The organism is Psychromonas sp. psych-6C06 (assembly GCF_002835465.1).
In the GTDB taxonomy this organism is placed as follows: domain Bacteria; phylum Pseudomonadota; class Gammaproteobacteria; order Enterobacterales; family Psychromonadaceae; genus Psychromonas.
In genome coordinates this window covers 1-461373 of the sequence record NZ_PIZM01000001.1, presented here as the reverse complement: position 1 = coordinate 461373, position 461373 = coordinate 1, and the positions used below count along the sequence as shown (strand labels likewise).

At 39.3% G+C, this 461373-nt stretch carries 394 protein-coding genes, 11 tRNA genes, 1 rRNA gene, 1 other RNA gene, 1 pseudogene and 1 other annotated feature (1 of these 409 only partly in view); of the genes and pseudogenes, 167 read left to right on the top strand and 241 right to left on the bottom strand.

Going from position 1 to position 461373, the window contains the following annotated elements; translation table 11 throughout:
* Positions 1 to 519 carry the end of a heavy metal translocating P-type ATPase gene (locus CW745_RS02045; protein WP_101106780.1) on the top strand. Its footprint begins 1872 nt before the window's first position, so only the last 519 of its 2391 coding nucleotides appear in the window; its start codon lies beyond the left edge, outside the window; it ends in the stop codon at positions 517 to 519.
* A complete protein-coding gene (locus tag CW745_RS02040; RefSeq protein WP_101106778.1) occupies positions 519 to 911 on the top strand; it encodes a MerR family DNA-binding protein in 393 nt (130 codons plus the stop codon). The genes CW745_RS02045 and CW745_RS02040 overlap by 1 nt, the downstream gene beginning before the upstream one ends.
* Here the strand turns inward: CW745_RS02040 and CW745_RS02035 are convergent.
* From CW745_RS02035 to CW745_RS16645, 4 genes are all read right to left on the bottom strand, one after another.
* Complete coding sequence (locus CW745_RS02035; RefSeq protein ID WP_101106776.1) at positions 900 to 1982, bottom strand: DNA alkylation repair protein; 1083 nt, start codon at positions 1980 to 1982, stop codon at positions 900 to 902. The genes CW745_RS02040 and CW745_RS02035 overlap by 12 nt on opposite strands.
* A gap of 16 nt (positions 1983 to 1998) precedes the next feature.
* Positions 1999 to 2766, bottom strand: coding sequence for a class II glutamine amidotransferase (locus CW745_RS02030; protein ID WP_101106774.1), 768 nt, complete (start codon positions 2764 to 2766; stop codon positions 1999 to 2001).
* A gap of 12 nt (positions 2767 to 2778) precedes the next feature.
* Positions 2779 to 3354 (bottom strand): D-sedoheptulose 7-phosphate isomerase, encoded by a 576-nt coding sequence (gene lpcA, locus CW745_RS02025; protein ID WP_101106772.1) that lies wholly within the window; start codon positions 3352 to 3354, stop codon positions 2779 to 2781.
* Between the two features lie 196 nt (positions 3355 to 3550).
* The gene (locus CW745_RS16645) at positions 3551 to 3727 is read right to left on the bottom strand and encodes a hypothetical protein (RefSeq protein WP_193755518.1); all 177 of its coding nucleotides are present in this window, start codon (positions 3725 to 3727) and stop codon (positions 3551 to 3553) included.
* A gap of 172 nt (positions 3728 to 3899) precedes the next feature.
* On the opposite strand from CW745_RS16645, the gene CW745_RS02020 reads away from it, so the two are divergent.
* A complete protein-coding gene (locus tag CW745_RS02020) occupies positions 3900 to 4652 on the top strand; it encodes a hypothetical protein (RefSeq protein WP_101106770.1) in 753 nt (250 codons plus the stop codon).
* 43 nt (positions 4653 to 4695) lie between these two features.
* Here the strand turns inward: CW745_RS02020 and minE are convergent, their stop codons facing one another.
* The 3 genes from minE to minC are packed head-to-tail and all read right to left on the bottom strand — an operon-like array spanning position 4696 to position 6513.
* Entirely contained in the window at positions 4696 to 4962 is a 267-nt protein-coding gene (gene minE / locus CW745_RS02015) for a cell division topological specificity factor MinE (protein ID WP_101106768.1), read from the bottom strand.
* A 1-nt stretch (position 4963) separates the two neighbouring features.
* Complete coding sequence (minD, locus tag CW745_RS02010) at positions 4964 to 5776, bottom strand: septum site-determining protein MinD (RefSeq protein ID WP_101106767.1); 813 nt, start codon at positions 5774 to 5776, stop codon at positions 4964 to 4966.
* Entirely contained in the window at positions 5776 to 6513 is a 738-nt protein-coding gene (minC, locus tag CW745_RS02005; RefSeq protein ID WP_101106765.1) for a septum site-determining protein MinC, read from the bottom strand. Before minC ends, minD begins: the two co-directional genes overlap by 1 nt.
* A 126-nt stretch (positions 6514 to 6639) precedes the next feature.
* Here minC and CW745_RS02000 point away from each other — a divergent pair, with 126 nt between their 5' ends.
* Genes CW745_RS02000 through CW745_RS01980 form a run of 5 tightly spaced genes read left to right on the top strand, consistent with a single transcriptional unit; the run spans position 6640 to position 9156 of the window.
* Positions 6640 to 6939: a YcgL domain-containing protein gene (locus CW745_RS02000; RefSeq protein ID WP_101106764.1), complete on the top strand. Its 300-nt coding sequence runs from the start codon at positions 6640 to 6642 to the stop codon at positions 6937 to 6939.
* Complete coding sequence (locus tag CW745_RS01995; RefSeq protein WP_101106762.1) at positions 6926 to 7936, top strand: lytic murein transglycosylase; 1011 nt, start codon at positions 6926 to 6928, stop codon at positions 7934 to 7936. Before CW745_RS02000 ends, CW745_RS01995 begins: the two co-directional genes overlap by 14 nt.
* Positions 7937 to 7956: 20 nt before the next feature.
* The gene (locus CW745_RS01990) at positions 7957 to 8397 is read left to right on the top strand and encodes a YcgN family cysteine cluster protein (protein WP_101106760.1); all 441 of its coding nucleotides are present in this window, start codon (positions 7957 to 7959) and stop codon (positions 8395 to 8397) included.
* Between the two features lie 10 nt (positions 8398 to 8407).
* On the top strand, positions 8408 to 8758 hold the full coding sequence (gene arsC, locus CW745_RS01985) for an arsenate reductase (glutaredoxin) (RefSeq protein WP_101106759.1): 351 nt from the start codon (positions 8408 to 8410) through the stop codon (positions 8756 to 8758).
* 5 nt (positions 8759 to 8763) lie between these two features.
* The gene (locus tag CW745_RS01980) at positions 8764 to 9156 is read left to right on the top strand and encodes a DUF2069 domain-containing protein (protein ID WP_101106757.1); all 393 of its coding nucleotides are present in this window, start codon (positions 8764 to 8766) and stop codon (positions 9154 to 9156) included.
* A 69-nt stretch (positions 9157 to 9225) separates the two neighbouring features.
* Here the strand turns inward: CW745_RS01980 and CW745_RS01975 are convergent, their stop codons facing one another.
* The 7 genes from CW745_RS01975 to CW745_RS01940 form a co-directional block, all read right to left on the bottom strand.
* The gene (locus CW745_RS01975) at positions 9226 to 9786 is read right to left on the bottom strand and encodes a heme-binding beta-barrel domain-containing protein (RefSeq protein WP_101106755.1); all 561 of its coding nucleotides are present in this window, start codon (positions 9784 to 9786) and stop codon (positions 9226 to 9228) included.
* A 75-nt stretch (positions 9787 to 9861) separates the two neighbouring features.
* Entirely contained in the window at positions 9862 to 10467 is a 606-nt protein-coding gene (locus CW745_RS01970) for an OmpA family protein (RefSeq protein WP_101106753.1), read from the bottom strand.
* A 100-nt stretch (positions 10468 to 10567) separates the two neighbouring features.
* A complete protein-coding gene (locus CW745_RS01965; protein ID WP_193755517.1) occupies positions 10568 to 11167 on the bottom strand; it encodes a protein-disulfide isomerase in 600 nt (199 codons plus the stop codon).
* A 62-nt stretch (positions 11168 to 11229) separates the two neighbouring features.
* Complete coding sequence (locus CW745_RS01960; protein ID WP_101106751.1) at positions 11230 to 12273, bottom strand: lactonase family protein; 1044 nt, start codon at positions 12271 to 12273, stop codon at positions 11230 to 11232.
* Positions 12274 to 12303: 30 nt separating this feature from the next.
* Complete coding sequence (locus CW745_RS01955; protein WP_101106749.1) at positions 12304 to 13545, bottom strand: DUF711 family protein; 1242 nt, start codon at positions 13543 to 13545, stop codon at positions 12304 to 12306.
* Positions 13546 to 13559: 14 nt separating this feature from the next.
* A complete protein-coding gene (locus CW745_RS01950) occupies positions 13560 to 14054 on the bottom strand; it encodes a type II secretion system protein (RefSeq protein ID WP_343226074.1) in 495 nt (164 codons plus the stop codon).
* Positions 14055 to 14654: 600 nt separating this feature from the next.
* The gene (locus CW745_RS01940) at positions 14655 to 15602 is read right to left on the bottom strand and encodes an OmpA family protein (RefSeq protein WP_101106747.1); all 948 of its coding nucleotides are present in this window, start codon (positions 15600 to 15602) and stop codon (positions 14655 to 14657) included.
* A gap of 192 nt (positions 15603 to 15794) precedes the next feature.
* Here CW745_RS01940 and pdsR point away from each other — a divergent pair, with 192 nt between their 5' ends.
* The 4 genes from pdsR (at position 15795) to pyrC (ending at position 20921) form a co-directional block, all read left to right on the top strand.
* On the top strand, positions 15795 to 16502 hold the full coding sequence (pdsR, locus tag CW745_RS01935; protein WP_101106745.1) for a proteobacterial dedicated sortase system response regulator: 708 nt from the start codon (positions 15795 to 15797) through the stop codon (positions 16500 to 16502).
* Positions 16499 to 18697: a proteobacterial dedicated sortase system histidine kinase gene (gene pdsS, locus CW745_RS01930; RefSeq protein WP_101106743.1), complete on the top strand. Its 2199-nt coding sequence runs from the start codon at positions 16499 to 16501 to the stop codon at positions 18695 to 18697. Before pdsR ends, pdsS begins: the two co-directional genes overlap by 4 nt.
* 22 nt (positions 18698 to 18719) lie before the next feature.
* The gene (locus CW745_RS01925) at positions 18720 to 19715 is read left to right on the top strand and encodes a coproporphyrinogen III oxidase (protein WP_101106741.1); all 996 of its coding nucleotides are present in this window, start codon (positions 18720 to 18722) and stop codon (positions 19713 to 19715) included.
* Positions 19716 to 19889: 174 nt separating this feature from the next.
* Positions 19890 to 20921, top strand: coding sequence for a dihydroorotase (gene pyrC, locus CW745_RS01920; protein ID WP_101106739.1), 1032 nt, complete (start codon positions 19890 to 19892; stop codon positions 20919 to 20921).
* A gap of 66 nt (positions 20922 to 20987) precedes the next feature.
* On the opposite strand, the gene CW745_RS01915 is transcribed toward pyrC, so the two are convergent.
* The 5 genes from CW745_RS01915 to CW745_RS01895 all read right to left on the bottom strand — a co-directional run bounded on the left by CW745_RS01915 (position 20988) and on the right by CW745_RS01895 (position 25631).
* Entirely contained in the window at positions 20988 to 22205 is a 1218-nt protein-coding gene (locus tag CW745_RS01915) for a cation:proton antiporter (RefSeq protein ID WP_101106737.1), read from the bottom strand.
* 196 nt (positions 22206 to 22401) lie between these two features.
* Positions 22402 to 23361, bottom strand: coding sequence for a biotin/lipoyl-binding protein (locus CW745_RS01910; RefSeq protein WP_101106735.1), 960 nt, complete (start codon positions 23359 to 23361; stop codon positions 22402 to 22404).
* The gene (locus CW745_RS01905) at positions 23361 to 23798 is read right to left on the bottom strand and encodes a DUF3302 domain-containing protein (protein WP_101106733.1); all 438 of its coding nucleotides are present in this window, start codon (positions 23796 to 23798) and stop codon (positions 23361 to 23363) included. The genes CW745_RS01910 and CW745_RS01905 overlap by 1 nt, the downstream gene beginning before the upstream one ends.
* A gap of 128 nt (positions 23799 to 23926) precedes the next feature.
* Positions 23927 to 24520: an alkylphosphonate utilization protein gene (locus CW745_RS01900; RefSeq protein ID WP_101106731.1), complete on the bottom strand. Its 594-nt coding sequence runs from the start codon at positions 24518 to 24520 to the stop codon at positions 23927 to 23929.
* Between the two features lie 61 nt (positions 24521 to 24581).
* Complete coding sequence (locus CW745_RS01895; protein ID WP_193755516.1) at positions 24582 to 25631, bottom strand: glycosyl hydrolase family 18 protein; 1050 nt, start codon at positions 25629 to 25631, stop codon at positions 24582 to 24584.
* Positions 25632 to 25741: 110 nt separating this feature from the next.
* On the opposite strand from CW745_RS01895, the gene CW745_RS01890 reads away from it, so the two are divergent.
* Positions 25742 to 26890 (top strand): methyltransferase, encoded by a 1149-nt coding sequence (locus CW745_RS01890; RefSeq protein WP_101106727.1) that lies wholly within the window; start codon positions 25742 to 25744, stop codon positions 26888 to 26890.
* Positions 26891 to 27201: 311 nt separating this feature from the next.
* Here CW745_RS01890 and CW745_RS01885 read toward each other — a convergent pair whose 3' ends face one another.
* The 7 genes from CW745_RS01885 to CW745_RS01855 form a co-directional block, all read right to left on the bottom strand.
* The gene (locus tag CW745_RS01885) at positions 27202 to 28587 is read right to left on the bottom strand and encodes a sodium-dependent transporter (protein ID WP_101106725.1); all 1386 of its coding nucleotides are present in this window, start codon (positions 28585 to 28587) and stop codon (positions 27202 to 27204) included.
* A 227-nt stretch (positions 28588 to 28814) separates the two neighbouring features.
* Positions 28815 to 29369 carry a cell division protein ZapC domain-containing protein gene (locus CW745_RS01880; RefSeq protein WP_101106723.1) on the bottom strand — a complete coding sequence of 185 codons (555 nt, stop codon included), beginning with the start codon at positions 29367 to 29369 and terminating at the stop codon, positions 28815 to 28817.
* A gap of 55 nt (positions 29370 to 29424) precedes the next feature.
* On the bottom strand, positions 29425 to 30435 hold the full coding sequence (gene pyrD / locus CW745_RS01875; protein ID WP_101106721.1) for a quinone-dependent dihydroorotate dehydrogenase: 1011 nt from the start codon (positions 30433 to 30435) through the stop codon (positions 29425 to 29427).
* 93 nt (positions 30436 to 30528) lie between these two features.
* On the bottom strand, positions 30529 to 31332 hold the full coding sequence (locus CW745_RS01870) for a hypothetical protein (protein WP_193755515.1): 804 nt from the start codon (positions 31330 to 31332) through the stop codon (positions 30529 to 30531).
* A gap of 27 nt (positions 31333 to 31359) precedes the next feature.
* Positions 31360 to 31668 carry a hypothetical protein gene (locus tag CW745_RS01865; RefSeq protein WP_101106719.1) on the bottom strand — a complete coding sequence of 103 codons (309 nt, stop codon included), beginning with the start codon at positions 31666 to 31668 and terminating at the stop codon, positions 31360 to 31362.
* Positions 31669 to 31704: 36 nt separating this feature from the next.
* Positions 31705 to 32418 (bottom strand): tRNA (adenosine(37)-N6)-threonylcarbamoyltransferase complex dimerization subunit type 1 TsaB, encoded by a 714-nt coding sequence (tsaB, locus tag CW745_RS01860; protein ID WP_101106717.1) that lies wholly within the window; start codon positions 32416 to 32418, stop codon positions 31705 to 31707.
* 12 nt (positions 32419 to 32430) lie between these two features.
* Positions 32431 to 34353, bottom strand: a complete 1923-nt coding sequence (locus CW745_RS01855) for an ATP-dependent DNA helicase (RefSeq protein ID WP_101106715.1) — start codon at positions 34351 to 34353, stop codon at positions 32431 to 32433.
* 71 nt (positions 34354 to 34424) lie between these two features.
* On the opposite strand from CW745_RS01855, the gene CW745_RS01850 reads away from it, so the two are divergent.
* Positions 34425 to 34814, top strand: coding sequence for a nitrous oxide-stimulated promoter family protein (locus CW745_RS01850; RefSeq protein ID WP_101106713.1), 390 nt, complete (start codon positions 34425 to 34427; stop codon positions 34812 to 34814).
* Here CW745_RS01850 and CW745_RS01845 read toward each other — a convergent pair.
* Together CW745_RS01845 and add are read right to left on the bottom strand one after the other, a co-directional pair.
* Positions 34804 to 35034: a hypothetical protein gene (locus CW745_RS01845; RefSeq protein WP_101106711.1), complete on the bottom strand. Its 231-nt coding sequence runs from the start codon at positions 35032 to 35034 to the stop codon at positions 34804 to 34806. The genes CW745_RS01850 and CW745_RS01845 overlap by 11 nt on opposite strands.
* 265 nt (positions 35035 to 35299) lie before the next feature.
* Complete coding sequence (gene add, locus CW745_RS01840) at positions 35300 to 36301, bottom strand: adenosine deaminase (RefSeq protein WP_101106709.1); 1002 nt, start codon at positions 36299 to 36301, stop codon at positions 35300 to 35302.
* A 215-nt stretch (positions 36302 to 36516) separates the two neighbouring features.
* Between add and CW745_RS01835 the strand changes: the two genes are divergently transcribed.
* From CW745_RS01835 to hisIE, 9 genes are all read left to right on the top strand, one after another.
* Positions 36517 to 36687, top strand: coding sequence for a DUF2986 domain-containing protein (locus CW745_RS01835; protein WP_101106707.1), 171 nt, complete (start codon positions 36517 to 36519; stop codon positions 36685 to 36687).
* Positions 36688 to 36795: 108 nt separating this feature from the next.
* Positions 36796 to 36917: a sequence feature (His leader region), on the top strand.
* Positions 36918 to 36939: 22 nt separating this feature from the next.
* Complete coding sequence (gene hisG, locus CW745_RS01830) at positions 36940 to 37836, top strand: ATP phosphoribosyltransferase (RefSeq protein ID WP_101106705.1); 897 nt, start codon at positions 36940 to 36942, stop codon at positions 37834 to 37836.
* Between the two features lie 32 nt (positions 37837 to 37868).
* Positions 37869 to 39164, top strand: a complete 1296-nt coding sequence (gene hisD / locus CW745_RS01825) for a histidinol dehydrogenase (protein ID WP_101107071.1) — start codon at positions 37869 to 37871, stop codon at positions 39162 to 39164.
* A 72-nt stretch (positions 39165 to 39236) separates the two neighbouring features.
* Positions 39237 to 40337, top strand: coding sequence for a histidinol-phosphate transaminase (gene hisC, locus CW745_RS01820; RefSeq protein WP_101106703.1), 1101 nt, complete (start codon positions 39237 to 39239; stop codon positions 40335 to 40337).
* A gap of 9 nt (positions 40338 to 40346) precedes the next feature.
* Positions 40347 to 41420 (top strand): bifunctional histidinol-phosphatase/imidazoleglycerol-phosphate dehydratase HisB, encoded by a 1074-nt coding sequence (gene hisB, locus CW745_RS01815; RefSeq protein WP_101106701.1) that lies wholly within the window; start codon positions 40347 to 40349, stop codon positions 41418 to 41420.
* Positions 41417 to 42016, top strand: coding sequence for an imidazole glycerol phosphate synthase subunit HisH (gene hisH / locus CW745_RS01810; RefSeq protein ID WP_101106699.1), 600 nt, complete (start codon positions 41417 to 41419; stop codon positions 42014 to 42016). Before hisB ends, hisH begins: the two co-directional genes overlap by 4 nt.
* Position 42017: 1 nt before the next feature.
* Positions 42018 to 42755, top strand: a complete 738-nt coding sequence (hisA, locus tag CW745_RS01805) for a 1-(5-phosphoribosyl)-5-[(5-phosphoribosylamino)methylideneamino]imidazole-4-carboxamide isomerase (protein ID WP_101106697.1) — start codon at positions 42018 to 42020, stop codon at positions 42753 to 42755.
* Entirely contained in the window at positions 42737 to 43510 is a 774-nt protein-coding gene (gene hisF / locus CW745_RS01800) for an imidazole glycerol phosphate synthase subunit HisF (protein ID WP_101106695.1), read from the top strand. Before hisA ends, hisF begins: the two co-directional genes overlap by 19 nt.
* Positions 43507 to 44130 carry a bifunctional phosphoribosyl-AMP cyclohydrolase/phosphoribosyl-ATP diphosphatase HisIE gene (gene hisIE, locus CW745_RS01795; protein ID WP_101106693.1) on the top strand — a complete coding sequence of 208 codons (624 nt, stop codon included), beginning with the start codon at positions 43507 to 43509 and terminating at the stop codon, positions 44128 to 44130. The genes hisF and hisIE overlap by 4 nt, the downstream gene beginning before the upstream one ends.
* 72 nt (positions 44131 to 44202) lie before the next feature.
* On the opposite strand, the gene CW745_RS01790 is transcribed toward hisIE, so the two are convergent.
* Complete coding sequence (locus tag CW745_RS01790; RefSeq protein WP_193755514.1) at positions 44203 to 44622, bottom strand: isoprenylcysteine carboxylmethyltransferase family protein; 420 nt, start codon at positions 44620 to 44622, stop codon at positions 44203 to 44205.
* 381 nt (positions 44623 to 45003) lie between these two features.
* On the opposite strand from CW745_RS01790, the gene traF reads away from it, so the two are divergent.
* On the top strand, positions 45004 to 46203 hold the full coding sequence (gene traF, locus CW745_RS01785) for a conjugal transfer protein TraF (protein ID WP_101106689.1): 1200 nt from the start codon (positions 45004 to 45006) through the stop codon (positions 46201 to 46203).
* Positions 46204 to 46268: 65 nt separating this feature from the next.
* Here traF and sfsA read toward each other — a convergent pair whose 3' ends face one another.
* Positions 46269 to 46955, bottom strand: coding sequence for a DNA/RNA nuclease SfsA (gene sfsA / locus CW745_RS01780; protein WP_101106687.1), 687 nt, complete (start codon positions 46953 to 46955; stop codon positions 46269 to 46271).
* 12 nt (positions 46956 to 46967) lie between these two features.
* Positions 46968 to 47246 (bottom strand): peptidylprolyl isomerase, encoded by a 279-nt coding sequence (locus tag CW745_RS01775; protein WP_101106686.1) that lies wholly within the window; start codon positions 47244 to 47246, stop codon positions 46968 to 46970.
* Between the two features lie 84 nt (positions 47247 to 47330).
* On the opposite strand from CW745_RS01775, the gene CW745_RS01770 reads away from it, so the two are divergent.
* Positions 47331 to 47735, top strand: a complete 405-nt coding sequence (locus CW745_RS01770; RefSeq protein ID WP_101106684.1) for a hypothetical protein — start codon at positions 47331 to 47333, stop codon at positions 47733 to 47735.
* A gap of 714 nt (positions 47736 to 48449) precedes the next feature.
* Here the strand turns inward: CW745_RS01770 and ppiD are convergent.
* The 6 genes from ppiD to tig form a co-directional block, all read right to left on the bottom strand.
* On the bottom strand, positions 48450 to 50348 hold the full coding sequence (gene ppiD / locus CW745_RS01765; protein ID WP_101106682.1) for a peptidylprolyl isomerase: 1899 nt from the start codon (positions 50346 to 50348) through the stop codon (positions 48450 to 48452).
* A gap of 142 nt (positions 50349 to 50490) precedes the next feature.
* The gene (locus CW745_RS01760) at positions 50491 to 50766 is read right to left on the bottom strand and encodes an HU family DNA-binding protein (protein WP_101081394.1); all 276 of its coding nucleotides are present in this window, start codon (positions 50764 to 50766) and stop codon (positions 50491 to 50493) included.
* A gap of 166 nt (positions 50767 to 50932) precedes the next feature.
* Positions 50933 to 53296, bottom strand: coding sequence for an endopeptidase La (gene lon, locus CW745_RS01755; RefSeq protein ID WP_101106680.1), 2364 nt, complete (start codon positions 53294 to 53296; stop codon positions 50933 to 50935).
* Between the two features lie 149 nt (positions 53297 to 53445).
* Positions 53446 to 54732 (bottom strand): ATP-dependent protease ATP-binding subunit ClpX, encoded by a 1287-nt coding sequence (gene clpX, locus CW745_RS01750; RefSeq protein ID WP_101106678.1) that lies wholly within the window; start codon positions 54730 to 54732, stop codon positions 53446 to 53448.
* Positions 54733 to 54747: 15 nt separating this feature from the next.
* Positions 54748 to 55368: an ATP-dependent Clp endopeptidase proteolytic subunit ClpP gene (gene clpP, locus CW745_RS01745; RefSeq protein WP_101106676.1), complete on the bottom strand. Its 621-nt coding sequence runs from the start codon at positions 55366 to 55368 to the stop codon at positions 54748 to 54750.
* A 108-nt stretch (positions 55369 to 55476) separates the two neighbouring features.
* Positions 55477 to 56784: a trigger factor gene (tig, locus tag CW745_RS01740; protein WP_101106674.1), complete on the bottom strand. Its 1308-nt coding sequence runs from the start codon at positions 56782 to 56784 to the stop codon at positions 55477 to 55479.
* Between the two features lie 635 nt (positions 56785 to 57419).
* Between tig and CW745_RS01735 the strand changes: the two genes are divergently transcribed.
* Both CW745_RS01735 and CW745_RS01730 read left to right on the top strand, forming a co-directional pair.
* A complete protein-coding gene (locus tag CW745_RS01735; RefSeq protein WP_101106672.1) occupies positions 57420 to 58436 on the top strand; it encodes a histidine kinase in 1017 nt (338 codons plus the stop codon).
* 14 nt (positions 58437 to 58450) lie between these two features.
* Entirely contained in the window at positions 58451 to 58816 is a 366-nt protein-coding gene (locus tag CW745_RS01730; protein WP_101106670.1) for a VOC family protein, read from the top strand.
* 13 nt (positions 58817 to 58829) lie between these two features.
* Here CW745_RS01730 and CW745_RS16640 read toward each other — a convergent pair whose 3' ends face one another.
* The 22 genes from CW745_RS16640 to trmJ form a co-directional block, all read right to left on the bottom strand.
* Complete coding sequence (locus CW745_RS16640) at positions 58830 to 58997, bottom strand: hypothetical protein (protein WP_193755513.1); 168 nt, start codon at positions 58995 to 58997, stop codon at positions 58830 to 58832.
* A gap of 43 nt (positions 58998 to 59040) precedes the next feature.
* Entirely contained in the window at positions 59041 to 59658 is a 618-nt protein-coding gene (locus CW745_RS01725) for a MarC family protein (protein ID WP_101106668.1), read from the bottom strand.
* 83 nt (positions 59659 to 59741) lie between these two features.
* Complete coding sequence (ybaK, locus tag CW745_RS01720) at positions 59742 to 60209, bottom strand: Cys-tRNA(Pro) deacylase (RefSeq protein WP_101106666.1); 468 nt, start codon at positions 60207 to 60209, stop codon at positions 59742 to 59744.
* A gap of 28 nt (positions 60210 to 60237) precedes the next feature.
* Positions 60238 to 60849 carry an MSMEG_1061 family FMN-dependent PPOX-type flavoprotein gene (locus CW745_RS01715; RefSeq protein WP_101106664.1) on the bottom strand — a complete coding sequence of 204 codons (612 nt, stop codon included), beginning with the start codon at positions 60847 to 60849 and terminating at the stop codon, positions 60238 to 60240.
* 4 nt (positions 60850 to 60853) lie between these two features.
* Positions 60854 to 62959, bottom strand: a complete 2106-nt coding sequence (gene recD / locus CW745_RS01710) for an exodeoxyribonuclease V subunit alpha (protein ID WP_101106662.1) — start codon at positions 62957 to 62959, stop codon at positions 60854 to 60856.
* Entirely contained in the window at positions 62956 to 66579 is a 3624-nt protein-coding gene (gene recB / locus CW745_RS01705) for an exodeoxyribonuclease V subunit beta (protein WP_101106660.1), read from the bottom strand. Before recB ends, recD begins: the two co-directional genes overlap by 4 nt.
* Positions 66579 to 70034 (bottom strand): exodeoxyribonuclease V subunit gamma, encoded by a 3456-nt coding sequence (recC, locus tag CW745_RS01700; RefSeq protein ID WP_101106659.1) that lies wholly within the window; start codon positions 70032 to 70034, stop codon positions 66579 to 66581. Before recC ends, recB begins: the two co-directional genes overlap by 1 nt.
* A gap of 130 nt (positions 70035 to 70164) precedes the next feature.
* Positions 70165 to 71127, bottom strand: coding sequence for a phosphate ABC transporter substrate-binding protein PstS family protein (locus tag CW745_RS01695; protein ID WP_101106657.1), 963 nt, complete (start codon positions 71125 to 71127; stop codon positions 70165 to 70167).
* A 191-nt stretch (positions 71128 to 71318) separates the two neighbouring features.
* Positions 71319 to 73103, bottom strand: coding sequence for a DUF3466 family protein (locus CW745_RS01690; RefSeq protein ID WP_101106655.1), 1785 nt, complete (start codon positions 73101 to 73103; stop codon positions 71319 to 71321).
* A gap of 6 nt (positions 73104 to 73109) precedes the next feature.
* Entirely contained in the window at positions 73110 to 75023 is a 1914-nt protein-coding gene (locus CW745_RS01685; protein ID WP_101106653.1) for an ABC transporter ATP-binding protein, read from the bottom strand.
* On the bottom strand, positions 75023 to 75253 hold the full coding sequence (locus tag CW745_RS01680; RefSeq protein ID WP_101106651.1) for a glutaredoxin family protein: 231 nt from the start codon (positions 75251 to 75253) through the stop codon (positions 75023 to 75025). Before CW745_RS01680 ends, CW745_RS01685 begins: the two co-directional genes overlap by 1 nt.
* Positions 75246 to 77516 carry a bifunctional 23S rRNA (guanine(2069)-N(7))-methyltransferase RlmK/23S rRNA (guanine(2445)-N(2))-methyltransferase RlmL gene (rlmKL, locus tag CW745_RS01675; protein WP_238596648.1) on the bottom strand — a complete coding sequence of 757 codons (2271 nt, stop codon included), beginning with the start codon at positions 77514 to 77516 and terminating at the stop codon, positions 75246 to 75248. Before rlmKL ends, CW745_RS01680 begins: the two co-directional genes overlap by 8 nt.
* A gap of 556 nt (positions 77517 to 78072) precedes the next feature.
* Complete coding sequence (gene pepB / locus CW745_RS01670) at positions 78073 to 79365, bottom strand: aminopeptidase PepB (protein ID WP_101106649.1); 1293 nt, start codon at positions 79363 to 79365, stop codon at positions 78073 to 78075.
* Between the two features lie 61 nt (positions 79366 to 79426).
* The gene (gene iscX / locus CW745_RS01665; protein ID WP_101106647.1) at positions 79427 to 79624 is read right to left on the bottom strand and encodes a Fe-S cluster assembly protein IscX; all 198 of its coding nucleotides are present in this window, start codon (positions 79622 to 79624) and stop codon (positions 79427 to 79429) included.
* A gap of 421 nt (positions 79625 to 80045) precedes the next feature.
* On the bottom strand, positions 80046 to 80384 hold the full coding sequence (gene fdx, locus CW745_RS01660; RefSeq protein WP_101106645.1) for an ISC system 2Fe-2S type ferredoxin: 339 nt from the start codon (positions 80382 to 80384) through the stop codon (positions 80046 to 80048).
* Positions 80385 to 80438: 54 nt separating this feature from the next.
* Positions 80439 to 82295, bottom strand: coding sequence for a Fe-S protein assembly chaperone HscA (hscA, locus tag CW745_RS01655; protein ID WP_101106643.1), 1857 nt, complete (start codon positions 82293 to 82295; stop codon positions 80439 to 80441).
* A gap of 20 nt (positions 82296 to 82315) precedes the next feature.
* On the bottom strand, positions 82316 to 82825 hold the full coding sequence (gene hscB, locus CW745_RS01650) for a co-chaperone HscB (RefSeq protein ID WP_101106642.1): 510 nt from the start codon (positions 82823 to 82825) through the stop codon (positions 82316 to 82318).
* An 87-nt stretch (positions 82826 to 82912) separates the two neighbouring features.
* Positions 82913 to 83236, bottom strand: coding sequence for an iron-sulfur cluster assembly protein IscA (gene iscA / locus CW745_RS01645; RefSeq protein ID WP_101106641.1), 324 nt, complete (start codon positions 83234 to 83236; stop codon positions 82913 to 82915).
* A 24-nt stretch (positions 83237 to 83260) separates the two neighbouring features.
* Positions 83261 to 83641: a Fe-S cluster assembly scaffold IscU gene (iscU, locus tag CW745_RS01640; protein ID WP_101106640.1), complete on the bottom strand. Its 381-nt coding sequence runs from the start codon at positions 83639 to 83641 to the stop codon at positions 83261 to 83263.
* 148 nt (positions 83642 to 83789) lie between these two features.
* The gene (locus CW745_RS01635) at positions 83790 to 85004 is read right to left on the bottom strand and encodes an IscS subfamily cysteine desulfurase (protein WP_101106639.1); all 1215 of its coding nucleotides are present in this window, start codon (positions 85002 to 85004) and stop codon (positions 83790 to 83792) included.
* 16 nt (positions 85005 to 85020) lie between these two features.
* On the bottom strand, positions 85021 to 85500 hold the full coding sequence (iscR, locus tag CW745_RS01630) for a Fe-S cluster assembly transcriptional regulator IscR (RefSeq protein WP_101106638.1): 480 nt from the start codon (positions 85498 to 85500) through the stop codon (positions 85021 to 85023).
* 148 nt (positions 85501 to 85648) lie between these two features.
* Positions 85649 to 86395 (bottom strand): tRNA (cytosine(32)/uridine(32)-2'-O)-methyltransferase TrmJ, encoded by a 747-nt coding sequence (trmJ, locus tag CW745_RS01625; protein ID WP_101106637.1) that lies wholly within the window; start codon positions 86393 to 86395, stop codon positions 85649 to 85651.
* Positions 86396 to 86580: 185 nt separating this feature from the next.
* Here trmJ and suhB point away from each other — a divergent pair, with 185 nt between their 5' ends.
* From suhB to xthA, 3 genes are all read left to right on the top strand, one after another.
* Complete coding sequence (gene suhB / locus CW745_RS01620; protein WP_101106636.1) at positions 86581 to 87369, top strand: inositol-1-monophosphatase; 789 nt, start codon at positions 86581 to 86583, stop codon at positions 87367 to 87369.
* Between the two features lie 196 nt (positions 87370 to 87565).
* On the top strand, positions 87566 to 87802 hold the full coding sequence (locus CW745_RS01615; RefSeq protein WP_101106635.1) for a TIGR02647 family protein: 237 nt from the start codon (positions 87566 to 87568) through the stop codon (positions 87800 to 87802).
* 65 nt (positions 87803 to 87867) lie between these two features.
* Complete coding sequence (gene xthA, locus CW745_RS01610) at positions 87868 to 88674, top strand: exodeoxyribonuclease III (protein ID WP_101106634.1); 807 nt, start codon at positions 87868 to 87870, stop codon at positions 88672 to 88674.
* A gap of 74 nt (positions 88675 to 88748) precedes the next feature.
* Here the strand turns inward: xthA and CW745_RS01605 are convergent, their stop codons facing one another.
* From CW745_RS01605 to pfkA, 4 genes are all read right to left on the bottom strand, one after another.
* On the bottom strand, positions 88749 to 90971 hold the full coding sequence (locus CW745_RS01605) for an EAL domain-containing protein (protein WP_101107069.1): 2223 nt from the start codon (positions 90969 to 90971) through the stop codon (positions 88749 to 88751).
* A 370-nt stretch (positions 90972 to 91341) separates the two neighbouring features.
* Entirely contained in the window at positions 91342 to 92037 is a 696-nt protein-coding gene (locus CW745_RS01600; RefSeq protein ID WP_101106633.1) for a TIGR01621 family pseudouridine synthase, read from the bottom strand.
* Positions 92034 to 92588, bottom strand: coding sequence for a UPF0149 family protein (locus tag CW745_RS01595; RefSeq protein WP_193755512.1), 555 nt, complete (start codon positions 92586 to 92588; stop codon positions 92034 to 92036). The genes CW745_RS01600 and CW745_RS01595 overlap by 4 nt, the downstream gene beginning before the upstream one ends.
* A 66-nt stretch (positions 92589 to 92654) precedes the next feature.
* Entirely contained in the window at positions 92655 to 93617 is a 963-nt protein-coding gene (pfkA, locus tag CW745_RS01590; RefSeq protein WP_101106631.1) for a 6-phosphofructokinase, read from the bottom strand.
* Between the two features lie 301 nt (positions 93618 to 93918).
* On the opposite strand from pfkA, the gene CW745_RS16970 reads away from it, so the two are divergent.
* On the top strand, positions 93919 to 94044 hold the full coding sequence (locus tag CW745_RS16970; RefSeq protein WP_274521217.1) for a hypothetical protein: 126 nt from the start codon (positions 93919 to 93921) through the stop codon (positions 94042 to 94044).
* Positions 94045 to 94083: 39 nt separating this feature from the next.
* On the opposite strand, the gene CW745_RS01585 is transcribed toward CW745_RS16970, so the two are convergent.
* Complete coding sequence (locus CW745_RS01585; protein WP_202973135.1) at positions 94084 to 95652, bottom strand: SulP family inorganic anion transporter; 1569 nt, start codon at positions 95650 to 95652, stop codon at positions 94084 to 94086.
* Between the two features lie 277 nt (positions 95653 to 95929).
* Entirely contained in the window at positions 95930 to 96388 is a 459-nt protein-coding gene (locus tag CW745_RS01580; RefSeq protein ID WP_101106629.1) for a hypothetical protein, read from the bottom strand.
* A 278-nt stretch (positions 96389 to 96666) separates the two neighbouring features.
* On the opposite strand from CW745_RS01580, the gene CW745_RS01575 reads away from it, so the two are divergent.
* Positions 96667 to 98355 carry an ABC transporter substrate-binding protein gene (locus tag CW745_RS01575; protein WP_193755511.1) on the top strand — a complete coding sequence of 563 codons (1689 nt, stop codon included), beginning with the start codon at positions 96667 to 96669 and terminating at the stop codon, positions 98353 to 98355.
* A 198-nt stretch (positions 98356 to 98553) separates the two neighbouring features.
* Here the strand turns inward: CW745_RS01575 and CW745_RS01570 are convergent, their stop codons facing one another.
* Both CW745_RS01570 and CW745_RS01565 read right to left on the bottom strand, forming a co-directional pair.
* Positions 98554 to 99657, bottom strand: a complete 1104-nt coding sequence (locus CW745_RS01570) for an AI-2E family transporter (protein ID WP_101106628.1) — start codon at positions 99655 to 99657, stop codon at positions 98554 to 98556.
* Positions 99651 to 99893, bottom strand: a complete 243-nt coding sequence (locus tag CW745_RS01565) for a sulfurtransferase TusA family protein (protein WP_101106627.1) — start codon at positions 99891 to 99893, stop codon at positions 99651 to 99653. The genes CW745_RS01570 and CW745_RS01565 overlap by 7 nt, the downstream gene beginning before the upstream one ends.
* Before the next feature lie 194 nt (positions 99894 to 100087).
* On the opposite strand from CW745_RS01565, the gene CW745_RS01560 reads away from it, so the two are divergent.
* Entirely contained in the window at positions 100088 to 101533 is a 1446-nt protein-coding gene (locus CW745_RS01560; protein ID WP_238596647.1) for a M48 family metalloprotease, read from the top strand.
* A 102-nt stretch (positions 101534 to 101635) separates the two neighbouring features.
* Here the strand turns inward: CW745_RS01560 and CW745_RS01555 are convergent, their stop codons facing one another.
* Both CW745_RS01555 and CW745_RS01550 read right to left on the bottom strand, forming a co-directional pair.
* A complete protein-coding gene (locus tag CW745_RS01555) occupies positions 101636 to 102823 on the bottom strand; it encodes an HD-GYP domain-containing protein (RefSeq protein WP_101106625.1) in 1188 nt (395 codons plus the stop codon).
* 23 nt (positions 102824 to 102846) lie between these two features.
* Entirely contained in the window at positions 102847 to 103182 is a 336-nt protein-coding gene (locus CW745_RS01550) for a hypothetical protein (protein ID WP_238596646.1), read from the bottom strand.
* Positions 103183 to 103525: 343 nt separating this feature from the next.
* Between CW745_RS01550 and focA the strand changes: the two genes are divergently transcribed.
* Positions 103526 to 104947 (top strand): formate transporter FocA, encoded by a 1422-nt coding sequence (gene focA / locus CW745_RS01545; RefSeq protein WP_238596645.1) that lies wholly within the window; start codon positions 103526 to 103528, stop codon positions 104945 to 104947.
* A gap of 100 nt (positions 104948 to 105047) precedes the next feature.
* Here the strand turns inward: focA and CW745_RS01540 are convergent, their stop codons facing one another.
* The 6 genes from CW745_RS01540 to CW745_RS01515 form a co-directional block, all read right to left on the bottom strand.
* On the bottom strand, positions 105048 to 105959 hold the full coding sequence (locus CW745_RS01540; RefSeq protein WP_101106623.1) for a LysR substrate-binding domain-containing protein: 912 nt from the start codon (positions 105957 to 105959) through the stop codon (positions 105048 to 105050).
* A 475-nt stretch (positions 105960 to 106434) separates the two neighbouring features.
* Positions 106435 to 107346 carry a putative metalloprotease CJM1_0395 family protein gene (locus CW745_RS01535; RefSeq protein ID WP_101106622.1) on the bottom strand — a complete coding sequence of 304 codons (912 nt, stop codon included), beginning with the start codon at positions 107344 to 107346 and terminating at the stop codon, positions 106435 to 106437.
* Between the two features lie 11 nt (positions 107347 to 107357).
* Positions 107358 to 107630: a hypothetical protein gene (locus tag CW745_RS01530; RefSeq protein ID WP_101106621.1), complete on the bottom strand. Its 273-nt coding sequence runs from the start codon at positions 107628 to 107630 to the stop codon at positions 107358 to 107360.
* Between the two features lie 194 nt (positions 107631 to 107824).
* A complete protein-coding gene (locus CW745_RS01525) occupies positions 107825 to 109315 on the bottom strand; it encodes a carbon starvation protein A (protein ID WP_101106620.1) in 1491 nt (496 codons plus the stop codon).
* Between the two features lie 137 nt (positions 109316 to 109452).
* Complete coding sequence (gene btsR / locus CW745_RS01520) at positions 109453 to 110187, bottom strand: two-component system response regulator BtsR (protein WP_101106619.1); 735 nt, start codon at positions 110185 to 110187, stop codon at positions 109453 to 109455.
* Entirely contained in the window at positions 110187 to 111869 is a 1683-nt protein-coding gene (locus tag CW745_RS01515) for a sensor histidine kinase (protein WP_101106618.1), read from the bottom strand. Before CW745_RS01515 ends, btsR begins: the two co-directional genes overlap by 1 nt.
* Positions 111870 to 111975: 106 nt before the next feature.
* Between CW745_RS01515 and CW745_RS01510 the strand changes: the two genes are divergently transcribed.
* The 6 genes from CW745_RS01510 (at position 111976) to CW745_RS01485 (ending at position 114064) form a co-directional block, all read left to right on the top strand.
* Positions 111976 to 113274, top strand: coding sequence for a DEAD/DEAH box helicase (locus tag CW745_RS01510; RefSeq protein ID WP_101106617.1), 1299 nt, complete (start codon positions 111976 to 111978; stop codon positions 113272 to 113274).
* Positions 113275 to 113415: 141 nt separating this feature from the next.
* Positions 113416 to 113492, top strand: a tRNA-Pro gene (locus CW745_RS01505).
* Positions 113493 to 113535: 43 nt separating this feature from the next.
* Positions 113536 to 113612 (top strand) — tRNA-Arg (locus CW745_RS01500).
* 17 nt (positions 113613 to 113629) lie between these two features.
* Positions 113630 to 113705, top strand: a tRNA-His gene (locus tag CW745_RS01495).
* A gap of 38 nt (positions 113706 to 113743) precedes the next feature.
* Positions 113744 to 113828, top strand: a tRNA-Leu gene (locus tag CW745_RS01490).
* Between the two features lie 159 nt (positions 113829 to 113987).
* A tRNA-Pro gene (locus tag CW745_RS01485) sits at positions 113988 to 114064 on the top strand.
* Positions 114065 to 114793: 729 nt separating this feature from the next.
* On the opposite strand, the gene CW745_RS01480 is transcribed toward CW745_RS01485, so the two are convergent.
* The 3 genes from CW745_RS01480 to CW745_RS01465 form a co-directional block, all read right to left on the bottom strand.
* On the bottom strand, positions 114794 to 117385 hold the full coding sequence (locus CW745_RS01480) for an Ig-like domain-containing protein (RefSeq protein WP_101106616.1): 2592 nt from the start codon (positions 117383 to 117385) through the stop codon (positions 114794 to 114796).
* A gap of 422 nt (positions 117386 to 117807) precedes the next feature.
* A complete protein-coding gene (locus CW745_RS01470) occupies positions 117808 to 119298 on the bottom strand; it encodes a SulP family inorganic anion transporter (RefSeq protein ID WP_101106614.1) in 1491 nt (496 codons plus the stop codon).
* A gap of 803 nt (positions 119299 to 120101) precedes the next feature.
* Positions 120102 to 120326: a hypothetical protein gene (locus CW745_RS01465; protein ID WP_101106613.1), complete on the bottom strand. Its 225-nt coding sequence runs from the start codon at positions 120324 to 120326 to the stop codon at positions 120102 to 120104.
* A gap of 112 nt (positions 120327 to 120438) precedes the next feature.
* On the opposite strand from CW745_RS01465, the pseudogene CW745_RS16870 reads away from it, so the two are divergent.
* Positions 120439 to 120549: pseudogene (locus tag CW745_RS16870) on the top strand (IS30 family transposase); the annotation flags it as partial.
* Positions 120550 to 120809: 260 nt separating this feature from the next.
* On the opposite strand, the gene CW745_RS01455 reads toward CW745_RS16870, so the two are convergent.
* A complete protein-coding gene (locus CW745_RS01455) occupies positions 120810 to 122285 on the bottom strand; it encodes an FAD-dependent oxidoreductase (RefSeq protein WP_101106612.1) in 1476 nt (491 codons plus the stop codon).
* A gap of 655 nt (positions 122286 to 122940) precedes the next feature.
* On the opposite strand from CW745_RS01455, the gene CW745_RS01450 reads away from it, so the two are divergent.
* Positions 122941 to 123903, top strand: a complete 963-nt coding sequence (locus CW745_RS01450; RefSeq protein WP_101106611.1) for a TAXI family TRAP transporter solute-binding subunit — start codon at positions 122941 to 122943, stop codon at positions 123901 to 123903.
* Positions 123904 to 123985: 82 nt separating this feature from the next.
* Positions 123986 to 126607 (top strand): TRAP transporter permease, encoded by a 2622-nt coding sequence (locus tag CW745_RS01445; protein ID WP_101106610.1) that lies wholly within the window; start codon positions 123986 to 123988, stop codon positions 126605 to 126607.
* 111 nt (positions 126608 to 126718) lie between these two features.
* On the opposite strand, the gene CW745_RS01440 is transcribed toward CW745_RS01445, so the two are convergent.
* Positions 126719 to 127345: a heme-binding protein gene (locus CW745_RS01440; protein ID WP_101106609.1), complete on the bottom strand. Its 627-nt coding sequence runs from the start codon at positions 127343 to 127345 to the stop codon at positions 126719 to 126721.
* Positions 127346 to 127679: 334 nt separating this feature from the next.
* Between CW745_RS01440 and CW745_RS01435 the strand changes: the two genes are divergently transcribed.
* Entirely contained in the window at positions 127680 to 127937 is a 258-nt protein-coding gene (locus tag CW745_RS01435) for a hypothetical protein (RefSeq protein ID WP_101106608.1), read from the top strand.
* 97 nt (positions 127938 to 128034) lie between these two features.
* Here CW745_RS01435 and pbpC read toward each other — a convergent pair whose 3' ends face one another.
* The 7 genes from pbpC to CW745_RS01400 all read right to left on the bottom strand — a co-directional run bounded on the left by pbpC (position 128035) and on the right by CW745_RS01400 (position 138512).
* A complete protein-coding gene (gene pbpC, locus CW745_RS01430; RefSeq protein ID WP_101106607.1) occupies positions 128035 to 130395 on the bottom strand; it encodes a penicillin-binding protein 1C in 2361 nt (786 codons plus the stop codon).
* Positions 130382 to 135280, bottom strand: coding sequence for an alpha-2-macroglobulin (locus CW745_RS01425; protein WP_193755510.1), 4899 nt, complete (start codon positions 135278 to 135280; stop codon positions 130382 to 130384). Before CW745_RS01425 ends, pbpC begins: the two co-directional genes overlap by 14 nt.
* Before the next feature lie 157 nt (positions 135281 to 135437).
* A complete protein-coding gene (locus CW745_RS01420) occupies positions 135438 to 135656 on the bottom strand; it encodes a DUF6500 family protein (protein WP_101106605.1) in 219 nt (72 codons plus the stop codon).
* Positions 135657 to 135744: 88 nt separating this feature from the next.
* Positions 135745 to 136107 carry an MmcQ/YjbR family DNA-binding protein gene (locus CW745_RS01415; protein ID WP_101106604.1) on the bottom strand — a complete coding sequence of 121 codons (363 nt, stop codon included), beginning with the start codon at positions 136105 to 136107 and terminating at the stop codon, positions 135745 to 135747.
* Positions 136104 to 137321: a chromate efflux transporter gene (chrA, locus tag CW745_RS01410; RefSeq protein ID WP_101106603.1), complete on the bottom strand. Its 1218-nt coding sequence runs from the start codon at positions 137319 to 137321 to the stop codon at positions 136104 to 136106. The genes CW745_RS01415 and chrA overlap by 4 nt, the downstream gene beginning before the upstream one ends.
* A gap of 84 nt (positions 137322 to 137405) precedes the next feature.
* Positions 137406 to 137774 carry a hypothetical protein gene (locus tag CW745_RS01405; protein ID WP_101106602.1) on the bottom strand — a complete coding sequence of 123 codons (369 nt, stop codon included), beginning with the start codon at positions 137772 to 137774 and terminating at the stop codon, positions 137406 to 137408.
* A gap of 432 nt (positions 137775 to 138206) precedes the next feature.
* Entirely contained in the window at positions 138207 to 138512 is a 306-nt protein-coding gene (locus CW745_RS01400) for a DUF2007 domain-containing protein (RefSeq protein WP_101106601.1), read from the bottom strand.
* 207 nt (positions 138513 to 138719) lie between these two features.
* On the opposite strand from CW745_RS01400, the gene CW745_RS01395 reads away from it, so the two are divergent.
* The 4 genes from CW745_RS01395 (at position 138720) to CW745_RS01380 (ending at position 147043) form a co-directional block, all read left to right on the top strand.
* Positions 138720 to 140024 (top strand): inosine/guanosine kinase, encoded by a 1305-nt coding sequence (locus CW745_RS01395; protein WP_101106600.1) that lies wholly within the window; start codon positions 138720 to 138722, stop codon positions 140022 to 140024.
* A gap of 95 nt (positions 140025 to 140119) precedes the next feature.
* On the top strand, positions 140120 to 141712 hold the full coding sequence (locus CW745_RS01390) for a radical SAM protein (protein ID WP_101106599.1): 1593 nt from the start codon (positions 140120 to 140122) through the stop codon (positions 141710 to 141712).
* A 287-nt stretch (positions 141713 to 141999) separates the two neighbouring features.
* Positions 142000 to 145827: a bifunctional proline dehydrogenase/L-glutamate gamma-semialdehyde dehydrogenase PutA gene (gene putA, locus CW745_RS01385; RefSeq protein ID WP_101106598.1), complete on the top strand. Its 3828-nt coding sequence runs from the start codon at positions 142000 to 142002 to the stop codon at positions 145825 to 145827.
* A 451-nt stretch (positions 145828 to 146278) separates the two neighbouring features.
* Positions 146279 to 147043 carry a transporter substrate-binding domain-containing protein gene (locus tag CW745_RS01380; RefSeq protein WP_101106597.1) on the top strand — a complete coding sequence of 255 codons (765 nt, stop codon included), beginning with the start codon at positions 146279 to 146281 and terminating at the stop codon, positions 147041 to 147043.
* A gap of 301 nt (positions 147044 to 147344) precedes the next feature.
* Here the strand turns inward: CW745_RS01380 and CW745_RS01375 are convergent, their stop codons facing one another.
* From CW745_RS01375 to CW745_RS01360, 4 genes are all read right to left on the bottom strand, one after another.
* Positions 147345 to 148067, bottom strand: coding sequence for an amino acid ABC transporter ATP-binding protein (locus tag CW745_RS01375; protein ID WP_101106596.1), 723 nt, complete (start codon positions 148065 to 148067; stop codon positions 147345 to 147347).
* Positions 148064 to 148714: an amino acid ABC transporter permease gene (locus tag CW745_RS01370; protein ID WP_238596644.1), complete on the bottom strand. Its 651-nt coding sequence runs from the start codon at positions 148712 to 148714 to the stop codon at positions 148064 to 148066. The genes CW745_RS01375 and CW745_RS01370 overlap by 4 nt, the downstream gene beginning before the upstream one ends.
* Positions 148714 to 149385, bottom strand: a complete 672-nt coding sequence (locus CW745_RS01365; RefSeq protein WP_101106594.1) for an amino acid ABC transporter permease — start codon at positions 149383 to 149385, stop codon at positions 148714 to 148716. Before CW745_RS01365 ends, CW745_RS01370 begins: the two co-directional genes overlap by 1 nt.
* Before the next feature lie 289 nt (positions 149386 to 149674).
* The gene (locus CW745_RS01360; protein ID WP_101106593.1) at positions 149675 to 150502 is read right to left on the bottom strand and encodes a transporter substrate-binding domain-containing protein; all 828 of its coding nucleotides are present in this window, start codon (positions 150500 to 150502) and stop codon (positions 149675 to 149677) included.
* A 428-nt stretch (positions 150503 to 150930) separates the two neighbouring features.
* Between CW745_RS01360 and CW745_RS01355 the strand changes: the two genes are divergently transcribed.
* Positions 150931 to 152379 carry a DUF2867 domain-containing protein gene (locus tag CW745_RS01355; RefSeq protein ID WP_101106592.1) on the top strand — a complete coding sequence of 483 codons (1449 nt, stop codon included), beginning with the start codon at positions 150931 to 150933 and terminating at the stop codon, positions 152377 to 152379.
* A gap of 253 nt (positions 152380 to 152632) precedes the next feature.
* Here CW745_RS01355 and CW745_RS01345 read toward each other — a convergent pair whose 3' ends face one another.
* The gene (locus CW745_RS01345) at positions 152633 to 153166 is read right to left on the bottom strand and encodes a VC2046/SO_2500 family protein (RefSeq protein WP_101106590.1); all 534 of its coding nucleotides are present in this window, start codon (positions 153164 to 153166) and stop codon (positions 152633 to 152635) included.
* A 123-nt stretch (positions 153167 to 153289) separates the two neighbouring features.
* On the opposite strand from CW745_RS01345, the gene CW745_RS01340 reads away from it, so the two are divergent.
* The 3 genes from CW745_RS01340 to CW745_RS01330 all read left to right on the top strand — a co-directional run bounded on the left by CW745_RS01340 (position 153290) and on the right by CW745_RS01330 (position 155546).
* A tRNA-Tyr gene (locus tag CW745_RS01340) sits at positions 153290 to 153373 on the top strand.
* Positions 153374 to 153498: 125 nt separating this feature from the next.
* The gene (locus CW745_RS01335; protein WP_101106589.1) at positions 153499 to 155133 is read left to right on the top strand and encodes a response regulator; all 1635 of its coding nucleotides are present in this window, start codon (positions 153499 to 153501) and stop codon (positions 155131 to 155133) included.
* Between the two features lie 152 nt (positions 155134 to 155285).
* Positions 155286 to 155546 carry a pentapeptide repeat-containing protein gene (locus CW745_RS01330; RefSeq protein WP_101106588.1) on the top strand — a complete coding sequence of 87 codons (261 nt, stop codon included), beginning with the start codon at positions 155286 to 155288 and terminating at the stop codon, positions 155544 to 155546.
* A 222-nt stretch (positions 155547 to 155768) separates the two neighbouring features.
* On the opposite strand, the gene CW745_RS01325 is transcribed toward CW745_RS01330, so the two are convergent.
* The gene (locus CW745_RS01325; protein WP_101106587.1) at positions 155769 to 156227 is read right to left on the bottom strand and encodes a heavy metal-binding domain-containing protein; all 459 of its coding nucleotides are present in this window, start codon (positions 156225 to 156227) and stop codon (positions 155769 to 155771) included.
* Between the two features lie 3 nt (positions 156228 to 156230).
* Positions 156231 to 156545, bottom strand: coding sequence for a YbjQ family protein (locus CW745_RS01320; RefSeq protein WP_101106586.1), 315 nt, complete (start codon positions 156543 to 156545; stop codon positions 156231 to 156233).
* A gap of 308 nt (positions 156546 to 156853) precedes the next feature.
* On the opposite strand from CW745_RS01320, the gene CW745_RS01315 reads away from it, so the two are divergent.
* Positions 156854 to 158149 (top strand): sensor domain-containing diguanylate cyclase, encoded by a 1296-nt coding sequence (locus CW745_RS01315; protein ID WP_101106585.1) that lies wholly within the window; start codon positions 156854 to 156856, stop codon positions 158147 to 158149.
* Positions 158150 to 158200: 51 nt separating this feature from the next.
* Positions 158201 to 159499, top strand: a complete 1299-nt coding sequence (locus tag CW745_RS01310; RefSeq protein WP_101106584.1) for a hypothetical protein — start codon at positions 158201 to 158203, stop codon at positions 159497 to 159499.
* A gap of 579 nt (positions 159500 to 160078) precedes the next feature.
* Here CW745_RS01310 and CW745_RS01305 read toward each other — a convergent pair.
* From CW745_RS01305 to tagH, 28 genes are all read right to left on the bottom strand, one after another.
* A complete protein-coding gene (locus tag CW745_RS01305; RefSeq protein WP_101106583.1) occupies positions 160079 to 160432 on the bottom strand; it encodes a hypothetical protein in 354 nt (117 codons plus the stop codon).
* Complete coding sequence (locus tag CW745_RS01300) at positions 160422 to 160976, bottom strand: LemA family protein (RefSeq protein WP_101106582.1); 555 nt, start codon at positions 160974 to 160976, stop codon at positions 160422 to 160424. The genes CW745_RS01305 and CW745_RS01300 overlap by 11 nt, the downstream gene beginning before the upstream one ends.
* A gap of 3 nt (positions 160977 to 160979) precedes the next feature.
* A complete protein-coding gene (locus tag CW745_RS01295; protein ID WP_153069730.1) occupies positions 160980 to 161612 on the bottom strand; it encodes a hypothetical protein in 633 nt (210 codons plus the stop codon).
* A 370-nt stretch (positions 161613 to 161982) separates the two neighbouring features.
* Positions 161983 to 163185: a hypothetical protein gene (locus CW745_RS01290; protein WP_101106580.1), complete on the bottom strand. Its 1203-nt coding sequence runs from the start codon at positions 163183 to 163185 to the stop codon at positions 161983 to 161985.
* 84 nt (positions 163186 to 163269) lie between these two features.
* On the bottom strand, positions 163270 to 163830 hold the full coding sequence (locus CW745_RS01285) for a hypothetical protein (protein ID WP_153069729.1): 561 nt from the start codon (positions 163828 to 163830) through the stop codon (positions 163270 to 163272).
* A 115-nt stretch (positions 163831 to 163945) separates the two neighbouring features.
* Positions 163946 to 164971, bottom strand: a complete 1026-nt coding sequence (locus tag CW745_RS01280; RefSeq protein ID WP_101106578.1) for a hypothetical protein — start codon at positions 164969 to 164971, stop codon at positions 163946 to 163948.
* Positions 164952 to 165209 carry a hypothetical protein gene (locus CW745_RS01275; RefSeq protein ID WP_101106577.1) on the bottom strand — a complete coding sequence of 86 codons (258 nt, stop codon included), beginning with the start codon at positions 165207 to 165209 and terminating at the stop codon, positions 164952 to 164954. The genes CW745_RS01280 and CW745_RS01275 overlap by 20 nt, the downstream gene beginning before the upstream one ends.
* Before the next feature lie 262 nt (positions 165210 to 165471).
* Positions 165472 to 166464 carry a transposase gene (locus CW745_RS01270; protein WP_101106576.1) on the bottom strand — a complete coding sequence of 331 codons (993 nt, stop codon included), beginning with the start codon at positions 166462 to 166464 and terminating at the stop codon, positions 165472 to 165474.
* An 80-nt stretch (positions 166465 to 166544) separates the two neighbouring features.
* Positions 166545 to 166925 (bottom strand): hypothetical protein, encoded by a 381-nt coding sequence (locus tag CW745_RS01265; RefSeq protein WP_153069728.1) that lies wholly within the window; start codon positions 166923 to 166925, stop codon positions 166545 to 166547.
* Positions 166926 to 167075: 150 nt separating this feature from the next.
* Complete coding sequence (locus CW745_RS01260) at positions 167076 to 167429, bottom strand: hypothetical protein (protein WP_101106574.1); 354 nt, start codon at positions 167427 to 167429, stop codon at positions 167076 to 167078.
* A gap of 61 nt (positions 167430 to 167490) precedes the next feature.
* Positions 167491 to 168468 carry a hypothetical protein gene (locus CW745_RS01255; RefSeq protein WP_101106573.1) on the bottom strand — a complete coding sequence of 326 codons (978 nt, stop codon included), beginning with the start codon at positions 168466 to 168468 and terminating at the stop codon, positions 167491 to 167493.
* A 25-nt stretch (positions 168469 to 168493) separates the two neighbouring features.
* Positions 168494 to 171070, bottom strand: a complete 2577-nt coding sequence (locus CW745_RS01250; protein ID WP_101106572.1) for a hypothetical protein — start codon at positions 171068 to 171070, stop codon at positions 168494 to 168496.
* A 31-nt stretch (positions 171071 to 171101) separates the two neighbouring features.
* Positions 171102 to 172358 carry a DUF4123 domain-containing protein gene (locus CW745_RS01245; protein ID WP_101106571.1) on the bottom strand — a complete coding sequence of 419 codons (1257 nt, stop codon included), beginning with the start codon at positions 172356 to 172358 and terminating at the stop codon, positions 171102 to 171104.
* A 20-nt stretch (positions 172359 to 172378) separates the two neighbouring features.
* Positions 172379 to 173170: a hypothetical protein gene (locus CW745_RS01240; protein ID WP_101106570.1), complete on the bottom strand. Its 792-nt coding sequence runs from the start codon at positions 173168 to 173170 to the stop codon at positions 172379 to 172381.
* Between the two features lie 347 nt (positions 173171 to 173517).
* Positions 173518 to 174105, bottom strand: a complete 588-nt coding sequence (locus tag CW745_RS01235; protein ID WP_101106569.1) for a hypothetical protein — start codon at positions 174103 to 174105, stop codon at positions 173518 to 173520.
* 303 nt (positions 174106 to 174408) lie between these two features.
* The gene (locus CW745_RS01230) at positions 174409 to 175437 is read right to left on the bottom strand and encodes an AgmX/PglI C-terminal domain-containing protein (protein ID WP_101106568.1); all 1029 of its coding nucleotides are present in this window, start codon (positions 175435 to 175437) and stop codon (positions 174409 to 174411) included.
* 5 nt (positions 175438 to 175442) lie between these two features.
* Positions 175443 to 175955, bottom strand: coding sequence for a biopolymer transporter ExbD (locus CW745_RS01225; protein WP_101106567.1), 513 nt, complete (start codon positions 175953 to 175955; stop codon positions 175443 to 175445).
* A gap of 5 nt (positions 175956 to 175960) precedes the next feature.
* Positions 175961 to 176494: a biopolymer transporter ExbD gene (locus CW745_RS01220; RefSeq protein WP_101106566.1), complete on the bottom strand. Its 534-nt coding sequence runs from the start codon at positions 176492 to 176494 to the stop codon at positions 175961 to 175963.
* Positions 176495 to 176498: 4 nt separating this feature from the next.
* Positions 176499 to 177116, bottom strand: coding sequence for a MotA/TolQ/ExbB proton channel family protein (locus CW745_RS01215; RefSeq protein WP_101106565.1), 618 nt, complete (start codon positions 177114 to 177116; stop codon positions 176499 to 176501).
* Positions 177117 to 177166: 50 nt separating this feature from the next.
* On the bottom strand, positions 177167 to 177424 hold the full coding sequence (locus CW745_RS01210) for a hypothetical protein (protein WP_101106564.1): 258 nt from the start codon (positions 177422 to 177424) through the stop codon (positions 177167 to 177169).
* A 3-nt stretch (positions 177425 to 177427) separates the two neighbouring features.
* Positions 177428 to 180217, bottom strand: a complete 2790-nt coding sequence (locus tag CW745_RS01205; protein WP_101106563.1) for a bifunctional serine/threonine-protein kinase/formylglycine-generating enzyme family protein — start codon at positions 180215 to 180217, stop codon at positions 177428 to 177430.
* A gap of 24 nt (positions 180218 to 180241) precedes the next feature.
* Entirely contained in the window at positions 180242 to 180997 is a 756-nt protein-coding gene (locus tag CW745_RS01200) for a Stp1/IreP family PP2C-type Ser/Thr phosphatase (RefSeq protein WP_101106562.1), read from the bottom strand.
* 14 nt (positions 180998 to 181011) lie between these two features.
* Positions 181012 to 181737 (bottom strand): type VI secretion system-associated protein TagF, encoded by a 726-nt coding sequence (tagF, locus tag CW745_RS01195; RefSeq protein ID WP_193755509.1) that lies wholly within the window; start codon positions 181735 to 181737, stop codon positions 181012 to 181014.
* A complete protein-coding gene (tssM, locus tag CW745_RS01190; protein WP_101106560.1) occupies positions 181737 to 185273 on the bottom strand; it encodes a type VI secretion system membrane subunit TssM in 3537 nt (1178 codons plus the stop codon). Before tssM ends, tagF begins: the two co-directional genes overlap by 1 nt.
* 23 nt (positions 185274 to 185296) lie before the next feature.
* Positions 185297 to 186199 (bottom strand): type IVB secretion system protein IcmH/DotU, encoded by a 903-nt coding sequence (gene icmH / locus CW745_RS01185; RefSeq protein WP_101106559.1) that lies wholly within the window; start codon positions 186197 to 186199, stop codon positions 185297 to 185299.
* Positions 186200 to 186226: 27 nt separating this feature from the next.
* Positions 186227 to 187561, bottom strand: a complete 1335-nt coding sequence (tssK, locus tag CW745_RS01180; protein WP_101106558.1) for a type VI secretion system baseplate subunit TssK — start codon at positions 187559 to 187561, stop codon at positions 186227 to 186229.
* An 85-nt stretch (positions 187562 to 187646) separates the two neighbouring features.
* Positions 187647 to 188141 carry a type VI secretion system lipoprotein TssJ gene (gene tssJ / locus CW745_RS01175; protein ID WP_193755508.1) on the bottom strand — a complete coding sequence of 165 codons (495 nt, stop codon included), beginning with the start codon at positions 188139 to 188141 and terminating at the stop codon, positions 187647 to 187649.
* 14 nt (positions 188142 to 188155) lie between these two features.
* Positions 188156 to 190141, bottom strand: coding sequence for a type VI secretion system-associated FHA domain protein TagH (gene tagH / locus CW745_RS01170; protein ID WP_101106556.1), 1986 nt, complete (start codon positions 190139 to 190141; stop codon positions 188156 to 188158).
* 815 nt (positions 190142 to 190956) lie between these two features.
* Between tagH and tssA the strand changes: the two genes are divergently transcribed.
* From tssA to CW745_RS01100, 15 genes are all read left to right on the top strand, one after another.
* Positions 190957 to 192078, top strand: a complete 1122-nt coding sequence (gene tssA / locus CW745_RS01165) for a type VI secretion system protein TssA (RefSeq protein ID WP_101106555.1) — start codon at positions 190957 to 190959, stop codon at positions 192076 to 192078.
* A gap of 64 nt (positions 192079 to 192142) precedes the next feature.
* Positions 192143 to 192664: a type VI secretion system contractile sheath small subunit gene (gene tssB, locus CW745_RS01160; protein ID WP_101106554.1), complete on the top strand. Its 522-nt coding sequence runs from the start codon at positions 192143 to 192145 to the stop codon at positions 192662 to 192664.
* Positions 192664 to 194154, top strand: a complete 1491-nt coding sequence (gene tssC, locus CW745_RS01155; protein ID WP_101106553.1) for a type VI secretion system contractile sheath large subunit — start codon at positions 192664 to 192666, stop codon at positions 194152 to 194154. The genes tssB and tssC (CW745_RS01155) overlap by 1 nt, the downstream gene beginning before the upstream one ends.
* 33 nt (positions 194155 to 194187) lie before the next feature.
* Entirely contained in the window at positions 194188 to 194352 is a 165-nt protein-coding gene (locus tag CW745_RS16635; protein WP_193755507.1) for a hypothetical protein, read from the top strand.
* Between the two features lie 23 nt (positions 194353 to 194375).
* Positions 194376 to 195860, top strand: a complete 1485-nt coding sequence (tssC, locus tag CW745_RS01150) for a type VI secretion system contractile sheath large subunit (protein ID WP_202973134.1) — start codon at positions 194376 to 194378, stop codon at positions 195858 to 195860.
* A gap of 2 nt (positions 195861 to 195862) precedes the next feature.
* Positions 195863 to 196351, top strand: coding sequence for a type VI secretion system baseplate subunit TssE (tssE, locus tag CW745_RS01145; protein ID WP_101106551.1), 489 nt, complete (start codon positions 195863 to 195865; stop codon positions 196349 to 196351).
* A gap of 2 nt (positions 196352 to 196353) precedes the next feature.
* Positions 196354 to 198189, top strand: coding sequence for a type VI secretion system baseplate subunit TssF (gene tssF / locus CW745_RS01140; protein ID WP_101106550.1), 1836 nt, complete (start codon positions 196354 to 196356; stop codon positions 198187 to 198189).
* Entirely contained in the window at positions 198153 to 199241 is a 1089-nt protein-coding gene (tssG, locus tag CW745_RS01135) for a type VI secretion system baseplate subunit TssG (RefSeq protein WP_101106549.1), read from the top strand. The genes tssF and tssG overlap by 37 nt, the downstream gene beginning before the upstream one ends.
* A gap of 1 nt (position 199242) precedes the next feature.
* Positions 199243 to 199659 (top strand): hypothetical protein, encoded by a 417-nt coding sequence (locus CW745_RS01130; RefSeq protein WP_101106548.1) that lies wholly within the window; start codon positions 199243 to 199245, stop codon positions 199657 to 199659.
* Between the two features lie 42 nt (positions 199660 to 199701).
* On the top strand, positions 199702 to 202401 hold the full coding sequence (gene tssH / locus CW745_RS01125; RefSeq protein WP_101106547.1) for a type VI secretion system ATPase TssH: 2700 nt from the start codon (positions 199702 to 199704) through the stop codon (positions 202399 to 202401).
* A 109-nt stretch (positions 202402 to 202510) separates the two neighbouring features.
* The gene (locus CW745_RS01120) at positions 202511 to 203938 is read left to right on the top strand and encodes a hypothetical protein (RefSeq protein WP_153069727.1); all 1428 of its coding nucleotides are present in this window, start codon (positions 202511 to 202513) and stop codon (positions 203936 to 203938) included.
* Positions 203939 to 203969: 31 nt separating this feature from the next.
* The gene (locus tag CW745_RS01115; protein ID WP_101106545.1) at positions 203970 to 206789 is read left to right on the top strand and encodes a tetratricopeptide repeat protein; all 2820 of its coding nucleotides are present in this window, start codon (positions 203970 to 203972) and stop codon (positions 206787 to 206789) included.
* Positions 206776 to 207372 carry a tetratricopeptide repeat protein gene (locus tag CW745_RS01110; protein ID WP_101106544.1) on the top strand — a complete coding sequence of 199 codons (597 nt, stop codon included), beginning with the start codon at positions 206776 to 206778 and terminating at the stop codon, positions 207370 to 207372. The genes CW745_RS01115 and CW745_RS01110 overlap by 14 nt, the downstream gene beginning before the upstream one ends.
* 1 nt (position 207373) lies before the next feature.
* A complete protein-coding gene (locus CW745_RS01105; RefSeq protein ID WP_101106543.1) occupies positions 207374 to 207640 on the top strand; it encodes a hypothetical protein in 267 nt (88 codons plus the stop codon).
* A 190-nt stretch (positions 207641 to 207830) separates the two neighbouring features.
* Positions 207831 to 209222 (top strand): HD-GYP domain-containing protein, encoded by a 1392-nt coding sequence (locus CW745_RS01100; protein WP_101106542.1) that lies wholly within the window; start codon positions 207831 to 207833, stop codon positions 209220 to 209222.
* Positions 209223 to 209680: 458 nt separating this feature from the next.
* On the opposite strand, the gene CW745_RS01095 is transcribed toward CW745_RS01100, so the two are convergent.
* Both CW745_RS01095 and hrpA read right to left on the bottom strand, forming a co-directional pair.
* Positions 209681 to 211195, bottom strand: a complete 1515-nt coding sequence (locus CW745_RS01095) for a BspA family leucine-rich repeat surface protein (protein WP_101106541.1) — start codon at positions 211193 to 211195, stop codon at positions 209681 to 209683.
* 564 nt (positions 211196 to 211759) lie between these two features.
* On the bottom strand, positions 211760 to 215647 hold the full coding sequence (gene hrpA / locus CW745_RS01090) for an ATP-dependent RNA helicase HrpA (RefSeq protein ID WP_101106540.1): 3888 nt from the start codon (positions 215645 to 215647) through the stop codon (positions 211760 to 211762).
* Positions 215648 to 216088: 441 nt separating this feature from the next.
* Here hrpA and CW745_RS01085 point away from each other — a divergent pair, with 441 nt between their 5' ends.
* Positions 216089 to 216724 (top strand): hypothetical protein, encoded by a 636-nt coding sequence (locus CW745_RS01085; RefSeq protein ID WP_101106539.1) that lies wholly within the window; start codon positions 216089 to 216091, stop codon positions 216722 to 216724.
* Positions 216725 to 217141: 417 nt separating this feature from the next.
* Here the strand turns inward: CW745_RS01085 and CW745_RS01080 are convergent, their stop codons facing one another.
* The 12 genes from CW745_RS01080 to CW745_RS01025 form a co-directional block, all read right to left on the bottom strand.
* Positions 217142 to 217366 (bottom strand): zinc ribbon domain-containing protein, encoded by a 225-nt coding sequence (locus CW745_RS01080; protein ID WP_101106538.1) that lies wholly within the window; start codon positions 217364 to 217366, stop codon positions 217142 to 217144.
* Positions 217367 to 217374: 8 nt separating this feature from the next.
* On the bottom strand, positions 217375 to 218844 hold the full coding sequence (gene der / locus CW745_RS01075) for a ribosome biogenesis GTPase Der (RefSeq protein WP_101106537.1): 1470 nt from the start codon (positions 218842 to 218844) through the stop codon (positions 217375 to 217377).
* Positions 218845 to 218923: 79 nt separating this feature from the next.
* Positions 218924 to 220123, bottom strand: coding sequence for an outer membrane protein assembly factor BamB (gene bamB, locus CW745_RS01070; RefSeq protein ID WP_101106536.1), 1200 nt, complete (start codon positions 220121 to 220123; stop codon positions 218924 to 218926).
* A 14-nt stretch (positions 220124 to 220137) separates the two neighbouring features.
* A complete protein-coding gene (locus CW745_RS01065) occupies positions 220138 to 220815 on the bottom strand; it encodes a tetratricopeptide repeat protein (protein ID WP_101106535.1) in 678 nt (225 codons plus the stop codon).
* A gap of 27 nt (positions 220816 to 220842) precedes the next feature.
* Positions 220843 to 222114, bottom strand: coding sequence for a histidine--tRNA ligase (gene hisS, locus CW745_RS01060; protein WP_101106534.1), 1272 nt, complete (start codon positions 222112 to 222114; stop codon positions 220843 to 220845).
* A gap of 192 nt (positions 222115 to 222306) precedes the next feature.
* The gene (gene ispG, locus CW745_RS01055; protein WP_101106533.1) at positions 222307 to 223416 is read right to left on the bottom strand and encodes a flavodoxin-dependent (E)-4-hydroxy-3-methylbut-2-enyl-diphosphate synthase; all 1110 of its coding nucleotides are present in this window, start codon (positions 223414 to 223416) and stop codon (positions 222307 to 222309) included.
* Between the two features lie 24 nt (positions 223417 to 223440).
* On the bottom strand, positions 223441 to 224550 hold the full coding sequence (locus CW745_RS01050; protein WP_101106532.1) for a RodZ domain-containing protein: 1110 nt from the start codon (positions 224548 to 224550) through the stop codon (positions 223441 to 223443).
* Between the two features lie 2 nt (positions 224551 to 224552).
* Entirely contained in the window at positions 224553 to 225335 is a 783-nt protein-coding gene (gene pilW, locus CW745_RS01045; RefSeq protein ID WP_101106531.1) for a type IV pilus biogenesis/stability protein PilW, read from the bottom strand.
* Between the two features lie 119 nt (positions 225336 to 225454).
* Positions 225455 to 226573: a bifunctional tRNA (adenosine(37)-C2)-methyltransferase TrmG/ribosomal RNA large subunit methyltransferase RlmN gene (locus CW745_RS01040; protein ID WP_101106530.1), complete on the bottom strand. Its 1119-nt coding sequence runs from the start codon at positions 226571 to 226573 to the stop codon at positions 225455 to 225457.
* Between the two features lie 174 nt (positions 226574 to 226747).
* On the bottom strand, positions 226748 to 226978 hold the full coding sequence (locus CW745_RS01035; RefSeq protein ID WP_101106529.1) for a FeoC-like transcriptional regulator: 231 nt from the start codon (positions 226976 to 226978) through the stop codon (positions 226748 to 226750).
* Positions 226975 to 229263 carry a Fe(2+) transporter permease subunit FeoB gene (gene feoB / locus CW745_RS01030; protein ID WP_101106528.1) on the bottom strand — a complete coding sequence of 763 codons (2289 nt, stop codon included), beginning with the start codon at positions 229261 to 229263 and terminating at the stop codon, positions 226975 to 226977. The genes CW745_RS01035 and feoB overlap by 4 nt, the downstream gene beginning before the upstream one ends.
* Positions 229260 to 229490 (bottom strand): FeoA family protein, encoded by a 231-nt coding sequence (locus tag CW745_RS01025; RefSeq protein ID WP_101106527.1) that lies wholly within the window; start codon positions 229488 to 229490, stop codon positions 229260 to 229262. Before CW745_RS01025 ends, feoB begins: the two co-directional genes overlap by 4 nt.
* 179 nt (positions 229491 to 229669) lie before the next feature.
* Between CW745_RS01025 and yciH the strand changes: the two genes are divergently transcribed.
* Both yciH and CW745_RS01015 read left to right on the top strand, forming a co-directional pair.
* Positions 229670 to 229996, top strand: coding sequence for a stress response translation initiation inhibitor YciH (gene yciH, locus CW745_RS01020; RefSeq protein ID WP_101106526.1), 327 nt, complete (start codon positions 229670 to 229672; stop codon positions 229994 to 229996).
* Positions 229997 to 230008: 12 nt separating this feature from the next.
* Positions 230009 to 232090 (top strand): AsmA family protein, encoded by a 2082-nt coding sequence (locus CW745_RS01015; RefSeq protein WP_101106525.1) that lies wholly within the window; start codon positions 230009 to 230011, stop codon positions 232088 to 232090.
* A 269-nt stretch (positions 232091 to 232359) separates the two neighbouring features.
* Here CW745_RS01015 and CW745_RS01010 read toward each other — a convergent pair whose 3' ends face one another.
* The gene (locus CW745_RS01010; RefSeq protein WP_101106524.1) at positions 232360 to 233319 is read right to left on the bottom strand and encodes a TDT family transporter; all 960 of its coding nucleotides are present in this window, start codon (positions 233317 to 233319) and stop codon (positions 232360 to 232362) included.
* A 117-nt stretch (positions 233320 to 233436) separates the two neighbouring features.
* Between CW745_RS01010 and CW745_RS01005 the strand changes: the two genes are divergently transcribed.
* Positions 233437 to 234327 carry a LysR family transcriptional regulator gene (locus CW745_RS01005; protein WP_101106523.1) on the top strand — a complete coding sequence of 297 codons (891 nt, stop codon included), beginning with the start codon at positions 233437 to 233439 and terminating at the stop codon, positions 234325 to 234327.
* 277 nt (positions 234328 to 234604) lie between these two features.
* On the opposite strand, the gene aroC is transcribed toward CW745_RS01005, so the two are convergent.
* Positions 234605 to 235693 carry a chorismate synthase gene (gene aroC, locus CW745_RS01000; RefSeq protein WP_101106522.1) on the bottom strand — a complete coding sequence of 363 codons (1089 nt, stop codon included), beginning with the start codon at positions 235691 to 235693 and terminating at the stop codon, positions 234605 to 234607.
* A gap of 57 nt (positions 235694 to 235750) precedes the next feature.
* Positions 235751 to 236662 carry a 50S ribosomal protein L3 N(5)-glutamine methyltransferase gene (gene prmB, locus CW745_RS00995; protein WP_101106521.1) on the bottom strand — a complete coding sequence of 304 codons (912 nt, stop codon included), beginning with the start codon at positions 236660 to 236662 and terminating at the stop codon, positions 235751 to 235753.
* A gap of 54 nt (positions 236663 to 236716) precedes the next feature.
* On the opposite strand from prmB, the gene smrB reads away from it, so the two are divergent.
* The gene (smrB, locus tag CW745_RS00990) at positions 236717 to 237262 is read left to right on the top strand and encodes an endonuclease SmrB (protein WP_101106520.1); all 546 of its coding nucleotides are present in this window, start codon (positions 236717 to 236719) and stop codon (positions 237260 to 237262) included.
* 43 nt (positions 237263 to 237305) lie between these two features.
* Here smrB and CW745_RS00985 read toward each other — a convergent pair whose 3' ends face one another.
* Positions 237306 to 238250, bottom strand: coding sequence for a sterol desaturase family protein (locus CW745_RS00985; protein WP_101107066.1), 945 nt, complete (start codon positions 238248 to 238250; stop codon positions 237306 to 237308).
* A gap of 65 nt (positions 238251 to 238315) precedes the next feature.
* Here CW745_RS00985 and CW745_RS00980 point away from each other — a divergent pair, with 65 nt between their 5' ends.
* The 3 genes from CW745_RS00980 to CW745_RS00970 all read left to right on the top strand — a co-directional run bounded on the left by CW745_RS00980 (position 238316) and on the right by CW745_RS00970 (position 242266).
* A complete protein-coding gene (locus tag CW745_RS00980; protein WP_101106519.1) occupies positions 238316 to 239641 on the top strand; it encodes an imelysin family protein in 1326 nt (441 codons plus the stop codon).
* 67 nt (positions 239642 to 239708) lie between these two features.
* Entirely contained in the window at positions 239709 to 241175 is a 1467-nt protein-coding gene (locus tag CW745_RS00975) for a di-heme oxidoredictase family protein (RefSeq protein WP_101106518.1), read from the top strand.
* 38 nt (positions 241176 to 241213) lie between these two features.
* On the top strand, positions 241214 to 242266 hold the full coding sequence (locus CW745_RS00970; RefSeq protein ID WP_101106517.1) for an aldo/keto reductase: 1053 nt from the start codon (positions 241214 to 241216) through the stop codon (positions 242264 to 242266).
* Between the two features lie 150 nt (positions 242267 to 242416).
* On the opposite strand, the gene CW745_RS00965 is transcribed toward CW745_RS00970, so the two are convergent.
* The 3 genes from CW745_RS00965 to CW745_RS00955 all read right to left on the bottom strand — a co-directional run bounded on the left by CW745_RS00965 (position 242417) and on the right by CW745_RS00955 (position 244273).
* On the bottom strand, positions 242417 to 243070 hold the full coding sequence (locus CW745_RS00965) for a DUF480 domain-containing protein (RefSeq protein ID WP_101106516.1): 654 nt from the start codon (positions 243068 to 243070) through the stop codon (positions 242417 to 242419).
* 443 nt (positions 243071 to 243513) lie between these two features.
* Entirely contained in the window at positions 243514 to 243981 is a 468-nt protein-coding gene (sixA, locus tag CW745_RS00960; protein WP_101106515.1) for a phosphohistidine phosphatase SixA, read from the bottom strand.
* A 151-nt stretch (positions 243982 to 244132) separates the two neighbouring features.
* Positions 244133 to 244273 carry a TIGR02808 family protein gene (locus CW745_RS00955; RefSeq protein WP_101106514.1) on the bottom strand — a complete coding sequence of 47 codons (141 nt, stop codon included), beginning with the start codon at positions 244271 to 244273 and terminating at the stop codon, positions 244133 to 244135.
* 195 nt (positions 244274 to 244468) lie between these two features.
* Here CW745_RS00955 and CW745_RS00950 point away from each other — a divergent pair, with 195 nt between their 5' ends.
* The 13 genes from CW745_RS00950 (at position 244469) to CW745_RS00890 (ending at position 261211) form a co-directional block, all read left to right on the top strand.
* Entirely contained in the window at positions 244469 to 245428 is a 960-nt protein-coding gene (locus tag CW745_RS00950; RefSeq protein ID WP_101106513.1) for a MoxR family ATPase, read from the top strand.
* Positions 245429 to 245455: 27 nt separating this feature from the next.
* On the top strand, positions 245456 to 246388 hold the full coding sequence (locus tag CW745_RS00945) for a DUF58 domain-containing protein (protein WP_101106512.1): 933 nt from the start codon (positions 245456 to 245458) through the stop codon (positions 246386 to 246388).
* Positions 246372 to 246857, top strand: coding sequence for a DUF4381 domain-containing protein (locus CW745_RS00940; RefSeq protein WP_101106511.1), 486 nt, complete (start codon positions 246372 to 246374; stop codon positions 246855 to 246857). Before CW745_RS00945 ends, CW745_RS00940 begins: the two co-directional genes overlap by 17 nt.
* The gene (locus CW745_RS00935) at positions 246850 to 247833 is read left to right on the top strand and encodes a VWA domain-containing protein (protein WP_101106510.1); all 984 of its coding nucleotides are present in this window, start codon (positions 246850 to 246852) and stop codon (positions 247831 to 247833) included. The genes CW745_RS00940 and CW745_RS00935 overlap by 8 nt, the downstream gene beginning before the upstream one ends.
* Positions 247823 to 249733, top strand: coding sequence for a tetratricopeptide repeat protein (locus CW745_RS00930; RefSeq protein WP_101106509.1), 1911 nt, complete (start codon positions 247823 to 247825; stop codon positions 249731 to 249733). Before CW745_RS00935 ends, CW745_RS00930 begins: the two co-directional genes overlap by 11 nt.
* On the top strand, positions 249733 to 251412 hold the full coding sequence (locus CW745_RS00925; RefSeq protein WP_101106508.1) for a BatD family protein: 1680 nt from the start codon (positions 249733 to 249735) through the stop codon (positions 251410 to 251412). The genes CW745_RS00930 and CW745_RS00925 overlap by 1 nt, the downstream gene beginning before the upstream one ends.
* Before the next feature lie 300 nt (positions 251413 to 251712).
* The gene (locus CW745_RS00920; RefSeq protein WP_101106507.1) at positions 251713 to 252726 is read left to right on the top strand and encodes an amino acid ABC transporter substrate-binding protein; all 1014 of its coding nucleotides are present in this window, start codon (positions 251713 to 251715) and stop codon (positions 252724 to 252726) included.
* 64 nt (positions 252727 to 252790) lie between these two features.
* Positions 252791 to 253978, top strand: a complete 1188-nt coding sequence (locus CW745_RS00915) for an amino acid ABC transporter permease (RefSeq protein WP_193755506.1) — start codon at positions 252791 to 252793, stop codon at positions 253976 to 253978.
* A 2-nt stretch (positions 253979 to 253980) separates the two neighbouring features.
* A complete protein-coding gene (locus CW745_RS00910) occupies positions 253981 to 255060 on the top strand; it encodes an amino acid ABC transporter permease (protein WP_101106506.1) in 1080 nt (359 codons plus the stop codon).
* Between the two features lie 12 nt (positions 255061 to 255072).
* Positions 255073 to 255819, top strand: coding sequence for an amino acid ABC transporter ATP-binding protein (locus CW745_RS00905; RefSeq protein ID WP_101106505.1), 747 nt, complete (start codon positions 255073 to 255075; stop codon positions 255817 to 255819).
* A gap of 390 nt (positions 255820 to 256209) precedes the next feature.
* Positions 256210 to 258486, top strand: a complete 2277-nt coding sequence (locus tag CW745_RS00900) for a glycosyl hydrolase family 18 protein (RefSeq protein WP_101106504.1) — start codon at positions 256210 to 256212, stop codon at positions 258484 to 258486.
* Between the two features lie 128 nt (positions 258487 to 258614).
* Positions 258615 to 260492, top strand: coding sequence for a DUF294 nucleotidyltransferase-like domain-containing protein (locus CW745_RS00895; RefSeq protein WP_101106503.1), 1878 nt, complete (start codon positions 258615 to 258617; stop codon positions 260490 to 260492).
* A gap of 2 nt (positions 260493 to 260494) precedes the next feature.
* Positions 260495 to 261211 (top strand): 3'-5' exonuclease, encoded by a 717-nt coding sequence (locus tag CW745_RS00890; RefSeq protein ID WP_101106502.1) that lies wholly within the window; start codon positions 260495 to 260497, stop codon positions 261209 to 261211.
* Positions 261212 to 261473: 262 nt separating this feature from the next.
* Here CW745_RS00890 and CW745_RS00885 read toward each other — a convergent pair whose 3' ends face one another.
* Both CW745_RS00885 and CW745_RS00880 read right to left on the bottom strand, forming a co-directional pair.
* Positions 261474 to 263048, bottom strand: a complete 1575-nt coding sequence (locus CW745_RS00885; protein WP_101106501.1) for a BCCT family transporter — start codon at positions 263046 to 263048, stop codon at positions 261474 to 261476.
* A gap of 167 nt (positions 263049 to 263215) precedes the next feature.
* A complete protein-coding gene (locus CW745_RS00880; protein WP_101106500.1) occupies positions 263216 to 264376 on the bottom strand; it encodes a twin-arginine translocation pathway signal protein in 1161 nt (386 codons plus the stop codon).
* A 96-nt stretch (positions 264377 to 264472) separates the two neighbouring features.
* Here CW745_RS00880 and CW745_RS00875 point away from each other — a divergent pair, with 96 nt between their 5' ends.
* Positions 264473 to 264925 carry a MarR family winged helix-turn-helix transcriptional regulator gene (locus CW745_RS00875; protein WP_101106499.1) on the top strand — a complete coding sequence of 151 codons (453 nt, stop codon included), beginning with the start codon at positions 264473 to 264475 and terminating at the stop codon, positions 264923 to 264925.
* A 25-nt stretch (positions 264926 to 264950) separates the two neighbouring features.
* On the opposite strand, the gene CW745_RS00870 is transcribed toward CW745_RS00875, so the two are convergent.
* Positions 264951 to 265832 (bottom strand): LysR family transcriptional regulator, encoded by an 882-nt coding sequence (locus tag CW745_RS00870; RefSeq protein ID WP_101106498.1) that lies wholly within the window; start codon positions 265830 to 265832, stop codon positions 264951 to 264953.
* A gap of 253 nt (positions 265833 to 266085) precedes the next feature.
* Here CW745_RS00870 and CW745_RS00865 point away from each other — a divergent pair, with 253 nt between their 5' ends.
* The 3 genes from CW745_RS00865 (at position 266086) to CW745_RS00855 (ending at position 268404) form a co-directional block, all read left to right on the top strand.
* Positions 266086 to 266844: an amino acid ABC transporter substrate-binding protein gene (locus CW745_RS00865; protein ID WP_101106497.1), complete on the top strand. Its 759-nt coding sequence runs from the start codon at positions 266086 to 266088 to the stop codon at positions 266842 to 266844.
* Between the two features lie 149 nt (positions 266845 to 266993).
* Positions 266994 to 267665 carry an amino acid ABC transporter permease gene (locus tag CW745_RS00860; protein WP_101106496.1) on the top strand — a complete coding sequence of 224 codons (672 nt, stop codon included), beginning with the start codon at positions 266994 to 266996 and terminating at the stop codon, positions 267663 to 267665.
* A 1-nt stretch (position 267666) separates the two neighbouring features.
* Positions 267667 to 268404, top strand: coding sequence for an amino acid ABC transporter ATP-binding protein (locus CW745_RS00855; RefSeq protein ID WP_101106495.1), 738 nt, complete (start codon positions 267667 to 267669; stop codon positions 268402 to 268404).
* Positions 268405 to 268461: 57 nt separating this feature from the next.
* On the opposite strand, the gene CW745_RS00850 is transcribed toward CW745_RS00855, so the two are convergent.
* The 4 genes from CW745_RS00850 to CW745_RS00835 all read right to left on the bottom strand — a co-directional run bounded on the left by CW745_RS00850 (position 268462) and on the right by CW745_RS00835 (position 274393).
* Positions 268462 to 269625, bottom strand: coding sequence for an aromatic amino acid transport family protein (locus CW745_RS00850; RefSeq protein ID WP_101106494.1), 1164 nt, complete (start codon positions 269623 to 269625; stop codon positions 268462 to 268464).
* Between the two features lie 41 nt (positions 269626 to 269666).
* Positions 269667 to 270989 carry a branched-chain amino acid transport system II carrier protein gene (gene brnQ, locus CW745_RS00845; protein WP_101106493.1) on the bottom strand — a complete coding sequence of 441 codons (1323 nt, stop codon included), beginning with the start codon at positions 270987 to 270989 and terminating at the stop codon, positions 269667 to 269669.
* A gap of 415 nt (positions 270990 to 271404) precedes the next feature.
* Positions 271405 to 273180, bottom strand: a complete 1776-nt coding sequence (locus CW745_RS00840; RefSeq protein ID WP_101106492.1) for an EAL domain-containing protein — start codon at positions 273178 to 273180, stop codon at positions 271405 to 271407.
* Positions 273181 to 273601: 421 nt separating this feature from the next.
* Positions 273602 to 274393, bottom strand: a complete 792-nt coding sequence (locus tag CW745_RS00835) for a M48 family metallopeptidase (RefSeq protein ID WP_101106491.1) — start codon at positions 274391 to 274393, stop codon at positions 273602 to 273604.
* Between the two features lie 249 nt (positions 274394 to 274642).
* Here CW745_RS00835 and CW745_RS00830 point away from each other — a divergent pair, with 249 nt between their 5' ends.
* A complete protein-coding gene (locus CW745_RS00830) occupies positions 274643 to 275602 on the top strand; it encodes a polysaccharide lyase family 7 protein (RefSeq protein WP_238596641.1) in 960 nt (319 codons plus the stop codon).
* A 121-nt stretch (positions 275603 to 275723) separates the two neighbouring features.
* On the opposite strand, the gene CW745_RS00825 is transcribed toward CW745_RS00830, so the two are convergent.
* Positions 275724 to 277142 (bottom strand): sensor domain-containing diguanylate cyclase, encoded by a 1419-nt coding sequence (locus CW745_RS00825; RefSeq protein WP_193755505.1) that lies wholly within the window; start codon positions 277140 to 277142, stop codon positions 275724 to 275726.
* Between the two features lie 360 nt (positions 277143 to 277502).
* Here CW745_RS00825 and CW745_RS00820 point away from each other — a divergent pair, with 360 nt between their 5' ends.
* Positions 277503 to 278420, top strand: a complete 918-nt coding sequence (locus CW745_RS00820) for a DUF368 domain-containing protein (RefSeq protein WP_101106489.1) — start codon at positions 277503 to 277505, stop codon at positions 278418 to 278420.
* Between the two features lie 453 nt (positions 278421 to 278873).
* Here CW745_RS00820 and CW745_RS00815 read toward each other — a convergent pair whose 3' ends face one another.
* Positions 278874 to 279542, bottom strand: a complete 669-nt coding sequence (locus tag CW745_RS00815) for a hypothetical protein (protein WP_101106488.1) — start codon at positions 279540 to 279542, stop codon at positions 278874 to 278876.
* Between the two features lie 746 nt (positions 279543 to 280288).
* On the opposite strand from CW745_RS00815, the gene epd reads away from it, so the two are divergent.
* On the top strand, positions 280289 to 281305 hold the full coding sequence (epd, locus tag CW745_RS00810; protein WP_101106487.1) for an erythrose-4-phosphate dehydrogenase: 1017 nt from the start codon (positions 280289 to 280291) through the stop codon (positions 281303 to 281305).
* 129 nt (positions 281306 to 281434) lie between these two features.
* Here epd and rnpB read toward each other — a convergent pair.
* Positions 281435 to 281793: RNase P RNA component class A (rnpB, locus tag CW745_RS00805), an RNA gene on the bottom strand.
* Between the two features lie 112 nt (positions 281794 to 281905).
* Positions 281906 to 282766, bottom strand: coding sequence for a 16S rRNA (cytidine(1402)-2'-O)-methyltransferase (gene rsmI, locus CW745_RS00800; protein ID WP_101106486.1), 861 nt, complete (start codon positions 282764 to 282766; stop codon positions 281906 to 281908).
* Between the two features lie 374 nt (positions 282767 to 283140).
* Here rsmI and CW745_RS00795 point away from each other — a divergent pair, with 374 nt between their 5' ends.
* The 4 genes from CW745_RS00795 to CW745_RS00780 are packed head-to-tail and all read left to right on the top strand — an operon-like array spanning position 283141 to position 286772.
* Positions 283141 to 285222 (top strand): penicillin-binding protein activator, encoded by a 2082-nt coding sequence (locus CW745_RS00795; RefSeq protein ID WP_101106485.1) that lies wholly within the window; start codon positions 283141 to 283143, stop codon positions 285220 to 285222.
* The gene (locus CW745_RS00790; protein WP_101106484.1) at positions 285191 to 285559 is read left to right on the top strand and encodes a YraN family protein; all 369 of its coding nucleotides are present in this window, start codon (positions 285191 to 285193) and stop codon (positions 285557 to 285559) included. The genes CW745_RS00795 and CW745_RS00790 overlap by 32 nt, the downstream gene beginning before the upstream one ends.
* A gap of 34 nt (positions 285560 to 285593) precedes the next feature.
* A complete protein-coding gene (locus CW745_RS00785) occupies positions 285594 to 286178 on the top strand; it encodes an SIS domain-containing protein (protein WP_193755525.1) in 585 nt (194 codons plus the stop codon).
* A gap of 9 nt (positions 286179 to 286187) precedes the next feature.
* A complete protein-coding gene (locus tag CW745_RS00780; RefSeq protein WP_101106482.1) occupies positions 286188 to 286772 on the top strand; it encodes a BON domain-containing protein in 585 nt (194 codons plus the stop codon).
* Between the two features lie 44 nt (positions 286773 to 286816).
* Here CW745_RS00780 and queE read toward each other — a convergent pair whose 3' ends face one another.
* Positions 286817 to 287494, bottom strand: coding sequence for a 7-carboxy-7-deazaguanine synthase QueE (queE, locus tag CW745_RS00775; RefSeq protein WP_101106481.1), 678 nt, complete (start codon positions 287492 to 287494; stop codon positions 286817 to 286819).
* An 84-nt stretch (positions 287495 to 287578) separates the two neighbouring features.
* On the opposite strand from queE, the gene queC reads away from it, so the two are divergent.
* Entirely contained in the window at positions 287579 to 288247 is a 669-nt protein-coding gene (gene queC / locus CW745_RS00770; protein ID WP_101106480.1) for a 7-cyano-7-deazaguanine synthase QueC, read from the top strand.
* A gap of 213 nt (positions 288248 to 288460) precedes the next feature.
* Here queC and clpA read toward each other — a convergent pair whose 3' ends face one another.
* The 6 genes from clpA to nrdD form a co-directional block, all read right to left on the bottom strand.
* A complete protein-coding gene (gene clpA / locus CW745_RS00765; RefSeq protein WP_101106479.1) occupies positions 288461 to 290722 on the bottom strand; it encodes an ATP-dependent Clp protease ATP-binding subunit ClpA in 2262 nt (753 codons plus the stop codon).
* Between the two features lie 28 nt (positions 290723 to 290750).
* Positions 290751 to 291077: an ATP-dependent Clp protease adapter ClpS gene (gene clpS, locus CW745_RS00760; protein ID WP_101106478.1), complete on the bottom strand. Its 327-nt coding sequence runs from the start codon at positions 291075 to 291077 to the stop codon at positions 290751 to 290753.
* A 130-nt stretch (positions 291078 to 291207) separates the two neighbouring features.
* Positions 291208 to 292158 carry a chemotaxis protein CheV gene (locus CW745_RS00755; RefSeq protein WP_101106477.1) on the bottom strand — a complete coding sequence of 317 codons (951 nt, stop codon included), beginning with the start codon at positions 292156 to 292158 and terminating at the stop codon, positions 291208 to 291210.
* A gap of 202 nt (positions 292159 to 292360) precedes the next feature.
* Complete coding sequence (locus tag CW745_RS00750; protein WP_101106476.1) at positions 292361 to 292654, bottom strand: 2Fe-2S iron-sulfur cluster-binding protein; 294 nt, start codon at positions 292652 to 292654, stop codon at positions 292361 to 292363.
* A gap of 96 nt (positions 292655 to 292750) precedes the next feature.
* The gene (gene nrdG, locus CW745_RS00745; RefSeq protein ID WP_101106475.1) at positions 292751 to 293215 is read right to left on the bottom strand and encodes an anaerobic ribonucleoside-triphosphate reductase-activating protein; all 465 of its coding nucleotides are present in this window, start codon (positions 293213 to 293215) and stop codon (positions 292751 to 292753) included.
* 30 nt (positions 293216 to 293245) lie between these two features.
* Positions 293246 to 295363 (bottom strand): anaerobic ribonucleoside-triphosphate reductase, encoded by a 2118-nt coding sequence (gene nrdD / locus CW745_RS00740; RefSeq protein WP_101106474.1) that lies wholly within the window; start codon positions 295361 to 295363, stop codon positions 293246 to 293248.
* A 379-nt stretch (positions 295364 to 295742) separates the two neighbouring features.
* On the opposite strand from nrdD, the gene rsxA reads away from it, so the two are divergent.
* The 8 genes from rsxA to CW745_RS16630 all read left to right on the top strand — a co-directional run bounded on the left by rsxA (position 295743) and on the right by CW745_RS16630 (position 303151).
* On the top strand, positions 295743 to 296321 hold the full coding sequence (gene rsxA, locus CW745_RS00735; RefSeq protein ID WP_101106473.1) for an electron transport complex subunit RsxA: 579 nt from the start codon (positions 295743 to 295745) through the stop codon (positions 296319 to 296321).
* On the top strand, positions 296318 to 296875 hold the full coding sequence (gene rsxB / locus CW745_RS00730; protein ID WP_101106472.1) for an electron transport complex subunit RsxB: 558 nt from the start codon (positions 296318 to 296320) through the stop codon (positions 296873 to 296875). The genes rsxA and rsxB overlap by 4 nt, the downstream gene beginning before the upstream one ends.
* A 1-nt stretch (position 296876) precedes the next feature.
* On the top strand, positions 296877 to 299411 hold the full coding sequence (gene rsxC / locus CW745_RS00725) for an electron transport complex subunit RsxC (protein WP_101106471.1): 2535 nt from the start codon (positions 296877 to 296879) through the stop codon (positions 299409 to 299411).
* The gene (gene rsxD, locus CW745_RS00720) at positions 299411 to 300463 is read left to right on the top strand and encodes an electron transport complex subunit RsxD (protein WP_101106470.1); all 1053 of its coding nucleotides are present in this window, start codon (positions 299411 to 299413) and stop codon (positions 300461 to 300463) included. The genes rsxC and rsxD overlap by 1 nt, the downstream gene beginning before the upstream one ends.
* Positions 300463 to 301095, top strand: a complete 633-nt coding sequence (gene rsxG / locus CW745_RS00715; RefSeq protein ID WP_101106469.1) for an electron transport complex subunit RsxG — start codon at positions 300463 to 300465, stop codon at positions 301093 to 301095. The genes rsxD and rsxG overlap by 1 nt, the downstream gene beginning before the upstream one ends.
* Complete coding sequence (locus tag CW745_RS00710) at positions 301095 to 301838, top strand: electron transport complex subunit E (RefSeq protein ID WP_101106468.1); 744 nt, start codon at positions 301095 to 301097, stop codon at positions 301836 to 301838. The genes rsxG and CW745_RS00710 overlap by 1 nt, the downstream gene beginning before the upstream one ends.
* Positions 301835 to 302470 carry an endonuclease III gene (gene nth, locus CW745_RS00705; protein WP_101106467.1) on the top strand — a complete coding sequence of 212 codons (636 nt, stop codon included), beginning with the start codon at positions 301835 to 301837 and terminating at the stop codon, positions 302468 to 302470. Before CW745_RS00710 ends, nth begins: the two co-directional genes overlap by 4 nt.
* Before the next feature lie 339 nt (positions 302471 to 302809).
* A complete protein-coding gene (locus tag CW745_RS16630) occupies positions 302810 to 303151 on the top strand; it encodes a hypothetical protein (RefSeq protein ID WP_193755504.1) in 342 nt (113 codons plus the stop codon).
* Positions 303152 to 303422: 271 nt separating this feature from the next.
* Here the strand turns inward: CW745_RS16630 and CW745_RS00695 are convergent, their stop codons facing one another.
* Positions 303423 to 304358 carry a LysR family transcriptional regulator gene (locus CW745_RS00695; protein ID WP_193755503.1) on the bottom strand — a complete coding sequence of 312 codons (936 nt, stop codon included), beginning with the start codon at positions 304356 to 304358 and terminating at the stop codon, positions 303423 to 303425.
* A 254-nt stretch (positions 304359 to 304612) separates the two neighbouring features.
* Between CW745_RS00695 and CW745_RS00690 the strand changes: the two genes are divergently transcribed.
* Positions 304613 to 305674 carry a DUF1254 domain-containing protein gene (locus CW745_RS00690; RefSeq protein WP_101106465.1) on the top strand — a complete coding sequence of 354 codons (1062 nt, stop codon included), beginning with the start codon at positions 304613 to 304615 and terminating at the stop codon, positions 305672 to 305674.
* A 566-nt stretch (positions 305675 to 306240) separates the two neighbouring features.
* Here CW745_RS00690 and CW745_RS00685 read toward each other — a convergent pair.
* Together CW745_RS00685 and CW745_RS00680 are read right to left on the bottom strand one after the other, a co-directional pair.
* Entirely contained in the window at positions 306241 to 307101 is an 861-nt protein-coding gene (locus CW745_RS00685; protein ID WP_101106464.1) for a mechanosensitive ion channel domain-containing protein, read from the bottom strand.
* Positions 307102 to 307212: 111 nt separating this feature from the next.
* On the bottom strand, positions 307213 to 308262 hold the full coding sequence (locus CW745_RS00680) for a CNNM domain-containing protein (RefSeq protein WP_101106463.1): 1050 nt from the start codon (positions 308260 to 308262) through the stop codon (positions 307213 to 307215).
* A gap of 167 nt (positions 308263 to 308429) precedes the next feature.
* Between CW745_RS00680 and CW745_RS00675 the strand changes: the two genes are divergently transcribed.
* Positions 308430 to 309389, top strand: coding sequence for a magnesium transporter CorA family protein (locus tag CW745_RS00675; protein WP_193755502.1), 960 nt, complete (start codon positions 308430 to 308432; stop codon positions 309387 to 309389).
* A 57-nt stretch (positions 309390 to 309446) separates the two neighbouring features.
* Here the strand turns inward: CW745_RS00675 and CW745_RS00670 are convergent, their stop codons facing one another.
* The 17 genes from CW745_RS00670 to CW745_RS16560 all read right to left on the bottom strand — a co-directional run bounded on the left by CW745_RS00670 (position 309447) and on the right by CW745_RS16560 (position 321563).
* Positions 309447 to 309929, bottom strand: a complete 483-nt coding sequence (locus CW745_RS00670; RefSeq protein WP_101106461.1) for a DUF1456 family protein — start codon at positions 309927 to 309929, stop codon at positions 309447 to 309449.
* Positions 309930 to 310002: 73 nt separating this feature from the next.
* Positions 310003 to 311160: a DNA (cytosine-5-)-methyltransferase gene (dcm, locus tag CW745_RS00665; RefSeq protein ID WP_101106460.1), complete on the bottom strand. Its 1158-nt coding sequence runs from the start codon at positions 311158 to 311160 to the stop codon at positions 310003 to 310005.
* Positions 311150 to 311926: a hypothetical protein gene (locus tag CW745_RS00660; RefSeq protein WP_101106459.1), complete on the bottom strand. Its 777-nt coding sequence runs from the start codon at positions 311924 to 311926 to the stop codon at positions 311150 to 311152. Before CW745_RS00660 ends, dcm begins: the two co-directional genes overlap by 11 nt.
* 15 nt (positions 311927 to 311941) lie before the next feature.
* A complete protein-coding gene (gene nadA / locus CW745_RS00655) occupies positions 311942 to 313000 on the bottom strand; it encodes a quinolinate synthase NadA (RefSeq protein ID WP_101106458.1) in 1059 nt (352 codons plus the stop codon).
* A 111-nt stretch (positions 313001 to 313111) separates the two neighbouring features.
* Positions 313112 to 313187: transfer RNA gene (locus tag CW745_RS00650), tRNA-Lys, on the bottom strand.
* Positions 313188 to 313405: 218 nt separating this feature from the next.
* Positions 313406 to 313481, bottom strand: a tRNA-Lys gene (locus tag CW745_RS00645).
* Positions 313482 to 313701: 220 nt separating this feature from the next.
* Positions 313702 to 313777, bottom strand: a tRNA-Lys gene (locus tag CW745_RS00640).
* A gap of 219 nt (positions 313778 to 313996) precedes the next feature.
* Positions 313997 to 314072, bottom strand: a tRNA-Lys gene (locus CW745_RS00635).
* A gap of 131 nt (positions 314073 to 314203) precedes the next feature.
* Positions 314204 to 314279 (bottom strand) — tRNA-Lys (locus tag CW745_RS00630).
* A 246-nt stretch (positions 314280 to 314525) separates the two neighbouring features.
* Positions 314526 to 315263: a tol-pal system protein YbgF gene (gene ybgF / locus CW745_RS00625; RefSeq protein WP_101106457.1), complete on the bottom strand. Its 738-nt coding sequence runs from the start codon at positions 315261 to 315263 to the stop codon at positions 314526 to 314528.
* 12 nt (positions 315264 to 315275) lie between these two features.
* Positions 315276 to 315830, bottom strand: coding sequence for a peptidoglycan-associated lipoprotein Pal (pal, locus tag CW745_RS00620; RefSeq protein ID WP_101106456.1), 555 nt, complete (start codon positions 315828 to 315830; stop codon positions 315276 to 315278).
* A gap of 32 nt (positions 315831 to 315862) precedes the next feature.
* Positions 315863 to 317176: a Tol-Pal system beta propeller repeat protein TolB gene (gene tolB, locus CW745_RS00615; protein ID WP_101106455.1), complete on the bottom strand. Its 1314-nt coding sequence runs from the start codon at positions 317174 to 317176 to the stop codon at positions 315863 to 315865.
* A gap of 10 nt (positions 317177 to 317186) precedes the next feature.
* A complete protein-coding gene (gene tolA, locus CW745_RS00610) occupies positions 317187 to 318200 on the bottom strand; it encodes a cell envelope integrity protein TolA (protein ID WP_101106454.1) in 1014 nt (337 codons plus the stop codon).
* Positions 318190 to 318627, bottom strand: a complete 438-nt coding sequence (gene tolR, locus CW745_RS00605; RefSeq protein ID WP_101106453.1) for a protein TolR — start codon at positions 318625 to 318627, stop codon at positions 318190 to 318192. The genes tolA and tolR overlap by 11 nt, the downstream gene beginning before the upstream one ends.
* Before the next feature lie 8 nt (positions 318628 to 318635).
* The gene (gene tolQ, locus CW745_RS00600; RefSeq protein ID WP_193755501.1) at positions 318636 to 319319 is read right to left on the bottom strand and encodes a protein TolQ; all 684 of its coding nucleotides are present in this window, start codon (positions 319317 to 319319) and stop codon (positions 318636 to 318638) included.
* Positions 319309 to 319713 carry a tol-pal system-associated acyl-CoA thioesterase gene (gene ybgC / locus CW745_RS00595; RefSeq protein WP_101106452.1) on the bottom strand — a complete coding sequence of 135 codons (405 nt, stop codon included), beginning with the start codon at positions 319711 to 319713 and terminating at the stop codon, positions 319309 to 319311. Before ybgC ends, tolQ begins: the two co-directional genes overlap by 11 nt.
* 113 nt (positions 319714 to 319826) lie before the next feature.
* Entirely contained in the window at positions 319827 to 321563 is a 1737-nt protein-coding gene (locus CW745_RS16560) for a flagellinolysin (RefSeq protein WP_153069726.1), read from the bottom strand.
* A gap of 309 nt (positions 321564 to 321872) precedes the next feature.
* Between CW745_RS16560 and CW745_RS00580 the strand changes: the two genes are divergently transcribed.
* Entirely contained in the window at positions 321873 to 322448 is a 576-nt protein-coding gene (locus tag CW745_RS00580; RefSeq protein WP_101106451.1) for a CoA pyrophosphatase, read from the top strand.
* On the opposite strand, the gene CW745_RS00575 is transcribed toward CW745_RS00580, so the two are convergent.
* On the bottom strand, positions 322445 to 323767 hold the full coding sequence (locus CW745_RS00575; protein WP_153069725.1) for a transglycosylase SLT domain-containing protein: 1323 nt from the start codon (positions 323765 to 323767) through the stop codon (positions 322445 to 322447). The genes CW745_RS00580 and CW745_RS00575 overlap by 4 nt on opposite strands.
* A 96-nt stretch (positions 323768 to 323863) precedes the next feature.
* Between CW745_RS00575 and CW745_RS00570 the strand changes: the two genes are divergently transcribed.
* Positions 323864 to 324742, top strand: a complete 879-nt coding sequence (locus CW745_RS00570) for a GGDEF domain-containing protein (RefSeq protein WP_193755500.1) — start codon at positions 323864 to 323866, stop codon at positions 324740 to 324742.
* A gap of 24 nt (positions 324743 to 324766) precedes the next feature.
* Here CW745_RS00570 and CW745_RS00565 read toward each other — a convergent pair whose 3' ends face one another.
* Entirely contained in the window at positions 324767 to 325792 is a 1026-nt protein-coding gene (locus CW745_RS00565) for an acyltransferase family protein (RefSeq protein ID WP_101106448.1), read from the bottom strand.
* A 333-nt stretch (positions 325793 to 326125) separates the two neighbouring features.
* On the opposite strand from CW745_RS00565, the gene CW745_RS00560 reads away from it, so the two are divergent.
* Positions 326126 to 328936 carry a hypothetical protein gene (locus tag CW745_RS00560; RefSeq protein ID WP_101106447.1) on the top strand — a complete coding sequence of 937 codons (2811 nt, stop codon included), beginning with the start codon at positions 326126 to 326128 and terminating at the stop codon, positions 328934 to 328936.
* Here the strand turns inward: CW745_RS00560 and CW745_RS00555 are convergent.
* Entirely contained in the window at positions 328930 to 329937 is a 1008-nt protein-coding gene (locus CW745_RS00555; protein ID WP_101106446.1) for an adenosine deaminase, read from the bottom strand. The two genes, CW745_RS00560 and CW745_RS00555, sit on opposite strands and share 7 nt — an antisense overlap.
* Before the next feature lie 245 nt (positions 329938 to 330182).
* Between CW745_RS00555 and CW745_RS00550 the strand changes: the two genes are divergently transcribed.
* From CW745_RS00550 to CW745_RS00540, 3 genes are all read left to right on the top strand, one after another.
* Positions 330183 to 332012: an ABC transporter ATP-binding protein gene (locus CW745_RS00550; protein ID WP_101107061.1), complete on the top strand. Its 1830-nt coding sequence runs from the start codon at positions 330183 to 330185 to the stop codon at positions 332010 to 332012.
* Between the two features lie 154 nt (positions 332013 to 332166).
* Positions 332167 to 333486, top strand: a complete 1320-nt coding sequence (locus tag CW745_RS00545; RefSeq protein WP_101106445.1) for a Na+/H+ antiporter NhaC family protein — start codon at positions 332167 to 332169, stop codon at positions 333484 to 333486.
* A gap of 120 nt (positions 333487 to 333606) precedes the next feature.
* Positions 333607 to 334881, top strand: a complete 1275-nt coding sequence (locus CW745_RS00540; protein ID WP_101106444.1) for an outer membrane protein transport protein — start codon at positions 333607 to 333609, stop codon at positions 334879 to 334881.
* Between the two features lie 325 nt (positions 334882 to 335206).
* Here CW745_RS00540 and CW745_RS00535 read toward each other — a convergent pair whose 3' ends face one another.
* From CW745_RS00535 to CW745_RS00495, 9 genes are all read right to left on the bottom strand, one after another.
* Complete coding sequence (locus tag CW745_RS00535; protein ID WP_101106443.1) at positions 335207 to 336139, bottom strand: diguanylate cyclase; 933 nt, start codon at positions 336137 to 336139, stop codon at positions 335207 to 335209.
* 9 nt (positions 336140 to 336148) lie between these two features.
* The gene (locus CW745_RS00530; RefSeq protein ID WP_193755498.1) at positions 336149 to 340939 is read right to left on the bottom strand and encodes a CHASE domain-containing protein; all 4791 of its coding nucleotides are present in this window, start codon (positions 340937 to 340939) and stop codon (positions 336149 to 336151) included.
* 2 nt (positions 340940 to 340941) lie between these two features.
* Positions 340942 to 343023: an EAL domain-containing protein gene (locus CW745_RS00525; protein WP_101106441.1), complete on the bottom strand. Its 2082-nt coding sequence runs from the start codon at positions 343021 to 343023 to the stop codon at positions 340942 to 340944.
* Between the two features lie 350 nt (positions 343024 to 343373).
* The gene (locus tag CW745_RS00520; RefSeq protein WP_101106440.1) at positions 343374 to 343625 is read right to left on the bottom strand and encodes a hypothetical protein; all 252 of its coding nucleotides are present in this window, start codon (positions 343623 to 343625) and stop codon (positions 343374 to 343376) included.
* Between the two features lie 79 nt (positions 343626 to 343704).
* Positions 343705 to 344370: a copper resistance protein CopA gene (locus CW745_RS16965; RefSeq protein ID WP_193755497.1), complete on the bottom strand. Its 666-nt coding sequence runs from the start codon at positions 344368 to 344370 to the stop codon at positions 343705 to 343707.
* Positions 344371 to 344400: 30 nt separating this feature from the next.
* The gene (locus CW745_RS00510) at positions 344401 to 347544 is read right to left on the bottom strand and encodes an efflux RND transporter permease subunit (protein ID WP_101106439.1); all 3144 of its coding nucleotides are present in this window, start codon (positions 347542 to 347544) and stop codon (positions 344401 to 344403) included.
* Positions 347541 to 348962 (bottom strand): efflux RND transporter periplasmic adaptor subunit, encoded by a 1422-nt coding sequence (locus CW745_RS00505; protein WP_101106438.1) that lies wholly within the window; start codon positions 348960 to 348962, stop codon positions 347541 to 347543. The genes CW745_RS00510 and CW745_RS00505 overlap by 4 nt, the downstream gene beginning before the upstream one ends.
* A gap of 10 nt (positions 348963 to 348972) precedes the next feature.
* Positions 348973 to 350232 carry a TolC family protein gene (locus CW745_RS00500; RefSeq protein ID WP_101106437.1) on the bottom strand — a complete coding sequence of 420 codons (1260 nt, stop codon included), beginning with the start codon at positions 350230 to 350232 and terminating at the stop codon, positions 348973 to 348975.
* Positions 350233 to 350430: 198 nt separating this feature from the next.
* Entirely contained in the window at positions 350431 to 350775 is a 345-nt protein-coding gene (locus tag CW745_RS00495; protein ID WP_153069724.1) for a hypothetical protein, read from the bottom strand.
* 195 nt (positions 350776 to 350970) lie between these two features.
* On the opposite strand from CW745_RS00495, the gene CW745_RS00490 reads away from it, so the two are divergent.
* A complete protein-coding gene (locus tag CW745_RS00490) occupies positions 350971 to 352290 on the top strand; it encodes a GGDEF domain-containing protein (RefSeq protein WP_101106435.1) in 1320 nt (439 codons plus the stop codon).
* Between the two features lie 52 nt (positions 352291 to 352342).
* Here the strand turns inward: CW745_RS00490 and CW745_RS00485 are convergent, their stop codons facing one another.
* Positions 352343 to 353515: a cystathionine beta-lyase gene (locus tag CW745_RS00485; protein WP_101106434.1), complete on the bottom strand. Its 1173-nt coding sequence runs from the start codon at positions 353513 to 353515 to the stop codon at positions 352343 to 352345.
* 110 nt (positions 353516 to 353625) lie between these two features.
* On the opposite strand from CW745_RS00485, the gene CW745_RS00480 reads away from it, so the two are divergent.
* Positions 353626 to 354114 carry a YcxB family protein gene (locus CW745_RS00480; protein ID WP_101106433.1) on the top strand — a complete coding sequence of 163 codons (489 nt, stop codon included), beginning with the start codon at positions 353626 to 353628 and terminating at the stop codon, positions 354112 to 354114.
* Here the strand turns inward: CW745_RS00480 and syd are convergent.
* Positions 354098 to 354658, bottom strand: coding sequence for a SecY-interacting protein (syd, locus tag CW745_RS00475; RefSeq protein ID WP_101106432.1), 561 nt, complete (start codon positions 354656 to 354658; stop codon positions 354098 to 354100). The genes CW745_RS00480 and syd overlap by 17 nt on opposite strands.
* Before the next feature lie 118 nt (positions 354659 to 354776).
* On the opposite strand from syd, the gene queF reads away from it, so the two are divergent.
* From queF to CW745_RS00445, 6 genes are all read left to right on the top strand, one after another.
* Positions 354777 to 355646 (top strand): NADPH-dependent 7-cyano-7-deazaguanine reductase QueF, encoded by an 870-nt coding sequence (gene queF / locus CW745_RS00470; RefSeq protein ID WP_101106431.1) that lies wholly within the window; start codon positions 354777 to 354779, stop codon positions 355644 to 355646.
* 19 nt (positions 355647 to 355665) lie between these two features.
* On the top strand, positions 355666 to 357873 hold the full coding sequence (locus CW745_RS00465) for a hypothetical protein (protein WP_101106430.1): 2208 nt from the start codon (positions 355666 to 355668) through the stop codon (positions 357871 to 357873).
* 195 nt (positions 357874 to 358068) lie between these two features.
* Positions 358069 to 359526, top strand: coding sequence for a GGDEF domain-containing protein (locus tag CW745_RS00460; RefSeq protein ID WP_101106429.1), 1458 nt, complete (start codon positions 358069 to 358071; stop codon positions 359524 to 359526).
* Between the two features lie 481 nt (positions 359527 to 360007).
* Positions 360008 to 361363 (top strand): nucleotide 5'-monophosphate nucleosidase PpnN, encoded by a 1356-nt coding sequence (gene ppnN / locus CW745_RS00455; RefSeq protein ID WP_101106428.1) that lies wholly within the window; start codon positions 360008 to 360010, stop codon positions 361361 to 361363.
* A complete protein-coding gene (xni, locus tag CW745_RS00450; protein WP_101106427.1) occupies positions 361360 to 362142 on the top strand; it encodes a flap endonuclease Xni in 783 nt (260 codons plus the stop codon). The genes ppnN and xni overlap by 4 nt, the downstream gene beginning before the upstream one ends.
* A 102-nt stretch (positions 362143 to 362244) precedes the next feature.
* Positions 362245 to 363966: a hypothetical protein gene (locus CW745_RS00445; protein ID WP_101106426.1), complete on the top strand. Its 1722-nt coding sequence runs from the start codon at positions 362245 to 362247 to the stop codon at positions 363964 to 363966.
* A 249-nt stretch (positions 363967 to 364215) separates the two neighbouring features.
* On the opposite strand, the gene cydX is transcribed toward CW745_RS00445, so the two are convergent.
* The 3 genes from cydX to CW745_RS00430 are packed head-to-tail and all read right to left on the bottom strand — an operon-like array spanning position 364216 to position 367076.
* Positions 364216 to 364344: a cytochrome bd-I oxidase subunit CydX gene (gene cydX, locus CW745_RS00440; protein ID WP_101106425.1), complete on the bottom strand. Its 129-nt coding sequence runs from the start codon at positions 364342 to 364344 to the stop codon at positions 364216 to 364218.
* A gap of 14 nt (positions 364345 to 364358) precedes the next feature.
* Positions 364359 to 365498: a cytochrome d ubiquinol oxidase subunit II gene (gene cydB / locus CW745_RS00435; protein ID WP_101106424.1), complete on the bottom strand. Its 1140-nt coding sequence runs from the start codon at positions 365496 to 365498 to the stop codon at positions 364359 to 364361.
* Between the two features lie 9 nt (positions 365499 to 365507).
* Positions 365508 to 367076, bottom strand: a complete 1569-nt coding sequence (locus CW745_RS00430) for a cytochrome ubiquinol oxidase subunit I (protein ID WP_193755523.1) — start codon at positions 367074 to 367076, stop codon at positions 365508 to 365510.
* Between the two features lie 599 nt (positions 367077 to 367675).
* Between CW745_RS00430 and CW745_RS00425 the strand changes: the two genes are divergently transcribed.
* The 12 genes from CW745_RS00425 (at position 367676) to CW745_RS00370 (ending at position 377914) form a co-directional block, all read left to right on the top strand.
* On the top strand, positions 367676 to 368290 hold the full coding sequence (locus CW745_RS00425) for a sigma-70 family RNA polymerase sigma factor (RefSeq protein WP_101106422.1): 615 nt from the start codon (positions 367676 to 367678) through the stop codon (positions 368288 to 368290).
* On the top strand, positions 368283 to 368933 hold the full coding sequence (locus tag CW745_RS00420) for a ChrR family anti-sigma-E factor (RefSeq protein WP_101106421.1): 651 nt from the start codon (positions 368283 to 368285) through the stop codon (positions 368931 to 368933). The genes CW745_RS00425 and CW745_RS00420 overlap by 8 nt, the downstream gene beginning before the upstream one ends.
* A 19-nt stretch (positions 368934 to 368952) precedes the next feature.
* The gene (locus CW745_RS00415; protein WP_101106420.1) at positions 368953 to 369924 is read left to right on the top strand and encodes a DUF523 and DUF1722 domain-containing protein; all 972 of its coding nucleotides are present in this window, start codon (positions 368953 to 368955) and stop codon (positions 369922 to 369924) included.
* A 184-nt stretch (positions 369925 to 370108) separates the two neighbouring features.
* Positions 370109 to 371491, top strand: a complete 1383-nt coding sequence (phrB, locus tag CW745_RS00410) for a deoxyribodipyrimidine photo-lyase (protein WP_101106419.1) — start codon at positions 370109 to 370111, stop codon at positions 371489 to 371491.
* Between the two features lie 17 nt (positions 371492 to 371508).
* Positions 371509 to 371931: a nuclear transport factor 2 family protein gene (locus CW745_RS00405; protein ID WP_101107060.1), complete on the top strand. Its 423-nt coding sequence runs from the start codon at positions 371509 to 371511 to the stop codon at positions 371929 to 371931.
* Complete coding sequence (locus CW745_RS00400; protein ID WP_101106418.1) at positions 371931 to 372653, top strand: SDR family NAD(P)-dependent oxidoreductase; 723 nt, start codon at positions 371931 to 371933, stop codon at positions 372651 to 372653. Before CW745_RS00405 ends, CW745_RS00400 begins: the two co-directional genes overlap by 1 nt.
* Positions 372650 to 373906 (top strand): FAD-dependent oxidoreductase, encoded by a 1257-nt coding sequence (locus CW745_RS00395; RefSeq protein WP_101106417.1) that lies wholly within the window; start codon positions 372650 to 372652, stop codon positions 373904 to 373906. Before CW745_RS00400 ends, CW745_RS00395 begins: the two co-directional genes overlap by 4 nt.
* Positions 373903 to 374685, top strand: a complete 783-nt coding sequence (locus tag CW745_RS00390) for a DUF1365 domain-containing protein (RefSeq protein WP_101106416.1) — start codon at positions 373903 to 373905, stop codon at positions 374683 to 374685. Before CW745_RS00395 ends, CW745_RS00390 begins: the two co-directional genes overlap by 4 nt.
* 37 nt (positions 374686 to 374722) lie before the next feature.
* Complete coding sequence (locus CW745_RS00385; RefSeq protein WP_202973142.1) at positions 374723 to 375934, top strand: cyclopropane-fatty-acyl-phospholipid synthase family protein; 1212 nt, start codon at positions 374723 to 374725, stop codon at positions 375932 to 375934.
* A gap of 311 nt (positions 375935 to 376245) precedes the next feature.
* The gene (locus CW745_RS00380) at positions 376246 to 376794 is read left to right on the top strand and encodes a DUF2878 domain-containing protein (RefSeq protein WP_101106414.1); all 549 of its coding nucleotides are present in this window, start codon (positions 376246 to 376248) and stop codon (positions 376792 to 376794) included.
* On the top strand, positions 376760 to 377290 hold the full coding sequence (locus tag CW745_RS00375) for a chalcone isomerase family protein (RefSeq protein ID WP_101106413.1): 531 nt from the start codon (positions 376760 to 376762) through the stop codon (positions 377288 to 377290). The genes CW745_RS00380 and CW745_RS00375 overlap by 35 nt, the downstream gene beginning before the upstream one ends.
* A gap of 105 nt (positions 377291 to 377395) precedes the next feature.
* On the top strand, positions 377396 to 377914 hold the full coding sequence (locus CW745_RS00370; RefSeq protein ID WP_101106412.1) for a DUF3833 domain-containing protein: 519 nt from the start codon (positions 377396 to 377398) through the stop codon (positions 377912 to 377914).
* A 41-nt stretch (positions 377915 to 377955) separates the two neighbouring features.
* On the opposite strand, the gene ruvB is transcribed toward CW745_RS00370, so the two are convergent.
* From ruvB to CW745_RS00340, 6 genes are all read right to left on the bottom strand, one after another.
* Entirely contained in the window at positions 377956 to 378960 is a 1005-nt protein-coding gene (gene ruvB / locus CW745_RS00365; protein WP_101106411.1) for a Holliday junction branch migration DNA helicase RuvB, read from the bottom strand.
* A 36-nt stretch (positions 378961 to 378996) separates the two neighbouring features.
* Complete coding sequence (gene ruvA / locus CW745_RS00360) at positions 378997 to 379620, bottom strand: Holliday junction branch migration protein RuvA (protein ID WP_101106410.1); 624 nt, start codon at positions 379618 to 379620, stop codon at positions 378997 to 378999.
* A gap of 73 nt (positions 379621 to 379693) precedes the next feature.
* Positions 379694 to 380581 carry an EamA family transporter RarD gene (rarD, locus tag CW745_RS00355; RefSeq protein WP_101106409.1) on the bottom strand — a complete coding sequence of 296 codons (888 nt, stop codon included), beginning with the start codon at positions 380579 to 380581 and terminating at the stop codon, positions 379694 to 379696.
* 47 nt (positions 380582 to 380628) lie between these two features.
* Entirely contained in the window at positions 380629 to 381150 is a 522-nt protein-coding gene (ruvC, locus tag CW745_RS00350) for a crossover junction endodeoxyribonuclease RuvC (RefSeq protein WP_101106408.1), read from the bottom strand.
* 119 nt (positions 381151 to 381269) lie between these two features.
* Positions 381270 to 382268, bottom strand: a complete 999-nt coding sequence (locus CW745_RS00345) for a Gfo/Idh/MocA family oxidoreductase (RefSeq protein WP_101106407.1) — start codon at positions 382266 to 382268, stop codon at positions 381270 to 381272.
* A 56-nt stretch (positions 382269 to 382324) separates the two neighbouring features.
* Complete coding sequence (locus CW745_RS00340) at positions 382325 to 383251, bottom strand: LysR family transcriptional regulator (protein ID WP_101106406.1); 927 nt, start codon at positions 383249 to 383251, stop codon at positions 382325 to 382327.
* Positions 383252 to 383358: 107 nt separating this feature from the next.
* Here CW745_RS00340 and CW745_RS00335 point away from each other — a divergent pair, with 107 nt between their 5' ends.
* Entirely contained in the window at positions 383359 to 383994 is a 636-nt protein-coding gene (locus CW745_RS00335; RefSeq protein WP_101106405.1) for a carbonic anhydrase, read from the top strand.
* A gap of 85 nt (positions 383995 to 384079) precedes the next feature.
* On the opposite strand, the gene aspS is transcribed toward CW745_RS00335, so the two are convergent.
* Positions 384080 to 385852 (bottom strand): aspartate--tRNA ligase, encoded by a 1773-nt coding sequence (gene aspS / locus CW745_RS00330; protein ID WP_101106404.1) that lies wholly within the window; start codon positions 385850 to 385852, stop codon positions 384080 to 384082.
* 225 nt (positions 385853 to 386077) lie between these two features.
* Here aspS and cmoA point away from each other — a divergent pair, with 225 nt between their 5' ends.
* Positions 386078 to 386809 carry a carboxy-S-adenosyl-L-methionine synthase CmoA gene (gene cmoA, locus CW745_RS00325; RefSeq protein WP_101106403.1) on the top strand — a complete coding sequence of 244 codons (732 nt, stop codon included), beginning with the start codon at positions 386078 to 386080 and terminating at the stop codon, positions 386807 to 386809.
* Between the two features lie 128 nt (positions 386810 to 386937).
* Positions 386938 to 387924, top strand: a complete 987-nt coding sequence (gene cmoB / locus CW745_RS00320) for a tRNA 5-methoxyuridine(34)/uridine 5-oxyacetic acid(34) synthase CmoB (protein WP_101106402.1) — start codon at positions 386938 to 386940, stop codon at positions 387922 to 387924.
* Positions 387925 to 387987: 63 nt separating this feature from the next.
* Here cmoB and CW745_RS00315 read toward each other — a convergent pair whose 3' ends face one another.
* The gene (locus CW745_RS00315; protein WP_101106401.1) at positions 387988 to 389103 is read right to left on the bottom strand and encodes a hypothetical protein; all 1116 of its coding nucleotides are present in this window, start codon (positions 389101 to 389103) and stop codon (positions 387988 to 387990) included.
* 268 nt (positions 389104 to 389371) lie between these two features.
* On the opposite strand from CW745_RS00315, the gene CW745_RS00310 reads away from it, so the two are divergent.
* Complete coding sequence (locus tag CW745_RS00310) at positions 389372 to 390667, top strand: NCS2 family permease (RefSeq protein ID WP_101107059.1); 1296 nt, start codon at positions 389372 to 389374, stop codon at positions 390665 to 390667.
* Positions 390668 to 390920: 253 nt separating this feature from the next.
* Here CW745_RS00310 and CW745_RS00305 read toward each other — a convergent pair whose 3' ends face one another.
* Together CW745_RS00305 and CW745_RS00300 are read right to left on the bottom strand one after the other, a co-directional pair.
* Positions 390921 to 391856, bottom strand: coding sequence for a D-2-hydroxyacid dehydrogenase (locus CW745_RS00305; protein ID WP_101106400.1), 936 nt, complete (start codon positions 391854 to 391856; stop codon positions 390921 to 390923).
* A 205-nt stretch (positions 391857 to 392061) separates the two neighbouring features.
* A complete protein-coding gene (locus tag CW745_RS00300) occupies positions 392062 to 393681 on the bottom strand; it encodes an FAD-dependent protein (protein WP_101106399.1) in 1620 nt (539 codons plus the stop codon).
* Positions 393682 to 393912: 231 nt separating this feature from the next.
* Here CW745_RS00300 and CW745_RS00295 point away from each other — a divergent pair, with 231 nt between their 5' ends.
* Entirely contained in the window at positions 393913 to 394758 is an 846-nt protein-coding gene (locus CW745_RS00295) for a C13 family peptidase (RefSeq protein ID WP_101106398.1), read from the top strand.
* 104 nt (positions 394759 to 394862) lie between these two features.
* On the opposite strand, the gene CW745_RS00290 is transcribed toward CW745_RS00295, so the two are convergent.
* From CW745_RS00290 to gltB, 5 genes are all read right to left on the bottom strand, one after another.
* Complete coding sequence (locus tag CW745_RS00290) at positions 394863 to 396425, bottom strand: Na+/H+ antiporter NhaC family protein (RefSeq protein ID WP_238596638.1); 1563 nt, start codon at positions 396423 to 396425, stop codon at positions 394863 to 394865.
* A gap of 191 nt (positions 396426 to 396616) precedes the next feature.
* Positions 396617 to 398113 (bottom strand): Ppx/GppA phosphatase family protein, encoded by a 1497-nt coding sequence (locus CW745_RS00285; protein ID WP_101106396.1) that lies wholly within the window; start codon positions 398111 to 398113, stop codon positions 396617 to 396619.
* Complete coding sequence (gene ppk1, locus CW745_RS00280; protein WP_101106395.1) at positions 398110 to 400209, bottom strand: polyphosphate kinase 1; 2100 nt, start codon at positions 400207 to 400209, stop codon at positions 398110 to 398112. The genes CW745_RS00285 and ppk1 overlap by 4 nt, the downstream gene beginning before the upstream one ends.
* Positions 400210 to 400687: 478 nt before the next feature.
* Positions 400688 to 402157 (bottom strand): glutamate synthase subunit beta, encoded by a 1470-nt coding sequence (locus CW745_RS00275; protein WP_101106394.1) that lies wholly within the window; start codon positions 402155 to 402157, stop codon positions 400688 to 400690.
* Complete coding sequence (gene gltB / locus CW745_RS00270) at positions 402157 to 406674, bottom strand: glutamate synthase large subunit (RefSeq protein ID WP_101106393.1); 4518 nt, start codon at positions 406672 to 406674, stop codon at positions 402157 to 402159. The genes CW745_RS00275 and gltB overlap by 1 nt, the downstream gene beginning before the upstream one ends.
* A gap of 938 nt (positions 406675 to 407612) precedes the next feature.
* Between gltB and CW745_RS00265 the strand changes: the two genes are divergently transcribed.
* The 3 genes from CW745_RS00265 to CW745_RS00255 all read left to right on the top strand — a co-directional run bounded on the left by CW745_RS00265 (position 407613) and on the right by CW745_RS00255 (position 410069).
* A complete protein-coding gene (locus CW745_RS00265; RefSeq protein ID WP_101106392.1) occupies positions 407613 to 408038 on the top strand; it encodes a hypothetical protein in 426 nt (141 codons plus the stop codon).
* 129 nt (positions 408039 to 408167) lie between these two features.
* Positions 408168 to 408851: a DUF3334 family protein gene (locus tag CW745_RS00260; RefSeq protein ID WP_101106391.1), complete on the top strand. Its 684-nt coding sequence runs from the start codon at positions 408168 to 408170 to the stop codon at positions 408849 to 408851.
* Positions 408852 to 409163: 312 nt separating this feature from the next.
* Positions 409164 to 410069 carry a DMT family transporter gene (locus CW745_RS00255; protein ID WP_101106390.1) on the top strand — a complete coding sequence of 302 codons (906 nt, stop codon included), beginning with the start codon at positions 409164 to 409166 and terminating at the stop codon, positions 410067 to 410069.
* Positions 410070 to 410415: 346 nt separating this feature from the next.
* Here the strand turns inward: CW745_RS00255 and CW745_RS00250 are convergent, their stop codons facing one another.
* The 12 genes from CW745_RS00250 to CW745_RS00195 all read right to left on the bottom strand — a co-directional run bounded on the left by CW745_RS00250 (position 410416) and on the right by CW745_RS00195 (position 423045).
* Positions 410416 to 411303: a zinc ABC transporter substrate-binding protein gene (locus tag CW745_RS00250; RefSeq protein WP_101106389.1), complete on the bottom strand. Its 888-nt coding sequence runs from the start codon at positions 411301 to 411303 to the stop codon at positions 410416 to 410418.
* Positions 411303 to 412178, bottom strand: coding sequence for a metal ABC transporter permease (locus tag CW745_RS00245; RefSeq protein WP_101106388.1), 876 nt, complete (start codon positions 412176 to 412178; stop codon positions 411303 to 411305). The genes CW745_RS00250 and CW745_RS00245 overlap by 1 nt, the downstream gene beginning before the upstream one ends.
* Positions 412178 to 412924 (bottom strand): metal ABC transporter ATP-binding protein, encoded by a 747-nt coding sequence (locus CW745_RS00240; protein ID WP_101106387.1) that lies wholly within the window; start codon positions 412922 to 412924, stop codon positions 412178 to 412180. The genes CW745_RS00245 and CW745_RS00240 overlap by 1 nt, the downstream gene beginning before the upstream one ends.
* Positions 412924 to 413826, bottom strand: a complete 903-nt coding sequence (locus CW745_RS00235) for a zinc ABC transporter substrate-binding protein (RefSeq protein WP_101106386.1) — start codon at positions 413824 to 413826, stop codon at positions 412924 to 412926. The genes CW745_RS00240 and CW745_RS00235 overlap by 1 nt, the downstream gene beginning before the upstream one ends.
* 21 nt (positions 413827 to 413847) lie before the next feature.
* Complete coding sequence (locus CW745_RS00230) at positions 413848 to 414420, bottom strand: hypothetical protein (protein WP_101106385.1); 573 nt, start codon at positions 414418 to 414420, stop codon at positions 413848 to 413850.
* 25 nt (positions 414421 to 414445) lie between these two features.
* The gene (locus CW745_RS00225) at positions 414446 to 414757 is read right to left on the bottom strand and encodes a hypothetical protein (RefSeq protein WP_101106384.1); all 312 of its coding nucleotides are present in this window, start codon (positions 414755 to 414757) and stop codon (positions 414446 to 414448) included.
* The gene (locus CW745_RS00220) at positions 414757 to 415590 is read right to left on the bottom strand and encodes a DUF4198 domain-containing protein (RefSeq protein ID WP_101106383.1); all 834 of its coding nucleotides are present in this window, start codon (positions 415588 to 415590) and stop codon (positions 414757 to 414759) included. The genes CW745_RS00225 and CW745_RS00220 overlap by 1 nt, the downstream gene beginning before the upstream one ends.
* 67 nt (positions 415591 to 415657) lie before the next feature.
* The gene (locus CW745_RS00215; protein ID WP_101106382.1) at positions 415658 to 416176 is read right to left on the bottom strand and encodes a DUF2271 domain-containing protein; all 519 of its coding nucleotides are present in this window, start codon (positions 416174 to 416176) and stop codon (positions 415658 to 415660) included.
* Between the two features lie 40 nt (positions 416177 to 416216).
* On the bottom strand, positions 416217 to 416864 hold the full coding sequence (locus CW745_RS00210) for a PepSY-associated TM helix domain-containing protein (RefSeq protein WP_101106381.1): 648 nt from the start codon (positions 416862 to 416864) through the stop codon (positions 416217 to 416219).
* A 139-nt stretch (positions 416865 to 417003) separates the two neighbouring features.
* Entirely contained in the window at positions 417004 to 419136 is a 2133-nt protein-coding gene (locus CW745_RS00205) for a TonB-dependent siderophore receptor (protein ID WP_101106380.1), read from the bottom strand.
* A gap of 485 nt (positions 419137 to 419621) precedes the next feature.
* Positions 419622 to 420284 (bottom strand): response regulator transcription factor, encoded by a 663-nt coding sequence (locus CW745_RS00200; RefSeq protein WP_101106379.1) that lies wholly within the window; start codon positions 420282 to 420284, stop codon positions 419622 to 419624.
* 532 nt (positions 420285 to 420816) lie between these two features.
* Positions 420817 to 423045: an NADP-dependent isocitrate dehydrogenase gene (locus CW745_RS00195; RefSeq protein ID WP_101106378.1), complete on the bottom strand. Its 2229-nt coding sequence runs from the start codon at positions 423043 to 423045 to the stop codon at positions 420817 to 420819.
* A gap of 214 nt (positions 423046 to 423259) precedes the next feature.
* Between CW745_RS00195 and CW745_RS00190 the strand changes: the two genes are divergently transcribed.
* Together CW745_RS00190 and CW745_RS00185 are read left to right on the top strand one after the other, a co-directional pair.
* Entirely contained in the window at positions 423260 to 423940 is a 681-nt protein-coding gene (locus CW745_RS00190; RefSeq protein WP_238596636.1) for a pseudouridine synthase, read from the top strand.
* Positions 423941 to 424204: 264 nt separating this feature from the next.
* On the top strand, positions 424205 to 425035 hold the full coding sequence (locus CW745_RS00185; protein ID WP_101106377.1) for an abortive infection family protein: 831 nt from the start codon (positions 424205 to 424207) through the stop codon (positions 425033 to 425035).
* 1391 nt (positions 425036 to 426426) lie between these two features.
* Here the strand turns inward: CW745_RS00185 and pstB are convergent.
* The 4 genes from pstB to CW745_RS00165 all read right to left on the bottom strand — a co-directional run bounded on the left by pstB (position 426427) and on the right by CW745_RS00165 (position 429833).
* The gene (gene pstB / locus CW745_RS00180) at positions 426427 to 427176 is read right to left on the bottom strand and encodes a phosphate ABC transporter ATP-binding protein PstB (RefSeq protein WP_101106376.1); all 750 of its coding nucleotides are present in this window, start codon (positions 427174 to 427176) and stop codon (positions 426427 to 426429) included.
* Positions 427177 to 427188: 12 nt separating this feature from the next.
* Entirely contained in the window at positions 427189 to 428034 is an 846-nt protein-coding gene (gene pstA, locus CW745_RS00175) for a phosphate ABC transporter permease PstA (protein WP_101106375.1), read from the bottom strand.
* Entirely contained in the window at positions 428034 to 428939 is a 906-nt protein-coding gene (gene pstC / locus CW745_RS00170) for a phosphate ABC transporter permease subunit PstC (RefSeq protein WP_101106374.1), read from the bottom strand. Before pstC ends, pstA begins: the two co-directional genes overlap by 1 nt.
* An 81-nt stretch (positions 428940 to 429020) precedes the next feature.
* Entirely contained in the window at positions 429021 to 429833 is an 813-nt protein-coding gene (locus CW745_RS00165) for a phosphate ABC transporter substrate-binding protein (protein ID WP_101106373.1), read from the bottom strand.
* Between the two features lie 833 nt (positions 429834 to 430666).
* Here CW745_RS00165 and CW745_RS00160 point away from each other — a divergent pair.
* The 5 genes from CW745_RS00160 to CW745_RS00140 all read left to right on the top strand — a co-directional run bounded on the left by CW745_RS00160 (position 430667) and on the right by CW745_RS00140 (position 434974).
* Positions 430667 to 431140: a hypothetical protein gene (locus tag CW745_RS00160; RefSeq protein ID WP_101106372.1), complete on the top strand. Its 474-nt coding sequence runs from the start codon at positions 430667 to 430669 to the stop codon at positions 431138 to 431140.
* Between the two features lie 24 nt (positions 431141 to 431164).
* Positions 431165 to 432091 carry a tripartite tricarboxylate transporter substrate binding protein gene (locus CW745_RS00155; RefSeq protein ID WP_101106371.1) on the top strand — a complete coding sequence of 309 codons (927 nt, stop codon included), beginning with the start codon at positions 431165 to 431167 and terminating at the stop codon, positions 432089 to 432091.
* 62 nt (positions 432092 to 432153) lie between these two features.
* Complete coding sequence (locus CW745_RS00150) at positions 432154 to 432600, top strand: tripartite tricarboxylate transporter TctB family protein (RefSeq protein WP_101106370.1); 447 nt, start codon at positions 432154 to 432156, stop codon at positions 432598 to 432600.
* A 9-nt stretch (positions 432601 to 432609) separates the two neighbouring features.
* Positions 432610 to 434103, top strand: coding sequence for a tripartite tricarboxylate transporter permease (locus CW745_RS00145; RefSeq protein WP_101106369.1), 1494 nt, complete (start codon positions 432610 to 432612; stop codon positions 434101 to 434103).
* Between the two features lie 163 nt (positions 434104 to 434266).
* The gene (locus tag CW745_RS00140) at positions 434267 to 434974 is read left to right on the top strand and encodes a FadR/GntR family transcriptional regulator (protein WP_101106368.1); all 708 of its coding nucleotides are present in this window, start codon (positions 434267 to 434269) and stop codon (positions 434972 to 434974) included.
* A 304-nt stretch (positions 434975 to 435278) separates the two neighbouring features.
* Here CW745_RS00140 and CW745_RS00135 read toward each other — a convergent pair whose 3' ends face one another.
* On the bottom strand, positions 435279 to 435848 hold the full coding sequence (locus CW745_RS00135) for a hypothetical protein (protein ID WP_101106367.1): 570 nt from the start codon (positions 435846 to 435848) through the stop codon (positions 435279 to 435281).
* Between the two features lie 13 nt (positions 435849 to 435861).
* On the bottom strand, positions 435862 to 436440 hold the full coding sequence (locus tag CW745_RS00130) for a GNAT family N-acetyltransferase (RefSeq protein ID WP_101106366.1): 579 nt from the start codon (positions 436438 to 436440) through the stop codon (positions 435862 to 435864).
* Between the two features lie 359 nt (positions 436441 to 436799).
* On the opposite strand from CW745_RS00130, the gene CW745_RS00125 reads away from it, so the two are divergent.
* A complete protein-coding gene (locus CW745_RS00125; protein WP_238596635.1) occupies positions 436800 to 437687 on the top strand; it encodes a DMT family transporter in 888 nt (295 codons plus the stop codon).
* Positions 437688 to 438219: 532 nt separating this feature from the next.
* Positions 438220 to 438654 carry a hypothetical protein gene (locus CW745_RS00120; RefSeq protein WP_101106365.1) on the top strand — a complete coding sequence of 145 codons (435 nt, stop codon included), beginning with the start codon at positions 438220 to 438222 and terminating at the stop codon, positions 438652 to 438654.
* A gap of 25 nt (positions 438655 to 438679) precedes the next feature.
* Here CW745_RS00120 and CW745_RS00115 read toward each other — a convergent pair whose 3' ends face one another.
* Positions 438680 to 439441 carry a transporter substrate-binding domain-containing protein gene (locus CW745_RS00115; RefSeq protein ID WP_193755496.1) on the bottom strand — a complete coding sequence of 254 codons (762 nt, stop codon included), beginning with the start codon at positions 439439 to 439441 and terminating at the stop codon, positions 438680 to 438682.
* Between the two features lie 416 nt (positions 439442 to 439857).
* On the opposite strand from CW745_RS00115, the gene CW745_RS00110 reads away from it, so the two are divergent.
* Positions 439858 to 441318 (top strand): acyltransferase, encoded by a 1461-nt coding sequence (locus tag CW745_RS00110; RefSeq protein ID WP_101106363.1) that lies wholly within the window; start codon positions 439858 to 439860, stop codon positions 441316 to 441318.
* Positions 441319 to 441759: 441 nt separating this feature from the next.
* Here CW745_RS00110 and CW745_RS00100 read toward each other — a convergent pair whose 3' ends face one another.
* Positions 441760 to 442389, bottom strand: a complete 630-nt coding sequence (locus CW745_RS00100; RefSeq protein ID WP_101106361.1) for a metalloregulator ArsR/SmtB family transcription factor — start codon at positions 442387 to 442389, stop codon at positions 441760 to 441762.
* A gap of 116 nt (positions 442390 to 442505) precedes the next feature.
* On the opposite strand from CW745_RS00100, the gene CW745_RS00095 reads away from it, so the two are divergent.
* From CW745_RS00095 to CW745_RS00085, 3 genes are all read left to right on the top strand, one after another.
* Complete coding sequence (locus tag CW745_RS00095) at positions 442506 to 443111, top strand: NAD(P)H-dependent oxidoreductase (RefSeq protein ID WP_101106360.1); 606 nt, start codon at positions 442506 to 442508, stop codon at positions 443109 to 443111.
* Between the two features lie 26 nt (positions 443112 to 443137).
* Entirely contained in the window at positions 443138 to 443557 is a 420-nt protein-coding gene (locus tag CW745_RS00090) for a VOC family protein (RefSeq protein WP_101106359.1), read from the top strand.
* A gap of 222 nt (positions 443558 to 443779) precedes the next feature.
* On the top strand, positions 443780 to 444313 hold the full coding sequence (locus CW745_RS00085) for a hypothetical protein (RefSeq protein WP_101106358.1): 534 nt from the start codon (positions 443780 to 443782) through the stop codon (positions 444311 to 444313).
* A 78-nt stretch (positions 444314 to 444391) separates the two neighbouring features.
* Here the strand turns inward: CW745_RS00085 and asnA are convergent, their stop codons facing one another.
* A complete protein-coding gene (gene asnA, locus CW745_RS00080; RefSeq protein ID WP_101106357.1) occupies positions 444392 to 445393 on the bottom strand; it encodes an aspartate--ammonia ligase in 1002 nt (333 codons plus the stop codon).
* A 159-nt stretch (positions 445394 to 445552) separates the two neighbouring features.
* Here asnA and asnC point away from each other — a divergent pair, with 159 nt between their 5' ends.
* Complete coding sequence (gene asnC, locus CW745_RS00075; RefSeq protein ID WP_101106356.1) at positions 445553 to 446014, top strand: transcriptional regulator AsnC; 462 nt, start codon at positions 445553 to 445555, stop codon at positions 446012 to 446014.
* 246 nt (positions 446015 to 446260) lie between these two features.
* On the opposite strand, the gene CW745_RS00070 is transcribed toward asnC, so the two are convergent.
* The gene (locus CW745_RS00070) at positions 446261 to 447109 is read right to left on the bottom strand and encodes an AraC family transcriptional regulator (protein ID WP_101106355.1); all 849 of its coding nucleotides are present in this window, start codon (positions 447107 to 447109) and stop codon (positions 446261 to 446263) included.
* A gap of 206 nt (positions 447110 to 447315) precedes the next feature.
* Here CW745_RS00070 and CW745_RS00065 point away from each other — a divergent pair, with 206 nt between their 5' ends.
* From CW745_RS00065 to purB, 4 genes are all read left to right on the top strand, one after another.
* Positions 447316 to 448683: an MATE family efflux transporter gene (locus CW745_RS00065; protein WP_101106354.1), complete on the top strand. Its 1368-nt coding sequence runs from the start codon at positions 447316 to 447318 to the stop codon at positions 448681 to 448683.
* A gap of 416 nt (positions 448684 to 449099) precedes the next feature.
* Positions 449100 to 450209, top strand: coding sequence for a tRNA 2-thiouridine(34) synthase MnmA (mnmA, locus tag CW745_RS00060; RefSeq protein ID WP_101106353.1), 1110 nt, complete (start codon positions 449100 to 449102; stop codon positions 450207 to 450209).
* A gap of 2 nt (positions 450210 to 450211) precedes the next feature.
* Positions 450212 to 450841: a high frequency lysogenization protein HflD gene (gene hflD / locus CW745_RS00055; RefSeq protein WP_101106352.1), complete on the top strand. Its 630-nt coding sequence runs from the start codon at positions 450212 to 450214 to the stop codon at positions 450839 to 450841.
* 140 nt (positions 450842 to 450981) lie between these two features.
* On the top strand, positions 450982 to 452352 hold the full coding sequence (gene purB / locus CW745_RS00050) for an adenylosuccinate lyase (protein ID WP_101106351.1): 1371 nt from the start codon (positions 450982 to 450984) through the stop codon (positions 452350 to 452352).
* Positions 452353 to 452465: 113 nt separating this feature from the next.
* Here the strand turns inward: purB and CW745_RS00045 are convergent, their stop codons facing one another.
* Positions 452466 to 453401, bottom strand: a complete 936-nt coding sequence (locus CW745_RS00045) for a DMT family transporter (protein ID WP_101106350.1) — start codon at positions 453399 to 453401, stop codon at positions 452466 to 452468.
* 150 nt (positions 453402 to 453551) lie between these two features.
* Here CW745_RS00045 and CW745_RS00040 point away from each other — a divergent pair, with 150 nt between their 5' ends.
* The 3 genes from CW745_RS00040 (at position 453552) to CW745_RS00030 (ending at position 456039) form a co-directional block, all read left to right on the top strand.
* A complete protein-coding gene (locus tag CW745_RS00040; protein ID WP_101106349.1) occupies positions 453552 to 454136 on the top strand; it encodes a GNAT family protein in 585 nt (194 codons plus the stop codon).
* A gap of 25 nt (positions 454137 to 454161) precedes the next feature.
* Positions 454162 to 454794 carry an FMN-binding negative transcriptional regulator gene (locus tag CW745_RS00035; RefSeq protein WP_101106348.1) on the top strand — a complete coding sequence of 211 codons (633 nt, stop codon included), beginning with the start codon at positions 454162 to 454164 and terminating at the stop codon, positions 454792 to 454794.
* Positions 454795 to 454908: 114 nt separating this feature from the next.
* Positions 454909 to 456039, top strand: a complete 1131-nt coding sequence (locus CW745_RS00030) for a cupin domain-containing protein (RefSeq protein WP_101106347.1) — start codon at positions 454909 to 454911, stop codon at positions 456037 to 456039.
* Between the two features lie 37 nt (positions 456040 to 456076).
* On the opposite strand, the gene CW745_RS00025 is transcribed toward CW745_RS00030, so the two are convergent.
* The 5 genes from CW745_RS00025 to rrf all read right to left on the bottom strand — a co-directional run bounded on the left by CW745_RS00025 (position 456077) and on the right by rrf (position 461124).
* Entirely contained in the window at positions 456077 to 456586 is a 510-nt protein-coding gene (locus CW745_RS00025) for an NlpC/P60 family protein (protein ID WP_101106346.1), read from the bottom strand.
* 282 nt (positions 456587 to 456868) lie between these two features.
* A complete protein-coding gene (gene adk, locus CW745_RS00020; protein WP_101106345.1) occupies positions 456869 to 457513 on the bottom strand; it encodes an adenylate kinase in 645 nt (214 codons plus the stop codon).
* 121 nt (positions 457514 to 457634) lie between these two features.
* Entirely contained in the window at positions 457635 to 459539 is a 1905-nt protein-coding gene (gene htpG, locus CW745_RS00015; RefSeq protein ID WP_101106344.1) for a molecular chaperone HtpG, read from the bottom strand.
* A gap of 524 nt (positions 459540 to 460063) precedes the next feature.
* Positions 460064 to 460729: a DUF642 domain-containing protein gene (locus tag CW745_RS00010; RefSeq protein ID WP_193755495.1), complete on the bottom strand. Its 666-nt coding sequence runs from the start codon at positions 460727 to 460729 to the stop codon at positions 460064 to 460066.
* A gap of 279 nt (positions 460730 to 461008) precedes the next feature.
* A 5S ribosomal RNA gene (gene rrf / locus CW745_RS00005) occupies positions 461009 to 461124 on the bottom strand.
* Positions 461125 to 461373: the final 249 nt, after the last annotated feature.

Sequence of the window (461373 nt, the reverse complement as noted above, 5' to 3'; positions counted from 1 at the left end):
GCAGCAATTAGTGAACTTAAACAGCGCGGACTTACCCCCTACTTACTCAGCGGTGATAAACAAAGCGTAGTTGCGAGCATCGCTAGGCAGTTGAAGATTGATGATTTCCAAGGCGAGTTAACACCTGAACAGAAACTTAGTTCATTAATTAAATTACAACAACAGAAACAGGTTGCAATGGTCGGAGATGGTGTCAATGATGCCCCTGCCCTTGCACAAGCCGATATCAGTATTGCTATGGGCACAGGCAGTGATGTCGCGAAAGAAAGTGCATCCATTACACTAATGAGAAATGATCCACGCTTAGTATCCGTTGCAATTGATATCTCTAAAGCAACTTGGCGTAAAATTCAGCAAAACCTATTTTGGGCATTCATTTTTAATACCGTTGCTATTCCCGTTGCTGCGATGGGATATTTATCCCCAGCGATTGCAGGGGCTGCGATGGCAGCATCAAGTATACTGGTGTTAACTAACTCACTACTTTTAAAACGCATGAATATAAAGGAGCTTTTCTAATGCTATCTATCAGCCAAGCAGCGAAAGCCACTGGATTATCAATCAAGTCTATACGCCACTATGAGGAGATTGGACTTATAAGTACACCACCACGTAGCGATAATGAATACCGCTATTATCCAGAAAGTATTATGAAACAGCTGCATTTTATTAAAAGTACCAAAGCAGCCGGGTTTAATTTAAAAGAGAGTCGGGCACTGCTTTCACTTTCAGAGGATAATCAACGTAGTAGCCATGATGTTAAGCAAATTGCATTACAAAAAATTGCAGAATTAGAAACGCGTATAAAACAGCAGCAAACGTTATTAAGAAGCTTAAAACAGCTTACTCACCAATGCAGTGGAGATAAAAAGTCTGAGTGTCCAATTATTAATGCTTTTTCAGGGGGTTAACTGAAATACCTGTTGTGCCATTTTTACACCATTAACGATGATATGTAATTGATGCTCGCCTTGGTAATATTGACGTGTAGAAATGGCCTTAAAACTAAACTGCTTACTAATATTTTTACATTTACCGCTGATATTAAATTCGGATATTTTAAAAATTTTATCTAATTGTTTACCATTGCTTTTCATAAAGCTAATAGCAAATTCAAGGCGACACTTTCCTAATGACTTCTCAGATATTAACGTAAAAGTAAAATCAAGCTTTTCACCCAAACGAACTGTTCCATTAAGCTTTAGATTCTGTACTTGTATATGCTTTGGTGAACTAAAACCAAACAATGTTAAAATATTAGGATCTGCTTTTTTTAATAAGCCTCGACAGGCATGTTTTACTAGCCACATCCTATTTTTACTGGGTTTCCCCTGTAACCACTTATGTGCAATATCAATCACTAATTGTGGGTGATCTTTACTAATATCATTTAAATTATTAGCGACACTTCGATAAACATAATCTTCATCATCGTCTTTTAATTGCTCTAAAATTGGTAAAATAGGCTCAGGATCTAGCTTAAAATCAGGCAATGCAGACGCCCAAGGTAATCTAGGCCGACACCCTTCACTCGCTAAGCGTCGTATATGGACGTTTTCAGAGTTAGCCCAGTCGCGCATCTGCGCCATCATCTTGTTAGGATAGCTAACAATAAAAGGACGAACAGCAAATTCAGCACTGGAAAACTGTGTTAACACCGCCAAAGTGTCAACGGAGGTTTGATAGTCATCTAAGCCATAAAGTTCAACAAATGCAGGAAAAAACATCGCTTCATAGCCACTAAAGTGCGGAGCGACTTGTTTTAATATTATACAGCTTTGCTTAAAATTACAGGGTAAAAAATAATGCAGTGTCTGTGCGATAAAGGTTAAGCGTGCTTTTAACTCTTTATCGGACCAATATTCATCGAAAATAGTAGTAACAAATTTCTGCTTTTCAAAAGCAGGATAAACAGCTTGAAAATGATCAGCAACTGAATTAATAAATGCTTGGTTATAAACCTCTTTTAATAATTCAGCCATGGTTTCCTGCCATTATTTATAAAACACGCTCACCAAAATGAAACACACAAAACTCACCTTCTTGCATTTTAGTCCACTGTTCATCACTGGTTAATGGACGAGTTGCGATGACAGTCACCACGTCAGTGTCAGAGGTTTCTTGGCAAAAATCAACAGTCATATCTTCATCGATTAATTGCGCTTTGCCAAAAGGTGCACGACGCGTGATCCAATGCAAATTATTAGTGCAGTAGCTCATCACGTACTCACCATTGCTAAGTAACATGTTAAATACACCTAGCTGACGCAGTTCATCTGCATAACTTGCAACATCTTTGAACATCGCTAACATATCTTTTGGGGCCGTTTTATGGCTTTTATGCAACTTATCAAGAATCCAACAAAATGCACGTTCGCTGTCAGTTTGCCCTACCGGATGCGCATAGCCTAAAGATAAATCTTCATAGCCGGTAAGCTGGCCATTATGAGCATAAGTCCAATTTTGCCCCCAGAGTTCTCGAATAAATGGATGCGTATTTTCGAGTGATACGCCCCCTCTGTTCGCTTGACGTATATGACTGATCACCGCTTTACTTTTGATTGGATAATCTTTAACTAAATCAGCAACACGAGATTGACAACTTGGTTTAGGGTCTTTAAAACTTCGGCAGCCTTTGCCTTCATAAAAAGTGATGCCCCACCCATCTTTATGAGGCCCAGTTTCTCCACCACGTTTAACCAAGCCACTAAAACTAAAGCAGATGTCTGTTGGAACATTGGCACTCATGCCTAATAACTCACACATAGTTAACTAACCTTAAGCCATTTTCTTTTCGATTAACATAATCAAAATATGAATTATTTTGATGTGTATCTCTTGGATACGATCCGCGAAACCAAAATGTGGAACACGAATTTCGACATCAGCAAGGCCAGCCATTTTTCCACCATCTTTACCGGTTAAAGCAATTACCTTAATGCCTTTATTTTTAGCCACTTCAATCGCTTTTAAAATATTAGCAGAGTTGCCACTGGTAGAAAGGCAAAATAGAACATCACCTTTGCGGCCAACCCCTTCAAGATAGCGTGCAAAAATTGAATCAAAACCGTAATCATTACCAACACAGGAGATATGGCTTGCATCAGAGATTGCAATTGCAGGGTATGAAGGACGGTGTTCACGGTAACGACCTGTTAACTCTTCAGCAAAATGCATTGCATCGCAGTGTGAACCACCATTACCGCAAGAGAGGACTTTACCTTCCTGTTTAAAGGCATCTGATAAAACGCAGGCAGCTTGTTCAATATTTTCTAAATTCGTTTGATCGCTAAAAAATGCCTGTAGCACTTTTTCTGCTTCTAATAATTCATCTTTAATAAGGGTAAGATTCATTGTATTCGACCTATTTTCATTGTCATGAGAAAAGCTATTTTTACATAGTTAGTTGCTAGAGAATAGTGCGAAGAAGAGAAAAGTGTTATCGGTGGATAATTTAAGTTGATTATACAAACAAAAAAGCAGAGACGACATCGCTGTCTTATCTCTGCTTTGTATTACCGCTCGTTAGCGCTAAGTAATTAGTAACTTATTAAGCTTTATCAAGCGTACAAGTTAGCTCTTCTTTAACTTGACCAGCTTCAATTGCATCGATAGCTTTTTGATCGTGTGCATTAGGTGGGCAACCACAAGCATGGTCGCTTGTTGCGTGTAAGCGAGCTTGTTCTAAATGCCACTGTGCTACTTTAATATGTTGATCAACGTTCATAGTAATATTCCTTTGGTTAGTTAAATTGATATAAATCAATGTCGGTCATTATAAACATTCCATTTTGACAAGCTAGTATTTAAGACGATATTTATTAATTTTTCATGACAATGGCACAATTTTTACACTTATTCACAGGGCAATCCTACAATTGTTTTAATGAGGAGAAACCATGCGATTGATCATCAAAGTATTTGTTATCTATATTCTCATCACTGGCGCAGTTTGTGATGCTTTAGAAGTTGGTAAGGTATGCCCTGTTTCAAATCAAAAGCAAACACAGCTAGGCCTGTTAATTTTGTCCGAGTTTTGGTTTCATAGCGGCCGCAGCAATGCATCGTATATACCACGTGACGATGCAACAGGTATTGGTGTAGAAATTCATTTCTTTAATAATCAAGCAGGTCAATTAAACACGCTCAACAAAGCAAACTGTGACAAATATCGAGTAATACAAGTACGCAAAACCAATAGCTTATTAAACATAGGTGAAGAGCCGGTGCAAGTTGATATCCCCGCTTTTTTTGAATCTCCATTTTACGATAACGCACCTTTAGAGTTTGGCTATCATTCACACCTGACCCCATTAGATAGTAGCGATAAACCTTGGGATAAACAAAGTAGTCGAGCTTCCACCTTAGCGATTTACGATACGCCATATGTTTCTGATGGTTATGGAATAGATGGTGAACATATAAGGGTTGAATTTGAAACTTGTATAGTGTGTCAACGAGAGATTGGTTTTGATGAGTTGTTATCTTGCGCTACTTGGGGCTATCAACGAGATTACTTAAATAAAGAAACGGGGTGGACGGAACCAGAAATTATCGCGCCAGAATGCCAAAGATCTGCTAGTGAACAGTTTATTGAAACACTGGCGGAAAGCGTCATTATCGATTATCAATATTGGCTAGATTGGCGTTAACATAGTGAATGCTAACGCCAATCTAGGAAATTAATATCTTCGGTTATTTGTTTTTAGGTAACGCAACGTTAACCTCTAACACCGACATATCATCTTCTGCTTTATCGCTGAACTCACAGGTAACATCTTGCACTGAAATATCCATATACTTACGAATAACAGCCACGATTTCACGTTGTAACTCAGGTAAATATGCAGGACTTGCCATACTTGAGTGTTCATGGGCAACAATGATCTGCAAACGATCTTTAGCCAGCTTTGCACTGCCTTTTTTAGGTGTCTCTTTTCTAAAATACTGTAACAAACCCATCTTAGACTCCAAATAAACGGCTTAAAAAACCTTTCTTTTCAAATGTAACAAATCGTAGTTCACGTTCGATGCCAAGTAAACGATCTACCGCATCTTGGTAAGCTTTACCTGCTTCGCTTTCTTTATTGAGAATAATTGGTTCGCCCAAGTTAGAAGCATTTAACACTTCCTGTGACTCAGGAATAACTCCTAATAAGTCAATACCTAACAGATCATCAATATCATCAATACTTAACATCTCTTCACGTTCAACCCGCTCAGGGCAGTAACGTGTAATCAATAGATGAACCTTCACAGGTGGAAGCTGTTGCTCTGAACGTTGTGATTTACTTGAAAGCATACCCGTTATTCTATCTGAATCACGTACCGATGAAACTTCTGGGTTAGTTGTCACTATGGCTTCATCAGCAAAATAGAGCGCCATCATCGCCCCCTGCTCAATACCAGCTGGTGAATCACAAATAATATACTCAAAACCATCAGCTTTGAGATCATTAATTACTTTTTCAACACCTTCTTTAGTTAATGCATCTTTATTGCGTGTTTGCGAAGCAGGTAAAATATAAAGATCAGGCGTTCGTTTATCTTTAACCAGCGCTTGCTGTAGGTTCGCTTCGCCGTTGATGACATTGATTAAGTCATATACAACACGGCGCTCACATCCCATGATTAAGTCGAGGTTACGCAAACCAATATCGAAATCGATAACAACAGTTTTAGCGCCTGTTAAGGCTAGCCCAGTACCTATCGCTGCGCTACTCGTTGTTTTACCAACACCGCCTTTACCCGATGTGACAACAATTACTTTTGCCATTATATTTCCTTAATTGTACTTAAATTTAAGTTATCTAATACAAGTTGTTCATTTTCTAATGAAACAATGCTGCTTTTATTAATAAATTCAGTAGGTAAGGCTTCACTTAATTTATAGACGCCTGCAATAGAGACTAACTCTGGTGCCAAAATATGGCAAAACACAGATGCGGTTTGATCACCCATCGCGCCGGCTAAAGCACGGCCACGAAGTGCGCCATAAATATGAATATTGCCATCAGCAATTACTTCAGCGCCAGCACTAACATCACCATTAATCACTAAGTCAGACTCTTTCGCATAAATTTGCTGACCTGAACGAACTCTACCTTTAATAATTTTTGTTTTTACTTCATTCACAACAAAAGTTGCAACCTCTTCCACTACCTTTTCTGTAACCACTTGCGCTGGTTTTTCTTCTATTTCAACCTGCTTATTCACTAAGCGTTTAGAGCTTCGTAAAAAGGCTATTTTTTCAGTGTGTAAAGATGCTTTTTGTGAATCTGATAACTCTCCCGTCAAGCCCGCTAAAATGAACCCTTGCTCGGTGACGATCTCTTTTATCCGTAAAAAATCTAAATTTGAAGTTCCCTCTTCAACTCGTACAACCACAGGGGCATTTTGAAAAAAATCTGGAGCCATTATACGTTTTTTATTTAACTCATCAGCTAACAGAGAAAGATCCTCATCTTCTACTGTAACCACTAACAAAGAAAAATTTAACGATTTTAGTGTCATACCACCTCTATCTCTTTAAAGAAAACAATTTTGATGTAAATTTCAGCCAATTTCTATAAAATTTAAAACAGATTGCATGTTATAGTCTGAATTCTTATTAGGCAAGCAAAGGGCTTCATTAGTATTATGTTATGTGCTGTATATAAAAGTATTCGAAAATCACAAACTTATCTTTACATTGCAAAAAGAGATGACTTTGCCCCAGTTCCTGATCCATTACTTACTCAATTTGGTCCACCGCAACTTGTTAGTCTATTAAATATCAAACCTGATACCGAGCTAGCAATCATCGATGCTAATTCCGTTCTTGATGCGATACAAAAAGATGGCTATTTTTTGCAACTTCCTCCACCTCCCGTTGACTACTTAAAAGAGCATAAAACGTGGCGCAAAAAACAATTAGAGGCATTTAATGAAACTGACTAAATTTTTTACCCTTTCGACCCTGTTACTCTCATCGTTAACCGTAAGTGCTAACGATACTGAAATTCAAAAAGAGAAAGTCTCTTTTGAACAATATGTAACCGCATTAAAAAGTGAGGCGATTGAAAAAGGCATCGACCCTAGTGTTGTTAATAGTGCTTTTGAAAACGTTGAGTTTTTACAACGCAGTGTCAAATCCGATAAAGAGCAACCAGAATTTAAGCTTACATTAGATACTTATATTCCACGTGCTGTGCCAGACTGGAAAATTAAGCAGGCACGCGAAGCCTATAAAAAACATTACCACTTATTACATAAAATTGGTAAAGAGTACGGCGTTCAACCTCGATTTATCGTCGCATTATGGGGCATCGAAACAAACTTTGGCAGGTTAACTGGTCGTCATTATATTATCTCTTCTTTAACCACCATGGCTTATGAGGGTCGTCGTGAAACGCTGTTTAAAAAGCAACTTTTTGCAGCCTTAACGATTTTAGACGAAGGTCATATTGAGCAAGATAAATTTATCGGTTCATGGGCCGGCGCGATGGGCCAAGTACAGTTTATGCCGACCTCGTACCTCAACTATGCCGTTGATTATGACGGTGATGGAAAAAAAGACATTTGGAATAACTATGCAGACGTATTTGCCTCTGCGGCTAACTACCTTAAAACAGAAGGTTGGGATGACAGTGAAACTTGGGGACGACAAGTATTAATTCCTGAAGATTTTGATACTGAACTTGCAGGCATCAAAAAGAAAAAAACGCTCGCAGAATGGCAAGCAATTGGTGTACGCCGTTTTGATGGTAGCGCATTACCTAAAGTAGATATGAATGCATCAATTGTTATTCCTGATGATGCCTCTGGCCGTGTTTACCTCGCTTACAACAACTACGAAGTATTAATGCATTGGAACCGTTCATACTATTTTGCAACGGCGGTAAGCTACCTTTCTGAGCGTATAAAATACCCACGTATTAGCCCAGAAAAAGACTAATTAATTAGAGTAACTAACACATGAGCAATTTTTGGGAAGAGAAAACCTTAGCACAAATGAATCAAACAGAGTGGGAATCACTCTGTGATGGCTGTGGTAAGTGTTGCCTGAATAAGATTATCGATGACGATACTGAAGAGTTACATTTCACTAATGTATCTTGCCACCTTTTACATACTAAAACTTGCCAATGCCGTAAATACGATAAGCGTTTTAAAATTGTAAAAGACTGTGTAAAAGTGTCACTGGATGATATTGATCAGTTTCACTGGCTACCGGCCAGCTGCGCTTACCGTTTACTCGTTGAAGATAAACCACTTCCAGTTTGGCATCCACTTATCACCGGCAGTAAATCAGCGATGCACAAAGGGGGCTTCTCAATTCGTGGCAAGATCATCTCTGAAAGCGCGATTGACCCAGATAATTTAGAAGACTACATCGTAACTTGGCCTGCAGAATAAAGGATTAAACATGACCGACATTACTATTTACCATAATAACCGTTGCTCAAAAAGTCGTGCGACATTAGCACTGATTGAAGATAAAACAGAACAACTAAACATTGTTAACTATTTACAAACGCCACCGACATTAGCAGAGCTTAACCATATCATCACGTTGTTGGGGTTCACTTCTGCACGTCAATTAATGCGTACCGGAGAGGCGGTTTATAAAGAGTTGCAACTAAAAACAGAAGAAGATGAAGCAAAACTTTTACAAGCGATGCTGGACAATCCAAAATTAATTGAGCGCCCTATCGTGTTAGCCAACGGGCAAGCAAGAATTGGTCGTCCGCCTGAATCTGTTTTAGAAATTATTTAACGGCCATGGAAACTCAGCATTATAAATTAATGGCGAGAGTGGGATATTTTTCACTCTTACTGCTTATCCCAATTTGGCACCTTTGGTTATCGCCACCACTATTAGGGGTTAGCCCCTGGTTAGTGGTCAGTATTTGGTTCATTCCATTACTTTTTCCATTAAAAGGTATTCTTCAAGGTAATCCTTATACCTTTGCGTGGTGTGGTTTTCTCGCATTGCTATATATGATGCATGCAATAGTTATCATCTATAGTGCTTACCTGGATGCGATAAGCATGGAGTTGGCGATGGGGATACTAGAGCTTATTTTTGCAAGCGTATTTTTAATGGGTAATATCTATTTTGCCAAATACCGTGGTCAGGAACTAGGCTTAAGTATTCGCAAAAAGAAGAAGTGATAAACCTAGAAAGAGATGGTAAAGGTATAAAAAAGGCGAATGTAGTTTCGCCTTTTTTATACCTGTTATTTAATCGGTGCGTGTTAACACGTTTTTATCGGTATGCTCAAAAGACTTACCGTAAATATCTAGTAACATCGTTTGTGTGTAACTCAGTTGATCTTTACTAATATTTACCTGCTGAGAATAGGCGCTTAGTTTAGCTTTTTTGACCATAAATGGGCTCTGTATAATCTGCCAATCTTGCTCATCAATACTTGCCTCTACATTCAACGTAGCGCTTGACGCTGTTTTCTCAAAACCGCCAGCGGCTAAAACACACATGCCACGCGGAATAGTTAAAGAGTGCATCACCGTATCACTGCCCTGCTCCCAAAGCCAATAACCCGTTTCATGATGGATCAGTTTCCCGGAACTATTACGTCGTACTTCTTGAGAGTAAACGATCACACTTAGCAGTTGTGATTCAGCATTTTCTGTTTCACCGAGTCCTTTAAATTCAATGGTCTCATAATAACTGTTAACCTCTGTACCCGACGGCTCAGGTGCAATATCTTCGCCTCTGTTACCTTCCCATGTTCCAATTAAATCACTTAGTGGGCCGTAATTTGTTTCATCAATTGCTTTCATTAACTTGCCTTAAAAAAAGGCGCTTAAAGCGCCTATATCGAATAAATACTTAATATATGGATGAACAAAATAATATTACTCTTGCGAGGGTTGTTCAACACTATAAATGGTCCACTTTTGATTTGGAATATGTTCTTCACTAGTAATTTCAGCAACAATGCGACGATTCCTAGCATGAATATACTCATCATCTCCCTCGAGTAATAGACTTGAGAATCCATAACCTATTGCACTAATGCGAGATTCATCAATTGCATACTGAGTCACTAATATCTCTTTAATCGCTTCAGCACGTTGCTGTGAAAGCCTATCATTATAAGACTTACTGCCACGAATACTGGTATGGCCTTCAATGGTGACATCTGCCTCATTATACTTTTTCATAAAATTTGCAAGCCCCTCAATATCAGGGAAATAATTGTGGCTAACGATGGATGAATTAGTTTCAAAATTAACAACCAATTCGTGCCTAACAGTATAAATGGTTTCACTGTGGCAACCACTATTATCTACTTGCCAACCTGTCTCTGTTTGCAAACAATCATCACGAGCGTTAATCACGCCATCACCTTCTGGGTCGGCGAGATCAAATTTTTGTGGTGTACTGCCATTGGTCATATCTACAACTTGTGGCGTACAGCCAACCACTAAGAAAATTAAGAGAAAGAACAACTTTTCCATGAAGCAATACTCCTTATTAGCAACCCAATCGATGTATTGAACGGTTATTACGATGGCACATTAAGCGCATCGATTGTTAATAATTGTTAATTATGTTTATTTATGCCAGTAATTTATGCACCTCTTTTACTAAATCCTGTGGCTTTTTCAAATAACGTGCATGCTCTAACAAAATTGCGTTGTCTCCGTAGGTCAGCAATAACGCAGGGAATGCACTGGTTTGCATAAATGCCTGAAGCTCTTGAATATCAGATTGTTGATACTGCGCTTCATTGCTTAATGTTTCATTAAACACTTTATTAGAGGGTGATAATTTAAATGTATCGATGAGGCCTTTAAAATCATTCTTGCAGCCAAATGGGTTTCCTTCAATAAAATGAGCATGTTGAAGTGCCTCTAAAACAGGTAAGACTTTTTCAGGCTGTTTACTCTGCAACCATGCCATAAAATTAGCGGTCATGGTGCTGTCTTTAGGACTATCCGCATAACGCATATGCTCCTGACCAAACTGTTGAGCACTTTGTTTTTCGACCTCTTTTATTTGCAGGAAGCCGGCACTATCAGTGCCGTTATAGTGAGCACAATGCCAATGATGTATCTCCATTTCAGTGAAAGACTCACTCAAGGCTTTCACTAATGGACTTGTGGCATAACTCCACGGACAGTGTGAATCATAAATAAAATAGAGTTCAGGGTGCATAATAAAACCTTATATTGAGAATAACAGCCCACCAGCTTGATGAGCGATAAATTTTGGTACTGCTATTTTTCATAAAAACAGACACAAACAGCATGATTAACCAACAGCTGGTTAGCTGTTTTGGTTAATGCTCCACTTGCTACATCACGCTTAAATACCACTAAATTTTCACTATTTTGATGCGCAACTAATAGCCAGCGCTGATCAGGCGATAAAGCGAAGTGTCGTGGAAAATTGCCACCTGTGTGCACATGTTCCAGACAAGATAACAGGCCACTTTGCGGCTCAACAGCATAAATTGTAATACTATCATGGCCACGATTACTCACATACAGGTAAAGTCCATCATTACTTAATGCCACTTCAGCAATATAGCTTTCTATTTCATCGCTGTTCGGAGTTGGTAAACTACTAACCCGTTGCACTTGTAATAATGCGCCTGTTTGTAAGTTAACATCAAAGACCACCACTGTTGAACTTAGTTCGTTTCCTAAGTACAACTTATCACCATTTGCATTAAAGGTGATGTGCCGAGGCCCATCCGCAGGGGGTAATGGCTGAGAAAAGACAAGGCTTAGCGCGTTAGCGCCAATCTTGTATACTTTTAATGCATCAATGCCTAAATCTGCCACGACTAAAAACTGCTCGTCAGGAGTTAATTGACTCGCATGCGCATGTGCACTTGCTTGCCTATCAAGATTCCCCCCCTGACCTTTATGTTGGACTTGATAATAAGCAGGCAACAACTTCGTTCCACTGAGTGAGAATGCAGCTACATTCCCTGTGCCATAGTTACTAATGAATGCATTTGTAGCACTCACACTTATGTGACAGGGAGAGCCCCCTAAACTGCTTTGCTGGTTAATAAAAATCGGCGCCTGTGGTGTTCGAATATCAAAGCATCCCAACTGGCCTTCATTTTCGTGTTCACTCACAGCTAACAGATAGTTTTTATCATCGCTGATCGCGAGAAAACTGCTGTCCGCTAAGTCATCAATCTGATTTATCTCATTAATAGAGCCCGTTTGGTTATCAAACTCCGCGACTACAATGCCACTGTTCCCATCTGGGGTATAACATCCTAAATATAAAATATCTTTACTCATTATTTGCTTTCATCCATTGTTAAATAAACGTTAAGGGACAGCCAGTACCGCACAGTTACAAAGATCATCACTTTCAAACTTTGTCAATTCTCCAGCTTTTAAATCAGGAATAGGAAATAGCCGAACAGTGAGGGGTTTGTTGAGACGAAATGCCATAGTGCCGGTATCCGACATCAGCGCCGCAATTTTACTTGCGGGCGTATCGCCAGGAATAGGGACCGTATCTAAACCGATGCCACAAACTGCACTATTGGTAAGTAGCGTGCGAATATCGTAATCACCATTTATTGTTCCCTTAGCAAGCCCGGTATCTTCAGTCACAGCTAACATCAACCCAGAGAATCCTACTAAAGGTAATTCGCTAATCGATTTAAATACACGGGTCAACAGTGCGGATGCCTCTACCGTCCCCGACGCACCAAAAAATGGCACACCAAGTTGCTGATAAAGGCTTACCATGCTTGCACAATCTTTAGAGGGGGCTGCAGAGCTATCTATTCCGGAAAATAAAAAGTGACCTTGATTGTCTGTACGGTCAAATTCTTTAATTACCTTTGCGATTTGAGAAACATGGTATTTCAAAGCTTGTTCCATTAAAGCTTGTTGACGGTGCAATTTTTGCGCCAGTGGCATCTCTGAGTGTTTTTCATTAAAGTCTGTTAATACCTTTAGAAGCAAGTCAGGCGTCTCCAAACCAATCACATAACGATTGCCTAGTTTACTATCATGGTAGCTAGCTGGAAAATAAGGAATTAAAGGCTGACAGTTAAAATTAACGGTAAAGTTAAAGTTACCTTCACCACGTTCGCTCATTGTTGCAATTTTTTTCACGGCTTGGACCGAGGCATCGATCAAAGTCTTATTAAGCACAGAATGCTCATCAATAGAAACATTGACACAGGCATTACATAAGTCGCCAAATTCTTTAATTAACGCTGGTAACAACGCAATTTCATGCAAGGTTTTCGCTTCACCAATAGCAAAACGAATACGTAATCCATCTGAATTAATACTAGTTAGAAGATCGCGAATAAATTGTAGGTCAGCTCTGGCCGTTTCGTGATTAGTAGTGTTTAGGTAATCTGCAAATGGATTGGTTACGATTCGAATAGATTGTACTTGATAATTTTGATTAGCGAATTTATTCGCCAATGTTAGACAAAACTCAGAGGCTTTCTGAATCTCTTTTTTCCAATTTTCGCGGTTTTTATCCAATACTAAAAAAGTGGTGATTGTGCGTAGTTTACAGAGTGCTTTATGATGAAAGTTCATTGATTCCCTTAAAATTAACAGCCCGTTTCAACAACTAGGTAGAGTGGTGGGGTTGTCGCTGAAGATGCTTGTGTATACTGAAAATAACAGCCATCATCGCTGACATTACCATCGTTATCAATATCATAACCAATAAACGTATCACTATATCCACGTTCTTGAAAAGTAAAATCATCAGAAAAATCGACCGCTTTGTCTAGGTCCGTATTATCAAGGTGCCCCCACTTTAAACGTGTGTCATACACCCCATCGCCATTAGTATCAACATCAATTAAGTCATCACGATTAGGTACATCACGGGCTGCATAACTTGGCATTTTGGATTTTAAAAACATAAAATCATTGGCGACTTTTATACTCGTTTGCACCTGTTTTAATACTGATATTTTGGCATCAGTTGAGAACGAGAGGAACTTTGGAATGGCAACAGCAACTAAAACCGCTAAAAGAATAATAACGAAAACTAACTCAATTAGCGTAAAACCTTTATTCATTTGTTTATATGGCACTCAATAACACTCCATTTCGAAGTCAACTTCGGCGAACGTTCTTACATAGCTTTGTAAAACGATCAGTGTCAGAAAAAAGAGGAGTTTTACCGCAAACTATTTCCGGTTCTCAATCAACGCCATCTCATCCAGTGTGAACAATTTTTCGAACAACCGACACAACTATCCCTGCAGATCTAATTTTCTGGTACGTTAGACGCAAATTAATCACGCACTAAGTTGATAATATTTAACATCGTAGTTTGTCGATCTGGCTTTTATTAATAATCAAAGATTATACACTACGGAGCGAACTATGAGCGGAGATTACTAATTATATCAATCGAATATAGTATCTGATCTAAAGTTTACGCAGGAAAAGTGACTTAGCTCAAGGCGAAATTTAACCTAAATGGCAGTGCATACCAATGGCATTTAGAATGACATCTAATATTGCGTTTGAAAATTTTAAAAGACCAAGGTATGAAGTGAAGAAATGAGCTACTTCCCCTTAAAACTCACAACACAGGTGGCGTAAATTTTAACAAGTAAGACAGCTCATCTTTATAATTCTTTTGGCTTCACTCACACGACAAGTTCGTGCGAGTGAAGACAACAACGTTACAGTTCCATCGCAGTGGTTAGGCGTTCAGCAATTTGAGTTTCTAATTGGTCTGTTTTCTCCGGCTCCAACTCCACCACTTTTGTTGTAAGTGTTTGCTCAGCAATATCGGATGTTACTGGCAGTGGCGCTATCTTCGCTTGTCGCTTTAATGTGAGTCTCTCATTAAATTGAGAGGCAAGCGCGGTTATTTCAGCTCGATAAGGATGAATTTCGACACGACGCTCAACACGATTATTAGCCACACTGCGTTCATTGTTAATAGGGTTACTTGCACCTAAAGAAATAACACTTAACTGCGCCTCCTCAACTCCTTTATCCACCAAATATGCGGCTACTTTTTGGGCACGTTTTTTAGCAAGTTTAGCGTTGTATTGTTCATTGCCAGAAAGATCACTATAACCCACAATTTGCCAAACGTTATTCAGCTCACTTTCATCCTGTTTCATGATCATCGCAGTTTCATTAAGCGATTGATAATATTCAGGCTTTATCTCACTTGAATCAAAAGAAAACAATATCGGGCTTTCGATGTTCGAGCTAACTTGCACCTCGCTAGGTTCAGGTAAAGTGCTATGCGTACTATAATCGATGAGCCTATCATCACTAGTCACTTGGTTAACCAAATCATAATATTCATCTGCTTCAGGTGCATAAATTTTCTCTGTTAACAAATGAGAATGTAAATCTTCTTGTTTCTCAATTTCAGCATCCATTAATAAGTTATCTTCGGCAATACGCGCTAATGTAGCACTATCAATTTCAGCAAGACTTTGAGTTATAATGGCCCCCTGTAATCGGTCACGGTTTTGATAAAAAGCTTTCATTTCTGGTGTCTCGGCACGTGGGATATAATTTTCCCACGGTACAAACGCGCTAGCTAGTGCAGACACTGCAAATAAGCTTATTACTGACTTTTTGAAGGTTGTGTTAGTGTTGTTTTTCATGATGTTATCCTTTTTAAAATAATAAGTGGCGTTGCTTGAGTGTTATTAAAGCAAAGGCTTATGTTTATTTTGGGGATACAAAATGGCAATCTACTGTTCAATTATGTTCAAAAAATGGCAATGCTACTTGTACTCTTTTCCCCCCTCTTTTTTAAGTTATACTGCGCATATAATATTGTTAAAGGTAAACCAATGAAACGTATCGCACTCGTTGAAGATGAGAAAAATATTCGTGAAAACTATATCGACTTAATGAGCAAACATGGCTATCAAGTCGATGCTTATGATAATCGAAAAGATGCAATGCGTGCTTTTGAGGTACGTTTGCCCGATTTGGCAATTATTGATATTGGTCTTGCCGATGAATACGATGGTGGTTTTACGCTTTGTCAATCACTCCGCCAGCTTTCTGCAACAGTACCGATTATCTTTTTAACCGCGCGAGATAACGACTTTGATACTATATCCGGTTTACGTTTAGGCGCTGATGATTACCTTACTAAAAATATTGGTTTAGAGCATTTAATGGTGCGTATTAGTGCTTTATTTCGGCGTATTGACCAACTCAAACAACCGATCCAAACTCAACAACTTATTACGCGTGGCGCATTAATTATTGATAGTGAACGCATGCAAATATCATGGCATGAAACCCCCCTTGATTTTACGGTTACTGAATTTTGGATTGTACATGCTTTAGCTAATCGAGCTGGAATTGTGCGTAACCGCCAACAATTAATGAGTGATGCTAATATGGTCGTCGATGACAATACCATCACCTCACACGTCAAACGCATTCGTAAAAAGTTTGTAAAATTAGATCCCCAATTTGATGAGATAACTGCAGTCTATGGTATGGGATATCGCTGGGACATTACTGAAAGCACACCTCACTCATGAGCATTGTCTTGGGATTACGCAGTAAGGTTTTGTTATTAACGAGCTTATTTTTAATCTTACCTTGGCTTGGTTATCAGGCCATTTTGGAGATGCAGGACTTTCTTCGCCAAGGGCAACAGCAAACCTTAATAGGTACCACACGAGCAGTTGCAACTGCTTTACATGAAAGGCCCGCCTTATTTAATACACAGGCAACCTTTTTAAACAAAGTACAGGCGGGCAAAGACCTTTATGCCTATGCACTTAAGCATCCTATTCGCCTTGATGGCAAACTTAATGATTGGCAAGATGAGGTGTCTAAAAGTACTCTCTACGACGAAAGGCAAGCCTTGTTCCATCAAAAAAAAGATACCAATAACCCTATCTCATTTAGGCAGATACTTGGTACACGTGGGGAATATTTGTATGGCTTTTTAGCAGTGCAGGATAAACAACCTACGATGCGATCTGCAAATAGTCGCTTTTTAGATAATAATGATCACTTGATCATCGCGTTGAGCTCTCCAGAAAATGAGCTACAACGCTTCATTGTTTCTGTCGAAAAAAATGGCTGGTTTAACGCGTTCCGTCTGAATGGCGAACCAAGCAATAATAACCAACCAGTTCAAAGCCAGCGAGAAAAACGGATACAAGGTTATTGGCAACAAACAGAGATAGGTTACAACATTGAATTTCGATTACCGCTTGCAATGTTAGGTGAAAAATTAGGCTTTGCCTTACATACCACATCAGACAAAACAGTCGGGAACATAGAAAGTATTATCGCCACAGCCAATACCAATGATTTACAAGAACTGGGAACCGTTATAGTACCCTCTCCCAAAATAGATAAAATATTACAAGGATTAAGCCATACTCAATCTCGATTATGGGTGGTTGATCGCCATCAACGTGTTTTGGCAACCAGTGGGAATATCCATCATGCATCAGGGGTTTGGCCCAACAACCGTACAACGAAAATGGAAAGTGATGAGAACATATTGCAAGTAAAGCTCTTGACGCCACTGTATAACCTGCTTTTCTCACAACCTAATAGCGATTTTGTAGATCCATTAAAGGGAGTGACACAGCTTAATAGTGATTTTATCGAGCAAGCGTTATCTGGCGAACCACAATCCGATTCCCGCTTAACGGTAGATCAAAAAACAACTATTCTAGCGGCAGCCAGCCCAATATTTGTGGGTGATAAAGTGGTGGGCGTTGTGGTTGCAGAAGAAACCACCAATGGTATTCGCGCATTACGGAACCAGGCATTAAGTAAATTATTTAATATTATCATTGCAGTCATCGTTGTTGGTACGTTGCTGTTATTTCTCTTTACTGCAAATATTGCGACTCGCATTCGTAAGCTTCGTGACCAAGCTGAAACAAGTATCGACGAACAGGGGCGCATCAGCAAAACTATTACAGCCTCAAACTCCACCGATGAAATCGGCGATTTGTCGCGCAGCTTAACCGATATGGTAAAACGTTTAAGTGAGTACCACCGATATTTAGAAAAATTGCCTGCGCGCCTTTCACACGAGTTGGGAACGCCAGTGGCCGTAGTTAGAAGTTCCTTAGAAAATTTAGCGTTAATACCACAAGATGCAGAGAGTCAAAAATATATTGAACGCTCTCAAACTGGTATATTGCGTTTGAATCGTATTTTAACCAATATGAGTGAAGCAACACGTCTTGAACAAAGCTTGCAATCTGGTGAAAAGGTACCTTTAGCGCTTAATGACCTGCTATCAAACTGTGTGCAGGGATACCAAATGACCTATGGCGAACATCCATTTGTGTTTAATAATTTTTCACGGGTACTCAACATTAATGCAGATCCTGATTTCTTCGTTCAATGCTTAGATAAATTAATTAACAATGCGTTAGAATTTAGTAATCTTAAGTCACCGATCAGCATCACTCTCAGCGAGAACAACCAATTTGCAACGATTAAAATACAAAACAGTGGCCCCTCCCTACCTGAGAATATGAGTGAAGAACTACTCAATTCGATGGTATCGGTACGCGCGCAACATGATCCTGATAAAACCCATTTAGGACTCGGTCTTTTTATTGCAAAGATGATATGTGAGTACCACCATGGCACAATTAACATTAATAACAATATAGCGAACGACGCTGATGGCAACGCAGAAAATAGTGGCGTGCATGTCATGTTACGTTTTCCAATAATCGAACATTCCAATTAAAACCTCTGATACGAGAAAATTTATGAGACAACCCGCAACATCAAAAAACGCCATTAATGCCCTTAAGTTATTATCAAACGCACAACAACATTTCGTTAAACAGCTTAGTCATTTGTGCCAATCGCAACAACAAGAAGCTGAATTTATTGAACAACATTGGTTACGTGATGAAGGTCAGCACGGAGGTGGCATTCGCTTTGAAGGGCCTGAAAATAGCATATTTAATCGCGCATCGGTGAATGTGTCACAGGTACAATATGAAGATAGCCCGCATAAAACCTTTCTTTCGGCTACCGCGCTTTCTACTATTATCCACCCTAATAATCCACTTGCGCCTTCCGTGCACATTCATGTCAGTTGGACTGAACTCCGTGAAGGTAAAAGTTATTGGCGATTGATGGCAGACCTTAACCCTTCCATTCCCTGTGAGAGTGACACCCAACAATTCAATCAAACCTTGCAACAGGTAGGTGGACAATATTTCCAACAGGCGACTGAACTGGGCAATAATTACTTTTACATTCCAGCACTGCAAGCGCATCGAGGAGTGAGCCACTTTTATTTAGAAAGCTTTAACCCTGATGACCTGAATAGCGCGCAATTTGCCAGTGAGTTTGCTTATGCGATAATTGATTGTTACATTAAAATTTTAGGTGATAAGCTTGCCTGCCCTCGTGGCCCACAAAGCATAACAGCGTCTCAAAAATGCTGGCAACTCGACTATCATACCCTGTACTTTTATCAGGTTTTAACGTTAGACAAAGGCACTACAGCGGGGCTATTAATACATAACCAAAATGACATTGGCACCTTAGGTTCATTACCACGTTATATTGACCGGAATTTACTACTACAATGGGCAGAGCAAACACCGAGCCCGCGAAATAAACTAGTCTATGACTTGGTTGATCTATTACCAATCCACCCTAAGCACCATTCACGCAGTGAGATAACCGCAGATATTAAGGCTAAAATTGCAGTGGCTATTCGCCAGCATTATCAAGAATACCCATTATAAAGTAACAAGTTTAACGTCTAACCAGCAGGATTTGACCTGCTGGACTACTTCTTTTTACCATCATTACTGACTGAGCCTAATAATAGGTTTACTTCAAAACCATAATACTCCCTTAACAAGTGAAATATAATCTAAAAAGTTGTAAAGTAACGGAAATAATAAGGAGAGTAACAAATGACTAAATTAACGATTACCCGCCCAGATGACTGGCATGTACATTTACGCGATGGCGATGTATTAAAAGATACCGTGCGAGATACCAGCCGTTACATGGGGCGCGCAATCATTATGCCTAACCTAGTGCCTCCCGTGACGACCACTGATCTAGCACTCGCTTACGAGCAACGTATTATGGCGGCTAATCCGATGCCAACCTTTACCCCTTTAATGACCTTATACCTCACCGATAACACGACTGCCGATGAGATAAGAAAAGCAAAAGCTTCCGGTATCGTTTATGCAGCTAAACTATACCCTGCAGGGGCGACCACCAATTCTGACTCTGGAGTTACTTCTACAGATAATATTCGTGAAGCCTTAGTGGCAATGCAAGAGGTAGGCATGTTGCTACTTATTCACGGTGAAGTAACCACACATGAAGTTGATATTTTTGACCGTGAAGAAAAATTCCTAAATACTGTACTTGCACCACTCGTTGCAGAGTACCCAAATCTGAAAATTGTGGTTGAGCATATTACCACCAAGCATGCGGTTGACTTTGTAAACAATGCAGGACCAAATGTAGCTGCAACGATCACCGTGCACCATTTGATGTACAACCGTAATCACATGCTCGTGGGTGGCATCAAACCACACTTCTATTGTTTACCTATTTTAAAACGCAGTATTCATCAGCAAGCATTGATTGAAGCTGCCACCAGTGGCTCAAATAAATTCTTTCTAGGGACTGATTCTGCGCCACACACAAAAGAGAGCAAAGAGTCTGGCTGTGGTTGTGCAGGCTCATATACAGCATTTGCAGCCGTTGAGTTATATGCTGAAGTGTTTGAAGAAGCGGGTGCACTGGATAAATTAGAGGCATTTTGTAGCTTTAATGGCCCCGATTTTTATAACCTACCACGTAATACAGACACCATTGATCTGCATAAAGCTGCTTGGGAAGTGCCGGAAACATTAAGCTTTGGTCAAAACAAAGTGGTACCTATCAAAGCCAATGAGAAAGTGAACTGGAAGATTCTTTGGTAATTTAATAAGTTACTTAGGCTTTGCAATAAAGCCTAAGTAATATTTAGCAAAAAATATAATGTGGGATCACTTATGTTTTTTACTATAAAGATTCGCTAAAGGTTGCGCACTCAAGCCGTGGGCAACAATACTCATTAAAACGGTCACCGTGACAACTGCAAATATCGTTTCAAAACCTTCAATGCCCCCCACCTCTTTTGCTACAATCAACACATATAAAATAGACGCGATGCCTCTTGGGCCAAACCACGCGATAAAAATTTTGGTTGAAAAGTCTATCTTTTTTCCATCAAGTTTAGCGCCAAGTAAACTGAGTACGACAGGCAACACACGTAAAAGAGTTAGACTCAATAACGAATAGATAATTACATAGAGATCAATATATTGGAACGTAGTAGGAACAAATGCTAAGCCAAAGAGGAAGAAACTAATTAAGACTAATAGTTCACCTTCACTTTCAGCAAACTCTTCGATATGCTTATGCATTTTTTGACTGGTATTACCAGCATATAAGCCAGCAAAAAAAGCGGCAATAAAACCATTACCATGGAACACTTCAGCAAGATAATAAGAAAGAATAGCCAAGCCAATCGGTATTAAATTTTGATAGCTTTCTTGCATCCAATAGTGGTCATCAGAAAAAGAAGCCACCCTAGCGCCTAAATAGCCAATTAAACCACCAACGATAGCACCAAAAATAACCTGCTGAAAGACATAACTTATCCAACCACTACTTGCATCCCCATTTAACCCACTGACAATGATTGCCACTACTGTGATCAGTATAGGAAAAATGATGCCATCATTTAAGCCACTTTCCACATTGATAGTAGATCTAATTTTAGCTGGTACCGATTCATCTGAGACAACAGCTTTCCCGAGCGCAGCATCTGTTGGTGTTAGTAGCAGTGCGAGCAGTAACATATAAATAACAGGCTGATCTGGGAAAATAAGTGTCGCGATATAAGTACCGGCAATAATTGTTAGAGGTAAGCCAATAAGTAACAAGCGTGCCGGTAACTTCCATGATTGTAATAACAACTTCAAATTAAGCAACGCAGCATCGCTAAACAGAACCAAAACCAACGCAAGCTCAACAACAATAGTAACAAAGGTAGCATCAACTTGGACATTTGAAATATTTAACATAAGTGGTGAGATCAGTAAGCCTAAACTGGTAAATACCATCGGCCCTGAGATATTAAAACGCGATAATAACTGGGAGATATAACCATAGCCTAATACAAGTAATGCAATGGTCAAAATAACACTATGTTCAGCCATGAATGATTCCTTATAACAATCTAATTAATGTTGTGTTCTCTATTTTGTGTAGGAAAAATGACTTTGTTTAGTCGAAATTCGCTTAGGATGGCTAAGCTACAATCCGTCTGCTTTGCTCGAAATGCATTTTGTTTAGTATTATCCATTAAACAAAAAAAAAGCGAGTTAACTAACTCGCCTTAATTACTTTTACTTTTTAATGGAAAGGAAAAAAGTAACTCATCCAAGATGACATACGTAAAATGACTTTACGCATAATAGCCACATGCGTGAAGCTATCTGAATAAATAGCGCTTTGCCCATATGAGCCACCAGGTAAATTTGGTGCGAATTCAGCAAAGCGAGGATCTGTGATTTTAATTTGTACAGGAATTCGGCCAGGCATACGATTCACACCTAAACGGATCATCGAGCCATTAGCTTGCACTTCACCTTCAGCAATAACAGGCAACACTTGCACCACTTCACCAGTGAAAACTTTTCCAGGAACAGCATCAAATGCAACTTCGGCTTCGAAACCTGATTGTAAACGCATTGCACTATTTTGACGATACCATCCAACATAGGCAAAAGAGTCAGACTGAACAAAAACCATCGCAGGACGAAGTGGCATCGGTACAACGTATAAGCCGGGGTAAACCAGCATCTGTGTTACATAACCATCACTTTCTGCACGTACTTCGGTACGTGATAAATCGTATTCTGCATCATGTAATTTTGCACTTAAATCATCCACTTTTGCTTTAGTTATATCAACATCACGTTGCTTGCCAATATTTCTTTTTTTGAGTTCAAGTGCTCTTTTGTAATCCAGATCAGCAGACACTAATTGTGCAGTTAAAGCATCGACTTTATTTTGAAAGGGTACAGGATCAATGGTAAATAAAAGATGCCCCTTTTGAATGCGTACATTTGGTTCAACATTCACTGAGACAACCTTGCCACGTACCGCAGGAACAATTGGAGTAGATACAAAGTATTCGCGAGTAGTTTCTGAATAAGGATGGTTGTAATTCATTAGCATGATCAAGGTACCGATCAATACAACACCACCAAGCACTGCGGTAGGCACTGTCCACTTATTTAGAGGAATCTTAAACACTTTAAAAACAGTGATTGCGATAGCCGCATAAGTTAATATAAGTAACAAATCCATTATTTATTTCCTTCTTGCGACGCAATAATACTGCTTTCTATATCACTAAATGAATCATGTGATAATTTTTGTTCAGCAGCGATATCAGCTTCTTTTTTTTCTAACTGTTGCGCTAATTGTTCCTCTAAAAGGGTAATACGCTCATTTAACGATTGAAGTTTTTCTTCATTTTCGCTTTTATCAGTGGTTGAAGTTTGGCTTGGGTTATTGAAGCCCCAACCTCTGTCTTCACGATATAATGTTGCCCAAATCCATAGGAAAGGCCAAAGAACATGTAGGGTAAATAAACTAATCCACCCTGCAACATGCAACGCATCCTGCTGTGGATGATTGCGATGCTTGGCTATCTCATAGGGGATATCGTGAATAACGATAATGCCATAAAAAAGTGTCACTGCTGCGAACACTAAAATGGCGAGTGCGATGTATTCCAACATACTGAACTCCATGTAAAATAAATGTAACTGCGATTATGGCAGATATAAAAAAACCTAGGTTGGCATTTGTATGAAAGTTACAATACAAATCACAAAATAGGCTTTTAAAATAATAAGTTGCTTAAGGATTAATCTTCAAAAAGAGGCATTTTCTTTAGATAACAAGTGAGTAGTACGATGCGAACGCCATTGACACGCCCTTCAATCTGCTCTGGGTTGTCTAAAATTGAAATATTACGAACCGGAGTACCACGTTTAGCAGTAAAACCAGCACCTTTTACTTCCAAATCTTTAATTAAAGTAACATTATCTCCAGCTGCTAATACAGTACCATTTGAATCACGCGTTGGAGCGACTTCTTCGATATTATCAGCAGCAACACCATATTCAGCCCAAGCTTTTGTTTCATCTTCCATGTAAAACATATCCAATAGGTCTTGAGCCCAGCCTTCAGTTTTAGCTAAACGCGTTAACAATCGAAAGGCAGTCACTTGCACCGCTGGCACTTGACTCCACATACTATCATTGAGGCATCGCCAATGGTTATTATCCATGGCTACTTCTTTATCAAGCTGTGATTGGCAGGTTTTACAAACAAGTACAGACTTATCTGAATTCGGTTCTTTTACTGGTGGCACTTCAAATATAGCAAGATCATCGCTTGCACCACAAAGTTCACATGTTTGATTATTACGCTCTTTTAACGCGGCTAAAATTGGCATAGGTTAATACCTTAAGAAAAGTGAGTGATATTAAAGGCGCATAGTATGCGCCGATTTTATATCACTGGCAAACACTAACTGTATTGCCCAATACGGTCTCATTAATTACATTGACGATTGAATATTCACTATAATCGACATCATCATTATTGCGTGCATAAACATCTTGCTCTAAAGATTTAAGCATCACTCCACCTGCATTTAATAGCGAATAATTAGTTTTCTCTATCACCGTTGGAATACCGTTATAATTACGTCTTTCACTCTCGTCTAAACAAGCATAGCTAATATCATCACGGATTAAATAATCATAACTACGTACTGCATTGCCAGCAGAATAAAGCGGTATACCCAGTACTAATTTATTTTTAATTAAGCAACGGTCAGTCCAATAAGTAATGGCGTCTTGTGCATCTTGTAACGAGGAGTGTAATGAATCGTTATTAGTAGAATCGAATGCCATCACATTAACAAAATCTACATAAGCAAAAAGTTCTTTAGATAGATTATTTGCCTGTTTATCATCTTCACCAGAAGGAGAAGTGATAGTTAAATATTTACCTTGCTCGGTCAATTCTTCAGATAGTTTTTCAAGCAATGCTTTAAATTTGTCTGATTCCTCATCTGAGTCGATAGACTGCCAATTTAGATCAACACCATCAAGCTCGTATTCTTCCAAGAAATCACTAATATTATCTATGAAAGTGTTGATCAATGCATTATCCATGGCGATCGCATTAAATGTACTATCATCAGGTTCAGCCCATGCCCCGAGTGAAATCCCCACTTTGGCACCGTCGGCCTGTGCTAATGCGACAAGGTCTTCAAGTGGTTCGATATCTTCTGGTGTAACTAATGTCCCATCAGCATTAAATGCAATATGTGTATAATTAACATGTGTTAGCGCATTAAACCTGATGAGCTCAATGTTATCGGTCTCATCAGGTGTCCAATAGGCCACTTTTTTGAAGCTGACAGCAGTACTGTCTTCTTCACAAACTTCAGGCTCTTTAATCCAGTTATCATCGATAACTTCAGTAAAACGATTATCATCACAGCCAAATAAACCAACTATTATCAACAAAGATATGCTTTTATAAAATAACGACACACAACACTCCAGAATTAAAACCATATAGTGAAAGATATTACTTACCTAATAACATGAAGCAAGCTAAAATACTCTATTACCCTTCTTACCCCTAATTTTAGGCAAATTCTATGAACGAACTATTAACGATTGCAGAGCAAAATTTAGTTTTGCATCGTCACCCAAGACATAAAAAAGAGACACTCCAAGCATGGGATTCTGCAGATGAATACCTGATTAATCATTTCACTGAAAATGAACTACAAAAACAATTAGGTGAAGATGGACAATTATTGATTATCAATGATGGTTTTGGTGCATTAAGCTGTTTCTTTCAAGACTACAAACGCACTACCGTTACCGACTCTTATATTTCGTTAAGCTCTATCAAACTTAATATGCAACGTAATAACTGTGCCACGGAAAATATTCTCCTTCAAGACTGTCTGCAAACATTTCCCGAAAATGTTAAAATTGTACTGATTAAAGTACCTAAAACAAATGCTTACCTTGAGTACTTACTACAGCAATTACGCACAGTTGTTGCACCAGATACAATCATTGTAGCTGCAGGCAAAGTTAATATGATCCACAACTCAACATTGGATCTTTTTGAAAAGTATATCGGTAGTACAAAAACATCACTTGCTAAGAAAAAGTCTCGCCTTATCTTTAGCCTTGTAGAACGCCAAAACGTGCCAGAAGATGAAATTGCAACCACTTGGGAGGTTGAAAAACAGCAATGGAAAATTCATAACCATGCCAACGTATTCTCACGCAATCATTTAGATATCGGTGGTCGTTATCTAATGGATAACCTGCCCGATGGTGAATTTGAAAAAATTGTCGATTTAGGCTGTGGTAACGGTGTTGTTGGTATGAGTGCAATGGAAACCTATTCCGATGCACAGGTTACTTTTATTGATGAGTCTTACATGGCGGTTGATTCTGCGCGTATCAACGTGATTAAAAACTTTGAAGAAGAGCAAAGTGACACAGCTCGCTTCGTTGTTAATAATGGCTTAGTTGGCTTTAAACCACGTAGCTACGATTTAATTCTTTGTAACCCTCCATTTCATCAGCAGCAAGTGATCACAGACCATATCGCTTGGAGCATGTTTAATGATGCGCATTTCTGCCTACAGGACAATGGAGAATTAGTGATCGTAGGTAACCGCCACCTTGATTATCAAGATAAGCTTGAGCGAATCTTTGGTAATTGCGAATTAGTCACTGAAAACAAAAAGTTTGTTATCTTACGTGCAGTCAAAATGGATTAGTTCAATGCGAGATTAATACCAAACGAAATCATACCAATTCCGCTAATACAGTGATCAAATATTACGCAGGAAAAACGAGTTAGTTCAAGGCGAAAATTGATGCAAATGGTTGTTCCCTTTACGGTATTATTAACGCTGAAATAGCTTCTTTTAACCAGTAAGGTTGATCAGTTATTTAGTGGATTTGGTATAAGTAGCTGAGCTATTTAGCTAGTTAAAGCAACTCATTGAGTTGCTTTTTTTATGCTGGTATAAAAAAACCGTTAAGCTTTCACTTAACGGTTTTTAATCTGTTAATACGGAAGGTTGTTTTAGAACAAACCAATCGCATTAATAAATACAAAGATAATTGCGATTGGTGCAACAAAGCGTAATAACACCATGATCAGTTTGTACTGACCTTCAGAGATATTAAACTCTTCTTTAACGATTTCATCTTTCATAAACCAGCCGACAAACACTGAAATTAATAAACCGCCAAGTGGTAATAGTATATTCGCAGTTAGGTAATCTAAACCATCAAAGATTGTTTTACCTTCACCCATGAATGCTAATAAAGTCCATGACTCACCAGAAAGAGAGAAGATGGTTAATAGACTTAATAACCAAATACCTAGACCAGCAACCACGGCAGCTTTACCACGTGATAGACCTTGGCGCTCTACAAGGTAAGCAGCAGCTGATTCAAGTAGTGCAATAGCAGATGTAAAGGCAGCAAATACAACCATTACGAAGAATAGTGTACCTACAACATCACCCATTGGCATTGAACCAAAAGCGATAGGCAATGCTTGGAATAATAAACCAGGACCTGCACTTGGCTCTAAGCCATGAGCAAATACAATTGGATAGATAGCAAGTCCTGCAATCAGTGCAACAACCGTATCAGCAATTGCAATCATAATAGAAGTTTTAGCGATTGAAACATCTTTCGGCAAATAAGCACCGTAAACCATCATAATACCTGACGCTAGGCTTAAGGTGAAGAAAGCGTGACCAAGTGCCACTAATACACCCTCGATAGTCAGTTTTGAGAAATCAATGTTAAACATAAACCCAAAAGCAGCAGCAAAATCACCTACGATTGCAGAATAGATCATGATTGCCACCAATAATACAAACATTGCTGGCATTAAGTAGGTAACCGCAGTTTCAAGGCCGTCTTTTACGCCTTTCGACAATACATATACAACAGCGACTACAATTAATGTTGTGTAGATAAGAAGATGAGGTACGCTACTAACTAAATTACCAAAAATACTTCCGATAGTATCAGCATGTGTGCTTGCATCTGCAGCAGCAGCGCTAAACTCGCCAGACGCCCCATAAAATACGTAAGCAACAGCCCAACCAGCAATAACAACATAAAAACTTAAAATTAAGAAACCAGCTAAAACCCCCATTGAACCAATGATTGACCAATGTGAAGATTGTCCGGATTCTTTAGCAACCATTGATGCTGCATTAGCAGGTGTCGAGCGTCCACGCTTACCAATAGCAACTTCAGCCATCATTACAGGAATACCAATGAAAAGGATACACAGTAGGTAAACTAAAACAAAAGCACCACCGCCATTCTCGCCCATTATGTATGGGAACTTCCATAGATTACCCAGTCCAACAGCTGCTCCCGTTGCAGCTAAAATATATGCGTACTTGTTAGACCAGCGATTGGATACATGTGTTTCAGTATTCATTTAAAACCTTTAATTTAATAGAAATGTGCTTCTTTATAGATAATTTAAAGGAGTAGTTCAAGCATATGAAAAGTGAATATTTACCAATAAATAACTTATAAAAAATCAAAGTATGACTACAAATTCAATATTAGTTAATTTATATGCATTATATAGTTATCGAAATGAATTTTTATGCAGGTAAAGAATCATTGTAGATTAGATGACTATTGCTGTTAAATGAGATCTCACGCTATTTGAAAAGATTGCCAGCTATTGTCTGTACTGCTTTTAATTAGGGTAAGCTTATCACTGGTTACCTTAACAATTTGAAATTGAGGCAAGGACTTTCGTGGGCTTATTTGGTGAATATGATCTAATAACATACAAAGCACAAAATCTTGTTCATCTTCTAAAACTAGATAATGCCCAGATTCATGCTCACCTTTTGCAGTCAGCGTCACGTGGGTCATGAGATCTAAATCGTCTACAGCTGGTTTATCAGTACTGGTAAATAACCAGCTCTTAGGCATGATTGGCTTATGAAATAACTCAACAGCTAATATATGTAAGATTATTTTACAGGCATATTCAGGTTGGTAATCTTTTAACGCATCACTTTCAAAGAGTTGTGTATAACGTGCTACATCTTCAACTGTGAACGGGATAGGTTGAGCATCGGGTAAAACGAGCATACTACTTTTATAGATGATATCGATAACATAATCATCCATTTGTAATGTTAATTGCGATCTTTGATGATCAAAAATCCATTGCCAGTTCGACTTTGGTATAAAATCCATACTTCACCCGATGTAATTTGCAGATCTTAAATACTAAACCTTGAACAGTATTTAATCAAATATTGTTCACTATTTGTTTTACTAATGGTGGCCCTTGGTAAATAAAACCACTATAGATTTGCACTAAACTTGCGCCTGCATCTATTTTCTCTTTGGCCGCAATAACACTGTCAATGCCACCCACACCAATAATAGGAATTTCGCCTTTCAAGTGCGATGCAAACTTTTTAATGACTAGCGTACTTTTGCTTTGCACAGGGCGCCCACTTAAGCCACCCGCTTCCGAGGCATGTGACATTCCTTTTATCATGCTTCTGTCTAGAGTAGTATTAGTCGCAATTAACCCATCTATCTTATATTTAAGTAAAGAGTTTGCAATTGACTCAATCTCTTCATCACTCAAATCAGGCGCTACTTTTAATGCTATTGGAACATACTTTTCGTGTTTTTTGTTCAGCTCCGCCTGACGTGTTTTCAAGGTAGACAATAGATCATCTAATGCTTCACCATACTGTAAAGAGCGAAGCCCTGGAGTATTTGGAGAGGAGATATTAACCGCAATATATCCTGCATAATCATAGACTTTATCCATACACAATAGGTAGTCATTTTTGCCCTCTTCTACTGGTGTAGAAAAATTTTTACCAATGTTAATACCGATAACACCTTTAAAATTACTTTGCTTAACATTATTGATAAGGTTATCTACCCCATGGTTATTAAACCCCATGCGATTAATAATACCTTCAGATTCAAGTACTCTGAATAAACGAGGAGATTCATTACCAGGTTGGCCCACAGGCGTTACAGTACCTATTTCGATATGACCAAACCCCATCGCACCAAAGGCATCAATACATTCACCATCTTTATCTAAACCAGCAGCAAGCCCTAAGGAATTTGGAAATGTTATCCCCATTACTTCAACAGGACGTTGATGCACTTTTTGACGATAAAAAAGATCTAAGATGGTGCCATGAGTCATTTTTAGTTGCTTGATCGAAAGATCATGTGCTTTTTCAGGGTTTAACATAAATAAGAAACTGCGCATAATGCGATACAACATAATAATGACCTTTAAAATAAGTGAGTTAACAAATAACAAGTACGCTATTGTACCGATAAATAATTAAAATGGATAAGTTATTTTTATAGTGACTTAACGTGTGACTTTAATATTTTGATAAGCATGGACGCGCACACGCCACCCTTTCAACCAACGCAGTTCATCACGAGGTGCATTTTTAACTCGTCGTGTCAGTACTTCATCAGCAGCAAAGCCAAAACTACGTAGTGGATTTTCATAGTTGATTGGCATCGCGAGTAATACTTGCTTTAGCCCCCAGCCATGTCCTTGATAACGCTCACTTAGATTGATTCCCTCACCTTTAAAGTTCACATAATCAAGTAACGTAAAGATACCTTCAGGTGTCGAAAGTTGTGTAAGTTGCTGCTTGATCACCAGTTGTTCAAGCGCAGTGCTATTGTCAAGAATAATCGGTATCGCTTTCTCAAGACGTAAAATAATAAAGCGTGTTTGTAGGGCTAGTTGTTCGCTTAAAAATTGACGTAGTTCAGTAAGCTGTGGCCCATCAAACGCTTCATAAAAAGCTTCGCGAGATGACCAAGGCGCTGTTGAGGTTTGAGTTAACCAAGTTGGAAGTTCAACACCATTTTCATTCATGAACGTTAGGAGTTGTGGAAACTGTTCTTTAAATGGTCCCTTGTCCACAGTCGGATACCAAATAAAATGTCCAATACCTAACGAAGGAAAATCTTCATTTTCATTCCAGGTCGTTAAATGTGCTAATTTTTGTTGTCCCTCATTTTTCCATATCAGGTTACCTAACTGGACAGTTTGTTCTTCGTTAAGGCTGACCAAGTAGGGTTGACTAAAAAGAGGTGAACTACAAAGCGAAATAAATAAAATAACGCAGAGATGGTTTATATAACGACGAAACATAAAAAGTGCCTAAATAATAAAAACTAATTACACGACAAAATGAAAACTCATGCTTTCCATAACTGATTCTCGTTTCTCTTGTGCAGCGACTTGCATATACGCATGTACTGCACCGAGTTGTTTGGGACTTGGCTGATCATAACCCAAACTTTGATGCAGAGTATCTTTTTGTTTTTCTGAAAGCACCATAGAAAATTGTTCAGCTTTGGCTTTTTTAACGACAGGCGTCACTTCACTCACATTCGAAGAAGCAACATTTTTATTGGTTGCGCTCTTACCTACCTGATGAGTGTGAAGTGGTTTATTAATAAACCCAGTGTTATTTACAATTGCCATCCGCTTTCCAAAAAGTTAATTCAATAAAATGCGTTATTATTCTCGTCCAGGTAGTTTTTTCCAAGTCACTTTATCACGCAGATAAACCGGTGCTGCTAATTCTGGTTGTACTGCTAATCCAGCTTCAACGTCTGCGATCACTTGCGCCATCATAAAACGTGAAGAGGGAAACTCAATATCTAATTGACTTGCTTCCTTAAAATAGTCTAAAAGTACAGGATATGCTTGCCATCCAGTACCTACTAGCGCAGATTTTTTAGCAACTGTTAAGTTAAGCGCCAAAAGCTCGTCTGGTTTGATGACTAACTCTTCACGCTGAAGCGTCATTAATTCGCCAATTAATTGATAATGTGCAAAATACACTTCCCCCATTCGCGCATCAATGGCAGCGTAAACATCTGAAACACCATCTTTTTTGTATGCCTGTTGCGCCATTGCTTGTAAAGTAGACACACCGACCATCGGCTTTTCAATGCCAAATGCTAAACCTTGTGCAATACTGATGCCAATTCTCACTCCGGTAAAACTACCAGGACCCCGGCCATAGGCAACCACATCGATCTCAGCGATCGATAAACTAGCTTCTGCTAACACTGATTCTACAGTAGGTAATATCTTAGTAGTGTGCTCACGGGGGGCAAACATAAAGCTATCGTGAATAATGGATTCACTCTCATTTTGTTTTAGTACGGCAACTGAGCAAGCTTCAGTAGAGGTATCAACACATAATATATTTAATTTTTTAGACATTTTAAAACCTGTTTACTCTATATTTTTTAAAAATGAGATCGCATTATCGAGTGAGCGAGTCCGTGGCATGCACGGTAAACTATTCAAGAAAAGATTACCATATTTACGTGTCACTAAGCGATTATCACAGACAATCAATACCCCTTTGTCTTGCTCAGCACGAATCAAACGACCAATGCCCTGTTTAAAAGTGATCACTGCCTGTGGTAGTTGCACATCGGAAAATGGATCTTTACCCTTTAACTGTGCATCTTCAATACGAGCTTTTAATAATGGCTCTTCAGGTGAACTAAAAGGAATTTTATCGATAATCACGCAAGATAATGCCTGACCGCGCACATCAACCCCTTCCCAAAAACTGCCTGTAGCAACTAATAAAGCATTACCGTGTTCAACAAACTCCTCAAGTAATGCTTGTTTACTTTTTTCGCCCTGTAATAGCACCGGCATGGTTAATGTTTGGCGAAACCCCGTAGCTAACTGATTCATCATAGAATGGCTAGTACAAAGAAAAAAACAGCGTCCTTTACTGGCGCGAATAACGGGGGCTAGCTGTTCAACCAACTTAGTAGCAAGACCCGGTGTGCCTGGTTCAGGTAGAAGACGTGGTACGACAAACAACGTTTGCTGTGCATAATTAAAGGGGCTATTTAATTGTAAACATTGGCTTTCTTGAAGCCCTAACAACTCAGTAAAATGGGAAAATTTACCTTTCACGGACAGCGTCGCCGAGGTAAATATCCAGCTTGCTTGCTTTTTTTGACACTCTATTTGAAAACGTGTTGCCACACTCAAAGGGGTAATATTCAAAGAGAAGTGCTGACGTGTGCAATCATACCAATAACTAAAACCACTTTCGTTAACGGCATTGAGTTTTTTAAACAACAATGTAAATTGATTTAACCGTTCAAAACAGTGATCTAATACTTCGCTTTTACCAAGTCGCTCGAGCAGTACTTCATTTAAAAAATCCATTATCTGTAATAAACGTTGTGCATGCAATTGCATCACGCGCTCACTCGACTTTTCACGCCAACTTCCCGTGCCTTTATCAATAGCGAAGGCAAGGCGAAAATCAAGTGTTGCAACCCGAAGCTGCTCGGCAGCTTTAGATATCTGTTTTGCCTCACGTAATTCAGTGCGATAGACAAAATCGATCTCTTTGGCAAGCTCTAACAACTGGCGACTGGAAAGAGACTCTCCAAAATAAAGACTGGCGATATCAGGTAATTGATGTGCTTCATCAAAAATGTAGGCACTCGCCTCTGGTATTAACTCACCAAACCCTGTTTCTTTAACCGCAAGATCAGCAAAAAAGAGATGGTGATTTATCACAACCACATCTGATTGCATCGCTTTTTGACGCGCCTTAACAATAAAGCAGTCTTCAAAACTCGGGCACTCTCGTCCAAGGCAATTGTCGTTATTACTCGTAATAGCAGGAATAATGAAAGCATCTTCTGCAAGATCATCTATTTCAGCGATATCACCTGTTTTTGTTGATAGTGACCAATTTTTAATTTTCACTAATTCAACCTGAAGCGAGCGCTCTTTATGTTTACTTTCCAGCATAAAACGATTTAACCGTTCACTACAAAGATAATTACTGCGTCCCTTTAATAGCGTCACGGTGCCGGTGAATTGGGTTGCTTTAATAAGCAAAGGTAAGTCTTTAATATAAAGTTGTTCCTGCAGTGCTTTACTACCAGTAGAGATAATAATTTTTGAGCCATTACTTTTTTCAAAGGAGAGTAATGCAGGCGCTAGATAAGCAAAAGTTTTACCCGTACCCGTTTCAGCTTCAACGACTAGCTGATCTTTACTTTTGATTACAGAAGCCACGGCCTCTGACATTTCAACTTGTGCTTCACGGGCGATAAAATGAGGTAATATTTGACTTAACGCACCCGATGGGGAGAAAAATGATGAGATCAAAGTAACTGCTCTTGCTGACGGTATAATTGCCTGTATTCTACGTTAGATTATAGTGAATAAGAAGAATCTTAATGCATCCATTACCCGAACTGTTAGGTCTTGAATTCAAAACAATCCATGCAATGGTTACGATTTATTGCCATGCCTTTCATCAAAAAAATCAACTATGCTCGGAATGTCAGGCGTTTCTAAGCTATGCTAATGATAAATTAGATCGTTGCCCCTACGGGCAAAATAAGCCTACCTGTAATCGTTGTCCAATCCATTGTTACAAACCAGAGCAACTAGCCTTAGCTAAAAAAATTATGCGTTATGCAGGCCCTAGAATGATATTAAAACACCCGATTCTTGCACTACGACATTTACGCGCAGAAAAAAAGACGCCCCCAACTAAAATCCCGATTAAAGCAAGCAACCGACACTTAAGAAATATTAATAAGATTGAAAAGCTTAAACAGTAATATCAATTTTTGATTCTGTATCAGGCACTGCTTCTTCTTTCGATTTTACTCTGATCTTTTGTAAAGCATGTGTACTCTCAGCAATATCTTCAGGAGAGCTATTATTTTGGCGATTAGATGAATCATATTTTTTCAGTTTATGATTCTCAATCTTAGCATCATTGAAAGGCTTAAATTGGTAACTGCGGTTGATAAATTGGGTTATTAGATGTTGGCTCATACCCTCCTCCATGCAATAAATGCGACCATAATTCTATTATCGGCCAGAAGAGGTAAAGCTTGATAGATATTCTCAGTTCTGGATAAGCAAAACGAAACAATCTCCCTATTTTGTGGGTTTTGGGGGGCAATTTACCGTAACAATCAGAAGTTATTGCCACGATAAATCGCCTTGAATGACACAACCCAAAAGCTCTGTATATTAAAAATCATCACTCACTAATTCAAAGTATGATAACGCTTCTATGAGTCAGCATTATGTTCACTTATCTTGCCAGTGCCATTTCACGTAAAGCTCGTTTTTCCTGCGCAGACAAAAAGGCGATCTCTAAACCATTAATTTGTGCCTGACGAATTTGGTCAACGCTAAGCCCAGCTTGAGGGGCAGCAACTTCATATTCATAGGGTAGCTCGATACCTTCAACAGCAGGATCATCCGTATTCAGCGAGGCTAAAACTCCATGCTCTAGGAATGTTTTAATTGGATGTTGTTTAATATCAGCGAGCGTACTGGTTTGAATGTTTGACGTAAGGCATGATTCAATACCAATGTTATTCATCGCCAAATAATCCATCAATTTAGGATCTTCAATGGCTTTTACGCCATGGCCAATACGCACAGCCCCCAGTTCGTTGATTGCCTGCCACATACTGGAAGCCCCAGCTGCTTCACCGGCATGTACAGTGACTTGTAAATCTGCATCTCGAACTTGCTTAAAGTGCTCAGTGAACAGTTCCCCTGGCTGACCTAATTCATCACCCGCGAGATCAACCGCCACCAAATGTTGCTTTTGCGAAAGTAAGCCAGCCAACTCTTGCGCACAGGCTTGCTGTCCGAAAGTACGACTTAAAATACCAATGAGATTTGCTTTAAGGTTAAAATCACGGCATCCAGCCTGTACACCGTCAATAACCGCTTCTACGACTCCTGCGATAGGTAAATTGTGCTTCATCGCCATGTAATAAGGTGAAAAGCGTAATTCAGCGTAATCAATTCGTGCGTTTTTTGCATCTTCCACATTTTCATAGGCGACGCGTCGACAGGCATCTAAATCACCTAGTACAGCCACCCCCCAATCTAGTTTCGATAAGAACGCTACTAGACTCGGTTCAGTTTCAACTATTTGCACAAAAGGACGAAGTGTATCAATGGTATTAGCTGGTAGCTCCATCGCGAACTTTTCACCTAGCTCTAATATTGTCTCAATACGAATGTTGCCATCAAGATGACGATGAATATCGGTAAGAGGCAAATTTTTAGTGATCATAATTGGTTCCTTTTCAATGATAAGTGTGCAACTTTAGCAATGTAGTATAAGTCAGCCTTTTATAAATAATCATCGTAAAAACACATGATTTATGATGAAAATAAGAAAACATTTAAGTCGCTAACAAAATGTGTTGTTTGATATTCCTACAAACTCACTTGTATTTAGCCACTACTTCTTTACAATGCAAATCTTTACAAAGCTAGGAAATAATCATGAACCGTAAGAAAAAATTAAACAAAATTCTCAATGCTCGTATTAAAAAAATGAATGCGAAGAAAAGCCCTAGTAATAAAGCAAAATATGTATCAAAAGCAGAGCGCGCTAAACTTGAAGCGCTAGAAAATGAGCAACAAACTGATAATCAGGTAAATTCTGAGCAATAAAGACAGTTAAAAGCGAAAAAACAGTTCACTTTTAATGTTGGGATTGATATTCTAACCACACTTAAATTGAGAGATTATTTACACCATGAAGAAAGTTATTCTGAAAGCACACCATCATCATATTACCTAATCTTTCAGGATTTTTATTCTTGGAAGAGCTTATATGTGCTTCCAGTGGTTAACAACAAATATAAACCCTCGGAAGTTCAATCTCCCGAGGGTTTTTTAGTTTTTACAGCAAGGAAAATGACTATGTCAGAGCAACGTTTAAGAATCGCAATACAGAAGAAAGGCCGTTTAAGTGACTCGACGGTTAAACTACTAAAAGCATGTGGTATCAAAGTTAATTTAAATACCCAACGTTTAATTGCACACAGCGAAAATATGCCAATTGATATTTTACGTGTACGCGATGACGATATTCCAGGCCTTATTATGGATGGCGTTGTTGATCTCGGCTTTATCGGGCAAAACGTACTTGAAGAAGAAAGCATGATGCGTGAAGTTGCTGGCGAAGCAACGGCACATAAAGTTGTTAAAGAACTTAATTTTGGAGGTTGCCGCTTCTCACTTGCTGTTGATAATGACTTTGATTACCAAGGCGTACAATCACTATCTGGTCTACGCATTGCAACCACTTATATTCATATCTTAAAACGCTTTATGGAAGAAGCAAACGTACCTTACACATCTTGTATGTTAACGGGTTCTGTAGAAGTTGCTCCACGTGCAGGTCTTGCAGATGCGATTTGTGATCTGGTATCTACTGGCGCAACGCTAGAAGCGAATGGTCTTAAAGAGGTAGAAGTTATCTACCGCTCTACAGCAGTATTAATGCAACGTGAAGAAGCATTGTCAGCAGATAAACAAGAACTTGTTGATCGTATTCTAACCCGTATCGATGGTGTACAGACAGCTAAAGAGTCTAAATACATCATGTTAAACGCACCAAAAGAAAACCTGAAAGCGATCACTGATCTTTTACCAGGATCAGACCTGCCAACTGTGATGGAACTTGCAGGTAGTGATGATCACGTTGCTTTACATGTTGTAAGTACTGAAAACCTATTTTGGGGAACAATGGAGCAACTTAAAGCGTTGGGTGCAAGCTCAATCTTAGTATTGCCAATTGAAAAGATGATGGAGTAAAGACCATGTCTACTGGAGCTAAACCTACCGGCATGAAAACGGTAACTTGGGCAGGTTTATCAGAGAGAGAGCAAACACAATTGCTCTCTCGTCCTGCAATGTCAGATTCCGCATCTCTTGGTAATACTGTCGCAGATATTATTAAAGCGATACGTACTCAAGGTGATGTGGCATTACTTGATTACACTAAACGATTTGATAAATTAGAAGGTGATAACTTCACCAAAACGGCTGATGATATCGCACAGGCAACTGCACGTTTAGGTAGTGATATTAAAGAAGCAATAAAAACCGCTTATGAGCAGGTAGTGAAATTTCATCAAGCACAAGTGCAAGATGTTATTCGCGTTGAAACTATGCCTGGAGTGGTTTGTGAAATGCATACTCAAGCGATTGAATCAGTAGGTTTATATATTCCAGGAGGTAGTGCACCACTTCCATCAACCGTAATTATGACTGGTGCGCCAGCGCAAATTTCAGGCTGTTCACGTTTAGTTTTATGTACCCCACCACCGATTGCCGATGAAATTTTATATGCGGCTTCCTTGTGTGGTGTAGATGAAATATATACTGTAGGTGGCGCCCAAGCTGTTGCAGCATTAGCCTATGGCACAGAAACAATTGGTGCAGTTGATAAAATATTTGGCCCAGGTAACTCTTTCGTCACTGAAGCAAAGCGCCAAGTGAGTAATGATTTTGCAGGTGCTGCGATCGATATGCCAGCAGGACCTTCTGAAGTGTTGGTGATTGCAGATCACGATGCAGATCCTGCCTTTATCGCCTCAGATTTATTATCGCAAGCTGAACACGGACACGATTCACAATCTATATTGGTGACGCCTTGTGCAAAAGTTGCACAGCAAACAGCCATTGAAATTGAAAAACAATTAGCGCTGTTATCACGTAAAGAGATCGCTGAGAAAGCGATTGCACATAGTGTTAGTATTGTGTGCGCTGATATTGACGAAGCGATTGAAATATCAAACCGTTACGCACCGGAGCACTTGATTGTTCAAACACAAAATCCACGTGTTCTTCAACCACATTTAAAAAATGCCGGTTCAATCTTTTTAGGAGCCTGGACGCCCGAGTCTGTCGGCGATTATGCAAGTGGAACAAATCATGTTTTACCAACATACGGTTATACCCGCACCTATTCAAGCCTTGGTTTAGCCGATTTTGTAAAACGCTATACCGTACAAGAGCTAAGTGCAGAAGGCCTACGTCGCCTTGCACCAACAGTGACTTGTTTAGCTGACGCAGAGGGGCTAACAGCTCATAAGCGTGCGGTGACAATACGTATGGATAAACTCAACGCAGGAAGCTGATAGCTGATAGCTGATAAATAAAATGGGGCTGTTTGCCCCTTAAAGTAGACTAGTCTAGGAAAGATGAAGCCGATGAGTGATATAAAACACCTTGCCCGCAAAAATATACAGGCATTAACCCCTTATCTTTCTGCTCGCCGTATTGGTGGTAATGGAGATGTCTGGTTAAATGCTAATGAAGCACCTGACTGTAGTGAATATCAACTAGATTGTAGCCATTTGAATCGCTACCCAGAATTTCAGCCACCGGCCCTCATTGAAGCCTACGCTAAATATGCTTCTCACTATGGCGCTCAAATTGATAATGCTCAAGTGCTGACTAGTCGCGGTGCGGATGAAAGCATCGAGATTTTAATTCGTACCTTTTGTGACCCTTCAACTGAATCAAAGCAAGGCGATAGTATTTTAATCTGTCCCCCTACTTACGGGATGTATGTGATTAGTGCTGAAACCTGTGGTGTACAGGTTGATGAAGTGGCCTTAGATGCTAACTTTGATGTTGATTATAAAGCCGTCGAAGAAGCGGTCAATGCACCACAAAGTCAGATAAAAATTGTCTTTTTATGCGCACCTAATAATCCAACAGGCAACATGCTTGATAAAGCGAAACTTGCTAAGTTGCTAACTGCAACTAAAGGTAAAGCATTAATCGTTGCAGATGAAGCCTACATTGAGTTTTGCCCGGAATTAAGCCAAGCAGACTTGATTCAAGAACATGAAAATTTAGTTATTACGCGCACCCTTTCAAAAGCCTTTGCATTGGCCTCAATTCGATGTGGTTTTACCCTTGCACAACGATCAGTGATTGAAATGATGAGCAAGGTCATCGCACCTTACCCAGTACCCGATCCGGTTGCACAAATTGCAACGCAAGCATTATCTGAGCAAGGATTAGAAGTAATGCGCGAACGTGTTGCGATCTTAAATAATAATAGAATGGTGTTAGCAAATGCGCTGCAACAATTAGACTGCGTTACTGAGGTGTTCCCTGCGACAGGAAACTTTGTATTAGCGCGATTTAATGACTCGCAAAAAATTTGGCAAGCCTTTACTGAAAACGGCATTATTATGCGTGACTTTTCAGCTAAAAATCGCCTAAAAAACTGTATTCGTATCAGCATCGGCAATGTCGACGAGATGCAAGCAACACTTAAAACATTAAACTCACTGTAGGAAGCAAAAATGAGTCAACAAAAATTTCTTTTCATCGACCGTGACGGTACATTAATTGATGAGCCCATCAGTGACAAGCAAGTAGATAGCTTAGAAAAACTGGTTTTTGAACCCTACGTCATTCCAAGTTTACTGGCGCTACAAGATGCGGGATATATCCTTGTCATCGTTTCTAATCAAGATGGCTTGGGCACCGACAGCTACCCACAAAGTGATTTCGATATTCCACAAAATAAGATGATGGATATTTTTGCTTCACAAGGTGTTAACTTTGAAGCCACCCTACTTTGCCCACATTTTCCAGAAGATAACTGCAGTTGCCGTAAGCCTCATTTAGGCATGGTAAAAGAGTACTTACAATCTGGCCGTATCGATCATAAGAATTCCTATGTGATTGGCGATCGTCAAACGGATATCGGCTTAGCCGAAAACATGGCCATTACCGGTATTCTGTACAATAAAGAAAACAATGGTTGGAAAGAGATTGTTAAACAGTTAACGGTAAAAAGAGAACGCATAGCAACTGTTACACGCACAACAAAAGAGACAGATATTAATGTCTTTGTTGACTTAGATACCACTGGGGAAAACAACATTGATACTGGCATGGGCTTCTTTGACCACATGTTAGATCAAATCGCAACACACGGTGGCTTCCAAATGAACGTTAATGTTAAGGGTGACTTACACATTGATGATCACCACAGTGTTGAAGACACTGCGCTGGCTTTAGGCGAAGCATTAAATATCGCACTAGGCGATAAACGTGGAATTGGCCGTTTCGGTTTTGTTCTGCCGATGGACGAAACCAAAGCAAGTTGTACTCTGGATTTATCAGGTCGTCCTTACCTTAAGTTTAAAGCAGACTTCCCACGTGAATTAGTAGGTACTATGTCAACCGAAATGGTTGAGCATTTCTTCTATTCATTAGCACAAGCGATGCGTGCAACGCTTCACCTTGAAGTTGAAAATGGTAACGCCCATCATATGGTTGAAGGTTTGTTTAAAACATTCGGTCGTACACTTCGCCAAAGTGTACAGATTATTGGTACCGACTTACCATCAAGTAAAGGTGTTTTATGATCGTTATAATTGACACAGGTTGCGCGAACCTCTCATCGGTTCGCTTTTCAATTGAGCGCTTAGGCTACGAAGTCGTAGTTAGTAAAGATCCTGAAATTTTACAAAAGGCAGATAAACTTTTTCTACCCGGTGTTGGCACCGCAAAAGAAGCGATGGCAAATCTTATTGAACGTGATTTAGTCGCGCAGGTATCTAAACTCACACAACCCGTACTAGGGATTTGTTTGGGCATGCAAATGCTAGCAGAGGGCTCTGAAGAAGGTTTTGGTGATCAAACAACCATCAACACACTTGGCTTGGTAGAAGGCTATGTGCAAAAAATGGACGTAGCCCCACTTCGTTTACCACATATGGGCTGGAATCAGATAACACCAAAATTGGATCATCCTTTATTTAAAGATATTCCAGCGGGTAGTTATTTCTACTTTGTACATAGCTATGCATTACCTGTGAATGACAATACGATTGCTAGTTGTGAATATGGATCGCCTTTTACAGCTGCGGTAAATAAAGACAATTTTTATGGGGTGCAATTTCACCCAGAGCGCTCAGGGAAAGCCGGTGCTCAATTAATTAAAAACTTTTTGGAGCTTTAAAATGATTATTCCAGCATTAGACTTAATCGACGGTAAAGTAGTTCGTTTATACCAAGGTGATTACGCACAAAAAACTGTTTATAGCGAAGACCCTCAAAGCTTATACACTATCTACAATAAACAAGGAGCAGAATGGCTTCATCTTGTCGATTTAGACGGTGCAAAAGATGTCACTAAGCGTCAATTAAGTGTCATTGAAAGCCTCATTAAAAATACCCCAGCAAAAGTTCAAATTGGTGGTGGTGTTCGGACTGAAGAAGATGTAAAAGGTTTGTTAGATGCAGGCGCACATCGTGTCGTTATCGGCTCAACAGCTGTAAAAGAACCAGAAATGGTTTCTGGTTGGGTTGAAAAATATGGCCCTGAACACATTGTATTAGCACTTGATATCAATATTGATGATCAAGGTAATAAAATTGTAGCGGTATCAGGCTGGCAAGAAGACAGTGGTCAAACCATTGAGTCACTACTTGAAATTTATCAAAAAGTTGGTCTAAAGCACGTATTATGTACCGATATTTCAAAGGATGGTACTCTAGCAGGTTCAAATGTAGCGCTTTATAAAGAGCTTGTAGTGGCATTCCCGAGTATTATTTGGCAGGCTTCAGGTGGCATTGGTTCACTTGATGATATCGCAGATGTTGCTCGTTCAGGTGCACATAGCATGATCGTTGGTCGTGCTTTACTTGAAGGTAAGTTCAATGTGAAGGAGGCGATAAAATGCTGGCAAAACGCATAATACCTTGCCTTGACGTTAAAGATGGCCAAGTCGTAAAAGGGGTTCAATTCCGTAATCACGAAATTGTTGGCGACATCGTACCACTGGCAAAACGTTATGCAGAAGAAGGTGCTGATGAATTAGTATTTTACGATATCACCGCCAGTTCTGATGATCGCGTTGTTGATAAAAGTTGGGTTAGCCGTGTTGCAGAAGTGATTGATATTCCTTTCTGTGTAGCAGGTGGCATTAAAACTGAAGAGGATGCTAAACGTATTCTTGAGTTTGGCGCAGATAAAGTATCAATCAACAGCCCTGCCCTTGCTGATCCGAGCTTAATTAATCGTCTTGCTGAAAAATTTGGCACGCAGTGTATCGTCATCGGTATCGACTCATACTTTGATGAAGCTACCGGCCAACATCAAGTTAAGCAGTTTACCGGTAATGAGAAAGCAACAGTGACCACTAAATGGAATACCTTCGATTGGATCAAAGAGGTTCAATCTCGTGGTGCCGGTGAAATTGTACTTAACGTAATGAACCAAGATGGTGTTCGTTGTGGTTATGATATCGAGCAATTAAGCCAAGCACGTACAATTTGTACCGTGCCATTAATCGCCTCTGGTGGCGCAGGTGAAATGGTTCATTTTGCTGACGTATTTAACACTGCAGATGTCGATGGTGCACTAGCGGCAAGTGTTTTCCACAAACAGATAATTAATATAGGTGAGTTAAAATCTTACCTTAAAACAGAAAAAGTTGAGATTAGACTATGAGCTTAATGAACGAACAACAATTAGTATCGCTGGATTGGGAAAAAGTAGATAACCTAATGCCAGTGATCGTGCAAAACCGAACTTCAGGAAAGGTATTAATGCTCGGTTATGTTAATCAAGAAGCATTAACTGCGACACTAGAATCTGGAAAAATGACATTTTTTAGCCGCACTAAACAACGCTTATGGTGTAAAGGAGAGCAGTCTGGTAACTTTTTAAACGTACTAGAAATTAGCGCCGATTGCGATAATGATACGCTACTTGCGATTGTTGATCCTATTGGGCCAACTTGTCACTTAGGTACAGAAAGTTGCTTCAAAGGTGAATTACACCCAGCATTAACGTTCATCGCTGATTTAGAACAAGTGATTGCGGGCCGAAAAGGTGCGGATCCACAAAGCAGCTACACTGCGTCATTATACGCACGAGGTACTAAGCGTATTTCACAAAAAGTAGGTGAGGAAGGCGTTGAAGTCGCTTTAGCCGCAATGGCAAAAGATATGGATGAGCTGACTTGTGAAAGTGCAGATCTTCTTTATCACTTAACAGTATTATTACAAAATGAAGGGCTACAACTCTCTGACATTGCAGCAAAATTGCAAGAGCGTCACAGTAAGTAGTAATTTTTAACGAAAAAAGGAGAGCAAAGCTCTCTTTTTTTCAACTCAATAAAAGAGTTAAAGTTCAAAAAGTCAGTAAATATAAGGAATAAACCGTTTAGTTTGTTCTTGGTAGCGCTGATAACCGTCATATTTCTTAATTAGCATATTTTCTTCCACCCTCGCTTTAAATATCAAAATTATCACTAAAAAGCACCAAGCAATTAATTTATAGATACTCAGTTGGAATAACACAATACCCAATCCAGCAAAAAAAAGTGAGCTATACATAGGGTGGCGAATATACATATATATTCCAGAAGTTATTAACTTTCCTTCCGTTTTCGGGACAGGGCGAATATTGAAGTTGCCCAAACGATTCGCAGATAAAGCTAATATGGCAATAATAGCAGCCACTAAAACAAGTAATAAGCCTAACAGGCTAAAATGAATGTTTCCCACAGGAAAGCCAATAAACATAAGCAACATAAACTGCACAGTCACATAAATCATATAGTTAACCTCAATTCTAGTTAATGAAAGCGTTATGGCGCTTAAAACCATGATGTTGCTACTTTGATAATACAGTGCCGTTAATTTTACGTAGTTCAAGGCAAATTATCGTCGCAATAACGAGTTATTGGTAGATGATTTAACGCCAAAATTCGCGTAAATAGCGGTATTGTATCGCTTTGCCTATCCAGAACTGAGGTTAGTTACCTTTCAAAGTGATTTCATCAAAGCCGAACATCAGCAGTAGAATATTTATCGGACCAGTATCAAAAACAATACTTCATAGATCACAAATATCAGTTACAGGAAAATAATATCATTATTCAGTGCCATAATTTTTAACATTATTTTTAGTAAAAGTAGATCTTCAAGGAAATAGTTATGTTCATGATGAAAAGAAAGGCATTGCTATGCTTACCTGTGTGTTTGAGCACATTAGTCAGTATGCACAGCTTAGCAAATAATCAAGATGCGCGCTCATTTGCGATGGGAGGAGTCGGCGTGAGTACTTCTAATTTTTTAACCTCTTCGTTACATAACCCAGCTTTAGCTGCAAAATTTGATAACAGCGATGATATTGGCTTTTTATTTCCATCATTTGCAGCCAATGTAAACAACATCGCAGACACTGTCGATAATATTGAAAATTTTTCAGATGTATACGATGAGTTTAAATCTATTGCTACTCCTACCCTTGATGACGCGCAAAAAGTCGTCGATGAGCTTTATTCACTTCAAGGAGATCCTGCAAGTATAAACGCTGGTAGCCAAATAGCACTAGCCATTCCAAATGATATTGTCGCAGTTAATCTTTATGCGCAAGCTTATGTCGATGCGATGGTATTTGCCGATATTGCGGATACTGATTTAGAAGCAGATAATATTCTCAATCAAGATCTAAACTCTAACGCTCTGACAATGGGAGTACTTGTTTCAGAGTTTGGGGTAACATTAGCAAAATATCACCAATTCGATAACAGTACTCTTTACTATGGTTTGACACCAAAATATCAAACGGTTGATACTATCAACTTTGTCAGTAACATCGATAATGTCGACTTTGACGACTGGGATAATGATAGCTATCAAAATAGCGAAGGCAATATGAATGTTGACCTAGGAATTGCTTACCAACATCAGAATGGTTTTGGCTTAGGTTTAGCGGCAAAAAATCTATTAAAGCAGAGTTATGAAACTGAATCGATCAGTGGCGTTCAAGGGCATTATGAAATTACCCCTGTTTATACCTTAGGTGGACATTATGAAAGTAGCTTTGTAATAGCCGCTCTAGATATACAACTCAATGAATCAGAGGGGTACAGTAAGGTTACCGGAATCAACACAAACTTTAATAGCGATAATGATAACCGCCAGTTTGCATCACTAGGAGTAGAGTTCGTTCCAATGAATTGGATCAAGTTACGTGCAGGATACCGTTCAGATTTGAGTGATAATATCGATGATAGCATCACTGCAGGAATTGGATTTTCGGTAGTCAATATATTTCATATCGACCTTTCAGGCAGTTATAGCGACAATAATAATATGGGGGCAGCCGCACAAACCAGTTTTACTTTTTAATTGGTGACGCTAAACCTTTAAAACAAACAGGCTACTAATTTTACCATTTTAGCCTGTTACATATTTTAGTGTTCAGCTTGTAACTCTGTCATTGCTAAGTGATAGCAAGCAACTTCAACCCCAGATGCTATCGCTTGATCAAATAATAAGGCGTACTGTTTATCAATATGTCGCGCGACGTCCACGCTATTAATTCCACTGTGCAATACCGCAAATAATAATACAGCACGGTAACCTTGTGCTTTCATCTGCATCAGTTCACGTAAATGTTTTTGGCCGCGGACAGAAACAGCATCAGGAAAAAAACCCTGTCCCGCGCCCCTTGACTCATCTAATAACGTGCAACTTTTTACTTCCACATAGCAATCTTCACGGCCATCAGCCTTAAGTAAAAAGTCAATACGGCTATTTTCTGTACCATACTTTACCTCTGCTTGAATACAATCATATCCAACAAGCTCAGGGATACTATTTTCTTTTAACGCTTTAGCAGTAAAATGATTTGCTAGCTGAGAATGAATACAGATCCAATCTCCTTTTTGATTATGTGTTAACTCCCAAGTGTATTTATATTTTCGTTTAGGGTTCGAAGACTCACTAAAATAGATGCTATCACCTACTTCTGCACCCCCAGTCATCGCCCCTGTATTTGGGCAATAGATAGTTATTGATTCACCATTTTCAAGCATCACATCGGCAAGAAAACGTTTATAGCGCTTTATCAGCGTTCCTTTGCGTAGATTATTAAACATATACCACCACTATTAAGTACGATATAAGATTTTCAAAATATGCCAACCATGCTTCGTCTTTACTAACATCGGCGTTAAGATTTCACCAGTAAAACAAGCTTTATCAAAAGCAGGTACCATCTGGCCTTTTTTGAACTCACCAAGATCACCCCCTTTTTTACCTGACGGACAGGTTGAATATTTTTTAGCTAAGGTTTGAAATTTAGCCCCTTTTTTAAGTTGCGCTAAAATATCTTCTGCTTGATCTTTATGCTTGACCAAAATGTGTAATGCTGCTGCCGTTCTTGCCATCATCGCCTCAAATTAAAAATGAAATAATTGTATCATAAGCACTAACTGTTATGATCCAACCTTTAGCTCATTTAGGAAAAGCTTATGCACCGCTACATCACTAACAACGATAATGTTATTTATACCCTACCAAACAGCGAAGATGGTGAGCATTCCGCTTTTGAACTCGCAGATATTCCTGACATTGTTGGTGTGGGTGAAACGCTATATATCGCTTATGATCAGCAAAAAGTATTGTTTGAACAAAATTATGAATGGATAGCAGTTAACCCTGAAACGGATCGTTACGATGCACAGCTATACCGTTTTAAAAAAGAGGATATTAAGCAGTTAATCGCGTTTGTAGAGTCTGAAACACCAGAAGTAACACTATGGCAAAAGATCCGCAAAAAACGTGCACAGCCTGCTGATTTTGCGTTGATGATTAAAGCAATTGTGGAGGCATCGGAAGAGAAAAACATCTTTGAATTTTATCTAATTCAAAGCTAATTATCACAAGTCCAGTCAATAGGTGCTCAATATTAATGGAATTAGTATCGCCAAAAATAACTTCCTTAGCAAAGTACTAATAAGACAATTAAGGCCTATTGTGAATGTTTCTCCCAATTAAAATTATACACTTATTATTTGAATCTAAGACGGGTTATAAGAAGTTACTTCTTCGTAATAAGTTTCGTCAAGGGAACAACTATTTATCTCAACTTATGCCTTGAATTAAGCTATTTCTCCTACGCAAAATTGAGATCATATACTTATACCAAATCCATTAAATAACTGATCAATCTTACTTGTTAAAAAAGCTATTTCAGCGTAAAAAAATCGTAAAGGGTACAACCATTTACATCAATTTCCGCCTTGAACTAACTCCTTTTTCCTACGTAAAATTTGATCACTATATTAACGGAATTCGTATTACTCAGTTTGGTATGACACAGGGTCTTTGAGTTAAGTTGTTTTTTTTCGTGCAATTTAGCTCAAATGCTTAATGTAATAGGAAAAACGTATAATAAAACGTTTCACTTTTACATTATGCGCGGTTTGATACTGTCAAATAGCGCATAGCCTGAGCCTATTGTGTTTAAATCACAGGAAGACATGTACTACTAAAAGATCAATAGCACCTCTCTATAAAACTATTTTCAATAAAAATTAGTTACAAAAAAGGCGACCTATTCGTCGCCTTAATTTTTATACTATCAAGCGTTATTCTTGAACTGGATATTTAATATCCGCATTCGCAATTAAATGCGCAACTAATGCTTGGTAAGTTTCATCAGACGTTGAGCGTTCCAACATACTCTCAATTTGTGTTTTAACTTCATCCCCACTTAATGAAGGATCAGTTTCAACTACCTTTGAGAGTTCAACCACAGCAAAATCACCACTGCTCGCTTTAACCCACTGACGAGAAACCTGGCCTTCTTCTGGTTTAACCATTTTAAATAGCTGTTGAATCACTTGATAATCGTACTCACGTGAATAACGAGCAAAAGTTAGATCAGCACTGAAAGCAAGGTCCTTTGCAGATAACTCGGCTTCGACAGACTGGTTAGCATTTAACTTGTCAGTAATGCCTTTAACGAAATCTCGTGCTAAAGATTCAGATTTTTGTAGCGCTAATGCTGCTTTAATCTGCGTAGAGACATCTTCTAAAGGCATTAAAGCAGCGGGCTTATAATCATTGACGCGTACCACGATAGCTTGATCATCCGCTAACTCAATCAGTTCAGAGTTCATACCTTCATCACGGAAGTTTTGGTCAAATACAGTCTGTAAAACCGCTCTATTAGATAAAATTTCAGGTGCATTATTAGCAGAGAAGAGTGGAGTATGCTGTACTTCAGTTGAAATAGCACCGGCAGCCTCTTCAAGATTGTCAGGAGATTCGAATGCAACTTCACTTAGTGATTGATGTAATTCAAAATAAAGGTCATTTATTTTAGATTTTTTCAGTGCAACTTCCACACGCTGTTTAACTTCTGCAAGTGGCAATGTTTCGCTGTTATCAATATCCACCAATTTAATGATGTGGTAACCAAACTCTGATTTAACCACCTCAGAAACAGGAGCGCTCTCAGTTAAAGCAAATGAAGCTTTATCAAATTCAGGGTCCATTACACCAGGTTCAAACCAATCTAACTCGCCATTGTTAGCGGCAGAAAAGGTATCATCTGATTTTTCTGCGGCTAATTTAGCAAAATCAGCGCCAGCATTAATTTCAGCAAGTAATTGTTGTGCTTTCTGTAATGATTCATCATTTACACCTTGTACAAGGATATGTGCAACTTTACGACGCTCAGCACGTTGATAATCCGATTGATGTAAATCGTAATACGCTTCGATATCTGCATCAGTTACATCCACTTGATCTGTTAAAGTACTGCCATCAAGTAAAACATAATTTACACTGACCTGCTCCGGTGACTGGAATTTTGCACTGTTACTTTGGTAGTATGCATTAATCTCTTCATCAGTAACTGGCTCTGCATTTTCAAAATCAGAAGCACTCACAAGTAGTACTTTTGCAACACGTTGTTGCGCTTGTAATTGATTTACAGTGTCTACTTCAGTTGGTAAAACAAACTCGCTACCCACTAACATTTGTAATAATTGACGACGCACTAAATCTACTTTTAAACTTTGGCTGAACTGTGCAGGTGTATAGCTTGCACGACGAAGTAACGCTAAATACTGATCGTTATTAAATTTACCATCTACTTGAAACTCGCTCATATTACGAATCTCATCTTTGACTTGCTCGTCACCTACACGTAGCCCCATTTCCTCAATGGCTTGCTCAATCAGTGCATCTGAAATAAGTCCTTGAGTCGCTTGCGCACGAACTTGTTGTGCAAAATTGGGATTAGCGGCTAACATTTCGAACTGCTCGCCATACTGCTGTTGTAAGCGCCCACGCTCATTCTGATATGCTTGCTCAACACTTGCTTGGGAGATCTCTTGATCGTTAACATAAACAGCGACTGCGACATTGCTGCCACCTAAATAACTACTCACACCAGCTAAAGCAAAAGACAATATGATTACAACTAAGATGACTTTAGCAGCAACCCCTTGCGAGCCTTCGCGCATTTTATCTAACATAATTTTTTCTCTATCAATAATTACTTAGTACATATCCATATGTAACTAAGTTGTTTTAAGACTTTACTCGTAAGTAACTTGGCTTAAAACAAAAAAAGCGCATCAAAAGACGCGCTTACTAAATAAACTAGCTAACAACGTATTAAGCGTTGATTGCATCTTTTAGTGATTTACCAGCTTTGAATGCAGGTACTTTAGCGGCTTTAATTTCAATTGGCGCACCAGTTTGTGGGTTACGGCCAGTGCGTGCAGCACGATCTTTCACAGAAAATGCACCAAAACCGATAAGTGATACTGTATCACCTTCAACGAGTGCACCAGTTACACTTTCAATAAACGCATCTAATGCACGGCCAGCGGCTGCTTTAGAAATGTCTGCACTTTCAGCAATATTATCGATTAGTTGTCCTTTGTTCATTTTTTGGTTCCCCATTTTATAATAATTATGGTGTGCCTCTAACTCAGTGAAAACACACGTTAAAACATATTGGTTGTTAGGCTACTTTGCTATCGGGGAGTGTGCAAGCAAATTTAATAAAAACCCGCCGTCAGCCCCCGATTTTATGCAGTTTATCACCTATTTTTTACTTTTTTGTCGCCGTATCTTCTACTGCGAAGCCTTTTATGCTTTCACTCAGTGCAAACTCAAGCACTTCATCAATCCAGCGAACCGGTTTGATATCGAGCTGATCTTTAATATTTGCGGGAATATCTTCTAGATCACGCGTATTTTCAAAGGGAATTAACACTGTTTTAATACCACCACGGCGAGCGGCTAATAGCTTCTCTTTTAAGCCACCAATCGGTAATACTTCACCACGTAATGTAATTTCACCTGTCATTGCTACATCTGCACGTACTGGAATACCCGTTAAGCTAGACACTAATACGGTGCACATTGCGGCACCTGCGCTTGGCCCATCTTTTGGTGTCGCACCTTCAGGTACATGCACGTGTAAATCACGCTTTTCGTGGAAGTCACTATTGATTCGCCACTGCTCTGCTTTTGCTCGCACTACGGTCATGGCAGCTTGAATCGACTCTTTCATGACATCGCCTAATGAACCCGTATAGTTTAACTTACCTTTACCTGGCATTGATGTCGCTTCAATGGTCAATAGTTCGCCCCCCACTTCGGTGTATGCAAGCCCTGTCACTTGACCAACTTGATTAGCATCTTCCGCTTTTCCAAAGTCAAAACGACGCACGCCGAGATAATCTTTCAGGTTATCAATGGTGACGGTGATTTTTTTCAGTTTTTTGTCTAATAAAATCTCTTTTACGACTTTACGACAAATTTTAGAAATTTCACGCTCTAAGGCACGCACACCAGCTTCACGCGTGTAATAGCGAACAATGCCGATAATCGCGCTATCCTCAATACTCAATTCTGCCGGTTTTAATCCATTACGTTTAATCTGCTTATCGGTAAGATGTTCTTTAGCGATATTCATTTTTTCATCTTCTGTATAACCAGAAAGACGAATCACTTCCATACGATCCAATAAGGGTCCAGGAATATTCATCGAGTTTGAAGTCGCAACAAACATCACATCACTCAGATCATAATCAATCTCTAAATAATGATCGTTAAAGCTTGCATTCTGCTCAGGATCTAACACTTCTAATAATGCAGATGCCGGGTCACCTCGCATATCCGATGCCATTTTGTCTATTTCATCGAGTAAAAATAGTGGGTTTTTAACACCCGCTTTGGTCATTTTTTGAATTATTTTACCCGGTAAAGAACCAATATAAGTTCGACGGTGCCCACGAATCTCCGCTTCATCACGCACGCCACCTAAGGCCATTCGTACATATTTACGCCCTGTTGAACGTGCAATTGATTGTCCTAATGACGTTTTACCTACACCAGGAGGTCCAACTAAACAAAGAATTGGACCTTTTAATTTGTTAATACGTGTTTGTACTGCAAGATATTCTAAGATACGTTCTTTTACTTTCTCAAGACCATAATGATCAGCATCTAGAATCTCTTGTGCCTTAGCAATGTTCTTTTTAACTGGAGAACGTTTTTTCCAAGGCACATTCACTAAGCTTTCGATATAGGTGCGAATAACACTTGCTTCCGATGACATTGGCGACATCATTTTTAATTTTTTAAGCTCGCTTTCCGCTTTTTCTTTCGCTTCATTAGACATGCCAGCTTCTTCAATTTTTTGTGCTAGCTGGTCATTTTCATTATTTCCTTCTTCGCTTTCCCCCAACTCTTTTTGAATCGCTTTCATCTGCTCGTTGAGGTAATACTCGCGTTGACTCCGCTCCATCTGTTTTTTCACACGGCTACGAATGCGCTTTTCTACTTTTAAAATATCTTCTTCACTTTCCATCATCGCCATTAAAAACTCAAAGCGTTCAGTAATTGCAGTGATTTCAAGCGCACTCTGTTTATCATCTAAACTGAGTGGCATATGTGCGGCAATAGTATCAGCCAAACGTTCTGCATCATCAATGCCGTTCACTGAAGCTAACACTTCCGGTGGAATTTTTTTATTGAGCTTTATATAGGACTCAAATTGAGTTAATACACTACGCAACAGTGCATCTTCCTCTTCAGCATCCACGGCTTCACTTTCTAATAATTCAACTTGTGAAAAGAAATAGTCTTTATTGTCAATATTGCTGATCAACTGAGCACGTTGTACGCCTTCTACCAGTACTTTTACAGTACCATCCGGCAACTTAAGTAGTTGCAAGATATTAGCAACTGTCCCTACACGATACAGATCGTCCATTTTAGGGTCATCTAATGAGGCTTCAGTTTGTGCAACGAGTAAGACTTTTTTTCCCTGCTCCATAGCAGCTTCTAAACAGTTAATTGACTTTTCGCGTCCCACAAATAGTGGAATGACCATATGCGGGTACACCACAACATCACGAAGTGGTAAAACAGGCAGGGTTAATTGCAGCTCTGATTCAGTTTTCATAAATTCCCCAGAAAAATATTTACCCGCGACTTGGGTAAAATAAAAACACGTTAAAGATTAATACTGGGGATGTTAGATTTTTTTTCAAGGTATGAAATGAAAAAAGGGAGCCTATGGCTCCCTTTTATAACAATTATTTAGCAAATTGCTTATTTATCAGACGATGCAAGTTGCTCTTGTTCATCTGAATAGATAAGTAATGGACGTGACTCACCAGAAATAACATTCTCATCAACGACCACTTTGCTCACATTTTCAACAGAGGGTAAGTCATACATTGTTTCCAATAAAACAGACTCTACAATCGAGCGTAAACCACGCGCACCTGTTTTACGGCTCATCGCTTTTTTAGCCATAGCAATAAGCGCATCTTGACGGAATTCTAACTCAACATCTTCAAGTGCAAATAACGCAGCGTACTGCTTCGTTATTGCATTTTTAGGTGCGGTTAAGATTTCAACTAATGCTTCTTCATCTAATTCGGTTAACGTAGCAACAACTGGCAAACGTCCAATAAACTCAGGGATTAATCCATATTTAGATAAATCCTGTGGTTCGACTTTTTTGAAGGTATCGCTCAAAGAAGCTTTATCGTCATTAGCACGAACCGTAGCGCCAAAACCTATTCCAGCACCAGTATCGATACGTTGTTCAATAATACTGTCTAAGCCAGAGAAAGCTCCACCACAAATAAAGAGTATCTTCGAGGTATCTACCTGAATAAACTCTTGATTTGGATGCTTACGTCCGCCCTGTGGTGGAATAGACGCAACCGTGCCTTCAATCAGTTTAAGTAACGCTTGTTGAACACCTTCACCAGATACATCACGTGTAATTGATGGGTTTTCTGACTTACGCGTAATTTTATCAATTTCATCAATATAGATAATACCACGTTGCGCTTTCTCTGGATCGTAATCACACTTCTGTAATAGCTTTTGAATGATATTTTCAACATCTTCACCGACATAACCTGCTTCAGTTAAAGTCGTTGCATCAGCCATGGTAAAAGGTACATCTAATAAACGCGCCATGGTTTCAGCTAATAATGTTTTACCACTACCCGTTGGGCCGATTAATAAAATGTTACTTTTACTCAGCTCTACACCATTGGCGACATCACCATGCTTGAGGCGTTTATAGTGATTATAAACTGCAACAGCAAGTACTTTTTTGGCTGTGTCTTGGCCAATTACATAATCATCTAAATTAGCGCGAATCTCATGTGGTGTTGGTAATTTTTTATCTGCAGTATCCGTATCAGTGGCATTACTAATTTCTGCAATCTCTTCTTTGATAATATCATCACAAAGATCAACACATTCATTACAAATATACACTGATGGGCCAGCAATCAGTTTTTTCACTTCATGCTGACTTTTTCCACAAAAAGAGCAATAAAGTAGGCTGTTACTATCGCCTTGTTTATCTGTCATAGTTATTCCCTTTCTCTATCGCTTAGTTAATACAGAATCTACAATTCCGTACTCTACTGCTTCTTGCGCACGCATAAAGTTATCTCGGTCAGTATCCTGCTGAATAATCTCGATATCTTTACCGGTATGAAAAGCCAGTAATTCATTCATTAATTGTTTGGTTGCTAAAATCTCTTTGGCATGGATTTCAAAATCAGAAGCTTGACCTTGGAAACCACCTAATGGTTGATGGATCATCACTTTAGCATTTGGAAGACAGTGGCGTTTTCCCGGCGCACCGCTAGCTAATAAAAATGCGCCCATACTAGCAGCCATTCCCATACAAACAGTGCTTACATCTGGCTTAATAAATTGCATGGTATCGTAGATCGCCATACCAGCGCTAATTGAGCCACCAGGTGAGTTGATGTAAATAAAAATATCTTTTTCAGGGCTTTCTGACTCTAAAAATAGAAGCTGGGCAGCAATTACGTTTGCCATGTGATCTTCAACAGGACCAGTCAAAAAGATAACACGCTCTTTTAAAAGACGAGAATATATATCATAAGAGCGCTCACCTTTTGCTGTTTGTTCTACAACCATGGGTATAAGCGCATTAGTAATTGGATCTGTATTTCCAGCAAATGGGTTTGACATTTTCTATCCTAAAATTGGTTAATTATAATACTGATTAAATCAAAAATGGCCCGAGTGAATTCACCCGAGCCATTAAAACCTAAACCTTTGCTTTAATAATAAAGATTATTAAGCAACCGTTTTGTTCATCACTTCATCAAACGATTTATTCACTTCGTTTACTTTAGCTTTTTCAATGATAAAATCAACTGCTTGCTCTTCTAATGCAACATTTTCCATGTTTTGCATCATCTCTTTATTATTTTTGTAGTACTCGATCACTTCAGCTGGGTTTTCGTAAGCAGAAGCAGCTGATTCAATCAGTGACGCAACTTTATCTTGATCAACTTTTAATTCGTTAGTTTTGATCACTTCACCTAAAAGTAGGCCAACTTTTACGCGCTTCTCAGCTTGCTCTGTAAATAACTCTGCAGGCAATTCAGGAAGGTTTTTAGGATCCATTTGTTGTGCGTAACGCTCCATTGCTTGCTTACGAAGTACATTGACTTCGCCTTCAACCAACGATTTTGGCACTTCAATTTCATTACCTTCAACTAATGCTGTTAACACAACATCTTTTGCATTGTTTTTAAGTACTTGTGTTAATTCACGTTGCATGTTTTGTTTAACGTCTGCTTTAAGTGCTTCGATATCGCCACTTTCAACGCCAAATTTCTTAACAAACTCTTCAGTGATTTCAGGTAAAATTTGCTCTTCCACTTTAGTCAGTTTGATTGCAAATTGTGCAGCTTTACCTTTTAGGTTTTCAGCGTGGTATTCTTCTGGGAAGTTTACATCGATAGTGAACTCACTACCTGCTTTGTTACCTTCGATACCAGATTCAAAACCAGGAATCATACGACCAGAGCCGATTACAATTTGGAAGCCTTCTGCTTTGCCACCTTCAAATACTTCACCATCAACCGAACCTTCAAAGTCAACAGTTACTTGGTTACCATCTGCAGCTTCAGTTTCAACTTCAGACCATGTTGCGTGTTGCTTACGTAACGTTTCGATCATTTTATCAAGATCTGCATCAGATACTTCTGCAGTCTCTTTTTCAACAGAAAGCTCAGAAAGCTCAGATAATGTTACTTCTGGGTAAACTTCAAATGTTGCAGTGAATACAAACTCTTCACCTTTTTTACGAGCTTTAGGCTCAACTTTTGGTGCACCAGCTGGGTTTAATTTTTCAGCAACAACTGCTTCAAAAAAGTTACGTTGCATCACTTCACCAGCAACTTCGTTTTCAACAGCAGCACCAAAACGCTTTGTGATCACTGAAGCAGGAACTTTACCAGGGCGGAAACCATCAACACGCTGTGTTTTTGATAATTGGCGAATACGACCATCAAACTCTTTTTCAAATACTTCAGCAGCAACTGAAATGGTTAAAGTACGCTCTAGGCCTTGAGATGCTTCTACAGAAACTTGCATGTTTTTTCCTTTATCTTTTACGTTAATATTTTAAAATTCTTAATCTGTTGCCTTTTATATGGGCAAACAAAGTGATTACAAGGGGTTAATATGAAAAAAACCACTATTTGGTTATTAAGAATTAAAAATCAATCTGGTTGATGAAATTTAAGACGCGCCATTATAGACAAGCTTTTTGTGAGAGTCGAGTTTTACACAGCACCCGCATCACATTTTCATCGAGGTTATCCTATATCAAGTTACTTTTGCTGATAAAGCAAGCAAACAGAACTATTGGTTATTTCTAATCTCATGCTTTATCAGAAATCGATAAATGAACATTTTTTAAATACATATTTTACTTTTCAATCTATTTTACAAATAAAGAGCTACGTATGCGAATAAACCTAAACGCCCTTCACCGTTGCCTATTTCTGTAAATTAAAGACTCATATGTTTTAATCGTATTAAATTTAGAGACGATGATTACACTTTTTGATTATCGTAATGAGCAACATCAAAAATATAAATGAAAGGTACTATACAAAAGAGTTACTCAGGGGCATATTCGATAATGGTTATTATTGATAGGTTGCAAGCGACATGATCAATCAATAAAATAACAATTAAATAATAAATATAAAAACGAGATTAATATGGAAAATGTGGTCATCACCAAGGAAGATGTACAGGAGATTGTGCAGTCTGTAAAAATAACTTTTTTCATTAATTGTATAATCGTGGTGTTTATTTATACACTAAATCAAAAGACGGACATAATTACCCAATTTTTCGCCTCTCAAAGTATTGGTTTAACCATTGTCGCGATTATCCAAATAGCGAAAGTGCTCTATCCCCCCTTTAAAACAGATTATAAGAAACTCTATTATTTTTTACCCGTACCAGTGTTACCTGCGAGCTTAATTGGTATCAATTTTTTACATAACCAAGCCACATTACCAGAGTTAATGCTTTTGATCGCGATTATCACCTTACCGGTGATGGTCTTGTTCCAATATCGTGATAATAAAGTTAACGCAAAAAAAGCACTGTCTGATGAGCAGAAAAAAAGCTCTGATAGTGATAAAGCACTACAGGCAAATAAATTGTTGCTATTACAAGCACAAATTAATCCCCACTTTTTGTTTAATACGTTAGATAACGTCAAACAATATATCAACACCGAACCTGAAAAAGCACTCCACCTTTTAACGGACTACACCTTTTTTCTCCGCCAAACATTGCCTTCTACACAAACAACATCTGGTTGCGTAAATGATGAGTTGGCTTTAATTAATGCATATATCGCAATTCAACAAACTCGTTTTCCCTGTATCCGTTTTATCGAGAAGGTTGATAAAAATGTAAAAACATTTCTCCTACCTCCCTTGATTATTCAACCATTAATTGAAAATGCGATTGTGCATGGACTTGCTCCATTAGGCCACCAAGGGTTAATCACACTGACAATTGAAAAAGAGATTGGCAATCTATTAATCAATGTCACCGATAATGGTGTTGGCTTTACTGACTCGAAAGTGAATACAGAATCCATGGCGATAAAAAATATTGAAGCTCGCTTGTATCTATATCACCCTCACTCGAGTTTAAAAATTATGGAGCCAGATCAAGGTGCTAGCATTCAAATTACGATACCGTTAAATGAAACTTAAATAGGAGTACATTAATGAAGATTGATTATTTAGAGATTCCAAGCAAAAACATGGAGATCACCAAAACTTTTTTTAGCGACGTATTTGGTTGGACATTTGAAGATTACGGCACAGAATATACCGTTTTTTGGGGCGCAGGTATTAATGGTGGTTTTTATTTTCATCCTGATCTAACTTGCACAACAGCAACAGGCTCAATATTGCCAGTGTTATACAGCGAAAACATTACTAAGACACAAAGCGATATTATTCAAGCAGGCGGTGAAGTAGTAAAACCTTTGTTTGCATTTCCTGGTGGCATTCGTTTTCATTTTATTGATCCAAACGGTAATGAATACGCGATTTGGTCAGATGCTAAATTACCTACAGGTATTTGTTAATTACTTAACAAGCTCAAATGTGGCAACCAACAAATTGCCACTTTACCTTAAACTTTAATCGTTCCAATAAATCATTACTTCCCGCTTCACGCCAGATTAACTGCTCACCATCTCTTTCTTGTACTTGAATTTCAACACCACGATCCATCCATAGTCGCCATTTGCCCGTTAGTTCTTTCATTTGATACCCACTATCACTAAGTTAATAGCGAATATGATACGCCTTATACAAGGTTGAAAAAACCCTGAATACCAGAAAAAACAATTTGTGCACCGATAGCTGAGACAAATAACCCAGTGATCTTAGGCAGAATTTCTAAGCCCTGTTTACCAATAAGATGCTGTAGTTTGTTAGAAACGAGTAATACTGCAGCTAACGAGATAACCGCGGCCAAAAGAGAGAACGTGACAACTAGCGTATTCATCGGGCCTGTCATCTCTGCCCCCATTACCATTAAAATACCTATCATTCCAGGTCCAACAACACACGGGATAGCCAGTGGAACAATCGCAAAATCATGGCGACTAAAGTCACTGTCTTTTGCTTCGCTAGTTTCAATATCAGTACCACCACGAATCATATCTAACGCACTTAGAAACAACACAGTCCCCGCACCAATTTTAAAAGCGTCAAGCGTAATACCAAACAAGCTGAATATATACTTACCAAATAATAAAAACACCACGCCAGCAATCATTACCGCGATGCTCACTTTTAAAATAACTTCTTTTTTCTCTGGCTTTGTTAATTTTTTAGACATGGTCAAAAACACTGATAAAGCAAAGAACGGCGTCATCATGAAAAATATTTTTAAGTAGATTGTAAAAAATTGTTCAACCATCAAGGTTCTCTTTTAGGTAGGGCTTCAAAAGCGGCAGATTAACATAGTTTAAGCGTAATACTAAATAAAAACTTCACTGTATTTTACTGACAAATAATTGCACTTTTGGCTTGTAATAATGTTTGTAATTGCAACGGGGAAAGTGATACTTCTAAGCCTCGCTTTCCAGCACTAACATACATAGTTTCGAGATCAAAGGCACTACTATTAATCACGGTCTTTAAACGTTTTTTTTGCCCCAAAGGGCTAACACCACCAAGCACATAACCTGTTGAGCGAAGTACCTCCTCTTGTTTAGCCATCTGCGCTTTTTTAGCAGAAAAAACTTTCGCAACTAATTTCATACTTAGTTTTTCTGTGACAGGAATGATAGCAACTGCCAATTCACGACAATCTAATGAAACCACCAGCGTTTTAAACACTGATTCTGGGCTAACATTTAATTTTTCAGCGGCTTCATTTCCGTAAGATTCGCTACTTTTATCGTGATGGTATTCATGCACGTTAAAGTCTATTTTTTGCTTTTTTAATAATTTAGTTGCGGGGGTCATTTGTTATCCATCTTCTCTTAATTGCCCATTAAAGATCTGTTTCATAGCGTCCTGCGACGGCATCATCTACTTGTTTAATAAATTGCGTATCAGCCCCACTGTTCTCAGCTATCTCTTTGCCAAAGGAAATTTTTATCGGCTCAGGCCAACTGTTACTTTCCCATAGTTGGCTACGCAGTAAGGCTTTAGCGCAATGAAAATAGGCATTATCTACACTTACTTGCATTGCCAGTAATGCATTATGGGAATCAGAGGCTAATTTTTTACATAACAGTTCCCCCGAAAATAGCTGGCAATGGCCATGTACACGGAGCGTTTCTACGCTACCTGGTACGATAAAAAAAAGGGCGACCTGCGGATGCTTTAATATATGGGTCAGCGAGAAAGCCAATTTATTGCCACGCAACTCAGGAATCAATAACCTTCCCTGTTTATCTATTTGTACAAAACCCGCTTTATCTCCTTTTGGAGAAATCGTTGGAAAACCAAATTCATCTACCGTTGCTAGCATCACGAGGGGAGATTTAGCAATGAATTCAAGCATACGTTCATTTAAATATGGATAGATTTTTTTTCTTGCCATCGGATTGGGTTTGCCAATGATGTCACGTAGCTGTGTTTCATTCTCTATTTCAAACATACTTTTATTCCACTTTTAAACGTTCGACCAAACGACTATGACGCTGCGTTTTATTTTTTATCGCACGAGCCATGAGTGAGAGATCACTAAATAATGTTAACTGCTTTTTAGCGCGCGTAATACCGGTGTAAATGAGCTCTCGAGTCACCACAGGCACAGCTGTTTGTGGTAAGGCTAATACTGTGTGATTAAATTCAGAGCCTTGACTTTTATGTACCGTCATCGCATACACCGTTTCATGACTTGGTAAACGACTCGGTTGAAAATCATACACGTCGCCATCAGCCATTTGAAAGTAAACACGAAGCTGTCCGCTGTCATCTAATAAACACAAACCAATATCACCGTTATATAGGCCTAAGTGATAGTTATTTTGTGTGATCATCACAGGACGCCCAACATACCAGCTATGCACAAATTGATCGCTACTACTGTCAACTTTAATCAAGCCAGCATCGCTTAACACCGTTTCAGCTCGTTGATTTAAGCCCATGATGCCCCACTCGCCCTCACGAATCGCACATAGTATTTTAAACTCATTAAACTGCTTTAATAACTGCTTCGCTAAAACACGGTTATCAGCACCGATAGGTTGTAAGTTTTTCAAATAGGTCGCGTAACCATCAACAATCATTTTATCCAATAGTGGCTGACTAGTTTCATTATTCGCATAATGATGAAGGTCTTCATACTGCTCACATAACGCAAGAACCTGTTTACGATTCGCTTTTCCTTGATTAATCGCAGAGGCTAAGTAGCCAATACCTGAATATTGATCAAAACGATAACTTTTTCGTAACAGGCATAATTTATCTGCCATGCTTGAAGGTGAGTGAGTTTGTCTAGATAAACTATCAAAACCTGTCATTTCAACTAACTGTTGTGCTTTTTGTGCACTATAGCCACTATCAATAAACGCACATATATCACCTAACACCGCGCCCGCTTCGACGGATGCTAATTGGTCTTTATCGCCCAATAAAATCAAACGTGCGTGCTCAGGCAATGCCATCAGCAATTTAGCCATTAAGGGTAAATCAACCATCGAAGCTTCATCCACAAGCAATAGATCTAAATGCAGACGTTTATTTTCGTCATGACGAAAGTGGTTACTGTTTGTTTTTACTCCTAATAAACGATGTATGGTGCTCGCTTGTGTTGGAATTTTATCTTTAATGCTTTGTGCGACATGCAGATCATTGAGTGCATTAGTGATCGACTCCGTCAAACGTGCGGCGGCTTTGCCCGTTGGTGCAACCATTTTGATATTAAGATCTTCACGTACCTGCAGTAGCAATGCTAACAACTTAGTGACCGTGGTCGTTTTTCCCGTACCTGGGCCACCAGAGATAACACAGCGTGCACTGCTCAATGCTAAAGCAGCACTCACTTTCTGCCAGTCGCAGCGACTATGTTGTGGGATTAACTGCTCTAATTGGGTGAGATCTTCGGCTTTACTTGCCTGATTAAAACAGTTTTCAATCGCAGCCCAATCAAGGTTATTTGGCGTGATAACATCTAAATATTTTTCACATAACAGGCCTAAGTCTTGTTTTTTATCACTTTGCCAAGCATTAAAAATATAACCATAGTTCGTCGCAAAAAGTTTATCTAACTCCGTCTTTACATCACCGTTGATCATTATCTGTGGTTGATGTAATAATTTATCTGCAATGAGTTGCTCAAATTGGGCATAGCGACGAAGATACAAGGCACCATATTGTAAGCTTAAGGGCGCTTTATCATCACTACCTTGTACTGATACACAGTGCGAATCGCTAAGTTGTGCATGAATCTCTTGTGTATTTTGTAATAAGCAGGACAACGCATAATGATCGTAAAACAGCTGGAAATCTATCTCGCTACTAAGGCATTTCTCATTAAGCTGTTGGCAAATAGTTTCGAGGGGAAGACAGATATGCCCTTGCCCTAAACATTCACTGCATAAAGTAGCACTTAATACGGTTAAATTATCTGCCCCTAATTGTGCTATAAACTCACCAAAGTGGTAATCAATCGCGCGCAGTAAACCTAAATTTTTCCACGCTTTTAGCTGTGTGAGTAGCGTTTGTTGCTTATTCGGTGTTTGAATATCTACTTGCTCAATCATAACGCTTGCTCCCCATTAAATAACTTATCCAGACCATCAATCAGTGCAAAACTGGGTTTATTAAAATAAACACCACACTGATTATCATCCTGCATGCCACGAATAAAGGTGTAATAAACGCCTCCGATATGTAACTCATAATCGTAATCAGGTAATCGGCTTCGTAATAAGCGGTGTAACGCTAAGGTATATAATTGATACTGGAAATCATAGCGATGCTCGATCATCATATTTTCAATATTAGTTTGATTATAATCACTGAGCGTATCACCCAAATAGTTGGATTTATAATCGAGGAGATAATATTTCCCTTTAAACTCAAAGGTAAGGTCGATAAAACCTTTTAAAAAGCCCTGTGCACTAATAAATTGCAATTCACCGGCACGTTTTGAGAGTGGATCATGTTGTTTGATTAATTGATTTACTTGATATGCATGCAGTGGTTTCATATCGATAAAAAATTGCATTTCAACTTTTTTACTTGCTGGTAATAATGTACTTAATGACAAATCATCACTCAGCGGGAACGTTAAAATTTGCTCAAACCATCGCGTTAAGATGGGTGTCCAAATTTCAACATCATCATAAAGATGTTTTATTAACTGTGCTTCAATAATGGCACTTAACTGCTCACTATCTCGATGATTAAAATCAATCAACTCAAATAGCAGATGTAAAAATGAGCCATGTTTAGCGCCACGTGGAAAACTAAAGGGACTTTTCTCAGGCACGATTTGTATCTCATCATGTTCGACTTCACTGGCGACTTTCACAGTTTGATGACTACCAGTATGAAATCGCGATAATGATGAATAACTACTGATCCACCAGTTACGCTCGATTTTACCATTAAATTCCCGAGGTGCTTGCAAGGTGGTATCCGTGGTGATTAACGAATAGGCTTCATCATTACTTTCTGGCGGTGTCCGCACCGATATATTAATGCTTAACTTTTGCATCTTCTCTAATTGTGCATTTAAGCCGGCCGTGTCACCCGCAAGTAAATCTTTGCCTGTTTGTAAACAGATATAACCTAGTGCACTTTTGGCAAGTGGGCTATTTTTAACGCGACCTGTTTTATAACTACTAATGCCAATGTAACAGCGATAAACACTGCGTGTTAAACCCACATATAAAAGACGTAGATCTTCCGCAAGTTGCTCTTTTTCAGCTAAGGCCACATGCTCTCTGTTATTTTGCAGATCATAAAAAAGAGTATGTTGCTTATCAGGATCATGATAAAGGCAATCACGAGGCTTTTGATACAGCCCCGTAAAGGGCATAAACACAATATCGTACTCAAGCCCCTTAGACTTATGCAATGTACTCACCTGAATCAGGTCTTTTTCACTCTCTAATCGTTGTTTTTGTTCACTATTATCGCTGTTAACCTGTGTTACTTGGTCAGCAAACCAACGCAACAGGGCAAACCCACCATCGTGCTCAACACTGTTTTTCTGCAATAGTTCTGTAAGGTGTAACAGATCCGTTAATAACCGTTCGCCTTTATTATCTTGAAGTAGTTGTTGATTGATACCCTGCTCATTAAACAATTTATGTAACATCACCAACACACCGCTTTTATTCCATAACGCTTGATAATCAAAAAACTGCGCTATCTTTTGCTCCCATAATTTTGTATCCGCTAATAACTGATGAATGGTAACTGGGCTCAATGCAAACAATTTACAGCCAATGGCACTGCGTAATAGGCGTTCATCTTCAGGGTTTAAGCACGCCTTTAAAATATAAAGTAAATCTTTGGCAAGTGGCGTTGCATAAACACTCTCCTTTAAAGAGAGATACACGCTGTTAATATTTTCATCAAGTAGTGCTTTACGAATTAAAGCAGCCTCTTTACCAGTTCGTACCAAGATCGCAATATCATTAGCGCGAAGTGGTTTTTTATGCCCCTCTTTGCCCTGTATATATGCCTTACCTTGTTGCGATAACATTAATAGGTTTTTAATCTCATTAACGCAGGCCAACGTGATTGATTGTTTAAACCCATCGGCATTTTCCCCCCCAACAGGGTGTATAAATTGCAACGCGGTTTGCGTGGGATCATTAAAATTTTTAGTGACCAATTTTTTGCGTTTAATATCTGGCGCTTTAACCGCAATAAAAGGAATATCTTCATCGTAAATAAAGGGCGAGGGGCAAAACTCAAAAAAGCTATTGACCGCGTTGATCATCTCTGGAGATGAACGATAGTTATAATCTAAGCTGTAATGTGCGCTAACATTTTTACGCGCTTTCATATAAGTAAAAATATCGGCGCCACGAAAGCTGTAGATAGCCTGTTTAGGATCGCCAATCATAAATAGCCCTGAATCACGCGTTAGCTCAGTCTCTTGATTCTCTGGCTTACTTTTATTATCGCTCTTTTCAGCATGACTATGGTATGGCTGATAAATAGTTTGGAAGATACGATATTGCACGGGATCGGTATCTTGGAATTCATCTATCAATGCAATCGGATAACTGCCTTTTACCTGCTCAGCTAAGGCGTTATCGGGGGAATTTTGCAATGCATCATCAAGACGATTAAGCAGATCATCAAAACCTAATAAGCTTTGGCTTTGTTTATTACGCTGTAAATTTTCACGTACCCAATTGGTCGCTTTCACTAAAATGGTATTTTTAATGGATAGATCTAACGCAAGTATCTCCTCTATTTCAGTGAATACTGCGTGTGTTGGTGTTGCTCCCTTTGGCGTTTTTTCATCTAAGGTTTTCTGTGAGAATTTTTGCAGGTTTTTAGGTAAATCTAATGCGCTACTTTCCACAAAGGCCCAATCTGAAATTTCCTTTAACCACTTAGGTAGGTTTTTCTTGGTATAGCTTCGTTTTGAAACATCGGAATGGCTAATAATATCGAAATAATCCGCTTCATGTTCAAGCCAATTATTCTTTAGCTTTTCAATAATGCTAAGACTATTTGCATATTTAGCTTTGAAATCAAAATCTTCAACCTTAGGAAGAAACTGTACATCATGACGTGATAACCAACTGCGTAACTCATTTTTAAGTTGCTCAGGATGTTGCCAGTAACTATAGATAAGCTCGGTTAAGGGCACAGAAAGATCGTAAAAGTGACTTCGCCAAAAGTCATTAGTCGCTTGTAATAATAATTGGCTATCATCCTCTAAGAGACTCTGTTGAAATAAACTCCCAGACTCAAAGGCATTCTGCATCAACATTCGCTGACAGAAACCATGAATGGTATAAATAGATGCTTCATCCATCTGTAATTCGGCAAAACGCAGCAAACGAATATCGATCGCTAAATCGGCGCTTTCCTGTATCAGCGCACTAACAAAGGGATCGTTACTCTCACCTTTCATAAACGCTAAGCGCACTTCGATGATCCGCTCTCGAATACGGCTACGTAACTCGGCGGTTGCGGCTTCAGTAAAGGTAACCACTAATATTTTATCAACGGTCAGCGGTGCTTGATGGCTATTTTCTTTACCGTGTCCGAGCAGTAAGCGAATAAATAAGCTAGCAATGGTGTAGGTTTTACCTGTCCCCGCAGAAGCCTCAATCAGTCGCATTCCGTAAAGAGGGAAGGTTAAAGCGTCTAATGATTGTGGTGTTATGGTTATTGTATTTTGCATTATGCGTCACCCTCACTGTATTCGATAGCGCTGATATTACTCAAAATGGGTTTAAACACTTTAAATGCTATCTTTTCAAATTCGAGCCAATGATCCTCTAAATTGTCATAAACACGGCTGATATAAGGATCGCTTCCCTCGCTAAATCCACGTGTATTAGCAAATATATCTAGGGCAGCTTGCTGTGCTTCTGCGCGTGTTTCAAAATCAATATCCTCTAATACATAACAGTTGGGCTGTTGTAAATTTACAAATGTACACCAAGCAAAGGCGCTTTGAATGAAAAAGGGTAAAGGTTGTTGTAGCCCTAATTCATATAGTTCGATCAACTCAGTTAAACGTAAATAAGCGTAATCTGCAGGTACCTCTTCAAAAAATACACCACTACCTTGACCAAGCAAGGTCGAGTTGAGGTTTTCACCATGGGTAATACAATAGCAAAGATGTTCGAGCCACAAGCTTAATATCTCTTTACCCCTAATTCCCCCGGTTTTAATACGTACTAAGCCATTCTCACAATGATCAGTTAGCTCGCCTAATAAACGCTTTTCACCAAATTGAAGGTCAACATTGACGGTTTCAATTTCGCCAACAAAATAACCGATGGTGATATCAGCGAGATCAACCATCGCTTGTAGATCTCGATTAAAGGCAAGAGGGGCAAACTCGGAAAGCGGTAATTCCCCCGTCGCTTTGATCTCTTTAAATAGATCAACTAACGAGCGCCCTTCTAAAGCGACTTCAAACTGCTGCCCCTTGAGGTGATACTGTTGCAAATTATCTAATGCAAAGGGTTCATCATTGTCTAATTCGTTATTATCTAATTCAAAAAAGATATCTAAACGACGATTAAAGAAGGTTTTACAAGGATGTTTTAAAAATTGCTTAAGATGCAAAAGTTGTACTTCAATTAACGGCTCCGCCAAAGGCAACAACAGTAGTTTATCTTCCTGTGCCACTTGCTCCTCATGCAGTGCATGCCACCAGATCGGATTAAAGGTTTTCACATTACCGTGGTAATAGCGCTCACTAAAACTTTGCATCGGATAATAGTGACTGATTGAAGCGATCAGTTTCTCACTTGCTTGGCTACTTTCATCATCAATATTATCCGATAAAACAAAACTATGTTGACAATAATTAAGCAACTCAGACACCAGTACCGAGGCCATTTTTTCACTGTTATCATTAATGTCTCGGCCGATATAACTGATATATAGCTGCGATTGTGCAGAAAGTAGCGCCTCTAAAAACAGGTAGCGATCCTCTTCACGACGCGAACGGTCACCGCGTTTTCGATGACCGGCCATCAAATCAAATCCCATTGGCACAATATTGCGAGGATAAATGCCATCGTTCATGCCTAATAAACAGACTACTTTAAAGGGAATAGAGCGCATTGGCATCAGCGTACAAAAGTTAACTTGCCCTGCTAAAAAGCGTTGGCTACTCGATTGTGATGTTAAGTGGTTTTGCAAATACTCTAACAACACAAAAAGGGAGATCGGCTCTGAAAAATGCGCTGTTTGTGTGCCACTCACAAGATCATCTAACTGCTCACGAATGAGAGTAAAAATGGCACTGTTGTCATCATCTTCCAAATAAAAGTCATCAATTAATTGATAGATAAAAGCCTGCCATTGCGCAGCATCATAACTTTCTTTTAAGCTTTGCTCGAGACGCACCAACATATCAATGAAGTCAATGAAACGCCCAAGTAACTCACCTTGTAAACCTTGCACATCATCATAGGGAGAGATGCCTTCAAATAGCTCATCGCCCATCGCATAACCGAGAAGCATCCTTTTTAAACCGAATAACCAACTATTTTGCGATAACTTAGGCAGATCCCATTGTGTGCTACTGTTTTCATTAAGCCCCCAACGGATACCACTTTCGTTAATCCATTTTTGTAACAGAACAAAATCGGATTGTTGCAGTTTAAAACGATGTAAAATGGCCGGTACTTCTAATAAAGCGAGAATATCTTCACGGGTATAACGGCTTTGATTTAGTTTTAACAGCTGTAAAAAACTCACTAATATTGGATTTTCTTGCTGCGCGCTCACATCGGAAATAGTAAAGGGAATATAACGATTAGACTCACTATTACGTAGCGCTTGGTTAGCAAAAACCGCCTGCACATAGGGGGCGTATTGATCAATATTCGGTACCATGACGATAATATCTTTAGGCGTTAAGGTACTATCGTCGCTGAACATGGCGAGCAGGTTATCATGCAATATTTCCACTTCCCGCATAATACTGTGGCAGATATGAACACTCAGAGATGTATCACTATCGCTAATAACAATACGCTTACTAGCTGTCAGGCTGAGTGCTTGACTACTGTCTTTAAGATCTAATATATCCGCTTGAATATGATGTAACAGGTTATCTCGCTCAATATCGACAAAAGCATCAATCTCGTTTTGTTCAAGGCTATACAACTGATAAAGAAAGTCACGACCCATTTTACCCATCGAAGCGAGTAAAGGGTTGCCAACTTCACTCTGTTCATCTTCGCTAAGTGCCCACTCGCGATGTGCCTCATCCTTCTGCCAACTTGTTTCATCTAACTCACTAATTTTACCCTCTGCCACCATCAACTTTTGACGGCTTAGGGCAAAACGCTTTGCTAACAATTTAGGATCAACAATATCTCCCCAATAATAACGACAGGGATTACTCAGTAAGAAGTGCACATCACAATGCTTGGAAAGCCCTAATAAGGCTTGCAGATATGACTCAGGTAACGCTGAAATACCAAAAACAAAAATACGTTTGGGCAAATGATGAAGTTGTGCGCTGTTTTCAAGCTGTTTCAAAAAAGCTTTATATAACCCTGCTCGGTGATACGCCTTACCCTGAGCACTGAAATTCTTCTCGATTGCTTGGCTGAGCTTTTTCCACAATTTTGCTTGCCAGCGTTGCCCATCAATCCATAATGGTATCGCATCTGGATGTTCACTATGCCAGGCACTAATATCCAGTTCATCTGTTTCATCCCAACGGTCGATCCACTCCGGACGATAAACTAAATATTGGTCAAAAATATCGGCTATTTTTTCACTTAATTGAAAGCGCTTACGTCCTTCATCGTCCTGCTCAAGATAATGTTGTAACGCATTAAAATCAGGATCAGCTAAGCATTCAGGTAATAGCTGCATAATATGCCACGTCATGGACAATTTATTAAATGGGCTACTCTCAGGTACATCCTGCAGGAGGTGGATAAACTGCTGCCAAATAAAACTCGCTGGCAATGGAAAATCGATATTAGCAGCAACCCCGGTTGAACTGGCAATCTCTAACTGAAGCCACTGTGCCATTCCTGGACTTTGTACTAAAACAGTCTCATTATCAAAGGGGTTTTCAAGAGGCGATTGTTGCATTAAAGCAACTAAAAGGTCTTTTAAAAGAGAAAGCTGATTAGAGTGATAAACTTGAAACACAAGCACCTACCTTAAACCATGAATAATAATTTATATTTTAGTATACAGAGGCTTAGCGAAGGAGCTATTTTTTTAGTAAAAAAAAACAGCGCCTAAGCGCTGTTTTCATAGTAAGGATTAATTTTTAAACTTAAAGACCTAGTTTAGCTAGCTCTTTCATTGCCACTTTGCTTGGAAGTGGAATGTAACCATCTTTCTTTACGATAGCTTGACCTTGCTCAGAAAGAACCATTCTTAAGAATTCAGCTTGTAATGGAGAAAGTGGCTTGTTTGGGTGCTTATTCACGTAAACGTATAGGAAACGTGATAATGGGTATTTACCAGAGATTGCGTTATCCATTGATGCTTCGATGAATGGACCACCTTTCTTAGAAAGCGCAACCGCTTTAACACCAGCTACTTTATAACCGATACCAGAGTAACCAATAGAGTTCAGTGAAGAAGCAACTGATTGTACAACTGACGCTGAACCTGGCTGCTCATTTACGCTGTTTTTAAAGTCACCTTTACATAATGCTTTTTTCTTAAAGTAACCGTATGTACCCGATACTGAGTTACGACCAAATAGTTGGATATCTTTACCTGACCAGCTACCTGTTAAGCCAACATCAGCCCATCGTGTTGCATTTTTATCGTTACCACATTTTTGTGTTGCCGAGAAAATCGCATCAACTTGCTTAATGCTTAGACCTTCAATTGGGTTATCTTTGTTAACAAAAACAGCAAGTGCATCGATTGCAACGCGTACTGCAGTTGGTTTGTAACCGTAGCGTTTTTCAAATGCTTCAATCTCTTTAGACTTCATTTTACGGCTCATTGGACCAAACTGTGAAGTACCTTCAGTTAAAGATGGTGGCGCAGTAGATGAGCCAGCAGCTTGAATTTGGATGTTGATATTTGGGTAGTTTGTTTTAAACTCTTCAGCCCAAAATGTCATCATGTTCGCTAATGTATCAGAACCTACAGAAGAAAGATTTCCTGAGATGCCACTTACTTTTTCGTAAGTTGGTAGTGAGCCTGCTTGAGCAGAAGTTGCAACAGTGAATAATGATGCGCTAAGTGTCATAGCTGCAGCTAATGTTTTAAGTTTCATCTAAAACTCCATGTAGATAGTAATGTAATTTGAATAATTATCTTATCAATCTGTTAATAAGAATTGGTTCACCCCTTGGCGATGTGACTAATATGCCCACTTTGTGTGACACTTTAATGACATGTGAAATTAATTTGAAAAAAAAGGCCCGAAAGTAAAACTAGCGGACCTTTTGAGGAAACATTTAGTATTTATCGTTTATAACGACGAATAAACAATACTGGCATGGCAAGAAGCCATAACCAAAACGTCGCCCCACCTTGCCTTTCATAGGGTTCATCGACTTCCTTAAATAAAGAAGATTCCCAACAATTTGGACTATCATCAGGTGCAATGCCCACTGTATTAGGTGTTAATTTAAAAGCAGCCGGTATTGCATTAGTTTTATTTTTGTAATCTTCAGGAGTGTCATATTTAAAGCCTTCGGCTAAAACAACGCCCTTATCACTAATGACTCGTGCACTTCTTATTCTGTATAAAGGAGACTCAACGACACCGTCAATTTGTTTACAAATTAGATCATTCATTAACCAAGCTTGATTTTTGTTACTATCAAATAAGAATGCTGTTTGGCTTCGCGGACTCCCTCCATATACAGGATCCACTTGATCATAATCATCTACCTCGCCAACAATCCAACCTGCTTCATTGGCAGCATAAGCTTGGCTGTTTGCGCCACTTTTAGAAATAAAATAACTACCATTATTTTCAAGGCGTTGCTGAGATGTTGATACTTTTTTATCCTTTAATGGAAACTTAGCAACGTTATTAATGCTGTCATGTACAAAAAACTCTGTGGCTTTATTTCGCCCTTTCGCTGTTGCATACTCTCTATTACCTGTCACAAGCCCAGCATCAGATATATTAAGCGCCCAAGTATTATAAATTAAATCATCTTGGTCTTCGATATCATTGGTTGCAGCCACTATTTCAACGGGAAATCCATATTCACCGTTATCAGTCGGGTTCATAATAATAGCTCGTTGACGAGCACCTTCACTATTGCTGCTATATTCAAAAGTTGAAGCACCAACAGCAACACCATTTTTGTTTATATCAAAGGCATGCGCACTAAACGTTAAACTATTTTTACGATCAGATAACCAAGATGTAGCTAGTGGCTTGCCAGATATCTCACCTCCAAGTTGCAAATCAGTAACATTCCACGCCCAAGCCTGTGTATCAAAGCCAGGACAACGTACTAGATCATTAATATTGAAGCGATTATCATCTTCATCACTAAAATAACAATCAAGGAAGTAGTCAGAATCATTTTTCGCATATGAGACACTGCTAGCGCCAATTATAAGTATTTGTGGATCACCAGTTTTATAAGTAACTTCTTGAATTTTATAAGCACTACTAAAACCACCTGCTTCGGTAAATTCAGGTAGTAATTCGCTTACCTCACCATATATAGACTGTATATAAGCGCGACGAACAAATTCACGGTTTTGTCCACTATAAGGCGCAGAAGCATATCCTACAGTAAAACGGTCACCGTTGATTTCGTTCGTTACATCAGTCACTTTGACATCGACACTATCACTCGGTAAAAATGGTGTTTGTGCAGTATCACTTCCATCTAGAAGAGTATTGGCAAACATATAACTGCTATAACCAGTTGATGCATTTGCTTGTGCATTACGCCAAGCTTGATATGCATTCTCATAGCTTAACTGTCCTGCAGACTCACTGCCATAAAAGACAAACTCACAAAGAATATCATCATATTGGCACTCTCGATTAAAGGTATAAGGTAAGCCAATATCGATATTAGTAGAAAGTGATGCCTTCATAGAATGAGTCGCGATAAATGCCTCATCTTCAGACATTGCAACGGGGTACGGACCATAGTTTGCGCCATCCGCATAAACTTTAATCTCTTCAATATTATAATAAGCATCTTGTGCCCAGCTATTGCTGGTCATCAGCATAGCTAATGAAGCAGAGACCAAGGTAAGTTTAGATTTCATGTAACATTATTCTCCGTTTTTTAACTCTTCTAGATGTTCCCAACGCTCAAAGGCAACCTCTAACTTTTCTTCTGTACTCGCCAAATCAGCAAGAAACATATCAGCATCTTGTTTATCTTTTGTGAAAAATTCAGGTGTATTAATCATTGCTTGCAACTCTTCAACACGACTCTCTAACTCTTCAAGCTCTCTTGGTAGCGCATCTAACTCTAATTGCATCTTATAAGAAAGCTTCTTCGTTGCTTTAGGTTTTGCCTGTGCTTGTGGTTTTACAGCGGTGTTCTTTTTCTCAGTTTTTTTAGCCACATTCTGCGTCTGTTCACTTTGCGCTTTGTGTCTTGCTGCATCACTAAAACCACCGACAAACTGTTCAATGTTACCATTACCATCAAAGAACCAAGTATGCGTAACGGTATTATCAACAAAGCTACGATCGTGGCTCACTAATAATAACGTGCCTTGATAATCCGCTAACAACTCTTCTAACAGTTCAAGCGTTTCGACATCCAGATCATTCGTAGGTTCATCAAGAATCAGTAAATTGTTCGGTTTTAAGAAAATTTTGGCAAGTAAAAGACGATTTTTTTCACCACCAGATAATGCTTTTACAGGCGTTCTGGCACGTACAGGATGGAAGAGAAAATCTTGCAGGTAACCTAAAACATGGCGTTTATGACCATTTACTTCTACTTCCTGTTTGCCCTCAGCAAGATTATCCATCACTGATTTTTCAGGGTCTAAGGTATCGCGATATTGGTCAAAATAAGCCACTTCAAGCTTAGTTCCACACTTAAGTGTGCCAGCATCAGGCTGTAACTGGTCTAAAAACAGTTTTAGTACGGTACTTTTACCGCAACCATTGCGACCGATAAATGCGATTTTATCACCACGCATGATCGTAGTTGAGAAGTTTTTAACGATGCTTAAATCTTCGTAACTGTAAGAAACATCTTCCGCTTCAAAAATAATTTTTCCAGAGCGACTAGCGACATCAATATTAATTTTTGCTTTGCCCTGTACATTTTGGCGGTCAGCACGTTCATTTCGTAATGCTTTTAAAGCACGTACACGCCCTTCATTACGGGTACGACGTGCTTTGATGCCTTGACGTATCCATTTTTCTTCAATCGCTAATTTACGATCAAACTCCGCATTTTGTTCATCTTCAACACGTAGCGCTTCTTCTTTAGCCACTAAGTAAGCATCATAACCACCCGGCCAAGAGCTTAAATTACCGCGATCGATATCAATAATACGTGTCGATAAACGGCGAATAAATTCTCTATCATGGCTAATAAAAACAATTGCCCCTTTAAAACTTAATAAAAATTGCTCAAGCCATTCAATAGTGCCAACATCCAAGTGATTGGTTGGCTCATCTAAAAGCAGTAAATCAGGATCATTAACTAAAGCTTTCGCTAATGCGACTTTACGTAACCACCCACCGGAAAGTTCATCAAGGTTGGTTTCTGGCGATATGGCTAAGCGATCAAGGATTTGATTAATTTTGCTGTCTAGCTGCCAACCGTCTAGTTGATCTAACTTTTCTTGCAGTTTAGCTAATTTATTAAGCTGTTTTTCACTGCAATCTGATTCAATAATCACGAGTTGATGGTGGTACTCTTTTAATACGTCGCCAACATCATCCATACCTGACGCAACAAAGTCATAGGCGCTCATAGTATTTGCACTGGGGGGATCTTGCTCTAAGCGGGCTACTTTTACATCGGTATTGATCAGTAATGAACCATCATCAAGCTGAATACGTCCATCTAATACTTTCAATAGTGTTGATTTACCCGCGCCATTTCTTCCCACTAAACAAACACGTTCATTGGGTTCAATCACTAAGTTACTTTTATCTAATAATGGGTTATCGCCAAAGGCAAGTTCAGCATTATGTAAGGTTAATAGTGCCATTAATTCTCTTCTATAAAGTGTTGTAATTGTTGCAATGAAAATGGCCAATTAAGCGTTAAACCAGATTCATTTTCTACAACGGGAATTCGGGTTGCATAAAGCGCAACGAGCCTATCAGAGTCAATAATATCGACTTTTTGATAGCACAAGTTGAGCCGTTCTATTAATGCCAAGGCGTCATCACAGAGATGACAGCCATCGGTAAAATAGAGTGTTACGCGTTTAGTCATGTTTGCTTAGAATCCAACATTGGTGGATTTTTTGATTACGTTTAAAGTCCTCAGGAATAGAGGCTTTAGAGATATCTTTAACATAAAAACCGAGTGCTTTAATCGCATCTAGGTCTAACTTAAAGTTACGTTTATTGTTTGAGAAGATAATTTCGCCACCAGCATTTAAACGCGCGCTTGCAGAAGTTAATAAATCGACATGATCATCTTGTACATCAAACACATCACTCATGCGCTTTGAGTTTGAAAACGTTGGTGGGTCGATAAAGATAAGATCAAAGGTTTCATGAGCATGTTGTAACCATTTAATACAATCTTGCTGAATAAATTGATGCTGACCTTTAATGCCATTTTCTGCAAAGTTCTTTTCACCCCAAGCAAGATAGGTGTTTGACATATCAACACTAGTTGTTGATTTAGCACCGCCTAAGGCTGCATGTACAGATGCCGTTGCGGTATAACAGAATAGATTTAAGAAGTCTTTACCCTGCGCCATTTTGCCAATTTTTAAACGTACTGGGCGGTGATCTAAAAAGAGCCCTGTATCTAAGTAGTCTTGCAGATTAACAATCAGCTTAGCCGGCCCTTCATGCATAATAAGAGACTGCTTTTTAGCATCCATTTTCTCATACTGTTTACGCCCTTTTTGACGCTCTCGTACTTTGATGACCAGTTTATCATCGGACAAGTCCAGCATATATCGTACCGTTGAAACGACATCTAAAAAGCGACGACGCGTTTTACCGAGTTCAATCTCTTTCGGGGCGCGGTACTCTTGAATAATAATATATTCGCCGTAACGGTCGATAGCCACATTATATTCAGGTAGATCAGCATCGTATAAGCGGTAGCACTCAACATTTTCACGCTGTGCCCACTTCTCTAGTTTTTTTAGATTTTTTGATAGACGATTAGCAAAGGCCTCTGAATAGATAGCAGGTTTTATCTGCTTAACCTCTTTAAAGACAATTTCAGATTCTGTCTCTTCACCCATTGCAAAACTTTGTTCATCCGCTTCATCGCCACGGCCCATTGTCCAAGGGTTAATCGTGCCTGTCGCTTCTTTTGCAGCATTCTGTTTTGTTGGCGCTGGCGCATCTTCAACAGGACGTTTAGCAGAAATACGGTAGTTTTTAAGTACACACTCTATCGGGCCATTAAAGAATTTAAAGCTTTTAGCCGCACGCATACCTAAACAGCTTAATAGCTCAGTATCCATAGCAAACATCGCTAAATTCCAACCCGCAAAGGCATCTTTAAAATGTGCCCCTAATTCAGTGTAAAGCGTGATCGTATCGCTGAAACCACCTAATCGTTCACCGTACGGCGGGTTAGAGATTATCATACCTGTTTCTAACTCTTCAGCTGGACGTACTTTTTTAGCATCCTGCACAGAAAACTCGATTAATTCAGCGACACCCGCACGTTGTGCGTTTTGTTTGGCAATACGAATCATCTCTTGGCTTAAATCTGAAGCGAAAAACTTTGTTTCACAATCTTTTACTGCACGACGACCATACACTTGCGCCGATGTTTTAAGTGTTTTCCAGCACGCTTCGTCATGTTTTTTCCATTTTTCGAAACCAAAGGTGGGTCGTAGTGTGCCCGGTGCAATATTTAACGCCATCATAGCGGCCTCAATGATAACAGTGCCAGAGCCACACATTGGGTCAAGTAATGCTTCGCCTTTCCAGCCACTGCGCTTAACAATACCGGCAGCTAACGTTTCACGCAACGGTGCTTCACCGGCGATAGTACGGTAACCACGAATATGTAGTGGAGAGCCTGAAAGGTCTAAATAAATCGTCGCTTTATCTTTCCATAAACGGCCGTTGAAACGAATATCTGCATCGCGTTTTTCAACATTAGGTCGTTGCTCATCAAACTTTTTACGGAATCTATCAACTATCGCATCTTTAATCTTTAGTGCGCCAAATTGCGTATTACGAATTTCATCGTTACTACCTGAGAAATCGATCGAAAACGTACTGTGTATATCAAAATGTTCTTCCCATGGAATATTGCTACACCCTAAATAAAGATCAAGTGAATTGAGTACTTTAAATTCGCTCAATTTGAGTAAAACACGCGAGGCAAAACGAGACCATAAACAGACTTGATATCCCTGCTCAAGTGAACCATCGAAGCTAACCCCACCATTCATCTGCTTAGGGTTTTCAATCCCCATCTCTTTTAGCTCCACCTCAAGTAGTGGGGCTAAACCTTTTGCGGTTGGAATAAAATAACTTTGCATTTTTTGCATATTGGTTCTCTGGGGTTATATGGACGAGCGGAAAATAAAATGTTGTGCATTATACCCGTTACCATGCAAGATGCAAAATAAGCCAAGGATCAAGGTGGATATTTGTAGGCTTAAAAATCGTCACACTTTTTGCTTTTTATGCGATAGCTCATTGATTACAACGCGACTAAATAACAGAGCAATCTCTCTGCATAAAATTGGCAAATTCTGTCTCAAGTCAGCGCACTAAATGAATACCAATGTGGTTTAGAAATTGATCTAGTATTGCATAGGAAAAATTTAAACTATCAAGGCGTGAGATGCGCAAGTTAGTTGTTCTATCTTTACACAATTATACGGAACGATTTTAACAACTTCAGCTGACCACAAGGTGGCTAAGAACAAGATGTTCTGAATAAAATTCACAATACAGGCAGCGTAAATTTTAACAAATAAGGCGAATAACCTTTTTAATTCTTTTGCCATAAGGACATTGTGAGCATAAACCATACCCTGCGACTAAAAATAAAAAACACGGTAAAAACCGTGTTTTTAAAAGTCTCAGTGAAAAATTTCACTAAGCGAGAATTATCTCACTTAAGGTCATCACACCGTGCCCTTTTGCACCCGCAGACCACAACTGATTTGGTCCCGGCTGATAGCTTCCAGAAAGGTCAAAATGCAGCCAATTTTTTTCTGGTGTTTTAACAAAGTTAGCTAAGAAAGCCGTTGCTGTTGAAGCCCCCGCCATGCCATCGCCACTGTGGATATTAGCAATATCAGCAAAGGGTGAACTAATTTGTTGTCGGTGAAATGGTTCAAAAGGTAGACGCCAAAGCATCTCATTTTGCAATTTCGCAGCCTGCGTAGCCACTTCAACAAATTGATCATCCATACTGAGCACACAGTTATAATCACGACCAACAGCCATTTTAGCCGCTCCTGTTAATGTAGCAGCATCAATAATTTTAGCAGGATTGTCGTCCTGTGCAGCCAATAAGCCATCAGCGAGCACCAACCGCCCTTCTGCATCAGTATTAAGAATCTCAGCAGTGACACCATTTTTATAGGTGATCACATCGCCTAACTTAAATGCGTCACCACTTACTAAATTTTCCGCGCAACACAAATATAACTTAACGCGTTTTTGCAACCCGTTAACAATTGCTAAGGCTAAGGCACCGGCAATTGTAGCGGCCCCTCCCATATCACTTTTCATGGTTGCCATGCCACCACTTGGTTTTAGGCTATACCCACCCGAATCAAAGGTGATGCCTTTACCAATTAACGCGTATTCTACAGGGGCGTTATCATCATAGGTTGGATTAAAATCAAGCTGTAACATTGCACCTGGACGAACACTGCCTCTCCCAACTTGATAGATACCATGAAATTCATGCTCTAGCAGTTGCTCACCACTAATAATCTTATAACTCAATTGTTTTTCATCAGCGGAAATATGTTTAATCAATGAGGCGGCTTTTTCACATAACATCTCAGGAGAAAGCGCCTCAGGCCCAAGATTAATGGTATTTCGTACCCATTCGACTATCAATTTTCGTGATGTTAATGTCTGTAGTTGTAACTCATCTACATCACCGAAGTTTAATAATGCGCCTTTCTTGGGATCAAATAACCCTTGACTGAACGCCCAGCGTAATTCGCAATCCCAATGTTCACCAACCAGCTTAATCGCTTGTACCGACATGCTTTCTAGCTTTCTCGCAGCCATTTGTACCTGTGTAAAAAGTGACTTTTGTTTATCGAGATGAATGGTCGCCTGTGCTTCAGAAAAGCTTAACAGCGCCCCTTTTCCCCATAGCGGAGAAGCAGCATCAAAGCTAAGTGACACCAAAAAATTGTTGCTCATTGTTATTCCTTATAAAAACGTAGCGTTTAGCGCCGTTTAACAGTTGTGGTAACCAAGAATCTTAAATTTCTTCAATCCAGCATTGCTGAATTGCTTCTAAAATGCGTTCACTACAATGATTAGGATCATCTTCAAACTCCTGAAGCGCCAATACCCAATCACGTAAGTCGGTAAAGCGCACTTGCAATGGGTCTTGCTGAGGATATTTATCAATTAAGGCTAGTGCGATATCTAAAGAGTCTACCCATTTTAATTCCATATTATTCTCCTTTGTAGCTTATACCAAAACCACTAAATAACAGCATAATGTTCATTATTAAAGTGGCGCTAAGTAGAAATGTCATTAATCAAATAACCATTAATCATTAATCATTAATCATTAATCATTAACCTATTTTTGTTAATATGCGATTAATAGCTAACATAGTTAATCGCTCGAAAGCACCATCTATTTCCGTATTGAAGTTTTTTGTTCCTGCACTTGATGATATCTCAATTTTTCTCGGATAAATGACTTAGGCCATGTTTGATTAATTAAACGCGAAGTATTGAATGATGGCAAGAGTTTATAGGGAGGAGTTTCAACTGAAATTGAATAGTAGGTACGAATTAATTAAAAATGCCGTCACATACTACTTGAAACAGTACGGACGGCATTTATAGATAATAGCTAAATCAGATTAATGATTTTCTGAAACGATATTAACGGTATATTTAGGAATTTCAATCACTAGATCTTCATCTTTCACGCATGCTTGGCAGCCAAGACGTGACTCTGGCTCTAATCCCCATGCTTTGTCAAGCATGTCATCTTCCAGCTCATCACTCTCTTCGAGTGAATCAAAGCCTTCACGCACAACAACATGACAAGTCGTACAAGCGCATGATTTTTCACAGGCATGCTCAATGTGAATGTGGTTGGCAAGCGCAAGATCTAAAACAGTATCTCCCTCTTTGGCTTCAACGACAAGTCCATCGGGACATAGCTCTCCATGAGGTAAAAATATAACTTTTGGCATTCTCAATAACCTTAATTGTGTTGTTTATTTGTTACTGTAGCTAATACGATAACGTTAGATCGTGTCCACAGACTGTCCTGTAAGCGCTTTATTAATAGATGCATCCATACGCAGTGATGCGTAATGGTCGGTCAATTTATCAATCGCTTTCAATGCTTCTTTAATTGCTTGTACATCGGTGCCTTCACCAATTTTAGCTAATACTTCAATATTTTTTTCAATAACCGCAAATTCATCATCATCTAATAACTCACGTCCATCTTTAGCTAATGCACCCTGCAAGTTTTCAATAACACGTTTTACCTCAACCTGTTGCTCTATGAGCATACGAGCTTCGATATCTTGCTGTGCAAAGGTTTGCGATGCACTGAGCATCTCCATCACTTGTGCATCACTTAAACCATAAGAAGGTTTTACTTCAATATTAGCTTGCACACCCGATGATTTTTCCATTGCAGTGACACTTAATAAGCCATCAGCATCTACCTGAAAGGTAACACGAATATGGGCAGCACCTGCGGCCATTGGCGGAATATCCGTTAATACAAAACGCGCTAGAGAACGGCAATCTTTTACCTGTTCGCGCTCGCCCTGAAGCACATGAATCAGCATAGCAGTTTGACCATCTTTAAAAGTAGTAAACTCCTGTGCACGGGCTACGGGGATAGTTGTATTGCGTGGGATTACTTTTTCGACTAATTCCCCCATTGTCTCCAGGCCAAGCGAAAGCGGTAATACATCAAGAAGTAGCATCTCCGAGTCTGGTTTATTACCAACTAAAATATCCGCTTGAATAGCTGCACCAATCGCGACCACTTTATCCGGATCGATTGAAGTGAGTACCTCACGCTGGAAATATTCGCTTACTTTATTCCGCACTAAAGGGACACGAGTTGAGCCACCGACCATAACAACTTGTACTATCTCGTCTAATGAAACTTGCGCATCTTTAACAGCACGTTTACAGGCACGCAATGTTTTCTTTACTAACTTTTCAATTAGAGTTTCAAAGGTTGTTTTAGTTAGCGTCAGCGTTAAATCAAAATTGGTTAAGTTGATGGAAGCTTCATCGTGATCACTGAGTCGCTGTTTTGCTGCGCGAGCAACCTTTAATAACTCTTGCTGTAATGTAGGCGTTAATACGTCACTTATATTGGCTTCTGTTTTAATCCATTCAACAATAGCATGATCAAAATCATCTCCGCCTAAGGCAGAGTCTCCACCAGTTGCTAAGACTTCAAAAACACCTTTATGTAAGCGTAAAATGGAGATATCAAATGTACCACCACCAAGATCATAAACAGCAATTAGCCCTTCTTGACCAGAATCTAATCCGTAGGCAATGGCCGCAGCCGTTGGCTCATTTAATAGCCGTAAAACATGTAACCCCGCTAACCTAGCAGCATCCTTTGTTCCTTGACGCTGTGCATCATCAAAATATGCCGGTACAGTGATCACCACACCATCAAGTTCACCTTGCATACTATCAAAAGCACGTTGCTTGAGTGTTTTTAATATCTCGCTTGATGCTTGTACTGCATTTATCACACCACTACGGGTAACGATTTCAGCTAATCCGCTTTCATGAGTACTGAATTCATAAGGTAGGTGAGTTTGATCGACATCGAGCATTGACTTCCCGATCAACCTTTTTACTGAAACAAGCGTATTAAGTGGATCACTCACCAATTTTTGTTGCGCTGTATATCCGGTAGTAATTTGTTGGTTTTCACCATAATGAATAACCGATGGCAACATATCTTGGCCATTTTCATCAACCAATGCAGTGGCTTTACCACTTCGCACAGTTGCGACTAATGAATTAGTGGTACCCAAATCGATACCCACGGCGAGTTTATGCTGATGAGGTGCAGCCGATAATCCGGGCTCAGCAATTTGCAGTAGTGCCATAACAGTTATAACCTTTAGTATTAATCGAAGAGTTTTTCTTCAAGTTGCTCAATTTCAGTTTGTAGTTTGAGCATAAATTTTAATTTTCGAACACTATCAGCAGTGGCTTCAAATGCCTTTTCATGTAACTGCAATTCTATCTCAGATTCTAAATCATTAACTTGCTGTTGTATATTTTCACTAAACGATTCAATTGCATCTTCATCATCTTCAGTGAAAGACTCAATCTGCTCTCTCCATTGCATCTGTTGCATTAAAAAGCCAGTGTCCTGAAGCGTTCGTTGCTCAAGTGCAATATCAACACCGGCAAGTAATAGTAAATACTGAGCACGTAAGCAACTGTTTTTTAATGTTTGATATGCATCATTTATTTCTGTGCTTTTTTGCATAGCAGTAAGACGTTCGCTATCTGACAACATCACCGACTTGTCGGGATGATACTGCTTTTGTAATTCACGGTAGGTAGATGAAAGTTGGGTTTTATCAATATTAAATTGTGCAGGTAATGAGAAAATTTGAAAGTAGTTCAAAATAAGATCCTACTGGTGGCATGAGAAATAAGTAATATCGAAGCAAATAGTGTTGTTGCACGTTGATATACAACAACACTCATTTATTTAAACGCTGAAGCTTTCACCACACCCACATTCACCATCGGTATTTGGGTTGTTAAATTCGAAACCTTCATTTAGGCCCTCTTTAACAAAATCAAGCTCAGTGCCATCAAGGTAAACAAGGCTCTTTTTATCAACAATGATTTTTACACCTTTATCGACAAATACTTCATCATCTTCATTTAATACATCAACAAACTCAAGTACATAAGCCATTCCTGAGCAACCAGAGGTTTTGACGCCTAGACGTAAACCAATGCCTTTGCCGCGATTAGCCAGAAAATTAGCAACATGTTTTGCTGCCGGCTCTGTCATTGTGATAGCCAAAATAGACTCCTTTACCCGTTTTTATTAAGCGTGTTTACTTTTGTAATCATCGATTGCAGCTTTAATTGCATCTTCTGCAAGAATAGAGCAGTGAATTTTTACTGGTGGTAAAGCAAGCTCAGCAGTGATTTCTGTATTGGTAATTGAAGCGGCTTCATCCAATGTTTTCCCTTTAACCCATTCAGTTACTAATGAGCTAGATGCAATGGCGCTACCACAACCGTAAGTTTTGAACTTAGCATCTTCAATCACACCATTGTCATCAATTTTAAGCTGCAGTTTCATTACATCACCACATGCTGGCGCACCGACCATACCTGTTGCAACATTTTTATCATCTTTATCAAATGATCCCACATTGCGTGGGTTTTCGTAATGATCTATTACTTTTTCGCTGTAAGCCATGATCTTGATTCCTTATTTTTAATTTATTTTATCTATATAAAGCCGTTTATTAAACGCCATTGAATCTTATTCAAGTCAAAGGCGTTAATTTTGCTTTACCAATTAAGCTGTATAAAACAGGTTTAAATGATAAAGCTAACAACCATTTTTAGTGATGTGACCATTCAATGCTATTGATATCGATACCTTCTTTGTACATATCCCAAAGAGGTGACATATCACGTAACTTACCAATATTTTCACGAATAATTTTAATTGCATAATCGATTTCAGCTTCGGTAGTAAAACGTCCAATACTAAAACGGATTGAGCTATGAGCTAATTCATCATCTCGACCAATTGCACGAAGTACATAAGACGGCTCTAAACTTGCTGAAGTACATGCGCTACCTGATGATACGGCTAAATCTTTCAGAGCCATAACTAATGACTCACCTTCTACATAGTTAAAGCTGATATTAATGTTGCCTGCGATACGACTATCCATTGAGCCATTTACATACACCTCTTCCATATCACTGACACCTTCTAATAGGCGTGTACGTAATTTAAGTGTACGGGCAGCTTCTTCAACCATCTCGTCTTTTGCAATACGGAATGCTTCACCCATTGCCACAATTTGATGCGTTGGAAGTGTACCACTTCGCATACCACGCTCATGTCCACCACCATGCATCTGTCCCTCAAGGCGAATACGTGGTTTACGTGAAACATAGAGTGCACCTATGCCTTTTGGACCATAGATTTTATGTGCAGAAAAAGAGATCAAATCAACTTTCATTTTTTTCACGTCAATCTCTATTTTACCAGCACTTTGGGCTGCATCGACATGTAAAACAATTTTGTTAGCACGACAAATCTCACCAAATGCTTCGATATCTTGGATAACACCAATCTCATTATTTACGTGCATCAAGCTCACTAGGACAGTGTCTTCACGTAATGTATCTTTAAGTTGTTGTGGTGTAACAATGCCGTCACTACCAGGCTCAAGATAAGTAACTTCATAACCTTCACGCTCAAGCTGGCGACAAGTATCCAAAACAGCTTTATGCTCTGTTTTAGCGGTAATAATATGTTTACCTTTTTTACCGTAAAAATGCGCAGCACCTTTAATAGCAAGGTTGTTTGATTCAGTCGCACCAGAAGTAAAAACAATTTCACGTGAATCAGCATTAATTAAGTCTGCAATCTGCTCACGTGCAATGTCTACTGCTTCTTCAGCTTGCCAACCAAAACGATGTGAACGAGAAGCTGGGTTACCAAACTCGCCATCCATTGTTAAATATTTCATCATAAGTTCAGCAACACGGGGATCAACAGGCGTTGTAGCTGAGTAATCAAGGTAAATTGGTAATTTCATTTTTTTCTCCACTGCCTTATCGAGTGATTTTCACATCCAATTGTGCAGTCTGTTTGAATTTATTATTTTGAATTTCAGAAATAGTTTGTACGTGATCAGTTTCCATCAACTCTGCTAGGGTAATGCCATCTAAAAAGCTACTAATTCGATCACTTAGTTGTTCCCATAATGAATGCGTTAAGCATTGTACGCCATTTTCATTACAGCCACTTTCGCCAGTACATTTTCGTACATCAACCGATTCATTCACGGCATCAATGATCATGGCAACAGATATTTCATCGCGTGTTTTGCCAAGTAGATAACCACCACCCGGCCCACGAACGCTACTCACTAGCTCCTTTTTACGTAATTTAGAAAAAAGTTGCTCTAAATAGGACAACGAAATTCCCTGACGCTCAGAAATATCAGCTAATGGAACTGGTCCCATATGCTCTTTAATCGCAACATCTAACATTGCAGTTACCGCGTAGCGGCCTTTTGAGGTTAGTTTCATAAACTTCACTTATATTTAAGAGGGAAAACGAGGTAATTTGCCCATGAACTTATGAGTGAAGTATAAATACCTGACTAAATTAGTCAACTAAAAACAGCCAAATACCCGACTATTTTTGTCAACTAAATAACCATGCACGTTTAATGGTTTATTTTACGTCTGTTTTTTCACTTTGTCGCGCAGATATAAGTGATTTTTGTACACTACTTAACACCCCACGCCACATTCGAAGCTCTGCAACTTCAGGACGAGCACGATTAAAGAAGCGACGCAATTTTGTCATCACTAATCCAGGGTGAGCAGGCACGATAAAGCGCGTATCAATTAATGTTTCTTCGAGGTGTTTAAACATGCCTTCGATTTCTTCAGCAAGCGGGTACTCTTCAACCTGCTCTGGATAAGCAGTTGAAGCTAAAAATGCCATACGTATTTCATAGCTCAGAGTCTGTACTGCCATCGCAAGGTTTAATGAACTATATTCAGGGTTAGCGGGAATAAATACATGAAAATGACACTTTTGTAGTTCATCGTTAGTCAAACCACTATTTTCACGACCAAAGACTAAAGCAATAGGATGCTTTTGTCCTTCAACAACTGCTTTAACCCCCATTTCTCTTGGATCAAGCATTGGCCAATCAAGCGTTCTAGGACGTGCGCTAGCGCCGATGACTAAGCCACAGTCGGCAATCGCTTCATCTAATGTATCAAAACGTTGGTGGTTTTTTAATACGTCGCCTGCGCCAGCTGAGAGTGCCACCGACTTTCCATCAATTTCGCACTCAGGATCGACTAACACGAGGTTTGATAATCCCATTGTTTTCATTGCACGTGCAGCGCTACCAATGTTACCAGGGTGAGAAGTACCAATTAAAATGATACGTACATTATCTAACATAAGTGTTCCTTGAAAATTATTCGCTATTCACAGCGAGGCAAAAATAAGCGCGAAGTTTAGCAGAATTAATAAGACAAAAAAATAGATTAAATACAGAGAAAGAATTGCACATTTTTGTGACCTGTGTATAATTTTGCGCCGAAGGAATATCCCTTCATGTTCTTTTACAATCTAATGGTGATCCAATGCATCCAATGTTAAATATTGCAATTCGTGCTGCCCGTAACGCAGGTAAAGTAATTGTTAAAGGCTACGAAAGTCTAGAATCAGTTGAAGTTGAAGAAAAATCTCTAAATGACTATGTCAGCAGCGTTGATAAAGAAGCTGAGCTTGCAATTATTGGTACATTACAAAAATCATACCCTGACCACAGCTTTGTTTGTGAAGAATCAGGCATTATCGAAGGCAAAGATAAAGATCACCAATGGATTATTGACCCCTTAGATGGTACTACCAACTTCATCCACGGCATTCCACATTTTGCTGTTTCTATTGCCTTAAAAATTAAAGGCCGTACAGAAGTCGGTATCGTATTTGATCCTATCCGTAACGAAATATTCTCAGCCGTTAAAGGCCAAAGTTCACAAATTAATGGTTACCGTACTCGTACAAGTGATGTGCCAAAACTAGCTGGTACACTATTAGCAACCGGCTTCCCATTCAAACAGAAACACCACACTAAAACTTATCTTGAGATTTTTAACGATTTCTTTCTTGAAGTCGCAGATATGCGTCGCTCTGGTAGTGCTGCATTAGATCTAGCTTACGTTGCTACAGGTCGTATGGATGGATTCTGGGAATTTGGTTTGAAACCTTGGGATATTGCAGCTGGTGAATTACTGCTTAAAGAATCAGGCGCAATGATGACTGACTTTAATGGTGGCAACGATTACATGAAATCAGGTAACGTGGTAGCGGCCAACCCTAAACTCTTAAAAGAGATGTTAACGGTAATTCGTAAACATAATATCTAATTACTTAACTTTGTTTATAAACAAAGTTAAAAACAAATCCTTACTATTAAAGCCCTCAAGTTGTCGTTTTCTTGAGGGCTTTTTTGATCTACACCAACTAACCTAGTCATTAAGCTGAGATATGAATGGATTCATTTGCAATCTAAATTCAAATACCTATGATGAAACTTCCCCTATTTAAGAGAAGTGACCAATTATGATTAAAAATTTCCCTGATACATTGTTTGATGAAATGAAATTACTGGCTAAGTTTCCGACGCACTCTCAATTAGAAGGCATCAAAATCCATCAAGATGCTAACCCCTCAGTTATTACAGCCGCTAAATCGTTGTTTGATAAAGGCCTTATCTCGTTACCCGATGGTGGATATTTAACCGATAGTGGTATCGAAACCCTTGACCATTTACACAGGGTATTAGCCACATTAAGTTAAAGTGGTTGAGTTTTTAAACTCAGCACGCTACATTCAGCCCTGATTTTTTCAATTAGGGCTTTTTTATGAAAGTGATCTCCTTCAATATTAATGGGCTTCGTGCTCGCCTTCATCAACTTCAAGCAATTATCGACAAGCATCAACCCGATGTTATTGGCCTGCAAGAAATAAAAGTACATAACGATATGTTTCCAGTAGAAGCTGTAGAAGCGATGGGATACCACGTCTACTTCCATGGTCAAAAAGGGCATTATGGCGTAGCAATGCTATGTAAAAACGAACCCGTATCTGTGCAGTATGGGTTTCCAACCGATAATGAAGATCACCAAAAACGAATGATCATGGTGACCCTTGAAGATGATAAGGGTGAACAAACAACTATTTTAAATGGTTACTTTCCACAGGGAGAAAGCCAGACCCATGAAACTAAATACCCTTATAAGCGTCAGTTTTATCTCGACTTAAATACTTATCTTAACGAGTATCATAGTGCCACAGATAATGTGATTGTAATGGGTGATATTAATATTTCTCCTTTGGATTTAGATATCGGTATTGGCGAAGTTAATGCTAAACGTTGGTTAAAGACTAAGAAATGTAGTTTCTTGCCTGAGGAGCGTGAATGGCTGAAAAAATTAATGGATTTTGGTTTTACCGACACGTTCCGGTTATTAAATCCAGAAGTAAATGACCAGTTTAGTTGGTTTGATTATCGTTCACGTGGTTTTGATGATAATCGAGGCTTACGTATTGATGTAATTTTAGCAACACAAAAGCTAGCCAATAATACTGTTGATGCTGGTATTGATTATGAATTAAGAGGGATAGAAAAACCTTCTGATCATGCGCCTATCTGGACTGAATTTGCTTAAAGAAGGGTTAACTGTAACCCATGCTTAAAATAAAAATAGGATGAAGATAATTATCTCCATCCTATTGATAATAGTTACAACGCATCATCTAACACTTGCGCAATAGTTAGTGGTTTATAATATAAAAACCCCTGTGCAATATCTGCATTTAAAGACATTAATAGATCGGCCTGCTCTTGTGTTTCCACCCCCTCCACTACAACACGCATATCAAGGTTTTGACATATTTGTAACATTCCTTCCAATACAGCAAGCGCCTTAGTTCCTTTTTCAATATGAGTAACAAAAGTACGATCAATTTTAATGACATCTAATGGCAGTTTAAGTAAATATGAAAGCGATGAATAGCCCGCACCAAAATCATCTAAGCAAAGAACAAACCCTAAAGCCTTAAGGTCCCTAAGATGTTTAATCGCCATATCACTTCGAACTAACGCATTTTCAGTTACTTCAATTTCAATCTGTTCGATATTAAAGTTTTTCTCTGTCATGATTTGTTTAACTTCACTGATAAAGTCACAATGATGTAATGAATTAGCTGAAATATTTACTGAAATTGGTTTACAAATTTGTGGATTTTTTTCGATTACTTCAAAAGATTTCCTCAGAACGTACATATCGATATCGAAATACAAACCAGATTGTTCAGCGATAGGGATAAATGCATTTGGCGAAATCATCCCTTTTACAGGATGCTCCCAACGAATAAGTGCTTCATAACCGACAACATCGCCTCGGCTCATCGATACCTTAGGTTGTAACACCATAAATAGTTCTTGCTTAACTAAACCAGTTCGAAGATCTGCCAATATATCAAGGTGGGCGCGCTTATCATCTTCAAATTTTGCTTCAAATAATTGCCCTACCCCCCGCTGGTGCTCCTTGGCAACCTTAAGGGCTATTTCTGCATGTCTTAATAACAGCTCTATATCCAATTTTTCAACACGTATATCACAGTTTGCGGCACCGACAGTTACACCTAAACGTAGCGAATTATTATTAACCATAAAAGGTTTTGAACATTGTTTAGTAATGTCTCGATATAACCATTGGGTATCAGGCAGTAATAAAGCAAACACATCAGAATGTAACCGAGCAATGATCCCGTCAGATAAAAAGTCACGATTTAGTGATGAGGTAAAAGAGGCTAGAACGAGATTGCCAAATTCAAAACCTAAGCTTTCTATAATTTCATGGAAGTAATCAATGTCAACGATAAAAAGCGATAAGTTACGCTTAGCTAATTTAGCAATGCGAGGGGCATTCTCAATAAAACCATTACGGTTATATAAACCAGTTAAGCTATCAAAAAAAGCAGCATCATTAAGGTGAGTGAAAAATTTCGCATTTTCTAAGCCTAGCGAAACATTAAAACAAAAAAGTTTCAGTAATTCTTCATCTAAATCGGTTAAATTGAAAGGGCTATTAATAACAACTACCCCTTCCCAGCCTGATGGCGTAGAAAGATAAAGGCTACAAAACTCTTTTTCAATTATGTTGTCTTTTTTATGCAAAGTCTTATTTGCTATTGTTACAGCCTGCCCACGCTGAACATCTTGTAACTCTTTTCCATAAAAGTTATTAAATTGTGGCGATGTTGCTACTACAAAGTAGTGATTATTTGGTCCATCTATTAACTCAGCAGGCCCTTTTGAAGGGGTCTGAGAAACACAAAACATGCCCTGTGCTGATAAATTAAATAAGGCATTGATTTGTTGTAGCACACCATTAGCAAAAGCATGAACAGAGCGTTCCTTCATCAAACTAGCAGAAGCTTGAATGACATTTCTTAGCCCCTTCTTACTTTCATTCAATGCCACTAATTGACTATATGAACGAATCGCCGTTGCGAGTGAGGTAAAAAGCTTATCTCGGGTTAGTTCGTTTTTGGTTTTATAGTCATTGATTTCATAGCGTGTGATCACTTCTTCTTCGGGACAATATCCAGGTTGACCTGTACGCAAAATAATTTGCACATTTTCCATTTTTAATTGATTACGAATGGTATCAGCAAGTAATAAACCAGCATCTGAAGTTTCCATCACAACATCAAGTAAAACAACCGCACAATCTGGATGATTGGTAAGTAAATCTGCCCCCTCTTTACCTGACATTGCACAAATAAATTCAAGCTTTCTGCCCAGTATTTTTACACCAGAAAGGGCTAATCGCGTAACATCGTGTACCCCTTGATCGTCATCAACAATAGCGACTTTCCAATATAAATCATTATTTTGATCAGCATCCAGATCAGTGATTTCGTCGTCTTCAATTATTTGGATCATAAAATCACTCACTAGTACATCCTTCTCCATTTACATTTACCTAATGGGGCATTTTTCTTCAAACATGATGAGGATTAATTATATTTATCGCTTTAAACATACAAAAATGAGACCAAAAATCATTACGTTGTTAGTTATGTAAGTTAAAGCTATACGGGCATTTTTATTAAGCAGGATAATAGAGCTCATCTGCTCCCTTAAAAATATTCTCAAATATAATTTTCAATAAAAGTGTAGTACAAAAATATGTAGAGGTTTAAATGAAACTGTGACAAGAAGCGCTAATAGCATTAACGCTTTGAAGACATCGTATTGAAAGCCCAATAATCCAACAAATAGTGATTTAAATTATTTATTAACCATCTTCCCACTAAGCAATCAATTAAACTTTTGGCCAAGATAATTGTCTAACATCACCAATACTATCTAACTGTGCTAAAAACACGGTTTGCAAAAATAATGTCCCAGTTTCTGGCAAGCAACTGAAACGGTAATCATGCCCATAGAGGTTAAAGGCGATGCCATAGGCATGCAAATACCCTCTATCATACTGATTATCTTTATCAGCATAGATATGATCACCACATATCGCACTACTGATACTTTTGAGTGCAACACGAATTTGGTGTGTTTTACCCGTTTTAGGCTTGACCACAAATAACCGCTTACCTTCACTTAATGGGAAACTGAAAAATTGTGTTATAGCAAGGTTTTCTTTACTCGGAGTCAGCTTCCACATTGAGCGACGTGATTTTTCCATGCCACCTTTTATCAATCCCTGTTTCTTCTTAGGTTTCTTGTCACTGATAGCTAAATAATATTTTTCTATCTGTTGCGTTTTAAACAATATTGACAAATCATTGGCTACGATTGAAGACTTTGCCAATATCAATAGACCCGAAGTCATTTTATCAAGTCGGTGCACGCTATATAGTTTTCGCTTTAGACGCTTTTCAAGCGCTACGACTACGCCATATTCGCCATCTTCACTATGAAAATTAACATTATTAAGCTTATTAATAATCACAAAAAATTCATTTTCTGCCACTAAAGAAAAGTATTTCTGCTCTGTATTCATTGTGCTTTAGCCAGTTTACACTGTTGCCCGTAACGACCTAGCAATGTGGGTAATAATGCGATAATTTCACTGTACTCTGGAAGCTGTGCAAAAACAGCTTTTTTCTGCTCATCAACCTCTTCATTAAACGTTAATTTATCAAGGAGTAATAGACAAGTATGTTGTAAATTAGCCTCTGGAGAGCCTTCACAAAAAGTATTAATTTCTAAGTTATCAAACAATATCATTGCCTGTAAATAACCGTTTGCATATGCATGCACTCTGCGTTCATCCGCTAATACAATAGCATCGATATTTAACTCAGCTGTATTACTATAATCGCGCTCAGATTGCTCATAAATAGCAAGAATAGCGTTTGCAAACTCAGTAGCTAACGTGGCATTAGAAAAATCGCTAATACCATTCAAAAATAAAGATGGCATCCATTGCTCTAATTCCAATTCACAGCAGGCCATTGCGCATACAAAAGCATAGGCAAAATTGATATCGACACAATGCTCAGAAATTTCATTTACCTGATAAATTTGTTCTAACCTTTCGAAATTATTCACTTTTTTATCCCCATAAAAAAACCCACCGAAAGGCAGGTTTTTTACTTCAGTTACACCCTTAGGTGTTTAGAATAGATCTTTTGATAGATCAAATAAATCTTCACGGAATGGACGTTTCATCTCTTCTAAACAGTGAATGATATCATGGTGAACCATTTTACCATTTTGAATACCGATACAACGTGCACTTTCACCTTTCATCAGTAGTTCAACACTGAAAGCCCCCATGCGACTTGCTAATACGCGGTCAAAAGCCATCGGCGCACCACCACGTTGAATATGTCCCAAGATTGTTGCTCGTGTTTCACGTTTCGTTTTCTCTTCGATGCGTTTTGCTAGCTCATTAACATCGGTCACATGTTCAGTGATAGCAATAATAGCGTGTTTTTTGCCCTTAGCTTCACCGTGTGCAAGTTGCTCTAGCAACTCTTCTTCATCAAAGCCTTTTTCAGGAACAATTACATATTCACTACCACCAGCAACCGACGCCCAAAGGGTTAAATCACCACAGTAACGTCCCATAATTTCGACGATAGAGATACGATTATGAGATGATGAAGTATCACGTAGTCGGTCTACTGCATCCACAATAGTATTCAAACAGGTCATGAAGCCTATTGTGTAATCTGTCCCTGCGATATCATTATCGATTGTGCCTGGAATACCAATACATGGGTAACCCATTTCACTTAGTTTCTTCGCTCCCATGTAAGATCCGTCACCGCCAACAACAACAAGCGCTTCGATACCATGTTTTTCAAGGTTTTTAATTGCTTCTCTACGAACACTTTCCTCTTTAAACTCTGGGAAACGTGCACTACCTAAGAACGTACCACCACGGTTGATAATATCTGAAACAGAGCGACGCTCTAATTTTTCAATTCTATCTGCATGTAATCCGGCATATCCATCATAAACACCGTAAACCTCAATATCATTCGCTAAACAGCTACGTACAACTGCACGAATTGCAGGGTTCATACCAGGTGCATCACCACCACTTGTTAAAATTCCAATTTTTTTAATCACGCTTTACCTCAACCAATAATGAAAATTATTTATAATTCTACTGTACCGTTATACGAGACTTATACGGCATATTTATGACACAGCTTTCCTGATAATACAAAATATTTTAGACTCTTTTTCTAATAAACGCTGTATCATATTTTTAATGATGTTTTTCCCAGCCACATCTTAATATTTACTAATTATCTTACAGTAAAATCTCCCTTTCTTTGTTCTTTCGCAAATAAACGATAAAAACGCTGTCATAACCCTGTCATATTAGTTATTTAAATTAATCCGACTTAATAAAAGGAGATACAAAATGAAAAGTAAAAAGAAAATGCTACGCAACAAAAACATTTGGTACTGTGTTTGGAACAGTAAGAATGCAAACCAAAGCCCAAAATGTGATGCTGCCTACCTACCAACACGCCACTCAGAAAAATAGAGACGGCGCTTTCGCGCGGTCTCATCGTTACCTACTTTTTTAACCGAGTGTATCAGAAGCCACTTTATAAGATGGATCTTCTAATACATTAACTTCAACCAGCACACCTGCTTTATGTAATAATTTACGGCAATCTCGGCTTAAGTGGCGAATATGGATTTTTCGTCCCTCTCGACGATAACGCTCGGTCAAAGTACTGATCGCTTCAATAGCAGATTGATCAACAACACGCGAACTTGCAAAGTCAACAATAACATGATGTGGATCATTTTTAATATCGAACAACTCTAAGAAGTTACTGGTAGAACCAAAAAACAAAGGGCCGTTTACACGATATAGTTTTTCATCTTTTTCTTCATCCACATGACTTACAACATGAATATGACGAGCATGCTCCCATGCAAAAACTAATGCAGAAACAATAACACCAACAAAAACGGCAATAGCTAAATCAGTCATAACTGTCACTGCACTTACCAAAACAATCACAAAAGCATCTTTTTTAGGCACATTAGACATCATCTTAAATGAAGCCCATTCAAAAGTACCAAGCACAACAATAAACATCACACCAACTAATGCTGCCAGTGGAACGACTTCGATTAAGCCCGAAGCAAACAAGATAAAAGCCAGTAAGCCCAGAGCAGCAGTAATACCAGAGAGACGGCCACGCCCACCAGAATTAATATTGATCATCGATTGCCCTATCATCGCACAGCCCCCCATACCGCCAAAGACACCGTTAACCATATTTGAAGCGCCCTGTGCAATACACTCTTTATTTGCACGGCCACGTGTTCCCGTCATTTCATCGACCACCGTTAAAGTCAGTAACGACTCAATTAAACCAACGGCAGCTAAAATTAAAGCATAAGGTAAAATGATGTATAACGTTTCTAACGAGAAAGGGACTGTTGGAATTGCAAAGGTTGGTAACGAGCCAGCAATTGTTGCGCTTTCATCGCCCGACATTGAACGCAAGAAATCAACAACTGTACGCGTTTCAAGAGCAGGCACAAAATAAACCAGTAACGTTACAACAACTATCGCAACCAAGGTTGATGGAATTGCTGTTGTCAACTTAGGCAAAAAATGGATTATAAGCATAGTGAGGAGAGCGAGTGCGAGCATGATATAAAGTGCTGAGCCCTGAAGCCATTCTAGCTCTCCTGCCGCATTTTTAACTTTAAACTGCCCAAGCTGGGCCAAAAAAATAACAATGGCGAGGCCATTTACAAAGCCAATCATCACTGAATGTGGCACCATTCGAATAAACTTACCCAAATGAAAAACACCAAAAATTACTTGTAATAAACCGGCTAACAACACCGCAGCAAAAAGATATTGCAGGCCATGTTCCGAAACAAGTGACACCATGACTACAGCCATCGCACCAGTGGCACCAGAGATCATGCCTGGACGGCCACCAAAAATTGAGGTAATTAATCCCACCATAAAGGCGGCATAAAGACCAACCATTGGGTCAACACCAGCAACGAATGCAAAAGCAACCGCTTCTGGCACAAGTGCGAGGGCAACGGTTAAACCTGATAACACATCATTTTTTATACTGCTTTTACTAACATTGGGGAACTCAAACACGTCCATTTTCCTTAATTTTTCACACAATTTTGTGGGCGCAAATTATAGCGTTTTTTTAAAACAACAGCAAAACAAACCTGTTTATAAGGATAAGATTTAAAAAAGTGAATTAAGCAATGGAGGGTTAATTACCATTATTAAAAGTTAGCAAATAGATGAGAATCTAGTATGAAGGCATCCTCTATTTTCCTAAAACAGCATTACACTGTTTAAACGCGAATAAAAATGCCTTATCGACATGATTTAATGGATAAAACATATCGCCTATATCTCTATAAAAAAGTTAATTATATTGCTCTGATAAGGATTGAGTTTGTTCTTGATAAGCTTGCATATTATCAATAGATTGTTGTTGTGATTTTGCGTTTAGGGTACTTTCTCGTGCATCTTCATTTTGAGAAAGATAATAAGCCGTAGCACCCGAAATACCTTTGTTATTCCCTGTCACTATATTAGTCATATCAGAGGCAACTTGGTAATGTAATTGCGCTTTTTTGATTTGTACCGCCTTGGCTAACTGTTCACCACTTAACGGAGATGTTGGCTCACTTGGTAAAGGTACGGGTTGGATTTGTGCCGATCTTCCTGTGTCAGTTTCTGACTGCGACAATTGTTTAGCCTGAGATGAGAGTGAGACTTGAAGTCCTTGTTCAGCCTTAGGGGTATGAACGCTTGCTGAGGAATTTTGCACGTTTTGTGATGAAGGAATTGCTTGAACAGTTTGATAGCTTTGAATTTGCATAATTAAATGACCTATTGAGTAAGAATAATGAATTCCCTACAAAGACGAATATAAAAACATGATTAACGTCACAGTCCATTTGTGCTAGCAATAGTAAACAATTTGGTACAAAAATTAAACATATTTATACAATTACTTTTTAGTTGGAAAATTGAAGGCTTTATTTTCACTATGTTCGGCGTGAATCAGCTCACGCTTAGTCGTTGAAAATCCCCCAGTAAAAAGAAAAACTGATATATTATCAGCCTATTAAATAAGAATTTAACCAAGGAAGATCTATGTTTTTAAAAATGGGAAAAAGCACACTCTGTGGCTTATTAGGCGCCGCATTAATGAGTACAGTCATCTCACCCTTCGCGATCGCCGATGAGACGAATAGCAAAAAAAATGTACTTACTTTGGTGTCACAATTCCAACCTAAATGGGAAAGAAATTTCAATCCATTTTTAGCATCAGAGCGTGTTCCAACCACCATGCAATTTATTTATGAACCCTTAATTGTATTTAACGATTTAAAAGGTGGAACTGCAGAATATCGACTTGCTACCGGTCATAGGTTTGCTAGCGATTTAAAAAGTATCACTTTCGATATTAGGGATAATGTCAAGTGGTCAGATGGAACAGCATTCACTGCAGATGATGTCGTTTTTTCTCTACAGCTAGCCAATAAAGGTGGCACATTAGATCCACAAGGGCTAGCAGAAAGCATTACTCAAGTTGAAAAAATAGGTAGTAGTCAAGTTAAAGTGTCATTAGCAAACATCGATACTAATATCGCCAATAAAATTGTTCGTGCCCCGATTGTTGCTAAACATATCTGGTCAACTATCGATTCACCAGAAACCTTCAAAAATGAAAACCCCGTTGGCACAGGCCCGTTTACAAAAATAGAAGTCTTTAAAGAAAGTGTCTACGTGCAGTGCCGTAATCCCAATTACTACGATGATAAAAACCTGCAGGTCGATTGCATTAAAATGCCACAGATAAGTGGAAACGAGCAATTACTGGCAGCAGCTATTAAAGGTGATCTGGATTGGACCTCTGCGTTTATCCCTGATATTGACGAAGTTCTTGTGGCTAAAAATGAGCATTATAATTATTGGTTTCCAGCAGCAGGTAGCGCTTCATTTATATTGAACTTTAAGTCGCCGAAAGCAACTAATCGCGCTGCATTTAATGATGTTAGTTTTAGACGTGCGTTTTCAATGGCACTAGATCGTAAAGCGATTATTGAATTGGCGGGTTATGGCTACTGGTCAGTCAATAATTACCCTGATGCGCTTGGTGATCAATTTATTGCATGGTCAAACCCTCAGGTACAAAATAAATATGGCAAGTACAACAAATATAATCTGTCGGCTGCAAAACAACTACTAACCGACAGCGGTTATATTGATATTAATGGCGATGGTTTTGTAGAGTCGCCAGATGGAAAACGTATTAAGTTTCGAATCATGGTACCAAACGGTTGGTCTGACTTTATTAATACAGTACAAATTGCTGTTGAGGGGTTAAAAGAGGTTGGCATTAATGCCACGGTTTCGACTCCAGACTTTGGAATAATGGTCGATAAGATGAAAGAGGCGCGATTTGATGCAGCTTTCACCAACTACTTTGCAGGACCCAACCCATACCGTTATTACTTCACTGCATTCCACTCATCACAAATGGATAAAGATCGTTTTGCGGCTCACCACCATGTAGATATGGAGCTAGATAAGCTTATCGATTCATTTACGCAAACAGCAGATAAAATTGAACAGCTTGCAATTATGCACGATATACAAGAGCGTATCGCAGCAAATCAAACCACTATTCCAACGATGAGTACCAACTATAACTATCAATACAACACTAAACGTTATACTGGTTGGTTTAACGAGCAAAACCCAGGTGGAATGCCAGCAGTATGGCCTGATACACCTGAGCGTTTATTACATGTGTTAAGCTTAAAGCCAGTACAGTAAGAAAATTAAAGCATAAAAAAACCGCGTTTATCGCGGTTTTTTTATGCTTAGAATAGAATGCTTGCAATTTCATTAATACTTTTCAACACAGAATAAAGGTAATCAGAGCGCTATTGCATTGAGAGCAATCACTAGTTGACTTAGCAAAAGGTCAACTGTGTTGACCGACTAAAATTATAGCAAGTGACTATAAAGCTGTTATTTAGCGCTAACCTCATTCTTTAGTTCGAGGTTCGCATCTGCCTGAGCAAGTTGCTCTTTGGTTGGCCAAGCATTTAGTACTGCTTTGACCAGTGTTGCTAACGGAATTGCAAAAAACACTCCCCAGAATCCCCATAGTCCACCAAAAACCAGTACCGCAATAATAATGATAACAGGGTGTAAATTCACAGCTTCAGAAAAGAGCAGCGGCACAATTAAATTGCCATCTAGTGCTTGTACAATGCCATAGGCTATCATTAAGTAAACAAAGTCAGGAGATAAGCCCCATTGGAAAAGTGCAACAACAGCAACAGGGACAGTAACAGCAGCCGCTCCAATATATGGGATCAATACAGATAGACCAACTAATACAGCTAACAACGCCGAATAGCGCAAGTCCATAAAGAAAAACACAAAGTAAGTAGCGACTCCGACAATCAATATTTCGATCACTTTACCACGTATATAATTCATTATTTGACCATTCATCTCAATCCAAACTTGCTCAACTAATTTAATATTATCGGGTAAGAATTTTTTAACACTAAGAATTAGCTGATGTTTATCTTTGAGCATAAAAACCATCATCAACGGCACTAAAATAGCGTATACAATCAGAGCGGCAATATTTAATAGTGACGTAAAAGAATGCGATAATAAAAACCCTCCACTATCTAAAATATAACTTCTAATATTCTCAACCACGAGTGTGATAGTCATGGTATCAATCATATCCGGATACTGACTCGGTAGTGTCACCAAATACTGTTGTGCCTGATTAAACATATTCGGTAAATCTCGCGTCAATGATGCCCCCTGTTTAAAAACAGTTGGTAAGATGCCAATAAATGCAAACACAGCTAAGGAAATAAATATTGTCATGACTACAAAAGTAGAGGCTGTACGATTTAACTTAAAACGCATCAGATAATTAACCGGCCATTCCAGCATATATGCAAGTATTAATGCGACAAAAAGTGGCGCGAGGATACTACCGAAGAAGTAAACAGTGAAAAAAGCCCCTGTCAATAATAGAAACAAGACACTAAGGTTGGGATCTGCAAAGCGGTTTTTATACCAGCTCGCTAACTGTGTTAACATTTAGAGTTACCTTTTTTACGGTTAAAAATTATCAATGCAAATACCTCACCCTCTTCCATTAATTGATACTGATAACACTTTTTATTTAAATATAAAATAATGTCTGACATTGCAGGCTCAGTAGAAAAAAGAAGTTTGAGTGAACTGTTTTTCATATCATCTGTCGATATAAGTTCACGTTTTAAAGTGACTAATGCAAGTGGGCAGCGTATTGAGCGTAAATCCAATACGTTCATAAAAATATCTCTTATTTAAAACGCCCATTATTACTCCTGTATTCCAATAAGACAATCAACTCTTACTATAAATTGGATCTTGTTTGTGCTTTGTTATGCGTTGCAACTTAAAAATGTGTTTTCAACCGTTTGCTGACTAACTATTTTCGAGTAGTATGGTTGCTATCTTTTTGATTCTCAAACGAGACCTAAATTTGTTTAACAAAACCATCATTATATCGCTTTACTTTATTTTATCGCTTTTATCTCTCCCCATTAAAGCGTCAAATGCATTACCAGATATCGGTACTGTCGGTGCGGGAGCACTGACTATCGAAAAAGAAAAAGAATATGGATGGGCATTTCGTTTAATGGCTAATCAAGCGCTACCTATTATTCACGATCCTGTTTTAAACCAATATATTCAAAGCCTAGGGCAAAATATTGTTTCACATGCAGATTCGGTAAAATTACCTTTCGACTTTTTTCTTATTCAAGATAATGAGATCAACGCGGCTGCATTCCTTGGCGGTAACGTAAAAATTCATACCGGATTATTTCTTTACGCAACCAATGAAAGCGAGCTTGCCGGCGTGGTTGCGCATGAGGTAGCACACATTACACAACGCCACCTTGCGCGTATGTTAGAGCAGCAATCTATTAGCAACCCAGCATCTCTAGCCGCCATGGCGGGTTCTATATTACTGGCCCTTGTTTCGCCAGCGGCTGGTATGGCGGCCTTGAGCACCACCATGGCGATCAATATGCAGTCGCAAATAAATTATACCCGCTTGCACGAATATGAAGCAGACCGAATCGGTATTATGACCCTTTATAACGCAGGATATGATCCTTACGGAATGGCAAATTTCTTTGGAAAACTCGCTGAGAAATATAAGTATGCATCCATGCCACCTCAGATGCTTTCAACTCACCCATTACCAGAAACACGTTTGGCAGAAGCGAGATTACGTGCAGGTCAATTAGATAAAAAGAGCATAAAACTCAATGCTAACTTTCAGCTCAGTAAAGCACGTATTACAGTAAGGTTTAATAATATTAGCGCAACAAGTGCGATCGACTTGTATAAAAGTCAGCTAAAAAATAATCGATATCAGCTCAAAGAAGCCGCTGAATATGGGTTAGCATTAGCTTACTTTAAAAATAAAGATTATGAACAAGCGCATGAATTAGCCGTACAATTATTTCAAAGTAGTCCTAATAACCTATTTTATATCGACTTCATTACCGATACTTTACTCGCATTAAATAAGGTAGACGATGCAATTGAATTACTAGCGCCCTATCAGCAACAATCACCTCAAAATTCAGTTTTTACCTTAAATTTAGTCGTTGCCTTACAAACGGCTAAACAGTTCGCCGAAGCTGAACAATTGCTAGAGAGATTTATTCGTGTACATCCAGAGCATATTCTTGCCCACCAATTGGCAATTGACCTTTATAAGAAAATGAAAAATAAAGCGAAAGAACATGCAACTAAAGCAAAATACTTAGCGCTTCAAGGACGATTTAGAGAAGCCAGCCAAGAGATGGGTAGTGCCTTAGTGTTTACAAAGAGTAAATTAGATCAAGCTCGTTATAGTGCGAGTATCGAGCAATACAAAAAACAAGACTTACGTTTAAAATCGTTACAAGAATAGTTTAAATAACTTCATGTGGTTTATTCTGCTTAAACGACATGAAATTTACTTTTCTATAACGCATTAAATAAAAAGGGTAACACTGAGAGAAAGATGCACAGATCAATCCATCTGTACATTCCATTTTTCGTAGGATTCAACTTTTAATATTTTTATTGATTCAAGTTTTGCTAAATCAACTAATTTACGAGGAATATAACTTCTTGTTTTAGCATTAAGGAAAACCTCAACAATAGGTTTCAACATATTTTCGTTGATATCTACGACCTTAGCTAAATGATGATTGTTTAGCATGACTAAACTACCTGCAGGGTATATACCTACCGATTGAATAAACTCCCTGACTAAACTAGGATTAAAATGCGCGCCACTCCATTTTACCAATAACTTTAGTACTTCAGAAGGTTCTTTACCTGTGTGATAGCAACGATCTGCGGTTAAGGCGTCATAAACATCTACAATCGCAGACATTTGACCATAACGGCTAATTTCATCGCCTTTTAAACCTAATGGGTAACCATTTCCATCGTATTTTTCATGGTGTTGAGCGGCAATATCCATCGATATTTGTGAAAGACCTTCCGTTTTTTCAAGGATTTTACGACTATGCACCACATGTTCTTTCATGATAACAAACTCTTCAGGCGTCAGTTTTCCGGGCTTATTCAAAATTTCATCAGGCGTTAAGGTTTTACCAATATCATGCAACAACCCACCAATACCTACTTCGCAAATTATTTGTTCAGAAAGCCCCATACTTTTAGCAAAAGCCATCATTAGTACTGAAAAACTCACCGAGTGTTCAAATGTATATACATCCATTGTTCGAATACGTGAAAGCCCCAGTAGTGCATTTGGATTACGTAATATAGATTGGCTCAACTTATTAATGACAGGGTTAACCTGTTCAAGCTCAATATGCTGGCCCATTTTTACATTTTCCATCATATCTGTAATGAATTCACCGGCCATTGCAAAAGCGACCTTAGCCTTGCCCATCTCCTCAATAGCCGTCACTTTTACAGGTTTACTTTCATCAAGCTGATCAACAACTTTTCTTAAACCACTGTTTTCTTTTTGGCGCTTTTCTTCCTTAAGCTCAAGGATATCAAAACCTTTGTTAGTATCTATCTCAATTGTTTTTACACCTGCCGCAATTATTTTTCTAATGTCAGATTCATTTTCAAGTTTAAATCTATTTAAGGCGAAAGGATGATTCAACCAACCACATTTAAGGTCATTGATATACATCCCTTTTCTTAATTGACTGACGGTGATTTTTTTAATCATATTACCCACCTAATAAACACCAATCATCGACCAAAATATTGATTGATGATTGCTTCTAAATTATCTTCAAGTTGTTCTTCGAAATGGTTTAAATTCTCATCAAATACAGCAAGGTATTGTGATGCCTTAGCGGCAGCTAATTTTTTATTAGCAACTTGAAACTCCATTTCAGCTAAAGATTTATCAAGACGAGGAACAATCGCCCAACGAATATATATTGGAGCACAAGCTTGTAACTGCATTTGCGCAAACTCGCAAAATTCATTGATATATTGTGCACCATCAGGCCCTAATGAGCCCGGCTCCATACGAAAAATAACAGTCATTTTTTTTCTATCAGGAAAATTCTCTACAGACACTAAGCGTTTACTCCTTTTTTATTTAAATATACAACAGCATTTAATAAAGCGCGGTAAATTCATTAAATTATTAGATCAAAAGTTCCCTAACGCGATCCCCCCCCATAAATCATCAATTAAATTGAAAAAAAGATTAAAAAGTATCAAATATTATTAACCATATTTTATCGCTATTGTTATTTGGCGTTACCAATAACGCACTGTTTATCAAAGGAGAAAAATATGAATACAACCACTTACCCTATTTACTTTACGGAGAACGTGAATATTCACGTAAAGCATTATGCACACTAATTCACTTTATTCAGTTAAAACCCAACATTCGATGGAAAATGAACAAAACATGACGCGTTCAACTAATGTTTTTGAAACAGTTAAAGACTATGGCGTTGCAAAGCAACAAAAGGCTTTTGCAAACTCATTAATCTTAGCCATCTTTGCAGGCGCTTTTATCGCAATCGCTTTCGTATTCTATACCACGGTTACCACAGGTGCAGGAGATGCGCCATGGGGCATCATGAAACTGGCAGGAGGGTTAGCGTTTAGCTTAGGGCTGGTATTAGTCGTCATTTGTGGCGGAGAGCTATTTACCAGTACTGTGCTTAGTAGTGTTGCTTGGACACAAGGACTTTTCTCAACTAGAGCACTAATCAGTTGCTGGGGGCGAGTATATCTCGGTAATTTAATCGGTGCGATGTTAATTCTTGGCTTGGTTTTGCTTGCTAAGATGCAGCTTTTAAATGGAGGTGCATGGGGAATTAATGCAATGCAGATTGCACAACATAAATTACACCATAGTTGGGGCCAGGCATTTGCATTAGGCGTGTTATGTAACTTGCTAGTTTGTCTGGGTATTTGGATGACGTTTAGCAGTAAAGACATATTAACCAAAGCGCTTTTACTCATTTTACCTGTGGCAATGTTTGTGAGCAGTGGCTTTGAGCACAGTGTCGCAAACATGTTCATGGTACCTCTTGGCATTGCAATTAACGCGTTTAGTCCAGAGAGTTACTTCATGGCACATGGCTTCAGTGCCAATGCATTCGCAGATCTCACATGGACGCATTTTATTGTAAACAATTTAATACCAGTCACGATTGGCAACATCGTCGGGGGCGCATCATTGATTGCTCTAGCCTACGCCAATAAACCAAAATCGACAGTTCAACACACAACACATACTCAAAAGACAAGCTTATCGCTACCAAATAAAATTACACAAGGAAACACTATTATGAGAAACAAATTAAACCAACTTACTGTTAATGACGTTATGCAATCAGACACGTTACACTTCACTGCTGACCATTGTATATACCAAGCCTTAGCACTTTTAAGTGAGCAGTCACTTAGTGCAGCTCCGGTAGTCGATGAAAAAGACCAACTTATAGGCTTTGTTTCTGAGCAAGATATATTACGCTTACTATGGTCAGAAGAGTATTCTTCAGAGTTAAACTATCAACTTAAAGATGTTATGCAGACTGAAATTCTTACTGTAGATATAATGCAGCCAATCACGACTTTACTTGAATTTATGGTAGTAGATAAAGAAAAGCTATTTCCAGTTAATTCATCAGGCATGATGATCAGCTCACAATACCAAAGTTATGAGCAACGCCTAAAATTGGCAAGTGCACAGCATCCAAGTATCTATCCCGTTGTACATAACGGGAAATATTGTGGCCTTATTTCACGTAAAGCATTGACCAAATTAATGGTTAAACAATATCAACCAGAAGATAATACTGATAAACAAGCGGCATAAAACAATGCTTAATTAATAAGCCATCGCAACAGAGCTTAATATTGCGTCCTGTTACAAAATGGCAAAGACCACTAGCAACAACATATTAAGGCAAAACCAACTATAGGTTTTGCCTTTTTTTATACAATCGGATCAAGCGTTTTGCTTCGGCAATAATACATTCACGTAATGGGTTTTCACCTGCATCTTTACGCCAAATAAATGCTAAGCTACGAGACATATTAAGCTCAGGTGTAGGCAAAATCACTAGTGTCCCTTTTTTTACTTCGCTCACAACATCTAAGTAGGGTAAGCATCCAAGATAAGTCCCATTTTTTACTAACTCTTTTATCACACCAACACTTTGATATTCTTTATATACATCAACATTTTCAATCAAGCCATGCACAGCACCATCAAAGATTCGGCGAGTGCCGGCGCCCTGTTCACGTAATATCCATTGCGCTTGCTCTAATTGTGCAAGATTAACCTTTTTATGTTTAGCGTAGGAGTGAAAAGCACTACTGATAATCACTAAGTGATCTTCTAATAAGTTTTCTTGGTGTACTCGGCTATCGTCATTACGCCCTTCGATAATTCCCATCTCATAATGATGATTAATAACACCATTTACTACGTGTTCTGTATTTTCTACCGTCAATTCAATACGTAATTCAGGGAAGTCTGTATCAATTTTACTGATAAGTGAAGGCAGTAAATGCTCAGCAAAAGTTTGACTTACTGAAAGAGGAAAAGAGCCACTAATTGCTTGTTGATCATGCAGACCTAATTCAATTTGCTGTGCATCCTGTAATAAACGTTTCGCCTTGGGGCGCAACCACCTTCCCCAATGACTCAATGTCAATCGGTTTCCTTGACGAATAAACAGTGGTCTATCCATCAAGTTTTCAAATTGTGATAATGACATGCTCACCGCAGACTGAGTCATCGACAATTTACGAGCAGCTGCACTGACGCTCTCTTGGCTAGCAACCGCATCAAAAACAGCAAGCTGTTTTAAGGTATATTTCATTCAATACTCGCTTAAGGACGTTTTATCGACAATAAAACGACATTTTCAACCATCAATTAAATTGATACATAGTAGACATTAATACAATGTAAGTAATATTGATAAACACAGAATAAAAGTCAAGATAATCTTAAAAGGACAGGTAAGTTTATTTAATCGCAATGCTACTTGATGGAAGTATTAGAGTATGTGGAATGAGATAGCGAGGCTTTTTAAGATACAGTAAGGTATTCCACATAATAGGCGAAAACGCAGTGGAAATTGTCAACAAATGTTGCCCTTCGGGTTCAAAACGACATCCTCTTAGCTTGCTCTATTTGACTACGTCAAACAGTACGTAATAGAAAACGAAATTCGCTTAGAATGACTAAGCCTCATTCCCCCGGTCTTGCTCAAAACACCTAGTATTGAACAAAATTTAAACGGCAAAGATCCCCCCTAGAGTAGAGTTTTTTTACTTTTGTGAACGAGAATGTCAGACAAGTATATTTAAACGAGAGTCAGCGTTTACCTGCGAGCTACTTTGGTAAACATCGTTGATATGAAAGTTACGTTTGTTCATCTTTAGCTCATCAATATCATTGTTATTGATAGATAAGTGTTGCTGTTCGCTAAAGCGCTCTGGAATATTGCCGTTAGAATAGGAAGCAGTGCTTCGGCTTTTATCTTCATCGCCCTGATTATTCGCAACTATTTCACTACGAGCTTCGCTGGCCATTTGCATCGCTTTGGCAGCGACCTTTCTATCCTGGGCAGAAGGCTCAGCCGGAGCAAGTGCAGCAGCTTTAATCTGTTGCGCTTTTTGCAAGGTTGCCTGCGGATCGCCCGGAACAGGTGAGGTATCGATAGAAACTTCCCCTGATACTGCATATTTAACCCCATCAGGCCCAGTTTTATAACTATAACTGGGTGTTCCAGTGTGTTGCCCGCCTACAGCAGCATGCGCCCGTTCATGGGCAATCACCTCTGTATCTCGCTGTTGCAGTGAATCGATTAGCTTTAGCTCAGCCTCGGTATAAATTTCACCTTTTTGTTTGGCTTGAGGGTCCGATATATCAGTATCGCTGACAGGCGCATTACCCTCTTCATCATCTTCAGAGGGTTGACTATCCTGTTGTTTTGCTTCGTCATTTAAAGCTGGGATTTGAGGACGTTCATAGGTCGGATTAACATCTGATGTAACAGTAGGAGTTGTTGATATGTTATCCGATGATATGTTATCCGATGATATGTTATCCGATGAAATGCTATCAGATGAAATGTCAGCATTGATTGAAGTATTACGCTCAATGCCGGTGGAAACTGAAGTTTTAGTTGCGCTTTCTCCACCAACATTTAGTGGAGTATGTATCTGTGTCGCAAGTTGTTGAGCCGACGAAATGTTCATAGCTCAACCGACTACACCCTTACATCAACTAAACTTCCGACAGCTTCATCGGCAGTAACTTGGTTATCTGATGATAGATTTTGATATTCAGAAACACGTGCATTGACAGTATCTTCTGTTAAAGCCTTTGCCTGTTGCACTGGTTGCTCAGTGGTTACTTTATCTACACTTTGGGTATTTTTTTGTAATTGCGATGATTGTTGCACAACGGTGGATGCATTTGGATCATTGCGTAATGTTGCTGCTGATTGCGGATTTACAGCCACGCTCCCATTAATATCCATGCTTCTCTCCTTAATTAAAATACTATTGCATAATTATCGTACAATTCGTTGTAAAATGCGAGTTTAAAATAAAAGGTACTTGAAAAACATTTAGCCTAATAAACAAAAACCGTCACTTATTGCTAAGTGGCGGTTTTGTATAGAATCTGCTGTGATATTTTACGACTAATTATTGTCGCAAATCGATATCAAGCTTAACCCTCTGCAGATTTTTCAGTCAAAGGTATAGGCTCAGTCACAGGTTCATCTTCAATGTGCTTACCTTTAGAAATTTTAATCACGTAAGTTGTGATCATCAGTGTCGCAATGATACCTAATGTAGTTGCAATATTAATCCCCATTCCAAATCCTAATGAGCTGCTATTTAGAATAAAGGTGATCACCACCGTGGTCATAAACATGGCAGGTACAGTCGCAACCCAGTGCAATTTATTATGGCGTAATAGGTAAGCTGAAGCGGTCCATAACATCATTACTGCAGTCGTTTGATTTGCAAAACCAAAGTAGCGCCAAATAATACCAAAATCTACCTGCGTTAAAATCGCCCCCAAAACAAACAGGGGTAATGCCATGAATAAACGATTACGAATCGACTTTTGAGGCATATTAAAGTATTCAGCCATGATCAAACGACTTGAACGGAACGCAGTATCACCAGAGGTAATTGGTAGAATAACCACACCTAAAAAAGCAACAATACCGCCAAATACACCTAATAAACCAATTGAGGTATCGTATACAACAGCGCCCGGACCACCCGCGCTAACAGCGGCAGATAACGATTCAACACTGCCAAAGAATGAAAGTGCAAGTGCGCACCAAATAAGGGCAATCACACCTTCACCAATCATCGCACCGTAAAAAACAAAACGACCATTACTTTCATTTTCTAAACAACGAGCCATGAGTGGCGATTGTGTCGCATGGAAACCAGAAATAGCACCACAGGCGATAGTAATAAATAATGCAGGCCAAAGTGGAAGATCATTAGGGTTCATGTTAGTAAACATCATGCTCATCTCATAATCACCTAATAAAGAGTGATCACTTGAAAAGCCCATCGCAACAATTAACCCTACAGACATAAACACTAACAGCGCCCCAAAAAAAGGATAAAAGCGACCAATAATTTTATCGATAGGCACAATCGTTGCGATAACATAATAACCAAAGATAATCGCCACCATGGTTAACATTGGCATTGCTAAATCAGTTTGTTGATTCACTAAATTGGTGATCATGCCTGCTGGTGCAGAAACAAATACCACCCCAACTAAAAGAAGTAATACCAAAGCAAAAATGTTCATAAAGTGCTTTGCACCATTACCTAAATATTTACCGGTAATGCTCGGCACGGATGCCCCGCCATTGCGAATCGATAACATGCCTGAGAAATAATCATGCACAGCGCCGGCAAAAATACAGCCCAGTACGATCCATAACATGGCTGCAGGACCGTATAGTGCCCCCATGATTGGACCAAAAATCGGGCCAACACCAGCAATGTTGAGTAGTTGTACTAAGTACACCTTGCTTTTCGACATTGGTACATAATCAACGCCATCGGTTTTACTAAACGCGGGTGTCGTTCTTTCTGTTTTTATGCCAAACACTTTTTCGATAAAAGCGCCATAAAAAAAGTAACCGCCGAGTAACAGTGCAATACAAAATAGAAACCACAACATATGCTTAATCCTTCAAGTTAAAATAGTTAGCCTGCACTTTCAACGATAGTTAGGCTAATGTCATGCATCGATTAAGCGAGTGGTCATATATTAACTTAAATGGTTTTAATTTCTGATTAAGTGGTTTTACAATGTATTCAACTTAATTGAAAACGCTCTTTGAGTATTTTTAAGTAGCGACGGCTCACAGGTGCAACTGCCCCACTATTGGTAATAATTTCAGCTAATGAATTATCAAGCATACGAATTTCCCGAATAGCATCAGGGTGGATCAAATACTGACGGTGACAACGCAATAATTCGGTTTTCTCTTCTAATACTTTTAAGCTTAACGTACAACTTTTATGTGCACTGTTATCCGCTTTATCACAGATAATATGCACACCAGATTGATCACTGTAGGCAACTTCTATTTCACAGGGTTTAAGTAACAGATAACGATTAAAACCTGCACAGGGGATCAATGATAATGGCTCGCTGGTTAGTGGCTGATAATCCGCCATTTGTGTCGCGCCTTTAACGCGCTTTAAGGTTTTCTTTAAGCGACAAGGTTCAATTGGCTTTAATATATAATCAAAGGCGTTATCTTCAAAAGCCTGCAGAGCATACTCATCGTAGGCGGTGACAAAAATAACTTTTGGTAAGGTATCTTGGTCTAACATACTTAGCATCTCAATGCCGTTGATTTGGGGCATCTGAATATCTAAGAAAATGAGATCTGGTTTTAGTTTATTGACTTGTTTAAGCCCCTCAATCGCATTTTGACAGGTCGCGACAACCTCTATTTCTATTTCATTTTGTTCATCTAATAGCGCCATTAACTCATCACGAGCATACTGTTCATCATCAATGACAATCGCGGTTAAGTTCATTATTTATCCTCATGATACGGGAAGCGAATTTGTGCACAGGTTGAGCGGTTTGCTTCGCAAGAAAGCGTCAAACCATACTGCTCACCAAAGCGATTTTTAATACGTTTATCGACTATTTGTAAACCTAAGCCTGCCTGTAACTCTTTTTCGCTTAAACAATAGGTGCCCGCATTATCGATAACCTTTAGCACCACAATATCGTCTTCGCGGTAACCTACTACATCAATAATGCCATCTTCAAGTAAGGTTGATGTACCATGTTTAATCGCATTTTCCACTAAAGGTTGCAAGGTAAATGTGGGTACCCATTGCATCAATAGTGGCGTGTCAATATTCAGGTTTACCGTTAACCTATCGGAAAAACGTGCTAACTCAATTTCAAGATATGCGTGAATGTGCTTTAACTCATCTTCAAGTGTCACCGTTTCAATATTATGTTTTAAATTACGGCGAAAAAATTGCGATAAGTGTTGGATTAGCTGTCTCGCTTTATCAGGATCTTGACGGATCACCGCACTGATCGTATTCAATGCATTAAATAAAAAATGCGGGTTAACCTGCGCCTGTAACAAACGCAGTTCGGCCTGACTGAGTAAAGTTTGTTGTTCAAGGTAACGGCTGTTTAAAATTTGATTAGAAAGTAATTTTGCAAGCCCCTCCCCTAAACTGCGATTAAGAGATGAAAACAACTTTTGCTTCGGCTCATACAGTTTAATTGTGCCTAATACTTGATTTTCGCTACCCAGTAAGGGAATAATCAGGGCGGCCCCCAATTTACAGTGAGGACTTAAAGAACATTGATAAGCGACCTCATAACCATCAGCAAAAATAATCTCTGCATTTTCTATCGCTTGTTTGGTATGTTTAGAAGAAATTGTGGTACCGGGTAGATGATGATCGGCCCCGATGCCTTTAAAAGCCATGATTTGATCACGGTCGGTAATAGACACCGCCCCAACGCCCGTTTCTTCATAAATTATCTGCACGACTTTTTGAGTATTTTCACGGTTAAAACCACTGCTTAAAATACCCACCGTGCGTTCAGCAATGCGCATCGCCTTACTAGAAAAAGAAGCGGAATACTTTTCATAAATCGTTTTCCTGTCCTGAATAATACTCATAAACAGTGCTGCGCCTAATGAGTTTGCAATAATCATCGGTAAAGCAATGGTCTGGACTAACGTTAAGGCTTGCTCATAGGGTTGTGCCACTGCCAGAATGATCGACATTTGCATCACCTCGGCCACCAATAACACCACTAAGGCCAACAGTGGATTAAAGATTTTATCAACCAATCCACGGCGCATGTAATAAAGGTGCACTAAACCACCAAGTAAACCCTCTGCCGTCGTCGAAATAGCGCAGGCAACATCGGTAAACCCACCCATAGAATATCGGTGTATTCCGCCCGTTAACCCCACCGCAAAACCAACAACGGGACCACCTAATAATCCGCCCATGACAGCGCCAATCGCGCGCGTATTGGCAATGGCGTTTTCAATCGCTAAACCAAAATAGGTGCCAAGCACACAAAAAAGACTAAAAATCACATAACAAGCAAGTCGTTGCGATAAACGTCCTGACAACATCGTTAATGGCATAAACAATGGCGTTTTACTGAGCAGATATGCGAGTACTAAATAGACGCTAAGTTGCTGTAATAATGAAAAGATAAGTTCCATAGCGGGCTTTTCCAGAAAGATGCAAAGAAAAAAGGTTATAACTGTTATTCGTGAGTGCGTTATACTCCCGTTCTTTAAAATTTTTTGCAATAAAGTGGTGATATAAATGAGTGTTGATGCAATTGGTTTATCTTCAGAATTATTAAAAGCGGTGAAAGCGTGTGGTTATAAAACCTTAACCCCCGTTCAACAACAAGCGATCCCAATGATTCGTTCCGGTGTAGACCTATTAGCCAGCGCACAAACCGGAACAGGTAAAACCGCGGCATTTAGCTTACCAATTTTAGATTTAATCGCTAAAAACAGTAATGATTTAGCGGCAACAAATCACACTATTAAAGCATTAATACTCACACCAACACGTGAACTGGCACTGCAAGTTGCCAAAAACATTCAAGAATACAGCCAATTTATGCCAATCACCTCCGGCGTTGTTACCGGTGGTGCAAATGCAGATCCGCAAATAAAAATGCTAAAAAACGGTGTCGATATTCTCATTGCAACACCGGGGCGCTTACTTGAGCACCTCAATGCTCGCCACGTAAACCTGACGCATATTAAACATTTAGTACTTGATGAAGCTGATCGCATGCTCGATATGGGCTTTTTAACTGATATTCAACAGTTACTCGAAGTGATGAAACAGAAACACCAAACCGTCATGTTCTCTGCAACCTTCTCAGCAAAAGTTAAAACCTTAGCAAACCAATTGCTACATACGCCTAAAACGATTGAAGTATCACCTTCTAATTCAACATCAGGCAAAGTAAAGCAGCAAGTTTACTGGGTATCAGAAGCGCGTAAACGAGAGCTTTTATCAGAACTAATCGGCGTTAAAAATTGGAAACAAGTACTGGTATTTGCCGGTACCAAAGAGAGCGCTAATTTACTCGCTAAAGAGTTAAAGCTAGATGGTATAAAAGCAGCCCTTTGCCATGGAGATAAAACCCAAGGTGCACGTAATAAAGCGATAGAACAATTTGCTCAAGGTAGCGTGCGCGTTTTAGTGGCGACGGATGTAGCGGCTCGAGGCTTAGATATTCCAGACCTTCCCTATGTGGTTAACTTCCACCTTCCCTTTCTTGCAGAAGATTACGTTCACCGAATCGGACGTACAGGTCGCGCAGGAAAAACAGGCATGGCAGTTTCACTCGTTAGCCCTAAAGATGAGCAATTCTTAGATAATATCGAAACACTCATTGGTCGTCAGTTTGAACGTATCATCTACCCTGGCTATGAGATAAATGACCCATTTGATGTAGATGCTAAAGGGACAGAAAAACCACTTAAGAAAAGTCGCTACAAAGCAACACAGGAGCATAACCAAATGATTGCCCGTAAAAAGGCAGAAAATACCCCTGCAGCCATACGCCGTGCTAAAGCGAAAAAACGTAAACAACGCTAAGCAGATGAACAATTAACCGTTCGTAGATGAATACGTTTATTAATTGTTCGTTCAGCACAATAATAGTAAATAATATTTGACGAGGCGCACGCAACTCAGTAATATCTCGCCTCGTTGACAGGGCTTAAGCCTAACAACTTTCGGTGATTAGCGCAGCTTGGTAGCGCACCTGGTTTGGGACCAGGGGGTCAGAGGTTCGAATCCTCTATCACCGACCAGATTTTAAAATATGTTATTAAACATGTTTCAGAAACCAGCTATGCGCCCTTAGCTCAGCTGGATAGAGCAACGGCCTTCTAAGCCGTAGGCCACAGGTTCGAATCCTGTAGGGCGTACCATATTTAAAAGTTTAGTGGCGGATGTAGCTCAGTTGGTAGAGCCCCGGATTGTGATTCCGGTTGTCGCGGGTTCAATCCCCGTCATTCGCCCCATCTTTTAGATGTAAAAGCAGTAAAAAGTTTAAATAGTTGCGGAAGTGGCGGAATTGGTAGACGCGCTAGATTTAGGTTCTAGTATCGTAAGGTGTGAGAGTTCAAGTCTCTCCTTCCGCACCATTTAAACTAAAAAAGTTAAAATTGAAACCTGGATTTAGGTTCAGCTATTCTTAAGGTAAGCGCAAGCTGTAAGAGCTATAGCCTCTACTTACGCACCATTTAAACTTATAAATCAAATAGTTATTTTCAATCCCCAAGACTATAATGATTTAACAATTTCGGTGATTAGCGCAGCTTGGTAGCGCACCTGGTTTGGGACCAGGGGGTCAGAGGTTCGAATCCTCTATCACCGACCACATATAAAAAACCGCACTTGTTGCGGTTTTTTTTCGTCTTGAGTTTGCTAAACATAACAATTTTTAACATCTAAGGTTCAGCATATCCTATTCTTCTTCACCTCCATTTATTATGCCTCAGAACAGCAAAATAACCATCGGTGCCCAAACGGTGTCTATTTGCTATTCATCACCCTTAGAATTTTCAATAATTACCTTTCATAAAACATCAAATTTTAGCAAAGCTCAATGCTAAGTAAAAAAACATCAAGACACTTTACTGTAACCAAATGTGTGGAGGCCACTTGCCTTACTGGTATGACTACTATTAAATACCCCACTAATCGTGCAAGGGTGTTTTTATGACGAAATTCACTTTTATTCTTTCCTAACCGTATAAAGAAGCGATTAAACTTTTTCTTATTATTTTCACGATGTAATTTCCCGACTTGACTTAGAATATAACAATGCCCCATAACTCGGTTTACACTTTTTACTTCAAAAAACTAACTCGCTTTCGCCCCCAAAGCGCCTTAGAAATGGATATCATGGCTCGTTATTTAAAAGTCCGTTGTGAGCCTATAGCAGACATGAAATAAGCTGTTTTTTTATCTAGTTATGAGGCGTTTCGGAGCATATAGCTAGAGAGTATGTAATCAATGGCGCTATTTACTGGCATTCATTTTAATAGCTTAAAATTAAACACCGTAAGGTGTACTGGAATTAACACACCTCACGTAGCTAGCCAAATTATAAAAATTTATAAATAAAGGCGAGTTCAACAGTTTGAACATCACCTGAAAGGTAATTCCAAAACAAATCAGATTTGAACTCTCCTAATTCAATTAGGTTAACGCCTAACCCGAAATTAGGATGTACATTTTTGTCTACCTCAAAAGCTATATTACTAGAACTTACATCTAAATAACCCAGTCCAATACTTGCATAGGGAGAAAATTGCTCTCCCCATAGCTGTGTCACACGATAAATACCGTTTACACTGTAATTTTGATAATCGATGCTCATGTCTGTGTATTGTATGTAATTAGCATTCAAGTCGGCACTATTTAGCCACCGATAAGTGAGTTGCAGGCTCATATTTGTGTCGAATTGATAACCGATAGAGGCGCCAATTGAAAATCTTTCGTCATTTGACTGAGACCAGCCTCCATGTTCGATATCTGGAGAAAGAAGTGAAACACCAGGGTTGATAGAGGCATAAAACTCACCTTGTGTCTCGGCTTTTGCGATGCTTGCAAAGGGAAGCAATGTGCTTAGCAGTAATGCAATTAGCGATTTTCTCATTCTGATAACTAAAACAAATATAAGTGTAATCAATCCCCAAATATTCAAAGACCCGCCATTCGTGGTTCCTGCAATGACTTTCCCCCCATGAGGAACACCAGCTTGCACATGAAGATTGACAGTAGCAGGGTAACTATGTCTTGATCCAATATCTGTAACATCATATTCAAAGCTATCATCGCCTATAAAACCAGGTTCAGGAGTGTAAATAAATTCACCACTCTCCTTAAGTGTTACCGACCCATGCATTGGTTGTTTATAGATTCGTGCAGTTAAACCGGCATAAAAAGGATCTTGTGTATTCGCATCATCTGTATCGTTAAACAACACACCTGGTGCAACAATGGTATCAATACTGTCTGCGTAAAGTGAGTAGCTATCATTATTCGCAATTGGCGCTGCATTGTTAGGGATAAGGGTCCAACCAGTGGAGAGAATTGTTATTGATACTTTTGCTTGGCTAGTATTGATTGAATAATAAAATTCATCATTGCCATAATAGTCAGCATCAGGTTGATACTCAAAACTGCCGTCTGCATTCAATGTGACACTTCCATACAAAGCATCTTGGTCTAATGTAGCGGCTGCTGAATTTTCATTGGTATCATTTTTAAGCACTCCATCTTGGCTAGATACAATCAACTTAGTATCTTGATCAACCTCATAGCTATCTGGGTGAGCATAAAGAGATTCATGTTTTTCGAATGCGCCAATGTCGATACTCACCCCCTGTGGGCGGGTTTGCTTGAGGTAATCTGATGTGATTGAGCTTCCATCGGCATATAGCGCTTTAGCGTCGTCGCCTTTATCAACAAGCGCTATTGAAAGCGTGTTTGGAACGAAACAATTAGTTGTAACGCACCCTGCAAGTGACAGGCCAGTATTTGGGGTGTCATCGACACCAGGTGTCGAAATAAAGTTATTGTTGTTCTCTGATAATGGGTAAATAGTTGTATCGTCCCAATCAGTTGGATAAATTGCAGAGCCAACATTATTTGCACCATCGATTATAACGAGTAGATTGTTATTGGCTATAAGCTGAGCACTATTGATTAACTCTATATGGGTCGCTTTGTAAGTAGCAGGGTCTACATTTTTAGTAATAGTCGGGTAATACAGCGTACTATTGGTTAGCGTCAATTTTCCTTTATTGACATAGATTGGCCAACCTCTATTAGCATCCCTTCCATCAAATAAAGTATTTATAATTTGTGCATCAGCTTCATTAAATCTAAAAGTAGAATTAAATAAGCCTTTAAATATACTATCTTTGATGACTGCCGTTGTGCTGCTGCCTGAACTATCTTGACTAACTTGAATAACATGACTGGCAGTGCTTTCAACCAATGGTCCATTAGATTCAAAAGCCGTATTTTCAATAAAAACATCACTATTAAAAATAAGGGTAGGTGCTGATCTTGGACCAAGATTTTCGAATATAAATGAATCTTTTATTGTAACAGAGCCATCTTGAGTAGACATGATGGATGCCTCTCCTTGCCTAGGCACTATCCTATATAGGATAACGTTATTGAGTGTTACATTAGCGTTATCGGAAAAGATAAAACCTGACATGTGTTCTGCCCACACATTTTCAATGGTGACATCGATGGTGCGCCCTGCGGTATTTCGAGGATTAATGTCAAATAAAAGACCAGATGATCTTAGAACCAGATTGTTAGGATCATCCGGATAACCAGTATTAAATGAGCCAGTATCAGAAACCCAGCGTTGATGGTCATTAATGTGGACATAATCATCGCCTAATCCTCGAATGATAATATCATCAGTAATTGTCATTCGGTTGTCGGTTTGACCTGAAGGGACTTCACCCAAATTAGGCGAAATAGGTGATTGTGCATTATATGAAGCCGGTATTTCGATAATATCTTCCCCTGGATTAGCATTGGCCTTTTCGATGAAATATCGAAGTGAGCCTGCGCCTTGATCACTATCTGTAGTGACTGTGTAGGTGGTAGATTGAGCGTTTAACGAGAAGGTGAGTAATACGTAGAAAAATATCGATTTTATAACCATATAATAATGCCTCATTGTATCCATACGGTAATTTGACTTTAAATTAACTAAAGTCTAAACATAGGTTTACTGTATTAGAAACACAAATAACATATTAAGTTATTAATAAATATGTCATGTTATGCACATAAAACATTCTAAAAAAGATAACGAACAGCATGCAAATTGCCGATATTGCAGTTTTTTTAAATTTTTATAAAACTATGTGGTTAAGTAATATTTTTACCTATTTTGCATATTATAAATACGCTTGGGGGCGGAATGACTTAAAGGTAACGTCTGCTTTGTCGGAACAGCGGACGTTAGATACATCAAAAGTGCACATAAATTCTATGGCGCTTTGTGCCCCTTTCTGAGATAGTACTAAAACAGGAATGGCACAGATTTTTGAACACTACCCTCAAGCTACTAGAGCAGTTTCTTTAATGACCCGTCCCGACTTTAGCAAGCTTGTCAGGTTTATCATAAATAGCGAATTTATCTATAAGGGCAGAGCTCTCTTCATTCATGCCAACAATATCAACACTTGCACCTAGCTTTCTAAACTTTAATATTAGCTTATCTAGTGAAGCCACAGCAGTTATATCCCAGAAATGAGCAGAGGTGAAATCTAAGGTAATTTTATCTGCCACCTCTTCAAAATCAAACATCTCATAGAAGTGATCCGATGATGCAAAAAAGATCTGTCCATGAACCTTATGCGTCATATGTTCTCCTTCCTTAATCACCTCATCACTGACGGCCATAATACTTCGGCTATTATTAGCATAGAAAAGTGAAGCCAGCACCACCCCTATCAACACACCAATCGCTAAATTATGAGTCACGACAACTACCACAACAGTTGAGATCATAACGACATTAGCAGGCATGCTATGACGCTTAATATCAATAATGGAATTCCAGGAGAAGGTGCTGATCGCAACCATGATCATCACCGCAACGAGTGCCGCCATGGGCACCTGTTTGAGCCATTGATCCATAAACAGCACCATAATCAAGAGGAACACTCCTGCGCTTAGAGTCGACAAGCGCCCGCGTCCCCCTGATTTAATATTAATAATAGATTGTCCGATCATGGCGCAGCCTGCCATACCACCCATCAATGAAGCACTAATATTCGCAATCCCCTGCCCCTTACATTCTTTGTTCTTGTCACTATCGGTATCGGTTAAATCATCTACTATGGTCGCTGTCATCATAGATTCAAGCAACCCGACAATAGCTAATGCGAGTGAATAAGGCAGGATAATCTGCAGTGTCTCTAATGTTAAAGGTACATCCGGCCATAGAAAGATAGGAAGTGAATCGGGTAAATTCCCCATATCACCAACGGTCCGTATTTCCATGCCTGTATAGCTAGCGACAACCGTTAAGGCCACTATGCATACTAAAGGAGAAGGAATGACTTTTCCGATAGTAGGAATATAAGGAAACAGATAGATAATAGCTAAGCCGAAGCCGGTCATAGCATAGACATGCCAGGTCACATCGGTCAGTTCGGGAAGCTGAGCCAGGAAAATAAGAATGGCCAGGGCATTAACGAAACCTGTTATTACAGATCGTGATACAAGCCTCATTAGATCGGCAAGCTTCAGATAACCGATTAAAATTTGTATGACTCCTGTCAACAAGGAAGCAGCTAACAGGTATTCGAGACCATGATCTTTAACGAGCGTGACCATCAGCAATGCCATGGCACCGGTGGCTGCCGAAATCATTCCAGGACGCGCACCGCTAAAGGCGATAACAACACAGATACAAAATGAAGCATACAAGCCTACTTTCGGATCAACCCCTGCAATGAGAGAAAATGCAATAGCTTCTGGAATTAAGGCGAGTGCGACGACAATGCCAGCAAGCAGATCGCCTCGGACATTTGAGATCCAGTTAATTTTGATTTTTTTAAACATGAGAGTTCCAATAATTCATACAGCTAACCATTACCAAAGAAAATCAGCATATGGTGTGTACTTTTAACGTAAAATTTTGGCGCAAGAAAACCTGCAAAAATGCAGTGATAAGAGTGCGCGAAGATAAGCAAGGTACTTAGGTATTAATAAAACAGAGGGAAGGATTTTAAGGCGGCGTAATTTGCACTAGAGTAATTCCTACGATGAAGTTTAAAGACACTGTATTTTACTCCGCTACAGAAAGATACACAAGAGATATATCGCCGGTTCAAGCTCGACAGCCTAGTTTTTATTCTACAACTACAATTATTTTTAATATTATAGTAACCCGCATAATAATACTCTGGATTAATTCTACAGGGTACTTTAATGATGGAATATAATCTAATTATTGAGGTGTATTATGACAAAAAGAAAATGGAGGAGTATAATTCAAGTATTGAGTGCAATTGGAATCATAAACTGCAAAATTTCTAAGGCGCTTTGTGCCCTTTTCTGAGATAGAGCCATAGAAATTGTGGCTAATTCTACTTAGCCACAACAGATGCAGGTATAATTTTTAGTAGCACTGTTGAGGTATTTGATATATTTATTGGGCAATAGCTGTAACACATTCAAGTCCATTTTCGTTTAGATGAATTCAACACATTTGTAAATTCAGAAGACGTTGCAATGTATCGCTTTACGCCATCATCAGGAACACCATTTACACATCCTAAATTCTTAATATCACTTTTTTCTTTACCATTTTGAAATGCTTTATTTGATACCACATCACATACTTGAATTCTAACTTTAACCTTTCATTGAGAGTCGATAAGAACAATATCGTTGCCTTCAGAATCATCGCTTGTGGATGGATGACATTGGTCTACAAGCAATAAGGGGAAGTGTTCTTGAGCCCATTTTAATGTATCCAATGTTCTCTCTATGGTTGCAATAATATTGATTAGCTCAACAAATTTTTCTGAGCCTTTAGTAATTAATGGGTTAGATAAAGAGGTCAAGTCAATGCTTAGTCGCTTCATTTCTATGCCTATTGATTTGAAGACTTTGAATAAATATCAGCCCTTCTTATAGCTTTAAGTAAATCCTCATGAGCTAAATAAAGAAGGTTAACGACATTACCTCTTTAAAAATGCAGTACTAACCATCACAGCGGATAACGGTAAGGAGTTTGCTTATCATGAAGTGATGACTGAAGACTTAAGGTGTGGTGTTTACTTTGTAGTTCCTTACTGCTCATGGCAGTGAGGGCTTCACGGAAATACTAATGGGCTATTACGCCAATACAGATCAAGAAAGAAGTTAAATCTGCCACCTAATTTCGAATGGTATAAAAAAATTTTCAGATTTCGAAAACGGGGGTGTTTAAAGCAAAAAGCGAACTTAATGCTCGCTTTTGATTCTTTCTGATCAATTACAGCCCGTTTTTTAATGAAGTAGGCTTGTATTATTATCGTCTGGCAGAGTTAAAATAAATGCTTAATAAAGTGATGTTGTTGGTTTTATTAAGCAAAACTCATTTGCAACTCTTTCTTATTAAATTTTTGTTTAATATTTCGATAAGCTAATCCACTTGGATACCCACGTTGCTTGGTGTAGGTTAAAGCCCGTTGGGTAATCGCTTCATCACTAATGGAGTTAGTAATCGAAAACTTTCTCGAGCCTTGAACCGATTGATTAACATAACCTAATTTAATTAACTGTTTCGTTATTTCATCAGCACAGGTTAAAACGGAAGAGGCCTTCACTATTTCACATCTTGCGTAGTTATTATCTTCAAATGAAACACCAGCGGCGCGAAGATTGGCATCATCACCCGGTATCTGCTGTGCACCAAATAGCGGTACATCCGTTACCCTTGCTGCTGAAAAGCGAGGTATAAACTCTGCCATATGCTCAATAGCTCTCTCAGTGCGAAGTTTAACTTCATCCAAAGACCAGCCTTTATAAATTTTGTCTAAGAAATACTTATCAAGTTTAGGTTGTGCGCTGTTTTCATCATTGGCAATTAGTCCTTTATCAAACAAGGTGATTTTTTCAGTCATACCATGTAACTGTATTACGTTGTCTGGATAAGGTGTAAATTGAGCCATTCCGTGAGGTGTTCCACGCTCACCGTGAAAAATAACTTCAGGCCAAAAGCTACCGGTACCTTCCCATTGCGTTACATAAGCGGCCTTAAACTCGACAAAACGGTGTTTATGGAAACCTGCTGCGTCATCTATTTCACCGCTTTTAAAGCCTGCAGCATTAATTATATAATCGAAATATTCAGCAGATTGTTGTTGCTCTTGTTCAAATGAGACTTTCCATCCTTTGTCTTGAGAGTGTGTTAATTGAGTAACTTGGGTATTCAGTAGAATTTTGCTTTTCGGGTTCTTTTCTAATGATAATACGGCACTTGCCCCCAATCTGAAGACATTCCAACCGAATTCTTGCACAAGCACTAAGGGAAATTTAAGTGTGGTTAGATCAACATGCTTAGCAATCGGTATCATCCACTCTTCTGGTGTAGAAGGGACAGGGACTTCATCAAGCAATGCTAATTGCTGCATCTCTTCTAACTCAAATAAACGATAGTAATCTTTGGCGGCCCCAAGGACTTCATTATGAGCATCTTTCTGTATGAGCTGCTCATATTCTTTTGTTAACATTTTTAAACGTGGTAAAAGTGCAAGTGCGTCACCACTGTCTCTTTTAGGTACAGCAATGACTGTCGGACGATAATCAATTGAGTCAGGAAACAAACGAAGCGTTTCGATAGACTCTTTTAATAAGGTGACGCATTGGCTATCGGATATTTCACGATATAAGTTGCCACCAGCATGTAAATGACAGATGGGGGGACCATTGACTAGGCTTGTTCCTTTTTCAAACAAACTGACTTCAAGCCCTATTTCACTTAAGTATAAAGCAACAGACGCGCCTGCTATACCACCACCTATGATTGCGATTTTTTTACTTTTCTGTGAAGTTACCATAATGTTATTTATCAGCCCTGCTAAAAGTAATTGTTGATTTAGTTAATCTGTTATTTGTTATTTATTGTATAGGTGCAATGAATATACGTATCATATTTGTTTGTGCCCCAATATATACAATATTAGATACTTAACTTATACGATAAGAATGTAAAATCAGTTCATTTATTGGTACATTTTTTTCAAAAAATTCAAGCAACAACCCCTAAATAGGGGCTAATAATGTGTACTCATAATGTTTTAAAGCGAACTATTTAATGTGCCATATTGACCACGCCAGAGTTTACAGAAAAATACCAGCCTCGATCATGTACAATTTATTAAAAAAGTAGTTGCTTACAATGACAAAGTGTAAGCCGGAAATATTAATGCGATTTAACTATCTCCCTTACTTACTCCATGTTTCTTATCTAATGATTTTACTTGGCTAAAATTATATCATTTTGTCCATTAACAACGTTCAAATCAAAAGACGATGAACTTTAAAAGCAACCTGCTATCTATAAATGAGTAATAATAAAGCCAAGTTACCAGTTTTGTTACACTTTTTAAATTCTGATTACTCTATCTTGATCGCAAATACTGCTTTTCAAGCTTGTTTCATTAATGGATAACGCCATAATAGGTCGTTTATTTCAACCAAAAGGGAACATTAATGAATAAGATCTTTAAACGCTCAATCTTGGGCGCATTAGTTTTATCAACGTCAATGGTAACCGCTGCAGAGCAAAAATTTGTCACAATCGGTACGGGTGGTCAAACGGGCGTGTATTATGTCGTTGGTCAATCTATCTGTAAGTTAGTAAATCGTGGTATTAAAGATCACAACATTAAATGTAACGCACCTTCAACAGGTGGCTCAGTTGCCAATATCAATGCAATTGGTGCTGGCGAGCAAGACATGGGCGTTGCTCAGTCTGATTGGCAATATCATGCTTACAACGGTACGAGTAAATTTGAAGGTAAACAAAATAAAGAACTTCGTGCACTTTTCTCTGTTCACCCTGAACCCTTTACTTTAGTCGTTCGCTCTGATTCTGGTATTAACAGCTTTGATGATTTAAAAGGCAAGCGCGTTAACGTGGGTAATCCAGGCTCTGGTACACGCGGCACAATGGAAGTTGTGATGGATGCTAAAAGCTTTCAAATGAAAGATTTCAGCTTAAAATCGGAGCTTAAAGCAGCTGAAATGTCGGCTGCATTATGTGATAACAATTTAGATGCGATCACTTATACAGTAGGTCATCCATCGGGTGCAATCAAAGAAGCGGGCGTCTCTTGTGATTCTAAAATCGCACCAGTAACCGGTCCTGAAATCGATAAATTAATCGCTGATTTCCCATTCTATGCACCAGCAATTATCCCTGGTGGCATGTACAAAGGGACAGATAAAGATGTGCAAACATTTGGTGTTGCTGCAACGTTTGTAAGTTCAACAAAAACTGATGACGAAACAGTTTACCAAGTGGTAAAAGCGGTATTTGATAACTTTGCGCGTTTCAAAAAGTTACATCCTGCTTTTGCTAATCTAAAAGAAGAAGATATGATTAAAAATGCATTATCAGCACCACTTCATGATGGCGCGGTTAAATATTATAAAGAACGTGGTTGGATGTAATTTCCCCGTTTAAATTCTCTTATTTTAAAGGCAGTTGATTTTTCACTGCCTTTTGTCTTTTAAGCAATTCAAAGAAGTGATTATGCGCGAACAGATTCATGTGATGAATGATGCTGAACTGCAAGAGCTAGTTGAGCAAACCGAGACCGGCGGGCGACATGCCCATGGTAAAATTAAATTATTAATCAGTATAACGGCGATTGCATGGTCGTTATTTCAACTTTATTTCTCCTCCCCGCTTCCATTTATTTTACAACAATTTTTGAATAACCTTGGCTTACCATTGAATGTCGTTTTTGATGATACCAAGGCGCGTTCAATTCATTTAGCCTTTGCACTATTTTTAGCTTTTTTATCGTACCCTGCATTCAAGAGTTCAAATAAAGATAGGATCCCTACGCTTGATTGGATATTAGCTTTATTCGGTGCTTTTTTGGGTGGTTACTACTTTATCTTTTACGATGGTTTAGTAAACCGCATTGGTATCCCTAATCAAATGGACTTAATTGCCGGTGTTGCTGGTATTTTAATACTATTAGAGGCGACAAGAAGAAGCTTAGGTGCTCCTTTAGCGGTGATTGCACTTATTTTCTTAGCCTTTAATTTTATGGGGCCAAACTTACCGCAACTATTAGCACACAATGCGAATAAGATAACTACGATTGTTAACCAGCAATGGATAACCACAGAAGGCGTGTTCGGTATTGCACTGGGTGTTTCAACTAAGTTTGTATTCCTATTTGTTTTATTTGGCGCGTTGTTAGATAAAGCAGGCGCCGGTAATTATTTTATAAAAACAGCATTTTCATTATTGGGGCACTTGCGTGGTGGACCTGCAAAAGCGGCGGTTATTGCATCGGGTTTAACGGGATTAATTTCCGGCTCATCGATTGCGAATGTGGTGACAACGGGTACCTTCACCATTCCGATGATGAAAAAGGTCGGCTTTTCCTCAGAAAAATCGGGCGCTGTTGAGGTAGCTTCATCAGTTAATGGGCAGATTATGCCTCCAGTGATGGGCGCGGCCGCCTTTTTGATGGTGGAGTATGTGGGGATCAGTTATTTTGAAGTGGTTAAACATGCCATTATTCCAGCACTTATCTCATATATCGCATTAGTTTATATTGTTCACCTAGAAGCAATGAAAGCAGGAATGCACGGATTACAGCGTGCTAAACAACCTCCTGCTGTATTAATTCGTTTACGTAATGCGGCACTGATTGTTTTCTCTTTCTGTTTATTAGCATTAACCGTTTATTTTGGTTTAGGTTGGATTAAAACCCTAGCAGGTGATGCATCGGTTTATGTGATTAGTGTATTAATTGCTACTGCTTATATTGCCATTGCTTACTGGTGTGCCAAGTTCCCTGAACTTGAATTAGAAGATGCCAATGCACCAATCGTTCATTTACCCCCGGTAAAAGAGACAGTGAATTCTGGTTTACACTTTTTACTGCCGGTGATTGTATTAATCTGGTGTTTAATGATTGAGCGTTTATCGCCAGGGACCTCTGCATTTTGGGGAACAGCGGTACTTATTGTTATTCTGCTAACCCAAAAGGCATTATTTGCCTACTTTAGAGGTGAAACTAAATTAACCCAGCAATGGAAAGCAGGTGTTAAAGATCTGTTTGATGGATTAGAGATTGGTGCTAAAAATATGATCAGCATCGGTATCGCAACAGCGACAGCCGGTATTATTGTTGGTGTCGTTGCGTTAACTAATGTTGGAGCGCCACTGGCTAGTATTGTAGAGATGATTTCGGGCGGTAATATCCTACTGATGCTGATTTTTGTGGGTGTATTAAGCCTAATTTTAGGCATGGGCTTACCAACCACGGCGAACTATATTGTTGTATCATCTTTACTCGCAACAGTGATTGTTCAAGTTGGGCAGCAAAATGGGCTAATAGTGCCACTGATTGCGGTGCATCTGTTTGTTTTCTATTTTGGTATTATGGCCGATGTTACCCCACCAGTGGGTTTGGCTTCATTCGCGGCAGCTGCAATTTCAGGTGGTAAACCAATTAAAACCAGTGTCATTGCATTTTTCTATAGTTTACGTACTGCTATTTTACCCTTCCTGTTTATTTTCAATACCGACCTTTTATTAATTGATGTCAGTTGGTTGGAAGGGATAGGCGTGTTTATTATCGCCACCTTAGCGATATTAGTCTTTACTGCGGCGACGCAAAAGTTTTTCTTTGATAACTGTAGCTGGCTAGAAGTGATGCTCATGATAGTACTGGCTTTTGCACTATTTAGACCCGGATATTTCATGGAGAAAATATCACCTTCTTATGTTGAGGTTGAACCTTATAATATCGTGACTGAGTTAGATCGTGCCTTTGATGGGAATGATATGAAAATGAAGGTCAGTGGATTAAGTGATATAGGCGATCCGGTTACCTTTTATGTCCATTTGCCGATTAAAGGTGAAACAGGAAAAGCTCGCCTTGAACATATGGGATTAACAATCATTGAGTCCGATGGCAAGATGATGATTGACGATGTTGCCTTTGATAGCCCGGGAGCAGAGATGGGCTTAGATTGGGATCAAACTATATTATCGGTTGAAATGCCTGTCGATGGCTCGCTTGCGAAACAGTGGTTATATATTCCCACGCTTCTACTGTTATGGTTAATGGCGTTTTTGCAAATCAGACGACGTAAAGCTAAGTTGGTTAAATTAGCAATGGATTAACCATCAAGTTGATAATGAATGAAACGCCTTAGCTTTCATTCATTATTCTAATTTATTAACAGAAAGCCAACTGCTCCAGCAGTTGGCTTTTTATTAAGATACCGATTGCTTTTAAATACTTGGTTTTTCGATAGGGATAAGAATTTCATTTCGTCTTAAAAACCAAGGTTTAAAAGGCGGATCATAACGTGCCCATATCGCCTCTCCGACTACTTTGTATCCCGCATCGTCCATCCACTGTTGAAGTTTTTTATAATGAGTTTGATAACCACTTTCGCTCCAAAATCCCGAGTAAGTAATACTGGCAATATAGCGTGCAGGCACCTCACGAATGGTGACATTAGTATTGGTTGGCTCAGGCACGGTTTCAGGCGTATATTTATCAGGGATCATAAAGCTCACAGCCCATTTATCTGCAGATTTTTGTTGCTCAACAGGGGATGTCATGGAAATTTTTTCTCCCGACGCCTCCTGTGAAACAGGCGCAGTCATGGCAATATCCTGCTGTGACTTATTATCACCGGAGATGTATTTAAACAAAGGCTTAAACGCATCACTACCCGCTTCATCAAATTCAGTATCCACAATGACTTCAGCAATCAAATAAGGTTCATACAAACGGAGTTCAAAGTTATCCTGTTGCGTTAATGTTTGGTATTTTATCTCTTCTGTGGCCATTATTTTCCCCGAAATAAGTAACATCAATGAACAAGTAATAATGACCTTAAAATGCTTCATGCGCTTTCCTTTAGTGTGATTATCTACAACCTTTTGCTGAATACTTGTTTAATAAATTTAGAAAAAAGTCTGCGATGATATGAAAAATCTAAACGAACAAGGGGTGCGTTACCATGTCCACTTTAACTCAATACTAGCATGGGCGAAGAATGGATCAATGACACCTTTCTCAGTATGCTTTTTTATAACAATGAGGCGACATTCAAGCCTGCCGTTAATTAACAGCTTAAATTAAAGTAACCCACTGGCAACAATTCTGTTAATATTTTCAATCAAATTTAGCGCGAGAATAGTAATTATTCACAAACGCCTTTTTAAAGATTAAGGATATACAATGGGATACAGTGACTTTGCCAATATTTTTTCGGAAACGAAAACCTATAAAAGTGTTGAAACCTTTGCTGCTGAACATCGCATCGATTTAGCTGAACTTAAAGCGACAACCACTGACGTGTTTAGAAAGGACGGCAAAATACCCGCTATCAAACATGTTAATGCTTGCTTCAACTTGGGGCGTCCACTGCCACTATTATCAACAAAAAACTACGTTGAGCAGATCGAGTCAGCTATCAACAATGAGCAATATGATTAATAATATCTTATGACATAGGTTATTAGGGCAGTTTATCTTTGGCATTTATTCTTACCACGAATTATCGCGCTTTAAGTTCAACAGTCTGTAAGGTTATTTAGAAACTATCTTTTAAGAAAAAATGCACTCTGCCTGTCACGCCATGTTCATCCACGGCGATAAGCTCTGCATTTCCGGTGAGTGTTTTGGGCAGGGTTAACTGTAAAGGTTGCGACTGCGTGCTTATCCATCGACCATTTAAATACCAACTGACTTTACCAAACTTTCCACTTGCCAGTACCGTTTTTTGAATAGGCTCCGATTGTTGACGATACAGCTGCTGTCTGTTTTCTATCCCGACGATCGTTAGCGCATCGGCTTGTTTAGGTATCACTAAACAACGCTTTGAATAGTTAGGAATACGTGCTGAACGTTTTTCATCTGCCTTTAACCACGGTTCAAATCGGCGTGGCCAGAGCGTTACTTTTTTCATTTTAGCCGTTAAAGCACCACACTCTGCTGTCAAACGTAATGATGTTTTTGGGTCAACCATAAACGTTTGTAAAGCTTGATGAAAGGCGGATCCCGTTTCAATCTGTAGGGTTCTCGGCGCCACCCCCGCTTTAGTTAGCGCGATAAAGCGCCTATCACAATTTCCATTGACTAAGTTTTCTGAGCGTCCATCTGGCCAACAAATCGCTTTATCTTCAACATCATAGGGCCTAATGGGTTGCTGACGTTTGTCATTCAACATATCTGACACAGAGAATAGTGCGGGCGCAGCGGTAGTGACACCTAATGCCTCACGCATCGGATCTCCATTAGGTTTCCCCACCCAAACACCGATAGTATGTTGCTTAGTACTACCAATTGCCCATGTATCACGACTTCCCCAACTGGTACCTGTTTTCCAAGCAAGCTGCGATCGTTGCTCTTTAGAGACTCCCCAATTAAAGTGCTTAGGTAGCGCCCCACCCGTTAACGTTTTCCATGTGATCCAAGCAGCTTCTTTACTCATTAAACGTCGTGGCGCAACGCTTTTATTAAGAGGCTCATGCTCATTGTTTTCAAATAAAAGTGCTTTTACGACCCCTTCATTCACAAGACTACTGTGTAGTGCGACTAACCCCTCCAAAGAGATGCCAGCCCCCCCTAAAATAATGGCTGCATTAGCTTTATTTCCAGGAATACGAAGAGGGTGTAAAACATGCGCCAATTTATTTACGAATGTTTGCTCTCCATAGGCCTCTATCAATTGTACAAAAGGGATATTCAGGGAACGTTGCAAAGCCTCCGTGGCAGTCACAGGGCCGTCAAAGCCCTGCGCAAAGTTTCCCGGACGATAACGCGAGGATAAGCGTGGCACATCGGCTAAAAGCGAGTGTGAATGAATAATATTAGCGTCAATTGCAAGTCCAAATAACAGTGGTTTTAACGTTGACCCCGGGGAGCGGATTGCTTGTATCATATCGACATGCCCCGCCCTGCTTTCATCTTGCATCGATGCCGAACCGACATAGCTAATAACACGTTGCGTGGCATTATCAACCACCAGCACCGCCATTGAAACAGCCTCTCCTTGCAGTGAGGCGTAATCTGCGACAAACGCGCTTATCTGTTGTTGCAAATCTCGTTGAATATAAGTTTTTATGACCGATTTATCGGAATTTTTTTGCTGTAAACGCCTTGCTAATAATGGCGCAACAAAGGGCTGCTCAGGCTCCCAAACGACAACTGGCTCTTGTTTGACTTGTGATGCTTTTTGCTCACTCCAAATATCCTGTGAGGCTAATCGTGAAATGACCTTATTACGAGCCTGTGTGGCTCGTTTGGGATGTCTATCGGGTCGGTATCGGGAAGGCGCTTGTGGTAATACGGCAAGTAAAACCGCTTCTGCAGGACGTATATCTGAAACCAGTTTGCGAAAGTATTGATAACTTGCAGCTTGCACACCTTCAAGTGTGCCACCAAATGGCGCGTAGTTAATATAAAGAGTTAATATCTGCGCTTTACTTAACTGCCACTCTAATTGCAAGGCACGTAATACTTGCTGTAATTTTCCACTCAAACTGCGATCGTGAGGATGCAATAATCGCGCGACTTGCATGGTTAAGGTTGAACCACCTGAGACAATACGTTGATGATATAGGTATTGCCAAGCAGCCCTTAGAAAGCTCACCGGATTGACCCCAGGATGCTGATAAAAATATCGATCTTCGTAATTGATCAATGCTTCAAGGTAGTCTGGCGAGACATCTTGCAGACTCACCTGATATCGCCACACGCCATTTTTATCGGAAAAGGCGCGCAGAGGCACTCCGTCATCATCAAGTACAACCGTTGCAAAGTCTCGATGTTTATCGGGTATCGCAAGTGGAAAAGCGTAGTTTGCAATCCACAGGAAAAGGAATATCAGTAAACAGCAAAGCAGTGTAACAACACTGCTTGTTAACCATTTATTGCACTTAAGGTTTGCCATTAACGTTTATTTTTTTGATACTCCCGCCCACACCATAAAGTGCAGGTTTATACATTGACTCTACACGCGCGGCCGGAAAAACATATTCACCGGGGTTAACCGCGCGTGACAAAACATACAATGTTTGTATTTTTTTAGCGGGTAGATCAAGTGCGGCAACATAACGATCATCTCTGTACTCTTGATGATCAATATCTGCAGTCACAGCAATATTTTCACCTTCAATATCAATATCCTTGAGCTTTAAGCTACTGTTTAAATTTTGATTTTCTAGCTCAACACCTGCAGGCATAAAATTGACCAATAGCGCATCAGGTACGCGCTCTTCACTGCGTATTTGTATGCGTGTTAATAAAAGCGCTCCCGAGGTTAGCGTACTGTTATCCTCTATTTTTAGCGCGCTATTATTTTTCACGATAAAGTTTTCCGTGGTGACTTTTATCCCTTGGTTAATATCGTAATCAGGCTCTTTTTTTATGCCAGTCCAATCAAAGGAGGCATAAACCGCTTGCTCGCCAACATTTTTTATTTGTGTGGCCGACCCAGCAACTACTTCAATATTATGATGGTATTCACCCGACTCTTGCAGTGATGTTTTGCTGTCATTAAGGCTTAAATCAATTTGCCATGGTTTATCCTGATACTGCTGTTTAATGGTCATGTCTAACAATAAAATAGCACTACGCTCCTGTGTGCTTAACCACATCTGTTGGTGCATCGCCGAGACGATTTCAGGGATAAGCGCTAGCGCTGATCTTTTAATCTCAGCATTGACGGATGAAGCGTTCAGTAACGCATTCAGCACCATGGCGTTATCACGTAATTCACTACCATAATCACCCAGGTATTGATCGCCTCTTTTATTGCTCAACGCTTGTGTAATAATGGCGTTGCCCTCTTTCTCACTGCCGGTCATAAGCATCGCTAAACCAAGGTGTACAGCGGGTAATTTACCAATTGCAGCCGGTATATCTTTCTCTGCAATATCGCGCAAAGGCCCGAGCGTTACTTTATTTTGTTTGGCTAATACATAAGCAGCATAGGCTCGGTAAGCAGCCTCGTAATGTTGTGGATCACTAGACCATGTTTTAACACGATGGCGAGCGCGCGAACTAAGATAACTTTGCAAGCGTTTGTTTGCTTTCGTCAGCATCTCCTCTGGAACTGCAACGCCCTTAGCTTTTAAGTCATATAAAAACTCAGTTGCATAGGCAGTTAACCAATGTTGCTCCACGGAGGTTTTACTCCATAATCCAAAACTACCATCAGCACGCTGTAATTCGCTATAGCGTGCAATCGCTCCCTGTGCTTTTTGCTGAATACTCTCAACGCTGACACCATTAATACTTGTTGATTGGCCATCTTCGCTAAGCACCGAAGCAAATGGGCGTGATTTACTGGTGGTTTGCTCCAAACATCCATAGGGGTATTGCGTGAGATATTGCCAATGAGCACTGGCATCAAGATTAGGGCTAACACTCACAGAGAGCTGTAACTTTTTACTCGCGTCAGTTAAAGGATCTAATGCGTTCGGCGGTAATAACAGGCTATCTCCCGGCATTAACAACGCTTTGTGTGACTGAAATTCACTTGCTTGTGTCGCGCGCACTGGTAATTCCCATTGGCGTTCAATCGTCTTGTCATCAAAAATGAGAGCTGTTTCAATTTCCCCTATACCTATTGCCTGTTGCGCAGTTAATGTGAATTGTAATGTCTGTTTTTGATTGGGTTTCAGAGAGACTTTCTGTGTCTTATTATGTTCCTTAAGCATACCAGATACATTTATTGTAAAGTCACCTTCTATCAACTCTTTAGTAACATTAGTTAAATCGATAGCGACTTGACTACTATCGCCACTGGCTAAGAATTTAGGCATTGCAACCTGTATAACGACGGGTGATGCCACCTTGATAGACTGCTCTGTTTTTGCAAACTTATCGTCATCAAATGCGACCGCCGTTAACATTAGCTCACCATCAAATACGGGTAACTGTAATGGAATTTCAGCCATTCCATCTTTAATAGCGACTAATCCACTAAACAAACTAACAATTTGAACATCGCTATCTAGCTTTTCGCCACCACGCGTTAAAGCAGCATCCCCACCCCAACGGATATTTGCTTCATCAGCTAATAACGGTGTCATCACCTGATCGTAAATATCGGTGATTGCGCCTTGGTACTGACGTTGCCCATAAAAGAACTCATGCGGATCTTCAACGTGATAACCACTCACGCTTAATACACCCGAATCAACTGCGCTTAACGTAAGTTTTGCATTACCCTGCAAGGCTTGTCCCTTGGTATCTTTTGCTGAAACTTTTACCATCACTTGCTGATTGGGTATCCAACTCTCAGGCACCTCAATCGATAAATCCATTGTTCTATCGCTACGGTTAATGGGCAGGTGGATAATGCCAAAACTTCGTTTGGCAACGGACTCACTGTGCAACTTAGAAGGTGTAATTACAAAGGCCGAAATATAGATATCATGTCTTGATAAATCATTAGGTAACGTTAAAGTAACTTCAGACTCTCCTTTTACGACCTCGACCTGTTGCTGATGAAGCACGCTATCAGCTTCAATGCTGATCAATGCATTACCTGTCACCGGCGAGCCGATACGTAATGATAATGTTTCTCCGGGCAAATAACTGGCTTTATCTAGGGCTAAGCTGACACTATCCGGGCGAATGGTTTCACTGTTATTTTGCCAATCATTATACCAGGCTTCGCCGGCTCTAAAGCGGTACACGGTTTTACCCTGTGATGAAAGATCTGTTAGCTGTAAACGATAGTCTCCCCATTCAACCTGTTGTGAAAAGCGTAACGGGGTTTGATCAGAAAAACTGACCGTGCGGCTATCAACCACATACTCTTTTTCAATACGTTCGTAATGCCAGCCGTTACGGCTGTTATAAGTCCAAAAATAACGTTTTTCTTCACGTACCAGCTCAATGTTTGCCTCACCCTGAGTAAGTGCCTCGCCTTTTGCATTTAATTTTAACAAGCTGAAATTAATTTCTGTGTCACTGGCAGACTGATTATTTTCAAAACCAGGTTTAACGGCAATAAAACTGGCTTTAGGCCATAACAAGGTATCATGGAAACGGTTAATAGCCCGGCCACCACTTTCAAAAAGACTATAGTTTAAACGCACTTTTGAGGGCACTTGCCAACTATCCCACGATTGATACAACTGACTAATATATTCACCAGCATCATTTAAGGTGGCGTTTTTCATCTCAAAATGGGTTGCTTGTTTGCTTTTATTATCACCTACATAGTAGTCTGGCCAGTGCTTAAACGGGGTTGCCCATGCAGATATTGAGCCACGCGTTTCTAACCGGTTCCCAGCAGCCGGTGCACCATATAGGTACTCGCCTAAGACCTTCACTTTTAAGGGATTAATTTTGGCATCTTTGTTAGGCATGAAATAACTCTGTTCACCCGATTTTCCCATTGTTAATCGTAATCTTTCAGGTAAAAACTCTTCTATTTTAAAGTGAAAACGAGCAGTCGTTTTAGTCTCTCCTTTAGCATTAAGACTGACTTGCCAATTACCTACAGGGCTAGATTTGGGCAGATATGCGGTGTACTGGTAATAACCATTATCGGTATCGGTTGCATTTAACCACATTGATTTATAGGTGCTACCATCGGGTTTGATGAGGGTAAGATTAAACACTTCATCTTTGACTTGACCATCGCCATCGCGGTTTAAAATGCTAAATGTGATTGCCTCACCTGGTCGATAAATATCCCGCTCAGAATAGATAAACAGTTGGCTGTTGCTATAGGGTCTACCACCCACATTAAAATCAGATAAATCAAAGCGAGGGTTTTGATATGGAAGCACTGTTACCTGCTCGCCATTACGCGCAACCACAATAGCTAAACGCTTATTATTATGAATTTGTAACTGGCCTTTTGCATCGGTTTTGTATGAGGCATAGTTCACCGATTTATTATCTAAAAGGTCAATATTAATATCTTTTAGTAGCTTTCCTGTTTGAATATCCTGCGCGATGATCTCTGTTTTTTGTGAAAATTGACGGATTTGTAAACCAATCGCAGAAACTGAAAACCAAGTCGCCCCAGTGAACTCAAAACCACCGGGCTTACCTAATGTCGCAAAATAAACGCCACTTTCACTCGCCCATTTTTTATCGTTAATCGGGAATTTAGTAATTTGTCGTTGATTGGCTTTACCACCAGTTTCGATGCGCGCGGTATAAATATGCTCGACCATTTTTTGGCGATTTTGATTTTCGTAATAATATGCACCACTGTTTGCGATACGTTTAAAGTCTCTTAAAAAAGCACTTAAATGGTCTGCTTTTACACGATAAATATTAAGATCTGCCTGTGCAACATTAACAGAATAAATACCTAAATCATCAGAGAACCCCGGTACTAAAATCGCACCACTCTTGGCTTTAAAACTAACAATCGGTTGCATTTTTCTGGTTTTAATCGAGTGAGAATAGTTTTCTGAGGAATGCTTACCATTACTCGCTTTAATACCTTTGCTAATCGTAATGTCATAATTTGATTCAGGTTTAATCGCAAAATATTGAAGCTTTTTACCATCTTTACTCAAAACAGGTGTTGCTAATTTAGGCGAGGTTTCAATAAATTTGTCAAAGTTTTGGTCTGTTTGCAGTGGCGCATTAAACAATAATGAAATTACATTTTCATTGCCAACTTCTCGCTCTGATACATCAAGGAGTTTCAATTCAATATCACTGTAGTCTCTTACTTGTTGAGTGATCTGCTCTGTTGAGTTTTCACGAATTGTTTCAACATCATTGCTTTGTTTATTCTCTTGACAAGCGACGACTAAAAATAGAATCGCAACCGTGCAAAGTATTTTTTGCAACATTTCGTGGTACTCCATAGCGTTATTGGTGAATGATAATAAGGTAATTAAGGCTTGCTAATAACGACACCAACTTTGACTAATAGTGCACTTTTTATTGTGATGATTAAGACAAAATAGTGATAAAACTAGACATGGTTTAATTGCGTTGACCATTAAGCTATAAACCAGCTTGTACCATCTCTTTTATTTTATGTGCTTTCACAAAATGGTCTAGTTGATGTGTTTCTATCCACCACGTCGCAGCTTCCATTAGTAATTCAGGGTTATCATTTTTATTGGCAAAAAAAGCATAAAATGACAAACCAACGTTATCACCTTTGCTTTGAATCTTTTTATCACAAATATCAATTATTTTTGTTCTTAACGACTCTCTCATACTGTTTTAATAATCCTATTCATTACATTTAAATATCATACCAATCTGGATAAATAGCTGATCTATTTATTTCGTTTGCTATCAATCCCTACTTCTTTTGGTTAAGGCCCAACTCTTTTTGTTTGCTTTTGCTCAGACCCAAGGATACTAACCGATATGACTCACTAAGATAATACTTTAAATCTTCATCTTTACTGTTATCAATTAGTTGGATCCATTTCATGCCACGATTAGCAAAATAGGGAGCAGGTATATAACCCTCGCACTCACTTAAAAAATAATAATTTTGCTCTGATGTCTTAAAGGTAAAAGCGAGTTGTTTGTCTTTTCCCCAACCTCCAATGGCAAATACTTTACCTGCCACTTTCCAAACATGGGAGTTTCCCCACTGCACGACATAACTTGTTGCGGCAAAAGAGCCACAGTATTGATTAAATTCCTCATAATTCATCGTAATACTACCTCCATTACCACGCTTGCAACTACACATCCTATGACCAGCAATAATGGTGATATACGCCATTTAACGAGAACCGAAAAAGCGACCACTACAATAACTAAGTCGGTAAAATTGGAAATACCAGATGTCATTATTGGGTGATAAAGTGCCGCGCCCAACAGACCGACTACGGCCGCGTTCACCGCAGTAATAGCACGAGTAGCAGACTGATTTCGTGATATGGCCCGCCAAAAGGGCAAACAGCCTGCCACTAACAAAAACCCAGGAATAAACATAAAACATAATGCGGTTGTTGCTATCAACCAAGGGTTTTCACCATCAAATAACAGCGTACCAAGGTAAGCAGAAAAAGCGAACATTGGCCCAGGAATCGCTTGAGAGGCACCATATCCTGCTAAGAATTGATCCTGCGTTAGCCAACCAGCGCCCACTGTCGATTCCTGTAACAATGGTAAAACAACATGCCCTCCGCCAAAAACCAATGCCCCCGCGCGATAAAAAGCATCTGCAACCGCAAAGAATGCGTTATCCATAGACACCAATAACGGCAAAGCAATCAGTAATATGCCAAAAAGCAATAACAAAAAGCCACCGAGTTTTCGACCAAATGGGATATGTATATGGCTTTGCTCAGTCGTGCAAGGTGTATTAGGTAAAAAGATAACACCCACAACTGCAGCCAGTAGAATGACTAATAAAGATGCCCATGCAGTAGAAAACAGCATCAACGATATCATGACTAATATGGCGATTATTTTTCGTTTTAGATCAGGACAAAGCTTTTGCGACATGCCTAACACCGCATCGGCAACAATTGCACAGGCCACCAGCTTTAAACCATGAATAACGGCCACTCCAATTGGGCTAGAAAGTAGCGGTAAAGCGGTTGCAAATGCAATCAATAGTAATACAGAAGGAAGTGTAAATGCTAAAAATGCTGCTAATGCGCCCAGCCATCCTGCGCGGTGTAAACCAATACAAAAGCCTAATTGGCTACTTGCTGGCCCAGGTATGAATTGGCAAATAGCAAGTAGTTGAGAAAATTGGCTTTCAGTTAGCCAACCGCGGCGAGCTACTAACTCTGATCTAAAAAAACCAATGTGGGCAATCGGCCCACCAAATGAAGTGAGGCCTAGTTTTAAAAATGCTAAAAACACCTCAATAACTTGGCTTCTAGCTGCTCTCTTTTGCGAAACGTGAATCACTGATGATACTTCCTTGGTAGATTTATCAGGCCAACAAGTGACTAATGGTACATAAAATTAAAATTCCTTTTTTATGACGCCAATTTAGTACTCATCATTGTCGACGTTTTCATCATCAGATTGCAATTCATCCGATTCATTATAATTTTCATACTCACTACTATCAGGCTCAATTTCTTCAGGTTCTTCAAGCTCTGAATCATTATAAATATCTTCGTCGGAATCATAATTGTCAGTATCACTTTGAGTTTCATTATTTTCTTCTTCTCTGTATGCCTCTTCATTTACTTCAGACTCATCTTCTTGGGCACTATCTGAATTATTATCGTAATCATAAACATCTACCTCTTCAGTCACTTCAGGAGTAGCTTCATTATCATAATCTTCAACAGCGATAACTTGAAGTGGCAAGAGAATACTCAAAGATAACAGTATGTTAACTATTTTAGACATATTTTTTCCTCGAGGAAACATACTTATTGTTCCCTTTAAATGGCTTATTTGCATCACTTTTTACGCCACCTAAGGTAAACCCAAAGTGCTGACTAAACTATCAATTATTAAAGGATAAGAGCCTGAATGTGAACTGTGTACTATTTTAACGTTAGCGACACAAAGCAGCCACCATAAGAAGCGAGAAAACTATTAACGCCGTCTTATGCAGATAAAAATAAAATTATGAAACATGGTGTTTTTATCTGAAATATCGCAATAGTCATGGGGTTTATTCGCATTAAAATTCGCAATTTCAGTAATCAGTGGCCGACAACGAAGTATCGGAAGCATCAATGCTTACTTGTCTTATAACGGCCTTAAATTTAAGTTGGTGGGGAATTAGGTAAATACTATTCGAAATAATGCGCCTGAAAAGTAATATTCCGATATTTACTGTCTATCATTCTGACAATGCCAACAAATTTCAAAAGAGGGATCATTAGCCTCCTCACAATGGTTACATAGCCATTCTTCCCCTGCGTGAGCAGTTTGAGAACACTCAACAATTTCAATAGCTTGGTTAAAGTCTTCATCATCGAAAATCCAAACTTCAGGCCAAGCATCGGTCATTGAGACTTCACCAATTGCCCCCTGTGAAAATTCATTTTTTATAAAAGTAGCAATGCCCTGTGCTTCAATTAAGTTCTTTACATTATTACTAATAAACCTATTTTCATTGCTAAACACCATTTTCATAATTCAATCCTTAATCAATAAGTGGTTCATTGTTAATTCAGCTGAATCAACTTAAAACACATTTAACTTTATTGTTACCTTAGAACAGTAAGCAATTGGTATTTTCGTGGCTTGTGTTAAACTTCTGCGCTTTTTATCCCCCGTTTAAAACATCTTATTTAATAGTGACTATCGTTAGCGCTATTAAACAATTATGACGAGTAACCGATGAAGTTTCCTGGACAACGTAAATCTAAACATTATTTCCCCGTGAGCAGTAACGATCCTCTGTTAGCGAGTTTACGCCCTGTGCCAACGGCAACATCGGGTTATATAGTAGGTATTGACCAAATTTTAGTTGATATAGAGGCAAAAGTAGATATCTCTCTTATCAATAAGTATCAGCTTATAGAAGGTAACTCTACGCTTATTAATGATCAACGTGCACATCAATTATATGAAGAGTTACAGGAAAAACAGCTCATTAGTGGTGAATTTGCCGGCGGAACAATTGGTAACACAGTGCATAATTACTCCACACTTGCAGATGCAAAGTCAGTTTTATTTGGAGTCATGAGCAAAAATATCACTGTTGGCAGTTACGCCTATCGTTACCTTTGTAATACCTCTTCTAAGGTTGATTTAAACTATTTACAACCGGTTGATGGCCCTATTGGCCGCTGTTTTACACTGATTTCAGAAAATGGTGAGCGAACCTTTGCGATCAGTAAAGGGGCAATGGATCAATTGAGTCCAATCTATATCAATCAAACATTGATACAAGGGGCCTCCGCATTAGTGCTTACTGCATATTTAATGCGCGCCAGTGAAGGGGATCAGATTACGGAAGCGACATTACAAGCAATAGAATATGCAAAACTCACAAATGTGCCCGTTGTTTTAACCCTAGGTACCCGATTTTTAATTGAAAGTGATCCACAATGGTGGAAAGATTTCATTAAAAATAACGTTGATATATTAGCGATGAATGAAGATGAAGGCGAAGCATTAACTGGCTTCAAAGACCCTTTGTTAGCCAGTGAGGCAGCGCTGGAGTTATGTGATTTAGTGCTTACCACCGCTGGACCAATAGGGTTATATATGGCCGGTTACACTGAAAATAGTTTAAAACGAGAAACCTCTCATACTTTATTACCGGGGAAAATACCAGAGTTTAACCGTTTTGAATTCTCTCGTCCGATGCTAAAGCAACACTGCCAAGATCCTCTTAAGGTTTATGCGCATATCTCGCCTTATATGGGTGGACCTGAAATAATCAGCAATACTAATGGAGCCGGTGATGCAGCATTATCAGCGCTCTTGCATGATTTAGCCTCTAATGATTTTCATAAACTTAATGTGCCCGGATCAAGTAAGCATATCAACGATGGTTTATGTTATTCATCCTTTTCACAAATCTGTAAATACGCTAATCGAGTTGCCTATGAAGTGCTTTCACAGCATAGCCCCCGTTTATCAAAGGGATTACCAGAAAAAGAGGACAGTTTGGAAGAAGCGTATTGGGAACGATAAACTAGAAACAATAATAAAAAACCGAGTACTGAATATGGTTTTCAATTACTGTATTATTAAGCGCTAATTTAAACGACACAAAAGAAACGAACCCTATGCAGCAATTCAACAATGAACTCACCATTATGCAGACCAATAGCAATGCAGATATGGCTTTAAATACAGGTGCTATCTCCTCTCCTAAGATCGTACTAGCGACACTTAATGCCAAGTTTATTCATGCGAGTTTAGGGTTACGCTACCTCTATGCCAACCTAAAAGAGTTACAGGATTGCTGTGAAATCAAAGAGTTTGTTATCCAAACCCGCCCTATAGATATTGTTGAAAAAATTTTAGAATCTAAACCTCACATTGTTGGTTTTGGTGTTTATATCTGGAACATCGTCGAAACAACGAATGTTGTTAATCTATTAAAGGTAATTGCGCCAGAGGTGAAGGTAGTGCTCGGTGGGCCAGAGGTGAGCTATGAAACAGAACAACAGGCAATTGTGCAAGTGGCGGATTATGTTTTAACCGGTGAAGCAGAGCTCAGCTTTTACGAGTTATGCCAGGATATTATCAGTGATAATATTCCACAACAAAAAATTCAAAAATCGAAAGCCGTGCAACTAACCGATATTGAAATGCCCTATCAATATTACAGTGATGAAGATTTAAAGAATCGTATTTTGTATGTGGAAGCTTCACGTGGCTGCCCGTTTAAGTGCGAATTTTGTTTATCTTCTTTAGATACCAAATCAAATCCCTACGAGCTAACGCTGTTTCTAAAAGAGATGGAAGTGTTATATGAACGAGGTGCGCGTAATTTTAAATTTATTGATCGTACTTTTAATTTAGATATCAACACTTCAATGAAAATTTTGCAGTTTTTCTTGGATAGAATGACCGATAACCTCTACTTACATTTTGAAGTTGTGCCTGATCATCTTCCAAGAAAACTCAAAGAGATGCTATCGCAATTTCCCGAAGGAAGCTTACAGTTTGAAGTCGGTATTCAGACGTTTGACCAACAAGTACAAGAGAATATTAGCCGTAAACAAAATAACGATAAATCTAAAAAAAATTTATTGTGGTTAAAAGAACACACAACTGCACATATTCATGCTGATCTTATTTTTGGTCTACCCGGTGAAACCCTTGAAAGCTTTAAACTGAGTTTTGATGAATTATATCAGTGTCAGCCACATGAAATTCAGATGGGTATTTTAAAACGCCTCAAAGGAACACCTGTGATTAGGCACACTGAAAGCTTTGATCTACGTTTTAGCCCATTGCCTCCGTTTAATATTTTAAGTACGGATCGCGTCGACTTTGCAACCATGCAACTGGTTAATCGTTTTGCTCGCTACTGGGATATGATAGGTAACTCAGGTCGCTTTAAACACTCGTTACCACATATTTTGTCAAGTAGCCCGTTTGATGATTTTATGGCAATTTCAAACTGGTTATTTGATAAGACAGACCAAACCCATAAGATCAATCTAAAACGTTTATATGAGCTAATGTCACAGGCAGTTGAAGCTTTATTCCCAGAAAAGCATGCTTTGATCATCGAAAAAATTAAGCTAGATTATGCCTCTTCAAGGTTAAAAGGACACTTTGATACACTCAACCTTTATGCAGGCCTTGAAAAGAAAGTAACGACGCAAAGCAAATTGTTACAGCGCCAAAAACAGCACATGCAATAGAAGTAATGAACAATGGGGCCACTTTCAAACTGAAAGTGGCCCCATATAAATGAGGTTTCCGCGTAAAGCATAGGGTAAAACCTTCAATAACCTAAAGCTGTTTTAGACGCTTTTATGAACAGCATACAGATAGTAGTTACTTGTCGCTACTGCATCTTTCAAATCCCCATTAAGACTCACAAAATTTAAATATATACTAATAAAAACAACCTATTCCAAATCTATTCACCTACAGTAGTCGTATTAATAATTTATCTAATACCCATCTCGAATAGAAGGAGATAGCCATGCTTTTTAGTGATTCATTAATTACCGATTGTCCAATCAGAGAAAAAATTCGTACGTTTTATCGCATTGATGAAAGCATTGCCGTTGACCAATTATTACCTGAAGCTGAAATTAATGTCAGCGCACGTAGCAGAGCATGGGAGCGCGCACGTAAATTAGTTTTAAATATACGCAAAGCACAACAAGGTAATAACGCCATCGACGCGCTGCTCAATGAATACTCCCTCTCATCTGAAGAAGGCGTTGTACTAATGTGTTTAGCAGAAGCGTTATTGCGCGTTCCCGATAAACGTACACAAGATGAATTAATACGCGATAAGATCTCACAGGGGCAATGGAGTAGTCACTTAGGACACAGTGACTCACTCTTTGTTAATGCCTCATCGTGGGGATTATTACTGACCGGCTCGATGGTAAGTTATGCAGATAAACGTAACCAAGGGCAAATGGGGTTATTAAAAAAAACCGTTGGACGTCTTGGAGAGCCCGTTATTCGAAAATCGATGAATTACGCGATGAAAGTGATGGGACAACAGTTTGTGATGGGCGAAACTATACAGGCAGCAACAGAGCGCGCTGCATCCAAAGAGCAACAGGGTTACGTTTACTCCTATGATATGCTTGGAGAAGGCGCACGAAACAGCCAAGATGCACAACGCTATTATGAAGCCTATGAAGGTGCAATAAAAACCATTGGCGAAGTAGCACAAAATTCAGGTAGGAATGATCCTCGAAGAGTGCCTGGTATCTCCATTAAACTCTCAGCAATTCATCCACGTTATGAGTTTTCCCACAAAAACCGCGTGATGGATGAGATTGTCCCTAAATTAAAAGCTTTATGCTTACTGGCTAAGCAATTTAATATAGGCTTAACAGTGGATGCTGAAGAGTCTGAACGGCTAGAGATATCTCTTGATATTATTGAAGCGGTATTTACAGATAGTGATTTGGGTAACTGGCAAGGGTTCGGTATTGCACTTCAAGCATATCAAAAACGCGCTATTTTTGTTGTTGATTGGTTACGAGATCTGACTCTTCGTAGCAACAGAAAAATGATGGTCCGCTTAGTAAAAGGCGCTTACTGGGATGCGGAAATTAAAAAAGCACAAAAAGATGGCTTGAGTCATTTCCCTGTATTTACGCGTAAATCTTCTACAGATGTTTCTTATCATGCTTGTGCGAACAAATTATTAGCCTATCGCGACACACTCTACCCACAATTTGCCACACACAATGCTTATACAGCAGCCACTATTATTGAATTGGCCGGTGATGATAAAGCAGGTTTTGAGTTTCAATGTTTACACGGCATGGGCGATGCTTTGTACGACCAAATTGTTACGCAGGAAAATATTCAATGTAGAATTTATGCGCCGGTTGGCCAACATGAAAGTTTACTGGCCTATTTAGTACGACGTTTACTAGAAAATGGTGCCAACTCATCTTTTGTTAACGCGATTGTTGATGAGTCAAAACCCGTTGAATCTCTCCTTGAAGATCCTGTTGAGAAAACCCAGCGTCTTAAAACAAAGTATAATCAGCAGATAACCTTACCCATCAATCTTTATCGTAATGAAGGAGGCCAAGGCAGAGCTAATGCTAAAGGGCTAGATCTCAGCGATATCAATGACCTGAGTAACTTAAAAGACAAATTAGATTACTGGCTTAATAAACAACAAGTAATGGCTACTTCACTCCCAGATCAAGCAAACATTGTCGTTAATCCTGCTAATCATCAAGAGATTATTGGTCATCACCACACGACAAACAAAAATGAAATGCTTACCATGATAAGTAATGCACAGGATGCATTTACCCCTTGGTCAGCAACTCCTGTCACAGAGCGGGCAGCCCTACTCTGCCGTATTGCTGACATTCTTGAACGTCACCAAGAAGAGTTAATTGGTCTGTGTATCAAAGAGGCAGGTAAAGTGGCTCAAGATGGTATAGATGAGGTACGAGAAGCAGTTGATTTTTGTCGTTATTATGCCGAGCGAGCATTGGAATTAAGTGAAGATGAACGCCTTGAACCTCGTGGTGTAGTGTTATGCATTAGCCCTTGGAACTTTCCACTAGCAATCTTTCTAGGTCAAATTGCAGCAGCTATTGCCACAGGCAATACAGTGCTTGCTAAACCCGCAGAGCAGACCAGCTTAATTGCACTTCGCACCCTTACCTTAATGCATTCGGTTGGACTTCCTGAACATGTTGTGCAAACGGTTATTGCTCCTGGTAGTAAAGTCGGTAAATACATTGTTAGCGACCCTCGTATTCAAACGGTGATGTTCACCGGATCAACGCAAACCGGCACATTAATTTCAAAAATATTAGCCACACGAGGTGGTGACCAAGTCCCTTTAATAGCGGAAACTGGTGGCCAAAATTGTATGATTGTTGACTCAACGGCTCTGCCTGAGCAAGTTGTTGATGATGTAATCTCTTCTGGCTTTCAAAGTGCAGGCCAACGTTGCTCAGCACTTCGTGTACTGTTTTTACAGGAAGATATTGCCGATAACGTTATCAATATGTTAATTGGTGCCTTAGCAGAATTGCACATTGGTGATCCGGCTAAATTAAGCACCGATATCGGCCCTGTTATCGACCAAAAAGCATTACAGGCTTTGAATGCACATGCTGATGATATGCAGAAAAATGGAAAATTATTATATCAATGCTCACTCTCTGATGATGTCATTGATAGCCAAGGACACTTCTTTTTTGCCCCTCGCTTGTATGAGGTAGATAGCATTGAGCGTCTTAAACAAGAGGTGTTTGGTCCTTGTGTACACATTATTCGTTTTAAGGGTGATCAAATAGAATCAGTCATCGAGCAGATAAACAGTACGCGTTTTGGCTTAACCATGGGGATTCATACGCGTATTGAACACCGAGCTCATGAACTTGCTTCTCTTTCTCGTGCTGGAAATATCTATATCAATCGAAATATGATCGGTGCGATTGTTGGCGTACAGCCCTTTGGCGGTAGAGGCCTTTCAGGTACAGGGCCTAAGGCAGGAGGCCCTAGCTACTTATTACGCTTAGTGAAAGAGAAAAGCACTCCTGATACAAATCCAAATAACAGTTGTGAATCCAAATTAGCGGCTTTACCCGAAGATAAACAGAGTGAACAGCAAGCAATCTTAATGATGAATAATGCCAATAGTGCAGAGAGACAATGGCGAGAGACTGCCCTCAATACTCGTATCTCTCATGTAAGGCAACTACTAGCAAAGATTGCACACGTTGAAATTGTGGATGACTTAGCTGATGATTTAAATCGAACACTTGCTAGCGCCCGCGCGCAGTTAATTGATATTGATAAACGGTTGAAAAAACCCACCTCATTACCCGGACCAACAGGAGAATCGAATACCCTTTATTTAGAAAGTCGCGGTAACATTGTTTGTTATGCTGATGAAGGTGTTAGTTTTCATTATTGGGTACAATCAATTGTGACAGCATTAGCAACTGGCAATAGTGTTATTACCGTTGTATCAGATCTTTTTTACCACGAGGCACTAGCGTTAAGGGAGAAGTTTGTTGCGACAGGAGCTGATGAAAATGTTTTTCAAGTTGCTAAATTAGTTCACTTTGACACTATTTTATCTCACCCCGATCTATCAGGTGTAGTCGTAGATGGAAGCAGTGAGAGTAAACAATATGTAAGCGATAAACTCGCACAACGTGATGGTGCTATTTTACCCGTAATCAGTTCTGAATATTTTGATAACTTAATACAACGCTTAGTCACAGAAAAAACAGTTAGCATTGATACCACCGCTTCTGGTGGCAATACATCATTGATGACACTTATTGAAGATGATTAATTGATTGGGAACTATTGACCTTTAGCATTCAAATTTTGTTCAACAAAATGCATTTTGAGCAAGTCAGACGAAATGTGGCTTAGTCATTCTAAGCGCATTTCTTCTAACGGAGAGCAAAACGTCTTTTCGTTTTGTGTTGCGTACTGTGTGACGTAGTCAAATAGAGCAAGCTCAGAGCATGTTGCGTTTAGCCCGAAGGGCAACATTTGTTACAAAAATAAACTTAGAAGATCAACGGCTCCTAATAGTCTAAGCTGTTAATACCAATTCCGCTAATATAGTGATCAAATATTACGCAGGAAAAAGGAGTTAGTTCAAGGCGAAAATTGATGCAAATGGTTATTCCCTTTACGAAATTTTTAACGCTGAAATAGCTTCTTTTAACCAGTAAGATTGATCAGTTATTTAGTGGATTTGGTATAACATAACTTTACAATAAAAGGAGGGGTTAATGCTTCGAATGATAAGAGTTTTATGGCTCCTCATCATGTTAATACCGAGTGGCGCTTATGCTAAAGACAAAGTTATCATTGCAGTAGGAGAGTATCCACCGCTAGTCTCTGAGCACCTCAAACACTATGGAGTGACTGCTCGTATTGTTGTAGAAGCTTTTGCATTAGAGGGTGTCGACGTTGAATATAAATTTACCAATTGGGCAAGAGCATTTCATTTAGTGAATGAAGGAGCAGCAGACGCTATTGGGCCAATACTTAAAAATAAAGAACGACAAACCGTGTATGATTTTAGTGATTCCATGCTATATGAAACACAGGTTTTCTTTCATATAAAAAGCACTGATTTTACCTGGCATAGAATCGAAGACCTCAAGCGGTTCGAAATAGGCGCGACAATCGCATACTCCTACGGTAGAGCTTTTGATATTGCAGCTACTACGGGGGAGATATCGGTACAAAGAGTTCCTTCTGACCTTCAAAATTTTAAAAAATTATTTAACGATCGGATTGATATATTTCCACAAAGTATCGATGTAGGTTACTACATGTTACAAACGGAATTCCCGAGCAAAACAACTTTAGTCACCCACCACCCTCATTTCGTTAATCAAAGCGATAATTATTTAGCATTTTCAAAGAAAAATCCAAGAAGCCAACATTATCTAACCCTCTTTAATAGGGGATTAGCAACGCTTAAAGCGACCGGAAAATACGAGCAATACTTTCAAGAATCGCGCAATGGCGATTACATCATTAAATAATACCAATCTGCATAACTATCTAATACCAATTCCACTAATATAGTGTTCAAATTTTACGTAGGAAAAGTGAGGTAGCACAAGGCGAAAGTTACAGTAAATAGTTGTTCTATTTGCAAAATTTTTAACGCAGAGATAGCTTCTTTTAACCAGTAAACATAATCAGTTATTTAATAGATTTGGGATAACCTACCTTGTGTAGTTAAAAGAATAGATAACTGCGTTACATTCAATTGTAATAGCGCTAAAAAAAAGGCTCATTCTAAATAGAATGAGCCTTTTTCAATGCTTTTTCTAAGAAAGTCTATAATACCTTGCTCAAGAATTGTTGTGTTCTTTCACGCTGTGGATTATCTAATACTTGTTGAGGCGTACCTATCTCTTCAATTAAGCCTTGATGGAAAAAAGCAACTTTGTCCGAAACCTCTTTTGCGAAGGCTATTTCGTGAGTGACACAAATCATCGTCATACCATCATCGCGCAATAATCTTAACGTGTCTAACACCTCTCCGACCAATTCAGGATCAAGTGCTGAAGTTACCTCATCAAACAACATATAAGGTGGCTCCATTGCCAAGGCGCGTGCTATTGCAAGCCGTTGTTGTTGACCTCCAGACATTCTGGTTGGGTATTCATCCAACTTATCACCGAGTCCAACATGTATGAGCTCTTTACGTGCAATCTCTTGTGCCTTTTCTTTACTAAAGCCTTTAACAATTTGTGGTGCAAGAGCCGCATTTTCTAATACAGTTAAATGTGGAAAAGAGTTCCATTGCTGAAAAACCATACCTAAATTTTGACGCAGTTGATTAATATCTGTTTTTTTGTCATGCACATCGACACCATCAACGATAATATTTCCACTATTTATTTTTTCGATCGCATTAATGCAATACAATAGCGTCGATTTTCCGCTACCACTCGCACCAATAATACTAACCACTTCACCACGATTCACATTTAAATCGATTCCTTTTAATACTTCCAAATCACCAAACGATTTATGAACACCTTTTATTTCGATCATATTTCCATTTTCCTTTCTACATATTTACCGTAACGCGAGAGCGGGTAAGAGATCATGAAGTAAAACAACCCAACGCCTAACAATATCAATAATGGTTGTTGTGTACGTGAAATTAGCTGCTCTGCGGTTCTTAACAGTTCCATATAACCAATAACAGAAACCAGTGCAGAATCTTTAATAACACTTAGTGCAACGCCTAGCCATGACGGGAAAACTGCACGCATACCAATCGGGATTCTGATATATCTTACGGTTTGAGAATAACTCATTCCTAAAGAACGCGCAGCTTTAACCATTGCAGCAGGCACACTATCGAAACCACTGCGGAATACTTCGCTCATAAATGCCATCGTGTACAACGATAATATAATAGCGCCTGCAGTAAACGGGTCTAACGGGAAACCCATTGCACCGATAAATGTACTAAATAATATTAATTGAATAATCAATGGCACAGAGCGTAAAACGTCGAGTACAGCCCCTAAGAATATATTGATGGTTTTATTCGATTCTGCTCTTACAAAACCAACAATTACACCTAAAAGGCTACCAACAATGATTGCAAACACAGAGATATAAACGGTATTTAAGACACCAGTTAAAATAAATCCGGCATCATTCCAAGAGAGTGGGGTAAATAAGTTCATTATGAAATCTCTCCTTTAAACACTTTTTTGGCAATTAAACTTGAAGAAAAAAGTACCAATTTTGTCATCACAAAGTAGATCACAGCAGCCATCATAAAAAACTCCAGCGTTCTAAATGATGTTGATTGTAATCGTTGAGTTTCGCCTGATAACTCATCCATACCAACTAAAATACCCAATGAACTCATCAATATTGACCACACAAATTGGTTAGTCATCGGATGATAAATTCTTCTAAACATTTGCGGTAAAATGACATAGCGATAGACTTGAAACTGATTCATGCCTAAGGACTTAGCTGCACTATATTGTGTCGCAGGAATAGATTGAAAGCCCCCGCGAAATGTTTCAGCTAGATATCCTGCATTGATAAAAACCAATGCGCAGAAAACAGCTAAATAAGGGCTAAGGTGAATGCCGTAAGCACCTAAACCAAAATATGCCATGTAAATAAGAAAAAGAGCAGGGAGATTTCGAGCTACTTCAATCCAAATATTGGCGCCATGGTAAAACACCTTAAAGGTTGACATTTTCCCTAGAGCTAAAAAAACGGCGATAATAATACCCACCAGCATCGACAGCACCGAAACGTGTAAAGTGGTAAATGCACCACTAAGTAATTGCGGAAATGCATTAAATACTACATTCCAATGAAATTCATAATTTTCCATATTTCCTCTTTATATTAGCGAATGACTTCGCTTGTGTTGTTAGGTAAATCATGTGTGAGGAGGCTACTGATGAACCTAGTGGAAATACTTTCCCGCTTTACGGGAAAGTATTTAATAGATGTTTAAGGTCATACCAATACGCATAAGTATCTAATCTATCTTGTCGATTAAAATAATAGATAACAACGTTGTATACACAACCGTAATAGCGAACGATAATTTAATCATACGCCTTACTTTGTATCATTTTTTTCAACAAGCGCTGACCACAATATTATGCGCAATGATGTTACTTATTATCTCGTAAAGATTGAACCATATCGGAAGCCACTGGCGTACCGAAATGTTTGATATGAAGCTCATTTAAACGGCCATCACGGATTTGGTGAACTAAAAATAGGTTCAAATAATTAATCCAAGCTAACTCGTTTCTTTTAGCAATCAAACCAACCACATCATCATAGTTAGGTACATAAGGACCAGCGACAAAGTTATCAAACTGACCAGAAGTTAATTTCGTTGCAATATTAGTATTAGTTGAAATCAAAGCATCAATTTTACCCTGATATAGCCCTAAGAATGCATCATTCTCTGATTTGAACGAAGTATAATTATCTCTTCCCCACCCCTTTGAATCGGCATACTTAAAGTATTCAGTTTCATAGGTGGTGCCTAATGCTGCGCCAACTTTGACATCTTTTAAATCATCAAAAGAGATCATTTTCACGCCTTTTTTCGATAATACTTGGAATTTGAATACAAAGTAGGGATAGGTAAAGCCAACAGATTTTGCGCGCTCTAATGTATCCGAAGTTGACCCAACTACTACATCGGTTTTCGCAGAGATTAAAGAAGGAATACGATCCCCCCAAGTCAGATTGATTACATTTGATTTAACACCAATTGCTTTCGCTAAATCATTACAGTAATCAACATCAAATCCAGCAGGTTTATTATCTTTATCGGTATATCCCATAGGTGGAAAATCCAATACAACCCCACAGTTTAAAGTACCACGATTTATAACGTCATCCAGTTTATCTGCACTTGCATTTGAGATACTACCTAGGGCAGCAATTGACGCAACAACTAACGAAATCTTTTTTACTAACTTCATACTTTCTCCTTGGGTTACTTACAATCTTGCTAATGTTAACCTGTTATCATCAGCTCTAAAAAATATTTAATAACTGAATTTCAGCCTTATAATTCAATGCTTAATTTATTAATATTTTCAACAGTGTAGCAAAGATAAGCATCTCTTCATGTATTCAAATCACACTTTTAGGAGTTAGTAGTCGATGAAGTTATTTGATCTAGATCAAATTAATATAAGCGTACATAGCACTATTTTTTATTGTATAGTTTATAGCCTACTGTTTATCAAAAGAAAGGTCGGGTCATAAGTCGCTTATTGCAAATAATATCGTTTATCACGCTTTCAACATTTCAAGCCATGATAAAAAACGCTAAGCTTAATCATTAATTTCGTTGTATTGATGATTAAGCAACACAGTGGCCAATAAATACTTCAAGGAATGATCCATGGTTAAACATATTTTAGTGCTCGGTGCATCTGGCTATATCGGTAGTCAGTTAGTCCCTCTATTGGCACAAAAAGGACACCATGTCACTGCTACAGGAAGAAATGTTAAACAACTTGAAAAACAGCCTTGGAGTAAAAATAAAAATATCGATATCATCCAATTGACATTATCCTCCGATACCGATTTGACTGAGACACTGAAAGGAGTGGATGTCGTTTATTTCCTAGTTCATGGCATGAGTCATGGCCATGATTTTGTCAATGTAGAGTTAAACATCGCCAAAAATTTCAGTCAATATTTAAAAAAAAGTACAGTTAAGCAACTTATTTATCTTGGTTCTTTGCAACCTACAAAGGCGCACTCAGAGCATTTTATTGCCCGTAAACAGACCGGCGATATTTTAAGATCAAGCCAAACAACGGTTATCGAATTGAGAGCAGGTATTATTGTTGGTCCTGGCTCAGCGGCCTTTGAAGTGATGCGAGACTTCGTTTTTCACCTCCCTTTACTAATAACCCCTAAATGGATCAACTCGCATAACTCCCCTATTGCACTTGAGAATATTCTTTATTACCTAACTGAATTGTTAAGCTTTACTCCCCAAGAACATCAAATTATGGATGTGGCAGGTCCTAAATTGATGACATATCAGCAACAGATTCAAGTTATTGCAAAATTAACTAAACAAAAAGTCATTATTGTACCGTTATCACTTTTAACACCCAAAATTGCTTCATACTGGTTTAAAATTATTACTTCCGTCCCAACAAATATTGCAAAGGCACTGGTAAGTGGTTTGCAATATGATCTCACCGCGAATGCGAAGCAGTTACAAGATCTAATACCACAAAAATTATTGTCTTTTGAAGAAGCAGTTAGCAACACTTTAAAGAATGAGATCAACATCATTGATACGCAGACATGGGGAGTTGATGGTGATGCTCGATCGCGCTGGCAACCCAGCTATGGGTATTATGCAAAACAAGCAGGTTACACACTAAAAACAGAGATTAGTTCAGCTTCATTATGGCAACAGATTCAATTGATCGGCACAGAGCAAGGCTACTTTTTTGCCAATATTTTGTGGCGAATAAGGGAGCTTATGGATTGTGCAGTCGGGGGAGATGCCTTAAAACGCTACCGTCGTCATCCCAAAACCCTTTCCTTAGGAGATACGATTGATTCATGGAAAGTGATCGCATTAAAAGAACAACACGTATTGTCTTTATTATTAGGAATGAAAGCACCAGGTCTTGGCCGACTTGAATTTATTATTGAAGACAAAGGCGATTATCGGTTACTAGATATACGCGCTTGGTGGCATCCTGCAGGGTTTTCAGGGCTGTTGTATTGGTATGCTTTAATGCCAGCACATCTTTTTATTTTTAAAGGTATGGCCAAAGCGATTCAGAAAAAGTGTCGACATAATAAAACCCAGATTAACTAGGAGTAACTGATGCTTATTTTTTACATCTTATGTGGTTGTTTTGTATTTGCACTATCCGGCTTGATAATGCACTTCAATCGATTAGCAATTTATCGCAGACGAATCATTCGACATTTAGCTCAAGGTAGTGAGCAAAGCCCTTTTGTTCTCTCAGAAAAACAGGAGAAAAAAATAAAGCATTGCTTCAGTATTGGCAAGCCTATTCAGAAGTGTATTGAAGAATTATAGTGTTTAGCGTTAACGTCAATATCTATCAAATATAATTTACTTTTAGCGGTTTTTCACTAAGCTTCAACGCCTCATACTTAGCCATGAGAGCATGATCAACTCCTTTCGCACTAGGTTGCCTCTCTCTCTCCTCTCCTGCGTGCTTTAAACGCGTTTGAGATAAGAATGAAAGGTTATCTGTTATGTCTGGCTCAATATCACTTTTTTGATAACGTGATAAAATAGCCTCGTTGTTAAGCATATATTGCAAACGTACATCGCACAGGGAGCTTCTCTGAATAGCTAAACTTAATTTTTCAGCTTGTTTTAATGAGATACCTTCATTAATCAAGGGTTGCTGGGGAGCTAGATTGAGCGAATCGCGCAGTTCGACTTGGGAAAGTGATGCCTGTGTGGCTTTTGGAATATCAAATTGAGAAAAGTCACGCGCGTCATCCGAAAGCAGGCTCAATAACAGATTAAATTTGTCACGCGTCCCATTAGCTAACGCAACATTTAGTTGCTTACCTAATTGCCACTCGTTTACAACTAACCCTGCTTCTATCTGTTCACTTTTCATTCAAAAACCATCAATTACCCTAGACAATAAAAGTTATCGGCAAGAAACTGATTTTATTTACTGTTTTTTTAAATTTTCTCTTCACAAGCTCCTTTATTCTGATATTATGCATCGCGAAATGACGGAGGGGTTCCCGAGTGGCCAAAGGGAGCAGATTGTAAATCTGCCGCGAAAGCTTCGGTGGTTCGAATCCACCCCCCTCCACCATTCACCTTTCTTAGTTAGACACATCTCAAAAACTTCATCGCACATCAAAATAAACAAACATTAACTTTCCTTTGCGTGATGCTTTAACCTAAACTTTGTGCACCTAATTTATTTAAAGAGCACCAATGTTTAGCTACAAAAATAAACGTATTCTAATCGTCGATGATCAAAAGCCTTTTCATGTCATGCTGAAAACGATGCTCACGAATCAAGGTGCAAAAAACATTAGTTTTGCAGACAGTGCTGAGCATGCTGCTAAACTTGCGCATCGTCGTGAGTTCGATATCTACTTAATCGACTATAACCTTGGCTCAGGAAAAAATGGTTCTCAACTGTTGGACTACCTTCGTTACAACCAATTAATCCCAAGTAGTGCACTGTGTTTTATTATCACTGGTGACAATAATAAAGGCATGGTACTTACCGCCATTGAAAAAGCGCCCGATGACTATTTGATGAAACCTTTCTCGCAAACTCAGCTTTTTAATCGATTAAGCAAAGCTGCCGATAAAAAGTTAGCATTATCGGGAATATTCGAAGCGATTTCAGAAAAAAAATATAAGCATGCAATAACGTTGTGCGAGAGTAAAATTAAGAACGATAAAAAATATCAAAGCGTATGTAAAAGCTTATTAGCCGATATTTTTATTAGCAGCGAAGATTATGAAGCGGCTGAAAAGTTACTTAAAAAGATGGTTGAGAAGCGCCCTTTAGTTCGCGCAAGCATAACATTAGGTAAAGTTTATTGTCTGCAACGTAAATATAGTGAGTCAATTAAGATCTTAAAAGAGGTTATCTTTAATAACCCATTACAAATGGAAGCCTATCAATGGCTTTCCCGCGCTTATAAAGGGGCAGGAGAACTCAGCAAAGCGTTAAACATTTTAACTCATGCGGCAAACATGACTCACCACAGCATTGAAAAACATCAAGAGGTCGCATTACTCGCCAAAGAGATTGATGAGCATAAAGTGATGCTTAATAGCTACCAATCGATTTTACAACTCAGTCGTAACTCGTTTTACCCTGATCCTTGTCACCTTGCGAATTATATTCGCAGTATTCTTAACTATGCGAATGCTCAGGATGAGATGAGCGAAAGGAAAGAGATTTTAAAACAAGTTAATTCAACGCTTTACCAAAGTCGCTTTGAAGAGGGAAGAAACAAAAGTTTTGACTTTAATAGTTTTGATGAAATTTGTCAGGCCAAAGTATTTTTTTCTCAAGGAGAGCCACTTAAAGCGAAACGGCGTATTTTAAATACGCTAGAAAAAAATGAATCTGGCGTTGAAGAGTTAGATAATACTTTTTTATATGAAAGTTTATTTTCACTACTTGATATTGGTGAATTTGAATATGCTGAGCCCTACCTTGAAGAGTTAGAACAACGTGACATTATCGACCCTACTACGCAGGTTGCAATCAGTGAACAAACTGGCGAGATACTTGAGAAACGTATGAATAACTTTAAGGTTCATAATAAACTGGGTATTCAAGCATTTAGTGCAAAAAATTATGAAAGTGCTTTAAACCACTTTAATCAAGCGTTAACACTTGAGCCGTTAAATTCCATCGCATTGTTAAATTGTATTCAAGCACATATACAACTATTAAAACACAGCGGTGAAGATGATCGCCAACAACATATCAATAATTGTCATAACAGCTTCAAACTCCTCAGCAATACGCAATTACCCATTGAGCATGCAAAGCGATATAACGAATTACAAGCAGAATTTAAAGAGATCAGTCGACGTTAATCAACGGAAGATGAACACCGTTCTCTCTTTTCTTTTTTATTCTCGATATCATTATTGAATTAAAAAGATATATTTAGAAGCGCCTTCATTTTTTTGTAATATTAACACTTTACCTTGCTTAGAAATCAATAAGCTATCGCAAGGTTGAAATAATGGATATTCAAAAGATATTAATGGATCATAAATTGTTTTTAAATAGTGCAGGAAAGGCTGGAAAACAGGCAAACTTTAAAGCACAAGAACTCTTTAATACAGACTTTAGCCATGCAGATTTACGTGGTGCAAATTTCACTCGAGCAGATCTCGACGGTGTTAACTTATCTGAAGCGAACCTAACAGGCGCAATATTGAAGGGCGTAGATCTAAGTAGCGCAAATTTAAGTGGCACTAAACTTAACAATGCTCAATTTTAAGTATCATTAGTAAATATTTAAGTAGCTTAGCCACTTCCCCTATTTAGCTACTTCTGGCTATACCAATTCCGCTAATATAGTGATCAAATTCTACGTAGGAAAAAGGAGGTAGCACAAGCCCAAAGTTACAGTAAATAGTTGTTCTATTTGCAAAACTTTTAACGCAGGCATAGCTTCTTTTAACTAGTAAAAATGATCAGTTATTTAATGGATTTGGTATTATCAAGTTGTTGTATCATTAACTGCATAAACAGCGGTTGCGTAAGCAAGTACCTCAACTGAGCCAACCTGTTTACCGTTTCCTTTATAAATAGAAGATGTTTCAATACGCAGATTAATAACCTGTGTTGCATCACGACAAGTTTCTTTGAGGCGTAAAATTGCCTCTCGACGCGCCCTCTCCAATAATGTTTCATAAGCAGTAACATTACCACCAAAGATATAGCGTAATGATGCGAGAAAACGTTTAAAATAATCTACAGAAATAACGGCACTACCACACACTAATTTAGTCTCGATGATGTCGCCAAGTTCCCCAATAGGCCGGTTGCTATTAGTGGTTTTCAAATTAATAAATGACTTCTCACGATTGATGATCGATGTAAAGTGGCGCTTTTCTAAAAACTGTCCGACTAGATAACCTAAACACAATAAAGTAAGTAAAATGATTAAATTAAACATAGCTTACTCCACCATCACCGCAGTCCCATAGATGTATATTTCAGAAGCTCCTGCTGCAACTGAAGAAGTTGAAAAACGGACATTGACCACCGCGTTTGCTCCAAGCTGTGAAGCTTGCTGTTGCATTCTTAACATCGCCTGATCACGCGCTTCACTTAGTAATTCGGTATAACCTTTTAACTCCCCACCAACAATATTTTTTAAACCAGCCATTAAATCACGTCCAACATGCTTTGCCCTGACTGTACTACCTGATACAACGCCATAACAAGCGACTATTTTCTTCCCTGGGATCGTTTCTGTATTCGTAATTATCATCACTATTTCCTTTATGGGTCAATAAATTAACCACTGTATTCATTTTCTAGGAAAAGCAAACTTATTTAATAAGAAAGTGCGGACTTAACCATAGCAATATATATGATGATTTTGTGACCTACGAAATCATCAGAAAAAGATTAAACCCAACCTCAGCACCATATAAAAAGAAACAATAAAATCAGTCATCTACATACAATAAGCAGCAATTACATATGTAAAAGATAATTTATAGACAATTAACCCCTACTATAATCCTGTCTTTTATTTATAATCGACACCACTTTAATAATAATGAGCGAAATAACGTGATTGAAAAGCAAGCAGATATAAAGCACCTACAAGATCGAATACATACTTTAGAGGGCTTGCTGAACGACATTAGTGCTTACATATATACAAAAGATTTACAGGGGCGTTACACCTTTGTTAATCAAATCGTACTCGACTTATTTGATAAGCAGATGCAAGATGTCATTGGTAAAGATGATAGTGACTTCTTTGACACGCAACGTTCCAATCAAGTTTTAAAAAATGATCAGCTAGTTATAAAACAACAAAAAGAGATCACATTCGAAGAAACCAACTACATCAGTTCACTCGAAGAATTTCGTACCTTTAAAACAGTAAAAACACCTTTATTTGATAATAACGGAAAAATAGCGGGTATTTGTGGCGTTTCCTACGATATCACCGAGCAAAAACGCTACGAAGAGATTATCCGTGAACAAAAGCACCTTCTCGATGCGGTATTAGATAACGTTGATGCGCATATTTACATGAAAGACCATACACGCACTTTTAGATATGCAAACCGACATGTTGCAGAAGCATTTGACCTACCGATTGAAAAAATTATTGGGAAAAAAGACAGCGACATTATCCCTCAAGATATTGCAGATGCATTTTGGGAGTCAGATAGACAAGTACTCGCCTCGCAGAAGAAGCATGTTTGCGAAGAAATTTTTACCGATAAAGAAAACAATAATTATCGCTTCCATAGCGTAAAAATGCCCTACCATATCAATGATAAAACGCCGGCAGTAATTGGCTTTTCCACAGATATAACACAGCTCTATCAACTTAAAGAAGAGCTACAAATACAAGCCAACACCGATTCTTTGACACAGTTAAATAATCGCCGGTTTTTTATAAAGTGTGCCGATAAAGAATACCAACGCAGTGTGCGCCATAATTTAACCATGAGTGTTATCACCCTTGATATTGATAACTTTAAAGATATTAACGATAACTTTGGTCACCCCACCGGAGATGCTGTACTTATCGCACTGAGTAATAACCTCGCAAAAGCCGTTCGCGCCGAAGACACGCTATCCCGAACAGGTGGAGAGGAGTTTTCAATACTCTTACCCGATACCAATTTAGAACAAGCACACCAACTTGCTGAGCGAATCCGAGAATCGCAAGAAAAACTAAGCATAAATACTGACAAAGCAGGAGATATTCGAGTAACAATCAGTATTGGCCTCGCAACACGTAAAAATAGCGACAAAGGTTTTGATGCTTTATTTTCGAGGGCAGACAATGCCCTATACCATGCTAAAAAACTTGGAAAAAATACAGTGTGGAGCGCTAATGATTAAACATAAAATGGCATATATTGTTTCAGTTAATAATTACCCTGGACGTTTGCAATGATAAAAAAGTCGTTAGTCGTTTTTTTTACAATCATATCAATACTGTTATGTGCAATTTTGTTTCTGCAAATAGATAACGAAGTAGACCCCAATTTACAGCGAATTTTAGACAGTGAACATAAAACAGACAATGAGGCTTATTTTTTTCTTTTAGGCTTTATGGCAGGACCAATGGAAGATCCGGTATCCACAGGAAAAAAATACTTTGCAGATATTGAGCAACAACAAAGAGAAAATTTAAAGCGACCAGTAAGTGAACAGTTTTTAGAATTCAATGTAGATCCTGGCCTACCAGAATTAAAGGGCTCTCTTTTATGTCGTTATAGTGAAGAAAATTGCCTGGCAACTATTTTTAACGCGATAGAATCAATACCTGCATTAATTACAAAACACCAAATATATATGCAAAGATTTGATAAATTTACTGATTACCAAGACTTTCAAACCTTAACAGAAGCTTCAATATTAGAGCCCCTCCTTGATTACTCCCCTATCATCAACACAGTTAGATTACTCTCGCTAAAGCAGATTTATCGTGCAGCATCCGGCGAAACAAAAGAATCAATTAATGCATTGCTCTATACTCATGATCAAATACGTAAGCAATTAACACTTCAGGATACTATTATTGGTAAATTAATTTTCCTAAATTTACTCTCTGAAAATATTGATCTCATCTACCTCATTAGTCGCAATCACAACGAAATTCTGACAACAGAGATACAGCCACTAAACACCAAGGAAAGGAGTTTATTAGCTCCTTTAAACCGAGAAATAAAGATGATGAACAACCTGTATCAATCTTTAGATAAAGCGCCAGATATATTTCATAAGGTTGGAGAAACTAACGGGTTTCGGTTTCCAACTTGGTTAACCCGCGCTCTGTTTAAGCCAAATATGAGTAGCAATGAAAGCTATAAACCACTCCATTATTATGCGAAGCTGTCAGAAGCAAATATTACGCGCTTTAGCGAACAACTTTTAACTCAAAGTGACTACCCCACACTTGCAATGCATCATTTTAGAAACTGGATTGGTACTGTACTTACACAAATGGCTACCACTGATTATTCAAAAATAATTGCTCGCTTTTGGAGTATTAATAATAAAATTCGACTTTTTAATACCAATATTTGCAAGCCAAGTATGAAACATAGCTTTGATCAAGCAACAAACCTATTTCCTTCACTTAAACATGAAAAAGCATACTTAAGAGAAAATGAAACACAGGTGTGTCTGAATAGCCCTAACAACGATGTAATGCAATATGATTGCTTACAAATTAAGATAAATTAAACTCTGCTGCTTATACCAATCGAATTAAGTATGTGATCTAGATTTTGCGCAGAAAAAATTACTTAACTCAAGGCGAAATTTGACATAAAAAATTGTTCCATTTACGAAAATTTAAACGAAGAAGTAAATTGCTTTAACCAGTAAAATATATTTTCTTTGGTCTTAGTAGTAAGGAACGCTATCATCGCATAGACACGCGCACAAATAGGAAATACATTAAGTACATAAATATTTCATCAAGCCCCCATTGGCCTCGATATTACAAACCTAGTCCAGTTTACTGATACAAACTATACAAAAATTTCGACGAACACAGCCGTCAAACACTGTCAAAAAGAACGATTTTGAAAGGGAATCTAATGGGTCTTGTAGTATGGCTTTAAGCTTTAAGCTTTAAGCTTTAAGCTTTAAACTAAAACATACCCTATAAAAAAGGCCTAATTTCAGATTCGTCAAAAAGAAGCGAATACCCACGATTGTTTATAACTCGGATGGTAATTTAATATCCTAGTTAATTTCACTTCAGCCCAGATAATGATCCTATGACTTGATTTTGCTCGGCATGACAACTCGTCGCTCTTAAGGCTCTTTACTGCTGTCGAGCATATATTTTTCTAATAGATTAAGGTTCAGTAAGCAATAGACAAGCATTAATGGGTAAATAAGTATGATCATGGTGACTATTTTAATTGCTTCAATATCCAGTCCGTTGAAAACGGCCGTGAAGATAGAAGCGGTTGGCCAGGTTAATAATACGGGTGCGATAATCAAAATATACGCTTTGGTTTTATGCTGGTATGGTTTCATTAGCATCCCTAGTAACGCGGCTAATATCAAGATACCAAAGCAACAGAAAAAAATAAGAAAAATATCCAAGTCTTGAATATTCAGAAAATTTTCTACGTAAGTCGGGATTGCAAAGCTAAATTCCATCGTATTGTTTCTCTTTCTCGCTGACAATTAATAAGGATTTAGCTTGATAGCTCATCATTTTCGCCAAAAAGAGATCCGGGAATTGGTGAATGCCAATATTAAATAGATTAATACTTTCATTAAAAAACTCCCTGCGGTCGCTAATAATATCTTCTAACTTCGATACCCGGTTTTGTAATGACAAGAAAGAGTCACTGGATTTAAGCTCTGGGTAGTTTTCTGCCACTGCTAATACATTGCCAAGCAGGGACGTCATCTCATTATGCATGCTCACTTTTTCTGTCTGGTTTTTAGTGCGTTGGCAACTTACCCTAAGTTGCGTGAGCTTTTCTAAAGTGTTTTTTTCATATTCTATGTGTTTATTAAGGACTTTGACTAGGTTAGGAATCTCGTCGGCACGTTGCATTAATACCACATCGATATTGGCAAAGGCTTTGTCGGTATTAAAGTTAAGCATCACTAATCGATTGTATGTGTCTATAAAGTATTTACAGACAAAAAGACCTAATATGATGAGTGTGACTACAATGACGATATCAGTCATAAATTACCCCAATAGATGATTAAAGTTATAAAAAACAACGCCGTTTTCGATGGATACGTCACTCAGTACTATCGCAATGGCAAGCAAACAGCATAGACCTCCGAAAACATACAGACTATTTAACAAAGGTTTAAACGTGTTCCATTTAGAGATGGATGAAGCATGGCTTAAGTTAAAGACATTGTTGTGTGTATCTTTTTCCATGATAAGCGTGCCATTTTGACTGCGTACGTTACCAATTAATAACACTTCATCGCCGGGCATGAGTACTTGCTGCTTATAATGTAGATCACCTGATTGATATGAGCCTTTCTCTGGTAGCCAAACGAAATTCAGCTCTTCGTTGCTAATGTCCACTTTGCCAGTAGCATCTTCGATAAAAAAGGGGGAAATTTGGGTTTCTGTATCGATCACCTTAAATGTTGATTTACCATCGCTATCTTTCGTTTCACGCCTGACAGAGTAATGGTAAGCAATACACTGGTAATTACCGATTTTGGCTTTAATTAACTTCGCGCTTTTTGTTTTCCCTTGTATTTCAGCAAGTCCAACCGCCAATGATCGGATAGTTGAAGTGGGTAATGCAGCCTGTAATTTTAAAAAGTTGCTTTTGGTTGATGGCTTAAACACATTCATTAATATGATACCAACAATAAAAATAAAGAAAAAAGCAAAGGTGTGAGCAAAAAATGCATAGGCAAGCACAGGGAAAGCCAAAAATTTGAAAATTTTCACGAATAAAGAGTTTTTAGCAAACATAAAAGAACCAGTAGAAAATAAATAATCATGCATTTATAAAAAAGAAACACTTATTTTTGAATTAAACTAAGATAGCGTAAATTGCAAAGGATATATAGCAGTTTAATCAGCAGGATTCAGAATATGAAAGATAGGATACATAAACCTTAAAACGATCAAAAATAGAGATATAATTAAAGGTTCGTCAAAAAGTTCGGGTGTCTTCGATTATTTTTTGAAACAGAGAGTTGCCAAAATGACTCAAGGATTATTTGGCATTTTTCATTTTTCGCTTAGTACTAAAATGGCTCCAAACAAGCCAAATAACGACCCCAACAGGGAAGCTGAAAAATATGATAAAAAAGTTAATATTAATGAGGATATAACTAAAACCTAATAATAAGGCAATACTACCAATCCTAATGAACAGCTCAGATAATTTATACTTATACGCTATAAACGAAAATACTAAGGAGCCTAATACTAAGAAGCTGAAAACCCAGTAATAGGTATTTTTTGATACTTTGACTTCGCTTTTTAAATGTTCGAATTGGCTCATATCAAGGCGGATATATTTAGTACGTACATGATTTTCAATAATAGGGATGATTTGTGCGGGGATGAGTGTGCCTTGTGCCTTTATTTCATCACGAAGTTGTACTTTAAATAGCTCAGAGGGTGTCCAAGAAACAATTTCAACCCAATTTATGTGAGGATAATTGGTACTGCCAACAACAACAATAACGTCATTTTTATTTCCTCGAAGCCACGATTTCTCCAAGGAGCGAGCATAGCTGGCATCATCGGTGTTAACCATCAACATCAGCACATTGACTTGTTTTTCTGGCCCTAATTTTTTTAGCGACTCTGCAAGCAAGTTATTCCATTCACCTAAATCAGGTACAGATACCTCCATCGCAAGTGCATGGTTAAAACGGTAGTTGTTATAGATTTCTATTGGATACGACGGTATGAGATGCTTAAAACGAGTTTCAACAACGAAGTGCTTATCATTGAACAACGAAGATTCCGCGCCCTGTAAATAGTTCTCATATAAACCAACTCGAGAAACTGGCTCTGATGCATAAGCATTGACCCAGTCCTCTGGTGGGGTTGTGCCCTGACGGTCTACCCGAGAAATAGTGATATCACCCACTGTTGTTTTTAGTTTCCAATCAATATCGTGACTGTGTTCAAAACAGGTACATGTTTCAGTTGACGTGCTACCGTTACATTCGCAATTGTAACTATGCCCACAGTCTACATTGATACGTACTTTTTCTATCACTTCGCCATTTAAAATCTCTTCATCAATGATTTTACTAAAGATATTATAATGAAATACAAGATAGGCAGATAAGGTAATGAGCACAACACCAACGCCAACTTCAAAAAAGGTGATGCGTTTTGGAAACCAATATTTAACCAGTAATAATAATGCGACGGGGATAAAAAAAATGATAAATTCCATTGTGTTCCATTATTATAATTAAGAAAAAGTACCAATAAGCAATTGGCTATCATCGTTAGTAAATATTGCCAGTTACCATTAAAATTAAAGTTTGATCGCTTTTGCTTTTTTTTCACTAAATTGCTGTTGAGTTTGCTCATCAACCAAAATTTCGTATTTAGACCAAGTAAATTCTTTCGATGGAAAACCAGCGATATTCATCATAAATCCAGTCCAAACTGTACCGGTTACTCTTTTATAGCTTCTGGTTAAGTCGAGTAATTTTTTCTGCTCATTTTGAAATTCATTGCGGCCCGCTTCAATCATTTGTTGGAGTTGCAAATATAATTGATGTGGCAATTCGATGGCATGCTCCTGAAACCACTGCATAGTTGCTTTGCTACCTTGTTGACCGTACCTGCCGGTCATACTGGCTTGAATAGTTTTAATAAAGTCGTCACGGTAGATATCTGGTACCTGAACCGCTTCTTGTATTTTAAGGTTGTATTGACTTAGTGTATTTCGGTTATGATTCCATTGCGCATCGATACGCGTTTCGTAATCAACGGCCATATCGTGTGCGCTTATATATTCAAAATAGAGTGAAGCAAATAATGCGAGAATCACAAGAGTAATGTAGGTCGACTTGGGAATTGTTCTTTTCATAGTTTTCACAACGGGGATTAATTAAGTGCTAAGCATTAACGATTAGTATATTAAAAATAAACATTAGCCCAATTTCAACTGCTGGGCTAATGTGATTAAATGGTCGGTAAATGAACTAGCGCGAGATGATCCACTTACCATCTTTTTTGTAGAACCAGATAGGGTATTTTGAAAACAGTGAGTGCTCTTCATTTTCGAAATAAATCATTTGTGGCGAGCCAATACGAATCAGTTTTTTATCGTCGCTGATAGCTGGTTGTGCATATTCAGTGTTATGAAGTTTTAAAACATAATTTTTATCATCGAAATCACTTTTAAACGCTTTTTTCAGCATTTCATCATAAGTACCCTCTGGATAATACAAGGCAATATCATATTCTTTATTACGCTCAACAAATAAAGGTAAAATCTTATCAAAGTCTTCGGTTTTTAATAACGTAAACAGTTTCTCATGCTCTTTGTATAGAGAGTTAAGCAAAGTCTTATCATAATGTTCGACATTATCAGTAAAAGCAGACCAAAGCGTTGGAAAGTCTAATATATCTGCTTTAAAAAATCCCCATTCAGGGAATGGCGTTACTAACTCAATATCTTGGTAAATATGGTATGCGGTAGGCTCAATTTTTGATGGTTCTATTTTTGGGGGGTGTACTAATACATCACCATTTTCAGCAGCCAAAAACTCATTCGTTGAATCTAGCTTTACAGCTGGCATACTAGCTTGAATCGCTTGCTCTGGATTTTTTTTAATCGCAAAATCGCTGGCTTTAAACGTCACTTGGCTGATCATTTTTTTTTGTGATTCAGGCGCCTCATCTTGATTAACGTATAAACTGATGGTAATTTTCGCTGCCTCAAACTCTTCAGGGGTATAAGTATATAGCTCAAAACCCACGCGATTTCTTCCCGTGCGCATATATTGATTCACCACTTGCTCAAAATTAAGTGCGTGACCTTCAAAGTCTTCTTCTAACAATATGCCATTTATTTTGGCTTGATAAAGAGCCCCTTTAGCTTCAATACGGTAGGTGAAATAGGGTTTTTTAGTGAGCATAGAGTCCTCTGCTTGCGTATAGGTCGTGAATAAAAGAGTTAATATAATAGCACTAATTAGTGCTAATTTAAGACGTAAAGTATTCATTTAAGGGTACCGCTTGTGGATTTTCAGGGGTTTTACCAGGGGCAATTAATACCCACTGATTTTTTAAATCTTTTTGTGAGAAGGTATTTTGAATTGCTCTTGGTTTCGGTTTAGCGCCTGGTCTTCCAGCTCCTTTAGAAGGCCCTTGATCATTATTATCTTTAGCTCCAACACCAGCCGATTTATATGACGCAGTAATAATCGCCAATCCATTCCACTCAAAAGCACCATCCACCATCAACTGCTCATTTTGTTTGGTGATATCAAAAAAAAAGAAAAAAAAGAATGGGACATCCCAATACTATTTTTCATATTGTATACGCCACGTTCAGCAAGTAAGTTACTGCATAAATCATCAAACAGAGCTCCCTTGTATCACCAAAATGACGAAAAAGAATACTAACAAGGATAGTTCAGAAAATTAACTGCAATATACTGATTTTAAAGCACGTTAAACATCAGCAGATAAGCTAATAGTTGAATTTGTAGAAGGGAATTATTTAGTGGTAGATTCGTCGCAATCTATTCTTTCCGGATATCCATTGTTTGCCCGTATGCTCCGCAAACAAGGCTAACTCTTCTAGTGAGCCAACGGCACCGTGGTAGGTTTTACCAAAATCACTTGCTAAACCAAGCCATGTTTCATCATCTAAGCCAAGCGTATTTAGCAAAGCAGGAGTTTGCCCTGTGATAACACCACGCTTGCCCTCTCGTATCATTCGCCCACTCCAATCAACCAATTCAAGATAATCAATCAGCGTGAAGTTAATACCAGCCGGCTGATGTTGATGCTCTGCACCAATAAACTTAACTAATGGTTTACCGCTCTTCTCCGCTTGGTTATCACCATAATGTGTTTTGTTGTGGATGCGCTCAAATACTGAGGTAAACTCAGAGCTTTCAACACTGGACGCCATCTTGGCACGAATAGGGTTTAAATCCACATAAGCCATACAAGTCAGCAACGCGTTTTCATCAAGTAAGGCTTGGGACTTAAATCGCCCCTCCCAAAAGCGCCCTTTACACTTATCTTCTTTATTCGCTTTGACTGCAATAAACTCGTTCAAACAACGCATAAACCAAGAGATACTTGATAGTCTCTTACGCCACTTCGCAATAATATCTAACGCAGTTTCATTTTCAATATCTGACGTTAACTTTCCTTTCTGCCAACGCTGTACCAGGTGAGAGGCAGAGTATATCTTGCACCAGCGTTCGCAGATTTCACTGTCAGAACAGTTAGCGAGTGCATCCTCGTTAACAAACAATACCAAGTGATAATGGTTAGACATAATCGCATAGGCACACACCTCAATTGGAAATACATCAGTTAAGTATTTCACTCTATCAATCACCCATTGGCGCCGATGCTCGAAACTTTGCCCTGTATATTTATCTTGCCCACACAAGAACGCACGGCGAACACAGCGGGAAATACAATGGTAATAAGGGGTATCAGAAAGGGATATTAATGAATCGCGAGATTGAGTCATGAAGCCTCCAACAACAAACACTGTATATTAAAACATAGGTTGTTACTGGAGATTCGTCAAAAAGCTTCGGGTGTCCTCAATTACTTTTGCAGCATAACAAGCATTGGCCAACTATAAAAAAATAAGAATTCATGAGATAACTCGGCAACTGGCACGCTTTGTTCTATTTTTCCAAGGCTATCTGCAAACTGAATTTGGCGATAAATTTGCTCAAATGAAAAAGCATAACTGGGAAAGTTAAAATCGCCTTGTTGAGAACTAAAATCAGGAGAGATAAAACGAGGAGTGCCTTGGAAGTCACCTATGTAAATCATACTTTTTATTTCATGGTTAAAATAGAGCATTGCATAGTCGACAAAGATGGCACATCCCATCCAAAGTATTCCTAAGATGATGATAGACGCAACAATGCCGAGTAGCTTCTCATCGTATTTCAATGTCCACCATATTATTATCTTCACCGGATTGGCTCGGTGAAGTAGTAGAATTGCAACAACGAAAAAAAGGACTAAGTGCGTAGTGTAAAAATTTTCAGAGAGATGAGCCATAGCGTCTAATACGTAGCTTAAAAGTTTAGGAATGGTAAATTAAATAAAGAGTTGACAGTCTGCTTACTCAAAATTGTCTAAATACTCTTGATGAGCACGTTTTAACATGACGGCTCTAATACCTTCATGGGTATTAATGTCTTCGATGATTGTAAGTGCCCAGCTAGGGTCATCACAGCGCTCAAAGTTTTCTCCATGCATTGCTAGCAGCTCTAAAATATTCTCAACATTCTCTTTTTCGTGAATATTTAGCGCAGCTAAATAATCAATCTGTTTACTGACCCAAATTTGTAGCTGTTTGGAACTATAAAACTGGAAAAAGGGTAAACCTTTTAAAGCATTGCTCAATGTAGCAGAAATAAGTGATTGCTTGTCTTGCATCATGACACTAATTTGTTCTTGACGAATAGTAAGCATAATAACCTTCTGAAAGTAAAAGCCACCTCAATATTCATATTAAGGTGGCGTATTAGTAATGCTAGCGAACGATTTCCCATTTGCCATCAAAGTGAGCGAACATGACAGGAATACGGGTAACAAGATCTGCATTTTTATGCTTAAACTCCAACTTGCTAGACAATGGGAGCTCAAAGTTATGTAGCCAAGCTAGTTGATGATTAAACGAAACACAGATATCACTGTAATCAAAATTGATTGGAAGAACTGATTCTAATTCAGAGTCATTAATTAATCCTGAGATATGATGAACCATTTCGTAAGTATCTTGACCTTTATTGGGTTTATAGAAGGCGAGATCGTATTCTTTGCCACGCTCTGTAAATAACTGTTTTAGTTTCTCTTTATCATTATCATTTATGGCTTGCCATAACGGTTGGTAAGCATTGTTATACAGGTCTTTGCGCGCTACTTCCCACTCTTCATCAGTCATATCGTAATGATGTTTTAACTCGTCAGCTTCGAAGAAACGCCATAATGGGAAGGGTGTTGGTAACGTGATGGTTTGGCTGATTTGTAATGCTTCTGTTATACCTTTACCAACTTGATATTCACCAATAGCGAATTTCCCATCATCGGCCAGTTTAATATTACTATTATGAATATTAAACTGGCAAGGCCTTGAAGAGCTTATTAGTGTGGATTGCAATGCTTCTACATCGGAATAATTAACTTTGTTCCTATCTAAATTTAGTGTCGTTCCCACATAGGCTGTTCTTTGTATAACTATGGCATTTTGTTCATCATTTTCTCTAACACAAAGTTCTAGAATAATTTCACCATCGGCACGGAGCCCAAGCTTTCCAAAACCAGTTGGCACATTTAAATGATAAATTTCAAAGCTGTTTTCGCCATTTTTAATCCACTGATTAATGGGAAATTCCATTTGATTTGGTTCGATACCATTATGCTCTTCAATTATGCAACCATTAATAACTAAATAGTAGCCCGCATTATTAGACTTTAAGCGTAAGCTGTAAAAAGGTTTTTTGTAATTCATATTAATCTCTATTTGTTTCGATTTTTTACGATTCAGCAATGTTATGGGCACCGCCAAAACTTAAAATTGATTTTACTTTCTGATACTGCGAGGCTCGCTCAGGTAAAATTCGTAAATTGATTAAAGTTTTTTGCTTGTTAGCACTTGAAGTAAAGTCTTCTTCCTTCACATCATCTTTGGCAGGTTTTCCTGGTCTCGCAGGTTTTGATGGAGCAACCTTAGCACTTGTTTCTGATTTAGTGAAATTAACAAAGGCTTCAACATAAACAGATAAACCACTATAAAAAACTTGATAACACAGACCCAATGGAGCATCAATAAGTTCTTGATCGTATTGTGTTTTGTTATCTGTTTTAAATTGTGCCTTTTTCTGTTTTTCTTGGTCTTGACGTGCTTGTGTTAAATAGCGGAAGGTCCAGCCAAACCTCGACTCGCCCGTTTTATCTGCTGACTGTGCAATGGCTTTCACCCCAGCTTCTTCTACTTCAGCAAATTGATTCGCTAAGCCAATACATTTTAATAGCTGTAAGTTACTTGAGAGCTGCGCTTCAATTTGTGCATTAAGGCCTGCATATAGTGTACTGGTGCTACTGTCTAAATCAAAGTCATAAAATTTGCCACCCGGCCGTTTAGTGAAGACAAGACCGGCACTTGGATCATCGGTTTCTGCGGCTGCTGAAATGGTTAGTTTACATGAGCATTGTGATTTCGTTTTATCTTCTGCAACTTTATTACAGTCATCTAGTGATGCTTCTTGATTTTCTGTTGTGGTTTCATTTTCAATTTTCTGTTCAGTCAAACCAAGAAATTGTTGAGCCTCATTAGAGGCTTTGGCGATGGTCGTTTTGAACAAGTGATAGGCATTATTAAATGAATTACTGATATTTTCTGATACTTCTGTGTGTTTCAATGCAAAAATGGCAACTTCAGAGAGACCACTAGTCGAAGCTGCTAATGCTGCACGTGATACTTTTTCAGCGCTTGCACGCCATATCAATGCTTTTATGTTGATCTCTTTTTCAATCTTAATTAGCGGAGAACCAGAAATAAAAATGGTGTGTGAGAAACCGGTTTTACTATAATTTAAGCTAGGTTGATCACTGCGTTTAGCTAAATACGATATATTAACTGACGGTGCTTTAAAGCCAAACGGGTTGTTCTCAATGATTACTTTGCACTCTTCATCGGATTTCTTATTTTCAGTAATGCTTTGTTGAGTTGGACTCTCAGAGGCCTCACATTGCTGACCACCTGCGGGACCATCGAGCTCATCTGTATGACTTAGCGTTGCAAAATAACTGTAAACTTGACCTGCATATTTAATTGCTTTTGCGATGTTGGCATTACCAATTAGATCGCCAACTGCCCCAGGCATATCAGCATTACTTAAACTACATGCATAGGTTTGCTCATCTACACGACCATTTAAATTTAGTGAGGCTGCAACCTGTTTATTTTTAAACTCCCAAGTAAATGTCATAGACGCTTTAACGATGATTGGCTGGTGTATTGTAATGACAGGGGTAAAATCACTATATAGAAACGCACCACTTGGATTACAACTGGTTAAAAAAAAGCTATAGGTTTGAGACTTGTTTGTTACATCCATCATTAGTAGCGAACGCGCCATGCCCCACTTTCTTTCAATTGTATCTAACCACTTTTGTGGAGTTAGTGTAAGTTGTTTAAGCTCACCTGCATTATTATGAAAATAAGGCTTTTGATCACTCAAGCCTTTAACATGCTTACGCTTGTTTGATTTAATAGAAACAGACGGGCAACTTGTTCCGCAACCATAAGCACAGCTCCCTTTTACCGCTATTTCAAAGTGCCTTTGGAAATATGATAAATGCCCACCTACAAAATGATAATGATCAAGCGCATCATCAGACTTGATCAAATCGACCAATAAGTTAGTACTATTTTCTTTTTCCTCATCACGAAAAACTTTGTCTAATATCTCATTAACTTTACTACTTGCTCTTTTGGGAAGTTTAACTATTCCATCACCTGCGGCCCAACTTTCATAAAGTGTATTCTTCTCGGTTTGTGAAATTTTGAACTCTGTCAATTCACAACGTTTTTTCTGGCAGTCAACCATTTTTTCTACTGCAAATACTTTACCTGATGATTTTAAGCTTCTGGCATTTTTAGCTTCTTCTTCTTGCTTTTCTTGTTTTTGTTTCTGTTTTGCTTTTTTAGCATCTATTTTAGCAATATTATCTTTCATCAAAAATTGCTTAGGATCTTGAGTATTAACATGTCCATCTTTGATATCTTGCAAAGCTTGCTGGTAATGTTTATTAATTCGCTCTTCTAAAGCTATTTTTTGTTTTTCGTTCTTGATTTTCTTAGGAAGTTTACCTTCTTCAGCAACACGTAAGGTTGCAATAGATATCGCTGCAATGGTCTCTTTATTACTTGACTCAAACAGTTCAGTAACCGATGTATTATCCATCTGGTCATAGGTTTTTTGTAGCGCATGATACGACTCAGGATCTTTCTGCTTTAGTTTTCTTATCTGTTTATCTTTCATGCCCGCATTTTTATAGGCGGGAGATTTTTCTTCTGACGCTGATTTTTGTTTGCCAAATCCTAACATGTTAACTCACTCATCCTTAAATATGGGAAGCTTAATCGTTTTCGTATAACCAGTTAATGGCTTGCTCTACACGCTGATGTTCAGAAATAGAAGTATCACTAAGTAGTTGTTGCATTGGTTGATATTGCTTCTCTTCACGAAAGTCTCCACTAAACAGCACCATTTCGGTACAAAGGTAGTGGTTTGTTAACCCTATAATTTGATAGTGCTCAGCAATTTCACTGGCAAGCTCCGATGCCACGTGAATATGAGCTTTATCAACTTCCATCTCTGGAAAGCGTGCAGTAAATCGCTTGATACAGTAAATAGGGAAATTAACACTATTTAAACCAACATCTCTTACCACTTTTTCTAAGAAAATTTCATTGATTCTTTCTTGTTCAGTATACTCATGGTGGTTTCGTAAAATGGCCTGAACCCAATCATTTTCGATTAACTCAACTCCCCAATGTTCAACAATAAGCGCTAAGTCAGTTAAGGTTTCAGGCTGTGTTAAGTTGAGGTCAAAGTAATAACAAACAACTAATGCGTAATCAATTAGATTATAAATTTCAGTATTATCTGTTGGCTCTGTATAGGCTAATGGCTTAAGTTTTAAATAACCGACTGCTTGTCTGATAAAATTATCGCCCAGTTGCTTTTTAAGTTGTTCAACATGCTGTAGTTCTTCTCCACTTAGTTTTTGTCTCTCATCTGTAGCCACTGTGGTAACTTGACTTGATATAGGTTGACATAAGTCTTTGACCTCCCCATCACATATCTTAAACCGATGTAACTCTCCCAACACTTCCCCTTCCATCACATACTCAGTGATCGGCCCAAATACTTGTTTTGCTTCTTCACTTGTACAAGTTGGCAAATAAGGACGCATCACACGAGGATCGTAGTATCTGAAAAAGGCAGTTTTGTTATCAGGCAGTTTTACTTTTGCCATTTTTTTACAGTTTTGGCGAACTTTAATTAACGTGGCGGGTGAGTAGGTGATAGCAAAAATACCCCAGCTGTTCCCCCAGCCTTTTTTTAAAATTTCTAAGGTTTGAACATGATTTTTTTCTAGGCGGACCATATAAGGTGCAGCCACGGCCATCTCATAACTGAGCTCACCATCAATTAAACAAGCGCTTTTTAACGAGCCAAGACGAATTATTTTTTCTATCTGCTTATCACGCGCCCCACCAAGAATCGCATAGACGATTGGCTCTAGGCCACTTTCATTGCACTGCCATAATTTTTCTTGTATGAAAAAAGTTTGTTCTGTAGTTAACTCTTGTACTGTTAATTGGGTCATGGAATATCTCAGAATAATTACTATGCGGCTTGATCTTTTTGGCACTCTTCACAGAATGGGGTACCTGCTTCGGCTGCTTTTTCTAATACTTCAGCGGTGGTTTTATCATTACGTGTAGACTCTGCTTTAACAATTCGTTTAGGGCTACTAGCTACATTAGTCGTTGCAGGCGCAGGCTCAGCACTGCTAATGACTTCTTCAATGAAGTCGGTTTTTGAAACAGGTTTGCGTGCAGGAGGCATAATTGAAACAACTAACTCCCCATCTACCAGTGCTGTGACTAACTCTTCTGAAGGCGCTTTCACAATATTAATTTTATTCGCTTCAAGCATTTTTAAGATTGCATCATCATCAAGTGAGAGCTTGTCGATAAGCTGTAATGCTTCTGAACGACTGGTAATAGATTTTATTTCTTGATGGTGATTAAGCAACAAACTTGTCGCTGGTTGAAGTTGATAACCACGACCAAAATTATCTTTTACGCGGGCGTTATGTGCCTGTTGGTTTAATGTTTGCACATCCGCTGTTTTATAAACCTGAACAAAACCCTGTGCTAATGCTTCAGCGGCATAATGTTCGATTGTGAGTGTTGGATTACTGTTTTGCCAGCGTTGTAGATTAAATAAGGTATTTGATGTCGCTAAGCGTTGCCAGAAACCAAAGGGGGCTTGTAACGAGGTTACGAATTGAAAGCTTGTAAATGCGTTGACAAATTTCTCAGGTTTAAGAGCCTGAGTTTGCAGGGAGCTATTTCTAAGACAAACAATATAACATTGTCCAGCTCTATCTTTAACCACTTGAGAAGTATACATGTTATATCGTTACAATCCTTTGCAATTACTCTTCAATAAGATTGGCAATTATATCTTCAAATTGATTTCAAATACACGTTTTTATTGTAAATTTGACATTTTAAGTAGCAATTATTGTTGTAGAGATTTTTGTTGTAGTAATTGGGTGAGGTTGTTCTTTGCCAGTTTTTGGGCAGTGATTTATTGACTTGGATGACGAGCTGACATTACACCTGTGTCGGTCAAAACACGTTTAAAAAACAAAATTTAACATCTAAACATAAAAAGTATTTTTGTTCATTACTGAGAATGCTAGATATGCAATCAGCCTGTTAATCATTTAACAGGCTATCGTTACAATAACCACTTTACTGGTGAAGTTGCCAAGTCACGCCTGATTCTGTTGTTAACGGGCCAGTGGTACTTGCTTGTCCACCAAATGCAAACTGTGGGAGTGCCGTAATTCGACTGCTTCCTGTTTGGTGTCCCTGCGCACCTAACATGCCGGTTGCACCTTTATAAGCAGTCACAGTTCCTCTAAAACCTCGCGCTTTTAGTTCTTTAGCAAGCTTTGAACCAAAGCTTTTAGAGAGTGGTGTGATGTTATTCGCACCAAAACAAGCGAGTACGTGAAAATCGATTTTTCTCTGTGCACCATTTGCTAAATTAAGTTTAATGGCAGATGCGAGCTGTGAAGCAGTCCAGCTTTTATTATTTCCAGGTAATACCCAAGTGATTTTTTCAGTGCTGTATTTATGTCCGTGACCACCAATAAACAATTGATCACTACTACCGACATCTGACCAAGCGCCTGCAGGTCTTGAAGCACCTAACGAGCTACGAGCGGCGGATGTACCATCTAAGAAAGGTAAAATAAAATCGTTATTGTTCATTCTCTTTAGCGTATCGCTATGCCAACCATCATCTTTGAACGGTAGCCAGTAATAATTTTTCATTTTTTGCCTCTCTATTAATTCATGATTTGCTATTGAAATATAAACTCCATCATTTAAATCGGTTAAATCGCGACTCGAATGGTGAATTTATGTAAGTAATTTAGTTTCTTACTGTAGTGGAAGATCAACAAATCAACAACAAGTCATTTACAAACATTTAACATTTTCAGGTAGAAATAGTCCGAAAATACAATGTGATATGTGGAATAGTTGTAAAAGGAAGGAACAAAGCGACTACAAAACTAGGGATGTTCTCTAGTCGCTATATTTTTCATATTAGTTTAATAATATGACATTTAGGTGTTACGAAGGTAAAAACTCAATAGGATAGGTCACGGTCACTGCTTTCACATTATCCGCACCAAAATTGAATTTTTTAACACGTGCAACAATTCGTTTTTCAAGTTTTGCATCATCAAGTTCACTCGAAGCAATGTTAACTTTTAACACTTGGCCGGTCGGTGAGATGGTGATTTCGAGAACAATTTTTCCTTGAATATTTGGATTCGTACGACGCGCTTTACGATACAGAGCATGCAATTTACTTTTGTTTTTATCCATTACATATGCAATATCTTCTTCAGGACGATAATTACCTGTACGCTTAGCATTTTTAGTACTTGATTTGTCAACCTTCTGCTCACTTTTAACAATTTTAGTGTCTTCACGCGATGCCAATAATGCTTGTTGTGCATCGGCAACAGCGCTCTTGTTAAGTGCAACATTGGATTTTCCACCAGAGCCTACGTTACCCGCACTCACACCACCACTGCCTTTACTCGCGCCTGCAGTTAGTACATTTGTTCCGTTACTCGCTGTTAATACTGCTGCATCGGTTCCCGCTTTGTTACTTTTAGCAAGTTTAGTCCCGACCATATCATCGATATCAGAGGTATCCATTAAATCAGCAAGATCATTGCTTAACGCTAATAAACCACTTTTACTTGCAGTATCACGTGCTTTAATCTGCTTTTCTGTTAACACACGCTCTTTTTTAGGTGGTTGCTTCTTTATTTGAACCTTTTCTTTCGGCTTAGGCTCTTCCTTAGGTTTAGGCTCCTCTTTCTTAACCGGTTTCGGTTTAGGTGGCTCTTTTACTACCGGCTTTGGAATAGGTTTTGGCTTGGGTTTATCTAGAATAAACTTGGCAACCCGTTCAGGAACAACCACTTTTTGGCGTTGTGTTTCTTTAGGAAGCTCAATGCTGCCCATATAGAAACCTAAGGCCATCAGCAACGATAAAGTAACAATGGCAAAAATTAAAAAAGATTTATCGGTTTTACTCTCGGGGTGCCAATCGAGGGCCAGTTGTTGATAATTCGCAACGGTCATAGATATTACCCTTTGCTCTTAGCCGTTTGCACTGCGGCAAATGCGATTTTGGTATAGTTGGTTTGACGACAGGTCGCTAATATTTTACGCAGTATACGGTAGGGAATATTCTCATCCCCCATAATTGTCACTGCTAGCCCTTCAGTTTGATCATCACCTGTAGTTAGTCGATTATCTGCTCTGAACATTAACTCTTTTTGCAAGCCAGCAATGAGTGTGGTTTGCAAATCGTCTGCTAACAATGGTGCAATATCGGCAACTTTTTGTCCCTGAACCAATATTTCAGTTTCCGTAATACTGATAATTAACGTCTCTTGTGGCACCTTATCTGCAGTTGAGCTAGGTAGCGCAATATCTTTACTATTAGGTAATTGTTGCGAGCCAGAGCTAACCAATAAAAAGAAAACCAGTATGGTAAATATATCCATTAATGAGACAAGGTTTAGTCCAGTGTGTTTATGTAGACCTTCAAAATTTGACATACGTTTTGAACGGCCTGATAACTTAGCGTTATTCATTATATCTACTCTTCACCATTACTTTGATTAGCGCTGCTTTCGACGGACGCTAAAGGTTGTGCATCTCCGATAGATATATCAGGAAACAGCACCACCGTTTCTACTTCAAAACCTGCAACGACATCGGCACTGCGTACTTTATCCATTACCTTTATCATGGTTTTATATTCCACATCTGGTTCAAGTAAAAGTGAGATACCACTTTCATCTGGAAAACGCGTTTTTATTGCAATCATTGCATCTGTAAATGGTTTCCATTGACTATCGGTCCCTGTTCTTTCAATCGATTTAATCAAGCCCAAATTACCATCTTGTATATCAAATCTATCGTCCCTGATCACCAGCTCTAACTGTAATTTTATCTGTTCAGAGTTATCACCCTTTGCATCAAGGGCTGGCAAGTTAAGCTCCAGCACCGTTAAACGTGAAAACACGGCTGTGATAAGCAGAAAAGGAACCAATATCACCATTAAGTTCAAAAAGGCGGTGATATTAAGCTCTTCCGCTTGCTGGATGGTTTTAAAGCCTCTTCTTCTCATATTGTTAATCTCGCACCATTAAGTTCAGTGCTTTTAATGAAGATTTTTCAATGTTATCAACTAAGTGTGCTGTTTTAGTCACTAGGTATGAGTGTGTTAATAATAAAGGAATAGCGGCAATCAGACCGAATGCCGTGGTGTTCATCGCGACCGAAATACTGGCAGAGAGTAGATCCGCTTTTTCAGCGGGATCAGCCTGTGCAACCGCGGTGAAGGCTTGAATAAGACCGATAATGGTACCAAGTAGCCCAAGTAAAGTGGCGATATTAGCAAAGGTTGCTAAATAATGCGTACGTTTGGTCAGTTTAGGCATTTCATCCATAATGCCCTCTTCCATTGCAGCTTCAATCACTTCACGGCTTTTATTGTCTTCGTGACGAGCAAAACCGTAATTAAGGACCGTTGCAATTGGCGTTTTGTTATTACTTGTTAATTTTAATGCGCGTTGAAAATCGAGTGCTTTAAGCATCGGTACAAGCTCAGTCCATAGAGAGTTTGTTGAGCGTTGCGTTTTACTTAAATAAATAAAACGTTCAATCGAGATCACCACACCGATGCCTAATACCAGTAGTATCGGATACATAAACGTGCCACCCGCTTGAAATAATTTAACGATTTCCATAAAAATACCTTTATTGTTGTGTTGTTTAAAATTGTTGTGTTTAAAAGTTACTAATTACGTTTCAAAAAATTGATGCATTTTCCAATTTTTGATGCCAAATAGGGCTGTGTTTTGTCAAGTGTTTCTTCCTCTTCCATGGCTGGCTCAGGAAGCACCACCGAGGCCGTCGCAGTTACGCCATTGTATTGTTTATCTAAGCTATCTAATAACAACTTGCGTTGTGCACGATAAGATTCAAATGAAATTTGATAGTTAGCATGTTTATCAGCTAACTCGCTCAGTTGTGGTGAGCACTCTGTAATATTCATAAATTAACTACCTACGATATTTCTTGCTAAACGGAATCCCGTATATTGGTCAGCTTTTCCGCTGTGGGGCTCAACGGTATCACTAGTACACTCATGCATAGAAGTTTGATAAGACCCTCCTACGGCCATTAATTTTCGGCCAGAAGCATACACTAACTCCTGTGCATTTCCCGCATAGTTAACTAATCCCCACTTGTTTTGTTTGCCGGTTGTGGTGTTGATCAACTCTTTACCCTTTTCGATACCACGTGAACTAATGTTACAGTTCCGGTTCGAATCAAGCTTTCCTGTATTTGCTTTAGCGGCATATGTCCATTCCGCTTGTGTCGGCAAACGATATTTCTTACCTGTATTACTATTTAACCACTTTATATAAGCCGATATTTGCGCAACACTGAGGTTAGTTTTTGGTAAGCGTTTACTCACATTACTTAGCGAAGAGCACACCTTGGTTTTTTTACAGTAATGATTGTAATCCCCAACCGTGACTTCGTATTTACCAATCGCAAATGCCTTCACTTTGCTGCCTGCAGGAACAACCACCATCGTTGGCGCAGTGCCCCCTGCTTTTAAGGCATCTTTACACACGGCACGAGAACCACGAGCACCTAAGCCAGCAATGGACAATTGACAACCATCAATATCACTGATTTCAATACCTTCAATGGTTGAGTTATTGGTGAATAATAACATCGCATAACGCTTAGCATCACGCGCTGAATCAGGATGAGTTTCTGCAACCGTTGAGATACAACTAGCAAGATCTTTAATGATATTGGTTTCTGATTTTTGGTAACGAGAAAAATCTAATGAGCGCAACTTTTCAATGGCAATTTTAAAGTCACGCATATTCAATCGTTGTGTACAGGTAAGTTGCTGTTCCACATTGCTCATCGCAACATTATAAGACTCAAGATTCTGTTTCTTTTGTGATGAAACTTTTTGTTGCGCCTTTAACTTAGCTTGTTTCGCTTTCCAAGCAGCAGCCGCTTTTCGTTTCTTTTCTGCGGCAGCTAACCTATTAGCCTCTTCAAGCTCTGCATTTTTTGCTTTATTTGCCTGCTGCTTAGCGGCTTGCTCAGCAACCAATTGCTCAATAGCTAATTTGTATTCATCAAGTAACGTCAAATCATCATTGTAACGTGCTGCATTACTGATCAAGTTATTTGCTAAGGCAATATTTTTACCTTCAATAGCGCCATTAATCTGTTCAATATACAACTGATAAATAATTGCTTTTTTCTCGAAATACCATGGTGTTGGTGTTTCTGGGAAGAGGTTTTCTACGGTTTGCATCTCATCCCACAGCGACGACTGCCATCGCTCTGTAAAATTGGCATCGGCTAACAATTTATTAATATTCTCTTGCAGTAATTCATAGCGCACTTTAAATTCGAGCTGATTCATTAACTCTTCTTGCGATATTTTTGGTGCTTCTACCTTCGTTAATTCTGTGTAGGCGTAGCCACTTGCCCCTACTGCAGAAAGGAACAATAACCAAGCTGCCATATTGGTTTTTTTCTTTTCTGTTATCTGCTTGAAAAAGACTTCAACTGAAGCGATACGATCTTCACGTTTAAAGGCAAGCGCAGCCTCAATTGCTTTCCAATGGCGCTTTTTAATACCTTGAATACGCTTTGGTTTTAATTTTTTGTTGTAGGCTTCATCAGCAGGCAAACGCGTAAAAGGATGATCTCCAGTTAACATTTCATAAGCGATACAACCTAATGCGTAGATATCATCGCGCACGTCTGGTACTTGTCCGAGTAGCATTTCACGACTTGCGTAAGCGGGTGTTAATGCACCTAAATTGCCGGCATCAAATACCGTTTTATCTTTTTCGTTATTACTTCGGTCAATGGTTGCCACGGCTCGCGCAATACCAAAGTCGAAAATCTTAGCAATACCTTGGTCGGTAACAAATACGTTACCCGGCTTCAAATCTGAATGAACGATATTTTCGCTGTGTGCGTGAATAAGTGCGGCACACATGCCGTGGAGAATATTCCAGGTCTCGTTACGCGGTAACCCAGTCGCATGGTATTGCTTTACCATTTCATCTAACGGCTGACCAATCATATATTCCATGGTCATGAAAACCACATCACCATCACGGTCGAAATCGTATACTTTTACGGTATTTTGATTGGCAATATGTTGTGCTTTTTTCGATTCACGCTGCAATGAAATAAACGCTTCGGGGTGTGTTTTAAACTCTTCACTTAATACTTTAATGGCAACATAAGGGTCTCTATCGTGTGCTTCTACACGAAGCAGATCCTTTGCCTTATAAACTATCCCCATACCACCAACACCCAATACATCTTCAAGGACAAAACGCCCTTTTAGCATTTTACTAGTTGGTGCTTGAATATCAGCTTCTGGTGTATTCAGTAATAGGTCGATAGCACTTACTGATTCACTGCTGGTATCACCTAAAGGCGCACGAAACTGGGTCGCATCGTCGCGTGAAGCTGTAGGACGAAATTGTGTTGCATCATCTCGTTCAGTTTGCAGTGGCGCTTGGGTAGATGAAGAACGTATTTTTGTCGCATCCGTTACATCACCCTTTAACGGTGCTTGAAAACGAGTGGCATCATCAGCACTGGGTTGCACTCTCGGTCTTATCGGCTGAGTTATATTATTAGCAATCACCGTTTGATCATCAACAGTGGTTGATTTTACAGCACCAGGTTGCGTCGTATTTTTACGAAAAACAGTTTTATTATCATCCTGTACAACACTTTTATTTTGACCACCAGTGTGCTTATTTTGCGAATCATTTTCAGACATGACTATCCCGCTACTCCATTACTGTTATTCTGCACTTTGGTACATCCCTTTGACCAAGACAACCGAAACATTGTCTGATGCCTTGTTGGTTAATGCCGTTTGTATCAGTTTATCAACCGATTCTGCTGGGCTATTGAGGTTTAAACAAGCACAAATATCGACATCATTAACGGCATTATAAAGCCCGTCACTGCAAAGCAAAAACTGATCACCGACATTAAGCTCAAAGACATCGATATCAACATCGATTTTCTCAGAGGTCCCTACTGCGCGAGTGATCACATTACGTTCAGGATGCGTTTCAGCTTCAGCCTCTGAAATAACACCCTGTTTAATAAGTTCAGCCACATGGCTATGGTCAGTACTAATTTGGGTTAGCTGGTTATGACGAAAACGGTATAAACGTGAATCTCCCGCCCACATACACACACCAACGTTACCTTTAATCAATAATGACACTACAGTGCTGCCAATAGTACGACCATTAAGCTGCTCACGAGAGTATGCAAGTAAGCGATCATTGACTTCTATGATGCTATTTTCAATTGTGTCAACAATGTCATTAAGATGATTTTGAGGCTGTAGCTGTTGTAATTTTTCAACAATCATTTGGCTAGCAACGCTACCGCCATCATGGCCACCCATGCCATCTGCGACGGTCCACAGCCCCATATCGGGTTGCATTAAAAAGGAATCTTCGTTGAGTGGTCTTACCGTGCCAACATCAGTTGCCCCTTCACTTACCCAAGTTAAAGGGCGTCTAATCGTTATGTCATTCATGATTCTAAATCCATTTATTCATTGGCAGTGTAAGGTTGAGTCCAACCCCAATGCGACCATTGACCATCCATCATGGCAGGTATTTGGCTACTCAATGGCATCCCTAGGGTACTGACTAAGCAAGGGGATATTTTTTCTGAGCCACTTGTCGACCAAACACTATAAGCAGCACGATTCGCCGTTAATAAGCTGTCTAGTAGATGGGCATAAGCATTTATTGGTAGCTCTTCTGCAAATTGAAAGTTAATTTGCTGGCTACAGTTACCCTGCAGTTGTTGACCTGTTTTTCGATAAGACATCGGAAAAAGTGACTTTTGATGTTCGGACATCTCACTTAATTCATCAAGATTAATCTGTCCATCTAAAGCACGTAAAGCAAGCTCTTCTATCTGTTCAAACCATTGCCCATTAGTCGAGATAAACTCAAAAGGGTTTACCGAAGAAGGTAATGGGATGGCAATCGAGAATGGGTAATATCGACCCACTTGATCAACACTGGGTAGCACAATACCCGCCCAATGTTGTTCATCAATAATGCCTGCAGATAAAACAAATCGCCAAATAGGGCTAGTGAGGTAAACATCAAGCCACTGTTCACCCATCTGTGTTTGCGAGCCACTAACAAACTGTTGTAACCAGTCATCCCAAACATTTATAAACTTTGCCGGTAAATTACGGTGAATAAAATCACCGTAATTAGGGAGTTTTCCGTATAAACCTAGAGGTTGTTGCATATTCATCAGATTCCCTCTGGACATCTAAATTTACTCAACAGTTTCTTCTCAAAAGGATTCTTAACACTTTTTGCTTGGATTCGGTAAGAAACTTTGTGGCTATCGTCACTGCCATTAGCAATAGCAAAAGTCACGATATAAGTGCTCTTTGCAGAGGTCTTGGTTACTTTTGATTCTTTTAATAACTTAAACCAAGCCCAAGGACCATGGAAGGTTTTGCTGTGCTCCTGTTCATCGAGATCTTCAAACACAATGCGAACACGATTTTGCTCACCATCCGCCATCCATGTTAGATTTTTCCAAAATTTAGGGCCATGGCTATACCTTAAACGATTATCACCAACTTCAAGCATAAAACGTACATTGTTCTTAGGCATTGAGTTAGGTTTTAAGTTAAAGGCTAAACTGGGTACTTCTGGATTTTTTCGGAAGAATACACTCTTAATTTCTAGCGCTCGTTTTACCTGAGCGAGTGTTCTTGAAGATAACCCAAGGCTATGCTTATCAACACTTTTGTTTCTCCACCCACCTCGTGTGGTGATAAAAGGTTTAATGTAACCTTGATAGAATGAATCAATATTCCCACCGGGTTTGAAAAACTCAACAAAATCAAACAGTGCGATGTCGCTGCTCGCATTGGCAACAATAGGATAACGTCCGGCTATACTGTCTAGATAAGGCTGGTATACGGTATTACGCCACTCAGTATTCACATGCTGATGCGCTGAGCGCAATACAATACGCCATGCTTCATCGGCTAATGTTCTTAACCAACGTTTGACAGGCTCTGGGGTGTTTTTCGCGTAGGAGTTGAGCGAAGTGATCGCATTATTGGCACCACTTTGGTAACGAGCACGCGCTAAATCAAAAGCTTTTTTATTTGGATCTGGCGCTAAACTGATAGAGTTTAACATCTCCTGCACCTGCGAGATTTTCATCAGAGCAGTATTAATTGGTGGAGGCTGCTTTTTAGACTCTCTCAGCAAAACATTGATATCACGATATTTTTTATCAACACTTGTCCATTGCACTTTACTCGCTGCAAACTTAGCGATCTCACCTTTTGCTCCCTTTGTATTATCGTCAGCAATATTAGCTGCCATTTGACTAGAGAGCTCGGTATTAAAGGAGGTCACGTTCAAAATAGCAACAATAGGCGAATAAATAGGATCGGCAAAACTGGTCATCACATTATTGGCTTGCATCAAGTTACTGACCGTTTTTACATTCATCGCATTGTAAATATTCTGCCACTGCTTATTGTAATCGGTTAGGTAAAGCTTCTTCACTTTTTTACTGATACTTTTTAAATCATCACTAACAAAGTTAACTTCATTTTTTGATTCATCATGTAATAGCCACTTTTCTTTAGCGATGCTTACAATCAACTCAGAATCTTCTGAAAAGTCGATTTGATCATAGCTACCTTTGGTGTACAAAACAGGGATAATTAATGCCTGTTGCATGGCTGGATTAACTAAATAGGTATCCCGGACAGCGCCGCCCATTTCGTTAAGCATATTCACTTTTTGTGAGAACTCTGGTCGAGACTTTATGCGTTGATAGATACGTTGCTCAATTGGCATACGTAATAAACGTTGACGTGTTGAGGTCAACACTTGATTATTTAATACAGCAGGTTGTAAATCTGTATTGAGGAACACAGCAAGATGTGCAAGTAGTGCTTGTTTATCGTCACTGTTTTGTGCGAAAGCAACTTCCCATTTTTCAATGAACCACTCCTGAACTAGCGCCTTATCCATATGTTCAAGTTTATTAAACATGACATAGGTTCTAAAGGCGTTATACAAATTTTCATCAATGGTATTGCTATTAAGATGTGTCTCAATATATTTAATAAGTTGCGGATAGAAAACCAATTTAAGGTGGTTTAAATAAGCTTCATCGGCAGCATCATTCACACTGTCATCATACATACCTAAACTTTTAACCCAAGGCTGTTGCTCTTGGTCAAAGACAATACTAGCTTTAGCTAATGCATTAAGTGCCGGCAACGTTGCACGTATATCGTTATTGTATCTACTTTGCGTTTCGATATAGCCTTGATACTCGGCTAAATAATTTTGTACCGCTTGAGTATTGTTTTCATGTTGAGAAAACGCCCCAGTCCAAAATGCAATCAGCGTAACAGAGACACCAACTAATGCCGTATAAGCAAAACGTTGCGTCCATTTTAATAGTCGCTCATAAAAGGGGTTTGTCCCGACTAATTCAGCTTCTGGAAAAATAACATCCTTAAACATTTTTCCTAAAAAGTAACTTTTACCTTGCTGTAAAGGACTATTACTATTAACGCTGTTAAAGCCAAAGTTAGCTGAAACCGATGCCATTAAGCGATCGATCGGCGTTCCATCCTGCGTTCCACTAGTAAAGTAAACACCACGTAAATAGGGTTGAAGCTTAAAGCGGTTTTGTACAAAGGTTTGCTGTAAGAAACTATCAATGGTGTCTTGTAGACTTTCCATCTGCTGTGGGAAACCTTGAATAGCGCTTCGACGCTTCACATCACGTTCATTGTGCAAGCGCGATAAAACGCGTTCGTAAAGACGTTTAACGATATTTTTATATTCGCTACTAATAGTTGCAAAATCAGGTGCCTGAGACGCTTCTGGTGCATCGGGTAAGGAAATACCCAAAATTTGCTCACGTTCCTCTTTACCAAGATCTTCAAAAAACTCTGTAAAACCAGACACTAAGTCACACTTGGTAAACATTAAATAAACAGGGAAGCGAACTTCTAATTTCTCCATTAATTCATCAATGCGTAAGCGGATAGTCTTCGCGTGCTTAACACGCTCTTCTTCCGTTTGCGTTAACAGTTCTTGTAAACTTATAGCAACAATCGCACCATTAATCGGTCTTCTGCGGCGATGTTTTTTCAATAGAGTTAAAAAACCTTCCCATGCAGAGCTATCGATGACTTTGTGACTATCTTGTGTAGTGTAACGACCAGCCGTATCAATCAACACGGCATTATTGGTAAACCACCAATCACAATTACGCGTTCCACCGACACCTTGTAACGCCCCTTTACCAAACTGATCAGCAAGCGGGAAATCTAAACTAGAGTTTACCAATGCTGTCGTTTTACCCGAGCCAGGAGGGCCAATAATAATGTACCATGGCAATTCATAGAGAGCAGCTTTGGAATTTTTACCGCTGAAATTTAAGCCTTTTAAAGTCGTTAAAGCTTGGCTAAAACGCTCATTCATCTGCAACATCTCTTCTGATGTTTGATCAGAAATAATATCGCCAGCGTTATCATCAACCTGCTGTAAATCGTTTACCAATTTACTGTTGTTGTTCTTTTCTTGAAGCTGGATACGCAGGTTATTGATGCCCCATAATAGCGACATAATTAAGATGACAATCAAACGCGTGCTTTCAGAGGCTAAAAAGGCGGTATTTTGATCACCAAATTTTATGCCGGGCCCGATAAACCACACCAGTAGTGACAGGATAATCAATCCAATTAAGGAGATAACAATTCTATTTTTAAAAAATGCGATGATATGTTTCATTGAATGCTCTGATAATGTTTACATTATTTAGATAAAGAGGTGTCTTTCTTTTCTGGTATTAGCTGGCTTTGTACATCAACAAATTCTTGACTTACAACTGCTGAAGACTGGTCTAACCAATATCTAAAACCTGTGTAGGTTAATGCCAGCATACCGGCAACAATGCTGGCAACAACCCACATTGGAATATAGTTAGCTAACGTTCTACGCGTATTACCAATTCCTTGCCAACGCGGTGAAAGCGCACGCTCATATTCGCCACGATAAGTGCGAATAATATGGAACAGATCATCACGCAACTGCTCTAAATGCTCACGGCCACGTGAAACAACGCGGAACTTACCCTCATAGCCTAAGCTTAAACAGATATATGCAAGTTCTAGCACATCGATGTTTTCAGCAGGGTTACTGCGTAGGCGGTCGATAATAGCAAAGAATTTTTCACCACCAGCGGTCTCATTATGAAACACACTTAGCAGCGTACGCTGGTTCCAAGCACTCTCAGCTCCCCAAGGTGTATTTAACACAGCCTCATCCAAAATGGTGCATATCAGATAACGAGCAACAACAACGTTATCTTCTTTTACCCCTTCAGATCGCGCTTTGATCTCAAAGTTTTTAATCTCTCTATCAAGCTGTTGATGCAAACCACCGACATTAGGATGGTTAAGCGCATCGCGTGTTTTAGAAAAAACAGCTAATAATGTAGAAGCAGCATTAACTAACGGATTAAGTCCGTTTAATGCAGATAAATCACGTGGAATATTTTCACGAGGAACCGCTGCTTGCGGTTGATAGGCTGGTGCAGCCGGGGCTGGTTGACCAGCAACAGCTCGTCCACCGGGCATTGGACGAACAACGGTGCCATCACCACGGTTTATAGGCTGTCTAAAAACCGTTTTATCAGCATTGTCAGGTGCAGACATTTTCATTCCTTTGATGTAATAGGTTGATTATTGGCGAATTGACCAGAAATCCAGTTCTAGCTCAGGAAAATCGGCGCCGATATGGAAGGCAAAACCACCAGAGTGATGTAGCTCTTTCCAAAACTCATTGTTTCGTTCCAGCTCAAAATAACAATATCCTTGATGATATGGGATTTGTCTTGGTGCTACAGGCAGAGCTTTAAGTGGGATGCCTGGCATGGCAGCATTAACCAACTGGCGAATACGCTCAACAGGCCCCACTTTAACCGTTGCCGGAAATTGACTACGTAATGTATTTTCAGGCACTTGTGCACGTACAGCTAATACAAATACACCACTTGTTAATAAAGTACGATCAGTAATTTGAGCAACACGTATACCAAATTTTTTCTCAACTAATGGTAATGAAACCGCTGTTTGTTCATAAACCATGGTCAAGCATTTACGCAATGAACCGATAACAGGCGCAAAGGTCTTTTGTAAGTCACTGTGCAAGTAACCGGAAAATGCTGGAGGCCTTTTTGTATCGGTAACAAAAGTTGAAAACTCACCTACCATTTGTACAATTTCGGTGTATAAATCAAGTGGGTGTAAGCTTTGTAATTTAGACAAATGATCTGCAAGTGGCTCTAAACGATTGATCATTTGTAACATCATATAATCAGCAATTTCAGCAGTACCGCCACGTTGCGTATCCGCTAAACGACCAGCAATTGATTGACCACGATGATGCAAAAGTCCGACTAGTTCACTTAAAAAACCAGATAGTTTTGGCGATACCGCACAATCAGAACAGGTGGCAATATAGTCGGCATCTAAAATAACGTTTTTATCTTCGCGTGTTTCAACAATACGTAATACGCCAATGGTTGCATAACCACTTAAATCATCAGAAGCGAGCAATAAACGTAAACGCGGTTTACCTACTGCAATATCTAACGCTTCGCCACCATCAAATGAAACATCTCGGACCTGTTGTTTTTCAGAATAATAACGCGCAAGTCCCTGTGTTTCTTCACTATCAAGAATTTCTAGTGCACCGGGGCGTTTTACAGGAATAGCAAGATAAACGACTTGATTTGCGGTATTTTCAGGAACCTCAAAGACATCCGGACGATTATTATGCTCAGGGAAGCTAAAAGGAGTCCCATCTGGGAAGATACCAGCACCACTAATGAGTGAAATTTTTCCTAATTTTAATAGCTCTTGATCAAATTCAATCTTGTTAACACCCCAAGCATAGGCGCCAAGTGCTGAACATTTACCTTGTATGTAGCGCTCTAAATAACGTTCTTGCTGCTGAAAATGATGGGGATTTAAGAACATCCCTTCTGACCAAACTACTTTGCTATCTAATGACATATATTTCTATTACCGCTCTATGAATCCGTTTTTAAAGCTATCGGTCGCCCGCTAAAATGCAGCATAGGGCAACCGAACAACAAATCTATTTTAAAATGCTAATGGTGTTTTCCGAGAGTTGCACTTTCGCTGAGCTACTCACTACGTTAGTTTGTGCGATAGGAATAGTCACTTTGTATTTCGCATTTTCAAACTGCAAAAATTCAACATATAAACCAATGTATTGGGTATCTTTACTCAATACAAAATTAGCAGTACGTTGTTCACTAGGTTGAACAGCTTTAAGAACTTGTTGGCCAATCAGTGATTTACCAAGTACCTCTGAATCTCTTTCATAAAGATCAATGAAATTCGCTTTTTCAAATAACTTAGTCGATTTTAATTCATACATTCTGATGATCACAGGTGAAGGTACCTTATTATCATCAGGGTTAATATTTTCATCAACGACAAAACTTAATTGAAAATCGGTATCTAGGTCTAAAACACCGCCCACTTTAGTATTCACTGCAGAACATGAGCTTAGTAACACCATCATTGTGATGGCATAAATAGGGGTTAAAATTGTAGATTTAAACATCGCTTTATCTTCCATTAGTTAGAGGTTTGTTCATCGTTATTTGCCGTTACTCTGGCGGTAATTAAACTTTGCATTTGCTCTTCATAGGCTTGAACAAAGTCATAGCCAAAAAGATGTTGAAAGGAGTCATCAAGATTATCAACAAGTCCTTTGTGATATTCTTTATAAGCATTCCAACGTTTGGTTTTACTGCCTAAACTGAGCAAACTTGTACTTTTATATTTTTCAAATCGACTTTCTAAGTGATTAGGATCGAATCGTTCGATTAAGCCACGGAAAGCCGCCTGCATACCCGCGACCACTGCCACTTGGTGTTCAGCAATACCTTGAAAGCCTTCTTTAACTGCATCCACAGGGGCTTTATAAGCATTGTTCTCTTTGATGAACATGTTTTCTAATGCATCATCAATATTGGCTGAGAATTTCAAAGGATTATTTTCAACGGATTGAATTGTCGTCACATTAATACGAAACTCTTCTTTGATCTTTTTGCGAAATTTTAAGACCTGCATCATGCCTTGCATCGTTTCACGCATTAAGAGACCAACAGTATCATTTATCTGAATTTTCTTAGCATCATCCAAGTTCCACTTAGCAAGGCCCATTGCATCGACAACTCGATTTAAGTCACCACTTGCACTCATTGCAGGTGTTGTCGAAGGTTGCGCTGGTTGCTGTGCCACCAAGAGTTGCTGTTTTAAAGCTTCAACCTCAGTGCGCAGTTGTTGGTTTTGTAATTCTAATTGCTGATTCTTAACCGTTAATTGCTGGTACGCTTGTTCGCTATGGGTATTATGTTGTTTAGGCTCGGCTAATGTTGCCGTCGCACCGACCATGCTTGCACTGGCGACACTTGCAACCGGTCCAGTGTCGGCAACAGGATCATGAGTCGGTTGAAATGGTGATAATTCAACTTCAACCTGCTCAGTAAAAGGATCATCAGGAATAGTTTGCGTTTGGCTAAATGCACTAGTTTGCGCTGGCTGTGCAAAGGGATCATTTACAATGGCAGGCTGCTCAACCATCAAGTCATCAACTTGCTCTGCACCATTAACAGCATTAAAACTATCCAAAGTACTAGCGAACGTTTGCGGTGTTGCGCTTGCAGGACTTACCTGTGGCTGATTTATAACAGGCTCAGGGATTGATGAAGGCTGAAAAGTATTAGCTGGTGCGGGATCTGAGCCAAGCAAATCATCGTCCCAGTCATCCCAATCATCAGGAATAAGGCTTTTCTCCGGACTCGCCGTTGGCCACTGCACGGACTCATTCATTACTCGATTATCAGACACTGAGTCAGAAAGATTATTTGTTGCCGTTGCCCCGACATCAGCAAAAGGATCGCTACCGACACTTGCCATTGAGAACGGGTCGTTATTAGCGACATCAACTTTATCCAACAAAGCTAGGGGATCTGTCTGTGCTTCACTTTGTATGCTTGGCGCAATACTATCAACTGTATTTCCTAAGCTTACCTGTGCAAATGGATCATTGTTACTAGGCGTATTATTAAAAGCAAAGGGATCATCTAAATCGTTTTTAAAAGGATCAGAAGCATCATCTTTAAAGGGATCAACGCTTGCAAAGTCATTATTAACATTACTCTGCGCACCGGCAGAAAAATCTGCAAATGGATCGTTATTTTCTGGGGCCGCGAATGGCATGTTTGCAGACATTGAATTACTGAGCTTAGCCACGAATTCATAATCACTAATCGTGAAATGGTCACCCTCGTTAAGGACAACTTGGTTACCATTACCTACGGGCTCAGAAGCGCCATTGATAAATGTGCCATTAGTACTCAAATCAGTTAAAAAGTACTGTCCCGCTTCGCAGGATATTTTCGCATGTACCGAAGACATATATTTATTGGGATCTTCTAAAACCCAAAAATTACTTGCAGCCCTGCCTAACGTGCCCCCTTCTTCCGGAAAAATAAAGCTAGGTTGGCTAATCTGCACGCTATCAGGAGAATATATTATTGTTATTTCAATCGACATAACATTATTCCTTAAATAAGGAACCCCATAAAATTTAATTCAAAGAACATCATGTTCTGACAAAATTGTTTTCGCTTTGTCGAAACATGACAAAACACCTAACGTCCCTGTATACAACATCTTCATTAGTGCTGTTTTCAGCTTTATTATTGTATTGAAGATATTGTCAAATATTCGTTATTAAGTTGCTTTAAGGTTGAATAACCTCAAAATTTGTAGCGCATTAATTTGACAAAACACAGACAGTTTGGATATATCAAAAACAAGGCTATGCTAACAGATATTGAATAGTAAAAGCTATCAAAATTAACCCATTATGAGCGCTCACTCATATCAATCATTAAACATTATTTTGTGTGTAGTGGTTCACTTGTTTATTTTTGAAATATTAAACTCATCACAACAAAACCATTAACAAACACCCCTTAAAGATACAAGGCACTTTATAATTAACAGGTACTTATAATCGAATTTATTGTTTCATAAAAATGTTTAGTTGAGCATTGTCATTGCTATGCTCATTAGGGATATCAATAAAGTTGAGCAATATGGTTAGCCAGCAACCATAAATGCGCATCAAACAGTAGGTATAATATCAAACTCAAAAACATACCTAAGGTGCCCTATTTTAAAATAAATAGGGGATAAAAATGAATGCAAATTAGTGACATGAAATCCACTGTTATTATTGCATTCCTTGAGCAATCAGGAATATTTATCATTTTTTTTACCATCATATTGCAATGTAAACAATTACATAATAGGCTTGCCACTCTAAAACGGATTTAACTACTTCAATGGAGCTTGTAAGTTCAATGCCATCACCCTCATTAATAGATATTCCAGCTTTAATTCTCCCAATTGAAGGAGAACTTAGTGTCGGTAACGACCTTCGAGAAGATCCCTCATATGACTCTAATTACGCGCAAATTAAAGATGCGCGACGTGCTGCACGAGATGCAGAGCGTAACAATATGTTTGACGGTGATAACAGCGAAGCCTTAGAGCATTGGCAGAAAATTTTTGTTCTGGCACCTAAGATTCTCGCAGATCAATCAAAAGACTTAGAAGTAGCGTGTTGGTTGACCGAAGCACTGGTTCGCAAATCAGGTTTCCAAGGTCTAAAAGATGGTTTCACACTGATTAGACAATTAGTCGAAAACTTTTGGGAGGCAGGTTTATACCCAGCAGAAGATGAAGACGGTATCGAAACCCGTGTTGCACCTGTTGCCGGCTTAAATGGTGAAGGCGCTGATGGCGTGCTATTGAGCCCAATTCGTAACTCAGCAATCACTGAAGACGCTGCTGTAGAGCCATTTAGTCTTTGGCAATACAGCCAAGCTGTTGTGGTAAGTCGCATGGAAGATGATCGTAAACGAAATGCGGTTATCGAAAAAAATGGTTTTTCAATAGAAGATATTGAAAAAGCAGTAAATCAATCATCATCAGAATTTTACGCAACACTCTTTGATGATGTTGAGATTTGCCTCAGTGAATACCGAAGTGTTAATACACTCCTTACAGATTTCTGTGGCAGCTATGATGCACCTTCAACAAGTAAAATTATTGAGCTGGTAGAAGAAGCTAAAAGTGCAATCAACCACATCGCTAAAGCAAAATTACCGATAAAATCAGAAGCGGTTGAAGAAATCGCAGAAGATATCGAAGGAGAGCCAGTGGTAGCAGCGGCAGTTGCGGCCCCTGCTGTAGATGCAATAACACAAGCATTAAACTCTCGAGATGATGCTTTCAAACAGTTAAATACAATTGCTGAATACTTTTTGAAAACAGAGCCTCACTCTCCTATCTCTTATATTTTAAGCAAAGCAATCAAGTGGGGCAATATGCCACTTGAAGAGTTAATGAAAGAGCTTATTCCTGACTCATCTTCACGCGATACCTACAGTTCGCTGACAGGTGTAAAAGTTGATGAATAACCAACACAACACAACTGACATTGTGCAAACTTAGTAAACTATTTTTTATACACGGAGAAAAAACATGGCTGAAAGTATTCATAACAAACTGAAAAGAGTAAGGAAACCCCGCGTACACATCACTTATGATGTTGAAACAAACGGCGCAGTAGCGAAAAAGGATATTCCTTTTGTTATGGGTGTAATGGGTGATTACTCAGGTGATAACACTGAGAACAAAAAAGCCCTTAAAGACCGTAAATTTTCACAAATTGACCGTGATAACTTCAACGATATCATGGCTAAAACAGCACCTAACCTGAACTTGAAAGTGCAAAATACATTAGCAGATGACGGCAGTGAAATGTCTGTGGCATTAAACTTCAACCACATCGAAGATTTTGAACCGCATAAAATTGTTGATCAAGTTGAACCGCTTAAGAAATTACTTGAAACACGTGATAAATTACGTGACCTACTGAGTAAAGCCGATCGTTCTGAAGAGTTAGAAGATATCTTAGAAAACATCCTAAACAACACAGAAGCATTAGCTTCTATTTCTGGTGAGTTAGGTGTTGAAGCAAAAGACTCAGAAGGAGATAAATAATGTCAGTACAAGAGAGTGCAGTAGCACAAGCGGAAGGCAGTGAAGTACTAGAAAGTAGCTTTTTAGAGCAAGCAATCGGTGCAACACGTCAAACACCACGTAACGAAACAGAAGAGCTATTAAAAACGCTTACGCAAGAAGCGATGAATGGGACTGTTACTTGGGATAAAAGCTTAACGGTAACGATTAATGCGGCTATCGATGCGATTGACTCTGCATTATCAAAGCAGTTATCTGCCATTATGCAAGACCAAAAATTCAATAAACTTGAAGGTTCTTGGCGTGGATTACATCACGTTGTCATGAATTCTGAGACCAGTTCTCAGCTTAAAATTCGTGTATTAAATGTGAGCAAAAAAGAGATCCAAAAAGATCTAGAAAAAGCCGTTGAGTTTGACCAAAGCCAAACCTTCAAAAAAGTATACGAAAGTGAGTTTGGTACAGCCGGTGGTGAGCCTTATGCAGCACTTATCGGTGATTACGAGTTCTCTTCTCACCCGAACGATGTTGACATGTTAGCAAACATTTCTAACATTGCAGCAGCCGGTTTCTGTCCATTCATTGCAGCAACTGCACCACAAATGTTTGGTTTCGACTCATTCCAAGAGCTTTCTAAGCCACGTGACTTAGAGAAAATTTTCGACTCTTCTGAATACATCAAATGGCGTGGTTTCCGTGATACTGAAGATTCACGCTTTGTAACGCTAACTATGCCACGTGTTTTAGCACGTCTTCCTTACGGCGCTGCTACAAAACCTATCGAAGCATTTAACTTCGAAGAGGGCACAATTGGTTCAGATGGTCGTCAACGTCAAAGTGAACACGAACATTACTGTTGGATGAATGCATCTTACGCAATGGGCGCAACCCTGGCTAAATCATTTGCAACTTACGGTTGGTGTACAAGTATCCGTGGCGCTGAAGGTGGCGGTAAAGTTGAAGGGCTTCCAAGCCATACATTCGTAAGTGACGATGGGGATTTAGATTCACAATGTCCGACTGAGATTGGTATTACTGACCGTCGTGAAGCGGAATTAAGTAAGCTTGGTTTCCTTCCATTATGTCACTACAAAAATACTGATTACGCGGTGTTCTTTGGTGCACAAACAACGCAGAAACCGAAGAAATTTGATGATCCTGATACAACAGCGAACTACGAAATTTCTGCGCGTCTTCCTTACATCATGGCAACAGCTCGTATTGCTCACTTCTTAAAAGTAATGGGTCGTGACAAAATCGGTTCATTTGTAGAAGCAAGTGATGCTGAAGAGTGGTTAAATAAATGGATCAATAGCTACGTAAATAATAGCTCTGATGCAAGTGCAGAAATGAAAGCACAATACCCACTTCGTGAAGCAAACGTTGAAGTAAAAGAAGTACCTGGACAACCTGGTGTTTATAGTGCAATTGCACACCTACAACCTTGGTTACAAATGGAAGAGTTAACAACGTCATTACGTCTTGTTGCTAAGATTCCAAAATCAAGTTAATTAGCTAACTAAAAAACACTCAGGGAATAGATAATGCACTTAATCAAGGCTGTTTTTAGCCATACAACAACAGTAACTACTGGCTTGCAGCGCTTACTGATGTTAATCAATGGACAGCAGCTAAGTCATTTTTCTATTCCCTTGTTTTTTATCAAAGAGAATCCATTTCTGCGAATTAGCATTACCCACAGTAAATAGATATGCCTTATTCGCCTAGACTCATGACCCAATCAGACACATCACTATTAGACTCTGTTTTAGAACAGCCTTCATACATCACTGATTTAACTGATCTTGTTAATGAAAAGGATGATACTAAAGCGCTTCAATACTGCCTTGAAAACTTTGTCGACAAAAGTAAATTACAAAGCACACGCTTAGCTAAAAATGCCCTACTGCACCTTATCGCTAATATTGATGAACAAATTAATGATCAAATTAATGAAATCATTCACCACCCTCGTTTACAAAAATTAGAAGCCTCATGGCGTGGTTTGTGGTTATTGGTAAAACAAGCCGATGGATGCCGTAGTGTTAAAGTAAAAGTATTCGATATTAAATGGTCAGAGGTTGTTAAAGATTTAAGCAAAGCGATGGAATTTGACCAAAGCCAACTGTTTCAAAAAATATATAGCGAAGAGTTTGGTATTCCCGGTGGTGAACCCTATGGTGCGATTATTGGAGACTATGAAATAAGTCATCGCGTCAGTAAAGCACACCCTTATGATGATCTTTCAACCTTAGCCGGTATTGCACAAATTGCGGCAGCTTCATTCTCACCCTTCATCACCGGTGCATCCAGCGAGCTATTCGGTATGGATGATTTTTCAGGGTTTGGATTACCCATCGATTTTGACCATGTTTTTGATCAAAATGAATATACAAAATGGAATACCCTACGTAAAACCACAGATACGCGTTTTATCGGTGTCACACTCCCTAAAGTATTGATGCGACGCCCTTACCAAACAGCGATGGCAAGTTATAAAGGGGTCAACTTTTACGAGAAAAAAGACCGCCATGGTGAAAATAACCTATGGGGCAATGCCAGTTATGCCTTTGGGTGTATTCTCATCCGTGAATTCGCCGATATTGGTTGGTTCGGCCATATTCGTGGTGCTCCTCGTAATCACCTATCAGGGGGTATTTTTAAAGAGCTTGCTCACGATAGCCATGCAACCGATGCAAATAATATAGCTTATAAGCCCATTACAAATGTTGTACTCACTGATGCTAGTGAAAAGAAAATCAGCGAGTTAGGATTTATCTCGCTTTGCCAAGGTTATTTATCACCCTATAGCACGTTTTATAATAACCAATCGATTCATAAACCTAAGCGTTACGCAGCCATTGATGTTGATACCAATGCAAAAATATCATCAATGCTACAGCACGTTTTATGTGGCGCACGTATCTCCCATTACATCAAGTTAATGGTACGCGACAAAATCGGCTCTTTTATCAGTCCAGAAAGCTGTGAGGATTATATCCGTAAATGGTTAATGCAATACACAACCGGTAGCGAAGATTTAGACTGGACCGAACAAGCGAAGTACCCGCTGAAAGATGGCTACGTGCGCGTTAAAGAACACCCAAATAAACCGGGTAAATTTTTATGTGTTATCCATGTGCAACCGCACTATCAGCTCGACCAAATGGTGTCTGAATTAGAGCTGGTCACCGAACTTGCAAGCTTTGGGAAATAAAGATGGCACGTATTGAAAAAGATAAAAAATTACGCCCTTCTATTTTAGACAGACTATTTGATGATGAGCCGTTACACAATAACGAACAAAAATTACAACATCACCAACTAGTGAAACAGTTACGTATCAGTATTAGTCGTGACTTAGAATCGTTACTAAATACCCGTTACCATATGTTACAACCAAGCAGTGATTTTCAAGAGGTTGAACACTCCATTTTCAATTATGGTTTACCCGATTTAGCAACCGTTAATATTCGCGATATGGAACATCGCAAAAAATTTATCACCCATTTAGAAACAACGCTTAAGAGTTACGAACCTCGCTTTAAGTCAGTGAAGGTTGCCTTTGTAGATAACAGCGATAGCGTCGACCGTACACTGCGATTTCGCATTGATACGGTGATTTATGCAGATCCTATTCCTGAAGTGGTTGTATTTGACTCCATTCTCGACTCTGTAACACGTTCCGTTAGCGTTAAGGAAATATAACCATGACTGATGAGTTACTCCCCTATTACGAAAAAGAGTTGGTTTACATGCGCCAACTCGGTGCTGAATTTGCCAAAGAACACCCTAAAATCGCAGCCCGTTTAGGCATTAATAACGACAATATTGAAGATCCACATGCTTCACGTTTGGTAGAAAGTTTTGCCTTTCTCAACGCGCGAATTCAACATAAGCTCAATGACGACTTCCCTGAAATAAGTGATGCGTTATTAGGTAGCTTATACCCGCATTATCAACGCCCTTTACCGTCCATGTCGGTTGTGCAGTTTGTGGCAGACAAAGAACAGTTAGACTCTAATTACCCGATAGCCAGTGGTACCTTACTGGAAACAACACAGTTTCAAGGTGAAAACTGTCGTTTTACAACAGGTTATGATGTTCCTCTGTTACCGATTGAGGTAAGCGAAGCTTCGGTGATGGGTAAACCCTTTTTTACTCCGGGATCTAATCGTATTCGTGGCGCTGAAAGTGTATTGAAGCTTTCATTAAAAACTTTTTCCAGCGATATTCATTTCTGTGATTTAAATATTGATACTTTGCGTTTTTATCTTAAGGGGCAGTCACAGCATATTAACCCTATTTACCAGATGTTATTAAACAGCTGTAACCGTAGCTTTCTAGCCAAATCAGAGGACGATACTCAACCGATTGATCTGGGGTTAAATATCATCAAACCGGTTGGGTTTAAAAGCGATGAGGGTTTATTGCCCTACCCTGATAACTCGTTTATAGGCTATCGCTTGCTCAGTGAATACTTTGCCTTTCCAGAAAAATTCATGTTCATCGATATTACCGGTATTGCAGCGCAGCTAAAGTCGCATCAATCAGATGCCATTGACCTTTATATTTATCTCAACGAAGCAGATATCGAACTCGAACATAACATCGATGAAAACACCTTTAATTTAGGCTGTACACCAGTCATTAATCTGTTTCAACACAGCGCAGACCCGATTAAGTTAGATCATACCCAACATGAATATAAAGTGACCCCTGATTCACGTCGCACGCTCGGTTATGAGGTTTACAGCATCGATAAAGTGTGTGCTTCCTCCTACGTCGGTGAAGATCTCGACTTTTTACCATTTTATGGACAAAACCATGCCCAACAGGAAGATGATGCGCATGCATTCTGGTTTGCTAAACGTCGCCATGCCAAGTTAGATAATTACGATCGTGATGAAGGTACAGACGTTTTCTTATCTTTAGTGGATTTAAAATTTAACCCTAATATTCCAGAAGATCGCACGCTTAGTATCGAAACAATGTGTAGTAATCGCGACTTACCACAAAAGCTCCCCTATTCAGTGGGTGAATCACAATTACAATGTGTCGATAGCGCTCCACCGTGCTCTGCAATACGCTACCTTGTGCAACCAACACGGGTAGTTAGACCACCACTTCGCGATCACGCTCGCTGGCGTTTAATCTCGCATTTGAACTTAAACTTTTTATCGTTAACAGGTGGTAACGATGCCTGCATGGCCTTGAAAGAGATGCTGCGTTTGTACGACTTTAAAAACTCAGCCGTTTCCCGTGCATTGATAGAATCGATTATGGAAGTTAACGCCAAACCGATCAGTTCACCATTGACCATTGATGGCTTTACCGCCATGTGTCGTGGTATTGAAATTACCGTTAAAATTGATGACTCACTACTGAGTGGCACCAGCGTTTATCTATTTGCTACCGTATTAGAGCACTTCTTTGGCTTATATTGCTCTATCAACTCTTTTACACGATTACTGATCAAAACCAAAAATAAAGAAGGTTATTTAAAGAAATGTCCTCCACGAGCTGGCGAAAAAGTACTTCTGTAACCCAGAAGTTAACCGAGCACCCTTACCAGTTCTCCTTTAAGCAGGCGGTCAGGGTACTCGAACGAAGTAACAACTACAGTGATCACATTGATTCGACTGCACTTCATGCGGTGGGTAAATTCATGCCTCCGCAGGCTGAGTGTATTCGTTTTTCAAGCAATCAATCACTGTCTTTTCCAGCATCAGAAATTGCATCCATTACGCATAATACTCAACAAACGCAATTCAAAAAGCAGTGGTCGATGGATGTTAACTTTATTGGATTAACCGGCAGCCATGGCGTATTGCCATACCACTACACAGAAACCGTATTAAAACGTCTCAAACTTAAAGATACCTCCATGAAGGCATTTTTTGATGTCTTTAACCACCGAACAACCTCGCTGTTTTTTCAAGCATCAAGTAAATATAACGCGCCGTTGCAATATGAACGAAACCACTTACAAAAGCGTAAAGTGAAAGATGATTTTACGCAGATGTTAATGGCGCTGGTTGGCTTAAACGGCAAGCACTTAACTGATCGCTTATATACCAAAGATGAATCATTGCTCTACTACGCGGGTTTATTAAACAGCAATGTGCGCAGTGCTTCTGGTTTAAAACAGATTCTAGAAAGTCACTTTTCACTGCCCGTTGAGATCAAAGAGTTCGTGGGGCAATGGCAAGACTTAATTGACGATGTGCGTACCCGTTTTCCGAGCAGTATGGCACTAGGGCAAAATAACCAGCTCGGTAAAACCGTCATGTTGGGTAAAAAGGGTTGGTTCGCACAGGGGAAAATAAATATAATTTTAGGCCCTTTAAATAAACAACAGCTAGCACAATTTACGCCACATACAGCACACCTCAAGGCACTTGATGAGATCGTTCGCCTTTACCTAGGGTTTGAACACGACTATAGCTTCACTCTCAGGATACTAAAGAAAGATATTCCACAATCCAACCTGAATAGCCAGTCGATTCTTGGCTGGACAAGTTGGTTATCCAAAAAACAACAAGAGATAGGTACAACTGATGAGATTGTTGACATCCCAATTTCTAAAAGAAAATAAAATGAAAAACAGTGCACTAAAAAAAATAGGCCAATACGGTTTATCTGTTTTCTTATTTAGCACCTTGAGCGCTTGCTCCTCTTTATGGGACTTTAACGACGAACCCCGTTTTGCCATTTTAGCGCAAGGCAAAAATATCGAAACCCGTCCAAAAATGGCAGAGGTTTGTAAAGGCTTTCATGTTTCAGAAAAGACCTTTAACGCATTTGTTGAACATGCGGCGGTAACGCATGAAGAAACACTTAACGAACGCTATAAAGCACTCCCATGTTTTAGTTCAGGCTACGTTTACCTTGATGAAGAAAAATTCAACTGGGTGATTCGTGCAGGTGGTGTCGGGGAGTTTTATAACGAAAATAGTAGCTTTACGAAAATATGCGGTGTCGCCTGCTGCAAAAAAGTAGCTGGCGTATGCTAACAAGTATCACGACAAGTTAGACAATAATCTTAAGGAATATATATGGTTACAATTGATTTAAAGTCATTGGTTGGTCGCTTAAATGAAACCTCCCGTAATGCACTCGAAGGGGCAGCAGGGATCTGTTTAGCGCGTACCCACTTCAATGTTGAAATTGAACATTGGTTATTAAAATTATTGGAAGTCCGAGATAGCGATATTGTCGCTATCTTAGAAAAGTTCGACGTAGACTTAGGGCGACTTGTTCAAGATATCAATCGTGAACTAGACCGAATTAAAGGCGGTAATACCCGTGCCCCAGCGCTTTCTCCGACCATTGTCGATATCAGCAAAAATGCCTGGATGCTTGCATCGGTAGAGTATGGTCAGCCGGTTGCAACTTCAGCACATATTTTAACGGCATTACTGCTTGATGATACATTACGTCAAACAACAGGCGCACTCTCTGGTGAATTGAAAAAAATCAAACCAGAATCATTACGTGAAGTAACGCGTGCGATTGTAGGCAGCACAGCAGAATCAGCAAGCAACATGATGGGTGATACTACATCAAACGGCAATGCGGCATCAGCGACGCCAAGCAGCACACCATCACTGGATAAATTTACTGTCAACCTCACCGATGATGCTAAAAAAGGCAAAATTGATCCGATCTTGGGTCGTGACGAAGAGATACGTCAAATCGTCGATATCTTAATTCGTCGTCGTCAAAATAACCCAATCTTAACCGGTGAAGCCGGTGTTGGTAAAACAGCGGTTATTGAAGGATTTGCACTGCGTATTGCATCTGGTGATGTGCCTGATGCATTAAAAGATGTATCGGTTCGTTCATTAGACTTAGGTTTATTACAAGCGGGTGCAAGCGTAAAAGGTGAGTTTGAAAATCGCTTAAAATCTGTAATCGCAGAAGTTAAAGCATCACCGCAGCCTATCATCATGTTTATCGATGAAGCGCATACGCTCATTGGTGCCGGTGGTAAAGAGGGTCAAGGCGATGCTGCAAACTTACTTAAACCAGCACTTGCGCGTGGTGAACTTCGTACCATTGCAGCAACAACATGGGCTGAATACAAAAAATACTTTGAACGTGATCCGGCGTTAACACGTCGCTTCCAAGTAGTTAAAATTGAAGAGCCAAGTGAAGAAAAAGCGATCAACATGATGCGTGCTATCGCGGGTATGTTGCAAAATCACCATGGTGTAAACATTATGGACGAAGCGATTGTCGACTCAGTAAAACTATCAAGTCGTTACATCACTTCTCGTCAACTACCTGATAAATCAGTGAGCTTATTAGATACCGCCTGCGCACGTGTTTCATTAAGTCAAAGTGCAACACCGGAAAGCGTGGAAAATACACGTCGCTTTATTCTCCAAGCAGATACTACGATCAAATCGCTTCAACGTGAACATGCAGCACATGGTAATCATCAAGAAAAAATTGATGAATTAATTGCACAGAAAGCAGCGTCAGAAGAACGATTGGTGGAGCAAGAAGCGCAGTGGAAAAAAGAGCTAGCGCTAGTTGAAACTATTCACGGTTTACAAAAGCAGATTGAAAATAGTTTCAACGCGCAAAGTAAAGCACAGCTTGCCGTATCACAGGATAAAGAAGTAGAGGCTGATGAAGCACTATTAGATGAGCAAACGCTGGCTGAGATTAAACAACAGTTACAAACATTAATGAGTGAATTAAATGAATTACAAGGCGATGAGCCGATGATTCAGGTTAATGTTGGTGCGCAAGCGATTGCTGAGGTTGTTGCTAACTGGACAGGTATTCCAGTGGGCAAAATGGTGTCTAACGAAATTAAATCTATTATGGGTCTTAAAGATTCATTAGAGAAACGCGTTATCGGACAAGATCACGCATTAGAAGCGATTGCAGAGTGTATTAAAACTTCCCGTGCGGGCTTAACGGATCCACGTAAACCGGTTGGCGTATTCTTCATGGTTGGCTCAAGTGGTATCGGTAAAACAGAAACAGCCTTAGCTCTGGCCGATGAACTTTATGGTGGCGAACAAAACATCACCTGCATTAACATGTCAGAATTTAAAGAAGAGCATAAAGTTTCTATGTTACTGGGTTCACCTCCAGGTTACGTTGGTTACGGTGAGGGTGGCGTTTTAACAGAGGCTGCTCGTCGTAAACCACACAGCATCATCCTGTTAGATGAGATGGAAAAAGCGCACCCGGGCGTGCAAGACATCTTCTATAACCTGTTTGATAAAGGCACCATCAAAGACGGTGAAGGACGTGATATTGATTTCAGAAACACAGTGATCATCATGACTTCAAATGCGGCTGAAGAACATATTCGTGCGATTTGTGATCAAAGCGAAGAGCTGCCAGATCCAGAAGTATTGCTAGATAACTTCAGACCACAGCTACTTAACTACTTTAAGCCAGCATTCCTTGGACGTACTACAGTGATCCCTTATTACCCACTAGGCGATGATAATCTATTGAAAATTTGTAAAATCAATATGAACCGCATCGCTAAACGTGTGAAGGAGCACTATAACGCGACCTTTAGCTACGATGATGATGTAATGTTACATATTGTTGCACGTAGCCAAGAAGTAGACACTGGGGCACGTAATATTGAAAACATACTAACGCGCACACTGTTACCAGAAATGGCGATTGAGTGTTTGACCAGAATGTCTAATGATGAGGCGATTTCGCACATCAACGTTAATGTTTGCGATGAAGGTTTATTTAGCTACGAAATCTCTTAATTTTTAAGAGATTAAGTTTAAATAATGACAAACATCGTAAATATAGCGTAAATAATTAGGGCAACATTAGGTATAATGTTGTCCTAATTTTTTATATGGACTTCATGCAGTGAACGGAATTCAAATGCATCCTTGGAAATATATAGCCACACTTTTTATTGTTATCTGCTTAACCTATAGTCAGTATTTGTTGGCCGATGACACTGATAATGAGTCAATATTAATTACAACCATGTTAAAAGATGTTGATGACATGCATCAGCAGTTTTCACAGACCTTTTTTCGAACTTTACTCAAACAGCCTCAATACCAAAGCGCAAAGTTTCCATCGTTACCAGCATTACAGAAAGAACTTGATAAAGCACCCACGCAAGTTGTTCACAACAGCGCATTAATCGTCAATAACTTAGCCATGATAAAAAGTTATTATGACGATCCAACATATTTCAATTATGTAGAAAAATTGCTTGCAGTAAATGAGTTCAATGCAGCAAACCAGTTGCTTAATCATATTATCGAACAGGGTTATGATGGACTCACTGCACGCGCAAACTATCTATTAGCGACATACTATTTCAAACGCGAACAATGGTCTGATGTACAAGCTCTGCTCAGTAAAGATAGCAACCTGCTAGCGCCAGAAAATCATCAGCACGCTTTACTGATGGCAGGTATCGCCCTGCAACAACAAGGTGAGCATTATAAAGCGATAAAAATCTATGAAAAAATCCCGGCGAGCTCAAGCCATTACACTGCAGCCCAATTGAACCTCGCCATTGCTAACTTGCGTCAAGGTTGGTGGACAGATGGACATATTATTATTAAAGATCTCTTAAAGGCGCAGCAAAAAAGACCACAAGAGAAGACCTTAAATCGCTTGTATATCACACTCGCTTACTCATTACTTAATCAGGGCTATTACCGCACTGCTCGCAATACTTTTCACCAAGTCGGCATTAATAGTCGTTACGCCAACCAAGCCATTCTTGGCATTGCTTTAACAGCAGCACAACAGGATGACGACATTGGCGCATTAAACGCCACTCGTTTTCTAAAAAACCGCCCACAAGATGATTTACCCGTACATGAGTCACACCTTTTGATGCCCTTTTTCTATGAAAAATCGCACCAATTAGTGCCCGCTTCTGTTGGTTATAGTGAAGCCAGTGATTATTATCAGCAAAAAATTAAGACCATCAATCAAGCACTAAAATCTTCTTTTGAGATTGCTGATTTACGCATTAATAAAAATGATTCAAGGCGCGTCAGTATCGCCGGAAATGAAGTCAACCTTTCCACACATTATCCCGATTACTTCTTTGCTAACTACAATGCAATCAGCACTTTTAGCAATGAAACCCAGCAAATTCAGCAGCCAGCACTAACCAAAAAACTTCAATCACTGAGCCAAGCTTACGCAAAGCTAGCCAGTAAAATGAGTAAAAAAATATTATCGCAACGCGCCAGCCACCTAACTAGCTACTTAAACCAGTCACGTTACGGTTTAGCAAGGCTCTTTGACAATAACACCCAATAATAAGTTGGTGACATGATGAAATGGTTTATAAATGATGCACATTAAAATGCGACAACTAACAAGCTCACTGCTTTTTTGCTTACTGCTTAGTGCCTGTGGCGATGAAGCGGATATTGCCGAACGGCAGACACTCGAAAGCATGGACGATACCTCACTGTTGCAACCATTAGTGAAGAAAAAAGTCGACCTCAGTAAATCTGAAAGCGATATTCGTGATGCTTATATCAACTATATTGAGCACTCATCAACAGAGGACTTATCACGCTCAGAAGCGTTAAACCGTTTAGCAAATATCGAGTTTAAACTGTCCGAGAAGCTACTGACAGAAAGTGAAGACGAGAAAGTTGCCTCGCAGCTAGCAGAGCAGAAGTTAAATCGTGTAATCGAACTACTTGAAACATCACTACAGGACTATCCTGATGCACGCCATAATGATGTTTCTTTATATCAACTTGCCAAAGCTTACGACCAAAAAGGGGAGTATGAAAAGACCCATAAAGCACTTCAACAACTTGCTAACAAATACCCTAAATCGAAATTCTATTTAGAAGCACAATTTCGATTAGCAGAGTATGAGTTTACGAAACGCAATTACCGGTTATCAGAAGATAAATATACCGAAATTATCGTGTCTAAAAAGAACAATGTGTTTTATGAGAAAGCGCTCTACAAACGTGGTTGGTCTCGCTTTAAGCAACAGTTCTACTTAGAAGCGGCCGATGATTTTGTACGTGTTATTAACTTAAATAGCTTTGCCGAATATGAGCAGTTAAATAACGGCCAACAAAACTTATTTAATGAATACTTTCGTGCATTGGCACTGTCTTTTTCATATTTAGGGGGCGCAGAGCAGCTTAATATATACCTAGAAGGTTCAGAATACGCGGACGATGATTATTACATCTACCGCAGTTTAAGTGCGGTGTTTTTCAAGCAACAACAATACAATGATGCAGCAGCCAGTCTTAGCAGCTTTATCAAATATAACCCGAACTCAAAACATGCCCCACTGGCGGCATTAAAAATGATCGAAATATGGAAAGAAGCGGGTTTTATCGACAAACGAAGCGAAGCGTTTAACCATTTTTATCAAACTTATCACCCTGATAGCGCCTACTGGAAAAGCCAGAGTCCGATCAACAAAAAAATATATGAGCAATCAACCCTAGCACTAAAATCTCAAATACTGACTGAAACAGCGACTTACCATAAGCAATATCAGCAGAGTAAAAAGCAAGAAGACTTTTTATATGCTCAGCGTTGGTACAATAACTACCTACGCTATTTCAAGAGCTATGCGCGTCAAGATAACATCTATTTTCTCCTTGCTTCGCTTTACGGGCAGCAAGGTGATGACAGCAATGCGGTCAAATACTATCAATTAGCCGCTTATGATGAGCAAACCATCATCAATAAAGAAGCCGCCTACCAAACTATTTTATTGGCCTCTGAATTACATAAAAGCAGCACCAACCCAAGCGATAAAAAAGCGTGGCTGAGTAAACTAATTGACTACGCTATGCTTTATGCGCAGCAATACCCGACCGATAAAAACACCTTAACAGTGATCGCTTTTGTCAGTGACACAGCCTATGCTAACCAAGCCTATAAACAGGCAATTGCGCTAAGTGAACTGGTGGTAAGTGGGAAAAAATCGACACTCATTAATGGCATTAACAGCACCAAAGCAAACGCCTATTTTCACGATAAACAGTTTGTTGTCGCAGAATCGACCTATCTAGATTTAGCAAACACCAAATCACTCAACAGCAAACAACGTAATGCTGCGCTCGAAGGACTTTCGTTGTCCATCTTTTACCAAGCAGAGCAGGCAAAAGATGCCAACCAGATAGACGAGGCGATAGGTCATTATGCGCGTATTATTGATGTCGCACCAAACACCGAGGCTGCCTCTTCAGGTTTATATGATGCCATCGCCCTGTCGATTGAGCATGAAAAGTGGCTACCTGCCATCGACTATATTAAGCAGTTTAGAAAGCGCTACCCGAAACATAAATTCACCACCGATGTGACTAAAAAACTTTCTGTGGCTTACCTGAATTCAAAACAGAATGTAGCAGCAGCGAAAGAGCTTGAAAAATTGTCAAGCAACGAAGACAGCATTGAATATAAAATGGCCTCGTTACTAAAAGCGGCCCAACTGTATCAAGAGAATAACGAAACAACCGCCGCGATTCGCTCATACGAAAAATACGTTAAAAATTACAGCAAACCCTTTAATGTATATCAAGAATCGTTGTATCAGTTAACGCTACTCACGCTTGACAAAAAGAATCAGAAAAAAAGCTTATATTGGCAACAGCAGATATTAAACGCAGATAAAAAAACACCGAGCAACCTAAAAACAGCGCGAACCAATTATATCGCGTCGAACGCAGCTATCGCTTTAGCGCGTCAACAAAACCAGATTTTTAGTAGCATTCGTTTAATTCAGCCACTGAGAAAACACCTCACACGCAAAAAGAAAACCATGCGTGCGAGCGTCAATTTTTATGCTAAAGCTTCTTCATATGGTCTTGAAGAAACCGTGACTGAAGCCACCTTTGCTATCGCAAAAATTTACAACGATTTCAGCCAAGCACTACTAAAATCAGAAGTCCCTAAACATCTTGATGAAGATGAAAAAGAGGAATATATGTTCTTACTCGAAGATCAAGCCTTCCCCTTTGAAGAAAAAGCAATTGAGTTCCATGAAATTAACCTGCTATACAGCGCTGATGGGCTAAACGATAAGTGGATAAGGCACAGTCTCACCGCACTGCAAAAACTATTTCCACTTCGCTACAATCGCCAGCCTAAAGTAGAAGAGGTGATCAATGTTTTACACTAAATTAACCATTCAAGCGTTATTAATCGCGCTACTTTGCGCCTGTAATAGCACGCCTCCCGTTGAGCAAACCGAGCCAACAACCAACGAAAAAGAGAGTGCTGAATCAACTAAAATTGAGTTAGCGGTATACACCAAAGCACTCATCGCACTCAATAACGGCGAGCTTGAAAAAGCGCAGCAACTGTTTACCAAAATGAGTGAATTACAGCCAGATATCGCCGGCTCTTGGGCTAATTTAGCAGTAATTAGCGTCAAACAAGAACGATATGATGATGCCCAAAAACAAGTAGCAACAGCACTTCAAAAAAATCCAAAAATGGTGCAATCGCTTAACCTTGCAGGTAATTTAGCACAGCGAAGAGGAGAAATATTAAAAGCTAAATCCTACTACCAAGAAGCACTAAATTACCAACCTAAATACGCATTAGCGCACTATAACCTTGCGCTACTTTACGATATTTATTTACAAGACATTGCAAACGCCGTCACTCACTATCAACTTTATTTGGACAATATCGACAGCAAAGATGAAACAACGACACAATGGTTGGCAGGGTTACGCGCGACATTAGGGAATCAATAAGATGAGAGTAGCAACATACTTACTATTGTTAATGCTTGGCTTGAGCGCCAATGTGCAAGCCAGTGAAGAGACACAGGAAAATACCCAAACAGAAGACAAGCTAGAGCTGACCACGACTTACATTAAAGGCAATAAAGAGCTTCCACAAACTCTGTATATTGTGCCTTGGCAAAGCATTAAAAAAAAGAAAACCACGCCAGAGAATATGGTGTTGCACAGCTTATATGGCGATATCTTTCAGCCGGTGATCAAGCAGGATATTGAGTGAATAACATACACACAGCTCATGGTACAAGGCACGATGAGCCTAAAATGATTCGCTAAGGGCGATTGTTCTTAGCCCCTCTTTACTACGTTCATCAACGCATAATTTAAAGAAATTACTTAGCTTATCGATTATTAAGCTACATTTAAGGTTTGCCTTTGAATGATTAATTGTGCGTAAACTGGAAAATCACATGAACGAAGCCGCCCCTATATTACCCGAGTCTAATTTCATTCAATTGTCTGAACTGATGTTATCGTTGACCACTGCACTCGATATGACCGAAGGACAGCCCCCCGAGCATTGTATTCGCTGTTGCTGGATTGGCATGCATATCGGTGAAAAAATAGGGTTGTCTGAAAGTGAGTTGCACGATCTCTATTTTACCCTGCTATTAAAAGACACCGGTTGTAGTAGTAATGCAGCACGTATTTGTGAACTCTACCTAACAGACGATCAAGAATTTAAACGTAACTTCAAAACCGTTGGTACTAGCCTCTCTAGTGTGATCAACTTTGTCATTAACAACACCGGCAAAAATAAAAACTGGTTAACCCGTATTTCTACCACCATTGATATTTTAAAAAATGGTGATAATTATGCACAGGAATTGATTGAAACACGCTGCTCAAGAGGCGCCGATATCGCACGAGAGTTAAGGTTTAATGAAAACGTTGCCTTAGGCGTGCACGCCTTAGATGAACATTGGGATGGCTCAGGTCGCCCCGATAACCTTAGCGCAAAAAACATTCCATTAAATTCTCGTATCGCCCTGCTATCACAGGTAATCGATGTATTTCAGTTTGAAAATGACTTAACCACCGCACTTGAAGAAGCTAATCTAAGAAGTGGCACTTGGTTTGACCCCGCACTGGTCTCTGCCATGAATGAAATAGTAAAGGACGAACAGTTTTGCTATACCTTAAGCGCAAAAAATATTATTCAAAAAGTGATGGCACTCGCACCGGCAAAGGCACGTATTGAAATTGATGATGATTACCTCGATTGTATTGTCTCAGCTTTTGGGAAAATCATTGATAGTAAAAGCCCCTTTACTTCAGGTCACAGTGAAAGAGTGGCGCTATTTACCGAATTGATTGCCTGCGAAATGGGGATCATTGAAGAAGAAAGAAAATGGCTTAAACGGGCGGCCTTATTACATGACGTGGGTAAATTAGGAGTGAGCAATACCATTCTTGATAAACCCGGCAAGTTAGATGACGATGAATGGTTAGCAGTTCAAAAACACGCACAATTTACAAAAGATATTCTATCGCAAATAACCCCCTTTAAAAACATGTCCGATATGGCAGGAAGCCATCATGAAAAATTGGATGGTACAGGTTATCCAAACCGCTTAAAAGCAGACGCTATCCTATTGCATACGCGCATTATTACCACCGCAGATATTTTTGATGCGATCACAGCAGAACGCCCTTACCGTGGGGCAATTCCCGTTCCTAAAACATTAGAGATAATGTCTGAATCGCTAAATACCGCGATTGATGCTGATTGCTTTGCAGCCCTAAAACGCGCCTTAAAGAAATTACCCGAAGAGCTAACCGCCTTTAAGAGCGCAGTCTAAAGTATTAACAAAGCGAAGTATAAGGAGTGTGAAGAGGAAGCATTAATGGCAGCTTTCGCTCATAGGCGACTACTTGTATAAATTGCAGCACAGGTAAGACCTATTGAGCGAACACAAAGAAGGTCGAAAAGACACGGTTTTTTTATTTTAACATCCTTATTAAATTTAATATTTTATGAAACTCAAACTGCATTGAATCATTCAATGCAGTTTTTTAATGAGCAACGGCTTAATACTTACTCTTTTTAACATATGGACTAACCACCATTGCATTACTGGTTGCTATTACTTTCCCAATTTAGAAAATATGCACAATATCAAAAGAGTAAAGCCAATTATCGATGACTCTGACCCCATTGATTTAAAATGTTATAAAAACAACAATCACCTTGCTCCATGCAAGGTGGTTAAAAATAATAAATACAAGTAGCCGTCAGTTTACGGCTAACAATAAATGGCTAAGGAGCAACACCGCCATCTGTAATAAGCCAAAAGTTGGGTGCACTAGTTAGAACATTACGAGCATCTTGCGAGCTCGATGAATAGTGAATTGTGCCGGCACCAAATTCAACGCCTTGTTTTAACGTTAATTGACTCCAACTAGTTAGTATCGCGTCATAATTGGTTTGAGATAGACCTGAATTAGAAAACATTTTTTCCATTCTTGTTGCAGAGCTAACATCCCAACTGCTCAAGTTTTGGTCAAATGCTAAAGCCCCTTCAAACATACTGTACGTCTCTTCAACTTGACTGACATCCCAGTTACCAATGTTTTGATTAAAAATAGAGGCACCAAAAAACATTCCATCCATATTCGTAACAGCACTCACATTCCAATTACCAATATTTTGATTAAAGTTTTTATTATTAATAAACATACCAGCCATATCGGTTACTTTGCTCACATCCCAGTTTTGAACATTACCATTGAATAGCTCCGCACCTGCAAAAGCCTCATACATATCAGTCACGAAACGTAAATCCGGAGTATCTTGGGCGTTGCTAACCATGTTAATTGCATCTGCAAAAGCACCATTAAATGATAACCATTTTATATCCCCCCACTGCTCAATAGATACTATTTTTTCCATATCCATACCGCTAAGAGCATAAGAATATATTTGTGGAAAAATGCCACTAATTTGAACAGTATAAACGCCCGAGCCAGTTTGATAACCAGGAACAGCATTATCATAAGTATGCGTATAATCCCCGGTTAAATTTTCACTGGTAGTGCCATCTCCCCAATCAACTGTATAGTTGTATTCAAACTCTCCTCCATTCTCAATAGAATTGGTGGTAATTTTAATTTGGTCATTGCCACTAACTCCAAACTTGGTAGTATCCCACGTGGTAATAAAGGGTTTTTGTTCACGTACCACAACTGTTCTTACGGTTGTTGCAGTATTACCTGCATTGTCTGCGATGCTATAAGTTAGTGGGTAACTACCCAATTTAGTTGAATCTATCTCACCTGAAGGCGCCTCAACGGTTAATGCCCCATCCACATCATCCTGTGCTATTGCGCCGAGCTCTTGGTAAGTATCAAATTGCACCAACCCGACTTCATTATCACCATTTAACGTAATCACCGGTGCCGTTAAATCTTCAACCGATACGGTACGTTTTTCAGTCGCTTTATTGCCTGCTTTATCAGTCGCCGTGTAAGTAATGATGTAATCGTTCATCATGTCGATATTCACGCCACCTTCCACACTCACCTCAACAACGCCATCAACAGCATCTAAAGCGGTCGCACCTAGCTCAACATAATCGCTACCATAGGCATGCTTTAATGGATTCGCGCCCGTTATAGTGATAACTGGCGCAGTGGTATCTTTTTTCACTTCTGGTGCCGTTGTGGCAGTATCTGAACCGCCACCACCACAACCTGAGAGTGCAAATAAACTAAAAATAGCAGCCGTTATCGGCGTGCGAATTAAACCATGAAAAGATAAAGGTGAGCCTGTCATATAACATCCTGTCAACAATAATAAGTGCGTAAACCGTTGTGTTTTTTTAATGCTTAATCCGCTAAGGCTTCATCATCGAACCGTGACTCAGCATCACAAAAAAACGCATAAAAAAAACAGCAAATTTTAATCGCAAGAATATAGCAAATCTATGCTGACATTAATATCTGTTAGGACAATCTTTACACTTTAATTGAAGAAAATTAAGACAATAAAAACAGTGGCTTTATCGTGGATTGAGCGCATAAAAATCAATGGGGTCAGATCCATTGATATCTGATAGTAAGTCTGACGTTGAGAAGCAAAAGCCTATTGTGAGTTATTTGGGCACAGTATCAGCAACGAGACTCTTGTCGATATTCGTAATGCACAGAATAAGACATGAGTTTTAGGCGATAAGCACTTTAAACCGTAAGTTGAATTAACCACAGGCAGCAAAGCCAATTATCGATGACTCTGACCCCATTGATTTTTACATATTAAACATTCAAAGCAGTTTAAAACTCAAAAATAAAGAAGGGAAAACGCGATAACTGAGCTATCGCGTTTTATTTTGTAAATTGTTTACCCCTTAAGTTCGGTTAATTTTTGTTTAACACGTTTCGCGGATATCGGATAAGCGGTACCGAGTTGCTGTGCAAATAACGAAACACGTAATTCTTCCATCATCCAATACACTTCAGCGAGCTGCTCATTCTCTTTTTCATTAGAGAGCATGGTTTTACACAGTGCTAAATAACGTTGCTCAAGCTCCTGCAGCTCGATGGTATTGAGTCGGTCTTGATTTGGATTAATGGGCAATTTTTGTAAACGTTTTTCTAGCGCTTGCAAATAGCGTTTTAAATCGGGCAGTTTTTGCTCCCCTACTTGGCACGCAAAACCGGGGAAGATTAACCGCTCTAATTGCGATTTAATATCTCCCTGCGCAACTAACATGGTTAAGTCTATTTTACCTTTAAGCTTTTTATTGACGCCATGTGCAAGGGTTAAGACCTCTTCAACACGCTGAGTGATCAGCAAGGTACGATCGGCAAGCTCGGCACGTACTTTCTCTTTTTGTAACTCAAAGGCTTGTGCATCTTGTGGTGTTATCTGCCCTTCTAAAATGGCATCTGTTGCACAGGCGATACAATCATCAATTAAGTCTTTTATTTGTCCAAAGGGGTTAAAGTAGAGCCCTAATTTGGCTTTATTGGGTAAACTTTGTTGCAGGTATTTGATTGGTGACGGCACGTTTAACAGCACTAAACGGCGTAAGCCACGCTGATTAACACGTTGCGCTTTAGCCTCGCTATCAAATAGTTCAATGGCAACGCTTTTGTTTTTATCGACCAATGCGGGGTAGGCTTTGACCTCATACCCCCCGTGATCCTTTTTAAAGGATTTAGGTAATTTGCCAAAGTCCCACTCTTGAATATCGGTTTTTTCAATCCCCTGTTTTGAAACTTTAGAGAGCGTTTGCTTCACAGCCCCTTTTAAGTCGTGTTGAAGTTGCACGATATCAGTGCCTACGGCGACCACTTTTTTATTGTCGTCAATGACCGAGAACTTAATGCGCAGATGTGTCGGTAATGCACTCACATCCCACGATTTTTCCGGAATGCGCACACCGGTCATGCGTAAAAGTTGTTTCTCAAAGGCTTCGTAAAGAGGCACCTTAAGTGGTTCAAGGTTGGCCATTGCGGCCTGAGCATAGTTAGGCGCTGGCACAAAGTTACGACGAATCGGTTTAGGCAATGTTTTAATCAGTGCAATCAATAACTCTTCGCGTAATGCCGGAATCTGCCATTCAAACCCCTGTGGTTTAATTTGGTTTAACAGCGCGAGTGGTACATTTACGGTCACCCCATCCTGCGCGGTGCCCGGCTCAAAGGCGTAACTCAGTGCGAGTTTAAAATCGCCCTGTTGCCAGTAATCTGGATAAGCATTTTCGGTCACATGGGTCGCATCGTGCGCCATGACATCATCACGCTCATAGTTAAGCAAGCTCGGTTGCTTTTTCTTCTCACGGTTCCACCAACTATCAAACTGTTTGGCGCTACAGACGTTTTGTGGGATCTGTTCATCGTAAAACGTAAATAGGGTTTCATCATCGACCAAAATATCACGACGACGTGATTTATGTTCAAGCTCTTCGATATCGTTAAGCAGTGCTTGGTTATCTTTAAAGAATTGATGACGAGTATTGAACTCACCCTCAACCAAGGCATGGCGAATAAACAGCTCACGACACAGAATAGGGTCAATTTTGGTATAGGTGACTTTACGTTTGGTGACAATGGGTAAACCGTATAAGGTTTGATTTTCAAAGGCGCCCACGACCCCTGATTTTTTCTGCCAGTGAGGCTCAGCATAACTACGCTTTATTAGATGCTGCGCCTGTTGCTCTACCCATTCAGGTTTAATGCGCGCACCAATTCGTCCAAACAGTTTTGAGGTTTCGACGAGTTCAGCAAACATGGTCCATTTAGGCTGTTTTTTAAATAATCCAGAGCCCGGAAACATAAAGAATTTACTGTTACGCGCGCCTAGGTAATGTTGCTCTTTATCTTTAAAGCCGATGTGTGATAACAGCCCTGCTAATAATGCTTGGTGAATGTTATCAAAGGTCGCTTCCTGCTGATTTACTTTAATGTCTAATTCATCAATCACCTGTTTAATTTGCGCGTAAATATCCTGCCATTCACGCACGCGCATATAAGCGAGAAACTCTTTTTGGCACATTTTTCTAAATTGATTGCTCGACAGCGCGTTGCGTTGCTCTTTGATATATTGCCAAAGATTCACAAAGGCCATGTAATCGGAGTCTTTATCGTAGAAACGGCGATGCTTTTCATCGCTCGCTTGCTGTTTTTCCATCGGGCGTTCGCGTGGATCTTGAATACTTAAGGCGGCACTAATCACCATCACTTCATGGACACAATCAAAGGATTGCGCGGCTAAAATCATCCGTGCTAAACGTGGATCTACCGGTAATTTTGCAAGTTGCCTGCCTAATGGGGTTAGTTTGTTACGTGGGTCTTTGGCGTTTAAATTAACCGCCCCCAACTCTTCAAGTAAACTTAAACCATCTTTGATGTTTCTATCTTCTGGCGGTTGTACAAAGGGGAATTGATTCAATTCGCCTAACCCGAGCGATAACATCTGTAAAATAACCGAAGAAAGGTTTGTACGCAGAATCTCAGGGTCGGTAAATTCAGGGCGCGATAAAAAGTCATCTTCGCCATATAAACGTATACACACACCGGCGCTGACACGACCACATCGTCCCATACGTTGGTTGGCACTGGCTTGCGAAATCGGTTCAATCGGTAAACGTTGTACTTTAGTACGGTAACTATAACGACTAATGCGCACCGTGCCGGTATCGATAACATATTTGATACCGGGAATAGTTAATGAGGTTTCAGCAACGTTAGTCGCTAACACGATACGCTGACCACGATGTGGTTTGAAAATACGTTGCTGCTCTGCACCACTTAAGCGGGCAAATAACGGCAATACTTCGGTATCGCGCAATTTGCGTTTGTTTAACGCTTCTGCGGTATCTCGAATTTCACGCTCACCGTTCATAAAGATAAGAATATCACCACGGCCTAAACGTTGCAGTTCATCAACAGCGTTAAAGATTCCTTCGATTTGATCGCCTGCGGCATATTCATCCAAGGGACGATATAAGGTTTCAACGGGGAATGTTCGCCCTGATACTTCAATAATGGGCGCATTTTTACCATGTTTATCGGCAAAGTGCGTCGCAAAACGCTCGGGATCGATAGTTGCCGAGGTGATAATCACTTTTAAATCAGGACGACGTGGCAGTAGACGCTTTAGATAACCTAAAAGGAAGTCGATGTTTAAGCTACGCTCATGAGCTTCATCGATAATAATCGTGTCATACTTTGTTAGAAAACGGTCGTTTTGAATTTCAGCAAGTAAAATACCATCGGTCATCAATTTGATGTAGGAGTTATCACTGACTTTATCGGTAAATCGTACTCGGTAACCGACGGTTTCGCCAAGTTCAGAATCTAGCTCTTCGGCGATACGATTAGCAACGGTGCTCGCCGCTATTCGGCGCGGTTGCGTATGGCCAATTAAACCGGCAACACCGCGCCCAAGCTCTAGACAGATTTTTGGAATTTGCGTGGTTTTACCCGAGCCAGTTTCACCTGCAATAATCACAACTTGATTAGCTTCGATCGCTGCTGCAATCTGTTCTTTTTTATCACTGACAGGTAAGTCAGGATAACTGACCTCTGGCAGGTTATCGAAACGTGATTGACGTTTATCCATTGAGGCTTGAATATCGCAAGCAAGCTTAACTAAATTTAGCTCTGCTTTTTCTGTATCTTTAATATTGCGATGATTTGCTAAGCGACGTGAGAACTTAAATTGATCTTTAATCAGAACTTGCGAAAGATGTTTTTTAAGGGTGTTTACGGAGAGCGTCAAAATAGTTACCTAGGGTCAGTTGATCTAATAAAGTCAGAGCAACGATCCTAGCAAGTGCCATAAAAAAGCGCAATGAATTGCCACTATACTGACCATGTAAGCAGATCTTATTATAGAAAGTACTCTTTCACACCTAAATAGATGAGCGATGTAAAGTTCCTAGCCCATATTATTGATCGCTCTATTGGTATCACTGAACATCATCAAGTTAGTGTTGCTTGCCTCTTTTAATGCTTCTTACCCCTTTTCCATATTTACAGCAAAACCAAAAAATATTTTATCGTAACAAAATACGACACCTTTCATTTAAATTCTAAGTTATTGTAATGTTGCTATTTAAGTGTGATATTCTTGATGATAAAAGAATGATTTGAATTCCATTTTTCCTCACGAAAGATGGAGTTTTGCCATGTAAGAAGCTGTTAGGTTTAGGGTGTATTGATGAACATAATCGACACAGAAGTATTTCCGGATGTTGAGCCTGAAAGTGATAAGGCATATCGATTAGCAGAGACTGCTTCAAGTATAATCCCGTTTGGTGGGGCTATTTTTAAGTCATTGATTACAGCTCCATTTGAGAATCGGATAGAAAAATGGATAGAGGAAGTAACTGATGCTTTAAACCTGCTAATTGAGCACCATGGAAAAACATTAGAAGAGCTTCAAAATAATGAGCAGTTTATAGATTTTGTTATTGGTTTGAGTCAGTCTGCCACGAGGTCATCTTGTAGAGAAAAATTAAGATACTTAAAAAATGCTTTAGTGAATTCTGCTATATATCCAATGGACGTAAAAGATGAATATCTGTTTTATTTATCTATGCTCGATTCATTTAGTGCGCCACAAATAAGGGTATTGGAGTTAATCGCTTTAGACAAAAACATCTTAGGGTTTGATAGTAATGCAATTCTAGATCAGTTGCCTGATTACACCGAGAAAAGCGTTATATATAAACATGGATTGAAAACTTTGCTTTCTTTAGAGTTGGTAACAGTAACTGAAGTCAACAAAGGTTTCGTATATAGGTTAACCGATGTCGGGAAATCGGTGTTCAACTTGGTTGTCAAACAAACCTAACAAGGCCTTTAAACGGAACTAAAACAGTGGGTTAGGTTTCGCTTCGCTACACATTATAACCCACTATTTTAGTCCGCTTAGAGAAGAGGGTCAGGTCTTTAATCTTGAACTATCAAGAACCTGCCCCTACCCGATTACCTTCATTAAAGGATAAATAACAAAGCAGATTCTCGATAAAAAACTCGAGAATGACCGTTTTTCTTGATTCTACTCGTTCCACCCCTTTGCACTGTCTCTATTACACAAACCAGTCTATTTTTCACAGGTAATCGGGGATACACACACACTTAAAAGCAACAAAATCAACAACTTAAACAGTTAAAGCTTTGGATATCTCCAATTAGCCAATGCAACAAAAAAAGCGCAACGAGTTACCTCGGTGCGCTTTTTGAAAACAGTCTTATTAATGTGGAACGATTAAGCGTCTTGCAGTGTGTAAACCGCTGAAGATTTACTCTTCATCTCATTACAACTATTACACCAGAAGCTCACTGCACCACATGCTTTTAAACGCTCTATTTCATCACCGCAGGTACTACATGCAATGTGTAATTTAAAATCGCTGTTGCAGGCTTCACAATGACGTTGTAGCTCGCCACTTCGTGTTAATTCATGCTCACATTTGGGACAGTTCAATTCCATAATAACCTCTATTTTTTCTTGTGGCGATCGACCATACGTTGACGCTTGTATAACTGATTTCGCGTTAGTTTCTGACGCTTTCCTTGCCCTTCAAAGGGGTTATCACCTTCTCGGAATTCTATACGAATCGGCGTACCCATAATTTGTAATGAACGGCGGAAGTAGTTCATTAAATAACGTTTGTATGAATCCGGTAATTTTTTAACTTGATTACCGTGGATCACGATTAATGGTGGATTGTAGCCACCAGCATGTGCATAACGTAGCTTCACACGACGATTTTGTACCATCGGTGGATTATGATCGTCGGTTGCCATGTTCATGATACGCGTTAGCATCGACGTTGAAATACGTTTCGTTGAAGAGTCGTAAGCTTCTTCGATGGACTCATATAAGTGACCAACACCGGTGCCGTGTAATGCTGAAATAAAGTGAATTTTAGCAAAGTCGATAAAACCAAGACGACGATCTAGCTCGCTTTTAACACGCTCTTTATCGTAGTCGGTCATGCCATCCCACTTATTGACGGCAATCACTAATGAGCGGCCGGCATTCAGTGTGTAACCTAATAAACATAAATCTTGCTCAGCAATACCATCACGCGCATCGATAACCAATAACACCGTATTACTGTCTTCAATCGCTTTTAGGGTTTTGATTACCGAGAACTTTTCAACGGTTTCGTTTACTTTTTTACGTTTACGTACTCCCGCGGTATCGATAATTACGTATTCGCGATCTTCACGGCTCATCGGGATGTAAATACTGTCACGTGTTGTTCCGGGTTGATCGTAAACAACCACGCGCTCTTCGCCTAAAATACGGTTGGTAAGTGTTGACTTACCCACATTAGGTTTACCAATAATCGCCAGTTTAATCGGCAACGCGGCTAAGCGCTCTTGCTCTTTTAATAGCTTTTCTTCATCATCTTCGACAAACTCTTCTGGTAATTCAAAATGTTCATCTTCATCACTTTCAGCAACGGGATCAAAGAAACCATCGAGCGCGGTATCGATCATCTGACGCACACCTTTACCGTGGGCTGCAGCAATGTGGTAAACCTCACCTAAACCTAGGCCATAAAATTCGGCACAGGCACTATCGGCATCGATACCGTCAATTTTGTTGGCAACTAGGAATACTTTTTTCTCTTGTTTACGCAGGTGTTCAGCAATCGCTTGGTCAGCAACCATCATACCAACACGTGCGTCCACCATAAATAAAACCGCATCGGCTTCATCGACTGCGAGCAAAGACTGTCCCGCCATCACAGCATCTAAGCCTTCTTCATCACCAGTAATACCACCTGTATCGATAACAATGAACTCATCTTCATCGATTTTTGCTTGTCCATATTTACGGTCGCGAGTTAAACCGGGAAAATCCGCTACTAACGCATCTCGAGTACGTGTTAAGCGGTTAAATAACGTGGATTTACCCACATTTGGGCGACCCACTAAGGCGATCACTGGTAACATAAATTGTGTATCCTATAAAACTAAAAAAGCCCCTCGTCAAAAAGGCGAGGAGCTATTATACGTGCTAAGCACAATAATACTATTTCTTATTAATTGATGGTTTCTCTATTGCAATCAGTTTACCACTTCGAGTTTGTAAGTAGAGGTAATCTCTTCCTGCAAAAGGTTGCATATACAAACCATCAGAATCAAGATCTTGCTGTGCGACAAACTCACCACTGTCTCTGTCTATCCAGTGAAGGTAACCTTCGCCATCACCAACAACAATATATTCATTAGCGATAGTAACACCGGTCACATTACGATAAGCAAGTTGCTTATTTGACCAGATTTCATCACCACTAGAGCGATCAACGGCATAAATATAACCACGATAATCACTTAGGAAAATACTGGCTCCCGCAAGGGCGATGTCGCTAAAACCAGAGTACTTTCTTTCCCATATCTGCGTACCTTTTAAAAGGTCAATCGCCACTAAATTACCGTTATACGCCAAGGTGTATATAATTCCGTTACGAATAACGGGCTTCATATCTGCATCAACAATACGATCTAACTCAGTAGCGCCATAAGGACGAGCAACAGGTAATTGCCACAAAGGTTGTCCTGTATTAAGAAGTGCAGCTGAAACAAAGCCATCGGCACGACCGTAAATAATACCACCCTGTGAAATAGCAGGCGTCGCACTTCCACGTAGCGTAAGGTTTGGCTGTTTGTTATTTAACACCCACTGTTGTTCACCCGTTGCACTATCAAGCGCAATCAAATCACCGCGGCTAGTATGAATAACCACTAAGCCCGTTGAATAGACAGGACTTGCAATGACTTCACCGGTCACTTTAGCAAACCACTTTAGATCGCCCGTTTCTTTATCTAGTGCAAAAACCTGTGCGTTTTCAGTACCAATATAAAGGGTATCTAATGCTAAGTGGACACCACCAGAGAAACGAGCAGAGCGATTAAGTGCATTGCTTTCGTGATCACTAAAATCCGTTTCCCACAGCTGACTACCATTTTTTACTGAAAATGCTTTAACTTCACCATCACGCGAAGCAACATACACCGCGTTGGCATCTGCCGTAGGTTGTAATTGTGAATAATATTTATCAACCCCACTGCCAATACTTTTTTGCCATGCAATCTGTGGCTGATAAGTTGCTTCAAACACAGGCAACTCGGCCATTTTTACCACATCTTCTTCACTTGAAAAAAGAGAACAGCCACTTAACAATAAGGCAGTTGTAGTAAGGGTAATAAGCTGTTTAAGGCCTTTATTCATTATTATCTCAACTATTAATTTGCTTCTAAAACGGGTTCATCAGCGGCTTGCTGATTAGCAACAGCTAAGTCATCAAATTGCAGTTGTAAAACAGGATCAATACGTCCGTTACTTGCATCAATGGCTGCTTGGAAGGCAACACGGGCATTATTAACATCGCCTTGTTTTAGATAAGCGGTGCCTTTAACTTGTTCTGCTTTAGCAATAAAGCCAGTTTCTGTGATACGCGTAAGTGTTGCTAACGCCGCATCGTATTGGCCTAATTCAACTTCAACACGTGCTAAACGAAGGTTAATTAATGGGTTTAAAGGCGCATATGTATTTTGCTCCTGTAATTGCACTAATTGTGATTTAGCCAGTTCAAAGTCTGCTTTTAAAACAGCTTCTTTGGCTAGCAACAGCGATGCTAATATTGCGTAATTACTGCTGCTATTTTCAGATATAAAGCTTTTTACATTATCTAAATCAGCTTCTGAACCCTGAGATTCAAAGGTAACTAACATATCATTGTAAGCTTGTGATGCTTTCTCTTGGCCTTCGATTACCGAGTCGTTGTAAAAGCGCCAGCCCCAAAGCCCCGCCAAGCCAACAACTGCACCTATCATTAATGTATTGCCGTTATCTTTCCACCACTGTTTAATGGCGTCAACTTGCTGTTCTTCTGTTTCGTAACCTTCAATAATATCAACCACAATTTTTCCTTAATAAATTATTTGTTCTTAAAAATAAGTAGGTAATACAGCAATCAGTTCATCCATTGCAACCGTTTGTTGATCTGCTTTACCTTGTAAATCTTTTATTGTGACACAGTTATCTTGTAACTCTGTCTCACCGATAATAAGTGCGATTTTTGCGCCACTTTTATCAGCACGTTTCATCTGCTTTTTAAAGTTGCCAGCACCACAGTGATGCATCATTTTAAGCGCAGGTAATTCGTTACGAATAAGCTCAGCCATTTTAAAACCAGCAATATCAGTTTCTTCACCGACTAATACACTATAAATATCAACATCCGCTTGGACATCATCATTAAGTGCAAGTTCATTAAGCATTAATACGATACGCTCAAGACCCATCGCAAAGCCAACTGCAGGTGTTGCTTTACCCCCCAATTGCTCAACTAAACCATCATAACGACCACCAGCACAAATTGTCCCCTGTGCACCAAGGCTTGTTGTTACCCATTCGAATACGGTGCGATTATAATAATCAAGACCACGGACTAAACGTTCATTAATGACATACTTTATTCCAGCAGCATCAAGATATTGTTGTAATTTAGCGAAATGGCTAACCGACTCTTCATCAAGGTGTTCAGAGAGCTTTGGTGCATTTACTAATACCGCCTGTACATCTGGGTTTTTACTGTCCAATACGCGTAGCGGGTTTGTTTTCATACGACGCTTGCTATCTTCATCAAGCTTTTCTTCATGCAGTTCTAAATAACTGACTAGCGCTTCTTTGTATAAAGCACGGGCTTCATTTGAGCCTAATGAGTTAAGTTGCAACTCAACATGTGAGTCGATACCTAAAGCTTTCCAAAGACGCGCAGAAAGTAAAATCACTTCTGCATCGATATCCGGCGTTGCCATGCCAAAGGTTTCAATGGCAAATTGATTAAACTGACGGTAACGCCCTTTTTGTGGACGCTCATGGCGGAACATCGGCCCCATATACCACATACGGCGCTCTTGGTTATATAACAAACCATGCTCGTTACCCGCACGTACACAAGAAGCAGTTCCCTCAGGGCGGAGCGTTAAACTATCGCCATTATCGTCAAAGGTATACATCTCTTTTTCAACGATATCGGTCACTTCACCAATAGAACGTTTGAAAAGCGCAGTGCTTTCCACAATTGGCATACGAATTTCAGAGTAACCATAACTGCTTACGACTTCTCTCAGTAGGGATTCTAATTTTTGCCAAACCGGGGTTTGCTCAGGAAGGGTATCGTTCATACCACGAATAGCTTGGATCTTTTTTGCCACGTTGAATTCTCAATGCTGTTATGCCAGTTCGATTAAATGTATCGTTGCTTTGTCGCTTCTAACAAATTCGGCGAAACAAAGTTTATATACAGGCTTAAGCGACTGGGTATTAATAAAAAATAAGTCGTTATTATACTTAAAAAGCCCGCAATGTGTACCATAACGGGCTTTCTTAACATGATCGTTTAATGATTACACTTTAATAATAACGTTGTTCGGATCACTACGGCTAACACGTGCTCGAATTTTAGCTTCAAGTTGGTCAATCACGTTGTCATTATCAAAACGCTCTTTTTGGCGTTTGCCATCTTCGTAAAAACCACTTTTTGTTTTACCGCCAGTAATACCGATATCGGAAACTAACGCTTCACCAGGGCCATTCACCACACAGCCAATAATTGAAACATCAATTGGGGTGATAATATCTTCAAGGCGCTCTTCTAATGCATTGACCGTTGCAATCACATCAAATTCTTGACGCGAACAGGTTGGGCAGGCAATAAAGTTAATACCGCGACTACGAATACGCAGTGACTTTAAAATATCAAACCCCACTTTAATCTCTTCGACGGGGTCAGCGGCTAACGAAACACGCAGCGTATCGCCGATGCCCTGTGAAAGTAACATGCCCATTCCTACTGCAGACTTCACGCTACCACTTCTCAAGCCACCTGCTTCGGTTATCCCTAAATGCAGTGGTTGCACAATCTGCTTAGCCAGCAGTTGATATGATTCAACAGCAAGTAACGCATCGGATGCTTTTACGCTCACTTTAAATTGTTCAAAGTTCAGTCTATCGAGAATATCAACGTGACGAAGTGCAGAATCTACTAGTGCTTGCGCGGTAGGCTCACCGTATTGCTCTTGAATATCAGCCTCTAAAGACCCACCATTAACACCTATACGAATCGGAATATTATTATGTCGAGCACAATCAACGACACTGCGGATTCGTTGCTCATTACCAATATTACCAGGATTAATACGTAAACAATCGACCCCGTACTCTGCCACTTTAAGTGCGATACGATAATCAAAGTGAATATCAGCAATTAATGGAATGTTGACCTGTTGCTTAATCTCTTTAAAGGCTTCAGCTGCGTTCATTGTCGGTACAGAAACACGTACCATATCTGCGCCAACAGCTTCTAAACGTTTAATTTGTGCAACGGTGGCGGCTACATCGGTCGTTAAGGTATTAGTCATCGATTGTACTGAAATTGGTGCGTCACCACCAACGGGCACATTGCCCACCATGATCTGTTTAGAAACACGACGAATAATTGAAGAGGTATGACTCATAAAAAGTGACTCACTGTTTAAAATTTAAGAGAGTGGCACGCTAAATTGCGCACTGCGGCCGGGTGTAAATTCACCTTCGATAATTTGATCGTGGTATTGTATCTCGACAACACTCGGATCACCTAATTTTAGCTGAAAAGGGGCTGTACCTTTAAGCATTAAAACACGACCATTTTTATATAAACCAAATGCGATACGTTTACCGGTCGCATCAAATATTTCAGTCCAGCAATCCCCCATAAAACTTAGGTAGAGTTCCTCAGGCCCCTTATATTCTTCAACTTGCTCCTCAATCACAGCTTCTGGTTCACGACTGCTATTTTCCTCAGACTCTGTTGATGGGGCCGTTGTAAAAGCATCAAAACTAGCATTTTGCGTATTTTGTGGTTCGCTATGTTGTTCATTAATCGCTGAATAATCAGTAACAGGAGCCTCACTTTCAGCTTCAATTACTTCTTTCACATCATTGATTGGGGCGGTAGGAACAACTGTTGGGGTTACTTGTGGTGCAATACTCGGTATTGCACTAGGTATGATACTAGGCACAAGGCTCGGCGCAATGACCGGGGTCACAGCAGTGTTTAGCGTAGCCGAGACTTTCTGTGCAATCGGCAATTTAACGGCAGTTTGAATGGGTGGAATTGTCTCGTTAGGGCCCACTATATGAGTTTTGATTAACGATTGTTCTTCTGGTGTTAATACCGAATCAAATGCGCTAAAAAAGTGATGCTGGAATTGATAAACAATACCGATAAGCAACAAAATAAAAACCAATAACAGGGGAATTTTAAAGGAACGTTTATTTGTGCGCGGTAACATTAACGGAGAAGCTTTTAATATTTTCTTCTCTTTTTGAATGCATTCTAGCTGCTGAAATTCAGAATATTTACCTAATTCAGTAAAATGCAGTAATTTAGCATAATTGACCAAATAACCACGCAGATAAATTAGCGGGTATTTGTTTTGTGCAAATATATCATCAAGATCATCTTCAAGATCACGCACCGTTGTTGTCGATAAATTTAGCTGACTCGCCGCCTCTTCAATGGATAACGAGGCGCCTTCACGCGCATCTTTGAGTGCTTGCCCTAAAGGTTTAACTGTCTCTGTTGAGGGGATGCTATCAGTCTTCATTGTTAATAGTACTCATGATTTAAATAGTCTAAGGCGCGTTGAGACTCAGGGAATTGCTCTAGTAGTTGCGCAGCATATTTACTTAGGCTAGCCCCTTTTTCGGTCGCATAACTCAGGCGAATCCATTGCCATAAGCTTTCAGCCGTTGCTTTATTTTTTTTCTGGAAATTAAACAGGTTTAAACGTGCTTCATTATAGGCTTTTTTATCAATATTAAGCTTGGCAAGTGAGAGATGGATGTAGGTTTTGTTTGGGTTATGAGAAAGCGCATATTGATAATAGAAAATTGCTTTATCAACGGCTTGTGCTTTTTCTGCACACAACGCTGCATTTTCATAAGTGTTTGCCACACTGGTGTAACTCGATTGCTCTACCGCGCTTAAGAAAGCATCTTCAGCCTCTTCATAACGTTTTAATTTACATAAGAAAGTACCGTAGTTATTGTAAGTATCAGCATTCTTAGAATCTATTCGTAGTGAATGTTTGTAATACTCTTCGGCGGTGTCATTTTCATTTACACGTTGGTAGTAATAAGCAAAGATGCGGTAAATATCGGCGTTATTAGGTTGGTATTCTAAGGCTTTATCGAGGTTTTCTTTGGCTTGCTGCATATTATTTTTACGCAGATAAACAAGGGCTAGCTTAACACGTGTATCCGCAGCGCCTTTGGGATCAAACTGAGTGGCTTTACCCGCACCAGAGTTTTTAGTGGTAACAGTTGTTTCACTAGAAACACAAGCACTTAAGAAAAAAATCGATGATAAAACGATGAAAAATAAACGCATAGTAGCCTTAAAAAGCTGAGATAAATTAACGCAACATTGTGAACTATTTACCTCAAATTTTCATGTTATTTAATGCGGTTATACAACTTCGATCGCCCTGTCATCGCAAGATTTTATTTTTACGCCTCAGAAATGCTGATATTTTCACCTTTTTGACGTTTTTTGATGACTCGTTTAGTACGATCAATGACATCTCCTACCAATTGCCCACAGGCTGCATCAATGTCATCACCACGTGTTTTACGCACGATCACTGTATAACCATATTCCATTAACACTTTGTTAAAGCGATCAACACGACTATTACTTGGTTTTTCGTAATCGTTACCTGGGAATGGGTTAAACGGGATCAAGTTAATTTTACAGGGCGTATCTTTTAAAAGGTGTGCGAGCTCATGGGCTTGATCCGTTGAATCATTAAAGTGATCTAGTAATAAGTATTCAATGGTCACTTTGCCACGGTTCGCTTTAGATTTACCGATATAGCGTTTCACACCAGCAAGGAAGTCAGCAATATTATATTTATCGTTAATTGGCATCATCTGTGAGCGTAATTCATCATTTGATGCATGTAATGAGATAGCTAATGCGACGTCGATTTTATCTCCCAAAATATCTAATGCCGGCACAACGCCTGAAGTAGAAAGCGTCACACGACGTTTTGATAATGCATATCCAAAATCATCTAGCATTAATTCCATTGCAGGGATCACGTTATTTAAATTAAGTAGAGGCTCACCCATGCCCATCATGACCACGTTAGTGATTGGACGTTTACCCTCTTTCCCCATCACTCCAACAACTTGTGCTGCACGCCAAACCTGACCAATGATTTCCGACACACTTAAATTTCGGTTAAAACCTTGCTGCGCCGTTGAGCAAAAGTTACACGCCAATGCACAGCCAACCTGCGAAGAAACACACAGTGTTGCACGGTCTTTTTCAGGAATGTAAACCGTTTCAATATCTTGGTTACCAACACTCATGACCCACTTTATCGTCCCATCACTACTACGTTGTTCAACTTTCACTTCTGGGGCAACAATTTCAGCTCTTGCTTTAAGTTTTTCTCGTAGTTTTTTATTGATGTTATCCATCTTATCGAAGTCATCACAACCAAAATGGTAAACCCACTTCATCACCTGCTCCGCACGGAATGCTTTTTCGCCTAGCTCAACAAAAAACGCACGTAACGATTCACGGTTTAGATCTAATAGGTTTACTTTTTTAATACTCATAGGAGCCTCGATAGTACAAAATGCTAAAAAGGAGGGATTTTACAAGATTCAATGAAGATAGCTACCGATAAAAGCCCATGAATTATATGCGGGATAGGTTAGGTTTCTCCTTTATTGGTTATTTTTATTACCTCAAAGGGGAACACAACAGACTTTTATCGATATGTGCTTTATTTAAACAATTGTTAGCGCAGGGATTTGTTGCTTATCTGTCGTGCTGTAGTAGATGATAGGGGGCAACTGCTCACCACGTTGATGCACGGATTTTTGCACTTTCCCAGATCGCATTAATGGTGCAATCAAAGCATCTAAACCTGCTTGGCGCAAATGAAAGTGCTTGAGCAGAGCAGATTCTTCAACCCGCCCAGCCTGCTGCAAATATTCATAAATAGATTTTAATATCATGCTAAAGCACGTACTGCGAGGACGTTGCCTCGACGCCTTAATTGCCAAATCACGGCGACCACAATTAATACCGAAGCAATAATATAGATGATATGGCTATTTGGTTGCATCGAAAAAGTCGCAATTTGATAATAGGAAACCGATACGATATACGCGGTAGCGGTTGTCCAGATAGCAATAAATTTCGCCCATTGTCCGCCCACTTCGCGCACTATTGCCCCCATCGCAGCAGCACAAGGTGCATACAACAAAATAAACAATAGGTATGCAAAGGCTGCTTCTGGGGTCACAAAGGCGCTTTGTATATTTGTGAAAATAGTTAAATCAACGCCCTGCTCTTCAGCGACTTCCTCATGGTTCGCTAAATCACCAACATCTAAACCAAGCGGATCACTGATATTAATGCCCATTAGGTTTTCAGGAATCGTGGCTAACGCTTCATTTAGTTTTGCAGCTAATGTCAGCGTTACTTCTTCACCTGCTTCTTGAGTTGAATACAGGTTATTAAGCGTACCAACAACCGCCTCTTTAGCGAATAATCCAGTCACGATGCCCACTGTTGCCGGCCAGTTATCCTGTGTTACGCCTAATGGCGATAATAGCGGTGTGACAATTTGTGCACCTTTACTAAGCACTGAATCAGCACTGTCTTGGTGGCCAAAGCTACCATCTGTTCCAATCGAATTAACAACATTTAACAGCGTCACTACAATCACGATGGTTTTCCCGGCACCGAAAACGAAGTTTTTCAGCTTTTGCCAAGTTTTAAGCAACGTATTTCGCAGGGTTGGAAACTCATAGTCAGGCAACTCTAAAAACATGTTTTCACTTTTACCCGGTAATAGCGTGCGGCTTAATACAAACCCCGTTAACACCGCCACTAAAACACCAATGAGATAGAGAAGAAAAACGATGTTTTGTCCGCTTTCAGGAAAGAACGCACTGGCAAATAACGCATATACAGGTAAACGAGCGCCACAGGACATAAACGGCGACATCACCACGGTTAATAATCTTTCACGCTCTTTCTCCAAGGTACGAGCGGCCATCACTGCAGGTACTGTACAGCCAAATCCAACAATCATAGGCACAAATGATTTACCGGGTAAACCGATCACTTGCATCGTTTTATCAATAACAAGGGCTGCACGCGCAAGGTAACCAGAGCTTTCCAGTAACGCTAGAAATAGATATAAACAGCCAATCACCGGAATAAAAGTCATCACGGTTTGCACACCATTACCAGCCCCATAAGCCAGCACATTAATTAGCCAGTCAGGTGCGGAGACAGCCCCCAAAAGTTGCGCGGTTCCATCTACAAAAATAGCGCCTGCACTAATATCAAAGAAGTCTATAAAGGCGCTACCAATATTGATAGAAAACATGAACATCAGATACATTACTAATAAAAAGATAGGAATACCCAGGAAACGATTTAATACTAAGGCATCTATTTTTTCACTCAACGAACGACCTAGTTTACCTTCGGTGCGCACCGCATCTTGTACAACTTGATAAATAAAGGTGTAACGCGTATCTGCTATCTGTAAATCGATATCAAATTCAGGATCACTTTCTAGTTGCTGTTTATGCGCTAAAAATTGTGTTTGCTGTGTTTTATCCAGCTGTGAATAAAGACGACTATCCCCCTCTAACAACTTAATAGCTAAAGCTCTTCTTTCAAGGTGAGCACTGTTTTTTGCGAGTAATAAGGCGCTACTATCAATTAAAGGTGAGAGTTTTGTTCCGTAATCAAGCTCAATCGGGTCGCCCATTGATTGATTGGTAAAAGTAGGTAGTTGCTCAGAGAATTGCTTTACTGACTTTTTATCATGCGCAGATAATGTAACAACAGGGCAATCTAACTGTTTCATTAAGCGCTTTTTATTAATCACTAACTGTTTTTTTGTCGCCACGTCCATTTTATTGATAACAGCCACAACGGGTAACCCTAGCTCTTTAAGTTGTAGAGTTAAATACAAACTACGCTCTAAACAACTTGCGTCAATAACGTTAATGACCAAATCAGGGCGTTGCTGGCTGATATAATCAAAGGCTACGCGTTCGTCTAGGGAGCTCCCCTCGTTATCTACATCTAAGCTATATATGCCCGGAAGATCAACAATTCGTACTTCACTATTATCTGCTAATGTAAAGTAACCGGTCTTTTTTTCAACCGTCACACCACTCCAGTTGCCTACATTCTGATTGGCACCGGTGAGCATATTAAAGAGACTCGTTTTACCCGAATTTGGATTACCAATGGTTGCTATCGTTAGGCTCATGCTGATAACTCCACTTGAATATGACCTAAGACCACTTTACGAAGCGCGATGCTACTACTTGCACAGCGAATAACCACGGGGTCTCCCATTGGCGCAAGACGCAGTAACTCTACTTTTGCTTTGGGTAGAAAGCCTAAATTTAGCAATTTCTTGCGCATGATTGGTTCCATTTCCTGCATGCTGACGATTGTTGCACTTTGCCCTGCACGTAGTTCCGATAATACCATCTTTTTTTACCTTAATTTGCAGCGTAATGATAACGCCAATAACAATCACTCTCATTTAGAGGTGATGTTAATGTAAAAAATTAAGTGAAACAATGTTTTTGATCAATCTTAAATCACTCTCTGCTAGACTAAGGAAATTAGTCAATTTTAATTAATTTTTCATTTAGTAAGGAAAAAACATGGACTTAAGTGGACTTAATTTAGTTTATTCAACCGATGGCGGAAAAATTGAGCAACCTAAAGAGAAAAAAAAGGCCCCCGAAGGTGATGGCATCATCCGTTTACACCGAGAAACTAAAGGTAGAAAAGGAAAAGGCGTTACACTGATTAAAGGCTTACAGCTTGATGAAAAGGCGTTGAAAGCACTCGCTAAAGAGATTAAAAAACGCACTGGCACAGGTGGTGCAGTAAAAGAGTTTGTAATTGAAATTCAAGGCGAACAACGCGACATCATCAAATCATTATTGGAAGCTAAGGGCTATACCGTCAAATTAGCGGGTAGTTAAAGGAGCAGGTAAATGAAGTTATTTATTAAATTAGCCATCACATTGGTTGTGCTGTTGCTACTAGCAGTATTGGTATTATTAGTACTCGTTAATCCCAATGATTATAAACCCGAAATAGAAGCACAAGTTAAACAAAGTATTAATCGTGACTTACATATTAAAGGTGATATCGGTTGGACGTTTTTCCCACAACTTGGTTTTAGTGCTGGTGAAATTGAGCTAGATAATTTATCTGGTTTCAGCAAACCACACCTTGCTAAAGTTAAAGATGCTTCCCTTGGAATAAATATTTTACCATTATTAAAAGGTGAAATTTCGATTGGTAAGCTCACCCTTGATGGTTTTGAATTAACCCTACTGACTACTAAAGAAGGTGTTTCAAACCTGGATAATATGAGCAGTGCTACCGAGAACACGACAGACGATAATAACACTAGCACATCTGAAAACGACTCCCCTGAAGATACCACTCAGGGTGAAAGCTTCTTTGATATCAGTAAAACACAGTTAGCCGGTATTGATATCAACAATACCGTGATTGAAATCCAAGATTTACAAGCGGATAGCTACCAAAAATTTACCGTTAATGAGATTAAACTTGGCCAGTTTAGCTTTGATCAAGCAACCGATTTGAGTGTTATTACAGCCTTGGTCATTGATGATATGAAGGTCAATTTACAGTTAACCTCGAAGTTGCTGGTTAATAATAGCCTAGATAACATTCAGCTTAATAACCTACTCCTTAAAACTGATGTCACTGCAGATGCGTTACCAAATGGTGCGTTAAACAGTCTGTTAAAAACAGATATTAATTATGCAGTTAACAGCAAAAAAGTAACGCTTGCTGGTGTTGACATTAAAACCGATATCAGTGGCGATAATCTACCTAATAAAAAAGTGGTAACCCAGTTTAATGCTGATGTGACTTACCTTATCGATAGCCAAAAGGCCTCTATCGATAACCTTAAGCTATTGATCGATAAATTATCATTAGCGGGCGATGTAACCGTGCAAACCGGTCTGTTAACCAAAGTACGTTATCAGTTGGTCGCTAATGAGTGGGATCTTAACCCCTATATGGCTCAGAAAGAGAAACAGGCAACAAGCTCTGATGCAGCTAATAGTCCCTCTGGCACAGATTCATCATCAACTTCAAGCAACACCTCCGAAGAAGTTGAACCGGATTTAAGTTTCTTAAAAGGGTTAGATATTGATGGAACTTTAAAGATTGCAGGCGTTAAGGTTGAAAAAATCAAAATTGGTGAAATCAACAAACACCTGATTATTAAAAAAGGTAAGGCACAGCTTAAACCACTGACAGCAGCGTTATACGGAGGGATGCTAACGGTTAACGGTGAAGTAGATGAGAGCAACGGTAAAAACAAATATCAAATTGCGACTCAGCTGAAAAACGTTTCACTACGCCCACTTTTAACCGATGCGGCCGAACTTGATATGCTAAGTGGTACAACTGCCTTTGACTTCACAGGTAAAGGGCAAGGTCTTACTGCCACCAAAATACAAGAAGAGATTATTGGCCAAGGTAACTTCAAACTACTTGATGGTGAGTTGTATGGTGTCAATATTCCTCAAGAGATACGTGTTCTTAAAGCTAAAATAAAAGGTAAGGCTTTACCTACAAGTGACAGCATTAAGAAAACCGACTTTGCTTCGCTAACCGGTAATTTCAGTATCGCCAGTGGTTTAGTGAATAATCAAAAATTATTAATGTTATCACCTGTAATGCGCCTTGATGGTAATGGTTTAGCACATATTATTGAGCAATCTTTGGATTATAAATTGAGTATTACACCACTGTCTAAAAGCACTGAAAAAACTGATTACGCAGATTTAACGGGGATTACATTACCTCTACTTATCAAGGGTAGCTTTACCAATCCTAGTTTTTCTATCGATACAGATGGAGCATTAAAAGACTATGCGAAACAACAGCTTGCTGAAAAACAGGAAAAGCTAAAACAACAGGCTGAAAAAGCGCTCAGCGAGCAAACTAAAAATTTGGACGCTGAAACGCAGGAGAAGATAAAGAAAGAGAGTAAACGTTTAGAAGACAAGCTTAAAAAGTTCTTTTAGATAATACGTTACTCACCTCAGCGTAGTATCGAGGTGAGTAATACCAAACGAAATAAATAGCTGATCTATTTTACTGGTTAAAGTAACTTATCTCTTCGTTGCAACTTTCGCAAAGGGAACAACCATTAAGCATTAACCTCCCCTTGTTAATGCACGTTAGAGGATTAACGTAGTTAATTGCTCGGTAGTTACGTCAAATTTCGCCTTGAGTTAAGCCACTTTTCCTGCGCAAAATTTAGATCACATACTTAATTCGATTGGTATAACAACTAACACTGTGCATTTCTAAAGGGATTAAAATGAACAAGGTAACGTGCACAAACATAACCCACCATTACCGTTGCTAACATTAACTCTACATAAGCAACCTGCTCAATTAATTCAACTAACCAAACTGTATAACCATTTTCCTGTAAATATTGACTGGTTTTAAACATCGCTGTAGCGCCAATTACCAGCGGAAAAGTAAAGGCAGAATAAGCAGGTGTAAAAGGTAAACGTAATAACCTGCGCATCGCGATATAGATAAATAACGTCATCACCAATGCAATAGTGGCCAGTGCACTGACGATTAATAAGCTAGGTTGTTCAGTAATTGTTAAGTAACCCGCAAGGCTTAGGCTTGCTGGGGCTGCAAATACCGCGATCGTTGGCATCTCCCCTTCCGCTAATTGACTATGAATAAAATAGCGATATAACATGGTTGGCAATAACAGTGCATAGGCGATTAAACCAAACAGTAATAATGCATTGGCAAGGTTGTATAGACTACCACCGGGGAATGAGACTACCGCCACCACTATTCCGACTGGCGGGATGAACCAGCTTGGTAAAAGGTGCTCAAACTTAAAATCTTTAATACGATAATAGATAAACACGGCTAGAAAGCTAAGGTGTAAAACAATCGCAGTTAACCACAAAAACAGTGCGAACTGGTGATAAAAGTGATTAATATTATTAGCAACAACCATGCTCGCCATCGTAAATGTTGGCACAACACTACCGCTCATATGATGCGATAAATCTTTTTTCAATAGTTTTGGGTTAAGTAGAAATTTCAATGCAAGTGCGATTAATAAAGGTGATGCGATTAAAGCGCCTAACATCTGCATCTGACCATTAAAATTACCGCCACTTTCCCAACACCAGCCTAAACTGGCAATAGCAAGGGCAAGACCTGCCACAGCGGTTGGTATGCTTGCCACGCATTCAGATAATTTATTATTCATAGCTCCCCCTTTCTTAAAGACAGCGCCAGTATATTAAACCCCATTAGTTAAGAATAGTTTAAACAATTTAACCCTGTGTTAATATTTACTTAACTAAAGTGTTAGCACAGAGGTCATATGAATATAACGCTAAAACAGTTGCAGGTATTTATCTGCATCACACAAGAAAAAACCATGACGGCAGCCGCTGAAAAGCTTTTTTTAAGTAAACCGGCGGTCAGCATGAGTCTTGCTGAGCTAGAAAAGCAGCTTGGACACCCACTTTTTGAGCGAAAAAATAACCGACTGTTTATTAACGACCTCGGTAAACAATTATTACCGTTAGCAGATGAGCAAATTGAGCGTAGTAAATTAATTAACACATTATTTTCAGACAAAAATCAACTCAATGGAAAGCTGGCGATTGGTGCGAGTAATACGCTTGGTAATCACCTACTTCCTTTTTTGCTTTCTGATTTTAGGAAACAATTTCAACTTTATGATCAATCACTGCTTATTGATAACAGTCAGACCATCAGTGAACAGATAAAAGAATATGAATTGGACATCGGCCTTGTCGAGGCAAATCTATTTGATAGTGAAATCACTTCAGTAAAATGGTTACAAGATGAAATGGTGATCGTCTGCCATAGCGGTCACCCCTTGAACAACAAGAAATACCTCACTATTGAGGATTTAGAAAATCAGCAATGGATTTTACGTGAGCAAGGCTCAGGTACGCGAGCATTCTTTTTAAATAAAATTGGGTGTAAGCTTAGTGGCTATCATATTTCACTGGAACTAAAAAGCACCGAAGCGATTATTAATAGTACCAGTGCAGGATTAGGTTTAGCGTGTATTTCAAAAGTAGCTGCACGTCATGCCTTAGCAGATAAACGCTTAAAGCAATTAATCATTAATGTGGACATGCACCGAGATTATTGGCTGATATGGCATAAAGATCGTTACCAAAGTCCACTGATCAAAACCTTTATCGACTTTGCAAAACAGTGGCAACAGCCTTTTTAAGAAAGCAGGAAGGCTGGAAGGAGGAGGAGCTGGAAAGCTGGAAAGCTGAAAAGCTGAAAAGCTGAAAAGCTGGAAAGCTGAAAAGCTGGAAAGCTGGAAAGCTGGAAAGCTGGAAAGCTGGAAAGCTGGAAAGCTGGAAAGCTGAAAAGCTGAAAAGCTGGAAAGCTGGAAAGCTGGAAAGCTGGAAAGCTGGAAGGCTTGTGGCCTTCGAGCCTTCAAGCCCTATAACCTTCCAGCCTTCGAGCCTTCAAGCCCTATATCCTTCCAGCCTAATCCCCTATTTGATTTGTGGGGTGTTGGTGGTCACATGTAGGTTTTGAGCACGATGGCGTAGCAGGTGATCTAATAAAGTGATCGCCATTTGTGCTTCAGCAATCGGCACAGCACGAATACCAACACAGGGATCATGACGGCCTTTAGTGATCATCTCCGTTGCTTCACCATCAGTGGTGATAGTACGTCCCGCAATAGTTAAACTTGAAGTGGGTTTAAGCGCAATTGAAGCAACAATATCTTGCCCTGTTGAAATACCGCCTAACACACCACCAGCATGATTAGATAAAAAGCCCTCTGGCGTTAACTCATCACGATGCTCAGTACCTTTTTGGTTAGCCACCGCAAAACCATCACCAAACTCCACCCCTTTAACGGCATTAATGCTCATTAGCGAGTGTGCAAGCTCTGCATCTAAACGATCAAAGACAGGCTCACCTAAACCAACCGGCACACCAGAGGCAACCACAGTCACTTTGGCACCAACAGAGTTACCCTCTTTAATTAATGCTTTCATGTAATCTTCAAGTGCTGGAATTTTACTGGTATCAGGGAAGAAAAAGGGATTATTTTCCACTTCGTTCCAGTCAATCACATCCGGTGTAATATCACCTAATTGACTCAGGTAACCATGGATCTCAATACCTAATAACTCTTTTAAATATTTTTTAGCAATTGCACCAGCAGCCACACGCATCGCCGTTTCACGAGCTGATGAACGGCCACCACCACGGTAATCACGGTGTCCATATTTCTGATGATAAGTGTAATCAGCATGGCCAGGGCGGAAAAGATCTTTAATTGCAGAATAATCTTTTGAACGTTGGTCAGTATTTTCGATAATTAAACCAATACTACAACCCGTTGTTTTTCCTTCAAATACACCAGAAAGGATTTTAACCTGATCGCCCTCTTGACGCATCGTGGTATAGCGAGACTGCCCTGGGCGACGACGATCTAAATCGTGTTGTAAATCCGCTTCACAAATCTCAAGGTTGGGTGGAATACCATCGATAATACAGCCTAATGCTGCACCGTGGCTCTCACCAAATGTTGTCACTTTAAAAAGTTGACCAATACTACTTCCTGCCATTATTTTTATCCCTAATGTTTAAAGCACCTGATTTTGTATAGGTGCTCAATAATGATATTACAATGTAATCTTTTCTAACTGCGCTTTGGTTAATACAAACACACCATGTCCACCTGATTTAAATTCAATCCACTCAAAGGGAATTTCAGGGTAACTTTGCTGTAGGTGTATCTGAGAATTCCCCACTTCAACAAACAGTAAACCGTTGTCGTTCAGCATATCGGCAGCTTGTTTGAGCATTTTTCGCACTAAATCTAGCCCATCAAAACCACAGGCAAGCCCTAGCTCTGGCTCATGTGTAAACTCTTCTGGTAAGTTTGCCATATCTTCAGCGTCAACATAAGGCGGATTTGACACAATCAGATCATATTTTTCATTTTCGATACCCGAAAACAGATCCGATTGCATCGGGATCACCTGTTGTTCTAAACCGTGTCCTTGTATATTAATTTCCGCTACTTCGAGCGCGTCATCTGATATATCAACCGCATCAACATAGGCTTCTGGGAATGCGTAGGCACAGGCAATTGCAATACATGCACTGCCAGTACAAAGATCTAAAATACGCTCTGGCGCTGTTGTTAACCAAGGTTTAAAACCATCATTGATTAACTCAGCAAAGGGAGAGCGTGGTACTAACGTACGTTCATCTACATAAAATTCAAGACCAGCAAACCATGCTGTGTTTGTTAGGTATGCAACTGGAATACGTAAATCGATACGTTTTTGGATCAGATCAACCAACATTTCTCTTTCATGACGTAAAAGTCGCGCATTTAACATATCAGCACCGCCAAACAGTGGCAGACTCAATGATGGAAGAATCAGTTGCATTGCATCATCTAATGCATTGTCAGCGCCATGGCCGTAAAAAAGCCCTGCTTGGTTAAATTGCGTCGTCGCAAAACGTAACATATCTTGGATAGTAAGCAGTTCATTAACCGCTTCTTGTCGAAAATTCGATTCCAATTTTTTCTCCAACTAAGTTAAACTGCGTCCTCAAAATAGAGAGTTGGAAAAACCATGACAGATAAAAACAGTGATGATGATTTTTCGCTATTTAGCGCAGAATTTTCAGGTATTAAAAAGTTAAAGCAGGATACCATAAAACTGCCACCTAAAAACATGAAGAAAAAGCAGGTTATTCAAGAAAAAATAGCGGCTAACCTTGAAACCGATCACTTCTCCGATGGTTTTGAACCCCACCTTAATGAGGAAGGGCCTGTACGTTATATCCGAGAAGATGCGCAAAAGTATTTGGTTAAACAGTTACGACGTGGTGATTTTGCACCGGAGATCATTCTTGACCTGCATGGCTTAAACCAAGTCGAAGCAAAACGTGAGCTTGGCGCACTGATCTCATGCTGTAAAAAAGAGGGGCTGTATTGCTGTAGCGTATTACACGGTGTCGGCACCTACGTGCTTAAAAAACAGGTACCACTTTGGCTCGCACAGCACCCTGACATTTTGGCCTTTCACCAAGCTCCCCTTGAGTTTGGAGGTCACGGCGCACTGCTGGTATTAGTGGAACTTGAAGATTGGCAAATGAAGCGAGAATTTGAAAAATAACGTCACGCTCTCATTTTAAGGCGCACCTGAGAGTCTTGGTGCGTTACCTATTACTCACCCCCCACCATTGCTGTTTAATCGTTTGCCGATTAATGTCTCGGCTATCTAAACCAAACCCAATAACAGATTCACTTTTACTAAGTAACAAACTCTTAAATAACCGATCCCAAATCGCCAGTGCACTGCCGTAGTTTTTATTAAAATGTTTGCTTTCAATGCTGTGGTGAATCTGGTGCTGTGCCGGACTAATAAACCATTTTTCTAAACGCCCAAACCCCAAGTAATATGGGCTATGGCGCAGGTTACTTCCGAATAAGTTAAATACAAAAACAAATAGGTTAACACCCATTATCTGTAAAACAGAAAGTTGATTTGAAAACAGGTAAACAAATACCCCACTCACAACTGCGCCGACCATAAAGCTACGTATGCTATTAGCAATAAATTCAACAGGATGAATACGATACAAAGTTAAGGGTGTCAGAGTATTAGCGCTATGGTGTACGGCATGAAATCGCCATAAAAAAGAGATGCGATGAAAGCTTAAATGCACTAAAAACTTACAAAAATCACCGATAATAAACAGTGTAAATGCAAATAATAACGTCACACTAAACGGCTCTAATTTAAAGAAGTTTCCTCGGCCAAACACCTCAATAAAGATGCTATTTATAGATAATGCCATGGTGATTTGTAATGCAAAAAAAGGGGCTATCCACAACTTTAACAACAACTGATTTATCACTAGCCAACAAAGATCAACCACTGATGAACTAAGCGTAAAAGCGACTTTTAACGTTTTCGCCTGACGTCGAAATAACAGCACAAGTAACACACTACTGAGCAGATAAAGCCAAAAGAGTCGTTTTTGTGGCTCAGCTAAAAATAGGAGAGGAGCGAATACGCTATCAACAAGCAAAGAGATAATTTTCGTCCATGTAAAATAATTGTTAAAAGACTTGATTTTGTTAATGGTAATAAATATCATTTGCAAAATCAACACAAACAATAACTATTATCATTAAGTTTATAGTAAAAGGAAAGACTCAAATTATGCTCAAATTAAGCGCACTTAATCACTCTCTTAGTAAAACAGGCCTGAAACTGACCTTCATTTCAGCGCTATCAATCAGTAGTCTGGCAGCCTGGGCATCTTTTGCAGATGATGAGCAACATCGTCAACCAGCAACATCAGCTGTTAGCACTGAAGCGGTCAAAGCAAACTACGTAAAAATCGCTTATGCAGCCTACAGCGATTCATTTAACACAGCAAAAACATTGCAAGAGAGCATCAATACCTTTTTAAGCTCACCTTCAGCAAGCACTTTAGAGAATGCAAAGCATGCTTATAAATTAGCACGTGTTCCGTATCAGCAATCTGAAATTATGCGCTGGGATACAGATATTACAATCAACTCTGATCTTGCTAAAAAAGGTGGCATCAGCAGTGTTGATGATTGGGAAGGACAGGTAAACGCTTGGCCACTTGATGAGCAAGCAATCGATTATGTACAGGGTAATAGCAATAGTGGCATCATCAATCAGAAAAATGGTCAACAAATAACTGCACAATATTTAATAGACCAAAATGGTGTTGGCGGTGAAGCAAACGTGACAACTGGCTTCCATGCCATCGAGTTTTTACTTTGGGGGCAAGACTTAAACGCCACGAAAGCAGGCGCTGGTGAGCGAAGCTTTAATGACTTTCAAACAGACAAAAGTGGAAAATGTAGTGCAAGCAACTGTGATCGTCGCCGTGACTACTTGAATATAGTGACACAATTATTAGTAGATGATCTACAAGCGATGCAACAAGCTTGGTCGCCAAAAGCGGCCAAAACAGTTGGCACACTGGCAAATAACTTTTTATACAGTGACGATGCGATTCGTTACATGTTATTTGCAATGAAAAGCATGGCAACTGATGAGTTAGCTTCAGCACGAATGAATGAAGGACTTGAAAGTAAAGATCCAGAGCAAGAGCATGATTGTTTCAGCGACTTAAGTCATATCGCTATCTACCATAACTTCCAAGGGATACGTAATGCGTTTTATGGCGGTTACCAAGGTGTTGATGGAAATATTGTTTCCGGCGCAAGCTTAGCTGATTTAATCAATCAAAAAGACAGCAATTTATTTCACGCCTTTGATCATGCCTTTAATGATATTGAAAAAAATATGGCGGTGGTTTTAAATGCAGGTGAACAGAGTAACAACCCAGTTCGTTTTGATCAAATTATCGCACAAGCCGATAACGCACCAGAAAAGAAAGCCGCACTTGATGCTGTTTATCAACTAGTTAGTTTAACGACTCTGTTTGATAAAGTAGAAGCCCTACTATCAATACAAGCACTTACAATCAGTGGCGATGGCGATTAATCATTTCCCTTGTTTTTGTTAAGACAGCTTCGGCTGTCTTTTTGCCTTCCATTTTTAAGTGATTTATATGAAATACCCATTGGTTACATTATTTTTACTCAGTTTCACGCCATTGGCACAAGCAGTTGACAAACAGCAACATCTTTCAGCAGGTGAAACAACCGTAAAACGCACGCATGCCTCCGCCTATTCGGCACACTCTGCCAACTTAAAATCGATTAAAGGTATTTTAACCTTTAATGGGGGTAACAAATTCTTTGAAGAGCCTTGGGCACAAAGCGTTGGCTCGGTCAGCTCACAGGATGGTTTAGGCCCCCTATTTAACAATAATGCCTGCCAAGATTGCCACGTTCGTGATGGTCGTGGTCATGCTTCTGAAGTAAATGGCAAGGAGCCTGGCACCGATTTTTCAACCATGTTATTACGCGCTTCAAAAAGCAAGATAACACAAGCACAGCAAACCGCGATGTCACTCGGATTACAAGCCAATGTGGGTGATAGTTGTATCGGCGGTCAGTTACAACATCAATCTAATTTTGCTATCAGTAAAGAGGCGACTCAAGCCGTGACTTATCGTTATAAAACGGTGTCCTTTGCCGATGGAGAGCGTGTCGAACTGCGCGAGCCTATCTGGCATGTGGCAGGTGTTAACTGTGAAATTGACGACGATACGGTGTTATCTGCACGCGTTGCACCGCCAATGATTGGCTTAGGTTTATTATCACTCATTGATGAACAAGAAATTTTTGCGCAACAAGATATAAACGATAGCAATAAAGATGGTATTTCAGGCAAGGCGAATAAAGTGTGGTCAGTGGCTACGCAACAAGTCACCCTCGGGCGCTTCGGCTGGAAAGCAGGACAACCAACATTACGTCAACAAACAGCGGGAGCATTTTTAGGCGACATGGGCTTAACCACTGATTTTTTTCAAATAGAGAACTGTTTAGAGCACCAACAAGATTGTAAAAAATCTCCTAATGGTAATGGCGATATTGCAGATCCGAGTTATCAATATGAAGTATCAACTAAGGTGTTAGATAAAGTCACTTTTTACAGTCATCACCTTGCGGTACCAGCGCGTCGAAATGCTTACAAAAGAAACGTATTAAACGGCCAAAAACTGTTTAATGAGATGGGTTGTCAGCAATGTCATCGCGCAAGTTATACGACCATTGAAAATGCTGAGTTCCCCGAGTTGTCAGAGCAAAAGATTTACCCTTACACCGATATGCTATTGCATGATATGGGTGAGTCGTTGAGTGACTTTGATAAGTATAGCAATAGCGTAAAAGGTGACATTCCTGTCGAATTTTTAGCACTGGCGAATGAGTGGCGCACACCGCCATTATGGGGAATTGGTTTAGCACAAACAGTCGATCCAAATGCTACCTTTTTGCATGATGGTCGTGCCCGTACAATATTAGAAGCGGTGTTATGGCATGATGGAGAAGCGAAACAAAGTCAGCAACAAGTACTGCAGTTAACTAAAAAACAACGTCTTGAATTGCTTGCATTTTTAGAGGATTTGTAAAACACTGACTGAATTCGTTTTTTAATAATGGGGTGGCTATGAAATTTTCAACACTAGGCTCAAGTGGCTTATCGGTTTCAAGAGTTTGTTTAGGGAGCATGACTTGGGGATTACAAAATAATCAACAGCAGGCTAATGAGCAGATTGAGCATGCCCTTGCTCAGGGAGTCAATTTTATCGATACGGCTGAGATGTATGCCGTGCCCCCCTCACCTGAGACCTATGGTAAAACCGAAACGATTATCGGCAATTGGCTAGCAGCTAATCCTGATAGGCGCAAAGATCTCGTATTAGCCAGCAAAATTGCTGGCCCCGGCTTACCATGGGTACGTGATGGTGGACCTATCACGGGTGATGCGGTCGTAAAGGCTGTTGACGCATCGCTACAACGTTTGCAAACAGATTATATTGATCTATTTCAACTGCATTGGCCGAACCGCACTTCACCACATTTTGGTCGACATACCCCTAACCAATATCAATTCACTGATATTAATGCAGATGATCATAGCGCACAGATGCTTGATATTCTTAAAGGCTTACAGCGTTGTGTTAAAGCTGGGAAAATACGCTTTTGTGGTTTATCCGATGATACGCCATGGGGAATCAACACCTACTTAAAACTGAGTGAGCAACATAACTTACCAAGAATGGTTTCCATTCAAAACGAATTTAGCCTATTGCACGCAAAAGATTGGCCCTATTTGATTGAAAACTGTGTTCACGAAGATATCGCCTACTTACCATGGTCACCGCTCGCAGGGGGTATGCTCAGTGGTAAATACCATAATGGCGCACGACCAGCAGGAAGTCGTTGGACAATTAGCCAGCGTAATGGCTTATTTCGTGATACGCCATTAGCGCACCAAGCGATTGCCGGTTATGTAGAGATAGCAAAACAGCAGGGAATGACAGCCGCACAACTTGCCTTAGCATGGTGCGACCAAGTTGATGGTGTGACCTCGACGATTATTGGCGCGACAAACATAACGCAATTGCAAGAGGATATTAACGCCTTTTCAATGCCTTTGAATCAGCAAGCATTAGATGATATTAATGCACTGCTAAAACAATACCCCGCTCCCTTTTAAGCGTTTATTTTACTCAAAAAATAAAAGGGTAAATAGCAATTTACCCTTTGGCCTATGACCTCTCAGCTATCAGCCTTTAGTCCTTCCAGCCCTCAATCTTTCTAGCCTTTTAACCTTCCAGCCTTTAACTTCCCAGCCTTTTCCGATGAGTTAATCTAATAACTCTTTAAGCTGAGCAAGTTGTGTTTGTAACTCTCTCACTTGTAACTCTAAACTTTTCACTCGTGACTGCAAATCATCAGAGTCACTCAATGATGCCCCCTCAGTGCTATTCGGCGTTGATGTTTCTTGCTCCTGTTGCTCAGTAAAAAGGTGACAATAGCGAGACTCCCTTTTACCAGGCTCACGCGCTAACTTTTGCACCAATACCGAGTTATTAAGCTGTTGTAGTTGTTCAAGTGACTGTTCAACCTCAGTAACATTGGCAAATTCAGCTAAACGATTGCTTCTTGTGCGCAGTTCGCCCGGCGTTTGTGGACCACGTAAAAGTAACACACAAATAATCGCTTTTTGTTGCTCAGTAAATTGTAAGTTAGCAAAGGTAGTATTACAGAAGCGATGTTTGTATTTATTCACGCGCCCCGAAGCACCCGCATCAACCATCAGCAAATTCAGAGCAATTAATTCGTCAACCACATTTTGCACCTCAGATTCACTAAGCGCCATCACAGGTTCGCGATTACTTTTTTGATTACAACCATTGCTCAGCGCATTGAGCGATAAAGGATATTGCTCTGGTGTGGTGCTCTCTTTTTCTAGCATCACGCCAATAACACGGCATTGTAAAGCGGTTAATGTCAGCATCTGATGACTTCCTTAAAATATTTAAAAAATACAAATAGATAGCTTATATCACTTTGGATAAAGAGTAGCGATATTTTATCGCAAAATATCGCACTAATAAGTAATACCAATTCCATTAAGTATATGATCTAAATTTAACGCTGGGAAAATGGCTTAATTCAAGGCGTAAGTTGATGTAAATGGTTGCTCCCTTTGCGAAACTTACAACGTGGAAATAAGTTATTTTAACCAGTTAAATAGATCAGCTATTTACAGGAATTGGTATAAGACGTTTGAAACGAGAAACTGCTCAAATACGGTTTATAGAAGGAATATAAAACAGAGGATAGACTGCGCAGATTAGTAAAAGAGATTTGCCTAGTAAGCTACGCAATTAGTACGGGCGATAAATAGGCAAATTCAATAATAAAATCTAAGAAAAGGGAATAAAAAATAGCTTCAAATTATAACTGTGACACACGTAATAAACTATGCAGATGTCCAAAACCACTGTCATCTAACTCCACATGTCCAACAGCAGACGTTGCAAATGCAGGTACACCAGCAGCAGGTGCTAATTCTCCAACAATATAGCCAACTAAAGGCAGGTGAGAAACAATCAATAGTGTCTTAACACCCATTGCTTGTAACGCTAAAATTTCATTCACTGATTTTCTTGCGCTTCCACTAGGCGTCAATGATTTAATAGTTTGTACATTGGATAGTTCAGGAAAAAATGGACGAACAGATTCCCATGTTTGCTGTGCTCGTAAATAGGGACTTACCATCACAGCATCAAAGATAACCCCCTGCTCTGCCATATTGTGAGCCATCTGCTCTGACTCTGCACGACCAAGTGAAGTTAAGGCTCGCTCAGAGTCTGAGTTTGCCATCATCTCGGCTTGCCCATGGCGCATGATATATATGTGCATCAATTATCTCCGGTAAATAGGTTAAGCGCTATATTATCTATATTTTATAGGCTACTTAATGGCGAAATATGAGAAAAAGCCCGAAAAAAAAGCTTTCTAAAGTGAATTAGAAAGCTTATCAATTTTTAGCTGTCGCTGTATTGTTTTTGGCTTAATCTTCGACAGGAGTATTGCCTGTCATGTTTAAAATTGCGGCCGCCACGACAAAAACACCAATAAAACCACCTAAAAAAATAACAGGCATTGCAGCATAACCTAATATATGCCAAATAATCGACTCAAGTGCACTCATACGTTTTCCTTCTTCCTGTTAATATAAATATAGCTCATTAACTATACGCATAGAATCTCTAAAAAACATGCTTAAAGTAATTAAAGTCATTAAAGTTTACATCAGATCAAAATTTAAGGAACTTTCTTGACAGTTGAGTGACAGATATTATTCAATATATATCCCCTGAAATATCAATGTAAGAAGAATATTAATATGGCAAAACAACAACTTGATGAACTTCGTATCTATCTTAATAAAATGATTTTAGGCCAGAGTGAGCTGGTTGATAGCTTACTGATTGCTTTATTAGCTGATGGACATATATTAGTAGAGAGCCCACCGGGACTTGCAAAGACACGTGCGATTAACGCTCTTTCAGAAGGGATTGAAGGTGATTTCCACCGTATTCAATTTACCCCTGATTTACTGCCATCAGATATCACTGGTACCGATATTTTTCGTCAAGAAACTGGCGAGTTTATTTTTGAAAAAGGCCCCCTTTTCCATAACCTGATCTTAGCAGATGAGATCAATCGCGCGCCTGCTAAAGTACAATCTGCATTACTTGAAGCAATGGCTGAACATCAAATAACTGTTGGCAAGACAACCTATAAGTTACCAGAACTGTTTTTAGTCATGGCCACGCAAAACCCGCTTGAGCAAGAGGGAACCTATCCGCTACCTGAGGCGCAGTTAGATCGCTTTATTATGCATTTAGAGCTTGATTACCCTAATGCGGAAACAGAAAAACAAATTTTATCACTTAATCAAAAAGAAATTTTAAAAGAGAAAGTGGCTGAAGTTACTCCGTTGCTCAATGAGCAAATTTTCGAAATGCGAGAACAGGTAATGAAGGTTAATATTGCCCCTCACTTAGAGCAATATCTAATCGATTTAATCATCGCCACTCGTCAACCTGAACGCTATGGCCAACAGCTCAAAGAGTGGATAAGTTATGGTGCCAGCCCGCGTGCAACATTGGCACTAATGCGCACCGCGAAAGCACGTGCTTGGCTTGATAATCGAGACTATGTAATGCCTGATGATATTATTCAAAATCTCTACCCCGTTTTACGCCATAGACTGATTTTAAGTTATGAAGCAGAAGCGCAGGGCATTAATGCTAACCGCGTGATTAAAGAGATCATCAATCAAGTGGCATTGCCTGCTTAACCATCTCGGTGTTATAAGGTCTTGTAAATGAGTATCGCATTATTTGATAACACCCCTTATCGAACTGGGGTGGATGTGCAACTCAATGAGTTGCTCAGTTATAAACAACAGGAAAAATTGCAACTTCAGCCAACGGCTAAGGCAGCTTACCAGCAATTAGCCGGTAACTACCTAGCAAAAATTAAAGGCCGAGGTATGGAATTTGCCGAAGTACGTCATTACCAACCGGGTGATGATGTGCGTATTATCGACTGGTCAGTGACGGCACGTACTGGCAAAGCACATACAAAATTATTTCATGAAGAGAAAGAGCGCCCTGTGTTTATACTGTTAGACCTATCTGACAGTATGATTTTTGGCAGTCAATTTGTGTTTAAATCTGTGCAAGCTTGTCACCTTGCGTCGTTGCTCAGTTGGCAAACTAAACAGCGTGGCGATAGACTCGGTGGCATTGTTTTTAATCAGCAACAGGTAGCTGAGTTAAAGCCTCGTGGGCGCAGTAAAGGCTTAATGCGTTTTCTTCATGAAAGCGAGCAGCTATGCGTTAAACAACCCTTTAAACAAAGTGATGCTTCCCAGTCATTATTGGTGCAATTAAAGCGTTTATCTAGATTGGTACAAACTGGCAGTCAAATTCATTTAATCAGTGACTTTTCTCAATTAGATGATGCCTGTCAAAAAATATTAACCTTGATAAATCGACATAACCAGATCAACGCTTGGCAAATAAGTGATCCGCTTGAACAACTTTTACCACAACATGCTTTAAAAAATCAATTACAGGTAAATAGTCTGCAGGGAAGTGGCTTTTTCAAACGTGGCGCTTCAAAGGATTATCAAGATGCAGCCTCACTTCGCCAGCAAAAAATAGACAACACCTTTATTAAACAAGGGATCCCCCTTTATAAAGTATGTGCATCTTTACCATTAATGGAGCAGTTTCATGTCCCCGCTCGCTAATCAAGATCCACTGGCTCAACTTAACGATATTATTGCCCCCAACACGCCGAATTGGTTTCCACCTGCGCCTATCTATTGGGTATTATTTTTTGTAAGCATTGCATTAATTGTTGTTGCCGTTTTACTTTTTAAAAAAGTTAAAAAAAATAAAAAACGACAACAGATACAGTTGCAAAAGCTACAACAATTACAACAATCCAAAGCAGAATTTATTACTTTAAACCAGCTTTTAAAAGGTTGTGCACTCGCTTATTTTCCACGTCAGGATGTCGCCTCATTACATGGTGAGCAATGGTTTGATTTCTTACAAAAACATGCCGATTTTACTGTGTTTAATAATAAACAGACATTTCTGGCACGTTTATATCAAGATCAACAACAAACCTGTCAATCATCGGATTTTAACGATGCTAAAAAATGGATAAGCGCATTACCTAAACAGATTAAGAAGGTACAAAAAGATGTTTGAATTTACCTATCTTTGGATCTTTATTCTCTTACCACTTCCGCTACTTGCACGCTACTTTTTAAATGCGCAAAAACGTAGCTATACGCAGATCTGGATCCCACTTGCACAGGGAATTACAAACCAACAAACTGAGATACAAAGAAGTCAGTTAAGTGCATTTATTCCTTGGTTAGTTTGGCTTTTATTGCTTTGTGCATTAGCCAAGCCTATCTGGTTTGGAGAGCCGATACGCCTGCAACAAGAGAGCCGCGATATGATTATCTCTTTGGATCTATCCGGAAGTATGCAAGAAGTAGATATGCCTTTAAATGGCAAGACCGTTGATCGTTTAACCTTGGTAAAAAACTTATTAAATGAGTTTATTGAACAACGACAAGGTGATCGACTAGGGTTAATACTGTTTGCCGATCATGCCTATTTGCAAACCCCCCTCACCTTTGATTTAAAGACTATTAGGCAAATGGTTGCCGAATCAGAAATTGGTTTAGTCGGCACCAACACCGCCATCGGTGAATCGATTGCGCTATCAATAAAACGCTTTGTTGAAAATAAAAATGAACAACGTGTTTTAATCTTAATGAGTGATGGGGCAAACAGTGCTAACACGCTTGATCCTATCAAAGCAGCTAAACAAGCAGCAAAAAATAATATTACTATCTACACCATCGGTATTGGTGCAGATGAAGTTATCCGTAAAAGTTTTTGGGGAAAGCAACGCGTTAATCCCTCTGCAGATTTAGATGAAAAAACATTAACCGAAATTGCAACACTAACTGGCGGGCAATATTTCCGTGCACGTAGCCAGGAAGACCTGCAACAAATTTACCAACAACTTAATCAACTTGAGCCTATTGAAAGTGACTTCCTCGAGTTCCGCCCCGAGAAAGATCTCTTTTATTGGCCACTCTCTTTAGCTGTTATTATTTTATCTATCTTTGCACTTTATTTTAAATTAAGGGGGCGTGATGTTGCCTGATATCACCACCATGCCATTAGCGTTTTTACGCCCAATGTGGCTATTAGGGCTTATTGCAATCATTATATTTTCGCTATTTCGTTATAAATACAGAAAAAACTCAGCACAGCAGGCGATTATCGCCCCGCATTTAAGTGCGAATATTGTTAGTAATGGTGCACAAACGACAAAACAACAATTTGCTTTCACGTTATTAGCAGGACTTGCTTGTCTCGCCTTATCAGGGCCAACATGGCGCAGTGTGGATATGCCGGTTTATGAGATGGAAAAAGCACAGGTTATCGCCTTTGATCTTAGCTACTCCATGTTTGCAACTGATGTAAAACCGAGCCGTTTAGCACAGGCAAAATTCAAAGCGATCGATCTTATTAAACACTGGAGTGAAGGCGAAAAAGCGCTGATCGCCTATGCTGGAGATGCGTTCACCGTTGCGCCATTAACCAGAGATGGCAACGCCATTATCAATCATATTCCACATCTATCACCAGATATTATGCCAATAAGGGGCTCACGCGCCGATATTGCCCTTGATAAAGCAATTCAGCTGTTAAAAAATGCCGGTTATCAGCAGGGGCATATTGTTTTTATCAGCGATGATATAACTGAGCAACAAGCAAAAATAATGCAAGAAACATTACAAGGTAGCAATTGGGTTGTCTCTATTTTAGCGATGGCTACCCCTAAGGGGGCACCAATTAAGCTGACTGATGGTGCATTATTAAAAAGTAATAGTGGCGAAATTATTGTTCCTAAATTAAATGGGCAACCCTTTTATGACATAACTCGTGCATCAAACGGTTTATACCTGACAACGCGTAACAACAGCTCTGACATCGAACAGTTAGGAGACTTTTTTGATAAGCAACAAACACGTAAAAGCGAGTCAGAGCAAGCCAGCACAGATCAGTTTGCTATTGATGATGGCTATTGGCTAAGCTTCCTATTGCTACCGTTATTTTTATTATTGTTTAGAAAGGGCGTGTTTTTTGCATTGTTATTAGCGCTCTCTTTGCCCTTTACAAGCCCTAAACTAGAAGCTGCGGAGACTTCTATTTGGCGTAATAATCAACAAAATGCCTATCAAGCTTATCAACAAGAGCAATACCAATTAGCCAGTGAACTTTACCAAAACGATTTTGACAGAGGTGCTGCACTTTATAAAAATAAGCAGTATCAAGAGGCCTTAGAAGCTTTCACCGAAGCGGCAAGCCGCGCACCAGATCATGCCGAAGTTTTTTATAATCAAGGCAACAGTTATGCGCAATTACAGGAACTTGATAAAGCCATTGATGCCTATGATAAAGCACTGGCTATTAATCCTGATTTTACGCAAGCAGAGCAAAACAAACAGATAGTTGAGCAACTTAAAAATCAGCAACAAGAACAACAATCTAATGATCAACAGGATAAGCAACAGTCTGAAAAGCAAAACCAACAAAGTGATCAACAAGATGAGCAACAATCTGAAGGTCAGAACCAACAAAATGAGCAACAGGATGAGCAACAGTCTGAAGCTCAAAACCAACAAAATGAGCAACAGGATGAGCAACAGTCTGAAGCGCAAAAGCAACAAAGTGAGCAACAGGATGAGCAACAACCTGAAGAGCAAAAGCAACAAAGTGAGCAACAATCTCAGGATGAAAATAATCAACAAGAGCAGCAAACTGAACAGCAGTCGATCAATGAAGAGCAAACAGATGAAGAGCAACAACAAGAACAGCAAGTGGCAAGTGAAAACGATGATGCTAGTAATCAGGAACTAGAGGCGCTCCCAAACTGGCTGAAAAATATGACCGATGACCCTTCTATTTTACTGCGTCGTAAAATGCAGCTTGAATATCAAAAGCGTTCACAATCACAACCGGTTAAACAACAAACAAATAACGGAGTTATCTGGTAATGAAATCTACCTTTTCTTTTTTAGCGCTAATACTAATCATGCTTTTCAGCAGCCCACTATTGGCGGCCACTAAGGTCACTGCAACAGTGAGTGATAATCAGGTCGCACTCGGTGATATATTTATTTTAACCGTATCGGTAAATGATAACGACGACGATTATCAACTTGATACAAGATCGTTAGAGCAATCCTTTACGGTGTATCGCCCTTCACAAAGCCAGCGTACGGAGTATATTAATGGCGAATTCAGCCAACAAACGCAATGGCAAGTAAGGCTTCAGGCAAAATCTTTAGGAAAATTAACCATTCCAAGATTAAAAATTGGCGATCTGGCAACCAATCCTATTGAAATTAATGTCGTTGAGCCATCACAGATAAGCCAATCAACAGGTGAAGAGCAATCGGTTTTCATTGAAAACCGCATAGATAAAGAGCAGGTTTATATCGGTCAGTCTTTTATTTACACCACCAAGCTGTTTATCTCCAAAAATAGTAATGAACTAGACTTGGATCCACCTTATTTTGAAGGGGTTGAAGCATCAGTTTTTGGTAAAGATAAAAACGCGCAAACCGTACGAAATGGTATTCGTTATAACACAATCACACGCCAATATAAGTTAACACCAAGCAAATCGGGGCAATTTGAGATTAACTCTCCATTACTAACAGGAACGCTACGTAAAGTGGTCGCTGTCAGTGAATGGCAGAACAGAGTGATCGCTGATCCCATTAATGTTCGTGGTGATTCTTTAAATATCAACGTCAAAGCAATTCCCGAAAACTACCAAGGCGACTGGATAGTAAGTGATGACTTACGCCTTATAGAAGATAATGACTTAAGTGCACAAAGTTATAAAGTAGGAGAGCCTATCACACGAAGCATCACATTACAGATAGCCTCTATTGATAAAGAAAAACTACCGAATATCAAGCTTAATTATCCGGCAGATTTACGTGTCTATCCAGATCAAGATCAGCTAGAAGAAGCGCAATCAAATAGCGGTAAACGTTACGCAATTCGCATTATGCGCCATGCAATTATTGCCGATCAAGCAGGTGATTTAACATTGCCAGAAATAAAACTTAATTGGTTTAATAGCCGTACTGATAAAGCTGAAACAGCTATTCTTCCGGCACAAACATTAACTATTTTACCTGCCGAGACAACACAGTCTACTACCCTGCCTACAACACAACCTATTGTCGAACAGCCTACACCAACTATCATTGTGGATAATAAAACACTAATTTATTGGCAGATTACTGTCGCTTTATTATTACTTATTATCTTAATAATGGTGTTATACCACTTGTCCTATAGGCGTAAACAAAGCAAGCGTAAAGACGTTTCTGAAAGCGCCATTGTTCCACTCAATGAACATTTTGTGACGTTACAAAATAGTTTTGCTCAGAACAGCGCAACCAAGTGCTACAGCGCTCTATTAAGTTACGCGCAGCATCAATATCCGACACTGAAAAGTTTAAGTGAATTTGCAGATAAAAGTGCGTTAACTGATATATTGAAACAACAATTAAAAGAGGAACTACAGTGGTTACAAATTTGTTGTAGCGATCCAACACAACAATGGCAATCAGATAAGCTGGCAGCTTTGATCAAAAGCGAGCAGGAAAGTCAAAAACAGACATTGCACTCAGATCCACTTGATATAAACCCCTAATCAGCATCTATCAAGCTCGGCGCTAGCAATCGCAATGTTAGCGCCCTCTTTTTTAAAGCCAGTCACCTCCCTCCAAGTTAGAACTGCTCATTTACCAAGCATAATTTGTAAACTAAATAGCCAACCTGCTGATATAACATACAATTGTGTGAGTCAGATCGACAAAACATTAACAACTTGATAACAAGTTCGCATTCTTAACATGCTTACCTATGCTTTATATCGTTCATAGATAAACATATTTAATGTTATTAAATAGTCTTATGCATCATACGTTCAATAGAGATAAGGAATATTTAGATGAAATTAACAAAAATTGCACTCCTACTTGGTATTAGCGCATTAGTTCCAAACCTTGCTAACGCGGGCACTTTAGAAGAAGTGATGAAAAAAGGCACATTAAATTGTGGTGTTTCAACAGGGATCCCTGGTTTCTCTGCGACAGACTCTAAAGGCGTTTGGAAAGGACTTGATGTTGACCTTTGCCGTGCTGTAGCAAGTGCAGTATTGGGCGATGCAGATAAAGTTAAATACATTCCATTAACTGCTAAAGAACGCTTTACAGCGTTACAAAGTGGTGAGGTTGATCTACTTTCTCGCACCACGACTTGGACTGCAACCCGTGATACTTCGTTAGGTCTGAACTTTGCAGGTGTGAATTATTATGACGGCCAAGGTTTTTTAGTAACGAAAAAACTGGGTGTGACTTCAGCCAAAGAGCTAGATGGTGCAACATTCTGTATTCAAGCCGGTACAACATCAGAGCTAAATTTAACTGATTATTTCAAAGCGAATAGCATGGAATATAAAGCGGTAACTTACGACACATCAGGCCAAACTATTGATGGGTTCAAAAAAGGTCGCTGTGACGCTGTTACTTCTGATGCATCACAATTATATGGCTTAAGACAAAAAATGGATGATCCATCTGCGACTATCGTACTGCCTGAAATCATCTCTAAAGAACCACTTGGACCAGTGGTTCGCCAAGGTGATGATGCTTGGTTTAACATTGTAAAATGGACCATGTTTGCAACACTTGAAGCAGAAGAACTAGGAGTTACAAAAAGTAATGTAGATGCCATGCTAAAATCTGAAAACCCAAGTATTAAACGCCTTCTTGGAACTTCTGGTAAAGCGGGTGAAAACTTAGGTCTTAAATCTGACTGGGCTTACAAAATTGTTAAAAATGTAGGTAATTATGGAGAATCTTTTGACCAACATGTTGGTAAAGACTCTCCGTTAATGATTGATCGTGGTTTAAATAATCTCTGGAATAAAGGCGGGTTAATGTACTCAATGCCAGTTCGTTAATCATATATAACTTCCTCTTAGGGGGCTTCGCCCCCTTTATTTCTACTCCTTTCTAGGTTCGATTATGAATAAAACTCAGCTTCCAGAATCTACAGGTAATGGTTTTTTAAATAATCCTCAAAACCGTGCGATTATTTATCAAGTTATTGCACTATTATTTGTTATTTTCCTTGCCTATTACTTCACTAACAACATGTTCGAAAATGTTGAGAAGCGTGGTATTACAACCGGTTTTTCGTTTTTAGACGACGTTGCTGGTTTTGGTATTAGCCAAACATTAGTCGAATACAGTGATGCGACATCAAGTTATTACGATGTCTTTGTTATTGGTTTATTAAATACTCTCTTAGTCTCTGTCATTGGTGTTGTATTCGCTTCAGTTTTAGGGTTACTGATTGGCGTCGGACGCTTATCAGCGAACTACTTAATCTCTAGATTATCATTAGTGTATATCGAAACTTTTCGAAATATTCCAATACTGTTACAAATTTTGTTCTGGTATAACGTAGTACTTGCTTCGCTTCCCAGCCCTCGACAAAGCTTCTCCTACTTCGATAGTTTCTTCCTTAATAACCGTGGATTATTAACGCCTGAGCCGATTTTTGAATCTGGCAGTGGCTTTATTTTTACTGCCGTTATTCTCTCTATTGTGGGCGTGTTTTTTCTCGCTCGTTGGGCAAAAAAACGACACGATTTAAGTGGTGAAGAATTTCCAATATTTAAAGTATCAGTTGCTATTTTAGTGTTATCGCCAGTGCTTGTGTACTTTGTCACAGGCCAACCCATTGGCGCTGAATATCCAGAATTAAAAGGGTTTAACTTTAAAGGCGGAATAACAATTATTCCCGAGCTGTTAGCACTCATTTTTGCGCTGAGCATCTACACAGCAACTTATATTGCTGAAGCTGTGCGTGCAGGTATTGAAGCCGTACCTCCTGGGCAAAAAGAAGCGGCCAAATCATTGGGTTTAAAAGATCATGTCATTTTACGCAAAGTCGTTTTGCCACAAGCATTACGCGTCATAATTCCTCCTGTTATCAATCAATATTTAAACCTCGTAAAAAACTCATCGCTTGCTACTGCAATAGGTTATCCAGAATTGGTAACTCTTTTTTCAGGCACCACATTAAATCAAGTGGGACAAGCAATTGAAATTATTTTAATGACCATGGCGGTGTACCTCACTATCAGCATCGTTATTTCACTGGTCTTAAACTGGGTTAATGCCAAAATGGCAATTAAAGGAAGATAATTATGGCGACTTACACAATTAAAGAAGCAAAACCAGCGCCATCCGGCAGTAAAGGAGCAATTTACTGGTTACGTAAAAACCTCTTCCCCGACATAAAAAATAGCTTACTGACTCTATTAGGGCTGTACTTTTTATACGCGACTATCCCGCCTCTATTGAATTGGATGATATTTGAAGCTACGTGGAGCGGTACACAAGCTGAAATAGTAAAAGAGGGAGCGAGATGGATATTTATCATTGAAAAGTTTGATCAATTTATCTACGGGTTTTACCCAGAAGCATTACATTGGCGACCTAATTTAGTGTTATTAATTACCATCGCTTTTCTTGCATCATTTAAAGCAGTTAGCAACATCAAAATAAAAATTGTATTTATGTTGTTATACCCAGTCATCTGTTTTGTATTAATCAGTGGAGGCTGGTTTGGACTTGAAACCGTCGAGACTGAAAAATGGGGAGGGTTGATGTTAACCCTTGTCGTTGCAGCAGTGGGAATTATCGCTTCCTTCCCGATTGGTATTGTACTGGCATTAGGTCGGCAGTCTGATATGCCTATTGTAAAAACATTATGTGTTGGCTTTATCGAATTTATTCGTGGTGTGCCACTGATTACGATTCTTTTCATGGCCTCAGTTGTGTTACCGCTATTTTTTAGTGATGGGATAGATTTTGACAAACTATTACGTGCGTTAATTGGTATTACCCTGTTTCAAGCGGCCTACATTGCAGAGGTTGTACGTGGTGGCTTACAAGCTATTCCGAAAGGGCAATATGAAGCAGCAAAATCACTTGGATTAGGTTATTGGCAGGGCATGATTTTAATTATATTGCCACAGGCTTTAAAAATATCCATCCCAAATTTAGTCGGCTCTTTTATCTCACTGTTTAAAGATACTACGCTAGTTTTAATTATTGGTCTTTTCGACATCCTAGCCATGGTGACACTGACCAACAGCGATACAAACTGGCTCGGTTATGAAATAGAAGGTTATGTTTTTGTTACCTTAATCTACTGGGTGATCTGTTTTACCATGTCACAATATTCAAAAGCGATTGAGCGTAAGTTCAATACAGAACACTAAATAGGAATGACTATGTCTGAACAAGAAATTATGATCTCAATGAAAGACGTTAATAAATGGTACGGTGATTTTCATGTACTTAAAGATGTCAATCTAGATATTAAAAAAGGCGAAAAAGTCGTTATTTGTGGCCCATCAGGCTCAGGTAAATCAACCACTATTCGTTGTCTAAATCATTTAGAGAAGTTTCAACAGGGCAATATTAATATTAATGGCACTGAGCTAATTGATGATGTGAAAGTGGTACGTCACATTCGCTCACAAGTGGGCATGGTGTTTCAACACTTTAATTTATTCCCTCACCTCTCAGTATTAGAGAATTTAGTGCTAGCCCCAACATGGGTTCATAAAGTACCTCGTAAAGAAGCGATCAAGAAAGCGATGTATTACCTTGAACGAGTAAAAATTGCAGAGCAAGCTCATAAATACCCAAACCAGTTATCAGGTGGTCAACAACAACGTGTCGCCATTGCACGTTGTTTATGTATTAACCCTGAAATTATGTTGTTTGATGAGCCGACCTCTGCATTAGATCCAGAAATGGTATCTGAAGTGTTAGATGTAATGGTTGAATTAGCCGACGAAGGTATAACGATGATCTGTGTAACCCATGAGATGGGGTTTGCAAAAAAAGTAGCGGATCGTGTTATCTTTATGGATGCAGGCCAAGTAATAGAAGAAAATGAACCGAACGAGTTTTTTGATAACCCACAATCGGACCGCTTAAAACTTTTCTTAGAGCAAATTCTTTCACACTAATCTCAGCGAGGGGCAAAGCCCCTCCCCTACCTATCACTTCTCAGCAATACCTTAGTCTTATCCTTTAATTATCTTCAATTTTATACAAGTTCATTATCTTTACCTATGTAAATTAAGGTACAGCACACCTTTTGGATTTTATTTGTATATTGTTTATTTTTTTGAGATCGACCTCAACATTAAGACTTAAATGCCCTTATTTACATTGCAACTACTGCCATTAAAAAGTAGGCTTGCTCGGTACATCTGCTTTTGTACACCCGATATCACGGAAGATATCTGATAAAAACCAACAGTTAAATAGCCCCTAACTAGCGATATAAAAAACCTGGTGAAGGATAACGATCCGTTTTTATTAGACTCTTTAATAAATTTATCATGGAGTTTTTTATGAAAAACATGTTATTTAAAAGCACTCTGGCGCTAGCAATTTCTGCGTCACTTAGTGCATCTGCTCTTGCAGCAGCACCAGCAGCACCAGCAATGGGTTGGGCTGATTACTCTAACCTTGGTTTCGTTACAATCAACACAGACGCAACAGTAGGCTACAAATCATCTTACACTCGTGTAGATGTTGTTGAAGTACCTGTTACTTGGAACGTTTGGGCTGGCGAAAAAGCAACTTCTTGGCAAGTACTTATCAACGATGAAGTAGCTGTTGAAGGCCAAGGCCAAGGCGGCAATGCAGTAATTCCTTTCACTAAAGGTGGTCTAAAAGATATGGTTGTGCGTTTATGTAACGCTGACGGCTGTACTGATGGTCCAACAACACAATTACTTATTACGGATACAGACGGTTCTCATTTAGGTAAATTACCGATGACAACTGATGCTGCGAATACTCCTTACGCACAAAATCCAGATCAAATCGTTGGTACTTACTTTGTAGAATGGGGCGTATACGGCCGTAAATTCGAAGTAAATGATATTCCTGCGAATAACCTAACACACATCATCTACGGCTTCATTCCAATTTGTGGCGGTACAGGTGATAACCAATCTCTATTAGATCCAAATCCATCAGGTCACGCATTACTTAAAAAAGTATGTGCTGACTCACAAGATTACGAAGTTGTTATCCACGATTCATGGGCTGCACTTAACTCAACTTACGGCGAACCTGCTAAGCAATTAGATGGTACAGCGGTTGGTTCTTTAGGTATGGGTAAAGGTACTTACGGTGGCATGATGGCACTGAAAAACAACTACCCACACCTTAAAATCGTTCCTTCAATCGGTGGTTGGACACTATCTGACCCATTCCATGGTTTTGTTGATAAAGCAAACCGTGACGTATTCGTAGCATCTACTAAAGAGTTCCTACAAACTTGGAAATTCTACGATGGTATCGATATTGACTGGGAATTCCCTGGTGGTGGCGGTGCAAACAGCTCTCTAGGCGACCCTGTAAACGATGGCCCTGCATACATTGCATTAATGCAAGAATTACGTGCAATGCTTGATGAGCTTGAAGTTAAATACAACCGTAAATATGAACTAACATCTGCAATCGGTGTTGGTTACGATAAATTACAAGATGTTGACTACGGTGAAGCTGTTCAATACATGGACAATATCTTCATGATGTCTTACGACTTCTACGGTGCTTGGGGTCCAACTACTGGTCACCAAACTGCAATTTACTGTGGTGCTCACGTTTCTGCAGACAAGTGTGACGGTGTTGGTGAATTTGCTGGCAAACCTGAATACACATTAGACAACGCAACTAAAATCCTACTAGCTCAAGGTGTTCCAGCGAACAAACTTGTTGTTGGTGCAGCAATGTACGCTCGTGGTTGGAAAGATGTTGTAGCAGCTGATGGTAACCCAATTGGTTCTATCGGTTCTCATATCGATAACCCTGCAGATAGCCCATTCAATGGCTCTCTAGGTGGTAGCGGTACTGATGTAAACGAAGCAGCTTGGGCATGGGAAGCTGGTATCATGGATTACCGTGGTGCACTTAAATTCCTAGAAGCAAACCAAAATGCAGTAGTAAGCTGGGATGACGTAGCTAAAGCATCATTCATTTGGGATGAAGTTAGCCGTACACTACTAACTTACGATACTCCTCGTTCTGTACTTGCTAAAGGTGAATACTTACGTAGCCTTGGTCTTGGTGGTATCTTCTCTTGGGAAATTGACGGCGACGGTAATGGCGAAATCTTAAACGCGATGAACGAAGCGGTACTTAACCCACAAGGTCAAACTGATTGGTCTGGTGCAGCAACACCTACTCCAGTAGTAACACCTACTCCTGTAGTTGGTGATGTAACTCCATTTATTGCTGGTACAACTAAAGTAAGTAATGGTGATGTTGTTTCTTACGATGGTTCATGTTTTGAAGCTCAAAACAACCCAGGCGTTTGGGAAACTCCATCTGCTGCATCATGGTTCTGGAACGTTGTACCATGTGAAGGTGGTTCAGTTGTAACACCTACTCCTGAAGTAACTCCAACTCCAGTAGTTACTGTAACTCCTGAAGTAACACCTACTCCTGAAGTAACTCCAACTCCAGTAGTTGGCGGTTCAACTTGGGATGCTAGCGCTGTATACAACGGCGGTGATGAAGTAACAGTAAATGGTGTTACTTACCGTGCAGGTTGGTGGACACAAGGTCAAGATCCTGAGCAATCAGGCGAATGGGGTGTATGGAAAAAAGTATAATATTACTTTTTAACAACACTTTTTGACTAATCGAAGGGATGCTAATGCATCCCTTTTTTTATAAGCCAAATTTTTAAAATTAAGCGTATACTCATATTCTAATAAATTAAAAAATTAGCTAGGTGTATATGGAAGTAGAGTTATTAGAGATAAAAGAGTTTATTAGTCAATATCCTCCCTTTGACGATTTACCTGAAGATGCATTAGTTGAACTAACACAGAGCATCGAAATATCCTATTTTCGAGCTGAGAGTACCATTGTCGAGCTTAATGATAGAATCAATGAACTGTTTATGATACGCAGTGGTATTGTAGAAATTTTCCGTCGCAATGGTGATCTTTATAATCGCCTTGATCAAGGTAAGTTATTTGGGCAGATGGGCTTACTGACCAATAACAAAGTTCGCTTTCCTGCAAAATCAGTTAAAGACACCTTGCTTTACTGTATTCCCGAAAAAACATTCCATCAATTCTGTGAGAGATATGAAAGCTTTGCTGATTTTGTAGAAGTTGAAGACAGCACACGTTTAAAACAAGCAATTGAAAGCACTAGTGATGATGCAAACTCTTTGACCACTTCTAAGGTAAAAACGCTATTAAGCAGAGATTTGTTAATGCTACCAAATCACTTCACTATTCAAGCCGTTGCACAAAAAATGGCGGAAGAAAATGTATCTGCAACGTTAATTAATGATCCAAGCCAACCTGATACACAAAATAACAATTTCGTAGGCATTATTACTGAAAAAGACTTGTGTGCAAAAGTGCTTGCCACTGGATTAAGTGTCAATACACCAGTATCAGACGTGATGTCCACAGAGCTGATATCACTGGATCACAATGCATATATTTTCGAAGCAATGTTGTTAATGCTTAGACATAACGTTCACCATCTCCCGATCCTCAAAAATAAACAACCGATTGGATTAATAGAAGTAAGCGACATTATTCGCTACGAATCTCAGAATAGTTTGCTGTTCGTTAGTAGCATCTTCCAGCAACAAAGCACAGAAGACTTAGCACTACTTTCAGCACAACTCAAAGATTGTTTTCTGCGCATGGTAAATGAGGATGCAAACTCACATATGGTGGGTAGAGCAATGTCAGAGATTGGGCGAAGCTTTAAACAGCGATTACTTGAGTTAGCAGAGCAACACCTCGGTGAGCCTCCTATTCCTTATTGCTTTTTAGCTCTTGGCTCTATGGCCAGAGATGAACAATTGCTCGTTACAGATCAAGATAACGCGATTATTCTTGATAATAGTTACGACGAAGCACAACATGGTGAATACTTTGAACAATTGGCTAAGTTTGTCTGCGATGGCCTAGCAACTTGTGGTTACAGCTATTGTACAGGTGATATTATGGCAACCACACCTGAATACCGAAAAACGCAACAACAATGGGAAGAATGCTTTAGTGATTGGATTGATAACCCAGAGCCAAAAGCATTACTAAACTGCTCTATCTTTTTTGATCTGACAGGTGTGTATGGACGTGCAAAATGGGCAGAGCAATTAAATGCTTTCATTTTAAGAAGAGCTAAAAAGAATAATCGTTTCTTAGCCTGTTTAGCACGAAACGCACTCAACCGTACACCACCACTTGGTTTTTTTAAAGACTTTGTGATGGAGAAAGATGGTCGTCATAATAACTCTATAAATTTAAAGCGACGAGGTACCGCCCCTCTTGCAGACTTAATTCGTATTCATGCACTTGCTATTGGCTCACAGGCACAAAATTCATTTTTACGCCTTGAAGATATTATTGAGTCCGGTATTTTACCTAAATCTAAAGGGCAAGATTTATACCATGCAATGGAACTAATTTCATTGGTACGGCTTCGCCATCAAGCACTCGATATTGAAGCAGACAGAGAGCCAGATAATAATATTGAGCCCGAAGATATGTCTGATTTTGAGCGTCGTAACCTAAAGGATGCCTTTTTAGTTCTTAGCAATGCACAGAACTTTCTTAAATACCGCTATCACGCGAATAAGTTGTAAAAATGCATAACTTTACCAATAAAGAAGTATTAAACTGGCCCGCCTTTCTTAAGTTAAAAGCGCAACTCAGCAAGGATAAACGTTTGCAACGCTTTTATAACAAAGGCACTTATCATGACGATACCCCGATAAAAGATGTCGAATTTGTTGCTTTAGACTTTGAAACCACCGGCTTAGATGCCAGTAAAAATAGTATAATTAGTATCGGATTAGTGCACTTTAATTTACAACGCATTTTTTGTCGTAGTAGTCGTGCATGGTACATCGACCCACAGGATAATCTCCAAGAAGATTCTATTGTTATTCACGGTATTACACATTCAGATCTAAAAAGTGCGCCGAACTTATTACGTGTTTTAGAACAGTTACTTGATGAACTCGCAGGTAAAGTCATTGTGGTACATTATCGTCGTATCGAAAGAGACTTTTTAGATAGTAATCTGCGCGCACTTATTGATGAGGGGATTGTTTTTCCCATGGTGGATACCATGCAAATAGAATCTGATATTCAACAAGCTCAAACACAAGGTATTATCAATTGGTTAAAAAGAAAACGTCCACAGTCAATTCGCCTTGCCAATAGCCGAACACGCTATAATTTACCTTGTTATGCTGCACATGACGCGTTGACCGATGCCATTGCCACTGCAGAATTGTTCCAAGCACAAGTAAATTACCATTTTAATCCTGATAGTACGTTGAAAAATTTCTGGTTATAATGCTAAAAGATCGAAATGGCGTTGTTTCGAGTTTATGTTTACAACAAACCTTGGCCTGCGGGTTCAACCCAACCTTAGGGCTTATGCCAATTCCACTAATATAGTGTTCAAATTTTACGTAGGAAAAAGGAGGTAGCATAAGGCGAAAGTTACAGTAAATAGTTCTTCTATTTACAAAACTTTTAACGTGGCGATAGCTATAAATAAAAAAAGCCACCGGTTATTCACCAAGTGGCTTCGCATATTTTCACCTATTTAAACATCATCTTCTTGGCTCAGTACGCATTCCCATCAATAAACTAACGCACATAATCAAAAGGATAAAGGTAAAAGGTAGCGCCATTGAAATAGCGCCCGCTTGCAATGCTTGAATCGCTTGCGTGCCACCGACCCATAATAGAGCAGCCGCAATAGCTCCTTCAATAGTTGCCCAAAATATACGTTGTGGAACAGGCGCATCAACTTTACCACCCGCGGTAATACTGTCGATAACTAACGAACCAGAATCAGAAGAGGTAATAAAGAAAACTAATACCAAAACAATGGCTAATACCGATAAAATATTACCCATTGGTAGCGCATCAAACATTTGGAACATTGCAAGTGGAACTTCTTTCAGCCCCTCTGCGCCTAATGTACCAATATTATTAGCGATTTGGTCTATTGCAACACCACCAAATACAGACATCCACAGAATAGTTACCACCGTTGGAACAATCAATACTGCAGTAATAAATTCACGCACTGTTCGTCCACGTGAAATACGTGCGATAAACATGCCAACAAATGGTGACCATGAAATCCACCATGCCCAATAAAATACAGTCCAACCATGCATCCAAGCTTCATCTTCACGACCAATTGGGTTGCTTAATGGAATAATATTTTCAATATATCCCATTACTGTAGTAGGCACAGTCCCCATCGAGATAGCAAAGGTAACTAATGCAACAAAGACAACTAAAGCAAGCGCAAGTAACATATTCACATTACTAATTAGCTTAACACCGCCGTCCATGCCACGTACGACAGAAACCACTGCGAGCATGGTAACAAAGGCAATGATAGCGATTTGTAAGGTCAATCCAGAATCGATTCCAAACACATGATGAAAACCACTCGCAGCCTGTTGTGCGCCTAAACCTAATGATGTTGCCAAGCCAAAAAGCGTTGCTAAAACTGCAAGAATATCAACAATATGCCCAGCCCATCCCCAAGCTCTATCGCCTAGAATAGGATAAAAAATAGAGCGCATTGATAAAGGTAAGCCTTTATTAAAAGCAAAAAAAGCAAGGGATAATGCAACCACGCCATAAATAGCCCAAGGATGTAGTCCCCAATGGAACATCGTAGCACCTAAAGCAAGTTTAGCTGCTTCCGGTGTATTAGCCGTCACATTTAATGGTGTTTCATACCAGCCAGTGTAATAAGCGACGGGCTCAGCCACTCCCCAGAACATAAGTCCGATACCCATACCGGCAGCAAACAACATTGCTATCCAAGAAAGGCCTGAGTAATCAGGTTTGGCATCATCTCCACCCAAACGAATTTTCCCGTAAGGAGAGACAATTAGCCCTAAACAGAAAATAACAAATATATTGGCGGACCACATGAATAAGCCATCAAAAGCACCAATAATATCCCATTTAAGACCATCCAAAAAAGCCTTAGAGGTTTGTGGTTCAACAATCATGACCACTGCTAAAAAAAAACAAACAAGACCCGCACTAATACCAAAAACAGGGTTATGCACATCAAAACCCCATTTTTTTACGTTATCCTGTCCAACGGTATAATCAGTATTATCAATACTGTATTTATCTTTATTTAATTGCATTTATCCTCAATTAGAGCGCCCTGCTCTGGTTAATGTTATGGTATATATCTAGTAGTTTTGCTTTATCCTATAGAAAACTATAAGTTATAGACATTAACAATAGCATGCCTTTGAAAAGCAATCTTTACCGGCATCAAATTTGCCATAAAAAATTAATATTAATCGCCTTATGTAAGCAATAAGTTTTTGACCAATCGTCTTGGCGTATGCTCGGTTTTTGGCGCCTTTCCTAAGCGAACTAACATCTGCACAGTGTGTTGTGCATCAATCTTAAAATAGCGTTTAAATTCTGCTTGTAAGGGCAACATATCGTCGTATTCTTGTAAAACTTGACTCATTGGATGTTGCGCAATACCCATCGCGGTGGTGGTTAAATTAAGTCGACAATAATCACGGCCCGCTTTCACCTGAGCTAAGCGACTATTTTCCTTGCTAACTAATAGTGCAAAGGTACTCGTTGACTCACTAATTTCACGGGCTAAGTCAACGCTTTGCTGAGCAAATTGCGTAGGGTCTAGTTCTGTTTTGGCTCTGTCTAGAAAAAAAGTTTCTGCAATTACCTTTTTAATACCTGAGACACCTGAATGTGCTAAACCAAATCCATCTCGGTATTGCTCGATCTCTTGATCATTAAATCGAAACATCTTAATCGTTTCTAAATCACGTTGCTTATTCGTCCCTTCGATGCGCATTGCTTGTGTTAACACCTTCTGTAAATAACCATTATCTGCTTCATTATCAACAATAGTTAATTGGCTATTACTGATAAATGGAAGACGTTTAAGTTCTAATTTTTGTTCGCCAGTTAAGTAACTATTATCGTAACTACGTTTATTAGACTGTCGTATTAACAGTTGTTTATAAAGCGGATCCTCTTGCATATCACTGCGCTTTATCAAATCTATACGTGCAACTGCTTTTAGCTCTACCACGCGATTGCTATATTCACCCTGTGGAAAATACGCTATATCAGCAAGATAGCCGTAATGACTAGCAGCAATCGCTAAATTTTCTAAGAAGCAACCTTGTCCGATATGAATCTGCCTAGCAAGTGGATCTGTCTCTGGTAATAAACGGCTTTGATCAACCAGTAATTCAATTCGATTTGAGTCAATAAGTTTAACTAACCAAGGCTGTTTATTGTGCGGGTTGGGCGCCAGAATTGCGTAGGCCAATAATTTAAGGCGAATATCAGATTCGCTTGCTGTAGGTCCATTCCAACCATAATCCACTTTATTTGTGTTATCCGAACAAGCCGATAACGTACTACTTAGGGTTGCTGTTGCTACGCCTAAACCAACAATACGAATAAAATTACGACGATCCATAGCGAACTTCCTTTGTGAGTTAAAATAAATATACATTCCATGGAATGTAATTTAGTATTCCTTGGAATATAAGTCAACCTATTCTTTGGAAGTCAAATGAACTCACGCGCGGAAAATGAAACACGAATTATTATTCTGCTTGGAATTATTCAACAGCTAATGACGACCCGTACCCAAAAGCTATTTAAAAGCTTATCGATAACAAGCTCTGAGTTTGGGTTATTAACACATTTCAGCCATCGTCCAGATAGAAGCTGGACCATCTCTGAATTAGCGCAAGTGATGGAGATGAACCAGCCGGGGATCACTAAATTAGTTGCCAGTTTATTAGATAAAGCAGCACTGATAGCGACAACAGATGAGTTTGATAAGCGTAAACGCCACCTTTCTATTACCAAACAAGGCTTAAATTTGTGCGCAGAAGTAATGCAAAAACTACAGCCGGATATCAGTTTATGCTTCACTGATTGGCAAGATGAGGAGTTAGAGACCTTTCTTCGTGATAACGAGAAGCTCATGTCGTGGTTAGATAATAACCGCTTATCTTAAATAGGAGGGTGAAGTTGCGCCTATTTTAACATAAGCGCTGTTGCATTTTGTCAATAAACCACTGATATCTAAGCGCTAAAGCCGAGTGGCGTTTAGTAATGATATAAAGAGGATCATTAACCACTTGCGATAAAACGGGGATGTGCAACGCCTCAGGGTGATTAAATTGCTTAACAGCGCGCTCCGGCAACACGGTGTAACCAATCCCCTTGGCAACGGGCAATAATATCTGACTCAGTTGGTTCACATAGCCACTGATGGTCAAACTATCACTCCCCATATACCCCGAAAACTGATTAGCATTCATGACCTTATCAACAAACTCAAAACCATCGGGGTGATTAATAAAACCCAGCTCATTCAAGCTATCAAAGTCTAATGTTTTAGTAGCATAGGTGGCAGGTAAAATTAATAATAACGGCTCATTACCAAGCTTTTGTAGTGCCAGCTGCGGATGCTGTACTTGCTGATTAATAATGCCAATATGTACTGTATTTTCTAACACACCTTTAATAATCGATTGATTCGGCGCAGCTTCAAGCTCTACTTTTAAGCCTTTATGTAATGCTTGGTAATCAATAAAATCAGGATATAAGTCAATTGCAATCGCTCCAGAGCAAGCAATAGAGCAGAGGCCCGTATACGGGTCATCAAAGTTAATTTGACTTTTTAATTGTTTATTAAGCTTGAAACTAGCAAGTCCATACTGGTGTAGTAACTGTCCTGCACGGGTAAGTTCAAATTGTTTGTCATAACGATGTAGTAATTGTGTTTTTAACTGAATTTCAAGTTTTTTAATATGCTGACTGACACCAGGCTGGGTCATATATAAATTATTCGCCGTCTTAGTGAAATGCCCCGTTTCCACTAAGTCCATAAATGTACAAAGCCATTTTTGATTAATCATTTGTTAACTTCACCTCATTGCCATGGGTTACATAAACTTATTAAATATATAGTAAACAATAATTTAATGTTTTACATTGTTAATGTCATTGATAATGATTACACATTAAAATATATATTATTTTTTCCTCTTAGCCCAGACAGTTAAAATACTTCAGCTATAATGCGCAGGTCAAAAAACGGTTAAACACTCTATACTCATCCATCATGCTGGGCACAAACCAGCGAGATAAACGTCTGTAACAAGGAACACTATGAAATCATTTATCAGTAAAGCATTGATCGTATTTACCGCTATCACAAGCTTATTAACAGTCCCAGCCTTTGCACAACAAACCGTTAAAGTGGGCATGTCAGGGCGTTATTTTCCATTCACTTTTTCTAAACAAGATAAATTACAAGGCTTTGAAGTTGATATCTGGAACGAGATCGCGAAACGTTCAGATTATAAAGTTGAGTTTGTCACCTCAAGTTTCTCGGGCCTTTTTGGCATGTTAGAAGCAGGCCATATCGATACTATCTCTAACCAAATCACTATGACAGAGGCGCGCTTAGCAAAGTATGCGTTTACTACCCCTTATGTTGTTGATGGTGTGCAGGTTGTGGTTCGTAAAGGTCGAGACGACATTAAGGGCATAGAAGATCTAAAAGGCAAAAAAGTGGCCGTTAACTTAGGCAGTAACTTTGAACAAGTATTACGTACCTTTGATACTAAAAATGAAATTAATATCGTCACCTATGATGCAGGTTTAGAGCAAGACGTTGCCCTAGGTCGTATGGATGCCTTCGTGATGGATCGCGTTTCTTCAACACAGCTTATTGTAAAATCAGGGTTACCACTGCAATTAGCTGGCCAGCCTTTTGAAAAAATTGAAAATGGCATGCCTTTCCTGAATAAACCTTCACAGCTACTTATTCGCGATCAAGTTAACAAAGCGCTCGCAGAGATGGCAGCAGACGGTAAGCTAGCTGAAATTTCTCAGCAATGGTTTGGCTCTGATATCACGCAGTAATAGCAACCTAAATATAAGTACTAACTTATACTCAAATGGTACAAGAGGATGATGTGAAACCAGTTGTTTCTCATCATCCTTGAAAGCTACAATAATGATCGCAAATACATTCCATTGCGCTATTAAATCATTAGGATCCCTCTTAAATTATGCAGAGCTCGTTTGACCTTCAATACATCATAGAACTGATGCCGATATTGCTAAAATACCTCGGTGTTACCATGGAGATGGCTCTCTGGGGCTTTGTTTTTGCATTAATTCTCGCCCTTTCCCTCGCCTTGGTACGCGTATTTAAAATTGTAATTATTCAGCATCTTGCCGCATTATTTATCTCTTTTTTCCGTGGCACCCCGCTATTGGTGCAACTGTTTATCTTATATTATGGCTTGCCACAATTTATGCCTATTTTTATTGGTATGGATGCGTTTACTGCCGCTGTTATCGGTTTATCATTACACTTTTCAGCTTACATGGCGGAAAGTATTCGCGCGGCGATTTTAGGCATCGATAAATCACAAATGGAAGCCTGTTTAAGTTTAGGTATGACGCGTTTACAGGCAATGAAACGCATTATTTTACCGCAAGCCTCCCGTGTCGCGACTCCCTCATTGATGAACTATTTTATCGATATGATAAAAAGCACCTCTTTAGCGTTCACATTGGGCGTTGCTGAGATCATGGCAAAAGCACAAATGGAAGCGTCCTCAAGCTTTAAGTTTTTTGAAAGCTTCTTAGCCGTTGCACTTATCTATTGGGTCGTTGTACTTATCTTTACACGCTTACAGCACCTTTTAGAATACCGACTTAACAAGGCCTATTAGCATGATAAAAATCACTAATCTCAGCAAAAACTTTGATCAACTTAGCGTATTGAAAGACATTAATTTTGAAGTTATGCAGGGAGAGATCGTTGTTATTATTGGTCCATCAGGGACTGGTAAATCAACCCTGTTACGTTGCTTAAATTACCTAGAGTCACCGACTACAGGTCTTATTGAGATCGGTGGTATCAGTGTCGATGCTCAAAAACACACTAAAAAACAGATCACCCAATTACGTCAGCAAAGTAGTTTTGTGTTTCAGAATTACTCTCTCTTTGCTAATAAAACAGCGATAGAAAATGTTGCAGAAAGCTTAATTACGGTCTGGAAAACAGCCCAAAATGAGGCGTTACAAACAGCCAAAGCAATCTTAATTAAGGTGGGCCTTGAGGATAAATTAGATTTTTACCCCTCACAACTTTCCGGTGGTCAGCAACAACGTGTTGGTATTGCCCGCGCAATGGCAGCCAAAGGAGAGGTTATTTTATTTGATGAGCCAACGTCAGCGCTTGATCCAGAATGGGTTGAAGAGGTACTTGCAGTGATGCAACAACTAGCCAGCGAAAAACAAACTATGATTGTTGTCACTCATGAGATGCAGTTTGCCCGTGAAGTTGCTGATCGGGTGATCTTTATGGAAGGCGGTTACATTGTTGAGCAGGGATCACCAGAGCAGATATTTGAGCAACCGACCCATGCACGAACAAAAGCCTTTGTTAAACGCGCATTAAAACGCTAACTTCAAACACCCGTTAATGAGCTGGTGACATATCCCATGTCACCAATCCTTCAGCACTTAAATGAGCTGCGAAAACAGCAAAAAACCACCAAATGCAAAACAGCCTAGCAACGCTGATTTTCCGCCCGCAACCTGATAAAACGGCCCTTCAACCTGTTTAAAATGAGTTGAACGAACGCGTAATACCATTGCCATCGGAATAAAAACAGCGAGGAAAACTAATATAATTCCCGCATAACCGAGCACACCAATAAACTGCTCCTTAGCCCAAATAGCGCCAAATAAAGGTAGCGAAAAAGTAGTCAGAAAAGTGGTTAACTTATTTGTTTTGAAGAGATCTTTGTTCTGGTCAAACAAAGACATCGCCACCCCTAAAAAGGAGGTCACAATAGCAAGGCCGGTGAATACCGAGAGTACAACCGCTAAGTTTTGATACTCAGCACTTAACATCGTAATTAACTCAGACACATTCTGAAAATTAACTAGTTGTGTTGCCGGTAAGTTTCCAACCACCGCAATCAGCCATAGTAGATAGCAGGCAAGTGGTAGCATCGAACCCAAAATAACCATGTTTCGTAGCTGCTGATACGTAGCTTCTTGGTTATATTTAACCACTGAAGGCACTACTACCATAAAACCAAAGCTTGTGAACAACACCGCGCTGTTTTTAATCAGCTCAATTTTATTATCGTTACTTTGTTGTTGAAAATTATCCAGCGCGATATTAGGCAATAGGAATATAAGCGTGATAAACAACATACCAATCATCGCTATAAATAACACTCGATTAAGCTTATCAACACTTGCTGTACCTTGGGCGATAAAAGCGCCAATAACACCAGTAAAGAGTAGCTGAGACTCCCATAATCCAAGTTCTACGCCCACTTGCGCAAGCAGTTGTTGCACTAAATCACCCGCACTCACAATATAGGCGATCATTAAACAGGTGACTAAGCAATATAACAGCGCATTGGTGATTAACTGCCCCTGTTTCCCTAAGGTTTTTTGCGCGATGCTGTTCATACCAACACCACCGCCACTTCGAAGCGTCGCTTCAAGTAACAATAAAGCAGCATAAGTTGTACCGGCCCAAATTGCGAGCATCAATAGCGTGCCCCATAACAATCCAAATTGCGCTAAAACCATCGGAATAGCCAACATTCCAGCCCCTAATGCGGTACCAGCAATTAACAACATGCCACCGATTAATTTTACATTCATATTTTCTACCTACATTGAGCCCAACAGATCATCATCTTAACTTAGCTTTTTAATTCTTCTGAAATCGCAGTTTGCTCATTATATTTAAAAACAAATAGACTCACTAATAGCGCTAAAAAGGTCGGCAAAATCCATGCGAGGCTTTTATCAAAGAATGGTAAGAAACTAAAGAAATCCATATTCACTGCCGCGACTTTTAAGCCATCTAATAAACCAAAGGCAAAAGCCACCAACATAACAAAGCGGTAACTCACTGTTTTATTGGGGATGAAACCGTTCAATAGTGTCAATGCAACCAAGGCAATTGCAACAGGGTAAATAATAAACAATACCGGTACCGACAAACTAATTAATTCGCTTAGCCCTACATTGGTTACTAATGCACACAAAATACAGTTAATGACAACTAACCAAGTTTTATTCCAACGAGGTTTTAAGCTCACTAAAAACTCAGACATCGCGCTAACCAAACCGACAGCCGTGGTTAAACAAGCAAGGCCAACCACCAGCGATAACAACACCAACCCAGGCGTATTAAATAACGCTTGTACATACAAAGCGATGATTTCCCCACCATTATTAACGTCAAGAGCGACCGTTTGACTCGTGCCTCCTAGATAAAAAAGGGCAACATAAACAAAGGTTAAACCGAGCGCTGCAATGCTTCCTGCCATAATCAGGTATTTATACTGCGCTTTTTTATCTGTAATCCCCTTTGATTTAATGACATTAATAATTAGCATGCCAAATACTAATGCCCCTAAAGTATCCATGGTGTTATAACCTTCAAGAAAGCCTTTAGTAAATGGGGCCTCAATATATTCCCCTGTTGCTACACCTAAGCCAGAAAGTGGGTTTACAATGACAGAAGTAGCCAAAATAATTAACAAGATAATTAACAAAGGGGTAATAACTTTACCGATCATATCCAATAGTTTTCCCGTTGAAAGCGACAGATAAGCGGTAAGAGCAAAAAATATAATAGAGAATGTAGCAAGACTTAAAGCGCCTGCATTTTCGATAAACGGATTAAGCGAAATCTCATAGGCAACCAAGGCGGCTCTTGGTGTTGCGAAGCTAGGGCCAATAACAATAAAAACAGCCAACGCTAATAACGTTGCAATATTTTTAGGTAAATATTTCGCCATATCAATAATCCCACCGCCTGCTTTTGCTACGGCAATCAAACTCAATAATGGCAATCCAACCGCGGTGATTAAAAACCCAAGTGTAGCAAAGGTTAAATGTTCGCCCGCCAACGCGCCGGCAAGTGGTGGAAAAATAATATTCCCCGCCCCCAAAAAGAAGGCAAAATTCATAAAGCCTAAAGCGAGAATATCCGCACTAGATAATCGATTGTTCATTCAATATTCCTGTCACATTTGGTCTTTCCAATAGCTAAAATGACCAGTTAGGAGTGCCTGAAATAGAATAATAAAAAATACAGCGTTACTAAATTAACGATGTATTTGATAGCGATTAAGTCTATTTGATGCGCAAAGCCACGCTGTTATTTTTGTTATTGGAATGGGTTAATCAGAGGTGTACTATCGATGCACTGAACTAGTTAATCGTCATCCATGCGCTAAGAAATTGTGTGCGAATAAACCTTCATATTATGCTGCTCGCAAATAAGCCGTTATTTTTGAGCAACAGCTGATATTTGTAACATAAATAAAAATATTTGGTAGTCGTAAAACGATTTAAGGATGAAAAACCTTATATCCATTGATCCAAACCAATTCTTATGATCTTTTTTGACTTTATCCTGTCATCACATTAAAACGGGTAACGATGCTCAGTTGTAATCCTTTGCTTAGCATCGATAGTTAAAAGTGGTTTATCAAACAAGTAACCTTGTACCTGTTCAACCTTTAGCATTTTTACAATCATTAATTCAGACTCAGTTTCAACCCCTTCTGCAATGAGAGTCAATTTCAAACTTTTTGCCATGTCTACAATGGCAGTAGTTATCTTTTTCTTGTCCGCTTGTGTGTCTATATCTTGAATAAAGCTCTTATCAATTTTTAAGGTATCAAGTGGAAATTTAGAAAGATACGCTAAATTTGAATAACCTGTTCCAAAGTCATCAATACTGATTTTAATCCCTTGCTCACGAATTTCATTAAGGTTTTTAATGACTCGTTCAGAGTTGTCCATAGTGACACTTTCGGTTAATTCCAATTCAAGCCAGTGCCCTGGGATATGATACTTTTTGAGCAATGTAATGATCTGCTTCGCCAAGGCTTTTTGGTGTATCTGTTGTGCTGACATATTCACAGCAATTGGCACTACAAAGGGCAAGTTTCGCCATTCCTGTAACTGTTGTAATACCTGCTCAATGACCCAAAACCCTAATTTTAAAATAAGGCCAGAGCCTTCTGCAATGGGAATAAAATCAACAGGAGAATAAAACTCCCCCGTCACACTGTCTTGCCAGCGTAATAACGCTTCAAAACCGACAATTTTCTCTGCTTGAATATCGACTTTAGGCTGATATACCAGTGAAAATTCTTTATTATCAAATGCCTCTCGCATCCTTTTTTCCATTGTCATGCGTGATATCGACTTTTTAGCGAGTTCACTGCTGTAGGTAGCAATGCTATTTTTACCTGATTTTTTAGCATGGTACATGGCAATATCAGCATTTTTTACTAACGTCCAGCAGTCTTCGCCATCATCGGGAAAGGTAGAGGCACCGAGACTCATCGTTAATTCAAACACTAATTCTTTATACAAAATAGGATCGGCGATTAATCGTTTAATTTGCTTACCAATGTTACTTATTTGATTAACCCCATGATCAGGCAAACAGATAACAAATTCATCACCCCCAATGCGCGACACCATGCCATGTTGTGAAGCAAACAGCTCTAATCGATTAGCCAGTTCGATTAAAATGTGATCTCCAACTGCATGGCCAAGGGTATCGTTAATCACTTTGAAGTTATCGAGGTCGATAAAAATAAACAACATATTTTGTTGTAGCGCATGTAGCGTAGGTAACTTTTCCTTAACCCAGCTCTCTAATAGTAAACGATTCGGTAAATGGGTTAACACATCATGATGTGCTAAATAATATATTTTCTCTTCTGCTTTTTTTCGTGCGGTGATATCGCGTGCCATACCCGCAGTACCTTTAACATGCCCATCTGCGCCAACAACAGGCACTTTTATTATCTCCGCCCACGTGGTTAAACCGTTTTCGTGTGTATTGGGCTCTTCACGTTTAATAATGGCATTGTTTTCAATAACCCAACGATCATCTGCTTTATAGTCACTAGCGTCTGCATCAGGACTTAAAAAGCTATCATCTTTACCAATGATTTTATCTATTGGTAAATTAAACTCTTTAGAAAACTGACGGTTTACCATCAAAAACCGAGACTGTTCATCTTTTACCCAAGTTAAATCTGGAATGCTATCCACGAGTGCTTGTAGGTGTGAGCGATCAAACATAGAGCTTTTTAAACGGCGTAACAAAGCATAAACACCGATAATTAAAGCGAGTAAAATGATTAAAAATACAATAATAATAGTGACTGATATCTGCATAGCTTCCTCAAATGAACTCCACTATTATAGACACTATTCACAAATCGAAACGCCAGAGAAAGCAAAAGAGATTAATTGTTAATACTGTATTGATTAAGCAATGACCATGTAATCATTAACATAGACAATGGCAAGGTATGGTTTTCGACAATTAAGAGGATAAAACTGATACCAATCGTATCAAGCATGTGATCTAAATTTTAGGTAGGTAAAGTAACTTAAAGTGGCAGAGTTTTAAGTAAATCTTGATCCCTTTACGTAACTTCAACGAAAAGATAAGTGTTTTAACCAAAAAAGAACCACGATATATTTCGTTTGCTTTTACTTATTAGCCAAGACTATTAAAGCCCTAAATGAAAAAGAGGCTAAAAGCCTCTTTTTCATTTTTAAAACTCTGCTTAGCATTGCGATACAAAGATTATTATGCCTGACAATGTTGACGCTTGGCGCTACTTTTAGGTAACCGACTTATCTCACTTTGTAAATCGCTAATGCGTGTCGAATGTGATGGATGCGTTGATAGTAACTCAGGAGGCTGTTGACCTCCCGATGCTTTGGCCATGTTTTTCCATAGCTCAACACTCTGCTTGGGGTCAAAGCCCGCCTCTGTCATTAGTCGCAAGCCTACGATATCAGACTCACTCTCCTGCGCACGCCCATAAGGCATCATAACTCCATATTGAACACCGAGCCCCAGCCCTGCCATAGTCATGCTTTGATATTCACTACCTTCCATGGCGACACTAGAAATAGCTAAACCAGCATCCGTTATTTGGCTACGAGAAAGGCGTTCATTACTATGATCAGCCATTACGTGCGCTATTTCATGACCAATAACAGCCGCTAATTGATCTTGATTGACAGCCACTTTAAGCAGACCAGTATAGACACCTATTTTCCCACCTGGCAACGCAAATGCATTAACTTGATCACTGTCGAAGACGACAACTTCCCAATTCTTAAAGTGGGGTTGAGGCCCTAAAAGGCGAGTCATGGCATTGCTGACACACTGCACATAATTATTGATCTTCGGATCTAAATTAATTGATTCCTGCTGCTTCATCTGTTCAAAAGATTGCGCGCCCATTTCTGACATTTCAGCGCCCGAAAAAAGCAATAGCTGACCTCGACCAGTAGGTGAACTGGAACATGCAGAAAGTAATAATGATGAGGTAACGACAGAAGCGAGACACAGCGTTTTTGAAAAGCGCATAATAAATCCTTTTATTCGATAACGATTATGTTAATGATAATAACCGACAAGATACAATAGATCATCATAGGAAAAAAGAACATATTGATTTCATCGTTGAGCGAGATTAATAGGTATTCGACGATTCATGGCTCTCTGACTATCAGCGAATGAATAAAGCAATAAATTGATATAAAAACAGGTGATTTACTAATAATTTTAATGCTACATTATAGTAATACAATAACACTAAAAAGAGGTTGTACAATAATGACTAAAACATTAACACTGATATCACTTGCCTGCTCTTTAGCTTTAATAGGCTGTGCTAATACCGAGACTGCAAGTAAAAAATCAACGCCAAGTACAGCTGAGGCTTCTTTTAATAAGATGGCTCCATCTAGCAAATTTGACTTACTTGGCTGGACTATCAGTGTACCCGTTGACAGTAATGGCGATGGAAAATCTGATCAAATTAAAGAGAAAGAGCTAGCATCAGGTTATTCTGATAAAAACTTCTTTTACCTTGCAGAAGATGGGGGCATGGTGTTTAAAGCACCTATTGCTGGAGCAAAAACATCAAATAATACAACTTATACTCGCTCTGAGCTGCGTGAAATGATGCGCCGTGGTGATACACAATTTAAAACTAAAGGAGTAGGCGGTAATAATTGGGTATTTTCCAGTGCGCCAGAAGCTGATCAAAAACTGGCAGGTGGCGTTGATGGTACTTTAGAAGCGACATTAAAAGTAGATCATGTCACGACGACGGGTGAAAATTGGCAATTAGGGCGTGTTATAATTGGGCAAATTCACGCTAACAATGATGAGCCAATTCGCCTGTATTACAGGAAACTGCCACAACATCAAAAAGGCTCAATCTACTTTGCTCATGAGCCACGAGTTGGAGAAGAGATTTGGATCAACATGTTAGGCACTTCATTGCCAAATTACTGGAATCAAAATGTAACGGTAACTGAACCAGAAGATGGTATTGAGTTAGGTGAGAAATTCAGCTATCGCATTAACGTAACCGGAAATACATTAACAGTCACACTGATGCGTGCAGGCAAAGAAGATATTATAAAAACTGTTGATATGTCTGATAGTCAGTTCGATGAATCAGGTCAATATATGTATTTTAAGGCTGGCGTCTACAATCAAAATAAAAGTGGAGAGCCTGATGATTATGTACAAGCAACTTTCTACGATTTAGTAGTCACTCATTAGGAGCTATTGATAAAGAGATAGTTTTATCAGGCACATTAGATCAGCTATTTACTACGTTTGGTATATCCAGAATAGAGGTTAATTAATAACTGATAGGTGAAATTTCCGCCTATCAGTTATTTCAATTGAGTTCTGTTTCCTTAGCATGTGCGGTTTGATTTCGGCCCGCTTCTTTAGCTTTGAAAAGTGCTAAATCTGCTTGCTCAAGTAAAACTGTCGCCGATACATAATTATCGATTGATAGCGTTGCTACGCCAATACTCACAGTCACATTAAAAGGTGCTTTCGCACTTTCTTTATGAATAACCCGACAAACCCTTTGCGCAAATTGATGTGCATCATTAGCATTAAGTCCAGGAGATAAAATCATAAACTCATCTCCCCCCCAGCGACCTACGGAGTCATATCCTCGAACTTCTTTCTGTAATTGACTTGCAACTAATTTAATCGCTTCATCTCCCACTGCATGCCCAAGCTTGTCATTAATATGTTTAAAATTATCAATATCAATTAACATCAAAGAAAGTGGCGTATTCTCTCGCTCGCTTCGCTGAATTTCCACTTCTATTACATCATCAAGTGCACGTCTATTATAAAGGTTAGTTAGGTGGTCAAGTGTAGCTTGTTTCTTTAGCATAGCCTGTTCGGTAATATCACGAATAGCACAAACACTAAACATTTCATTGTTCATTAAACTGGTTGATATTGCGATACTTAACTCAATGCGCTTACCTTGTTTAGTTAGCCCTTTAATGGTTGAGCCTAAGCTTCTCATCTGCCGTGATTGTTTAGATTGGGTAAATGTATTGCGGTAAGTTTTATGTGATTCACGTAATTCCTTATCCATTAAGTCCTCAATTGTGAGTTGAGAAAACTCTTTTTTACTGTAGCCAAACATTTTGCTAGCTGCCTCATTACTTTGAATTATTTTTCCTTTTTTGTCGGACAGTAGAATGGCATCAGGGCAAATACTATATATGGATTTATATTGGCTACTTAATTTAACTAACATATTCACAAGATAAATAGTAAACAAGGATGCAATCAGTAAGATGGGTATCAATAGTAGCGCCCAAATCACGCTTTTATTTTTTTGATCGTTAACCTTTATGGTAGATTGCGCGATTTGATCCTGTAAGCTTCCCCCTAGTTTTTGGCGTAATTTAATAAGTGCATCATTAGCACTACGATCATCAACCAGTACTAATTTATCGAGTTCATCCACTGATAGCCCAGAGGGCTGACGCTTTATAATCAGTAAGTTGTTATAATATAAAGCTAATGTTTGCTCTAGCTTGTCGATATACTTTAAATCTGATGCTGCCTCAGTAATCGCTTTGAGTTCTTTTAGGGACTGAGACACCGACTTATGACTTTTGATTGCTTCATCATAATACTGGTCATTTCTTCGAATCACATAGTTTTTAAAATGGTGGATAAATCCGACATAGCCAAAGTGACGCTCAAGCTCAGCAAGTTTACTTGCTCTGGCTATTTTATGCGTAGCGTGTTCTTGCCAAATTTGATTAATCTGCTGCATTCCCCTTACCTGATCAAAAACCACAAAAAATATAAGAATATTTCCCATGATCGCTAATAATGTAATGACAAGTTTAATCTTGCGTGCACTATTCTTTTTTACCATCATCGTTAACTGGTGTTAATCCTTAATCAAGTCAATTACTGAAAACAACTTTAGCACTAAAATAAGTATCTGCCCCTTTACCCCCTAAAAACATCAACTTTAAATCATATAGTTAACGAATTCACTATGTAATGACCGAATAAGCAGCTTTTTTATATTTACAGAAATAAAAATATTATATGCAGTAAAAACATTTTTGATGAACACGTGTACAATACCCCCTTATTATTAAAGACAATTTTTCAGGAGCAAGAAATGAGTAAGGGAAGCACCTTCTTAAAAGGAATTGCAATGGGGGCTGCAGATGTTGTCCCGGGTGTATCGGGTGGCACAGTCGCGTTTATTACCGGCATTTACGATAAATTGCTAGAAAGCATCAGAAGCATTAACCCAAGTTTAATCGGAGTACTCAGAAAACAAGGGCTTAAAGCTGCGTTTGAGCATATCAACGGCACCTTTTTAGTCATTTTGCTTTCTGGTATTTTAACCAGCATTTTTACCTTTGCACGGTTAATTACCTGGCTACTTAACGAACATCCTATCCCATTATGGTCTTTTTTCTTTGGCTTAATTATTGTCTCAGTGATTCATATGCTTAAGCAGGTAGAACAGTGGCAGATGACTCGTTTTATTGCATTGTTTTGCGGGGTTGCCTTTGCCTATGGCATCACAGTCCTTCACCCAATTCATATGGAAGCGACACATTTAAATATGATGATTGCCGGCTCAATTGCTATATGTGCGATGATTTTACCCGGTATTTCAGGCAGCTTTATTCTACTGTTATTAGGCATGTACAGCCCACTATTGGGCGCTGCTAAATCTTTTGATGTGCTTACATTGGCAGCTTTTGCTATTGGTTGCGTGATCGGATTGCTGTCGTTTTCACACCTATTATCTTGGATATTACGCAAGCAACGCGATATCGCCCTGACCTTTTTAACCGGCCTCATGATTGGTACGTTAAATAAAATTTGGCCTTGGAAAGAGGTGCTCACGTGGCGTACTAACTCAAGTGGTAAGCAAGTACCGTTATTAGAGCAAAACTTATCCCCCTTTAGCTTTGAGCAAGTGACCGGTACGCCAGCATTAATTAGCTATGCCATTGTTGCAGCCATACTCGGGTTCCTACTCGTTTGGGGACTTGAAAAAGTAGCCCAAAAAGAGAGTTAATTCAACATCCCTCGTAGCTCGGTAATGTTAATATACCGAGCTAACGTTCATCATATAACCTCGTTATTATTTACAATAACAATGGCACTAATCATGTAATTACACGGAATAAGTTAACTCGCCACCAGCTACGCCTTAAGAATTAAAAATCCATTTATTAAATCTCCCGACTTCGAAAGCTTTAATTAATTCACAGTAAAAATCGTGCTTAGAGACTATTGATTTTTCGAGTTTATTTTTGCAACAACTTGTTGGCTATTGCTGTAATAACTTTGTCAATACCACGCAATACAAAATAAAGAGCCATTTGGTTGTTTATACAAGGCTGAGCCTATGCCGTGTGGTTATTCCACATAAATAGGCGAAAACGCAGTAGAAATGGTCAACAAATGTTGCCCATAGAGTTCAACACAAATTTGCAAGCACACACTTAACTTGACTGGAGTTACTTAGCTACTTTTTATGGATCGTAATTACATAAAAAGCGACAAAAGGACGGATAAATAACCAAGCCAATACAAACGACATAAAAGCTAAAAAAATGTCAAATAAATTAAAGCTAGCCCTCTGCGTAAATAAATCTATCACATAATTTGCAAAAGCAGATGTCGCAAAAAAGCTATAGCCAATACAAAATACTATAAGGAGCTGAGCTTTACCTTCAATAAACAGCGCCAATGTACGTCCTAAAACGGATAATTTTCCACCTTCTGCGGCTTCATGCATCGGCATTTGTTTCAATAGGAATCGTGCAATAAAAAATAATATTGTTGAGATTATTGGTAACATTATAAAAATAATCCAATAAAAAATTTTTAACCGACTGATCTCGTTTAAAAACAATTTAATGTACTGCACTGCTGCCTCTGAAAAGGGATCAATTTTTATCACTTCCCAATAAAAAGATAAAAGTTCAGTATTGATATAAGGCATCCGAAATTGCTGATTCCACAAATATAATATGAACAAGCCAAAGTAGGTAGCCATTAAAGCGTTAACGGCAAACGCTTCGACTCCTTTCCTATCATTAATTACAGGCGTGACTGTCGCTTGGGTTTGGTCCATCATCGTAGTACGCCAAAACCAACCAATATTATGTATTTTAAATTGTTTAAAAGGCACACGATTCACTTTTGTTAAATTAAATATGCGCACAGCTTATTAAATTTAAACATAAAAACAACACGCTCAATTTAAAAATACATGTTATTTTATTTGTATTTGAGTTTGCATATACTAGGGTCTGTTGATCTTTCGAGTTTATTTTTGCAACAATTTGTTGGCTATTGCTGTCATGACTTCGTCAATACCACGCAATACAAAATAAAGAGCCATTTTGCTGTTTATACAAGGCTGAGCCTATGCCGTATGGTTATTCCACATCAATAGGCGAAAACGCAGTAAAAATGGTCAACAAATGTTGCCCTTCGGGTTCAACACAACACGCTTTGCCCTGTGTTAGACGAAATTCGCTTAGAATGACTAAGCCACATCCCGTCTGCCTTGTTCAAAACGCGTTGTGTTGAATAAAATTTAAACGGAAAAGATCAACAGACCCTAGGCAAATTGATGCTGTGATTTAATTATTTGCGCAGGAAAAGTACTCGGTACATTAAAAAATGTACGTACTTTTGAGTTGAAAGGACATATTCCTGTTTAACGGATGCATCGACGCCACTTTAATCAGCTTATTATAATCGTTTATGTAAAATGCATTTACAAACTCTGGTAATGTAATGCTTTCGCATCTATTCGATTCGTTTCCCTTTCTTTTTAATCTACAATACACCTGCTTATGAATTGGTTTATAAGCTTATTTTTTATTCCGCGCGTTAAGTCAAAGCGTTCAATGAGAGTGTTTCTTTATTATGACCATCAGAGTTGCTATAAATGGCTACGGCCGCATCGGACGTAGCGTCGTCCGTGCATTATATGAAAGTACCAAACATGACCAAATTCAGATTGTTGTCATTAACGAATTAGCAGCCCCCGAAGCGATAGCACATTTGACACAATATGACTCTACCCATGGCCGTTTTCCCTTCCCCGTTGAATTACAAAATCAACAATTACACATTAACCATGATCCGATTCAATTAGTGCGTGAAGAAGCGATAAAAGACCTGCCGTGGAAAGCGTTAGAGATTGATATCGTACTTGATTGTACCGGCATTTATGGCAGTAAAGTTGATGCGCAGGCACACATAAATGCAGGGGCGAAAAAGGTCATCTTTTCACATCCAGCGAATGCAGATGTAGACGCAACCGTTGTCTATGGCATTAACCACCAGCAACTTAAGGGCGATGAAAGCTATATTTCAGGTGCATCCTGCACCACAAACTGTATTGTGCCTGTCATTCATACGCTTGATGAAGCCTATGGAATAAAATGTGGCACCATTACCACCATTCATTCCGCAATGAACGATCAACCTGTCATCGATGCTTACCATTCTGACCTACGCCGTACGCGTGCAGCTAGCCACTCTATTATTCCTGTCGATACCAAATTAGCGGCGGGTATAGAGCGTATTCTTCCTAAGTTTGCTAATAAATTTGAAGCAATCGCAGTACGTGTACCAACACTGAACGTAACCGCAATGGATCTCAGCATTACAGTGACCAATACGGTCACCATTGAAGAGATTAATCGTTGCCTAGAAACGATTTCAAAAACTACCTTACAAGATATTCTGGGTTACACAGAAGCGCCTTTAGTTTCCATCGATTTTAACCATGATCCGCGCTCTTGTATCATCGATGGTTCGCAAACTCGCGTCAGCGATGGGCACCTAGTGAAGTTATTGGTGTGGTGTGATAATGAGTGGGGCTTTGCCAACCGTTTATTAGATACCACGCTACATATCGCACAGTCTCTAAAGTAGATAACCTCTGGTTGCTTTAATAATGGACTCATAGCACCATGCTTAAAGCACTTTAAAATTAAACGGTTAATCACAGCTTTAAAAATGAAAAAACCGCTATCTCATTGCTGAGATAGCGGTTTTTCAAATGGTTGTAGCCAACCGATAAGCCGGGTTCTGTCGTGAATCGTCATTCGTCTAGGCCAGCAATCGCTCACTGGCTCAAGCAACCTACCCGCTTCCAGTATGGGTCATACCTCAGGAAGCCTATTTGGTCTTGCTTCGGGTGGAGTTTACCTTGCACTAATGATTACCCATTAGCCGGTGCGCTCTTACCGCACCCTTTCACCCTTACCAACTAATAAATTAGCTGGCGGTCTCCTCTCTGCTGCACTTGTCGTTAGCTCGCGCTACCCAGGCGTTACCTGGCACCCTACCCTATGAAGCCCGGACTTTCCTCCCCTGCTATTAACCGAAGTTATAACAGCGGCGACGATTTAGTCGACTACGGGCCGGATTATACGGGAGGAAATTGTAAGATGAAAGCGCTAATGCTTATGCAAAGAGTAGTTGTTGATAATTACTCCAATTATACGCAAGTGAAACGATAAACGAGTAAGTCTATAAATTCTCTAGCCCCCATTTATAGAGCTCATTTTTCTTTTGGTCGTGAATTTGTGCCGTTAATGCAGCCGCCTTTTTCAGGGGTAATTGCGCTTTTAACAAGGCAAGTGTATTTAACGCAACTTGCGGAATTGCATCGGTATCGACCACCGCCCCTGCAATCATTAATACAAACTCACCGCGACAATGGTTACTGTCTTCTTTTAGCCACGCTAACATTTCGTCTGCAGGCAAGGCATAAAAGGATTCAAAGGTTTTAGTGAGTTCGCGTGCAATCACTAATTTTCTTTCACCACCTAAAATATTAACTATCTGCTCAACGGTATCGATAATTCGACGTGGTGATTCATAAAAAACCATGGTGCGTGTTTCTTCGATCAATGCGTTTAATTTATCCTGCTTGCCTTTCTCTTTCGCAGGTAAAAAACCCTCAAAGGAGAATCGGTCTGTTGGCAATCCTGCAGCACTTAAGGCAGCAATCGTTGCACAAGCCCCAGGAATGGGCACTACATCAACATCATTATCGCGGCATTCATTCACTAAATGATAACCGGGATCACTGATCAAGGGAGTGCCCGCATCAGAGATTAATGCCACCGATTGACCCGCTTTTATTTTTTCGATTAACACCTTTCCGCGCTCACGTTCATTGTGATCATGCAGTGGAAACATCGGTTTTTTAATTTGATAATGACTAAGTAATTTACCACTATGTCGCGTATCTTCGGCTGCAATCACATCAACTTGTTGAAGTGTTTCAATGGCGCGATAACTAATGTCACTGATATTGCCAATAGGCGTGGCAACGATATACAATTTGGCAGGAAGATTTGATAGCGATTCGCTGTGCTGAGACATATTATTAGCCTATTAAATAATGAATAAGATTGTTTAACGTAAGCCACAATATTACACTATACCCATGTTACCTCAAGATGCTTTGTCAGGCACAAGCTCAGATACCAATGCAAGGCGTAGCCTGAGGTAATTGTTATTCACTTTTCAAAGGTTACAACATGGCAGTGGTTTTTGAGCTTGCACCCTGTAGGGCAAGTCAAATTGCACCAACCTGCGTTGTTATAAAACATCGATGTAGAATAACTATGCTTCAATTTTATGCCTAGCATCTTGGCACAATTTGTCTTGCTGACTTTGCATCTTGAAGTATCATGGGTATTCATACTTATTGATACCTATCTAGAAATTTTGCTTGCAGATTAAAGGACATTACTTTGAACGTTTTACTTAAAAAACGCATCAGTCGCTATTTAACCGTGATCGCTACCATTACCTTCATCTCCGCCTGTACAACAACGGCAACGCCTCCTAAAGATGTGCCACCTGCACTATTTAGTGAACTAGAAGACAGCGCTGCTTTTTATCTTAATAAAGATGAGCAACTTGGCAGTGATGAAAATTTAATTTGGCAATTCCTAGCCGTTCAAGCACTGATTAAAGAGCGTAAGTTTGTGATGGCTGATGCAGTGATCGCCTCCTTGCAACAAAAACCGTTAAACGATTTACAAGCTTCAACGCTTAACCTGCTTTTAGCCGATAAGTTTTACGCGCAAAACAAGTTACCTGAAACACAAAGCGCTCTCAGTGATGTTGCCCCTGAGTTACTTGAAGAGCCCGATCTTATTCATTACTTAAAACTTCAATCAACCTTATATATTCGAAATGAACAGCCCCTTGAAGCTGGCGATACCATATTGTTGTTAGCACCACGTTTAACCATTGATAGCGAGAAACAAACTTATAATGATCTATTGTTAGCGCAGTTATCTCTTCTAAGCTACGAGCAGCTAACTCAGTACCTAACAGAGCCTCAAGAAAGTGGTGATGTTGCGATTGAACCTGAAATCGATGAGCCCCCCACTAATGCAAACGGTGAAACTTTAAACACTGATGAGCCACAAGTAGAGCTACAAACAGAAAAAGTAATTACGCCAGTGGCTTCCTCTTTAAGTATTGATCAAGCATTCAAAGAGGGCTGGTATGCCCTCGCCGCGTTGTATCAGAAAAATAAATTTCGCCCAAACCGTTTAAGCCGAGAGTTAGCGCATTGGAAAGCTGGTTTTCCTGAACATCCAGCACAGCAGTTTATGCCACTAGCGTTAACAAACATCGCAGAAATGAGCCCTTACCAACCCGATAACATCGCTATTTTATTACCCCTTTCAGGCCGTTTTGAGCGCCAAGGTAAAGCGATTCAATTAGGGCTGTTAAATGCTTACTATCACCAACAGAAAAGTATAACGGATGAACAGAGCATTGTTCCTAAACTGCATTTCTTCGATACACAAACTGTCGATAACAACACATTAGTTGAAAACTTCAAAACAGCGAACATTGATTTTGTGGTTGGCCCGTTAATGAAAAGTGAAATAGAAGCATTATTACCACTTATTGAAACCATGCCAGTATTAGCACTTAATAGCATAGCCAGAGAGGCAAAGCCAAGCAACACAGCAACCATAACTGAGAATAACGATGTAATTGAACAACCAAGTGCCCCTCATGTTATCGACTGGCACTATGCATTCCCACTTTCACCTGAAGATGAAGCACAGCAAGCAGCGCAAATGATACATGCGAACGCACATAAGAACCCGTTAGTTATTGCGCCAAATTCAAATTATGGGAAACGTGTTGCTAATGCATTTAAAGCGCAATGGGCCGTATTAACGCCAGAAAGTGATGTGCAAGTCGAATCTCATTATTTTGGCTCAAAGGCAAAACTAGCGCGCTTTATTGATGATGTATTGCACACCGATAAAAGTAAGCAACGTATCAACCAGATGAAAGCGATCACCGGTGTCCCTTTAGAAACTGAAGTGAGAAGTCGCCGTGATGTCGATGCGATTTATATTGTTAGTAAACGCGATGAACTTATTCTACTAAAACCTTTTATCGATGTTTCGGTAAGTCCATTCGCTCAAAAAATACCACTTTATGCTAGCTCGCGAAGCCACAGTGCAGATCGTAACAATATGCAAAATAAAGAGCTTTCTAATTTAGTGTTCTCCGATAATCCGTTTTTATTAGATCCTGAAAGCGAGTTAAGCAAGGAAGTTGAAAACGCATGGAAAAGACAATCCTTTTCTACTTTGCGTTTATTTGCGTTAGGCTTTGATAGTTACCAGTTAATCGAACAATTGGTGTATTTGCAAAATAATCAAGACGCGATATACAAAGGCCTAATTGGCGATATTTCATTAAGTTCAGACAATAGTATTGAAGCCAAGCTAAGCTGGGCAAAATATCAAAATGGAGTGTTATTTGAAGTTGCCTCGCCTACTCCAGCCGAGTAACTCTCAAGGCGTTATTGCTGAGAAAAAAGCGTTAAGTTATCTGCTTAGCCAAGGCTTGACGCTGCTTCACCAGAATTATTATTGTCGTTTTGGTGAAATCGATTTAATTATGGCAGACCAAGATACTTTAGTATTTATTGAGGTTCGCTTTCGAAAAAATGGTGACTTTGGTGGCGCACTTGCATCAATTAATCAAAGCAAGCAACGAAAAATAATCAAAACAGCCAATCACTATATCGCACAATTAGCATCTGAACCCTATTGTCGTTTTGATGCTATCGCGTTAAATGATTCAGATTCATGCCCATTGTGGGTACAAGATGCGTTTCAAGTTTAAGTAAAGTAAAGTAGATAACATAAGAGAGACCATGATAAACGAAAAAATACATGCTCATTTTGCAGAAAGTATTCAAACTAAAATTGTCGCAGCTGAAGCACTACCTGAATCTATCGAAAAAGCGGCTTTTGCATTAACCGAAGCGTTGATCCGTGGTAATAAAATTTTAGTCTGTGGCAATGGTGGTGCAGCGGCATTAGCACAAATTTTTTCTTCGCACCTGTTAAACAAATATGAGACAGATCGCCCCTCTTTACCCGCAATTGCAATCACCGCTGATTCTGCGCTAGTTTCTGCGATTGCAACAGATAGCCATTTTGATGAGATCTATGCCAAGCAAATTTCAGCAATTTCGCAGGATGGTGATATTTTGTTAGTGATCAGTCATGGTGGAAATAGCCGAAATATGATCCGAGCAGTGGAAACAGCATTGAGCCGCTCACTCCAAATTATTGCTTTAAACGGCGTTGATGGTGGTGAATTAGCAGGCTTATTAGGCTCTGATGACATTGAGATACGAGCTCCAAGTGATAAGGGCCCACGTATTGAAGAGATACACCTTTTAGTAATTAACTGTTTAAGTGATCTTATCGATCAACAACTTTTTCCTCAGTATTAAGTGAGAGTTATGAAACAGATAACCACATTATTCCCTTTTGTACTTAGTCTTTTACTCCTACAAGGTTGTGCAGGCGGACTCATTGCCGTTGCAGGCACTGCCGTTGCAGTCAGCAGTGATGAGCGCTCACTTTCAACACAGATAGATGATGATAACCTATCACTCGCGGCTTTAGATAAAATAAATGCGTTAGACATTAACTACCGCACAACACGTATTAACCTGATTGCCAATAACGCTTACCTATTAATTATTGGACAAGTAACTAGCGAAGAAGATAAACAAAAAATAGAGAATGAGCTGATTAACTTAAAAGGGGTTAAAGAGGTTTATAATCAGCTTCGTATTAAAGATAAACCGATTGGCCTTGCTCAAAAGAGCCGTGATAGCTGGATCACCACTAAAGCTAAAAGCCAATTAACGGCACATGAAGAGATTAACTCTTTTCAAATAAAAGTGGTGACTGAAGATGGCGAGCTATTTTTAATTGGTCGTGTTGATAACAAAACCGCGGATGCAGCAACACAAATTGCACGAAAAATATCTGGTGTGAAACAGGTTAATCGGGTTTTTCAGATCATCCCTAATGAATAAACTTATTGCAGATATTCATCTGCAATAAGTTTTTGTAACCGTTATTAATCAATATCTAAATACTTATGTACTTGCACCGATAAACGCCAATTTCGCTCAATACAAACTTGCATACATAGGGCTGTTGCTTTGGCTTTTTGCGAGATAGGTTGTAAGCAGATAGTTTTGGTTTTTAGTGATTTTACTGGGCGTAATAACGCATCGAGTTGATCAATATCTTTCTCAGTGCCAACTGGATGCTTTATCTCATTAGCACGCTCAAGTGCAGATAACAGTACTTCCTTTTTAGCACGCATATTTATCTTAGGCGAGACGGTTACCCAACTGTAGCTATCAACTAATACCGGGTAGGTACCACTGGTTTCTATTTGGGTATGAAAACCAAACTCATGTAGAAGATGTGTTAATTCGCGAAGATCATACATGCAAGGCTCTCCACCAGTAATAACCACTAAGTTAGCGGTATAACCCAAGCGTTTAATCTCATCGATTATCTGCTGTGCTGACACGCCAGACCAACGCTCTGATTCGTTACTACGATCCGTTAATAAGTTTAATTCGGTCTGTTTAGCAGGATCAATTTCCCAAGTATGTTTAGTATCACACCATGCACAACCTACATCACACCCTTGCAGGCGAACAAAAATAGCAGGTACGCCAGTATAAAAGCCTTCGCCTTGGATAGTCTGAAATAGTTCATTTACTTTGTAGTTTTTATGCATAAACAGTTATACTCAATGGTTGATATGGGTCACATAAATGACTGACCTGATTTATATGTGAATAGAGTAGGAAATACAAGCAAAATGCAAAAAAAAGTCGTTGTGATATATTCGGGTGGAATGGATTCTTACACCGTTTTACATAAAGCAATTGAACAGGGGCTAACCCCTTACGCTTTAACATTTGATTATGGACAGCGTCATATCAAAGAAATAGATGTTGCACGAGCAGTCTGTGCAGAGCTCGACATTCATCATAAAGTAATTGATATTTCTGCAATTAATCAGCTTATTGGTGGTTCATCACTCACCGATAACAGTATCGATGTCGCTTTGGGACATTACCAAAACGAAAATATGAAAAGTACAGTTGTACCAAATCGTAATATGATTTTGCTATCATTAGCGATTGGTTACGCGGTTTCTATTGGTGCTGAGCAAGTTTATTACGGTGCTCATTCAGGAGACCATGAGATTTACCCTGACTGCCGCCCTATCTTTGTTGAAAAAATGAATGATGTAGCAGCCGTTGCAAACTATGAGCCAACGGAGATTTATTCTCCTTACTTAAATAGCGATAAAATAGGCATTCTAAAAGATGGTTTACGTATGGGCCTTGATTACAGTAAAACTTGGACATGTTACAACGGCCGAGAAAAAGCCTGTGGCCAATGCGGTAGTTGCGTAGAGCGCCTTGAAGCATTCGAAAAAAATGGCGTGAACGACCCAGTCCCCTACGAAACGTTAAGCTAAAACAGCCCTCACCCGCAACAAAAAACGCCATTACCGAGTTAACTCGATAATGGCGTTTTAGTTTCTAACCTTTTAACTTTCCAGCTTCTAACTTGCAAGCCCTAATTCCTTCCAGCCTTCAAGCTTTTAAACCTTCAAGCTTTAATACCTTCAAGCCTTCTATCTTTCCAGCCCTCCAGCCTTAACACCTTCAAGCCTTAATACTTTCCCCACTTACTCACTCATTGCCATTGTTTTGGCGAAGCTAAATGTGATGCCTTCTCCTTTTTTATCCAGTTTTACAACGACAGTTCCACCATTTTGCAGTTGCCCAAATAATATTTCGTTAGCTAATGGTTTTTTAATCTTATCTTGAATTAAGCGTCCCATTGGGCGAGCCCCCATTGCTTTGTCATAACCATGTTCAGCAAGCCATTTACGCGCGCTATCATCAACCTCGAGTGATATTTGTTTCTTATCTAACTGAGCTTGTAACTGCACAATAAACTTATCAACCACTTGATAAATAACCTCAAGACTTAGATGATCAAACCAAATAATGTTATCAAGACGATTTCTAAATTCAGGTGAAAATAATTTATTAATCTCATCCATCACTTTATGCGAGTCTTGTTGATCTTTAAAACCAATACTACTTTTGGTGGTTTCACGCACACCAGCATTGGTTGTCATGACCAGAATGATGTTTCTAAAATCTGCTTTACGTCCGTTATTATCGGTTAATGTGCCATGATCCATCACCTGTAATAAGATGTTATAGATATCACTGTGTGCTTTTTCTATTTCATCAAGTAGCAATACTGCATAAGGGTGCTTCACGACAGCATCGGTTAACAGACCCGCTTGCTCATAACCAACATAACCAGGAGGCGCACCTAATAAACGTGAGACGGTGTGTTTTTCCATGTATTCAGACATATCAAAACGTAACAGATCTATGCCCATCGCTTTAGCTAGTTGTTGAGTTACCTCTGTTTTACCAACCCCCGTTGGGCCAGCAAAGAGGAAGGAGCCAATCGGTTTTGTCTCCTCAGACAAACCAGAGCGATTTAAATGAATGGCATCGGTGAGTTGATTAATTGCTTCATTTTGACCAAACACAGTCATTTTAAGGCGCTCAGGTAATTTAGCTAACTGTGTTTTATCGTCAGTGCTCACTGAATTTTTCGGAATACGTGCAATTTTAGCGATGATGTTTTCAATCTCGACTACACCAATGGTTTTTTTACGTTTACTTGCAGGTAATAAACGCATTTGTGAACCGGCTTCATCAATTACATCGATCGCTTTATCTGGAAGGTGCCTATCATTAATGTATTTTGCACTTAATTCTGCTGCAGCCATTAATGCTTTATTGGTGTAGCGAATTTCATGATGTTCTTCATAGCGAGAACGAAGGCCAAGTAGAATTTGTCCAGTCTCTTTAATAGATGGTTCAAGCACATCAATTTTTTGAAAGCGTCTAGCAAGCGCATGCTCTTTCTCAAAAACTTGTCCAAACTCTTTATAGGTTGTTGACCCCATACAGCGTAATTTACCACCACTTAATAGCGGTTTTAATAAATTAGCTGCATCTAATTGTCCGCCTGTTGCAGCCCCAGCACCAATAATGGTATGAATTTCATCGATAAATAAAATGGCATTATCTTCTTCGCCAAGCTGTGTTAATACCGTTTTAAAGCGTTGTTCAAACTCACCACGATATTTAGTTCCTGCCAGTAAAGCCCCCATATCAAGTGAATATATAATATTATCACTGATCACTTCTGGTACATCATTGTTAACAATTCGATATGCTAGGCCTTCAGCAATCGCTGTTTTACCAACGCCAGCTTCCCCCACTAATAACGGATTGTTTTTACGACGTCGACATAATATTTGAACACAACGTTCAACCTCTTTATCACGACCAATAAGTGGATCAATTTCACCCGCGGCCACTCTCTCATTGAGGTTAATAGTAAATTGCATCTCCTCTTTATTCTCTGCAGGCTCTTCTGTTGCAGCCTGTTCATGATATAAGGTAGGCGCAGAATCAGCAGATTTAGCAATGCCATGAGAGATATAATTAACTACATCTAAGCGAGAAAGGTTTGCTTTTTTAAGAAGGTATACCGCTTGAGATTCTTGTTCGCTAAACAATGCTACTAGCACGCTACCCGCTGAAACTTCTGTACTACCAGATGATTGCACATGAAAAATAGCACGCTGTAATACACGTTCAAAAGCAATGGTGGGTTGAATTTCAATCTCTTGAGTGTGAACCTCAGGAACGGAAGGCGTATTTTCTAAGTAGCTTAATATTTCAATATGTAAGGAGACCATATCAACGGAACAAGCAGTTAGGAGTGTTTTAATCTCTTCATTTTCCAATAACGCAAGTAAAAGATGCTCAACGGTCATAAATTCATGCGATTTTTCAAACGCAAAGCGGAAGGCTAAATCTAAACTATTTTCTAAGGCTTTATCTAACATAGAGACCCCTTAATGGGTTGATTACAATTTACGACTCTTTTTCCATTGAACAACGCAGTGGATGCTCATTTTGTTTAGCGTAATTCATCACTTGCATTACTTTGGTTTCTGCAATTTCAGCACTGAAGGTGCCACAGACTCCAACCTCTTTATAGTGAACGTTGAGCATTACTTCGGTCGCTTGCTCATTACTTAAACGGAAAAAACGTTGCAATACGTCAATCACAAAATCCATCGGCGTATAATCATCATTATGCAGTAATACGTTATACATCGGTGGTGGAACTAATCTTGTTTCAATCCGCTCAATGGTTGCCGATTCATTACCAGTTTGCGGGGGATTTTTATCGCTCATCTTTCAGTCTAGTCTTATTTAGTAAAGTTATGGGGAATTAACAATTTGAGTAGAGTAAAGATAACTAAAGCAATGTGCAAACAACAGGCTCAAATAAAGTTAAGCCTGTTGAATTAATGGAGGAAATAGATTAATTATTGCTCTCTAATTTTGCTTTTAATCTTTCCTGCACTGCTTCAACTAACCTGTCTGGTTGAAATTTAGACAACAACGCATTACACCCGACTTTTTCCACCATCGCTTGATTAAAACTACCGCTGAGCGAAGTATTTAATACAATATGTAAATTAGACATATTTGGATCACTTCGTACTTCAGAAGTTAATTTATAACCGTCCATAATGGGCATTTCTGCATCGGTGATCAACATTAAAATTTCATCTTCTATGCGTTTACCATCTGCTACCCAGCCTTTTAGAATTTCCAATGCTTGTAAGCCATTTTCAGCAGGAATAATTTCAACACCTAACTGTGACAGCGTTGCTTCAACCTGTTTACGTGCAGTTGATGAGTCATCCGCATGTAAAATTTTCAGCCCCGCCATTTCACTAACGATGTCTTCATCTAACACCCCTTCCGATATGGTCACATCATATTCGATAATCTCTGCAAGGACTTTCTCAACATCTATAATTTCAACCAGTTTTTCAACGCCCTCTCTTTTTAGCTTGGTGATCGCCGTTAAATAATGATGTCGACCAACACTACTTGGCGGGTGCATGATCTCATTCCAAGTCATGTTAACGATATGCTCAACCTTGCCAACCAAGAAGCCCTGAACAGTCCGGTTATATTCGGTAATGATTAAATTGCATTCCGAATCCACTTCCAATGGCCGAAAACCGATCGCTTCACGTAGATTAATAACTGGAATAGATTGACCACGAATATTGGCAACACCTGATATTTTAGGGTGAGAGTTAGGAATTTTATTAAGGGCAGGTAATTTAACGACCTCTTTCACTTTAAAGACATTAATAGCGAAAAGCTGCGGACCTTGCAGATGAAATAATAGTAGCTCTAATCTATTCTCACCTACTAAATTTGTGCGTTGATCAACGGTATCAAGAAGACTTGCCATCTCTTTTTCCTAGTTGTTTTTTTTAAATGATGAAGTAGATAATGCAATTATTTACATCAACAATCTGTGTGAATTTTTACGCGCACGACTATAAATTGAGGTGCATTATTACTTAACAGATCATCACAACTTCAATAGCATGCTTAGCTTACATAGTAGTCCGCCTCACTATAAATGCGAGTAACACAGGGATGATTAAAAGCTAAATTTTTAATTTAATGTGAGCAGTTACGGGTTTAGCACAGCAAAGTAAAACCTCTCTTCCGCCGACTTCTGCAGTAGGTTGGGGTTCATAAATGACCTCACCTTCAAGTAATTGCACTGCACAAGCCCCGCAATGGCCACCACGACAACTACTCAGTGCAGGGATATTTTGGTGCTCGGAAAAATCTAGTAGAGACCCATCAGAATCAGACCAAGTTTCTGTTTTTTGTGAGTCTGTAAATTCGACGCTAGCCTCTTTGAGGGGAGTCGCTTTGGAGGATGAAAAAAGCATACAACTTTCCTACTATCTAAATTAGTAAGTTTAGTACAGTAAGAAAAAAATGCTTTGTTAGTAGTTGATCTTAATGCAGTATTTGGAGAATAATCTCTATTTCAAGTAGTGCACAACTTGATTACTACTCCCTCTCCATTTTAAGTTAGGAGAAGCTAACGCCTGTACAAATTTACCATCAATAAACACGTTAACTAACGCTATCACCGCACGTTGTTTTGCGTTTAATTCACTCAGCTTGTAACCACTCCATAACCAAATATCTTTGTCGACGCATTCACTGTGGACACGTTGAATCAATGTTAATACTTGCTGGACATTATTAGGGTGAAGGGGATCGCCACCAGACAAGGTCAAGCCCTGCCTTTTTATACGTGTATCATTGAGATCTGCAATAATTTGATCTGCTAGCTCAGCTGTAAATTCCTCGCCAGCGTCGGGCGATAAAGTTGATTGGTTATAACAACCTCGGCAATTATGGATACAGCCAGAGACAAACAATGTACAACGAGTCCCCTCGCCATTTAACACATCGATAGGATAATATTTACTGTAATTCACCGCTTAACCTCCATGAAAAACAGAAGAAACTTAAAGATGCTTCACGCGTCGTTTCACTTCTTCCTGTTTACCTTCGTTAAATGGTCTTGAATCTGGGCTTCCTAAATAACCACAAACACGACGTGTTACAGCAACTTTCTCTGAGTCAGAGTTACCGCAACTTGGGCAAACAAAGCCTTTGCTGGTACAGTCAAACTCACCGTGAAAACCACATTCATAACATTCATCGATAGGCGTGTTGGTGCCGTAATATGGCACGTGGCTATAACTGTAATCCCAAACATCTTCTAACGCTTTTAAATTATGCTGCATATTTGGGTATTCGCCGTAACAGATAAAACCGCCACTTGCTATCTCAGGATATGGCATTTCAAAGTCGAGTTTATCGTATGGATTAACTGTTTTTTCAACATCTAAGTGAAAACTGTTAGTGTAATAGCCACGATCAGTAACCCCCTCTAAGACACCAAACTGCTTAGTATCTAGACGACAGAAACGATCACATAAGTTTTCAGATGGTGTTGAATAAAGACTAAAGCCGTAACCAGACTCTTTGGTCCAAGCGACAACCGCTTGTTTTAAATGGCGAATAATTTCTAGCGCTTTATGTTGTTTATTTTGGTCATCAAACAGATGGCCATCGTCATCATGTAATGCATTGATGGTCTCATGCAGGCCAATGTAACCAAGTGAAATAGAGGCGCGACCATTTTTAAATATTTCAGCCACACAATCATCGGCTTTCAAACGCACACCACAGGCACCTTCCATATATAAAATAGGGGCAACGCTAGCTTTCACTTCTGATAAACGTTCAATACGGGTATCTAGTGCTTTTTTAGCGATTAATAAACGTTCATTGAGTAATCGGTAAAAGGCTGTTTCATCGCCTTCAGCTTCTAAGGCAATGCGCGGTAAATTAAGGCTAACGACACCTAAGTTATTTCTCCCATCGTGTACTGCTTGTCCATTTTCTTGGTAAGCGTCAAGGAAACTTCGACAGCCCATCGGCGTTTTAAAAGATCCTGTCACTTCAACCACTTTGTCAAAGTTTAAAATATCTGGATACATGCGCTTTGATGCACATTCCAAAGCAAGTTGTTTAATGTCGTAGTTTTGATCTGCAGGCTTATGATTAACACCATCTTTAATGGCAAAAACCAGTTTGGGGAATATAGCCGTCTTGCGATTTTTGCCTAAGCCGGCAAGACGAATTTTAAAAATAGACTGCTGAATTAAACGCGCTTCCCATGATGTACCTAAGCCAAAACCAAAGGTCACAAAAGGAGTTTGTCCGTTAGCTGTGTGCAGAGTATTTACTTCATATTCTAGAGATTGAAAAGCGTTGTAACACTCTTTTTCGGTCTGCTCATCGGCATAGGCCTGCGGGTTTCCGATACCCCATTTTTCTGCAATTTTAAGATGTTTGTTGTAGCTCATCGCCACATAGGGCTCAAGCGTTGTATCAATACCATTGATGGTCGTCCCACCATAAATATGACTCGCTACCTGCGCGATAATTTGCGCACACACAGCTGTTGCCGTGGAGATAGATTTTGGCTCTTCAATCTCAGCATTACCCATTTTAAACCCTTGCGTAAACATGCCTTTTATATCGATAAGCATGCAGTTAAACATTGGGAAAAATGGGGCATAGTCAAGATCATGATAATGAATTTCGCCTTTATCATGTGCACGTACAACATCACGCGGAAGAATATGCGATTTTGCATAGTGTTTTGCCACAATGCCAGCAAGCAGATCACGCTGAGTTGGAATCACTTTTCCATCTTTGTTGGCATTTTCATTTAATAACGAGGCATTACTTTGCTCAATAAGACCATCAATTTCACTATTAAGGTGGCTTTTACGCTCTCGTGCTAAATCGCGATCATGACGATACTCGATATATACACGTGCTAACTCTAAATGACCATCGGTCATTAATTGTTGTTCTACTTTATCTTGAATACGATGAATATCGACTTCGATTTGTCCCTGTAACTCATTTTCAACAGCTGTTGCTATAGCAAATGCATCAACCCCTTTACAGCGAGCGGCACCTGAGGCTTTTAAAATAGCTTCAGCGATACGCTGTGCGTTAAAGGGGGCTTGGCTACCATCGCGCTTAATAACAACAGTTTTCATATTGGGGCTCCGAAAAGAAAGGGACACTACATCTAGTGGAGCGAGACTATACATAACACAATATATGTATATATTGATATAAATCAACTTTGTAAGGAGGTGCTTATTTAGTGTTTAAAAAGATGCGATCGGCATAAATTAAATATGAATTATTTATATCAACCCAACATTATCAATGAGAAAAACTTGCACTTTTTTCAACACTTATTATCTGGTCTGTATGCTGCTAGTAACAACTTACTGTCAATACAGTTCAAAACTTTATCTTCCTAAAAAAACATCCTACAGGTTGTTATTTTTACTGAGGTTGTTTGCTATAATCTGCCCGTATTAGCAATCTTCCGAATCCCCCTATTCTGCTAGTGGAATTAAAAAATTTATGAGTAATTATTTTTTACTGTTTTTTGGCACGGTACTGGTCAATAACTTTGTATTAGTGAAATTTTTAGGCTTATGCCCATTTATGGGTGTCTCTAATAAGATTGAAACAGCAGTTGGCATGTCATTTGCGACAACGTTTGTATTAACTTTAACAGCCGCGCTTTCATATATTGTTAATACTTATCTGTTGATCCCTCTCGATCTACTTTACCTGCAAACCTTAAGCTTTATTTTGGTGATTGCCGTAGTAGTGCAATTTACTGAAATGGTAATGCATAAAACCAGCCCAACATTATATCGTTTGTTAGGTATCTTTTTACCTTTGATCACCACCAATTGTGCAATATTAGGCTTGGCACTCCTTAACATTAATGAAAACCACGACTTCGTCGAATCGATTATTTATGGTTTTGGTGCGGGGATTGGCTTTTCACTAGTGCTAGTACTGTTTTCATCAATGCGCGAACGTCTGGCTGCATCCGACATTCCTCTCCCTTTTAAAGGCTCTGCAATTGCGATGATCACAGCAGGGTTAATGTCACTTGCCTTTATGGGTTTCACGGGATTAATTAAATGATTTTAAATATTCTAATGGCGGTCTTAGCTCTCGCCACCTTAGCTGCGCTGTTTGGCGCTTTACTCGGTTACTCCTCAATTCGCTTTAAAGTTAAAGCAGACCCCATTGTAGAGGAGCTTGATGCAATGTTACCACAAACTCAATGTGGACAATGTGGCTATCCAGGCTGTAAGCCCTATGCACAAGCAATTGCAAATGGTGATGATATTAACAAATGCCCTCCCGGTGGCGATGCAGTAATGCGCCAGCTGGCAGAACGAATGGGTGTTGAACCGAAACAGTTAGATGGTGAAGAAAAACCAAAGTTAATCGCTTTTATACGTGAAGATGAATGTATTGGTTGCACTAAATGTATTCAAGCATGTCCCGTAGATGCCATTATGGGTGCAACCCGTCAAATGCATACAGTAATCACCGATGAGTGTACTGGCTGTGAGTTGTGTGTTGCGCCTTGCCCAACTGACTGTATTGATATGCTACCCATTGAAATAACCACACAAAACTGGCAATGGAACTTACAACGCATCCCTACCCAAGTTAACACTGAGCTTTAGTATGACAGAAAAATTTAACCTGCTCAGTGATGAGCAATTAGACGCGATTTCATCGGGTAAACTATGGAACTTTCATGGTGGAATTCACCCTGAAGAAAATAAACTGCAAAGCAGTCAATATGCAATTAGAGATGCGGGTATTCCTGCGACTTTAGTGATCCCCGTTGAGCAGAAAGGTCATACCCCTGAATTATTAGTTAAGGTGGGCGATGCTGTATTAAAAGGGCAACCCTTGACCAAAGTATATAGTGCAATGGTGGTTCAACATGCAAGTAGTTCAGGCACGGTTATTGCCATAGAAAAGCGTTGTGATCTTCACCCTTCCGGTTTAGGCATTTTATCGGTAGTGATCCAAACCGATGGTTTAGACAGGGCAGTTGAATATATCAAACCCGAACCCTATGAAAAGGTTGCTCCTGCATTGTTAGTCGATGCGATTCAACAAGCAGGCATTGTCGGGTTAGGCGGTGCAGGATTTCCCAGCCACCTAAAATTAGTGCAACATGAAAAAATCAAATTATTGCTGATTAATGCAGCCGAATGTGAGCCCTACATCACGGCAGATGACCGTTTGATGCAAGAGCAAGCTTACGAAATTATTGAGGGTATTAATATCCTTAATCATATTTTACAACCACAACTGACCATAATTGCTATCGAAGATAATAAAAAAGAAGCAATTAAATGTTTAAATGAAGCACTCAAGGCGAGTAAAAATAACAGTCATATTAGCCTGCGCGTGATTCCGACTATCTACCCATCAGGCAGTGAAAAACAGCTTATTGAAATCATCACCGGACAACAGACCCCCATTGGTAAACACCCTAGTGAACTTGGTATTGTAATGCAAAACGTGGGTACTGTATTTGCAATCAAACAAGCAATTATTGATGCTAAGCCACTTACTTCACGTATTGTTACTCTCACTGGTGACTCATTGCAAAAACGAGGCAATGTGAGTGTGCGTATCGGTACTCCTATTCAGTATCTATTAGATCGCTACTGGGTCGACTCTATCGCCGTTAAACAGCTCATTATCGGAGGCCCAATGATGGGTTTTACCATTAATGATACCAGCGCGCCTGTCACTAAGACTTGTAACTGTATCCTTGCGCCAACGGCGAAGGAGTTTCCAGAAGCCCCCGCTGAAATGCCCTGTATTCGTTGTTCTGAATGTGCAGATGCTTGTCCTGCGACATTACTTCCTCAACAGTTATTATGGTATTCAAAAAGCCAAGATCACGACAAACTAAAACAATATAATCTAAATGCTTGTATTGAGTGTGGTGCCTGTGCTTTTGTCTGTCCTAGCCATATCCCGTTAGTGGAGTATTACCGTGTTGCAAAAGCGGAAATAAAAGTGGCAGAACATGAGGCGAAGAAAGCTGAAATCGCACGTATTCGACATGAAAACCGTGAAGCACGACTTGCACAGGCTAAATTAGACCGCCAAGCAAAACATAAAGAAGCGGCAGAAAAACGCAAAGCTCAAATGAAAGAAAAAAATGGGGGGGAGGATCTCATTGCGGCGGCACTAGCCCGTGCTAAAGCTAAGAAACAGAGCACCCCTGACACATTAAGTTCAGAGCAACAAACAGAAATATCCAAGCCTGTACAAAAAAATGATGCAGTAGCAGCGGCCATTGCACGCGCTAAAGCTAAAAAAGCCAAACAGGTCGAAAGTAATGCTAAAACGGTAGAAACCAATTTAGAAAATAACGTAGAAAAAAATACAACGGCAGATCCCAAAAAAGCAGCCGTGGCAGCAGCCATTGCACGTGCTAAAGCTAAAAAAGCCAAACAGGTCGAAAGTAATGCTGACAATAGCGAGGAGAAGCCTGATAGCATTCCAAGTACAGATTCTAAAAAAGCAGCTGTTGCGGCCGCCATTGCACGTGCCAAAGCTAAAAAAGCCAAACAGTCTGAAAATAGCCTAGTAAATAATGAAGAAGAAGCGACGCCTGTCCCATCTTCTCCGGAGCAAAGTGTCGATCCGAAAAAAGCAGCCGTGGCAGCAGCTATTGCCCGCGCGAAAGCTAAAAAAGCGAAACAGGTTGCAGAGAATGTAGAAAATACTGAATCATCTTCACCATCAGATTCAAATATAGATCCTAAAAAAGTGGCAGTCGCAGCAGCGATTGCCCGCGCGAAAGCTAAAAAAGCACAACAAGCAGCAGAGATTGCAGAAGAAGCGGAGGCAATAGGTGATATCGATATAACCTCTGCTAGTGATTCAGTGCAAGTGGATAGCAAATTAGAGGCTCCTCAAAGTGCCTCTAACGCTAACCAATTGATGGATCCAATTGCCATTGAACCTGACAACAGTGCTGTTATTGCTGAACGAAAAAAACGTAAAGAACAAGCACGCTTAGCTAAACAGCAAAAAAAACAGGCACAATTAGCTTCTGATGCTGTGGGAGACGATGTTGCGCCACCTTCTGAAGAAGATGTTAAAAAAGCGAAAATTGCAGCAGCGGTCGCAAGAGCAAAGGCTAAAAAAGCCAATAGCGACTCAAATAATGAGGGACAACAGTAATGGCATTTATTAATGCAAGCTCACCGCATCAACGTACACGCCGTAGTACTTCACAAGTCATGTTATGGGTTATTTTATGTTTAATTCCAGGAGTTTTAATACAAAGTTATTTCTTTGGATTAAGTAATTTACTGCAAATAGCACTCGCTTCTTTAGTTGCATTATTGGCGGAAGCGACCATTTTAAAAGTACGTAAACGTCCAGTAATTAAGACCTTAAAAGACGGTAGTGCGTTACTTACAGGTATATTAATCGCCATCGCTATTCCCCCTCTAGCACCTTGGTGGATCGCTGTAATTGGTACTTTATTCGCTATTGTATTTGTAAAGCAACTATATGGTGGTCTGGGACAAAACATTTTTAACCCTGCTATGGCGGCCTATGTCTTACTACTGGTCTCATTTCCGGTACAGATGACCGCTTGGTTACCGATGCTCAGCCTACAGCCCTTTGAACTTTCATTGTTAGATCAAGTAAGTACCGTGTTAACCGGTTATACCTTAGATGGTTATAGCATGGCACAACTGAGTGTCAGTATTGATGGTTTAACAATGGCAACACCACTTGATACCGTCAAAAACAGCTTAAAGGCAGGCTTCACCACCACAGAAATTTTTGATATGGCTAGCTTTAAAGCTTCCTCATCACAGGCAATTTTATGGGTAAACATGGGCTTTTTACTCGGTGGTCTTATTTTGCTGAGTAAACGTATTATTTTATGGATGATTCCAGTCAGTTTCCTGGTTGGTATCAGTGTATTTTCCTTTATTGCTTTTGCATATCAACCAGACTTAAATGGCTCGCCAGTTTTTCACCTTGTATCTGGTGGCACCATGTTAGGCGCTTTCTTTATATTAACCGACCCTGTGAGCGCCTCCACTACGGTGAAAGGACGCCTGTTGTATGGTATTTTAATTGCATTCTTTGTCGTACTTATTCGTAATGTTGGCGGTTACCCCGATGCCATTGCTTTTGCAGTCTTACTCGGGAACATGTGCGTACCATTAATCGATTATTATACGCAACCTAAAGTTTATGGAGGAAGAGCATAATGCTGACAACTATCTCTCGAAACGGCTTCCTTCTTGCCATTTTTGCCATCATCTGTACCGCAGCGGTTGCCACTGTGAATCAGTTAACAAAACCCGCTATTGCCAAACAAGAGCAGATGGCTTTACTTAAAACCATCAATCAATTGATTCCTGAAAGTAGCTACGACAATGATATTTTCGCCAGTTGTTTTACCATTAATGATGATAATTTACTGGGGAAAGGACAGTCACAGCAGGTGTTTGTGGCTAAAAAAGGTGAAAAACCTGTCGCATTAATGCTCGAAACAAGCACCTTCAAAGGTTATGCTGGCGAAATCAAATTAGCGATTGGTATTTTTGCAGATGGTAAAGTGGCAGGTGTTCGAGCAATTCGTCATACGGAAACACCAGGACTTGGCGATAAAATTCAAGTCAATAAATCGGATTGGATTTACAGCTTTACCGGAAAGCATTATGAAGCAGCGCAAGACAGCCGTTGGGAGGTGACTAAAAATGGCGGTGATATTGATGCTTTTACTGGCGCAACTATTACCCCTCGCGCCGTGACTTTAGCGGTTAAAGATGCTCTTATCTATTTTGATAAAAACCAACAAATGCTATTTAATCAAACACCAAATTGTGGAGCATTATAATGACAAGCGATACCACAACACCGATAGACAACGCAGATGCTTCTGTTATTCAGGAAGATAACCGTGCAATTTATAAAGAGTTAAGTTGGCAAGGACTATGGAAGAATAACCCAGGTATTGTTCAGCTGTTGGGCCTATGCCCATTATTAGCAGTTACCAATACGACAACTAATGCACTTGGCTTAGCGATTGCAACCCTCTTTGTTTTGGTTGCCTCTAATACCTTAGTCTCACTAATTCGCCACCATGTACAAAAAGCAATTCGTATCCCTATTTTTGTAATGATAATAGCTTCCCTGGTAACCTGTGTACAACTATTAATGAACGCATATACCTACGAGTTATATGTTTCATTGGGTATATTTATCCCCTTGATCGTAACCAACTGTATCATTATCGGACGTGCTGAAGCCTTTGCGTCTAAAAATAGTGTTAAACATGCAGCTTTTGATGGGTTAATGATGGGACTTGGGTTTAGTGGCGTATTACTTCTTTTAGGTATGGCTCGTGAGATACTCGCTCAAGGGACACTATTTGACGGCATTGAGACGCTACTTGGTGAGTGGGCATCTTTTCTTACTATCACCCTCTATCAAACTGAGACTAGCTTTTTATTAGCAGCCCTGCCACCAGGTGCATTTATTATTATGGGGCTTATTATTGCTATGAAAAATGCAATCGACCAGTACTTTGAAAGTAAAGCTAAGCGCGACAACCAACTAGAGGCCAATGCAGACGCATGAATAAAGATAAACGAAGAGAGATTTTAACGCGACTGCGCGACAATAACCCTAAACCCGAAACAGAGCTCAATTTCAGTACCCCTTTCGAACTACTTGTTGCTGTAACTCTATCTGCACAGGCAACCGATGTCGGGGTTAATAAGGCGACCGATAAACTATTCCCTGTCGCAAATACGCCGGAAGCAATTTACGCTCTAGGCGAAGCGGGATTAAAAAGCTATATCAAAACTATTGGACTATTTAACAGTAAAGCGAGCAATGTGATTAAAGCCTGCAAAATGTTAATTGAACTTCATAACAGTGAAGTGCCAGAAAATCGAGAAGCGCTTGAAGCATTGCCAGGAGTCGGCAGAAAAACCGCCAATGTGGTATTAAATACTGCCTTTGGTTGGCCAACAATTGCGGTTGATACACATATCTTTCGTGTGGCAAATCGTACTAAATTAGCAATGGGTAAAAATGTAGATCAAGTTGAAGCAAAACTACTTAAAGTAATTCCAGCAGAGTTTAAAGTGGATGTACATCACTGGCTTATTTTACATGGTCGTTATACCTGTATCGCCAGAAAGCCACGTTGTGGCTCATGTTTGATTGAAGATCTTTGTGAGTACTCTCCACTAAAAAAAACGTAAAGAATATTTAGAAACAAATAAACCAAGAACACATAAGACTCTTAATTGAGTCTTTTTTTTACCTTTACAAAACCAAGATATCCACCATAGTATGTTTATGTGTAGTTACTAAATGGCTTTGTAATGGTTAGTTTGAGTGGTAATATACAAATTAAAATATACAAGGATATGAATGGCTATTCTTTTCCAGTAGTTGTTGAGGATGGTTGCCTTCCTTGCTGTTTGTACCTTAATGGCAATCATAATTCACCACTATCTAAAGCGAAATCAAAGCAATCGCCATCTTTCTATACTCGAAAGAAATATGCCTATGAGTGCAAATTCCTATATTGTTTTTTCATGGTACAAGGTATTGATCTTGTTGAACGAGTTGCGAGTGGCATATTTTTATCTATTGAGGAAATTGACAGTTACATTCGCACTTGCAAATTCTATGCAGACACAGAAGATGACAACGAAAACAGTGCAGTAGTCAGTCTTACAGATAAGCGAATTAGGGATGCCATACATGCAACATCAAACAGCCAGCCAGAAGTGTCAGCGCACACTTTTCGTCAGCGTCTAATTCGACTTAAAGCCTACATTGAGTTCTTATATGTATGCCGTCATTACGTGTTAACTTCTGCGCTCTGTATGATTAGTTATTCTAAGGTAATGCATTCGCCTGTCAGCCAGCCCTAACCTTTTTCCTAGAAACCCTCACTAGTATTTACTTACGACTTACATTACACCTTACTTTATGAATTCAATGCCAAATTATTGCCAATGTAAGTTAGACATATTGACCTGTTTTGTGCCGATAAGTAGTTTTAAGGGAAGAGCAATGAGACTGAAGCTAGATCTAATCAACTGTTATGGTGTCAATCAGTTGTCGAAAGAATTTAATTTTACAAAGTCGGATAGCAATGATGGATTAAACTCGCTGTATGCTCCCAATGGAACACTCAAGGAGTTAGCCAAGAACTTTAGATAGTTCGTCACTTAGCATTTTTTTAAACCAAATTTGAGCTTCGCTGCTAGAATTTCGCTTGTGTTGGAGAAGGTTCATTGGTACTGACCACTCATTAAGTGGCATGATCAGCTTAAACGAATCACCATATCCATTGTACTCTTTTAACACACTCGCCCCAAATAAAACGGAATCGCTATCAAGCATTATGTCTAGCAAAGTCTGCGTTTGAGTGCTTCTAATTATTCCTTTTTTTTTAATACCTTGCTGTGCTATTAATTGCTCTAATGGTGCATCGAAGGTGTTATAAAAGTCTTGCTCAACATGCATACCAATAACTGGAAATTGCAAAATATTTTGCAGACTAGGTGATGGTTCGAGCAGTAGAGGGTGTCCATTTCTAACGTATAAACACGCAGATAAACGTCCAACGAGTTCAACTAAGTGAGACTTATTACCTGATTCTTCATAATGCACCAAAAAGTCCAGTGTTCCTTGATCGAGCAAAGCCAACTGATTTGATTTAATTGGCACTTCAATCAGATTTACGTTCGGCGCTACTTGCCTGAGTTTTTTAACCAACGTTGGGATAACAATGCTCGACAAGAACGTGGGAAGGGCTATAGAAAAGCTTTCTTGACAGACAGAAGGTTCAAAAGGCTTATGTATAACAAGTGAGTTTAATTGGCTTAGAAGTTCAGGTAACGCTTCATTGAGTTCGAGTGCTCGCTTTGTTGGTATAAGCCCCTTTGCCGTTCGGGTAAACAGCGGGTCATCAAATGTATCTCTTAGCCTTTGTAAGCTATAGCTCATCGTTGATTGTGAAACGCACATTTCGTTAGCTGCTCTGGTTACATTGAGTTCTCTCATAAGTACATCTAAAGTAACTAAAAGATTCAAATCAATTCGTGAAAGGCTCCGAGCGGTTAAGTTATCCATAATGACCATTATTGAATTTATCGATAATTGATTATACAAATAAACCATTATCTTGATATTTAAAAGTGGCGTATTGTTGACCTGTACCTCAAAACAAGACCAGCGATTTGTAACTCAAGATAGCTAAGTTTAGCTTAATATGAAACGTGGTCTTATTATAAATGAAACTACTTACTTAAACCTATCGCGGTTTATGATTGCTCTGCCTATGGGGGAGTAGGTTTTACCGCGTTTACTATACGAGACTGTTATCAATGAAAAAATTACTAATAGCACTATCAATCGCATCGACCTTTTCTATGTCAGCTTACGCTCAAGAAGCTGATACGTTAAATGAGTTATTTACTGATGGTGGTCGTGAAATAACCGTTGCGGAATTCCCAATGGTTGAGACCGCTCGTAACTTATTGATTAAGCAGGATGAAGTGGGTGTGAATAATTTCTTACATAAACGAGAGTTATCGCCTACCGATAAACAAGATATCGTTCGAATGAACCGTGATACCTATTATTCATTTGCGACTATCAATGTGTCTAAAGGGGCAACGGTGACTATCCCCGAAGTACCTGAAGGTAAATATGTCTCTATTCAAGTCGTTACTGAGGATCACCGTATTCAGCAAATGAAATACGGTGCGGGTACGTTCAATCTCGATACACATACTGGCGACCATATATACTTAGTTGTGCGCCTTGATTCAACCATCCCTGCTGAAGAGGCTCATGCGATTCAAGATAAAATGCACATCGATGCTAAATCCAATGAAGTATTTACCTATGAAGGTAGGATATCGCAAGAGTCTTTCGCTGCAGTTGAAGATGACCTAAAAAAACAAATGGCTGGTATTCTAAAGAGAGACGGTGCTCAAGCGCTAACAGGCATGTTTACTAGCCCTAATGATGAATCTTCTGAAACCTTTACAAAGGAAAAGTACTACGTTGGTACCGCTATCGGTTGGGGTGGTGCACAAGAAGTTGATAATATTTACGAAGTGTCAGGGCAGTATCCTGCGAACGTATGCCACCAAGCAACATTTGAAGACCCTAAAAACCAGGCGTTTTTATCCGTAACTGTATACAACCAAAAAGGCTTTATGTTCAACGATGTTGCACACGTGAACACGTCAACAGCGGAGTATAATGATGATGGCACCTTAACCTTTAGCTTTGGTTGTGGTGATGGCGCTCCTAACAACCTTACCACTACGGAAGGTAACGATACTGACACGTTTACTTTGGCATTCCGTCACTATATGCCTAGTAAAGCAGTACTCGACGGTTTCCGTGTCATACCGTTGGTTAAACCGGTTAAGTAATCATAAGTCCCCAATAGCCCGTCTTTAAATGGGCTATTTAAAAACTTTTTAATTTTAAGCACCAACGTTGTAACGCATTTGTGTCCAAAAGCGAGTTACGGTGGCTCTTCTAGGAGTGTGATACCGATGGTCAAGGAAAATCATAAATGCCTAGCGAGTAGTGAGCTGTGCGAGCGTCAGGAGTGGCTTTATAATTTTACTTTACCATCATTTCCCTTAAATACCCTTTTGGCAGGGTGATGGTTTCACGCAGAGAGGCCATCGCCTTGCTAAGCCTTCTGGGAGAAATTTTATAGAGTGTTCGTTCTAAATTTGCTACTCTTTTTATAAAGAAAAACGGGCTTAAGTTTTTATATTTTTTGCTTGTTACATCGCTGTATTTACAAAAACGCATTTTTCGTAAAGAATAATTATGACTAAGATATGCGATAGCCTTTTATATAAGCGCACTCGCACTCACTCACCAAATAGAACGGATTTTTAGTAAATATAAAATGAGTTTAAAGAAAAAAAAGAAGAGTAAACAGTGATATGTATTGATTTAGGTTTATCACTGTTTATTCCTATTAAGACTTTGTTATCTTAAGCGCACCATCAATATGAATATCTCTTTGTGGATATGCCACAATAATATCATTTTGCTCAAATAAGGCCTCTAAACGAAAGCGAATGTTACTACGCATAACGCGTAAGCCACTTTCAGCAGAGGAGTTTAACCAAAAAGTGACTTCGAACATAAGTGCGTTATCACCAAAATCCTCAAAGGTAACAATCGGTTTAGGGTTAGTGATCACATCACTTTGCTCAGACGCTGCCTGCAAAATTAATGCGGCCACTTTTCGTGCTGGTGAGCCATAAGCAACCCCAACAGTCACCGATGTTCGTACCATGCTATCAACCAGCGTCCAATTCACAACGGTGTTTTCAAGTAACTTACTGTTTGGAATTAAAAGATGCACCCCATCAACACGTCGAATGCGTGTAGATCGGGTATTAATCTCCTCAACCACACCTTTCGCATCTTCTACCTCTAAAAAGTCACCAATACGAATTGGCCTTTCCCACATCAAAATCCAACCACTAATGAAGTTATTAATAATATTTTGTGCACCAAAACCAAAACCGATGGCGATAGCACCAGATAAAAAAGCAAAAGCGGTAATTGGCACATTAATTAAATCTAACGTAGTGATCAATATAATAGCCATTGCAATGACGTAGAACACTCGTTGCAAAAGGTGAATAATGTTGGGATCTGTCTTATTGGAAGTTAAGCGTTTGGTTAATATTTTCGCAAACCAACGCGTCAAAATAATGCCCATCAAAAGGATTACAGGGATCAATAAAATATTACCTAAAGTGATAGCTTGTCCTGAAACAGTAAGAACGGTGTACGATAACAATTCTTTAATTTGCGTATAATCCATTAAATTTCCTCGAATACTTATGGTTGAAAGCCATTATCTTCCATCACTACCATATAATAATAGGCGCTAAAAAATATCTATTACCTTTAATGAGCATGCTGATTCTTTAAATTAGGTCGTAGTGACGACTTTATTAATCATTTCCTGAGGTTGCATCCCTTTAAGTAGCAAGCCAAAAATATCAGCACCAGTAATAATACGTTTCTGCTCTCCCCAAATTAATAAAACATCGCGTTCAATCGCACCATCAAAGGATTTATCAACAGACTCCCCCATTTTCATTCTGATAATGGCATCATTTAACATGGTTTTTTCATCACTGATGATAGTTGGCCTATGGCAATGTTTATAGGGATCAAAATTATCAGGTTCAAAAAACACATCACGTAAAAAGCTGTCAGAATCAACAACAACTAATGGTTCACCAGCTTCATTGGTTAAAACAACCCAACGATGACCCGATTTATTGACCAGTTTTAAAAATGCATTATCAGGCTCTGAAGTCACATCGGGAATAATCGGTAAATCCATTTTTGTTGGTAATGCAATGATAGAATCAGGATCAATAAGCTCGCCCTCTTCAATTACCGATATTTTATCCAGTTTAAAAAAATTAAGCGCTCCTATTCCTTCAACATGGTTAATATCTGTTTCTTCCGCTTCGATATGTTTACGGATAATACTGCTCAATTCACTTTCTGCTAAATAAGTTATCCCCTCTTTACCTAACCAAGCATCAAGTATCAATGCAGTTGGTTTCGCAACAGGGTAGAAAAGAATTTGATAAAACTTAATCACTGGTGATAACAAGCTTCCCATCTTCAAAGCATTACGAGAAAAATAGGCCTGCGGGGTAATTTCACCAATAATAGTGATGGCAATGGTAGAAAAGAGAAAAGCACTAATTCCCGCTAATGCGGAATCCGATAACAATGTCAGTAATACATTAATGCCGACATTACCCCAAAGAATAGTGGTTAATAAAAAATTAGAATCATTGCGTAAACTTAATACTTTTTTGGCTGCTTGATTTCCCTTGGCGGACTCAACCTCAAGTTGCAGGCGACTTAAGGAAAATAACGCAATGTTCAAACCAGAGAATATAGCTGATTGTGATATACACAGAACAATTGCGATCCAGGTAATAATATCTAGTGACATGTTAAAGTTGCTCACTTAAATGTGGAATAGGGCGCGCAGTCTATAACCTTTATTGAAACAAAGGAAATTTTAATTTATAAGAATATAGTTCCTGTGCAATGAATCAAAAGATCTGTGTAATAATCAAAACTCACAAATTAATAAAGAGAATTATTATGATTAGGTGCATGTTAATAGATACCGATAAGTCATGTACTTATGGTAATGAAGAATTAATTGACTCTTGGCTCGCTTCGCCAAAGTTGCGACTTTGGATAGATATTGAAGGCCACGATAAAACCCAAGAAGCACTTTTATTACAGCAGTTAGGTTGCCATAACTTGGCCATCACGGATGTACAACGAGATCGCCACCCTCCAAAAATAGAGTTATTTGATAACTATATTTTTATGCTTTATCGTGGCGTTTTTCATTCTCAGGATGATCTATTATTTGAACACTTACAAATTGGCATGTTTGTAGGAACCCAAATAGTTATTACGACCCATGCCAAAAAATCATTGTCGATCGATAAATTGTTTAACAATGAAGGTGAAAAATTTTTACTAAAAAGCCCAATTACCTTAGCACTACGAATTTTCCATTATAGTTGTGGCATATATCTACAAAAACTATTTGAGTTTGAAAGTAAGCTAGAAGCGATAGAAGATCAATTTCAATTAGGCGGAGACGATAAAATGATGCAGGAGATCACCCTGTACCGTTCTCGACTTACTAAATTAAAACGAACTTTTAATTATCACAGTAACATTGGCTCTGAACTAAAAATATTAGTTGCCGATGAAACCACTAATATTATTAATCAAATAGAACTTCACACTGTTACCGATGTTCACGAACGTATTGAACGCTTACTAAGCTTATCTCAGATGCATTATGATATTTGTAGTGACCTAATCAATGGCTACCTATCAATCACATCTCATCAGCTAAATGAAACCATGCGAATATTAACGGTGATAACAGCAATCTTTATTCCATTAGGTTTTTTAGCAGGTATATATGGTATGAACTTTGAGTATATTCCTGAGCTAAAAGTGGCTAACGGTTATTTTTATTTAATCGGCTTTATGTGTTTTTTATCAACCAGTTTAATTATTCTGTTTAAGAAAAAGCGCTGGCTATAAAATCGTAGGCATAAAAAAACGAGCCAAAGCTCGTTTTTAAATAGAGGGTAGTAAATACTATGCTTCGTTTTCTGAACCACGGAAACGTTTAGTAATACCATTTAAAAAGTTACGCAATAACTGGTCGCCACACTCTTTGTAGTTGCGGTGATCCTTTTTGCGGAATAGTGCAGAAAGCTCAGACTTAGAGACAGGGAACTCAGCAGAGTTTAAAGCATCTAGCATATCTTGCTCTTTAAAGTTTAACGCGATGCGTAATTTACGCAGAATGTCATTGTTACTTAAGATAGCTTTAGCAGGTAAAATAATCGGACTAGAGCCTTCTTTTTTACCGCGTTTGTCGTTAATTAAACCATCAAGAAACAGAGATAAAAGACTATCGCGACAGAAAACAAAGTTTTCTTCGCCCTCTTTTTCCATGATGCTGTGTAAGTAGTTTTCATCAATAGCATTATCAACCGAAGCAAAAATCTCTAACATTTTTTTATCGTTTAGTTGTAATGCATAACGTACACGTCGTAAAACATCATTAGTGATCATAGGCTCTTATATCTCGTCAAATTAAAAAAACATATCATACAGTTTATTTGTAGTGCATGCCAATCAACATATTCTATTCTGCACGCTTATCATTGAGCTGTAAAACACTCAGTAACTCATTGGCAATTAAGGTGATTAAATCAACGGACACGGCATTACCCGCTTGCTTATATAGTTGCCCATTAGCTATTTTTTCAGGTAAAGAGTAACCATTACCCACAGGAAAGCCTTGTAGTTTAAAAGTCTCTGCAGGTGTCAGTTTACGCACACCATCCTTAACTTTAATAAGTGCAACATTGTGGCCGCCGGTGCCCATATTAGCGGTTAATGTTGGACAAACGCCATTGGCATTTTTACGCACATACATACCACGTCGTACCTGGTAAAACTCGAACTCATCGGTTATCTGTTCGCTAATATTAATACGCTCTTTTTTACGTTTTTCAGCGGGTAAGCTATTAAATTGTGATTCGCTTAAAAAGTAGTTAGGGTATTTTTCACTGGTGTAATAATAAGCCTGTAATTGTTGCTTATCTTTATCTAAATCGAGAACGCGCCGAATATTATTGCATCGCTCTTGATCTGAATATTGGCGTTTAAAGTCAGCTAGGCGGTCAAACATAGTAAATTGATCCGCATCGGCTTGATTTAAAAAACAGACAATAAACATACGTTCACGGTTTTGTGGTAACAATGTGTATTCTTTAGTATTAAGCACCACATCTTTAACTATGTAGCCTGCTGCTTCTATTTCAGCCTTGATCACTTGGTAGGTGCGACCTTTATCGTGTCCACGCAGGTTTTTCACATTCTCTAAAAATAAAACACGAGGTTTATGTGAGCTCGCATGCAAATCATTAACGAGATCAATGATGCTGTAAAAAAGGTTACCACGGTGATCATCAAAGCCTTTACGCCCACCTGCAATACTAAAAGCCTGACAGGGGAAACCACCAGTCAAAATATCTATCGGTTGTGCAAGTATGCTGGCTTTTTTCTTTTCATACTGTTCACGTAGTTCATCGGTCTCGGCGCGTTCAGGTTTAACTATTTTTTCAATATCGCCCTCAATTAATGGGTGTTCAAAATTATGCTGATAAGTTTTCGCTGCATTTTGATCAAGTTCATTAGCCCAAACTAATTGATAACCTCCCTTTGCATTAGACGCATTTTTAAAACCTAAACAAACACCGCCAACACCAGCAAATAAACTACCTACTTTATAATTCATGTTTCATTTCCGAAATTAATTTTTTAAGACAACATAAATCACCACTTTGAACGTAATAATTATCTGCATCCATTATTGTTTTTTTATTTAATTGTGCACCTTGCGGGATCAACTGCTGCTGACTAATTAGTAACTGCAACATATCGTGACTCAAGTAACCAGGAACATCAACAACCCACTGTTCACTCGTAATCAGTTCAAACAAAGCTTGTTTATCCACTTGATTGGAATAAAGACACTTTGCCTGTTTTAACATCCCCTCACCATCAGGTTTTACCCTTACTAAAATAAAGTAATCAAAGTGGCTAGGTTTATCATTTTCTAAATTAGGGATATATTGCCCTGTCATATCCCAATCTTGGCGTTCAAGCAGTAACAAATCGCCATAATACTTAGTCGATTTAATTGAATAACACTGATTATTTAACTGTAAATCGCAGTCATCCCATTTCGACAATTCATACACATCCAAGTCTGGCGGGGATAATTGTTCGTAACATGCACGATTAAATTGAAAGAAGTAGTTATAGACAGCAAGCTCAGACAGCTTTCCTTGGAAAGCATTAATAAAAATTTCGCCATTTTTTCTATGGTGTAAACCACCACTACGGTGATCTCGATGTGCACCTTTATGGGCAAAACTCATAGCATAAGCAAACTCAAAAACGGTTTTGATGGTCTCGAATTTAAACGCAGGAAAACAAGGATTAAACTCTTTTTTCCAGTTAAGCGAATAGTCATTGCCAACTTGCGTTAACTTATGCATATCAATATGGGCTAACTAAGCATTACCTTTGATTTTAAGTTGCTCAGCAGCGGCAAAGTCAAGCATGCGATCAAGTGAAACTAATGCGCCTTTAGCAACAGTTTCATCAACGTCGACTTCATGCCCTGTTGCATCCGTGAGAGCGTTATGGATAGCTTTTAAGCCATTCATTGCCATCCATGGACAATGTGCACAGCTTTTACAAGTTGCACCTTCTCCTGCTGTTGGAGCGGCCATTATCTCTTTGTCTGGACAAGCTTGTTGCATCTTATAAAAGATACCCGTATCGGTTGCAACAATCAGTTGTTTGTTTGGCAGTGATTTAGCGGCATTAATTAACTGGCTAGTAGAGCCAACCACATCGGCGAGGTCAACCACGCTTTGCGGTGATTCTGGGTGAACTAAAATAGCGGCATCGGGGTAGATAGCTTTCATATCGCGCAGTGCAACCGCTTTAAACTCATCATGGACAATACAATCGCCCTGCCACATGATCATATCTGCTTGTGTTTTCTTTTCGATATAACTACCTAGGTGGCGATCAGGTCCCCAAATAATTTTTTTATCTTCGCTGTCTAAATGCTCCACAATCTCTAATGCAATACTTGAAGTCACTACCCAGTCTGCTCGTGCTTTTACCGCCGCGGAAGTATTTGCATAAACAACGACAGTGCGATCAGGATGCTGGTCACAAAAGTCACTAAATGAGTCAACAGGACAACCAACATCTAATGAACAAGTTGCCTCAAGTTCAGGCATTAAAACAGTTTTATTAGGAGTCAAAATTTTAGCGGTTTCTCCCATAAAACGCACACCAGCAATAATTAATGTTTTGGCTTTATGATCACGCCCAAAACGAGCCATCTCTAAAGAGTCAGCAACATAGCCTCCAGTTTCTTCAGCTAATGCTTGAATTTCAGGATCGGTATAATAGTGAGCGACTAATACCGCGTCTTTTTCGATCAGCAATTGTTTTATTTGCTTTTTATAATCTACTTTTTCTGATTCAGATAAAACAGCTGGTTTAGGCGGAAATGGATAATCAGATCCAATAAGGGGAGATAGTTTGCTCATCATCGACTCTTCGATATTAAAATGGGAGCAGATTATAACAAGTCAATAAACGAATGTGTATACAATAAAATTTAATAAAGTGTAATTATAAGTGTAGGAATTGCTTAGGAGTGGTGGGCCGTGAAGGATTTGAACCTTCGACAAATGGATTAAAAGTCCACTGCTCTACCAACTGAGCTAACGGCCCATATAAAAATATGGTTTTGATTATAGTTCTTAAATACGCTTTTAAATTAAAAGTGTATCAATGGCTCTATCAACTGAACCAACAATCCATATATAAATATGGTTTTGGTTTTGTGTTTAATATACTTTAAAGTAAAAGTGCATTAATGGCTCTACCATCTGAGCAACTACCATATAAATATGGTCACAAAATTTTCTTTATATAGCCACTTAAAAAAGTGGTGGGCCGTGAAGGATTTGAACCTTCGACAAATGGATTAAAAGTCCACTGCTCTACCAACTGAGCTAACGGCCCATATATAAATATGGTTTTGATTTTAGTTCTTAAATACGCTTTTAAATTAAAAGTGTATCAGTGGCTCTATCAACTTAACCAACAATCCATATATAAATATGGTTATGATTTTGTGTTTAATATACTTTTAAAGTAAAAGTGCATTAATGGCTCTACCATCTGAGCAACTACCATATAAAATATGTTCACAATATTTTCTTTATATAGCCACTTAAGAAAGTGGTGGGCCGTGAAGGATTTGAACCTTCGACAAATGGATTAAAAGTCCACTGCTCTACCAACTGAGCTAACGGCCCATATATAAATATGGTTTTGATTTTAGTTCTTAAATACGCTTTTAAATTAAAAGTGTATCAGTGGCTCTATCAACTTAACCAACAATCCATATATAAATATGGTCATGATTTTGTGTTTAATATACTTTTAAAGTAAAATTGCATTAATGGCTCTACTATCTGAGCAACTACCATATAAATATGGTCACAATATTTTCTTTATATAGCCACTTAAGAAAGTGGTGGGCCGTGAAGGATTTGAACCTTCGACAAATGGATTAAAAGTCCACTGCTCTACCAACTGAGCTAACGGCCCATATATAAATATGGTCATGATTTTGTGTTTAATATACTTTTAAAGTAAAAGTGCATTAATGGCTCTACCATCTGAGCAACTACCATATAAATATGGTCACAATATTTTCTTTATATAGCCACTTAAAAAAGTGGTGGGCCGTGAAGGATTTGAACCTTCGACAAATGGATTAAAAGTCCACTGCTCTACCAACTGAGCTAACGGCCCATATATAAATATGGTTATGATTTTTTGTTTAACACTCATTTAAATTACTGGAGTGTTAATTGCTCTATCATCTGAGCTTTCGATTTATATAAATCTAATCGAGGGTTAACATGAACCAAGTCACATTCTCTCTCAACTGCGGCGTATAATATACAATAATTTTAAGAGCGCAACAAAAAAATTGTGCTTTTTATCTGTTTGCTGAGAAAACAAACAAATAATTAAGTTACGCTATTATAAATAAAGTTATAACGCTTTTAATCGTTTACTTGCGAGTCCAGCGGCTGACGAATCAGGATATTCTTTCAATACTTTTTCATAAAAAGTTTTCGCTGAAGCTTTTTTCCCTAGGTATTCATCAATGATACCGATTTTAAATAAGGAATCAGGACGCTTTGAAGAGTCTGGATATTTCTCGGTTACCGTTAAAAATGCATTGCGTGCTTCATCACGTTTTTTTTCTTTGTAAAGAAGTTGGCCTAACCAATACTGTGCATTTGCAATTAATGAGGAATCGGGGTGGTCAATAACAAAGGCTTCAAAAGCAGTGATTGCCTGCTGATAATCCTTGTCAACTAACACTAAATCAACTGCAGATTGGTAAGCGGCCTTTTCATCAACAGCAACAGGCGCACTATTTGCGTTGTTTTCTTTCACTGGTGATTTTGCGACAGCATTTTTTTGCTCATCAATAAGCTGATATAGATTTCGTTGTCGGTTCTCAATCTGATCAATTTTATGATTAAACAACTCCAAGTTACCAGTTATTTGGCTAACTTCTCGAGAAAGTTCATCAAGCTGGTTTTGAAAACGAATCTGTATACGATTACGATTTTCTAAAAGGCGTGATAACTCATCAAGTTGTTGTACTATCTCTTTGTTACCTTTAGCCGTTGTTACATCATTAACTGGCGCAGCAGCAAAACTAGAAGTTGATAAAAATGTGGCCATAAAAATGGCCACATTAAGGTTTACTTTTTTCATACTATCAATAGATTAGTAAGTAAGTTCAGCACGACGGTTTTCTGCATGTGCAGCTGCGTCATGTCCAAAATTAACAGGCTTCTCTTCGCCGTAACTTACAACAGTTAGTTGGCTAGCAGAAACACCCATGTTTTCAAGGTAAGTAGCAACAGAGTTAGCACGACGCTCTCCTAACGCGATGTTGTATTCAGGAGTACCTTTTTCATCAGCATGGCCTTCAATTGTTAGAGACTTATCTGGGTTGTCTACTAAGAATTTTGCATGTGCATCAAGAATTTTAGTGAAACGTGGTGCAATCACTGATTTATCAAATTCAAAGTTGATTGTTGTTTCTAGAATTGCCCATGTGTACTCTTGTACAAGCATTTCTTCTTCAGTTAAGTTAACGGCTTCAATTACATCAGTTTCTACTGTGTTATCAGCATCATTCTCTACAACTTCTTCTGCAACTACATCTTTATTAGTCTCAGTTGAGTCAGCATCGCTATCGCTATTTGAGCTACAAGCGCCAAGTGCTAACATCGGTAGTGCAATCAACAAGCTTTTTGAAATCATTGATAAGTTCATTTTATTTCCTTAATTTACTTTAAAAAATAGTGTTAGTTTAAAAATGGAGACCATGCTGGCGATTTAACGTCACCGTTTTTCGCTGGAATATTCGCTTTAAAGCGACCGTCCATCGAAACAAGTGCCAAGCCTTTCTTACCTTGATAAACAGTACTATAAATTATCATACTGCCATTAGGCGCGATACTTGGCGATTCATCCAACTCAGTTTTAGTCAGCGTTCTTAACTCACCAGAATCAAGATCTTGCACTGAAATTTTGTAGTTTCCATTATGGCGACTGACTAATACAAGACTATCACCATCTGGGGTAATTGTACCACCTAAATTCAATTCACCTTCCCAAGTAAGGCGTTTTGTTTTTCCAGATGTGAGTTCCACTTGATAAATTTGAGGTCTGCCTCCACGCTCAGAGGTAAAGATCAAACTTTTACCATCAGGTGACCAACTTGGCTCAGTATCGATCACACGGTTTCTTGTGATTCGCTGCATCGCTTTCGTCATTATATTTATAACGTATATTTCTGGTTGACCATCTTTTGATAAAACCAATGCTAGCTGTTTTCCATCCGGAGACCAACTAGGTGCGCCATTTATTTTTGGAAAAGAGGTCATTAGCTCACGTTTTTGGGTATACAAATCTTGAATATATACTTGAGAGCGCTTTTTCTCAAAACTAACATAAGCGAGCTTACGCCCATTCGGTGACCAAGTAGGTGTCATTATGGGTTGCTTTGATCGTAAGACGAGCTTCTCACCAAAACCATCATAATCAGAAATTCTAAGTTGGTACGGGTGCGAGCTCTTATGATCAACAGCAACATAAGCGATACGAGTTAAAAAAGCGCCTCGTTCACCTGTGAGCTTTTCATAAACCACATCACTAATACGATGAGAAAATTGACGAAGTTGCGCCTTTTTAACAGTGCTACGCCTTTTCTCCATTATAGGGGAGTAATCAGCCATCCCCATATTACCGGTAACAACATCCAGTAATTCATAGGTAATAGTATATTGCCCTGCTTTAGTTGAGGGCCTAACCTCCCCCATAACGATTGCCTCTACGCCAATGTCATGCCATAGGCTATAATCTATTGTTTGGCTATTAGAAGGGGTTTTAGGCATTTTGTTAATTGAGATAGGGCTAAATTGACCACTACTTCTTAAATCATTTCCGATAATATCAGCAAAGTTTTCTGGTTTTTTTCCTTCTCCCAACCACTTAAAAGGTATCACTGCAATGGGGCGTGCGCTGTTTACTCCTTCAGTGATAAGAATTTCAAGGCGGGCAGAAGCCTGCAATGAAATGAATACTAATGAAACTGTCAACAATAACCGTCTAAACATTTTTTCTTCCTTACAGGTCAGGCTCTAACGTAATATCAAAGTCACGAAATTGCGGTGCAATATCGGGGTCTTTCGGAATTGGTAACGTTTTTGCTTTCAACGTTGCACGTTCAGCAGAGTCACAAAGCTTTTGATCGCCATTGCTTCTTTTTACACTCAACACTAAACCATCAGGTGCGAGACGAATAGCAACGGTACAACTTTTGCCTTTCATACTCGGCTCTATTTGCCAATTACGGCTAATTTTATCTTGGATTAGCGCCTTATAACGTGCAATTTCTGATAATTGTTTTGAACTCTGTGCATTTGAAAAGGCATCTTCAAATTCAGCTTCCATCTGTTTATCAAGCTCAGCTTGGCGTAATCGCTCTGCCTCTTCAGCCGCTTTGCGCTGTCGCTCTTTCTCAGCTCTTATTTTGGCTTCTTTAGCTTGCTTCTCTTTTAATGCTTTAGCTGCAGCAACTTTTTCTGCTTCAATTCGCTTCGCTTCTGCTTGCTGCTTTTTCACACGCTCAGTTTCCGCTTTTTTACGTTGCACTTCAGCGGCCTTCTTTGCCTCTTCAGCGGCTTTTTGACGTTTTATTTCAGCCACCTTCTTAGCTTCTTCAGCAGCTTTTTTAGCTCTTAACTCTTTAGCTGCAACGATCTCTTCAAAGAGGATACGCTCCTCCTCTTTTTTCTTACGCGCAATTTCCGCCTTCTCTGCTTTAATACGTTTTGCTTCAACTTCTCTTTTACGTTTTTCAGCTAGCTTTTTTTCACGTTGAACTCGCGCCTTTTCTTGACGAATTTTTTCAGCTTTACGCCTCTCAGCAACAAGCTTATCAGCCTCTTGTTTGGCTTTTTGTTTCGCCAGATCATCAAACAATTTTTGATTCACCATTGAGGCATTAATAATCACCACCTCCTCTTTAGGCTTTTCTTTAGGAAGAGAGAAATCCATCCCTAATAACATGACTGCACCAATAATTAGATGCAACGCTATGGCTGTTACGAAAGCGATAAATGTAGTGCTATTCTTCATTATCCACCGGGTCAGTCATCAAGCCTAATGATGGGACGCCAGACTCTTGCAACAACACCATCAATTCAACAACGCGCTTGTAAGGCACATCTCCATCACCTTTTACTACAAACTGAGCATCTTTATCAGCCGCTAGCTGCGCTTTAACTAAAGCGCTCATCTCATTAGCATTTAACGCTGTATCAGCACTTTTACCCACATCTAGATAATATAATCCCTGCTTATCAATGGATGCAATAAGTGGCGCTTTACTATCGCTAGGAAGTGCCTCTGCAGTAGACTGAGGCAAATCAACCTTCACGCCTAAAGTAACTGTAGCGGCTGTTGCCATAAAAATAATCAACAATACCAACATTACATCGATGTAAGGCACGACATTGATTTCAGCAACAACTTTTCTTCGGGGTCTTCTATAGTGATATTGCATAGTCACCCTTACTCGCTCTCTGTCATCGCTTGACGATGCAAAATCGAGGTAAACTCTTCCATTAAATTAATATAAGCCGTTTCAATTTTTGCCATTTGCGTTGAGAAACGATTGTAAGCCATCACGGCCGGAATAGCAGCAAAAAGTCCCATTGCAGTTGCAATCAACGCTTCTGCGATTCCTGGCGCTACCATCGTTAGCGTTGCCTGTTGCACTTCACCTAAAGCGATAAATGAATTCATTATCCCCCAGACTGTGCCAAACAAACCAATATATGGGCTTATAGAACCAATGGTTGCTAATGCAGAAAAACCCGACTCTAACTCTTCAACTTCACGTGAAAGCGTAATACGCATACTACGGTGTGCACCTTCAGTTACACTGTCTACATTTCGTCCGGGCATACGGTGTAATCTAGAAAACTCTTTAAAGCCACTATGGAATATTTTTTCACCACCAACAATACGCTCACTGCGTGCCGCAGTTTCTTTATATAAGCGACTTAAATCATGACCAGACCAAAAACGTGACTCAAAATGATCTAACGCCTTTTTAGCAGATTTAAGCATTCTTGCTCGAGAAAATATTAACGTCCAAGAATAGATAGACATCGCAAGTAGCAGTAACATTACAAACTTTACGAGCATACTTGCTTGTAAAAAGAGACCTATAAAAGACATATCAGCGTGCACTAGTCATTACCTCGATTATTTCAGTTGGAATAGCTGTGGGTTTCATTTTTTGTAGATTAACACAGGCGATTAGAGTGGAAGCTTGACAGAGAAGTTCCCTACTTTCATTAAATATTTGTTGTTTAAAGACTAAGCTCGCTTTTCGGTAACTTTCTACCGTTGTTTCCACCGAAAGTAGTTGGTTGAAACGTGCCGATTTAAGGCAGTCCATCTCTACTTTTTTAACCATAAAGGCGATATCTTTTTCAAGTAGTTCATCTTGCTCTACATTTATTTCGCGTAAGCACTCTGTGCGCCCTCGCTCAAAAAATTTCATGTAATTAGCATAATAAACAACGCCACCAGCATCAGTATCTTCGTAATAAACTCGAACAGGTAAGGTAGAAATTAACACGCATCTTTTCCCTCAAAAATTAATTGAAGCTACGCTACTATAAAGCAACGTTTTTGTCGAATTATGTCGTGATTTTGTGAGAAAAAAGAGAGTACTTTAAATGTAAGGTTAGGTTAATTCAATAAACTTAAGACGGCCTGTGTAGAGGCATTCGCTTGGCTTAACATGCTAGTGCCAGCCTGTTGTAAAATTTGTGATTTAGTTAACTTACTCGTTTCAGCGGCAAAATCAGCATCTACAATACGGGAGCGACTGCCGGCAGTTGATTGTGCATTAAGCTCATTCACACTAGCGGCCGCATCTAAGCGATTAATCGAAGCTCCAATATTGGCTCGTTGATCGCTAATATAATTAAGTGCCTTATCAATGCGTTCAATTGCATCACCAGCATCAATTGTGACATCAAGATCTTCTATTCCTAATGCTTGACTATCAATACGTGATAACGAAACAGTGATTGACTCTCCGCTATTTGCACCAACCTGTAAGTTATATTGCGCAGTTAATAGCGGGTCATTAAACTTCCCTTTTGTGGGTAGATCAACTTCAAATCCGCTCATTGGAGTAAGTGTAAGGTATTTATCATCAGCAATAACAGCGCGACCATCTAGGGCCATTTCACCATCGACATCAGCGCCACCAATCGCACCGGTATCCTCATTACCAAAATTAAAGCTGTTTTGCATAAACGTCGCACCAGCTCCACCGGTAAAAGTACTGGTAAAATTAACTTCACTGCTAAAAGAAGTTAATCCTTGGCCATTCAGATAGGTGATTGCATCATCTAGCGTTGCCCCAGAATCTACATTATCACTGAGATAAAGCATGACATCCTTTATACCCTCACCACCGAGGCTCTTTATATCATCATGTAAATAACGAACAGCACTATAGCCCGCGCTATACTGTGCGCTACTTCCTGACCATGTCGTCGTTAGTTCATTTGCAAGGGTTGTAAAATCGGCACTATCAAAGTGGTTACTATCATCACCATCGGCAGCCACGAGATCATTAAATACACGAGAATCAGCACCGTGAATCATTTCAGCTATACCCTCTGAAAACCATTCGGGTAACGCAGCCATGTTCATTGACCGCCCCATTACAGCATGTACCATTTCATGCGCAACAATACGATCGCTGTAAAAAGGAGCATTACCACCATCATCAGCAATCCCTTTTTCAAAGTCGCTCATATCAATGGTTAATATTTGGTTATCAATTTTCCCGGTCGTCGCATTTGGCGTACCACTCACTGAAGCAAGCACATCAGGGTCGCTAATGTCAGAAAGTTCAATTTTTAAGGTGGCGCCATCCCCTTGAATACCAAATTGCTCAAAAATTCGTTTTTCGGAATTGGCAAACCAAGAGGAAAATAAACCATCAACCACAGCTTGTTTATCGACATCAAATTCGGGTGTTAATGCACCACGCTGGAATAGTTTTACTTCATTAAACTCCGTGGTTTCAGCAATGTTGTTAATCTCTTTACTTAATTGCGCAATCTCAGCTTGAATTGCAGACCGGTTTTCATTGGAATTAGTGCCGTTCGCAGCTTGTACAGAAAGCTCCCGCATTCGCTGTAACGCATCAGTGACAGAGGACATTGCACCATCTGCAGTTTGTAATGCCGAAACGCCATCATTTGCGTTACGTACAGCTTGATTGTACCCATTAATATTGGCCGTCATTCCTGTTGATATCGCCAAACCTGCCGCATCGTCTTTGGCACTGTTAATGCGTAATCCAGATGACAGCCTTTGCATCGCTTCGTTATTCATTCCTTGATTACGACTTAGCATACGTTGCGCAAACAACGACGATGTATTCGTGACAACAGAATTTGACATAACAGCGATTCCTATGAGGGTATAGATAAACTATCGGCGAACACTTTAAGAACTTTAATTATTTTATTTTATTTTTACACGGGAGAAGAAATCAGATTTAAGGTCTAATAGCTCAGAAAACGGCTTTTAGTTTTATGTTGTGTACTGTATGACATAATTACAAAGAGCAAAAGCAAAGCGTGTAGCGTTGATCTAAAGAGCAGCATTTGTTGCGAAAATAAATTCGAAAGATCAACAAACCCTAGTGTATATTTTAATGATACTGTTCAATAAACTGTCTTACGTGCGCCAGAGGTTAATCAACATATTATGGATAAAGCAACTTTCTTAACACGCTTTTTATTAAGTGCTTCCTTACCACAATTAGATCCCTCAGAAACAATTAAGACACATAGAAAGGCAGCTGTATTAATTGGTTTAGTTGAACGCCGACATGGGTTAAACGTTATTTTTACTGAGCGAGCGAGGCATCTTCGCCATCACCCCGGACAAATTAGTTTTCCTGGCGGAAAATATGAAAGGTTTGATAAAAACTTACAACAGACAGCGATCAGAGAAACTAATGAAGAGATTGGTATAAAACCGGATCATATAAACATTATTGGAGAGTTAGCGCCATTAAAAACAGTTACCGGGTTTGAAATTTTTCCCTATGTCGCGTTTATCGACCAACGCTTTACCCTTAATGTGGACTTACAAGAAGTAAGTACCGTATTTGAAGCTCCTTTTACCCACTTTTTAGATCGGAGTAATAGTTATAAACAACCTATTAGCGACAACAAAACACGCCGCTTCACACATTGTATCCCCTATCAAAACCACCTTATTTGGGGGGCGACAGCGCAAATCATTAAAAACTTACAAGCGATGCTTTATCAAGGTTAAATTGTAGCGTCATAGAGTGCAATACGCGTATAAACACGCTCTAAATAATGTTTGGTTTCGTCATAGGGTAACTTCGCTAATAGCTGCTGATAAACCTCATCAGGGGTGAGTTGATTAATAACTTTAGCCGCCTTATTAATATTGCGAGTACCGTCCTTATTAAATACACGTGCGACATTACCCGCGCCGGTGTTGTAAGCTGCAATGGTACAATATAAACGGCTCTGCTCATTATTAATCGCTTTCAAATAACGCTTATCTAAAATGTTAAGGTAAGCACTGCCTGTTTCTACGTTTATTGCTGGTACATAAAGATCCTTAACTTGCATTGGACGGTCAATATTACGCACCAATTTATTAACGTCATGACCTGCAGTGCGAGGTACTATTTGCATTAACCCATAAGCTGGTACAGCTGATTTTGCGCGCGGATTAAAAGCAGATTCAGAATGCATGATAGCCATTATTAATGGCGCCGGGATATTATTTTTTTTACTTTCTTGCTCAGCAAAAGACGCGTATTTACTGGCACGCTTTTGCAAGCTGTTATTGGGTAACTTAACTTTATAAGTAATAATTCGCGTATTTTTATCAGCATTCTGCTCAGCAACTTGATAACCTTTATCGCTATTTAATAAACGAGCTTGGCTACTTTTTAATAATGCACTTTTCTCTTCAGTCGCTAATAGAGAAGCTTCTTTTTCTGTTAATGTGCTATCGGTTAATAAAGCTCGGTCTGTTTTTTTATCTATCTCCTGCGCCTGTGATTGTGTCTGCTTAATAATTACCTGTTTGCTTTGCTGTTTATTGGTCGCTGAAAAAGCGACCTTAGTCAATGATATTTCACCAGTATTGCTAACAGGAGTATCACTAAAGATAGCGGCTATATTAGACTCTTTGTCTGCAAGTAGTTTTTCAAACTGCTTTTTTACCGCGATTTCAGCCTCAAGTTGAGAAAGTTTTTGATCGATAACAAGTTCAACTTTGACCTCTTCATTTTCATAATCGACAATCGATTTAACATTTTTATCTTCACTAAATTGCACATCATATTCAGCATTGATTGGTTCAACTTTTCCCCACTTACTAATAACTTGTTGTTGAAAAAGATCGAATTCTTTTAAGTATTGGTTCTGCCAAACCTGATAGTCACTCTGCTCAGTTTGCAAGTATTGTTCAAATTCATCTTGTAGTTTTTGTGAGTCACCCTGCTCTGCTTCAAAAAGCGCAACTTCTTCATCGAGTTCGTCAAAGGGGTCGTTCGCCGATAAATGAGTACTGATTAGGAGTAGTGATAAAACCAACCATAAACCTGACATAAATAATCCTTCAATCCGTAAAAATAAAACTCGATACACAAACATAACAAAATCACCATTCTTGATTATAATTTATACATCATCATGGAGAATATAATGTATAGAAAAAAAGAGTTTTGGCACCACGTTGTATTATGGTTAATGACCGCTCTACTAGCCAGTATACAAATTTATCTAGGGCATGTTAAAGATCCACTCGATTTTCTGACCGAGCTTTCAATTTTACTAGTATGTATTAGCCTGTTAGTCGAAATTAACCGCTTAAAATTAGGCTGGTTAATGGGTTTTGGCTGGGCACTTTATACTGGCTCTTTACTTGTAGATCTTATAGATGAATATTATGCCGCTGAACATTTAGAAGTTTCTTTTGACCTGCTCGATGACTTCCTCAAAATTGGCTTTGTATTTATTGGTATTGCTTTTTTTAAGGTAATAAATGAGAAACGTTGGTTAATTAACAGCCTACAACTTGAAGTGGAGTATCGTCGAGAGCTAGAAACGCAACTTAATGAAGTTGCCTGCCTTGATGAGTTAACGCAAATTGGTAACCGACGCGCATTTTTTAAACACTACAACGAACTTGTTGATACTTATAATAATCCACTGCTTATCTTTATTGACCTTGATAATTTTAAACAACTCAATGATACCCAAGGTCATCAAGAAGGTGATGAACTCCTAAAAGCATTCGCAAGCAGTATTGCGAAACAATGTACACAACAGGGAGTCGCTTATCGTTTTGGAGGGGATGAGTTTGTTATTTTATATGATGCTAAACAATGTCAAACCTTAATAGAGCAAATCAAAGAAGATATGTTACCTATTTTTAAGCAAACTAAAGTATCTATCAGTTATGGTGCGATTGAAATTGATAACCAAAAGAGCGCAGATGAACATATTTTAAAGGTTGATCAATTAATGTATAAAAATAAACAGCAACGCAAATCGTTACGTAAAACCTCACGCTCTACGTAACAATAAGAGAAATAAAATACAGTATTAAGGAACTAAACGCTTTATTACCGGTATCTTTACTAGCAACATAGTGCATAACAAAGAAATAAATAGTACTGCAATAGTAATAGTAGGAATAGCTATCCAATTCGAAGCAAAAAAACTATAAAAGCCATTATCTAATTCACGTACAGGAATTAATAGCAACGGGTGTAAAAGATAAATACCAAGGCTATATTTTGAAACAATCGAAATAAATGCACGCAATTTACCTGATATTTTGTCTGCATAAGCCTGTGCAAGTACAAATAACATTGCTCCTATTACCATCGTATTTAAAGTTTTATACCCCATGAAGAATGAACTGTATTTACCTGTTTCTATTGCAATTTCCCATGATCCAAAAAAATTGAGTAGTAACATACTGATTCCAGCAAACAACCAAAGTTTAAGTTGAGGTCGATTATCACGATTAAAAAGATACCAACCTAAAATCAGATAACCGGTATACAAAACAAGATTTTGCAATAGAAAGCTTTCAACTTTTAACCATTTCATCAAAAACATTACAGCACACACAACAATCAATAGTTTCACTAACTCATCAGATAACTTACTTAAAATAGGAATTAAGAAAGGGATCACAAAATACAGTGGAATAAAGTCATAAAAAAACCATAGATGGTACCAAGCCGGATCATTTGGCGATTTCTCAATTACTTGCATCGTTTCTTGTACCGACCAGCCACCAGCTACAAAGCCAGTCACCAGCGCATAGATAATTGTCCAGCCAATGAATGGAATCGCTACTTTAGATAATCGTTTAGCAAGATAATGTTCGCAATTAAAAGGCCGTTCAGTAGAAAGTAATAACGCCCCACTGATCATCATAAATACCGGAACAGCCCAACGAGTAACACTGTTGATTCCCATCGCAGCCAACCAATCACTCTCTGGTATTTCCCCATAAAGAAAACGAAATGGCCCTAAAACATGAATTGCAATCACCGCAATAGCAGCAATAAAGCGCAAAAAATCGATGTAAAAAATAGAAGGTCTTGGTGATGCCATAAACTCAACTTAGTTATCTGAATAAAATATAATTGCAGACTAAACAGTTCACCGGTTAAAAGCAATTGCGTTAGTTAATATCTTCAGTTCTGGATAAGCAATACAATTTCGTTGTATCCACAATTTCTGCGTTAAATTTTCTAACAACAACCCTTAATTGCAACGATAATTCGCTCAATGTTGCAAAACTAATAGTACTTTATCTAACAAGTCATAACTTTCTGATTCAAAATACTAAAAGAAATAAACGCTCTATTTCCTGGTTTTAGCAGCTTATTTCCCCGTAATGATGTACAGTAAGAAAATCATTAGTGAATGACTTTTATGGAACAAATGTTTAATTCATCAATACCTCGAGCCTTTTTTATATTTATCTGCCTTTGCTTAGCCACTATTAATGTGACAGCGGATAACTTCGTCGCATGGGACAAACCCGATGATAACTGGCTACAGCAACATTCAGAGCACTTTTCGGTTTTCTATTTACAAAGACACCAATCAACAGCAAAACAGGTTTTACAAACAGCAGAACAGGTACACCAACAATTACAGCCTTTTTTTAATGTTGTTCCAGATGAACGCACAAAAATAATCTTATTAGATGATAGAGACCCGTTACGAATCACTGAGTCTACGCTTGAATACGGTGAGATACGCTTAGTAATGAGCCCTGCGACTAATAACAACTTGATTGAAACTGAAGATAATTGGATTCACCTTTACTTAAGCCACCAATATAGCTATCTCTTACAGATGCAACTTGCACAAAATACATGGCGTGGCTTTTTTATCTCTGCTGAGTTTACTCCTTCTCTGTTACTAGAAGGTGTCGCTATCTATTTAGAAAAATATAATCAACAACTAACACCACGATTATCATCGCCGAGTTTAACCATGCAAATGCGTATGGAAGTATTAAATCATCAACTTAAAGATCTACAAAAAGTGATTATTAAAAACCGAGAGTGGCCACTGACCTCAACATCAGTTTATGGGGCCTATTTCATCGATTACTTAGTAAAGACTTACGGCGAACAAAAACTACTCGATTTTTTAAATGCTTACAGCCAACATTTGACCTCCTACATTTTTTTAAATTGGCAAATGAGCAAGGTTTATGGCAAAGATTTTTTAGCAATATGGCAGGATTTCAGGGATGACTTACAAACTAAATTTAGCGCACAAATTTCGATTTTAGAGGCACAGCAAGTCAGTGGAGAATCACTCTTCGAATCGCCTTTTTTACAAGCAATCAGCAGTAATAAAAAAGGCTTACTGATCAACAAAGTCAGTGGCGAAGATAGACATAGAATTGATCAATATAAAAAAGGATCCTGGCATAAAATCAGCTCAACGGAACAATTATTTGATATGGATAGTCATGCAGAGGGAGGCATAGTGGCTTCTCGAACCCTACGCTATGTAGACGGTTATCGATATAATGATATTTTTATTTATAAATCGTCGAAATGGCTACGTATTACCGAGCAAGGTAGGTTTCAATATATCCGCTTTATGCCAAATGGAAAACAGTTACTAGCAACGCGAATCATCGCAGGAAAAAGTCAATTATGGTTACTTAATATTGACCAACCAGCATTAAAAGAGATGCTTTGGCAAGGTGAGAGTCATACCGTGCTAGGGGAATTTGATGTGGACCCGACAGGCAGATTTATTGTCGCCTCTATAAAACATCCATTACAGCAGTGGAAACTATCAAAGTTTGACTTAAAAACACAACATTGGAGTCTAATAACAACGCGTAATGGCCATGAAAACTCACCAGAATTTCTCAGCAATGGCACTCTAATTTACAGTGCTAACTACAATGGTGCATCAAATATTTACCACCTTGATTTAACAAAACAGTACATTCAACAATGGACACAAGTTATCGGAGGTGCTTTTCAACCCGTTTGGCAAGACGACCTAGGCTTGGTATTTCAAAGCTATGGCAATAAAAGTTATAGCGTAAGCCACATACTATCACCGCAAACGATTTCCGTTTTTCCGCGTAATGAGCTAGCTAGCACAGGGCGTGAAACAGCTGATAACAGAGACGCCTATAAAAATTTTGAAGCCTCTATCCCGACTGCTTATAGCACATGGGATACCTTACAGCCTCACTCATGGTTACCCGTTGTATATGTCGATGAAGCACGTTCGTTACTTGGCGTAAATACTTATGGTGGCGATGCTTTAGGTCGCCATAACTACGAGGTATATGCACTCTGGGATACACGTAACGCACTGGCATCATACGCAGTTGAATATCGTTATGATAACCGTTGGTCAGCCAGTTATTTTCGTGATTACAAATTTAAAAATACCAGCTTACTGGCCAGCCTACCAGAATACCAAATCACGACCAATCAAACCTATACTTTACAACGTAAACACTTGCTCTCTGCATGGGAAGATAAATTAAATTTACATGCAGGTATTTCACTGAGTATCAGTAGCCTCTACTCTCAGCCCGATAAAATTGCACAACGATTTACCATTCCAGAACAGGCTAAAGAGATTACAACAGGCTTGGCAATGACCTTTGATAATCAACAATATTATCTTAATGTTCCTGCGGTAGGTTGGGGACATTATTTTGATTTAACCTTTGAAGAAAACATTCTTAGTAGTGATTTTAGTGGACAAAAATATCAAACCCAATGGCGTGGAACTTGGGATCTTCCCGGCCGTATTACCTTACTAACCCGACTTGCTGCGGGGTATAGCAGTGATGATGCTAAACGGTATACACTCGGTGGTAATGATTTGAAAAATGAGATGAGTTTATTTGATCGAAATAGCCAAGCGATACGTGGTTATAATGATATTGCGTTAGCCGGACATCACTACGCAACCCAACGCCTTGAGTTGAATTCTTGGCTGGGCCGTTTTGAACGAAATTGGCAGGTTTTACCGATTGGAATGGGAGACATTGCTGGGACTATTTTTGCTGATTCAGGCTCAGCATGGGACAGTGGTCGTCATTTTAAACAGATCACAGGGGTAGGTGCGCAGCTTAACATTGAATTTAAACTCGGCTACAACTATTCGCTACCAATCAATATTGGCTACGCCTATGGTACCGATGAAAGTTTAGGCAAAGACTACCTTTACCTAAACTTTGGTAGTACTTATTGATAGGTTTGTAGTTTTTCCATCATCTTACTCTTCGCTTGCGCACTTACGAAACTAGCATTAATACTATTTTCTACCAATCTTAGTGCTTGCTGTTGAGATAAGTCGAGAGCCTCGACAAGTGCCATAAAATTCTCTGTCATATAACCACCAAAATAAGCAGGATCATCTGAATTAACAGTTACACAGACACCACGCTCTAGCATTTTTAAAATCGTATGCTCGGCCATGTTGTCAAAAACCTTTAATTTAGTATTAGAAAGTGGGCAAACCGTTAATGGCATCTGCGTTGTGATTAAACGTTGCAGTAGTGCTTCATCATGAAAAGCGTTAACGCCATGGTCAATACGCGATACTTGTAAATCATCAATTGCTGTAGCGATAAATTCTGCAGGCCCCTCCTCCCCTGCATGTGCAACTGTTAATAAACCTAACTCACGAGCCCGAGAAAAGACCTCGCTAAATTTTTCTGGCGGATTCCCCAACTCAGAACTATCTAAGCCAACAGCCTTAATTTGATCAAGGAATGGCATCGCCTGCTCTAAAGTACTAAAAGCACTACTTTGTGGTAAATGGCGTAAGAAACAGAGTATCAATTCACTACTAATAGCGAGTTTACTTGCCCCGTCATCTAGCGCTCGCGTGATACCATTAATAACGGTTTTAAAAGCAACCCCTCGTTCGGTATGAGTTTGCGGATCAAAAAATGGTTCGACATGAATGACATTTTGCTCCTTACATTTAAGTAAGTAAGCCCACGTTAAATCATAAAAGTCCTGCTCAACCAATAAAACATTGGCACCTTGATAATAGATATCCAAAAAATCCTGTAAGTTATTAAATTGATAAGCCTCCTTAACCGCTTGTATTGAATCAAAGGGGATACCAACACGATTTCTTTTGGCTAATGAAAACATTAACTCAGGCTCTAAACTTCCTTCTAAATGTAAATGTAACTCTACTTTTGGCAAACCATTAAGCCATGACATATTTGTATTGTTCATCGTATCGCCCTACTTAAGTTAATGCACACTGTCCCCCAAAAAGTCCTCGCTTTATCACGTACCATTTATCAAGAGACACTTAATTTTCTGCGGGCAGTTAATCTTTAGCGTTTGATTTTTGCTCAACAGCCCCTAGCAACACTATAGTTTATTTATGTCCGCTTATATAAATGGTTGTTTTGTTTCTGTAACCCATTATATTAACCGCTCTAATTTCTATTCTACTAGGAAACCCGATGCTAAGAATTTTTAAATACTTTGAAAATTTAGTGCCTGCATTAAATGATACAGAGCCAACCCAACCACCGGGGACACTGGTGGCATTCTGCCTTCATTACACCAAAGGTTATGGGGTCGCTTTAACAATAATGACAATTTTAACCTCTCTATTAGCTATTTTAGAGGTTTCACTGTTTGGTTTTATGGGGCAATTAGTAGATTGGTTAATCACTAAAAATCCAGAAACCCTATTGCAAGATGAGGGACTGAAATTACTCAGCATGTCGTTAATTGTATTAGTTTTGATTCCAGTATTAACGCTACTGCATTCACTTATCGTGCATCAGGTATTATTAGGCAATTACCCAATGTCTATTCGTTGGTTTGCACACCGTTACCTACTTAAGCAAAGTGTCTCATTTTATCAAGATGATTTTGCAGGGCGCATCGCAACTAAAGTAATGCAAACAGCCCTTGCAGTGCGCGAAACGGTCATGAAATTACTTAACGTAATGGTTTACGTCCTAGTATATTTCATCTCCATGGTAACCATGGTCGCGCAAGCCGATTATCGTTTAGCAATCCCTATGTTGGTGTGGCTGGTTATTTATATCGCTTTACAATATTACTTTATTCCCCGACTGCGTAAGGTTGCGACCGAACAAGCAGATGCGCGATCTACCATGACCGGGCGCATTGTTGATAGCTACACTAATATTTCAACAGTCAAACTATTTGCCCATACAGATTCAGAGTCAGCCTATGCAAAGCAAGGCATGAAAGGATTCTTAGACACTGTTTATCGGCAAATGCGTTTAGCAACCGGTATTAATGTCAGCGTACAAATCAGTAATTATGTATTAGCTTTTGCTATCACGGCACTCGCTATTGGCCTTTGGATGCAAAGCGCAATAACCGTTGGTGCCATTGCCATCGCAGTTAGTCTAGCCCTGCGTTTAAACGGTATGTCACATTGGATCATGTGGGAGCTGAGTGCTTTGTTTGAAAATATAGGCACAGTAACCGATGGCATGCGAACCCTTGCTAAGCCCAACATTATTGAAGATGACCCACAGGCGAAACCGCTGGTGGTTAATAAAGGAGCGCTTCACTTTGATAACATCAGCTTCCATTATGGAGAAAACAAAGGTGTAATCGATAACCTTGACCTGAATATTAAAGCGGGAGAAAAAGTAGGATTAGTCGGACGTTCTGGTGCAGGAAAGTCCACACTGGTTAATCTATTATTACGTTTTTATGATGTTGAACAGGGCAAAATCATCATTGATGGCCAAGCAATAAACGAAGTGCAACAAGAAAGTTTACGCCTTCAAATCGGCATGGTGACACAGGACACATCACTACTTCATCGCTCTATTCGTGAAAATATTCTTTATGGGCGACCAGATGCCACTGAAGCACAGATGATCAATGCTTGTAAACAAGCAGAAGCACACGAATTTATCATGGGCTTAACCGACAGCGCAGGTAACACCGGTTATGATGCACAGGTTGGAGAGCGTGGCGTTAAACTTTCAGGAGGGCAACGCCAACGTATTGCTATTTCACGCGTTTTACTAAAAGATGCGCCAATTTTAGTGCTTGATGAAGCGACTTCTGCACTCGACAGTGAAGTAGAGGCGGCGATTCAAGAGAGTTTATATGAACTGATGCAGGGGAAAACAGTGATTGCTATTGCTCATCGTTTATCAACAATTGCAGCCATGGACAGACTGATCGTATTGGATAAAGGAAAAGTACTAGAGCAAGGGACACATCAAGAGTTGATTCAAGGTAAAGGCATATATGCACAACTTTGGGCTCATCAAACAGGTGGTTTCTTAGGTATCGATTAATCGTTTTTTGATGAAATCAGTATTATCAAAGAGCGCTATTTTTAGCGCTCTTTTTTTATAAAAACATCCTGATGAGACTATAGCTAGTGAAAAAATTAACGTACACTAGCGCCTGCTTTTTTATCATACAAATACAATTAATAAAGGTAATCATGTGACTAGTGAAAACTCAAAAAACACAATAAGCCCCTCTTTTATTGCACTCACCCCTCTTTTCCTATTTTTAACACTATTTATTGGTGCGGGGCTTTATTATCAAAATATTGGGGTTGATTTTGCCTTTTATCAACTGCCAAGTGTAGTGGCAATTTTACCCGCTATCATGCTTGCACTACTGCTTTCAAAAGAAAAGTTAAACAATGCAATAGAAACCTTTATTGCTGGCATTGGCCACGCAAACATCATCGCAATGTGTTTAATCTACCTGCTAGCTGGCGCATTCGCAGCGGTTGCCAAAGCAACAGGTGGCGTGGATGCAACGGTTGCACTTGGACTTTCATTGATTCCTTCAAATCTATTATTACCCGGCTTCTTTTTGATTGCAGCGTTTATTGCCACCGCGATGGGAACCTCAATGGGCACAATTGCAGCCGTAGCACCGATTGCGCTCGGTGTTTCTCAAGAAGCCAATATTGATTTAGCATTAATGGCTGGTACGGTTATCTCAGGTGCACTGTTTGGTGACAACCTATCCATTATCTCAGACACAACTATTGCGGCAACCCGCACACAGGGTTGTGATATGCGTGATAAGTTTAAAGAAAATTTAATATTTGCATTACCTGCGGCCATCATCACTTTGATTATTTTAATCGTTGTAGGTCAAGGAAGTGTTGAGCTTGCAGCACAAGAGGTAGACTTCTTTAAAGTATTGCCATACTTAACTATTTTAGTCTTAGCAGTCTCAGGCTTAAATGTTTTTGTGGTATTAACCGTAGGTATTTTATTAGCTGGGTTTACTGGTTTTATGACTATTGATTACTCCGTTTCTCGCTTTGCTAATGATATTTTTGATGGTTTTAAAAACATGCAAGAGATCTTTATTCTATCGATGCTTGTCGGCGGGTTAGCAGCCCTTATGCAACAACGAGGCGGTCTAGCGTTTATCAGCCAAAAAATTGAAGCCGTTATCCAGCGCTTTTCAAATAAACAGAGTAAACGTGTTACTGAAATCGGTATTGCTTCACTGGTTTCATTAACCAATAGCTGTGTTGCGAACAATACTGTTTCGATTATTGTCACAGGTAACATTGCCAAAGAGCTGGCAAAAAAAGAGGGGATTGAAGCGAAACGTTCAGCGAGTTTATTAGATATCTTCTCCTGTGTAATGCAAGGCATTTTACCCTACGGTGCCCAAGCCTTACTGGCGGCCTCTATTTTCGCTATCTCTCCTTTAGCAGCGGTTACCAATGCTTGGTACTGCTTTGTTTTAGCAATCGTCGCAGTGTTAATCATAAGCTTCAGAAAGCAGTAAACCGGCAAAGAGATAGCCCCAAGTTCAAAAAAACAGTCAAAAGGTTGACTATTTTTGTGGGTTATCTCATTTTTTGTCGTACACTTCAGCAAAATTAAATCAATTGTTACGGATAACCCCATGCCTCATAAAATAACATTCAAAAAATCACTTATCGCAAGCGCTTTATTTTTCAGTGCACTGCAAGTTAATGCCGCCGGTTTTCAGTTAAATGCACAATCCGCAACTGGCCTTGGACGTGCCTTTGCTGGTGATGCGGTGATTGCTGATAACGCCTCAGTAATGGCAAGAAATGCTGCAGCTATGGCGCTCTTTGAACAAACAGAGTTATCGCTAGGTCTTAATGTAATAGCAACAGAGATCGATGTGAGTAATGCAAGCTATCAGCAACAACATTTAATTGCACCAGGTGTTGGCTATAGTGACGACTCTAATTACAGCGATGCAGGGGATACCTCTCTCGCACCAAACATACACCTTATCGTCCCTATCAGCGAGCAGTTTGCAGTGGGGGCCAACCTTTATTCAAACTTTGGTACCAAAACTGAATTTGATGACAGTTTTGTTGGCTCTGAATATGGTGGTTTAACTGATGTAAAAAGCATTAACCTTGGTTTAGCTGCTTCATATCGTATCAATAAGCAATGGAGTGTTGGTGGTGGCCTAGATATTATTTATGGCCAAGGTAAGCTCGAGCGTGAAGTAAAAGTTTATAGCCCAATAAACGGCCAAGTTATCCAGTCTCAAGAGGCTTTGAATGCTGATGCATCAGGGTTTGGCCTCGGCTTTAATTTAGGGACAGTATTTGAACTCGATGAAAATAATCGATTCGGGCTCTCATATCACTACAGCCCAGAGCTAGAAGCGAAAGGCGATATATCATTCGGTGGAAATACATCAAAAGACGACACGCTCTATATGCCACTACCCGATATGGCTGAGTTTTCTGGTTATCATCGCCTGACCGATTCACTTTTCGCAGTGCACTACAGTGTTCAATGGATAGGTTGGTCTGCTTTTGATACGCTTGATTCAAAAGCCTTTGGCACCATTAATGAGTACCAGTGGAAAGATGCGATGCACTTCTCATTAGGTGGCACTTACTACTTAAGTAATAACTGGACGCTTCGCGCAGGTTACATGTATGACCAAAGTGCGCAAGATAAGGTCACCTCGATTTCTGTGCCAGACTCAGACAGACAATGGTTCTCTGCAGGCTTCTCGTATCACTTTAGTAACGATTCAAGCTTAGATGTCGGTGCAACTTACCTACTTGGACAAGATGTGTCAGTTACAGAAACAACTGAAATGAATAAGGTAGAAGTATCTCGTATCACAGGAACAACGCACGCTAATGCTATTTTAGTCGCAGTTCAATATAGCCACCGTTTCTAATATCTAAAATAATATAACCGATTAAAAATCGTATCTTCTCTTCTGGCTAGATACGATTTTTCTATATTCCTCGCCCTCACTTTCCTCTTTTTAATGTATTAATACCAAATCCACTAAATAACTGATCAATCTTACTAGTTAAAAGAAGCTATTTCAGCGTTAAAAATTTCGTAAAGGGAACAACCATTTAAATCAATTTTCGCCTTGAACTAACTGCTTTTTCCTACGTAATATTTGTTCACTATTTGGGCGGAATTGGTATGATAATATTTCGAAGTCGTTGAATGCTCGTTTAAATAAACTCTTATCACAAAAATTATCCGGTTTAATAGGATGATTCATAACTCATCTGGTTACGACCATTTTGCTTAGATTGATAAAGCGCCTGGTCAGCAACATTAACGACTTTCCAATCCACTGAGTTTTTTTTCTTTGCTTGATCAGGCAAGTATGTACTGTAACCAATCGAAATAGTCACGTGTCCATATTGTGCTTCTGGTGAATGTACTATGCCTACATTTTCAATATTTTTTAACAATTGCGAGAGCAAAACCTGAGCGCCTTGTTGATCAGTATCAGGAAAAATAAAGGCGAATTCTTCACCACCATAGCGGGCCACAAAATCAGTCGGTCGCCTCGCCGTTTGCATTAATATCGACGCGATATTTTTTAAACACATATCCCCTTCTACATGACCAAAATGATCATTGTACTTTTTGAACTGATCGATATCGATCATCACAATCGTCAAAGGCGTATTCTCACGACGGCTTCGTTTAAATTCAATCGCTAATTGCTCATCGAAACTGCGTCGATTATCAAGTCCTGTCAAACTATCTTTATGGGCTAAATTTTCAAGTAAACCAATAGCGCGCTGATAATTAAGGTGCGTATTAACACGGGCAGCCACAACACGGGGGTTAAGGGGTTTAGTGATATAATCAGCACCACCAACATCAAAGACTTTTTCTTCAAAGCCCACTTCTATATTACTGGTAATGAATAACACCGGAATATTTTGCATCTCAGCATTACTTTTTAGTAGCGTACACACTTCTAAACCTCGCATATCTGGCAACTCAACATCCAACAGAATTAAGTCTGGATGGCGACCTGATATCATTGCAAAAGCTTGCTTAGCATCAGCAGCAAAGCGTATACGCCCAATTTTATTTAATACTTTATTTAAAGTGATAATGACAGAGGGATCATCATCAATAATCAAAATATCAGCCAATTCATCATGTATTGCTATCATAATATGGCGTTATCCTATGGTTTTATTAAGAGGTGCAAGAAGCACCACCGCTTCACCAAAATTAAGGTGATCTAAACTGGTTTGAAGTCTTTCAAAGTCTTCACCGCCGAGTGACTTTCGCAATGAAGCACTATGTAATTCAAGCTCAGCTAACGCGCTCATATCTTGTTCTTCAAGTAAAGTTAGTATGTTTTTAAGCGTTTCAGGTTGTAGGTCTGGCGCATTATTTGTATTGCTTAACGCCTCTTTTTTCGCTTCTTTCCAACTAGCTAATAGCGTTTCACTCGCTTGTTGCAATGCTTTAAATTCATGTCGTATTGGTATTAACAAATGCCCTACAGGCTCATCTTCGCTATGTAATAGTTGTTCTGCTTGGGTTGCCAGTTGATATATTTCCTCTGCCCCCAACATGCCTGAAACGCTTCTTAGCTTATGCATTTGCGATGCAAGTGTCAGGCGTTCTTTTGATGAATTCGGATTTTCAATTGGCGAAGCAAGGTTTTCGTAATCAGCTAACATGCTGGCCAAGGCTTTCAAGAAAAGCTCTTTATCTCCTTGCATGATCTGTTTTGCCTTATCAATATTCAACCCAGTAATAGTAGGAAAATCTCCTTCTTCTGACTGCACTAACTTGAGTGAGGCAATTGGAATCTCTTTATCACGATATTTCTCTATTGCATTGCGCAGTACGTTAATTATTTTTGTCGGGTTGACCGGTTTTGTTAAAAAGTCATCCATTCCGGCAGCCAACGCGCGATTTTTTTCTTCCACTAATGCACCAGCGGTTAATGCAATGATAGGTAACTTCGATAAGCCAAGCTCATTTCTCACTTGTCTTGTAGCTTCAAGACCATCTATTCCCGGCATCTGTATATCCATCAATACCGCATCAAAGTCATTAGTCTTATCGGCTAACAGGGTTAATGCCTCTTCGCCACTATTCGCGGTATCGACTACAGCTCCATTGTGCTGCAATATATTACTGATAACGGTGAGATTTATAGGGCGATCATCAACCACAAGAATATGTATATTAGGTAACCATTTAGCTTTTACTGCATCAGTGCGTGAAGATTGGAGTACACGTTGTGAATTGCCCGTATGTAACGTCACAACCTCATTGACTACATTAAACAAGGATGACGCATTAACCGGTTTAGCAAGATAATGATTAATTAATTTATCTTTATCATTGGCTACGATATCTTCTTTCTCAGAAGAAGATATCATCAATACCGCTGGCAAATTTTCACGCCCGATAATACTGGAAAGTTTACTAAGTGCATGTATGCCATCCATAACAGGCATTTTCCAATCTACAATCAGTGCATCGGGTGGACGTAAATTTTTTTCTCTTCTTTGTATATAAACATCCACCATCTCACTGCCATTACTGACTAGCTGCGCACGCCAGCCTAGCGATTGTACTATCTTCTGCAACTGATTTGCATCGCTAGGGTCGTCCTCAGCAATGATCACAAATAACGTTTGTTTGAGGTTATCTATAGCCACGATTTGATCTTCAGTGGGCACCGTAAGAGGTAACTCTACCGAAAATTTACTGCCTACTCCATGCTCACTTTCAAGGCCTATTTTTCCCTCCATCAATTCCACCAACTGGTGTACGATCGACAGGCCAATTCCTGTGCCACCGAAGCGGCGTGCAGTCGAAGAGTCAGACTGGTTAAAGGGTTTAAATAAACGTGTTTTTGCTTCTTCTGATATGCCGATGCCAGTATCAGTCACCGATATCCGCACTATTTTTTTATCGGGATATAAAGCAAGCTTATTGCTAATCACTTCAGCGTTAAAATGGATAGTTCCCTGTTCAGTAAATTTAAGTGCATTGCTCAGCAAGTTGACCAAGATTTGACGTAATCTAGTAATATCTGCTGCTACCCAATCAGGCAGATCAGGGGATAATTGCACATTAAAGGTAATATTTTTTGCTTCTGCCTGCACCGCGAATATACTGCATACCTCTTCAATAAAGTCACTTAAATCAAATGGTTCTTGCTCAAGTGGCATCTCATTGGCTTCAATTTTTGCAAGGTCTAAGACATCATTAACGATACCGAGTAAAGATTTTCCAGATAATTCAATCTTCGATACAAGTTGCTGTTGATCAACGGTCAACGCCTCTTCTGATAATAAATAGCTCAAACCGATAATCGCATTCAGCGGGGTGCGAATTTCGTGACTAGTATTGGCTAAAAATGCACTTTTAGCCTCAGTTGCTAATTTTGCGTCAGACAATGCTTTATTAAGTTTTTCTTCCTCTTTAAGTCGTAGTGTTATATCGCGAAGTGAAGCAGTTATCAGTAATTTTTCATCCACATTAACAGAGCTTAAGCTTACTTCGACTGGAATCTCAATGCCATCCGATCTAAGTGCTATCACCTCCCTTTTATTCGCAATAAACTTTCCCTCTTGCATGCACATATAGCGATTTATCAGATGTTTATACTCTTTTCTATGTTGCAAAGGGATTAATTTATCGATTGATTTCCCCTCTATTTCTGAGCGTTCATAGCCAAACATTTGCACAGCTTGTGCATTAACCATTTGAATATTACCAGCTTCATTAATCACAATAGTTACATCTGGAGATGACTCTAATAACCCTTTAAAACGAAGTCTCTCTTTTTCTTGCTGTGCCTCTTTCTGTGAATTTAGCATCTCCCTATTACGCAATATTTGAGTCAACCATAATCCATAGTGAATAGTGAACGCGACAATAAACAGTAACAATAAAAACAAACACAATATTGTAATTTTCACGGCTATTTGAGAGAAAAGTGCCACCTGAGAGCTAGTGTTATATAAGTTCAACCACCGCTCGTTGATACCACCTCCCAATAAGAATTGACTTTCAATGGCGAAGATATCGTTTAATGGATGTGTGTAAGCAACTAATTCAAATAGGTTCGAGTTTCCAAACCATGTTTCAAGCTTAAATTCATCTTTCCAACGATGGTACTCGCCATATTGAAAAGTAAATGTTTTCGACAAATTTGGCTGCAGTAAATAATCACTTTCATCATTGGTCACATAAAGCTCGCCTACTTCAACAGTATCTATTACTAACGACTTTAATAGCGTATCGGCATTTATATTAATAACAATGATAGCAAAGGGGCGACCATCAGCATGAAATAGTGGCATAGAGAAACGCCAAACAGGACGATGAGGCTGCTCAATTTTTCCAAATTCACGATTCAAGTTTATTGCTGACATAAAAATATTTTGGCTACCCACCTGAAGAGTTTGCGCAATATAAGTTTCATGTTGTTTCGATTGCAACGCATCTTGTTTGAACTCAGTAGGGACACCTTTTATACGTTGTACCTTAACTCGCTCTTGCCAGTCATCATGCGCCCCAATCAAACGTACTTGATATACGTTTGTATTTGCCAACATATATGCTTTAAAAATATTGCTAATTCGATCATATTTTTCTTGTAATTGCATCATATCCACATTGGTGCCACGAGTCTGTATATCATCCTGTAAGCTCTTTAACTCAAGAAGTGGAGATGCTTTAGCGAGAAACAACACATCTTTTTTGTATTGTTCCGACACTGCTTGTAGCTTGGAGTGTGCGAAGTCATTGGATTTACGAAGAGTATGCTTTAGCTCATTTATATGGTTATTCACCAGCAAACCACAAATCAAGACGCCTATTAGAAATAGAAGCACCGCAATAAATAAAAAAACACGCTTAACTTGAGGCGTTTTAATAAAAAAAGCAAGACTGTCAAAACCAACTTTATAAACCTGTTCGGTTAACCTATTTTCATTATCCGCTCGTTCAGAAAATCGTAACAAATTAATGACATAAAGTACGCTAGTAGTGAGCAATAGCCCCAAAATAATAATGAAGCTAATATTCCATGGTTGCTGATGCTTTATAGATGTTAAGGAAGGAGATATTTGCATTTTCCAATGCTGGCCTAATACAAAAATGGGATATTCGAGGCTATTTTTAGGATCAGAATTCCTTCTATCCACAGTACTTTTATAAAAAGGGCTTGTCTCAGTTTTATTGGTTAAAGAAACAAAAGCATGATCCGTTAAATCCTCAAGATGTGATAATACATCATCAATAATCAAAGGCGTATATGACCAACCGATAACTGCATTCTCTCTGGCTTCATTGGTTTCAAGCTTCACCCCATCAGCATAGATAGGCAACAATGCTAAAGCACCTTTACGTGGTTTTCTATCAGCTTGAACTAAAGTAATTGGCGCAGTCAGAAACGGTCTGTCATGACGCGCTGCACTTAAAGCGGCAGCTCGACGATTGCTTTCTGAACCAATATCAAGCCCAACAGCCTGGCTATTTTGCTCGACGGGGTAGATATACTGAATAACAAAACGATCTTCATCATGAGGTGATAATGAACGAATGCTAAAATTAGGCGCATCATCAGCGCGAGCTTGCTCAATAAATAGTACCTCTTGCGCAACCGGCACTCGGCGGATAAACCCAAAACCAAGTGAACCGGGGAACTCTTTGTCTAGCTTTCGACTTTGGCTATAAGTTTTAAATTGCTGGCGTGTAAGTTTATCCCCTCCTACTGCAACAATCATCGCTCTGGCTGCCGCCAACCCATATTCGTAATGTTGAAAACGGCTTGCAATAAGCATCTCTGTCTTTTCAGCAAGACCCGCAGTGTATTGCTTGATCCTATATTGATTATGATAATGCGCGGCCCATGCCAACGTTAAAGTCATCAACACACCCAACAAGCTGACCAACCAGCAACCTAAAAACCCATTTTTCCCAAGCTTTTTCATTTTCATACTTTATAGTGGCCTTTAATCTCATTTGCCACAACCGGACAAGAAAATAAGTAACCTTGCAAAAAAGTCACGCCTAGCTGATTGAGCAAGCAAGCTTGTTCGATCGATTCGACCCCTTCTGCGACAGAATTAAAATTCATGCTCTGCGCCAAAGTAGCAATGGTTTTCACCAATATGTCACTGGGCTGCTCAGCACTCAGTAATGCAACAAAAGATTTATCGATCTTTAAGACATCAACGGGCAATGAATTGAGATAACTTAAGCACGAAAAACCTGTACCAAAATCATCAATTGAGATGCTGACTCCCATTGAACGCAACAGTTGTAGATCATCAATCAGTTTCTGTTGGTCTTCAAGCATCATACTTTCGGTCACTTCAAGCTCAATCAAGCTTGAGCTAATACCGTGTTGTTCAATGGCGTTGATTAAAAAAGCGATAAACTTAGGATCCTTAAATTGCACTGGCGAGATGTTCAGGCACATACGTATGGTTAAGCCTTGCTTTGACCACGCGTTTAATTGCGTTAGCGCCAGTTCGATCATTGCTTTTCCTAATGGGATGATTAAGCGTGTTTCCTCGGCGAGAGGAATAAATTCACTTGGGGCAATAAGCGAGCCATCGTCACCTCTAATACGCATCAGTGCTTCGACTGCTTTTAATTGCCCGCTTTTGGCATCCACAATCGGCTGATACAACGCAACGATATTGCTATCAGTCATCGCCTTTTTCAGTTGCATATAGCGCTGTCGACGTGAAATATTAACAAGCTCCATCTCTTCAGAATAAAAGCAGCAACCTTCATGGCTAGGATCCGCTTTAGCACGGTGCAATGCGGCATCTGCGTGGAGCATTAATGACTGTCCATCTAATGCGTCATCAGGGTAGATACTTAACCCAATACTCATGGACAAATTATTGATTTCAGATGGAATGTCTGAACAGGTTAACAGGTGTTTTTTAATTGTTATGGCTAAATTAGCGAGATCACTCGGTTGTTCAAATCCGGGCTGTAACACCATAAAAGCATCAGCATTATGGCGACTCAGTATTTCATTTTTGCTCAGCATTGATTGTAATGATTGCGCAATTCTTTTAAGGACAAGGTCGCCAAATTCAAAACCAAACTCTTCATTAATCAATTTGAAACGATCAATATCAAACATAATCAGGCCAAGCTTATGTTTGCTTGATGCACAACGCGCGATCTCTGCATCGAGCCTTTCCATAAACATAAAACGGTTAGGTAAGTTGGTTAACTCATCGTAATGTAAACTATGCGAAATTTTAATTGCCGTTGCATGCATCTCATCAATATCGTCAAATACAATAACAGCACCATTGACATTGCCAGCTTTGGATATCAATGGCGCTGCATTATTTTCAATGGTGATCCACAGGCCATTTTTTTTCATTACTTGGTAATTAAAAGATTTACATGTAGCTCTACTATCTGCAATAGCAAGTCGAATAGGATTAATTTGTGGCAAGGTATCATTAAGACCCCTTAACGGCATGATCTGCTCTATAGCATGCCCAATAGCATTATTGTTTGTCACACCAATAATGAGTTCTGCAGCGGGATTAATAAAGGTGACGATTCCAAGTTTGTCGGTGGTAATGACCCCATCACCGATACAATCCAAAGTCGTTTTTGCATGCTGCGACCACTCAATTAATTGCTTTTCTCTTTCACGTGCGAGTAATTGGGTATTAACACGCGCTACAACCACTTCTGGATGCAGAGGTTTAGCAATGAAATCAACTGCGCCGTTGGCTAAACAATACAATTGGTGCTCTACTTCGCTGTGTGCAGTAATGAAAATAACTGGAATTTGACAGGTTTTTTCATTTGCTTTCAACTGTTCTAAAACCTGATAGCCATTTAAACTAGGCATCTCTATATCTAATAAAATAAGATCAGGGTTGCAACTCATCGCCATATTGAAAGCATTTAAAGAGTCCTGTTCAAAAAAAACGTCTCCGAGTTCATTAAGTGCTTGGTTTAATATTTTTATTTGCTCAGAGTCATCATCTATTAACAAAATTTTAGGAACATGATTAATTCGAGAGAACATGCATTACCCACCTCAACCATTTGCTGATTTTACTTACTTAGCTGTTTAGCCTAGCCAAATAGACAGGCAAGTAAAAAACATATAAATATAAAATATAGGCGTAATTTACATAACAGTTTTAAGAACAGGCAGATTATTTTAAGAAAAGTCTTTCGTAACGCAAATATGAGAGATAACGCTACATTTTAATTAATAGCATAACAAAGAGAAAAATAACCCTTTATAAATCATGGAATTAAATGAAAATTTATTGAAAATAGTCGGGGAAAAGTGATACTACAATTTAGAAATGGACTGATATGTTTTTTCAAAAAAGGCAGATATCCTCTGCCAGCAGTTTATGTCAGCAATTACTCAGAAAACAACGCTTCGGTAGCTTTCTTTTTATCAATCGCTTTATCGGCTTTCTCTTTATCGACAGAGTCATAGGCTTTTTTATAATCAATCTCATCGCCTTTCACCGATTCTTGTAACTTATCGGTATCCACTGAGGCAGCGGCCTTCTCTTTATCAACTGATTCATTTAACTTAACAAAATCAACGGCCATACTTTGCCCAGTAAAAAATAAGCTTGCCATTGTGATTAGTGCAAATTTGTTCATTTTATCTCATCCATTTGAGTTACAAAAATGCACTATACCTATGATATTTCAAGATGAAAAGTGAGCAAGCAGCATAGTATTAACAATCCTGTCGAAACTGCTGGTGACTTTTTTTACTGTGCGCTTTTATTTTACCTAAAATCGCTTTTATTTCAGCTTCATCTTTGGCTAGGTTCAGGGCTTTAAACAATTCCTGTAATTTTTCCATTCCTTGCATATATTTCATGTGTTGGTGGTGTTGCGTGGCACTCATCCCCTCCATGTTTGGCATGTTAGTCATATCATGCTTTTTACTGTCCATATCACCATGATCCATTTTCGAATGATCCATCTCAGGCATAGCTTTACCTTTCATTTCACCATGATCCATTTTCGAATGATCCATCTCAGGCATAGCTTTACTTTTCATTTCACCATGATTCATTTTTGAATGGTCCATTTCTGGCACGCCTTTACCTTTCATATCTTCATGATCCATTTGTGCTATTTTCACTGGCGTAAACTGAATTGCTTTCTCACTGAGTAACAACAGCTCATTAAGGTGCTGTTGCATTTTCTCTTGATCACCTTTTTTAAAACCTTTGACGTAAGCGCGTAATTCACTTTTTAAGTGCTTCATCGTTTCGCCCAACTGGGTTTCTTTTATTTCACAGTGTGCCTCATGCGCAAAGGCTGAGCTCATCGGCAGTGATAAAAAAAGTGTACTACTAAGTAGCAGTGCAATTTTGGTTCTTTTAACATTCATTTTTTATTTCCTTTAAAGTATATGAATAAATTATTGAGCGACTGATTGCGTCACAGCAAGTTGTTTCCGTAAACTGAATTTTTTCCATTGAAAGTAAACCGCAGGTAAAATTAACAAGGTTAAAATAACCGCGCTGACCATTCCTCCTACCATTGGTGTTGCAATGCGTTGCATCACCTCTGAACCAGTTCCTGTAGCAAACATAATTGGCACTAAACCAATCACTACGGTTGCCACTGTCATCATCACCGGACGAACGCGTAAACCCGCGCCCTCCATCACGGCATCACGCAGATCATCGACATTAAAGAGAACCAAACGTTGTTGCTTTTTCGCCTCAAATGATTGATTAAGGTAGAGCAACATGATCACACCTATCTCAATAGACACGCCAGCAAGGGCGATAAAACCGACACCAACTGCAATTGAGAAGTTAAAACTAAGGGCAAACATCAGCCAAATACCGCCCATTAACGCAAAGGGCAGGGTCGATAAAATCAGTAAGACTTCCCCTACTCGTCTAAAAGCTAAATAGAGCAAAATAATGATGATTGAAATGGTGGCAGGAATCACTTTTGCCAAGCGCTCATTTGCCTTTTGCATATATTCATACTGCCCTGACCACACTAACGAGTAACCCGTTGGTAGCTGTAATTGCTGATTAACAATCGCTTGCGCATCTTGCACATAGGATCCTAAATCTCGATTTTCAATATCCACAAATATCCAACCATTTAAACGCGCATTTTCGGTTTTAATCATCGGTGCGCCCGCTTCAATATAAACATCGGCGACATCATTTAAGCTAATGGTCATTTTGGCTGGGGTAATAATTGGCAATGATTTAAGGGTATTGATAGAGTCACGGTAATCATTTGGATAACGTAAATTGACTGGGTAACGCTCTAATCCTTCGATGGTTTCAGTGATATTTTGCCCGCCAATTGCCACTGCGACTAATTGCTGAATTTCAGCAATATTCAGGCCGTAACGCGCAGCTTTTTCACGCTTTATATCCACTTTGACATAACGTCCGCCACTCACGCGTTCAGCATAAACCGATGCGGTGCCCTCTACCTGCTTTAGAATTTGCTCAACCTGTTTGCCAATTTTTTCAATTTCGTTTAAATCAGCCCCCGCAATTTTAATACCGATAGGGGTTTTAATACCCGTTGCCAGCATATCGATACGTGTTTTAATCGGCATCACCCAAGCATTAGTTAAGCCAGGAAATTGGATTAAACTGTCTAGTTCCTGTTTTAACTTTTCTTGGGTCATGCCAGCGCGCCATTCATTTTCAGGTTTGAACTGAATCACCGTTTCGATCATGGTCAATGGCGCCGGATCGGTTGCTGTTTCAGCGCGACCAATTTTTCCCCATACAGTTTTTACCTCCGGCACTGTTTTGATCAGCTTATTGGTCTGCTGTAATAACTGACGCGCCTTACCGATTGAGATACCGGGATAAGTGGTTGGCATATACATCAGATCACCTTCATCTAAAGGCGGAATAAACTCACTACCAATTTTATTGACCGGATAAAAACCAATCACTAGTAGCACCAGTGCAAAGCCAATTAACAACTTTGGAAAACGCAGGCTAAAAGTTAAAAAAGGTCTATAGATAGCAATCACTAAACGATTGAGTGGGTTTTTATGCTCGGCAAGCACCTTTCCACGAATAAAATACCCCATTAATACCGGAATCAGGGTGATCGCTAATCCTGCAGAAGCTGCCATTGCATAGGTTTTAGTAAAGGCGAGTGGCGAAAACATCTTGCCAGATTGCCCCTCTAATGCAAAAACGGGTAAAAAGCTAAAGGTGATAATAAGCAGTGAGAAAAACAACGCAGGCCCCACTTCACTAGCTGCTTTGGCAATCACCTGCCAACGATTTTTATCGCTTAAAGGAGTTTTCTCCATGTGCTTATGCACATTTTCAATCATCACGATTGCACCATCTACCATCGCACCAATTGCGATTGCAATGCCACCGAGCGACATGATGTTGGCGTTTATGCCCTGCCAATACATGATGATAAACGCCACAAAAATACCCACAGGTAAACTCAGTAATACCACCAGCGAAGAACGGAAATGAAACAGAAAAGCGGCACAGACTAAAATAACCACGATAAACTCTTCGACTAATTTATCGTAGAGGTTATCAACGGCGTCATTAATCAATTCAGAACGATCATAAGTCGGTATGATTTCAACCCCGTCAGGCAGGCTTTTTTGCAATTCATTCAGCTTTGCTTTTACCGCAGCAATTACTCCCTGCGCATTCTCGCCAAAGCGCATCACAATGATGCCACTGACCACTTCTCCTTCACCATTAAGTTCCGTAATACCACGACGCATTTGTGGCCCTAACCGAATCTCGGCAACATCTTTTAATAGCAGTGGCGTTCCTTTATCATTTACCTGTAGCGGAATGGAGGCTAAATCCTCAATCGACGAAAGATAACCGGAAGTACGTACCATGTATTCAGCTTCGCCCATCTCTAGCACACTTGCGCCCGATTCTTGATTACCATTTTTAATGGCACTACTAATCTGATTCAGTGACAAGTTGTAGGCACGCAGTTTGTTTGGATCAACACGTACTTGATACTGTTTTACCATGCCACCAACAGTCGCCACTTCTGACACGCCTGCTACCGTTTGTAATTCAAATTTTAAAAACCAGTCTTGTAAACTGCGCAGTTCGCTCAAGTCGTACTTGCCACTTTTATCCACTAGGGCATAACTAAAAATCCAGCCAACACCTGTTGCATCAGGGCCCAGTGCAGAGCGCGCCTGAGGCGGTAAGTTAGGCGCTACCTGCGATAAATATTCAAGTACACGTGAACGTGCCCAGTACATATCGGTATCATCATCAAAAATGATATATACGTAGGAATCGCCAAAGAAAGAGAAACCACGCACTGTTTTCGCACCAGGTACACTCAACATCGCGGTGGTTAATGGGTAAGTAACTTGATCTTCAACAACCTGTGGCGCTTGTCCGGGGTAAGTTGTTTTAATAATCACCTGTACATCCGAAAGATCGGGAATTGCATCAATCGGTGTTTTTTGAATAGCGAATAGCCCATATACAACAATGGCAAGGGTAATAAGCAATACCAGTATACGATTTTTAATCGACCAATTTATTATGTGTGCAATCATAAAATCACCTCTTTGATAGGTGCGTTTAACATACCAAAATCAAGCCAATCTAAATCTTCGTCCTCTTTTGTTGGATCATAAGCAGGTAGCATTTGTAGCTCTTGACGCTCTAACATGCGTTCAAAATCAGCACTAATACTTGACTCACTATCCAATAAGAACTGCGCTGAAGTGACTATTTTTTGCCCCACTTCAAGGCCAGATAAAATTTCTACTGAATGTTGATTTTCTAAACCAACCTTTACCAATACGGAGCGATATTTCCCTTCTCCTAAAGCTAAAACAACGCGGTTCATATTTCCTGCGTAAATAACTGCTTCACGTGGAATCTGCACTCGTTGCTGATCCATTTTTGAGGTTAAGGTTACTGAGGAAAACATATTAGGTTTAAGTTGTGCAGTGGGGTTATCAAATTGCAGGCGCACACGTAATGTTCGGTTATTAGGACTCATTTCGGGGTAGATAAAATCCACCTTGCCCTGCCACTCCTTACCAGGAAAATAATCCAAGGTCATGGTCGCTAAATCACCTAATTTCACTAAAGATACTTTCGCTGCAAATACTTCTACATCAACCCAAACCGTATCAAGATTTACCGCTTTGACCACTGTCGTTGATGGTGAAATATAAGCCCCTTCATTAACCAATAATTGCGATATTGTGCCTTTTTGTGGTGCATAAATAATAATTTTTTGTTGCACTTTATTAGTCTTAACAACCTGTTTAATCTGTTGATTACTCACCCCTAATGCACGTAAACGCTCTTTTGAAGATTGTACTAATACCTTACGATTGAGTTTAATCGCATTAAATAGCGACTCCTGTGCTTTTACTAATTCTGGCGAATACAGGGCGTACAGTTTATCGCCCTTTTGCACTTGCGTACCGACCGATTTCACATACAGTTTTTCAACCCAACCAGAAACGCGACTATTAATCTGCCACAATGCATCTTCATTGGCTTGCACGGTTCCTAAGCTATTAATCGCAATATTAAAATCACCTTTAACCACTTCAGTTGTGCGTACCCCTAAATTGTTTTCAACGGCTGGGGATATCGTGACCAGCCCCGCCTCATCTTCTTGGTTAGTTTCATAAACCGGCACTAAATCCATTCCCATTGGCGATTTACCCGGTTTATCACGACGATAATTGGCATCCATTGGCGCAACCCAATACAGTATTTTAGGTTCGTTATCGGGCGTTTCGTAAACCGGTACTAAATCCATTCCCATGGGCGATTTACCCGGTTTGTCTCGACGATAATTAGCATCCATCGGCGCAACCCAATACAATACTTGTGGCTCTTCACTCGCTTCTAATGGCTGCTGTGAATTAAAAAGTGAACTGATTTTTGGTGATTGGCTGCTAAGCATACCGATAGTGATGCCTGCCAATAATATTAATAAATAACGCATTATTTTTTCCTTAAAGTCCCTGGAAATAACGGATGGTCGCAAGACTTTTTAAACCATCGAAATAGAGTTGCTGATACTCAAGCGAAAGGTTTAATTCATGGATATAAGCCTGAATCACCTCTTTGAATGGTCGTGTATTCGATTGGTAGCTTTGCTCTAGTAACTGAGAGTGCAGTTTTGCTTGTTTAAGCAAGCTTTGTTTGTATCGCATTTGTCGTGCGACTAATTGATGGTAGTTAACAATTTCAGCGCTTAACTGCGCATTTAATTGGCGAAGCAAGAGTCTATATTCAGCTTGCTTTTGTCCTTTGCTATGCTGTGCAGCAATCATTTTTTGGTCTTGACGCTGATCAGTAAACAGTGGGATATCCATGGAAACAAAACCGCTTAGCAGGTCAGATCTAGACTCGCCATTATCCATCTTAGAGAAACGTTTCCCGTAACCTAGTTCAACTTTAAAACTGGGCTGATAATCTTGTTCAGCAAGATTAATATTACTCTGTGCGACTAACACACTTTGCTTAAATGCTTTTGCTTTAGGATGCTCGGTCAGCAATTCATAATGTTGTTCATTAACCACATCATTATTATTAACATACGCAATTGTTTCACTCCATTTTGGTAAATCAATGGTGAGTGGCTGATAAGCGCGCTCACCTATCCACTCACTTAATAATCTACGTAATGCCGATGACTGTTGCGTAAGTTTGGCAATTTTTTCATCGAATTGCCCAAGCTCAATCTCTGCACTAATTAGATCTTCATTTTCAGCAAGACCTAGAGAAAACTGTGCAGAGAGATCATCATAAAAGCTACTAAACAACACTCTACTTTCAGAAACTAAGCGCATAGATTTTTCAATAAGAAGAATATTAAGCCACAATTCACGCACTGTTTTACTGACTAATAGACGCCTTTCTTGTGCTTGATATGCGCTAGCTTGGGACTGTAGGTTGAACCCTTTTTGCCTAATACTACGGGACTGACCACGACTAAACTGCTGTGATAAGCCGAAACTAAGCTGGGTCATGGGATCCTTGTCTAATGAAAAACTATCGCTAGGTACATTAGCCATTCCCAACTTTATCATGGGGTCTGCAAGCGTCGCGCTAGCTTTTCCCATTGCCATTAATGCATTTTGTTGGTTTTCATAAATATGTTGTGCAGGATCTTCAGTTAGTGCAATGTTGAGTGCATCCTGCAATGTTAAAGCAAAAATCTTCGGCGACATTATTAATAAAAATAACAGCGCAAATATTAACCTGTTCATCGGATTGTCCTTTCCTATCCATTATTACAACAGCAAGTAATGGATAATTAATTTTCTCTGTCGAAAGACAGCGTTATTGTCGAAAATTAATAAACCTCAGGCCTGAAAAGTGGCACTTGCAAAATATGTAGGAACAATAATTAAGATATATATTGATTAAAGCATTAACCAAAGCAAGGCATATCAGGAGTGAGGTTTTTATAAGAAAGGAGGACGGTCTAAGGGCTTAGAAAAGTGGTATTCGGGAGTCATTCGAAGGGGGGTATATTTTATTTGAGAGACTGCAAACAACACTTGATGTTGCTCTTCAACAAAATGTAATAACGAAACAACGGTCATCATTTCACAATCTGTACTACAGCTCTGCATCTCCATCATAGGACAATCATCAGATTTTGAAGCAACCATCCCCATATCGCTGGTCATTTTACAATGTTCAGCCATCTGCATATTAGTCTCAATCATCGGTGCAACCGCCATCACTTTCTCAGTGAAGGTGAAGAGGATAGTGATCATTACAAATAGAGTGGTGAATCGTTTCATTTACTGCATTATCTGAATATTGTGGAAATGGATAGGTTGAACGTTAAGCTATGCCCCTAGGGAAGGGTCAATATCTACTAAGGTAATAACTCTAAAAATTAGACAGTAAATACAATTTTTATATCAATTCATCACTAAGTAGTAGTCCTAATTAACTTCTTCTACTAGCTTTAAAGTACGTTGATAGGAGTTAACATGGCATTTTTTAATAAATATATCGCACTCGTTCTGCTAATCATTATTAGCATACTATTGCTCTTTATTCACAATACAGGCTTTTACAAGACGCTAAACATACCACTAGATGATTCCTATCCCATTATCGGTATTTCTGACGCAGTTCAAGGTGGTGAATCTACCATTGAAGTTGAAAAAAATGAGGACAGTGTCACCTTTAAATGTGACATTATAGCGGCCTATCAATGGCCTTACTGCGAAATTAAAATTCATCTTGCCCCCATTGATAAACCAGGTGTCTACAAACATCAACAAGGGTTAGACCTTTCAGAATACGATGAAGTCTTTTTAGATATCAGCTACAAAGGCCCAAAACCAGAACGTTTACGCTTTTATATCCGTAACTATAATCCCGCCTACAGTAATTTAGAGTCTGATGATAACTCAATGAAAATAAACGAAATTGAATTTGAACCTAACTCATTTCCGAGTGGTGAGTATGTTCAATTACGCGACTTTAATGTTGCCTCTTGGTGGTCTGGGATGCGTAATATTCCGCCGGAATTTCAAGGTCGAGAGTTTACTAACGTGCCTTTGTTAGAAATAGCAACAGCAGGTTTAGTTGAGTTTGGGGAGATGCAAGCGACGGTCAACGAAATTACTTTTAGACGACTCTATATTTCTAAAGAAAATTTATTGTTTACGATCATTGCCATGTGGTTAAGTTCGGCACTTATTTACCTCATTGCAAAAATTGGCTTATATCGCTATCACTTTAAAAAAGCCAAAGCATCGCAAGCACGTCTATTAGAGATAATGCATGCTTTAAAACTAGAAAAAAGTGAAATTGAAAAGATGTCTAAACGGGACTCTTTAACGGGACTAAGAAACAGAGCAGGACTGAGTAATCACTTCTCGGAATGCAGTAATCAATTAACAACGAATCAAGTACCTTTTAGCATTGTATTTATCGATATCGACTTCTTCAAAAAAATTAATGATGTACATGGGCACAATCGTGGGGATGATATTTTAGTCGCCTTCGCACAGACAATTCACAGTAATATTCGCATTGCAGACAGGTTAGGTCGCTGGGGGGGAGAAGAGTTCATATTAATATGTAAAAATAGCAACCTTGCCCGCGCCGTGGCAACCGCAGAAAAGTTATGTGCGATTATTGAAAGCCAAACGTTTCCTGGAGATTTAAAAATAACAGCTAGCTTTGGTGTAGCTGAGATGAAGGAAGGGGAAGCGACCACTGCATTTATTGATAGGGCAGACCAAGCACTGTATCAAGCAAAATCAAATGGGCGTAATCAAGTACAGGCAAGCGATTAATACTCTGACTTTAAAGAGACTCAGCGTATCGCTACGCAGAGTCTCATAACCGTTATAAAGCGGCGTTAAAGCGATCGAAACCGGCTTCCAAGTCAGCAATCAAATCATCTACATTTTCAAGTCCGATATGTAAACGAATTAATGGTTTTTTACTGTCCCACGTCGTAGCTGTTCTAAGTTTATCGATACCAAATACGCCTAAAATTAAACTCTCATAACCGCCCCATGAAAAGCCCATTTTAAAATGGTGCATATTTTCTACTAACGCAGTTACTGATTTTAAATTGCCCTCTTTCAGTACAAATGAGAACAATCCATTAGAGGCACTAAAATCACGTTTAAAGAACTCATGACCAGGGCAACTTTCAAAGGCCGGGTGACGAAGATGGTCAACCTCTGGACGTGTTGCTAACCAGTTAGCTACTTTGAGTGCATTTTGTTCATGTTGCGCCATACGCACACCTAATGTACGTAAACCACGGCTAGCTAAATATACGTCATCAGGAGAAGTACACTGTCCCATCAAGTAGCTATTTTCACGTAATTGATCCCAGTATTTTTCATTTGATGTCGCCGTGCCCATCATCACATCAGAGTGGCCAACGATATATTTGGTGGCCGCTTGGATTGAGATATCTACTCCCATCTCAAAAGGACGAGAATTAATTGGCGATGCCCATGTATTATCAAGCATGACGATCATTTCATTATCATGCGCAATTTGACTTAATGTCGGCACATCTTGAATTTCCATGGTGATCGATCCCGGTGATTCTAAAAACAAGACTTTGGTATTTTCTTGAATAAGCTCTTTAATGCCTTCACCAATCATCGGATCATAATAAGTTGTTTCAATGCCAAAACCCGCTAACAATCCATCACATAATGAACGAGTAGGCTCATAGGCATTGTCAACCATTAGCAAGTGGTCACCTGCTTTTAAAAATGAAAGCAAAGCACCACTGATAGCGGCAGAGCCAGATGGGTACAGCGCGGTTCCCACTCCACCTTCTAATTCAGCAATAGCAGCCTGAAAAGCAAAATGAGTTGGCCCCCCACGACGGCCATAAAACATCTCGCCATTGGCTCTGTTTTTAGTGGCAAAACGCATCTCTTCCATGGTTTCGAAAAGCATGGTTGATGCACGAAATACAGGAGGATTGATCACCCCTTTGGTCCATTTTTTATCGCGGCCTAAGCTAACAATTTGCGTCTCTTTTTTCATCCGATTATTCCAACTATTTAGGGGAGGGTTATATTAACATTTACGTACATTTTGAACATAAACAAAAAGGTATATAATATTATCTCTTTTTACCTTTAAGCAGGCATTACATGCAATTTTCAAGTGAATTTATTCTCGACCGCGCGCATTTTTCAGAATGTTATGAGCAATCATCATTAATTAATCCTCCTAAAAAGTGTCGATATCATTTTATTGGTGCGCTACTCATCTTTGGTTTTATCATTATGATTGCAACAGATCAATCAGTTGCAGTCGGCTTGTTTTTTATTGGCCTTGCCTTTGTGGAGTTTTTTAGCTTTAAATACCGTAAAGCTTGGTGGTTATCTAGGCAGATGTGGAGCAAAAATTCAGGTAATACGATTACACTGACCATTGATGATGAAGCCATTAAAATTATTAGCCTTTATCAAAATCAAAGCATTGTGTGGTCTGAAGTCAGCGAAGTTATTGACACCCCACTTGGCATTATTCTGAAGTTAAAAAATAACAACCAAAGCTATCTGTCTAAAAAAAGCCTCAGTGGCGAGGCATTAAATTTTATTAAGACAAAAACCGATAATACTAATCTTCATGGCTAATCACTGGCTCGAGTAAATCGAGGAAGGAAGCTAAATCGGGGGCTAAAATTGCCTCCTGTTTTTTTCCTAATGTTTCAAGTTGCACCTCTCCGGTATCATTTAAGATAGAGATAATCTGCATCTCATCACTGCAACTTGCGATAAACATAGACGCAGGCTTTTTGAGACGTTTTTGCATCATAAAATGGGCAATCATGTTTTCTTGTAGCAAGTTAAAGTCTTCTTCATTCCATACCTGAATGAGTTCAATCGGATGACCATCAAACAGACAAGGAAGAACACCTGCATAATAACTACAATAAAGTTCTTCAATGCTTGGGTGTAATGTGATCTCAAGAGCTTCTTCAATATTGTTCAGTGTAGTTTCTTCACTACGCTCAACAGGAGACCAAGTCACTACCTGACCATCAAGCTTTTCAACTTGGCACGGCGAAAGCCACTCTGGATCAAATAATTGTTCTGGTAAGCTCCCCTTTTCTTGTTGCCAGATTTCAGCATTTCGCTGAAAAAGTTCACTAAGTGCTGTTTTTATTCTGTTATTCATTGCTCGAAAATTTCTTTTATTTAGTTACAATGCACCTATTGTACACAGATATAAAATTTAGCGTAACTGTGGCCCGGTAAACATCGGGGATATTATTACTTTCAAAAAGCGAATAACCATGACTGACAAACCTCTGTACTCACAAGCAACAGCCTTACAAAACTTATCACTTGGTCAGGTTACTGAATATAAAAGTGAATATGATGTCACTTTATTACAGGGAGTGCCAAGAAGCTTAAATCGCAATGAACTAAAATTAACAGCAGATAACTTACCTTTTGCTGGTTGTGATCTGTGGAATATTTACGAATTGTCTTGGTTAAATAACAAAGGTAAGCCGGTCGTTGCAACTGGTGTCGTTTATGTTCCCTATGATAGTGATAACTTAATTGAGTCTAAATCGTTCAAGCTCTACTTAAATAGTTTCAATCAGACTAAATTTGAAAGTGTCGAGGCGGTACAACGTTGCTTAGAGGCTGATCTTTCAGCCTGTGCAAATAAACCGGTAAGTGTTGAACTGAATGCAGATATGAGCAACTTTAATGAACAATTAGGTTGCTTTTCAGGACAATGTATTGATGATTTAGATATTAATGTTGATAACTATCAACTTACTCCAAGCCTATTAGAGGGATTGTGCAATGCCACGCCAGTCACAGAAACCCTTTACTCAAACCTGTTAAAATCAAACTGCTTAATTACCAGTCAACCCGATTGGGCGAGTGTTGAAATAACTTATACTGGCAAACAGATTAACCGTGAGAAACTATTACGCTATTTAATATCTTTTCGCCAACATAACGAATTTCACGAGCAATGTGTGGAGCGTATCTACTGCGACCTCATGAATTTTGGTGAAATCGATTCGCTTTCTGTTTACGCACGTTACACTCGTCGAGGAGGCTTAGACATCAATCCTTATCGATGTTCACAAAATGCTCATGAGAAAAAAAATAACTTAAATAAACTGCGCTTATTGCGCCAATAGAAGACTCAGATTGGTTTTTATGAAAGATAGCATGCGTTACCTCATCGCTTTAATGGCATCATTGATTTTCTCTTTTCCGACCTTAGTGTCTGCAATAGAGCTATTGGATGCGAATATTTCAGCACCTTTGAAAAATGTCTATCATGGTCGCTACCAAAACCCCTATGCCTGTATTGAAACCACTGAAAATTATATTAATAATCAACAGTCCTACGATGTAAATTCAGGCCCTATAACCGATGAAAATAACGAGCTAGACAATAATGCGATTGCTATACAATTACTGGCATTTTGTTATACACAAACAGAGAACTACCACAAAGCCTATGAACTACTGAGCAGCCTACTGAAAAAGCAAAGCTTTTCTGCGGATCAGTTACGCACATTGAATATTCTTGCCTCTGAAATCCCAGAAGAAAAGCGCCCAGACTTTAACAACCAACTACTCATCAAAATATTCACCACGAGTCTTCGAAAAATGGAGCTAGCGCCCTTTGCAAGTTCGCCCAATTTAGAAGTAAAGTTACTCCTGACCATTACACAATTATCGCTTGAGAGTGATCAATATCGAAATGCCAACCTCTCTTTAGAAACAGCTAAAGATTTATTAAAGAATAATCAGAGCAATAAATTACATGGCTGGCTAGCCTATTATTATGGGATCTATTACACCAAAATTAATCAACAGCAACTGGCTGTTGCCAACCTTTTTGCAGCAGATAAGTTAGCCAATCAATACAATTTTATTAAACTCAGTGGGGAAACTAAAAAAAGCATTGCTAAACTTTATCAACAGAAACATCTATTTAGCCGTGCCATCGATTTTGCAAGCCAACGAGTTGAATTATACATGCAAACAGAAAACCGTATAAAACGCGCGGAAAGTCTGATTCAGCTAGCCATATTAAAAGAACAAAACAAAGAGAAAAACCAGTCGCTTATCTTCCTGTTTAATGCATTAGAGCTAATACAGAACGAAAAACACAGCGCCTTATTAGCACACGTATATCTTGAACTTGGTCGTACCTATAGTAGCCACGTCATTAATAAAGAAAATCAAAAAGAGCGCCTACTCGCACAAAAATACCTGCAAAATGCACGCTACCACTTTACCCGCTTAAAAGAACCCCGCTATCAAATTGCGAGCCTATTATTATTAGCACGTCTAAATATCATTAATGATGATCCTGCATTAGCTATTTTACAGTTAGAAAAAATATTACGTATTGCCGGCGAGCAATACCCTGAATTACGTGTACAAGCCTTTGAAATGCTTGCATCTAGTTATGAGATTACAGGGAACCACCAGCAGGCGATCTTACACTTTAAGAACTTCCATGCACTTCAGAATAACATTAAAGAGCGTTTATTTACTCTGCAACAACTACAAATTAATGAGCAACTGCAGCTAATCGAGTTAACCCAACAGCAACGACAACTGGAATTAGAAAACAATGATCTGCTAAATACTAATGCGCGTTTCAAAACCCTTACCTATGGTGCCATTACATTACTCATCATCAGTATCCTTAGCCTTTTTTATATTTTGATACGTAACCGAAAGTTAGCAGAATCTGAAAGCCGCTCTCAACGACAACTTAACTATCATCCACGCACAAAATTACGCTCTCAACAGGCGCAAGGTAACGAATTTAATTATATTTACCATGATGAGCCATTATATTACGCTTTGGTGAACATACCCTTTTTAACGCAATTAAATGCCTTATCTGGCTTGTTTGCAGGTGCAAAGCTTGAGAAAAAATTAGGGCAAGCGTTACTCATATTTTTCACCGATAGTGCTGATATTTTCCAGGTGAGAGACAATCAAATTTTGTTTATTAGTGAACAAAAAGGACATACTAGTGCGCAACATTTTGCTCAAAAAATAGAACACTTCTTCACCCTTTTTAGTGAAAAATATCACCTGACTAATGATATTTCGATTGGTATTGTTGCCTTTCCATTTCTTAATAACGTTAGCCGCGCAATAACACCAACTCGCATGTTAAACCTAAGTAGTTTGGCACTTTATGGCGCAACTCAACTTCGAAATAGCTACCAAGAATCCAGTTGGCTAGAGCTTTATGCCATCGACAATCTACAACCGGCATTCTTTGATGGTGATTTATGGATTTTGGGCCAAAAGGCGATTCAAAAAGGCATTGTAAAAATTCACAGTAGCCACCCTACGCATCAATTTTATTGGCCAGAGTTAGATAGGTAGCGCATTTTGTCATTTAACTTAGCCTTCAAACTTGCACAATAGCGGTTAATTACTAATAATTAATGCCAATAATAAAAACAAAATCTATTCAGTGGCTTTATTTCTATCGTAACTAATCTTATCCAATGAATGGATAGGAAAATTATCGTAGCGTCTTTCTGAGTAGCGTCTAATAAATTTAATGGAATAGATACTATGACCTCGCTTGTGGCTGCACTAAACTTGCTTCAACAGCTATTAAAACGCACCTCCCGTCAAGACAAAACATTTGATAAATACCAACACTCTTTCTTAAAAAAGTTACAAAACAGTAGTTCAGCCACCACTACTGAAGCGCTTTATCAAGAGTGCATAGAAAAATTGGCAGAGTGTGATTACCCGCTCGAAGATGTGCTACTAGAGGGGAGGTTAATTGTTTCTCAATCTCAAATTCAACTGCAAAAGCTGGATAACCTATCCGCAACAAGCACCCAAAAGATTGAGGACTCTAAACATATAACCCAGCCTTATACTACGCTTGAGCACCATAATGAACTAACAAACATTATAAAAATATATCAGCGAGTGGTTATTGAACTCAATAAAAATAATACTTCTCAGAGCACGGCCCCTGACGCCCCACTTATTGAAAATATTTGTGATGAATTACAACAAGTGATTCTAGACTTAGATGTTGGACAGAGTTACAGCAAAAAATTAGAAATCATTAGGAAGAAAATATCTAACGCAACAGATCCACTTGCCTTGCCTCAATACTGTTTGCAAATTATTTCAATAATTATCGATAGCACTCGCGAGGAACGTCGTTCATCACGTCATTTTTTATATACACTTAACGATAGTCTCACGCAGTTTTATCTCAACTTCGCTAAGAATATTAAGCGTGCAGAAAGTGCCTTTGAGAGCCAAGATCAATGTGTTAAAAGCATTCAGAAAAAATCTTCGGCTTTGAAATTAGCGACGGAAAATGCGCATGATATTGCAACCTTACAAAAACATATTTTCAGCTACGTGGAAAGTGTAGAGGATATGATTGCTAAGCGCGAAGCAGATAAAGAGCAACAGGTGCGACAACAGTTTCAGGGGATGGTCAGACAGATTAAAGAGTTGCAAAACGAAACCAATAACTATCAGAAAACACTCAAACAACAAAGCCAGCAACTGCATGTAGATTTTTTAACTAAAATCCCTAACCGAGCAGCCTGGAGTGAGCGCTTACAAGTAGAATATACCCGTTTTAAACGTTATGAACACCCACTTAACATTGCCGTCATTGATATCGATAAATTTAAAATGATTAACGATACTTTCGGACACTTAGCCGGTGATAAAGTGCTAAATGTTATTGCCCAAACACTTCAAAAATCGATTCGCAATACCGACTTTATTGCTCGTTATGGTGGTGAAGAATTTGCAGTTCTATTACCTGAAATAGACCAACAACAAACAAAAATCACCCTTGAAAAATTGTGCCGAGCTATAAAAAATATACCGTTCAAATTTAAAAAGGAAAATATCAGTATTACTATTTCAGTTGGGTGTACAAGCTTCTCCCAAGAGGATGATATTGAAACTGCGTTTGAACGCGCTGATCAAGCTTTATATCAGGCAAAAACGGGAGGACGAAACCAAGTTATCTACTGCCAAAAATAAGTATCATCAGTTTTTCCCTAAGCAAGTTTGAATAGGTAAAAGTTAAAGTTTACTCAATATCGGTAGACTTTAACTTACTTTTAATGGATTTACTTAAGTGATAAAACGCACAACATTAACATCACAAGCTCTCTTTCAAACACCTAAATTAACTTTCAACAGCCCTTAGCATAGTTCAATCAGCTCTATATACTTCATTTTTATCAACAAGTTAACAAAGCATTTATTATACCAATTCCGTTAATATAGTGAGCAAATATTACGTAGGAAAAAGGAGTCAGTTCAAGGCGAAAATTGATGCAAATGGTTGTTCCCTTTACGAAATTTTAACGCTCAAATAGCTTCTTTTAACCAGTAAGATTGATCAGTTATTTAGTGGATTTGGTATTAACACTGCATAACCTATCATGACAAAGTATTGAACTATCATCATGATAGGTTATGCTTATATCACTTTTCTCTTATTCTATAAGGAGATATTATGATCTCTCATATCAGTCCAGTTGGTAGCATGGCGCTACTCTCACAACTTGAAGTTAACCAATTACAAGAATCTGCCTCAAGTGAAATCTATCAGCTTTTCCGTAATTGTTCCCTCGCAGTACTTAATTCTGGTAGCCATACAGACAGTAGTAAAGAGATTTTAGAAAAATACAAAGACTTTAAAATTAACGTATTACACCAAGAGCGTGGCGTTAAAATTGAACTACAAAACCCACCCGAAGAAGCTTTTACCGATGGCGAACTTATTAAAGGCATTCAAGAACACCTTTTTTCCGTATTACGAGACTTACTTTATGTAGATAAGCGCATTGAATTAGCTATTGAGCCGGGCCAAAATAAGAGTTCACAAATAACAAGCTTGGTATTCTCTATACTGCGTAACGCAAATATCTTAAAAGCAGGTGTCGAGCCAAATATAGTAGTTTGTTGGGGCGGTCATTCAATCAATGATACCGAATTTAACTATACCCGCGAAGTGGGTAGTGAATTAGGATTGCGTGAACTAAATATCTGTACAGGATGTGGCCCAGGCGCGATGGAAGGCCCAATGAAGGGAGCAACAGTGGGTCATGCGAAGCAGCGCGTCAATAATGGACGCTACATTGGCTTAACAGAGCCAGGTATTATTGCAGCTGAGCCACCAAACCCTATCGTAAATGAGCTGGTGATCCTGCCTGATATTGAAAAGCGACTAGAGGCTTTTGTACGCGTTGCGCATAGCATTATTATTTTCCCAGGTGGCCCAGGAACTGCGGAAGAATTACTTTATATTCTTGGTATCATGATGCACCCAGAAAATAAACGTCAACCTTTGCCCATTATTTTAACGGGTCCAAAAGAAAGTATCGCCTACTTTGAAGCAATTGATCAGTTTATTGCTGATACACTCGGAGACGATGCAAGACGACACTATCAAATTATTATTGACGATCCTGCTCGTGTAGCACAAGTAGTCAAAAAATCGATGGGTAAAGTAACAGAATATCGTCGTGCTATTGGCGATGCCTATTCTTTCAACTGGTCTCTGAAGATTGATGAGCCCTTCCAATACCCTTTTATTCCAAATCATGAAAACATGAGTAATCTTGTATTAACTAAAAACCAGCCAGTGCAAGAGCTTGCTTCAAATTTACGGCGCGTTTTTTCTGGTATAGTTGGCGGAAATGTAAAGGATGAAGGTATTAAATCCATTGAAGAGTTTGGTCCTTTCCAAATTAAAGGGGATAAAGTACTCATGAAAAAAGTTGATGCATTACTCGAAAGCTTTATTAAACAAGGTAGAATGAAACTCCCTGGAACGGTTTATACCCCATGTTATAAGATAGTTAAATGATATCTACACTATTGATCATAGATGCGATGAACCTTATTCGTCGCATCTATGCTGTTCAAGAAAAACAACAAAAAGACCAGCACAGCGTACTCAGTATGACCAATAGTACAGCATGTAATGCACTGAAAAAGTTAATCAATATTCACCACCCAACGCATATTATTTGTGTATTTGATAGTCATGCACCAAGTTGGCGACATCAGCTTTATGCGCAATACAAACAAGGCCGAAAACCAATTCCAATCCCTCTTAAAGATTATTTAGAGACAATCCAAGACAGTTTTTTTGATCTCGGTATCGAGTCTCTTGTTACAGATACAGATGAAGCAGATGATCTCATTGCGACCCTCTGTACCAAGATGAGTAACAACGGACAAAAATCCATTATTGTTTCAACCGATAAAGGCTTTTATCAGTTATTAAACAAACAGACACTTATTTACGATTATTTCCAAAACAGTTATACCGATACTGGTCGTGTTTTAAATAAAATGAGTTTAAGTGTCGATAAACTCACAGATTTTTGGGCTATAACCGGAATCTCAAGTAGTGCAATCAAAGGTGTTGAAGGTATTGGTGAAAAAGGTGCACTGGCACTGCTTACGCAATATCAAAGCCTGCAAGCGATGCTAGAAAGTGAACCCCAAGAAAATGATAAGCGCTTATTAAAAGTAAAAAATGCCAGCCAAGATGCCCTGCTTGCGAAACAATTGGTCAGCCTAAAAACAGATATCACCCTCGGTTTTAACCTACAAGACCTTCGCTATATACAAAAGTAACAAAAATAATAAAAAAGTGACTTTTTAAATAGCTTAGCTATCTATTTTCAGTAAGATAACAGCTTAATCACTTTATAGTATTCATTTCATGGAGAAAATCACTTGAACAAAATTATCATTGCAGGTGCTATTGTCGCTGTTGGCGCTGGCGCATATATACTTAACCAACAACAAACAACACCAGCGTATAACGTCCTTGAGTATGTTCCTGCCGATACCCCTGTTTTTGCAGCTCAACTTGAAGCTTTTCCAATCAAAAAATATATAAAATCAGCGCCGAAAATTATTGATCCTACCGCGCAAGAAACAATAGATACTTTGTATGACCCGACACAGCCAGCGGCAAACTTTATACTTAGCTTAATCAAAACCTATGAAGCAGGCTTAGCAGATGCCGATCTATTAGTTAAAACGTTTGGTCTTGCTGATGATGTTCGTGCTTACTTCTACACGTTAGGATTATTACCGGTATTTAAAATTGAAGTTGCTAACCCACAAGCTATCTGGGATCTACTTGATAAAACAGAACTAGAAAGTGGCTTTACCCATAAAAAAGGGACACTCAATAACCTTTCCTATCGCGCTTATCCAATAAGTGATGAAACCGATCCGATAAATGCGGAAGTCATTGTCGCAATTGATAATGGCTTATTAACCGTCACCCTTAATAGCCGTTATAACGATGACGCGCTACTATCTACAGCCCTCGGTTTAAGTAAGGCAAAAAATTCATTAGCGCACAGCGGTACAGTTGAAGAGATCATTAAACAGCATAACTTTAAGCAAGCAAGTATCGGTTTTATTAACCATGTTGAACTAATGAAAGGGTTAACCACCAAAGATGGAAATCAATTAGCAAAGCAGATCAGTCATCTTGAAAAAAGCCTAGGTGAGGATGAAGTCCTAAATCAAATCAGAAATGAACAGTGTGCGAGTGACTTTGCTACGATCACAGCAAATTGGCCAAGAACCGTTGCCGGATACACACAATTAGAGGTAACAGAAAAAGAGTCAACCTTAGCGGTTTCAACCATTGTCGAAAGTAAAAATGCAACCATTATCAACGCGCTTGCTGCACTTCGTGGTTTTATTCCTAATTATACTAATGACTTTCACAATAGCGTCTTAGCAATGGCAGTCGGATTTGATGTTAGCGAACTTGCTAATAGTTTAAATACTGTGTGGAGTGACTTACAAACACCAAGCTATCGTTGCCAGCCTTTAGCTGAATTACAAGCACAGATTTCTCAATCAGGTGAAATGATCGGTATGGCCAGTATGGGAGCAAACTTTGCAAGTGGCGTGCAAGGTGTCAGCATTGGCTTATTGGATTACAGTGTTTCAAAAATAGATAGTCAGCCACAGCTTGATAACCTTGATGCATTATTTACATTAACCGCAGAAAACCCAAGCCAACTGTTTAACTCCGCTAAAATGTTTATTCCAGAGCTTCAATCAATAGAGCTGAGTAATAACGGTACACCGGTAGCACTCAACAGCATCATTCCAATGCCAAGTGAACTTAACCTTGATCCGCAACTAGCGATTAAAGGGCAACATATTGTGATCTACAATGGTAGTAAGGGAGAAAAGGTAGCTAATGCGCTGACCTCAGAAGCAATTGCTAAAAACGGCCTTTACAACCTTAGTTTCGACTTCAAAAAAATGGTTACTCCAATTATTACCGCAGCCGAACTTGCAGGAGAGGAGATTCCAGAAGAAGCGATGTTTATGACTGAGTATGATGCGCGTATGCAGATGAGTATTGATATTAATGAACAAGGTCTGATCTTCAAATCAAAGATTAATAATAAAGCGCCTTAAACATGGATTCATTAAAAATCAGGTAAAAAAAGGGGAGCAAAATGCTCCCCTTTCTCATTATCAGCGAAAAAATTTAGGTGTCGTTATTATACCAAACGAAATAAATAGTTGATCTATTTTACTGGTTAAAGCAACTTACCTCTTCGTTGAAAATTTTGTAAAGGGAATAACCATTTACGTCAAGTTTCGCCTTGAGTTAAGTTACTTTTTCTGCGCAAAATTTAGATCACATACTTAATTCGATTGGTATTACTCACCTACATTATCACTTTCTGCTTTCTCTTTTTCATTAGCTTCAGTTTGCTCAAACCATAAACCGTTAATAATCCCAAACGAACAAGCTAACAAAACACCTAAAATCCATGCAAAATACCACATAAAATACTCCTTAATTAATACGCTGAATGCTTATATTTAGCCATGAACGCTTTTCCAAGACGACCGAACATCTTAAAGTATCCCCAACTCGTATAAAGCAAAATAATAGGTAAAAAGATAACAGCAGCGATAGTCATTATATTCAACGTCATCTCACTTGATGTGGCATCCCAAACCGTGAAGCTCATGCTTGGATCAATACTCGATGGCATCACAAATGGGAAAACACTGAGTGCAAATGTCATCAATACTGCACCTTGGGTTAAGCTACTAAACAAAAAAGCAAAACCAGCACGATTAAATTTAGTCGCAATCACAACCAATAATGGCAAGATTAACCCCAGTACAGGTGCAAGTATCATTAATGGATATTTTTCATAGTTTAATAACCAACCGCCTTGCTGAAGCTCGGCTGTTTTTAATAATGGATTAGAAGGGCCATTCAAATCACCTATTGCAGTGATCACATAACCATCAATACCGTAATATAACCAAACACCCGCTAGTGCAAATAGTAATGTTGCTAATGGGGCAACAATGAAAATGACTTTTTTAGCACGCGCATGAATCTCATCTTCGGTTTTCATTTGTAACCATGAGGCACCTTGCATAACAAACAGCGATAAACTAAAGACACCAACCATTAATGCAAAAGGGTTAAGTAATGCAAAAAAGCTACCTTGATATTGAGGACGCAAAAAGTCATCCAATACAAAAGGCACGCCCTGTAATAAATTAGCAAAGGCAACACCGAATACGATAGGAGGTACCGTGCTGCCAGTAAATATTCCCCAGTCCCAACTTTTACGCCAGCGATCATCCGCTAACTTACTGCGATAATCAAAACCAACAGGTCTAAAGAATAAAGCAAATAGAGTCAGCATCATGGCCACATAAAAACCAGAAAATGCAGTTGCATAAACGGCCGGCCAGGCCGCAAATATAGCGCCTGCAGCCAACACTAACCATACTTGATTACCTTCCCAGTGAGGGGCAATACTGTTTATCATTATACGGCGCTGTTCATCTGTTTTACCTATAATAGGCAGAAGTGTCCCTACTCCCATATCAAACCCATCAGTGATAACAAAGCCAATCAGCAATACGCCAATAAGTAGCCACCAAAGTAATTTTAACGTTTCATAATCAAACATAATAAATTCCTATCCCTTTTGCTCTATGCTGTTTTCTGGTTGCTCGAAATGGTAACGACCGGTCTTTAAACTGCTTGGACCAAGGCGCGCAAAACGGAACATTAAAAACATCTCAACCGCTAATAACACTGTGTAAAAAGTGGCGATAGAGATAATACTGAACCAAATTTGTTCAATTGAAATTCCGGAAACCCCTACAGAAGTAGGAAGAATTTCAGCAATAGCCCATGGTTGACGACCATACTCAGCAACAAACCACCCCGCTTCAACTGCAATCCAAGGTAAAGGTAAGCTGAATAAACATATTTTTAAGAACAGTTTATTTTCGCCAATTCGATTCCGCGCAGATTGATAAAAAGCAAATAAGAAGATAAATAACATCGCAATACCACACCCTACCATAATACGGAAAGTCCAGAACATAGGTGCAACACTTGGAATACTGTCTTCAACGGCCATTTGGATCTGCGCTTCAGTTGCATCAACAACATTTGGTGCGTATATTTTTAACAATAAGCCGTAGCCTAAATCTTTTTTAACAGCATCAAAAGCGGCCTTATTCTCTTCTGAAGTATTACCTGCTCGTAGCTCTTCAAGCAAACCATAAGCTATCATGCCGTTGCGAATACGCACTTCATGTTCAGCCATCAAGTCTTTGAGTCCAGTGACTTGCTCATCGAGTGAACGCGTGGCAATAATACCTAACGCATAAGGAATTTTAATTGCATAATCAGTCCGCTGCTCTTCTTGATTAGGAAGACCAATCATCGTAAATGCAGCCGGTGCTGGGTGTGTTTCCCATTCTGATTCGATAGCAGCTAATTTAACTTTCTGCACATCGCCGACTTCATAACCGCTTTCGTCACCTAATACAATCGTTGAAAGAATACCAGCAAGACCGAAAGCAGCTGCAATTGCAAAGGAGCGTTTTGCAAAACCAATATCACGTCCTTTTAATAAATAGTATGAGCTAATTGCAAGTACAAATACGGCCCCGGTTGTATAACCAGCAGCAACAGTATGTACAAATTTAACTTGAGCAACAGGGTTAAAGACTAACTCAGCAAAACTGGTCATCTCCATTCGCATCGTTTCATAGTTAAACTCAGCGCCAACAGGGTTTTGCATCCAACCATTAGCCACCAATATCCACAAAGCGGACATACTTGAACCTAGCGCTACTAACCAGGTTGCAGTAAGATGCTGTAATTTACTTAATCTATCCCAGCCAAAGAAGAATAAACCGACAAAAGTTGATTCTAAGAAGAAGGCCATCATCCCCTCAATCGCTAAAGGCGCACCGAAAACATCACCAACATAATGAGAGTAATAAGCCCAGTTAGTACCAAATTGAAACTCCATGGTTAAGCCAGTAGCAACACCAAGGGCGAAATTAATACCAAACAGTTTCCCCCAAAACTTAGTCATATCCTTATATATTTCTTTATTTGTCATCACATAAAGTGACTCCATTATCGCTAGTATCCATGCAAGACCTAGTGTTAACGGCACAAATAAGAAGTGATACATAGCGGTCATCGCAAATTGAAATCGCGATAGATCTACAATATCGTCCATCATTTTCTCCTGAGTATTATCATTTGGGAAGGTTTTAAAATATTAAATAACTGTACACCATGCACAGCAAAAAAATTAACCATTACGCTTTAAAATAAAAATTTTAATAAAATATCTTGTTGTGCTTATTGCTATGGCTTTGTCCTTACCACCCTTCAATTTGTTAAAAGAATGTTAAAAAACGCCAAAACAGTTAACAACCCTTTAACATCAATAGCTTACAAATAAATCACCCTCTTTATACGCCGTAAATTGATTTAGATCAACGGCTTTTTATCATGCTTTTCGACAGTCGTACTCGCACTTTTCTTTTGAAAGGGAGGTATCAAAATATGATTATATCAATCGATATTAAGTATGTTGTTTGAATTTTGTGCAGTAAAAAGGACTAATTCAAGACGATATTTTACGTAAACAGTTGTTCTTTTTAAGAAAAATTCAACAAAGAGATAAATTATTTGAACCAGTAAAATAGATCAGCTACTGGCTTAGTTTGCTATTAATTAACTAAATCAAATAAATTTTCCTCCTTTAGTGATCCATTTTTGACACTCAAGCGTATTAAACAGAATCAATAGCCGTATACTATGGAATATAAAATGCTAACAGTTACAAACAACGTTACGGGTAAACCATTGAATAATTTAAATAACATCGCTGAAATAGACACGGACAGTGTAATTCAGACAGCCCTTTCTAAGGTCGCTGAAGAGCAAGATAAAAAAGCGTTTGAAGTATTGTTTAAATACTTCTCCCCTAAAATTCGTGCTTTTGGATTACAACGTTTCGGACAGGAGGCTCAGGCATTAGAGTTAGTCCAAGAAACTATGTTATTAGTGTGGCGCAAAGCGAGCCTTTTTAATGCACAAAAAGGCAAAGCGACAACATGGATTTATACCATCATGCGTAATCACTGCTTTGATATGTTACGTAAGAAACAGACTCAAAAAGAGGATCAAGTCAGTGATGATTTATGGCCACTTTTTGAGGAGCAGGAATCACATGAAGATGATCACCTAATGTCGCGAAATTTACTAAAAAATATCAATAGCTTGCCCGAGCAACAAAGACAAGTAGTTGAGGCATTGTATTTAAAAGAGTTGAGTCAACCTGAAGTTGCTCGATTATTAAACATCCCCTTAGGAACAGTGAAATCTCGGTTAAGATTAGCGCTTTCTAAGTTGAAAACAACATTGGAGATAGATCATGATTAAACATCATCCAAATGAAGAGTTGTTAGCGCAATACTGTCGTGGTGAATTACCTTTTTCATTATCGATTGCACTCAGTGCACATATTGAAATGTGCCCGGAATGCAAAGCGAAAGAACAACGTATTGTCGCATCACAAGCACAACAGACTTGGAATGGCGAACAGGTAGAGTTAGCTGACTTTGGTGATATGTTACAAGGGATTTTAGCGACGCCTGTAACAAAGAGTAAAAAGATAGTTGCCAAACAAGATACACAAGTTTTAATAGAAGGTAAGCAAATTACCCTTCCCCATGCATTTCGTTCTTTTGAACATCTCAAATGGACAGGTTTTGGTGCAATCAGCCGTGCGCGCGTCATCAGCGATGAAGAAAATGTGCGCGCAAGCTTATTACACATAAAAGAAGGTGGAGAAATTCCTCAACATCAACACAAAGGCTATGAGTTAACACTACTCTTAGATGGTAGCTTTACAGATGAACATGGCACTTATAGTAAAGGAGATTTCATGCTGTTATCTGGTGAAATAAACCACTCCCCTAAGACTGATAAAGGTTGTTTATGTTACACCGTACAAGATGCACCATTGCATTTTATAAGTGGCATGAGTAAGGTACTAAATCCATTAGGTAAATTTATCTACTAACCTAGATTAAAGGTAAAATATGACAGATCAGCAACAAAACACAGTAAGCAAGGCGCCAATTAAGGTTGGCATCAGTAGTTGCCTTGTTGGTCAGCAAGTCCGCTTTGATGGCGGACACAAACAAAGTAAGTATTGCCAAAAAGTATTAGCTAATCATTTTGACTTCGAGCCTATTTGTCCTGAAATGGCAATAGGCTTAGGTACGCCACGTCGTGCTATACGCTTAGTAAAGGATGAAGATATCATTCGTGTTGTTGCCAGCGATGGAAGCTTTGATGTCACTGATAAACTCAATGAATTTTCAGCTAAAACGAGTGCTACGCTTGATCACCTAAGTGGTTATATTTTTTGTGCTAAGTCACCAAGCTGTGGCATGGAGCGCGTTACTTTATATCAAGCAGGCACTAACAACGGTCAACGTGATGGCGTTGGTGTATTTGCAGCTAAAGTAATGAAAGACCATCCACTACTTCCTGTTGAAGAAGATGGTCGACTAAACGATCCCCTACTGCGTGAAAATTTCATTACCCGGGTACTGGCTTACCATCAATGGCAAGGTTTGATGGACTCTGGCGTTACTATGGCAAAATTGATGGCATTCCACGCAAAACACAAATACCTATTAATGGCACACAACGCAGCACTTTATTATAAAATAGGTCCAATGCTCGGTGGCACAGGTGAAACCGCTGAAGAGATTGCACCAAACTATATTGCTTTGTTTATGAAAATACTTAGCACACTCCCTAATCGTAAGAGTCACAGTAATACACTGTCCCACTTGCAAGGGTATTTTAAGCGTAACTTAGACAGTGCTCAGCGTACCGACCTAGCCGATATTATTAGTCAATACCGTGAAGGGTTAATTCCACTCATGGCCCCTGTCACGCTAATTAATCATTACCTAAAGCTTTATCCAGACCCTTATCTACAACAACAGATATACCTGCACCCTCATCCCGATGAATTAAGGTTGCGTTATAGCCACTAATAGCAAATTTGAATAAATATATGTTCAATTTTCTGGTTACAATAGCTTAACCTATTGAAAATAAACTGATTAAAAGCAGATGTTTAGTCAGTTTATTATCTTCATTAAGCTATTTTCCTGTGCAAAAGTAAGGGCATATACTTAATCACTTTGACATGCTCTCACTTCACATAAAGGAAAACAGATGGAACTTGTATGGTTTCGTAAAGATTTACGTATCAACGATAATCCCGCACTTTATCAATCCTGCCTGAATGGCCCAACAACCGCCATTTACTTTATTACTCCCGAACAATGGCAACAACACGATGTCGCACCTATTCAGATTGATTTAATGCAACGTGCGCTAAATCATTTAAGTGTGCAACTCGGAAAATTAGGTATTGCCTTGCAGGTTATTGAAGTAAATAGCTTTGTTGATATTCCGGCACGACTAGTCGCATATTGTAAGCAAAATAACATTGGTAATGTATATGCAAACAGTGAAGTAGAAGTTGATGAGATCACTCGTGATATTCAAAGCCAACAAGTATTAAGTGAAGCACAAATAGGTTTTAACCTCTATCAAGCAGACTGTTTGATAAACCCTGGTGAAGTAGTAACAAAACAAGGGGATATGTACAAAGTTTTCACTCCTTTTAAAAACTGTTGCTTAAAAATGCTTAGGCAAGAAGTAAACCTGCATCCTTATCCTGCACCGGTTATACAAGGTGCACCCATTGAAAACCCTGACATTTTATTGCCACTTGATAAAATAAACAGTAGTGCTTGGCCAGCCAGCGAAGAAGAGGCTTATCAGTCATTGCAAAAATTTATCAATTTGCACGTTGAAGATTATCATGAGCAGCGAGACTTTCCTGCTTTGTCAGCGACTTCAAAACTAGGACCCTGTTTAGCCCTAGGTATTATCAGCGCAAAACAGTGTGTCTATTATCTATTGCAAGCTTTTCCTACTTTACTTGATGGTAATGCAACAGGCCCCGTTGTTTGGCTTAATGAAATTCTTTGGCGAGAGTTTTATCGTCATATCATGGTACTTAATCCACACATTGGTAAAGGTGCTAACTACAACCCCAAAGCTAAAAATATAATTTGGAATAATAATGATGAAGATTTTGTGGCTTGGTGTGCAGGTAAAACCGGCTACCCATTAGTAGATGCGGCAATGCGTCAACTCAATGAAACCGGATGGATGCATAATCGCCTGCGTATGGTTTGTGCCAGCTTTCTTACCAAGCACCTTTTAATCGACTGGCGTTGGGGAGAAAAATATTTTAAACAACACTTAATTGATGGTGACTTTGCTTCTAACAATGGTGGCTGGCAATGGGCAGCCAGTACAGGCTGTGACGCACAGCCCTATTTTCGTATTTTTAATCCAACCTTACAAAGCAAGAAATTTGATCCAAATGGGGAGTTTATCCGTATCTATTTACAACAGCGTCAAGGCATCAATAGCAAGCAACTACACGAACCTATTAAGCCAATCGTTGAACATAAATTTGCACGACAACGCGCACTACTCTCCTTCTCGGTACTCAAAGCTCAAGAGCACCAAGGGGGATGAAACAGAAAGGAAATACCATGAAGAACACACTGTTGAATGATTTTTGTCAGCTTTATCAAAGTCTCAATAAAGACAACTTGGAACGCTTGAAAGAGGTTTACAGTGACAGTGTGGTATTTATTGATCCTATTCATCAAGTAAATGGTCTTGATGCGCTCACGACTTACTTTGCCAACCTTTATGAAAACATGGACTACTGCCATTTTCATATCAATCGTGTCATTGAGCAACCTGGGGAAGCCTCTATTATCTGGCGAATGGAATATGCTCATCACAAAATTAAAAAGGGGCAACGCATTGTAGTAGATGGCTCCTCGCATCTTCAATTTTCAGAAAAAATAGATTGCCATCGAGATTATTTGGATCTTGGACAAATGCTCTATGAACACTTGCCTATGATAGGGCCTGTGATCAAAGCAGTTAAAAAGAGGGCAAGCTAATGAAAACGATTCTAATTACTGGCGCAACTTCAGGTATTGGTGAAGCACTTTGTCAAGATTATCAAAAGCTTGGGCATAAGATTATTGCGTGTGGCCGCAACACAGAAAAACTAGCTAGACTCAGTACCTATCAAAACATTGATTGCATCGAAGTAGATGTGTGCGTGCAACAACAGGTAAATGAAAAGCTCTCCGATTTAGGAGAACTAGATATGGTCATTTTAAATGCAGGTAGCTGCGAATATATTGATGATGCTAAAAATTTTGATGGAAATCTGTTTGCACGCGTGATCAATACCAACTTAATTGCGATGGGATACTGTTTAGAGGCATTATTACCTCAAATCTGTAACGGTGGTCAACTAGCCTTAGTTGGCTCTAGTGCAAGCTTCTTACCCTTTTCTCGTGCACAAGCTTACGGCGCAAGTAAAGCAGGCGTAGCCTATTTAGCTCGCACATTAGCATTAGATTTGAAAAAACATCACATTGATGTGAGCTTAATTAGCCCCGGCTTCGTAAAGACTCCTTTGACAGATAAAAACGATTTTAAAATGCCCATGCAAATAAGCGCGCAACAAGCAGCGGAAGAGATCATAAATGGTCTTAATAAACGGCAGTTTGATATACATTTTCCTAAAAAATTTACCCTCATTCTGAAAACCTTAGCCCTATTACCAGATAGTTGGTGGCAAGCTATTTCAGCACGGAGCTTACAAAAATGAAAAAAATTGCCATTGTCGGAAGCGGTATATCAGGACTAACCTGCGCTTACCTACTCAACAAACAACATGACATCACCCTATTTGAAGCCGGAGAATATATCGGAGGACATACCGCCACCAAAACGGTACAAGCCGAAGGTGAGTCATGGGATATAGATACCGGGTTTATTGTATTTAATGATCGTACCTACCCAAACTTTGAAAAATTACTATCAAAAATTGGTGTTGGACGATTAGCGACCGAAATGAGTTTCAGTGTCAGCAATCAAGACAGTGGCTTAGAATATAGTGGCACTAACCTTAATAGCCTTTTTGCACAACGCAGTAACCTATTTAACCCCAAGTTTTTAATGCTCATCAAACAAATTTTACGCTTCAATAAACTGTGCAATGAAGCATGGTTAGATCAGTGTATTGACGAAGAGCAAAATGTAGAACAGTTTTTGCAACAACATGGCTTTAATGATTACTTTGCTAACCACTACATTCTTCCAATGGGTGCTGCTATTTGGTCATCAAGCCTAGAAGATATGAAAGCGTTTCCATTATATTTTTTTATTAGATTTTTTTACAACCATGGCTTACTTAGTATTACGAATAGACCACAGTGGTACGTCATTCCGGGGGGGTCAAAGCAGTATGTACAACCTCTTTGTGATAGCTTTAAAGATAAAATTCAACTAAACGCGCCAGTCACATCTATTGAAAGAGTAAAAGAAGGTATTCGTTTACAAGTAAACTCAGGTGAGTGGCAACACTTTGATGAAGTGGTACTTGCCTGCCACAGCAACCAAGCAAAACGACTACTCTCTGATATCAGCGATGATGAACAAAAAGTGCTTAACGGATTACAATATCAAAATAATGAAGTAGTTTTGCATACCGACATCAGTTTATTACCCAATAAAAAACGCGCTTGGTCTGCATGGAATTATCACCTCAATAACGATAATAAACGCCCTGCGGCCCTCACCTACAATATGAATATTTTGCAGCGTTTGAAAAAAGGTACGCCAACATTCTGTGTCACACTCAACCAGACAGAACTAATAAAGCCTGAATCCATATTAGGTACTTACCAGTATGAGCACCCCGTATTTAATGCCCAAAGTATTAAAGCACAACAACAGCGTAAACTTATTTGTGGACAACAACATACTCACTTCGCTGGCGCGTATTGGTATAATGGCTTTCATGAGGATGGCGTTAATAGCGCATTAGATGTGTGTAAACGTTTTGGAGTAACACTATGAGTTCACTCAACTCATGCATCTATCAAGGTGAGGTTTTTCACCAACGATTTACGCCTAAAAAACACCGTTTTAGTTACCGTATCTTCTTCTTAGCAATCGACTTGGATGAGCTAACACAATTAAGTCAACTAGGGCGATACTTTAAAACCGATGGTTTTGCACCGTTACGCTTTTTTGCACCAGATTATCTGCAACATAAACAGAATATAAGTAAACAAGATGTATGGGATAAAGTAGTTAGTTTAGGTGGTGATGACAAAGCAGGAAAAATACTCTTCATCGGTCAGATGCGATGCTTTGGACTCTATTTTAGTCCCATCAACAGTTATTACTGTTATGACCAAAATGAGAAATTAGCTTACCTACTTGCTGAAGTGAGCAACACTCCATGGAATGAGCGTCAATATTATCTGATTGATGTGAGCACTGAACAACAGTGTGAAAAAACGTTTCATGTTTCCCCCTTTATGGATCTTAACATGCGTTATCACTGGCGAATTAAAGCACCGGCAGAAACATTGAGTTTAACAATCGAAAACGTAGCCGATAACCAATCCGATAACCCAACAATCAACACTGCACAAAGAAAAATGTTTACTGCTAGCATCAATATGAAACGCCAAGCATTTACTAACAAAAACCTGTTAAAAAACCTATTAGCTATTCCAATGATGACTGCTAAAACAGTACTCGGTATCTATTGGCAAGCACTCAAACTATATATAAAAGGTGTTCCCTACGTGGCACATTCAAAAAAGGAGAACCATCATGTCAGCTGAAAATATCGCCTTATCTAACGAGGTCAAAACAAAGACTATGGAGCCTATTGGCTTAGTCGATAAAATGGCAAAAAAATTGATCATCTCTTTTTTAGGTGAAATGAAAAATGGTTACCTTACCTTTGAAGAGCCAACCGGACAGTTTCATTTAGGTAATATGAAAGCAGATTTGCATGCCAAAATCGTTATTCATGACATGAGTTGTTACAGCAAAATGTTATTTGGTGGAAGCATTGGTGCAGGTGAAGCCTACATGCAAGGCTTATGGAGTAGCCCTGATTTAACACGCGTGATTCAAGTATTAGCAAGAGAGCAAGTCGCACTTGATAAACTAGAAAAACGTTTTGCTCGGTTTATGGCGATCCCTAGTTGGTTCTACCATAAAGCGCGCAAAAACACCCAATCAGGCGCAAAGAAAAACATTCTTGAGCATTACGACTTAGGTAATGATATGTATGAGCAATTTTTAGATAAAGAGATGCTCTATTCCAGTGCTATTTACCCACACAATGAAGCAGATTTAGAGCAAGCTCAGCTCAATAAGCTAGATACAATTTGCCAACGTTTACAACTAAAACCCGGTGACACACTATTAGAAATAGGCACAGGTTGGGGAGCATTAGCTATTTATGCAGCGCAAAACTATGGTGCACAAGTTACCACTACTACTATTTCCGATGCACAATACGACTATGCAAAATCGCGTATAGAAGCACTTGGATTGACAGAAAAAATTACTTTACTTAAAAAAGACTACCGTGAGTTAACGGGGGAATACGACAAGTTAGTTTCGATAGAGATGATTGAAGCAGTCGGCCATGAATACTTAGCTAGCTTTTTTGAAACCTGTAATAAACATTTAAAACCACACGGTAAAATGCTCATTCAAGCGATCACTATCTCTGATCAACGATACCATAGTTATCGTAAAGGCGTTGATTTCATCCAACGCTATATTTTCCCTGGAGGTTGCCTACCTTCGGTCAGTGTAATGACACAAAATGTGAGTAAAAAAACTGACATGGTAGTCACAGGATTACATGATATTGGACAGGACTATGCTAAAACCTTGAACCATTGGCATCAACGTTTCGATGATGCACTAGAAAAAGTTAAATCATTAGGTTATGACGATACTTTTATTCGATTGTGGAAGTTCTACTTTAGCTACTGTGAAGGCGCATTTTTAGAGCGACGTATCAGCACTGTGCACTTAATTGCAGCAAAGCCTAATTACCGCGAATACTAGCCTCTGTTGAACTTTACTGTTTGAATTTATTTCGCAAGTCAGGATTATTCTCGCTTAGTTATTCTAAGCGAATTTGTTCTCACAACAGCACAATGTTTTTAGGTTTTGTATTGTGTACACAGAGACTAATAACATTGCGCATAATATTGTGAACAGGGCTTGTTGAGGAAAATGATAGAGAGCAAGGCGCATGATTTAGTAATAGCTATTGCGATTGAATGCAACGCTGTTATCTATTTTTTTAACCCGCAAGATAGATCAGATAGTTAAGCGTATTGGTATAATACTCGAACATTTCAAAAGGGGCCATCATGAATGTGACAATAAACAATAAGCATTTCATTTGGATAAATTTTATTTGGTTCCAAGCAATTTGGTTTGCAGCAGTGCTCTATACAGATCAAGCATTACCTATTTTAGTGATGTCTTTGTGCGCCCACTTTTTACTCAGCCCAAGTAAAAAAGCGGACTTATTTACACTGCTTGCCATTACTTTAGTCGGCTCATTAGCCGACTATCTACTCACCTTTCTGGGTATTTTTATCTTCCCTAAAGAGAGCTTTATTCCACTATGGTTAGTACTTTTATGGGCGCATTTTTCCCTGACTTTAAATCATAGTATGCGCTGGTTAACGCAAGTTCCTGTTTACATACAAATTACTTTTGGCGCAATATTTGGCACGCTCAGTTATTACGCTGGTGCAAAATTGGGCGCGGTTACCCTTAATGAAAATCTACTACTTAGTTTATTTTCTATCAGTATGATCTGGGCATCCCTATTACCCGTATATGTATCTATAGGATCACAAAATAGGATACGCTACGATGAGAAAACTACCGTCAAAGAGCTTCAAACATAGTCTATTTAGCCTCCTTTTTATTGTTTGTGTTAACAGCCATCATGCCATTGCAAGCAACCACCTCACCGATCATTTAAAGATGGTTGGACAAGGTGAAATGAGTTGGTTGTTTATCGACCTCTATCAAGCCTCCCTATATAGCCCAAGTGGCAAATACAATGAAAAACAATATCCTCAAGCACTTCATATTGTTTATCAAAAGAATATTGATAAACAACATCTGATCAGCGCCACCGAGAAAGAGTGGCAAAAATTGGGACTAAATCCGCAACAAGCACCTTATTGGCTAGATGCGCTCGGGCAATTATGGCCAGATATTAAAAAAGGTGATGAGCTATTATTCATGGTTGAAGAAGATGGTAGTGGCTACTTTTATCATAATCAAAAGCTGTTAGGCGCTATCAATAGCGAACAATTCTCACATGCATTTTTATCGATTTGGTTATCACAAAATACCAGTGAGCCCCAATTGCGACAGCAATTGATCGGTAAATAGCTGAAAGAGCAATTAATCGGTAAATAGCTGCGCCAGAAATTAATTGGTAGATAGGTGCGTAAGCAATCGAGCGATAAACATATTTATAATATAAGGAAATATCAAATGAAGTCATTATTAATCATCTTTTCGAGTTTAATGTTAGTCGCATGTAGTAGCCAAAAACTGAGCGACTATGATCAAACAACACCTGTATTTGATGTCAAAACATTTTTCAATGGCCCACTTCAAGCCAAAGGGATTGTGTTAGATAGATCCGGCAAAGTAACCAGGCGATTTAGCGTTGAGATGATAGGTACTTGGGAGGATAACCAAGGTACGTTAGCAGAATGGTTTGTCTTTGACGATGGTGAAAAAACAGAGCGCACATGGGTAATTAACAAGCTACAAGATGGTCGTTACACAGGCACAGCCGGTGACATTGTTGGTGAGGCACAGGGACAGAGCGCAGGTTTTGCACTGCAGTGGGATTATGAGCTTGATTTAACGGTTGATGACAGTGTTTATCGTGTTACTTTTGATGATTGGTTATATCAAATAGATGAGCAGGTTGTGATAAATCGCAGCTACATAAAGAAATGGGGGATTAATGTCGGAGAAGTTATTTTAGTGATCACTAAGTAACCCCAAACTGGCAACTCATATGTGATAAGTTGCCAAGCACCCTATGACGGTTTATCAAAGCCAAAGTGTAGATAAGTACGGTTAGTGGCAATTCGTCCACGTGGTGTTCTTTGTAAAAAGCCTTGCTGAATCAGGTAAGGCTCAAGTACATCTTCAATGGTCTCTTTTTCTTCACCAATGGCAGCAGCCAGATTATCCAACCCAACCGGGCCTCCTTGGAAAGTATCCAAAATAGCCATTAGTAGTTTTCTGTCCATATAATCAAAACCTTGATTATCTACCTCAAGCATATCTAACGCCTGTTTCGCGATCTCATCATTAATCACAACAGCTTTTTTAACCTGCGCGTAATCTCGAACACGTCGTAATAAACGATTTGCAATACGTGGTGTTCCACGAGAACGTTTCGCCACCTCTATCGCGCCCGACTCCGCTAAGTCTAAATTAAAGTGCTTACCACTGCGCATTACAATTTTAGTGAGAGGTTTAAGCTCGTAATACTCTAAACGTTGCACAATACCGAAACGATCGCGCAATGGTGAAGTTAAAGATCCCGCGCGCGTGGTTGCGCCAATCAAAGTAAAGGGAGGTAAGTCAAGCTTAATAGAGCGTGCAGCAGGGCCTTCACCAATCATAATATCGAGTTGATAATCCTCCATTGCAGGATACAAAATCTCTTCAACGATTGGGCTTAAGCGATGAATTTCATCAATAAACAGTACGTCGTTCTCTTCAAGGTTGGTAAGTAGCGCGGCTAAATCGCCCGCTTTTTCCAAAATAGGTCCTGAGGTGGTTTTGATATTCACCTCTAATTCATTCGCTACAATATGAGAAAGTGTGGTTTTACCTAAACCAGGAGGGCCAAAAATAAGCAGATGATCTAACGCTTCACTGCGTTGGCGAGCAGCCTCAATGAAGATCTCCATCTGTTTATTAACCTGAGGCTGTCCCTCGTAATCGGCTAATAATTTAGGGCGAATAGCACGGTCGATAAAGCTATCGTCTAGTTTTTCTGTTCCTGATATAAGGCGATCTTCTTCAATCATCTGCGACTCTATTTTTTAAAATGAATATCAATCGGTTTAAAGCATGCTTTTTAGTGAACTTCGAATTAACGCTTCACAATCCATGCCCGGCTTATTCACCTGCTTGATCGCTTTTTCAGCACTGGCAGGTTTATAACCTAATGCCACCAAAGCACTCACCGCTTCATCAATTGCATTGCCCGAAACAACAGTATTTTCAATGCCATTATCAAAGGCCATTTTATCTGCTTCAGGGGTCAGTAGATCTGCCCCAACCCAGTTTTTAAGCCTATCTTTCATCTCAACCACTAAACGCTCAGCCGTCTTTTTACCCACGCCCGGCAGTTTCACTAAGCTACTTACCGCATCGTTATGGATACATTGCACAAACTGATTAGCGGACATACCCGATAAAATAGCTAATGCTAATTTAGGCCCGACACCATTAACTTTAATCAACTCACGAAACATGGCACGCTCATGTTTATCAGCAAATCCATATAAAAGTTGTGCATCTTCACGCACGACAAAATGTGTGAAGATAACCGCCTCTTCACCGATATCAGGTAGTGGATAGAAAGAGCTCATTGGCAATTGGATTTCATAACCCACCCCTGACACATCTAATACAACTTCAGGCGGCTGTTTTTCTATTAAAATGCCACGTAATCTTCCAATCATCTTTTCATCCAAACCGTTATCAAAGTGAAATAATGCCACAGAGTATAAAAAAGGGCTGACTGTATATCCAGTATTATTTAAACTTTCTCAAGATCTGCTTCTCAAAAGCAAACAATGCAATACCACTCCAGATAAACATAAAGGTAATTAACGAGTCCACATCCAGTGGCTCATCGTAAATAAGCACAGCAAAAAGAAATAATAACGATGGTGCTAGGTATTGGAAAAACCCCAGGGTCGATAATTTTAAGCGTAATGCGGCTTGCCCAAAAAAGATCAAAGGTAAAGCGGTCACGACACCGGCAAACATTAACCAAAGGTTTACCGATAAGGTGTTATTAAGCATATTGACATAGTCACTGGTTGCAAACATAAACAGGTAATAAATCGCAATTGGCGCTACAAGAAGCGTCTCGATAAATAACCCGGTTAACGACTCGACTTTAATTTTTTTGCGTACTAAACCATAAAAACCGAAGCTAATGGGTAATATCAACGACACCCACGGCAATGCACCCAAGGCATAAACTTGCACCAGCACGCCAATCAGCGCCAGAAAAACAGCAATCCATTTCACTCGACTTAACGACTCTTTTAAAAACATTAGCCCTAGCACTACATTAATAATCGGGTTAATAAAATAACCAAGACTCGCTTCGAGCATGCGTTCATTATTTACCGCCCAGATAAACACCATCCAATTACAACTTATTAGTAATGTCGTGATCAACAACAGTGCTAATTTTTTAGGTGAGTGAATAATATGCCAAACATTAGGCCATGCTCGAGTGATTGTAATAAGAACCGCAGTGACTAATACTGACCAAATAACACGGTGAGCAAGAATTTCACCAACAGGGATAAACTCTAAATACTTAAAATAAAGTGGCGCAAGTCCCCACATTAAATAAGCACCGAGCGCGTAAAGGACACCTAAATGCAGTTCAGAAAGTGGCTTCATTGATGGTTATTACCCTAAAAGAGGAAAAAGGAAGAATAAGTAGCCGATTAGCGTAATCGACCGCGTACGGTTTTTTTCACTTTGCCTGCCATCGCAACCAATGATTGCGCAGTATGCGCATGACAAATAGCCACCGCAAGGCCATCGGCGGCATCCGCTTGCGGTTTACCGGAAAGGTTTAATATCTGTTTCACCATCTGCTGAACTTGCTCTTTACTTGCAGCTCCCGTACCAACCACAGCTTGTTTTATCTGTCTTGCAGAATATTCACACACATAAAGATCAGCCTGAGTAGCCGCAACAATAGCGGCACCACGCGCCTGACCAAGTTTAAGCGCTGAATCAGGGTTTTTAGCCATAAATACCTGTTCAATACCAAACTCAGTGGGTTGGTATTGTTTGATAATTTCGCTTATACCATTAAAAATCATGTCTAGCTTTGGGGCTAATGACTCACCCTGCGTGCGGATACAACCACTGCCAAGATAAAAACATTTACTGCCTTTTTGCTCAATAATGCCATAACCGGTGATTCGTGAACCGGGATCAATGCCAAGAATAATGCTCAAGATACACCTAAAATAAGTTGCTCAATAAAAGGGGACACTGTACTTCATTGTAAGTCCTTTAGGCAAAGTTATTCGTACAGACAAATACTTATGAAATAGTAAGAGAAGCTCAAAGATGATCACTCATCAGGGTAAACCAACCCCCATTGCTGACGTAAGCTATCCATAATGTGAAGGACTGCTAATGTTTGCTGATGTGGGATGAGTGGACTTTCGATGAGGCCATTTTGTAAGCAATGATTCACATGGATAGCTTCTAATGCATACGCATTTTCATCACTTGCATAATCAAGTACCTCTACCCTTTCACCTTGGTGATTTGTGAACACTATTTGTCGCCCCGACCAACTAAAATCAGCTAGCTGAGCAATCAGTTTATCCCCATAAATTGTTGCACAACAAGGTAAAAAATTAACCACTGAACTTTGACACTGAACCAGTACATCGGCGCCCTGTTCACTTTCATATTTCAAACTAACAATAGACTGCTGATCAACGCCGGTTTGCGCTTTTTCCACTTGACTTACCATTGAGCTTGGCATCTTTTTCATTAACAACTGTGCTAATGTGAGCGGATATATTCCGACATCTAATAGTGCACCACCAGCAAGTTTAGGATTGAATATCCGGCTATTGATATCTAACTCCGCCTGAAAGCCCATACTTGCCTGAATTGACTTTACTTCACCTAGCTTGCCCTGCTCAATGTATGCTTGTAATCCTTTAATTGCAGGTAATAAAGGCGTGATCATCGCTTCCATTAAAAATAGATTTTTCTGCTCGGCCAGCTGTATCAGCTGCATTGACTGACCCACATTAAGCGTCATCGGCTTTTCACACAGCACTGCTTTACCGGCATTTAAGCAACTCAAGGCTTGCTCAAAGTGCAATTGATGTGGCGAAGCAATATAAACAATGTCTACATCACAATGGTTAACTAACATTTCATAGGATTCATAAACATCGGTAATATTAAATTTTTCCGCGAAAGCACCTGCAGAGGCCTTGGTACGAGAAGCAACCCCGACAACGGAGCAGTTAGGCAGTTTAATTAATTCACTAACAAATTGATGAGCAATATTGCCAGCACCAATAACCGCCCACTTAATCTTTTTCATTTAATACTCCTGCTCATCCTATCTTATCAAGGTGTTGTTGGTTAATAGTCAAACCTTTAGGGTGATTCTAAAAGGCGATTACAAATGGCAGGGACATTTTCCTGCTCCGATAATACAAACTCAACAAAGGCTTTTGCAATCGGCGATAAGTGCTTACTTTCATGGTGCACTACATACCAACTTCGCACCAAGGGAAAACCCACTACATCTAATTCTACTAATGTATTCGTCGCTAACTCCAGTGAAACACTGTGACGAGATACCGCCGAAATACCAAGGTCTGCCATTACGCCCTGTTTAATCGTTTCACTGTTTCCTAGGGTCATATTAACCTGTAGGTTAATCGATTTTTTACTAAGAAACTCTTCTAACGCCTTGCGCGTCCCCGATCCTTTTTCACGGTGTATAAAAGCATGCTCAGAGAGCGCTTCTAGTGAAATTTTTTTCTGTTTAGCTAAGGGATGATTTGGACTAGAGATTAAAATAATTTGGTTTTCAACAAACGGGTATCGCGCCAATGGCATCATTTGTGGCAATAAGCCCATAATCACTAAATCGTCTTTATTTTCTTGTAATCGCTGGATAATATTTTCACGGTTTACAATATCTAAATGCAGATTTACCTTAGGGTATTTTTTATGAAAAGCACCTAATAAATGTGGTGTAAAATATTTCGCACTGCTTACTGCCGAAAGATAAAAATCCCCCTGCAACTCTCCCTTCAAAGCACTTAATGTCATATCCATATTTTCAAAACGATTAAAGATATCATCGCTAAACAGCTGTAACTCTTTACCAGCGGGCGTTAAATAAAGCGATTTACCTATTTTTTCAAACAGCGTAAGGCCTAAATTACCTTCTAGTTGTTTAATTTGGATACTCACAGCCGGTTGCGTTAAACCTAAGACTTCGCCTGCTTTAGTAAAATTAAGTAACTGAGCAACCTGCTTAAATACCTTTAGCTGATGTAATGTGGTGCGCATACAACTCCAACTATAAATTATTTTAATGCCTCTGATAATATAGTTTAATTATTATTAATACAATAAATGCACTATGATAGCACCATTGAATATTAGAGGAGATAAATATGCCAGCAACTGACAAGCTAATCGCAGGTTATCAGCGCTTTCGTGAAGGTTATTATGAAGCGCATAAAGATCAATTAGTCAAACTAGCTAAAGAGGGACAAGCTCCTAAAATAGCACTGATCAGTTGCTCAGATTCTCGTGTAGAGCCAAGTGTTATTCTTGATTGTGAACCCGGCGATCTATTTGTTATTCGTAATGTAGCTAATCTCGTCCCCCCCTGTGAAAGCAACGATAGCTTGCATGGCACAAGTGCAGCACTAGAGTTCGCAGTCACCGATTTAGAAGTAGAAAGTATTATTGTATTAGGGCATACACAATGTGGCGGGATCAAAGCCTTAATGGATACCCCCGCTTCACATTCTTCAAGTACTTTTATCGGAAAATGGATGCATCAACTTGAGAGCGTACGCCATGAAATACTCTGTGACGATAATATCGATAACCAAGAAGATCGTTATAACTGCTGCGAGAGAAAAGGCATTAAACATTCATTAGATAACTTAATGACTTTCCCATGGGTTAAAGAGCGAGTTGAAAATGGTACTTTAAAATTACACGGCTGGCGTTACGATTTAAGCCGCTCATTACTTTGTGAAATGGATACAGAGACGGGCGAGTTTAATAGGATTACTTGATCCGACATCCTGGATAAAAACAGACAAAAAAGGGAGATAGTGAATCACTACCTCCCTTTTTTAATCCTTTAAAAGCAGTTTGCTATTAATCCGCTTTTTTCTCTTCAGCAACCACGGCTACATTTAATTCTGCCAGTGCAGCGGGGTTAGCAAAGCCTGGTGCGTTAGTTAATGGACAAGCCGCAGAAGCGGTTTTCGGGAAGGCAATCACTTCACGAATTGAGCTTGTGTTGGTCATTAACATCACGAGACGATCTAAACCAAATGCAAGACCTGCATGTGGTGGAGCACCAAATTGTAGGGCTTCAAGCAAGAAACCAAACTTGTCTTGCGCTTCATCATCAGAGATATTTAGAATACGGAAAATCGCAGCTTGCATATCTTGTTTATGAATACGAACAGAACCACCGCCTAACTCACAACCGTTAAGTACCATATCGTAAGCATTTGATAATGCGCCAACTGGGTTAGCTTCTAACTCTTCTGCCGTTAAATTAATCGGTGCTGTAAATGGATGATGCAGTGGTGTTAATGCACCATCTTCTAGTGGTTCAAACATTGGGAAGTCGATTACCCATAGTGGTTTCCACTCATCTTTCACAAGGCCTAAGTCTTCAGCCACTTTCAGACGTAATGCACCGATTGCCTCAGCAACAACGTTTGCTTTATCTGCGCCAAATAGGATGATGTCGCCATCTTGTGCGTTGGTACGTTTAAGCAGCTCTGCAACAATCTCTTCATTTAAGAATTTAGCGATTGGAGACTGAACACCTTCAAGGCCTTTCGCCACCTCGTTGACTTTCATCCATGCTAAGCCTTTCGCACCATAGATGTTAACGTATTTACCGTATTCATCGATGTTCTTACGAGAAAGTTTTGCACCACCTGGTACACAGATAACGGCTACACGGCTATCGGCATCGTTAGCAGGGCCAGAGAATACGTTGAACTCAACTTCTTTTAATAGATCAGCCACATCAACTAACTCAAAGTCGATACGTAGATCAGGTTTATCACTACCGAAACGACGCATCGCCTCTGCGTAGGTCATTTTAGGGAAAGTACCTAAATCAACATTTAGCATCTCTTGGAAAAGTTTAACGATCATCTCTTCCGTTTTATCCATCACCTGTTCGCCAGTCATGAATGACGTTTCGATATCAATTTGTGTAAATTCAGGCTGACGATCAGCACGTAAATCTTCATCACGGAAACATTTAACGATTTGGTAGTATTTATCCAGACCCGACATCATCAGCAACTGTTTAAATAGCTGTGGAGATTGTGGCAATGCAAAGAACTGACCTTTATGAGTACGACTTGGTACTAAGTAGTCACGTGCACCTTCTGGCGTTGCTTTAGTTAAGATGGGGGTTTCAACATCTAAGAAACCGTTGTCGTCTAAGAAACGACGTACAAAGCTGCTTACTTTAGAGCGAAATACCATACGCTCCGCCATTTCTGGGCGACGCAGGTCTAAATAACGGTAACGTAAACGTTGCTCTTCTGAGTTATTTTGATTGCTATCAAGTGGTGAAGGCTCTGCACGGTTTAGAATTTCTAACTCAAGACCACGGATTTCAATACCACCCGTTGTCATCTCTTTGTTAGTTTGTCCCTCTGGACGAGCACGTACTTGGCCTTTTAATTTAACGCAGAATTCATTACGTACAGTGGCTGCGATCGCAGTTGCTTCTGGCGTATCAGCATCAAAGAATACTTGCACGATACCTTCGCGATCACGTAAATCTAAAAAGGTTACACCACCAAGGTCGCGTTGTTTATTGATCCAGCCTACTAATTCAATCTCTTGACCAATATTTGTTTCGGTCACTTCACCACAATACATTGTGCGCATCATCGATTCCTGTTTTAAAAACGTTACAAAATAATTGCGCGTATTATAGAAGAAAATATCCCTTAGTCATACGCTTAAATAAAAAAATGACCACCGCCGTTTATTTAAGTAAAATAAATGCCCATGATACTTCAAGCGATAACTTGCCTTGCCGATAAAACGCAAGCTTAAGGGCGCACTTGAAGCCCAATTTGGTATATCTTCAAATTTCTGCGTGAGAAAAAAATGGCACAAACAGACAACATTTATAATAAGCCTTTGGATAAAGTAGAAGGCTTTAGTTTTGATGAGCAGGTTGTACAGGTTTTCCCTGATATGATTAAACGCTCGGTGCCCGGTTACGAAAAGATGATCGCGACCATTGCCATGATCACCGAACGAAAGGCGATGCATAACAGTAACCTTTATGATTTGGGGTGCTCTTTAGGGGCTGCGACCCTCTCAATGAGAAGCGCCTTAAAAGATAAAACCGGTTGCCAAATCATTGCCGTTGATAACTCACAAGCGATGGTAAAACGTTGTAGCGAAACCATTCAAGCTTACCGCTCAGAGACGCCAGTCACCGTCATACAAGATGATATCTGCAACATTAAAATTGAAAACGCCTCCATTGTTGTGCTTAATTTCACCCTGCAGTTTTTAACACCTGAAAAACGCCTTGAGTTATTAACCAATATTTATAATGGTTTGTTACCAGGTGGGATTTTAGTACTTTCTGAAAAATTTGTTTTTGAAGATGAGCTGAGCCACCAGCTATTAATAGACCTGCATTTAGACTTTAAACGCAATAATGGCTATAGCGAATTAGAGATCAGCCAAAAGCGTTCATCACTTGAAAATGTATTAATTGCCGACACCGTTGAGCAGCACTATGAACGTTTACAAGCAGCCGGTTTCAAGCATAACAACCTGTGGTACCAATGTTTTAATTTCGGCTCAATCCTGAGTATAAAATAAGGCTTATCTTTGTCTTTAGTTTCTTTGTCAAAGTGCGCGTTTAGGAAACTAAACCACACGTCTTATCCTCAAATCAAAATACAATTTCAGTGGCTTCTTTGATACTGATTTCATAGTAAGAGAATATCATGATTAACTTTAGTAATTTTTACAGCATTATTGCGCAAAATCGTTTAAAGCATTGGTTGCTTGTTTTACCCTCACAATTACATGAATGGGAAAATACCCATGTACATGGCAAGCTGGCCAGTTGGATCCGCGTTTTAAATAAATTCCCCGACATTAAAACCGATAATATCGAGCTCAAAGACCGTGTGGAAATAGGCTCAGAGAATGAGTTATCAACGGGCGAAACCAAAAAGCTTGAAAATCTATTACAAAAGTTTCATCCGTGGCGCAAAGGCCCCTTTCATGTTCATGGCGTGCATATTGACACTGAATGGCGCAGTGATTGGAAATGGGACCGGGTATTACCGCATATCAGCCCGCTTAAATACCGCTATGTGTTAGATGTGGGCTGTGGCAGCGGTTACCATATGTGGCGTATGCGTGGTGAAGGCGCAGAATTTGTGGTGGGTATCGACCCAAGCGACCTATTTTTATGTCAATTTGAAGCGGTGCGCCACTTTGCTAATAAAGATCAAAACGTGCACCTATTGCCATTAGGTATTCAAGAGTTACCAAAACTGGAAGCTTTTGATACGGTATTTTCGATGGGGGTGTTATACCACCGTAAATCACCAATGGACCATATCACTCAGCTACAAGATCAGTTAGTTGAAGGTGGTGAGCTTGTATTAGAAACACTCGTGATTGCAGGTGGCAAAGATGATGTTCTTGTGCCACAGGATCGCTATGCAAAAATGCGTAATATCTGGTTCTTACCAAGCGCTGAAGCACTAAAACTATGGGTTGAAAAGTGTGGTTTTGAGGATGTGCGTATCGTGGACATTAACGATACATTAACGGGTGAGCAACGCAGCACCGCATGGATGACCAATGAATCCCTAGAGGATTATTTGGATCCGAATGACCCAAGCAAAACAGTCGAAGGTCATCCGGCGCCAAAGCGCGCTTTGTTAATTGCAAAAAAAGCGGAAAAAACACTTAGCTAAAAATATTCAAGCCACTATACAAAACACTATACAAGCCACTATCAAATAGGTGGCTTGCTTTCCTTATGCGGCAACAACATCATCACTGTCTTTGTTGATAGTCAGCAATTCTATCAGCCCCGAGATATCAATATTAAGCACCGCATCGGTATAAGATACATCTAATTCGACTAGCTTTTTATTTTCTCGAATATCTAACGTAGATATATCAGTACCTGGTAAATAAAGGTGTGTTAATTCAGTATTCGTATTTAAGGTAACAGCACTGATCTGGGAATAACCAAGGTTTAATGTTTGCAACGCTTTATTCTCAGTTAGCAGGAGTGATGTAATACCCGTTTGGCTTAAAAGCAACGCGGTTAATTTAGTATTATGTTGCAAATCTATATCTGTAATATTGATTGAATCAAGCGAAAGCATCAACAATTCAGGGTTTTGAGATAGATCTATTGTCGTAACTGCAAGCGGATTACCCGCAAGGCTCAGGTGCTCAAGTTTTGGGTTTTGTGTTACAACGATATCCGTTAATAAATTTTCACTAAACCAAAGGCTTTCTAAGGCGATATTATTTGAGATGTCTAAAACAGAGATAGCGTTATTAGTAGCAGATAGATACACTAAATTTTTTAACTCCTCCACATTAAGCGTCGTTAATGCGCCATCATTAATATCAATACGTTCAAGTTTTTTGTTTTGACTTAGATCCAACGCGCTAATCGCAGTGCCGTTCAAACTGATACTCATTAGCGCGACATTACTTGATAAATCTATCTCTTGAAGCGCTGAATTATTAAGGTATAAGTGCTCTAATTTCACATTCGCGACAAGATCAATATCTGTAATCTGGGTATTATTTAAATTTAAAAAAGTTAATCCTGTTAATGTTTCTAGCCCCCGTGTATTACTGACAGTAGGAAGTTGACAATCAACAACGGCGATATCAGAGAGTTTATTGATAACAAAGCCCGCATTAGCAATGGAAGCAACTACACAAGTAGCTAAACTTGCATCAGGAAATGCTAACTCAACTTCTTCAACCGTTAATGCGCTTCTATCGTCAACAATCGCCACGGTTTCATCACTAACAATGCTCGGTCGTAGTGCCGTACCTCCTCCTCCGCCACCACAAGCGGTTAATAATGAACAGGTTAGTATGGTGCTTAATAGTGATTTTTTCATTTCTCATCCATGTATAAATGTTTATGTAATAACAATAATTTTGAGCGCCGACTTTACGCAAAGCATGTCAAATATACAACAATAAAACACCCATAAAGAAGCACTCAAAAAATAAAGTTATTTTAAATCATGAAATAAAAATTATTTTAAATCATTAATTTTCATTTCATGATTTAAAAATGAGTTAATTCACTAGATCACTGTACCTTAACCTCTTATAATCGCGCGAAATTCATACACTCTACTACATAGGTTCAATCACATGGAAATGCTTGAAAAAATATTTAAACTTAACGAGCACAAGACGTCGCTTAAAACAGAGGTTATTGCGGGTTTTACTACCTTTTTAACCATGGCATATATCATCTTTGTTAATCCATCGATGTTATCTGCTACTGAGATGGATCCAGGAGCCGTGTTTGTCGCGACCTGTCTAGCCGCAGCTATCGGCTGTTTCATTATGGGCTTCTATGCAAATTACCCTGTTGCTTTAGCACCGGGAATGGGCTTAAACGCATTCTTCACCTACGTCGTGGTTCTTGATATGGGTTACACATGGCAAGTTGCATTAGGTGCTGTGTTCTTATCTGGTATCTGTTTTACAGCGCTAAGCCTGTTTAAAGTGCGTGAATGGATCATCAACTCTATCCCACTTCCAATGCGTAAAGGTATCGCTGCCGGTATCGGTCTTTTTCTTGCTTTAATCGCACTTAAAAATGCCGGTATTGTCGTAGATAACCCTGCAACATTAGTGTCACTAGGTGATTTAACACACCTTCCAGCGGCGCTTGCATCTATTGGTTTCTTTCTTATTATCGCACTAGCGCATTACCGCGTTAAAGGTGGGGTGATGATAGCCATTCTAGCGGTGACTGCTATTGGTATCATTTTAGGAGATGTTGAATACGCAGGTATTATTTCGATGCCACCAAGTGTTGCACCAACATTTATGCAGATGGATATCGCAGGGGCATTTAACGTCGGTATGATCAGCGTTATCTTTGCCTTCCTATTTGTTGATCTATTTGATACATCAGGCACCTTAATTGCCGTTGCAGACAAAGCAAAACTATTAGATGAAAAAGGTAATCTACCACGTTTAAACCGTGCCCTTCTTGCGGACAGTGGTGCATCTATTGCCGGCTCTATGATGGGGACTTCTACAACAACAAGTTACATTGAAAGTGTATCGGGTGTTGCTGAAGGTGGTCGTACTGGTTTAACCGCAGTTGTGGTTGGTGTGTTATTCCTATTAGCGTTATTCTTTGCGCCACTCGCGGGCATGGTACCAGCATACGCAACAGCGGGTGCATTACTGTACGTAGCAGTGTTAATGGTTGGTGGTTTAAAATCAATTAATTGGGATGATATTACTGAAGCAGCACCGGTTGTAACGGTGGCAATTATGATGCCATTAACTTTCTCGATCGCTAACGGTATTGCGATTGGCTTTATCACCTTTGCAGCGATTAAAGTGATGAGCGGTAAAGCGAAAGAGTTAAGTGCAAGCGTTTGGTTCTTAGCGATTTTATTCCTTGCGAAATTAATTTTCTTCCCAGGTTAAATCGCGTTTAAAATAATAATGTTAAAGGCTAGAAAAACAACTTTCTAGCCTTTTTATATGTATTAACAACCTCAGCGCTGGACAAGCCAGCGACATAATAGCGCTATTTTTCTACACAAACGCGCACTTACATTTTGATTTCAAAAGCAATCACTTAGTTTAAATTCAGCTTTAACCTAATCCTCTTTTTCAAGAGAAAATTTAAATCGCATACTTAATGCAATTGATATTAATCGAGGAGCTGTTTTAGAGCTCAAGCATTTCTTCCTTGCCAGCTTATAATATTATCAACTATCTTCGCGACTAGGCTCTTTCTCGCTTCACTGCTCGCCCATGCAGTATGTGGTGTAAGTACTAAGCGATGCTGTTGTTGTACATTAAAATAGATATGATCTTGCGCCATCGGTTCAACCGCTAACACATCACTACCATGATAAATATCACGCGTATCCAGTGCCACTGCCATCGCAGTTTCATCGATAATGCCACCACGCCCTAAGTTTAAAATAATGGCACCCGGTTTTAATAACTGCAACGCTTGTACATCAATAAGGTCTTGTGTTTGTTCATTAAGTGGCGCATGAATAGTAATAATATCGCACAGTGAAAGTAGCGTATTGAGATCAACTTGTTGATATTCTGATTGATTATTTTTACCTGATGTCGAAAAATAACAAACATCACAACCAAACGCAGTTGCTAAGCTGGCCACTCGTTTGCCAATATCCCCTAAACCAATAATGCCCCAACGTTTGCCACTTATTTCAGTAAAAGGTCGACTAATGTGGGTAAAGTTAGGACTTTCGCACCACTGCTTTTGTGTTACATAGGCATCATAATAACGTTGTTGATGTAAAAGCTGAAATAGCATCGCAAAGGTTGCTTGCGCGACACTCTCCGTTGAATACCCTGAGACATTTTTAACCTCAACATTCGCTTTCTCAGCAGCCAATAGATCAACATTGTTCATGCCAGTGGCTGCAATACAGATAAGCTTTAATTGTGGGTTAGCAAGGATAATCGCTTCATCGATCACCACTTTATTAGTGATGATAACTTGGTTATCGCTAATATGCGCTAAACGCTGCTCTGGCTCGGTAATATCGTAACGGGTAAATTCGCCTAAATAATCAAACTCAGAAAGGTCGCTATCTCCCAATGTTAATGCGTCCAATAAAACTATTTTCATTTCAATCCCCTATCGCCAATCACCAATCACTAACTTGCAAATGTAACAGGAAACAATAAAAAATAAAGACAGTAAATTTTATTAGCCAAAAAAAGAGCCATTATTGGCTGGCAATAATGGCTCTTTCATTATCTTTTTAATTAGGCTTTTTAGCCCTTCAGCCCTTCAGCCTTTAAGCCTTTAAGCCTTTAAGCCTTTAAGCTTTCTAGCCTTTTAGCATATCCAAGGCAACCGCTTCCGCTATTTTAATACCATCGATCCCAGCAGATAAAATACCGCCAGCATAACCAGCACCTTCGCCACCAGGGTATAGACCTTTAGTATTCAAACTTTGGTAGTCACTGCCACGTTTGATTTGCACGGGTGATGAAGTGCGTGTTTCAACGCCCGTTAGCATCGCATCTTTACTATCAAAACCACGGATTTTTTTAGCAAAAGCAGGAATCGCTTCACGAATCGCATCAATCGCAAAACCAGGTAAAGCCGGTGTTAAATCGGTCATTTTTACATTAGGTTTGTAAGAAGGCTCAACATTTTCGAAAGGTTTCCCCTCTCCTGCATTTAGGAAGTCGCCCACCATTTGTGCTGGCGCATCGTAGTTGCTACCGCCCATCACATAAGCATTACGCTCAAGTCTACGTTGTAACTCGATACCTTGTAGTGGATCATTATCAAAGTCATTGGGGCTTATCCCAACTACAATCGCACTATTTGCATTACGCTCACTGCGAGAGTATTGACTCATACCATTGGTCACAACGGCATGCTCTTCCGAGGTTGCGGCCACAACAACACCACCCGGACACATACAAAAACTATATACTGAACGGCCATTTTTACAGTGATGCACGAGTTTGTAATCGGCAGCACCTAAAATTGGGTGACCAGCGTTAATACCAAAGCGACATTTATCGATCATCTCTTGTTTATGCTCAATACGGAAACCAATCGAGAAAGATTGAGCCTCTAAATGTACGCCTTTATCGTGTAACATTTGTACCGTATCACGCGCACTATGGCCAATCGCTAAGGTAACATGTTTAGAATGAATCACTTCACCACCATTTAAGGTAACACCGGTTACTTGGCGGTTTTCGCCCTCGCCTTCAATGTTTATCTCCTCAACGCGGGTTTCAAAACGTATCTCACCACCCAGTTCGCGTATCTTACGACGCATCTTTTCAACCATGGTCACTAATTTATAGGTACCAATATGCGGTTTACTCACATAGATGATTTCAGCAGGCGCACCGGCAGCAACAAACTCTTGTTTTACTTTAAGCCCTAAAAAACCCGGATCTTTCACTTGGCTATATAATTTTCCGTCCGAGAACGTCCCCGCTCCCCCTTCACCAAATTGAACATTTGATTCGGTATTTAACTCACTCGTGCGCCAAAAACGGAAAGTATCTTTGGCACGCTCATGCACCGATTTACCACGCTCTAAAATAATCGGTTTGAAGCCCATCTGCGCTAACATCAACCCAACAAATAAACCACAAGGCCCCATCCCAATCACAATCGGACGTTCAGTTAAATCCGTAGGGACTTGTGCAACATATTTATATTCGGTATCAGGCGAAACACGTACATTTTGATCTTTTTCAAAACGGCTTAAAATTAAATTTTCATCCACATCTTGCAAGGTAATATCAAGCGTGTAAATCAAGGTGATCACGTTACGTTTACGCGCATCATAACCACGTTTAAAAACATGGATATCAACCAATTGTTGCGCAGATATACTGAGTTTATCTAAGACAAACTGCTGCAGTGCATCTTCACTATGATCTAACGGTAGTTTTACTTGGTTGAGACGTATCATACTTCACCTGGTCGCTGTATAAAAAATGCTTAAAAATGGGCTTTAAAATAATCGCGTAGTGTACGTGAAGTAACGCTAAATTGAAATTAACAAAATTGTTAAAGGAAGTTTTTTCAGTAGCATAATTTGATAAATATCAGCTGATCATCTAGAACCCTAAATTAGAGTGTTAATCCAACTATAAAAAGTATATATTTGACTTTAATTTCATAAAAAACTTGATAGGTAATTATGACAGACCAGATAAAAAAACCATTGCACTTTATCACGTTACTATTGTTAATAATGATTCAATCATGCTCTCTTCCTCCCACTGAAGATGAAATAAATGCAATCGAAGCAACACAACCCATGCTTCTAAAACAACAGCAATCAGAAATTTTAACTAGCCAAAAAGGGGTGACTGAACTGTACTTTTTGGGTATCTCTGCAGACTATCAACAACCAGAAATGTTTAGAGAAGTGATAGACTCTCAGGAATTTTTTGATGATACGTTTCATACTAAGGGACGTTCAACCCTATTAATCAATCATCTCAGCACCACCGAAACGACACCAATAGTGACGCAAAATAATATCAGAAAAACGATTAATAATATGGCCCAGAAAATGGATCCTGAAGAGGATATTTTATTTATTTCTTTAGCTGCCCATGGAGGCCATGGAGGCCAGTTTTATATAAATTTTGGCCCTAACAGGCATCAATTAATTAACGCAAAAACACTCAATCATTACCTAAAAAAATCGAAAATAAAATGGAAAGTAGTTGTTGTTAATGCGTGTTATTCCGGAAGTTTTATTGATGATTTAATTGATCCATATACATTGGTGATTACATCAACAGATGCAGAAAGAGTTTCCTATTATAGTAAATCGCCAAACTTTTCATTTTTTGGCCGTGCTTTTTTTGAAAAGTACTTAGATAAAAATAAAAAAATAAAACAAAGCTTTGATGAAACCGTAGAGGAAACACAATGGCTTGAACCAATGTATGGCATTACCGAGTCAAAGCAATCACGCCCCCAATTTATTTATGGTGAGGAAATACTGGCAAAACTTACAGAAGTTGGTATGTAATATATTCACAACGTTGTCATCTTTATGAGGTGATATACGCATAAAAAAACCAGCCTCGGCTGGTTCTTTATTTTAAATAACCTTAATACAGGTTAAATATGAATTTAACGCTTAGAAAGTGCCTTCATTACAACGATAACCAATGCGAATGCAAGGCTTGAAGCTAGCAATGCGGTCATAAGTGAGCTGGTAAAGCCGATCACTACAAAACCAACGATTGATACCGCCGCCATTGACAATGCATAGGGTAATTGTGTGGCTACGTGGTCGATGTGTTTACAGCGTGCACCTGTCGATGACAAAATAGTTGTATCGGAAATAGGCGAACAGTGATCACCAAAAACTGACCCCGCTAATACTGCACTTAACATAGGTAGCATTAAGGCTAAATCAGTCGCACCAGCCATATCTCCAGCAATTGGTAGCATAATACCAAAAGTGCCCCATGAGGTGCCCGTAGAGAATGCCATTAATCCAGATAATACAAATAGAATAACCGGTAACCAGTGTAAACCGATACTGCCTTGCACTAGGCTTGATAAGTATGTGCCTGTTTTCATATCGCCGATCACGGTACCAATAGACCAAGCAAAGAATAGAATAATAATCGCCCCAAACATCGATTTAGCGCCCACCCACAGTGCAAAACCAATCTCTTTTAAAGGTAGTTTTTGTTTAAATGTCGTGGTTAAGGTCACCAATAACCCTACTACCCCTCCATAGACTAAGGATGAACCTACATCGGTGTTCTCAAAAGCGCCTAAAACTGAAAAAGGCAATTCGCTTTTTGCCAACGCTTGTTGCCCTGAATAAAGCATGAAAAACAGTGTGGCAGCAATAAGCGCTACGATAGGATATATTAAATCACTCACTTTACCCTGTTCACTTTCTGTAATGCCTAGCTCATCATGTAAATTGATTGCATCCTTATCTGCGGCATGCTTTGAGCCTCTTTTTTCAGCTTCGGCTTCATGTGTTTTCATCAAACCAATATCGAGTTTAAAATAGATCACAGCAAACACCATGAGCAATGTAAACAGCGCATAAAAGTTCATTGGAATAAGTGCAACATATGCCCCTAATGGTGAATATTCAGTCATCCCATGGCTCACTAAAATTCCACCAATAATGGTCATAATGTACGCCCCCCAGCTCGAGACTGGCATCAAAATACACATTGGAGCAGCTGTAGAATCGAGAATATAGGCAAGTTTGGCACGTGAGACATTAAAGCGATCAGTTACAGGGCGTGAAATTGAGCCCACTGCAAGGCTATTAAAATAATCATCGATAAAGATAAATACACCTAAAAAAGCGGCGAGAAAAGACGCACCACGTTTGTCTTTAATATGGTCTAATGCCCAGTCAGCAAAAGCGCGTGTACCGCCCGATAAAGTAAGCAACGCAGTCATCATGCCAAGCAACAACAAGAAGCCAACGATACTCATATTCCACGTATTGATGCCTCCATCTTCAATCACAACTCCTTTAACGGTCGTCGCAACATACGAGAGCGCCGTTACCAGCGAGAAATTAGTTAGCAATAGTGCACCAAGCACAATACCTACGCCGAGTGATATTAAAACTCGGCGTGTTATAATGGCTAAGCTTAACGCGATGATGGCGGGTAAAATCGACAGCGGGGAGGCTGCAAAATCGATTAACATTATTTTTCCTTACAAAATTGGAGGCCCGTAATACCGATGGTTAGGGCATACTTGATTAGTTTGCTATTTAGCTACGGCGATAATTTACCTTGATTGACAAGCTAATGCAATGAACCTGCATATAGCTTGATAAGAGGATATATTGCTATGATTTCCTACTGATACCGCTAAATTATTTTTTGCTAAAGAGTTCACCTTAATCGCCTATTTACAGGTAATAGTGTCAGCGTTAGCCCCACATTTTTTTGTAACTCGACCTCTTTTTCCAGTAAAGAAAATAACTCACTATTTTTAAATAAAACCTGTGGCAAGGTTAAAGTTAGCTGCTTATTAGAAAGACTAATATTGGCTTTTTGAGGAGGGAATTCCCCCCGCCCTAAGGTCAAAATAAGCGCTAATCTTAACAGCTGTAATAATTGTAAGTATTTAGTATCCGTTAATAAGAACAGCGCACTATTTAACTTTATTTTGCCACGCTGTTGTCCGACTAGCGTCGCAATAATAAGTTGCTCTTGTTCACTAAAGCCAGGCATAGCACTATTTTGTAAAATGTATTCCCCGTGTTTATGAAATTTTTTAGTATTTATATTCATTCCTACTTCATGTAACAGCGCAGCATAATGTAAAAACATAAAGTGTGTTTCATTGATTTTTTTACCCTGTTCATTTAATTGCTCATTAAATAGCTTTAACTGTAAAAGTACACGCCTACTAAACACTTGGTCAATACGGTGTAACTTAAGCAAAGCAGTAATGGTTCTATCCCTTGGCGCAACTTTTTCTTGGATATTACTGAGCCCATATAATACTCCTTCACGCAAAGCCGCATTACTAACATCAATTCTTTTTATTTTAAATAGATCCATGCAGGTGCTAATAATTGCTAACGCACTGGCAATAAGGGTAAAACGACTCGCTTCAAAACATTTAAATTGCACGTTATCTGCACTTGTATAATCAATAAAGCGCGTTATTAATCGCTGAATACGTTTTTCGGTTATTGCAGTATCGCCATACAATTCAAGCATGATCTCTTTGATCACTTTAAATGATCCTGAAGTGCCTATAACGCTTTTCCAACCAATAAAACGACACTCTTGAACAGTGGGCAATAGAACCTGATATACCTCAGCTTGTGCTAATCTCATGTTTTTTTTAGTCACTAAGCCATCAGTAAAAAATTTATTAGAAAAAGCACGAGAGCCCATTGATAAACTTCGGGAAAACTTAATTTTAAAATACTTACCGATAATGAACTCGGTGCTCCCACCGCCAATATCAATCACCAAAGTCGTACCTTTAACAGGATAAGTGTGCGCGACTCCCTGATAAATTAATGTGGCCTCCTTTTCCCCGCTAATGATCTCAATTGGGTACGGCATGACATGCTGTGCACGGGTAAGAAATTCATCGCTATTTACTGCGACACGCAAAGAGTAAGTAGCGACGATTCGCACGGTACGGCAGGTTAAACCAGAGAGTAGCTGATTGAACTCAGCTAAACAGTCTAAACCTCGTTGCATCGCCTCTCCTGAAAGGTAATTATTTTCATCTAACCCACTTGCTAAAGCGACGCTTTTTTTCTGTGTTAATACACTCTGAATACAACCCGTTAATTCCCTTGCTACAATCAAATGAAAGCTATTAGACCCAAGATCAATAGCAGCAATATGCTGTGCTTTGCTCATAATTGAGCCTCAAGAAAGGCAACACCTGAACATGCTTTCTGCTCTGGCACCCGATTAAGGTAATCATAGATTTCCATTTGCGAACGAAAACGAGGCGCGCCTGTTTGAGGTAAATAATTATTTGTTTGCCCCGTGTCTAAGACTCTTGCTTTACAGTTATCAGCCAACTGCATATTGATAATATCAAAGATAGTTTGCTGTACTAAAGGGCAGTAAATAGGGGTCCCCACCTCGACTCTTCTCTCGATATTACGGGTCATCCAATCAGCTGATGAAATATAAACGCGAGGCTCACCCGAGTTTGAAAAAATAGACACGCGAGCATGCTCTAAGTAGCGATCAACAATGCTGACAGCAGTAATATTTTCACTCTGTCCTTTCACACCAGTAACCAAAGAACAGATTCCACGTACAATCAGCGAAACCTTTACTCCTGCATTACTCGCCTGATACAACTTTTGAATCAGCAGTTGATCAACTAAGTTATTCACCTTAAGGATAATTTCACTCTTAATACCTTTCTGTGAAAAATTAATTTCGTTATTAATCAGTTCAGATAATTTTTCACGACTATTAATAGGAGAAACAACAAGATGTTTAAATTCAAACTTTAAATAGGGATACTTTAAAAATTCAAAAACTTGTACAGCTTCATTGGTTATTTCAGGAGAGCAAGTAAATAAGCTGAAGTCTGTGTAAACTTTAGCGTTTTGTTCGTTAAAGTTACCGCTACCAATATGCGCATATCGTACTAATTTCTCGCCTTCTTGACGTGATATCACACACAATTTTGCATGTACCTTCAGTGCATGTACTCCGTAGGTAACACGAACCCCCGCTTTGGTTAACTTTTCAGCCCAAGTGATGTTTGCTTGCTCATCAAAGCGTGCCTGTAACTCAATATTAACGTGAACGCTTTTACCATTTTTTACCGCTTCCATTAATGCGGCAATCACCCTTGAGTTTTTAGCAACCCGATATAAGCAGATTTCAATGCTGGTTACTAATGGATCAAATGCCGACTGTCTTAACCACTCAGTAAAGTAGCTAAATTTATGGTAAGGGTAATAAAGTAGAATATCTTGCTTTTTGATAGCCTGTGATAAATGCTCACTTACATTAAATGCCGGATGCACTAAGCTTGGCATTTTATCGTAAACCAATGTGCTATCTCCGACCGTTGGAAATTGAATAAAGTCTTTAAAACTAAGGTAACGTCCCCCTGCATTCAGGCGCTTGTTAGATTTAATATTAAAGCCTTTCTTAAGCACCTTTAACATCGTTTCTGGCATTTTACGATCATAAACTAAGCGCACCGGCTCTGCATTTAAACGGGTTCGCAAGCCACTGGACATACGCTCAAATAAACTGTGGTTTATTTCATCCTGAATCTCAAACTCCGCATCACGGGTTAGTTTCATCGAGTAAGCACGGATAGTGTCAAATTCATAAAACACATTAAAGATATCCGCCAAGCTATAGCGGATAATATTATCAAGTAAAATAATATCTGTTTGTATTTCACCTTTTATTTGTGGCAGTTTAACAAACCGTGGCACATTGTGACTAGGCACTTCAATTAATGCATACCGATTCGCTTTATTGGCCTTACGCATCTCTACCATTAAATAGGTGCAATCATCTTTAATTTGTTCAATGAGATCTATTTTTTCGGTGATAATAAGCGGGAAGATATGGCCACGTAACTGCTCTTGAAAATAATCTTTTAACCACTGCTGATGCCCCTCATTAATTTGCATCTCATTAATTAGATTAATATGGTTATCAGTTAAGCTTTTTAATAATATTTGATACGTTTCGTCAAAATCATTCTCTAATTGCTGTACCTTATCAAGAATTTCAACAAATAATTGTTTGGCTTTTTCTTTTTGTTTAAATTGACTGTAAAGTGCAATACGGCGGACGTTAGCAACTCTGACACGATAAAATTCATCAATGTTGCTTGAATAAATACCTAAAAAACGTAATCGCTCAATTAAAGGCACAGAATCATCTTGTGCTTCCTGCAACACTCTTTGATTAAATGATAACCAGCTTAACTCTCTATCTAGGTATTGTTCTTTTTCGATTAACATAACAGTCCATTCTTATTATTTCCATTATGCGCATGCTAATCATAAAAGATGACAAACGGATTACCCAACCAAAACATTGACTTAAAAATAACAAATAAACAACAAAAATAGAGAAGGAGGGATTTCAAGGCTAAAATTTATGCAAATGGTTGTTTCCTTTACGAAATTTTAACGCTGAAGTAGCTTCTTTTAACCAGTAAGATTGATCAGTTATTTAGTGGATTTGATATAACTAGCGATTGAATGCAAAGCAGTTATCTATTCTTTTAACCCACAAGGTGGGCAGACAGCATACGGATTGCTATTAACTGCATTCAACACAATGCGTTTTGAGCAGGTTAGATACTGGAGGGCATATTCAGAAAAATAGATTAACGACTTATTTTGTTTGCTATTACTGATAGTGAAATAAAAATATGGATAAAAAAAAGCCCCGACTTATTAAAGTCGGGGCTCTACATAGACGATTAAGTCGATATTAGTTAGCTAACATTAGTGAGTCATTAATACACTCAAGGTTAGTGTCACCCATTAAGTAAGCATCAACAGCACGTGACGCTTCACGACCTTCATTGATACAACGAACGATCAAAGATTGACCTGTACGCATATCACCAGCAGCAAATACACCCGCTTGGCTTGTTTGGAAGTCGTTAGTTTTAACGTTACCACGCTCATCTAATTCAATTTCTAACTGCGCTAATACACCTGTTGGCTCTGGGTGTAAGAAGCCCATCGCTAAGAATGCTTTAGTACAAGGAATTGAACGTACACTACCTTCAATCTCTTTGAAGTTAGGACGTTGACCCGGTGCTGCTTCTTCCCACTCGATATCAGCAACAACAAGTTCTTTTACATGGCCATTTTCATCACCAATGAACTCTTTGGTCAAGATAGACCAATGACGATCGACACCTTCTTCGTGTGAAGTCGTTGTTTTAAGAATCATTGGGTACGAAGGCCAAGGCATATTGACAGTACGTTTCTCAGGTGGAACAGGCATGATTTCCACTTGTGTTACAGAGGCTGCACCGTGACGATTAGAAGTACCCACACAGTCAGAACCTGTATCACCACCACCGATAACCACAACGTGATCATCTGCAGCATGAATCTCTTCAGTTTTCAGATCCATACCATTTGCACGGCGGTTGTTTTGACCAAGGAATTCCATCGCAAAGTGAACACCTTTCAGGTCGCGACCTGGAATTGGTAAATCACGTGGTACTGTTGAACCACCAGTTAGTAACACAACATCAAATTGCTTACGCAACTCGCTTGCATCAAAATCAACACCGATGTGTGCATTCACAACCATCTTTATACCAGCAGCTTCCATTACCGCAATTTTACGATCGATAACGTCCATGCCAAGTTTGAAATCAGGAATACCAAAACGTAAAAGGCCACCTACTTTCTCATCACGCTCATAAACTGTTACCGTATGACCAGCACTGTTTAGCTGCTCAGCAGCAGCAAGACCCGCAGGTCCTGAGCCGATGATAGCAACCGTTTTACCTGTACGAGATGTTGGAATTTTAGGCTTAACGTAACCGTTTTTGTATGCTGTCTCAACGATGTTTTTCTCGATGTTACAGATAGTAATTGGATCTTGGTTAATACCTAATACACATGAGCTTTCACAAGGTGCAGGACAAACACGTCCTGTAAACTCAGGGAAGTTATTAGTCGAGCTTAAAATTTCCCATGCTTCTTGCCAGCTATCACGGTAAACCGCATCGTTGAATTCAGGAATGATGTTACCAATTGGGCAACCGTTATGACAAAACGGTACGCCACAATCCATACAACGAGAAGCTTGGTCATTAATTTTTGAACCAAACTCATCCATTTTAACGAATTCTTTATTATCTTTTAGGCGCTCTTCTACCGGTAGTTTACCTGGCAGTTCACGTCCTAATTCTAAAAATCCAGTAGGCTTACCCATTATGCTGCTCCTTTCGCACGTGCTGCTAATACTGCTTTGTAATCACGTGGCATTACTTTAACCATTTTCGCTAAGCTTGCATTTACATCCGCAAGGAATGCGGCAGCAAGGTTAGACTCAGTTAGTTCAAAGTGTTTTGTAACTTTGCCAACAATCAGATCTCTATCTTCTTGAGTAAGAGGATCTAGGTCAACAAGTTCCATATTACAGTTCGCTTCAAAGGCATCATCTTGATCCCAAATGTAAGCAACACCACCACTCATACCTGCCGCAAAGTTACGACCTGTAGAGCCAAGGTTAATCATGACACCGCCGGTCATATATTCACAACCGTGATCACCAACACCTTCAACAACCACTTCTGCACCCGAGTTACGTACACAGAAACGCTCGCCAGCCATACCATTGATGTATGACTCACCCGATGTTGCACCGTAGAAACAGACGTTACCAACAATGATATTGTCTTTTGCAACAACGTCTGAATTACGATGTGGGTAAACGACGATTTGACCGCCAGATAAACCTTTACCCCAGTAATCGTTAGCATCCCCTTCAACCGTAAATTCAACACCTTTTGCTAGGAAACAACCAAATGATTGACCCGCAGAACCGTGGAATTTAACTTTCATCGGCTGTGGTAAACCTTTGTCGTTGTACACCTTAGAGATTTCGTTAGAAAGCATGGTGCCACACGAACGGTCGATATTAATGATTGGGAACTCACCCGATACGGCTTCGCCTTTTTCAAGAGCAGGTTTCGCAAGTTCAATCAGTTTTCTATCTAACACTTCTTCAAGGTTATGATTTTGGCCCGTTTGATTAAACATGCCATCTTCAGCTTTACCTTCTTGTTTGAACAAGATAGTGCTTAAATCTAGGTTTTTGTATTTCCAGTGATTGATATCTTCACGTACTTTCAGGCTTTGCGTTTGACCAACCATTTCGTTGATTGATGCGTAACCTAGTTTCGCCATGTTTTCACGCATGCCTTCAACCATGTAACCAAAGAAAGTAACAACATCATCAACGCGGCCATCGAAACGCTCACGTAATGTTTTGTTCTGTGTTGCGATACCAACAGGACACGTATTCAAGTGACACTTACGCATCATGATACAACCTTCAACAACCAGCGCTGCTGTTGCTACGCCCCACTCTTCAGAACCAAGAAGTGCTGCGATGGTTAAATCACGTGGCGTTTTCATCTGCCCATCTGCTTGTAAAACGATACGGTTACGTAGGCCGTTTTTCATTAGCGTTTGATGCGCTTCAGATAGTCCTAATTCCCATGGTAGACCCGCATGGCGAATTGATGAAAGTGGTGATGCACCTGTACCGCCGTCAAAACCAGCGATTAAGATAACGTCAGCTTTTGCTTTAGCAACACCTGATGCGATGGTACCAACACCCGCTTCTGATACTAACTTAACGTTAACACGGCCAGCGCGGTTAGCGTTTTTCAGATCGTAGATTAGCTGTGCTAAATCTTCGATTGAGTAGATATCGTGATGCGGAGGTGGCGAAATTAGACCTACTCCAGGAGTAGAGTGACGTGTACGACCGATCCAGTCATCAACTTTGTGGCCTGGTAATTGACCACCTTCACCTGGTTTCGCGCCCTGTGCCATCTTGATTTGGATTTCAGCAGCGTTCGTTAGGTAGTAAGACGTTACACCGAAACGACCCGAAGCAACCTGTTTGATTGCAGAGCGTTCCCAATCGCCGTTCTCTTTTGGTAAGAAACGAGCTGGATCTTCACCACCTTCACCAGAGTTTGATTTAGCGCCGATACGGTTCATCGCGATAGCTAACGTTGAGTGAGCTTCGTGAGAGATAGAACCAAATGACATCGCACCTGTTGCAAAACGTTTTAGAATGTTTTCTGCTGGCTCTACGTCATCAATTGAGATTGGACCCGTCGATTTAGGTACAAATTCAAATTGGCTACGTAGTGTTGCCGCGTTATCACCCTGTGCATCAACCGCGTCAGCGTACTCTTTAAACTGTGCGTAATTTTTGTTACGCGTAGATTCTTGTAATAAAGAGATAGTTGTTGGGTTAAATAGATGCTTTTCACCACGTTGTTTCCACTGGTAAACGCCACCTACGTCTAAACGTGTTACTGGTACTTCACGTAAAGGATAAGCAAAACGATGACGAACAATCGCTTCAGAGGCGATATCATCAATTGATAAACCTTGAATACGTGTCACAGTACCTGTGAAGTAAGCGTCAACAACCGCTTTACTTACACCAAGTGCTTCAAAGATTTGTGCACCTTGGTATGACTGAATCGTAGAGATACCCATTTTCGAGAATATCTTCAATAGACCTGCATCAATTGCTGATTTGTACGATGCAAACAGTTCATCTACTGATTTATCAGCAGGTAGACGTTTCTTCGCTTGTAAATCAACAATCATCTCTTCGATTAGGTATGCGTTTACAGCAGAAGCACCGTAACCGATAACCGTTGCAAAGTGATGTGTTTCACGTACGTCACCTGTTTCAACAACGATGTCACATAATGCACGTAACCCTTTCTTGATTAAGTAATGGTGAACAGCACCAGTAATTAACATAGCAGGAATTGGCGCGTGATCTGACGTTGCATTACGGTCAGAAAGAATAATGATTGAGTAACCATCGTTTACCGCATCTTCCGCGTAACGACAAATACGTTTAATCGACTTCTCAAGCTTACCTGGTTGGCCACTTGCTTTAAACAATGTGTCTAGTGTTTTAGCTTGTAAGTGTTTGTGATCCAGTGCATTGATTTTCTCAAGCTCTGCATTACTTAATACTGGCGACTCAAGCTCTACTTTGTGACAGTGTAAAGGTGTTTCAGACAGTAAGTTCTGATCTTTACCTAGGTATGTGTTCAACGACATAACCATACGCTCACGAATCGGATCGATAGGTGGGTTAGTTACCTGTGCAAACAACTGTTTAAAGTAGTGAGATAGATGTTGCGACTGATGAGAAAGTACCGCTAGAGGCCAATCTACACCCATTGCACCCAATGGCTCTTTACCATCGCGGAACATTGGCAGAACAATTTCGTTGATCTCTTCAGAAGTCACGCCAAATGTTTGTAAGCGACGTAATAGTTGACCATCATTTGGCTGAATATTACGCTCAAGTGCATTTGGTTGATTTTCTAATTTAACGAGGTTATCTGTTAACCATGTTTCATAAGGCTGTTGTGCTGCAATACCATTTTTAACTTCATCATCAGAGATGATACGACCTTGTTCAAGGTCAGCAACAAAAATACGACCTGGTTGTAAACGACCACGTAATTTAATGTTTTCAGGCTCAATATTTACGACACCAGACTCAGAAGCCATGATCAAGTAATCATCTTTTGTTACACAATAACGTGAAGGACGTAAACCATTACGGTCTAGTGTTGCACCTACCTGCACACCATCGGTGAAACAAACAGAAGCTGGGCCATCCCATGGTTCCATGATGTTTGCGTGGTATTGGTAGAATGCGCGACGTTTTGGATCCATCGCTTTGTTTTCTTGCCACGCTTCAGGAATCATCATCATTAATGAATGAGGAAGACTACGGCCAGAAAGAACAAGAAGTTCTAGCGCCATATCAAAGCTTGCAGAATCTGACATCCCTTCTGTACAGATAGGCATTAACATATCTAACTCTTCACGTGTGAAGAATTCAGCTTCAAGCAACGCTTCACGTGCTTTCATCCAGTTGATATTACCACGTACCGTATTGATTTCGCCGTTGTGCGCAATGTAACGGAAAGGTTGCGCTAAACGCCAGCGTGGGAAGGTATTGGTTGAGAAACGCGAGTGAACCAATGCAAGTGCAGTAACCATTGCTGGATCTTGTAAATCCAAGAAGTACTGTGGCACTTGCTCTGTTGTTAACTGACCTTTATATACGATTGTTTTGTACGAGAAAGTATTGATGTAGAAGTTATCTTCGATTCCAGCAACAGACTGTAAACAAATACGCGTCGCGTAATTACGTAAGATGAATGCTTTACGCTCTAATACTGCAGGGTCCATATCGGCACCGCCAGTTACAAACAGATGTTCGAACTGAGGTTCACTGCTCAATGGATCAGCACCGATCATTGAGTTATCTGTAGGAAGAACACGGTAACCAAGTACTTCAAGGCCTAAACGCTCTGCCGTACGTGCTAAAATTTCACGGCATTCATTGCGTTGATTTTCATCTTTTGGAAATAAAACAGTACCTACTGCATATTGGTCAAACTTAGGTAATGTAATTCCAACTTTAAGGGCTTCAGTTACTAAAAACTCATGTGGTTTTTGTAACAAGATACCAGCACCATCACCACTACAAGGATCGCAACCTTGACCACCACGGTGCTCCATGCGCGCAAGCATATCTAATGCTTGAGTCACAATAGCGTGTGATTTACTATTTTTTAAATGTGCCACAAAACCGATACCACAAGCATCGTGTTCCATCTCCGGCACATAAAGGCCTTGAGCGTTTTGCTCTATATTAGTCATAAACATGTCCTTCAAGATAAAATAGCAGGTTGATTATCCGCTATTTCAGTTCTAATGTTTTCGAGGTGCGTAATCTTATTTAATGAATAAACTAAAACAATCACTATTTCATATTTAGTTTTATTATCAAAACATCCTTTTTTTAAAGATAAATATTAAAAAAAGGCTTCTAACAACACAGTAAATAAGGCGCACAACTTCCCTATAAGTACAGGGCTCATACACTATTCCGTGGAAATAAACCTACATAACAACCGTAACACAGGCATAATTTTGCCCGTATTCTATCGTTTAAGCGCCGTAAAATCCAATTTTCTTGTTCTCCTCTGAGAGGTAAAGTTGTTAACAGCTTGTAACACCTTGTAGTGAGCCTTTTCGTTTATTTTAACATTGCAAATTAGTGTAATTTTTATGCTAAAACGATGATAAAAACGTTCACTAAATCAACTAAACTTAAAAAATTAGAGAAAAACAAGCAATAAAAGTGAATATTAATGCACTTTTATTGCTTGAATAGTGACACACTACCAGTGTGAAGCATTCTTTATTTAGGTAAAAAGAACGCAAAAATTAAAAACTCCTTAGTTCATTCTCACGCAATAAATTAACAAGCCAATCAAAAAAAATTATAATTACCTATTTACATCGTCCCAATAAATACAGTGTTTGTCGTCAAAAAAGGCACCGAATAAAGCGCATGCTAACAGGACATTTACACACTCCGCCTTAAAGGTTACAAATAGAATAAAAATGGATTTTATCTAAAAGAATTTAACCAAGATCACAATTAACCACAAAACAATAATTACATTAAAATTCTTAACATCGATTATTGTCTCGTTTAAGGGAACTTATCATCAACTTCACAGAGAGTACTCATTTTGCATATTAAATACTAACGGGTATACTCGCCCCCTTTTTTATAATGAGGAATAATTGTGACTGCACTTAACCTTGAGATTATCAAGCAACAGTTAACTGATCTTAATTTTATTGCTGACAATATTCGACTTGTTACCGTCAATGAAATGCCAGTAGAGCTATTGGAAAACTGTACTAAAACCGAAGGTGAAAGTTTTTATAACAGCTACATGAATGTGGTATACAAGAAAGCAGACCGTTACGTGCTTGGGTATGTTTGCCAAGACCCATTACTTGATCAAGCCATTATCAGAATTGGTGATCACTATTATGATCCCACTAAACAAGCGAATGAAGATTTTAAACCCTATCAATTTGCAGTATTAACTGAATTTACTACCTTTGATATGATGAAGCATGCTAAGAAAAATAAAGATTTCCCTCCCGACATTGATTATTTAATCAGCAAAAAGAAACATTTTAAAAATGTAATTAAGGGGTAATCCTACAAGGCTATTGTTTTGGCAACAAAAAAACAAAAAATATGACCTAGATATAAGCGGAATCGAGGGAATAATCTACGCTTGAAGAAAACAAATAATAATAATGATTATATTCTTCAAGGGGCTCCCATGGCTAAAAGCAAAACAATTACTACTGATGATATTTTACTGGTTTTATGTAACTCCATAAAATCAGTTCTCACCGCTGCAACTTCCCACCCAATTAATTATTCATCCATGGCACAGAAAATTAACAAAACTTGTTTAAAACCAGATATTGGTTGCTTTGTTCTTTTTGATGGCGGATTTTCCGGGTTGGTAATCATAAACTTTAGCGCAACAGCCGCTGTTGAAATTTATACCAATTACATGAAACATATGGGTATTCCAGAAAACGAATTAGCAAAATCACATACTTCTGATGAAGTCAGTGATGTCATGGGTGAATTGATGAATCAAATAGTCGGCGACTTCACCGGCGTTGTTGGTCATGAGTTACATACTTCCATTACCCAGAATCAACCTAAAATGCTCACCATCAATAAGCAAGTGCAACTCTCTATCGATACAAATTTAGATAGACCTCAGGCTCGACGTGTTACTTTCATGACAGAGAAAAACAATATTTTTTATCTCGAATTAGCAATGGATAAAACAGAGTTTATTAAGCTCTCTGATTTTGAAGAGCGTGAAGCTTTTGATGCAGATATGATTTTAGATCAAGAAAACACTAACAAACAGCAGCCTAAAAAAGAAGCAGAGCCGATGGTTGCAATGATTGATCAAGATCTGCTTGATGAACTAGGTATTTAATCACACAAAGTGTATTTGGATTTTAAATACTTAAATGCGCAATAAACTGTTGAAAAAATGAATGAGTTTAATTTCTCAGTTGACTTGTATGATTTATAAAGCGATTATATTTATTCACTTAATTCATTCTGAGCCAACAATGATAATGACACTTAAACCACAAAATCAACTAATGCGACGCAGACTCCTGTGTCGTTTTGCTGTGGTTTAAGTTTATTTAACATCCCAACCGCAGTTTTCATACTGTGGTTCCACGTCCCAAAGCGTTTCCTCACTTGAAAATTGCCATTATTAATAAAGAGGAATCATCACATGAACATCTCAATTGCTTACCTGAGCGTTGTCCTTATATGGTCAACGACACCACTTGGTATTATCTGGAGTAGCGAAACCGTTAGCCCTCTTATGGCAGTACTGTTACGCATGCTGTTAGCTTTAGTAATTGGATCTCTATTTTTAGTGGTGATGCGTATTCGAGTACCACTGACAAAGCAAGCCCTAAAGCTTTATTCGTTCTCCACTATCGGTGTTTTTGGCGGTATGTTTTGGGGGTATATTGCCTCGCGTTATATCAGCTCTGGTCTCATGTCACTTATCTTTGGTTTATCTCCAATTATATCTGGCTTGATAGCGCAAAGAGTACTCAACGAAGTAAAGTTTACCCCGTTACGTTGGTTGGCTTTTGTTATTTCATTGTGTGGTCTAGGCATTGTTGCTTGGCACAATATCAGCAGTGGAAGTAGCGAGTTCATCGGTATCGCATTTGTTTTACTCGGAATGCTTTTCTTCAGTTTAAGTGCGGTGCTAGTAAAGAGTGTCAATATTAACATTCATCCATTTGCTACCACCTTAGGTGCACTGTACTTTTCTGTGCCTCTATTTTTTATAAGTTGGTTTATCTTTGATGGGCAACTAGATATTGCTCAGTGGTCAGTTAAATCGCTAGGTGCAATTGCTTACCTTGGCATCTTTGGTTCCTTGATAGGTTTTCTTGGCTACTTCTTTATTTTACAAAAGCTGAGCACCACCACAGTGGCATTAATCACCTTGATGACACCTCCGATTGCGATTTCTCTTGGCGCATTTGTTAATAATGAGCCAGTCGGCATCAACTTATACATCGGCGCTTTTTTTGTCATTATAGGTTTATCTATTTATCAATTTGGCGACCAATTCATAAAACGAAACGCTTACATAACCTCAATTCTGGATAAGTAAAGCGCTAACATAGCGTTATTAAGTTGGTTAATACAGAAAAGAGAATAAATATAATGATGCTATATGGCATGACCTTTTAAGGGTAACTGGGGAGGATGAACTTTGCCGTTTAAGTTTTGTTCAACACAACGCGTTTTGAGCAAGGCAGACGGATGTAGTTTAGTCAGTCTAAGCGAGTGTCGTCTAACGGATAGTAAAAGGTCTTTTCGTTTTGTATTGCATACTGTTTGACGTAGTCAAATGGGGAAAAGTGTGTTGTGTTGAACTCGTAGGCAATATTTGTATCAACTGACCCTAAATAAGAAAGAGGCAACAAATAAGTAACAATGCCTCTTTCTTAAACAGCTTAAAACTGCCAACGCTGCAAGGGGGCTTCTGGGTTAATGCCTTTTCTCCCCCAACGGTCAAGGCTATCAATTACTAACATTTGTGTAAAATCAGGCAACAACTGTTGTAACTGCAGAGACGTTTTACGCGTGCTTAATATCCAAGTATTCGGTGATTCCTTTATCCAAGATTTTAAAGCTTCTTTATCTTGCTCGGTCCATTCAAGCTCTGCTTTAAATAAACGTTGCTCAACAAACAATTGATTGGCAGAAGCAAAATCTTCAAGTTGATTAGAAAGCAAAATAACCGAGTCAATCTGGTTACCTAATAAATGCTGTTGCTGAGCATTGATCAACTTGCGAATATTAAGCAACAGCGCCTGTTGATTTTCTTCGATCATAGTCGCGTGCTCAGGCCAAACACGTTGTAAATCATCACTTACAATACTCATCATCGTCCCAAGATTGTTAGGGTTTAACCAAGCATATAATGAGTGGCCTCCCGCTGGCAGTTGCACAGTAGCAACTCCTTTTGTATGCATTGTAAATGCCTGTGAAGCATCAATTTCAATGAGCCTGATATTGCCCTGACGAGTAGCATTAAATAGAGGGTCCTGTGGCCAAAGTGACTTTAACGTTACAGTGACAGTAGCTTTTTTAGCCGCCTTTTCGGCCACTTTCATCCCTTTAGTGGCAAACCAATTTTCAAGGCGTTCAATACCATAGCGTTTTGGCGCTAAATAGGTGGTTGTGATAGGCGTATTCTTCATCAATTGTGAAGCAAGTAAATAAGTTACTGGCGTCGAAGTTAAAATATCACTAGCCAATATCTTGCTCGGTAAGACAAGCGACAATAACACCCCACAATGCGCCAAGCGCAACCACAAAGACAGACTTTTTGTATTCATTAAGATTTACCCACAATGCGATATAGCGTCGCAATCAAAAAGAAACTAGCCGCCACTAAGATAATAGATGCACCAGAGGGAATAGGTAACGCTAACTCCATTGGCAATAAAGTTCCCAGTAAACAACTCACGGTGGCTAGCAAAGAAGATAAGAGCACAAAACTGCCCATGTTTTTAGTTAATAGTCTCGCTGTTGCCCCTGGAATAAGTAACAATGCGCCTACCAACACCGCCCCCACTATTTTGACGGCTGCAATGGTCACTAGGGTGATCATCATAACAAATAGGTAATCATAAAAATGCGTGTGATGACCACGGACACGCGCAATATCAGGACTAATTGAGGCTAATAAAATACGATTAAAGGTAAAGATTAAAGTAACAATAATCAGCAAACAACTTACTGCTAGTACCCATAGATCAAAATCGGTAATGGTCAGAATCGATCCAAACAATACGTTTTCAAGCATATGAATATTAATTTTTCGAGCAACATACATCAATAAAGCAGCGCCACCCGCAAGTGCGACAGCCAAAAACACACCAACCAATGTATCGTAAGGTACCGCGGTTCGGTTTCTTACAAAATGTAGAAGAAGCGCAAATAACATACAAAAACAGAACAAGCCAATAATCGGGTTTTCTGCGGGCTCACCAAGCAAAACACCAATAGCGATTCCCGTTAATGCTGCATGTCCAACAGCCTCTGAAAAGAAAGCGAGACGCTTAGCGATCACTAATGTTCCTAATCCACCTAATAACGGTCCTAAAAGAAGAGCGGCTAACAAGGCATTAACCATAAAGGCATAGGAGAAACTTTCTAACAACCAACCAGATTGCGCACCTTCGCTAGCCCATAATTTTAATAACTCCATTATGCTACCCCACTATTTTTAGTCTCTGTAACACCTACCGAATGGCGGTTACAGTGGCTAAATAGTTGTTCTATTTTATGTGGCTTTAAGATTTCACGAGCATCGCCACTTTCGATTAATACGCGATTAACAACATGTACTTTCCCCTGCAAACGGCGTACTGCACTGATATCATGGTGTACCATAATGACCGTTTTTTGTTCTCTCACTAACGCGCTAATCAATTCTTCAAAATAGCGAACTCCCTGCTCATCCATACCATTGGCAGGCTCGTCTAGAATCAACAGTTCGGGGTTATCTAATAATGCCTGCGCAAATAAAACACGTTGCTGTTCGCCACCTGAAAGTTGCCCCATACGCAATAAGGCCCGATCTGCCATGCCAACTCGTTGTAGCTGTGCTAGTGCTTTCTGTTTATGTTTTTTATGACTTTTGAAGAACAGTGGAAAGCGACTTTGATTAAGTAAAATAAAATCTAATACGGTCAATGGCAAACTAGCTTCAAAGGTTGCTTTTTGTGGCACATAGCCGATCTTGCCAATCAGATCATCTAACCAGTTAACCGCTATCTGTCCCTTAAAAGGAGTTAAACCTAAAATAGAACGTAACAGTGATGTTTTACCACCGCCATTTGGCCCCATTATGACATGGCACTGCCCCGCTTCTAGGGTTGATGATATTTGTGTGAGTACTGGGTTATGCTCATAGGACAGTGACACCGCGTTTAATGAAATGGAAGGTCCCATTAGTTGCTCTCTTTTTTATTAGCAACAAAGGTCATCGCTTGTACTAAGGTGTCAAGGTTTGCACGCATCTCTATTTCAACTTTATCAGCACGGTATGGACCATGTGTCATGTGAGAAAAACGGTATAATTTTACCCCTGTTTCTTTTTCAATCGTATCAACGTAACGATTAGGCATGTCTAATTCATAAAACAAAACATCAATACCTGCATCACGAATTTTTTCAATAGTATCTTGCAGTTGGCTGGCACTCGGCTCGACTCCGTGAGCAGGCTCAATAACAGCTTCCACCTCAACACCAAACTCTTGTAAAATATAACCATAAGCATTATGTGTGGTCGCAACGTTCATTCCCGCTGTATCAATATCACCGAGTTCAAGCATCGCTTGGTGTTTCATTTTCCGAAATTTAAGCGCATAAGCACGTGCATTGGCACGATATTGCGGTGCATTATCGGGGTCTATTTTGGCCATTTTATTGGCAATGCTATACACTTTTTGAATCGTCGTTGAGACACCAACAAAGGTGTGAGGATTAACTGCGCCACTCCCGACTGACTGCCCCATCGCGGGTAACAGAGGTACATCTTTGTTTGCGTTAATGACGATTAAATCACTTCGATTAGCGGCATCAATCACCTTCATTGCAAAGTCATCGTGACCAATCCCATTAATCACGATGATGTCCATTTTCTCTAAACGTTGAAGATCCTGTGCTTGCGGCTGATAATTATGTGGATTAAAACCCGCATCAACTAATTCCAACACCTCAGCCTTATCACCGACCACAGCCTTAACATAGCTAAAGTACGGTTGTAGCGTAATGCCAATAGTCAGCTTTTGTGCATAACTTACTGTGTTGCCAAAGAATAACAACACAGTGATAAAAATTGCTTGAAACATAATGAATACTCTTTAAAAAATCTAACGCTCATCTGACTCAAAAACTACCTGCTGCCAACCAGACTCGATGAGTAACCTAGATTGCACTATTGCGCTTCTATCTACTTGCTCAGCAAGCAAACGAGCATCCCCTTTTAGGTCTAGCCAAATTTCAACCTGCGAATGCTGACTATTAAGTAAATACCGCGTTTTAGGCTCACCATTACTTGATAAAGGTACGCCTTGATAAATGCCATTTGCAACTAATTGCCATTGTTGTTTGCCATGGTGTAACCAACTCTTATCTTTTACAAAAGGTGCAATCCATTGTGAAGCCAGTTGCGCTACCGATGGCCACTGCTCCGATGTATTTAATTGCGCTTGATATTGATAACGAATCTCCTCATGAGCGAGTTTCAACTCAGCAATCATTGCTAATGGCTTAGTGGTTAATGCACTGATTTCAATCTGGTGTTTGGCCAGAGATTGCTTTTTATAACTCGTTTGATTATAAGGAAGTAACAACGCACCAATCAGCAAGATAAGCGCACATAAAAAAGCGATCCACTTTCCCTCTTTACGGCCATTTTCACTGATAACAGGCTGAATAATCATTTATCTGATTCCCCCCTCTGTGAAGTTATTTAATTTCAACTGAGTCAACCTCTACTGGGTTTTCATGACCAGCATCAAAAACGATATAAAATTCATCGACGGTTTTTACAAAAGTGGCTATCGAACGAATATCTGTTTCCACTTTAGCAATCAGGTTATCGTCATAGTCATACATCCTTACCACGTAATTTACCGCTTTGCTGCCATCGCTATATCCAGCTTCACATTCAATATTGTTACCCTTTGAAGCGCACTGCATCAAAGGGTAATGAGCAACACTTACATGGCTAAATAGCAACAAACAAAGCGTTGTCATTAAATAATGGATTTGACTCATTAAGGCAGTACCGCTTCAAAAGTAAAATGAACATTAGCGCTCATACGATCGGCTAATGGGTTATCCACTAAGTCCCCTTTATGATTTGCTTTTAATAAATACCGCCCAGCAATCGTTGGGGTAAAGGTAACAAAACCCTGTGCATCGCTAACCACCTCTATCTGCTCTTGATGGTTACGATACAAAGTACCTTCACGCGTTATTTCAGCGGTCACCCCCGCTTGCGCTTCACCGTTAAAATAAAACTGTAAGCGTACAGGCTCAGTAGCAACAATATCTGCAGGGTGAGTAATTGGTACCAGTTCTAAATATTTCCCCTCAAGTTCAAACGCTTTCTCGCTTGGCTTTCCGACGGTGATATAAGTCTCTGCGCGCGTGTACCCCATGGTAGTGATAATATCGCGTGATCCTTCTGGCAGTGCGACAGCACGCTCAACTTTATTCACGCGCATTCTTTTGGGAGTGTCACGGCGACCTGCTTTATAACTGGTGTAATAACCAACCCGATTATTAATCTCAACTTTATGTGTTCCCTGTTCGGCAAAAAAGAAATCAAACACAGAACGACGCTTGCCACGTAATACAAAATCAGGCCACTCATTACGCCCATCAGGCATAATAATATTGGCAGTTTCACTTCCAGCAGGTTTATCAAACACAAAGGTGCCATGCGAAGCAGTAACGTCAAAGGTAAGCCAATCGCCCCCTTCTTTAGAAATTGTAAAGTGAGAGGGTAAAACCCAACGCGGGTGTGCATTAGCGACGGTCATACAAAGAAGCCCGCCAAATAGTGAAGCGGTCAGTAGTAGCTTATTTATTGTTTTATTTAACATGTTATCTCTTATAGTTGATGGTTAATGGCGATTAGTCGCCAGCAATATGAGCCTTAAAATAAGCGCATTAATTAACACGATAATCAATCGTTATCGGCCCTGTTTCTTGTGTTGGATTTAATCGATGGCTAACGTTTTCAGTTTCGAGCAGTAACTTCTGGCGAAGATAATTACGACCGCCATGCTCACGTACAACTTCGATATAAAGGGTGTATTCTCCCTGTTCTATCCGCTCCCCTTGGTCGTTCAAGCCATCCCAATAGAAACGGTACTGCCCCTCCGGACGTGTTGCAGATGTGACAGCATCGACAAGCACACGGTCGTTACGTCCAACTTTTCGCCACCAGCTTCGTAAATCCTTTAACCATTCATCTTTACCGACCCAAAGCTGGATAGTTCGCACTGGTTTTCGCTGTGCATCTTCAACCCACACAGCAACGTATGGCCTTGCATAAATAGTCGTTTCGATAACGGGAAGCGTTAACTGAACCTCAATTTTTGCATTTTCTGGTAACGGCACCGCCCAACTTGAGCAGGTCATAATCAGCCCTAAGCACAGAGTGCCGAACACTTTTATATTTCTCATATTTCTTCTCTTTATTTTAATAACTGTACTGATATCGATGCTAAGGGACGGCAAATATAAAAATGAACAGAGCCAGCAATGAACCAAACGCAGTCCATTTTAATCCGGTGTTAAAGCTCTTGCGTTTAGGCACTAATAAACACACGCCCGTTAAAACAAATATCACCATCAACAGGGCACTCGCATCGATAAACCATGCCCAAACTTGACCACTGTTTCGGCCTTTGTGTAGGTCATTGAGCACAGCAATCAGCCCATAATGAGTAGTCTCAATCTCTGCAATCCCAGTTAACATATCGATAAAAACAGTACCGTTATAACCAGGGCCTTTGTAATCTAAAGAGATCTCCCCTTCAATTAACGCTCCCGCTTCTATTTCAGTAAATATCTGCATCACAGAAGGTGTCCCCGACAATTCACTCTGTCCATTTAAAAAATGTAACAATTTTGTTTTATCTGGCGAATAAGTCCCCTTTTCTGAGCTGAATAAAGCACTCGGAACGATAATCTGATGTTGTTCTCGTAAGGGGGTTTCACTGACAAAAAGATGTGGTCTGTTTAATGTAATACCGGTAATTGCAAAAAAAAGGACAACTAATAACAACGCCATCGATATATAAATATGTAATCGACGGGCCCAAAGTTGCACTTTTTTATTTTTAATCGAAGTTGTAATGGAATTAGACATATTAAGTTTGATGTAAGTAATAAAACACAAATGTAACTAGTTATCATTTAGATTTAAAATGACTTTACATTCTTTACATGTCATATCAATACAAAAAAAGCTGAACTTTAGCTTTCCAAAGCTCAGCTGTTTAGTCGATCTAGTAACGCACCTGTACTGTCGCCATAAAGTTACGTCCTTCGCCTATCACAACATTTTGTGCGCCATTTTGCTGATAATCTCCGCCCGTTGAACCACCACCTGCGTAGTAACCAGTATCAAAGATATTCTCAATATTTAAACGGAATACAAACTCTAAATCTTGGTCATATTTCAGGTTATGAGCAACACCAAAGTCAAAACGTGTATAAGCATCTTTTTTGAAGGTATTGGCACTATCACCAAAACGTGAGCCAACATAAATTGCGCCTAAGTTAACATCAGTATTATTAACAAATTCATAGCGAGACCAGATACTCGCTGAAAACTCAGGTACATCGGCAGGACGATTACCCTGATAGTTTTCATCAACGGTGTATTCAGCATCAAGGTAAGTACCACTACCACTCATTGAAAAGTTTTCAGTTAAGTAGCCTTGCAACGCCAGCTCAGCACCGCGATGAACACGTTCTCCAGCTTGTGTTGCTTCATACATATCGTTGCCAAGATCAACATTAATTACTGAGTTTTCTTGAGTAATTTCAAACAGTGCACCAGAGACAAACAGCTGATTATCAAATAGCTCCCATTTGCTGCCTAATTCGTAGAGCTTACCCGTTAATGGATCAAGTTTTTGACCATCATTAATCGCATTAGCATCACTTATTTCACCTTGAGGTTCAAAACTTTCAGAGTAAGTAAGGTAGATAGAACCATTACTTGCAGGGTGATAAATAAGCGCTAATTTAGGAACAATCGCATCCTCTTTATAATCCGCCTCCCCCTCTTTACCGTGGGTAATGTTTTGGTCATAACGCACACCCGCCAAGACTTGCCAGCTGTCGTTAATCGTTAGCATATCTTGTACGTAAAAACCGTATGTATCGTACGATGAATCGCTGATACGGGGATCTTTACTACCATCAATTTCAGGAGAAGCGGTTGGTTGGCCTACTGTAGTTTGCTCTTTTTTCAAAGAGTATTGCAAACGATCGTAGCTGTAACCTAACCAGTTGGTACCCACTAAAAACTGATGACCTAGGCCTGCCGTTTCAAAGTCGCCCACTAAATCCACACTTGCCGTTTGGAATACCCAGTGATCGCTTCGATCGCTCCCGCTATGTGAATATGTGCCCGTTGCAGGATCATAACCTTCTTCCTTTGGATAGCTCTCTACATCATGACGTTTAAAGTTTTGATGGTTGTAACTCACGTTTAGTGACCAATCAGTTGATAGCTGTGCATCGACATCAATACCCACATTTTGAACATCATTTTTAATATTTGACCACTGTGCATCCCAAATGTAGTCATCACCTAACACGACTTCACCATCTTTTACATATGCACCAGAATCAACACTGCTATCGTCAATGGTTTTATCATAATGAACCGAGACAGTCAGATTATCAGAAAGGTCGTAATCAACAAAAAGGCCACCGACAAAACGGTCTGTTTTAGGCGAAGAGCCATCACTGTATGTGCGCCAAGATTCAGAGTCTTGTTTTGATAAAACTAAACGGCTACGTAATGATTGCGACTCATTGAGTGAACCACTGACATCTAAAGTACTTCGAATTTCATTATCTGAACCAATATCTTGGCTGAATGATAGTTGTGTTTCCGCAGTTGGCTTTTTAGTGATCATATTCACTAGACCACCCGGCGCTGATTTACCATACAAGAGCCCTGCAGGCCCTTTTAAGACTTCAACCGACTCCAGTAATTCGATTGGTTGGCGGTAATGTGACCAATGCTGTTTACCATCACGTAAAAAACCACTGCTGCTACTTAATTGAAAACCACGAAGAGAGAAGCGCTCACGATTACGGCTATTACCTTCAGCTGAAATGCTTGAATCATTTTTTAATACCTGACCTAATGTGCTGGCACGTTGCTCGTCAATAATCTGTTCATCGATTACCGTCACTTGCCCCGGTGTTTCAAGTTGGGTCATCTCCATACGCATTGAGCCAGTATTGCTATCGGTTTTGTAACTTGCTTTTGTCCCAGTCACAACCATGCGTTCATCGACGACACTGTTTTCAGTGTCAACTTGCTCGGTATTTGCAGTGGCGAATGACGACGCTAACGCTGACCCAACTAATAATGCCAACTGACTTTTCTTAAACATATTCCTTTATCTCCAAAGAGCTGATAATTATTTATTCAATTTTATTGTGCTCTCTAGCAAGTTAGTTTCATCACCAAAAGGTAAGCCACAATTCCCTTGCTAGAAAATCTAAGCGCAATTTACATGATAACAATTATCATTACCGTTAAAATTACATTCTTTACATTTAAACTCAAATTTAAAAGTAGAGAGGAAATAAGTAATACATCACAGGGTTTATATTGGACTAGTGGCAGTTGAGAAAGGAAGAGAGAATGTGGCTTAGTCATGCTAAGCGAATTTCGGCTAACGGATAGCAAAACCTTTTTTGGTTCGAATTGCGTGCTGTTTCACGAAAGCAAATAGCTAAATTAGTAGCGTAAGTGACCTAATACCAAACGAAATAAATATCTGATCTCTTTTACTGTAATTAATATAACAGAGGGTGTTTAACTGCTTCAGCACGATAAAGGAAAGGTTAAGGAAAAGCGATAGATTAATAGGCGTTAAAGCAGTTGTTCAGAAAAACGATAGCCTTGGCCATGCACTGTTTTAATATGTTGTTTGGAAAGCCCTGCTCCCTGCATCTTTCGGCGGATGTTGCTGATATGCACATCTAAATTACGATCAAAGGGACAAAGCTCTTTCTTGAGTACCTCTTTTTGCAAAGTCATTTTAGAGATAATATCACCTGCACTTTTACTTAAATATTGCACTAATGATTGTTCGGTTTCAGTTAATGGTAAACGTGCAATCTTTAATGAAAACTGCTGGCTACAATGTTGAAATGCGGCACGTTGTTGCTCGAGTGCAACACGGCGTAATAGCACTTCAATAAATACCAACAATGTACTATTACTATGAGGTTTAATGAGGTATTGATCCGCTCCTGAACGTAAGCCTTCAATTGCATATTGCTGATGCTCTGAGGAGGTGAGTAAAAGAATAGGAATCGCAAAACTCTGACTGATATCACTGATTAACTTTAATAAATCATTGTTTGGGTTACTGTACTCCATAAGCACAAGATCAGCATTTAAATGCGTTAGAGTATTAGAAAGTTGGGTTTCCTCCTGTAAACAAGTAACACGATAACGCGCTTTTTTTAACACCTTTGTTAATAATTCACAGCGTGGCAAATTATCACCGAGAATAGCAATATGAAACATGACAACCTTAAAAATGATAACGATAATGATTCGCATTATATTTTTTCAGTTTGTAAATATCAATCATTGTTTTAGCTATAAAGATGGAATTTAGAAAGTGATCGAATGTTGCCTAGGAAAATTTAAACAGCTAAAGCGTAAGATGCAAGAGTTATACCAATCGAATTAAGTCTGTGATCTAAATTTTGCGCAGGAAATAAGTTACTTTAACCACTAAAATAGATCAGCTATTTATTTCGTTTGGTATTAGTTATTCATTATTCAACACACAACTCAGGTGGCTTAAATTTAAAAAATAAGTTATACCAATTCCACTAATATAGTGTTCAAATTTTACGTAGGAAAAAGGAGGTAGCACAAGGCGAAAGTTACAGTAAATAGTTGTTCTATTTGCAAAACTTTTAACGCTGAAATAGCTTTTTTAACAAGCAAGATTGATCAGTTATTTAATGGATTTGGTATTAGTATTAAACAAGTTCCAGAAACAAAAAAGGCGCCGAAGCGCCTTTCTAAATAGTATATTTAGTAAATATTAAATGTTTGCTAATGCATCATTCAATGTTTTACTTGGACGCATCGCTTTTGCTACTTTATCCTGATCAGTATGGAAGTAACCACCTAAATCAACTTCAACACCCTGTGCACCATTCAACTCTGCAACAATCGTCGCTTCGTTTTCAACTAATGCTTTAGCAAGAGGTGTGAACTGTGCTTGAAGTGCAGCATCTGTTGTTTGTGCAGCAAGTGCTTCAGCCCAGTATAGTGCTAGGTAGAAGTGACTACCACGGTTATCAAGCTCATTCACTTTACGAGAAGGAGATTTATCTTCTTTAAGGAACTTACCGTTGGCAGCATGTAACGCTTCAGCCAATACCACCGCCTGTGCATTACCCGTTTTTGCAGCGATATCTTCAATTGATACAGCAAGTGCTAAGAACTCACCTAAAGAATCCCAACGTAAGTGGTTTTCTTCAACAAACTGTTGAACGTGTTTAGGCGCAGATCCACCAGCACCTGTTTCAAATAGACCACCGCCATTAAGAAGAGGAACAATTGAAAGCATTTTAGCACTTGTACCCAGCTCTAAAATTGGGAATAAGTCAGTTAAGTAATCACGTAAAACGTTACCCGTTACAGAGATAGTGTTTTTACCCTCTTTAACGCGTTGTAATGAGTATTTACAAGCTTCAACTGGCGATAGGATTTTAATCTCTAACCCCGTTGTATCGTGATCTTGTAGGTAAGTATTTACCTTCTTGATTAGGTTTGCATCATGTGCGCGGTTTTCATCTAACCAGAACACCGCAGGTTGACCTGTTGCTTGTGCACGGCTAACACCTAAACGTACCCAGTCACGAATTGGAATGTCTTTCGCTTGGCACATACGCCAAATATCACCTTGCTCAACGTCGTGAGACATTAATACGTCGCCTGCTTGGTTAATCACTTTAACCGTACCTGCTTCTGCAATTTGGAAAGTTTTATCGTGTGAACCGTACTCTTCCGCTTTTTGCGCCATTAGGCCAACGTTTGATACGTTACCCATTGTCGCTGGATCAAATGCACCATTTTCACGACAGAATTTAATTGTTTCTTCGTAGATACCTGCGTAACAACGATCTGGAATTAATGCTTTAGTATCTTCAAGTTTGCCTTCCGTGTTCCACATTTGACCGCTTGAACGCACCATTGCAGGCATAGAAGCATCGATGATAACGTCACTTGGTACGTGAAGGTTAGTGATACCTTTATCAGAGTCAACCATTGCAAGGCTTGGACGTGTTGCGTAAACCGCTTGGATATCCGCTTCTACTTCAGCTTTTTTAGCTGCATCAATATTTTCGATTTTAGCGTAAACATCACCTAAACCGTTACGCTCATCAACACCTAGCTCTTTAAACAGCTCAGCGTGCTTGGTAAATACATCTTTAAAGTAAACCGTTACTGCGTGACCAAACATAATTGGATCAGACACTTTCATCATCGTAGCTTTAAGGTGAAGTGAAAGCATGATGTTGTTTTCTTTTGCTTCAGTCATCTCTTTTTCAAAGTAAGCACGTAATGCTTTAGCGCTCATGCGAGATGAATCAATTAGCTCATCTTTAAGAACTGGCGTAGAGGCTTTTAATACTGAGGTTTCGCCAGCTGCATTTGTAAATTCGATTTTAACATCGTCATCTTGTTCTAAAACAACAGATTGCTCAGCGCTGTAGAAATCACCATCAGTCATGTTAGCAACGTGTGATTTAGATTCTTTAGACCATGCGCCCATACGGTGCGGGTTATCTTGTGCGTACTGTTTAACAGCATCTGCAACACGACGGTCAGAGTTACCTTCACGTAAAACTGGGTTTACAGCAGAGCCTAAAACACGTGCATAACGCGCTTTAGTTTCTTCTTCTGCTGCATTTGCAGGTACTTCAGGGAAGTCTGGTAAAGCGTAACCGTGTGATTGAAGCTCTTTAATCGCAGCTTGTAGCTGTGGAATTGAAGCGCTTACGTTAGGTAGCTTGATAATGTTTGCTTCTGGCGTCTTAGCCAATTCACCTAATTCAGCCAGTGAATCTGGTAATTGTTGCTCAGCAGTTAAACAATCAGAGAAGTGAGAAATAATACGAGCAGCAACAGAGATGTCACGAGTTTCAACAGCAATGTCAGCCGCTTTAGTGAATGCGTTAACAATTGGTAGTAAAGAGTGTGTTGCAAGTGCTGGCGCTTCATCCGTTAATGTATAGATGATCTTAGCTGATTTATCTGTCATTTTGCTTCCTTTAAAAAAATACTGATGTTATGAATTTGTTACATCGTAAAATTGATGCGCACATCATAGCGAAAACTCAAAAATAGTCTACTTTTGAGCTGATTCCGCAGACCCTTTCAGGCACTCGGGATCATAATTTGTGAAGTGTGCATTTTAATGATTCTGTTACACTAACATTTTTACCTATTTTGAAGATATAAGTGAAGGTGTTTCAGTGAGTCATTCCCCCGTTAAAAAGCCTAAGAATAAGTTCGGTAACGCCTCAAAACCGGCCAAGAAAAAAGGCAAAAAGCCAACTCATTTTAATGTTAAAAAGCCCGCGCATAAAACCTATGCGACTAAAAAGCCTTTACCGCAATCGATGCAAAAAATCGTGTTGTTTAATAAGCCTTTTGATGTACTAAGCCAGTTCACCGATGAAGGTGATCGAATGACCTTAAAAGACTTTATTAATATTCCAGATATCTATGCAGCCGGCCGTTTAGACAGAGACAGCGAGGGGTTATTACTGCTTACCAACGATGGTATTTTACAGGCTAAGATCACCCAGCCCGGCGAAAAAACCGATAAGACCTATTGGGCACAAGTAGAAGGCGCACCAACGGAAGCTGATCTTGAAAAGTTACGTAAAGGGGTTGAACTTAAAGATGGACTAACCTTACCTGCAAAAGTAAGCATCATGGACAAACCTAAGGTCTGGGATCGCTATCCACCGATTCGTGAACGCGCCAACATCCCCACCACTTGGCTTGCAATCACCATCAATGAAGGTCGTAACCGTCAAGTACGCCGCATGACCGCAAACATCGGTTTTCCAACGCTTCGTTTGATTCGTTATTCGATTGGTGAATGGTCGATTGATGGGATTGAGAATGGGAAATACAAAGAGCTGTAAAGCTTATTGCTAGAAGGCTTGGAGGGAAAAAGAAGCTGTCAGTTTTTAGCTGTCAGCTGTTAGTTAAACCAGTACGTTTCACTTATCACGGTCTCCTCTCCCCCATGTTATAACCTTCAGTTTCAACTTTAATTCATTGAATAAAAAGTATTATCCATTAACATCAATAGAAACTAATTAATTAGATAAAAAATTTTACGTGCAAATCTGGAATTTATCTCGTTAATTGCCCTGTTAACTATTTAATTCAATTTTCGAGGTACGATGAAAAAAGAAATCCCAGCCCCTGTTATCGCGGTTGTCTCTCAAAACCTTCCCGATATAGAAACACATGCGGGCATAAATAACCTGTTTTTATATGCTGATGCACCAGGGGAACCTCCAGAAGGCTCAAAGACGGTGAAGGTTCAAGAATGGCTTAGAAGAATAAATAAAGAGTCAGAGCACCCATTACAAATATTGGGGAAATTGATTGAGATTCATATGGAGTTACCAGAACAAGACGAACAAGATCAGGTTTTGTGGGGCCATAACGTAACAAACCATAAAAAAGAGTTCAAAGAAAAGCTATTATCAATCTTTGGCAAGTGCAATCTTACTTACACTTCTGGCGGACATATTTCTGATGGTAGCTCAGCTCCAAGTAAAGCTTTGTCAGAGCTTATCAAAGGTCGGGATATTCCATCAATTGATGCTGAGTTTACTAGAGCACTAGCCAATGTAAACTCAGAGCCAAGAGAAGCAGTATCAGCTGCATGTAATATTTTAGAGTCAATCTTTAAAGTTTATATCGCGGATGAATGCTTGGATAAACCTCAAAAACAAGATCTTCAAAATGTCTGGAAGCTAGTTCGCAACGATCTAGGTTTCGATCCTAAATTGGTTCAAGATGATGATCTCAAAAAAGTCCTAACAGGAATTATTTCAATAGTTGATGGGATTGGAGCTTTCCGTACTCATGCCAGCTCGGCTCATGGTGAAGGCCGTAAAATCTATAATCTAAAGCCAAGACATGCTCGACTCGCTATTCATTCTGCTCATACTATTTCCCTCTTTATTCTAGAAACTTGGGATGAGCGGAGACAAAATAACTAAACCAAAGTGCACTGCCAAATACTTTCTCGGATTCAACACTCCACAAAATAGGTTAACGGTGCAATAGAAATAACTGAGGTCAGGTTAAAATTAAATACAACTAAAAAAACTAGCCTATCTAGGCTCTCGTTTTCGGGTGTTTCGCCCTTGGCGAGTTCATTTTCTTTGAACTGCCAAAGAAAACGGAACCAAAAGAAAGGCCGCCCCACCATTTTCTAATTTGCACGGCCTGTTTGCTTATAACGCACCGGCTTGTACAGCACATCCATGTGCTGAATCAAGCCTAACCCCGACATCCATGTCGGGCCTTGCTAAGCAATCATGCCTTAGCAAGAAAATAGAAGGGGAATTGTCGATACGCTTTGAGCTGTTTTCTATAGCAGAAGGCAAAACATACCTTAAACAATTTGAGACTTTAACCACTCAATGCGTATACACAAAGTTTCCGTTTCATTTTTCTGCTGGAAAGCATTACTTTAGCAAAGGAAATCATGGATGATTTCATTAGTGGTTGCATGCACAGGGATGTGCATTCAACCACAGTGCGTTAATAAGTAATTCTTTCTAGCAGATAAAAATGATTCGGAACGGCACTTTTTGGTTACTTTTTCTTGCTGTTGAGAAAAAGTAACTCGCCGAAAGGCGAAACCTCTGCCAAGTAAGTTTAATTTCCGACTGGATGAGCTTTGACGAACTGAAATCTACACATAATAGCTGGTAATAACTGGGGGCAGGTTAAAATTAAATACAACTAAAAAAACTAGCCTATCTAGGCTCTCGTTTGCGGGTGTTTCGCCTTTGGCGAGTTCATTTTCTTTGAACTGCCAAAAAAAACGGAACCAAAAGAAAGGCGCCCCACCATTTTCTAATTTGCACGGCCTGTTTGCTTATAACGCACTGGCTTGTACAGCAGAAGGCAAAACATACCTTAAACAATTTGAGACTTTAACCACTCAATGCGTATACACAAAGTTTCCGTTTCATTTTTCTGCTGGAAAGCATTACTTTAGCAAAAGAAATCATGGATGATTTCATTAGTGGTTGCATGCACAGGGATGTGCATTCAACCACGGTGCGTTAAGAAGTAATTCTTTTTAGCAGAATAAAAAATGATTCGGAACGGCACTTTTTGGTTACTTTTTCTTGCTGTTGAGAAAAAGTGACTCGCCGAAAGGCGAAACCGCGGCCAAGTAGACCTAATTTCAGACCGGACTAACTTGACGAGCAGGTGCGTTTAAAGATATTTATTTTGTAAAATATCAAAACGTCTAGGAACGGCACTCATTCGCTAAAACATTACTTTTCTCTTGCGGCTGAGAGAAAAGTAATGTCGCCGAAAGGCGAAACTGCTGCGAAATGGGTTTGATTATTGGCAGGACAAGTTTCAAGCCTTACCCAAATTCGCCACTTACGTAGCCTTGGGTGCGAGAATCAATGGGTTGATTAAATACTTGAGCGGTATTGCCATGTTCAACAAGCTCTCCCATCCAAAAGAAAGCGGTTTTATCAGCGATACGCTTAGCTTGATTCATTGAATGCGTCACAATAACAATGGTAAATTTGTGGCGTAACTCATCCATCAACTCTTCAATTTTATGCGTTGCAATTGGATCTAACGCACTGGTGGGCTCATCCATTAAAATCACCTCAGGCTCCATCGCAATCGCCCGCGCTATACACAAACGTTGTTGCTGACCGCCAGATAAACCAAATGCATCACTGTCTAAACGATCTTTAACCTCTTCCCAAAGGGCGGCGCCACGTAATGATTCTTCAACCACTTCATCGAGTTTTTGTTTGCTTTTAATTCCCTGAGCTTTTAAACCAAAGGCAACATTTTCATAAATACTCATTGGAAAAGGATTGGGCTTTTGAAATACCATGCCAACACGTTTACGCAGTGTTTTTACATCTGAATCGCGATAAATATCACTGCCATCAAAGTGAACATCACCGTTAATTTTGACATTTTCAACTAAATCATTCATTCGATTTAACGTACGTAGTAACGTTGATTTACCACAGCCAGAAGGACCAATTAATGCCGTTACTTGGCGATTAGGTATCTCCAGTGAGATATCTTTTAAGGCATGTGTCTCGCCATAAAACAGGTTTAGGTTTTTAATACTTAATTTACTCATTTTATTCTGCCTTTAATGTGATGCTTTGTTGTAACGCTGAGTAATAACTTTGGTTATTAGGTTCAAAACAAGGACTAATACGATTAATATCGTCGCCGTTGCATAGGCTTGATCCCATTCTGATTGTGTAAATAACTCTTGTGTTAATTTGTATAAATGCACGGTCAGTGTTCGCCCAGAATCTAAAACAGACTCAGGAATCTGTGTCACCATACCTGCGGTTAAAAATACCGGTGCAGACTCGCCGATAACACGACCAGTACTTAAAATAATTGAGGTAATAATACCGGGCATCGCACTGGGTAAAATAAGACGCCAAATGGTATATATTTTTGAGGAGCCTAAAGCGTATCCGCCCTCTCGATAGCTTGGTGGCACGGCCATTAATGCTTCTTCCGTTGTTCGAATAATGACCGGCAAGACCAACATTGCAAGCGTTAATGCCCCCGCTAATATCGAGAAACCTAACCCGAGTGTGGTGACAAAAAAGGTCATTCCAAATAAACCGTAAACAATCGAGGGAATACCCGCTAATGACTCGGTACAAAAACGAATTACTTTGACAACTTTACTGCCAGGTTTTGCATATTCGGTTAAATAAATTGCTGTCATTATGCCAATAGGTGCCGCGATGCTAAGTGATAATCCCACCATGTAAACGGTAGAAACGATCATTGCCCAAATACCAGAGGCTTCGCCAATACGGGTATAAGCACCTGTAATAAACTCCCAACTCACGTGACTTAAACCATTACTTAAAATATGCCACATAACCCACAATAAAAATAAAATGGTAATACTGGCAGAGGTCCAAATAGCACCGAGTAATAAGTTATCTTGCTGTTGTCTATTTAACATTAGTGAACTCGCTTATGGTTTATGTATAACAAACTCGCGTTTAACATGACGATAAACACCAGTAAAACAATACCTGTCGAATAAAGGGCACTTGCATGGATGCCGGTTGCATAGGACATCTCCATCGCAATATTTGCGGTTAATGTTCGCGCTGGCTCAAGCAGAGAACCAGGCATTGCTGGGGCATTACCCATTACCATAATAATCGCCATTGTTTCGCCAATAGCACGTGCAATGCCAAGTGAAATACCGGTGTAAATGCCACTACGGGCAGCGGGTACTAGTACTTTAAAAACACTATAAATATGCGATGCACCTAAGGCTAATGCGGCTTCTTTATAGGTTGCTGGCAACGCACGTAATGAGGTTTCAGAAATGGTGATTACCGTGGGTAAAATCATTATCGCAAGGACAATTATTCCGGCTAATACGGTATTACCTGCTGGAATGTTAAACAGGCTTTCTATCATTGGCACAATAATGACTAAACCAAAGAAGCCATAAACAACCGAAGGAATACCTGCTAATAACTCAACCGCAGGTCGCACCAAGTTAGCTAACCATTTCGGTGCAAGCTCTGCCAGAAATACAGCGGTAAGAATAGCGATAGGTACCCCAATCAGGACGGCTCCAAAAGTAGAGATAAGCGATGCGACTATCATTGGTGCAATACCAAATAATGCCGGTGGCAACCACTCTTGCCCGAATACAAGCTGCGTTAATCCAGCTTGTTGAAAAGCAGGTATCCCCTCATGAAAAACAAACCAGCCGATGGTCACAACAGACAAAACACCAACCATGGCACAGCCTAGAAATAGCAGGTGGAAACCGACTCCGACCCAATCACGTGGCGACGTTGTTTTTTCTGTCAACTTAACAGCGGGGATTGTTATTGCATTATCCATCACTTACCTCAAAATATTTTTACAAAAACGTTGTTGATAACTCAGGCTTACTTTCAAGCCTGAGTTTTTATGCGCTGGTTTTTAGTTAACGCGGATATACCCCTGCTCTTCCACAACTTGCTGACCATCATTTGAAAGAATGTATTCAATAAATTGTGTTGCTTGTGGCGCAACATTTTCTTTTACTAAAACAATAAATGGACGTGCAATACTGTAGTCGCCAGATGCTATCGTTTTAGCATTAGGCGTTGCGCCATCAACGCTCAGTGCGCGTAATGAGTCATCAACTGAACCGAGAGAGATATAACCGATTGCATAAGGGTTATTTGCAACAATCGTTTTAACCATACCGTTCCCGTTACCCACTTGTGCCGTTGGCGTGATCGCAGAGACTTTCATGCCATTAACTTCACGAAGCAGACTCATGATGTCTTCAAATGCACCGCGAGTACCCGAAGCTGCATCACGTGTCACTACAACGATAGGGGCATTTTCACCACCAACCTCACTCCAATTTTTTAACTCGCCACGGTAAATTTTAGCGATTTGCTCTTTGCTTAATTCCTTAACACTGTTTTTATTATTTACGGTCACCGCAATACCATCACGAGCAATAACCACCTCTTTTGTACCCGCTGTTTTTTCATCGTCTTTAATGTCACGTGATGACATACCGATCATGCTCGTGCCATCCTTTGCAGCACGTATACCCGCAGACGATCCAGTACCTTGCACTTCAACATTATGGTTTGTTGCGTTGTGGTAAGTTTCACCTAAAACTTCCATTACGTTAGTCACAGAGGTTGAACCGGAAACAGTAATCGCTTTACTTGCATATGAAAGCGGGCTTGTGATTAATGCTAATGCTGCGACTAAACCAATAACTTTTTTCATTTTTATATCTCGCTCTTTCTTTTTAAGTAGTAGTAATTGCCTAATATGGATAAGCGCTTAGCCAAAATTAGCGTTGCACTTTATATCACTGGCAAATACAAAAAGTGTGTGCCTCTGTAGGAAGCGAGCGTATTGAAGCAAGCCAATGTGACAGTTAGGTTACATTTTTATTGCATCAAAAAACGTTGATATTTCATTGCTGAACATTCGCAACAGCACAAACAAACCTAACCCTTTATAGGTAAAGAAATGAAGAGAGGTTAACCTGGCTTATTTTTTCTTTTGCACAAGTAAATTATTAACATTAATTTTATACTCATAAAGGGATAGCTCTTTAAGATTGGAGATTATTCTGCATCGTTTGTCGCGGTAAAGTCGATGACAAGCTGAAGGATTTAGTTCTGGTTAACGCAAAAAACACCTTATCCGCCTCACTTTGCTGATGAAATACGTTATAAAAAGCATTAAAAACAAATTATTGTATTACTAATAAAGTAAAGTTATTAACCTGTACTTTCAAGAGCATAGCTAAATATCCAATGGCAAACAGGGTAAAATTATTAACGCTTTATGTAACATAACGCCTTGCATCAACAAAAATAAAGCCAATTAAAATCAACATCTTACACAAAAACAATTCCTATTTTATTCATGAATTAAATTTTAAATGGTGTGTTTTTCATCAATCCTAATCGTTTTTGTAATTAAGATCACATAAGCAAAATTCAAAACCTGTATCAGCTCACAGAACAACTCCAACTGCACACAAATCATTTAATAATACAATACCATTAAATGAAGTTTTCAATATCTCTTAGAAAAAGGAACATCACGTGATAACGCATAAACAATTAGCAATTGATGCAATCAAACTCGTTACCCCTGCTATCGAACGCCTTTTTGAACAAACAAACCGAAAAGAACTTCATATTGTGGTGATGAATCCGACACTTAAACCATGGGAGTCTAGCTTTGATGAAGCCATCCTTTATGAAATATCGCTAGGAAAACCAAAGACGTGGACAATTCCCTTTGATCAACTCGCGAGAAAAAAAGCACAGCAAGCATGGCGTGATGGAAGCGCAAATGTAAACCATCAATCCATTCACCCTACATCGCTACGTGAAGGAGACCTACTTTTTTACGGCTCTTTTGTATATGGCAATATTGTTGTTGCTTGCAGTGGCGTTGAACAGTGGTTTGACATGTTAGTCAGTGGCTGGGTTGCAGTTGCGATTGAACAACTGGCTATGCATGACTACCAAACAAATAAAATACAAAATCCAACTCAAGATCACAGAGACTAACTTTCATTTAATAGAGGATAAAACATGAAAAACTTACTAAAAACAGCACTCATTACAGCAGGATTGATCATGTCAGCAGGTAGCTTTGCCGCTGATTACCCATCTAAAAATATCCGTTTAGTCGTTCCTTTTGGTGCTGGTGGGGGTACAGATGCAGTGGGTCGTACACTTGCAAACAGTGCAAAAGACGTACTTGGTACGAGCATCTCTGTCATGAACAGAACCGGTGGTGCAGGTGCTGTTGGTATGAGTTATGGTGCACAACAACGTGCAGATGGTTACACTTTAACAGTAGTAACACGTGAAATAGCTTCACTACCACAAATGGGATTAATGCACCGAACTGCTGACGATTTTAAATTAATTCGCATGGTTAACTTAGATCCAGCGGTGGTTTTGGTGCCTGCAGATAGTCCATATAATACGATTAATGATTTAGTTGCTGAAGCGAAAAAGAATCCAGGTAAAGTTAAGTTTGCTTCAACGGCGGCACCTAACTTTTACTTAATGGCACTGGAAAAGTCTCAAGGTATTAAGCTTAATGCGATTCCATATAATGGCGCTTCAGAAGCAATTCCATCGGTATTAGGACACCATACTGCAGTGACGATGGTAACGCCGGGTGAATCCATTGCACAGTTACGATCAGGCCAGCTAAAAGCATTGGGGGTTATGTCAGCAGAGCGTATTTCGTACATTCCTGATGTACCAACGCTAAAAGAGCAAGGTATGGATGTTGTAACAGGTACATGGCGTGGCATTGGAGCACCAAAAAATACCCCTGATGAAATTATTGAAATCTTAGGTAAAGCATTTGATACCGCCATGGCAACGCCTGAGTTCAAAGACTTCATGAGTAAAGGGGCAATGACAATTCACCCTCTGAACGCGCAAGAGTTTACCGACTTTGTTAAAGAAGATACAAAACTACTTGGTGAGTTAATTAAGTAACGTTGTATTTACTCAAGCCAAGATAACCCGTTTATCTTGGCTTCACCGTTCAAGGAGCTCTTATGTTCAATCGCAATATTATCTTTCCTGCACTTATGATCATCGTAAGCATGATCACGTTAGTGCTTATTACACAATTCGCTGTTCCTCGATATCAAGATGCATCTGTTGGAGCAGGTTTCTTCCCAGCTATCATCGCCATTATCCAAGTGTTCATTTGCTGTGTATTAATCTTTCAATATTTACAAAAGAAAGCCCATCAAAAAGAGACGCCACTTATTTCACGAGAGTCTATATTTGGCGTGCTTTTTTTAATTGGTTATGCACTATTAATTAGCCTTATCGGTTACCTATATGCCAGCCTTATTGGTTTTACCCTTTATCTTGTTTATTACAAAATTAAGCAACCTCTGTATTACGTGATTGCATGGGTCTTTGTTCTTAGCATCTATTATCTTTTTGGTGAGGTGTTTGTTATTTCATTACCGGAAGGTTTACTCTTTTATTAGGGCATGATTATGATTGATTATTTATTAAGTGGATTTGGTGCGGCCTTCAGTATGTCCGTATTCCCAATATTAGTGTTTGGTGTCCTTGGTGGTGTTATCTTAGGTGCGCTTCCTGGTTTAACCGCGACAATGGGGGTGGCTATTTTACTCCCTTTCACCTTCGGCATGGAGCCAACACCAGCTCTAGTGATGTTAATCGGTGTTTATATCGGTGGCATTTATGGTGGCTCAGTGGCTGCAATTTTACTTAAAACGCCAGGTACCCCAGCTTCTGCTGCATCAGTATTGGATGGTCATACGATGGCCATTAAAGGCTTTGCAGCAAGAGCGCTAAGTGTTGCCGCCGTTGCTTCGTTTATTGGCGGGTTAATTAGTACTGTTGTGCTGATTGCAATTGCGCCTATCTTGGCGGACTTTGCCCTTCGATTTAATGCACCGGAATACTTTGCTCTCGCGATATTTGGCTTAACGATTATTGCCAGTGTTTCAGCTAAAAGCATTATGAAGGGACTGCTAGCAGGTACTATTGGCTTATTGGTTGCGATGGTAGGCTTAGATCCGATCACCAGTGTTCCACGCTTTACTTTTGGGATTATGGATTTATATAGTGGTATTAACATTATTCCTGTTTTAATTGGCTTATTTGCAATTTCAGAAGCATTAAATCAACTGGAAAAACTCTCCAAGAATAAACAAGAAGTAACGCCTAAATTTAACTATAAATTATTAAGCTTTTTGGACTTTAAAAAGATTTTACCAACGACGATTAAAAGCGGGTTAATTGGCACATCAATCGGTTCAGTCCCTGGTGCAGGGGCCGATATATCAGCCTTTGTTTGTTATAACGAAGCAAAACGGGTGGCGGCAAAACCAGAGGAGTTTGGTAACGGCTCAATTTGTGGTTTGGCTGCTGCTGAATCAGGAAACAATGGGGTAACAGGTGGTTCATTAGTTCCTTTATTAACATTAGGCGTTCCTGGTGATGCTGTTTCAGCCGTGTTATTAGGCGCACTAATTGTACAAGGGCTAACCCCTGGTCCACTTCTGTTTACCCAAAATCCGGAAATTGTTTACGGTATTTTTAGTTCAATGATTGTTGCAAATATTGTGATGTTAATTATTGGCCTAATTGGTATACGCTTCTTCTGTCGCATTATCGAAGTACCTAAAATGTTGATGATCCCAATCATTATTTTCCTATCAATTATTGGTGCTTATGCAATTAATAACTCTATGTTTGATGTAGGTATTGCAATCTCCTTTGGTTTATTAGGGTTTATTTTAAATAAATTAGAGATCCCTTCATCGCCAATTTTATTAGCGATTATTCTAGGCCCAATGGCAGAGACAAACCTCAGAAAGTCATTAATGATGTATGAAGGTAGTTGGTCATTCCTCTATGATCGCCCTATTGCATTGGCCTTTATCCTGCTAGCTGCTTTCTCTGTATATTCAACCATGAAATTTAAAAAGCGAGAAAAAGAGCGAGAAGGAAAAAAATAATAACTTATAAAATAGATACTTAAGCGTTTTTATCTCGCTTAAGTATCACCCTCAAACCTACAAACTTATATACCCATCAGCAATCTTGTAGTATTGTATTATTAATTAGTGTTATCTATAACTGTCTCTCAACATAATATTGTGAATATTAATAAGGGTTACTATGTCTTCTACTTTTACCACCATATCAGGCTCATCTCGAAGTTTGCATGTGCAGGCAGCTCGCTCTTTAGCACGCAGTATCATCACAGGGGATTTACCGCAGGGAAAAATCATTCCAAACGAAATGGCACTATGTGTGCAATTTGGTATCAGTCGTACTGCATTACGAGAAGCAATAAAACTACTCACTTCAAAAGGTCTACTTCGATCTAAGCCTAAACTCGGCACCACGGTAATCGAGCAAGCCAACTGGAATTTTCTTGATCCACAATTACTTGATTGGATGGATGGTCTTCAACAGTCTGAATGCTTTTATCAACAGTTTCTCGGTCTGCGTAAAGCGATCGAACCAGCAGCTTGCGCTTTAGCGGCCATCAATGCAACAGCACAACAGCGTATTGAGTTATCAAACACTTTTCAAAAAATGGAAGAAATAGCGAAAAATTTTGATCAACAGCGCTGGGAAGAAGTTGATATGGACTTTCATCGTTTAATTTTCTTATCAACAGGCAATGATTTTTACCTACCTTTTGCCAATGTATTAGCAACCATCTTTAAAAGTTTTATTAACCACTCTTCACAAGAGGGTGGCGCCTGTATCGAAGAGCACCGTGATATCTATTTAGCCATAATGGCAGGTAAAGCAGAAAAAGCACGTAATGCTTCTCGTTTCTTATTAGTAGAAGAGAAGCACCGACTGCCTCATTAAACTCTTAAATTTTTATAGCGAATAAGTGAAGGTTCGCTTAGGTATTGCCCAAAGCTTGCCGAACATTATTACTTATCGAGGGACACGATTTCAATATAATCATATTTAACCTCAATTCTGGTTAATGGACGCGTTATGGCGTTTAATATCATGATATTGCTACTTTTATAATTCAGTGCCGTTAGTTTTGCGTAGTTCAAGGCAAATTATCGTCGCAATAGCTGGTTATTGGTAGATGATTTAACGCTGAAATTCGCGGAAATAGCAGTATTGAATCGCTTTGCTTATCCAGATCTCGGGTTGCTTAGCACAATTTATCATTAACCAGCTCTTTGATTAAATTGGCTAAAAACTCAATTTTGGCATTAGATAACTGACGATAATCGAAGTATGGACAAACAATCAATCGCTTAGAAACGTCAATAGCAAAGTGCTCATCTAACCAAGTCAATGAGGTTTGTAATTGACCACTTTCAATAAGCGTTTTAGCATAGGTTTTACCACTGATAATATGAATACAGTTATGCTCTCCAGTTCGGAGGTCGGTTATTTTTGGTGCGCTAAATAGTAATGCCGTCGCACTACCCTGTTGCAATAAATACTGGTCGCGATATTTCTGCCAAGTTGAAGCGCGTTGCATAAATGAAAAGCACTGCGGGTCTAACGCATATAATAATTTACTATAAACGTTAAATACTTTCCGCCACCCGTTACCACAGCACTGACCAATATGAGCGATCTCTTGCGCAGCTAAAGTCTGCATACTCTGTAAATTATCATATTCTGAAAGCGCTGGTTTATTAGCAATATACACCGCAAACTTAAACGCACTACAACCAAAACCGACATTAGTAGGCTTCACTTTTTGAATCATATTGTTATCTCCCTTATAAATACCTTAGCTCCTTGCTTGCATTACATTGATACTCATTCTGCTGCGAATATTGCATGACACGCGTTTTTAAGTACTGTCTAAATTCAAAAAATAGAGGCTCAGACAAACTTGGAAAAGCCATCACATCTAACTGATGTGGCTGTGCTTGCTGAGCATATGAGGGGTGAATATACGAAAAACCACTTTCGACAAAGTCTAAACGCTGGTAAAAGCGCACTCTTTTAATCGACGTTTTATCAATCGCAGGGTCCACCTCTAAAATAATGGTTGTTTCAATCTCCTCTTTTAATTGCGTCAGCACAAAACTGCCAACCTGTTTTCCTCTTGCAGATGGCAACAACGCCAAATGTTCGATATAAAAAAAGTGCTCACTATGCCATGCCATTATAAAACCGAGAAACTCTCCAGCTTGGTTTTTAATCACAATAAAGTGATAGTCTTTATCACTCAAAGCATCAATCTGATCCACTTTTAATCGTCGCTCAAATTCAGGAAAGCTCATTTGGTAAAGTGCGAAAGCAATTTCAAAAGAGGGATCTGTAGGGTGCTCAATGCGCTGAAAAATCAACATGCTATTTACTCATAATTTATACGTATAATGGTGTATCGAATAAACACTATGCGCTAAATCAAATCTTAATAACAATTAAGATTAGCTAATAAATAACGCAATTATTTATGCTGGAAATATGTAATCTTATGCATAATGAGCAATGCAACAGTAATATATTCATCGTTTTCTACATTTAATCAGCTATCAATAGCAGAATGAATTACATAACTTAACTTAACTATTACTCAGTATTAGCACTAACTAAAAAATATGATTGCTATTGATCTGACTATAAATAAACTTTTGTGTACAACTTCTACTCTCTCATTTTATACAATTAGTATACACTCACTGTTTATCACTCTGAAAAAGCCATTATGATTAATCCATTATTATCCTATTTCCCTCCCAGCTTGCGCTTTATGCTTCTCTCCGCTTTTGCATTCTCATTAATGACAGCCTGCGTAAAATTAGTGAATACTCACCACATTCCCGTTTTTGAAATAGTGGCAGCACGTGGATTGGTGTCTTTAATCATTAGTTATGTCGATATAAAAAGAAAAAAAATTGCAGTCTGGGGCAATAATAGGAAGTTGCTTGTCGCCCGTGGTGTGATGGGAACATTCGCATTAATTTGTGTTTATTATGCCGTAACAACCCTGCCACTCGCAGAGGCAACCTTGTTGCAGTACACCTATCCTGTATTTACTGCTTTATTGGCCTTCTTGTTCCTCAAAGAAAAGATTCAACGCTCAACAATATTATGCATTCTGCTCAGTTTACTTGGTTTATTGGTGATGGTGATGCCGAATTTATCAATAACAGAGGCAGGTAGCGAAGTAGTGATGCCTTGGCTAAGCATCTTTGTTGCCCTGTTTGGTGCCTTAGGTAGCGCCATCGCATATGTGATAGTTAAACGTTTAAGCCAAACTGAAGACAGTTCGGTAATTATCTTTTACTTTCCTTTAATTGCATTACCACTGTCATTAATATTATTAGGTAATGACTTTGTTATGCCCAATACAGAGGCATTAGTTTTACTCTTATTTGTAGGGATTTTTACACAGGTTGGTCAAGTTGGCCTGACTAAAGCGATGCAAAGCGAAGTAGCGAGTAAAGTGAGTGCGTTCTCATATATCCAAGTCGTATTTTCAATCATATTAGGTTTCCTAATATTTAGCGAAATTCCGTCACTTTGGACATTATCTGGTGGCGGATTAATTATTTTAGGGGCATTAGTGAATGTATTTGCTAAAAAGCATTAAAGGCGAAAATATAATAAGAGTATATGACTAAAGCTCAGTTTTTATTGTTAACGCAGTCCACGACTGTCAGTGGTAGTCGTAAACTGTTATACCAATGGAATTTAGAAAGTGCTCCCGTATTGCTTAGGATAAGTTAAAACGACCAAGACGTGAGATGAAGAAGTTAAATATTATCTCTTCAAGACTCACAACACAGATAGCGTAAATCTTAACTAACCTCATTTCTGGTTAATTGAAGCGTTATGGCCTTTAAAATCATGATGTGGCTACTTTTATAATAAAGTGCCGTTAGTTTTGCGTAGTTCAAGGCAAACTATCGTCGCAATAACAGGTTATTAGTAGATGCTTAACGCCGAAACTCGCGCAAACAGCGGTATTGTATCGCTTTGTTTAGCCAGAACTGAGGTTAACTAACAAGACTGGTTAGCTTTTGAATTTAGCCGCCGTTTTAGTGCTTAAAAATTTTCTCCACTTTATCTTTTTAATACTTTTTAGTAATGTAATACATACTTTTTTTATTAGGGAGTATATATTGCAATATCAATCTCATGGTAAGTTCACGATTTGGCGCCATAAAAATATCTTGTTGGCAGAGCTGATTGGTAGTTGGAATGAACAATCTGCACTACAGTTTGAAGCTGCATTTAAAAAAATTGCAATTACGATGCCAAAACCGTGGGCACATATTGTTTACTTAAATGATTGGGAGCTCTGCGTCCCTGAAATGTATAGTATCATCGAGCGCCTTGTTGCTTGGTGTATTGATAATGGCTTAGTAAAGGCTGCTAATATCTATGCCACCTCTGCCATAAAAAGTGAAATATTAAATAAGATGATTGTCAGTAAGCAAGGCGACTTCGAGCGAGCAGTGTTCGACAGTGAACGAGATGCAAAGTTGTGGCTAGATGATGCTGGGTTTGCTATCCCTGAAGAAGCAACAATCCGTTATTTAAAGGCCTCTTATTAATCACATTTCCGGCTAATAATAGCTATTATTGCGCGGAAAAATACTTGTTTTTTATCTTCTGTAATTTCCCAGATTTATCTAATTCAACAAGCGCATTGCCAATTTTTCTGGAAAGATTAATATCCTTTTGTTGCAGCGATAATCCCAAATAAAGCTTCACATTATAATCTGGCTGAAAAGTTGCCTTCTTTAACTTTCCCCATAATTTTTGTTTGGTTATTTCATAGTCAACTTGGCAGTCTGTACCAATAAACAGATCTAAACGCCCTTTTTCAGCCATTTTCAATAATTGTGACTCAGTCACCACACCATGACGCTCAATAGCAGGGTCTGAATTAAAAGGCTCAAAATAGGCTGAATTGAGAACATAACCTATTTTATATTTGTAAAGGTCTTGATAGGTTAAGATATCTTGCTTAAGTGACTTTTGTATATAAAAGGCAGGCTGACAGGTAAAATAAGGAAAAACGACGTAATGAATATATGTCGCTCTGTCTCTGGTATAAGCAAGCCCTGTCATCAAATCAACTTGATTATGCTCTATCTTTTTCAAAGCACGCGACCAAGGTGTACGTTTGACACTAAACTGTAGATCTGTAATGTCAGAAATAGCGTCTAATAAGTCTATATCGAAGCCAGTAAATGTTTTATCTTGTTGGTAGATTCTAAACGGAGGCCATTCATCGGTAGCAACGGTGACGGTTTGAGCATGACGTTTTTGTTGTTTACTGTCCTGAGCATAACTCACTGAACAGATAAACAACAATAATATAAGTGGATAAAACATCACGCCTCCAAGGGTCTGTTGATACTTCGAGTTTTTTAAAAATTTTGTTGGCAATTTGTAACAATTGACTCCGTTCATCGCAAGCAATACAAAATGAAGACCGATTTTGCTACTTATATCACGACAGGCCTCATGCCATTTGAATATTCCACCTTAATAGACAAAAACGCAGTTAAAATGGACAACAAATTTAAACGGAAAATATCAGTAGATTCTAGCTTGATATGATACATAACATTCTTTCTAAAAGAGTATAGGTCATAAATAGAGGCGATTAATCGTTAATTAAATGACTCAGAATAACTTCTTACCCGCGAGTAGAGTTATCATACTTAGCCTATCCGCTTCAAAGAAAGCCTAACTCACTGCAACACTTCATACTTAGAGTTCACTACAAGGCCAATTACGGTGTAATAATGAAAAGAATATATACATTAGACAGTTTAAAGTTAATTGCGATTTGCGCCGTTTTTATTATCCATTTTGGCATATTTCACCTATTTCAAAATGTAGCGCAAAATAGCCTGTATTTAAGCTTCAATATTTTAGCGCGTTTTGCTGTTCCTGTTTTCTTTGTCGTGGCAGGCTACCTGTTTTACCAACGTTTACAACACAAGCCCTTGTGGGCTTATAGCAAAGCATATCTACTAAAAATATTTCTGATGTACCTCTCTTGGACCTTTATTTATCATTTAGTGATGGGACTGGCAGTGGGTGTCTGGAATCCAATTAACATCGGTTCCCTAGTTTATTACGGCACAGCAGGATTTGAAATTTTATGGTTTTTGCCCGCGCTTTTTTACGCAATATTTCTCCTTGCGGTTGCCCACAAGTTAAACAAAACCGGTACGCTATTTATTATCGCAACTCTACTCCACTTATTCGGGTTGAGTAATCAGTCCTATCAACCGTTATTGCCTGAATCGTTACAGTTTGTTGAGACCAACTTTCGAGACTCATTATTTTTTGCACTTTTTTATGTCTGTTTAGGGTATCAATTGCTTAAACAGGGCTACATTCAAACCTTATTAAGTTTCTCTAAGAAACCAATGGTTTGGTTACTGCTAAGCATCGGAACGGCAACTTTAATGGTTTGTGAAGGGCTATTTTTGATACAGAAATTATCAGGCCCTATTGGTGAATACTACCTATTTACGCCTTTTTTAACCGTTGCAATGTTAATGGTCGCTTTGACAATTAAAAGTCGTCACCAGCCCTCCGTGTTTTCAAAACTGGGTAGCTACAGCGGTGATATCTATTTAAATCATGGTGTATTACTGTTTTTATATTTCACTTTATTGGCCTATCTTGGTTATCGCTCCACACCTGGTAATATTTCAGAGGTGACAAATAGTGTGCTCCATCAATTACTACTTGTTCCGATGATGCTCAGTATTAACTTCGCATTATATTTTTCAATAAAAAAAGCGGTTAGCTCACTCAGTTGCGCGACTAACCTCGCTCGTTATAAAGAGTTAGCGATGTTTACTGGGGGTTACTGGCTGGTATTTTTTATTGCCCAAACAGCACAACAAGCGCCTTTAATGGATAGTCACTCACTGCTTGTTGTTTTTATAGCAGTCACTGTTTTTGTGCTTAGCTTTGTCGTCTTAACGAAACTTATCAACACAACCTTAGCGACACCTATTAATAATAAAACCAGTGTAATGTTAGCTTGCTTACTGTCGCTATTTTGGTTGAGCTTGGCAAAGCTTGAGGTGTTAGATTGGCTGGCAAATCGATCTCAGCAACAGGAGATAGCAATTATTAACTATTTAACCAGCCCCTTTGCCTGCTTTACAATTTTTTACCTGCTGATTAGCGTGGGCACTATATTGGTTTTGCCTGTGTTAGAAAAACGCATCACAGGGGGGTAAGACTTTAAGGCTTTAAGGCTTTAAGGCTAGAGGGCTAGAAGCTGAAAAGCTGGAAAGCTGGAAAGCTGGAAAGCTGCAAAGCTGCAAAGCTGCAAAGCTGAAAAGCTGGAAGCTGGAAGCTGGAAAGCTGGAAGGTTGTAAGTTACTTACTTCAATCGTTTAAGCGCACACTTACAAAGCCCTTTTTTAAGGGCGGGACAACTTTTACAGGGTTTGCTTTTTATTGGTGTTTGCAAAGAGGCGATTTCAAGTGAGGGGTGGCCGCTTTTTAATAATTTTTTAAGGCTAACCACTTTTTTCTTTGATTTGCCTTTTTTATCTTTTTTTAGTGGCTTTACAATACCCATGCTACTTACCCATTATTAATACTTATTTAATAATGTAGCACACCCTCAAATAAAAACAATTATCAATTGCATTATCATCAAGCAGATATTCAAACTATTTTTCCACCACTTTATAAGCACATCGCCTCGCACCTTCAACAATATGGTCTTCGCGAGTAACCGTTGCTAAATCTTCAAACAACAACTGAAAAATGTTCAGTTCAGAACGACAAAAACTCAGGCATTCCGTGGCAGCCGCACAAATAGGACAATGATTTTCAAATAACCAATAACAACCCTGCTGTACTTCAAAGCTCGCCATATAACCTTCTTCGCTACGTAACTTTACTAGGGCTTGAAGTCGTTCATCAATGGTCGGTAATGGTAAGACCGCCTGTTGATATAACGCCAGTGTCTGTTTTTCACGCTGGTTAATCAATTTATCTAAACCTTGCTCGCCAAACACTTCTCGAACAGAAATAATCAACTGTACACTCAGCTCTTCATGTCGGTTTTCAAAATGATCATTGGCTTTTTCAGTTAACTGCCAGAATCGAGTAGGTCGTCCACGCAAGGCTTTTTGGTCAAAAAAAGCGAGTTCCCCCGATTCTTCTAATGACTGTAGATGTTGACGAACCCCCATGGTAGTCATCTTCAATTTTTCAGATAACTGCTTGGCGGTCATTTCACCCTGCTCTTTTAATAACTGAAGAATTTTTTCAGCACTTTTTTCATTTTTATTCATCGCTCTATTATTACCAAACCCAAAATTAAGTAAAGTTTTTTCTTTACTTAATTAAATAAAGCGTTTACTTTACTTAATAACAAAGCAGACAACAGAACAATCAATAGGAAAGTAATATGAAATTATTAATTATCAGTGGTAGCCACCGAAAAGACTCTCAAACAGCAAAAGTGGCAAACTATATCAATAGCCAGAAAAGTAGCTTCACAAAGAGTGATCATATTGATTTATGTGAATTAGATTTACCCTTTTGGGATGCGAGTTCAGACTATAAAAGTAGCAATGAGGCGTGGTTAGGTTTATCAGAAAAAATGCACCAAGCCGATGCCTTTATCTTGATGACACCAGAATGGGCAGGAACTGCTTCACCATTAATTAAGAACTTATTATTGATGAGCGAATTAGCAGATACGGCGCATAAACCGGTTATGTTAGTGGGCACCAGTAGTGGTATTAACGGTGCTTATCCCGTTGCTGAATTACGCATGAATGGATTAAAAAACACTAAGTTAATTGCCGTTCCTGATTATTTAATCGTGAGAAATGTCGACCAAGTATTAAATGAAAATAGCGCAGTGACAGAGCATGATATTAGTATGCGTAAGCGCATTGATTACAGCTTAATGATGTTAAATGAATACGCACAAGCGATGCGCCCTATCCGTGAAGGTTTCTTTAAGCAAGAGAAATCATTACAACAACGTTATGCTTTTGGCATGTAAGTAAACAAGTAATAAGGATATAAAAAATGATTAGATTAGAACATATCAATATAGTGATCGCAGACATCCCCACCAGCCTTAAATTTTACAAGGCAGCTTTCCCTGAATGGAAAGTGAGAGATTCAGGACAAAGTGAATGGTTTGGCGTAACGCGTAATTGGTGCCATTTTGGAGATGATACCAGTTACCTTACTTTTAACGATGATGCCGATAGCGCACCAAGAGATCATCACGGCCATCAAGCAGGTATATCGCATCTTGGTTTTGAAAGCAGTGATATAGAAGCGCTACAAGTTCGCTTAGCCGAGGCAGGCTTTAAACCGCATTCATTTGGTAACGACAATCCCTATCGTCATAACGTTTATTATTATGATCCCGATGGCATTGAAGTCGAATTTGTGCAGTATTTCAGTGACGATATTAGTAAAAGAAATTCAACGGTTTAGAAAAAAACGTGGTAGCTCAGAATAAGTACTGGTCATCCCCTTTTCGTCTCAATCACCACTGTTGAGGCGAAAATAAGTAAAAATCTATCAAGTATTACCCCTCAGATTAAATATATCCTCACTACTCACTAACGCACTAATATGTTCGTCACTCTCAATTTTATACTGCTTAATAATAATGTTACGCTTTATTCTTTTATCCATAAACTCAGGGGAACTTTAATGCGCATTACTTTATTGATTTTTCTATTCGCCAATACGCTAATCATAAATCCCGCTTTTGCAGACCAAGAAGAAGAAAAAAAGCTCGCTCTCATGCTACTCCATCAAGCAACCAATGCTTATGGGGAGAAGCATGATATATGTAATGAAAATAAGAAACGTAACCAACTGTCTTCGGACACACTCAAACAGTTAAAAGAGATACAAATAGAATCATTACGTAAAGGGCTTATGTATCTCAGTGAAAAAGCTTTTAACCAATGTGTACAACCAGAGCGAGGGCTCCTTGCTGAACGATTGTTACATATTCAATCATGGCCAGAGGATAAACAAACAGCTTTTGATAGGATAATGTTGCTGACTATGGACTCAACGCGAAAGCTAATCTTTGATATTTCCGCAGTTAATACTGAAGTTCTTTTTTATCAGCTACCGAAGGCTGAACAGGATAAGTTACTGGCAATACAAGCAATGCAAACACCTTTTGATCCTATGCTTGTTTGGGGTTTAATGGTGCCAATAAATGATGAGTAGGAAATAATTTTCTTTAAAGCGTGAAAGGCCAAGTCAATAACATTGATTCGGCCTTTCACTTATAATAAGTGAATAAAATTAAAGAATCGCTTGTACCTCTTTTTTCAGGCAATCAGACCAAACACCCACTTGTACTTGACCGATATGTTGCTTTTGTAGCAATAACATTGCAAGACGAGATTGGCCAATACCACCACCAATCGTTTGTGGTAGTTTTGAGTCAATTAGCATTTTGTGCCAATCAAGCTCAAGGCGATCTTCATCACCAGTGATTTTAAGCTGTTTTTGCAGCGCTTCTGGGCTAACACGAATACCCATTGAAGAGATTTCAAATACATCCTCAAGAACTGGGTTCCATACTAAAATATCACCGTTTAAGCCTGCGTATTTATCACAGGTTTGTGTCGACCAATCATCATAATCTGGTGCACGTACATCATGGATATCACCGTGAGAAAGTTGACCACCGATACCGATTAAGAATACTGAGCCAAACTCTTTAACCGCTTCTCGCTCACGTGCTTTACCGTCTAAATCTGGGTATTTTTTCACTAAATCTTCTGAATAAACAAAAGTAATATCATCTGCTAGGAAAGGTTTTAATCCGTATAGCGCATCAAGTTGTAACTCTGTTGCTTTAATCGCACTGTAAAGTGTCGTTACCGTTGATTTTAAGAAATCTAACGAACGTTCAGTACTTTCACAAATCACTTTTTCCCAGTCCCACTGATCAACAAAAATTGAGTGAATTGGGCTTAATTTCTCTTCATCAGGGCGCAATGCTTTCATGTGCGTGTATAGACCTTGGCCTACTGCAAAACCGTATTCACCTAACGTTTTACGTTTCCATTTTGCGAGTGAATGCACCACTTCAAAGTCTTGATCTGCTGTTGGCAGTGATTTAACTTTTACTGACACCGCTTTTTCGTGACCACTTAGGTTATCTTGGATACCATCACCGACCTTCGCTAAAATTGGAGCTTGAACTTCAATCAGCCCTAATTTTTCTTCTAACTGTGCTGAAAAGAGTTGCTTTGCTTTACTAATTTGTTGCTGGCTTAAAATGTACTCTGCGCTCATTGGATCATTCCCTGTAAGTTATTTAATTTAAAATCTGAAAGTATATTCATGCATTTAACCAGTAATTACAATAACCCATACCAAAAATAGCTTTACACAAAAACAAACCGCAATAAAATACATAAATTAATAAAGATTCGATAATATCAAGGGTAATATATGAGCAGTAATTATGAGATCGATAATCTCGATAAAAGCATTTTGGCAGCCTTAACCGAAAATGCACGTATCGCTTACGCTGAATTAGCTAAACAGTTCGCTGTTAGTGCAGGAACAATCCATGTTCGAATAGAAAAAATGAAGCAGGCAGGTATTATCGAAGGTACTAAAGTCGTCCTGAACGAAAAAGCGTTAGGTTATGATGTTTGCTGCTTTATCGGTATTAACCTTAAACATGCAAAAGATTACTCTGATACCATTGAAAAGTTACAGGCGCTTGATGAAGTGGTAGAGGCCTACTACACCACAGGTAATTACAGTATTTTTATTAAGTTAATGACTCGTTCAATTGATCACTTACAAATGACGCTTATTAATAAAGTACAAGCGATAGAAGCCATTCAATCTACCGAGACATTAATCTCGCTACAAAACCCTATCAATCGTGATGTGTTGCCATAGAGGTGCAGGTTTAGCTATCAGCTATTATCAATAGTAAAAAAATAATTAATGCCGAAGCAAGATTAAATGCAACGGTCTGGATACTTATACCAAACCCACTAAATAACAGATCAATCTTACTGGTTAAAAGTAAGCTATTTCAGCGTTAAAAATTTCGTAAAGGGAACAGCCATTTGCATCAATTTTCGCCTTTAACTAACTCCTTTTCCTGCGTAATATTTGATCACTATATTAGCGGAATTGATATTACCCACGCTTAGTCGCCCGATATGCAGAGGGGCTTTGTCCCACCAGCGCTTTGAATCGTCGACTAAAGTTGGCTAAGTCCTTAAAGCCCACCTGTAAAGCGACATCATTAATCGACCAATTTTGAGACTCTAAACTTTGCTTTGCCCGCTCAATACGCAACGCTTGTAGATGTTGCATCGGGCTTTTCCCTAACCATTGGTTAGTTAATCGATATAGGTGTGCTGGTGAGCAAAATATCAATGCGGCCATCTGCTCAACATTCCAATTTTTATGTAGCTGTTGGCTGAGCAGGTAGGTGAAGTGTTGCAGGCGCATCTGCACCGCTGAAACTTGTGCTTTACGATGCAGGCTTTGCTCAACGATATGCTGTAATTGGTCTACCAGCATTTTTTCTAATAACGGATCATCAAATTGACTGTATTGTGTATTAAGCAGTAGCGATTCAATATTATGGCGTAATACGCCAGCGTAATTCGTTGCTTGTAAATAAACCCCACTTTTTTTCAATGATGGCCACTTTAATTTTGGATCTAACATCACCCATGCAATTGACCAGTGATCGCAGTTCAAATCAAAACCATTCATCTGCCCTGCAGGGACAATAATCAATGATCCCGCTTCAAGGTGAAAACTTTCATCTGGCGTATTGAGTATGCCTGCACCATGTGTGGTAAATAGCATCATATGAAAATCAGGGTTTTGTCGATAGAAGCTAAACTTCTCGACTGCATCGCAATAGCCAACCTGTATATAACCTAATGTTGCTAAGGTAGGCTGATCTCCTTTATCCAACATCTGTTGCTTACAGCGGTTAGATATTTCACACAACTCAGGCCACTCTTTCATTGTTGCTCCTCAACATTGTTTACTTTGCCAGCAATAAAAGTAACAAGCTATATTTTCTATACACTTTGTTACTTTTTTAACCATGATAGTTTAAGACAAATAGTTACAATACCACAACAAGTTTTATTTAAGAATAAGCATACAATGATCTTAAATATTAAAAGTAATTTCTTCACCCCTTCCCCCTAAAATAGAGTGAGTGATATATGGAAAAATGGTTAGCATCAACAGGAAAACCTTTCTGGTCTAAATTCTTTAATTTGGCACTGCCAGTATCCCTGCAATCGATGATGTTTGCAGCCCTTGGTATGTTTGATGTAATGATGGTTGCCACTCTTGGTGAAGCGGAAATTGCAGCCGTAGGTTTAGGTGGCAAAGTGTTCTTTTTTAATCTGCTCGCCGTTTTTGGTATTTCCGGCGCCATTAATATTTTAGGCGCGCAATATTTCGGTGCTGGTGAAAATAAAGGCATACGTAAAATATTGATTCAATCTATCACTTGGGCATTTATCATTAATGCAGGGTTTGCGCTATTTTACACCCTTAATCCGAGCTTTTTTGTCACGCTTTCTAGCCAAGATCCACAGTTAATTGAACTGGGGGCAACTTATTTACAAATAACCGGGTGGACCATACTAGTCACTGCAATCATTGTTCCTTTGGAATCAGCGTTACGAGTGAGTAATGATGTGATGGCCCCGACTGTGATAGGCATCCTAGCGATTATTATCAACGCTTCATTAAATGTGGTGTTAATTTTTGGTGTTGGACCTATCGATCCAATGGGCGTTGCTGGGGCTGCATGGGCGACTGTCATTGGGCGCATGAGTCAGTTGCTTTTCATGATGCTGTATATTAAGTATAAACAGCCGATGCTAATACCAACCTTAGCAGATATAAAAGGATCCTTACTACGAAGTGAAATGTTTAAATTTATTCGCTTTATCGCTCCTATTTTATTTCAACACGCGGGGTGGGCATTGGGTATTTTAACCTATAGCTTAATTATTGCAGCAATGGGCACACAGGCATTAGCCATTCACTCATTAATTGCGCCCATTGAAGGTATGTTTCTATCCGCTTTCTTTGGGTTAAGTAGTGCCTGTGGCATTATGGTCGGCAATGAATTAGGTGCAAATAAATTTGAACGTGCTTGGTATCAGTCATGGACAGCGGTTTATACGGGTGTATTGCTAGCACTTTCAACCGCAGGGTTATTGGCATTAAATCAACATCATTTACTAAGTTACTTGCAACAACATGAGTTTCAAAACAGCGAAATGATCGTCAATGTGTCACTGGTTCTCGCGCTTGGCCTGGCTTTAAAAGTACATAATATGATGGGTATTAATGGCGTATTAAAAAGTGGTGGCGATGTAAAATACTCCGCTTTTATCGACCTGTTTGGGTTGTGGGCTGTCGGTATACCCGCAGTGATGGTAGCCGCCTTAGTATGGCAATGGCCACTGCACTGGGTATTATTAATGATGCTTTCCGAGGAGATAGTAAAAGCGATATTAACCATTCAGCGTATGCTCAAGAAGCGCTGGTTAACCAATTTGGTGGTCAATTAACGTTTGCTAGATTTCCCGAGCTTAGTTGTTAAGTTCGGGAAATCTAGCAGTAACAAAGTAAAAGAAAATAACTTGGCAGGCCGATGGCAAAAAGAGCTACGATATTGAAAAGCGCTTATTAATTGAAACAGAAAAAGATTGCCCTCATGCCTCAGCCATAGCAATGAGTATTAACTCGAAAAAAGGTTACTTGAACAATTATTTGAATTATTAGAATAAGCTGAAAAACGGCCACCTAAAACCTATTTAAATCAACGCACTGATAAATATTTAGCGATGACACGCGCCCTATTCTATGTACATCAACCTAGCATTATTTCTTCTCAAGCTTTACAACGTTACCTAACTCACATTATTAGTTCAATTGTGTTGGATTTCTGTTAAAATCTCGCCTCAAATTAGTAGGAGAATTTATTATGCAAGACAATAGCCAAATTAAAGTGATCGTCGGTATCTCCGGCGGAGTTGATTCCTCTGTATCTGCGTATCTTTTACAGCAACAGGGATATCAAGTTGAAGGGCTATTTATGAAGAACTGGGAAGAGGACGATACCGATGAGTATTGTGCCGCGGCTCAAGATCTTATCGATGCAAAATCGGTCTGCGATAAATTAGGCATTAAACTCCACACTATCAACTTCTCTGCAGAATATTGGGATAACGTCTTTGAGCATTTCTTAGCGGAATACAAAGCAGGTCGTACCCCTAACCCAGATATCATGTGTAACAAAGAGATTAAATTCAAAGCATTCTTAGAGTTTGCAGCGGAAGATTTAGGTGCCGACTATATCGCGACAGGACATTACTGTCGTCGACGTGATGTTGATGGTCAAGCACAACTACTGCGTGGTGTAGATGGTAATAAAGATCAAAGCTACTTTTTGTATGCGGTTGGTGAAAAACAGATTGCACAAACGCTGTTCCCTGTCGGTGAGCTTGAGAAACCAGAGGTACGCCGTATCGCTGAAGAGCAAGACTTAATCACCGCCAATAAAAAAGACAGCACTGGTATATGCTTTATCGGTGAGCGTAAATTTACCGATTTCCTACAAGAATATTTACCCGCACAGCCGGGTGATATTGTGACGCCAACGGGTGAAGTGATTGGACAACACCAAGGTTTGATGTACCACACGCTAGGTCAACGAAAAGGGTTGGGTATTGGCGGTTTACAAAACTCTAACGAAAACCCATGGTATGTGGTCGGTAAAGATATGGATAACAATCGTCTGCTTGTTGCACAAGGCGCGAACCACCCTGCACTATTCTCTTACGGTTTAATTGCTAAGCAGTGTGATTGGGTTGATAGAACCCCTAGAAAAGAATCGTTTAAGTGCACGGTAAAAACACGTTATCGCCAAGCAGATATCCCTTGTACGGTGAACCCAATAGATGATGATACTCTCGAAGTTATCTTCGACGAGCCACAGGCAGCCGTTACACCTGGTCAATCTGCAGTATTCTATCTTGATGAAGTGTGCCTCGGTGGCGCGATTATCGAGCAACACCTACAGGAGAATAAATAATTATGTCATATCATGATCTCCCTTCACGTGTTATCGCCTTTGCTGCTATGACACAGGCTGCTTACTTAGTTGATAAAATAGCAACGACTGGCCTATGCCCTAATATCGAGGCCTTCGAAGCGTCACTAAAATCGATAATGTCAGTCGACAGTGATAGCCCTATCGATACGTTTGGTGGTTATAAATCATTAGAAGTTGGCTTTAAAAGCATGATTGAGCAACTTGATAACCCTAATAACGAGCGTAACTTACAAGTAACAAAATATGTGGTAGGTATGGTTGCTTTAGAGAAAAAGTTAACCGCGAATGGCTCTGCTATGAACCTACTTGGTGAACGCATTAATCAAGTCAACCGTCAACTAGCGCATTTTGATATTAGTGATGAAAGCGTATTAGCAAACCTAGATGGTATCTATAAAGATATCATCAGTAATTTGGGTCCAAAAATCCAAGTTAATGGTAAGCCCTCTTGCTTGCAACAGGTGATCACACAACATAAAATCCGTGCTTTATTATTAGCCGGTGTGCGCGCCACAGTATTATGGCGACAAATCGGTGGTAAACGACGCCAATTATTGTTTTCACGTAAAGCGATGATCCACCAAGCAAAACAAAATTTACAAAGAGTATAAATAGAAAGCTGTCAGTTATTAGCTGTCAGCTTTCAGTAAAGAACAAAATTCATAACGAGTACAAAGCTAACAGCTGACGGCTATCAGCTGACAGCTTTCAGTAACACAACTATTTAAACAACCTTTATTAGGAGCAACAAATGGAACTTTCAGGACTAACAGCTGTATCACCAGTTGACGGCCGTTACGGTAGCAAAACTGCAATTTTACGCGATATTTTTAGTGAGTTTGGTTTAATCAAATTCCGCGTACAAGTTGAAGTGCGTTGGTTACAAAAACTAGCACAAACAGATGGTATCGCAGAAGTTCCTGCATTTTCTGACGCAGCAAATGCACACCTTGATGCAATCGTTGCTAATTTTGGTGAAGCAGACGCACAACGTGTTAAAGATATCGAAGCAACGACGAACCATGACGTTAAAGCGGTTGAGTACTTCCTAAAAGAGAAAGTAGCAGACGTTGCTGAATTAGACGCAGTTTCTGAATTCATCCACTTTGCGTGTACTTCAGAAGATATCAATAACCTATCTCACGCTCTGATGTTAGGTACAGCTAAAAATGACGTAATTCTTCCTTACTGTAATCGTGTTGTTGACGCGATTAAAGAAAAAGCGATTGAATACAAAACAATGCCAATGATGTCTCGTACACACGGTCAGCCAGCATCACCGACAACATTAGGTAAAGAGATGGCCAACGTTGTAGCACGTTTACAACGTCAAGTTAAACAAATTGAAGCAACTGAAGTATTAGGTAAAGCAAATGGCGCAGTAGGTAACTACAATGCTCACCTTAGCGCTTACCCAGAAGTTAACTGGCAGGCTTTCTCAGAAGAGTTTGTGACAAGCCTTGGGGTTACATTTAACCAATTCACTACACAAATTGAACCACATGATTACATTGCTGAGTTATTTGATGCAATCGCACGCTTCAACACTATTCTTTTAGACTTTGACCGTGATATCTGGGGTTACATCTGCCTAGGTCACTTCAAACAAAAGACTATCGCGGGTGAAATCGGCTCTTCAACAATGCCGCATAAAGTTAACCCAATTGACTTTGAAAACTCTGAAGGTAACTTAGGTTTAGCTAATGCTATATTTGATCACCTAACAGCGAAACTACCTGTTTCTCGCTGGCAGCGTGACTTAACTGACTCAACTGTTTTACGTAATTTAGGTGTTGCAATCGGTTACTCAGTGATCGCATACGAAGCAAGCCTGAAAGGTATCAGCAAGCTTGAAGCAAACGAAGCAAACATGCTTAAAGACTTAGATTCAAACTGGGAAGTTTTAGCAGAGCCAATCCAAACGGTAATGCGTCGTTACGCAATCGAGAAGCCATACGAGAAATTAAAAGAACTAACGCGTGGTAAACGTGTAGATGGCCCAGGTATGGCTGAATTCATCGATACACTTGAGCTACCAGAGCACGTTAAAGTTGAGCTTAAAGCGATGACGCCAGCATCTTACATTGGTCAAGCGATCGACTTAGTAGAAAAAATGGCTTAAAGGTCGTCGCTAGTTAAGTTAATTTCATCGTCGAAAAGTGCTCATTTAAACCATTAAACTGCGCCTTTTCTTCTTGAACTAAACATAACTAGCTTAGACTTTGCTCGCTATAGTTAGGCAACCTTCGGGTTGCCTTTTTTGTTTTTAGCGCCTCTATTTTTACGCAACCATAGCAAAAATGGATGCAAGGCACTGTAACAAGCAATTCCAAGTGAACAGATAATTATCGACACGCCCACCTGAAAGGTTATCTGTTGCGCTAAAAACACCATAGCCAGCAAAGCAGAAACGATAGGTACAAGTGCCATAATCGTTGAAGCAGAAACGGCGCCGAGTTTATTAATGGCATAGGTCATGCAAAACAGCGCAATAATACTCACCACAACGCCTTGATAAAATGCCTGTAAAGCGATTTCAGAGATAGGAGCCACGCTAATATTGCTCGGCAGGAAATACCAAATAGGGGTAAAAAATAGCGCATTGATAAGTGGCACAGCGATCATGATCGTTTTTAAATTAATCGACCACATCTTCATAGAAACCGAATAAAAGGCCAAAAATAGCGTCGCTAATAGTAACCATAACAGTGCTACCAAGGTTGCCCCACCTGAACTGGTAAAGAGTAAAAAGTTGGCAATTAAAATGAACGCGACACCAACATATTGTGGCGCAGACAATCGAGATCTGTTCCAAAGATACAAAATACAGGCACACATAATGGGTAAGGTGCCATTAATAATAACCCCGGTATTTGCTGCATCAGACATCAATAGACCAATCAAGCTAGCGCCGACATAGAGTGTGCCACAGGCTAAACTGCAACAGATAATTGGCAAAGTAAACAGAGATTTAAGTGGATATTTAGCGCATAAAGCATAAACCAACACAACAGCCCCTGCCGTTACAAAGCGAACGCCAGTGACATCCCATACCGTTAATGAACGTGATAACCCCCATTTAGAGATAATGATCCACCCAGACCAAATCATCACAACAGCAAGGCCAGCGAAAAGGCCTGATATTTTATTAAACTTATCGGGTAAATACATATTCACCTCCCTGTGATTTATTTTTTACAAACAGCCATCCACAATACTCGCCATGTTATGCTTAAGTCAATGATTGTGCGATCTAAATTTTTAATAGGAAAAATGACTTGATAAGGGCGAAAATTGAGCCCACCTACAAGGAGAGAAACAATGTTTACACCAAATCCAGTCACACTAAGTACAGATAAAATCACATTACGTCCATTAAGCATCAGCCATCTTGACGACTTTTATCGTGCGGGTGCATTTCCTGAACTATGGCAGTGGTCATTGCCCGACCAATGCAGTTCAAAAGCACAAGCGGCAGATTGGTTAAGCTATTCGGAAACAATGACCCAACAGGGTGAGCATGTTGCCTTTGCAATCTTTGATAACCAAAGTGGTGAATTAGTAGGTAGCACACGTTACTGCGCAATCAGTAAAGCAGATAAAAACCTCGAAATAGGTTTCACATTTATCACACCTAAATACCAACGTAGCTACGTAAATACCCATGCAAAATATTGTTTATTAAAACATGCCTTTGAGCAGCTTGGGGCGATTCGCGTACAGTTCAAAGCACATGAAAAGAATACGACATCGCGTAATGCCATTGCTCGTTTAGGGGCGACCTTTGAAGGCATTTTACGCCATCATCGTATTTTACCCGATGGCAGTTATCGCAATACCGCTATTTTTTCGATTATTAATCATGAGTGGCAAGTAATTAAACAACAATTAGAAAGTAAATTGTAATACAGCTAGTTAACAGGATTTTAAAATGCATATTCCCAATATATTCAAACAACAAGATCAAAAAGAGTTACAAGGTATTATTGCCAAGTATCCGTTTGCAACCTTAATTATACAAACTGAATCGGGCATGGAAGTCGATCACCTGCCATTTTTCTTAGATAGCACCAATGGAAAGAGTGTACTACAAGGACATATCGCAAAAGCGAATCCTTGGTGGAAAAACGTGACTGAAACACAAACGGTGATGTTAGTTTTTCATGGCCCTAATTGCTATATCTCACCGAATCATTACCCAACTAAAAAAGAAAATGGCAGAGCCGTCCCCACCTGGAATTACATCGCAGTACATGTGAGTGGGACGTTAACTTTGCGTTTTGATGATCATTTCAAACTCAATATGCTCGATAACTTGACCCAACAGCATGAACAAGAACAACAACAGCCGTGGTCAATCAAGGATGCGCCAGAGCAGTATATACAATGCATGTTACCTGCAATTGTGGGGCTAGAGATATCTATTACCGAGATAACGGGAAAATGGAAAGTTAGCCAAAACCAACCAGAAATTAATAAAAATGGCGTTATTGGGGGATTAATGAAACAACAAACCGAGAACGCTGTGCAAATAGCGACATTAGTAAAGCAAATGTGTCAGTGATAATGGCAAAAGAAAATACGTTAACGGCAAAGCGTGAACAATAATGGCGAGGCATTTTCTTTTTCCTTCGCGAGCGCTTACAATGAAACCTCATCTACTTTTCAGAGGCTTCACATGTTTGAACTAAATCTAGAAATCAATCATTTTCTTGATACTTACTGGCAAAAAAAACCCACCGTCATTAAGCAAGGGTTCACTGATTTTATTGACCCAATTTTACCGGATGAAATTGCAGGCCTTGCGATGGAAGAAGAGGTTGAAAGTCGCCTTGTTTATCGTGATGAAAAACAGCAATGGCAAGCTGAGTGTGGCCCCTTTGAATCCTTTGAAAAACTCGAAAATGATGGTGCTACGTTATTAATTCAAGCGGTTGATAACTGGCACGAAGAGGCACAACAACTAATTCGTCCTTTCCGATTTATCCCGAACTGGCGAATCGATGATTTAATGATTAGCTACTCCACTCCGAAAGGTGGCGTTGGACCACACATTGATAACTATGATGTTTTCATTATCCAAGGCCTAGGCAAACGCCATTGGCGTGTTGGCGATAATACCCAATTATCAGAGTTTGCAGCCCATGGCGCGCTAAAACATTGTGAAGCCTTTGAAGCGATCATCGATGTAGAATTAGAGCCGGGTGATATATTGTATATACCAGTCGGCTTCCCACATGAAGGGTACGCTGTTGAGCCATCAATGAATTATAGTGTTGGTTTCCGCGCCCCCGATCAGAATGATCTATTAAGTAGTTTTGCAGATCATCAGATTGATAGTAATGAAAATGCTGAGCGATATACAGATCGGGTCATGCAACAACGTGAAAAAGCGGGCAGAGTTGAAGAGCAGGAGCTACAAGAACTGCATCGCGTCATGCTAGCAAACTGCGCAACACCAAAGCAGCTTATTCCATGGATAGGTAAAATGCTCAGTGATGCAAAACATGATCTTGATCTTGCGCCACCTGAGCCTGCTCATTCAAAAGAAGAGATAATCGACGAACTAAATAATGGTGCTCAATTTATGCGATTGGGTGGTCTAAGAGCGCTTTATTTCGAACAAGACTCAGAATCTATTTTCATTAATGGCGAGCAATATAATGTCTCAAACTGTAGCGAATTAGGACAATTATTATGCGATCAAGACGAAGTCGCTGGTGAATTATTAAACTTTCTCAATGATGATGAAGGAGGGTTAGCGCTCTTTACTGCGCTGGTAAATAAAGGATACTGGTACGCTCTGTAAAATCCTATTGAATACCCTTTTAACTACTAAAGGGTATTCAATCTATGATCCGTTTTGCTTGCCAGTATTTTTTCTTCCAATAAACATTATTTAGAGACGAAGTGATCACGCCTTTACTCGTTGATGCATGCATAAATTGGTTATTGCCCATGTAAATGCCAACATGCCTCGCTTTCCAGCCTGTTTTAAAAAAGACCAAGTCACCAACTTTTAACTGATCTTTATAAACTAAATAACCCTGTTTACTCTGAGTTTCAGTTGTACGCGGTAACTTGATATTGATGCTATTACGCATTACTTGTTGCACGAAAGCAGAGCAATCAACCCCTTGCTTGTTTTCCCCACCCAATCGATAGGGCGTGCCTCGCCAATCGTTAAACTCATTCCTCAGTAGAGAAAAAAGTAATGCATCCTCTCCCATTGCTTGTTTGTCAGTGTTCAGTGTAGATGACGATTTTTTAACACTTGAGGAAGGAACACTACTTTTAGGCTGACTAGCGCAACCAACTAATAATAAAAGAGATAAAATAATAAATAAGTGATTCATAACGAAAACTGCTAAAGGCTGATAATACCAAACGAAATAAATAGCGGATCTATTTTACGGCTTAAAGTAACTTATCTCTTCGTTGAAATTTTCGTAAAGAGAGCAACCATTTACGTCACATTTAGCCTTGAACGAATCCATTTTTGCAACGCTACATTTAGATTGTATACTTAATTCGGTTGGTGTGAGAAGGTAACTTTAGACTTGGATATTTTAGCTTCCATCTAATTTTACCTATAAAAAAAGGGGCTTTCGCCCCTAGTCTGTTAATATATCGCTTGATTAACCAAGAATCGCTTCAAGCTCTGTACTAATAACATCTACCGCTTTAGTACCATCAAATTTATGATGAGCACCATTTCCTTGCTTAGCTTCATTCTGGTAGTAGCTAATTAAAGGCGCCGTTTGTGCATGATAAATTTCAAGACGCTTACGAACGGTTGCTTCTTCATCATCTGGACGAATCACTAAGTCATCGCCTGTTACATCGTCTTTACCTTCCACTTTCGGTGGGTTGTAAACGATATGGTAAGTACGACCAGATCCAGAGTGTACACGACGACCAGCCATACGCTTAACAATCTCTTCGTCAGGCACATCAAACTCAAGTACGAAGTCGATGATAACACCAGCAGCTTTCATTGCATCAGCTTGAGGAATAGTACGAGGGAATCCATCTAGTAGAAAGCCTTTAGCGCAATCTTCCTGAGCGATGCGCTCTTTTACTAAACCAATAATTAATTCATCAGAAACAAGTTGTCCTGCGTCCATTAACTCTTTTGCTTTTAAGCCTAGTTCAGTACCTGCTTTAGCAGCAGCACGTAACATGTCACCCGTAGAGATTTGTGGGATACCATATTTGTCCATCATGAATTGAGCTTGTGTACCTTTACCGGCACCTGGAGCACCTAACAAGATAATGCGCATGCTTATATCCTTCTGTTTTTAAATAAATAGAACAAGAAATTTACACGGTTAGTGATTTTTTCTCAACTTTATCAACGAAAAAGGCCAGCATAAAGCTGGCCTTTGTATCAATTATGAGCGATTACGCCAAAAGAAGTTTATTGATTCGGTTAACAAACTCAGATGGGTCATCCAAACTACCTTTTTCAGATAATACCGCTTGCTCTAACAATAACTCAGCCCACTGCGCAAATTTCTCTTCGTCAGCCATATCAGCTAAAGTGGTCACCATAATATGCTCTGGGTTAAGCTCAAAAATTGGCTTACTATCTGGCACTGGTTGTCCCATTTGCGCCATTAATTTCGCCATCTGTGTACTCATATCATCGTTATCTGCAACGATACAAGAAGGCGTCGACGTTAAACGATGCGTGATGCGAACATCTTTTACTTTATCGCCTAAGGTTTCTTTAACACGCTCAACAAAGCTTGCAAATTCAGTCTCTTGCTTCTCTTGCTCTTTTTTATCTTCTTCGCTATCTAGTTTACCAAGGTCTAAATCGCCCTGTGTCACTGATGTGAATGTTTTACCTTCGTACTCTGGTAAATGGCTTAATAACCACTCATCAACACGATCGCTAAGCAATAGAACTTCAACACCTTTTTTACGTAGAATCTCAAGGTGAGGACTGTTTTTAGCCGCATTAAAGCTATCAGCTGTAATGTAGTAAATTTTATCCTGCTCCTCTTTCATGCGACCTAAGTAAGCATCTAATGAAACAGTTTGCTCAGCTGAATCAGTCTCAGTTGAAGAGAAACGGAATAGTTTCGCAATTTTCTCTTTATTACCTGCGTCTTCAGCTGGTCCTTCTTTTAATACTTGACCAAACTCTTTCCAGAACGCGTTGTATTCATCTTCATTTTTATTGGCAAACTTAGTCAGCATTGAAAGTACGCGTTTAGTACAAGCGCTACGTAATTTAGCCGTTGTACGCGTATCTTGTAAGATTTCACGCGATACATTCAGTGGTAGGTCGTTTGAATCTAAAATACCCTTTACGAAACGTAGGTACGTTGGCATGAACTGCTCAGCATCATCCATAATGAAAACACGTTGCACGTATAGTTTGAGCCCATGTGCTTTTTCACGATTCCATAAATCAAATGGTGCACGTTTAGGGATATATAAAAGGCTAGTGTATTCTTGCTCACCTTCAACTTTGTTATGGCTCCAAGTTAATGGGTTCTCAAAATCGTTGGCAATATGCTTATAAAACTCTTGGTATTCTTCATCTTTAAGATCTGATTTAGCACAGTTCCAAAGCGCAGTTGCTTTGTTGATGGCTTCCCAGTGAGCAGGAACAGCAGGCGTATTTTCACCCTCTTGATTCTCAACTTCAGCAACCTCTTCGACAAACATTTCAACAGGAATACTGATATGATCAGAGTATTTAGAAACGATCGTACGTAATTTATAATCATTTAAAAACTCAGACTCATCTTCACGTAGATGTAAAATAATCTCTGTACCACGGTCCGCTTTTTCAATATCAGCTACGCTGTAGTCAGCTTCGCCAGAAGATTCCCAACATGTACCGCTCGAAGCATCTTCTCCTGCTTTACGCGTATTTACCGTTACGCGATCTGCAACAATAAATGCAGAGTAAAAACCAACACCAAACTGACCAATTAGCTGTGAATCTTTTACTTGATCGCCAGATAATTGTTCGAAGAAGTCGCTAGTGCCTGATTTTGCGATTGTACCTAAATGCTCAATCACTTCATCACGTGTCATACCAATGCCATTATCGCTAATAGTTACTGTTTTAGCTTCAGCATCGAAACTCAAGCGAACGCGCAAATCGGCATCATTTTCAAAAAGAGTACCATCTGAAAGCGCCTTGAAGCGTAATTTATCAGCGGCATCAGCAGCGTTAGAGACAAGCTCACGTAAGAAGATCTCTTTATTAGAATATAAAGAGTGGATCATTAATTTAAGAAGTTTACCGGTATCGGCACTAAAAGCATGATTTTGTTGATGTTCCATAATATCTCTTTCTCTTTTAATAGTAATAATTAAACAGTATGAAATAGATGGGGCTCCGGACAAACTTTTCAAGGGAGTAAATGAAAATCTTACAATTTTTTTTGATTACATGGGTTGAGCAGTTACTAAAAACGATAAAAGCATCATATATCAATAAATTATACTAAAGGGAATTTATAAAGAGATCTAAGCTCTGTTGGTCTTAGTCGTGTGATTTTTCAACACAACGTCTTTTGAGTAAGGCTGGCGGAATACGACTTATTAATTGTAAGCGAATTTCGTTTAAAGGATAGTAAAACGTCTTTTCATTTAGTATTGCGTAAAAAGATTTAAACTACCAACGCGTGAGTTGCAGAAGTTAATCATGCTCCCTTCAATTAATAACACAGGTAGCGTAGATTTTTACAAGTTAGACTGATCACCTATTTAACACTTTTGCTATTACAACCTAGTTTATTTGAATTACAATAAGTTTAAACCCAATGGGGATATGCATCAGGTTTAATTTTGGCTATTGATAAACATTAAGTGAGTAAAGTACTATCTCTTTTTCTGTAAAAACCAAGGCCAATCATTCCTAAAGCGAATAATAATAAGCTACCAGGAGAAGGCACAGCAGTTTGAATTACTTTAGTAAGGCTGACATTATCGATAAAGTTACCGTAGGTATCGCCATCATTTTCAGATCTAAAGTTGAGGACATGTTTCGTTTTTGTCGCTGATGCCGTAAAGAACCCTTCATAGGTATACCACTGATTAATTAAATCATGATCGTTAATTGTATTCCATGAAGATAATTCTTGTGAGTTAGTGACTTTAAAACGAAATGCCTCATTATCATCCTGTCTTGCTCTATATTGAAAACTAAGCTTATAGCCCATATTTAAATCAAGCTGAACAGTTTGCTTAAGCACCCAGTCAGTCTGCTCACTTGAACTCCAATCTGCATTTAATTCAGCAAAGGAGTTAGAGCCTTCCGTCCATAACTCAATATAATCGTTATTTCCCGCTCTCCAGTTCTCAACACTTCCTTCATCGTATAAGTTAGAGACCCCCCAAGACTTGACAAAACCTCCTGAGGTCACTGTTTCAAAGTCACCATTTTCAATTAAATTCGCATTCACCGATGAAACGAATAACAACGTAAAGATTGTGCTCAACCACTGCTTACCAATATAAGTATTTTTCATTTCCCCACTCCTAAAAAAAATAAAAGTCCATTCACAGCACAGATTTGATAGTGCATAAATAATACCAACCATGTAATAGACTGATAAACAAAAAGGTTTATACCTAAAAGAAAAATAACAGGAAAAAATGAAAAGAATATCGACACATACAAACAATGATTAGTACAGCCCACAGCAGACTGTTCACCTGCCCCATGTGGGAGTAGGTCTTCATTTATCAAATGCATAAAACGAAAAAATCCCTGCTGACGTAGTCAACAGGGATTGTTCGTATTAGGCGTTTGGCGATGACCTACTCTCACATGGGGAGACCCCACACTACCATCGGCGCAACTGCGTTTCACTACTGAGTTCGGAATGGAATCAGGTGGGACCACAGCGCTATTGTCGCCAAACAAAAAAGTTAATTAGAAAAGCTGTTTGTTTCCACTATTTAACTTCGTTAAACAGTACGAAACTGCAAATTACTTCGTAATCTGCTTGTTCTTCTTAATCTTTGCAATGTTTTCGTAAAATATGCTTCGCAAGCATTTCTTTTATAGTCTTTCGACTCGTCTTGGTATACAAAACTCTTAGAGTTTGTATGGTTAAGCCTCACGGGTAATTAGTACAAGTTAGCTCAATACGTTAGATCGGAAGAGCGG

What these genes read in the sequence shown, in the direction of transcription:
- CW745_RS02040 (WP_101106778.1), top strand. Translation starts at nt 519, where the DNA reads ATGCTATCTATCAGCCAAGCAGCGAAAGCCACTGGATTATCAATCAAG.
- CW745_RS01775 (WP_101106686.1), bottom strand. Translation starts at nt 47,246, where the DNA reads ATGGCAAGAACGGCAGCAGCATTACACATTTTGGTCAAGCATAAAGAT.
- mnmA (WP_101106353.1), top strand. Translation starts at nt 449,100, where the DNA reads ATGCAAGACAATAGCCAAATTAAAGTGATCGTCGGTATCTCCGGCGGA.
- rsxA (WP_101106473.1), top strand. Translation starts at nt 295,743, where the DNA reads ATGAGTAATTATTTTTTACTGTTTTTTGGCACGGTACTGGTCAATAAC.
- CW745_RS00130 (WP_101106366.1), bottom strand. Translation starts at nt 436,440, where the DNA reads ATGTTGATTTTTCAGCGCATTGAGCACCCTACAGATCCCTCTTTTGAA.
- hisG (WP_101106705.1), top strand. Translation starts at nt 36,940, where the DNA reads ATGTCAGAGCAACGTTTAAGAATCGCAATACAGAAGAAAGGCCGTTTA.
- CW745_RS00780 (WP_101106482.1), top strand. Translation starts at nt 286,188, where the DNA reads ATGAAACAGATAACCACATTATTCCCTTTTGTACTTAGTCTTTTACTC.
- CW745_RS00490 (WP_101106435.1), top strand. Translation starts at nt 350,971, where the DNA reads ATGGCATTTTTTAATAAATATATCGCACTCGTTCTGCTAATCATTATT.
- CW745_RS01725 (WP_101106668.1), bottom strand. Translation starts at nt 59,658, where the DNA reads ATGGTTGAACAATTTTTTACAATCTACTTAAAAATATTTTTCATGATG.
- CW745_RS01010 (WP_101106524.1), bottom strand. Translation starts at nt 233,319, where the DNA reads ATGAATAATAAATTATCTGAATGCGTGGCAAGCATACCAACCGCTGTG.
- CW745_RS00480 (WP_101106433.1), top strand. Translation starts at nt 353,626, where the DNA reads ATGCAATTTTCAAGTGAATTTATTCTCGACCGCGCGCATTTTTCAGAA.
- hisD (WP_101107071.1), top strand. Translation starts at nt 37,869, where the DNA reads ATGAAAACGGTAACTTGGGCAGGTTTATCAGAGAGAGAGCAAACACAA.
- tssE (WP_101106551.1), top strand. Translation starts at nt 195,863, where the DNA reads ATGGCACGTATTGAAAAAGATAAAAAATTACGCCCTTCTATTTTAGAC.
- CW745_RS01885 (WP_101106725.1), bottom strand. Translation starts at nt 28,587, where the DNA reads ATGAATACTGAAACACATGTATCCAATCGCTGGTCTAACAAGTACGCA.
- CW745_RS00520 (WP_101106440.1), bottom strand. Translation starts at nt 343,625, where the DNA reads ATGAACAAATTTGCACTAATCACAATGGCAAGCTTATTTTTTACTGGG.
- CW745_RS01715 (WP_101106664.1), bottom strand. Translation starts at nt 60,849, where the DNA reads ATGTTTGAAATAGAGAATGAAACACAGCTACGTGACATCATTGGCAAA.
- CW745_RS01535 (WP_101106622.1), bottom strand. Translation starts at nt 107,346, where the DNA reads ATGAACATTTCGTCGGCTCAACAACTTGCGACACAGATACATACTCCA.
- CW745_RS00890 (WP_101106502.1), top strand. Translation starts at nt 260,495, where the DNA reads ATGCATAACTTTACCAATAAAGAAGTATTAAACTGGCCCGCCTTTCTT.
- CW745_RS01845 (WP_101106711.1), bottom strand. Translation starts at nt 35,034, where the DNA reads ATGAGCCAACATCTAATAACCCAATTTATCAACCGCAGTTACCAATTT.
- CW745_RS02035 (WP_101106776.1), bottom strand. Translation starts at nt 1,982, where the DNA reads ATGGCTGAATTATTAAAAGAGGTTTATAACCAAGCATTTATTAATTCA.
- CW745_RS01890 (WP_101106727.1), top strand. Translation starts at nt 25,742, where the DNA reads ATGAACGAACTATTAACGATTGCAGAGCAAAATTTAGTTTTGCATCGT.
- CW745_RS01690 (WP_101106655.1), bottom strand. Translation starts at nt 73,103, where the DNA reads ATGAAATCTAAACTTACCTTGGTCTCTGCTTCATTAGCTATGCTGATG.
- ppk1 (WP_101106395.1), bottom strand. Translation starts at nt 400,209, where the DNA reads ATGTTAATCGAAAAAGAACAATACCTAGATAGAGAGTTAAGCTGGTTA.
- yciH (WP_101106526.1), top strand. Translation starts at nt 229,670, where the DNA reads ATGGACTTAAGTGGACTTAATTTAGTTTATTCAACCGATGGCGGAAAA.
- tssM (WP_101106560.1), bottom strand. Translation starts at nt 185,273, where the DNA reads ATGAAACATATCATCGCATTTTTTAAAAATAGAATTGTTATCTCCTTA.
- tssH (WP_101106547.1), top strand. Translation starts at nt 199,702, where the DNA reads ATGGTTACAATTGATTTAAAGTCATTGGTTGGTCGCTTAAATGAAACC.
- CW745_RS01035 (WP_101106529.1), bottom strand. Translation starts at nt 226,978, where the DNA reads ATGATATTAAAATCTATTTATGAATATTTGCAGCAGGCTGGGCGGGTT.
- smrB (WP_101106520.1), top strand. Translation starts at nt 236,717, where the DNA reads ATGACAGATAAAAACAGTGATGATGATTTTTCGCTATTTAGCGCAGAA.
- CW745_RS00255 (WP_101106390.1), top strand. Translation starts at nt 409,164, where the DNA reads ATGAACATCTCAATTGCTTACCTGAGCGTTGTCCTTATATGGTCAACG.
- pstB (WP_101106376.1), bottom strand. Translation starts at nt 427,176, where the DNA reads ATGAGTAAATTAAGTATTAAAAACCTAAACCTGTTTTATGGCGAGACA.
- lon (WP_101106680.1), bottom strand. Translation starts at nt 53,296, where the DNA reads ATGAAAACTGAATCAGAGCTGCAATTAACCCTGCCTGTTTTACCACTT.
- hisB (WP_101106701.1), top strand. Translation starts at nt 40,347, where the DNA reads ATGAGTCAACAAAAATTTCTTTTCATCGACCGTGACGGTACATTAATT.
- CW745_RS00865 (WP_101106497.1), top strand. Translation starts at nt 266,086, where the DNA reads ATGAAATCATTTATCAGTAAAGCATTGATCGTATTTACCGCTATCACA.
- CW745_RS01130 (WP_101106548.1), top strand. Translation starts at nt 199,243, where the DNA reads ATGAAAAACAGTGCACTAAAAAAAATAGGCCAATACGGTTTATCTGTT.
- CW745_RS00855 (WP_101106495.1), top strand. Translation starts at nt 267,667, where the DNA reads ATGATAAAAATCACTAATCTCAGCAAAAACTTTGATCAACTTAGCGTA.
- CW745_RS01335 (WP_101106589.1), top strand. Translation starts at nt 153,499, where the DNA reads ATGTTTAGCTACAAAAATAAACGTATTCTAATCGTCGATGATCAAAAG.
- tagF (WP_193755509.1), bottom strand. Translation starts at nt 181,737, where the DNA reads ATGAATATGCAACAACCTCTAGGTTTATACGGAAAACTCCCTAATTAC.
- CW745_RS00915 (WP_193755506.1), top strand. Translation starts at nt 252,791, where the DNA reads ATGAATAAAACTCAGCTTCCAGAATCTACAGGTAATGGTTTTTTAAAT.
- sixA (WP_101106515.1), bottom strand. Translation starts at nt 243,981, where the DNA reads ATGCACATATATATCATGCGCCATGGGCAAGCCGAGATGATGGCAAAC.
- CW745_RS01585 (WP_202973135.1), bottom strand. Translation starts at nt 95,652, where the DNA reads ATGGACGTGTTTGAGTTCCCCAATGTTAGTAAAAGCAGTATAAAAAAT.
- add (WP_101106709.1), bottom strand. Translation starts at nt 36,301, where the DNA reads ATGATCACTAAAAATTTGCCTCTTACCGATATTCATCGTCATCTTGAT.
- tagH (WP_101106556.1), bottom strand. Translation starts at nt 190,141, where the DNA reads ATGTCGATTGAAATAACAATAATATATTCTCCTGATAGCGTGCAGATT.
- focA (WP_238596645.1), top strand. Translation starts at nt 103,526, where the DNA reads ATGACGCGTTCAACTAATGTTTTTGAAACAGTTAAAGACTATGGCGTT.
- ruvA (WP_101106410.1), bottom strand. Translation starts at nt 379,620, where the DNA reads ATGATTGGAAGATTACGTGGCATTTTAATAGAAAAACAGCCGCCTGAA.
- CW745_RS00930 (WP_101106509.1), top strand. Translation starts at nt 247,823, where the DNA reads ATGTTGCCTGATATCACCACCATGCCATTAGCGTTTTTACGCCCAATG.
- CW745_RS01695 (WP_101106657.1), bottom strand. Translation starts at nt 71,127, where the DNA reads ATGAAACTTAAAACATTAGCTGCAGCTATGACACTTAGCGCATCATTA.
- CW745_RS01470 (WP_101106614.1), bottom strand. Translation starts at nt 119,298, where the DNA reads ATGTTTAAAAAAATCAAAATTAACTGGATCTCAAATGTCCGAGGCGAT.
- ybaK (WP_101106666.1), bottom strand. Translation starts at nt 60,209, where the DNA reads ATGACCCCCGCAACTAAATTATTAAAAAAGCAAAAAATAGACTTTAAC.
- CW745_RS00345 (WP_101106407.1), bottom strand. Translation starts at nt 382,268, where the DNA reads ATGAAAAAGATTAAGTGGGCGGTTATTGGTGCTGGCAATATTGCTCAT.
- CW745_RS00205 (WP_101106380.1), bottom strand. Translation starts at nt 419,136, where the DNA reads ATGTTTAAGAAAAGTCAGTTGGCATTATTAGTTGGGTCAGCGTTAGCG.
- CW745_RS01295 (WP_153069730.1), bottom strand. Translation starts at nt 161,612, where the DNA reads ATGAATGTGTTTAAGCCATCAACCAAAAGCAACTTTTTAAAATTACAG.
- CW745_RS01085 (WP_101106539.1), top strand. Translation starts at nt 216,089, where the DNA reads ATGAACATAATCGACACAGAAGTATTTCCGGATGTTGAGCCTGAAAGT.
- CW745_RS00510 (WP_101106439.1), bottom strand. Translation starts at nt 347,544, where the DNA reads ATGATTGCACACATAATAAATTGGTCGATTAAAAATCGTATACTGGTA.
- clpA (WP_101106479.1), bottom strand. Translation starts at nt 290,722, where the DNA reads ATGTTAGATAAAGCCTTAGAAAATAGTTTAGATTTAGCCTTCCGCTTT.
- CW745_RS01570 (WP_101106628.1), bottom strand. Translation starts at nt 99,657, where the DNA reads ATGTTAACACAGTTAGCGAGCTGGTATAAAAACCGCTTTGCAGATCCC.
- CW745_RS01005 (WP_101106523.1), top strand. Translation starts at nt 233,437, where the DNA reads ATGAATATAACGCTAAAACAGTTGCAGGTATTTATCTGCATCACACAA.
- cydB (WP_101106424.1), bottom strand. Translation starts at nt 365,498, where the DNA reads ATGTTTGATTATGAAACGTTAAAATTACTTTGGTGGCTACTTATTGGC.
- CW745_RS00555 (WP_101106446.1), bottom strand. Translation starts at nt 329,937, where the DNA reads ATGAACAATACAAATATGTCATGGCTTAATGGTTTGCCAAAAGTAGAG.
- CW745_RS01285 (WP_153069729.1), bottom strand. Translation starts at nt 163,830, where the DNA reads ATGAAAAGAACAATTCCCAAGTCGACCTACATTACTCTTGTGATTCTC.
- CW745_RS00245 (WP_101106388.1), bottom strand. Translation starts at nt 412,178, where the DNA reads ATGGAGTTATTAAAATTATGGGCTAGCGAAGGTGCGCAATCTGGTTGG.
- ispG (WP_101106533.1), bottom strand. Translation starts at nt 223,416, where the DNA reads ATGAGTCATACCTCTTCAATTATTCGTCGTGTTTCTAAACAGATCATG.
- CW745_RS00305 (WP_101106400.1), bottom strand. Translation starts at nt 391,856, where the DNA reads ATGAAAATAGTTTTATTGGACGCATTAACATTGGGAGATAGCGACCTT.
- CW745_RS00125 (WP_238596635.1), top strand. Translation starts at nt 436,800, where the DNA reads ATGATTAATCCATTATTATCCTATTTCCCTCCCAGCTTGCGCTTTATG.
- iscU (WP_101106640.1), bottom strand. Translation starts at nt 83,641, where the DNA reads ATGGCTTACAGCGAAAAAGTAATAGATCATTACGAAAACCCACGCAAT.
- CW745_RS00390 (WP_101106416.1), top strand. Translation starts at nt 373,903, where the DNA reads ATGAGTTCACTCAACTCATGCATCTATCAAGGTGAGGTTTTTCACCAA.
- CW745_RS00185 (WP_101106377.1), top strand. Translation starts at nt 424,205, where the DNA reads ATGAAAAAAGAAATCCCAGCCCCTGTTATCGCGGTTGTCTCTCAAAAC.
- CW745_RS00135 (WP_101106367.1), bottom strand. Translation starts at nt 435,848, where the DNA reads ATGATTCAAAAAGTGAAGCCTACTAATGTCGGTTTTGGTTGTAGTGCG.
- CW745_RS01880 (WP_101106723.1), bottom strand. Translation starts at nt 29,369, where the DNA reads ATGGATTTTATACCAAAGTCGAACTGGCAATGGATTTTTGATCATCAA.
- xni (WP_101106427.1), top strand. Translation starts at nt 361,360, where the DNA reads ATGATATCTACACTATTGATCATAGATGCGATGAACCTTATTCGTCGC.
- CW745_RS01525 (WP_101106620.1), bottom strand. Translation starts at nt 109,315, where the DNA reads ATGTTGTGGTTTCTATTTTGTATTGCACTGTTACTCGGCGGTTACTTT.
- CW745_RS01975 (WP_101106755.1), bottom strand. Translation starts at nt 9,786, where the DNA reads ATGAAAGCAATTGATGAAACAAATTACGGCCCACTAAGTGATTTAATT.
- CW745_RS01910 (WP_101106735.1), bottom strand. Translation starts at nt 23,361, where the DNA reads ATGGATTTGTTACTTATATTAACTTATGCGGCTATCGCAATCACTGTT.
- CW745_RS00980 (WP_101106519.1), top strand. Translation starts at nt 238,316, where the DNA reads ATGCTCAAATTAAGCGCACTTAATCACTCTCTTAGTAAAACAGGCCTG.
- CW745_RS00025 (WP_101106346.1), bottom strand. Translation starts at nt 456,586, where the DNA reads ATGAATCACTTATTTATTATTTTATCTCTTTTATTATTAGTTGGTTGC.
- CW745_RS00560 (WP_101106447.1), top strand. Translation starts at nt 326,126, where the DNA reads ATGTTTAATTCATCAATACCTCGAGCCTTTTTTATATTTATCTGCCTT.
- pyrC (WP_101106739.1), top strand. Translation starts at nt 19,890, where the DNA reads ATGACTAAATTAACGATTACCCGCCCAGATGACTGGCATGTACATTTA.
- CW745_RS00540 (WP_101106444.1), top strand. Translation starts at nt 333,607, where the DNA reads ATGCCTCATAAAATAACATTCAAAAAATCACTTATCGCAAGCGCTTTA.
- CW745_RS00895 (WP_101106503.1), top strand. Translation starts at nt 258,615, where the DNA reads ATGGAAGTAGAGTTATTAGAGATAAAAGAGTTTATTAGTCAATATCCT.
- nth (WP_101106467.1), top strand. Translation starts at nt 301,835, where the DNA reads ATGAATAAAGATAAACGAAGAGAGATTTTAACGCGACTGCGCGACAAT.
- CW745_RS01445 (WP_101106610.1), top strand. Translation starts at nt 123,986, where the DNA reads ATGCGCGAACAGATTCATGTGATGAATGATGCTGAACTGCAAGAGCTA.
- CW745_RS01380 (WP_101106597.1), top strand. Translation starts at nt 146,279, where the DNA reads ATGCTTCGAATGATAAGAGTTTTATGGCTCCTCATCATGTTAATACCG.
- hscA (WP_101106643.1), bottom strand. Translation starts at nt 82,295, where the DNA reads ATGGCACTACTGCAAATTGCTGAGCCCGGATTATCGGCTGCACCTCAT.
- CW745_RS00910 (WP_101106506.1), top strand. Translation starts at nt 253,981, where the DNA reads ATGGCGACTTACACAATTAAAGAAGCAAAACCAGCGCCATCCGGCAGT.
- CW745_RS16635 (WP_193755507.1), top strand. Translation starts at nt 194,188, where the DNA reads ATGCACTTAATCAAGGCTGTTTTTAGCCATACAACAACAGTAACTACT.
- CW745_RS00415 (WP_101106420.1), top strand. Translation starts at nt 368,953, where the DNA reads ATGACAGATCAGCAACAAAACACAGTAAGCAAGGCGCCAATTAAGGTT.
- CW745_RS01300 (WP_101106582.1), bottom strand. Translation starts at nt 160,976, where the DNA reads ATGACTGATATCGTCATTGTAGTCACACTCATCATATTAGGTCTTTTT.
- CW745_RS00260 (WP_101106391.1), top strand. Translation starts at nt 408,168, where the DNA reads ATGGCTAAAAGCAAAACAATTACTACTGATGATATTTTACTGGTTTTA.
- CW745_RS02020 (WP_101106770.1), top strand. Translation starts at nt 3,900, where the DNA reads ATGCGATTGATCATCAAAGTATTTGTTATCTATATTCTCATCACTGGC.
- adk (WP_101106345.1), bottom strand. Translation starts at nt 457,513, where the DNA reads ATGCGCATTATCTTGTTAGGTGCTCCAGGTGCCGGTAAAGGTACACAA.
- CW745_RS01770 (WP_101106684.1), top strand. Translation starts at nt 47,331, where the DNA reads ATGCACCGCTACATCACTAACAACGATAATGTTATTTATACCCTACCA.
- htpG (WP_101106344.1), bottom strand. Translation starts at nt 459,539, where the DNA reads ATGGAACATCAACAAAATCATGCTTTTAGTGCCGATACCGGTAAACTT.
- tssF (WP_101106550.1), top strand. Translation starts at nt 196,354, where the DNA reads ATGACTGATGAGTTACTCCCCTATTACGAAAAAGAGTTGGTTTACATG.
- hisIE (WP_101106693.1), top strand. Translation starts at nt 43,507, where the DNA reads ATGAGCTTAATGAACGAACAACAATTAGTATCGCTGGATTGGGAAAAA.
- CW745_RS01615 (WP_101106635.1), top strand. Translation starts at nt 87,566, where the DNA reads ATGATTAAAAATTTCCCTGATACATTGTTTGATGAAATGAAATTACTG.
- CW745_RS00970 (WP_101106517.1), top strand. Translation starts at nt 241,214, where the DNA reads ATGAAATTTTCAACACTAGGCTCAAGTGGCTTATCGGTTTCAAGAGTT.
- CW745_RS01540 (WP_101106623.1), bottom strand. Translation starts at nt 105,959, where the DNA reads ATGAAATATACCTTAAAACAGCTTGCTGTTTTTGATGCGGTTGCTAGC.
- CW745_RS01730 (WP_101106670.1), top strand. Translation starts at nt 58,451, where the DNA reads ATGAAGATTGATTATTTAGAGATTCCAAGCAAAAACATGGAGATCACC.
- rsxB (WP_101106472.1), top strand. Translation starts at nt 296,318, where the DNA reads ATGATTTTAAATATTCTAATGGCGGTCTTAGCTCTCGCCACCTTAGCT.
- CW745_RS00070 (WP_101106355.1), bottom strand. Translation starts at nt 447,109, where the DNA reads ATGAAAGAGTGGCCTGAGTTGTGTGAAATATCTAACCGCTGTAAGCAA.
- CW745_RS00710 (WP_101106468.1), top strand. Translation starts at nt 301,095, where the DNA reads ATGACAAGCGATACCACAACACCGATAGACAACGCAGATGCTTCTGTT.
- CW745_RS01245 (WP_101106571.1), bottom strand. Translation starts at nt 172,358, where the DNA reads ATGACCCAATTAACAGTACAAGAGTTAACTACAGAACAAACTTTTTTC.
- CW745_RS00405 (WP_101107060.1), top strand. Translation starts at nt 371,509, where the DNA reads ATGAAGAACACACTGTTGAATGATTTTTGTCAGCTTTATCAAAGTCTC.
- CW745_RS01305 (WP_101106583.1), bottom strand. Translation starts at nt 160,432, where the DNA reads ATGGAATTTAGCTTTGCAATCCCGACTTACGTAGAAAATTTTCTGAAT.
- minE (WP_101106768.1), bottom strand. Translation starts at nt 4,962, where the DNA reads ATGGGTTTGTTACAGTATTTTAGAAAAGAGACACCTAAAAAAGGCAGT.
- epd (WP_101106487.1), top strand. Translation starts at nt 280,289, where the DNA reads ATGACCATCAGAGTTGCTATAAATGGCTACGGCCGCATCGGACGTAGC.
- CW745_RS01365 (WP_101106594.1), bottom strand. Translation starts at nt 149,385, where the DNA reads ATGGAAAATTATGAATTTCATTGGAATGTAGTATTTAATGCATTTCCG.
- CW745_RS01395 (WP_101106600.1), top strand. Translation starts at nt 138,720, where the DNA reads ATGAAGTTTCCTGGACAACGTAAATCTAAACATTATTTCCCCGTGAGC.
- trmJ (WP_101106637.1), bottom strand. Translation starts at nt 86,395, where the DNA reads ATGTTAGATAATGTACGTATCATTTTAATTGGTACTTCTCACCCTGGT.
- CW745_RS00285 (WP_101106396.1), bottom strand. Translation starts at nt 398,113, where the DNA reads ATGAGCAAAGCACAGCATATTGCTGCTATTGATCTTGGGTCTAATAGC.
- CW745_RS01310 (WP_101106584.1), top strand. Translation starts at nt 158,201, where the DNA reads ATGATAAAAAAGTCGTTAGTCGTTTTTTTTACAATCATATCAATACTG.
- CW745_RS01105 (WP_101106543.1), top strand. Translation starts at nt 207,374, where the DNA reads ATGAGAGTAGCAACATACTTACTATTGTTAATGCTTGGCTTGAGCGCC.
- CW745_RS01685 (WP_101106653.1), bottom strand. Translation starts at nt 75,023, where the DNA reads ATGGCACTATTAACCTTACATAATGCTGAACTTGCCTTTGGCGATAAC.
- CW745_RS00195 (WP_101106378.1), bottom strand. Translation starts at nt 423,045, where the DNA reads ATGACAGATAAATCAGCTAAGATCATCTATACATTAACGGATGAAGCG.
- CW745_RS00920 (WP_101106507.1), top strand. Translation starts at nt 251,713, where the DNA reads ATGAAATTAACAAAAATTGCACTCCTACTTGGTATTAGCGCATTAGTT.
- CW745_RS00690 (WP_101106465.1), top strand. Translation starts at nt 304,613, where the DNA reads ATGAAAAAATTACTAATAGCACTATCAATCGCATCGACCTTTTCTATG.
- CW745_RS02030 (WP_101106774.1), bottom strand. Translation starts at nt 2,766, where the DNA reads ATGTGTGAGTTATTAGGCATGAGTGCCAATGTTCCAACAGACATCTGC.
- CW745_RS01355 (WP_101106592.1), top strand. Translation starts at nt 150,931, where the DNA reads ATGGTTAAACATATTTTAGTGCTCGGTGCATCTGGCTATATCGGTAGT.
- hisH (WP_101106699.1), top strand. Translation starts at nt 41,417, where the DNA reads ATGATCGTTATAATTGACACAGGTTGCGCGAACCTCTCATCGGTTCGC.
- CW745_RS01275 (WP_101106577.1), bottom strand. Translation starts at nt 165,209, where the DNA reads ATGGTGGATGGTGCTTTTGAGTGGAATGGATTGGCGATTATTACTGCG.
- asnA (WP_101106357.1), bottom strand. Translation starts at nt 445,393, where the DNA reads ATGAGCGCAGAGTACATTTTAAGCCAGCAACAAATTAGTAAAGCAAAG.
- tssA (WP_101106555.1), top strand. Translation starts at nt 190,957, where the DNA reads ATGCCATCACCCTCATTAATAGATATTCCAGCTTTAATTCTCCCAATT.
- CW745_RS00400 (WP_101106418.1), top strand. Translation starts at nt 371,931, where the DNA reads ATGAAAACGATTCTAATTACTGGCGCAACTTCAGGTATTGGTGAAGCA.
- CW745_RS00880 (WP_101106500.1), bottom strand. Translation starts at nt 264,376, where the DNA reads ATGGATCGTCGTAATTTTATTCGTATTGTTGGTTTAGGCGTAGCAACA.
- CW745_RS01925 (WP_101106741.1), top strand. Translation starts at nt 18,720, where the DNA reads ATGAGACAACCCGCAACATCAAAAAACGCCATTAATGCCCTTAAGTTA.
- recD (WP_101106662.1), bottom strand. Translation starts at nt 62,959, where the DNA reads ATGATTGAGCAAGTAGATATTCAAACACCGAATAAGCAACAAACGCTA.
- iscR (WP_101106638.1), bottom strand. Translation starts at nt 85,500, where the DNA reads ATGAAACTAACCTCAAAAGGCCGCTACGCGGTAACTGCAATGTTAGAT.
- CW745_RS16645 (WP_193755518.1), bottom strand. Translation starts at nt 3,727, where the DNA reads ATGAACGTTGATCAACATATTAAAGTAGCACAGTGGCATTTAGAACAA.
- CW745_RS01870 (WP_193755515.1), bottom strand. Translation starts at nt 31,332, where the DNA reads ATGTTTCGTCGTTATATAAACCATCTCTGCGTTATTTTATTTATTTCG.
- CW745_RS01440 (WP_101106609.1), bottom strand. Translation starts at nt 127,345, where the DNA reads ATGAAGCATTTTAAGGTCATTATTACTTGTTCATTGATGTTACTTATT.
- tsaB (WP_101106717.1), bottom strand. Translation starts at nt 32,418, where the DNA reads ATGTCTAAAAAATTAAATATATTATGTGTTGATACCTCTACTGAAGCT.
- CW745_RS01735 (WP_101106672.1), top strand. Translation starts at nt 57,420, where the DNA reads ATGGAAAATGTGGTCATCACCAAGGAAGATGTACAGGAGATTGTGCAG.
- CW745_RS00380 (WP_101106414.1), top strand. Translation starts at nt 376,246, where the DNA reads ATGAATGTGACAATAAACAATAAGCATTTCATTTGGATAAATTTTATT.
- suhB (WP_101106636.1), top strand. Translation starts at nt 86,581, where the DNA reads ATGCATCCAATGTTAAATATTGCAATTCGTGCTGCCCGTAACGCAGGT.
- CW745_RS01555 (WP_101106625.1), bottom strand. Translation starts at nt 102,823, where the DNA reads ATGATTAAAAAAATCACCGTCAGTCAATTAAGAAAAGGGATGTATATC.
- CW745_RS16965 (WP_193755497.1), bottom strand. Translation starts at nt 344,370, where the DNA reads ATGAATGTTAAAAGAACCAAAATTGCACTGCTACTTAGTAGTACACTT.
- clpP (WP_101106676.1), bottom strand. Translation starts at nt 55,368, where the DNA reads ATGTCAAACCCATTTGCTGGAAATACAGATCCAATTACTAATGCGCTT.
- nrdD (WP_101106474.1), bottom strand. Translation starts at nt 295,363, where the DNA reads ATGAAAACTGTTGTTATTAAGCGCGATGGTAGCCAAGCCCCCTTTAAC.
- CW745_RS01235 (WP_101106569.1), bottom strand. Translation starts at nt 174,105, where the DNA reads ATGAAAAATTATTACTGGCTACCGTTCAAAGATGATGGTTGGCATAGC.
- icmH (WP_101106559.1), bottom strand. Translation starts at nt 186,199, where the DNA reads ATGTCTGCACCTGACAATGCTGATAAAACGGTTTTTAGACAGCCTATA.
- sfsA (WP_101106687.1), bottom strand. Translation starts at nt 46,955, where the DNA reads ATGTTTAATAATCTACGCAAAGGAACGCTGATAAAGCGCTATAAACGT.
- aspS (WP_101106404.1), bottom strand. Translation starts at nt 385,852, where the DNA reads ATGCGCACAATGTATTGTGGTGAAGTGACCGAAACAAATATTGGTCAA.
- CW745_RS00940 (WP_101106511.1), top strand. Translation starts at nt 246,372, where the DNA reads ATGTCCCCGCTCGCTAATCAAGATCCACTGGCTCAACTTAACGATATT.
- CW745_RS01980 (WP_101106757.1), top strand. Translation starts at nt 8,764, where the DNA reads ATGGAAACTCAGCATTATAAATTAATGGCGAGAGTGGGATATTTTTCA.
- CW745_RS01990 (WP_101106760.1), top strand. Translation starts at nt 7,957, where the DNA reads ATGAGCAATTTTTGGGAAGAGAAAACCTTAGCACAAATGAATCAAACA.
- rsxC (WP_101106471.1), top strand. Translation starts at nt 296,877, where the DNA reads ATGACAGAAAAATTTAACCTGCTCAGTGATGAGCAATTAGACGCGATT.
- CW745_RS00090 (WP_101106359.1), top strand. Translation starts at nt 443,138, where the DNA reads ATGATTAGATTAGAACATATCAATATAGTGATCGCAGACATCCCCACC.
- CW745_RS00965 (WP_101106516.1), bottom strand. Translation starts at nt 243,070, where the DNA reads ATGCTGACATTAACCGCTTTACAATGCCGTGTTATTGGCGTGATGCTA.
- CW745_RS01215 (WP_101106565.1), bottom strand. Translation starts at nt 177,116, where the DNA reads ATGGAAATCGTTAAATTATTTCAAGCGGGTGGCACGTTTATGTATCCG.
- pal (WP_101106456.1), bottom strand. Translation starts at nt 315,830, where the DNA reads ATGAACTTATCAATGATTTCAAAAAGCTTGTTGATTGCACTACCGATG.
- xthA (WP_101106634.1), top strand. Translation starts at nt 87,868, where the DNA reads ATGAAAGTGATCTCCTTCAATATTAATGGGCTTCGTGCTCGCCTTCAT.
- minC (WP_101106765.1), bottom strand. Translation starts at nt 6,513, where the DNA reads ATGACACTAAAATCGTTAAATTTTTCTTTGTTAGTGGTTACAGTAGAA.
- minD (WP_101106767.1), bottom strand. Translation starts at nt 5,776, where the DNA reads ATGGCAAAAGTAATTGTTGTCACATCGGGTAAAGGCGGTGTTGGTAAA.
- pyrD (WP_101106721.1), bottom strand. Translation starts at nt 30,435, where the DNA reads ATGTTGTATCGCATTATGCGCAGTTTCTTATTTATGTTAAACCCTGAA.
- CW745_RS00425 (WP_101106422.1), top strand. Translation starts at nt 367,676, where the DNA reads ATGCTAACAGTTACAAACAACGTTACGGGTAAACCATTGAATAATTTA.
- CW745_RS16560 (WP_153069726.1), bottom strand. Translation starts at nt 321,563, where the DNA reads ATGTCAAATTCTGTTGTCACGAATACATCGTCGTTGTTTGCGCAACGT.
- CW745_RS00900 (WP_101106504.1), top strand. Translation starts at nt 256,210, where the DNA reads ATGAAAAACATGTTATTTAAAAGCACTCTGGCGCTAGCAATTTCTGCG.
- CW745_RS01600 (WP_101106633.1), bottom strand. Translation starts at nt 92,037, where the DNA reads ATGAATACAGAGCAGAAATACTTTTCTTTAGTGGCAGAAAATGAATTT.
- CW745_RS01210 (WP_101106564.1), bottom strand. Translation starts at nt 177,424, where the DNA reads ATGAATATTACAGAGTGCTCACCACAACTGAGCGAGTTAGCTGATAAA.
- pdsR (WP_101106745.1), top strand. Translation starts at nt 15,795, where the DNA reads ATGAAACGTATCGCACTCGTTGAAGATGAGAAAAATATTCGTGAAAAC.
- CW745_RS00525 (WP_101106441.1), bottom strand. Translation starts at nt 343,023, where the DNA reads ATGTTCTCTCGAATTAATCATGTTCCTAAAATTTTGTTAATAGATGAT.
- CW745_RS00460 (WP_101106429.1), top strand. Translation starts at nt 358,069, where the DNA reads ATGACCTCGCTTGTGGCTGCACTAAACTTGCTTCAACAGCTATTAAAA.
- CW745_RS00030 (WP_101106347.1), top strand. Translation starts at nt 454,909, where the DNA reads ATGTTTGAACTAAATCTAGAAATCAATCATTTTCTTGATACTTACTGG.
- hisA (WP_101106697.1), top strand. Translation starts at nt 42,018, where the DNA reads ATGATTATTCCAGCATTAGACTTAATCGACGGTAAAGTAGTTCGTTTA.
- CW745_RS00155 (WP_101106371.1), top strand. Translation starts at nt 431,165, where the DNA reads ATGAAAAACTTACTAAAAACAGCACTCATTACAGCAGGATTGATCATG.
- rsxG (WP_101106469.1), top strand. Translation starts at nt 300,463, where the DNA reads ATGCTGACAACTATCTCTCGAAACGGCTTCCTTCTTGCCATTTTTGCC.
- CW745_RS00370 (WP_101106412.1), top strand. Translation starts at nt 377,396, where the DNA reads ATGAAGTCATTATTAATCATCTTTTCGAGTTTAATGTTAGTCGCATGT.
- CW745_RS00755 (WP_101106477.1), bottom strand. Translation starts at nt 292,158, where the DNA reads ATGGCAAGTCTTCTTGATACCGTTGATCAACGCACAAATTTAGTAGGT.
- CW745_RS00340 (WP_101106406.1), bottom strand. Translation starts at nt 383,251, where the DNA reads ATGCGCACCACATTACATCAGCTAAAGGTATTTAAGCAGGTTGCTCAG.
- CW745_RS01080 (WP_101106538.1), bottom strand. Translation starts at nt 217,366, where the DNA reads ATGGAATTGAACTGTCCCAAATGTGAGCATGAATTAACACGAAGTGGC.
- CW745_RS01425 (WP_193755510.1), bottom strand. Translation starts at nt 135,280, where the DNA reads ATGTTGCAAAAAATACTTTGCACGGTTGCGATTCTATTTTTAGTCGTC.
- pilW (WP_101106531.1), bottom strand. Translation starts at nt 225,335, where the DNA reads ATGCGTTTATTTTTCATCGTTTTATCATCGATTTTTTTCTTAAGTGCT.
- pdsS (WP_101106743.1), top strand. Translation starts at nt 16,499, where the DNA reads ATGAGCATTGTCTTGGGATTACGCAGTAAGGTTTTGTTATTAACGAGC.
- CW745_RS00225 (WP_101106384.1), bottom strand. Translation starts at nt 414,757, where the DNA reads ATGAGTCAAATCCATTATTTAATGACAACGCTTTGTTTGTTGCTATTT.
- CW745_RS01900 (WP_101106731.1), bottom strand. Translation starts at nt 24,520, where the DNA reads ATGCCAATTTTAGCCGCGTTAAAAGAGCGTAATAATCAAACATGTGAA.
- gltB (WP_101106393.1), bottom strand. Translation starts at nt 406,674, where the DNA reads ATGACTAATATAGAGCAAAACGCTCAAGGCCTTTATGTGCCGGAGATG.
- CW745_RS01415 (WP_101106604.1), bottom strand. Translation starts at nt 136,107, where the DNA reads ATGAATTATGAGGAATTTAATCAATACTGTGGCTCTTTTGCCGCAACA.
- CW745_RS01865 (WP_101106719.1), bottom strand. Translation starts at nt 31,668, where the DNA reads ATGGCAATTGTAAATAACACTGGGTTTATTAATAAACCACTTCACACT.
- CW745_RS01230 (WP_101106568.1), bottom strand. Translation starts at nt 175,437, where the DNA reads ATGACCGTTGCGAATTATCAACAACTGGCCCTCGATTGGCACCCCGAG.
- queF (WP_101106431.1), top strand. Translation starts at nt 354,777, where the DNA reads ATGACTGACAAACCTCTGTACTCACAAGCAACAGCCTTACAAAACTTA.
- CW745_RS01115 (WP_101106545.1), top strand. Translation starts at nt 203,970, where the DNA reads ATGATGCACATTAAAATGCGACAACTAACAAGCTCACTGCTTTTTTGC.
- CW745_RS00335 (WP_101106405.1), top strand. Translation starts at nt 383,359, where the DNA reads ATGCCAGCAACTGACAAGCTAATCGCAGGTTATCAGCGCTTTCGTGAA.
- CW745_RS00040 (WP_101106349.1), top strand. Translation starts at nt 453,552, where the DNA reads ATGTTTACACCAAATCCAGTCACACTAAGTACAGATAAAATCACATTA.
- CW745_RS01965 (WP_193755517.1), bottom strand. Translation starts at nt 11,167, where the DNA reads ATGCACCCTGAACTCTATTTTATTTATGATTCACACTGTCCGTGGAGT.
- CW745_RS00385 (WP_202973142.1), top strand. Translation starts at nt 374,723, where the DNA reads ATGGAGCCTATTGGCTTAGTCGATAAAATGGCAAAAAAATTGATCATC.
- CW745_RS01325 (WP_101106587.1), bottom strand. Translation starts at nt 156,227, where the DNA reads ATGTTTAATTTAATCATTTTACTTACTTTATTGTGTTTAGGTTATCTA.
- CW745_RS00110 (WP_101106363.1), top strand. Translation starts at nt 439,858, where the DNA reads ATGAAAAGAATATATACATTAGACAGTTTAAAGTTAATTGCGATTTGC.
- CW745_RS00430 (WP_193755523.1), bottom strand. Translation starts at nt 367,076, where the DNA reads ATGGACGATATTGTAGATCTATCGCGATTTCAATTTGCGATGACCGCT.
- CW745_RS00290 (WP_238596638.1), bottom strand. Translation starts at nt 396,425, where the DNA reads ATGTTAATCGATTTTGCAGCCTCCCCGCTGTCGATTTTACCCGCCATC.
- pstA (WP_101106375.1), bottom strand. Translation starts at nt 428,034, where the DNA reads ATGTTAAATAGACAACAGCAAGATAACTTATTACTCGGTGCTATTTGG.
- CW745_RS00465 (WP_101106430.1), top strand. Translation starts at nt 355,666, where the DNA reads ATGAAAGATAGCATGCGTTACCTCATCGCTTTAATGGCATCATTGATT.
- CW745_RS01850 (WP_101106713.1), top strand. Translation starts at nt 34,425, where the DNA reads ATGCATCCATTACCCGAACTGTTAGGTCTTGAATTCAAAACAATCCAT.
- CW745_RS16970 (WP_274521217.1), top strand. Translation starts at nt 93,919, where the DNA reads ATGAAAAGTAAAAAGAAAATGCTACGCAACAAAAACATTTGGTACTGT.
- CW745_RS01375 (WP_101106596.1), bottom strand. Translation starts at nt 148,067, where the DNA reads ATGATCGAAATAAAAGGTGTTCATAAATCGTTTGGTGATTTGGAAGTA.
- CW745_RS00065 (WP_101106354.1), top strand. Translation starts at nt 447,316, where the DNA reads ATGGAAAAATGGTTAGCATCAACAGGAAAACCTTTCTGGTCTAAATTC.
- CW745_RS00685 (WP_101106464.1), bottom strand. Translation starts at nt 307,101, where the DNA reads ATGGATTATACGCAAATTAAAGAATTGTTATCGTACACCGTTCTTACT.
- CW745_RS00230 (WP_101106385.1), bottom strand. Translation starts at nt 414,420, where the DNA reads ATGATTATTCAGCCTGTTATCAGTGAAAATGGCCGTAAAGAGGGAAAG.
- CW745_RS01530 (WP_101106621.1), bottom strand. Translation starts at nt 107,630, where the DNA reads ATGGATATTAATGGGAGCGTGGCTGTAAATCCGCAATCAGCAGCAACA.
- CW745_RS01955 (WP_101106749.1), bottom strand. Translation starts at nt 13,545, where the DNA reads ATGAACTTTCATCATAAAGCACTCTGTAAACTACGCACAATCACCACT.
- CW745_RS00840 (WP_101106492.1), bottom strand. Translation starts at nt 273,180, where the DNA reads ATGCAGATATCAGTCACTATTATTATTGTATTTTTAATCATTTTACTC.
- CW745_RS01015 (WP_101106525.1), top strand. Translation starts at nt 230,009, where the DNA reads ATGAAGTTATTTATTAAATTAGCCATCACATTGGTTGTGCTGTTGCTA.
- CW745_RS00935 (WP_101106510.1), top strand. Translation starts at nt 246,850, where the DNA reads ATGTTTGAATTTACCTATCTTTGGATCTTTATTCTCTTACCACTTCCG.
- CW745_RS00885 (WP_101106501.1), bottom strand. Translation starts at nt 263,048, where the DNA reads ATGCAATTAAATAAAGATAAATACAGTATTGATAATACTGATTATACC.
- CW745_RS01220 (WP_101106566.1), bottom strand. Translation starts at nt 176,494, where the DNA reads ATGAGAAGAAGAGGCTTTAAAACCATCCAGCAAGCGGAAGAGCTTAAT.
- queC (WP_101106480.1), top strand. Translation starts at nt 287,579, where the DNA reads ATGCAAAAAAAAGTCGTTGTGATATATTCGGGTGGAATGGATTCTTAC.
- CW745_RS00680 (WP_101106463.1), bottom strand. Translation starts at nt 308,262, where the DNA reads ATGTCACTAGATATTATTACCTGGATCGCAATTGTTCTGTGTATATCA.
- pepB (WP_101106649.1), bottom strand. Translation starts at nt 79,365, where the DNA reads ATGAGCAACAATTTTTTGGTGTCACTTAGCTTTGATGCTGCTTCTCCG.
- CW745_RS01345 (WP_101106590.1), bottom strand. Translation starts at nt 153,166, where the DNA reads ATGAAAAGTGAACAGATAGAAGCAGGGTTAGTTGTAAACGAGTGGCAA.
- CW745_RS00670 (WP_101106461.1), bottom strand. Translation starts at nt 309,929, where the DNA reads ATGATCACTAATGATGTTTTACGACGTGTACGTTATGCATTACAACTA.
- CW745_RS01200 (WP_101106562.1), bottom strand. Translation starts at nt 180,997, where the DNA reads ATGAATGACATAACGATTAGACGCCCTTTAACTTGGGTAAGTGAAGGG.
- CW745_RS00295 (WP_101106398.1), top strand. Translation starts at nt 393,913, where the DNA reads ATGACAGACCAGATAAAAAAACCATTGCACTTTATCACGTTACTATTG.
- clpX (WP_101106678.1), bottom strand. Translation starts at nt 54,732, where the DNA reads ATGACAGATAAACAAGGCGATAGTAACAGCCTACTTTATTGCTCTTTT.
- CW745_RS00925 (WP_101106508.1), top strand. Translation starts at nt 249,733, where the DNA reads ATGAAATCTACCTTTTCTTTTTTAGCGCTAATACTAATCATGCTTTTC.
- btsR (WP_101106619.1), bottom strand. Translation starts at nt 110,187, where the DNA reads ATGAACTTAACCGCGATTGTCATTGATGATGAACAGTATGCTCGTGAT.
- CW745_RS16630 (WP_193755504.1), top strand. Translation starts at nt 302,810, where the DNA reads ATGGTACAAGGTATTGATCTTGTTGAACGAGTTGCGAGTGGCATATTT.
- CW745_RS00420 (WP_101106421.1), top strand. Translation starts at nt 368,283, where the DNA reads ATGATTAAACATCATCCAAATGAAGAGTTGTTAGCGCAATACTGTCGT.
- brnQ (WP_101106493.1), bottom strand. Translation starts at nt 270,989, where the DNA reads ATGAACAATCGATTATCTAGTGCGGATATTCTCGCTTTAGGCTTTATG.
- CW745_RS00495 (WP_153069724.1), bottom strand. Translation starts at nt 350,775, where the DNA reads ATGAAACGATTCACCACTCTATTTGTAATGATCACTATCCTCTTCACC.
- rsmI (WP_101106486.1), bottom strand. Translation starts at nt 282,766, where the DNA reads ATGTCTCAGCACAGCGAATCGCTATCAAATCTTCCTGCCAAATTGTAT.
- CW745_RS00045 (WP_101106350.1), bottom strand. Translation starts at nt 453,401, where the DNA reads ATGTATTTACCCGATAAGTTTAATAAAATATCAGGCCTTTTCGCTGGC.
- purB (WP_101106351.1), top strand. Translation starts at nt 450,982, where the DNA reads ATGGAACTTTCAGGACTAACAGCTGTATCACCAGTTGACGGCCGTTAC.
- clpS (WP_101106478.1), bottom strand. Translation starts at nt 291,077, where the DNA reads ATGAGCGATAAAAATCCCCCGCAAACTGGTAATGAATCGGCAACCATT.
- CW745_RS00085 (WP_101106358.1), top strand. Translation starts at nt 443,780, where the DNA reads ATGCGCATTACTTTATTGATTTTTCTATTCGCCAATACGCTAATCATA.
- CW745_RS00945 (WP_101106512.1), top strand. Translation starts at nt 245,456, where the DNA reads ATGAGTATCGCATTATTTGATAACACCCCTTATCGAACTGGGGTGGAT.
- CW745_RS01050 (WP_101106532.1), bottom strand. Translation starts at nt 224,550, where the DNA reads ATGAAGACTGATAGCATCCCCTCAACAGAGACAGTTAAACCTTTAGGG.
- CW745_RS01515 (WP_101106618.1), bottom strand. Translation starts at nt 111,869, where the DNA reads ATGGAACTTATCTTTTCATTATTACAGCAACTTAGCGTCTATTTAGTA.
- CW745_RS01835 (WP_101106707.1), top strand. Translation starts at nt 36,517, where the DNA reads ATGAACCGTAAGAAAAAATTAAACAAAATTCTCAATGCTCGTATTAAA.
- hisF (WP_101106695.1), top strand. Translation starts at nt 42,737, where the DNA reads ATGCTGGCAAAACGCATAATACCTTGCCTTGACGTTAAAGATGGCCAA.
- bamB (WP_101106536.1), bottom strand. Translation starts at nt 220,123, where the DNA reads ATGAATAAAGGCCTTAAACAGCTTATTACCCTTACTACAACTGCCTTA.
- CW745_RS00200 (WP_101106379.1), bottom strand. Translation starts at nt 420,284, where the DNA reads ATGTTTCATATTGCTATTCTCGGTGATAATTTGCCACGCTGTGAATTA.
- CW745_RS00310 (WP_101107059.1), top strand. Translation starts at nt 389,372, where the DNA reads ATGCTTGAAAAAATATTTAAACTTAACGAGCACAAGACGTCGCTTAAA.
- CW745_RS00985 (WP_101107066.1), bottom strand. Translation starts at nt 238,250, where the DNA reads ATGATATTTATTACCATTAACAAAATCAAGTCTTTTAACAATTATTTT.
- syd (WP_101106432.1), bottom strand. Translation starts at nt 354,658, where the DNA reads ATGAATAACAGAATAAAAACAGCACTTAGTGAACTTTTTCAGCGAAAT.
- CW745_RS00035 (WP_101106348.1), top strand. Translation starts at nt 454,162, where the DNA reads ATGCATATTCCCAATATATTCAAACAACAAGATCAAAAAGAGTTACAA.
- CW745_RS00300 (WP_101106399.1), bottom strand. Translation starts at nt 393,681, where the DNA reads ATGATACGTCTCAACCAAGTAAAACTACCGTTAGATCATAGTGAAGAT.
- tolR (WP_101106453.1), bottom strand. Translation starts at nt 318,627, where the DNA reads ATGCAATATCACTATAGAAGACCCCGAAGAAAAGTTGTTGCTGAAATC.
- CW745_RS00250 (WP_101106389.1), bottom strand. Translation starts at nt 411,303, where the DNA reads ATGAATACAAAAAGTCTGTCTTTGTGGTTGCGCTTGGCGCATTGTGGG.
- CW745_RS00145 (WP_101106369.1), top strand. Translation starts at nt 432,610, where the DNA reads ATGATTGATTATTTATTAAGTGGATTTGGTGCGGCCTTCAGTATGTCC.
- CW745_RS00870 (WP_101106498.1), bottom strand. Translation starts at nt 265,832, where the DNA reads ATGATTAATCAAAAATGGCTTTGTACATTTATGGACTTAGTGGAAACG.
- ppnN (WP_101106428.1), top strand. Translation starts at nt 360,008, where the DNA reads ATGATCTCTCATATCAGTCCAGTTGGTAGCATGGCGCTACTCTCACAA.
- CW745_RS01400 (WP_101106601.1), bottom strand. Translation starts at nt 138,512, where the DNA reads ATGAAAATGGTGTTTAGCAATGAAAATAGGTTTATTAGTAATAATGTA.
- CW745_RS01225 (WP_101106567.1), bottom strand. Translation starts at nt 175,955, where the DNA reads ATGAATAACGCTAAGTTATCAGGCCGTTCAAAACGTATGTCAAATTTT.
- CW745_RS01240 (WP_101106570.1), bottom strand. Translation starts at nt 173,170, where the DNA reads ATGTATACTTCTCAAGTGGTTAAAGATAGAGCTGGACAATGTTATATT.
- CW745_RS01360 (WP_101106593.1), bottom strand. Translation starts at nt 150,502, where the DNA reads ATGAAGTTAGTAAAAAAGATTTCGTTAGTTGTTGCGTCAATTGCTGCC.
- CW745_RS01680 (WP_101106651.1), bottom strand. Translation starts at nt 75,253, where the DNA reads ATGACTAAACGCGTAACACTCTATTTTACCGATGGCTGTCATCTCTGT.
- CW745_RS00485 (WP_101106434.1), bottom strand. Translation starts at nt 353,515, where the DNA reads ATGAAAAAAGAGACGCAAATTGTTAGCTTAGGCCGCGATAAAAAATGG.
- CW745_RS00095 (WP_101106360.1), top strand. Translation starts at nt 442,506, where the DNA reads ATGAAATTATTAATTATCAGTGGTAGCCACCGAAAAGACTCTCAAACA.
- CW745_RS01575 (WP_193755511.1), top strand. Translation starts at nt 96,667, where the DNA reads ATGTTTTTAAAAATGGGAAAAAGCACACTCTGTGGCTTATTAGGCGCC.
- iscX (WP_101106647.1), bottom strand. Translation starts at nt 79,624, where the DNA reads ATGGAATTAAAATGGGTAGACTCTTTAGATATCGCACTAGCCTTAATT.
- feoB (WP_101106528.1), bottom strand. Translation starts at nt 229,263, where the DNA reads ATGAGCCTAACGATAGCAACCATTGGTAATCCAAATTCGGGTAAAACG.
- CW745_RS00660 (WP_101106459.1), bottom strand. Translation starts at nt 311,926, where the DNA reads ATGCATAAGTTAACGCAAGTTGGCAATGACTATTCGCTTAACTGGAAA.
- arsC (WP_101106759.1), top strand. Translation starts at nt 8,408, where the DNA reads ATGACCGACATTACTATTTACCATAATAACCGTTGCTCAAAAAGTCGT.
- CW745_RS00975 (WP_101106518.1), top strand. Translation starts at nt 239,709, where the DNA reads ATGAAATACCCATTGGTTACATTATTTTTACTCAGTTTCACGCCATTG.
- pstC (WP_101106374.1), bottom strand. Translation starts at nt 428,939, where the DNA reads ATGGATAATGCAATAACAATCCCCGCTGTTAAGTTGACAGAAAAAACA.
- CW745_RS00315 (WP_101106401.1), bottom strand. Translation starts at nt 389,103, where the DNA reads ATGAAAAAATCACTATTAAGCACCATACTAACCTGTTCATTATTAACC.
- hisC (WP_101106703.1), top strand. Translation starts at nt 39,237, where the DNA reads ATGAGTGATATAAAACACCTTGCCCGCAAAAATATACAGGCATTAACC.
- ybgF (WP_101106457.1), bottom strand. Translation starts at nt 315,263, where the DNA reads ATGAAAAAAGTAAACCTTAATGTGGCCATTTTTATGGCCACATTTTTA.
- CW745_RS00570 (WP_193755500.1), top strand. Translation starts at nt 323,864, where the DNA reads ATGTATAGAAAAAAAGAGTTTTGGCACCACGTTGTATTATGGTTAATG.
- CW745_RS00215 (WP_101106382.1), bottom strand. Translation starts at nt 416,176, where the DNA reads ATGAGAAATATAAAAGTGTTCGGCACTCTGTGCTTAGGGCTGATTATG.
- recB (WP_101106660.1), bottom strand. Translation starts at nt 66,579, where the DNA reads ATGCAAAATACAATAACCATAACACCACAATCATTAGACGCTTTAACC.
- pbpC (WP_101106607.1), bottom strand. Translation starts at nt 130,395, where the DNA reads ATGGCAAACCTTAAGTGCAATAAATGGTTAACAAGCAGTGTTGTTACA.
- CW745_RS00750 (WP_101106476.1), bottom strand. Translation starts at nt 292,654, where the DNA reads ATGCTTTTTTCATCCTCCAAAGCGACTCCCCTCAAAGAGGCTAGCGTC.
- CW745_RS01455 (WP_101106612.1), bottom strand. Translation starts at nt 122,285, where the DNA reads ATGGTAACTTCACAGAAAAGTAAAAAAATCGCAATCATAGGTGGTGGT.
- CW745_RS00955 (WP_101106514.1), bottom strand. Translation starts at nt 244,273, where the DNA reads ATGAGTGCACTTGAGTCGATTATTTGGCATATATTAGGTTATGCTGCA.
- CW745_RS00695 (WP_193755503.1), bottom strand. Translation starts at nt 304,358, where the DNA reads ATGGATAACTTAACCGCTCGGAGCCTTTCACGAATTGATTTGAATCTT.
- CW745_RS00905 (WP_101106505.1), top strand. Translation starts at nt 255,073, where the DNA reads ATGTCTGAACAAGAAATTATGATCTCAATGAAAGACGTTAATAAATGG.
- CW745_RS00140 (WP_101106368.1), top strand. Translation starts at nt 434,267, where the DNA reads ATGTCTTCTACTTTTACCACCATATCAGGCTCATCTCGAAGTTTGCAT.
- tig (WP_101106674.1), bottom strand. Translation starts at nt 56,784, where the DNA reads ATGCAAGTTTCTGTAGAAGCATCTCAAGGCCTAGAGCGTACTTTAACC.
- CW745_RS01450 (WP_101106611.1), top strand. Translation starts at nt 122,941, where the DNA reads ATGAATAAGATCTTTAAACGCTCAATCTTGGGCGCATTAGTTTTATCA.
- CW745_RS01915 (WP_101106737.1), bottom strand. Translation starts at nt 22,205, where the DNA reads ATGGCTGAACATAGTGTTATTTTGACCATTGCATTACTTGTATTAGGC.
- CW745_RS01260 (WP_101106574.1), bottom strand. Translation starts at nt 167,429, where the DNA reads ATGCTTACTATTCGTCAAGAACAAATTAGTGTCATGATGCAAGACAAG.
- ruvB (WP_101106411.1), bottom strand. Translation starts at nt 378,960, where the DNA reads ATGATTGAAGAAGATCGCCTTATATCAGGAACAGAAAAACTAGACGAT.
- tolB (WP_101106455.1), bottom strand. Translation starts at nt 317,176, where the DNA reads ATGTTTAGACGGTTATTGTTGACAGTTTCATTAGTATTCATTTCATTG.
- CW745_RS00500 (WP_101106437.1), bottom strand. Translation starts at nt 350,232, where the DNA reads ATGAACAGGTTAATATTTGCGCTGTTATTTTTATTAATAATGTCGCCG.
- CW745_RS01255 (WP_101106573.1), bottom strand. Translation starts at nt 168,468, where the DNA reads ATGAATTACAAAAAACCTTTTTACAGCTTACGCTTAAAGTCTAATAAT.
- CW745_RS00575 (WP_153069725.1), bottom strand. Translation starts at nt 323,767, where the DNA reads ATGTCAGGTTTATGGTTGGTTTTATCACTACTCCTAATCAGTACTCAT.
- CW745_RS00220 (WP_101106383.1), bottom strand. Translation starts at nt 415,590, where the DNA reads ATGTTAAATAAAACAATAAATAAGCTACTACTGACCGCTTCACTATTT.
- cydX (WP_101106425.1), bottom strand. Translation starts at nt 364,344, where the DNA reads ATGTGGTATTTTGCATGGATTTTAGGTGTTTTGTTAGCTTGTTCGTTT.
- CW745_RS01390 (WP_101106599.1), top strand. Translation starts at nt 140,120, where the DNA reads ATGCAGCAATTCAACAATGAACTCACCATTATGCAGACCAATAGCAAT.
- CW745_RS00820 (WP_101106489.1), top strand. Translation starts at nt 277,503, where the DNA reads ATGAGTAAGGGAAGCACCTTCTTAAAAGGAATTGCAATGGGGGCTGCA.
- CW745_RS01465 (WP_101106613.1), bottom strand. Translation starts at nt 120,326, where the DNA reads ATGAAGCGACTAAGCATTGACTTGACCTCTTTATCTAACCCATTAATT.
- CW745_RS01580 (WP_101106629.1), bottom strand. Translation starts at nt 96,388, where the DNA reads ATGCAAATTCAAAGCTATCAAACTGTTCAAGCAATTCCTTCATCACAA.
- CW745_RS00010 (WP_193755495.1), bottom strand. Translation starts at nt 460,729, where the DNA reads ATGAAAAATACTTATATTGGTAAGCAGTGGTTGAGCACAATCTTTACG.
- rlmKL (WP_238596648.1), bottom strand. Translation starts at nt 77,516, where the DNA reads ATGCAAAAAATGCAAAGTTATTTTATTCCAACCGCAAAAGGTTTAGCC.
- CW745_RS00535 (WP_101106443.1), bottom strand. Translation starts at nt 336,139, where the DNA reads ATGATAGCAATACATGATGAATTGGCTGATATTTTGATTATTGATGAT.
- CW745_RS00115 (WP_193755496.1), bottom strand. Translation starts at nt 439,441, where the DNA reads ATGTTTTATCCACTTATATTATTGTTGTTTATCTGTTCAGTGAGTTAT.
- der (WP_101106537.1), bottom strand. Translation starts at nt 218,844, where the DNA reads ATGTTACCAGTGATCGCCTTAGTGGGTCGCCCAAATGTGGGTAAATCC.
- phrB (WP_101106419.1), top strand. Translation starts at nt 370,109, where the DNA reads ATGGAACTTGTATGGTTTCGTAAAGATTTACGTATCAACGATAATCCC.
- tssC (WP_101106553.1), top strand. Translation starts at nt 192,664, where the DNA reads ATGTCAGTACAAGAGAGTGCAGTAGCACAAGCGGAAGGCAGTGAAGTA.
- CW745_RS00580 (WP_101106451.1), top strand. Translation starts at nt 321,873, where the DNA reads ATGGATAAAGCAACTTTCTTAACACGCTTTTTATTAAGTGCTTCCTTA.
- CW745_RS00835 (WP_101106491.1), bottom strand. Translation starts at nt 274,393, where the DNA reads ATGCGCTTTTCAAAAACGCTGTGTCTCGCTTCTGTCGTTACCTCATCA.
- CW745_RS01110 (WP_101106544.1), top strand. Translation starts at nt 206,776, where the DNA reads ATGTTTTACACTAAATTAACCATTCAAGCGTTATTAATCGCGCTACTT.
- aroC (WP_101106522.1), bottom strand. Translation starts at nt 235,693, where the DNA reads ATGGCAGGAAGTAGTATTGGTCAACTTTTTAAAGTGACAACATTTGGT.
- CW745_RS00240 (WP_101106387.1), bottom strand. Translation starts at nt 412,924, where the DNA reads ATGGGACCTTCCATTTCATTAAACGCGGTGTCACTGTCCTATGAGCAT.
- CW745_RS01565 (WP_101106627.1), bottom strand. Translation starts at nt 99,893, where the DNA reads ATGAACGTATTGGATTTACGCTCAATACGCTGCCCACTTGCATTAGTC.
- CW745_RS16640 (WP_193755513.1), bottom strand. Translation starts at nt 58,997, where the DNA reads ATGAAAGAACTAACGGGCAAATGGCGACTATGGATGGATCGTGGTGTT.
- tssG (WP_101106549.1), top strand. Translation starts at nt 198,153, where the DNA reads ATGTCCTCCACGAGCTGGCGAAAAAGTACTTCTGTAACCCAGAAGTTA.
- lpcA (WP_101106772.1), bottom strand. Translation starts at nt 3,354, where the DNA reads ATGAATCTTACCCTTATTAAAGATGAATTATTAGAAGCAGAAAAAGTG.
- CW745_RS00530 (WP_193755498.1), bottom strand. Translation starts at nt 340,939, where the DNA reads ATGAAAAAGCTTGGGAAAAATGGGTTTTTAGGTTGCTGGTTGGTCAGC.
- CW745_RS00505 (WP_101106438.1), bottom strand. Translation starts at nt 348,962, where the DNA reads ATGCGTTATTTATTAATATTATTGGCAGGCATCACTATCGGTATGCTT.
- CW745_RS01995 (WP_101106762.1), top strand. Translation starts at nt 6,926, where the DNA reads ATGAAACTGACTAAATTTTTTACCCTTTCGACCCTGTTACTCTCATCG.
- CW745_RS01790 (WP_193755514.1), bottom strand. Translation starts at nt 44,622, where the DNA reads ATGATTTATGTGACTGTGCAGTTTATGTTGCTTATGTTTATTGGCTTT.
- hflD (WP_101106352.1), top strand. Translation starts at nt 450,212, where the DNA reads ATGTCATATCATGATCTCCCTTCACGTGTTATCGCCTTTGCTGCTATG.
- CW745_RS01290 (WP_101106580.1), bottom strand. Translation starts at nt 163,185, where the DNA reads ATGGAATTTATCATTTTTTTTATCCCCGTCGCATTATTATTACTGGTT.
- CW745_RS01960 (WP_101106751.1), bottom strand. Translation starts at nt 12,273, where the DNA reads ATGAGTAAAGATATTTTATATTTAGGATGTTATACCCCAGATGGGAAC.
- CW745_RS00825 (WP_193755505.1), bottom strand. Translation starts at nt 277,142, where the DNA reads ATGCAGCAGATTAATCAAATTTGGCAAGAACACGCTACGCATAAAATA.
- ppiD (WP_101106682.1), bottom strand. Translation starts at nt 50,348, where the DNA reads ATGTTAGATAAAATGCGCGAAGGCTCGCAAGGGGTTGCTGCTAAAGTC.
- CW745_RS01320 (WP_101106586.1), bottom strand. Translation starts at nt 156,545, where the DNA reads ATGATAATTACGAATACAGAAACGATCCCAGGGAAGAAAATAGTCGCT.
- dcm (WP_101106460.1), bottom strand. Translation starts at nt 311,160, where the DNA reads ATGAATTATAAAGTAGGTAGTTTATTTGCTGGTGTTGGCGGTGTTTGT.
- putA (WP_101106598.1), top strand. Translation starts at nt 142,000, where the DNA reads ATGCTTTTTAGTGATTCATTAATTACCGATTGTCCAATCAGAGAAAAA.
- rarD (WP_101106409.1), bottom strand. Translation starts at nt 380,581, where the DNA reads ATGAAGCCACTTTCTGAACTGCATTTAGGTGTCCTTTACGCGCTCGGT.
- CW745_RS01040 (WP_101106530.1), bottom strand. Translation starts at nt 226,573, where the DNA reads ATGAGTATTAAAAAAGTAAACCTATTAGATCTAAACCGTGAATCGTTA.
- CW745_RS01435 (WP_101106608.1), top strand. Translation starts at nt 127,680, where the DNA reads ATGGGATACAGTGACTTTGCCAATATTTTTTCGGAAACGAAAACCTAT.
- CW745_RS00375 (WP_101106413.1), top strand. Translation starts at nt 376,760, where the DNA reads ATGAGAAAACTACCGTCAAAGAGCTTCAAACATAGTCTATTTAGCCTC.
- tssK (WP_101106558.1), bottom strand. Translation starts at nt 187,561, where the DNA reads ATGTCATTAGATAGCAAAGTAGTTTGGTCAGAAGGGATGTTCTTAAAT.
- tssJ (WP_193755508.1), bottom strand. Translation starts at nt 188,141, where the DNA reads ATGTTTAAATCTACAATTTTAACCCCTATTTATGCCATCACAATGATG.
- CW745_RS00565 (WP_101106448.1), bottom strand. Translation starts at nt 325,792, where the DNA reads ATGGCATCACCAAGACCTTCTATTTTTTACATCGATTTTTTGCGCTTT.
- nadA (WP_101106458.1), bottom strand. Translation starts at nt 313,000, where the DNA reads ATGAGCAAACTATCTCCCCTTATTGGATCTGATTATCCATTTCCGCCT.
- CW745_RS01635 (WP_101106639.1), bottom strand. Translation starts at nt 85,004, where the DNA reads ATGAAATTACCAATTTACCTTGATTACTCAGCTACAACGCCTGTTGAT.
- tssB (WP_101106554.1), top strand. Translation starts at nt 192,143, where the DNA reads ATGGCTGAAAGTATTCATAACAAACTGAAAAGAGTAAGGAAACCCCGC.
- CW745_RS00950 (WP_101106513.1), top strand. Translation starts at nt 244,469, where the DNA reads ATGGCAAAACAACAACTTGATGAACTTCGTATCTATCTTAATAAAATG.
- CW745_RS01970 (WP_101106753.1), bottom strand. Translation starts at nt 10,467, where the DNA reads ATGGAAAAGTTGTTCTTTCTCTTAATTTTCTTAGTGGTTGGCTGTACG.
- cmoA (WP_101106403.1), top strand. Translation starts at nt 386,078, where the DNA reads ATGGCACAAACAGACAACATTTATAATAAGCCTTTGGATAAAGTAGAA.
- CW745_RS01510 (WP_101106617.1), top strand. Translation starts at nt 111,976, where the DNA reads ATGAGTGTTGATGCAATTGGTTTATCTTCAGAATTATTAAAAGCGGTG.
- fdx (WP_101106645.1), bottom strand. Translation starts at nt 80,384, where the DNA reads ATGCCAAAAGTTATATTTTTACCTCATGGAGAGCTATGTCCCGATGGA.
- CW745_RS01480 (WP_101106616.1), bottom strand. Translation starts at nt 117,385, where the DNA reads ATGGTTATAAAATCGATATTTTTCTACGTATTACTCACCTTCTCGTTA.
- CW745_RS02000 (WP_101106764.1), top strand. Translation starts at nt 6,640, where the DNA reads ATGTTATGTGCTGTATATAAAAGTATTCGAAAATCACAAACTTATCTT.
- CW745_RS01330 (WP_101106588.1), top strand. Translation starts at nt 155,286, where the DNA reads ATGGATATTCAAAAGATATTAATGGATCATAAATTGTTTTTAAATAGT.
- tssC (WP_202973134.1), top strand. Translation starts at nt 194,376, where the DNA reads ATGACCCAATCAGACACATCACTATTAGACTCTGTTTTAGAACAGCCT.
- CW745_RS01270 (WP_101106576.1), bottom strand. Translation starts at nt 166,464, where the DNA reads ATGACTCAATCTCGCGATTCATTAATATCCCTTTCTGATACCCCTTAT.
- CW745_RS01095 (WP_101106541.1), bottom strand. Translation starts at nt 211,195, where the DNA reads ATGACAGGCTCACCTTTATCTTTTCATGGTTTAATTCGCACGCCGATA.
- CW745_RS01280 (WP_101106578.1), bottom strand. Translation starts at nt 164,971, where the DNA reads ATGAATACTTTACGTCTTAAATTAGCACTAATTAGTGCTATTATATTA.
- CW745_RS00830 (WP_238596641.1), top strand. Translation starts at nt 274,643, where the DNA reads ATGACTAAAACATTAACACTGATATCACTTGCCTGCTCTTTAGCTTTA.
- CW745_RS01905 (WP_101106733.1), bottom strand. Translation starts at nt 23,798, where the DNA reads ATGTTGGAATACATCGCACTCGCCATTTTAGTGTTCGCAGCAGTGACA.
- CW745_RS00860 (WP_101106496.1), top strand. Translation starts at nt 266,994, where the DNA reads ATGCAGAGCTCGTTTGACCTTCAATACATCATAGAACTGATGCCGATA.
- CW745_RS01760 (WP_101081394.1), bottom strand. Translation starts at nt 50,766, where the DNA reads ATGAACAAAGGACAACTAATCGATAATATTGCTGAAAGTGCAGACATT.
- CW745_RS01205 (WP_101106563.1), bottom strand. Translation starts at nt 180,217, where the DNA reads ATGTCTGAAAATGATTCGCAAAATAAGCACACTGGTGGTCAAAATAAA.
- cmoB (WP_101106402.1), top strand. Translation starts at nt 386,938, where the DNA reads ATGATTAACTTTAGTAATTTTTACAGCATTATTGCGCAAAATCGTTTA.
- CW745_RS00875 (WP_101106499.1), top strand. Translation starts at nt 264,473, where the DNA reads ATGAACTCACGCGCGGAAAATGAAACACGAATTATTATTCTGCTTGGA.
- CW745_RS00850 (WP_101106494.1), bottom strand. Translation starts at nt 269,625, where the DNA reads ATGAATGTAAAATTAATCGGTGGCATGTTGTTAATTGCTGGTACCGCA.
- CW745_RS01405 (WP_101106602.1), bottom strand. Translation starts at nt 137,774, where the DNA reads ATGTCTAAAATAGTTAACATACTGTTATCTTTGAGTATTCTCTTGCCA.
- CW745_RS00165 (WP_101106373.1), bottom strand. Translation starts at nt 429,833, where the DNA reads ATGAAAAAAGTTATTGGTTTAGTCGCAGCATTAGCATTAATCACAAGC.
- CW745_RS01940 (WP_101106747.1), bottom strand. Translation starts at nt 15,602, where the DNA reads ATGAAAAACAACACTAACACAACCTTCAAAAAGTCAGTAATAAGCTTA.
- CW745_RS00210 (WP_101106381.1), bottom strand. Translation starts at nt 416,864, where the DNA reads ATGTCTAATTCCATTACAACTTCGATTAAAAATAAAAAAGTGCAACTT.
- CW745_RS01025 (WP_101106527.1), bottom strand. Translation starts at nt 229,490, where the DNA reads ATGGTATTATCGGAACTACGTGCAGGGCAAAGTGCAACAATCGTCAGC.
- CW745_RS01370 (WP_238596644.1), bottom strand. Translation starts at nt 148,714, where the DNA reads ATGAACTTATTTACCCCACTCTCTTGGAATGATGCCGGATTTATTTTA.
- CW745_RS01420 (WP_101106605.1), bottom strand. Translation starts at nt 135,656, where the DNA reads ATGAGAGAGTCGTTAAGAACAAAAATAATTGATATTTGTGATAAAAAG.
- traF (WP_101106689.1), top strand. Translation starts at nt 45,004, where the DNA reads ATGTTCATGATGAAAAGAAAGGCATTGCTATGCTTACCTGTGTGTTTG.
- CW745_RS00100 (WP_101106361.1), bottom strand. Translation starts at nt 442,389, where the DNA reads ATGAATAAAAATGAAAAAAGTGCTGAAAAAATTCTTCAGTTATTAAAA.
- CW745_RS00395 (WP_101106417.1), top strand. Translation starts at nt 372,650, where the DNA reads ATGAAAAAAATTGCCATTGTCGGAAGCGGTATATCAGGACTAACCTGC.
- CW745_RS00275 (WP_101106394.1), bottom strand. Translation starts at nt 402,157, where the DNA reads ATGGGTAAGCCTACTGGATTTTTAGAATTAGGACGTGAACTGCCAGGT.
- CW745_RS00235 (WP_101106386.1), bottom strand. Translation starts at nt 413,826, where the DNA reads ATGTTTCAAGCAATTTTTATCACTGTGTTGTTATTCTTTGGCAACACA.
- CW745_RS01100 (WP_101106542.1), top strand. Translation starts at nt 207,831, where the DNA reads ATGAACGAAGCCGCCCCTATATTACCCGAGTCTAATTTCATTCAATTG.
- tolA (WP_101106454.1), bottom strand. Translation starts at nt 318,200, where the DNA reads ATGAAGAATAGCACTACATTTATCGCTTTCGTAACAGCCATAGCGTTG.
- asnC (WP_101106356.1), top strand. Translation starts at nt 445,553, where the DNA reads ATGAGCAGTAATTATGAGATCGATAATCTCGATAAAAGCATTTTGGCA.
- CW745_RS01250 (WP_101106572.1), bottom strand. Translation starts at nt 171,070, where the DNA reads ATGTTAGGATTTGGCAAACAAAAATCAGCGTCAGAAGAAAAATCTCCC.
- queE (WP_101106481.1), bottom strand. Translation starts at nt 287,494, where the DNA reads ATGCATAAAAACTACAAAGTAAATGAACTATTTCAGACTATCCAAGGC.
- CW745_RS00675 (WP_193755502.1), top strand. Translation starts at nt 308,430, where the DNA reads ATGTTAATAGATACCGATAAGTCATGTACTTATGGTAATGAAGAATTA.
- rsxD (WP_101106470.1), top strand. Translation starts at nt 299,411, where the DNA reads ATGGCATTTATTAATGCAAGCTCACCGCATCAACGTACACGCCGTAGT.
- CW745_RS00150 (WP_101106370.1), top strand. Translation starts at nt 432,154, where the DNA reads ATGTTCAATCGCAATATTATCTTTCCTGCACTTATGATCATCGTAAGC.